Here is a 461373-nt window from a genome sequence, read left to right as displayed (position 1 = left end):
GTGTGGGGAATCACGCCCGTGCGCATGACGCCGGTTGCGCCCGGCGGCGATCGCATGGCCACCGCGGTCCAGGATGCGTTCGAGGCCGGGACGGTGGCGGCGGGTGAGCGCGTCGTGATCCTCGCCGGGCACCCGATCGCGGGCGGCCCGCGGTTCCCCACCGTCCGCGTCGTCCGCGTCGGCGAAGGCGGCACGTCCAGCGAGCCGTAAGCGCGAAGAACCTACCCCCCGGCCCCCTCCCTAAAGGGAAGGGGAGCAGGCACATGAAACCGCAGAGGTTAGGGTTGTGCGATGATCGTTCTTTCTCCCCTTCCCTTTAGGGCGGGGGCCGGGGGGTAGGTTGTCTTTCTTCTCCCCCTTCCCTTTGGGGAGGGGCAGGGAGGTCGGTTCCGCCCCTCTCATCATCAAAGGGGTTGGAGACTAAATTCGCCCGCGCATCTGCCCCTGCCCGCATCACTTCCCATGTGAAACCGTTCGCGTCGTGCGTGTCGCGCCCGTCCTCGGTGCGGTAACGGCGCAAATCCACTCGGTTTCGCGCATCGCGCGCGCAATTCTTCTCCGCCGCCTCAACCGGCTGCCGAGTTTAGCGGAGACAACACGACCACGGTCACGAACGGCCCGGATCGCGCGCTAGTAGGCGCCCTCAGGCCGACCCGTTCGCGGGCTGACACACAACGTTGAGGAGCAACGCCGCGCCATGTCACAACCGCGCACGTACCTTTCGTTTGAAACACTCGAAGCCCGCGAAAATCCCGCGCCCCTCTTCACCGAAACGTTCAACGCTCTGACTCCCCCGGCCCTTCCGACCGGGTGGACGTCGTGGGCGAGCGACGGGACCACCGCGTTCACGAGTTCGACCGGGCAGGGCGCGGACGGTTCCATCGGCCTCGTGTCCAGCACCGGAAGCCGCACGTCCGCGATGACGTGGTACCCGGACACGCTCCCCGCCGACACCGGGGCCGAGGTCTCGCTCAAGATCGATTCGCTCGTCCCGGTGTACGTCTTCGCCCGCGGTACCAACCTCGATTCGAGTGACCGCAGCTACCTCGCGGCGGTCGTCACGCGCGGGTTGAAGGTGCAACTACTGGAAGTCAACGGTGCGAACACGCGGGTACTGGGCACGGTCGCCTCGCCGAGTTCCGCGTACCTCTCGGGCCAATGGGTCCGCGTCTCGCTGGTACCGGAAGGCAGCAGCGTGAAGGTCCAGGTCACGCGCCAGGACACCGGCCAGTACCTCTCGTCTACCGGAACGTGGCAGACCGCGCAAACGAGTGTGATCTCTACCACGACTACCCTGACCGGGAGCGGCAAGGTCGGGGTCGGGCGGAACGGCCTCTACTACGGCGCGGTTCAGCTCGATGACTTCTCGGGGTTCAGCACCTCCCCTCCGCCCGCACAGAGCGGGAGCGTCGTGGAGTCGTTCGACACCACCGCGGTCGGCGCCGCTCCGACCGGGTGGAGCAGTTGGGGCTCCGATTCCACGGGCGGCTTCAAAGCGGCGCCCACCCGCGCCCTCAGCCCGGATAACGGCTTCGCCTCGACCGGGCTCTCAAGCACGACGGCCCGGGCGTGGTCGGGCACCGACCTACCGGCCGACGTGGACGTGTCCGCCGCGATCTACCTGGACAGCCTCATTCCCGCGCAGGTGTTCGCACGCGGGACGAACGTCCAGGGCTCCACACCGACTTACTACGCGCTGACACTCACGCGCGGGCTGGAAGCCAAGCTCGTGAAGGTGGTCAACGGCACCGAAACGGTGCTCGCGTCGGTCAAGTCGTCCGCGTACCTCAGCGGGCAGTGGGTGCGGGCGCGCCTCACCGTCGAGGGCAACCAACTGCGGGTGCAACTGTACCGCACGGACACGCGGCAGTGGCTCACGCCGAACGGCACGTGGGCCGACAGCCCGGACTTCGCTCTGGCGCTCAGTGATTCGAGTATCTCCGGCGGCGGGAAGGCCGGGATCGGGCGCAAGGCCGCGTTCTCCGGTGTCCTGACGGTCGACGACTTCGAGGCGAAGCCGATCGGCGCGGCGAGCGGTCCGCAGGTCGACGTGACGCGCGTGAGCGGGACCGGGAACGTGACGGGCGAGGTCACCTTCCGCGCGACCGTCACCGGAGACTTCAACCGCATCGAGTTCCGTCTGAACAACGTGGTGCGGGCGATCTCCGCGACCGCGCCGGCCGAGTGGACGTTCGACAGCACCACCGTGGTGAACGGCACGTACACGCTCGTCGTGCGCGTGTTCGACCAGGCGGGGAACGTCGTCGAGAAGGACTTCACGTTCACGGTGTCCAACCCGAACATGGACCCGCTACCGACCCCGTCGATCCCCAAGCACTACGACTACATCCGCATCGCGCAACTCGCGTACAGCGGCACGCCCGTCGGTAATGCGTTCGAGCAGTACCTGCTCCAGAACAGCGTCGACCTCGTGATCCCGAACCCGAGCTACCTGAACACGATCAACGGCGCCTCGCCGGACACCCCGCAGCTCATTTACAGCAACGTGAGCAACCTCTACCAGGGGCTGCTCACCGACTGGCTCCAGTACGCGGACCGCACCGGGGCGTCGCGCGAGCTCGCGTTCTACCACGTGACGAAGGCGACCGCGTTCCAGGGCGCGAGCCCGTCGTCGCAGCCGGTGACCTGGTTCTGGGGCGTGTACCAATTGACCGGCACCGGCGCCCCGACGGACGTGACCTCCGCGGCGCGCGGCGGGCGCTCGTCCAACGTGCAGTTCGGCGCCGCCGGCACGTCCACCGCGGTCGGGTTCGTGGAGAAGTTCCGCGAGATGAACATCACCCTCGCCCGCGGTGCCGCGGCCGGGTGGGACGGGACGTGGGAGTACGCGACCGCGGTGGACGCGAACGGCAACCCGACCGCGTGGAAGACGCTCACCCTGAAGCAGGACGGCACCGGCGGGCTGAAGACCTCGGGGCAGATCACCTTCGACCCGCCGAGCGACTGGGTGGCCGCCGCGATGACCCCGGGCGGCGCCCGGCTCTTCTCAGTCCGGTTCCGCGTCACGAGTGGGACCGCCGCGGGCGGCGCGGAACTGTCTACCATCTTCGGCCGGGACTACGTGAACGCGAACGGCGGGCAGTCCGGCACCGTCCCCGCGTTCGACTACTCCGCCGATGCGAACCACGACGGGTACCTGAGCGACACCGAGTACGCCAACCGGCAGGCCGGGATGGACGCGCGGTTCGTGTACGAGTCGCGTCTGTTCTACCCGTACTACGGACAGATGCGGTACGTCACGAACCCGTCGTCCGCGGCGGTGCGCCACTGGGCCGCCGACTACCACCAGCGGCTGCTGACCACGTACCCGACCGCCGACGGCATCTTCATGGACAACGCGACCGGCAAACTCCCGTTCCCCGGTGTCAGCGTCCTGGAACCGACCGGAACGTTCAGCGAGGACTCCGGCGCCCTGATGAACGCCGTGTCCCGCGCGATCGGCCCGAAGTGGGTGCTGGCGAACACGGCCGGTGGTGCGACGACCGCGGACCCGATCGTCGCGAACTCGGCCGGGTCGTTCGAGGAGTTCCTGATCCGCCCGATGAGTGCCAACTGGTCCGAAGTGGGCGACGCGGTCGCGCTCATCAACCGGCGCCTGACCGCGTCCGGCGACCCGTACCTCGTGATCGACAGCAGCCCCGAGGGGGGGAGCCGGATCGACGGGCGCACGCAGCTCTCGACGCTCGCCTACTACTACATGGTCGGCGACCCGGACCGGACGTTCCTGATGTTCTTCGGCGGCGACAGCCCCTCGACCTCGTGGACGGAGCACTGGTCCCCGGCCGTGAACGTGGACGTCGGCGCCCCGGTGGGGGCGATGAAGACGTTCGCGACGGGCAAAGACCCGGCGAACGCCAACCTCACGTACCAGGTGTTCTCGCGCGAGTACGAGAACGCTCTGGTGCTGTACAAGCCCCTCTCCTATGCGCAGGGCAAGGGCGAGGGCACGACCGCGGACAACACCGCGACGACGCACCAACTGAACGGCACCTATCGGGTCGTGAACTCGAACGGCACGCTGGGCCAGTTCGTCACGTCGATAACGCTCCGCAACGGCGAGGGCGCGATTCTCGTGAAGGCGTGATACCGCCCGATTGAAAAGGCATCACAGGACTAAAAATGTTCGGGCGGTAGTCTTCGCGACACAAACCTGTGCCACGAAGACTACCGCCCGAGCTGCTACCGCACCCGCGCAGATGAATCTCGGCACGGTGATCCTTCCGCCACAAGGCTCAGGCACGACCTGCACCGACGTCAGGTCTTGCCTAACACCAGATCGACGACCCAGCACCCGCGCACGTGTTCACCCGGTTTGCGGCAGTGGCTGAGGATGTCGAGGTTGTCGCAGCCCGCGTCTTGGAGCGCGTCGGCCAAGATCGGCATCGCGCCGAAGTCGCGCGACTCGTATATTCCACGAGCGAGCGCGAGTGCCGTTTCGGTGCGACACTCGGTAGAAAACGCGAGCGGGCGAAACGGGTTGCCAAAAACGTCTCGAAGCAGCGGACAATGGCGGCGGCGCTCCTCTCGTCCCCCATACGACTGCCGGTGGACGGCAATCGCGGTATTTTCCGATGTGGCGAATGAGTGCGATCTAGCCATCAGAACGGCTCGCGCGGCGGCAATACGAGCACCTCGGAGCGGATCCCCTCGACGCTGCCACAAGTGGCGGATCGCTTCTCGTACCCCGGCCTCTTCGTCATCAAACGACCGAAACGGATCGCGACGCACCTCCCCCGTGTAGATTTCCAACCCACGGAGGAAGTGCAGGCACCGTTCGTCATCAATAAGGTCGCGAACACGATCGACGCACGTAAGGTTGAAGCGAATCCAGCGGAGGGGCGAGTCGCGCCCCAAACCTTTAAGCATTCGGCGCATGTGAATCCGAGAACCACACGTCAGCCACTCCTTTTCCGTCATCGCTACTTTCCTGCCAGCTTCGCTGCGATCATGTCCGGGTCGTACACGCAGCCGCCCCACACACCGCCGCTCGCGTGCTGGAGCGCGGCCCACAAGCGGGTGTCCGCGGGCAGCGCCGGATCCGGGGCGAGGTCGGGGCGCGGGGGGCGCGCCTGGAGTTCCCCGATTCCCCACAACGGACCGTGATTGCCCGTCGCGTCGCCCACGAGGTCGATCGTGCCTTCCAGTTTGTTGCGGTCAATTACGATCTGGATGAGATCGCCGTCGCGCAGTTTGCCGAGGGGCCCGCCCGCGAGCGCTTCGGGCGAGACGTGTCCGATGCACGCGCCCGTCGAAACGCCACTGAACCGCGCATCGGTAATCACTGCGACCTGCTTCCCCCACTTCAAGTGTTTCAACGCAGACGTCACCTGATAGGTCTCTTCCATCCCGCTGCCCATTGGTCCGCGGCAACACAGCACCAACACGTCGCCGGGAACGACCTTGCGCTCGCCTTCGCCCTTAATCGCCTTGATCGCGTCCTTTTCGCGGATGAACACCTTCGCGGGGCCGAGCTTCCGGTAGACGCCGTCCTTGTCCACCACCGAAGGGTCGATCGCGGTCGATTTGATGACACAGCCGTCCGGCGCGAGGTTCCCTGTTGGGAACGTGACCGTGCTCGTCAGCCCGCGCTTGCGGGCCGCGTCCGGCGACATGATGACGGTATCCGGGTCGACTTTGTCGCGTGTGCGGAGCAGCTCGCGCAGCCGCGTTCGGCGCTCGGACTTGGCCCACCAATCGAGGTTGCTGCCGAGCGTTTCACCACTCGCGGTGAGGGCGTCGAGTTCGAGCAGTCCGAGTTCGCGCAGGTGGAGCATGACTTCTGGCACGCCGCCCGCCAGGAACACGCGCATCGTGGGGTGGTTCATCGGGCCGTTCGGGAGCGCGTCAACGAGGCGCGGAACTTTCCGGTTGTAGAACGTCCAGTCTTCGATCGTGGGGCGCTTGATCCCCGCATGGAACGCGATCGCCGGCGTGTGCAGTAGAAGATTGGTGCTCCCTCCGAACGCCGCGAACACCGCGAGGGCGTTTTTGAACGCCGCTTCTGTGAGAATGTGCGGCGTGCGAATACCGCGATTCGTCATGTTGAACAGCGCGCGGGCGGACCGCGTGGCCAGATCGAGCCAGATCGGTTGCCCCGACGGGGCGAGCGCCGAGTGCGGCAAGCTCAGTCCCAGTGCTTCGCCGATGACCTGCGACGTGGCCGCGGTGCCGAGGAACTGGCACCCGCCGCCGGGCGACGCACAGGCGTGGCACCCGGCGTCCGCGGCTTCGCCGATGGTCATTTCGCCGTGGGCGTACCGCGCACCAATCGTCTGCACTTTCCCCGTATCCTCGTGGTCGGCTTCCCCCGCGAGCATCACCCCGCCGGGTACCAGAATCGTGGGGTGATCGTGCTGCGACGCCAGCGCCATCATCATGGCGGGCAGCCCTTTATCACACGTCGCGACGCCCATCACGCCCGCCCGTGTCGGGTGCGAGCGCATGAGCCGGCGCATCACCTGACTCGAATCGTTGCGGTACGGCAGGCTGTCGTACATCCCCGCGGTGCCCTGCGTGCGCCCGTCGCACGGATCGGTGATCGCGCCCGCGAACGGGATGCAGCGCAGCCGGGCGAACTCTTCGGCCGCGGCCTTCACGAGCAACCCGACCTCCCAGTGCCCGGAGTGGAACCCCAGCGCGATCGGCGTGCCGTCTTCGGCCCGGAGCCCGCCGTGCGTGCTGAGAATGGTGAACTCCTTGCCGCCGAGGAGCGCCGGGTTCCAGCCCATCCCGACGTTCTGCGTCCACCCGAACAGGTTCCCGCTCGGGGAGTGGCGGAGGAGCTCATCCGTGAGCGGCAGCGCGCCCTTCGGCCCGCTCCCGGTGGTGACGATTTGGTACGCGGATTCGGGCGTGTCGAGAACATCGGACGGCATCGAAAGCTCCAAAGCCAGCAGTGGCCACGAAAAAGCGCACCGGGCTACAAATGGGGAGACGCGAGCGTTCAGTGTTTCATTATGGGCTTTTTGCGCTTCTTTGGGGCCATTCTCTAGCTTGGCCTTTGAGGTTGGATACCATGTCCCCACCCCATTTCGCTTCCGGAGGACTCATGCGAACTCTCCTCGCTCTCTGTATCACGCTCGTACTGACCGCGGGCGCGTCCGCCCAACCCAAGGCCGGCACCGGGCCGGCGTTCGAGGAAACCAAGTACGGCACCATCCCCGCCCCGAAGGACAACGACAAGAAGGGGCCGACGAACGTCTTTCAGTACACGCTCACGAACAAGAACAACGTGGTGCTGAAGTGCATCGACTACGGCGCGATCATCACCGAGCTGCACGTTCCGGACAAGAACGGCAAGTTCGCCGACGTGGTGCTCGGGTTCGATAACCTTGACGGCTACTTGAAGGGGCACCCGTACTTCGGCACGAACGCCGGGCGCTGCGCGAACCGCATCGCGAACGCGAAGTTCACGCTCGAGGGTAAGGAATACAAGCTGTTCGCGAACGGTGACCCGCACACCCTGCACGGGGGCAAAGAGGGCTTCGACAAGAAGGTGTGGCAGGGCAAAGCGAGCCTGACCGCGACCGGGCCGAGCGTGACGTTCAAGCGCACCAGCCCGGACGGTGAAGAGGGCTACCCCGGCGCGCTGGCGGTTGAGGTGACGTACACGCTCACCGACAACAACGAACTCGTGATCGACTACCGCGCGACCACGAACAAGACGACCGTCTGCAACCTCGCGCACCACAGCTACTTCAACCTCGCCGGGCACAACAGTGGCGACGTCAAGGGCCATGAGGCCACGATCGCCGCGAAGAACTACACCCCGGCCGATGGAACACTCATCCCGACGGGCAAGATCGCCCCGGTCGCGGGCACCGCGTTCGACTTCACGAAGGCCAAGACGATCGGTGCCGATCTGGAAAAGGCCGGCGGGAAGCCGATCGGATTCGACCTGAACTACGTGCTCGACAAGGGCACGTCCGCGCGCCCCGAACTGGCGGCCCGCGTGGTCGAACCGAAGAGCGGGCGCGTGCTGGAAGTGCTTTCCACCGAACCGGGCCTGCAGTTCTACACGGGCAACTTCCTGGACGGCACGAACAAGGGTAAGGGCGGTGCGGAATACAAGCAGTACAACGGGTTCTGCATGGAAGCGCAGAAGTTCCCGGACTCGATCAACCGGCCGGAGTGGAAGGACAAGTCGAACGTGGTCCTGAAGCCGGGCGAGACCTACAAGCAGACGACGATCTACCAGTTTAAATAGTGAGTGGCGACCGTTGACAGCAACACCCCGCGAACTTGCGGGGTGCTGCTGTCGGTCCTCACCCGGTAATAACGTGTGCCAGCTCGCACACCACGAACACGACTGGGCCGCTCTCGCGGGTGCAAACGTTCGAAATGGACTTACGGTTGCTGCCAGCGAGAAGGGAAACCAGCTAGAAAAAGGTGATTTGCTCGGTGAAGGGTTGAGCGTTGAACCAGCGACCTCTTGGTCCCGAAACACGGATCGCGAACGTCGCAATCGTCAGAAAACCGCGGTTTCCCTTAGGGTATTCGAAGTTTACAGACCGCACACTTTGACCGCAAGAGCAGGGTTTTCCGCCTCGTTGCTGCAAGTTGCTGCAAGGGTTCTGAGTCACGCCGTTGGTTGCAACCCGACTTGGCCATTCAGTTACTGAGGACGAAGGGCTGTCGTGGCCTTGTAACGACGGTGTACTGCTTTGTCGTGGGGCTGAAAAGTGCTCCAAGGTCGATCAAACCCGTCCGCGTGCTGTGGACGGAAGGCATCCGTGCGCTTCAGAGTTCCCGGTCGGGTTGCCTTCCGTCTCCCGCCGAGTGCGCATGTCGCGGGGAAATCGTGGAACGAAACTCCGGTCGGGTCGTAAACACGCATTTGCGGAGATGAGGCGAACTGCAATTGAGCTTCTCGGGGCTCGCGGCGAGGCGCAATTGCGCTCCCGCGGTGTGGCGCCGTGGCACTCGGAGCATACCCTGAGGCATGCCGGCGAGCTGTATCGAACCGTGGCGGCATGCTCTTCGGTTACATCCCGCCTGCGACTGGAACGCGTTGATCGTGACGGCGATGGCGACCGGACGCCAATGCACAGGTACGGCGTCGGGGTCGTGAACAGCAGGCTCGTCGAGAGTACGGGCACCGGTGCTCGAATGGCGGCCCATCGCTACAAATCTAATTGACCACTCCGTTCGAGCGCCCCACGAAATTGGAGTCACCGTGAAAGACTCTCGCCGTTACAGCATAGTCGGAATTGCATCGTATACAGTTTTGCATATCTGGTGTGTGGCGATCTTTTTCTTACCCGACCCCGAAACCGGGGTGGTGGTGTGCGCCGCCACATACTTCGTGCGGATGTTCCTGCTGAGCGCGGCGTACCACCGGTACTTCGCGCACCGGAGCTACAACACGTCGCGGCCGGTGCAGTTCTTGCTCGGCCTGTTCGGTCTGCTGACCATGCAGAACGGGCCGCTGTGGTGGGCCGCGACGCACCGCAATCACCACCGCCACGCGGACACGCCGGACGACCTCCACTCGCCGCGGTACCACGGGTTCCTTTACGCCCACTCGCTGTGGTTCCTCGACCGAAAGAACCGAGCCACCGACCTGTCCGCGGTCCCCGACCTAGCGAAGTACCCGGAACTGCGGTGGCTGAATTCGCGCGTGTCTACGAACCTGGCCGTCGCAGCATACGCGGCTGGCCTGTATGCCCTCTTCGGGTGGACCGGGTTCGTATGGGGGTTCTGCGTCAGCACCGTCCTACTTTTACACACGACCCACTGGATCCAGTCGATCAGCCACAGCGCGGGCGGGTACCGGCGGTTCGCCACCCCGGACGAGAGTCGGAACCACTGGGTTCTGGGAGTCGTGTCGCTCGGCGAGTGGCACAATAACCATCACCACTCGCCGGGGTCGGCGCGGCAGGGGTGGGCGTGGTGGGAGCCGGACGTGACGTGGGCGGTACTCCGTGTCCTGTCGTGGTTCCGCTTGGTATGGGATGTCCGCGAGTTCCCGGCCGACCAACTCCACCGGGCGACCGCCGGGGACGCACCCGCCGCGAGGTCCGGTGGGTGACCCGGCCTCACACGCAGGACCTTACAGACGCTGACAAAACCCTGGCATGAGGTTTGCGCCATAGGTGTGTAGCCCGCAGTTGGAGGCTACAGTCATGGCAACCGCTCAGATGCCCGACGAGTTCTTTGAGTTGATTGTCCACCACCTGCCACCCGAGCAACCGGTTGGCCCCTCCGGCGGGCGCCCGAGGGTCGGGAACAAGGTGGCGGTTCGCGTCATCTGGTTCGTGCTGGCGACCGGCAATCGCTGGGAGGATGTCCCCCAGGAACTCGGGTGCTCGGGGCGCACCGCCCACCGTCGGCTCCGGGCCTGGGAGGAGTGCGGGATCTGGGATCGGCTCCATGCCGATCTGCTCCGATTGCTCCGCCGGGCCGACAAGATGGATACCGACGTGGTGATCGTCGACGGGGTGTACGTGCGAGCCTTCGGCGGTGGTGAGGACACCGGCCCCAGCCCCGTGGACCGCCGGAAACTCGGGACCAAGCACACCCTCTTGGTCAGCCGCCAAGGCGTCCCGTTGGCGATCCGCACGGCCGGGGCCAACGCCAGCGACCAACGCCAGATCCTGCCCCTGGTGGTACTCGCCTTCCCGCGGGTCGGGGGCAAGCCGGGGCGACCGAAGGATCTGCCCGACGTGCTGTACGCGGACCGGGGGTACGACAGCGAATCCACCCGGTTGTTGTTGCGGTGGCTCGGGATCGAACCGCGGATCGCCAAGCGGAACACGCCCCACGGGAGCGGGCTGGGCAAGGTTCGCTGGGTGGTCGAGCGCACCATCAGTTGGGTCAAGGGGCTGAGGCGGATGCGCGTCCGATACGACCGGCTCGGGGTTATTCGGGACGCCTTCACAACACTGGCCGCCAGTGTCGTTTGCTTCCGCATCCTCCACGACGGCGTCATCTAAAAAACAAGGGTTTTGTCAGCGTCTGTTACACCTTCCGCGCCTCGTCGAAGATACGGGCCAGTTCGTCATCCGATCGAGCCTTCTTCCGGATCGCCATCAGCGCGGCGACCGGGGATGCGGTGGCCAGGGCTTCCCGAACGACGCGGGGCGTGTCCGCGTCCTGGGAGCCATTGGCGCGGACCACCGCGGCGAGGGCAAACAAGTAGTGGACGGCCATGACTGCCCGGTCCCCGTCGATCACCCGGTCGTCCTCCATACGAATGCTCAGCACCACCCGGCACCACCCCTGTTCGAGCGTCTGGTATTGTTCCGGGGTGAGCCGCTTGTCGCCCTGCTTCGGGTCGAGAAATGCCGCGCACTTCTTGACCACCGCGCTGGTGCCGTCTAGAAACCCACTCCCCGGTGGGGGCTTCGGTAGTGCTGTCCCGCACCGGTCAGCGAACTCCCTCAAGTAGGAGGCGGCGACACTACGGGTCAGCGGGTCGAACGCTTCGGAGGCGGCGTAACCGGCCAGCCCGCCAGGGGCGTCCGCGGTCAGGCCGTTCAGCAAAATCTTGGCACCGAGGTCTTTGTTGGCCGTTTTGGGGTCGGCGCACCTTAGCGCCCGCCTCGCCCAGTTCGCGAGCATGATGATCCGCACGGTTGGGTCGATCTCGGACACCGGGTGCCCGCCTGCGTGTGCCGGCGGCAGCAGCACTTCCAGCAACTCGGGGACGGCTGTGGGCTGGAGCGCCAGGAACGAGTTCCCGATCACCGCCCCGACGTTCCCGAACACGAACCAGTGGTTCCGGTCTCGCGACTCCTTCACGATCTGCCGGACGAGCGTCTGGTCGATGACGACCCCGCGTGTCTGGAGCAACTCCCCCGCGACGGTGAAGATCTGGGTGTTCAGAGCGCGGCTGGCGAGGTCGCCGAACTGCCCCACTCCGATGCACGCGGCCAGGTACCACGCCCGCAAGAAGTCCTCAAACTCCTTGTGATATACCACGTACTCGTCCATCCCCTTCGCGGTGGTGACGGGCCGCAGGATCGTCCGGCTCAGGAGCAGGTCGCGGAGTTGCCGGTCCTTGAGGATGCCGACCCCGCTGGCCAGGAGGGCAGGGACGTGCATGGAGTCGAGTTCGCCCCAGAAGTCGCCGCCCGTTTCGGTCTCGGGCGGGACAGGGAGTGACGGCCGGAGCTTGACGAGCATCCACCAGGCGACCACGGCCAGAGCCGACGTCCAGGCGGACCCGGTGGGCGGGTGCTGTTCGAATTTCTCCGAGTCGCGCAGCCCGCTGTGCCGGTACAACTCGTCCAGCGCACCCCGGAACGTCTCGGTCGGGCTGGTCAGCATCTCCGCGAGCTTGTCGGGAGTCGGGGTCTCGTTAAAGATGCGGGCGAACAACGGAGTCAAGAGCATCCGGCGGACGTTCTCCTCGACCCGATCGAGGAGCGCGCCGACCTTCGGGAAACTGATCTGGCAATCTTCCTCGGACATCTCCCAGAGCGGCGCTGTCGGTTGCCCTTTCCCGAGCAAATCCAGTCCCTCGACCCGCTCACGGGTCGAGGCGGATGGGTCGCCGGGGCCGATGCTGATCCGCGTCGCCGCGACCACCGCTACGTTGGGCGAGTCGGCGAATACGCGGTTCAGTTCCCCGAATGCACTGGCGATGTCCTCGAGCGTCAGGTCGCGGTGCCTGGGCTGGGCCAGGAATTCGTCGATCGAATCCACCACGATCACGCTCCGGAGAGCCGGGTCGCGCAACCGCCGGACGAACCACCCGACCGTGAACGAGTCGCCGTCCGCGTGCAGCGCGTTGGCCTGCTTGCACCACGCCCGCGCGATCCGAAGGAGTAACAGCCGACCAGGGTTCGCTGACCGCACCGACCGGGGCGGACGGACGGAGGCGAATACCGGGTCGCGGAGTTGGAGGAAGAGCGGCAGCCGCCGGTTCCGGTCGTACCAGTTCGCCAGGTACTCCACCCCGTACCTCCGGGCGAGGAGCCGCAGGACTGTGGACTTCCCGACTCCCGGCGGGCCGACGACTTGAACCCGCGTCTGGCTGCGCTCGATGCGGCTCACGGTGTCCGCGAGCAGTCCGGCCTGCGTCGTGACGTCCACCGGTTGACCGATCGGCCGATCGGCGCGGATCAGGCGGTCGCAGATGAGCCGCCGTAGTAGCAACTCGGCTGCGGTCACGCTCCGCCAGTCTCGTAGCCCGCCGAGCCACCCACTCTCGGGAATCGCTCGCTCGCTCGCCTCACTCGACCCGGCCAGTAAGTTGAGCAGCGACGACTGGTCGAACCCTGACGGAACCTTGACCGACGAGTGGTTGCCGGGAAGGCTCTGATAGATCCGTCCGTCCTGGTCCTTCCACACGACCCTCCCGGCGGCGTCAACCTTTCGCACGTCTTGCTTGGGGAGGAGGATCACGCCCGGTTCGTTCGCGATCACATCCCGCACGGCTGGGGCCGGGTACTGCTTATCCGCCAACCCGGTAAGCTGGGCGAGGTGGTCGCGGTGGAGCTTTTTGAGTTCCACGTCGGTGGGCTTTAGCTCCCGGAAAATCTTGTTCCAGCCCCAGACCGGGGCGTTAATCCCGAGCCGCTCATTGAGCTTCAATGCCTCGCGGACCTTCTGGAACTTCCGCAGCACCGGGCCGAGAAGGCTGGTCCCGGCGGCCCCGATGTCGGTCAACCACTTCGCCCCGCCGAAGTGGGGCACGTCGAAGTTGATGATCCCGCGGGTCCGGCCCCAGGGCGTGTGCATGGCGAGTTTCGGGTCGAAGTCTCCGGCGGGGGTGATGACGCGGTCGAGTTGCTCGACGCTGAGGGCAAACCCGTCGGCGAGGAACCGCTTCAGCACGATCCCGCCGTTGCTGTGGGTGATGAAGACGATGTTCCGGTGGGACTGGAAGTGGCTGCTCAGACAGGTGGCGAGTTTCTCCGCCGCGTCGCTTTCGTTCGCCTCCTGGCACCACCGGCTCGGATAGCGGAAGTTCAGGATGTCTAGGTCTACCCCTAGTTGGAGGAGCAGCTGCTGCGGGAAGTCCACGGCGGGACGCCCGCGGAGCCAACTCTGCGGGCGCATCCAGGTGCTCTCATGGGTCGAGAGTACCCCGTGGACGAACACGAGCAGGAACGACTCGACGTAGTTCGGGTGGGTCCGGTCGGCCTCGTGTTTCGTGCCTTGCAAGTGGTCGAGCACCTTCCAGAACCCCGGCGACGGCGACCAGGGTGGGGATTCGTTACTCATGGGCGTACTCCTGCGGCGAGACGGGGAGCCTGGAATCCGGCCAAGTTCTCCCAGAACGGTTTGGATCCGGTGCGTCGGCCGAAGAGGCCTCAGACCTTCTTAACCTCGGGCCGGGCAGTGGGGCACACGTCGCGAACCGACCGGTATCCACCCGCAACCCCGTCCTTCGCCAGCACGATCTGCCACAACTGCGCCCGCTGGCGAGTCCGGAAGTACCCGGCATACGTCAACAGGTAGTACCGCCACGTCCGGTAGAAGTGCGGGTCACACGGCGGGGACTGGACCTTCGCCCATTGCTCGAACCCGGCGTGCCATGCCATCAGGGTGCGGTCGTAGTCGGCACCGAAGTTGTGCCAGTCCTCGACAACGAACCGCCCCGCCGCGGCCTCCACAATGTCCGCCATCGACGGCACGTAACTATTCGGGAAGATGTACCGATCGGTCCACGAGTCGAAGTCGCCGGGGGTCGTCCGGCCCATGGTGTGGAGGAGTGCCAGCCCTCCGGGCGGTAGCACGTGTCGGCACAAGTTGAGGAACTCGCCGTGGTGCCGGCGGCCGACGTGCTCGAACATCCCGACCGAAACGACCCGGTCGAACGGCCCGGCCGCTCGGACTTGAGGGTCGCGGAAGTCACACCCCAGGATTCGCACGTCCAGCCCGGCACAGTGCCGTTGCGCGAACGCCGCCTGCGCCGGGGTGTTCGTCACCCCGACCACCCTGCACCCGACCTCCCCCAGGTACCGGGCCAGTCCGCCCCACCCGCACCCGATGTCCAGCACCCGGTCCCCCGGCCCGAGTTGGAGTTTGGCGGCTATCAAGCTCATCTTGTGCCGCTGGGCGTCGTCCAGGTTCGTCGCCGACCGCCAGTACCCGCACGAGTAGTTCAGAGTCGGGCCGAGCCACGCCCGGAAGAACGCCGGGTCGCGGGCATAGTGAATGTCGGCGACCGTGCCCCGCCCGTTGCCGAACGCCCGCCGCCAGGCCGCGCGGGCGCGGCCGAGGTACCCCGCGAACCGATCGACGGCCCCCGTCGCGACGACCCGCTCGACGAGTTGGTCGAGTCGGGGGCAGTCCCACCACTCGGCCGAATACGCCTCGCCTGCCCCGAGCGCGCCCGATCGCGCGACGCTCCCGAAGAACCGCCCGTCGTGAACCTCAATGTCCCAGGGCCGGTTCCCGCCGACGCAGACATCAGCACGTTCGAGAAGCCTCCGAACCCGTCGCTCAGACCCGAATCGCATGTACGGCTCCTGTCACGGCGCGGCTGCCCGGCACGAACCGTGGGTGAAGCAACTCGCGAGTTCCGATGATTGGTTCCGCGATGGGAGAGTGTGATCTCATCGGGCGAACTTTGCGTGGGCTGCAGGTGACCAAATCCCAGGTCAATACCTTATACCGAGGAGAATTGTGACACTCTAGCAGGAAGTGGAATCGACAACGTGTTTTTCACAGCCGGGCAACGTTCCCGCGCTCGGTAGGTCGGCAGGAGGTCGGAAACACGAGTCGCCGGCCCGGCGTGGAGTTGCTGTCGGCGTTGCAGAATCGCATTGAGTTCCCTCACCAGCACCTGGCAGAACTCGGCAGGTTGGGCGGCGGGGATGGGCTCGTTCACGGGCATCTCGTATAGACGGTGACGTTACTGGTGTCCGCACGAAGGCCGGTGTTCAGGACCGCTCGTGTTGTTTCGGTGGTGGCGGCTGTCGCGCGCCGTCACTTCCCAAGGCCCTTGCGCATCACCTTCATCAACTCTGCCCCCTTCGGCGTGCTCTCGTCGAACGCCTTGCTCGCGGTATCTCGAAGTCCCGTCCGCTCCCACTTCGGGAGGGTCCAGTTCAGCGACGCCACACTGTTCCCGCGGAAGGTTATGGCCTGCACGGGGGGAAGGGTGATCGACTTCTGCTTGGGGTTCGGCGCGGGTGGCGGGTCGCCGACTGTGGGAATCTGAAGCAGCGTGTCGAGCAGGTTGTTGTTCCGTGCGATCATCCCCGTCTTCCGGGCCGCATTCCCGCCCTCCGGTGGGCCGGTCAGGGGGGCGGCGGGGTCGATCAGCGTGGGCCGGAGTTGCGTCCGATCTTTGCGGAAGTCCAGTTCCTCGGCGCTCAGCGGCGACTCCGTCACGTCGTCCCGCATGTACGGCCGGATGTTCACCAGCAGGACGCGGGACGCGTACTCGGTCAGAGGCCGGGGAGTGGGCTTCGTCGGGTCTGCGTCCCACCCGCGGCCGATCCACGCCAGGGCGGTGTCCATCCCGTAGTTGTCGTAGTACCCGGCGTCCACGAGCCGCCGCGGGGGCAGCGTCGGGAGGCTCACGCCCGGTGACAGCCACGGGAACGAAGCGTTCAGTCGCACCGCCGTAGAGAGCTTCAGGCTCCACCCGTGTTCGGGGAACAGCTTGAAGAATTCGAGCGCCCGGTACGGGCGGAGCGGGTCCGTCTTCAGGCTCGTCCGTGTCACTTCGGTCAGGTCCAGGGTGCTGATGACGAGCGGGCGGCCGTCCTCGATCATCATCGGGGTGAACACCATGCTCGGGAGCAGGTGTTCCTGCTCCTGTTGCCGGAGTTCGGCGAACGTCCGCTCGAGCGAGCCGTCCAAGGCGGCCTTATCGTCCGACTTGCTCAAGCTCCGACGCCAGGCCGACTCGAGCCTCGCGCCGCGATCGTCCGCGTAACCGAACGGGCACCCGAGGAGCCGCGGCACATCCTTGAACGCCATAGTCTGGACGATGGGGCTGAGGAAATCGTCGTCCAGTTGCTTCTCGCGGGCGTCGAGTTCGTCGAGCAACTTCTTGCGGAACTCGGCCTTCTTGTCCTTGAGGAGGCCCGAGTGCTGTGCGTACACCTCACCGATCACGGCGCGGTAGTGGGCGGCCCCGAACATCCCGCCGGATGCCCCGGTGATGAGACGCACGTGGCGGTGGAAGTCGGGGCACTTGTGTTCGAGTTCCCGGAGGACGGCGTAGGTGTAGATCGCAGACGTACTCGCCCCGCCCGCCGTGGTCACGATCACCAGCGGCGGTTTCGAGTTCGCGTCGGTCTTCAGCTTGTCCCGCCACTTCCCGAGGATGTCGTCGTTGTCGAGTTGAAGCCGGCCGTTCTTCTCGTCCCTCGCCGTCTTCTGGTAAGCCTCGACGTACCCCGCGTACTTGGCGAGGTCCGGTTTGCCCGTACCGACTCCGTCCGTGAACATCCGGTCGCACGGCTCCCGGCCCGCCGAATCGTTGAGCCGATAGTACGGGGCCAGGGCTTCTAGCCGGTGCTGATACGGGCGGGTGCCACCGACGAAGGCGACTAGCAACGTGGCGGCGATGAGCAGCGGATAGAACTTCCGGTCGGCGTAGAACTTGAGCGCCCCGTACGCGATCCCGAACAGCACGAACAGCAAGCTCAGGCTCATCGCGGCCGGCATCTTGTGCAGCTTCGAGAACGTCGCGAGAACCACGACCGCGGCCAGCAACCCGGCGGAAACCACGCTGCACAGGCGGAGCAGCCACGTTGGGTGCCCAGGGAGCAGCGCGAACGTGTCCTGCGACCGGATCCAGGTGCGGCAGATGTAAAGCGCGATCACGGCGATCGCTACCCCGAACCAGAACCACTTCCCGATACTCCCGTATTGCGGGGGGCTCGCGAAGATCGCCCCGACCAGCACCCCGAGCAGAACCACCAGGACCGTCGTCGCACCGTGCCGTACGATGGTGGCCGAGTTCCGCCCCACCCCCAGCCACCAGGCCAGGCCGATCCACACGAGGAAGGCCGTCACGAGGAGGATGAGGGTGAGCGGAGTGGGGGCGTTCGGGAGAAGGTTGGCCGTGGCCCCGCCCCACGCGAACGAGCCGACGAGTGCGAACCCAAGTACCCCGAACTCGCGAACCGCCCGGGGTCGTTCGCGGAGCCACCCCGGCCGGTTGCTTGGAAGCACGCCCCCGGACAAGGCCCTGAACACCGACCACACCCGCCGCGGCGTGGCGAACACGAGCGTCACCAATGCCAGCGCGATCCCGACCCCCGTGACGAGATAGATCGGCAGGGGCGAGTAGTTCTGCCAGTCCGGGTGCAGCGGGTCGGCCATACTGTACCCGACCGGCACGCAGAAGAAGAACAGCACGAGCGCGAACAACCCGTTCGCCTGCAACCACACCGGCGGGTCGGCGTCGTGTTCCTCGGGCAGACCCGGCTCGTAGGTGGTGGGGGGCGGCGAATCGCCACCCGGCGCGAAGGCGAACACTCTCCTGCCCCTCGCCTCTATCGAGAGTTCGAATTCATACTGGGTTGGCGACAACCTCGTCGGGTTCCGCGGGTGCGGGAGTGCGCGCCCGCTCCCGTCCGTCACCCCGACAAGCTGGTCCAGCGCGGGCGGATCCTCCGCTGGCGGGGCTGCGAACGTCAGCACGAATTTCTCCGTCCCCTGTGGGAGCACCGGGGACACGGATGCCGGCCCTTCCACACCGGGCAGATTGCTCGTGAACGCGACGTAATACCGCTTCTCATCCTTGATCGCCTCCTTGAGTTCGACCTCGTAGGCGTGAGGCACGTTCGGGAGCCGCGACACTCGCTCGACTGCTACCATCCCGCCACCGTCCTCCGGCCAAATGCCGGCGATGTTCTCCTTGTGGAAGGCAGCCGGCGGTGTCGTGAAGAACACGGTGAACGTCATCTGGTGCCTGCGCAACGTCCGCGTGACCGCGGCGGGGAGCACCACCGGCGGCAGGCATGCTTTCACCGTGAACTGGTACAATCCCTCCGCACCGACTTCTTGTTTGAAGATGATCTTGAACTGTGTGCCGGAAATCCTCTCGACGTCGTCGATCTCGGTGAACGGCTCCCCTTTCCAGTTCGACAACGACACGAGTTTGTCGGGGCCGAACTCGGCTTCCTTGGACGGGGCTTCCTCGGCGAACGTCACCACGATGGCTTTCGTCCCCCGGAACAGGTAAACGTCGAATTGCTGGTCCGGTGAGTTGACGGACACTGCCACGACCAAGCCCCAGAAACCTACGAGGCCCGCGACCAACCCCAGGCCGAACAAATACCGCACGCCGATGCCCTCGGCGGGAAGGGTGTCCGGCAGCGTCACGAACAACCCGAGGGAACTGGCCGGCAGCAGGGGCAGCATCGACAGGAGGATGAACGGGAGGACGAGGAGTAAGCACAACCCCGCCCGATCCCGCACGACCTCCGGGTCGCGCCGCGCCCGGATCAGGTAGCCGAGGTACGCCAGGGTCGCGAACAGCAGTGCCACCCCGACCCCGTTCAGGAAGACCTCGAGCTCCGGCCAGCGGACCGACGGCCACCACACGACGTGAAACAATCCCAATTCGAGATCGACGACCCCGAGGGTAATGAGCAGCATGACCAAGGACAGGAGCGTAAGAAACGGGGCCTCGATGAAGAAAATCGAGGCCGCAGTGGGCAATAGGGCTTTCGTCTTTGTCCACATCCCACGGATCCTCCGATTTACTTGAACAACCCAGGGTATTATTGGCCATAGTTAATGCAAGTCAAAAAATTAGCCTAGCGTTGTTGACCATGGCGGAATCCGTTAAGATAAATGAGTATGGTAGACTCTGATCAGCGAGACATCAACGAAATAATAGAGTCGCTGCGAAATCGCCAGTAGTGGCCCAGCCGCAGGGATGATCGCAGGGTGAGCGAATGGCGGATGCTACCCAAATCTGCCGCATCGACAATTGGCATATTGTATATTATTATTATATAATTATCAATTAATTATTAACAATTATTTATAATATGTAAATAATTGTGATTATTATCTCTGCCTTTCAGGAAGTGGTTAACAGTACAGCGCCGGTTTCCGTTGAGAGAGATCGTCATACGTCCTCAGTCCAGGCGTCGATCATGGCCTGCAAGTCCTCGATGAGCCACGCCACGTAGCTTGGAGCCATCTCGTTGAATGGTGTCTCGCGGAACGGCATGTGGTAGACCACTGGGTGCTCACCGTCCGGCGTGGTGCGGCTGAAGTCCAGGCACTTGAAGCCGTCCTCGTCCGGCTGCACGACCAAGTAATGGGTCGGGAGTTGGCACCAATTTCGGGCGTACAGGGTATCGGTCCATGCCCACCCCCGGCAGGCGTCGGTCCTGCCCCGGATGATCCCCGAGTACGACGAGTCGATAATGCTGAACCCACCGAACTGCGCCAAGAACGCCCGATAGCTCGGTGGCATCGGGCATCCGAACGCGGCCTCCAGTTGACCGATCGGCTCCTCGCTGGCTGGCCCGTAGACGTGTACCTCCGGTTCCAACTCCTGCATCCGAGCGAGCAGGCTCGCGACGTCCTCCATATGTCCCTCACCTCCGCCGAGTCACCGGCTCAGACGACCCGCCTATGCCGCTGCTTCTTGTGGGACTTGGCGGCTCGGGCGTTGCGCGTCTGGTGGTAGCAGATGACGTTGCTGGTGTGTCGTACGTCGGGCACGCCCCGCCGCCGACGGAACATGACCGCGCACCGCTGGTTCAGCGCCCGGCACACCTGTTCCGCCGTAACCTCGGGGTTTTTCCCCCCGCAGCCGCTCCGTGCAGGTGGCGACGAACCCCAGGACGAGCAGGGCCAGGGTCAGGTGCCGAACCAACCCGGTGTAGTCCCGGCCCTCGTAGTCCAGGAGCCCGGCTTCTTGCTTGCCCAGGCGGAACCCGTGCTCCACGGTCCACCGGCGGAACGCCACAGCCAGGACGCGCGCCACAGATGCCGTCGTCGCGTTGGTCAGGAAGTACTTGGTCTCTCCGGTCGCTTCGTTTATTGTCGCGACCAATGTGTGCTCTCGGTCGGCGACCCACACGGACGCGGTCACCGCCCGCCAGAACGACGCGCGCACGGTTCGGTGGGCGATGCGATGCCGCTTGCCGTTCCGGGCGAGCGCCTCGGTCAACCGGGCGTCCGCTCGGCGGGCCGGATCGCCGGCCTTGTCTCGAACAGCGAAGCTCACCGGCACCTCGGCCACGAACTGTTGATTCACCAGGCTCAGGAACCGGAGGAACGGGACCGCGGCGCCGTACCCCTCGTCGAACGTCAGCCAGTCGAACGCTACCCCGTTACCGGTCGCGCGGAGCCACTGGTCCACCGCCAGCCGCCACTTGGTCTGGTGCCCGACATCATCGGGGATGCCCGCCTGTTCACACCGATCCCGATCCGCGTCCCACGACTCGGGGACGAACAGGTCGGCGTCCAGCAGGGCCTGGAACGTTCCTTTCGTGACTCCGATGTGGACCGTCACGATGCCATTATCGACCTTGCCCACGCACCCCAGGTACTGGCGCTGGACACCCGGCGTGTGGTCGCCCCACTTGCGGCAACTGGTCTCGTCGATCACCCCGACCGTGCCCATAGGTTCGGTCGGCAGGTCCGCAATGACCGCCCCGATGTGCTTCTGGAGGTTGTCGCGGGCGGCGCCATGGTCCCACCGGGCGGTGGCCAGGAACGCCTGAAGGGTCCGCACCGCGGTCCCCGCGGCCAAGGCGATCGGTTCAACACTCTTGCGGGGCAGGTCGGACAGGAGCCCGCGGCAATAGGCGTTGAAGTGCTCGGCCGTTCGCTCTTGGCCGAAATGCCCTCGGAACCGTCGAAGGTACGCAGCGAACGCCGGGCCGAGCGCGACGATCTCCTGCTCGGTCATCGGTAGTCCTCCCCGATGATTAACTTACGGAACGCCGCAAAACCTGCGCTGTACTGTTAATGGTTGAGGATGTTGGCCACTGCCCGTATCGCGAACCCGGAATCGATTGCTGATGGCGGAGTAAAAGCGCAGCGCTCGGCGGAGTAAACGTGCAGCGCTGGATTGGGATGACAGTTTATTCGAGGATCCGTCTGGGAGTAGGGCGACGGAAGTCGATCCACGATGTGAAGGGCCGGTGGGGTTCGTCCGGCCTCGTCTGCTCTCAACGGTTTGGCCCCGCCTCGTCCTTCACACGGGCTGAGGACGAGGCGGGGCCAAACCGTTGGGTCACTTGCCCGACCGTGACCGCCGCCACCTCACCCGGACGGCACCCGGTCTCCTGCATCGCGAACACGAACTGGCGGAACGATTCGTCGGGGATCGCGTCGAGAATCTGCTGACGCTCCTCGGGGGCCAGAATCCGCTGTCGCTTCCCGCCCCGGGGCTTCTTCACCCCGCGGATCGGGTTGGCGGTGATGTACCCCTGCTCCTCGGCCCAATTGAACGCCCGCTTCAGAACCCCGATGGCGTGGCGCCGGGAGTTCTTCCAGTCGGGGTGCGCGTCGAGCCATTTGGTGACGTGGTACGACTTCACATCGGCCGTCATCAGGCGCCCGAAGCGGTCGCAAAAGCTCTGGAGGTAATACCGGTGCCACTCGAACGTATCCGGTTTGTGCGCCCGCCGGCTGGCATCGAGGAAGAAATCACAGACAGTTGCGACGGACTGATTTGCTGTGGCTGGGTTGACTTGGCCCTCGTCGGCGACGAGGGGACAGAAGGTGCGGTACGCCTCCCGTTCGTTTTCTTTCCCTTTGACGAGTTTGACCTGCTTGCGCTTGCTGCCGACGGAAATTTGGGCGTACCACCACCCGTCGAACGCGCGAATGAAAGGCTTACGAGGCATGAAATGCCCTCCGGCTACCCAGGAACGCGGGTTTCCGAAAGTTCATGCCTCGGGTTGCTGCAACTTTTGCTGCAAGTCACAGGCACTTGCAGCAGAAAAACCAGTCGGGTTGATAGGATTTGAACCTACGACCTCTTGGTCCCGAAGCAACCCGACCCGTCGCGCCGATCTACCTGAATCGCCTTAGAATTGAAGCAGTTTACCACACAGTGGGCACCGAAGCAAGGCGCGCAAATCAGCGCAATTCGGAGCATGTTTTCGCAGTACCGCACGACGAAAGCCAGTACAGATCCAGTACAACCCAATACACGACCACGAGGCGAAGTCTCCCAGAGATGACGACCGCACTCGCCATGCACGCATGCTTGACAGGGCGTGTCCGTAGGTGGCCAGTAAACACGAGGTCGGCATGAATTCGCCCACGACGAAGCCACTACCGTTTCTTCTCGGTCAACGACTGTCAGAGCTCGACACCGAAACGCATCCCGAGGATCGCCAGCGAGCCGTCTGCGGTGCCCCAACAGAAAGTTGGTGGGGTGCTATTACGCGTCGTGCAGTTCTCGACCGATCGGCAGGTGCCGATCCACCCCTGCGGGTCGCACTCGTCTGCGATGCGGGGCTGGGGAAGACGACCAACCTCCAGTGGGTCGAAGCTCACCTTGGCGTGAGCAGAGGATCGAGCCAACTCCCCGTCCTTATCCGTCTCGATACTCCCGGCGGCCTAGATCTGCTTGAACGAGAGTACGACGCTCCGGGGGCGATCCTGGACTACATCTCGTCCGCGATAAGCCGGTCTGTCGGCGGCCACCCCCCCGCCGCGTACCGGCGGGAAGTCGAACGGCTTCAGGCAGCGAGCCGGGTCACGTTATTAATTGATGGGCTCGATCACGCCTTCTCCCGTCCTGGAATTCCATCCGTGCTGGATGCGCTGCTCAAGTCCGCTGGGTGGCGTGGCTGCCCAGTGTGGGTGGCTGGTCGGCCGCACGCATTCGACACCTCCTGGGAACTGTTTGGGTCACCAGAGTGGAGATTCCTGCGCGTCGAGCCGCTGGACCCAGCGGACATTCGGACTTACCTAACTCTGCAGGCCGGCGGCGACTGGTACCACGCTATTCCCTCTGGGGGGCGCGGGCTGCTCACCGTTCCGCGTCAGCTTCGGCTGGTGGCTGGGCTGCTCCAGAGGGCGGTAGACACAGCCCGGTCGAAGGAGCGGGAGCCGCTGGAGGCCATCCTCGAGCTTGGGCTGCAGACGGCAGCCGATGTGTACACGTTAGCTTACTTTGAACCGGGCGAGTACGTGGATCCCAAGGCACTCGTGCCAGGTGCCGACGACCGGACGAACCGCCGGGGATTGATCGCATCAGGGCTGGTCGGAGCGGCCGAGCGAATCGGGCTACGTGACGGGGAAAAGCCGGGCCGCGGGAATTACCAGGCCCGGGTCCGCCGGGTGGCCGCGCTGCTGGGGGCGATCGCGTTTGAGATGTTCTGTGCCAAATCGCACGACGGACCGCCGGCACCGAACACGGTGGGAGTCACGGAGGTGGAACTGCCACATTTCCAGGAGGCGGTTGGCAGGCGGCTCGTCACAGCGGGACTGGGGTCGCGGGCAGATTACCAGAATGACTTCGACCTCCTGATGCAGATGAACACCCATGCACTCGACTTCCTGCTGTTCCGCGAAGTCGGAAATAAGGGGATCATTTGGCACGACCGCACGGTGCAGGCTTTCTTCGCCGCATACTGGGCTGTGAATTTCGCGACCGTGGGAGACCGCAAACAGATGGAGCGATGGGTCGTCGGGGACGAGGGGGAGCGACTGAGCGACTTCGACGAGTTCTGGACCTTCGTGGCGGAGTTGCCGGACGCGGTCGTGGATAGGGACACCTGGCACGCCACCCTTGCACCGTGTTACACGCCCCCACAGAAGGTCACGGGTAAGCACGAGTGGGTACAGTGGCACCGCCGGATGATCTACCTCAGCTTCCGGCATATGCGTAACCGGTTTCCCGCCGTAATCGATCGGTGGCGGGAATCGTTCGAGGCCCTATCGCGGGCCTCGAAAAGCGAGCAGCGGATTCACCGCGAGATCGAACATGGGTTCCGGGACATACCCGCTGGCGTGTGCCCTTCCGCCGCGGGCCCGCGAGTGAAAGCCGTCGGGGAGAGACGCGTTAGGGCATTTCAGATACATCAGTACGCGGTGACGAACGAGATGTACGAGACCTTCGACCCAGAACACCGGGCGATGCGGTGGGGGGAGCTGGACGAGTGGGGCTGCTTCACCCGTCTGAAGCATGCCCTGGCGTTGAGGGGAAAGAACCTCGATGACCGCTGCCCGGTGGTCAATGTCACTTGGTACGATTCCTGGTGTTTTGCCGCATGGTGCGGGTACCGCCTCCCGATGGAACTGGAGTGGGAGTACGCCTGCCGGGCTGGGTCGACCGACCTGTGGTGCTGCGGAAACGACCCCCGCACGCTGCGAGACTACGCGTGGTTTGGCGAGTCCCACAGCGGCTCGACACACCCGGTGGGTGGGCTCAAAGCCAATATGTATGGCCTGTACGACATGCATGGTAATGTTTACGAATGGTGCGACACGGCTTCGCCTCAGTCACGAGTTCGCGTGTGCCGCGGGGGGTGCTGGAACGACCTTCCGAGGGACACCCGGTCGGCTGGCCGGAACAAGGACGAAGCTTCCGGAGCGTACATGACAATTGGGTTCCGGCTGGCCGCGGATCAGATCGCCAATCAACAGGGAGAATGATCTGCTCCGCCCTAGTAAGGGCTCGATGCTGACTGTCTGCGAATCCGACCGATGTCGTACCCTGGCGGGATGAACAAGCCACGGATGTTCGTCCGCCCCCCTGACTGCCGGGAGCAACAGGCTCGAGAGAAGGGCCGGAAGTCGGCCAAGCCTACTCGTACCGCCGGCTACCGCACTTACTCAGGCGGCGAGGGAGACGCCCGGCAGGCCGATCTGGCGGACGAACCGAACCCCAAGAGCAGGTCGGGCCGGAACTTGACCTCGACCAGTTCGTCCAGCACCCGGTCCCACAACTCATCCTTGTCGCTCGCTGCCTGGTCGGCCACCCACAGCGGTTGACCGACCAGGAGACCGGCACGGCGGTCGGATTTCAGACTACGAGTCATCTCGGAAGTCGGGGTGAGTTTCGACTTCGATCCACTTTCCACGGGGGCGGCCGTGTTCATCACACAGAGGGTTTCCAGACTCGTCACGCCCCCCGCGCCATGCCACGTCGATCGTCCGCTTGTACGCTGCCATAGCCTCTTCCAGCGTCTGCCGCGGGTCGCGGGGTGAGTAATCGTTTTCCGTGCCGCCCCAATCACGGTGGTAGATGCGGGTCGGAGTCTGTTTCGTTTTTCCCGCCCGCACCAACGTGTCGAAGCGGGTGGCGAGTGTCAAATAGAGTTCGTCCATCTCGGGTGGAAAGATGGCCGGTGCGGCCTCCAGTGCGTCGAACAGCTCGCGGCTGAACCCCCCGTGGCGATGCTCCTCGTAGGGGATTGCGAACTGCCCATCGCTCGCGGCGCACAGCGTGTACTGTAACTGCCCTGCGACGACCTCCCCTTTCGCCCACTGCTCGGTAGGCACTAACGCGGGCTCGCCGGCGCGGGCAACGATGTTGGCGCATGCGTCCACAAGTACGACTTGTCTGGTGAAAGGCAGGTACTCCTCACAACGTAGTTTCAGGAGGAGGTCCATAAGATCCAAGTTCCGGAGGTTTCGAGGCTTTGCGTTCGAGTAGAAGAGCCGTCGTCGCCCGTCCGGTGCAAGAAACCCGTGGCCCGACCAATAAACGAATAACAACTCCCCCGCTCGCAACGGTAGTTCTGTGGAAAACGTGTCTTCGATCGCATGCTCGGCCGCATCGGCGTCACGTCGGATTCGGGAACCATGTTATCGTCAATCGGAGCGAGATAGAGGCGAATGTTTTCGGCCGGAACCCCGCGGTCGCGGAGGAGTTTCGTGAAGCGGCGTGCGGCGGTCGAAGGGCCGGGGACATTCCAAGACGGTTCCTCGTCGTACTTCTCGATCCCGACAACGACCGCGTAGACCTTCTTTGGATCAACTTGGGCGGACATTACGGAACTCCTGTGGCGGCTCGCCAGTGCTCGGCCACGACCTTCCACGTCCGGGGGTTTGACCAGTATGCACTGTGGGCTTCCGGGAACGGCTGCCGGTTGTAGACCTCCTCGTCCTTGACCCGACCATGGAAGACGCCCTCTCCAACGTAGGCAAGGAGGTCTTTCGGATCATAGACGTTCACCCACTTTGGGAAGAACTCCGGTAACGACTGACCGTGCCGCAGGCCCGCCAGTGCGTCGATCTCGTACAGAAACGGCGCCTGCGAACCCACTGTGGCGAGGAGTTTCACGTTTGGAAAGGGTTCCGTCGCGAGTAACTCGAATGACGCTATACCCCCTAGGCTGTGAGCAAGGATGATAGTATCATCCTGGATTTCGTTGAGCCGTGCGCGGATGTACGCGTGGAACTCGCCGCCGCGGGCCTGATACCTCAGTACGTCGCCCGCTGCCGGGAACGTCGCATTGGTCAGAGCCCCGCGCTTCCTTTGGATCGGGTACGAGGCAACTTTCGCGGCCAGCCCGAGCAGTTGCGTTCCGACCCACGCGCCAAGCCCGAGGTGGCCGGGGGCGAGGAGGTCGGCCAGTGCTTTGACGGCTAAGTCTCGCGCCTCCGCGTTCAAGCAGCCCGCATCCTCTTCGCGGTCGCGACTGTCGGCGACCATCCGGGCGATGATCGCACGCGCTAGCGCGGTTCTCTGTGGTTCCAGCGTTGCCTGGACCTTTGCTAGGCACTCACGGCACGCCCCCGCATCCAGGATGGCCGTGCGCGCCGTGGAGAACTCGAGTTCTCCAAAGCCGAGATCGACCAGCGCCGCGGCTAGATCCGGGTGTTCCTCAGGGTCGACCTTTCGGCATGCGTCGGCGAGATCTGCTCCGGGCGACTGCCTGTTAGGCATGAACCCGGAGGATGCGGCACTCCCCGTCGCGATCGCCCGCAGTTCGAATAACGGGTCCTGGTAAAGGAGGACCCAGAGTGCAAGTTCGCGGTCATCGTTGGAAACCGCATCCACGGCCAGCGTCCGCCGATAGTTCGGGACGGACGCACCGTCTGATCGCAGCTTCGCCCCGCACTCCTCGCCCCAAAGGCAGGTGGCGACCCGGACCCCCGGTAGCCACGCCGCGACTTGCTTCTCGACGAACGCGAGTGATCGGGCGTACGTGTTCTTCCGGACTCCGGTACCGTGGACGAAGAGAAGTGTTGCCACAATAGCTCCCTATTCAGCTCAGTCCCGGCCTACGATCACAACGTGTCTGATGTTATCTGCGAACTTCCGACTAAGTGACTGTCCCATATGTGCGAAAAAGCCTGAGAAATCGTGGGTGACAACTCGAAAATACGGCGATTTCGAGGCATATGGGACAGTCACTAAGCCAGCCTCCAGCCTTGTCCAGCACGTGGGTCTGAGTCCACATGACCCTCGACACAATTTAAAGTGTTAAGTGACTGTCCCATATGTGCGAAAAAGCCTGAGAAATCGTGGGTGACAACTCGAAAATACGGCGATTTCGAGGCATATGGGACAGTCACTAAGCCGAGTCGCGTGACGATCTCGGTGACCCGTGTCGAATCGAATCCGGTTTTCGGGTCGTCATCGGTCACCACAAGCGTGCCGTTCGGTCCACCGCCTTCCTCAATGGGCAGGACGCCGTTCGCCCGATACCACTTCTGTTTCGCCTCCCAACGCTCCCGGTAGCCGTCGTCGGCCAGCATCCCGCAGTGTTCCCAGTACACCGTCACTCCGCTCACCGGGTCGTCGATGGTGAAGTCCGGGAACCGCTCCGCGCTCCCGAACCGCAGCGGTTTCTCGTAGGCGTACTCGACCTTCAGCCGGAGAAGTTCGTTGGCGATGATCACCTCCGACTTGGACATGACCAGTTCGCCGCGGGCGGTGCGGTGGATGTGCCGGTCGTCGAACCGCACCTGGCGGACCACCACCGGGGCGGGCGGGGCGAAGAGGTTGGTCAGCCGCCGAGCGGTTGCCGAGTGTTCGGCGGCGGCGTACCGGCGGAGGAAGGCCGGGTCGCCCTGGACCAGCAGCACCACGCGGTCCTTCTGGCGGGTGAGGGCGGTGTACAGCAGCTCGCGGGAGAGGACCCGGCACGGGTCGGGTAGTACCACGATCACCGTGCCGAACTCGCTCCCCTGCGCCTTGTGCACGGTGAGCGCGTAGGCCAGCTCGATCGGGGCTTCTCCCTCTTCGCCGAAGTCGCGGTCGGTGTACCCGTAGGTGAACCCCGGCTGCGAGGTGAACTCCACCTCCAGTTTCCACGGGAACCCCTTGTACTTCGCCTGGGGGCCCTTGAACTGCCCGACGGCCAGCCCGATCTCTCCGTTCGCTACGTACTTCAAGCACCCCTCGTCCGGGTACACTTCCCAGTACCGCCGCTGGTTCCGCACCTGAATCACCTTGTCCCCGTAGACGATGTTCTCCGGGCCGAGCGGCTCGGGTGTTTTGCGGAACCGTTGGCGGGCGAACTCCACGTTCCGCCGGCGGAGGGCGTCGTGGATGAGTCGGTTCAGCCCGGCCACCCCGTGCGGCTGCCCCCGCACCGGGCTGAGCACCTGCCACCGCTCAGCCGCGTCCCACACCCCGCCCTTCTTTTCGTCCCTCTCCCACGAGCGGTTGAAGTAACACAGCCCGCCCGACTCGGCCCCGCCGAGCGACTTGTCGAAGGCGAGTTGGTCGTCCGGTCCGGTCAGCTTCAGTTCGGCCTGGAGCACCGTCATCAGGAGTTGGTGACATTCGTCCGGCGTCCGCCAGGAGAACACTTGGAGCCGGTCCGTCGGGCCGAACGTGTTCAACTGGGCGAACAGGTCGTCCTCGCCGGGGCCTGGGTCGCCGCCGGCAAACCAGCCGGCCAGACGCACGTCCGCCGCCGCCCTGCCGGTCTTGTCCTGTTGCCGCATCCGCACCGTCAGTTCCGCGTACCCCGGCCCGACCCGCGGAAAGGCGAACTCTACCCCTGCCGGGGCCAACCGTACCACGATGTCGGCGAACGGCCGCCCGGCCCCGATGGGCGGGAGTTGGCGGTGGTCGCCCACCAGGATCACCCGCTTCGCCCCGCCCACCGCCTCCAGCACCGCCGCCAGCATCTCCTCGGTGAGCATGGAGGCTTCGTCCACGATCACCGTGTCCGCCACCGCCGAGCCGGTTTTGCCGAGTAGCCGATAACGCCCGGTGTCCGGGTAGTATCGCCCTGAGTCGAGTAGGAACCCGGCCACCGTTTGCCCGGACAGATTCAGGTTCTTCTGCTTGGCCGCCTGCTGCATCCGCACCCGTGCCTTGCCGGTGGGGGCGAGCAGCAGCACCCCGCCGTCAGCCACGTCCGGTTGCCCGCACAGGGCGGCGAGTAGGGTGGTCTTGCCGGTGCCGGCCGGACCGATGAGGACGGCGAACCGGGCGGTCGCCAGCACACCGAGCGCCGCCGCTTTCTCCTGCCGAGCCCGAACGTCACGTGCGTCGCCCGGGTTCACCGGGCCGAGGGCGGTTGCAAGAACGGCCGGCCAGTCGGCCGCGACGGCGTGCGGTTTCCCCTTCGTCCGCTTCTCGACCGCCGTGCGGATGACCGCTCCGCACTCCTTCATGCGGCGAAGCTGAAACGCCGCCTGTCCGTCGTGCAGCGGCGCCACGTCCACCTCCGGGGCGAACGACTTCTCGGCCAGGGTCATGCGGTCGGTGGTGACCTGGCAGCCCGGCCGCAACTCGCGGCCGCGGACGGCAGCGATGATCTCGTCTCGCGGCAACAGCGTGTCGCCGTTGCCGGCCGCCTCTTCGAGCGTCTGCACCACCCACGCCCGCACCCGCCGGACGTCGGTGCCGGTGTCCAGGCGGGTCCGCTCGGGCAGCGGGTGCTTGTCGGCCACCACCGGATCGGGGAACACCCCGCGGTCCACGGTGGACAGACTGATCGGGCGGGCGGTCAGTCGGGTGGCCTCGAACAGCCGGTACGGGTTGTCAAGGATGTCGGCGTCGGTGCAGTCGATCCCCGCCGGATGCCGCTCGGACGGTTCGTACAGCACTGCCGCCTGCTCCGGCGACAACTCGAACCGGCTGAGCAGTTTGAGCAGGCCGCGTCGGTCGGCCGGTAACCCCTTCCACTCCGCCCGCGTGTCCTTGTCGATCTGCTTGGCGAGCGGGGCAGGGAGCAGTTTGGTCGGGGAGTCGAACATCTTCTCCACCACCGGCCACGGATCGACGTTGTCGCCGACCTGCGGGGCCAGGGCGTGGGCGACCAGCGTGCCCAGTTCGATGCCGAACGCGGTCAACGCCGCCCCCAGACCGGGGCACGGGCCGCGGAGGGTCCACAGCCGGGCCAGCTCGAAGTCGATCCACTTCTGGTAGCGGTCCCACGGCCCCGGCAAGTGTTTCGCCGCCTCCCGCAGTGCGGCGGCACAGGCGAGCAGCCCGCCGATGGCGGCGTCGTGCGACACCTGCTCGCTCACGTAGCTGAACTCGTCCCGCCGGTCGTCGGGGGCGAACGCCAGCACCGCCGCCGGGTCGAATTCCGGGTGCGCCGCCGCGTGTGCGAGGGCCTGGTGGTAGGGCAGGAGGAACCCGCCGTCGAACCCGTCTGCCCCGTCCTTCCCCCGCGGGCGGATGGTGTGCTGCACCATCCGCTCCCACAGCATGGACCGCAGCGGGGCCTTGGCCGCCGGCACGCCGTAGGCGTACTCGTGGGCATCGCCGACGTGCTTCACCCGCCCGACGCCGACGATCACTCGCCGCGGGTCGTCCGAGAGCGGCGTCCGCTTGGCGTAGAAGAAGCAGAGCGACTGATCCGGGCGGACCGGGGCAAAGAAGGCGTCGAGCGAGGCCAGGTGATTGTCCCGCTGCTGCATCCAGATGTCCGATTTCATCTTCAATTCCGGCTCACGGACCGGGTCGAGGTCGAGTCGCAGGTAATCGCGGAAGTCCGGCTCGTTCGGCTTCTTCGGGTCCGTCCACCGCTCGGGCTTGAACATCCAGCGGAACGGCACCACGTCGGCCGAGTACGGCGGGTGGCGGAACGGGGTCGGGCGGAAGTGTGCGTGCTGGTCCGACCATTCGGCGTAAGGGTGGGTCTTCGTCCGAGTCAGTTCGAACGGTGCCATGAAGAACCCCCGCTCGCTGGCGCAGCACGGCAAATCCTGTTCCGACAGCACGGTCAGGGGCTTGCCGCGGGCGGTCTGCTCGGCCGCGTCGTCCCGCTCCGCCCCGATCCGCTTGAGCACCAGGCAGGCGGTGTTGGCGGTCGGGTCGTCGCACACGGTGCCGGCCCAGCCGGCGTCGTGCCAGGGCACGCGGATCGACAGGTGGCGGATCGGGGCGGCGACGGCGGGGGCGCTCGGGGGCATGGGGCACTCGTTGGTGAGGTTTACTCGTCAGTGGTCGGAGCGTCCGAGGCGGTGCGGACGCCGGGTAGCAGGAGGCACGTCAGCGTAACCTCCGGCACCTGGAACGGCGGGTCGAGGTCGGTCAGGTGAGCGTTCAGCCACACCCGCGCCGCCTCGGCCCGAACGGCCGTCTCCGCGGGGTCTGTCATCGCTTGTAATCGGAATCGCCGCGGGTCACGGTCGGTGATGATCGCGTTCAGCCGGACCACCAGTTCCCAATCGCGAACGAGAACGAACCCGTCGGCCGTCACGTCCACCGCCGCCGTCACCGCCCGCACCACCCCGCCCCCGCCGGTGACCCGGTCGGTGATGCGGAACACCGCCAGCGGGTGGGGGAGCAACTCGGCGAGCACCGGCCCGACGCTCGCGGTCTGCCCGCGGGCCTGGGCGACGGCCTGGTCCACCAGCTTGTGCCCCACGCCGAGGGTCGATTCCCTCGTGCCCGCCGAGCGGTCGAACAGCATACCGGCGTACTCGCGTGCGACCCCCGGTTCGGTCTGCCACTTGTCCGGGGTGAGGAACGACAGGCCGGTCTCATCGTCCTTCACTTTGCGCTGGTTCAATTGGAGCATCAGCTTGAAGAACGGCTTCAGGGCCGGCAGGTCGATCCGGGGCACGAGTGCGGACGCCCGCCGGAAGTCGAACCGCGCCACGTGCATGCCCAGCCCGCGGGCGGCGGTGAGCGCGTCCTGGCCGCCGAACGTCGCCGTGCGGGTGTCGAACCAGTCGCCGAGCGATTCCGGCTTCACCTCGGCGGCCGAGGCGAACAGGTCGCGGAACAGGGCGGGGGAGGCCATGCCGAGGACCAGTTGGAGCACGTCCTCCGGGTCGGCCATCACCTGCCGCAGGGCGGTGCTGATCCGCTCGATTTTGGCGTTCAGGTGGTCCCAGATGCGGGCCTCGACGGTGTCCGGGTTGCGGACCGTGAACACCTCCACCCGGCGGGTCTGCCCGTAGCGGTTCAGCCGCCCGACCCGTTGGTGGAGCCGCATCGGGTTCCACGGGAGGTCGACGTGGATCAAGCTGGAGCAGTTGGCCTGGAGGTCGATCCCCTCGCCCCCGGCCTCGGTGGAGACAAGGAACCGTACCTGCCCGCCTGTGAACCGCTCGGCCGCCCGCTCGCGGGGTTCGACCAGGGTGCGGGGGCCGGTGCCGTCGTCCACCTCGTCCGCCCGCTCGTCGCCGTTGATGAAGGTGGCCGAGTCGGGACCGAACCGCCGCAGCAGCCGCGACAGCAGCAGGGATTGGGTCGCCTTGTACTCGGTGAAGAACAGGACTGATCGGCCGCCGAACGGGCCATCGACCAGTTCAAGGATCTTGTTGATTTTGGTCTCGTCGGTAACGGCGTCGGCCGCTGCGAGCAACTCCCTCAGTCGCGGCAGTTCGTCGTCCATCAGGCGCAGTTGGGTGGACACGGCCACCGCCTGCTCCTCCAGGGCGTTTACCTCGTCGTCGTCCGCGTCCATCTCGCCGCGGAGTTTGGCCAACTGGTCCTGGATCTCCCGGAGCGCCTCCCGCCCGCCGGTCGTCCTCTCCAGCCGCCCGCGGACCGCCCGCCGGATGGCCGCCACCGAGCTGGACGCCAGCTTCTGCATGGCGATCAGCACCAGCATCACCGCCCGCCCCTCGCCCTGGCCGAGCGTGCCGGCGTACGCCTTCCCGGTAAGGATGAACTCGCTCAACATGTGGTAGAAGGCGGTCTCGGTGGGCGAGTACGCGTACGTCTCGGAGCGGACCAGCGGCTCCTGGAACAGGCGGTCGCCGGCCAGGTCGGTCACCTGCTGCTTGTTGTTGCGGATCATCACCCGCGGCAGGTGGCCGAGCTGCTCGCTCAGAGGGCGGCGGGTGTCGAACAGGTCGGGGCGGAGCAGCTTGAGCAGGGCGAGGAAGCCGAAGTCCTTGCCGCGGTGTGGGGTGCCGGAGAAGAACACCATCGACTTGATGCGGCCGGCGGCGGACAGCTTCTCGACCAACGTGTACCCGAGTGTGGGGCCGGCGTCCGCGTCGGCGTTCAGGTGGTGGGCCTCGTCTACCACCACCATGTCCCACGGCTCGGCCTCCTGCAACCGCTTGTGCCGCCCGTGCTTTCCGTCCTTGTCGGCGCGGAGGGTCTGCACCGACGCCACAACCTGGTTCTGGGTGTTCCAGAAGTCGGCCTTCGGGGTGTCGGCGTCCGGCGAGTAGGCCGTCAGCCGGATGTCGAACATGGTCCGCAGCCGGTACTGCCACTGCCCAACGAGGCTCGCCGGGCAGAGCACGAGCAGCCGTCGCACCTCGCCGGACGACAGCAGAGGCATCAGGATCAGTCCGGCCTCAATGGTCTTGCCCAGGCCCACGTCGTCGGCCACCAGCCAGCGGGCCGGGCGGTCGCGGTTCACCTGCCGGCAGACCCACAGCTGGTGCGGCAGCAGCGCGATCCGCGAGCGTGAGAACACCCCCCAGGCGTCGTTCACCGACCGCACGGCGTCACCGAGCGCGCGGACGATCACCTCCGCCGGCGGGTCGAGGTCCGGGCGGGCGAGGGCGGCGGCGAACGAGTCGAGCCGCTGGAGTTGTGCGGCGGGGCACTCTTCCAGCCCGTGCTCGAACCGGACCCCTACCGTTTCGCGGTCGTCGAACCGCACCTCTCCGATGCCGAACTTGGGGTGGTGGACACGGTCGCCGCGGGTGAATGAATCGCTCACTTGCTACCTCCGGGGAATAGCGAGGGCGTCGTACTCACGCCGGTCGTGGACGACGGATAGAACAATTCTTCGGGACAAGTCAGCAGCGGGATGTCGAAGGCCCCACCGAAAGCCGTGTCCGTCGGGTGATGTTCTTCGAGGAACTCGTGGATGGACCGCGAGCGGTCAGCCGGAGGTGCCTTGGCGTCGTCCAGCCAACCCAGCGCCTCTAGACGCCATCGCAAAGCCCGCGTGGGCGGGAAGCAGTACGGGTAAACGTCGGCCCTTGTCACCACGTTCGACCGCACCAGCTCGCGGAGGACGAAGCTGGCGCCGATGCCGAGGATCGGCGCGAGCGTCGGGGCGTCCGGGCCGCCGAACTGGAACTCGGTGCTGCCGCGGCTGGTCAACACCTTATGCGGCGTGAACTTCGTCTTGAATCGGCCGACGCTCAGGAACGAGGTCGCGTAGGCGTCCAGGTGCCGGGCGATGGTGTCGACGCCGACGAAGTGCCGCAACCAGTGGAAGTACCGGATGCTGTTCGTGTGATTCTTGGGGTTGTCCACGTATCGCTCTACTGTCATCAGCCACTCCTTCGGCCCGCCACGCGGATCGCCCAGCACCCGCAGCCACTCCTCCCGCTCGCACAGGCGGAGGAAGGCGCGGTTCTGCTCCGGCTTCACGCGGCCGATGGTCTGGACGGCCCCGGTGATGAACAGCTTCAGCCACTCCTTGCGGACGGCCGCGTCGTTCAGCAAGCCATCGGCGGTGATCGCCGGGCGACTACCACCGGGGTAGATGCGGCCGTAGTAGTCCTTTAGTTCAGTGGTTTGATTCTTCTCCCACCACGAGGCAATCCGTTCCAACACTCGGCTGGCCGCGGGCGGCTGGGGTCGCGTGGGCACGACAGAGGTGGTCGACGAGTTGGTCGCGGCCGTCAGTTGCGCCTGTTCGAGTTCGTTCAGCCCGGCGGCCTGCATCTGCTCGCGGGAGAGTGCTTTCAGCCACGTCCAATTAGAGCGGGAGTTTCGCAATCGCAACAGGAGCTGCTGGCGCAGTTCGCCCTGGGCCAGGTAACGCAGGGCAGCACTCCGTCTCTCCTCCGTGTCGGCCTTGTGTACCCATCCTTCCAGCACCTCCACGCCGGCCTGCATGTCGCCGCGGCACGCTTGGAAGAACTCCACGGCTGGGCCGGTGTAGTCCGCGGAGAGCACGCGGTCGGGCGGGGCGAATCCGGCCCGCAGCCCCTCCTCGCTCTTCGCCCCGACTGCGACGAGTTCGGTGGAGAACACCCACGCGCCGGCCGCATTGCGGAACTGGGCGACTTTCAGTGATTCCTTAACCCGTTCGATCTCGCCGCCGCGGTCGGACAACTTGTTCAGCCGATCCCGGCTGAGGACTCGCCCCAACGTCGCCGCGAGGGACGGTTCAACGAACGGCGTTGCCATCTCCAGCCCTGTGGCCGTAGCAAGGTCGATGCGGGGCAACTCCGGCAGGAGGTCGCCCATCTGCGAGGCTGCGACCAGAGACCCCGGCGGGTGAGTGGCCCGAAAAGTCTCCCACCCGGCCACCATGCGAAACACGTCCGTCTGCTGATCCATGACGCCAGCCACGACCCCGCGGACGGCGGTCAGGCTTGTCAGGTCGCTGTAGACTGTCGCGTCCAGCCCGGTCGGCAGCGTCTTCCTGTCAGAGAACAGACGGCGGGCGGCCCCGTGCGGAGCCCACATCAGCCCGTCCCGCAGATCCCCACGCACACCCTTCGCTCTTGCCACCCCCCAGAACGACCGCCACACTACCTCCGCGTCGGCGGACACCTCCAGACTCGCCACCCCGGCGTCGAAAAGCGCGACGAGGGCTTCTCCCACCACTTCCGCCAGCTCATGTAGCGCCTGCCCGGTGTCGGGGTGCGCCCAGGCGACCTGGCTCCGCCCGATGTCGATGGGCAGGGCGCGCGCGTTCGCCAGATAGCCGAGGCGGTGTTCCTCGGCGGTCGGGGCCGTTACCCACACGCTCGGAACGTCGTCTGGCATCGCCACGAACCCGTCGTCGCTCAGCCCGAACAGCACGTCGCCCCGCTCGCCGCAGCGGACGACCACCGCCCGCCGCGGACCCGTGTCGGTGTCCAGCCGGCCGACCACCACCCGCCCCGCCGGGGTGGCAACGACCTCACGCTCGACCCAGGTGATAACCTGCCCGTCCGCACGAACCTCCCTGATGCGGCGGGCGAACACGAGCAGCAGGTGGGCCAGGCGGCGGAAGGGGCCTAGCACCTCGCCTTCGACTCCGTCGACCAAATTTAGTTCGAACACGGTGGCGTTCGCGGCCGGCAGGCCGTGTTCCCCCGTCCGGTCCCGCAGGGGAACAGTGTCGATTTGTGGCAGCGACTTGGGGAAGACACCGCCAAGAACCTCGAACGCCAGCCGCCCGCTCACGACCCGTGGCTGGTCGGACGCCAGGAACACGCTCTTAAACCCCAGCCCGAACCGTCCTGTTACGGCCGCCTCTGCACCCTTGTCCGAATGGTGGAGGGCCAACATCTTGCTCAGGTCACGGTCCTGCCCGCGGCCGGGGGTGACGGTGTGGTTGATCCGCCGGCCGGCGTGCGCGACCGCGAGGACGCCGGCGGCACAGCTCACCCCGAACCGGGCGGATGTGGCGCCCCCGAGTTCGGAGTACGCGTCGTCGGCGTTCTGGAAGAGTTCGAACAGCACCGACCCCGGCCGGTAACCCTTCTCACGCAAACGCACCCGAAGACCGGCAAGGATTTTTCCGCGAGCCAGACCGTCGGTCGTGAGCACATCGCGGAGGGCCTTGTGCGCGTCTCTCGCGAGTTCGTCCGCCGACGCGCCCTCCAGCTTCCGGTTCCCCTGTCCGGCCTCACTCTCTTCAGCCCGCCGCCGAGCTGCCTCCTGGTACTTGTCGAGCACCGGCTTCAACTCGGGGATGAGCCCGAGCGTGCGGAGGTAATGGCCGGCGGCGTCGAGCAACTCAGCCTGGGCGATCCTCACGTCCGCCAGATCGCCCTGGGTGAGCGTGTCCAGGACTGGCTTGAGCGAGGCATTCCGCTCGCTGTACACCTCACTCAGGATGCGCTCGGCCGTGCCTTCGAGCAGCCGCCGCAGCCTCCCCAACTCGTCCGGGTTCGTTGCCCGCATTGGGTCGACCACACGCAGGTGAAGGTGATGAACATCCCAGTCTGCGAGCTTTGTCGCGAATGGTTCGATCTCATACCCGAACAGGAAGTGCGACACGTCCGTCGCCGCGCGGGCCGAGAACGGCTCACCGAGCAGATTCACGACCGGCACGTTGCCCTTCACTGCAGTCAACTCGATCAGGAACCGCTGGCGGCTCATCCGCCGGGCGTCGGCGGTCATCCCGGTCTCGTGCCAGATCTTCTCGACCGACTTCTTCTGATCGCCCAGGCACTTCTCGCCGTATTCCTTGTACAGGTCGCAACTGCCCAGGAGGGCGACGAACGCCCCGACCCACTGGGCGAGTTGCTCGTCGGCCTTCCGCCACGGGTCGAAGAATTTCCGCAACGCTTCGGCCGAATTCACGAACTCGACTTCGAGCCGGGACTTCACCTCCTTGGGGGAGTCCTCTTGGGTGGCTTTGAGCTTGGACTTCGGTGCTTGCCGCCTGGCCACCCCGACGAGGATGGCGGCCTGGATCGCATCCAGGGCATCCGCCTGGTCGATGCCGGCGGCGATGCACAACTTGGTTGCCTCCACCCACGCACCATTCTGGTTCAGCAACTTCAGCCGCTGCAGTACCGCCCGCGCCTCATCGGGCTGGGCCGCGAGCAGCCGGAGGTAGCCGTTGTGGACACGCTCGACTACCCGGCGCTCGCCGCCATCGGTCTGCCCGAACCGTTTGCGGAGGTGGGCCAGGATTTCTTCGAGACGGGCGATTGGCGGCGTCCGGTCCAGACTCGGTAGGAGGCGGGACCGGCACTCGTCCAGTGCGTGCCGCTTGGCCTGGGCCAAAAGCGGGGCCGCAGCCATGACCTGCGGCGACGCGGTGCGGAACGCCTCGCACCATTCCGAGAGGTCGTCGATGCGGCCGACCTGGAATTGGGGGTCGCGGCCGAGCAACCCGCCGAGCTTCGACAGTATCTGTGCGCGGTTGGGGAAAAGCTGCCGGGCGCACTCGGCAAAGCCGCGGTGTTGGCGGACCTCCGGGTCGAGGCGCCCCACCGGGACTGGACCGTCGGCCGCCAGCGCCACCCGCTTGACCGCTGCGGCGATCTCGCTGTCGAGGTGCTCGTCGTGGAGCACATGGTCCGGCTGGACGAACCGACCTTCAGCGAGGGCGAGGGGCAGCCACGGGCGAGCGGCCAACTGCTTCACTTGCTCTCCGCCGAGCGTTCCGACGGAGGCCATCGCCGTCAGCAGCGTGTCCCAGTGCTTGGCCGCGTCGTTCGTGGTCGCCAGGTCCACCACGTCGCGGTGTGTCAGCTTTTTCCCGCCCGCTTCGAGCTGGATGGTAGCGAGAGCGGGTTTTGTTTGGTGTGGGTTCAACAGCGTAACAACATCTCTCAGCGTGCCGAGTTCGACGCGCTTATCGACGTTCCAGAAGCAGTTGTCGGCCAAGCTCACACGCCCGCCGCCCACGCGGTCGTGGAGCGGCAGCAGCCGGATTGCATGTTTGTGATTACGCAGCCCGTCCAGCAGCGCGTCCCGCTCCGCATCGTCGAACGCCAGGTCTGGCGTGATTTGTTCGTCTTTCAACAGTCGCGCGAGGCCTTCCCAGTCGAGCGTCACCAAGCCGTACTCGCCGCGCTGTAGCTCGGTGAGCGATTTGGCAAGCTCTGCTGATCGGAGTACATGATCCGCGCGATTCCGCCGTGCCAACACGGCCTCCGCCAAGCGCCCGATCACCGCTGCCTCACCAGCCGGTAGGGCGGCCGGTAGGTACAGGTCGTCCTTTGCGGGCAACTCGCGGTTGGCGTGGAGCAGGTAACGGACCGCCCACCGCCGGTGGGTGCTGAAGGACTCGTCTCCGGTCGCGCGCATCATTCGGCTGAGGAGGGGCACCCGGGCTTCTGGAACCCGGAGGTCGGGGGCGGTCTCCAGATGAACGAGTATCCCACCTGCGTCGCCGCGGGGTGGGAGCGTTTGGGTGAAGAGCGTGCAGGCCGTGTCCCCGGCGAGGACGGCCAGCCGGGTTCGCACCGCCGCGGCCAGTTCCCGGAGTTCGTCGTTCAGCGGGCCGACGAACAGGCTCTGGGAGTTCAGGGCGCTTCGCAGGTCTGCCAGTGACCGCAGTTCGTCCGTATCTCGCTTCTCGTCCGGCTCGGGGCACTGCACCTTCCACAGGGTCAAATCGGCCGTGGCGTCGCGCATGGCCGCGGGTTCGGCCAAGGCGTCGATCACCTCGGCGGCCGGGTTGGTGTTCCGGCCCACCGACATGTCCACCGCCAGTAGTTTCAGCACCCCCACGGCGTCGGGGGTGGCGAACAGGCCGACGCCCGGCGCGTGTGCGGGGTCGAATCCGTCGGGCACGATCAGAACGGCGGAGACGCCGCAGACGGCTTGCCGGGTTTTCGCCGGCCAGTTGCCGCCGAGGGAGAGGCGGCGGCGGCGGTCGGGCGGGATTTCGCCGACGAGCCGGACGAGGCGGTCCTTATGTTCCGCCAGTTCGCCGTTGCTCGCCACGGCGAACACCCGACGGAGGGCGTCGGCGAGCGACTGCCGGGCGGACTCGCCGAACTGGCGACGGTTGACGGCCACGAATTCAACAAGGTAACCGAGCGCGTCCCCGTCGAGAAGTTGGCGGGCCTCCGGGACCGCCAGCACCTGCCCGAGCACGTCGTCCGGCCACGGCTCCGGGTCGCGAGCGAGCAAACGCGGCTCGGTCGCCGGGATCAGGGCGTAGTCGTCGGCCAGCTCAGCGAGCCCCGGCAGCACCCGCGCTGGCAGGGCCTCGTCGGCGAACGCAGGGATTTCGAGTACCCGAACGTTGTTCGGAATCAACCCCCAGCAAGAGCCGTCAGGCCGCCAGCGGTAACCCCAGCCGGCGTCACGGCACACGTCAGTGCGGTCGTTGTCCTTCATCCAGTTCTGAACGGCTGCGGTCAGCCGCTGCTTCGCTGCGGGGTCGCACACCCCCGCGAGTTCGGCGACCGCCGGAACGACGAGAGGGAGGACGCCGTCCCGCATCAGCTCCTTGTTCCACATGCCCCGCACCCCGTCGCCGGCGTACACACCGCCGCGCCCGGAGTCGACGAAGAAGCAGCCGTGGCGGAGGAGCAGGAACTCCACGTCCGCCGGCGGCCTGTTGCACGACGCCCCGTCCGTGAGCGGCAGGAACACGGCCGGCGCGTCGTGCAACAGGCCGCCCTCCCGCCCGTGCCGGCGGGTGAGGACGACTGCCGCGTGGGGCTGGGCCTTGTCCGGTTGAGGGCGGCCTTCCAGGTCGAACCGTGACGGCCACCCGGAATGCCGTTGTGCATCGTTCGCCCACTTCTCATTTCGCCACGCTTCCACCAGCGCATAACTCGCCCGCCCGTCCCCGTCATCGCACTCGCCGGCCTGAGTCGCCAGCGTCGTCGCGGGCGGCGCGTTCGGCGGTGCCCACGCCCGGTAGTGGGTGCGGCCACCCGGCGTGAGCAACTCCCACCGTTGCGCCGGCCGGTCGTCGTCAGCGGGCATCCCGTCCCACAGTTCCACGCGACTCAGTTGCTTGAGCAACGCCCCGGCGGGGGCGAGGTGAATTACGTCCGGTGGGGCCAATAGCTCGCTCGGCGGACGGTCGTGCGGCTCGTTTAAGATGCGGGCGGTGTGGGTGTAATCACGGCGGCGGAGGGGCAGCCAGAGGGCGAACCATCGCTCTCCCAACCGGCGGCAGGCCGGCGCGAGGTGCGCCTTCAATCGATCCAGGTCGGCCGGGTCCACGTCCCCCCAGTGGGCGTGGTGGGCGGTGCCGGACCACGGGCTAACCAAATTGTTGAATTCGCCACCCGGGTCGCCTGCGGTAGGCGTCGGCGAGAGGAAGAAGAACGCTTCGCACAGATGGAACACGCTCTTCAGCCCCAAACCGAACTTGCCAATGGCCGCCCCGTCGCCGGACTTGTTATTCAGCCCGAACTGGCGGATGGCGGCCGAGTCCGTGGCGTCGAACTTGCCGTCATTCAGCACGACCACCGCCGACGAACCCGCCTTCAACAGTTCGTGGGCACAGCCGGACGGGGTCACGACGGACGCGACGAGGACGGCCGTCGCCCCTGCGTCGTCAGCGTTCTGCAGCCACTCCTTCAGGATGGCGGTCCGGGAGTAGCGGTCCGACAGGAGCGAACGGAGTTCGTTAATCCGCCCGAACGGGTTAGACTCAAGGGCAAGGGCTTTGGGCATGGCGCGCTCCGATCTTATGTTCCCGAAATCTGTTCCGACGGACCGCCCGAGTGTAACGGAAGCTCAAGTCCGGGGTCGCGAACGCACTGCCAGTCGGCAGATTCTTCAAGATGAACTATTGTCAGGATAGATTCTGTTGCCAGTTGCCCGTGCATTGTGGTCTGCATTTTGAAACCACGTACAACGTCATATCGATCGGCGTGCGTGTGGCATGTGGCCCCCTCGTACCAGGTTGCTGTCACCCCGCGGGTTACGCACACCGGACCGGAGAGCCGCTCGAAACTCACCTCCATCGCCTTCGGATTTCTGATCAATGGCGTCCGCTCCCCTTTTATCGCAGGGTCGAGATGAAGGCTGGGTGCCGAAACGTGTCTGCTGGCGAGGCTGGTCAGGCGTGCTCGGGGAGGAACAGGCACCGAGCCGCCGGGTGCCGTACCGGTCAAGGTGTTCCTCCTGTCGGAAACCCGACCAACCAAACCACAGCTGGCCGCCCGTCAGGCGCCTGGGCAGTTGTCGCGGCAGCGGTTCGGTGCGTTTTGGCATCATCTCGAACTCGAACCGGCCAAATGAGCTTCAGCGAAGATCCGCATCCGGCGGGACCATGATTCGCCTCGGTTTCGCCATCGGAAACCAGGGTCGGGAGGAATGACAGGCCGACCGGCCGAACTCACCGCTGCTGGCGGACGGCCTCGGCGGTGGTGCCGGCGTCACCCTTGCTCAGGCGGATAACCACCGGGAACTGGTCGGTGAACTCCTCCTGGTGGGACACCACGATGATCCGCCGCAAGTGGTCCTTCAGCCGGTTGAGTTCGTCGGCCGCCGCCCGTAGGCCGTCACGGTCCAGGCTGCCGAACCCCTCGTCGATAATCACACACTCCAGCGGGCGGGCCTGCCCGGTGGCGAACCGGCCGACGGCCAGAGCGACCGACACTGCCACCCGGAACTTCTGCGACCCGGACAGCATCTTCACCGGGATAGGGTTCGGGTCGTCGCCACGGAACACGAGCAGGTCGAACGCCTTATCGTCCCCGTCGGCATCCGCCAGCCGGACGGACAGGTCGCCCCCGGACAGGTTGGCGAGCGTCTGCTGAGTCAGCCGGACGATCGCCGCTTCCGCCTCGCGGATCAGTTCGCGTTGCAGTTTCTCCTTCCCGAGCAGCTTGTCGAGCTTGGCGTGAACGCGGGCGTCCGTCTCGGCGGCGGCGGCGGCGGTGGTCAACGTCGCCAGTTGCTCCTGGCGACGGGTGAGCTCATCCATCCTGCTGACGGCGTCGCGGTGGGCCGTGTCGCACAAGGCGAACACCTGCTCGGCCGACCGCTGGGCCTGCCGGGCGTCGGCCACCGCGATGCGGGCATCGGCCGGCACGGCGCCCATTTCCTGAACCACCTTCCTCTGCCGCTCCTCCCACTCGCGGCGGAGGGTGGCGTCGGCTTCCAACTGCCGGAACCGCGGCTCGATGCCGTCGGCCGCCAGTCGCCGTAGGTCGGCCGCCGGAGCGGTGGCGTCATTGGAGTCCCTCCACCCGTCGGGCAGGCGGGCGAGCAGACCGTCGCAGGCGGCTGTGTCGCGGGCCAGAGCGGTGGCGAGTTGGGTTGCCTCCGTCTCGACGCGCTGTAGGTCGCCCTCCTGCCGTTTGACTACCGGGTCCAATTCCTTCAACTCCCGCTCGGCCTCGTGCTGACGACCGCGCGCGGCGGAATGCTCGGCTTGCAGGTCGGTCAGCCGCTCGGCCAGCCGGGCGATTTCTTCCCGCACGGCGGCCGGGTCGGTCGCCGAGCCCAGCGCGGTCAAGCTGCGTTCCAGGTCGGACCGCCGCTGCCGCAGGTGGTTCCGCTCGGCGATGTCGTCGGTCAGCGTCTTCAGTCGAGCGTCGGCCGCTTCACGGTCCGAGGTGGCGTCGGCCGATTTCGCCTTCGCCTCAGTCGCCGCGGCGGTGTGCGCAGCCACGCGGTCGGCCAGTCGGTTACGCTCGTCCTCCGCATGCTTCGCCGTCACCTCCTGACCGCACTGCGAACACGTGATACCGACTGTCACGTCGGCGAACGCCTTCTGTTGCTTCTTGGCCTCCTTCAATAATCCGGCGATTTCCGCCTCGGCGTCACGGGCGGTCCGTTCGGCCTCCGCCACGCTCACCTTCGCAACCCTCGCGGCCGCCAACTCGGCGTCGAGCGTATCGGGAAAGGCATCGGCCCCGCGGTCGGCCGTCGCCAACTCGTCGGCGATGGTGAGCAGCCCGCTCAGCCGCTCGCTGTCTTTCGTCGCCACGTCTGCCTCGTTCGACAGGTCGGCAGCTGCTCGCCGCTGGTCGCTGACGACAAGTCGCAGCCCCTCCGCCCGTTGGCGGTCGGCATCGTGCTTCGCCCGCAACTCGTCGCGGCGGCGGGTGGCGGCGGTGTACCGCGTTTCTGCGTCGGCCACCGTCGCCCGCAGTCGACCGAGTTCTTCCAGGACAGGGACGACGGCGGACAGCTCGACGTACCGGGCGTGGTCGTGGCGGATGGCAGCTTCGTCCCGGCTCCGTCCGTCCGCTTCGGCCAGTTTGCGGGTCAGGTCGGCGCCCTCGGCGGTCAGCCGAGCCCACTGCTCGGCCTGAGGCACGGCGGCCACGGCGCGGGTGCGGGTGGCGTCGGCCAGTTCGCGGGCGGCGGCAGTGCGATTCACCGCCTCTTGCTCGCTTTCGAGGTCGGCCTGGGTCACGTCCTCGATGCCCGCCCGCTGACGCCGCAACCGCTCCAACTCCCGCGCCCGCTCTTTGCCGGCCTCGTTCACCCGCCCACTCAGCTCCTCGTACCGCTCCACCCCAATGATCTTCTTGAGCGTCTCCAGCCGCCTGGCCGGGGCGGCGTCGAGGATGTCGTCGGCCCGCCCCTGCCGGAGCAGTACGGACGCGCAGAATGCCTCGAACGGCAGCCCGAGGGTGGACCGCACCCACTCGGTGACGGCCTCGGCCCCGTCCACGTCGGGCACCCGCGCCCAGCACCCGCCGTCCAGCCGCTCCACTGCCTGCGTCGTCCGCCCCCGCCGCTGGCGGGTGCGGGTGATGCGGTAGTCGATGCCGACGAACTGGAACTCGAATGCCGCCTTGAACCCGTCCGCGCCGTGGCGGATGAGTTGCTCGTGCCCCCGCCCGCCGCCGCGGTGCTCGGCGTAAAGGCAGTATGTCATGGCGTCGAACACCGCGCTCTTGCCCACCCCGTTCGGCCCGCCGACCACCCACAGGGGCTCGTCGGCGGCGAAGGCGATCTCCGTTTTCGGCCCGTAGCTGAGGAAATTTTCGAGCGTGACGCGCTTGGGGATCACGACGGACCTCCGGGCTTGAGGAAGGTGTCAGCGAGGGCGAGGACGAGATCCTTGTCCGGGTCGTTCTCGCGGTCGAGTTGTTCGGTCAGGTAGGCGCGGACGGTGTCGGCGAACCCGGCCCGCGGGGAGAACTTTACCTCGTTGCCCGTGACCGCGCTCGTCGGCCCCACCCAGTCGAGCGAGTGCCAGCGGGGGAACATCTTCTTCAAGTGTCGGCTCACCTCCTCGCGGTCGGTGGCGGTTGGCGGGTGAACCCGCAGCCTCACGACGGCGGTGGCGTGGTCCGGGTACTTCTCGTGAACGGTCGGCAGCTCTGCGTCTGGGTCGGTGAGGGTGATGGTGTGAAACTGCGTCGCCGGGATCGGTAGCGAGACCGGCTTCACCGGCTCCGCACCGACCACGTCGAACAGCACGACCCCGTGGGTGTCGTGCGTCTCGCCGAAGTCCAGGCGGTCGAGGCTGCCGGGGTAGCGGACCGTTTCCGACCCACCCAGGCACTGCGGCTGGTGGATGTGGCCGAGGGCGACGTACCGCCAGTCCGGGTGCAGCTCGCCCACGTCGAACAGCACGTCGTCGCGGTCGCTCATCTTGTACGCGGTGGTCAATTCGCTCCCCCGCACGTGCAGGTGGGCAACCAGGACCGTCGGCACCGTTTGCTCGAAAGCGGCATCGGCTGTCTTGCGCTGCAACCAGTCGGCCACACTCGCGCGGACCAGGCGGTTCTCCTCCTCCTTGCTCGCGTAGCTGTCGGCGGCCACAGCGTACCGGCTGGGGAACGGGTACGGCAGGAGCACAAACTGTACGACGTGCCCGGCGGGGTCGGCCAGCCGCACGACCGCCGGGTTGTTCGCCAAGTACATGCGTCCCGGTGAAAGCCGCCCGCCCCTCCCCGCGTCGGGCACGGCCAGGCCCATGCCCGCCCGCACTATGTCTATGCGGCCGTTGCGATCGTGGTTGCCCGTCACCGCCAGGACGGTTCCCTTTCGCTCGAAAAACGGCAGGAACGACTGCCGCAGGTGCATGAGCGACGCCGTCACGTCGTCAACCGACGCCTGCTCGCTGAACAGATCGCCGGCGATCAGTAGCACGTCGGCGGCGTTCTCCTCGCACAGCCTCGCCACCGCCTCCACCCGCCGTTTCAGGTCGTCTGTTCGATCGAGCCGGCCGAGCCGGTCGCACAGGTGCCAGTCAGCCGTGTGGACGATCCGCATGACGGTCTCCGTTGGGGGGCACACTTCTGTTGGCGAGTCGCGGGCGGGTGTGACCGGAAAATGTCAAAACATGTCCTGCTCTCTCGGTCCGGACGAGCGGCCGGGCGGGGCGTCGGGCAGCTCGGCATCGCTTTCGCTCAGGGCGAACGGGGGGAACGGGATCTTCGCCAGCATCGGCTCGCGGAAGCTGGGCAGGTACAGTAGCTTCTCGTCCGGCTGGAGCTGGGCGGCGGCGCTGCGGGCGCTCGGCCCGAGGAACCTCCACACCTCCGCCCCCAGTTCGAGCGTGCCGCTCCGGCCTACCGCCCGCACGGCCGCGTTCTCGATCACGCGAGGCTTCACCAGGCTGGCCTGCTGCTGCGCGCCGAGCAGGATGATGCCCTGACTGCGGCCCTCGCTGGCGACGGTCTCCAGCTTCTGCGTGATCGGGTCATGGCTGTCTTTTGGGGCGAAGCGGTTCAGCTCGTCGAGGGTGATGAGGTACTTGAGCGCCCCGTGCCCCGGCTTCGACTGGATGGCCTGGATCTGGTGGAACACCGCCGCTACCACGAACCGCTGCAAGCTCGGCGTCCGTTGCAAGCCGTACAGGTCGATCACCCACGGGGCCGTCTGCCCCTTCTCGGGAATCAGTAGCGGGTTGCCCTGGGTGTCGTACCGCCGCAACACCCCGTCCCCTTCCATCACGATGTACTTCAGTCGGCGGAAGAAGCTGCTCTTGGTGCTCCCCTGGTAGTCCCCGAAGAATTTCTTGTCCTCTTTGTTCGACTTGAACCAGTCGAGCGCCTCCTGAAAGGTCTGCGGTGCGTTGTCGGCCGTCCGAAGTTTGGGGGCGTCGGGCGGGCCGCTCGTCAGCCACTCCTCCACGTCGTTCACCAGCCCGCCCAGGTTGGCGGTGCTGATGTCGTCCTCGCTGAACAGGTACTTGAACAGCCCCATCTCGATGATGTCTGACAGGGACCAGCTGTACGGTTTCACCTCCGCCGGGGTACGGTTGCCCGTGCGGATGGCCACCCGTTCGCCCTTCAACTGCGGCGCCCGGAAGGTGGGCAAGTCGAACGGGGCCGGGGCCGGGTAACCCATCTCGGCCCACTCGCTTCGATGCTGGTCCTCTTTCGCCCGGTACTTGCGGTTCCAGCGGTCGATGAAGAACAGGTCAAAGTTCTTCACGTTGAACACGACCGGCACCACCTGGAGGTTACCGGGCCGGCTGACGGCCTCGCGGGCCTGCCGCTTCGCCTCCTCAATGAGCAGCCAGTTCACCAGCAGTAGGAACGTCGACTTGGTGCCGACCCCGGCGATGCCGTTCACGTTTAGGTGCCCGCCGTTCGCCCCGAGCAGGAAGTCCAGGTCGATGAAGGCCGCCCCGACGGTCTGCTCCCCGCCGTTCTTCAGCAACCCGACGGGCAGCTTGTGCTCCATTCTGTCCACCCCATACCCTTCCCGCGCCTCCTGCGGGGTGGCGAGGTACACCTCGCTCTCCTCCGTCGGCGGGGTGTGGGCGACCGGCGTCGTGCGGAGGATGGCCACCTCGGCGTAGGTGATGCCCTCGGAGTCGAAAGGCGGCGGCTTCTCGCCGGAGCGGCCGTCGAACCGCGCTGCCTCCTCTCCGATGTCCTTCTGCCGGCTGCGGCGGTACACCTCCTGCACGATGCCGACGAACTTCACCTCGCGGTCGCCCACCTTCGACGTGGTGGTGACGATCTGCGTCCGCTCGACCCCGCAGTCTTTATCCACCCAGAAGTAAAACACCCCGCTGGTGGACTCGTGCTCGGGCGGGGCGGCCACGCGGCCGAGGATAGGGCGAGAGTCGGTCATCCTTCGTTCCCCCGGAACAGGCCGGCCGTGCGGTACAGGCGGTTCACCAGCACAGCGGTGGGCGTGAACAGCGGCTTGAGAGCGTCCTCGGCCCGTACGATCGGGTCGAGGGAGACGGGCATGCGGGCGTAGCTGGCGGCGCGGCAGCGGGCGTCGATCAGCCAGCGGGAGAGGCGGTCCACGAACCCGAAGTCTTTCTTGTCGTCCATCTTCACCCGTCGGGCGAACTGGCCCCACGGGATCTCCACCCGCACGTACCCCCAGTTCGGAGCCAGCCGCGGCCCGCCGGCCAGTTTGACGTACCACGAGGCGACAGGGGTGCGATCCAGACAGGCTTTGCCCGTACCACTGATGCGAAACACGGGCGTCCGTTGTGCCTTCTTCTCCAGACCGTCCGCTTCCAGACTCAGCAGGGTCCGCCAGCCGCGGTCGTGCAGGTAGTTTTTCGAGTGCGATTTCGTTACCCCGATGAGCAGCGGGTCGGACGGCTTCGGGTTGCCGGACACGCGGCCGATCTGACCGTCAACCAGAGTCGCAACCGACGGGTTGAGGGTGAGGGCGTACCGCTCCAGAGTGGTCATTTCCTGCTGCGCCCGGTTCGTCGCCTGATGCCGCATCACCTCGTAATCGAACGGCGAGTGCTTCTTCAGGTCCGGCATGTTCGCGGGCAGCAGGCGGAGCTTCAGTTCGGGCTTGTTCAGGATGGCCGACGCGAACGCCTCCACTTCCTCCCACGGGAAGGGGTCGGCGACGAAGCTCAGCACCCGCTCAACGATCACGAACTCCCGTTCGAACCGCCGGCCCACGCTCCTCATCGCCACCGCCCCCACCTCGCTCAACACCATCGGAATCGGCCAGCCGTTTGGGGAACGCAGGCACAGTACCGGCCGCCCGGCCTGCGACCCGTCGATGAACCGCTCTGGGAACTCACCCGATCGCGCGGGCTGTTCGGACACCGTTTTCGTCTCCCACTCGTGCTCCGCGCACTCGACCGTACGGTCCACCGTTTCGGACGGCTCGTCCTCGCCCCCTTCCTCCGGCAGCACTGCCGGTTGAACGGGTGTCGCGCCGACGGTCGCCGCCCCGTGCTTGCGGAGGAACCAAGCCGGGATGTCGCGGTCAGTCGTCATCGCCCACCCCCAGGGTTTTGAGCCGGTATCGCATCGCCTCGCGGCTGACGAGCAGTTCGGACGCCAACCGGTAGGCCAGCACCAGCCGCGGGCACGCCTGGTGTTCCCTCTGCAACTCGGTCGCCCGCGCCCGGATCACCTCTTCCGGCATGAGCAACTCAGCGGCGAAGCGGTTGGCTTCCGGCTCCAGGTCGCCGGCCCCTTCGTCCGTTTCACTGATGGTCACGTCGGCGATGAACCCGGTCATCCGGTCGCGGTGCAGCAGGAAGTGCCCCAACTCGTGGGCCGCGGTGAACCGCCGGCGGGCGAGGATGTCGTCGGCGCTCACGAACGCCAGCCCGTCGCCCCCCAGCCGGAATATCAGCCCGGCCAGCGGCTGCCGGTCGTCCAACAAGTCGGCCACCAGGCGCGGTTCGGTCACATATCGCTCAGCGAGCAGGTGTTCTGCCACCGCCGACAGCGATAGGGCCGGCAAGGCCACGTGCGAGACGCCGGCCGCGTCGAACAGGTCGGCCAGCGGCACTGGCCCGCGGCGGACGGGGTCGACAACCCGACGGGCCTTTCGGTAGATGCTGGCAACGGCAGCGGAGACGTGGCTCACGACGGCCCTCCCGCCGGTTTGGCTCGCCGGGCGGCCAACTGATACTCCGCCTCCGGGCTGGCCCGCATGCGCACCTTGGTCGCCGCGTGCCGGAACGCCTTCAGGTATTCCGTCGGCACCGGGCCGAACTTCGCCACCATCCAGTCGGTGAGTTCCGGCAACCCCAGGTCGGCCGGTAGCTCGTCGGTCGCCCGCCGGAGCGTCTCGTTCAGAGCGTGGGCGGCGGGCGGCAGGCGGCCGGGCGTGTGGCGGAACAGCTCGTCGGCCACCATGCCGACCGTCACCGGCCCGCCGGTCGGGTGGATCAATCCGGCGGACGGCAGGAACTGCCCCACCGCCGCGGCGACGGCGGCGGCCATCCCTGTAACGGCTTCCTCAGCCAGCCCGGCGTGAACGGCGTGCAGCGCCTCCTCCAGTTCGTGGTCGTGGGCGGCCAGGGCCCACAACGCGTCCTGGCGGTCGAAGTCGTCGGCCTCGACGGCGGCCAGGTAGTGGGCGGCCTGTGTGTCCAGCCACAGGAGGCGGTCAGCAGGGTTCATGACGCCTCCTTGGTGGCGAGGGCGCGGAGCAAGAGCAACCCGCGGCACACCCGCTGCCGTGCAGTCGCTTCGGTGGTGCCAACGGCGGCAGCGATCGCGGGGTAGTCGAGTTGTTCGAGGTGTCGTAGTTCAACCGCCATGCGGAGCAGTTCGGGCAAGGCGGCGAGGTGCCGACGCAGGGCGGCGCGGAGGTCGTCCGCGCCCGTCTCGTCCGATTGCCGGGCTGGCAAGCGATCCAGTTCGCCATCGGTTTTGGGGGCCGCGGACTGCCGCTTGAGCTGTTCGCGGGCGACGTTCCGCACGAACCCGGTCAGCCACGCCGTCACGGACCCGGCTTCGGGGTCGAACTTGTGGCTGTTGGCGAGCGCCCGTTCGACGGCACTCTGCACCAGGCCTTCGTGGTCCACCTCGGGACGGCGGAGGACGGACCGGGCGAGGGCGAGCAGACGCGCACCGACCTCTGGGTCGGCGAGAGCGGCCCACACCGGATCGACCGGCGGAGCGGTGGTCGCAGGCGTAGCGACATCCGGCATACGGCCTCCTCAATGACTACCCGTCCATTGGCCGCAACGCCTACAGGTGTGACAAAAAATGCCGGCCAGGGTAAAGAGACGCTGCGCAATCAAGCAACGAGTGACCGGAATGTGCCATGCGCACGGACCGCCCGGACCACAGGTTACACCCCGTAAAGCGACAGAACACAGCGGCCCGGCCGGTATGTCGTCCTTCACCCTGCAGCGTGTAAAACAGTTCCCTTACCCGATATGCCATGAGAATGTCCGGGTGGTGACGATCGACGGGAATGGGTGTTTAAAAGCCGAAACTTCTATCGGCACATTGCCGTTTGGAGGCGATAATCCTTGCCTTCCGACGGAAGGATCAACGTGAGGACGCGACCGACAGAACACGATGGGGTATCTGTAACGACTGGAAAAGATAGCCTGCTGACGAGCGCGAGTGACAGTGCTGCAAACTGCCACTCGGATTCGCACCCGAGGCGCTCGAAAACTGTGGTGGGGACGCGGCAGTGAACGCGGCTCGTGCGATGGTATCTAAAGCGCGACCTGTGAGGGGTCGCCGCGACTCACGTCACGAGAATTCCTGTCGCCTTTTGGGATCTCCCGCGCTAGACCGGAGCGATCTCTACCTCACCCTCCACAGAGGTGGTAGAGGTGGTAGAGGTGGTAGAGGTGGTAGAGGTGGTGAATGTGGTGAATAGGTCGAGCGCTGCGTCGCAACGGCATTTGTATCGACCGGGCCGCTGATCCCATTGGCCCTTGAGGGCAAATCTATTCACCACATTCACCACCCCCGAATCGAGATGCCTGAACCCGGTCGATTCTTCACCGGACGGAACCTGCACGCGGTCTCCGTTCAAAGGCCTCCGGCTGACACCTAAAGAAAGGTCCGAGGCGCGTCACAATACTTGATCGCGACCAGATAGCTATCGCGAACCCTTGGGGTTTCACGACCCCGACTCACAAGGAGGCATAGCTCACGAAGCTGAGGGGATTGCTACCGGCGATGGCCCACAACCATTGACGGTCCTCCTGTCACCGGAGTGTCTGGCACCTGGCCGGCGGCAACGTCGGGAGCCCAGGGACAACGCTCTCGGTCGTGGAACAGCACCACGACCGGGAGCCGCCGGAAGAGGGAGCGGGTCAGCGAAAGCAAACGGCATGGGATCGTCAGTTGTAACCCCGCAGTGCTGTTGACGCGGGGACGTCCTCGGACGTGCGGGTGCGTGGGGCCTCCTCAAAGGGCCGTCCACGGTGACCATCAAGCCCGTCGGTCTTGCGAGCCGGCCCCGTCTCTCGCGCGGAACCTCCTCGGAACTGGGACAGGCTTCTCATCCCTCGGCCACCAGCAGGTTAAGGGGACGAACGGTCCGCTCGATCCGTGACTGACGGATTACTGGGAAGAACGGCGGGAACGATCCCTGCTCTGTCGTCCGGCGGTACCTGCTGCGACGTCAGCAGAACCGGTGCGTGATCACCGGCCTGCCGATCGCGGACGTATCGTGGACCAGATCCGGGACCTTCTCGACCGTGTGGGCGGCCGACTCCTGCGGTTCCCGGTTCCGGCGGGCACCGCGGACGGGGACCGCTCGGTGACCCCGGCCGTGGCCGACGGGCTGGCGTCGGTGGTGGCCGAGCACCGGGCCGCGGTCGCCCAGTTCGGTACCGACACCCGGGGCGACACGCTGGACCGGGCCGCGGAGAAGATCCGCACCACGTAGTTCAAGTTGACCGCCTACGCCGAGCATCTGAGCGGTGAGCGCGAGCGAGTGGACCGCGCCGTCGCCGATGCCGAACGCGAACTCCGCGAGAAGGTCGAGCAGATCGCGTCCGTCCCCGCCTGATTCTCATCCAAAGCGTCTTCGTCTCGGCCGATTCGCCGTGGGTCGGCCCGTTTCATTTCATCGTTCCTTCCGGGAGGTACCCATGGCGCGTTCGGCGAGCCCCGCGCGGGACCGCACGGTGCTGTTCCTGTCGAACCCGGCCCTGTGGCCCGCGTGGCCGTTCCTGCCGGTCGTGCGGCGCCGTCGCGGGGCGGAAGTACTGGGCGTGGTGTTCGACGCCCGGTCCGCGCGACGGACCGGATACTCTGCAACAGTTTTCATCACAAACCTGTTCGCCCTACCACCGAACTTCGAGGCGTTCCTGGCACTGCCGCACGAGACCTTCGACTCCGCGGAGGAGTTGGTCGCGGCCGGGTGGTGCATTGACTGACCCGACTCCGTGACGACCCTCCTGATCCGGTTCACCCGCATAGTTCACGGTCAGTTTAGCCCCGCACGTCCGATTCCCCCGACGACCTCCACGACCTGATCTGTCGGCCCCCTACTGACAACCGATTCCCACCCGCTCCCACTCGGCCGTGCCCGTCCGTCGTTCGGCACATACGGCCCGCGTTCACCCTTTTATGAGGAGAGTTCATGCTCACGCCCGGTAACCGCAAACTCGGCGGCCGGAGGATCTGGGGCTTCGCCCTGCCCTCGGGCACGCCCGACGTGTGCCCCGGAATGTCCGCCACGTGTCGGGCGCACTGCTACGCCGCGGCCGTCGAGCGCTACCGGCCGACCGCGGCCGCCGCGTACCGGCGCAACCGGACCCGCGCACGCCGGCGCGATTTCGTCGTCCGGGTGCGGGCGTTCCTGATCGCCCACGCGGTCGCCGTCGTCCGCGTTCACACCGGGGGCGATTTCTACAGCCCCGGGTACGCCCGCAAGTGGCTCCGCGTCATGCGCCGCGCGCCGCGGGTCACGTTCTACTTCTACACGCGCTCCTGGCGGGTTCCGGCCATCCGGGCCGTGATCGAGCAGATGGCGGCCCTCCCGAACTGTGTCGCCTGGTACTCGTGCGACCGCGACACGGGCGTGCCCCCGGGCGTGCCGGCCCGCGTGCGCCTCGCCTGGCTCGCGACCTCGGACGACGACGTGCCCCCGGCCGGACTCGATCTGGTGTTCCGAATACGCCGGCTCCGGCACCGGCCCGTTGCTCCCGGCGGTCCGCCGGTGTGCCCGAGCGAGGACGGGGTCACGCGGAACCGGCCCGTCACGTGCGACCGGTGCGGGGTGTGTTGGCACCCGGCGCGTCTCCGACGGTTCCCGTTACCGGTGATCGAATCCACGCGCTGACCCGCCGTGTACCCGAAGACGGGTCGGTTGAGGAGCCGGAAGAGGCGAACGCCTCACGCCGGTGCCGAAGATCACCGTCGCTCGTGCGGCGGTGTGTTTCCCCGAATCCGATCCTGGTCACCAACCGGAGGGGCTCATGATTCTGTTCACCCGTGCGCTGGCGCGGGATTTCCGGACCTTGTTCGCCCGGTGCGTCGCGGGCCGCCCGCGGGGACCGGCGCCGCCCGTTGTCGTTCGGATCACGGGCGCGGTCCGCACTCTGGCCGCGACCACGGCCGAGGGCGTCACACTGACCCACGCTTCGACGGCCCCGAAGGAGCCCGACGACCTACTGGTGCTGCCGGCGTCGGTCCTCGCGGAGGTCGAGGGCGGGGCCGACGGGGCCGTGACCCTGGACCGCGAATCGAAGCTCCGGGGAGTGCTCCGGTGGCCCGGGGGCACCGGACCGCGGACGCGGCCCGTGGAGCTGATCCTGCCCGGCAAACAGCACGAACGGACCGCCCCGCCCGCACTATCGGCCGTCCCCGCAAAAGTCCTTGCCGCCCTACACGAGTGCGGCCGGACCGCAGCGAAGGAGAGCGGCCGGTACGCGCTGTCGAAGGTCCAGGTCCAGGGGAAGAACGGGCGCGTGGTCGGCACGGACGGTAGGGCCGCGCTCCTGTGGGCGGGCTTCACGTTCCCGTTCCCCGACGACGTGCTCGTGCCCGCGGTCCCCGTTTTCGGCTCCAAACCGCTCTCCCGAGTTACGGAGGTGAAACTCGGGCGCACCGCGACGCACCTGGTCGTGACCGCGGGGCCGTGGTCGGTGTGGCTCCCGACCGACGCGCGGGCCAAGTACCCGGACGTTGCGGGCGTGATCCCCCGGAGCGCCCCGACCACGGTCGCGATCGACCCGTCCGACGCGGCGGCCCTGCTCCCGGTCCTGCCCGGCCTACCGGGGAAGGACGACGAGAACCGCCCGGTGACACTCGACGCGGACCGGGGCGTGCGTGTTCGCGGCCGAACCGAAAGCGGCCCCCGGATCGGGGACACGAAGGAAATGCCGCTTCCCCGCTCGACCGCCACCGGCCCCGCGGTCCGCGTCGCCCTGGACCGCCGGGTGCTGACCCGGGCCCTGGTACTCGGGTGCCGCACCGTGAGGCTGGCGCCCGACAAGCCCGTCGTTTTCACCGGGGACGACGTCACGTTCGTCGCGGCCCAGCTCGACCCCGACCTGTGCGCCCCGCCCGGGGCGGACGAAACCCCAACGAATTCGACCCCCACCCCTCCCGAAAGGTGCCCGATCGTGAAACCCGAACCCAACGACCCGGCCCCGCCCCGGGGCGACCCGACCGACCCGCTGGAACTGGCCGAGGACCTGCGCGCCGCCCTGGCCGAGGCCGCGGGCCGAGCGGCCCGGCTCGTCGCGGCTCTGCGCCAGGGCACGAAGCAGAAGAAGGTGCTGTCGGCGCTGATGACGAACCTCAAGCAGCTCAACCTGGGAGGGACGTCGTGAGCGCCATCCTGACGACCCGGTGCCACCGCCTGGCCGACGCGCTCGCGGAACTGAAGGGCAACGTGCGTGCGGCCCTGGCGACCGAACTGGCCGGGGCGCTCGGCACCGCCGTCCGCGACGTGCTGGTGGCGGCCCTCGTCGACCGCCTGGTCGCCCCGACCCGGTCGGTTCCGGTCCGCACGCCACCCGGCACCGCGGGCTGGCGCGACGACGAAGATGAGGACCGCTGGGGCGGATCGAAAGATCCGTGGGCCGACCCCGACGACGAGCCCCGCGACCGCTTCCGGTCGCGGTACGAACCCGAGGAGCCGGACGACGTGGGCACCCCTCCCGCGGTACCCGCGGCCGCGGCGGTCGCGGTGGGCGTGAACGTCGGCCGGTGGTGGCTGGCCAAGAAGGGCAGCGTTCCCGCCGCCATCGGCTTCGGCGTGCTGGCCACGGGTCTGGGCCTGGCCGGCGGTCCGGTCGCGCGTGCCGCTCTCGCCGTACTCGCCGCCGCCGCCGACATCCTCGTCGCCGAGTCCGCCCTCGCCCGGACCGATCCGGCCTGACGTCACGCCGTCGCTCCCGTTTCCACTGTGCAACCCGTCACCACGCCCGGCGTGCCACGCCCGCGCCGGTGGGAACATCGTGTACCCGGAGCGCGGAGTGCCTTGTCTCCGAACCGATTTTACCCGACCCGAACCACCCCCTACGGAGGAACGCCCCGTGACCGCAACCCTGAACGGTAAGCCGCGCAAGCACCTCGCGGACCAGCTCGACCGGTTGGATTCGATCATCGACGCCCTGGCCGAGGGCCTCAACGGGGCCGTGGCCGACGCGTGCCGCGAGGGCACCCGGCTCGCGGTGAAGGACGCGATCGTCGAGATCCTGACCAACCCCGAGCTGCGGGCCCTGCTCGTCCCACAAGCCGCGCCCGTACCGGCCCCGCCCCCGATTCCTGCGGTCCCGCCCGAGCCGAAGAAACCGGGCCTTTGGACCCGCATCAAGGCCCGGGTCGCCGCGACTCGGGCCGCCTTGGTCGGGTTCGCGGCGAAGACCAAGGCGGCCGTCACAACCAAAATCGCGGCCGTCACCGGTGCGGTCTCCGCCGCGGGTGCCGCGGCCGGCGAGGCGCTCCCGGTGCGCCGGGCGCTGACGGTGGCCATCGGCGTCGGGCTCGTGGTGGCGCTCGTGTGCTCCCAGGTGCCGGAATCGGCGTCCGCGGCCGTCGCCGGGATCGGTGCCGCGTGCACCACGGTCGCCGTGCAGGTCGGCGCCTGGCTCAAACGTGCGGCCCGCCGGTTGGGGCTGGTGACCTGATCTCGTGCGGCGAATGAGATGCGCTCGTGGGGGTGGGAAAAGGGAGCCGGCCGGTCATGGTACCCGCCCCGGGCGGGTGCTTCAGCCCGTGCGGTCTCTCGTTTGGCCCCTTGCACGCGCTCGTACCCGATCCGCCGTCGTCACCTCGCTTTTTAACTCCCGACCCGAACCGGAGTGACCCGTGATCCTTCTTGCCCTGTTGATCTTCGTCGGGCTGTCCGCTGCGACGTGGTCCGTCTCGGTGGCGTGCTACCGGTCCACCTACACCGACGGCCCCGACGTGACCGCCGACCCGAACTACGGGGCCGTGGCCGCGTGCGCCGTCGCGGCCGTCACGCTGACGTGCTCCATCCCGGCGCTGGTGGGCTACTTCGCGGGCCTGATCGCCTGGGCCGGGGCCGTGTACGGGTTCCTGAACGTGCCCCGCGGCCGGGCCACGGTGCTGTTCGGCTATCTGGCCGGCTGGTCGGTGGTAACGCGGGTGGTGGTCCTGGGCGTGTTGAGCGCCACCGCGAAATGAAGCTCCTCACGCGCCTTCCCGCCAACCCCTTTGGAGTTCGACATGTTGTACCTGATCGCCGCTATCCTGATCTCACTTCTGGTGTGGTGAGTCACCCATGAACCAGAACCATCGGACGGAGGAGACGCGGTGGCGAAAACGGTGACCATCGACGAGTTGCACCTGACTGTTTCCATCCCGCACGACCTGCCCGACGCCCGGAGAGAGGAGATCCGGCAGACGCTCGCCAGCGACGACTTCATGGACCGGCTCCGGGCGACCGTCCGGGCGGCGACTCAGGCGTTCCCCGAACTGGCCGCCGCCCGCGTCTCGCTGAGCCGCTGATCGCCGAAGATCCGCACCGCGTTACCCGTTAACGGGATCGCGGTGCGGCCGTGCGTGCAGTATGTCATTCGCCTTTTCATCGACGATAATCATTCTCTTATATATCAGCCAATTTCCGCCCAAGTAATGGCGGCTACTCGACGCACGGTCATTTGCGGATCTTGCACTCCGGCAGTGCCTGCTCCAATTCCTTCACCCCCGCATCCGTCACCTTGGTGACGAATAGGTCGAGTGCGGTCAGGCTCTTGTAGGCGGCGAGTTCCTTCAGCCCCTTGTCCGTCACCTTGCAGCCGCTCAGCACGAGCGAAGTAAGATTCTTAAACGGTACCAGTTCTTTCAAATCCTCGTCCGTCACCTCGGTGTGTGCCAGGCTGAGGTGCGTGAGTTTTTTTAGCGGGGCGAGTAGCTTCAAACTCATCCCGATCACGGCGGTTTGCTCCAGGTCGAGGTGCGTCAGGCTTGTGAGCGGTGCCAGTTCCTTGATACCCCCGTACGTCACAAACTCGATTTTCTTCAGGCCGAGGTGAGTCAGTTTGTCGAGCGGTACGAGTTCCTTTAAACCCACCGGCGTGACCGCGGTCACGCCCAGATCCAGGTGGGTGAGACATTTGAGGACGACGAGTTCTTTCACCCCCGCATTCGTGATCTTGGTGCCGAGGAGGGTCAGGTGGGCGAGTTTTTTGAGTCCGGCAAGTTCTTTCAGGCCTTCATCCGTCACCTTCGTGGCACCCAAGTTGAGGTGGGTGAGGGTTTTGAACGCGGCCAACTCCTTGACGCCCGCGTCCGTCACCTTTGTGGCACTCAGGTTAAGTGTCGAGAGGCTTTTGAATGCGGTCAGTTCCTTGACGCCCGCGTCCGTCATCGCGGTGAGGAACAGGTCCACTTCGATGACAGGCTTACCGGGTAACTTCTCGTCGCGTGTGACCTTCCCGCCGAGTTTCTCGACGAAAGCGACGGCCTTCTCTTCGGCTTCGTCCGCTCGACCGAGAGCGGGCGAAACCAGGATTAGCCACGACAAGACACCGCACAGCGTCAAACACGACATGATTCCCTCGCATTGTGTAAGTCTTTACCTCGTTGTCTCTCGCAAGCCCTTCCACGACCCGTCACTCTGGGGAGGCGGTGAGCGAGCTACTTCTTGGGCAGCGGCGTGATCTTCAAGATGACCATGCCGTTGACGACCGTGGACTCCTTCGCGGTGATCTCGAACCGGCCGACCTTCTTCTCGCCGCCCTTTGCCTTCACCAGTTCGAGAATCGCCTTCCCCTCTTCATCCTTGAACAGCTTGCTCGTGAAGAACTTCGTGGCGAGGTCCGTTCCGGCCCGGTTGGTCATCGCCAGCACCTCCAGATGGCCCAGTAACGACACTCGCAGGTTGAGTTTGTCCCGGTAGTCCACGAAGTCGTCGTCGCTGTCCGTCGGTGTGCCGAGTTCCTTCTTGATCTGCGTAATCGAGATCGGGAAGTCGTCCCCTGCGCATGCCGAGGACACGGGCTTGGGGACTACTTTGACCGGATCAGCACCCCACACCCTCGGCGTCCCGCCTGAGGAGAGGAACGCCACGCACGCCAACAAGCTCAGTGTCTTGACCACCGATCGTCCTCCGACGGCGAAAGACCACCGTCACGCCATGAGAGATAAAAGCCGTGTTGTTATAAACCGTGGATAGATAGGACGCAAGACGCCACTGTCACGGAATGACAGCCGCCGACGTGAAAGTGCTCTTCGGGCGCCGGGTGCGCCAACTCCGCAAGGCCAAGGGCGTGTCCCAGGAGGCGTTCGCCCACCAGATCCAGATCGACCGCAGCTACTTCGGCAGCATCGAACGCGGCGAGCGCAACGTGAGCCTCGAAAACATCTGCCTGATCGCCGAGGGGCTCGGGGTCGCACCCGCGGAACTGCTCACGTTCGACACACTTCGCGACCCGGCGCTCGGAGAGTAGCTCCCCGGTGCACTCGCGTGCGCCCGAATCGCACTATCGAGCAGCACGTCCGCATTGTTCACGGCCACTCGGGGTGGGTAACGTCGCGTCCGAGAAACGAAGTGGATTTCGCATGTGTCGGGCAGAAAGCCGGTCGCGAAAGTCCCCGACGCGACGCGGGAGATTTTTTAACAGGAGCGGATAAGGGAGGGGTTCACGTTGGTGTGATCGACCGGTTATCCCCGATTCGCACGCCGGTCCACTAAGTCGACGATGTCGCACAGTGGTGGTTTACCCGTACGTCGTGTTCGACTTCACGACCGGTTACACGGCCGACGGGCCGCGCGCGTTCTTCGACGGTTACACCGGTTACCTCCAGGCCGACGCGCCGGCCCAGTAGGAGCAACTGTACGGTCCGGAGAAGGTCGAGCATGTGTGCTGTTCGCCCTCGGTGGCGAACCCGGCTCGCGACTGGCTGCGGAACTCGCCGTGCCGATCAGCGGCGACACGATCCTGCGGCGCGTGAAGGCCGTGCCCGCCGAACACGAGACGAGCTACCGATTCGTTGGGATCGACGACTTCGCGCTCCGCAAGGGGCACACCTACGGCACGATCCTGGTCGATCTCCAGCGCGGGCGCGGGATCGACCTGTTCGACGGGCGGGACGGCGCGCCGGTCGCGGCGTGGTTGAAGACCCATCCGGGCATCGAGGTCATCACCCGGGACCTCTGGGCCGCGTACGCCAACGCCTGCACGGTTGGAGCGCCACAGGCTACACAGGTCGCGGACCGGTTCCACCTCGTCGGTAACATCCGCGAACTCGTGGAGCGTCTCTTCGAGCAACATGGGTCCGCACTCGATACGGCGCTGGAATCGCCACCGACCGCAGATGCCGAATCGCGCCTCGAAACCGCATCAACCCCTGTAATTTCGAGCGAACAAGTACCCACCACGCCACCGTCGGTGACCACAGCCGGTAACCCCAATACCCTCCCGGAGCTCGCGACAGTTGCACCGCCGGTGCGATCGCATGGTCAGCAACGGCGACAGGACCGCTTCGATGACGTGCGCCGACTGCGTCGCGAGGGACAGAGCATCCGCCAGATCGCCCGAGCCTTGCGGATCTCCTCGAAAACGGTGCTCCGGTACGCGCGAAGTACACAGTGCCCCGACTGGAATCTCGGCGCACCTCGCGCGACGCGCCTGGACCGATTCTAGTCCGCGGTCGAGGCGTTTATACGCGAGGGCGGGCGAACCGCGACCGTGCTGCACCGCCGGCTCCAGGGTCAGGGGTGCGCATCGTCGTACTGCGCGGTCCTCCGGTTCCTGGGGCGCCGGCTGCGCGCGGCCGGGATCGCGCCGGCGGGCTCGAGTCGCGGGCCACCGCGTCCACGTCGCCCCCAGCTCGCGCGTTGTCGTTCGAGTTCGTGCGCCGCGCGGGGACGCGCTCCGCTGAGGAGACCGAGCGGATGGCGACCGTGACCGCGATCCCGGAGTTGGGTGATTCTTTGAAACTGGCGAGCGAATTGTTGGAGATGACGCGCGGGTCGTCGAAGGCGCCGTTGTCCGATTGGCTGGTTCGCGCCGAGGCGCGTGGGAGCCGGTTGGTGCAGTCGTTCGCGGAGGCACTGAGAACCGATGCAGCGGCGGTGCAGGCCGAGCTCTCCACGTCGTGGAGTAACGGGCCGGTCGAAGGTCAGGTGAACCGGTTGAAAACCATCAAGCGGTCGATGTACGGGCGCGCGGGTCTGGCGTTGCTCCGTGCGAGGGTGCGCGCCAAATTGTGCTTTCCCTCGCTCCGGTCGCATTTTTGGGCGATTGTTGCCGAATTGGCATCCGAAGCGCGGACGGAGGATTACACCGCGATTTCGGGAACCTCCGGGTTCCGATTCTGACGGTTCTTCTCGATGGGAGATCCCCGTTTCTTCCCTCTCCTGATCTCGATCGGACCTCGCTCTACCCCGCGCTTCTTGCTCCCGGTACGTAAGCGTTCGGCGAAGCTTTCGATTACCCACAACTTTGGTCCATGAGTTCAGCCCCGAGGCTGATGTCGGCGAGCCGGGAGAGGCCGCGCCAGATGACCTCGTTGCCCGGTGGCGGATCTTTCGCGCGTGCCAAGTACCCGCCCAATTTCGCCACCGCCAGGACGTAGTGGGCCACCGTCCGCCGGGTCGGGGAGCGCCCGGTGAGCCGGTCCAGAACCCCGACCTCGGCCGGGGTGAACGCCGTCTCGGCCGGTTCGTCGGGGGCCGCCCGGTTGAGCATGGTGAGCCAGAACACGCGCCACCCGACGACGCATAGGACGGCCAACAGGTTGGTCAGCCGCTCGGCCGTCCGGAGCCGGGATTCCTCGGCCCGGCCGCCCGACTTCAGAACCTTGTGAAAGGTCTCGATCTTCCACCGCATCGCATACCAGTCCAGTTTCTCGACGGCGGACGCCAGGTCGTCTACCGGGAGGTCGGTGAGCAACTGCCAGTGGATCGCGTCCCGCCCCGCGGGCGCCCCCGGCTCATCGGCGTGGAGGACCGTGAGGGACAGCGACGGGTACCGCTTCCGCTTGGCCACCGGCGGGTGGACAGTCATTCGGCAGAACCGGACCCGGAGGGTGGCCGTCGAGACCCGCCCGTGGTCGTCCCGGACTTCCACTGCGTGCTCACCCCGAACCGGCTCGCGGGCCATCCGCGCGGACACCGTCGTGTCCCCTCGTCCGGCGAACCGATCCACGCACGTGCGGATCAGGAAGTGGGTCCGGGCGTCGTGGGCCGCACAGAACAGTTCGTAGATGTCCGCCTCCCGGTCCCCGACGTGCACGCACCGGGATGAATCGCCCAGTTCCTCGGTCGCGTGGCTCACGTTCTCCACCCAGCGGACGCTCTCCTTCTGCTCGATCGGGAGGCGGGTCGCGTTCACTTTCCCGCGGAGGGCGTTGGTCCCTTTGAACTTCTTGCGAGTCCAGAACTTGACCGCGGCCAGCCCGAGCGGGAGCCCGTCGGTCGTGACGACGAGGCTGGAGTGCATGAGGATCCCGCACACGGTGTGGGTGGCGTGCCGGCCCTTGATGAGTTTGAGCCGCCCGAACCCGGCCGGATCCCGCCGCTGGAAGCTGAACTCGGTGGTGTCGTGGAGCACCAGGACGGTGCCGGGACGGGCGTCGAACCGGGCGCGGGTGGCCGCGAGGTGCCCGGACAGGATGCACTCCTCGTCCACCCGCGGGTTGCTGAGGAAACGATATGCGGCCTTGGCCCCGGCCCAATCCTGGGTGGCCAGCGGGATCGTGTCCCCGAACCGCCGCCCGAGATCCCCGAGCAACTGACCGAGACGGCTCTGGAGTCGTCGGTCCGGGTACACGCCCGCGTTCAGCTCCTGTTGTACCCAGGCGTCCATGTCGATGCTCCCCCGGAATGCCAGCCTCACAGGATCGCCCCTCTGAGGATGAGGCTACGCCGAACACCGACCTTGGGCACCCAGAGTTGTGGGTAATCGAAAGTTTCGCCGAACGCTTACATTCGGTCCTGTACTTTCCGCGAAGTTATAGGCGGTTGGCGTAAGTTGTGGGGTCGGGAGTAGACGAGTGCCGGCCCGTCCGGGAGGATGGCGTTACCACACGACCTCCCGACCCGAACGGACGCGGCCATGCCATCTTCGCATACTCCGGCCCCTCGGTGCCACTGGTTTTCAACCCTGGCCAAGGCTCTGGACCCGCGGTCCGGGCGGCGGCTCGCGGTCCTGTTCCTCGGGATCATCCTGACCCGCGGGCGCCGCACCCTCGCGGGTTGGATCCGGGCCGCCGGGCTGTCGCCCCAGTACCGCCGGTGCTACGCCACGGCCGCGGCCGTGGGGCGCCGCACCGAGCGTATCGCCATGCGGTTGTTGGTCGAGGTTCTCAAGCCCATGGTGGCCGGTGCGCCTCGGGTGGTGCTGGCCCTCGACGACACCCCGACGGAGCGGTACGGGCCCAAGGTTCGAGGGGCCGGGGCGCACCACAACCCGACACCCGGGCCGGCCGGGGGCCCGTTCGTGTACGGGCACGTGTGGGTGGTCCTCGGGTTGTTGGTGGGACACCCCCTCGGGGGGATTGTGGCCCTCCCCCTGTTGGCCCGCCTGTACATCCGCCGCAAAGATCTCGGGGCCATCCCCGGGCCGGACCGGCCCGAGTTCGCAACCAAGTTGGTGATGGCCGTGGACCTGGTCCGGTGGGCCCACGGGTGGCTGAAGACGTGGGGCCGGGCCGTGTGGGTGGTGGCCGACGGGGCGTACGCCAAGGCCCCGGTGCTCAAGGCCCTACTCGCGCTCCGGGTGACCATGGTGAGCCGGCTCCGCAAGGACGCGGCCCTGTGGACGGTGCCCCCGGCCCGCGATCCGAGCGCCCGCGGGCGGCCCCGCGTGTACGGGGAGCAGCGGGTGTCGCTCGCCAAGCGGGCCGGGCACAAGGGCGGGTGGACCACGGGCACGTTCACCCTGTATGGGAAGCCCGTGGAGAAGCGGTACAAGACGTTCGAGGCCACGTGGCGGCCGGCCGGGGGCACGATCCGGGTCGTCCTGGTGGACGAACCCAAGGGGTGGGTCGCGTTCTTCTGCACGGACCCCACGGCCTCCGTGGCCGACATCCTGGGCCTGATCGCGGACCGGTTCTCGTTGGAAACCTGTTTTCGAGATCTCAAACAGGTCGCGGGCGCCGGTCACCAGCAGGTACGCGGGGTCGCGTCGAACGTGGGATGCTTCCACCTGTGTGCGTGGTCCCTCACGCTCACCGAGGTGTGGGCCTGGAACCAGAAGGCGGATGAACTGGTGGCCCATCGGGCGGCCTCCCCGTGGGACGATCCGAACCGGCGCCCGAGCCACGCGGACAAGCGCCGGGCCTGGCAACGGGAGCTGCTGGCCGAGGAAATTCAGGCCGTTGTGGGCGAGCACCACGACCCCGCGAGAATCCGCGCCCTCGCGCACCGGTGCCTGGATCTGGCTGCTTAAACGCTATAAGTTCGCGGAAAGTACAGATTCGGTCACAAATGCGACCACAATTTGGTTCGGGACAGCTACCCACGTCACACGTGCTCGGCTCCGAGGGAGCGGGGTCGAGCGCGTTCGTTCCCGAACCCCCTCCAGAATTCCCAACAATTCGGGAATCGGGGCCGAAACCAGTCCCCATCCGTACGGTCGGAATTCGGGAAAAACTGCGATCACAATTCGGTCCGGCACAACTACCGCCCGACCGACACCACCGCCTCAAAGACAAACTGGTCCAACGGCTCAAGAAACTCGGTTTCGCAGTAACCGTCGTGGCGGTCGAGACCGCCGCGTGGACCCAAAGAACGCGCACCCATCGAGCTATTTCGTGGGAGCAAAAGGTTCTCCGAGCTCTCCTTGCCCGTCACTTCAAGATTTCACATTTCGGCAGAGCCGATTTGAGTTCCTTGAGCCCCACGTCGGTCACTTTCGTGTCGACCAAGGAAAGCTCGGTGAGGCCCTTGAGCGAGGCCAACTCCTTGAGACCCGCGTCCGTTACCTGCGTACCGAACAGATTAAGCGTGGCGAGGTTCTTGAGCGGGGCCAACTCCTTGAGACCCGCGTCCGTTACCTGCGTGTCACCCAAGGAAAGCTCGGTGAGGCTCTTGAGCGAGGCCAACTCCTTGAGACCCGCGTCCGTTACCTGCGTACCGAACAGATTAAGCGTGGCGAGGTTCTTGAGCGGGGCCAACTCCTTGAGACCCGCGTCCGTTACCTGCGTACCGAACAGATTAAGCGTGGCGAGGTTCTTGAGCGGGGCCAACTCCTTGAGACCCGCGTCCGTTACCTGTGTTCGGCTCAAGTTGAGTATGGTGAGGCCCTTGAGCGGGGCCAACTCCTTGAGACCCGCGTCCGTTACCTGCGTACCGAACAGATTAAGCGTGGCGAGGTTCTTGAGCGGGGCCAAGTCCTTGAGAATCGCATCCGTTACCTGCGTTTCACTCAAATCAAGTGCGACGATCGGTTTATCGAGTGAATTCTCGTCGTGCGTAATTTTCCCACCGAGATTTTTGACTGTCACCAAAGCTTTATCCTTAGTATCGTCGGCACGTAGTGTGAACATTGCACACGCGAAGAATACAATTTGAATAAAATATAATATTCTAAACATTGCTACTCCTAATTACGAACGGATGGTCGTTGCTAGGCGAGGATGCAGCGGGCAAGCGACTTGGTTGAGACTTTCGAGTCACTCTTGTGCTTGTAACTTGGATTCGGATAGCCCCGCAGCTATATCAGTTCAAAAGCCTATTGTTCCATAAACTCTACGCCGGCCCCGAAACGAAATAATCCCCGGCAATACTACGTGACAAGCGAAATGATCCCCAACAGGTACGGTTGCAGGGCTAATCGCAGTTCCAGAGTAGAAATGAAATCCAGTGGCACTCCACAGTTCGATTTCATTGTGGCCAATATTGAACTGATGGATCGGCCGCCGGTCTGCCACAACTGGACCGACACGAAAATGGACTCCGCGAACAGTATGACACCCCTGACCAGTGTTCACATCGGTGGGCTACTGGCCAGATGGCCGATCAAACCACTGTCAGGTCATTTTGGAGAGTTGCGTCGCCAAAAGGCCGGTTGTGAGCGCAACTACCACATCCAGAGGAATCGGTCGCGGCGCGAGGGACAGATGAGACGCTCACGGCCGTCTCCCAGTGCATTAGTAGATAGGCCATGGTAAACAGGCCAGAAGCAGAGGAGCAGGAGGCCAAAGCGCCAACACGGCTCCATCTCATCAAAGGCGTACCAAGGCCACTGCTTTTATCCCCTACCATCGGGGAACACGCCCAGGACGAACTCCAGGGCCAACGCTTATTAATTGCCCTGGAAATCAAGAGTGTCTGCGATATGATCCCAAGTTTTTGACCCACTTTTCAGCGATCAATCGTCCAAAACTCTGATATTTCAGTCTTCCCGAGTACGCGTTGGCCGTGGGGCGAACTCCTTCAACGGAAAGGTGACAAGGGCCATTACTCACTCCTGAAAGTGGGATAATTGTATCCGCTCGACCCAAAGCGCAGAACCAACCATCTAACATAACAAACTCCGACAAAACTTCCGAAACCACTTGAAAACGGGCCGAATCAGGGCACTCCTCAAAGATAGTAAGGGCGTCGCGCGTAGCTGAATGACAGATGGAGAATCTCAAGTCGAACAGAATGCCGGAGTCTAGTTACGTCCTCACCAGCTTGCACGCGATAAACAAGACGTAGAGGAAGTGAATGACGGAAGAAGTTAGGGACGGCGACTACGAAAAGCAGGACGCGTCACCTATCCGGTAGAATGAAGTACCGCTCCAAATTCTCATTTCGACACGGCGCGGCTACTCGATGTAAATACCACCGAGATAGACACCACAATCAGGGTGGCGCCGCTTCAATTCTTTGGCAGACAGCAGCGTTACGTTCGCCATGGGCAGCGACAGAAAGTGTAGGCAGGGAAGTTTGGCCAGATCCTTCACGCCAACGTCGCTGATAACAGTCTCTTCAAGGTTGAGTGAGGTCAGGGTTTTGATGCGACTCAGGTGTACAGCACCTATGTCGGTAACTGGAGTATAACTGAGACCCAAAGTACGGAGTTCCGGGAGGGCTACCAGTTCCGCCAGGCCAGTGTCGCCAACTGCCGTCCTATAAAGACTAAGTTGGGTTAGCGAACGCAGTTTGGCTACATTCTTCATGCCCGCGTCCGTGACAGCAGTTGTTCCTAGGTCAAGCTCCCAAAGTTCATTAAAGGCGCCAAGTTCCTTCAGCCCAGCGTCTGTCACGCGGGTCTTTACCAAGTGAAGTCGCTTCAGTCGGCGCAACTCGGTAAGTTGCTTCAAGCCCACGTCAGTGACACCGGTGTCACTGAGGGATAGTTCCCGGACCTCCGTAAGGAGATGAAACTTGCTCAGTACCGCATCCGTGACATGGTTGCGGACTCGAGGAGCGTCTCGATCAGTCACGACAGCTCCACAGCACAAATCTACTTTGACGACGGGATTACCTAACACTTCGTGCACGTACTCGGGTTCCGCGTCACCTCTTAGGTCCGAGACGCGGTAACACATACCACCCGCTTGCTCCACGTCCCGGATTGCTAAGTCTTCCGGCTCGCCGCTGACCGTCGACCCGCAACCCGGAAAGGCTGGTCCAAGCACCGCTAAGAAAACGGCACTGGGAAACCAGAGAGGTAGCGGCCGATTTATGCACATAATACAACACCCTTCTTAGTCAAAATAGAAGCATTTAATCGATTCGCAATAGATCATTATGTGAACACCGGGCATGGCAAGCCTATCCCATTCGCCGTTTCACTTACAGCTTGCACGACGCCCTGCTGAGTATCCAAGCTACAGAATAACCACTTAAAAATAAAATATAGTATTGGCAAATAATACGCTTGTATATAACAATCAATTCAGAAAATAACTAATAAAATAATACGAAATATCAGCTAACAAGTTCTGGCGAAGCCCCTAATCAGGGCCGTTATCAAGGCGATTTCGGGGTTTCGCCAGGGCTTATAAAAAACATCTGATCTTTAATTCGCAAGCTTTTTAATCTCCAGGCCATGGCAGCCAAAGCCCACCCCATGCCTAACGCCCCCCGGGCGCGACAGTTCCAGGAGGAACGCAACCTATAGTAACTGCATATTCACTTATAAAGGTAATTTTATGCCAGTATACTGACTTAGGGTTTATCTCTTGGAGCACAGCAGCGGCGCGATAGATGTCACCTAACCACCCTGGCCAATTTTGACGAAGCCTACGAGAAAACCACGAATCTTTATCTGAGAAGTCAGCCGCATCAAGAACAGTCACCTGCGCTTTCAGTCTGAGGGTGACAGTCCCATCCGGATCCGTTGACTTACCGGTCACCTGACTACCTAGTGCATCGATCGTTATCCACGCCCCTCCATGGGATCGAAACAAATTCTCGTCGGTATCGGTAAATTTCTCTTTGAACTTGACAAGCCTTTCGTTATTCAAATCCCACGCACTCGAATACCATCGCACCTTTTGCTCAGGGACACTGAATCCCGATCCAACCTTACTAGAGATGCCGCCTTTGTCATAAGCATCTTTAAGTATTTTATAAATTACAGGGCGAGAGTGCAGTTCCATTTCCCTTTTATATTTATCTGGTAATATGTACGGATTTGACCGCAATTCTCCTCCAGTACGATAGGTCTGAAGAAAATGCTCCATAATATGAACCCAGAGCGGATACTTATCTCCGTCGATTTTAATTCCGTTCTTGATCGTATTGAAAGCCGCTGCCACCGCATCAGATCCCGCAGGGTATTTTTGGTCAAAGGCGCCGGGAAAGGAGGGGGGGACAAGCAAGGTACCTTTTCCGGATGGAGGAGGCGATACTCGGTCAATACCAGGAAAAGTTGTGCCATTGCCAATTCCGCCACCGGAACCTCCGTAGCCACCGCCAAAAGGAGGGTTCTGACCAATTGGCATTTTCCCTTGCGGAGCCTTTGCCTTGGAAATACGCCGGAGCGCTTCTGGATAGTCAATAATCTCGAATTCTCCGATAACTGCGTAAATCCCGCCTCCAAAACCAGGATACCTGAGCTTAAATTTTCCGTCGTCAGTGATGTCGACTCCAACAACGCGCGGCTGCGTAATGAGCAATTTCTCTGCAGCATCTTTCAAAAGCGGACTATTTTGTGGATAATACCTTGTTGGCTGGAGACCGCTTGGGTCAGTAGCATTCGTTGAGCTATTCTTAACATAGCGAAAGAGATTGGCATCCCCTGCTGCGAAACCAAGTGGATCCTCTTGGAAGAAACGGCCGGAGAGATGATCATAAATGCGAGCATTATATAAATACAGATTTAGCGTCGAATCGATCTCTTGCCCGGTATACTCGTAACGGTCACTCGTACCGCTTGAAACCGTCGTTTGGCCGAATGCCGAGTACGTAAGGGTGCCAGCAATGCCACCGACGTTATTAATCAACTGACGCACCGATTGTTGGTTGTCCGCCAGGTACCACATTACCGTGCCATCTGAAGCCTGACGGGCGATTAATTCATCGAACCCGGTGCCAAATGCCCGGCGCATGGTAAGCGCGTTCGCGTTGTCCAGGTCCGCCCAGGTATCAAAATTTTCGGTTCCCAGCGGGTTAAGCTTGGCCGGATCCCAGCCGTCCATCGCGTAACGCTCGACGCTTGTCGTCCCGTTCCATGCGTCGCGCTCGATCCGGTTCCCCAACGCGTCGTACACGTAAGTTACGCGCTGAGTCACGATCCCACCGTCGGTCGCACTGTACGCCGCACTCGTCATCTGGTTCCGGTTATCGAACCCGTACGCCCAAGTGTCACTAACTACTCCCTTGCTGCGTTTGATCACGTTCCCGTTGGCGTCGTACGTATATGTCCAAATCCCATCACTCGTCATCCGGTTCCCGGAACCAGCAACATACCCCGCATTCGTCCGGTTCCCGGTCTCGTCGTACCCGTAAGTCGCTGCCCCATCGGCCGTCAACTGGGCAGTGGCATCGTAACTGTAGATCGTAGTGGTTCCGTTCTCCTGCTTTGTGGTTACCTGACCGGCCGCATCGTAAGTGTAGGTGTAATTTGCGAGCACTGTACCCGCCCCGTTAGTGCTCTTGAGGTGCGTTTCGCGCCCGGCCGCGTCGTAGTCATGGGTTGTGGTTCCGACCACGGTTGTACCGGGCAGGTTCGAGTACCGGGTGAAGCTCGCCACTTCGCCGCGGGCCGTGTAAGCGTAATCGAACCGTATCGCTGAGATGCCCGTTCCCGCGGTCTGTTCACTGGTTTGCCGGTTTAGCGCGTCGAATGTGACCGTAGTATACCCGTTCTTGGAATCTTGAACCGAGGTCCGGTTGCCCACTGCGTCGTACCCCATTGTCAGGGTCAGACTGAACGGCTCCCGGACGGTGGTTACCCGATTCAGTGCGTCGTATGTCAGTGTGTAGGCGCCGTCCGGGTCGAGGGCGGTCAGCATGTTTCCGGCCCCGTCGTAGGTCCACGTCTGTGTCTGGGTGAGCGCCCCACCAACCGCGTACCACTTCTCCGTCAGGACCCGGTTCGTGTCGTCGAACGCGTAATCGCGGCGCTGGCCCAGTCGATCCATTTGGGAAGTTTGCCGCCCGGCCGCGTCATACGCGTAAGTTTTGCTCGCACCGAAAGGGTTGATCTCCGAGGTGACCCGGTCGTCCGCGTCGTACGCCCAGGTGGTGCGATTCCCGACTGCATCAATGAGGCCCACTTGGTTCCCGACCGCGTCGTAGGCAATTGTGGTCGTGAAGCCCCGCGGGTCCGTTTCGGTGATCGCACGGTTCAGTTCATCGTACCCGTAACTGGTGGCCCGGTTCAACCCGTCGGTTCGGGTCGCTATGTTTCCGACCGCGTCGTACCCGGTTGTCGCGCGGTTCCCGAGCGCATTGACAGTGGCGATCACTTGGTTCAATTGGTCGTACACGTTCGTCGCTCGGTACCCGAGTGGGTCAATCATCGCGACCGCGTTGCCCGCGGCGTCGTACACTCTCGTCGTCCTGTTGCCGAGAGCATCGGTCGTCGCAATCACCCGGTTTAGCGCGTCGTAGGTCGAAGTCGTCACGTACCCGCGCGCGTTGATGACCGCGGTCCGGTTCCCGGCGGCATCGTAGACCGATGTGGTCACTTTTCCGAACGGATCAGTGACTGTCTGGACCAAACCACGCGGATCGTAGACGTAGCTCGTACGATTCCCGAGTTCGTCCACCCAGGCACTCGGCTGCCCGGCCGCGTCGTACACGCTTGTGGTCCGGTTATTGAGTGGGTCAATGGTTTCGACCCTCCGATTGACTTGGTCGTAAACCCAGGTCGTTGTGTGGCTCAGCGGATCCGTTGACGAGATCAGATTCCCTACATCGTCGTACGCTGTGGTCACGACCTTCCCGAGCGCGTTTGTGGTTATCACCACCCGGTTCACCGTGTCGTACCCGTAACTGGTGGTATGACCGAGCGGGTCGGTCCGGGTCGCGACGTTCCCGGCCGCGTCGTACGTCGTCGAGGAAACGCCGTTCCGGGCGTCTTTCACTGTCATGACGCGGTTCAATGCGTCAAACGCGGTCGTCGTGCGCCGGTTCAGGGCGTCCACCGTGACCGTCACATTGCCTACCGCGTCGTACAGGCTCGTCGACCTGAAACCCAGCGCGTCTTGCGTTCCCACCGGACGGTCGAGCGCGTCGAACGAGACCGTGGTCCGGTTCCCCAAGGGGTCGACCGAAGCGATCGCGTTGCCCGCCCCGTCGAGCACCGTGGTGCGCCGCCCTCCGGCCGCATCGTAGCTCTCAACCGCGCGCCCGGCCGCATCAAAGAAGATACGCGTATCGTGACCCAAAGGGTCGATCTGGCGCCATCCCCGGCCCAGTCCGTCGTACTGCGTGGTCCAAACGTTTCCGGCCGGATCGGTTCGCATCACTGGAAGGTTCCGTGCGTCGTACCCGAACGTCGTAACCCGGTTTAGGGGGTCCGTCACTGAAATCACGTTGCCCACCGCGTCGTACGACGTCGTGGTGCTCTTGCCGCGCGCGTCCGTCACCACTGAGGCCCGATTAAGGCGATCGTACAACCAAGTCGTCGTATGGTTTAGGGGGTCCGTCACTGAAATCACGTTGCCCGCCGCGTCGTACGACGTCGTGGTGCTCTTGCCGCGCGCGTCCGTCACCACTGAGATCCGGTTGAGCGCGTCAAAGGTGCTCGTCGTCGTATGATTCAGCGCATCAGTTACTGAGATCACATTGCCAGCGGCGTCATAGACGACCGTCGACACCTGATTCAGAGCGTTCTGAACCGTCACGACCCGGTTGAGCACGTCGAACGTGCTCGTCGCGCGCCGGCCGAGAGCGTCGACGGTCGCGATCACGTTACCCGCCGCGTCGTACACTGTGGTCGTCCGGTTCCCCAGCGCGTCAATTACCTCGGTTACGCGGTCCGCGTCGTCGTACGTCGCGGTCGTCACCCGCCCCAACGGGTCCGTCGCCGCGACCTGGTGTCCGGCGGCGTCGTAACTCACCGTCGAAACCGCGCCCAGTGGGTCCGTGGTCGTGATCAACCGGTCGAGTCCGTCGTACGTCATCGTCGGGGCGCGGCCGCTCGCGTCGAACGTGCGCACCACGTTCCCGACCGCGTCGAAGCGGGTCGAGTTCTGGTTCCCGAGCGGATCCTGGGTCGTCGTCACCCGGTTCAGGTCGTCGTACATGTACGTCGTGCGGTTCCCGAGCGCGTCGACCGTGGCCAGGACGCGATCGGCCGCGTCGTACACGGTCGTCGCGTACTTCCCGAGCGCGTCCTGGGTCGCGACCACCCGGTTCAGGGCGTCGTAAACCGTAGTGGTCCGGTTCCCGAGCGGGTCGACGGTCGCGATCACGTGCCCGGCAGCGTCGTACACGGTCGTGGTGACTTTCCCCAAAGCGTCCTTGGTCTCGAAAACCCGGCCCGCGGCATCGTACGCGTAACTCGTGCGGTTCCCGAGCGGGTCCACGGTCGCGGTGACACGGTCGGCCGGGTCGTACACCGAGGTGGTGCGCTTACCCAGGGCGTCGATCGTGGCCTCGGCCCGGCCCCGCGCGTCGTACTGCGTCGTGGTGACGTTCCCGCGCGGGTCCGTCGCCGTGACCCGGCGCCCCGCGCCGTCGTACCCGTAGCTCGTCGCCTTCCCGAGCGGGTCCACGCTCGCGATCATTTGCCCTGCGCCGTCATATGTGCTCGTGCTCCGGTGCCCGAGCGGGTCCACGGTCGCGATCACGTGCGAATCCGCGTCGTACACCGTGGTCGACACGTTCCCCATCGCGTCCGTGATCGTGACCTGCTGGCCCAGCGCGTCGTACCCGGGGCGGGTCACCCGGCCCAGCGCGTCGACCGTCGCTACGACCTGCCCCGACAGGTCGTACACCGTGGTCGACACGTTCCCCATCGCGTCGATGATCGCGACCGCCCGGTTTAGGGCGTCGAGCACGGTCGTGGTCCGGTGCCCGAGTGGGTCGATGCTCGCGATTCGGTTCCCGGCCGCGTCGTACACGGACGTGGTCCGGCGCGCGAGCCCGGTCCCGTACCCCTCGATTACCGCGATGACGTTCCCCGGCACGTCGTACACGTAACTGGTCACGTTCCCGAGCGGGTCCGTCGTCGAGAGCAACTGCCCGGACGCCGCGTACGTGCTCGTCGTGGTCTTCCCCAGCGCGTCGGTCACGCCCGTCACCCGGCCCGCGCCGTCGTACCCCGTGGTCGTGGCCTTGCCCAGCGCGTCGGTCCAGGTGACCGCGTTCCCGGCCGCGTCGTACCCGATCGTCCCGGTCACCGCCCCGCCCACCAGGGCGCCGACCGGCCGGCGCGCCGCGTCGTACAGGTACGTGGTCACGTTCCCGAGCGGGTCCACCGCGGTCTGCAACAGGCCCGCGGCGTACGTGTACGTCGTGACCCGGCCCAGCGGGTCCTTGGCCGCGGTCTGGCGCCCGTACACGTCGCTCGTGTAGGTCCACAGCCCGCCCCGCGGGTCCGTGTACGCCGACAGGGCCCCGTTCGCCCCGCCGTACGCGACCGTCGCCACCGTCAGGTCCGGGCGCACGGTTTGGGTGACCTGCCCCCTGGCGTTGACCGTGTACGCCGTGACCCGGTTCAGTTGGTCCGTGTACCCGGTCACGTACCCGTTCGCGTCCCGGGCGTACGCCTCCGTGCCCCCGTCCGGCGCGACACGCTGGAGCGGTTGCCCGAACGTGTTGAACGCGGTCACGGTCGCGTTCCCGCGCGCGTCCGTGTAGTCCCCGCGGACGCCCCCGCCGGTCACGGTTCCCGCCTTCCCCACCCCGGTCGCAAGGGCCGCGGTGATCGTCCCCCAGCCCACCGTGGCGCTCACCGTCCGCGCGAGCCCGTTGGAGTAACTGTAGGCCGTGGCCGCGCCGTTCTCCGTCTCGGTGGCGAGGCGGTGCGCCGTGTACACGAACGTGTGGGTCTTCGCGCCCGGGTCCGTGACCGTCACCAGGTCCGAGCCCGAGAGCGTGAATGTCGTCGTCCGCGCCCCCGGTGCGAGCACCGACGACGCGAGCCCCCCGGTGTACGAGAACGTCGCGACCCCGCCGTCCGGCCCGGCCATCGTCGCCACCCGCATCGCGGTCCCCGCCCCGGCCCCGTCGTACGTGTACGTCATGGTCTCGGTCCCGTCGGCCGAGGTCCACGTGGTCATCCGGCCCGACGAATCGAACGCGAGCACCTTCCCGTCCCAGCCCGTGTACCGCCACCCGCCGGCGACCGCGGCCAGGGTGCCCGCGTCGCCCGGGGGCGACGTGTACGCGCTCCCCCCGGCCGACGCGTAGAACGCCCACCCGCCCTTGCCGTACAGGCGCAACAGCCCCGCCGGGTACGCGCCCGAGGCCGCGACCGGAACCAGCGCATCCGTGTTCGAGAAGCTCCACCCGGCCCCGTACGCGCTCCCGGACCGGTCCACCAGGAACGTCTGCCCGGTCACGCTCCGGGACACGTCGTTGATTGTGCCCGGGAAGTCCACGAACAGGTCCAGGGCGTACGTGTGGCGCCCGGTCCCCAGGTTCGTGGCCGGGGCCATCCCGAACACCCACTCGCCCCCGGGCGACACGGCGCTCAGGTCGTACGCCACGGTCCCGATCGCGACCCCGTCCCAGGTCAGGGTGCCCAGGACCTGGGTCGGGACCCCGAGCGCGTTGTCGCTCTGGACCCGGACCTGGACCGTCGGGGCCGGGGCCGCCTCCTGCGAGTTGTACACCAGGTACGGGTCCTGGCACCCGCACGCGGTCGTACTCACGTCCAGGTCCAGGGCCACCGACGCGGTCACGTTCCCCGCGTACACGAGCGCGTCCGTGACCGTGGTCCACCCGTACGCCCCGGCGTACCCGCTCCGCAGCGCGGGCGTCGCACTGACCGCGGCCCAGGTCGCGGGCGACGCGCTCACGAGCACCGACTGCGGCGCCGACGTGCCCTCGTTCCCGGCCAGGTCCAGTGCCCGGGCCCGCACGTGCGCGGTCACCCCCACGGTCAGGTACGTCGCGTACGAATCGAACGTGACGGCCCCGTTCGTCAGGACCCCGCTCGCAAAGTTCGCCTCGCCCGCGTCCAGATAGTCGTTGTCCCCGTTCAGGTCCACGTCCAGCACCACGGTCCCCGCGGCCGACAGCCCGTACAGGTCCGACGCGGTCACCGCGACCGGCGGGCGCCGGTCGTACGTCTGGGTCGCGACCGCCACCGCGACCGCCGGGGGGGTGGTGTCCAGGGTGAACGTGAGCGGGTTCGAGGGCACGGACGTCAGGCCCCCGGAGGTGGCCGTGGCCGTGAGCACGTACGCCCCGTTGACCGACCCGTTCGAGTACGTGTAGGTCCACAGCCCCCCGACCGTGGCCGTGGTCGTGCCCAGCAGGGCCGGGAGCGCGTCGACGGTCCGGCGCCGGTACACCGAGATCGTGGCCCCCGAGGGCCCGATCCCGTTGATCGTGGGGGTCGTGTCGTACGTGAGCCGGTCCGTGTTCGACGAGCCCGTGTCGTCGGCGAACCCGGTGATCACCGGGGCCGGGATGTCCCCGAACCGGACCACCACCGCGTTCGCGAACGGGCCCGCCCCGGCGGCGTACATCTCGTTCCCCCCTGTGGCCACCGCGTACCCGGTCGTGAGCCCGCTCCCGGTGCCGGTGAACTCGATCGCGGTTCCGGCCCGATTGTACCGCACCACGGCCCCGCCGGTCCCGGTCACGACCGCGCGCCAGTCCGTGTCGGCCTCGATCCCGTACCCCGCGTCGGTCCCGCCCCCCCCCTGGTACGTGGCGAAGTCGGGCGCGTACGTCAGGCTCGTGAACTTGGCCACGAACGCGTCCTGGCCCCCGCCCGAGGCGGCCTGCACCGGGTTCCGCGTGGGCAGGTCGGTCGAGGTCGTCGAGCCCGTCACGTACACCCGGTCCTGGTTGTCCAACCCGAGCGCGTACCCGGTCTCGCCCCCGGACCCGCCGAACAGGGTCCCGGTGCTGATCGCGCCCGACGCGGTGTACCGCATCACGAACGCGTCGGACCCGCCCGAGAACGTCCGGTCGTACCCGGAGATCGGGACCGGGAAGTCCGAGGAGTCGGTGACCCCGACCACGTTGATGGCCCCGTTCGTCTCGATCCCGACCCCGTACGCGGTTTCCAGCGAACTCGCGGACCCGCCCAGGAACGTCGAGAACACGAGCCCGGACCCGGCCGCGTTGAACCGGGTCACGAACGCGTCCCGCACCCCGCCCCGGGCCCCCTGCGCCGCGTTCAGCGTCGGGAAGTCGGCCCCGAACGGGCCCTTGCCCGTGTACCCAACGACGACCGCCTCGCCCGTCCAGTCCACCGCGACCCCGTTCGCGACCGCGGGCCCGGTCCCCCCCAGGTGCGTCGAGTACACGAGCCCCGACCCGTCGGACATCAGCGCGGTCAGGAACGCGTCGTAGCTGAACGACGCGAACGCGGGGGCCGTCTGGTACGCGCCCGGGGTGACGGGGAAGTTGGTCGACCCGGTCTGCCCGGTCACGTACACGTACCCGCCCCCGAACGCGACCCCGTGGGCCTCGTCGGACCCGCCCGGCCCGGCCCCCCCGCCCCCGAGGTACGTGGACCACACGAGCGTGCCCGTGGGTCCGAGCCGGGTCACGAACGCGTCCCGGGTGCTCCCGAGTGTGGCGTCGAACGCGGCCGTGGTCGGGAAGTCCGCGGACTCGGTGTACCCGACCGCGGCCGCGGTGCTGCCGTATATGTCGGACGCGACTCCGTACGCCACGTCGGTCCCCGAGCCCCCGAAGTTGGTCGTGTACACGAGCACCGGGTCGATCACCAGCTCGCGCCTCGGGTCGTACGCGCCGACCGCGAACCCGACCGACCCGTCCGCGCGGAGCCGGTACGCACCGGTCACGGGTTCGCGCGCCCCGTCACCGGCGGTCTGGTACACGACCGGGGCGGACTGGACCAGTTCCGTGCCCGCGGCCGTGGTGAGCACCAGTTGCCCCTTCTCGTCCACGCGCGCGTCGGCCCCGCGCACGGTGAAGCCGGGCTCGTCCGGGGCGGCGCCCGGCTTCACCACCAGGTCGTACTCGATCTGCTTGGTCCCGGCCCCGCGGTACACCAGGTCGACCCCGGCCCACAGGTCCGCGTACCGGACCGCGGCGTACTCCGCGACCCCGGTGTGCCAGCCCTTCGAGTCGGACCCGATCAGGTAGTTCGAGACCGAGTCCAGTTGCCCCTCGCCCCGCGCCTGTGTGTCGGGGCTCGCGCCGGCCCACTCGAGGCGCAGGGCGTCGAACACGGTCCCGCCCCCGAACCGCTCGCGCTCGGCGTCGGTCGCGGTCCGGGCCAGCGCGACCGTGGCCGAATCGCGCGCGACCGCGACCTGGTACCCGGCCCCGCGGGCCACGAAATCGAGCCCGTCGGCCCACTGGCCCGCGTTCCGCACGAACCGCACGGGCTGGGTCGAGGTGTCGAACTTCAGGGCCGCGCCGGCCCGCCCCGCGGGTACTCCGGACGGCGGGCCCCCGTCCACGGCTGACTGGCCCGCCCCGCCGGCCCCGGTCCCGTCGGCGGCCCCCGCGGCTCCGGGCGCCGCGGGGTCCGCCGCAGTCGTGTTGCTCGTCCCGGTACCCGCGCCCCCGGTCCCACCGGAGACGCCGACCGACCGGGGATAAAAGTTCGGGGTGCCGGCCCCTCCGAGCCCCGATCCGCCGTCGAACCCGCCGACCGGAGCGGACCCGTCGGTCCCGCCCGGCGCGCTCGAGCCGGTTCCGCCCGCGGTGGCGCCCCCGCCCCCGATCCCGGCGAACGTGCCCCCGTCGGTTTCGGGCGTGCCGCTCGCACCGGGTTCACCGGGCGCGTCCTTCGGGTCGGGTTCCTCCGGGTCCGCGCGCAGCGTGCTGCCCGCGCCGTCGGGCGCCGGGCCGGGCCCAGTGCTCGACGGGCCCGGCGCGCCGGGGTCCGGTTCGAGCGCGACCGGGAGCACGAGTGCCGGGCTCGTGTCGTACCCCAGCGGGTCCGTCCCGGGACCCGCCGCGCCGGCCCCGGCGTGCGCCGCCCGGGCCTCGAACGTGGTCGCGAAGTACACCGCGGCGGCGGCCGCTGCCGCGGTCGCCGCGAGCGGCAGCACGGTCCCCCCGATGGTCTCCGAGGGCGGGTTGCGCCAGTCCATCGGGTGCAGTTCGAGCTTGAACGGTTGGACCCGGTGATCCGGTCCGGGGGCGGTCGCCAGGCGCCGCCACGCGGCCCGGCACCGGGCGGTGACGAACGCGCGCAGGTCCTGGAGCGCGGCGAACGGGTCGATCCACAGGCGCAGGCGGCGCGGCATGGGCAATCCGGGAGAAGAAAGGACCGGGAGCCGCTCCGCTCGGGCCGAGCGGGCGCACGAATCGAGCTCATGACGAGACGCACGAGCTTGTGTTTAATACTGACTCGAGAGATTTCACCCGTTTCACGAATGCCCGTCAAGCGTAAACACGGCGGGACCAGAATTTTTATCGCGGGGCCGTACAAAATTGCACACGAGGGCTTTCCGATCCGGTCGCTCCCCGCTTAGACTGGGCCGACACGTTCGACCTGTTCGGGCCGCCCCGGACCCGGGGCGGCCCGCCGAAGCGTCCGGTGATCCGGCGGGCCACCGGATGGTGCCCGCATTCGCTTCTTTTTGGCCGCGGTCGTGTATTTTGTGTCGAGGGGAATCGGTGGGCCGGCACCGCGGCTGGAGCGGAGCGAGTAGCCGGAGAACGCAGGGACGGCTCCCCCGGAACCGTCTTTTCGTGCCCGGCTCGTGTGCCGCCCCTCCCGGTGCGGGCACTAGGCGGCCCTTTCATGGGGAGTGATGTGCCCACGGTTTTCGTGCTGTGTCCGGACCACGCGCCGCCCGCGGGCGGGATCCGCAAGTTGTACCGGCACGTGGACGTGCTCAACGCCCACGGGATCCCCGCGGCCGTCGTCCACGAGGCCCCGGGGTTCCGGTGCGCCTGGTTCGCCGGCGCCACCCCCGTGCGGTGCCGGGCCGACGTCCGCCCGGACCCGGCCGACGTGGTGGTCATCCCCGAGGTGTACGGCCCGGACCTCGCGGCCCTGTACCCGGGCGTCCCCAAGGTCGTGTTCAACCAGAACGCGTACCTCACGTTCCGCGGTTACGCGCTCGACCCGGTGGACCTCAACACCCCGTACACGCATCCCGAGGTGCGCGCCACGCTCGTGATCTCCGAGGACAACCGCGAGTACCTGGCGTACGCGTTCCCGGCCGCGCGCCTGGTCCGGCTCCACTACGGGATCGACACCGCCCTGTTCGCGTACCGGGCCGAGAAGGAGCCCCGGGTCGCGTACATGCCGCGCAAGAACGCTCACGACGTGACCCAGGTGCTGAACCTGCTCACGCACCGCGGCGCGCTGCGCGGGTACGAGCTGGTCGCGATCGACGGGCGCCCCGAGTCCGAGGTGGCCGAGCTGCTCGGTTCGTGCGCGGTGTTCCTCAGTTTCGGGCACCCCGAGGGGTGCCCGCTGCCCCCGCTCGAGGCCCTGGCGTGCGGGTGCGCGCTGGTCGGGTACCACGGGCGCGGGGGCCGCGAGTACTTCCGCCCCGAGTTCTGCCACCCGGTCGAGTTCGGGGACGTGGTCGGGTTCGCGCGGGCCGTCGAGGACGTGGTCCGGCTCCGCGCGACCGCGCCCGGGGCGCTCCGGGCCCGGTGCGCGGCCGGGGCCGCGTACGTGCGCGAGCACTACTCGGTGGCCCGCGAGGAAGCCGACATCGTGCGGTGCTGGCGCGGGCTCCTGGGCGAACCGTAGCGTCGGTGGTTCTCGTTCCGATCCCCTTATCCCCCGCCCGGTGCGACATGGCGCGCGTGCTCCTGGGTCCGTGTGACGACCCCGTGTGGATCGACCAGTTCGTGGGCGCCCCGCTCGCGGCCGGGCGCTGGGCCCCGTTCGGAACCCGGTGCCGCTCGTGGGAGGCCGCCGCGGGGCAACTGGGCGGTGAGCCGCCCGACGCGCTGCTCGTGTGGCCCAGCTACGCCTCGGTGCCCGCGTGGGCGTGGGCCGCGCCGGTCCCGGTCGTAGCCCTGGCCGCGGACCCTAACCTGCTCTGGTCCGGGTACCGGCACCGGCTCCCGCACGCCGACCTGGTGCTCACCGACGCCCCCGCGGCCGAGAAACTGCGGCGCGCGGGCCTCGAACACGTGCGGGCCGCGAACCTGTACGGGCTGGACCGGCACTTCGCGGCCGGGCTCGACGCGCCCGAAGCGGAACGCGACCTGGACGTGGTGTTCGCGGGGAACGTGAGCCCGACCGTGCAGGGGGACCGGCTCCCGTGGCTCGGGCGCCTGGCCGCACTCGGCGCGCGGTTCCGGGTCCACATCGCCGCGGGCGTGTTCGGGGCCGAGTACCGGGCCCTGCTGCGGCGCGCGAAGCTCGCGTTCAACCGGTCCGTGCGCGGGGAGTGCAACCTGCGCGCACTCGAGGCCGCGGCGTCCGGCGCGGTCCTGCTCCAGGAGGCCGACAACGCCGAGGTGCCGAGCTACTTGGAGCCGGGCACCGAGTTCGTGCCCTACACGGACACCAACTTTGAAACGGTCGTGGCCGATCTGCTCGCCGATGCTGACAAACGCCGCGCGATCGCCGCGGCGGCGCGGGCGCGGGCGCGCGGGTTCACGTTCGAGGCCCTGATCGAAGCCGCGCTCGCGGTCGGCGGGCCGGGCTGGGACGAGGTCCGGGAGCGGGCCCGGCAGCGCGCGGCGCGCCCAACTCCCCTGTCGCGTTCGGGGCGCGTGTGGCAGCGCGCGGCCCGGGGTGGGCCGGACGCGGACCCGGAACTGGTTGCCGAGTTGAGCGCCGCGGGGGAGTCCCACGCGCTCGGGGTGCTCGCGCGCGACCCGGCCGGGGCGGAACTGCACCTCGCGGCCGCGGCCGCCGCGGGGAACCGGGTTTCGGCCCTGGGCCGGGCGCTCGCACTGGCCGAACTGGGGCGCACGGCAGAAGCACTCGCGGCGGGCCGGTCGCTCGTGGCCGAGCTGGACGCGAACCCGGAATTCACGGCGGCGGAAGCCGACAGCGTGCCGTACCCGGCCCGGTTCGATTGGGTGCGCGTGGGCTGGGACCGGGCCGGGTTCGAGCACCCCGACGATCCGGGCGCCGCCCGTCGGGAGCAGGCCCGACTGGTGCGCGGGCGGACCCTGGAACTCATCGCGGCATGCACCGGAACCGCGGAGGACCACGCGACCGCGGTCGCGTGCTGTCCCGAACAGGCGCACCTGCGCGCGGCCCTGGGAGCGGCGCTCGTGCGCGCCGACAAACCGGAAGAAGCGGTGGAGCACTTGCGGTTCGCGGTCGTCCACGACCCGTTCGACCGCGCCAGCGCCGCGGCCCTGATCGGGGCGCTCGATACCGCGGGCCGGGCCGAGGACGCCGAGCGGGTGCGCGCGGATCGCCGGGTCCTCGCCGCCGCGGCCCCGGACCTGATGGCCGGGCCGGTCGCGCGACCGGCTCCCGTGAACAGGCCAAGTGCCCCGACCTCGTTTCCGGCTCCCGGGCACCCGCCGTCGCGCCGCGCGCGGTTCGTGGACCTGGACCGGGAACAATTCGTGGCCCGGTTCGGGAGCCCCGACACCGCGGGCGCGCGCCCCGGTTCCGCCGCGCCCCTCGACACGCACGCGGTCCTCGCGCTGGCGCTCCACGTCCGGGCACGCCGGGTTCTGGAGATCGGTCCCGCGCCCGGATCAATGGTGGACAACCTGACCGCGTTCACCGCGCCCGACGCGGTCGTCTACACCCTCGCCACGGCCCCGCACCCGGCCGACGCGGTGCGGCGCGACCCGGCCCCCGAATCGGCCGACCCGTCCGGCACCGCGCACAAGGCTCAATTCCTCACCGCGGACCCGCGCCACTTCGACTTCGCCCGGCTCGGCACCCTCGACCTGGTCCTTCTGGACGGTGCCCGCGACCGGGCGGCCGGGGGCGCGGGCGCGCGCGGGGCGTACCCGGCCCTGCGCCCCGGCGGGTGCCTGGTGTTGCACGAGCCCCCGGGACCGGCCCCGCAGAGCGACGTGGAACAGGGGCTCGCGGCGCTCGGGCTCCCGGAGCCGGTGTACCGGGTCGCGGGCACCCGGGTCGCGTTCCTCATGAAGGGGGAGGGCCTCGGGGCCGCGGCCGGGGCGGACAGCGCCCGGATCGCCGTCACCTGGGACGGCGCGTTCAAGGGGGACGACGACCTCCCGGGCACCAGCCGCGCCGTCTGCACCGAACTCGCGGCCCGGGGCCACCAGCTCGGGCTCGTGCCCCGCACCGGGCGCGACGGACCCGCGGCGCGCGGGGTGCTCCCCACCGAACTCGCCGCGCTCGTGGGCCGGGAGCACCCCGGCGCGGTCCACGTGCGCCACCGGCCGGACCCCGATTTCACCCCGCCCCCGGGCTCCGGCCCCTTCGTCCTGATGCACGAATGGGCGTTCGGGCGCGTGCCCCGGGCCTGGATCGATCCGCTGCTCGCCAGTGTGGACGAGCTCTGGGTCCCGTCGCGCGCGGTGCTCCGCGCGTTCGTGGCCTCGGGGGTGCCCGAGCACCGGATCGCGCTCGTGCCCCCCGGAATCGATCCGGACCGGTTCCGCCCGGGGCTCGAACCGCTCCCGCTGGCGACCGCGAAGCGCGCCAAGTTCCTGTTCGCGGGCACGGCGGGCCCGCGCGGTGGCCTGGACGCGTTGCTCGGGGCGTACCGCCGGGCGTTCGCCCGCGCCGACGACGTGTGCCTGGTGATCCGCGGGTCGGGCACCGGGGCCGCGCGTGAGGGGGCCGGAGACGCGTTGGTCCGCACGTTTCGGACCGATCCGGACGCCCCCGAGGTCCTGGACCTGACCGCGGAACTGGCGGAGAGCGACGTGCCCCGGCTGTTCGCGGCGTGCGACGCGCTCGTGGCCCCGTACCGGGCCGAGGCGTTCGGGCTCCCGGTACTCGGGGCCCTCGCGTGCGGACTGCCCGTGGTCGTCACCGCGGGCGGCCCCACCGACGAGTTCGTGCCCCCGGCCGCCGGGTGGCGCGTGCCCGCGCGGCTGCGCTACTTCGAGCACGAGGCCGTGGGGTCCGTGCCCACGGCGGGCCGCCCCTGGTGGCTCGAGCCCGATCCCGACGCGCTCGTCGCGATCCTCCGGGACGTGGTTTCGAGCGCGGACGCACGGGCCGCCCGGGGCGCGGCCGGGCGGCGCGCGGCCCTGGGGTGGAGTTGGGCCCGTACGGCCGCGGCGATCGAGGACCGGGTCCGGGTCCTGCGCGCGCGAACGCCCGTGCGGGCCGCTCAACTGCACGCGCCGGCTCCCGCCGTTCGGCCCGGGGCCGCGGCCGAGACCGAGTTGGTGTCGCTCGTCGTGCTGTGCTGTAACGAGCTCGAGGTGACCCGGCTGTGCGTGGCCAGCGTCCTCGCCCACACCCGCGCGCCCTACGAACTGATCCTCGTCGACAACGGCTCGACCGACGGCACCCCGGCGTACCTGGACGCGCTCGTCGGGGTGCCCGGCCCCGCGCGCGTGGTCGTGGTCCACAACCCCGAGAACCGCGGGTACCCGGCCGGGGTCAACCAGGGGCTCGGGGCCGCGCGCGGCGCGTTCCTGGTCCTCCTCAACAACGACGTCGTCGTGACCCCCGGGTGGCTCGACCGGCTGGTCCGGTGCGCGACCGCCGGGGCGCGCCCGGGCCTGGCCGGCGCGGTCACCAACTACGCCCCGCCCCCGCAGCTCGTCGAGCCCGGGTACGCCGACCTGACCGGGCTCGACGCGTTCGCCGCGGCCCGGGCGACCGCGTTCGCGGGCCGGACCCTCGACGTCCCGCGCCTGACCGGGTTCTGCCTGCTCGTGCCGCGCCTTGTGTTCGAGCACATCGGCCGCCTCGACGAGGGGTTCGGGCTCGGGTTCTTCGACGACGATGATTTGTGCCTGCGCGCGCGCCGGGCCGGGTTCGGTTTGGCCGTGGCCCTGGACTGCTACGTGCACCACTTCGGGAGCACCACGTTCCGCGGGCTCGGGGTCGACACGGGCAAACAACTGACCGAGAACCTGGCCCTCTACCGGGCCAAGTGGGGCGCGGACGAGGCCGCCCGGTACGCCGCGCCCGCTCCGGTCCCGAACGGGAACCCCGCGCGCCCCGTGGTCCCGGCGGTGGCGGGTCGCAACCCCCGGGTCTCGCTCACGATGATCGTCCGGAACGAGGAACACAACCTCGGGGCCTGTTTGGAGAGCGTCCGGGATCTCGTGGACGAGGCCGTGGTGATCGACACGGGCTCGGCCGACCGGACCGTCGAGATCGCCCGGTCCTTCGGGTGCGTGGTCGGAGAGTTCCCGTGGGTCGACCACTTCGCCGCGGCCCGCAACGCGGCCCTCGAACGCGCCACCGGGGACTACGCGTTCTGGATGGACGCCGACGACCGGCTCGATCCCGAGAACCGGGACAAGTTGAGGGCCCTGCTCGCGGGCCTGTCGGGGGCGAACGAGGCGTTCGTCATGAAGTGCCTGTGCGTCCCGGACCGGCCCGGAGCCGGGGCCACCGCCGTGGACCACGTGCGCCTGTTCCGGCTGCACCCGGCGCACCGGTGGACGTACCGGGTCCACGAGCAGATCCTCCCGGCCCTGCGGTCCACCGGGGCCGAGGTCAAATGGTCCGAGGTGTGCGTGCGCCACGTCGGGTACGTGGACCCCGCGGTCCGCCGGCGCAAACTCGACCGGGACCTGCGCCTGCTGAAACTCGACGCGGCCGAGAAGCCCGGGGACCCGTTCACCCTGTTCAACCTGGGGAGCATCTACCACGAGACCGGGGACTTTGCCGCGGCCGCCGCGGCGCTCGAGCAGAGCCTGGCCGGGTCGCACGTGAAGGACTCGATCGTGCGCAAGACGTACGCGCTGTTGGCCCGGTGCCAGCACCAGGGCGGAAGCGCGAAGCGGGCCGAGGCCACGTGCCGGCTCGGGCGCACGCACTACCCGGACGACGCCGAACTGGTGTTCCTGGCCGCGGGGCTGGCGCGCGAGACCGGGGACCCGCGGGCCGCCGAGGGGCTGTACCGCAAACTCATCGACGGGGCCGAGGCCCCGCACTTCGCGAGCGTGGACACGGGGCTCCGCGCGGTCAAGGGGCGCCACAATCTCGCGGTCCTGCTATTGGAACAGGACCGGCTGCCCGAGGCCGAGGGGCTGTGGCGCGCGGCCCTGGTCCACGACCCGCACTTCCTGCCCGCGCAAGTGGGGCTCGGCGAGGTGTGCGTCAAGGCCGGCAACGAGGCGGGCCTGGCGCGCCAGCTCGCGGCCCTCGGGGAGGCCGGGGAGGTCGGGGCGGCCGAGGCCGCGGTCCTGTCCGCCCGGTGGAAGGGCGCACGCGGGGACCACCCGGGCGCGATCGCGGTGCTCGAGGAGGCCGTCACCCGGCTCCCGGGTTCACTAAGCCTGCGGATGGCGCTGTCCCACGCCCGGATCGCGGCCGACGCCGCGCCCGAGGCCCTCGAGGCCGCGTTCCGCGGGGTCCTGGAACTGGACCCGACCAACGAGCAGGCCAAGCGCAACCTCGAGGTTCTGTACCGCAAGACCGGGCGCTGGGTCGAGGGGGTTCTCGACGGCGCACCGGGCGCGTGACGGCGGCCATACGCGATCGGGGCCGATTCGGGCAACGGAGCGCAACGCCATCCCGAACCTGGCACTCAGTTGCACTCGTTCTGCCTCCCCTAACAGCCCGTTGAAGTATTCCCACGGCCGCGCTACTCTTGTGAACATTGGATTCGGACCCGTGGAGTCACGCGATGGCGATGGGCAAGCGGAAGCCGCAGCAAGAATCGCTGTTCATCACCACCGACCAACTCGCCCCCTCGGCCGCCCACCCGTTCTACCAACGGCTCAACGCCCTCCTCGCCGAGAACGGGTTCGACGACTGGATCCAGCGCCGCTGCGCCGAGTTCTACGAGCGCGAGGAGGCTCGCGGCCGGCCCAGCGTGCCCCCGGGCGTCTACTTCCGGATGCTGTTCGTCGGGTACTTCGAAGGCCTCGACTCCCAGCGCGGCATCGCCTGGCGTTGCTCGGACAGCCTGTCCCTCCGCGTGTTCCTCGGCATCCCGCTGGACCAGGCCACGCCCGATCACTCCACCCTCACCAACACGCGCAAGCGGCTGCCCGAAGAGGTGTTCGACGAGGTATTTCGGTTCGTGCTGGGCATCGCGGAGGCGAAGAAGCTGATCGCCGGCACCACGGTCGGCGTCGATAGCACGCTGCTCGGAGCCAACGCGGCGATGAAGTCGATCGTCCGCCGCGACACGGGCGAGGACTGGAAGCAGTACGTCACGACGCTGATGCGTGCGGCCGGGGAGATTGGGCCGGACGAGGAACCCTCGAACGAGGCGGCCCGTCGCTTCGACAAGAAGCGGAAGGGTAAGAAGGTGAGCAACGAGGAGTGGAAATCCTCGACCGACGCGGACGCCCGCATCGCGCGCATGAAGGATGGCACGACGCACCTGGCGTACAAGGCCGAGCACGTGGTGGACCTGGAGAGCGACCTCGTGTTGGCCGCGGAGATTCGCCTGGCGACGGATGGGGACGCGGCGACGATGGCGGAGAGCCTCCTCGCGGCGCAGGAGAACCTGGAGCAGTGCGGCAGCGCGGCGGTGATCGGGGAGGTGGCGGCGGACAAGGGGTACCACGCGGCCCCGACGTTGGAGACGTGTGCCGACTTCGGGTGGCGGACGTACATCCCGGAACCCCGGCGGCAGCACCCGATCAAGCTATCCAGCCGTTCGGAGGCGCAGCGGCGCGCGGTACTCAACAACCGGAGTCGGACGAGTCGCTCGAAGAGCACGCGGTTGCAGAGGCGGCGGAGCGAGGTGGTGGAGCGAACGTTCGCGCACGTGTGCGAGACGGGCGGGGGGCGTCGGAGCCATCTGCGTGGGCTGGTGAACGCGACGAAGCGGTACCTGCTGGCGGTGGCGGCTCACAACCTGGGCCGGATCTTGCGGACGTTGACCGGGATTGGCAAGCCGCGGTCGTTGCAGGGGGTAGGTGGAGCGTTGTTGCGCCGCGGATGGCGACGGTGGTGCCGAGGAGCGGGTTGGGGGCGAGATTGGGCCCGCGGATCCGGTCACGGGCGGATCCGTCACGCCGCCTGAGGTCGCCGCGGGAAAAGTGGGATAAATCAACGGACTGCTAAACCTCATTACGCCGAGTATTACGAACGTTTTTCACATCTCGTGGTAGATACGTTCCGAGACGATGACGCCACGGAATGTATCTACCACGAGACCACATGCCAAACGCACATGCGATCCACAGCTCCACGTTGCGCGGGAACCTCGTCGGCGCACGCAACCGGACCCATTCACCACCGCAGAACGGAACCCGGCTACTTGTATTTCAGCTGTTGATCAGGTCCAATCAAACCATGAACACCCTTCTCGCCTGCGCACTCTTCGGCGCGAAACCCGTCCAACCTCCAAACCTGAAATTCGACACGCTCACGCTCGCCCATGCAAAGCGATTCGTGGGTGACAATGTGACCATTACATTTACCACAGGGCGTCCGTCCTACACGTGGGGAGTGAACGGTCAACTGCGCACGATCTGTGGTCCCGTGATGCGCGACGGCGATGATCAGGAGCGCACCGTGTCACTGATCGGGGACCGGACCAAGAGGGCGCGCGAGGGGAAGACGCTCACGGTGCGCGGGACGCTGCGGGTCGTTCACCACGACGCCGTGACCATCAACGGCATCCGGGTCGAAGCGTGGGCCGACATCCGGTTCGAGGAGCGCGAACGCATCGCGCTTGCACCGGGCCTGTACTTTCCGCGACTTCCTCAACATATTGATGAATCTGAATGCGCAAGCACTGTGACCGTCAGCCCGCCAGCGGAGGAGTCGAGGCCCCGTTTGTCCCGGTCGAATGCCAGCCGGGCTAGGGCCGGGTGAGTACGCGACCGGCCTGGCGATTGTGACCGCCGTGAAATCCTACTTCAACCCTTGTGCACGTAGCCAGTGGTACATCTCGGCCTCCGCGTAGACGCGGTCCCAGCAGTTGTGGTCGTCGGGACGTGCCCGCGCAAGGGCCCTGGCATCACTCCTGCGTTCTACATGCGGTTCACGGCCGGGCATCACGGTGCGCCGGATCGGATCGGCAGCTTGCCCACCCACATGCCTCCGAACATTCCCGTGTCTTCGGCTACGGGGAAAGAGATGGCGTTCCTGGGACAGTTCTATTCCACCCCCGACCGGCTTAACCTTGGGGATGCCCTCAGGGCTACCGCACTACGAAGTCATTGCCCTGCTTAAAGTTGCGTCGAGCGGCACTCCATTTTCACGCCATGTGTCGCTGTAACCCGTTATTCCAGGCGGATTTCGTAGTGCGTAGCCCTGGGGATGCCCTCTGCATTCACCTGTATCAGGAACTGGAAGACTCGCCCCTGCCGATTGCGATTCAAGTCCCAAGAGGAGCCATCGAAAACACGGCCGGTCTGGGGTGCCTATGCCGGGCGTCCTTCCGTTCGATGTTGAATGGGAGTATCGAGAAGATCCGGATACCGTGGGCGATGATCAGACCGAATTAGCTATGTCCAAGGCTGGAGGCATCTGCTACTTCTGGGATGTCGTGGGGACGGGCGAAAGACTTGTTCTGCAACTGAGGCAGCGGCCGGCCGGATTCAACTTCGGCGGCTACTCAGCCGTAGTAGTACAAGAGGCCACTGGTCAGTTGGTTGTCCGACTCGGCTAAGACAGCACATCAATGGGGCTCGATCACGTTTTCGACTCGTGAACGCCTACCCTCGCCGAACGCCGGATCTAGAGTGACTTTGAAGGAATGGAGCAAGGGAGTAAGCGGTCATGAACGACTTGATGTACACGGCTGACCAAGCCATTGATGCGATCTTCGGCCCATCAAATATGCCCCTTCTCTTGGCAATCGACATGACTCAGAACGTGTGCGGCATCCGCCGCGACGCGATTCTCGCCTTGGCCGTCGCTGCCGAACGAAGCGGGTACCGGTTGGGAGCGTTTTTCGATCGCCTTGCGGACACCATCTCATCGGATACCGAGGGGCTCGGTGATCCCATTCCGCCGACGATAACGGAAGCGGATTCACGCCAACATGTCCCAACCCTGCTCCGCCTCCTTCCTCCCACTCATCCCCATACCAAGAACATGCGAGGAGTCGCACTCCGGGTTACAGTTCTTGTCGCACTTGGCGATCTGGAGCAAGCCTACCGACGGGGCCGCGTTTTAAGACGCGAGCAACCCGATAATCCTCGATCCAAACGCGGCGCGGCGATTCTTGCCTGCATACAATTCGCCGCGGTACTAGCTCACATTACTCGGAGACCTGCTGTTTGACCCATTCGTGTGTCGCGGTCGATCTGCGTGCCAAAACTCATTGCGAATGACCGGATATTGGGGCGACCGGCGCCCGACCTGACGATGGCCCAACGTGATGTCGCGGCCTTCGGGTACGCGGTCGGTGCCAAGCCGCGGTTCCTGACGGCAAGAGCGGGGCGTCAGCAGGGTAAGTCGAACGAGGCCCGAACCGGAAGAGTTGGTTCGGCCGCTCTACTCATGGACGTCTCGCGCTGTCCGTCGACGTTTCAATCTCAGGAACCGGAGAAGTCATGAGTCTGCACGACGACCTCAAGGCCCGCGTGAACGCTGCTGTCAGGGGCGGGGACACTTTGACCCGGGACGCGCTCAGAACGGTGCTCGGGGAGGCACAGGCCGAGGCCGTTCGGCGCAAGACCGAAGCCACCGACGAGGTGGTCCTCGCCGTCGTGAAGAAAACGGTCGCCGGACTGAAGGAAACGATTCCGCTGGCCAAGCAGGCGGGGCGGGACACCACTCAGCAGGAAGCGGAGTTGGTTCTGCTCGAATCACTTCTCCCAAGGGCGTGGGACCAGGAAGCTATCGCTGCCGCGCTTGAACCGCATCGTGACGAGTTGCGTGCCGCCAAAAACGACGGGCAGGCGATGGGGGTGGCGATGAAGGTTCTCAAGTCGAAGGGAGCGGTGACGAACCCGGACGACGTCAAGGCGGTGGTCGCCGCGGCGAGGGGCTAAGCATGCCCGGTGCAAGGGACGGACTGCTCGACTCCGTGGTGTGGCGGGGTGGTTGAGTCAGGTCCCGTGGTGAGTTTCCTGCTAACCTTGATTGACGTTCTGTGCTCAGCCCTTTGACGGGATGCGTGCGTCGAGGACCCCGCGCACCTTCCGAGCGAGCGAACTCGGAGTGAACGGCTTCTGGATGTAGTTGACGCGCGGCCTCGACCCCGTGGCGCAGCACCGCGTCGTCCGTGTACCCGCTCATGTAAAGGACCTTCAACTGCGGTTGGGTCGCGAGGAGCCACCCGACCGTATGGGGGTTAGAGGACGTGGAAGACGAAACGGTTCACCCCTCGTGATTTGCTAAACCGGCACAACCCGAATAACCGCGATGTCAATCCTAACTCGTGTGTCGGATTGAATTTGCTTCCAACGGTCGCGCGACCTTGAATATCTCCAAGTACCGCCCAGTTGCTACGGACGGCAGATTTACCCCAAACTGTTCGCTCCCGAGGGCGTCCAATGCCAGTACCGGTCATGAGTTCCGTTGTTCGCGCGATTCTGTCGGAGAACCTCGACCTGTCGGCCGACGAGGTGATTCGCAAGGCCAAGGTGCGTGGGGTCACGTCCCCGGAACGGGTCATCCGGACCACGGCCCACAACATCAAGAGCGAGCTCAAGAGGCGGGCCGCGAAGGCTTCCGCGCCCAAGCCGGTCCCGGCTGCGGCCCGCACGACCAAGACCCCGGAACGAGCTCCCGTGCCGGTGGCTGTCGCGGTGGTGATTCCCGAGGTGGTCGCTCCTGTTCTGGTCCCAATCTCGTCGTCAGCGGGCCCCGATTTGACCTCGGTGCTGGCGAACATCGCGTTGGTGAACACGGTCGTCGGGGAGTGCGGGGGAGCCGAACCGGCCCGGCGAGTGGCCGAAGCGGTTCGGGCGTGCGGAAGTGTTGAGGCGTTCCTGTTGCACCTCAACCTCATCGCTCAAGTACGTGGCGCCACGGTATGAGTCGGTTCAACGGAGTGGCTCTCGGACCCGCTTCACACTGTGTCATCGGGTTCGATGCCCATCCGCTCCTTCCACTCCCGAACGACCCACTGGTGGGTCTCTCTCGTACCGTAGAAGTCGATGTCCATGCCCCGCGGATGTTGCTCCAGGTACGGGGTCGTGAGGGCGTTGTGCCGGAACACGAGATTGGTGCCCGCGACACGGGCCAATCCCAGCTCGACCTGCTCATGCTCGGCTAGGTCGCCGACCTCACGCCACATCACCGCCAAACTGGACTCGCCCAACAAGTTGAAGACCGCGTCGAGTACGGGGATGCGATACCGTTGAACGTCCGGGTGGAACACCGCGTTGTGAACGAAGATGACGGACGAAATCGGGGCCGGGACCTCCAAGTCGTCGCGGATGTTGTTCGTGCCGTCGGTGAGAATGACGTGCAACTCGTGGAGCCCCTGCGAGTCGTTGTCGCAGATGCGGAACAGTGACTCCCCGTCCGCGATGGCGTCGCCCCTAGAGGATGTGGTCCACCGCGACCCGGGCCACCAGGTACTCGCGCTCGATGCTCTCGTCGAAGCACCGCACGTCCACGCGGAGCGAGCGCACGTAATCCTCGGGTTCGTGGCGCGAGACCGACGCGGCGGTCGTCCAGTACAGCTGCATTTGCGCGCTTCCATTTCGTAATCGGCTGACGGTCATTCAAGATACGAATGGCGGAGCCGCCCCTTCACGCCCTCGCCGACACACGAGCCCCTCCGTCTGTTCACGGTCACATACAACTGGTACATCTGGAACTTACCGGTTCCCTAGCTCTCTATGCGTGGTACGGCTCATGCGCCGAAGCAGCGACTTAACGGGCGGATTACTGATTCTGTGCGGCATCGTCGGTCTCGTCGCCGGTTTTGCCTTCGTTGACGAAGGGCCGACCGGTTTAGGACGGTCGCCACTCACACTCATCCTCGGGGGCGGTCTACTCGTCGTTTGTGGCATAAGACTCACCGCGCGGACACGTGTCGACGACGGAACTCGAGCGCTGGTCCGGGCGGTGCAGATGCTACAGCCGCTCGTCGGCCGGCACGAAGCGGACGTTCGTAAATGGCTCGGGGCACCGCATTCATCAATCAGCGCCGGCGACGGGCAGAACCTCACCTGGGGTGCGCCGAGATACTCAGCCACCCTCCGGTTCCGCGACGGCGTTTGTCAGGGCATCGTTCAGGAGGGCGTACCCTCTTTCGAGTCGGCACGATAAGGTGATGGGTTAAATCACTTCGTCGACGAGCAGGGGCATCCACTCGCTTCGTGTCATCACCTGGTAGTAGCGCGTGGCGGGCTGGCAGATGAGGAACACGACCGGCGCGCCCTTGCGGTCGTGGACCAGCAGCCCTCGCATTCCCTGCTTCAGTTTGAACCAGACCCCGTTCGCGAGCCCGTAAGTCGCCGGTACGACGACCGGCTCGGGGGCCAACTCGGACCACTTGCCCGCGACGATGGAATCCTCCCAGGTCCAACCGGTCGGCGGCAGTTTGCGCTCGGCCCGGTCCTTGTTCCCCCACCGAACGACCTGGAGGCGCCCGTTCCACCACACCGGGAGTAGTGTCGGGGTCGCGGCCCAGTAAAACCGCACTTCTTTTTCACCGCCCCGGTCATGAATGCGTTCGTCGAGCCCGTGCTTGTCCATGAGCAGGAGAGGCAGCTCGCTGTACGCCAAGGCCACGCCGACACACATGATGTTGACCATCTCCGTAATCACGCCGAGCGCCGGAACCGGGTCTTGGGTCGCCCGAACTGGTCAAACGCGGCCGGGTAGCGGGCGACCACCGCGGACCGGAAGCTGGCGCGGACTTCGGCGGCCAACGCAATCACCTCAGTTTGGCTCGGGGACATCGGCACGGGGGCCGGAAAGACGATGTTTAGCGCCCCTTCACCGATGGCCCGGAGTCGGGTCACGACGGGGACGTACTGCCCCTTGTGGAAGAGCACGTGGCACCACGCGAGCTCCCGGTACATCCCGCACACGGTCGTGTAAAACGGGTTCTTCTCGGCCGGGTACACGGCCCGAACCGCGTCACGGATGGCGACCCACTCGACGGCCGCCCGAAGAAAGTCGTCAGCGCGCATGACCTCTCCCTTCAGAAGCACACCTTCCCGCGCACGTCGCAGATGTCGAAATCATTGGCCGGGTCCTTGTACACCTTGGGCAAGTGCAGCGTGGTCCCGCTCCGCACCTTGAACCGCCCGTACCGCGCGTTGATGGCCGCTTTCGCCGCCGCGACCGCCTCGCGCTTCGGGTCCGGGATGTCGAACAGGCTCAACTGGAACCCCTTCGCCCGGCGCAACTCCGGGGCGATGACGTGCAAGTGTGTTGCAGTTCCGTGGGGCACATACGCGCGCCGCAGGGCGACGCGGGCCGCATCGAGAAGTTCGTCGAACCGGTCCGACGGGCACGACAGCTTGCACACCCCACCCGTGGACTCGCCGTCCTTCCACGCGACCTGGACGCCCAGCGCATCCGTCCGCACGACGTGGAACCGCAACTCTTCGATGAGGCGCTCGATGTGCCGCACGGTCCAGGCCCACAACAGAGTCGGGTCGGCCACGTTGCCCATCAGCGACCCGCCCCGCGCCAGCACCTTGTGCGGGGTGCGCTCCGTGCGGATGGGCGTCACCGGGTGACCGTTGAGTTCGAGCCACAACTCGTACCCGGTCTTGGTCAACAGCTTCTGAACTAGGCGCCCGTCCGCGTCGGCCAGGTCCAAACACGTGCGGATGCCATACGGGGCCAATCGCGCTGCTCTCCGTCCGGCGATGCCGCTGATTTCGGTCACGGGCATGTGGGCGAGGAGTTCGCGCTCGTGGTCCCGACCGAGTACGGCGACGGCCCCGAGCGGCTTGGCCGTGTCGCTGAACAACTTCGCGAGCGTGCGCGTGCGGGCCACGCCGATGGTCACCGGGAGGCCCGCGGTCTCGTAGATGTGGTCCCGGATGGCGGTCGCCGTTCGTGCCGAGGGCTCGGCCCGGAAGAAGAACTCGTCGATGCTAAAGTATTCCACTTGGCGACTGAATGTTCCGACTATGTCCAACATCTTCCTGCTCAGGATTTCGTACCAGTAGAAATCGCGTTTGATGTAAACGCCGTCCGGGCACAGCTCCTTAGCGTCCCAGATGGGCGTCCCGGTTTTCACGCCCCGGGCCTTCATCTCGTAGCTCTTGGCGATGACGCACGCCCCGTTGTTCCCAAGTACTCCGACCGGTTTGCCCACGAGTTCTGGATGCCGAACGCGCTCGGCGCTGACGTAATAACAGTCCGCGTCCAAATGAGCGAAGTGCGCGACCATGACGATTTTCCCGGTTGTGTTGCCTGCCATTGCGTTCAGCACTGTCCTTACGCTTGAAACTGTACACCCGGATATTAAGCTGGTCCAGTGGGGAGAATGTTCCGGTACGTTCCGGTGCCGACGCGATGACCAACGCAAAATCCGTTGTCGAGAACGCCGCCCGCGAGCTACTGCGGGCTCTGGCGACGTTGCCGTCCCCGCCGATGTTGCGCGTGGCCAACGCGGACGGGCAGGTCGCGTGCTTGATTCAGGTGTGGGGCGCCGGTCAAGTGATGCCGACCGCCAACGGCGAGCGCCGGAACCGGTCCACCGGCGGTCGTGACGAGTGCCGGGCCGACATCATTGAGGCGCTGAGGGCCGCGGGAGAGGCGCTCACTCGCAAGGAAATCGTGCGCGAGCTGAAGTTAGCAGGGAAGGCTCACGGTCCAGGAACGGTGGCCAAGGCGCTGGCCGATTTGACGACGTCCGGGGTGCTCGTGAACCCAAGGGACAAGAAGGGCTATCGGTTGGCCGCGTGGAGGCAGAACAAGACCCCGAGCTTGTTCGAGTGAATCTGGTCGCATTACGAGTGAATTTCGAGATGATTATTGGCTCACGTCGTGGTATCGTCGGCGCAAGTAAGTTGAATCTCCTCTGACGCCAACGCGGAGAACGTTGTGCCCTACGACCAGCAGTCCCCCATCAATCTCGCCAACCCGGTGGTAACGGTCTCTGCTCCCGGCGCGCTTTCGATTCATTGGGGGACCGGACCGCTCGACGGTATCGTCACGAAAGACTCGCACGGGGCGAAGGTCGTGTTTCCGCTCGACCCGAGCCGGTATTTGTCGCTGGACGGGCACCGATTCGCACTGCGGTCGTTTCACTTCCATCACCCCAGTGAGCACCTGCTGAACGGGCGCCAGATGCCGTTGGAACTGCACATCGTGCATCAGGACTTGAGCACGTGCGCGCTCGCGGTTCTGGGCGTGTTCTTCGATTTGGCGGACACAGGCCACAAGAAATCCAAGGCGTTCGTTGAGGAACTCGGAAAGAAGCTCGCGGGCATCGAACCCGAAGCGAAGGGCAAAGACACCATTCCGCCAATCATCCGGGTGCGGCCGAGTGATTTGCTGCCTTCGGAGGGGCACGCCGAGTATTTCCGGTACGAAGGGTCGCTCACGACAGAACCGTTTACCGAGACGGTTAGCTGGGTTGTCCTTCGTCACCCCGTGCGACGAACGCAAGAGGAACTCTCGGGGCTGGTCGGAGCTTTTCACTCCGAGGCACGGGGAATTCAGCCGCTGAACCGTCGGTTCTTGCTCGCCAACTTCGACCCGGAGTCCGCGGAATAGGTGTTCGCCCAATGAGCCGCTTCAAGCATCACTCCCTGCTCGGTGAGTACACAACTCCGCGATTCGACTACGGTGATACTGTCTTCTGCGAGTTCCGCGGGGAGGTCACCATCACGGGCCTCACCAGCGCCCGTATCCCGTGGCCCATCGCCAAACGTCCCGGAAGTCCGGGGCGCACGTTGGCTATATACGGCGACCTTGCCGAGGCCGTCCAGCGCGAGTCCGTGTTGGCCGTGTGCTACTGATGGGGCATCACGTCGCAGACCGTCACCAAGTGGCGCACGGCGATGGGCGTCAAGGCGATGACCGAAGGAACCGTCCTGTTGAAGGTCGCGAGCGCGACCAACTCCGTAGCTCTTGAGGCGGCTCGCGAGCGGGGGAAGGCCAAGGCCCGCGACCCAGAACGTTGTGAGAAGATTGCGGCGTCCAAACGAGGGAAACCCCGACCGCAACACGTCATCGATGCGATGCGCGAAGGGCGCACGGGCAAGCCGCACACCGAAGAAGTTCGCAAACTGTTGAGCGAGTTGTCACGCCGGCGCGGGGCACGACCACCTAAAGCCGGGCGCCCCTGGACCGCCGAGGAGGATGCGCTCGTGTGGTCACTTCCGGCTGCTCAGGTCGCCGAGCAGACGAAGCGGACACTTTCAGCCGTCTACACTCGACGCTACGAATTGAACGTACCTGATGGTCGGAGACGGGGTCGTAGCTGACCGCCATCGACCGGCTCGACCGAGGCACGGTGAACGACATTGGGGCGTATCACAAGGTCATTGGCCCCATCACCTTCCTGCTCAAGTCCGAAGCGCGTATCCCTTGGATACCCGATGGCGCCCCGCAAAAAAATCTGGCCCACGGAAAAGTCGTGGACGCGCGAGCCGGTGCCGCGCCACTACATGCTGTTCGAGAGGGCCGAGACGGAATGAGTGACCTCGCACGCCTGCGGTATCTAGTCGCCACGACCGATTCCGCATCCGACGCAGACCTGCTCGACCGGTTCGCCGTCGACCGGGACAAACCCACGTCCGCGTCCTTAGAACCTATCCGGTTAACCCGGTAGCTCGGTACGTGATAACCGCGAGTGCGAAGTGCAAGGTAGCGAGGAAGTTGTCGGACTTCTTGCACCAGCGGATCAGCACGGCGCGGAACCGGTTGAGCCAACTATGGGCCCGCTCCACCACCCAGCGCCGGGCCTTCTCACCCGCCCGGCGCTTCAACTCTCGGGCTTCTTCGCCCCGCGCGCGGATGTGGGCGCTGAACCCGAACTCCTCCAGCAGTTCCCGCACCTCGTCGTAGTCGTACCCCTTGTCCAGGCACATCCCCTGGGTCTTCTTCTTGGTCGGCTTGGGACGCTTAATGGCGATGCGCTCGATGGTTGCGCGGGCCATCTTGAAGTCGTTCCGGTTGGCCCCGTCCACCGCCACCCCAATCGGCACCCCGGCGCCCTCGACCAGCAGACTCCGCTTGACCCCCGATTTGCCACGATCCGTGGGGTTCCGGCCCGTCTTTTTTCCCCCCGAGGGGTGCCTTGGTCATGCACCCGTCCATCGACAACCAGGACCAATCGATCCCCTTCAACTGGTCGTACTCCAGCAACCCGGCCGTCCACAGCTTCAGGAACACCCCGGCCGCCACCCACTCCTGGAACCGGGCGTGTGCGGTCGAGCCGGGGCACATGCCCGTGGCGTCCAGCGCCTTCCACTGGCACCCGGTCCGCAACCGGAAGAAGATGGCGTCGGCACACACCCGATCCGGCTTACGAGGCCGACCACCACCGAACCGGTGTGTGTTGGGATGGTCCGGCAGTAATGGCTGGAGCTTCTCCCACAGCTCATCGGATATGCGCCACTGGTCCACCGATTTCGCCCGCTTCATCGCTACACCCTCAAAAGCCTGGGCTCAGAGGGTTAGATGCACGGTTAACCGGATAGGTTCTTAGTCTGTCGCCATGGGCCGATGGTTCGGGCCGTGTGTCGGCGCGTACTCTGACACCGCCAGGACGCGGAGGATGCGTTCCAGGCCACGTTCCTCGTGCTGGCACACCGAGCCGAGGCGATGAGGCCCCGGTCGGTGCTCGGGAACTGGCGGCACGGGGTCGCGTACCGGACCGCACTTGGAGTCCGGCGAGCCGCGCCCGTCCGGCGCGAGCGGGAGGCCCGGGCCGCGGCGCTGCGGGTCGGGAAATCGGTCATCGACGACGGGCTCGCGCCCGAGTTGTTCAAGTTGTCCATCACCAGCACGAATCGCTCGGCCTCATACACGTCCTCGGCCAGTCACCGGAACACCTCGGCGAAAGCCGTCGCGGTCCGTCGCCCGGTCGATCGGTGGCTGGGACAGCCTGATGGACTGCTCGCGACCACGCCGCGCGTCGCGCGATCAGGCCTTACTCCAGCAGGAAGGCTGCAAGAACGGGACGCCCGTCCGGGTGGCTACGCCTTGTGTCTCGGACGACGTCCACTCCGTTTCGGACGCCTCCGACTTACCTCGAAGGCGCTCCCCAACAACCCACCCAGCGTACCGCACGCGGCGACGAAGCAGGCCAGACCCGGTCCCCACCGGATCACACGACCGGGCACGTAACCATCCAGAACGCCCGAGAAGCGAATCGCCAAGGCGCCGGCCATGCCCAGCACGATCCCGATCCAGATGGCCGGTCCCCACGGGCCGTCCTCCAGTTTGATCCGACGGACGGCCCACATGAGCCCAGCGACGGCCCCGAACGAACCCACACACAGACCGGAGCACAGGAAACCGGCTGCTCCACCCCAATCGAGGCTCGGGTCCTGGCCCGCGCGCGTCCGGAACACGGTAGCGGCCAAGGCACTCGCCAAGCCGAGGCCGCACGACATTACCCCCAGCGCCGGGGCACCGATGACCAGAAGGATGTTCTGGAAGAGCCGCACGATTCCGCGTCCTTCTGGTCGAGCAACCGCTAAATTCCTCCCGACGGCGAGCCGCCACCGAGATTGCAAACCCCGCTACGAGGGGGGAGGATCGCGTTAAATTACTTCATTTTCAACGGCGGTGAGCATGGATTACGTCGTGCGCGTCGAACAACTCAGCAGCCACCCGCTTGCCGTCGTGCGCCGTCGGGCGGCTGGCCACGAACTCTCCAAAGTCGTTCCGGACGCTTGTGGAGTCGTGTGGAGCGCCCTCCGCGCGCAACAGGTCGCGGGCGCTGGCCGGCATGTCGCGATCTACCTCGACGATCAGATCAACCTGGAAGTCGGTGTCGAACTGGACGCTCCGTTTGCCGGGTACGGGGAAGTCGTCGGCTCAGTTACACCAGGCGGCCTCGTTGCGACGACGACCCATTACGGGTCGTACGGACGCCTCAACGAGGCGCACGATGCGATTCATCTCTGGTGCGGGAGCAACGGTCATCGGTTGACTGGTCCGAGATGGGAGGTGTACGGTCACTGGCAAGACGAATGGAACAACGACCCCACCAAGATCCACACTGACATCTTCCATCTGCTTGTAGCGGACGAGCGCGCGGGCTAACCGGGCACATTCCCGGTTGCACGATGCATCGAGGTGCGCTACTGCCGAGATGCTGCGGCCGTACGGAAGGACGGGCCCTTTCAGTGAGGTAGTAGCCCGGTGCCATGGCTGAGTGGTTAAAGTTCGAGTTAGGTCCGCCACGGGCCGCCAGCCGGTACTCAAGCCCGGCCCGCAGCACTTCACTCCGACCGCTTGTCGGTCATCACGGGATCGCCTTCGGATCGATCTTGTACCCCTCGGCTTCCGCTTCCGTCATGTAAAGTCCCTTCTTGAACGATAAGCCGTCACAGCGCTTTCGAGATGTGTTCCCAGAGGCGTTCATCCGGGGAGGATCGAGCAACACGGTTTGTCAGCGGCCCGAGCAGCCGGTACATCTAACTGAGTCCGCCCCTTCCGGTTCTCCACATCCAGGAGAGATCCATGCGTTCGCGATTGCTTTTGGCCGCGGCCTTCTTCACGGCCACGGGTTCCACCGGGCGGGCCGACGACTGGCCGCAATGGATGGGTCCGAATCGCGACGCCGTGTGGAAGGAAACCGGCATCCTCGACACGTTCCCGGCCGGTGGGCCAAAGGAACTCTGGCGGATCGCGATCGGCGGCGGCTATGCCGGCCCGGCCGTGGCCGCGGGCAAAGTGTACGTTGCCGACAAGAAATTGAAGGACGGGGCGAAAGACCCGGCCAACGCATTCGACACCAGCAAGACCGAAAGTTCCGAACGCCTCCTCTGCCTCGACGCCAGGACCGGCAAGGAGATCTGGAAGTACGAGTACGACTGCCCGTACACGATCAGCTACCGTGAAGGCCCCCGCTGCACGCCGACCGTCAGCGACGGGAAGGTGTACTTCCTCGGGGCGATGGGCGACTTCGCCTGCCTGGACGCCGAGAAGGGGACCGTGACCTGGAAGAAGAACTTCCCGAAAGACTACGAGGCCCGGGTGCAGATCTGGGGGTTCGCCGGGCACCCGCTCGTCTACAAGAACCTGGTCATCGCGCTCGTCGGCGGGAAGGACGTGGTCGCCGTGGCGTTCGATAAGGACACCGGTAAGGAGGTCTGGAAGGCCCTCTCCGCGAAGGACGCCGGGTACTGCCCTCCGACGCTGATCGACGCGGGCGGCGTCAAGCAACTGGTGATCTGGCACGCCGAGGCGATCAACGGCCTCAACCCGGAAACCGGTGCGGTGTACTGGAAGTTCCCGATCAAGCCGAACTCGCAGATGTCCATCATGGCCCCGCGGCTCGCCGGGGATTACCTCTACGCCGGCGGCAACGGCGGAGCGCAGGTGGTGCTCAAGATGGCGAAGGACAAGCCTGACGCCACGATCGCGTGGCAGCAGGACGCGGTCGGGATGGGCAAGCGAGCCGGCCCCCTCGGTATGGCCCCGATCAACATGACCCCGTTCGTCGAGGACGGCGTTATCTACGGCGTCGACCAGCCGGGCATGTTCCGCGCCTTCAAGGCCGAAACGGGCGAACGGCTCTGGTGGACCTTCAAGCCGGTCCTTGGCAAGGACGAAGAGGAGGACTTCAAGGGCGCGGGGACGGGAACCGCGTTCCTCGTGAAAAATGGCGACCGGTTCTTCGTGTTCGCCGACAACGGCGCCCTGATCATCGCCAAGTTGACCCCGAAGGGGTACGAGGAAGTGAGCCGGGCCGAGTTGAAGCTCGAACTCACGCAGAGGGCGTTCGGCCGGAAGGTGGTCTGGTGCCACCCGGCGTTCGCGGAGAAGTGCCTCTTCGTGCGGAACGACAAGGAGATCGTCTGCTACTCCCTCGCGAAGTAACGTCGCAAACGAGCGGCAGCGAACGCCAGCAACGCCGTAAGATCCTCACTACGATGAAGCGCGAAGACGCCCGCACCGGGAAGCAGGCACACAATGCCGTTCGCCTGTTTCTCGTCGCGCTGGCGATGGCGGGCGGTTCCCTCGTCTGGGTGATGGTTTCCGCTGGGCCAAATGGTGGCGTGGCAGGACAGACGCCGTCGCTGTTCCTCGTCACCTCGGGCGTGCTCGTCCTCGTTTCCCTCCTGTATGCCGTTGTTGTTTTCGGCAAGCTGTGGTGGTGGTACCGGTGCCCGCAGTGCGGTGGACGGGCGCCACGGGTTCGGGACAAGAGTTTGCGGCTCCGTTACCACTGCGGGACGTGCCGGGTCGAGTGGGATACGGGGTGGGATGATGTGCCGGAAGGGGACTAGAGTTCTTTGGGGATCAGGTCGCTTCGCTGATCGCTTTCCGTCTGTTGAGCCATGCCGCGGCAACGAACAGCGCAACCGCGACCGCCAGCGTGAGGGACGACCACGACAACCACCCGACGTGCGTGTGGCTCGACCGGCCCGGCGTGACCCGCCCGCCCTCGCCGGTCAGCGTGTACTCGTCGTGGTAACTCGCCAGCGGGGAGTGCGACCAGCCGAACGCGTAGTCCCCGGTCCGCGGCAGGGCTTCCGGGTGCTCTTTCAGGTGAGCCGCCTGAGCGGGGGTCGGCGTGATGCTCGCGGCGGCGCGGCAGAACGGCCGGACGGCGAGGTAGAAGGCGATGAGGCTGAACGCGGTCAGCCAGTTCCGGAGGCGGTTGCTGGTGAGCATGGGCACTTCCACGGTTGCTCCCCAAGAATTTAGGGAGCGGTAACGGGGCGCGGCGTTATGTGGGGTCCGGTGCTGCTCGGCGTTCGGCATCACCTGTTCGGAACGGCCCGGAAGCACGCGACGGGAACGCGGCACTGTCGTTCAACGCTTCTTGAGCTTGACGTTGCGCAGGTACAGCTTGGATCCGGCATCCACCTCGAACTCGACCGGCACGTCGCCCGGTTCTTCACCGAGAGTGATCTCCAGTTTCTGTTTGCCATCCGGTTCCTTATTCTCGCTCCGGATGGTCTTGCCCTCGGCCGTCAGGGTGAGTTCATTCCAGGCGCCCCTCTTGTCGTTCTCCGTCGGCAACAAAAACACCCGGACCATGGTGCTGGGGACGTCGCCCTTCTTCCCCTCCGTGCGGTACTCGAACCGGAGTTCGAGTTTGCCGAACGTGTCGGTCGTCTTGAGTTTTGCCGGCTTGTCCCCGCCGACGACTAACACACCGTCTACGACTTTCGCCTCCCCCTCGACCTTCCAGCCCTCGGTTTCCTTGCCGTCGAAGAGCAATATCCAACCGTCGGCCTTCTCTGTATCGGTGAGCGTGTTGTGCTTGGGCTTGTCGTCCGCCCCGAGAAGGCACATCGCGGCCAGCGCCACAACGACCACCGCAGTGATAGACTTCACGGCGCAGCCTCCGTCATGTGCCGAACTCTGTTTATGCCGGTCGGCATAACACGAATCATTCTCGCGCTGATACTAACGGCATTGGCTGGGGAAAGCAAAGTTTGGGCGGAGAATCGCCCGCGTCGGAGCCGGTGGGCCGATTCGTTACGCCGCAGAGGGCGAACCAGATGGAATGGTCCGAAAGCCGTCCCCAGGGCGATTACTACACGCTGTTCGAGCTTCGGTGCGACGGGGGAAGCCCGCCTGATCCACACGAACGCGGCACTCGCGAACGGTCAGGGATGCGGGGAGCACCGCATACGCCTTCCGGTCGATCGACCGGGGCTTCGGCGGCTTGGGCCACTCGACCACGTGGTCGCCCTCACCCAGGCGCGTGCCCCTTCGGAAGTCGGCCTTCCGGTGCGAGGTGAACCGGCACACGGACTCGACCCCGCGCTGCTGGAGCATGACCATCTCGGTCCACGCGCACATGAGCCGGTCGGCCAGCATGACGTCAACCAGTTTTGCAGCCGCTCAGTCTGGACGCGGTTGCTCTCGGCGAAGGCGGCGGGCACCGGCATATCGCACCGTCGGGGCTACGGGTTGGAAGCGGCCGGATCACACCGGCTGCGTGAAACAAAAGCAGTACCCGTTCTCCGCCTCGCGGCGGAAGAACATCCGGTACTTCTTCCCGTCACACTCGTCGGTGCGGATGCCTCCGAGGTCGAGGCCGCGCCCGTCCAACTGCGCCCGCATGTTGTTGAGGTCGGCTACACCGATCGCGAATGATCCGGCTTCCCCCGGCTTGTGGTCCGGCTTCCCGACCAGCCCGATCCGGGCATCGTCCCGCTGCAGGGTGGCCGTCGTCTCGTCGCTCGCCACGACGGTAAAAAGAAACGACTTACCCGCCGAAACGACGGGCGGTCAAACCCCGGAGAGCGGGGTGAACCGTTCGTCGTAATTGCCGAGATTCCTTCGTAGCTCCTTTTTTAGTGGTGAAATTGCCGTGACGGGTAGGCTCAAGTCGGGTCGGAAGTGCCACTGGTCTCTCGGGGGTGTTATACGCTGGGCGAAACGACGTAACGAGAGGAGCGACAGTCCTACCCCCCACGCCGGGCTCACAATGTCGATCTTGCCAAAGGCGAGGGTGCTCTCAATTCGCTCCTCGCCGCGCTGAACTGGTGTCCGGACACGGTCTACACCACCTGAACATTACCCTCTTAACTCCGACGCCGGTTTCCACATTCCCTGATCCTCACACCACCCGACAGAACACCGAGGGCGCGACCCGCGATTGACCCGGCCAAGTTCCTTCGACGCCTCGGCATCCAAAGGAGGTCTCCCGCCGAAGTTTTCACCGAGTCCTTCTGGGAGGAGGTACGGCGGGCCGGCGGGAACCGCGCGGACGTTATCGGCCACGGTGGGTACAGCCCCCAGGCCGGTAGTACCTACTTCGTCACCGATCGGATCGCCAAGCGGTGCCTGTCGACCGAGTACGACTTCTTTCTGCGAACACTCCATCACTTGCGGCGCCTCTGGGACCGCCTCTCTCGATCCCACCGGATCGCGGATATCGGTGGCGGCACCGGCGTGATCGGCATGTACCTTGCCACCGCGAATCCCGGCTGTGAGGTGACCATCTACGATCATTTTCCTGCCCAACTTGTGCTCGGGCGCCGGTGGGCGGAAGCGCAGAGTCTGCGCCACGTCCGTTGCACGGAGGCGACCTACGAACAGCTCGCGGACCAGAAGGGACCGGCGAATCACGACTTGGTTCTCTTCCTGCGCGGCATGGACATGAGGCTCCCATCGCCGAACGCGGGTACCGTCTCGCTCGAAATACCCAACGGAATCGGGCCGGGGGCACCGGTCACCGAGCCCTGCCGATTCGCTACTGGGCTCAGAATGGCGCCTTACGTGAACCGTTACGCGTCGTCACGCCCTCTATAATTGGAACAGTTCGTGTGCCTTGTTTGGGGGCTGGATGATCACTCCGACGGTAACGATTGCGGAACACGAGGCGGCCGGGTGGCGGTTCGATAACACCTACGCACGGCTCCTGGAGACCCTGTTCAGCCCGGCCGAGCCGGCCGAGGTGCGGGGACCGCAGGTCGCCATTCTGAACCACGCCCTGGCTCACGAACTCGGTCTTGATTTCCGCGCGCTCTCGGCGGAGGGCGCCGCGGCCGTGTTCGCGGGTCAGGACCTGCCGCCCGGCTCCCAACCCATCGCGCAGGCCTACGCGGGCCACCAGTACGGCGGGTTCACCGTGCTCGGCGACGGCCGCGCCATCCTGCTCGGGGAGCACCGCACGCCGTCGGGGCAACGGGTCGACATCCAGTTCAAGGGGTCGGGGCGGACGCGGTTCTCGCGCGGCGGTGACGGCCGGGCGGCGCTGGGGCCGATGCTCCGCGAGTACGTCATCAGTGAGGCGATGGCCGGGCTGGGTGTTCCCACCACGCGCAGCCTTGCGGTCGTCACCACGGGCGAGGCGGTGCACCGGACGGGGACCCGGAAGGGGGCGGTCCTGACCCGCGTGGCCGCCAGCCACATCCGGGTCGGTACCTTCGAGTACGCGGCGCGGCGCGACCCGGAGGCCCTGCGGGCGCTGACCGACTACACGATCGCCCGGCACTACCCCGAACTCGCTGATGCGCCACAGAAGTACCTGTCTTTCCTCCGCGTGGTCTCCGACCGCCAGGCCGCCCTCGTGGCGCGGTGGCAACTCATGGGCTTCGTCCACGGGGTGATGAACACGGACAACGTGGCCATCTCCGGGGAGACGATCGACTACGGGCCGTGCGCGTTCATGAACGCCTACGATCCCGCCACCGTGTTCAGTTCGATCGACAGCGGCGGGAGGTACGCCTACGGCAACCAGCCGAACATCGTGCACTGGAACCTGGCCCGGTTCGCCGAGACGCTGCTGGCGCTCATCGACTCCGACCCGGAGAGGTCGGTCGCGGCAGCCACGGAGGTGCTGAACGAGTTTCCGGGGCGGTTCGGGGCGTACTGGCTCGCCGGAATGCGGAAGAAACTGGGACTGACGACCGAACGGGACGGCGACTTGGAACTGATCCAATCGCTGCTGGAGTGGATGCTGAAGGCCCGGGCCGACTTCACCAACACGTTCCGGGACCTGTCGGCGGGCGGCCCGCCGGCCGGCGAAACGTACCGGGACGCGGACTTCCGGGCGTGGTACGCCCGCTGGCAAGAGCGGCTCGGGCCGACGAAGGCCCCGGCGTATGAGCTAATGCGGAGCGCCAACCCGGTCACCATCCCGCGGAACCATCGCGTCGAGGAGGCGCTGTCCGCCGCCGAGGAGCGGGGCGACCTGGCGCCACTGCACCGGTTGCTGGAGGCGGTGGTATCGCCGTATCTGGAGCGGGCGGATCTGGTGGAATACCGTGAGCCGCCTGCCGACGAGCGCGGCTATCGGACATACTGCGGGACGTAACGGAGCGATTAATGCAGCACCGCCCCGCTCAACTTTGCCTTGAACGCCCATTGCTGGGCCGGGCGCTTACTTTTCCACAGGCATTTTCGGGCTCGCCGGAACCGGCTCCGGTTTGCGGAACTCGTACTCCACCTTCTCGCCGTCGTGAACCTGCCGGACCCCATTGATGACTATCCAGTCGCTCGCATCCAGCCCCTTGTTGACGACGAAGGTGCCGTCCATCTCGTGTTGAATCACGATCTCGCGCTGGTGCGCCGCGCCGTCCTTGCCCACGACGTAAACGTACCGCATGCCGTCTTTCTCGAGCACCGCCCGCTGGGGGATGACGATGGCGTTCTTCAACGACTCGCGGATCACCACGGTGCCGGTCTGGCCGTGGCGCAACAGGCCCTTCGGGTTCGGGAAATCCGCCCGGAAGGGGATGTTCCCCGTGTCCTTCTCGAACTGCCCCTCGATCGCACCGAGCTTGCCGGCCTGGGGGAACGTGCGGCCGTTCGCGAGCACGAGTTCGATCGACGGCCCCTCCTTTCTCTCGTCCCGGTTGCCCATGTATTCGAGGTACCGGGCCTCGGGCACGTTGAAGTACACCCACACCGCGCTGTTGTCGGACAGGGTCGTGAGAGCGGCTCCCTCCTTGACCGCGCTGCCCTCCTGCTCCGGCAGGCGCCCGACGAGGCCGTCGAACGGTGCCTTGACGATGGTCAAGTTCAGGTCGGTTTCCGCGAGCTTCGCCCGGGCCTCGGCCTTCGCCAGTTTGGCCTCGTTCAGAGCCAGTTCGTGCTGGGAGATCACCTTCTGCTCGAACAGCTTCTTGGCGTTGTCCATTTCCAGTTTTGCGATCCGGACCTCGGCCATCTCGGTGTCCAACTTTGTCTTGTACAGGGTCGACACCACCTTGAACAGTACGTCGCCCTTCTTCACCGCCAGACCCTCTTTGACCGTGACCTCCGCGACGACCCCGTTCGCCATAGCGCAGACGTTGATGTGGCGGTGCGCGAGAATCTTGCCGACGTACTGTTGAGCGACGACGACGTCCCTCGCCATGGGGCTGGTGACCACGACTTTCTGGCGCTCCGGGGCGGGCCGCTTCTGCGCCCGTTCAAGGGCCTCGACCCGCTTGCGCAGGGCCTCGATTTCCTTCTTCGATTCGTCGATCTGCTCCTGCGGTGACGCTTTTCCCTCGTCCTGCGGGCCGGGGCGATTCTCCGGGGGTGCTTTGGGGGCGTTCGCGACCCCGTTCGGCGCGGCCGGGTCGTCGGGTTGAGCCCGAAGCGCCACCCCGCTCGCGAGCGCGATACCGACACAGGCCGTCAGCGCGCCGACGACCAACCTGAACTTCTGGATCAACATTGCTCGGATCACTCTGTGGGTAAGGATAACGGCGGCTGCGGAGGGAGGGTCGGCGCGGACGGGAACCGGGCCGGCCACCGCGGCGGCGAGCAGCAGCCCGCCGAGTTCGATGCCCCGCCGCACGAGGCGCGTCCGGAGCACCTCGCGGGCGCGCTCCAGCCGGCCCTTGACCTGGCCCTCCGACCACCCCAGTTGCACCGCGGCTTCGTCGCGGGAGCGGCCCTCCAGGCAGCACACGATCAGAACCGCCCGGTACTGATCGGGGAGCCGGGACAGTTCCTCGTCGAGAAGGGCCAGCCCTTCACGAAGACTCGGGTCAGGGCCGTTGACCAAATCGAGCCGGGCAGTCGTCGCTTCGATCGCGTTGCGCCGCCGGGACGTGCGGCGGAGGTCGGACGCGACCCGCCTCGAGACCGCGTGCAGCCACGCCGGGAGCGAGCCGGTCACGGTCCCGGCCTTGCGGGACAGCACGAGGAACACCGCCTGGAACGCGTCCTCTGCGTCGCGGCCGGCGAGCCGCACGCACGCCCCCCAAACGCCGGTGCCGTACCGCCGGACCAGCGCCTCGAACGCCTCCTCGTCCCGGTTGCGGACGTACCGGTCGAGCAGGTCCCGGTCGGACCCGGCTGCGGCACGCAACAGTCGCAGGATCGGGATCATCGTGGACCTACATGGCCGCCCGGAGAGATTCGGCACGGCGAATTCTGCAAGACGAGCGTTTCCAAAGGGGTTCCGTGCCCTGCCGTGCCTCAATGTCTCGATCATACGCTTCCGCTTGCGCGAGTGCCCGTCTTCCGGCATTCTGCGCCGTGACCGCGTGCACCGAGAACACGCTCATCCAGACGATGGTGGACGAGGACAAGCGGGGCCGGGTGATGAGCTTCTTCGGGATGGCGTTCCAGGGCGCGGCCCCGTTTGGGAGTTTGCTGGCCGGATGGCTCGCGGGAATCGTCGGCGTCCGTGCGGTCGTTACGGGGTCAGGGGCGCTGGTCCTGGTCGGGGGCTGGTGTTCGCCACGCAACTCCCGCGACTGCGGCGACACGCACGACCCGTGTACGCCCGGCTCGGTATCCTGCCGGAGACCGCGGCCGGGGTGAACGCGGCCACCGAACTGGCCCCGGAACCCCGCAGGGCTGACACGGTCGGGTAAGATCACGTTCGATTTCGAGCGGGTAGAGCCTGCGGCACCGGCCCACCTTCACCGGCCAAATCGCCCCTTTCATGTACGGAGACGGCATGAGCAAGCGGCACCTTCTGCGGTTCGAGTCGAAGCACGATGCCCTGTTGCCCCGGCCCGCGTTCGCCCGCCGGGTGGCCCGGAACTTCGCGGTCGCGTCGGCCCTGATCGGCGCCTCGCTGCTGGGCGGGATGACGGGCTATCACCTGACCGAAGACATGGGGCGGATCGACGCGTTCGCCAACGCGTCCATGATCCTCTCCGGGATGGGGCCGCTGGAGCCGCTCAAGACGCCGGGCGGGAAACTGTTCGCCGGGGCGTACGCGCTCTACAGCGGGCTCGTACTGGTGATGGCGTCGGGGGTCGTGCTGGCCCCCATCGTCCACCGCATGTTCCACCGCTTCCACCTGGAAGAAGACGCCGGGCAGTAGGCGCTCCCGTGCGTTGCGCCGAGCGCCCGTCCGGTTGCCACGCGACGGCCGGATCACTTCTTTGCGTCGCCGAGGAGTTTGAGCACTTCGGCCGCAACGTGCTCGCCCATCGCGGCCGAGCCCTTCGCGTCGAGGTGGACGCCGTCGTTGGAGAACCAGTCGGGTTTGTCGATCACAAGGGCGAACAGATCGTTGGTCGGGATCTTTTCCTTCGCCACCACCTCGGCCGCGGCCTCGTTCCGGGCCTTCACCCGATCGGTCTTCGGGTCGAGTTGATCGACCTTCCCGGCCACTCGAACGGGCGACGTGCTGGCCCACACGAGTTTTGCCCCCGGCGCGCCTCTGCGGATCGTCGCCACGAGTTCGGGGACGGCCCGGGCGTACTCGTCCTCGGTGTCACCCCAGCCGTGCATCCCGTTGTTGAAGTGGACCACGTCGAACTTCGCCTGCCCCAGCACCAACTTCACCTCGTCGAGCAGGCCGGGATCGCCGAGGCTCTTGCTCATCGCCAGCCGGCAGACGATTGCCTTACCCTGGAGACTGTCCTCGACAGCTTTGTAGTACCCGCGGGTGATCGAGTCGCCGATGAGGAGCACCCGGGGTTGGTCCTTCACGCCGTTGCCGGGCACCCACACGTCGAGCCACTCGATGTTCTCCCGCACCACCCGCGGCGGATCGGCGGCGGTCGCGGCGTGGGCCGCGAGTAGAAGGGCGGCGGTCGCGATGGCGGTGCGGGTCACGGTTGGAACCCCGTGATGATCCGCACATCATCGCCGATCTTCGCCCCGACGCCAAGCCCGTGCCGTCACGCCCAACCGGCGCCCGGAATCGAAGCGGGCCCGGTCGCGAATGGACGAACCGAACCACCACGCCCGGTGCGGTGTCCGGTCAGGGCCCAACCGGCTCAACCAGAGGTCGTCATGCTCCCGTACGCGACGATCACCGAATCCGCCGACCGCCGGTGGACGTTCCGCCTGCTCGACCGCCTGACCGCTCCCGACCTCCCGGACGATGAGCGAACGGATCTCGTTGACGCGCTCACCGCCGTGTCCGACCGGCGGGCCGTTCCGATCCTGGAGCGCCTGCTCACGGACCGCTCGCGGAAGGCCGCGATCCGCGGGGCCGCGGGGGCCGTCCTGCGGGACATGCCGGACCTCGACGCGGACGTACCGAAGGGCGTCCTGCGGGGCTGGTGGGCGGGGGCCGACCCGATCCTGCGCCGGCACGCCCTGCTGTCCATGGGCTCGCGCCACCGCCCGGACGTCGTGCGGACGGTCGCCGCCGATCCGACGCACCCGCTCCGCGTAACCGCCCTCGGCCGGATGACCTTCTACTTCGATTCCCCGGCCGACCTGCGGCTGAAGATCGCGGCCCTAGCCGACCCGGACCCGGCGGTGCGAGAGACCGCGGCGGCGATCCTGTTCTGGGACGAGCCGGTCGCGGCCGAAGCGGCGCTGGTGGCCGCAACCGCCGACGCGGTCGAGGGCGTGGCCGTCGAGGCGGTCCGGACGTTGCAGTATTACCCCTCCGTGCGGGTCATCCGCTGTCTGCACGGTTTTCTCGACCACCCCTCCGAACGAATCCGCGACTACGCCCGCGACAGTTTCGCGGACATCCGCTACGAATGCCTTCACCACCTCGGCGGTAGTGACCCGCGGGTGTCCGCTCGCGTCCGCCGGTGGCTCGACCCGGTCTGGGATCTGCTGTCCTACTCGGCCGAGGAGTTGTCCCCGCCGGACGAACCGCCGTACACACGGCCCGCGGCACAGGAGACGCGCCCGCCGGCCGCGTCCGACGTACTCCGTCTACTGACCGACCCGGACACGTCCCCGAAGGTGTTGGAAGACGTGCTGTGGCGATCGACGTGGGAGCCGTACCCGGCTGCGGACCGCCGCCGGCTCCGACCGGTGCTGCTCAACCACCCCGACCCGTTGGTCCGCGAGCGGGCGACGGTGCCGCTACTGGCGTGGGCCGACGCCGAAGGACTCCTGGCGCTGGTCGAAGACCCCGACTTCGGGGTGCGGAGGTCGGCGATGTACCGGCTCGGCCTGCTCCCGCCGAACCCTCTCATCGCGGCCGTCGCATGGAATCACTTGCACCGGCCGGGCGTGTTCGGGATGCACGCGACCGAAACGCTAGGCACCTTCGTCGCCCACGCGGGCCGGGACGAAGGGGTGCCGAAGCTGTTCTCGATCGCCGTCGACCCGGCCCGACCGGAGAACCTGCGGCGGGCGGCAGTGGACGACCTCGTCGGGCACGGAGCCGCCGCCGAGGTGGGGCGGCTGACCGGGCTGTTGGCCGAGCCACCGGCCGTCACCTGGGCGCTCCACATCGCGGTCCTGGAGGCGGTTGACGACCTCGGCCTCTCCGCGGTCGATGCCACGGCCCTGGAAGGGGTGGACAACCTGTTCGTGCAGGCCGCAGTGGCGAAGGTTGCCAAGCACGCGGAAGGTCTTGCGGAAGGTTTTTGAACGGCGGTAACCGCCCCGTTCGAGGTCGCCAAGTAACGAAAAGAGCCGTTGTCCTGCGCCGTTTTTATCCCCTTTTCGGGCAAATATCGAAACGGATGAGACGTTCGATTACGAGATCGCAGCGAAACTGCTGTGGTCCGTCAGCCGCCTCGGCGCGCGCCGCCACGCCTCCTACGTGCGACTTGCACGACACGCGGGGCCAGAAATGTCTTCGAGCGGCGTGCTCGTGGTATCCAGGAGTGCGAACTGCAAGGTGACGGAACCGATGCCGCTATCGAGAAATCGCGCCACTTTTACAAATGTCCCGCAGTTCAACCGGGTGTAGTGCCACCACGTGGTGACCGTGAGCCCCTTTTACCGCCCGCTCGTTACCATTGCCCTGTTCATTGTCTGTGCGACGTGCAATACCCTTAGCGGCTCGGGAGGGGGCTAAGGAAGAGAAAATTGAGCGCGTAGTTGCAGTACCCGCTGTGCCGAAGTGGGAGCACAAGATCGAGTATTTGCCCACGGATGATGGAACTGCCCAACAGGAACTGAACAAGCTCGGAGAACAGGGCTCGAAAATTGTTAGGGTGGTGCCCCGTGAATCGTCCGTCAAACGGCAGAAGAAGTAAGCGGTGAAGTGGACCGCCCGCTCGGTCAGTGGCTGCTCATGGCTTTCGGTGTCGCGTTCGTAGTCGGTACCATTCTCGTTGCCCTGTTGACGGTCATCGATCTAAACAGTTGGAAGTATGGCCCGTGTTCACGGTTCGGGAGTTAAAAGGCTTTTGCGCCTCTCGGGGTGGGCAATGAACTGGTCCTTGCGAGATTGGGCAACCCTCCTGCTCCTGTTCGGGCAGGTGCTCCTCCCTGCGATCACCGTGGCAATGAATTGTGCAGTGGACACTCCAAACAAAAGGGGACGCGATCGATTGCGAGGGGAAAACTTCTCCCGCGCTGTGCTCAATGGCTTGCTGATCGCACACCTCTGCCTCGCCGTGGCTCTGGTGGTGGCAACGCGACGTAGGTTTCTGGCCGCGATAGTAGGAAGCTTCTTGGTGGGTCTGTCCGCCGTCGTGAACTTCCTGACGTGGCTCGCCGTTATCGGAGTTGATTTCTGATCGTTGAGTAGAACGCGGAGGGAACACTACCGCTTCTTTTTGCCCTTGGGTGTGGTGGGAAGCGGAACCGGGGGCGCTGGAGATGCGGTGACGCTTCGCTTCGGCTGGTACTCACACTCCCCGTACTCGGCCGCGAACTCCCCCTTATTCCGTGAGAGCGTACGTGGCCTCGAATGGGATTTCCGCAGTGCCGGTCACACGAACCAGTAGTCCCTCCTCCACTAACGCGGCCAGGAAACCGCCATCTTTTGAATGACGACTCGGCGAAATTCGCAGGGGCACGACCGGTCAAATGCTTTTTACTACGCTTTGCGGCTCGGAGCACCTGCCAAACGAAGTGGGACACGGATCGAATGGGCACGGGGTGCACTTTTATAATGCGAAGACCGACGAGACGGTGGGGATAGGCGAGTGAGGAATTTTACCCAGTGCCGTGTGGACAACTGTCAAAAATTGAATTTCTGCTCGTCCCGACGGATACTTCGTTCCCCGCCGCTTCCGCCCCCCGTTACCGTCCGCGATAGCCGCGATCCGCTCGATACCGGGTATCAAGTAGCTCTGGCCCTGGTCCGATCAGATACTTGTTTAGCGTAGCGAACTGAGCCGGGTCTGGATTACTGGGACCGTTATTCCAATCGGTCAGGGCAGTGCCGATCGCCCGTATCTTCGCGCAGGCACGCCACCATGATCTTGACCGCCCCTGGGTGTGCCATCCACCCCGTGCTCGGGTAATCGGCCTCTCGGTAGAGCCGGTCCGATTCCCCGCAGAACCCACTTCTTCTCGGTGATTCGATTTAAAAAAGCGCTTTTTGCTTGCTGCCACTAAGTTCGGCTGGGATCAATGCGGTGAAGGTTGCCGTCCAAGTATTAAATTGTTAAAATTTGCTAAATTATAGTTACGAAAGACAGTGCGAATCCGGAATTCGGCTTCGACGCTCAACTCGGCGATATTGTGTCAGCCAGATGCCCTCACCGACACGCTCTTTTGCTTCTCGCTCCGTTGCGCAGAACGTGGAGATACCGTCCGATCTTTCTTCGGGTGCCACAAGCGGAGCCGTCCCTGTTCGTCGAAGACGGCCTCGGCCTTCTTCCGCCAGCGGTCGGTGGCTGCGTATTTGACGTCGATCCTCACGTCCGGGAGAACTTCCTTCATGCCCTTGATCATCAACTTCTTGATTCGCTCGGCGTGCTCCTTCAGGTCGTCCGTGGCGGGAACTTCGACCAGGATCTGGTCGTGGATGAAATTGGCGATCTTGTAGTCCTTCCGCCAAACTTTCCACAAAGCGATCTTGGCACCGTCGCTGGTCAGTCCCTGGAAAATGGTGTTGTGCCGCGCGGTGTAACCAGCCGCGGCTCGCATACGGCCGGTGAGAACGAATACTCCGGCGCGCCCGACATGCGACGAAACGAACCGCTGGAGTGCCTTCGACGGCGTCCGCTCGCGGATCGCCTTTGCGAATTTCTCCGGCAGTCCCTCGGTGAGGTGCCCGAGTTTGGTCCAGAAGTAATCCACGCACGCGGGCGTGTACGGTTTACCCTTCACCGTCCGAGGGTCGTCACTGCCGAGTGCCCTGAGACACATCATCCCCAGGATCGGGTTGGGGCGGTGCCCCTGCCCGGCGTTCTGCGGGTGGCGCAGCATCCGGTCGTCGTCGGTGTGTTCATGGTGGCCCACCAGGGTCAGGTCCAGCGCACGGGCGAGTTCGAGCGGGGTATCGACCGTGTCCTTGAGAAACTCGCGCATTTCCGGGAAGAGGTCGAGCCACTGCTCGGACAGTTCCGCGACTTCATGCTCGGTGTACTCGATCCCGTACGTCATCTTCGCGTAGGTCTGGAGCGATCGCGGTCCCATGCCGCCGGGCTTTCCGAAGTTAATCGGCTTAACGCGGGCGCGCTCAGACGCTGTCACTTCCTCTTGCGGCTTGCGGGTTACAAAGCCGGCGAACACCTGGTGGAGGTCGTCGCCGGCGTTGATGCGTGTTGCCATTTCCGATTTCCAGCCGAACTGAGAGACACACGCTTGGGCCAATGCGGCCAGTTCAATAGTCGAGTAGTCGTGGTCCAGGAACACGTGCCCCTTCGACGGTACGAAACAGTTGCGGATGCGGTCATCCTTCGGCAGGTTCTGGGCGTTCAATTCGCCGAAGGACGACGTCCGGCCCGACCGGGCGAGTACCCCGAAAGACGAATGAACGACCCCGCGATCGAGTTTGTTGAGGAACGTCTCCAGTAGCTTGTCCAAGGCCCGGTACTTGAGCAGGTCGTTCACGAACGGTACGTACTCGACGAGGTCGTGCAGCGCCTCCGCGCTGGTCGCGAACAATCCTTTCTCGGTCCTGGGGAAGTTAACCGCCGGGTGCAGCGCTGCCAGTTTCTGGAGCTTGGTTTGCAACGCCTTTTGTGATCCTTTTCCCTTGGTGAGAACGCCCTGGTCGCGAAGGTGAGACTCGACCTCGTCCCGCTGGGCCTTCAGCATGGGGACGGCCTCGTCCCGCCTCGCAAGGTCGATGTGCAGCCCATTGCGCGTGATCTCCTTCAGTACGATCGCAGCGCGCAACTGGATGTGGTGGGTGAGTGGCCCCCAGCGCTCTCGGCACTCGTGGGACCACTCGTCGGACACGTACCCCCAGACACCGCGACAATCACCCAACAACTCGTCGATTTTCTTGGTGAGTCTCTTAAACACCTGTCGCGTGGCGATCGCATCTTTGGCCAGGTACTCCAGGTACACCGCCGACATTTTGGCGAGTGGCTTGTTCAGCCACTGACCGTAGGACGTGCGGACCAGTTGCCCAGAATCATCAATCACGTCCTTCGGAAGGTTGATGTCCAGATATCGCTCGGCGCAGGCTTCCAGTGTCGCCTGCCCCTCGTTGCCCGCGGTGTGACCCTCAATCGCGAGTGCGTAGAGCCTGTGGAGGAGCCACGTGTCCCAGACCAAATCGGCATCCACCTTCGCGTACACGTCCAATTCGGGAGCGACCAATCGGATCACGTCGAGGTCGAAGGCGGCGTTGTGGAAGACCGCGCCGGCTTCGTCGTGGGCGTTCCAGAACGCCGCCACATGTTCGCGAGAGACGAAGTAGCCCTGTTTTCCATCGAACGCAGCGCCGATGATGTACGCCGGGGTGATCCAGTGTCGCTCCCAGTCAATCATCGTGGTCTCGCAGTCGAAGCTGAACGTCCGCGTTAAGACCTGCCCTAGTTCTGGCTTCCAAGGGCGAAACGGGTAAGTTCGCTCTCCGAATTCGACGTCCATACCACCTCGCGTGAATATTTCGTGGGAACAATGGTCGTGTAAAATCAGTCGATGGGTCAGGGTGTTGCGCCGAGAAGTGGTGAATGAGGTGAATAGGAGCCGCGTTGGTCCGCGCCGAAGCCCCACCGTGTGGCGGGACTCCCCGCTCGCTTTTGGGGAGGCTCGTACCTATTCACCACATTCACCAACCGCAATCATGTTCGTCCCTGAGTATCGCGCTACCACGCCTCGTCGTTGCCGGCCTTATGCTTATGTTTGGCCGACGGCCTGGCCTTCGCCTTGTGTTTCTCATTCTGCTTCGGTTTCTTCTTGGTCTTGGACGGTTCCCCTTTGGGCGGCGGAGGCAGCGCGGCCGGTGCAGCGCTGTCCCATGTGACCTCGAAGTAGTACCGCTTCTCGTTCGCCCGCGCGCCTATCACGCGGAGCACGGCCGTACCGTTCCTGCCGCCGACGTGCACGGGCGTCTCACGACCGACCTTAGCACTGAGCCACTGGCCGATCTTGATCGCCCTGGCGTGCGGCGTCTTCGCGTCGGCGAAGGCCTGTGGGGTAAGCCCGGCGGCGTCGAGGATCGGCACCCACTTCGCCGCGGGCAGCGCCCGTGCCGGGTTCGGTTTCTGTGTCACTGGTCATCCTCCGGTGGTTCGACGACCACGAACGGCCCCTCGGGCTGAGCCAGTACCGCCTCAATGAGCAGAGTCAGGTCTTCCAACTCCGCGTTGAATGTGCCCGACGCCTCCTCGTAGTTGGCCAGGAAATCGGGGAACTCGTTCACTTCGAGGATGCCACCAATGATCTTGGCCCACCGGTGGCACCGGTGGGAGCGGCTGCCTTCGGGCCGGCCCGCTTGGTTCCAGCGGACTACGAAGCCCGCCAGTTCGGCGAGAATCCCGAGGCGGTGTTCGCGGGCGAACTCGATCGGGTCCGGGCCAGTGAAGACACGCTTTTCGGGCGGGCCGTCGTGGGCCAGTCGGATGGGCAATCCGCGGCTCATCAGGTCAGGGCTCACCCGCGTTTGGTTCATCGTGATTGCCCAAATCACGTCGTTGGGGCGCACGTAGTTTTCGGAGACTCCAAGGATGCGTAGCGAGATCTCCGGAGCCATCGAGTTCGCCTCGATAGTCGGGCTGCTGATCGGTGTACCACTGGGCTGCTTCGCGTTGTCGTAGATGAGTGCCGTCTGCCGACCCGGGCGGAGCGTGGCACAGGTCCGTTTCTGAAGTTCCTCCTCGTCCGGGGTGTAGTGGATCAGGTTCGGGTCAACCCCGTCCATGACGACCCCCAGCACCCGCATCAGGAGCGTTTTGCCCACGCCTGGTTGGTTGCCGTCGACCAAAGCCACCCCCTTGAGGCAGATCACGAAGTGGTTGATCAGGAGCCCGGTCAGCATCAGGCCCAGGTAGTTGGTCAGATCGGCCGGTTCCCGGAAGCAGAAGTCGCTAAGCAGTTCGCGCAGCAGCGGCAGCAGTCGGTCGAGCGCCGCGGCGGCGTTTGCCAAGGGTTCGAGGTCGGGTTCGATCTCCGGTCCGTGGATCAAAATCCGGTACTTCGGGTGGTATCCGGGACCGAGGAGTGTGAAGTCGCTTGAGAAGAGGGGGCGCCGGGCGTACAGATCGATCCGGGTGAGCGCCCGGCTGAGCGGCTCGGCGTTCAGCAGCACCGCCAGCGCCTTGGGCGGGAAGCTGAACTGAATGGTCACGCCCCCACTCTCGTGCTCGCAGATGATCAGGTTCGCCAGGTACGCCGGAGCGACCGATTCGACCTTCGTGCCGCTGCGGAGGGGAACCAGTGCCGAATCCTGACCATCGACCGTCGTGTCGAGAACGACGGTCTGGCCGTAGGCGTAGACCCTCGAAGAGCCGCTTGGCGGCACCAGGACCGGAATCATCTGCTGGATCACGTTCTCGGCCGGAACGATGAAGTTCCCGCCCGGCGTGATGCCGCGGACGACAACCAGGACCCGCGCGCCAAACAGGGGGAGTGTATCGAGGGTACGCAGCGCGGCGGTCAGTTGGTCAGCCAGTTGGGCTGCGGTGTTCGGGACTTTCGCCGCCTTTGACGCTTTCTTTTTGTTTGCCATGTTCACTCCTCCCCTTCGGTTGAGGGCGGGGACATGAGCGGGCCGAAGAGTTGCACCAGTTCGACCGTCCCGCAGTCATAACAGCGGCCGACCCGGTCGCGGGCAGCCAGCGTGCTCCCGTCCGCTTTGCAGACCGGGCACGGGGTGATGCGGTCTGCCCCGTGCAGGATGCCAGCGACCGTCGCGAACGGGCGGCGGCGCAGTTCGTCAACGAACCGGAGAACTTCCTCCGGCGTGATCGGCTCGCCGGCGCGAAGTTGCTTTACCTTGCGATCGTTCTTCGAGTTGGTGGATCCGATAGGCCGGGTGAGCGCCGTCAGGCCCGGTGCGTTCGGGTCGCTCGGGAGGGCGTTCTGCACCGCCCGGACGACCACGGCCCAGCGGTCGCGGTCGGCGGTGTTGCCGAACACGACGATCGGTTCGAGGTGGAAGAGGGCGTGGAGCCCCGACCCCGTGTGCCGTACCTCGGCCTTCTTCCCGAGCGGGTGCCGGTCCAGCCAGAGGCTAACAGTCTTGTGGTACAGCCGAGAGGCGTGCGAGCCCTTCCCGGACGCGAAGAGCATCGGGTTCAGGTATTTGGGGTCGATGTCAACCATCACCATGCGCAGTTGCGTGATGAGTTCGAGGGGCGTGGACACCTTTTCGACCGGCCCCGTGAGGCCACCGTTGAACGTCTGCTCCCGCCAGTCGATCTGGCCGTCGTCGATTTCTGGCTTTGCCGCCGGGTCTTCCCCTGGCTCCTTTCGCTTGTGGGAAGGCTGACTCTTGTGTACACTACGCATGTCTCCCTCTCAGTGTTGGGTTGCGGCGGTCGGGCCTGATACACCCGGCCGCCATTGTTTTTTGGGTTCATTGTCCTGTCTGCCGAGCACTTGCACGCGAAGTCACACTCGGCTTCAACTTTTGATCGCCGACGTGCACGACACCTCGGTCATCATCGACCTGGTCGACACGCCTTCCTGGTCTTCAGGTTGTCCAAGTACGTTTGGATTGCCGACCAGCGCCAGCGGACGATGTTCTGAGACACCTCGACCGGAGCGGGCAGAACACCGCGCGCACGCATCCACATGCACCCCTAACGGGCTTTGGCGCAGGCGAAGTAGGCGGTCGGGAAAGTCCCGACCGCCTACTTATTGACTTCTCCACCGCCTGTGATCGGGGGCTCGCGTTCGCAGCGTGACGACTCGGGCCGGCTCAATAATTGGTCCACACCACTTCCCTCATGCGCTTCTTCGATTTCCCTCCGGCCGCGTGGTTGGCCACGTCAAACTCGTGCCGGCCCCAGTCCTTCAGCGCCTTGTCGTAGAGTTCGCACGGGTAGCCGCTGATGAGCACCTTGGCGTGCTTGATCGACTTGGCGACCGCCAGGAACGCCCGGTGGTCGTCGGTCATCTCGTACTCGCCGTACACGTCGGGGGACGAGCGGGTGCCGGCCGGGTAGGGCGGGTCGCAGTACATCAGGCATCCCTTGACGTCGTGACCGCGCATGACTTCGACCGCCGGCCGGTTCTCGATCACGACACGGATGAGCCGCCGGTGAACCTCCCCCAGTCCCTCGACGGCCCCCAGCCACGCGCTCGCCTCACCGTTCATGCCCCAGCGGGTTCGGGTCTTGGTGATCCCCGTGCCCGCTCGGCGGCCTTACGCTTCCGCTCAGCGTCGCCCTCCATCAGGCGGCGCGCCCATTCGCCCCACTCGCCCGCATCGGGATCGTCGCGGATGCGCCGGAGCAGGTCGCGGAGTTCGTCGTTGGTGTTTGCGGTGGCGCTAATCTTGCCGGTGTTGGTGGCGGTATTCTTCATGTCCGTACCACCTTGCCCCCGGTCGGCTTTGTTGGCGGCATAGACATCGTCGGCATGCAGCGCTTCGCACGGAGCGCTGCGCGTAACAACACGAGCAGTGCACGGCGCTCGTGCTCGATCGCTTCGAGCCGATCGCGAATGGTGTCCGCGTCGAGGTCACGGATCAACGTGACAGGGTCGGTCATGGAATACCTCCGTCCGGGTGAGGACGGAGGCATCATTGCGGACGTGAATTGAGTTGTGGATTCCGGGTAGGTACGTGTTTGGTACGCGTTTGGTACACGCCTACTCCCGCTCGCCAATCGGAAGTACGCGAACGAAGTAGCCGCCTTTGCCCTTACCGCCCGGCCGGCGGATAGCCGCTGCGAACGCCTCTGAGTAGGACTTCGCGAGTTTCGTGAGGACACGAGGCGCGTTCGAGATGACGGCAGCTTCTTCGAGTTCGGACCGTTTCATCGCGGTTTGTTTCTCCGCGAACACCTGGAGTACCTTGTGTTCCTCATCGGTGACTGATACCGGCCGGCCATTGACCGAATACCCCTGATCGCCGTGATACCAAATTGTTGCGTTGTCTGGCGTCTCCGATGCTTCCATCTCGCGGAATAGCCGCGTGAGAGTTGTACGTCGCGTCGCGCACTCACGCATCACTTTCAGGTCGTCATCGGTCGCGTATCCGTGCCGACGTGCGGCGGCGCTCGCAGCAGCTTCCATTGCGTCAACGGCCGCGAGTTCTCGCAGGATTTGTTCGCGCATGGATGCGCCCCTCAGAGTGTGGCCGGTAACCGCGTCGGGCCGATGCGCTCTGAGGTTCGCACCGGCCCGACGCGGCCCGCGGGTAGCTACTCCACGCGGCCAGTCGGCTGACAGTTTACTTCTTTGCGGTGTGCTTCACTAAGAGCAATTCAAATTTCTTCGCCTGGCTTTGATTGCTCAGGTCGGCTCTGCCGGCTAGACCGGCATCGGCAAACGACTCCGCGGCCCACTGACCGGGTCGCTTGACACTCTTGTTCGACCGGCCGGGCGTATAGGAAATCAGGTACTCGCGGTGGCAATCGCCGTGGAACTGAATCCGCACAGCAGCAAGTCGCACCCGCTTCCCCACGAACAGGCAGTGAACGCTCTCGACCGCCCGTCGAAGCGCAGCCCGTGCGCGGATACGGAGGTCGTCCGACTTGTCCTCGGCGAGCAGCTCGGCGAGTGAGCGGAACTCGCCCCACGACTCGGACAGGGGCGAGGCTGCTTCGCGCTGGGCGTGCTCCAAGTCCGTCGCGAGCGTCACCCGCTTCCGGTCCCACTCGACCGCCTTGTCCGCGAACAGGTTGAACTCTTCCTCCGTCTTTGCCCCATCGCACCGTACCTTGTACCGTCTCGCGTTCTGCTCGGCCTCGGTGTGTTCTCCGGCGATAGCTTCCACCTTCCGCCGGGCCTCGCCGCGATCGCCTTCGACATCGGCGGCTTGGACCTCCTTCAGTTTGGAGAGGATCGCGTCTTCAAAGGCGACCGCCGGGAAACTCGCCCACGTCTGTGTGCCATTCTGCTTCACGCTCACCGGGACCAGTTCACACGAGTCGCGACGGTGGCAGTAGGTGATAGCTCCACCGTCGCGAGCGTCCCGCAAGAGACCGGCAAAAAGGTTGATGTGTTTGCCGCGCCGCCCGCGACCGACCTTCGCCCGGACTGCCAACGCCGCCCGGACCGCGTGGAATGTGTCTTCGTCTACCACTGCGGGGTAGTAGCCGGGAACGGCCTCGCCGACCGGCTTGTCCGGCCGCTTAGTCGTCTGGTAGGGGACGTACTCACCGATCGCCGCGCGCGAGGTAAGGATGCCGTAGAGCGTCGGCTGCGACCACATTACCGGCTTCTGCTTGCGTTCGCCTTTGGGCTTGTGCTTTTCCCCACGCTCGGGCATCGTCTTCCGCCCCAGCACAGGAACCTTCTCAGAGTTGAACAGCTTGGCGATCCCGATCACGCTGTAGCCGTCACGCGCCAGGTCGAACGCACGCCGGACGATCTTCGCCGCGGCCTGGTCCAGAACGAGGCGACCGTCATCACCTTGCCTGATCCAGCCCGGAAGCCTCTTGGTGACGACGCACGTTCGGGCTTCCTTGTTCTTCTGCTCCCATGCTTCCCGGCATCTCGCCGACTTCACCGCTGACTCCGAGTGACCGCGGCTCAACTCCACGACGGCGATGATGATGTCCGTCAGGTCCAACGAGTCGTGCCGGAACAATTTCTCTGGGGTGAGCGTTACGATATTGATCTTCTGGTCGAGTAATTCGATGAACAGCTTAACCCCGGTGCGGATGTGTTCCCGGCTCAAGCGGTCCAAGTTCTCGACCAGCAGGTAAGAGCCGGCCGCGACGCGGCTGCTCTCGACGTGTCGGAGGAACGCAGCGAGCGCGTACGTGTCCCAGTCCCGCCGTTTGAACGCGGACCGCCCCCGATCCTCCAGCAGGAGGGACGTGTCGAGCTGGATTTCCGGATGAGAGGCGAGCCACTTCTCTCTGCTCTCGGTTTGCCGGCGGAGGCTGTCACCCTCAGCTTGCTGTGGCGAACTGAATCGCAGGTAGGAGTACGCAAGGGCCATTTCCGCTTCTCTTGGGACGGCTGGTGATACTCCGTGCGAGTTTACCCGGGCACGCCCAAGCCTGCAAGAATTGAATGATAGATGACCGTGTACCAGTTCAGCGTCGCGAAGTGAGTTGCCCGCGTCTTGTGGTTTTGTAGGGTGGGTCAAGGCTTTGCGCAGGCCCACCAGCCCGTCTTTGACTCGTAGGGTGGTCGGCGGGCCACGTGCGTCGCATCCCTTCGCGTTCGCCATACGCTGGGAGGTGGTAGGCCTGCGCAAAGCCTTGACCCACCCTACAAAACCACAAGACCACAAGAAGCGATCAGCGCTCACGCCACCAACCCACCTCCGAATCGCGCGGCGAGCGCGGCCAGTCCGTCCCCGCCGATGCGATTCCCGGACAGATCGATGTGCGCTACGTTCCGCAAGTGCGGCGAGCGCACCAGGGCCAGCGCGCCCGCGTTGCCGATGCGATTATGCGCGAGCGACAGGCGCTCGACCCGCGCGAGCCGCGGGCTTTGAGCCAGATCACACGCTTCGGGGTCGCCGAACCAGTTGTACGACAAATTCAGGTTCCGCACGCGACCAAAAAACGGCGACTTCGACAACCAAGACACGAGCGGAGTTCCCGTGCGGCCGGGGTACAACCCTGCAAGTGTCACGTCCAACGCGGACGCCATAACGGGCGACGAGATCAGCGCGGCGAAGAACGCATCTTGCTGCCCGCGGCTGTTGCTCGGCAGGCGCACAACTTTTACAGCCACCGGGTGAGCGAACGGGAGCAGCGTGCGCGCGTCCACGGCGCGCTCCGGCCCGGCACTGGCGACATCGAACACCACGTCCGCGACCGGCTCGCGCACGATCAATTGTCGGAACGGGACCACCCCGGCCAAACTGCCAGAATTGAGGCAGAGCCGCGTGATGAACCCGCGCTCGAAGTTCGAGATCGCGGTCGCCGCGCACCACTTCCATTTATCGGGCGGCGCGGTTAACCCGGCCCACTGCCACGCATGCGCTGTGAACAGTGCGAGAGCCTCCGCGTGCGCACCGGCGCACTGGGCGCGGATGAACTCGGCGCGAGTTGCGTCGAGGTAACAGTCGGATTCGTTAAAGACAATCGGCGAGCGCGAGGCGCGGGAGGTCGTCCGCGGGATTGGCGAGAATTGCGCGGAGCAGCAGGTCGCGGTCGGTCAGCATCGGTACGTCTCCGCGTTCAAGTTGTTCCTCAGAGACGCACTGCTCACACAGAAGGTTCACTTCACCGTAAATGGAGTCCACCAAGGGTTGTGCTAGCGCTTCACCCCCGGCTACGATCGGTCGCCCCATCCGGGGCTACAAAACAATGTCCTCTGTCCTCTGTCCTCTGTCCTTTTTTGTGCCCTTTTGTGGCCATCCCGTCTTTCGTCCCGGCTCTGCGCTACCCCTTGGGCGATTTCTGTTCGGGGTATACGTCGGGGAGGGCGTTTCGGCGGAGTTGGTGCGTTGCGGCGTCCTTCTTGCTCCCCTTCGCAGGCGCTTCTTCGTTCTCCAGTTTTTCGAGTTCGACCCCGAACTTGACCACGTACTTCATGTTCGCGATGGCGATCGTGTCGTTGGGCAGCAGCGCCGCCCGGCGGACGCGCTGGCCGTTGACCCGCGTGCCGTTCGTGCTCCCGAGGTCGCGGAGTAACAATAGGCCGTCGGTTTTTACGATAACGCAGTGGAGTTTTGAGACGCTTTTGTGGTCGAGGCGCACGTCGCAATCTTCGTCCCGGCCGAAGAGCGTCATGTCTTTGAGCAGGTCGATGAACGGGCCGCCTTCGGCGGACACCAACCGGGCGCGCATGAAATCACCCTGACTCGGGCGGGGACTATCGCTGCATTCTCGCTCGTCGCGAGCGCCGGGACAAGAGACTCCGGCGCACCAAATTGACGGCCCGCTCCGCGCACCCGGCACAGACGGACGCGCGCACTCGGCACAGCGATTGCGACAGAACGTCGTTTGCCATCGCCCGTTCCGCCGCGCTAAGGGAGTACCCAAATGAGTTCGCCACATATTCCGCCCGCACCGGGACCGGACGTTCCGACCCAACCGCACCCGGTGCCGACACCTACCATTCCACCGGATGTGGAACAACCACAACCCGGAACCGCACCGGAGAACCCGGCTCTTCCGTACCCGGTGAACCCGCCGGCCCCGACGCCCGCACCGAGCCTCCCGCCGACGTGGGGTTGATCCCGCGCACGCGCGTTCCTATTTTCCGCACCGGCCGGGAGCACTTCGGGAGCACCCGAGCTTCGGTAACTTTGCGATACCACTAGCGCCGGTTCGGGGTTAGAATTCAGAGGCACTTCCTCTCTGGATTCTGCCGCCCCCGAATCCGTGCTATTCGTTCAGTACCGAACCGCCCGGCGGTCGAACACACGCGCAGAGGCCCTGGTAAGGGAAGTTCGCTCATGGTCATGCGGAACGGGAACGACGGCACCGACGCGCGCCGCTGGTGGGACGACGTGCCCCCACGGGTCCGTGCGCGCATTTCGGGCCGGCCCACGTTCCCCGAAGTCGCCGAAACCGAGAGCGACACGCTGGAGCCGCGGCCGCTCTTTTCGCTCGGCGAACTGTTCTACGACCTGTCCCGGCTCGCGCTGCTCTTTTTCGCCATCGCGGTCGCCAACATGGTCTTCCTGATCGTCGCGCTTTCTTTTCTTCGCGGTGGGTGATCGGGCACGTTGGCGTGATGATCCCGCTCCCAAAACACCAACTCGACCCGCCCGCGTATTGTCTCATCCCGGTCGCTCGCGGTAAAATACTCCGGCCTACCCGCTACTACCTCTCCGATCCGTCACACCCTCGGAGCCAATTCGATGCTACGGACCCACGTCGCGGCCCTCGTGCTATTGGGCGCATCCGCCGTACACGCGGACCCGCCGAAACCCACCGCCCCGCCGGTCGAACAGAAATTCTGCCCGGTGATGACGAAGGACGAGATCGACCCGAAAGAGTCCAAGTTCGAGACGTACAAGGGCGTGAAGATCTACCTCTGTTGCGACACGTGCGTGGCGAAGTACCGCCGCGACCCGGCCGCGTACCTCGATCCGAAGTTCGTTCCGGCACTCGCGGGCGTCGAGTTGCCGAAGCGCGGGATCGAGCAGCAGTTCTGCCCGGTGTACCGTGACAAGAAGATTTCCGAGAAAGATCCGTCCGCGACGTACAAGGGCGTGAAAGTGTACTTTTACAACGCGACCGCGAAGGAGCGCTTCGAGAAGGACCCGGAGCGCTACGCCACCGCCGACGTGCTGCCGCAGTTGCCGAAGAAGTGAGAGGGTACGAGAGTAGTGAGGGTACGAGAGGCGGAGGGCCATTCCTCCGCCTCTCGTACCCTCTGCTCCCTCTCACTGGAGGCCCCATGCGCCTGCTCCCACTGGTCGCCCTCACGCCGCTGGTCGCGCTACTCGCGCCGGCGCCCGCCCCCGCAGCCGAAAAGGAAGCCCGCTTGTACGAGATGCGAACCTACTACGCGGCGCCGGGCAAGCTCGACGCGCTGAACGCCCGGTTCCGGGACCACACCCTGAAGCTGTTCGAGAAGCACGGGATCACCAACCACGCCTACTTCGTGCCGATCGACAACAAGGACAACAAACTCGTCTATTTCGTCTCGTACCCCAACAAGGACGCGCGCAAGAAGTCGTTCGAGACGTTCGGGGCCGACCCGGAGTGGAAGAAAGCCCACGCCGACAGCGAGAAGGACGGTAAGCTGGTCGACAAGATCGATTCGCTGTTCCTCACGGAAACCGACTACTCGCCGGTGTTCAAGATCGAGAAGAGCAAAGAAGACCGCGTGTTCGAGCTGCGCACCTACATCGCGACGAAGGACAACCTGGGCAACCTCAACGACCGGTTCAAGAACCACACGCTCAAGCTGTTCGAGAAGTACGGCATGACGAACGTGGTGTACTGGAACGTGGCGAAGGGCGAGAAGAGCGCGGACACGCTGCTCGTGTACCTCCTGGCGCACAAGAGCAAGGACGCCGCGGCGAAATCGTTCGACGAGTTCCGCAAGGACGCGGACTGGCTCGCGGCGCGCAAGGCGAGCGAGGAGAAGGGCGGCGGCAGCCTGACGGAAGCGAAGGGCGGCGTGGTCTCCGAGTTCCTCAAGCCGACGGACTATTCCCCGCTGAAGTAACCGCACAAAACTCGCGCCGGGCGAACCGAATTCGTGCCCGGCGCGGTGGCTCGCGCCTATCGCTCGCTGAGCACTTCGCGGAGCTTGGCGCCGAGCGACGCCGCCGTGAACGGCTTCTGGAGAAATGCCACGTCCGCCTGGAACACGCCGTGCCGGACGACCGCGTCGTCGGTGTAGCCGCTCACGTACAGCACCTTCACCTCCGGCCGGATCTGCCCCAACTGTTCGGCCACCTGCCGCCCGCTCAGCCCCGGCATGACCACGTCGGTCACCAGCACGTCGATCGGTCCCGGGTGGGCCTTACACGCGCGCAGCGCTTCCTTCCCGTCCGGTGCTTCGATCACCGCGTACCCGAGTGACTCCAGCGTCAGCCGGGTCAGGCCCCGGACCTGATCGTCGTCCTCGACAACGAGCACCGTTCCGCTGCCCGTCGGTAGGGGCTGGGGTGCTGTGGACCTACTATCGGCCGGGGCCGCGCACCCGACCGACGGCAGGTAAATTTGGAACGTGGTGCCCCGCCCGACTTCGCTGTGTACGGTGACGCACCCGTCGCTCCGCCGGACGATGCCGAACACCGTCGCCAGCCCGAGCCCGGTTCCCTTGCCGACCCCCTTCGTGGTGAAGAACGGCTCGAAGACCCGCGCCTTGACTTCCTCGGTCATCCCCGTTCCGGTGTCCGACACCACTAGCAACACGTACCGCCCCGGCGCTACCTCGGCCTGGACCCGCGCGCTCGCCGCGTCGACATCGACGTTGGCCGTCGAGACGGTCAACTGGCCCCCGGTCGGCATCGCGTCGCGGGCGTTCACCGCCAGGTTGACCAACACTTGTTCCAGGTGGCCGGCGTCCGCCCGCACGCGGTCCAGCCCCGGGGTCAGGGCGGTTTCCAGTCGGACGTCCTCCCCGATCAGGCGCTTCAGCATCTTGCACGCCCCGTCCACCACCGCGTTCAGGTCGAGGACCGTGGGCTCGACCACTTCCTTGCGACTGAACGTCAGGAGCTGGCGCGTGAGGAGCGCGGCCCGTTCGCCGGCCTGGTAAATTTCTCGGATCGGACCCCGGTTCGGGTCGAGCACCGGTAGGGACGACAGGACCAGCAAACTGTACCCGCTGATGACGGTGAGGAGGTTGTTGAAGTCGTGGGCCACGCCCGCCGCGAGTTGCCCCACGGCCTCCATCTTCTGGGCCTGTCGGAACTGCTCCTCCAGGACGGCCCGGTGCGTCACGTCTTGGCCCAGGCACAGCAGCCCGGTGAACCGCCCCCCGGCATCGGTGAGCGGGGTGTTGAACCACTCGAAGGTGACCGTCCGCCCGTCCCGGGTTCGGTTCTCGTGGACCGCGTGGGCGGCCATGTCCCCGGCGCGGATCCGGGCGAGGAGCGCGTCCGTTCGCTCCCGGGCGCCCGGCGGGATGAGGTCGAACGGGGTCTTCCCGAGTGCCTCCGCCCGGGCGTACCCCAGGGCGCGCTCGGCGGCCGGGTTCCAGTCGGTAACGTGGAAGTCGGCGTCGAACAGGACGTAGCTGAGCGGCATCCGCGCGATGTGCAACTGGAGGCGGGCCAGGAGCGCGTCGCGCTCGGCGGCCACGCGCAGCACCTCGGTCACGTCGCGGGAGATCCCGATCAGGCCGATAACGTTCCCGTCCTTGTCGCGGTACGGCACTTTGGTCGCCAGGTAGGTGCGCGTCACGCCCGCCGCGGTGAGCGTCTCCTCCTCCGTTTCCGGGGTTCCGGTTCCCATCACCCGGCGGTCCCGGGCCATCACCTGTTCCGCCCCGTCCGGGGTGAACAGCGCCGTGTCGTCCCGACCGAGCACCTCGTCGGCCGACCGGCCGAGGAACCGCGCCGTGGCCGGGTTGCACAACAGGTACCGGCCGGCCCGGTCCTTGACGAACACCGCGTCGGTGATCCCCTCGGTGACCGACCGGAGCAACTCGTTGCTGGCCTGGAGGTCGCGCTCCGCCCGGCGCCGAACGAGATCGGTCCAGTCCAACACGCGCACGGTGGCCCAGACCACGGTGCCCAGGACGACCACTTCGAGGGCCGCGAACAGCACGATCCCGAACGCGGGCTGGTAGTACCCGGCCCAGGTTCCGGCGAGGACCAGCCACGCGAGGCCGATCGTCGCCCCGACGACCCCCGGGACGAGTCGCCGGGCCAGGTACCCGCCGAGGCCGTCGCCGAGTAGAACCGAGACGGGACCGCTGTCGGGGCGGTACGAAAGGAACCCGGTGGCGAGGACCACGAAGGCGAACGCCGTGGGCAGGGCCATCGACGTGTAGGGGTTGTAGGCGGAAACTGATTTCTCGCCGGCCAGGTAGCTGAGCAGCGAGAGGACCGAGACCAGACCGGTGACGAACGCGACGAGTTGAGCGGTGGCCACCCCGCGGTTGCGGTGGAGCGCGATCAGGGCCGGGCCGAGGGCGAGGAAGTTGATCGCGGTCGTGAACGCCATTCGCCCGGGCGGTGGCCCGAGGGCGGGCACGGCGAATCTGTCGCGGGTAATCAGCTCATCGATTCCCAGGTTCCACCCGGTCACGAACTGCGAGCCGACGGCGAGGCCGCTCAGGGCAGTGAACAGGGCGCAAACCGCCGCCGCCCGGCCCGCGCCCGCCACCGACAGCCGCAGGGCCGCCCCGAGGGCGAAGAAGCCGATGGCGGTGTTGAACTTCATCTCGACCAGGCCCGGCAGAACGCTCTTGAAGACGGGGACATCAAGCGCCCAGCCACAGAGGTTGGCGGCACCGACCGACATGACTACGCCCGCCGCGAGGCGGGGAATTGTTGTTCGCATGGACCGAGGGACTCGGGGAGAGGGCGGGTGACCCCACTGGTCGGCAAGACGTATTATCCGGGGGCAGGTTACGCGGCGAGTTCGTCAGCGATTGATGTGTAACCCTGTCGACCGGGTAAGACGTTCAATCATGATCGATCAAAACCGACGTCGCAGCCAAGATTTTCGCGATTCTCACGGACCTTTCAAGATCGTCTGAGAGTCAAACTGCGGCACGTTCGACGGCACACGAAGTGTGCGCGGTCTATCAATGAGACTGTGAAAGGGGGCCGGACCCGTAGGGGTGACTGGATTGAAAGCACAGCGTAAGTGCTACGAGCGTGAGAACTTGTGCTGCGGCTTGCCGCGGGCGAACGGGCGGAAGCGATTGATTGATTCCGCTTCACGTGCGCGGGAGCGCGGGCGGGAGGCGCGGGCCGGACTCGGGTACGACGGGGCGCACGTCCGCGCGCCAGCGCTTGATGGCCCCGTCGCGGCTCACGCTCACGAGCGACGTGCCGGCCGCGTTAAACGCCACATCGAGCACGCGGTCCGCGTGGCCGGTGAGCGCGAGGCGCTCGCGCCCCGCCACCGGGTCCCACAGGATCACGGTGCGGTCGTCGCCGCCGGACGCGAGCGTGCGCCCGTTCGGGCTGAACTCGAGCGCGTGAACCGCGCCGCTGTGCCCGGTGAGGTCGCGCGCGAACGTCAGGGCGCCGCCGGCGTCCACGCCCCACAGCTTAATCAGCCCGCTCGCGTCGCCGGTCGCGAGTTGCCCGCTGGTCCGGTCGAAGGCCGCGGATTCAACGGGTGCCCGCGGGCCGTGTGCGTTGGGGATGTCGGCCAGCACCTTCCCCTGGAGTGTCACGATTCGCACGCCGGAATCCACTGCGACCGCGAGCCACTTGTGGTTCGGGTGGAACGCGACCGCCCGGGCGCCGGGCACGGCGAGAAGCACTTTCCCGCCCTTCAGATCGATCGGGCGGTCCGAAGTCGCGGGGATCGAGCGGAGATCGTAAATCCGCACGGCGTCGGCGTCGGCGGTGACGATCCACTGGTTCGTCGGGTCGATGGCAACGGTGTGGACCGTGAGGGGCGTTCGCACCATCACGGCCCGAGTGAATCCGCCGCGGGGCGGGGTACTGGGCGACGGCAAAAACGGGCGCCCGGAAAACGGGAACGGCTGCCACATGAGCAGGCCGTTCCCGCTGGCAACGACGAACGTGCGACCGTCCGGGGACGTTGCCGCGGCGCGGGTCGTGTCTTTCGAGTGCGGGATGCCGAACGGGAGCGGGGTCAGCGCGAGCGGCCCCGGCGGTCCCGGGGCCGGGGGGCGGTTCGGGGGGACGTAGTCGGCGGCCAGAATCCGCACCCGTCCGGTGTCATCGGCCACGACGAACGCCGTGCCCGCCCCGCCCACGCCCACTGCGGTCAGGCCCTGGGCGGCGCTGGCGTTCCGGCCGCTCGGGTCGCGCGCCAGGCGCAAGAAGTCTTCCGGCTCGTGCGTCCGAGTGCTCGTCTGCCACACCACCGCGGCGCCGTCCATTCCCGCCGAAACCACCGTGCGCCGGTCCGGGCTGAACGCCACCGCGTTGACCTGTTGCGTGTGGCCGACCAACTGCCCGCGCTCGCGCCCGTCCTCCGCGTCCCACAAGCGCACCGTCTTGTCGAAACCCGCGCTGGCGAGTAACTGCCCGTCGTCGCTGAACGTCAGCGCGTAGATGGTGGCGGTGTGGCCGAACAGTCGCCGGTCGCGCCACGTCTGCGTGTCGAACAGGCGCACGTGGGGCGCCGCGCCGTTGTTCACGGTCGCGACCGTTTGGCCGTCCGGGGAAACGGCCACGGCGCGGACCGCGTCGGCGTGCAGCGGGAGCGCGCGGATCAGCTTCCGGCCGTCGGCGGAGATCACGCGCGCGATGCGGTCGGCGCCGCCGGACGCGAGGATCTTCCCGTTCTGGGAGAACGCGACGCACAGCACCCCGCCGGTGTGGACCTGCAACGCGCGCGATTCCCACACCGGGTGCGCGTTCGGCGACCGGGTCGCGCGCTCGACGCCCACGGCGGCGGCCCCCGGCCCGCCGAGGGCCGCGAGGTCGGGCGGCGCCGGGCGCCACGCGGTGAGCCCCCACCAGCGGAGGAACCCGTCCCCGCCGCCGCTCACGAGCGCCCGCCCGTCCGGGGAGAACGCGACGCAACTCGCGCCCCGCTCGTGCGCGTCGAGGGTGATCGTGGGCTTGATGTCGGGCACGCTGATGATCGGATCGACGATCGGCGGGAGCCAGGAGAACCGGTTCGCGACCTGGCGCGCCGTTGCGAGCACATCGAGCGGGAGCACCCATAACCGCACGGTCCCGTCGGCCCCCGCGGAGGCGATCGTGGTCCCGTCCGGGCTGAAGGCCAGTCCGAGCACGGTACCCTCGTGGCCCGTGAGCGTGACCCACGTGCGCCCGGTCCGCGGGTCCCACACCCGGACCCGCCCGGTGTCGCCCGCGGTCGCCACAAACTCACTGGTCGGCGAGTACGCGACCGCGTGGAGCGGGTCGTCCGGGCGGTGGTCGAGGTACGCGCGGTCGTCGCGCTGGCACAACCGGCGCAGGTACGCCCACGCGAAGTCGCGCAAATCGAGCGGGCACCGGGTCTCGTCCTCGAGCAACGTCGCGGCGCGGAGCGGGTCGCGCTCACAAAGGATCGCGACCTGCGCCAGTTGCAGCGCGTAAGCGGCACGCCGCGTGCGCTGTGCCTCGCGCTTCAGTTCGTCCGCCCGCTCGACCGCTTCGTTGCGCTGCCGCGCGTTTTCCGCCGCGAGTGCTTCGGCCCGGCGCTTTTCCGCTTCCGCGCGGTCGCGCTCCTGCTGGGCGATCCACTTCTCGTGTGCTTCCGCGGACACCGCTTCGCGCACGCGGAAGTACGCCGTCGACAAAACCGCGACCAGCGCGACGGTTGCCACGACGGTCATGCTCAGGAGCACCGCCAGCGACGGGTGGCGCTTCGCCCACTTTAAGCCCCGGCCCCACGCCGACAGCGGGCGCGCCAGGATCGGCTCGCCGTTGAGGAACCGCCGCAGGTCGTCGGCCAGTTCGGACGCGCTCGCGTACCGGTGAATCGGCTGCTTCGACAGGCACTTCAGGCAGATCGTTTCCAGGTCGCGCGGGACGAGCGGGTGCAGGCGCTTCGGCGGCACCGGGTCGTCGTGGAGCACCTGGAGGACGGTTTCGAGCGGGGTTTCGCCGCGGAACGGCGGGCGGCCGGTGAGCAACTCGTAGAGGATCGCGCCCAGCGCGTACACGTCGGCCCCGGGGCCGATGTCGCGCGTCTTCCCGCCGGCCTGTTCCGGGGCGATGTAGCTCGGGGTGCCCATCACCGCGCCGGTGCGCGTGCCGACGTCGCCGCCGAACGTTTCGTCGAGCCGCTTCGCGAGGCCGAAATCCGTGACTTTGGGAACGAACCCGGAACTGGCACGGAGCCCGGAGTTGGAAGCCGGCTCGGGGTTGGCGCCCTCGGTCCCGCGCTCTGTGTTCAGGAGCACGTTGCCCGGCTTCAGGTCGCGGTGAACGATGCCGGCGGCGTGCGCGAACTGCATCGCGCGTGCGAGGATCTCAATCAACTCGGCCGCGCGCTTGTCGTTCCACGGCGCGCCGCTGAGGTGCTGTGCGAGGCTCCCGCCCTCGACGAACTCCAGCGCCAGGTACGGGTGCCCGCTGGCCTCGCCGATGTCGAAAATCTGGACGATGTGCGAGTGCTGGAGCGCGGCGACCGACTCGGCCTCGCGCTTGAACCGCTCGCGCTCGGTCGGCCCGGCGTGGATGCCGGACAGGATCATCTTCAGCGCGACGGTGCGGTTCAGGTTCAGTTGCCGGGCCTTGTAGACGACCCCCATCCCGCCGCGCCCGACCTCGTGCAGAACCTCGTAGCCCGGTACTTGCGGTGGAACGAAGTCGATCGTCTCGCTCGACCCGAACGGCACCACGCTGCTCGGTTCCCGCCCCGGTCCCGAACCGGACGAATTCGCCAGTAGGGGCATGAACCCGGCGAGTGATGCGAACGACGAATCGGGTGTGTCTGCCCCGCCGGGGTGCGTGAACGCGACGGTCGGCGGTTCGTCGTGTGTGGGGGCCGGAGGGAAGTTGAGGGTCGCGTCCTGGCCGCCAGGGGCGTCACCGGTCACGGCCAGCACGAACCGTTCTTCGCGTTCGGTGACTGCGAGGACTACGGTGTCGCCGCACACGGGGCAAGCGGCGGCCTCTGACCCGTTCGGCGGGTGCCAGGTGTGGCCGAGCGAGCAGCGGAAACCACCGGCCATACTGGAACCTCGGAGATCGGGGCACCACCCTGCAATTATCCCCGCGCCCGCGCCCGATTCAAGCACCTGAGCGTAACCGTCGAATTTCCGCGCGGGCGTGTACCGAATGATTGCCCGATAACAGACGAATGATTCAAAAAAAATCGCCCTCTGTGCGAAGTAATTCGCCCCGGACGGGCACTTATTGGTGTCCAATCTCTCGTTGCGGTGCTCGGCGCCGGGACGCGCTGTTCCGCGCGCCCGGCGGCATATTTGTTACATCTCCATAATCGGTAAGGTTTGGTTGGCTAACAGTTTGCGAAAATTTACATGCCACACGGCGCCGGGAACGCGAGCCGCGATTGTGGAGCGGCAGAAAAGGCATTACTGTGCCGGGGGTTCTGGACGATAAGGTAAGAGCCGCGCGCAAGTTGGGCTGGTGCGCGGGCGAAGAATGGCGTATTGGACCGGACCGGGAAAGCTGGGTTCTGCCGGAAAGGATGCCGCTATGATGCGCCCCGCGCTGCCTCACGCACACCCCACAGCGATCGTTTCTCCCGAAGCGAAAGCGAATCTGCCCTCTGATGTGAAGATCGGGCCGTTCGCGGTTCTCGAAGGGCCGATTACCCTCGGCCCCGGCTGCGTGATCGGTCCGCATGCACATCTTGTTGGCCCGCTCACGCTGGGAGCGAACAACGAGATCGGCAGCGGCGCGGTGATCGGCGGCGCGCCTCAACACCTGGGTTACAAGGGCGAAATCACGTCCGTCGAGATCGGCGACGGGAACGTTTTTCGCGAGCACGTCACGGTCCACCGCGGGATGCCGGTCGGTGCCGGGCCGGGAACCGGAATCACGCGGATCGGGCACCGCAACTACTTCATGGCGGCCAGCCACGTCGCGCACGACTGCGTCGTCGGTAACGACGTGATTTTCGCGAACGCGGCCCTCATCGGCGGGCACGTGACCGTGGGCGATCGCGCCTTTATTAGCGGGAACTCGGCCGTTCACCAGTTCTGCCGGGTCGGGCGACTCGCGTTCCTGAGCGGGGCGTCCGCATCGAGCAAGGACATTCCGCCGTTCTGGGTGATGCAGGACGTGAATTACGTCCGCGGGCTGAACCTCGTGGGCATGAAGCGGGCCGGGATGCCGCCCGCGGAGCGGATGGCCGTTCGCAAGGCGTACCGCACCATTTACATGACCCGGCCGGCCCTCCCGCTCTCCGTGGCGCTCGCGCGCATCGAGGCCGAACTCGGTACGTTCCCCGCCATTCAAGAACTGGTCGAATTCATCCGCACATCGAAACGCGGCATTTGCGGCGCCCACCGACTTGTGGGGACCGGCGACGACGATGAATCTGCAGCGGCCTAAATTTTTCCTGCACGCGCGGTTGATGGTGGCGACATGATAGGGGCATGCGAACCGTCGCCGCTGTTTACCGCGAACTGATCCCGGACCGCCGAACCGACGGCGAACTGCTCGCCGCGTTCATTTCCGAACGGTCCGAACCCGCGTTTATCGAACTCGTCCGCCGGCACGGGCCGCTCGTGTGGGGCGCCTGTCGGCGCCTCCTGCCCGACTTGGCCGACGCGGAAGATGCGTTCCAGGCCGCGTTCCTGGTTCTCGTTCGCCGCGCGCACCAGGCCGCGCGGGGCGGGGCCGTCGGGCCGTGGTTGCACCGCGTTGCGGTGTGGACCGCGCGCAACGCCCGGCGCAAGAACGCCCGGCGCCTCGCCCGACAGCACGCGCTCACCGAAGACGCCCCGCGGTTCGTGCCCGATACCGACCTCCGGGCGGACATCGACGGCGCCCTGCTCGCCCTTCCCGCGCGTTATCGCGACCCGATCATTTTGTGCCACTTGCAGGGCTATTCGCGGCGCGAGGCGGCCGAGCGCCTGGGGTGCGCGGAGGGCACGCTCTCGGCGTGGCTCAACCGCGGGCTGGCGAAGCTCCGCACGCGCCTCCGTGACTTTGACCCAACGAAGGTACTTCCCGTCTTGGCGGCGGGGGCGGTGCCGGCGGCACTGGCGGCGAGCACCGCTCGCGCGGCCGCCGTGTCCACCGTTGCCGCGGTGACCGTCACCCCCGCCGTTTCCTCGATCGTCGAAGGAGTGCTCCACATGCTCTGGATCAAGAAGGCGACGGCCGCATCGTTCGCGATGTGCGCCGTGTTCGCGATGGGGATCGGTGTCGGCCTCGGTACGCGGCCGACGTACACCGGCGCGGTAGCCCAGGACGGCGATCCGGTGACGGGGACCGCGTCCAAGCCCCAGAACGACCCCAAATCGAGGCCGAATCCACAATCGCCGGCTGAAACCCTCGCGACGGTAGAGAAGCAGGCTCAGGCGGCTAAGGCGGAGTTGCTCCGCCTCGTTGAACTTCGGAAGCAAATGGATGCCGAGATTTCTTTGAGCGCGGACGAGCTGACGGTCCTGCAAAGATACATTACGCGCGCGAAGGGGAGCAAGGCGGACGAGATCGCCGTGCTGGAAAGGGCCATTCGGGAAAAGGAAGCCCTGCACCGAAACGCTCTCGTGGGCGTCGATGCCGCCAAGAAAAAAGCCGATCTCACCAAGGCGCAACCCGGGGCTGATCCGAAGGACGTTGCCGAGGACATCCAGACTTTGGAGCGATTTCAGAAGAACGCAGACGACGCCAAAGCCGCGGAGCTGAAACTGAGGGCTCTCAAAGAGGAAATCTCCAAACTCGATAAGGTCGAAAAATTGCAGGACCTGAAGGCTCTCAAAGAGGAGATTGCCAAACAATCCAAGATCGAGAAGCCGGACCTCACGAAAGAGTTGAAAGCGCTCAAGGATGAAGAACTTGTTCTGCGAAACAAACTCAAGCTGGCGACCGACCTGAAGCTCAAGGAAGAGAAACTTGGCGCACAAAAGGGCACAGAGAAGCCGGCCGCAGCGAAAGAGATTGCCGCACTGGAAGAAGGGATTCGGGCCAAGGACGCACAGCACCAGGCGTTCCTCGTGGCGATCGAGGCCACTAGTGCTCAGGTAGCAGAGGCGCAAAAGCGCCTTGAAGGGCTCAAGGCAACCGGAGGGGCGAACGCCGAGTCCAAAGCTCGCGAGCACGCAAAAGACCTGGAACGCGCGATACAAATCGTGCAGCGCCTCCAAGAGGTCGCGGACAAATCTGCAGCCGAACTGAAGTCGCTCAAAGACCAACTCGCCAAACTGAAGAGTGCCAAGCCCGCTCAGGAACAGCGCACCGAGAAAGAGATCAAAGAAGTCAAAGAGAAGCTCCAAGAGCGTAACAAGGACAAAGAGCCCAAGGTCAAAGAGGCCAATCAGGACAAGGCGCTCGCCGAGATCCAGGCGCAACTCGATCGACTGGTGGCCGAAAAGCAGCGGCTCCTCGTCCAATCGAAACTCTACGAAAAGCAAATCGCGGATGCGGAAGCGGCCCTCCGGGACCACCAGCGAAAGGCCCAGGCGATGCTCGCTGAGAAGAAGGCTGAGGCGGCCAAGAAAGCGATCGCGGGCGGCGGTGGGTACCTCGAACTCACCGTCGTCAGCAAAGCCGGGGCGTTCGAGTTCACCGTTACCGAAGTGCCCGCCGGTGACGGTAAGGCTCGTGGGCTCCAAGCGAAGTTCGGCCCGGTTACGACACGCGACCCTGCGGCACTCGCGCTACTGTTGGCCCGCGCGAAGAAAGACTCCGCGGGGCCGCAAGAGGTCCGCGTCATCGTGCAACCGCAAACCGTGCTCGGGGCCGGACCCGTGGCCGCGCTGGAAGCGTGCGACAAGGCCGGGTACAAGACCGTGAAGTACACCGGATACGTCTTCGGCGGCGGCTTCGCAACGGAACTGAAGCCCGACCAGAAGGGGGACGTCCGCGGCTACAAGCGGTACGAGGGGACCGAGGTCCGGCCGAAGGAACTGGCGGAAGAAATCACCGAGGGGCTGCGCCGGTTGTAGGGCCGGTTTTTCCGGCCCGCCCTTGTCGGTCGGTCGTCCGCTCGCCATAATCTCTCCTACCAACCGCGAGGCGGTTCCCTACCGGAACCGCTTCCTGTCGTTTGTAAGTGCGGGATCGACGAGGGTAGCGAGCGCGAAGCTCGCGAGAGTAGTTGTCACGCGAGGAAATAGCATGTCCGACAGCGTTACCCTCAAAACCACTGCGCGCACCGAGAGCGGTTCCCGCGCCGCGATCAAGCTCCGCAAGCAGGGCCTCGTCCCCGCGATCGTGTACGGGCACAAACTCGAAAACGCACAAGTCGCCGTGAACGCGGAAGAACTCGACCGCGCGATCCGCATCCAGCACGTCCGCGTGCTCGATCTGGACATCAACGGGAAGGTCGAGACGGTCCTCATCCGCGAACTGCAGTGGGACTACCTCGGCAAGCAGATGATCCACGTGGACTTCGAGCGCAAGGACCGCTCGGAACTCGTCCGCGTGACGGTGCCGGTCGAACTGCGGAACGCTCCCAAGCAGACCGGGGGCGGCGTGCTCGATCAGCCGCTGCACACCCTCCACGTCGAGTGCCCGCTCGGTAGCATCCCCGAAGCGATCCGCATCGACATCACCAATCTCACGCTCGGCCACCCGATCCACGTTCGGGAACTGACGCTGCCCGAGGGCGTCAAGGCCCTGGAAGTGCCGGAAGCCGTCGTCGTGCAGCTCAAGCTCCCGGGTATCGAGCCGGTCGCGACCGCCACGGTCGAGCCGGGCGCCGGCCCCGAAGTCATCAAGCCCGAGAAGAAGAAGGGCGACGAGGACGACGACAAGTAACCGGAGCGGGGCCGGGATTCAGGACGCAGGGTTCCGTTGGACCGAACGACCCCGAACCGCCTCGCGGTGTGCCGGTGTCGCCAAAGTAACGGCGTTCGTCCTGAATCCCGAGTTCTGACCCCCGAACCCTCCCATGAAACTGATCGTCGGCCTCGGAAACCCCGGCCCGAAGTACGCGGGGACGCGGCACAACGTCGGGTTCGACGTGATCGACTACCTCGCCGCGGGGCCGGGCGTCGGGGCGTTCCGCGAGAAGTTCGAGGCGCTCGTCGCGGAAATGAAAGAGGGCGACGAGACGGTTCTGCTCGTCAAGCCGCTCACCTTCATGAACCTGAGCGGGCGCGCGGTCCGGGCGATCCTCGATTTCTATAAAGTACCCGTCGAGAACGTGCTCGTGGTCTGCGACGATTTCAATTTGCCGCTCGGCAAGTTGCGCGTGCGGACAAAGGGCAGCCACGGCGGGCAGAACGGGTTGCGGAACATCCAGGAACAACTCGGCACGGACGGCTACACGCGGCTCCGCATGGGTGTGGGTCAGCCGGCGGTCGGCGACGCGGTCGATCACGTGCTATCGAAGTTCAAGCCCGGTGAACGCGCCGCGGTCGAGGACGCGATCGCGGGTGCCGCCCAAGCGGGCCTCGTGTGGGTGAGGCAGGGCGCCGAAGCCTGCATGAATAAGTTCAACGGCGGGGATGACAAAGAGAAGCCCAAGAAAGAAAAGAAGCCGAAGCCGGACGGCGCCAAGGCGGAAGACAAAAAGCCCGGCGCGAACGGTTAACGGCAACAGACTACGGATCGCAAACGATTGACGAAGCCAGGGTCGCTCCCTGTCCGGTGTGCGGGCGGGGTCGCGGGGCGAGGTGTGAATGAGAAAGGAAAAAGTTAAAAGGCAAAATGGAAAAGCGAGTGCAAGGGCCGGTCGTCGGCTTTGTATTCGGACCGGCTTTTTCCTTTTATCTTTTCCCTTTTTCCTTCGCACCCAACGGCCGCGTTGAACCACGGTGACCACCGCTCCGGCAGCGCCGGGGTGGACAACCCAAAGGGACGAAATGCCGACGCAGACTTACGAAACGCTGTTCCTCCTCGACCCCACGAAGGTGTCGGCCGACGCCGACAGCGTGAAGCAGCAACTGCACACCCTCATCGAGCGCCACGGCGGGCAGATCGTGATCAGCCGCCCGTGGGACTACAACCACAAGCTCACGTACCCGATCGGGAAGTCCAAGAAGGGCAGCTTCCACATCGTTTACTACACGTTCGAGAGCACCAAACAGGCCGAACTCGAGCGCGACTTCTCGCTGCAGGAGGGGCTGATCCTCCGACAGTTGACCTCGAAGATCGACCCGAAGTGGAAAGAGGAGATGCTGCAGGTCGCCCGCGAGGACGCGGGCAACGGCTTCGCCCTCCGCGGGATGCAGGACGAGCAGACCGTGCAAACGGACCCGTCCGCGATCGGCGGCGACGTGCTGATGGGCGAAGACGGCGGCCCGCCCCCGCGGGGCGATCGCGGCGACGGTGGCCCGCGCCGCGGGCGCCGCGACATGGCCGACAAGCCGGACTAGTTTTTCACCCGGCCGCCCGCGGGCGGCCGGCGACCGACCTTGCGACGGAGGCCGAGATTCGCTTACATTCTTCCTTACGACACCCCCGACACACTTAAAACTCCACGTGTGTCTTTTACTCCCCTAAGTCGGGCGGGTCGCGGAGGAGAGTTCGTAATGGCGAACCTCAACAAGGTTATCCTGATCGGGCGGTTGACGGGTGATCCCAAGAGCACGACGTTCAACAACGGCGGGGCGGTGGCCAAGTTCGGCTTCGCGGTGACCAACCGCAAGAAGAACGCCCAAACCGGGCAGTGGGCCGACGACCCGATGTTCATCGACGTCGAGGTCTTCAACCGGGGCGACACCGGCAAACTGGCCGACCTGGTGATGGACAAACTGAAAAAGGGCTCCCAGGTGATGCTCGAGGCCAAGTTGCACCTCGACCAGTGGGACGACAAGAACGGCGGCGGGAAGCGGTCGAAGCACAAGCTCGTGGTGGACAACCTCCAACTACTCGACCCGCGGACGGACGGCGGGGGTGGTGGAGGCGGCGGGGGTGGTGGCGGCGGATACGGTGGGGGGCGCCCGGCGGGCGGCTCCTCCGGTGGACGCAGCAGTGGCGGATCACCGCCCCCCGATGACGGTGACGACTACGGCGGGGATGGGGGCAACTCGGGCGGCGGGGGCAACGACCCCATCCCGTTCTGAGCGGTTCGCGCTCTCCCGTCGCGAGTGAATGAGTAACTCTCCGCGCGGACCCATTTATAGGGGCCGTGCGGTTTAACACAAGCACGGGACGGGATCTAATCATGGCCAAAACCGCAAAGAAGGGCGAAGCCGCGAGCGCCAAGCCCGCCGAAAAGAAGCTGCCCCAGAAGAAGGTCCGCGTGCGGAACCAAGTCAAGAAGGGGGCGCACGGCGGCACGCTCGTCGTGCTGGTGGACGACACCGCGCACGTCGGCCGGCAGGGTGAGATCGTCGAGGTGAAGGCCGGCTACGCCCGCAACTACCTCATCCCCTACGGCAAAGCGGTGGTCCCTTCTGCCGAGAACCTGCGCACGCTCGAACAGTACAAGATCAAGGTCGAGAAGGCGCGCGAGGCCCGGATCGCGGACCTCAAAGTGCTCGCCGAACAGCTCACGCGCCTCCCGGCCGTCACCATCGAAGCGAACGCGACCGAGGACAACCACCTGTACGGGTCCATCGGGCCGGTCGAGATCAGCAAGACCCTGAAGGGCAAGAACCTCAAGGTCGAGCCGGAAATGGTGAAGCTCGAGAACCCGATCAAGGAAGCGAACACGCTCACCGAAGTTCCGCTGTCGCTCGGCTACGGCATCGAAGCGAAGATCCAGGTGCTCGTCGTTGCGCTGCAAGGCAAGAAGTAAGACGTGTTCGGCGAACGGCCGGTGTGAGCCGGCCGGTGAGGTGACGAGCCAGTGGCCGCGTCTCACTCTCACCGGCCGGCTCACACCGGCCGTTCGCCTTCGCAGCCTCAAAACGAAGCGAGCCTCCGGGTTAGATACCCCGGAGGCTCTTTTTTGGGCGCCGGCTTACGGTCCACCCGTAGCGGCCGTTAAGACAGCCGGCCCATACACGTACATTGGTCACTAGGCACAGGACCACCTCCTTTCAACATTGTCACGCTTCCGAACCCCGCGACCAAGCGGAGCCCTTCGGCCTTCAGTCCGTCGCGCCACGGACGCGCGACCCATCAAGCCAACGGAATAATACACCTCCGACGTGTCGCGCGAAGCCCATTTCGGCATTTTTTTCGTTTCGCCCTTGCCGCCCCGGTCGCGCATTTTGATACACGTGGTACCGGCCCGCGGACCGGTGCGAGGAGCCGCACTGGTCGGAACCGTCAACACCGGAGAGAATACGGTGTTAGAACTCACGGCCCTCCGTTCCGCTCCACAATTCAGGGGATAGCCAACCATGATGGCCACGATCGCGCTCGCCGTCCTCGCGGGGCTCCCGGCCCAGCCCGCCGGGAACCTGAAGTTCACCAACGTGCGGACGACAATTGGCGAACTCGGACCCGCCCGCGAGAACAACAAGCTCCTGCCGGGCGACATCCTGTTCATCGCCTACGACGTCGAGGGCATCACCATCGACGACAAGGGGAACGCGGAATACACGATGACGATGGAGGTGGTGAACGCGGCCGGCGCGCGCGTGCTCCCGCCCCCCAGCGAACCGAAGCCGGAGCCGCGCAAGACCGCCGAGTTCTTCCCGCTGCGCGGCAACAAGATGCCCGGGCGCGTGTTCGTCACCGTCGGGCTGGACCTGGCGCCGGGCAACTACACGTGCAAGGTCAGCATCACCGACACGAAGTCGAAGGCGAGCACGAACATTGACGTGAAGTTCGAGGTCGCGAAAAAGGAGTTCGCGGTCGTCGCGCTGTACACCACATACGACGCCCGGGGCGAGATCTCGGCCCCGACCGCCGGTCAGGTCGGTCAGATGGTCTTCGTACAGTTCAGCGTCGCGACGTTCGAGCGCGACATGAAGACGAAGCAGCCGGACGTGGAGCTCTCGTTCCAGTTGTTCGACGACAAGGGGGCGCCGACGATGAAGGAGCCGCTCAAGGTCATTCAGGACGCCACCTCGTCCGCCGCGGTCGCGCCGATCAAGGAATCGGACGGGATGTTCCGCGTGATCCCGTTCCCCCTGTACATGAACCGGCCGGGCAAGTTCGTGCTGGAGATCAGCGCGACCGATCGGGTCTCGAAGAAGACCGCGAGTTACAAGCTCCCCGTCACCGTGAACCCCTCGAACTGAGTAGTTGGGGGCGTGTTCAAAGGTGTTTGCGAACGGCGCGGCGTAAGCCCGCCGGTGTTTTCAATGCACTACCGGCGGGCTTACGCCGCGCCGTTCGCGAGATCTCAACACAGCAAGCGGCTGAGGAACCGTTCCCCAAGGGGTTAGGTTCTTTCCTTCTGTGCGTACAATACCCTCACCTCTGATTTCGCACACTTAACTGATCCGCGACTCATGAACAACCTTGCCGACCAGATCGCTCGCTTCCGCAACATGGCGCAGGAAGACCCCGAGAACGACCTCGCGCACTACCGGCTCGGTCAGTTCCTGCTCGAAGACGGGCAGTTCGAGGACGCGGTGAAGTGCTTCCGGCGCACGCTCGAAATCACCCCGGAGTTTTCCACCGCGTTCAAGTTCCTCGGCGAGAGCCTGCTGAAGCTCGACCGCAAGGACGAGGCGATCGAGGTCTTCACGAAGGGCTGGGCGATCGCGGACGACCGCGGCGACCGCGTGCCGCGTGACGCGATGGCGAAGCACCTGGAGCAACTCGGCGCGCCGATCCCCAAGAAGGAAGTGGCGGCCCCGGTGGACGACGGCACCCCCGGGACCGGGTTCCGGTGCGAGCGGCCCGGGTGCATGGAGGGCAAGCGCGCCCGGCAACTCGACAAGCCGCCGGTTCCCGACGCGATCGGGCTGCGCATTCACCAGGAAATCTGTTCCGCGTGCTGGACGCTGTGGTTGAAGGACTTGAGCGTGAAAGTGGTGAACGAGCTGCGCCTCGACCTCAGCTCCGAGGGCGGCCAGCACGAGTACGACAAGAACATGCGTGAGTTCTTCGGGTTCGAGCAGGAAGCCGCGCAGTGACACTCTCAGCCCTCGTACAGTTCGGCCGGTCCGGGTTCGTCGGCCGGTTCACCTCGACCGCCGCGCACCCGCGCAGCGCGCGCGTGATCGTGCGCGGGCCGCGCGGCATCGAGCCGGGCGTGGTGCTGTGCGAGCCGGGCGAGAAGTTCACTTCTGCGCTTTCCACCGAGGGCGAACTGCTCCGTATCGCAACGGACGAAGACGATTCGCGCACCGCTGCGTTTCCCGGGCGCGAATCCGAACTGCTCGCGGCGGCGAACGCGGCCGCGTCCGAGTGCGGGCTGCCGCTCACGTTCGTGGACGCGGAACTCACGCTCGACGACCACCTCATTCTGCACGGCCTCGCGTGGGACGCCTGCGACGCGACCTCACTGTTCGGCGACCTCTCGGCGCGATTCGGTCTGTCCGTTCGGTTGCTCGATCTCTCGCAAACGGCGATTACGAAAGACCCGCCCCCACCGGCCACGACTTGCGGTAAGCCCGGCTGTGGTACCGAGGGCGGGGGCTGTTCCTCGTGCGGCACGGACAGCGGTGACGGCGAGAAGAAGGGCTGTTCGACCAAGTCGTGCTCGAAGGGAAAGGTGAAGTCCGCCGACGAACTGACCGCGTACTTCTCCGACCTGCGCCAAAAGATGGAACAGTCCGCGGCCACGCGAACGCCGTTGGTGTGATCGCATTTCTCGTCGCGGTTCTCCGCGCACAGCCTTGACCCGCCCGCCCGAATCCCTCACAGTAATCACGTTCTGCGTTCTTATTGAGGAGGATTTATGCAGCGATGGACCTGCATCACGGCCGCGGTCGTGGTACTCGGTGCCGCGCTCGCGCTCACTCCCGCGCGCGCTGCGGACGACGACACGACTCGCTCGCTGACCGCGCTCAAGGCGGTGACGAAAGAGGGGCGCGGGAACGAGGACGCCGGCCCCGCGTGGAAGACGCTCGTCGGCAAAGGCGCGTCCGCGCTCCTGCCAACGCTCGAAGCGTTCGACGACACCAATCCCACTGCGGCCAACTGGCTCCGCACCGCGGTGGAGGCGATCACCGAAAGCGAGAAGGCCGCGAACCGCCCACTACCGGCTGGCAAGCTCGAAGCGTTCGTGAAGGACACGAAGAACGCGGCGAGTGCGCGGCTCGTGGCCTACGAACTGCTCGTCGCGCAGGATGCTGTGGCCAAGAGCCGGCTCCTGCCGGGGTTCCTTGATGACAAGTCGCCCGACCTGCGCCGCGACGCGATCGATCACCAACTGGGCGCCCTGGAGAAGACCGCGCCCGCGAGCATTCGGGCCGATCTGGAGAAGCTCTTCGCGTTCACGCGCGACCAGGACCAGGTGGAACTGCTCGCGAAGAAGATCGAGGAGAAGGGCGGGAAGGTCAGCGTCAGCGAGCACTTCGGGTTCGTCACCCACGCGGCCCTGATCGGCCCGTTCGACAGTACCGCGGGGAAGGGGTTCGCCACCGTCTACCCTCCTGAGAGTGCAAAGGACATGGAGGGCAAATTTAAGGGCAAGGGGGATAAGGAGCTGAAGTGGGGGGCGGTCACCACCACCGATAAGTCCGGCACGTTCGACCTGAATAAGATGCTCGACAAGCACAAGGACGCCGTGACCTACGCGCGGGCGATCGTTGTTGCAGGGGCCGAGACGCCGGCCGAGATCCGCGTGACCAGCCCGACCGCGGTTCAGATCTTCCTCAACGGCAAGAAACTGTTCGCCCGTGAGGAATATCACCACGGCGCGCCGTTCGATGCGAACATCGGCAAGGGCACGCTTCAGAAGGGCGAGAACGTGATTCTGCTGAAGGTGTGTCAGAACAACCAGCGGGAAGAGTGGGCACAAGTTTGGCAGTTCCAGGTGCGCGTGTGCGACGCGACCGGTGGCCCGCTCCCGCTGGAGCAGAAGGTCATCGTTGATGGCAAGGCACAGACGCACAAGCTCGGCTGGCTCCCGGAATCGAAGGAGGAGAAGAAGTGATTCGCAATCTTCTGGTTTCCGCGGTCGCGCTCGCACTCCCCTCCGCACTCTTCGCGACGGACTGGCCGCAGTTCCGCGGCCCGAACGCGGCCGGCGTGTCCGCGGACAAGAACCTGCCGTCGGAGTGGTCAAAGGATAAGGGCTTCAAGTGGAAGGCCGCGCTCCCGGCGCGCGGGGTGTCGTCGCCCGTCGTGGTCGGCGACCGCGTGTACGTGACGTGTGCGTCCGGTACGCGGGGCGACCGGCTGCACGTTTTGTGCTTCGACGCGGAGAGCGGCAAACAGCTCTGGCACCGCCAGTTGCAGGCCACGGGGAGCACCGCGTGCCACCCGAAATCGGGTATGGCCGCGAACACCCCGGTCGCGGACGAGACCGGCGTTTACGCGCTGTTCGGTACCGGCGATTTGGCCGCGTTTGACAAAGACGGCACCCTGCGCTGGTACCGGTCCCTCGTCAGCGATTACCCGACCATCACGAACGCCGTCGGGATGGCCGCGTCACCGATTTTGGTGACGGGCAAACTCATCGTGCCGATGGACAACGCGGGGGAATCGTTCCTCGCGGCCGTGGACACGAAGTACGGCAAGAACGTGTGGAAGACCGAGCGCCCGCGGGAGATCAACTGGACCACGCCGCTCGTGCGCCAGGTCGGATCGACCACCGAATTGCTCTTCGCCGGGCCAAAGGGCTTGACCGCTTACGACGCTACGAGCGGGGCGGACCGGTGGACGTTTAAGGGCGGTGGTGGGGCCATCCCCGTTGGCGTGGTTGACGGCGACGCGCTGTACCTCCCGGTGGCGGGCGTGAGCAAGTTCAAGATCGACGAGAAGGGCGTGGCCGAGAAGCCCGAGTGGAACGCGAAGGACATGCAGACCGGGTACCCGTCGCCGGTCGTGTACGACGGCCGGGTGTTCACGATCGGCAGCCAGGGACTCGCGGTGTGTACGAGCGCGAAGACCGGCAAAGTGATTTACAAGGAGCGATTGAAGGGCGCGTACTCGGCGTCGCCGGTCGCGGGCGACGGAAAGGTGTACTTCCTGAACGAAACGGGCCTCTGCACCGTGGTGAGTGCGAAGGCCGACGAGTACGAGCCGCTCGCCACCAACGACCTCGGCGACGGCTCGCTCGGCACCCCCGCGATCGCCAACGGCCGCATCTACATTCGCACCGACAAGGCGCTCTACGCGATCGGGAAGTAACTGGGTGCTGCAAGCGCTCTGGCGGGCTGTTGAGCCGCAGTGCTACACCAACCGCTCGTTAACACTCGCGGTTCGCCAAGAGAAGAGGCTTGGGCGAACCGCGAGTGTTAACGAGCGGGTATTCAACACATCTTCGTGACCTCATCTCGTGGCCGTTTGACGGTTCGCGCGGTGAGGTCATCTTTTTAGTGGTCCGGTCCGACGTTATACCCGAACTCGAGTTCGCAAAGAATCGTCCATTAATTGCAATGGGCGGTGATTGGGGCGATTGTCGAGTTGGGAGAACATATGCGATTCAGCGGTTCCGCGTTGAGTATCGTGCTGGTCGCCGGCTCGGTGGGCTGGGCGCAACCTCCCGCAGTAACCGGCACACCGGTCACCGGGCAACCCGTGGCCGCGCAACCCGATCCGCCGGTGCCGAAGTCCGATCCCAAACTCGATCCGCACCTCGCCGAGTGGGAAAAGCGGATGGCGAACGTGGTCAACTTGCACACCAAGATCGAACTGGCACGCACCGACGCGGTGTTCAAGAAGACGACCAAATTCAGTGGTACCGCGCTCTGTATGAAACCGGCTTTCGCGCGGCTCCGGCTCGATAACATCGGTGACGCGACGAAGACGGACTACGAGGCGTACATCTGCGACGGGAAAGCCGTTTACGTGTACAACGGGGTCGCCAAGACCATTACCGCGTTCAAGATCCCGCAAGCCGGTGCCGGTGCGGACAACCTGATGATCGACTTCCTCTTCGGAATGAAGGCCCGGGACGTGAAGACGCGGTTCAACGTCGCGCTGAACAAGACCGACGAGAACTACGTTTACCTGGACATCACGCCGCGCCTGGGCAAGGACCAGCGCGAGTTCACGTCTCTCCAGTTGGCCCTCTACGGCCCGGGGGCGAAGACAGCGAAAATCTCGTACCTGCCGGCCCAGGTGCGCATGTTCAAGCCGAACGGCGATACCGAAGTGTGGAACTTCAAAGACCCGGAATTGGATGTTCAGGGCGTCGACGCGAAGCACTTCCAGTACGAGGAGATTAAGGGCTGGAAGGTGCAGGAAGCCCCGCCGGCGCCCGCGGGCAACGGTGGCGCCCTCCCGGGCGGGGGTAAGCCGTAGCCGCTGTTTCATCCGTGGTCGGCTCGAGAACTGTGATTCCGGGCCGATCGGTCGCCTCATCCGTTCGAGATGGACTCGCGACCGGATACGCGGGTCCGACACCCGTGATGAGCGATCGTCCCGTCGCGGTTGGGCTGTGCGGGTGTCGGCCACCGATGTGCGAAATGCGGGAATCGCGCGCGGGACGGACCGCCCGTCGCGTATGATCGTTGTAGGCGGGGATCATTTTCTCCCGACCGCAGTCGGCACCACTTCCGCCGCGAACCCGATTTGACTGCTCTTGGCCCTCTCCTGAGCTGACACCTCACGACCCCAAGATCGCCAAACCGTCACTGCCGCAAAGAGCGCGTGCGCAGTCGGTGCGCATCTGCCCCAGTTGGCGCGGGCGCCTGATCCCGTGCCCCGCTTTCGGACCTTCGGGTCCAGTAAGGTGTGAGACCGTGAACAACAAGTTGCACGTCGGGAACCTCGGCTCTGACGTGACGGACGTCCAACTGCGGGGGATGTTCCGCCCCTACGGGAGCGTCCGGTTGGCGGTAGTGGCGATGGACCAGGGAACCGCCCGGTCGAGGGGTTTTGGGTTCGTCGAGATGGGAACCGAACAAGAGGCCCGGGACGCCATCGCCGGGATGAACGGGCAGATCGCAAACGGGCTAACGCTCACAGTGAGCGAGGCCAATCCAAAAGCGCACCTGCCCGTCGAGGCGAGCCGGAAATTCCGCCGCGCACCCGGGGACGCCCACTACTAAGCGGGTCGAACGAGCCGCGCCCACTACTAAGCGGCTCGCTACAGGGGGCCCGGAACCGGACTAAGGGCTCCGCCCGCGCCCCGAACCGTCGGCGCCGCCGCTCGAAGGACAATGCGAATCCGGATCGCACACTGCGATTCCGACCCGAGCGCGCTTCCGGGAACCGAGTTCCGGTAACGGATTACAGTCGCCCTCAACACCGAAAGGCAGGGCCGCGGTATGACGGGTCAAGAGGGAACTATGGTCGGGTGGCCGGTTTCGGGCGTGCCCGACAACATCGAGCTCCAGTTGTTGCTGCCCGCGCGTCAACTCGTGGCCCTGGAGGGCATGGCCGCTCGGGCGCACCAGACCGTGCCCGTGGTGCTCCAGCGGATGATCGACGATTTCCTTCAATCGGCCCCGAACCACGGGTTCGAGCCCGAGGTGGCCGGGCGCCCGAGTGCCCCGCGCCTCGGTTCCGAGGGAACTCGATGACCCGAGCGCCGACCGCCCCGGCGCTTCCGTGTTGTTTCCTAAGCGGGGCGTTCATCGAACGCGGGGGCTGTCGCCGTGCTTCCTCGCGTTCCGACTCGACACACGGGTGCGGCAGTGTGTGACAACTCGCCGCGCTTCCGATTCGTTTTTGCGGTACCTTGCACGGCCCCTCCGAGGTTAGACCGTGTCCCAGACCTATCGCGTTCGCTACAGCCTGAAGCCATCCACCCAGCACCACGGGGGCGCTGACGTGGCGACCGTTGACGTCGAGGGCGACCTGGAGGCCATCCCGCGCCTTCTCCCGCCGGGGGCGTACATCATGTACGTCGAAGACCTGACGGGGGGCCGGGACGTCCACTGGACCCGGTGGCCGAAATCGTACCGGCCGGGGTTCGGTACGTAACCCTATACCCGTCCTCGATATCAGCTCATATTTCGAGCGCCGCGTGCGTGCGACCCCGGCAGACATTGCACGGGTTTGCCGGGTATTTGCGCCTTAACTTAAGGCAGCGGTCGCACGAGGTTCCGTCGCTCAACTTCTTTGTCACCAGAAGGCCCTTGAGGGCGAGGAATAATAGGCGAACTCAGGTGACGGAACGGAGTGACAATTAGTCGTGGAAATGTCCGGGTGCCATTGTACCGGCGCGGATGGACGGTTAGGTTTAACCGTCGTGCGTTAAGGGGACGTGCGGCGCCAGCGCCGGTGCGTGGACCCCACCGGCGCTGTTCTTTACTACCACCTCGACGCTTACCCAACACCAGATCGAAGATCCCGCCCCGCACGCTCGAATTCAGACTGTGGCAGTGATCCCGAATGTCGGCACTGCCACAGGAATACAGAGCCGTCCTACTTCCCGATGGCTTTTCATCAACTCTCCGACCACGGGCTTTCCGTCACCTCATCTTCCGGCAACTTCAACGATTCAGTCGCAGCGCACGGGAATCACTCCCTGTCCACTCTGTTCTTCCGCTCTCGGAGTGGTCCGCCCGATTCCATTTGAATCCGGCGTGGTCATGCCTAATCCCGGTTCTGCCTTCGACGGGGCCGGTCATCGTCGTCGTCATCATCGTAACGGCTGCGCCTCCGGCGCGGCCGATCGTCGTCATCGTCGTCGTACTGCCCACGCCGGCTATTGTTTACGTTCACAATTACGGTGTTCGTGTTGCGGTTGCCATACCCGTACCCGTTCTGCGCGTTCGCGTTCGCGATCATTGACGGAATGAGGAGAAGGTCGATGAGTTGCCCCACCCCCAACAGACCGAGCGTGAACAGCCAGAGGAGACCCGTGAGGGGCTTGCCCGCGTAGAAGCGGTGAATCCCGCACAGACCAAAAAGGCACCCGAACCAAAGAAGATAAGCGACACCGGCAGAAAGCATGTGCCCCCCTGGTGGGCGGTTCGGGGTAGGTTCAAATCGCTTTAGCGACTTGCATGTGTGGATCGGAGTCGAATGCTAACCGCATAGTCGCGTCAATTCAAGACTCTACTTGGAAGAGCGTCGGCGCGCAACCCGGCGGTCGTTGGTGATGTCATCGTGAACGAACTGCGTGCTGGTCAGCGAGCAAAGACGTGAAGCCGGCTGGGTTGTCCCCCTTGTGCCCGGCCGTCGTGCCGAGGGCGGAAGCGTTAGGTGCGGAAGTTACACGGCCAGCGCGACACACCTCACCAGTACGAAGAAGATGGACATGTGCCCCGACAAACACACGCCGCCCGACACGAGGCCCGGCATCGGGGGCGGTCCGAACCGACCCCACACCCAGAATGATCCGATCGCCGTTGCCACCCCGACCCACGGGTTGACGACCTTCGCCACGACGAGTGGGGTCACGGTACACCCCACCACGAGCAAAAGCACAACGGCTAGCCGGCCGAGGACATACGCCAACTCGCGCGCGGCCGATGGCTCGGTCTCGAGTACGTCAACCATTAGCAGGTCTCTTCAACGTCTAATCGCTATTTACTGTGCGACGATTGCCGCACAGTAAACACGGGTGTCGACACAGCGTATCGCTCCGCTATTCCTTCACCAATAACCAATACCGTGCCGCACGTACCATCTCGAGCCACACAGCCATCCGGGGGCGACATTCTTTCCTACTTTTCGGTGACCTTCTTCAAGTTCTCGAGCGCCGGCTTAGCGCCGGTTTTGTTTGAGATTTAACCCGAACGCAACCGGGATACCGGTGCGGGATTCTGATCCCGCCAAAGTTGGGGTGTGATTCCTTCAGGAGAGGAAACTTCGTTCTTCGGGGCGAATACTAGGCCCTTGTGCCCGCATTTCAGGGCCGGTACGGTAAGTTTCTCTCCCTCCTCTCTGCGGCCTGCCACCCCTGGAGTACGTCACATGGTTTTCGCCGAAGGTACCGGCACCATCACGTTCACTTCGCCCGCTCCGTCCCCGACCTGGGCAACCGACGATCAGGTTTGCGAATTCGGTCCCTCGCTCCCGTCCCCGGAGGGCGTGAGAGTCGCGGCCACGAAGCACCCCAACGGCGAACTCGAGGTGCGCGTGTCCGACGAGTCCGACGAGGTCTCCTTCCGCACCCCTCTGCCCCCGCTCCCATCGGGCCTGCTCATCACGAGTACGTGGCGCGCGGGAACGGTCACGGTGTTCGTGAACGGTACGCGGGTCGGTGCGGTGAGCGCTGCGCCGGTGGCCTGAAGTGCGGGTTCTCGGGCAGAGGGTGAAGACGAGCAGAGTAGATCAAACGCGGTGACGGGCCGATGCGCGCCCCGCGGCTCGGACGATGTGTTCGGCCACATTTACGAAGCCGCCGGGCGATCGGAGATCGACGGCACCCTCTTTCTCAACGCCAGCACGCAGATAGGGAGGGGACAGGGTACGGTGATCGAACTGCCGCACGGGGTGTGAGGGGTCGGACCCCGCGCTCCGCGTCCGCACTGCGTCACAGCTTCTGCCGGCGCTCCTTGTTGCGCTTCCGGCTCGTGACCGGCTGCTTGCGCACCCACTTGATGAACGCGATCAACTCGGGCGCTTTTCGCAGTGCTTCAATCGTCGGGTACACGGCCGCGAGCGTCGCGTTGGTGTAGGTCGCGTGGACCATGCCGTGGCACTGCGAGCAGATCATCGCGAGGTCTTCACTCGTGCCGCCCTTGGACTTCGGCAGGCAGTGGTGCTGCGTGAGAGCGGCCCGCGAGAACCCGCGCCCGCACAGGCCGCAGGGGGTCGGTTTCGGCTCGTTCATACCACGTGCTCGCGAGCGGCGGGGCGCCAAGAACGCCGGTGTACTTCCCACTTCCAGGAATGATACACTGAACCGCGATTGGTTCGCGCTTACCCAAAAGGACACGCCGCATGAACGTGCTACTGCTCTCCCTCGCGCTCGCTCCGGGGGCCGAGCCGGACGACTGGAAGGCCGCCGAAACCGCGCACCTGAAGAACATCAAACAGCTCACGACCGACTTCGTGCGGGCCGGCGAGGGCTACTTCGCGCCGGACGGTGCGAAGATCATCTTCCAGGCCGAAGAGAAGGACACGGGCAACCCGTTCTACCAGATCTTCATCATGGACCTGAAGACGGGCAAAGCCACGCGCATCAGTCCCGGAATCGGGCGCACCACTTGCGGCTACTTCCACCCCGACGGTAAGAAGGTTCTTTTCGCGTCCAGCCACGGCGACCCGGACGCGAAGAAGCACCAGGAGGCCGAGTACAAGCAGCGCGAGGACGACAAGAAGAAGGGCGTGCGCCGCCGGTACTCGTGGGACTTCGACCCGCACATGAAGATCTACGAAGCGAACCTCGACGGGACGGGCCTGAAGTGCCTCACCCCGGACGCGAAAGTGTACACCGCCGAGGGGAGTTATTCCGCGGACGGTAAGCGGATCGTGTACAGCGCGGGCAACGCCGGCAACGTGCAACTGTTCACGATGAGCGCCGACGGCACGAACGCGAAGCGCATCACGGATGCGCCCAACTGCTACAACGGCGGCCCGTTCTTCAGCCCGGACGGGAAGAAGGTCGTGTTCCGCGCCGACCGCAAAGAAAAGGACCGCCTCCAGCTCTACGTCATCAACAGCGACGGCACCGGCGAGAAGGCGCTCACGGCCGATGACAAGTGGGTGTTCTGGGCGCCGTACTGGTACAAGGACAACAAGCACATCATCTACACCGGCGCGGACCACTCGAACCCGCTGGCCCCGCCCAACTACGACCTGCACTGGATGGACACCGAATCGGGCAAGAAGGCGCGGATCACCTTCGCGCCCGGCCAGGACGTGCTCCCGGTTTTCAGCCCGGACTGCACGAAGGTGATGTGGACCTCGTCCCGCGAGGGCGGCAAGGCGGCCCAAATCTACATCGCCGACTTCACCCCGCCAAAGGAGTGATAGCGGCGCTTCGATCCGCCGCGGGGCCGTGGTACAATTCTAAAACAGTTTCCCACGCCCCGCGGCCTCACGGAGCTCGCAATGTCGGTGGACCCGAACGCGGCGCTCAATCCGCCCCCGATGACGCCAGACCAACTCCTCGCCGAGTTGTTGCGCGAGAACGAGCGCCTGCGCCGGCAATTGGACGACGCCCACGCCGAGCGAGATCAGTTCAAGACGCTGTACCTCGGCGAACTCGCTCGGAACGCCACGCCGTTGACCGCGGAAGACCTCGCGAGCGCGACTCCGGCCCGGCCGTTCATCGAGCAACTGGTCCGCCGGTTGGAGAAGCGATGAGCCCGGAATCGCCCCGGTTCTCTGTTGGGCTGGTCGGAAAGGCCGTGGAGCAACTCGAACAACTCACCGCGCGGGCCGAGCAACTGGATCTGCGGGCGCTGCTCGCAGCAGTTTACTGGCAGATCATTCAATCGCTCGAAACGCGCCCGCGCGAGTGGGGCGACCCGTTTCACAACTACCGGGCTCTGGACGCGACCAGCTACAGCCGCGCCATTCTTCCCGCCGGCATCAGTGTCGAGTACGCGGTTCACAACACGAAGCCGCTCGTGTGGATCTCCAAATTGATCGTGCTCGAAGGATCGCCCTTCGCGGGTGAGTGAATCCCGCTGCTTGCAGCGCGGCGCGTTTGCGGTTAGAACTGCACCCAACGTGTCGGGTATTGCGTTTAGCTCGTGGGTTTCCCACAGGACGATGTTGCGTCGTCCGAGCGCCTGCTCTTCCAAACACCTCGGGGACCGCTGTTCCAGCACCGCTTTCGACCGCGGTGACCTCATCAGTGAGGCGGTCGGGAGCAACCCCGCCGGTCGTGGTTCCGCCTCACTGATGAGGTCACCGCGGTCGGCGGTGCCGTGAGCGTTCCGCGCGCCAGGAAAAGAAGTAAACGCGGTGATTCGACACGCACGAATCGGGGAAGCTTCAGCGCTTCCCCGGTGTCGTTTTGCTTTGTCGGTGCGGCCGCAAGGTAACGCCCGGGCTGCACGCATTTGTTGCGAACCGGTGCTAGAATGGGTCGCGTTAGATCAGGTTGGCTCGCCCGGTGGAACGGAGAACAGGGGCGAAGATGGCAGACGCAAAAGACCGGCGCGCGGCCGAGCGCATGGCCGTGAACGCCGGGACGGGGTGCGGGTTCGTCGGGCCGGTCGCGGAGAACTTCGGACCGGGCAAGGTCCGGGACGTGTCGCTCGACGGCATCGGACTCGTTTTGACGCGCCGGGTGGAGATCGGGACGCTCCTGGCGATCACGCTCACGAACGCGACCCAGAAGTTGTCCAAAACGGTGCTGGTCCGGGTCGCGCACGTCACCGCGTCGCACGGCGGGTTCCTCGTCGGGGGAACGTTCGCCGAACCGCTCACTTACCAGGAATTGACGTCCTTCGTGATGTAAATCGCCATTTGGAAGAGCGTTTCACCACAGAGGGCACGAGAGGGCGCGGAGAAAAGACCGGATTGTGAACAAGGCATTCTGGTCTTTGCTTTTCTCCGCGCCCTCTCGTGCCCTCTGCGGTGAAACTCTTCTGCATCGTTCGCGGGTGAGCCTGTCCGTCCGGCCCTGTGCCCTCTGCGGTGAAACTCTTTTGCACCTCAGCTAATCAGTCCACCGGTCGGCGGTGACGGGCTTAGTTCTTCCCACTCCTCGCGCACCTTCCGCAAGCCGAGCGCGCACACCTCGAACTGGTCACTCAGTCGGCGGAACAGGTCGGCTTCCGCGTCGTGGTGCTGCTCTTCTTCCATCCGGCTCGTGAGCATGTACCCGCGCTTGCCCTGCGTCGTGTAATTGACGAAGGCGTCTTTGGACGCGCGCGACCGGATGCGCTCTACGGCCTCGGGGTAAACGCCGGTCCAGAACAGGGCGAAGTCGCCGATGTGCCGGTAGTACTCGCGGCGCGTCTTTCCGCCGGCCGGTAAGCGCTCCGCTTCGATGACCATTTCGGTCAGCTCCGTGAGCGGTTGACCGGCGGCGCCGCGCAAGCGGTACACGTCGTCGTTATGAATAAAGCGCGTGAGCAGTGTGGAGAGGTAGTCCGTGAGGGGCGGGTCGGCCACGCCGAGATGGGAGAAGAAGGCGTGTTCGGCGAGCCCCGCGAACATCCGCCGCAGCGGGTGCTCAGGGGGTGGGTTCCACATGGTCGCTCGGTCCTCCGTTCGTTCGCCGGGCTGGGGGCGGGGCGCTGATCTCTACATCAACCATGACGCACGTCTCATAGAAAATCAACCGCAATTCGGCAAGATAAAAAATCGAATTATTATTCAATTGCCCGATTCGGGTACCACGACCGGCGGGGGCAGTGGAGTCGAAGGTAGCGGCGGTTCCTCAACGACGGTCGGCGGTCGGCTCACTCCGGGCATGGGAATCGATGTCCATTCTTGTACCGGCAACGGTTGCCGCGGGTTGGGCACCGGCGCCGATGGGGACACGGGTGCCGGGGGTGCGATCGGTAGCGGAAGTGCTCCTCCGGGCACTTGAGGAACGTTGGCAAGTGGGGCCGGTTGCGCTGGTGGATTCATTTCCGGCGTGGGGACGATCGGCATCACCGCGAGCGGGAGTTGCGGAACCGGATTGGCGAGGCATTGAGTCGGGTGCCCGAGTGCGCAATAGAGCCGGAACTGCGCCCGGTTGTAATCGGCGACAGCGGCGAAGAACTCGGTGTTAGCTTGTGCAAGTGCCTGAATCGCGCTAGTCGTTTCTTGCGGACTTGCATTCTTCGGCGCGCGTTCCAGGGCCTCTCTTAATGCCGGTTCCGCAGCGTTCAATCGTTGTGCCGCAGTGCGCACGTGCGTGAACGCCGTAGCCACTTCCGTGGCGATGCGGTCCTGCGTGCGGAACAGGTCGATCGTGGCGCCCTCGAGTTGGTCGCGGCGCTCGTTCGTTTGTGCTTTGTCGCCGAAGCCGAGTGCTACGAACTCTCGGAGCCGTCCCGCGTCGATGGCGAAATGCTCAGCACCGTCCGATGCGCTCGCGTTTGCGGGCACATTTCGCACTGCTTGGCTCGGTACGAGCGGTCCGAGGTTGTCTTGCTTCAAGCGCACGAGCACGGCTCGCACAAGGGCTTGGTTCTCGGCCAACTCGGGGCGCGTGGTCAGCGCGATGGGAACAAGTTCGTCGAGAGTCACCGACGGGTCGATGACCGTGATCGGCAGGAATGAGGGTTCGGCCGGTTCGACGATTGTGGAGGGCACGAGGCCCAGAACACGTGCGAGTTCGGCACTGGCTAAGCGCTCGCGCTCGCGTGCGGTCGAAACCGCCTGCTTCCAGCGCCCGAGTTCCGTCCGTGCTTTGGGTTCTTCGGTGGGCTCGGTCGTCTCGCGTAAGAGTTCTTCTGCGCGGGCTTCGGTCGCACGCGCGCCGGCCAAATCGCCGCGCGCTTGCTGCAGGGTGAAGTAGGCTTCCGCGGTCGCGAGTGCGGGATCATTTAATGTTTGTCGCGGGCGAGGTTCCCGGCGCGCGGCGAGTGGCGTGTAAATCGCGTCCGAGAGCGCGAACATGGCATTCGACCCGGACCCGACCACGAAGGCGTTCCGGTTCGATTTCCCAGCGGCACCGGGAGCCGCCACCTGTTGCAGCCCGGTTTTCGCTGAGTAATCCGTACCCAGAGAGACGTTCGAGAGCCACAGGACGCGCGCCCGATCATAGATCGTGGCGGCCGCAGTCACTTGTTGTGTGGCGATTTGCACATCGAGCGGGCGTGCGGTCGAGAGCTTGAACGCGGTCGCGAGGTTAATGGGTAACGGCGCGGGTGCAGTTTCGGGTGCCGGTGCCGCGCTCGTGGGCGGGTTCTTTCCCGCCGCCAGGGACACGGGCGGGGCCGGCGGGTAACTGCGCGGAGCGGGGCGACCGGGCTGTTGTGCGCGGGCCGTTTCCTTCGGTCCGTCGGAGCCCGTATCTGTTGCGCACCCGGTCGCGGTCCCCAGGCCCGCGATGGTCCACGCGAACAGCGCGCGGCGGAATCGCTCCATTCTGAACGTCCCCCGGTTCGACTCGGCCGAATTTCGAGCCGGAATACCCCCGCGGGCGTTGAGGTGCAACCGCAACCTTTTGGGCACTTTCGGCACACGGTGGAATAGATAAACTCACGGTGCCCGGCCGTTGCCCCGTTCGCGCACCCGATCCGCACCCGTGAGACACCATGCTCCACACTCGGGTCCTCTCCGCCGGCGCTGTGCTCCTCGGCGCCGTGTGCCTGTTACTTCCCGGCTCCGGTCGATCGGACGAAAAGGCTCCGCCACCCAAGTCCGCTTCCACCGATCGTTCGCAGGCGCGCGAGGAAATGGAGGCGAAGCTCGCGGGCCGCGCGCCGGCCGAAGTGGTCGCGTTCGTGGAACAGTTGGCGCAGGAGTGGATCGCGCGGAAGGGCGCCTACGAATTGGCGCACCACCGATTCACCGCTCAGATGGCCGAAGCGGGTAAAGCCCGGCAGCGGCTCGATGATCTCAAGCCCCCCGCGCCCGTTCCGCTCGTGCTGCGTGCGGCCGATGTTGAAGCCGCTCTCAAGGCGGAGCAAGCCGTGGTCGACTACCACGCGACCCGCGTCAAACACCTCGAAGCGTGGAAGGACGCTTTGGCCGCACTCGCGACCGCGTGCGCGGAATTCGGCCGTGCCGCGCGCGCTGCGGACGATCACCTCTGGACCCTGCGCACGGCGGCGCCGTTAGCGGCGAAGGCGGGCGCCGGCAAACGGCCTGATGCGGCGGGGGCAAAGTCGATCGATGACGCCGCGGCGCGACTCAAGACCCTCGGCGCTGACGTGCAAACGGCTCTCGATAAAGCGAAAAGCGATTCAGCGGAGGTCGAAAAGCAACGCGCGTCCGCGCGCGCTGCGTCCGACGCGGCTGCGGTAAAGCTCGACGCGCTGAAGGGCGCGCAGGCGGACACACTCGCGTCATTCAAGTTCGATGAGCAGGCGTGCGTGATGACGCCGGCGCAACTCGCGGACGAGTTCGCCAAGTCGCGCAAATCACTTACTGAGAAGACGGGCGCGATTGCCGGGGATGCGGGCGATTACCAGAAAGCGTCCGGGGTTGCGGCCGAGGCCCGGGCCGCGCTCGGCGCGCTCAAAGAACCGCCCCCGCCGGTCGACACGGAGCCGTTCGAGGCGCTCGCGCCGCTGGAGCGAACGGCCCGGCGGCTCGCGGGCGTTCAACAGCACCTCGCGGCTCGGGTGCGAAACCTGGACGAACGCGAGGAGAAGGTGAACGCGCTGGTCTCGGCGCTCGACGAACTGGAGAAGCGAGCGGTCGCGTACTTGGCGACGCTCGATGACGTTCGGCGGCTCGTGGCTCAGGTGACGGCGCTCGCGACGGAGACTGAACGCCGAGTCGGGCGCGGGGACCTCGATGCGGCCAAAGTTTCTGGCGGATTCGACGGGGGCGACCGTGCCCCGTTCGATATTGAGGCGCGGGCCGTTGCGCTCGCGATCAGCCAACTCCGACAGGAGCGCGAGCAGCTCCGCAAGCCCGACCCAGAAACCGAGAACATCAAGTCGCTGACGACGCACCTGCTCGCGCGGGTGAACGAGCGGCTGAACTTGCTCGTCGATTTGAAGAAGCTCGCGGGCGACTACGCCACCGCGCGCAAGGACCGGCCGGAGGCCGAACAGAAGCGCCTCGACCAGCGCACCACCGAGCGCGTGAACAAAGATACCGGCGAGTGGGACTGGCTCCTGGCCTTCGATCGATCGAAGGCCGGTGCAGACGCCGCCGAACTCCTTACTGCGGACTACCGGGAACTCATCGATCACGACGAACGGGCCGATATCCTGAAGCGGCAAAAGGAAGCACTGGAGAGCTTGATCGATCTCGGCCGGCACGAGGCCGCCGACATCGCGAAATTGCGGACGGTTCTGGAGAAGCGCGTCACGACCTCCGAAGGCGCGCGGAAGTGGGACGACTGGCTCCGGTCGCGGATCGCTCCAAACGGGCTGAAAGTCGAGGAGGATGTCTACCGCGATGAAGTGGCCAAATTGAACGCGGCCGCACTCGCGAACGCCCGGCGCGTCGAAGCACTCACGGGCAACAGCGCGACCGAGGCGAGCAAGGTCACGGAGCAGACCAAACTCCCGGCTGCGGGCGGTGAGATCGGCAAAGCGCGAGCGGAATTGCGCGCGGCCCGAATCCGCGGGATGCGCGAGACCGGCATCAAGATCGGCATCATCCTGCTCGGTGCGTTACTCCTCCCGCACGTGCTGCTGTTCGTTTTGGGCCGGAAGATCCGAGGCGGTAGCAGCGAGGCCGGCAGCCCGTCGCCGGTGCTCGCCGCGCTGCGCGGGGTGCTGAAGGCGGGAACGTGGATCGCCGCCGTCGCGCTCGTTCTCAGCACTCTCGGCTTCGATGTAACCGCGCTCGTGATCGCACTGGCGATCGGCGCTCTTGCAATCGCGCTTGCGGCGCGACCGATGATTGCCGACGTGCTCGGTTCGGTGGTGATATTCGCCGAGCGCCGGTTCAAGGTGGGGGACGTCGTGCGCCTGGGAACCGGCGACCCGGCCCGCGTCGTCGGGCTCACGTGGCGCTCGACCGCGCTCAAGAACACGAACGGGCTGGTGGTCAGCGTGCCCAACCGAAAGGTGACCGAGCTGACCGTGGAGAACCTGTCTCGGGGCGGTGAAACCTATGACGCGATCGCGGTGACCGTGAGCACGGACAAGGACGCGGGGAAGGTCGTCACCGTGCTCCGCGGCGCGATGAGCCAGTGCAAGAACGTCTCGGCCGACAACGGCGTGACCGTGGTGCGGTACAGCCAGAAGGGGCACGTCAAGGTCGTAGAGTACCGGTTCTGGTGGTTCCTGAAGGACTACGAGATGCGGAACAAGACCCGCGACGAGGTGTTCGCCCGCATCGCGCTGGGCCTCGGGCAGGAGGACATGGCCGGCATCGAGGTCACTCTGGGGTGAACCGAAGAGTGACGGCCGGGTTACAGTGCGTCCACGTCCAGCCAGGTGGTTACGTCGAGGCGGGTGTGGGGCGAACACTGGTTCGTTTCGGGCATCGCCCCGTAAGCCGCGGCCGCGGCCGGGCCGAGGTGCGGGAGCGCGGCCAGCGGGACCGCGTTCCACTCGCGGTAGATCGTGAGGTCGTCGCAACTGTCCGCGATCGGGAGCCCGGCGATCGGGATCGCGCGCCGCGCCAGTTCGCGCAGCGCTTCGCCGGATGACCCGCCGGGGCACGTGAGCACCGCCACTTCCGACGCGGCCCACGGGCCGTACCCGGTCCACGCCGGTTCCGCTTCCTGGTACGCCTGTTCGATGGCCCGCTCCGCCTGCTGCGGCGTGCGGAACCGCTCCGCGAACATGGACGCCAACCCGACCTCGCCGAGCCGCTGGTCCAGGTGCGCGCGGGTCTCTTCAAACACCACCGCGATCACGCCCTCGACCCCGGCCGACGAGTTCAGACAGACCTGGAACAGCCCGCCCGTTTCCGGCTCGAGGACCGACTGCACGCGCCGGTCGATCTCGACCAGGTCCGCGTCGGTGAGCACCTTCAGGAACCGGTCGACCGCGTCCCCGATGGTCGGGCACCCGGGCGGCATGAGCCGGCGGAGCGACGCGGGCGGTTCGGGCGGCTCGTCGGGCACGCTCGCGCTGGCGGCCGCCATGCGCTGCCGGGCCACCGCGACGTCGGCGACCTGGCCCGCGAGCACGTCGCGCACGGTCTGGTAAGTGGTGACCAGTTGTCGGAAGGTGAGCGCCTGGAACCGGGCGCGCGGGTACTGGCGCAGCGCGTCCGTCAGTTCCGCGGCCGTGGGCTTCCACATGCCCTTCTGGAAGTGCGCGTACCGCGAGAGGCACTCGAACCCGGTAACGGCCTTGGAATCGAGTTCGACCGCGAGTTGCGTGTACCGGTCGATGAGGCGGTCCGTGGTGGCGAGGAACTGGCGGAACAGCTCTTCGGTCCCGGCGAGCCGGAACTCCGCGTCGTCCACGAGCACCGGTGCGAGCGTGCGCAGGTCCAGGGCGAACGCGGCGCCCGCGTCCCCGGCGGCCCGCGCCACCCCCTCTTCGAGTGCGGTCGGCGGGCGCTTCAGGGAAGACGCCGGCGGACCGAGCACGCGGTTCAGCCCGTCGAGGGCGAGGTTGACTTGGGTCGGTTCCGGGAGCCGGTTGAGCCACCCGCGCGGGACGAGCGGCTCGGTGACCGATTCCACCAGTGCGTCCACCCGGCCGCCGGCCGATTGGTCCGCGGCGCGCTGGAGCCGGCCGAGAATGGTGTCGGGGTCGAGCCCCAGTTGGGTCCACCGGCTCGCGGCGATGCCGGGCATCACTTCGCGGACGCGCTTCAGGTCGGGGGCCGCCCAGCGCCGCAGGATCGCGCGCCCGACGGACGCGGCGGTTCGGCTTATCACTTCGGCGCGGGGCCAATCGAACGTCGCCACGCCGAACGCCGAAACCGTAACCGGTCCGGGGTGCTCGGTGAATTCTTCGGCAGCGCGGGCCTCGTCCGCGCCGCGCCCGATCGGAGAGAAGAGATCCAGCCGGATGCGCTCGGCCGCGTCGCCGAACGGCTTGAGCGCGGCGGACGCGGCGCTCGGGTCCGGGGTGCGCTGGGGGCCGGGCGTGATGATGCGCGAACCGGGCTTCTGGACGCCCCCGGACCCGAGCCGCGGGCGCGAGCCGGGGTTCGGGATGCTCAGCGGGGTGCGGCGCGGCGGCGGGCTGATACTGGACCCGGATTGCGGCACGTTCCCGGACGCCGATCCCGGCAGCAGGTAGCACCGGGTGAACGGCGCGTCCTGTTCTTTGACGTACCCGCTCCGCTCGTCAAAGTGCGCGGTGAACACGGTGTCGGGGCGGCTGTAGTGGTTCAGTTCGGTGAGCGCGGCGAACGTGTTCCCCAGCGCTTGGGGGTGCGTGAGCGTCGCGTCCGCGGGCGGCAGGACGAAGAGCCCGATGATTTCGGGGCGGTCGTACCCCATGCGCTTGAGCCGGCTGCGCACCGCGTATGCGAGGTCGAGGAACATCCCGCCGCCGGTTCCGCCGGCCAAACTGCTGACCAGGTACACGCGGGGGCGGTTCGTGCGCCGCTTCAGCCCGGTGCGGGCCTCGGTGAGGAGTATCGCATCGGGCGCCACGGCCGCGTCGAGGTCGGCCTGCACCTTCGTCATCAGCGTGCGGTAGTGGTCGAGGAACGCGAGCCGACCGAACGACCGCACGCCCAGGGTTTGGGGCGTGCGCGGGAGCTTGTAGAGCAGTTGCGGGTCGAACCAGCCCTCGGTGAGGCTGCGCCCGTTGAACCGCGGCTTCATGTAGTGCCCGGCGCGGTTCAGTTTGGCCGCGTACACCTCGTCCGGCCCGAGTTGCGCGAGCCGGTCCGCGGCGCGCGCCCGGGTCGCATCATCGAGGGCGTCGGCGTCGGTGTCGATGAACAGCGTGCGGAGCGCCGGCGTCAAACCGGCGTGCCCGTAGCGCTCGGTGAGGTCGAACCGCAACCGCTGAATGACGCGCAGCCCGGCGTTCCCGAGCCCGAGCACCAGTGCCGGTTGGAGCGGGCCGTCGCCGGACAGTTCCGGCGGCGCCGGCGTGAATATTGGGCCGTAGGTTTCGCGCGGGGGCGTGTCGTCGGCCACCGACATGAACACGGAACCGGGCGCGGCCGGCATGCTAATCAGATTGGGCGTGTCCACTTCGGACGCGCTGAACCGTATCGGTTGCGAGATCCCGCTCAGGGGCGGTCCGCCCATCAAGTTGCGCACGAACGCGGAGACGCTCGGCCACCGGTCGTCCGGCTTCTTGGAGAGCGCGCGAGCCAGTGCGGGGCGGTCCGCGGGCGGGCTCGGGTCCAGGTGCGGTGGCAGGTTCAAGTGCTGCATGAGCAGTTGACTCATGCTGCTGCCGTCGAACGGGCGCGCCCCGGTCAGCAACTCCTGGTACACGCACGCGAGGCTGTACTGGTCGCAGTAACGAGTAATGACGCCGTCGAACGTTTCGGGGGCCGCGTACACCGGCGTGATGCCGCCGGTGACCTGGGCCATCAGCCCCTGCAGGTCTTTGACCTGTCCGAAGTCGGCCACCTTGACGTGGTTGTAGAGCAGGAACAGGTTCTGCGGTTTGATGTCCAGGTGCTGGAGCTGGAACTGGTCGTTGAACAGGTCCAGCACCTCGGCGATCTCGGACATGTACTGGAGCAGCTCGTCGCGCGGGATGCCGATTAACCCCGCCTCGCGGCACGCGCGGAACCGGTCCCAGAGGTTGCAGTCGGCCAGCTCCATGACGATCATGAGCCGGCCTTCGATGATGTCGAAGCGGTCGAGCGCGAGGAGGTACGGGTGCCGGACCTGCTTCACGCGCTTGAGGGACTTGAGTTCCTGTTCGGCGTAGCGGACGAGGTCGCTGTCTTTGGACCGCAGGTCGCCGTGGATGATTTTTACAGCTTTGAAGATCCCGCCGGGCGCTTCGCAGCGCCAAACCTCTCCGAACCCGCCCGCGCCGAGGCGATCGAGGAGTTTGTAACCGGGTATCGGCTCGACCTGGGCTTCGGGACGGACGGACATTCGGGCGGCCCCGGCACAGAGGGGTGTCTTGCGTGCGGACGTACTAATCGAACCGTAGCACAGGATTTCCGGCCGGGGCTGAAGAACCGGTCGGATGGGACGAAGTGAGGGTTTTTGGTTGGGCCGGGGAGCTTAAAAAGGGGCGATTATCAGTTCCCGGGGTGCGCACGCGCACCCCGGGAATCCTTGATCCGTCACCGCACTTCCACATCCTTCTGCCAGACCGCGGCGAGTTGGCGCAACCGGCGGACGATACGCTCCGCCAGCCCAACACCCGCGACGCCCGCACCGATCAGGCCCGCGACTAGCACCCGGAAGCCGAACGTGAACGCGGTGTCCGCGAGCGTCAACAGCAGCACCGCGCCTACCAGGGGGACGCCGCTCGCTAGCATCACCATCGCCCCGAACGGGGTCGTGAGCGGGCGTATCTCGTCCCAGGCCTTCGCGGGCGTATACGTGTCCGGGTTCCCCAGTTGTGGGAGCAGCGCGCGGAGCACCACGTAGGCGATGCTCAGGTAACTGAACACCACGCCGATGAGCCCCCCGAGGGTGAACGAGATCACGTAGTGCGCGTAGGTTTGCCACGAAATCGGGCCGGCAAAGAGATCGATGACGAGCGGGAAGATCAGCCCGCCGGGGAGCCACCCGATCGCGCCCAGCGCCGCCGCGCGCCAGCACAGTTGGCACACCCGGCCGCGGAACGTGTCGAGCTCCGGGCCGGGCATCGCGGGCACCTTCGGGAGCCGGTGCTTGACTTGCCGGAACAGGTACAGCGCGGTGCCGCCCAAAACGGGGTAGGCAAAGAGGTTGTAGGCAATGACGAGGCACAGGAAGACAAATTCTTGGTGCCCGACCAGTTGGATTTTGACCGTGTTGTAGCCGATCTGCACGACGGACGCGACGACGTGCGGGAAGATGCCGGCCACCGCGAGCGCGCGAATCGGGTTCGCGGTCGCCCAGCGGCCGAGGGGCGACGGCGCGGGGAGCGCGCGGCGGGCCGTCAATAACTGCCCCGCGCTCGCCAGTGCGTTCGCGAGTTCCGTGCCGGTCTGGTACCGGTTGACCGGCTCGGGGTCGATCGCGCGGCAAATCACCGCGGCCAGTTCACGCGGCACGCGGTCCAGTGCATCGGGTGACGGGCGCACGTTGGGCAGGGGCGCACGCGCGGGCACGGTGCCCGGGACCACCGTTTCCCGCGTCTCGGACGAATCGCTCGTCCGGGTCGGGCGCGTGCCCGTCGCGAGTTCGTACAGCACCACGCCGAGCGAATAGATGTCGCACTGCTCGTCGGCCTTCCCACCGGGCAGGTTGAGCATCACGGCGCGGTACTCGGGGGCCATGTACGCGAGCGTACCCCCGTATCGCGTGTCCTCGGAGCGGTGCCGCTTGCGATCGAACGCCACGTTGAAGTCGGCGAGCATCGGTCGGCCGTAGGGCGTGAGCAGAATGTTCCCGGGCTTGATGTCGCAGTGCAGGATGCCGTGCGCGTGGGCGAACGCGAGCGCTTCGGCCATCCGGCCCCCGAGCCGACACACCGCTTGCGGGAAATCGTCGGCCGCGAGCGCTTCGCGGTCCCGGAGCGCGGCCGGGTCGAAGCCCGGATCTCCGCGGCGCAACTGGTCGAGCGCCTTGAGCAGCGCCCGCCCCGATTCCGGGACGCGCCCGCCCTCGTAGATGTGGCGAATGAGCACCCCGAGGTCCGCGCCGGGCACGTACTGGAGGCACAGCCCGCTCAGCCCGCTCGGGGGGTCCAGGAACGCGGAGTACACCTTCACGATGTGATCGTGTTCCAGGCCCGCGAGCAACTGGCCCTCGTTGTGCCCGGCCGGTTCGCCATCAATTACTTTCAGCGCAACGTTGCGTTCGAGCGACACTTGGCGCGCGAGGAAGACTTGCCCGAAGGAGCCCTGGCCGAGTTTGGAGACGATCTCGAAATCGCCGAAGCGCGCCGGGACCGCGTCCGCGTTGGTCCACGCGGGCGGTCCGTTGGCCGGCTTCGTCCCCTCCTGGTAGGGGTGTTCGGGTAGCGTACTCATCGATTCCCTGCGACGTGCGGCGATACGCTCCTGTTCTACCACAGTTCGGCGGTGTTGTTGAATTCGTGCTGCGGGCGGGCACGCGACACGCGCGGATTATGTCTTTATTTTCTCGCGCGGCGAGTGTAGAATAGTGTAAATATGTAAACTGCCCGATTGCCAGCATCCAAACGGGTTTGTGCGGGCATTGAAGGCAGAATCACGGAGCGCAGCCGGGGCTAACAAACCCCTTCAATGTGGTCAGTGTTGGCTGCTAGTAAGGCTTTTACTGTAAATGATTTGCGGCGATTGACTAACAATTGGGCGGACCGAAAATGTTAGCCAATGTTAGCCGAGGCTCGTAGCTGTGTGCGGCGATGGAGCTGATGAGACGGTGCCGCTCTTCCTGCAGTCGCCGACCTCGAACCACGTGTCGTTACACCGGTTCGAGATCGGCGACTGCAGGAAGAGCGATCGCGTGTTGTTACGCGGGAGGCGCAGGCGGAGCGGGTGGGGTTTCTTCCTTCGGCGTGGGCAGCATGAAGGACAGCACCAGAGCGATCGCGTACACGGCCGAACCGATGATCGCGGCGGCCTTCGCCACCTTCGCCGGGTTCCCCTCACCGCTGAGCATCGGTGCCAGCAGTTCCGTGTTCAGGGTCGCGGCCATCGTACCGAGCATGCGGCCCCCCACGTTCGTTGCGAACCCGCTACCGGTGCCGCGCAGGTGAACCGGGAACACTTTGGGCAGGTACTCACTCACGTAACTGAACTGCGCGATCGTGACGAGCCCGCAGAGGAAAATCGCCGCTGCGAAAACTGTGTAATCGCCCTGGTACAGCACGAGGTACGCGACCGGGAACAGCACCACTCCGGGCAGCAGGAAGATGCGGATCAGCACGCGGCTTGCAACGTACAGGAGCAGAATGGCGAACAGGATGCGGCCGGTCAAACCGCCGAGTTCCTGCCACCGCTGAATGTTCCCCCGCGTCGCGTTGATCTCGTCGGTGATCGGCTTCTGAGCGGCGCGGAGGTCTTTTTCGGCCGCGGTCTTTTGTTCGGTCGCGGCTTTCTTGTCGCTCTCGGTTTCGGCCTTGGCGAGCTTTTCGTCGGCCGCTTTGACTTTCCCGGTCGCCGCCTTCACCGCGGGGCCGTGTTCCTTCTTGATCGGATCGAGGACGGGCAGGCCGGGCGTCATCTGGAGCGGTGTGAGTTGCAGCGCGCCGAACGCGGCCGCGTACCCACAGGCCGAGAGCAGGGTCGTCACGATGGTGGTCTTGCGAAGCGCCGGCGAGAACAGTTCACCGAAGCTCGGCCGCTTCAGCGTGCCGGACAGTTTCCGCTCTTTCCACACGCGGCTCTCGGGGACGAACGGCATCAGGAGCAGAATCAGCGCGCCGGGGATCAGCCCCGTCAGGAGCGTGTACCGCCACGCGGCCGGCGGTACCGGCAACCACGACACCCCCTCGGGGTGCGAGCGCATGAACGAACCGATTTCGTTGAACACTTCGGTCACGAAGATGCCGCCGAGCGAAGCGCACGCGAGCGTCCACCCGATCACCATTTCCCGCTGCCGCTTGTCGGTGAACAGTTCCGCCAGCCAAGTGACCGCCGCGACCAGTTCCACGCACACGCCGATGAACGTGGTGCAGCGGAACAGAATCAGTTGCCACAGCTCGGTACTGTACGCGGCCGCGACCGGCGAGAGCGAGTACGCGAGGATGCTCCCGACCATCACCGTCTTGCGCCCGAGGCGGTCGATGAGGATGCCGCCGAGCAACCCGAACACGCCGCCGGCGAGCGCCGCGATCCACAGCATCCGGCCCGACCACAGGCGCACCGCGTCACTGTCCGGCGCCACCTTCAGCAGTTCGGAAAGTGCCTGTGCCCCGATCACCGGGAACATGAGCAGTTCGTAGGTATCGAAGAGGAACCCGATGGCGGCGACGGTGACCACGAGCCAGCGGGTAACGGGCGACAGACCGGCGGCAGCGCCGGGAGGGGGGGACGACACGAGCAGCCTCCGAGGAATCGGGTATGTCGGGTGTGTCGGGAATCGGGCACCGGCAAGAGGGCGGAGGGTGGCAGGGGTTCTGCGGGAGTCGGCCGATACCCGACATACCCGACATACCCGCCGCACCCGATCGCGGCCAGCCCCTTGCGTTCCGGCGCGCGCGACGTAACCATGTCACCGTCCCGCCTCCAGTTACCCACCGGGACTTCTGGTCCTTACACTCTCACGGAGTTCAGTCATGCGTAGTGCCCGCCTCTTCCGCGCCGCGCCGCTCGCGGTCGTCGCGCTCGTCCTCGCGCCGCAATTCGTTCGCGCCGATGATACCGAAGATTTCCTCAAGCCGGAGAACTGGGAGGGGCACGCCAACCTCTGGAAGCTCGACCCGAAGGCCAAGACGGTTGTCGGCGAGACGTCCGAGAACCTGCAATACAACACGTTCTTCTGCTCGAAGAAGAAGTACAGCGACTTCGAGCTCTCGTGCAAGGTCCAGCTCCGCGACGGCGTTGGCAACAGCGGCGTGCAGATCCGCAGCGAAGTGTTCGATGGCAAACTGTTCAAAGTGAAGGGGCCGCAAGTGGACGTGGGTAAGGGGTACTGGGGCAGCCTTTACGGGGAAGGCGTCGGCGGGATGATGAAGGCGTCCAGCCCGGACACGATCAAGAAGGCCGTGAAGGAAAGCGAGTTTAACGACTACCTCATCATCGCGAAGGGTACCAAGATCACGATCAAGATCAACGGTGAAGCGATGGTTGACCAAGACTTCGCCAAGCTCCCGGGCAAGGAAGCGAAGGACGCGCCGAAGGACGGCATCATCGCGTTCCAAATGCACACCGGCTACCCGAAGATGCGCGTCGAGTTCAAGGACATCAAGTTCACGGACCTGTCGACGAAGTGACGAACTCGGTGATACGTGAGGGGCAAGGCGCCAACAATTGTGGCTTCAGTTCCTCACTCATCACCGAACTGTCGCGGGGACATGCCCAGATCAACGATACTGCACCCCGCGATCACGTTCAGCCCCAATCGGCGCGCTTCGGCCAGCACTTCGGGGCCGTCCGCGCCGGGGTTGAACCACACCTCGCCCGGCGCACGCGCCGCGATCGCCGGCAGCACCTTCAACCCGATCGCGGGCGGGAGGTACACCGTCACGCGGTCGATGTGTCCGCTGGGAACTTCGGTGACGGACGGGTACGCGGGGAGCCCTTCGACTTCCGTCACGTTCGGCGTAACGGGGTAGACCGTGAACCCGGCCGTGAGGTGCGCGCGAACGGACTTGTTGCCAAACTTTCGGCGCTCGGGGCTGGCCCCGAGTACCGCAACGGTGCGGCTCATGTTGGTGCGGTCGGAAATGGGGGAGGGAGCCGTCCCGGGAGTCGCGGGGCGGATTGAGTGGCAGGCGGTGCGTGCGTTTCTTCAGGCGGGCGGGTCGGTGGCGTCCGTTTTCGTCGCGACTACCGGGGCCTTTGCGCCGTGGATCGCCTCGTACACTTCCTGGCGGTGAACGGGCACGTCTTTCGGGGCTTCGATGCCGAGGCGCACCTTATCCCCGCGGATCTCGACCACCGTAATGACGATGTCGTTGTTGATTACAATCGACTCGTTTTTTTTCCTGGACAGCACGAGCATTGGTGTCTATCTTTCCGTGAGTAATTCCTGGGCCGGTGCCGTTAAACACCGAACCCAATGCTCTTTATCCTCCGAGAGCGAACCCACACCTCCGCGACCGAACAACACGGCTGTGGCGAACCGGCTTCGGTGCCCCGTCCCGATCTCCACTTCACGGGAAGGGTGCGGAACCTGTTTGGGCTTACACCTTTTGTAAGTGTAAACCTTCAGGCGCGCGCTCATCTTTCATCCACTGTAAAAGCGGGTAAGTTGCGACGTCAAGGAGCAATGTGTCCAAGAAGGACAGATTTTCTAATTTTTTGGTTGACGGCGCGGTTCGGATGTGGATTAAAAGAAGTTTGCTAGAATGTTCGTCGGGGGTGCGAATTGCCCGTATTTGTTGGGCAATCGCAGCCGAATCGGATCGGCGGGGGCACTTCCCGGGATCGCAGGTGCTTCACCCGCGTCACTGACAAACGAGCGGGCGGGAATCTCTCAAATCTCCCGAAAGTCAGTTCTGCTTTGATCCACCAGCGGGAACCGCCCCGGCCGGTGCGGGCGCGGGGAGTTGGCGGTAGTAATTGGCGATGAAGCGCACGGTCGGGTGAACATCCCCATCGGTGACGCGGGCGATCCACGCGGGGCAGGGGATCTTGCGCGCGGCCGCGATCTCGACCATCACGCGCGCGGCGCCGGCGCGCACGGCGGGTTCGGGGTCGCGACTGAGGCGCTCCAGCCACGGTTCCGGGTCGGTGACATCGTCGTCGTACCGCAGGTCGAGGAGCAACTTCAGCCGCTCGTTCGGGTCAGTATGCGTGAGGCGCCGACCGAGTGTGATGTCCACGTCGGAGCGGTTCCGACCCACGAGCGCATCGTGGCACACCTGGCGCACGCCCGCGTCCGGGTCGTGCAGCCAGCGGAACAGTTCCTCGTCGCCGATCACCTGCTCGCCGTCGGAATTGGCCGCCACCGCGAACAGGCTCGCGCCGCGGAGTTCCGGTTCTTTCGCCGCGAGGAGGGGGACGATCTCGGTCCGCAATTTGATGTCGGGGTGGATCGCGAGCCGGACCGCTGCGAGCCGGGCGTTGAGGTCCGGTAGTTTCAATCCCTCGGTCACGATGGCGCGGCAGCGGTCCGCGTGCGTGCCGTTGGTGCGGTTCAAGATGGTGGGCACGAGCACCAAGACGGCGTGCTTCCCGGCTTCGTTCGCATTGGGGAAAGCGTCGAGAACCGAGCCACCGATGGCGACCGCGCGGGCGTCGCCGTCCGGCATCGCGTTCAGGTGCCGGTCGAGCGCGCCGACGGCCGCCGTGCGCGTGGCGTCGTCGCCCGTCTTCACGAAGCCGATGAGTTGGTCGATGCCCGGCGTGCCGTAACTCACGAGCTGGTCGGCCCGTTGTGTGCGGTCTTCATCAGTGGTCGCGGCGGCGAGCTTCTGCGCGGCGAACTTCGCACGGAGAACGGATGCGTTGAAGCCGGCCCAAGTACCGCCGATTACCACGACCAGCGCCACCACCCCGGCCGCGCGCGTCGTCCATTTCTTGCGTGTCATTTGCCGGTCCTCCTGACCTTCGCCGAACTTCTGGTGCCTTTTTCGCTCGGTGGCCCGATTGCCCGGAACCGAGGCGACGCCGCGAAAAACGGCCGCGCTGGTAAGTTGCACTCGCGGCGGGAGGTTACCCCGTTTGATCGCGACGCGGCAAGGGCAACCGGACTGGGCAACCAGAATTGCTCATGATCGCGGTCGCGCCGGTTCGATTCATTATGACGTATTGCGCGGTCCCCCTCGGTGGTTCGGTCCCCCAACCGGCCCCGGACCGCGCGGCAATCACGGACGAGGTGCCCCATGACCGGACCCGCGAAGGTGCTGGGCGTGCTGTTTGGTAGTACGGTGGCCGGAGTCGCGTGTGCGGCACCGCCGCTGCCCGCATCCGCCGAGCCGGGCGCGACCCCCGCAATGCCGGCCGCGATGCCGGCGACTCTCCCGAACACGGCCGGCGCGGTCCGCGTGAACCTCGCCGACGCCGTCCACGCGGACTACCGCGACGCGGTGATGAAGGTGGTGCAGAAGCCGACCGTCTCCACCCGCGCGGCCGCCCCGGACGTCATCTGCACCGTTTCGATGTACGAGTGGCTGTTCGACCACCCGGACCGCGTCGCGGCGGCTTGGAACCGGCTGAAGGTCCAGGCCGTGCCCATTTCCGACGCGGGAAACGGGCTGTTCGCGTGGACCGATGAGAACGGCAGCGAAGTCGTGTGGCGCACGGTCGGCACGTTCCAGGACGGGCGCGTGTGGTACGCCACGGGCAAGGTGAAGCCCGGCGTCGCCGCGCCCGCGGTTCCGGTGAAGGCGGTCGCGATCCTCACGCACCCGCGGAAGGCGACAAAGGACGGCGTCGCGTCGTTCAGCACCAGCGTGCAAATCTTCCTCGTGAGTGACAGCAAGGCCGCAACTCTGGCACTGCGCCTGATGGGGCCGGCTGCCCCCAAAGTGGCGGAGCAGGGTGCGGAGCAGTTCCTGGAGTTCTTCAACGGCATCGCCGACTACGTGCAGAAGCACCCCACAAAGGCCGACGCACTACTCGCACCACCGAAGAAGTAACCGCATTTCCAAATAGGACCACAGGGCTTCCGCCCTGTGCTACGTCCGCCGGCCCCTCCGGGGCGAGAACCAACAATCAACAACCGCGTCGCATTCATCCCGTTCTCGATGTGGCGGTGAAGGCCAATGTCTTTCCGCCCCGGAGGGGCCGGCGTTCGTAGCACAGGGCGGAAGCCCTGTGTCTTCGTTGAGTGCGGGAATAAAATAGGCGAAACTGGTTTTACTTTGAACTACTCTGTCCGTATCCTCGTATTGAAGGTTATTGATTGCTCGCGGAGGTCATACGATGTCCAAGTATCATCTGAAGTCGCCGCGCGGGTTCACCCTGATTGAACTGCTGGTCGTCATTGCCATCATTGCGATCCTCATCGGATTGCTGCTCCCGGCGGTGCAGAAGGTTCGCGAAGCCGCCGCCCGGATGAAGTGTCAGAACAACTTGAAGCAAATCGGCCTGGGAATGCACAGCTACCACTCGCGGATGGAGCGGTTCCCGGCGGGGTTCACCTCCGGTGCCGCTTCGACCAATAGTGACGGTACCGGGCCGGGTTGGGGGTGGGCTGCAGTGCTGCTTCCCGATCTGGAGCAAGACAACCTCGCTCGCACCATCAACTACACTCTGGACATCCGCGATCCCGCAAACGCATCAGCGCGCGTGCGGCCGCTCGCGGTGTTCCTGTGCCCGTCGGATAACCCGGCTTCGCCAACGTTCAATGCGGTGGACGAAGGCGGAACTGTGCTAACAACGGTCGCGTTCGCCAATTACGTCGGTGTGGGCGGCACGTTCGAGGTAACGGCCTACCCGGACACGGCTAACGGCGTGCTGTACCGCAACAGCAAGGTTCGTGCGGGCGACATCACCGATGGCCTGAGCAACACGCTCATGGTTGGTGAGCGCGGGAGCCGGCGATCGCCGCAAACGACGTGGGTGGGTGCTGTTACCGGTTGCGCGAACCCTCCGGTCAACCCGACCTACGATTTCGAGGGACCGCCGACGCTGTGCCTGACGAATACGGGTGAAGCGGTCGACGGGCGTGTTCCGAACAACCCGCTCGATCACGTCGAAGATTCCAACAGTAATCACACGCAGGGCGTCAACTTCCTGCTGTGTGACGGGTCCGTGCGTGTCATCCAGAACACCATCAACCCGGTAACCTGGGAGCGGCTCGGCACCCGCGCGGGCGGGGAAGTGGTCGGGGACTATTGAGCCATCTATGACCACGGACACTACGACTTCTTCGCGCCGCGGATGGGTTCGCGGCGCGACTTTTTTCCTCCCTGTTATTCTCGTCGGCGTTGGCGTGTGGCTGCTGTGGCCACGCGGTCAGGAGCGCGTCAGTTTGAGCGCCGGCGGAAGCGTTCGCGTGGTCGCGGTGTCGCCTGATGGGGCACTGATTGCCGCAGCGGGTGAAGACAAAGTGATCCGCGTGTGGGACGCTGGTGCGACCATCACGAAATTCACGCTCGAAGGCCACACGGGGAAGGTGTTCGGCCTTGCCTTTTCTCCCGACTCCAAAACCCTCAGTTCTTGTGGTGACGACCGGACCGTGCGCCTTTGGGACGCGGCCACGGGAGCGCCCGGCGCGGTCGTCACCGCATCGGACGCGACCGTTGAATGTGTCGCGTTCGCCCCTGATGGCAAAACGCTCGCTTCGGCAGGTAGCGATCACATCGTTCGCCTGTGGACCGTGCCGGATGGGAAACCGATTCGCACCTTAAAGGGCCACACGCGACGGATTCACGCGCTCGCGTTCGCGGACGGCAAGACACTGGCTTCTGCGGGCGAAGATGGCGGCGTGCGCTTGTGGAACTGGCCGACGGGCTCACCGCTCGGTCTGTTGCCAGTTGAGAAGCACCGCGTTCACACTCTGGCCGTATCCGCAGATGGCAAAGTGCTCGCTGCGGCTGCGACCGGCGGTCCGCGCTGGTGGGCACTGGCCGACAAATCCGAGCGCCCGAAACTGGGCAGCGCCGGCGGAACGCGCGCGGTTGCGTTCGATCGTGATGGCAAGTTTCTGGCGACCGGCCACGAAGACGGCAGCGTGAAGTTGTGGTCTGCGTTAGACGGCGCGGAAGTGAAAACGCTGACCGGGCATCGCGGCGCGGTGTTCGGCGTGGGATTCACCCCGGACGGCAAGACGCTCGTCTCCGCCGGCAGTGACGGCACCGTGAAACTGTGGGACGTGCCGGTGAAGTGACGTCACCAATCGAAATCGTGTGCGTGCTGATTCCAATCAATGGCTCGGATTTGCTCGCGCACGCCCGGATCGATGGGAAGTGCCGGAAAGTATTGGAACCAGATGATATCCAATTCGGAGTAGACGAGATCTTCGTCACGCGCTGGCTTGAATGATGTGAAAGTGGCGACGCAGACTATACCGGGTAAGAGCGCGCGGCCTTGAATGAGACGATCCGGGCTGCCTGATTCTACTGGTCGCTGCCGCGGGTGAATAAGGTAAGGCGCCCGTCCGATGCGTTCTTGCTCAGCAGTTACAAGGTTGTCTACTCTTCGGTCATTGTCCGTAATGCGCGGTGCTCCAAGTGTGAAATGCCCATAAACGGGTCGTTGGTTCAATCCAGTCAGTTCAATCTCACGACCGGAATTTAAAGTTAGGCTCATTTGCTCCGGTGCAGGATTGCCGATGCCTGCGAGCCACTTCGTATCGAGCTTCCCGCCGAGAGCGATGAGTCGGGCGCTCATTTCCTCGATCTGAAGTTGCGCCTTCAGGAACTCGGCTTCTTGGGAGCGTCCGTTTTCCTCCAGCCAATCGGCGTAGGCGAGTCGCGTGACGCGCTCGCCCGGTTGGTCCGCGATCGCTTGCAGAAAGCCGGCTTCGTCGTTCACTGCGTCATCCCAACAGGTGTTCGATATCGGCGGTGAGTTGGTGCGGCGCGGTCGTCGGTCCGCGGCGCGCGACCACGTTCCCGGTGCGGTCCACGAGGAACTTGGTGAAGTTCCACTTGATGCCCCGCGTGCCCAGGGTACCGCGCGCGGCGCCCTTGAGGTGCGTGTACAGCGGGTGTTCGTTCTTCCCGTTCACGTCCACCTTCGCGAACATCGGGAACGTCACGTCGTACTTCAGCGAGCAGAACGATTGAATCTCTTCCGCGTTGCCCGGTTCCTGGGCCATGAACTGGTTGCACGGGAACCCCAGGATCACCAGCCCGCGATCCTTGTACTTGCGGTACAGTTCTTCCAACCCCTTGTACTGCCCGGTGAACCCGCACTTGCTGGCGACGTTCACGACGAGCAGCACCTTACCGCGGTACGGCTCCAGTGTGATGGGCGTGTTGTCGATCGTAGAAACGGGAATGTCGTAGAGGCTCGTTGCGGTCGTGCTCACGTTGGTTCTCCGTATCCGGGTTTTTCATTCCTCCTCGTCACGGCGAGGGGAAGAAGGCGCACCGGGGCGTACCTCAGATACCGTCACACCTTGCGTGCCTTTAACAGCGGGCGCCCGAGGACGGGGTCGCGGTCGGTGAACGGGCCGTCGGACGTGTCGCGCGTGAGGCACCGGACGTGCATTTCCAACTTCCCGTCGAGTTCGTCCGCGTGGTGGAGGATCAGGGCTTCGGGGATGCACGGGAACCGCGACGCCCCGCGCTCCGGGAGCCTCAGCGGTGTGATGACACAGTGCAACAGCAGGTTGAGCAGTTCGGGGTCGAGGTCGGGTACCGCGCTTGCGGCCGTGCGGATCATGTCGTAACCGAGGAACAGGTGCCCGAACAACTCGCCGGGGACGTTGACGTGCCCGGGTTGACCGGGCGGCAAATCTACCCCGCGGACCCGGCCGATGTCGTGCAGCACGGCGGCCGCGATTACCAGACCGCGATTCAGGGGCGGGTTCAGTTCGGGGAATTGGGCCGCGTATCGGTCCGCCAACCACGCACACGAGCGCGCGACCGAGAGCGTGTGTTCGAGCCAGCCGCCCGCGAACGGGTAGAAGTGCCGCGTGGAGGCCGGCAGCGTTTTCAGCGTGTCGGCGTGTGTCGTGAGCAGATTCAGAGTGAGTGCGCGGAGCGGGCCGTCTGCGACTTCCCCACTTACGAGAGCTTCGAGTTCCGCGAACATCTCGGCGGGGTCGTGACGGGAGCGCTCGACGAAATCGAGTTCACTGAACCCGTCCGCGCGGTCGCGGTCCTCGACCTGCCGAATCTGCTCGACATCGAGCTGCGGGCCGTACTTCTCGTGCTCGGTGTAGGTCGCGCGCACCTTGAAGAACTGCCCGACCTGCCACTCTTGGGCCTGATCGAACAGCGGCACGTCGCCCCAAATGGGCACGGCCCCGACGGTGCGCTTGGCGTCGCGGTACTTGCAGGTGATGAACGGTTTGCCGTCCGTCAGCGTCTTACGCTGCTTCTCCGCGAGTTGCACGAAGCAATCGACGTAGTTTCCTGCTTGGAGATCGGACAGCTTCGCCAGCACCGGCTTCTTGGCTTTGGACATGGTGCGACTCTCAGTGGTGAGAGTGCATCGTACCGCGGGACTCTGCAAATGGCGATGGAGTAGAGAAAACGTGCCCGGTCACGGCTTGCGGATCTCGAAGCGGAAGGAGCCGATGAACCGCTGGGATTTGCGATCGAGTTCGATATCGGGCGGGTTCACCGCGATGGCACGGTAGACGCGCGAGCCGTTGATGAACACCTTGATCCGCGTCACGAACTGGTGCCCGACCGCGATGCGATATTCCCGACCGGGGAAGCCGTTCTCAACGAGCACGCGATCATCGAGTAGCACCGGCGTTGTGCCGCCCGGCGACGCACTCATGAAGATGTCGCGGATGTCGTCGAACTGCTCATCAATTGGGTGCGCGGCATCTTTGGCCGAGAGGTCCGAGAATGTGAGCGAGTAATTTGTGTTGTGGCTCGTGTCCGCCACGTTCAGGCTCTCGCCGTTATTGCCGGGGGCCGATTGCACTTCGTGTTGCGGGGCGTGTGGGAATTCGACACTGCACGCCCCGTCTGTAGTGGTGTGGCGGCTCCAGCCATCGGCCGGCCGCGACCAATACTTGCCGGTCGTTGCGACGAGTGACACGAGGCCACCGAGCACGATCACCGGGCCGAGGAGCTTGAGCCACTTCCCGGTCTTCGCGTGCCACCGATCGGCTTCTTCGCTCACGCCCGGTTTCTTCCCGAAGACGCGAAAACCGACCAGCGTCACACAGATGCCGATGAGAATGGAGATGCCGTTCGGGATCACTTCGCCGAACATCTGAGCGGACATGAACGGTCTCCGGGGCTTGTGGATCTGCACAGTGTAACCGCGGCGGTGGCTGGTGTCGCGCAACTGAACCGTAACGGCGTGTGCGCGTGCGGTTCACCGAGTTACCGCGCATGACAGAGTGCGGTTAGAATATCTCTCTCGCCCGCTCCGCGCATACAAACTGTAAGCTCGAATGAACGTTCGGATCGGTACGGCGGGATATGCGTACCCCGCGTGGGTCGGCGGGTTCTACCCGCGCGGCACCACACAACACGACATGCTGCCGTACTACGCGACGCGGTTCGCGGCCGTCGAAATCAACTCGTCGTTCTACCGCCCGCCGACGCGCGAGCAGATCACGAAGATGGCCCGCCGGTCGTCGCCCGGGTTCGGCTACACGCTCAAGGTGCCGAAGTCCGTGAGCCACGAGAGATCGATCGACGACATCCCGGCGTTCAAGCAGGCCGCCGACCACCTCGCCGCGACGGGCAAGTCGCTCGGGCTGATCTTCCAGGTGCCGGAAGCGTTCCACAACACCGCCGACAACCGCGCGTGGATCACGCACGTCGGCGCGCAACTGAAGCCGCACCGGGTGGCGGTGGAGTTCCGGCACCGGTCCTGGAACGCGCCGAACTTGCGCGAGTGGATGGAGCACGTCGATCTGGATTTGGTGAGTGTGGGCGTCCCGGATGTGCCTACTCTGTTCCCACGCGGACTACGAATCGCGAACCGTCGCATCTACGCCCGTCTCCACTCTCAGAACGCCGATAACTGGTATCAGGACGGCAAGCTGCGCTACGCCTACGACTACACCGAGGCCGAGCTGCGCGAGTGGGCCGCCGGGCTAAAGGCCGCGGCCGAAAAGGGCCGCGCGGACGAGGCGCTGATCTTCTTCAACAACTGCGTGGGTACACGGGCGATAAGTTTGGAGATCACCGCCGACGAGTACCAGCGCGCCGGGATGCCGGACGCCATTGCGAACGCCAAACGGCTAGAAAAGGTGCTGCGCGACACGCCCGGCCTCACCGTGATCGACCCACCGCAACCCCCGAATTTGTTCGACGAGTAGCGATCCTACCCGTGTGCTTGACATCAGCCGCTGGTCGAGATAACATGACCTTAGTAAGGTCGCGTTACTTAGGGGGTGCCATGCCACTGCCAGACATTACTCACTTGCAGTTTCTGCTGCTCGCCGCGCTCTTGGATGGCGAGCAATCGGGAAGATCGCTTCGCGCCCTCTTGGAGCAAGAGGGGCATCGCAAATCGGCCCCTGCGTTCTATCAGTTGATGGCTCGGCTCGAAGAGTCCAAATTCGTAGAAGGTCGGTACGAGCAGAAGATTGTTGCGGGGCAAACTATTAAGGAGCGAGTCTACAAAGTAGCAGCCGCGGGCGTTTCGGCGCTTGGTACCGTCCGTGATTTTTACGCTGGGTTAGATGCTGCCAGAGGGCTCAATTTGGGAGGCCTCAGCAATGGCTGATCGGGACGATAAATTCTTGAAAAATCAGTTGCTGAAACGCCTCTGCTCGTTCAGATCGTCATCGGTCGTGATAACAGAGTACAAAAGGGGCATTGCTGTATCGTTTAACATGGAATCGGATAAATTCGATCATGATGTGATAAGTAGGTTGGTTGAGCATGTGAATTCGACGTCGTACAAACCGAAAACCATAACGCTTGACGAGGCGAATAACAGGGTGGAGTTGTCTGATTTTGAAAGAGTAGTCGCATCCGAAGAGTTGAAAGGGGCTCTCATTCGCTGGTGGAATTTATTCCCCTTCCTCCTCCCACGCTCAGTCAGAGAAAAAGTGTACGAGCCGGCTCATGAAGAATTGAAGGAAGACTATCTGCTCGCCCATGCCCTCCGGGAGGGTTGGTTCAGTAAGCGATGGCTATCATTTTGCTTCACCGTCAGGACAATGATCCTTGTGAACCAGAGCCTCTGGGCAGCACTCGGCTCAAAATTTCGGAAGACCGCACTCGTACTTCTTGTTGGCATTGCTGGCACTCAAAGTTCCGAGGCGATCCGAACGTGGCTCGCACGATGGTTCAGACTGATGTGAACATTCGTTTTAGCAATCTCGCGACCCGGGGCATCCTTGCCCCGGGTTTTTCATTTTCACCTGCATTTCAAGCATTTATGCACTTCAAGCTGTCAAGGGTATTTTTGTAAGCGTAAAATGTTTTACTAATAAAATTTCAAATAAGACAACGATCGCGCGATAAATATTGATTGTTGACACCCGGCCGGGTAACATTCAGGGTAACTGCTACCCGGAGTGCCCCTATGGACGTGTCGACACCGACAGCAGCGCGAATCCTGCGCATCTCGCGATTACACGCGCACCGCATGTTGCTCGGTCTGGGCTGCGTTCCGCGAACCCTCAGCGACGGGCGACGTCGGTGGGGTGTGCGACACCTGCTCGCAGTCCTCACCACATCCGCGCTCATCGGCCGTGGCGTGCGTGGGACCGAGGCTGAAGCCGTAGGACGCGCCATAGCCTCAATCGCCTCCGACGAGATGTGCGAGGCCGCGATTGCTGACGGGCGCTCCTGGGTGATGCTGGTCGGTCATCAGGCGATGCCGGAGTTGCTGTTTCGCGCGAATGTCGAGAAGTCCGCCAAAGCCCACGCGGAACAACTCAGTGCGGCCGGACTGCAAATAACTGCGATCGACATTGCCCCGCTTTATGTGGACCTGCGAGCGGCAGTTACCGCGGCCACAGAGGGGGTGCGTGATGCCAGCGAGTGAACCGGAGATGGTCCCGTCGTCGGACGCAATTAGCGCCCTGGCGCGGCTCCTACGCAGTGTGCGGGACGACATTGTGCCGGTGGTTATGGCGGGCACAGGACTCACAAACCGAATTGTGATCGTCACGGGAAAAAGAGAGCCGGGCAAAGATTTGCCCCAGAAATGAAAAGGCCGAGTGTCGCGGCAAACGACACTCGGCCTGTGATTGTGACGCGGTATAGCAGGGCCGTGCCACACAATCATCGTACAGATGACAGCCTCCGAATGGAAGCCCTGAAGGGCGCTGCTAGGTGTTATCCACACCTATCCGGAAACGGGCACCGCTGCATGATGCAGGGCGCGCAGAGGCGAAAGCACAGCAACAAGTGGGTACTGCTGACCCGGCAGAAGGCCAGACGCCAATAGGCGAGTAACCAGGGACACGGTGGACCCGGAGGGGGCCACCTTACTGACCTGCCCCGGTGTGCGTCCGACACCCTGCCGGGCTTAGCTGCGGGTCAGCGCGCAGGGTGAAAGCCCGGGATGCGCGAACCAAACACCCGGGCCGGGATGTGACCAACCGACGACGGGGGTGCCTTCCGACCGACTCCACAGGGGTCGGTCTGCTCCCTCCCTCCTCCGGGAATGACTGAGTGAACGAGACAAATGGGGTGGGGGGTGTCGTGAAATTCAGGCGGCACGGCATCTTCCACCCCGCCAATCAGGACCGAGGCGAGGTGGATAAGTGATCTCCCTGGTGTGCGTCGGGTTCGTCGCGGTGGTGGGGTTCGTGCTGGGGGCGGTGATGGCTCTATTCCTCACTCAGCCTCGGTCTGGTGGGAGCGTTCGATGAAGTGCGAGCGGTGCCCGAACCCGGCTGAGCCTGAGTACGTGCTCCGCGACCGTGGGCGGGTGGTCCGAGTCTGTGAAACGTGCTGGTGCTTCGCACTTCGACGAACCGGGTATCGACGCGGTCGCCATGTGGACCGGCGGGCCGACTACGCGGACACTAGGGGGAAACGGTGAAGAACATAACGAAGCAGGTCGAACGAGCGATTGCCGACGCCGTAAAGGGTGGAGCGCTCCCGAAAAATACCGCACACGCTACTGTGGCGCTGTTGCGGTGGGGAGGGCACCTGAGCGCACCGGACGCGAAGGCGACCACGAAACAAGTCCGGGGTGTGAGATCGAAAATGGCAAAGTTGAAGAACACCCCGGCCTCGGTCGGGGCGGGGACTAAGGCGGGGAAGATTTTCGCCGGCGCGAAGGTCAAGGACGCGGGCGATCGGCTCTCCGAGAAGAAGTACGCGATCAAGGGCCGCGACGGGAACCCCCTGCGGTGGGGCTCGAAGAACGTCGAGACCGCCTCGGAAAAAGATCATGCGATCGTAGGCGTGTGGTTCAAGAGGACCATGCAAAAGGCTGGTGTACCGGGCATCACGCTCACCGATTGGGAAAAGTCGCTCCTGGCGGACCACGTGGAAAAGGGGCGGTGGGTCGGAGACGTCGCCGGTGCCTACTACGGTGGCGGGGCCGACCCGTCGGACTACGTGCCCAACACGCACGTTAAGGCGCTGATGGACGACACTGTGAGTGGCGGCTTGTTCCTGACGCCCTACGAGTTCGACAGCAACATCGTCACGCTTCCGCTGCTTCACTCAGAGGTCTTTAGTCTCTGCGATGTCGTGCCCGTGAGCGCGCGGCGCATCGACACCGCGCGCCTAAACAACCTGTCTCTGACTTGGGGACAAAATCCCGGGACCGCGCTCACGCCCTTCAACACGGCCTCGCTCGTCAGTGAAATCCCGACGCCTACATACCCGGTCGCGGGCGCGATCGAACTCGACAACAACATGCTCGTCGACTCGCCCGTGAACATCGGGGCGAAAGTGACGGAACTGTACAGCGAGCGCCTGAAGGCCGAACTGGATCGCGTGATCGTCAACGGGAACGGCTACAACGAGCCTTTGGGGGTCACCAACACGTCGGGGCTGGTGACCGTGAACGCGGACAACGGCACGGGTGGACCGCCGACGGTGAGCGATTACGAGTCGTTGATCTTCAGCGTCCAGAAGCAGTACCGTCAGAAAGACTGGAACCCCGCGTTCGTGGCCAACGACACGTCTTACCGTCGCGCCCGTGCGATCCCGGTTGGTCCCGGTGATGAGCGCCGGGTGATGGGGATGGACAACCAGTCCTACACCTTGTTGGACTATCAGTACAAGGTTCAGAACGACATCCCGAATACTCGCATCCTGTTCGGATGCTGGAAGCGCTACCGTGCGTACCAGCGCCTCGGCTCTGAAGTTGTGGTGACTCGCGAAGGTCGGCAACTCACGCTCACCAACACGACGCTCGTCGTGATCCGCGCTCGCTTCGGCGGTCAACCAATCGACCCCAACGCCTTCGCGCTGATGACCGACGCGCAGTCGTAAAACGTAACCGCTCGGGGCAAATCTTTGCCCCGAGCATCTCACACTGTTCTCACGTACTTCACACGTCATTCTGTGGCCTTTTACGGCCCGGGGGAATCATGGTTGAAATCGAGATCAACAACGAGCGGAACGGCGATCTTCTCTTTCACCCGACCGGCGAGCGCGTCCGCGGCCGGTTCGACGTGCGGGCGATCAACTCGCCGGAAATCGGGACGCTGGTGCGCGACCTGCCGAATGGCGTGCCGGGACAGGTAATCCGCTTCGACCCGACGACGGGAACCGGTGCGATCGTGGAACCCCTCCACGACTTTCAGTACACGGCCACACGCGCGGCTATTGAGAAGCGCATCGGGGGTGCCGTGGACTTCGACAAGCCGGTGAAGGAGTTCCCGAACGCCCACGCGGGCACGTGGCTCGGGTGGATGCGGCGGGCAGTGGTCGCGGGTGTGGCTCGGGTGGTGAAGGGGAAACTCCCAGATTCGGACCCGCCGGACATGCGCCGCGGCATGTACTACACGGAAAAGGCGGACCCACGGGACACCACGATTAACCAACTGGTGGCACTGCTAACCAGCAAGCTCTCGCCCGCGGAGCGGAAGGAATTGGCCGGAGGGTTGGCTGTCGCGAAGTGAGGTCGGTTTTTTCGTCGCCCATTCGATAGGTATTTCCGATGTTCGATTGGCTGAATAACGGCGTGCCCTCTGTGAAGGCTCCCCGCGGTGCCACTCTCACCGCGGCCATCGGACCCGGCTCAACGGGCGGGAGTAGCCCGACCTGGAACGACAACGACACCCGGCGACACCTCGCTGAGTGGGTGTACGCGGCCGTGCGTGCCACCTCGCAACGCATCGCGGCACAACCCATTAAGGTTGGCCGCAAGCAGAAGAACGCAAAGAACCGTCCCTCTGGGGCGAAGTCCACGGGCTCGCGGAACCCCGCGGCCAGTGGTTCGGACGTGAAGGAGGCCCCGGAACATCCCCTTCACGACATCCTCGACCAACCGAACCCGTACCTGACGGAATCGACGCTCATCTCGCTCATCGTGGCCTCGCTGGAGGTTACGGGGACGGCATTCCTCTGGTTCGATGAGCAAGAGAGCGGAAACCCGCGTCTATGGTACCTCCCCACGGGATGGGTGCGTGAAGACCCGGACTACGTGGGGCTACCGCTCACGCGATTCATCGTTCGTGCCGAAAACTCGACTGACGAGTACCGCCTCGGTTCGGCTGAGTTGATTCGGATGAGCTACCCGGACCCCGCCAACCCGTTTCAGTCACTCTCCCCGCTGAAAGCAGCGTTCCGGTCCGTGTTGGCCGACGAACAGATTCTCGACTCACAAGTTACGAGCTTCCGCAACGGCGGGCGCCCTGGTCTTCTGGTTAAGGTAGGACAGGACGCATCGGGGTCGGGAATTGGTGACCAGGACGACTCGCCCGCGCTCACAGCGACGCAGAGGCGCGTCCTGACGCAGCGAATCAAGGAAGCCACTTCCGGCGCGGCGAATGCGGGCGAGCCGATCATCCTCGACGCGATCATTAAAGAGGTGACACGGATCAGCAACACGCCCGCGGAGATGGACTTCACGGCCTCGTCGCTACTCACGCGCGACCGGGTGTTGGCCGCGTTCGGTACACCGAAAGTGTCGTTGGGCATGACCGACGATGCGAACCGCGCGTCCGCGGTCGTGTCGGACGAAACGTTCTGCTTCTCGAAGTGCGCTCCCATCTGCCGGCTGATTAGCGATCACCTCACGAACTTCTTTCGTGTGGTGTACGAGGACGCCAGTCTCGTCGTCTGGCTGGAACCGCCTCGTCCCCGCGACCCGGACGGGCGGCGGGCGGACCTTCAACAACTGATCGGTGCCGGCGCGATCAAGGTGAACGAACTGCGGGCCGAACACGGCTTACCGGCCGACCCGGACGGCGACGTCTGGGTGAAATCAGGGCCGGCGCCCGTGGAACAGAAACCTGATCCCGCGGAACCGAAACCCAATCCCGACCCACCGAAGGGCGTGCGGACGTGGGATCTGCTGTCGGAAGCCGAGCGGCGGAATGTGTTCGCTCGGAACGCAGCACATCGGAGCGGGCGCCCAATTTCGCTGGAGTGAGTTGGCACGCAATGGCACGTGGTGGCAACAAAACCGACGCCCTTCTGATCGCGGCCCTCGCGACCGGGGCGACTCACGAGCAAGCGGCAGCGGCCGCGAACGTGAGTCTTCGTACCGTGGCCCGGCGGATGGCCGATCCCGCGTTCCGCCGGTCGGTCGATGCCGAGCAGGTTGCCATTATCGAGCGGTTCACCGGCGGGGCGGCGAGCAAGTTGGGTGCGACGCTGAACCGGTTAGAGCAGTTGGTGGACAGCAAGAGTGATGTGGTCGCGCTGGGTGCGTGCCGGGCGATGATTGATGCCGTCATCCGTGTCCGAGAGCACGCGACGCTGACCCGCGAAGTAGCCGAACTGAGGGCGAGTATCCATGAATCTGCGGTCGGAGGTGGCGCGCCTCCGCAAGATCGCGGCGAGTCGCCGAGTGAACCCGTTAGCCACGGCAACGCTCACGGCACTCAAGGCGGACCCGGCCGCAATCATGAAGGGTGCGGACCCGTGGCAAGCAGCGTTACTGCGGAGCCATTGGGCTCAGTGCCTACTCCTGGCTTCCCGACAGGTTGGGAAGTCTGAGACCTCGGCAGCGGCAGCGCTTCACACGGTACTCGCACGAGCGGGCGCGTTGGTCCTCATCACGGCCCCTTCGCAGCGCCAAGCCATCGAATGTTTCCGTAAGGCCGCGGAGCGCTACGAGCGGTTGGGACGGCCGGTCCCGGGTAAGGTGAACGCCACCTTCATGGAACTCGCGAACGGCTCACGGTTGCTCGCGGTTCCCGGTTCTGAGAAGACCATCCGCGGGTTCAGTGCGGTCTCGCTCCTGGTGGTGGACGAAGCGGCCCGCGTGCCCGACGCTCTGATGGCCGGTGTGCGGCCGATGCTCGCGGTGAGCGGCGGGAGGTTGCTGGCGTGTACCACGGCGTTCGGGAAGCGCGGCTGGTTCTACGACGCCTACAGCGGATCGGAACCGTGGTACCGGCTCAGGATCACGGCCGACAAGTGCCCACGCATCACCTCCGCGTTCCTGGAGAGCGAGCGCAAGGCACTGGGCGAGCGGCACTGGAAGCAGGAATACTTCTGCTCGTTCGAGGACGCGGAAGGGGCCGTGTTCGACACGGACGACATCTTGGCCGCGGGGAGCGACGAGGCACCGTTCTTCGAGCCCGCGCGACCCCGGGGCAAAGATTTGCCCCACGCGGACTTTCCCTTGACCTATTGAGATTCGCAAGAGCGAAAGAATGAAACCGCGGGACTACAACCCGGATGAACTGAAGGGGGTGCGGTCGGCACCGGTTCCGGGGGTTCCCGGGTTCCGCGCCGACGAGCGCGGGCGGTTGTGGCGGTTGAGGGGTGGAGTCTGGGAGCGCTACGAGAGGCTCAGTTCGACGATCAGAATGAACGGGCGGCAGGTTCTCATCCGGGCGCACCGCATGGTCTGTTCCGCGTGGCACGGCGAACCCGGTGGCCGTGGCTGGTCGGTTCGGTTCCTGGACGGGAACCGGGAGAACCTGAGACCGAAGAACCTGGAATGGTCACAGAAGCGCGTGGGTCGGCCGCGCACGCTCACCAAGTGGAAACAGGCGGACGCCCTGGAGCGCGCCGAGGCGGGCGAGCAACTGACCGACTTGGCCCGCGAGTTCGGCGTTTCCGTGGCCACCATGACCAACCTGTGCAAGAACTACGTCCGCCGCGGTCGGTCCGTGGCCGCGGTCGCTCACCACGCGACACTGTGCCCCCCGGAGCAACGCGCCGAGGCCGTGCGTCAACGGCTGGCGGGGCGTAAGGCGACTGCGGTGTCACGGCGGTTCGGTATTAGCACAACGCTTCTGGGTGAACTCGTGAAGCGCGCGAAGGAGAGCCAATGCACACCATCGGCGTAGACCTCGGAAAGCAACACGACTTCACCGCGGCCTCGGTCGTGCGGTCGAAGTTCCTCGACGCGGCGGACCAGAAGCGGATGCACTTCTGCGGGCACCTGGACCGGTGGCGGGAACCGTACCCGAAGACCGTGGAACGGGTCGTGAAACTTGCGAACCACCGCGATCTACGGGCCGCGACGCTGTGCGTGGACCAGACCGGAGTCGGTTCCCCCGTCGTCGACATGCTCCGGGACGCGCTCCCCGGGCGCCGGGTGATCGGTGTCACCATCACCGCGGGGAGCACAACCACACGCGGCGAGCACGCGCACGACGTCCGCGTACCCAAGAAACTCATCGTCCACACCTTTCAGGCGCTCATGTCCGAGCGCCGGTTGAAGATGTCCAATGAACTGGCCCTGTTCCCGGTCCTCCAGACCGAGTTGCAGGTGTTCCGGGTGAAGATCACGCCCGCGGGGAACGAGCAGTTCGGCACGTGGCGCGAGCGCGACCACGACGACTTAGTTCTGTCGCTCGGTCTGGCCGCGTGGCTCGCGGAGAACGTCCCCGGCCCGCTCACGGACGAGCAGGTGCGGAACCTTGTCCTCAACGAACCTGCCTCGGTGCCGACTCGCGATTACAAGAGCGCCGCGGCGGGCGAGTACGTCCGCACGCGCGCCGAGGAACTGGCGGACGATCTACCGGCCCTTTTCGGAGACGAGTGAAATGGACCAGACCGTAAACATCGTCCTGAAGGTCGGGGACGCCGCACAGGTGCTCTCCAATCTCGCAAAAGCGGCCGAGGGCGAACCATCGGGTAAGCTCATCGAGAACGCACACGGGAGCCGGTCGAACCTCCGGGGAGAGCAGGCGCGCTCCGAGCGCCAGTACAAGGAGCGCATGGAAGCCGCCGACAAGTGGGCGGGGCGCGCCCGAGGCGCAACGGGCGGTATCACGTCCCTCATCGGCAGCGCGGGACCGGCCGGGCGAGTGATCGGGGCCGTGGTCCAGTCCCTCGACGTGGCACTGAACAAGACCGCGAAGGGGCTGGAGATCATGAACGACTCGTTCACCAGCAGCGCGCAGAAGACGCGCGCCCTGGTGAGCGAGTTCATCCCACTGGGCGAGTCCCTCATCAAGTTCACCGACGCGCTGGACGGCACCTCGGACAAGATGGCGCGTCAGGAACTGAACCACCGCGTTGAGAAAGCCACGGAGGGGGTTGCGTACTCGGAATACGCGAAAGTGCGGGGCGCGCGGTACGAGGCATCGAACGCATCATTCATGGCTCAGGCCGCGGAGAGGTTCAAGTACGGGGCGCGGGACACGTTCGACCGAACCACAGAAGGCGGGCGCATCGGGCACGCGAACGAGGCGATGTACGGGTCGGCACGGGACCAACTCACCCGCGCGCTACGCGACGAGCACGCGGCCCGTCAGGGCGTGGCCCGGTCCGAGGGGCTGATGAGTGGGACCGACAAGTTAATCGGCGAGCGCGAGGGCACCGTGAACAAGAGGCGCGAGGAGTTGCGCCAAGTCGAGATCCTGGAATCCCGTGGCATCCGCCAGAAAAGTGAGATCGATAAGGCGCAGCGGGCAGTAGACATCGCACAGGGCGAGTTGATGACCGCGCAGAAGATGAAGGAAGAGGAGATCAACCGCCTCAAGGAGCGCCAGTTGGCCCTGGCGCAAGCGCAGTCCCAAGTGCGCAAGGCCGATATCGAGATGTCCAAGACGGAACTGGAGATCGCGAACAGGAAAGTTGAACGCGCGTCGGGTGCGGCCGAACGCATCGGGGGCATGAACCGAGGCGAGCGGATGATGGGGGTTAACGCGCTCCGGTTGATCGATCGCGTGGGAGCCGAGAACCTTCCCCCTGAGATCCTCGCCTCGGCAGGATCGATCGCGCCCGGGTACGTCGCGGACGCCAAGCGGAAATCCGGTGAGAAGGCCGTGAGGGGCATGTTCTTGCCGGATGAACTGAAACGGTACTTCCCGGACGGCATGGGCGGGAGTGACTTCGATAAGTCGATTAAGGACCAGTACAAATACCTCGACAAGCTCCAGGCCGATGTACAGGTGAAGATCCAGCTTGACGAGGAAGCGCTGGCCTCGAAGCTCGCGGAGAGTTTGGGACCGGTGATCGGACGACTACTCAAAGTTACCGAAGCGAAGATCACCGACGCGGCCCGGAGCACGCGGACCGGGGCCGCGATCCAGGCGAACACAAAGAACTAACGCGCGTACCCCGTCGCGCCACGTGTCTATCTGATAGGTGTCGTGCTGTAGTCGCGATCCTCGTACTTGAGGTGACGCGGGGTACGCCCGTACTTGTTGTTGAACTGGATCTGGAGATCAATCCACCGGCGGAATACCCGGTTGTATTGTTCGCTGTGCTCCGGTACCCCGGCCTTCTTCATCCGATCCAGTTCGTCGCACACTTCCGAGTATTCAGCCTCAACGCGCGCAATCTCTGGGTTTGGGCGCGCAAAGTACCACGCAGCACCGACGACAAGAGACACAGCCACGGCCACGGCCGCACAGATGAACAGGAGCTTGACGCCACTCCCGGTGTCGTTCCGGTGGTATTTGGATCGAGTGGAGTAGCGTTTGGTGACGGGACCGGTAGAGAACTCTAACTCTGGTGGATCGGGTGCTTTGGTGACCGGTGCGGGAACGGTCAGCGGTTGGCGACAGTGGGGACAGCCGACAGCTTGACCGGCGGTCATTTCGTGAACGGTGAGCGCTTGGTGGCACGTCGGGCAGGTGACGATAAAGGGCACGGGCGGACCCCCAAAAGTGCGGAGCGGCGGACGCAGAGCCGCTCCAGCAGGCCCGGCCAAGAGCCTTCAATGAACGGACCCTGGCCGCCGCCCCTTTCGGGGCGTGGCTAAGTCCGCTTCATTGAAAACACCGTGACCCTTGCGGGTCACGTTTGGCCGGTTCGCTGGAAGCGAGACCATGCTCAACGCATGGTTCAAGTTGTTATGGGGCGCACGCGCCCCGCTTTTGCTCTGCTTACTGCTCTCCGAGTGAGTGCCCCGACCACACGGTCGGGTGTGAGGATGAGTGTACAGGATCGACCGGCCCGCGTGCCACGTCCGACGGGGCAAAGATTTGCCCCGCGTTCATTTCCCCTGACAAAGTGATTCGCTACCGACCTTTTGCCTTACCGTGCTCGGGGGTAACATTCGTGTGGAGGATTGTGTTGGTATTTGTTGAAGAGGGGTCGAACGCCCATGAGCCGTTTTTCTGATTTGGTCGATCAAATTGCGGACCAGAAGAACTACAGTCTTGTGGACGTATTGCTGAAGACGAAGGTTTTGGCGTTCCAACTAAAAGGACGGAAATTCCGTCAGTGGGTGAATGCCGAACTTGATGGCTACGACGACACACTCCCACTTCCAGAGTATCGCGTGGTCCCTTGCACAGTCTGGGGAGATTTTGCAGGGTATTTCCAATCCTATCTCCGCAACGTTTCCATTTCTGTGTGTATATTGCCCGAGGACACGAGAGAGTATTTCTCGACTACAAAATTTTATCAAGGAATCGCCTCAATCGAGAGCCTTGCGTCTGGTGGCAATTGCGAACGAGTTTTGGACATCCAAGAGGTTTCTTACCTTCGCAAATACGGCGATCATGTTGAGGACATGATTCTCAATTATGCGGTGAAGCGTACTTCCAAGAACGCTCTGCACGCTGTACTTACAAGCGTGCGATCCCGGATGCTTGAGTTCCTTCTCGAACTGCGCGACCAGCACCCGGAACTTGACAAAGACGATGCTGCCGTCTCACGAGTTAGCGAAGCTGAGATTGAGTCTGTAATGAGCCACAAACTTTACCAAAATTGCACTGTATTTGAGGGGCCAGCAGAGATGCGAGACAGTTACCAAGCCGGTCAAGCAGGCGCAATGGGTCCGGGCGCGAAAGCCGAGAACATCAACTTCATTCAGATCCTGCGGGACAGCATCGGAGAGAGCAGCCTTGCGGATTTGGCGAAAGAGTTAGAACGGCTGCGCGGGTCGATGCTTGCTGAGTCGAAAAACGCAGAACAGGATGCGTCCGTAGCTGCCATCGCAGAAGCAGAGAGCGCGGCGAAGAAGGGGGATGCAAAGGGGGTATTGTCTTACCTCAAGAGCGCCGGGAAGTGGGCTTTGGATGTCGCTACGAAGATCGGTACGGGTGTTGCCAGCAAAGCAATCGAGAAGGCAATGGAAGGTTCTTGAGTTCCGACTGTTTCTGCCGGTCGAGTTCGCCCGCTGAGTGCGAGTCTAACGAATGTAGCCCCGGACTGGCCGGAGCTACTGGGTTTTCACTTACAGCTTCCCGTTCGTAATCAGAAGTTCGACCGCGTCAGCGTGCTTGCAGCGGCCGGTTGAAATGAACCCCTTGCACTCACACAGCTTCGACCCGTCGCGCCCACAGAACACGCCGTACCGTTCGGCGCTCGTGTCCGAACCGGCACCCATCTTGAACAGCATGAACCCGCGCCCGTGGTCCGCCGTGAACTCCTGGATCGTGTACTGGCAGTGGCACCGCTTGCTGGTCAGGGTGAGAACGCCCGCGACCGGCGAGAACTCGTTGTCCGTCGACGGTTCCCACACCAGCGCCCCGTGCTTCTCGCTCTTGGTCACCGGCAACAACTCGGTAAACTGATTCATGCTCGTCCCTCTCGTCAGGGTTCGGGAAGTGGCCGGTTGGTGTTACAGCACCAGCCGGCCGCGTCGTTGGGTGACACCCACCCAACACTGGTATGATACATTTCTGTAGCTACAGTGTCAATACAAATTGCCGGATTGCTTCGCTTGATACGTAGCGATGTCGTAGCTACAATTCTGGCGGGAGGTTCGACACATGAAAGACGACGAGAAGAAGGGGCCGACGGTCCCGCGGCAGTTCCGGTTGGGGGACGACACTTTGGCCGACCTGGACTACATCGCGGAACACCACACGGCCGAAACGGGGATCAACCATTCCCGCACGGACGCGGTGAGGCTCGCGGCCAAACGTGAGGCGGACCGCATCCGCCGATTGAAAGGGGCCAAGTGATGATCCGCGCAGTGTTCTACGGCCGAAAGAGCAACGACGACGTTGGTGAGGTAGGCGAGAGTATCGCCCAACAGCGCCAGTGGGCGACCGAGGCCGCGGCCCGCGAAGACGTTGTGATCGTCCGCGAGTTTGAAGACCAGAGCGTGTCCGGGCTGAAAACGAAGACACGCTCCGGCTTCCAGCAGATGCTTGCGTTCTGCAAGGAACAAGCCCGCCTCGGTGAGCCGATCGAAGCTATTGTGTGCTGGGAGCAGGCGCGCTTTGGGCGGGTCGATTCCGTCAAGACCAGTCGTTACGTGGACGAACTGCGGGACGTTGGCGTTTCCTTGATGTTCAACCAAGCTGACGGCTGGGTTGACTTCAACGAACCGAACGACCGCATGATGTTCGCGATGAAGCAAGAATACGGAGCGCACAAGTACAGCCGCGACCTTTCACAAGCGTCACTCCGTGGGAAGAAGGATTTCGCCCGAAAAGGGCACTGGTTGGGTGGGAAGCCGCCTTTCGGGTACACGGTCAACCGACCGGACCCTGTCGCGCAGGGCCGTAAAGAGCGGACGAGCGGGAAACTCGTGCCGCACCCGCCCGAGGCGGAACATTTGAAGTGGATGTTCGCGACTTACGCCACCACAGATATCAGCATGTGGGGGCTTGTCGAGAAGCTCCACGAGCGCGGCGTTAACTCACCGAAGGGCAAAGAGCGATGGTTGCCCGCGACCATCTCGAAGGTACTGCGGAATCCTCTCTATCTTGGAGACGCCATCTTCGGACGGGCACATTACGCTGAGTTCGCCGGATCGGTGGTGGTAAAATCCAAGAGGCGAAAGCTCATCTCCGGACAGCCAAAGGCCGAGGCGGATTGGATCACCGTTCCCAACGCTTACCCAGCGCTCGTGGACCGTGAGACGTTCGACAGGGTTCAAGTGCGGCTCGCCGCGAACCAGAAGCGCAAGTCACCGCGGAAGACCGCGCCGTTCGTGCTTTCTGGCTTGTTGATATGTGCCGCGTGCGGTCGCCGGATGGTCTCCGAAACGCAACGGGTGAAGTCGCACAAATACAGGATTTACACGTGCGCCAACTACCACACGCACGGCACCGCCTCGGGATGCGGTCGCAACACGGTTAATGATGCGCAGATGCTTCGGGCTATAGTGCGGAAGTTAGCCGACAAGTTCACCGCGCCAGAGTCCGTGGCGCTGCTGCGGGCCGAGATCCAGCGCCAAGAGGGAGAAGCCACATCGCCCGATCGAACGGACGAACTGGAAGCCCGGGTGAGCGACTTGGACCGACGAATCGGTAAGCTCGTGGAACGCATGGAAGACGACTTGCCGGAAGCGGCAATGGTCGATGTGCGAAACCGGCTGAAGACCCTCACCGACGATCGCGACAAGGCCCGCTCCGAACTGGCCACGGTGAAGGCCGCTGCCGTTGCGACCGCGCCCACGGGCGAGCGCGTTGAGCGCCTGATATCGCTCATCACGAGGCTGGATGAAGCCGTGACACGGGCCGAACCCGCGGTAGTGTCGGAACTGCTCCGCGCGCTCCTGGATCGCGTGGAAGTTTTCTTTACGTACAAGCAAGAAGGCAAGAACAAACAATCTCTGTTTGCCCGCGGATTGCTGTATCTGAACGAAGCCGGCTGGATGACTTCCAATCTTGTCAACCGAGAGGGGATTCAGGCCATCACCAACGCCGAACGACTCTGCATCATCCTGAAAGAAATCGCGCCCGCCGTTCGCGTGATCGACCCGCCGCAACCACCGAGCTTGTTCGACGAGTAGACTCGTGGCCGCGGATCAGTCATGCTGGGAGCGGTTCCAGGGAGCGACCGATGACCGAAGCGGAATGGCTGGCGTGCGAAGGGCCGTCTGCAATGCTAACATTCATACGCGGCGCCAGTCGAAACCGACTGCCCGAGCGCCGCAGTCGCCTATTCGGCGTCGCGTGCTGCCGTCGGCACTTGGATCTGCTCGTTGACATCTCCAGTCGACACGCGCTGCGAACGACTGAGGATTACGCAGACGGTGTGGTAAAAGCTGACGAACTCGCCGTTGCATACCGCGAAGCCTTCGGAGTCACTGTGTATTGCGATGCACGATTCAGCCGCAATCGGAGTGTGAAACTGGAGGCAGAACTGCACGCTGCTAACGCTGCTGCCAAAGCGTGTCGTCCAAATGAGTATGCCAAAAGTGTCGTCACCGAAGTGCTCGCCGCGGTTGGAGCGGGTGGCCGGAAAGGCGAAGCGGCGGCGCTCGCTCATCTGGTTCGCGATATCTTCGGGAACCCGTTCCGCTCGGTCGCCTTCACCCCGGAGTGGCGCACTTCTACCGCGGTCGCAATCGCTTCGCATATGTACGAGTGGCGCGACTTCAACGCGATGCCGATCCTGGCCGACGCGCTCCAGGACGCCGGGTGCGACAGCGCCGATGTGCTCGACCACTGCCGCGGACCGGGGCCGCACGTGCGCGGGTGCTGGGTCGTGGATCTCGTGCTCGGCAAGGAGTAGTCCTCTTCCTCATCCATTAGCGAGCCGGTACACTTTCGCAGACGCTTTCGTTCGTTCTCCGCGGTGATTCGGACCGATGACCAAACTGTTGCTGCACGTTTGGCAAACGTGGTTCGGCGAACCGCTCCGTCGGGTCGAAGCGGAATCGCTCGCGTACCGACTTTCCGACGAGGGTCGGAAGCTCGACTGGAAGACCCCCGCCGTTCTGCTCACTGCCGCGATTTGTCTCACACTCCAGCAATATACCGCGAACCCGACTCAGGTACTCGGGGCCGCCCGGTTTGTGGCGTCTACATTCGGCGGGCCGAATTCCGCCGCCGAGGTCGAAATACTGCTCTGCAAATGGGGCCGCGACCAGTTCGCGGGCCGCTTGTGGTGGGCGGGCGTCTCGGTGCTCACCTACGCAATCATTCCGCTGTTGGTCCTGAGACTCGTGTTCCGCGCACGACCGGCCGATTACGGGCTGAAAGTGCGCGGCGTTCTGAATGCGTGGCCGCTGTACGTGTTGTTCGTGCTGGTCATGGCTCCGCTCGTGTGGGTGTGCTCCGCCGAGGAGCGGTTCCAACAAACGTACCCGTTTCTGCGGTTCTGGTCGCCCGAGCACGTTCGGGAGGATCTGTGGAAATGGGAACTCGCCTACGCCGCACAGTTCGTGAGTCTGGAGTTCTTCTTCCGCGGGTTCATCATCCACGGTACCAAGCACCGGTTCGGCATGTACGCGGTGTTCGTCTCGGTCGTGCCCTACGTCCTCATTCACTTTGGTAAGCCCATGCCGGAAGCGACCGCGTCGATCATCGCGGGCGTCGTGCTCGGGTTCATGAGCCTCGTGACGCGGTCGGTCTGGCTCGGCGCCGCGCTTCACATCGGCGTCGCGTGGGGGATGGATTGCGCGTGTCTAATGCGCCGCGGATTGCTGTGAACCAAATTGTGTGCTGCGGTGTCTGTGTCGGTCGCCGGCCCGGATGGGTTCGGCGCCAGTGTTACATTTCTCGCGCCCGGAACAGTGACCATTCCGTTTCCGTTTTCCTAAAACTGAACGTATGACCCCTGCCATTCGCGTCCGCGGTCTCGTGAAGACGTACCCCGCTCGACCCCCGGTCGAGGCCGTGCGCGGTCTCGATTTAGAGGTGAACGTCGGCGAGTGCTTCGGGCTCCTCGGTCCCAACGGGGCCGGGAAGACCACCACCCTCGAAATCATCGAGGGGCTACTCGACCCGACCGCGGGCGAGGTGGAAGTGCTCGGGCTGAAGTGGGGCACGAACGACACCGAGATCCGCAACAAGATCGGGATCTCGCTCCAGGAAACGCGCCTCTCCGACAAGCTCACGGTGCGCGAAACGGTCACGCTGTTCCGGTCGTTCTACGCGATCGGCATCACGCCGGATGAGGCCATCGGGCGCGTCAGCCTCGAAGAAAAGGTCAACGCCTACGTCGACAAACTCTCCGGCGGCCAGCGCCAGCGCCTCGCGGTCGCGACCGCGCTCGTCGGCGACCCGGAATTGCTCTTCCTCGACGAGCCGACGACCGGCCTCGATCCGCAATCCCGGCGCCAGCTCTGGGACGTGATTCGCACCCTGAAGGACCGCGGGCGCACGGTCGTTATCACCACGCACTACATGGACGAAGCCGAGCGGTTGTGCGACCGCGTCGCGGTGATCGATCACGGGAAGGTGATCGCGCTCGGCACGCCCGCGGAACTGATCGCGCGTGTCGGCGGCGAGCACGTTATCGATCTCGACATCGATCCGACCAGCACGTCGCGCCCCCAGTCCGCCGAACTCAGCGCCCTTCCTACCGTGAACTCGGTGCGCGAAGAAGGCGATCGCATCACGCTCACAGCCGGTGAGCCGCACCGCGCGCTGCCGGCGCTACTCGACCTCGTGCGCGCCGCGGGAGTCAAGATCGCGGGGCTAACCACGCGCACCGCGACCCTCGAAGACGTGTTCGTGACACTCACCGGGCGCCACCTGCGCGACGCCGAATAGCTCGTCGCGCGCCTGCAATAAGCCGTAATATCCGAAAGTCGAACGCCGCGAAGTCGAAGACTGAATCCATCAAGTCTTCGACTTTACGACTTTACGACATGTGACTTGGGACCGAATTATGTCTCCACTCTCGCAACTGACGCTGGCCCGGTTCCGCGAGTTCTACCGCGAGCCGGCCGCGCTCTTCTGGGTATACGGGTTCCCGCTGATCCTCGCGTGCATACTGGGGATGGCGTTCAGCGAGAAGCCCGTACCCGCCTCGAATGTGGACATCCTGTTCGACCCGGAGAACCCCGGCGCGGCCGAGGCGCTGCGCGAGAAGCTCGGGGCCGATCCGGGCCTCAAAGTCGCGTTCAACGACGACGCGACCAGCCGCAAGCGGCTCCGCACGTCGAAAACCGACGTGGTCGTCGTTCCGCGCCCGGGAACCGCGGCCGGGCACGAGTACCTGTTTAATGAGACTCGTTCCGAAAGTGTGCTCGCGCGCAACGCCGCGGACCGTGCCCTGTTGCGGTCCGCGCACCCGAATCAGGCGCTCCCGACCGAAACCGTTGTGGCCGAGCCGGGCGGGCGCTACATCGACTTCCTGATTCCGGGCTTGCTCGGCATGAACTTGCTTGGGGGTGGGCTGTTCGGTGTGGGCTTCGCGGTCGGCGACTTGCGCGTGCGGAAGCTCCTGAAGCGCTTCCAGGCGACGCCGATGCGCCGGTCCGATTTTCTGCTGAGTATGATGTTGAGTCGGCTCATCTTCACGTTCATCGATATCGGGCTTTTGCTCGGGATCACACATCTCGTGTTTGACATCCGCGTGCGCGGGAACCCGCTCGTTTTTCTCGCGCTCGTCGCGATCGGGGGAGCCGGGTTCGCCGGGCTGGGGTTACTCATCGGTTCGCGCGCACGCACGATGGAAACGGTCGCGGGGCTGGTGAACGCGGTCATGCTCCCGATGTACATACTGTCGGGTGTGTTTTTCTCCGCGGCGCGGTTTCCAGAAGGGATGCAACCGTTCGTTCAGGCCCTCCCACTCACCGCGTTGAACGACGGCCTGCGCGCGGTGATGAACGACGGCGCGGGTTGGGAGGCGCTCCCGTACCCGCTCTTGGTTCTCACTTTGTGGGGCGGCATCAGTTTCGCGCTCGCGCTCCGCATCTTCCGCTGGCGATAAGCGACCGTTTCGGCGCGGCTTGTACTTGGGCTCGGCGCCCGAGCGTGTCAGGTCGGGAGCGGAAGCCGTAGCGGAACCGGATCAATAAAACGGCACGCGGACAAGAACGGTCCGCGTGCCGTGTCATTTTCCGAGGTTCCCATGCTTCCCATCGATCTCTCCGGCAAAGTCGCACTCGTTTCCGGTGTCGGCGACAACATCAGCTTCGCGTGGTACATCGCGAAGACGCTCCAGGCGGCCGGGGCCACGGTCGTGCTCGCGTGCCACCCGCGCGTGATGGGGATCGTTGAGGGCGTTCTCACCCGCGACATGGACCGGGAATCGCGCCTGCTCCCGGACGGGAGCGAGTTCAAGCCGGCGAAGCTGTTCCCGTGCGACGCGAGCTACGACACGATGGCCGACGTGCCGGAAGAGGTCCGCACCAACCGCCGCTACGCCCAGTTCCCGGAATACTCGATCAAGGGCACCGTGGACGCGGTCGCGGCCGAGTTCGGCGGGATCGACATTCTCATTCACTCAATCGCGTTCAGTTCGGAAATCAAGAAGTCGCTGATCGAGACGAGCCGGAAGGCGTACCACGAGGCGATGGGCGTGTCGTCGTACTCGCTCGTCAGCATGGTTCGGGCGGCGGCCCCGCACATGGCGAACCGTCCGGGCGGTGGGAGTGTGGTGGGCCTGACCTACGTTGCCGGGGAGCGGGTGGTCCCGCACTACGGCGGCGGCATGGGGACGTGCAAGGCCGCGCTCCAGATGGACGCGAAGCAGCTCTCGTGGTTCGTGGGCGACAAGAACGTGCGCGTGAACCTGATCTCCGCCGGCCCCTACGCGAGTCGCGCGGCGCGGGCGATCAACCCGGACTTCGACAAACTCATCACGCACGCGGCCGAACACTCCCCGCTGCGCCGGCCGATCGAGCCGGAAGAGGTCGCGAACGCGACCCTCTACCTGTGCAGCCCGTTCGCCAGCGCCGTGACCGGTCAGATCCTCTATGTGGACTGCGGTTACAACATCATGGGTACGTGATTCACGAATAGAATAAGTGTTCGTCCGACCCAGCATCGAGTTCACGAGGTCATCCATGCCGATTCCCGTTACGTGCCCCGGTTGCTCGGCCCGGATGAACGCGCCCGATGCGGCGGCCGGCAAGAAGGTCAAGTGCCCCAAGTGTCAGAAGGTGCTCGCGGTTCCGGAGCTGGTCGTAGACGCTCCGGCCTTCGAGGTGGTGGAGGACGAGCCGACGCAGCCCGTGAAGAAGCCCGCGCCGCGACCTGTCGCCAAGCCGCAGGTCAAAGCCGATGTGGTCGTTGACGAGGATGATGAAGACGAGGTACGGCCCGCTAAGAAGCGCGCTCGGGCCGTGGTCGAGGACGACGAAGACGATCGGCCGCGAAAGAAAAAGAAGAAGTCGGCCGCGGGTGGCTCGTCGATGGCGCGCAACATCGTCGGCGGCGTGGTGCTGATCGTCCTGTTGGGTGTGGTCGCCTTCGTCTTCTGGGACAAGTTCGGCAAGAAGGAAGAGGTTGCGTCGAACACTCCGCCCGCAGGTGACCCACCCGCCGGGCCGCAGAGGCCGGGTCCGCAAGGTCCGGGGCCAGTGATGCCTAAAGGCCCGGGACCGCAGTTGCCGGAGCCGAACAACCCCGGGCCGAATCCTCCGTCCGGAGGTGAGAAACTCAAACTGCAGGCCGCGCGAGTTGATAGCCCTCAATGGACGACCGACGGGGAATTGATTCTGGCGCCGTACATCACGAGAGAAAGGCGCCAGGCGTTTGGGGTTTGGGATGTCCGGACGAGTGATCCGCTCGTTTTGATTGAAGACAAGAAGAGCCTGTTTTTCCCCGATGCCGTTGGGATTTCGCCCAATCGAAAACAAGTTGCGATCGTGTCCAAAGAGGCGAAGTCCCTGACTCTTTGGAATGTTGCCTCTGGGGTTCTGGAGAAGACCATCAAACTGTCGCCAGAAACAAAATCTGGCGGTGTGCCCGCGTTTGCCACCTACACACCAAACGGTAAGGCGATCGTGGCCGCATACGAAGGAACGTTGCTCCGTGTGGATCTCGAAACCGGGATGGAGAAGGTTCTTCTCAAGGACATCGAGATCCACGACATCAGCTACTGCCCCGAAAAGAACTTGGCCGTTTACAACGCTCTTTTGCCGAACGCTGTAGGCGAATTGCGTGTAGCGGATTTGAGTCGACCGGAGGCGTCTCTCGTCTTGCCTCTCAAAGAAGATGAACGGCTCAGACGTCGCCCCGATATCTCGGCCGATGGAAAGACTGTCGTAGCGTACATTGAGGACCGAACCACACCTCTTAAACCCAAGTGGCTCGTACACGTCTACGACGTGGTATCGAAACAATTAAAGGCACAGGTGCCACTTCCCATCGAGAGTGAAGATCCGTCTTTCCTGCCGTTGAGTGTTAGTGCGGACGGTAACCGCGTGGTTTGTGGCTATTCGGTTTTGATGTCTGGGATGTCTGTGGGGAAGTGTTGGAGCTACGACGTGTCCAGTAAAACGCTGCGACAGGTCGGACCGGATTACAAACAGCATTTCACCCTGATGCCCATCCTCGGAAATGGTAGCACCGTCGGGGTCTGGCGTAACGGAGCGCTCGAACTGTACAACGCCGAAACTGGTAAGATCGCGACCCCGTGACGGAAATCGTTACCGAGGAACAGAACGAATTTCGCCCGAATGCTGTTGCCGCACCGCGGAATTCACGGTCACGGGCGCGAGTCTGGACCGGAACAGAACGAATTTCGCCCGAATGCTGTTGCCGCCCTCGCGAGAGTACCGTATCTTTCTTCCAACGCGCTGTGCGTGCGCAGCCGTTATTGAAAACTTAAGTTGGTGAGTATCTTATCCAGAGTGGCTGAGGGGCCAGGCCCGACGACGCCACAGCAACCGGTCTACTGTTGCACGTTCCCAACGTGCGGCACGCGATGCAGGTGCTAACTCCTGCCCGGCAAACGCCGCGGCTCCCGAACAACGGGGGAAGCGGTATGGCCGGGGAAGATAAGATCTCGCGCGGGGCTCACGGCCCCGCCGTACTCTTATCTCACCACAACCGCCAAATACGGCGGCACTTCTGGCTAAGCAAACCCACCCACTCAAAACGAAATTTCGCCGCGTGATGCGGTCCGTGCGTTTCTCTTCTCTGAGGTTGTGCTGTGCCGAGTAACGACTTCGTTCTGGGGCTGAAGTGTCGCGTGTGCGGCAAGCTCTATCCGAAGGCCGCGAGCTTCTTCTGCCCGGACGATTCCGGGCCGCTCGAAGTCGCCTACGATTACGACCGCATCAAACCGAACGTCAGCCGGGCGAAATTCACTTCCCGCCCCCGCAACATGTGGCGCTACCGCGAGTTGCTCCCGCTCGACGGCGAGCCCACGGTCGGCCCGCAAGTCGGCGGAACACCGCTCATCCGCGCCGACCGGCTCGCGGACGCACTCGGCGTCGAGCGCCTCTGGATCAAGAACGACGCGGTCAACTTCCCGACGCTCTCGTTCAAGGACCGCGTGGTGTCGGTGGCGCTCTCGAAGGCCCGCGAACTCGGGATGCGGATGGTCGGCTGCGCCAGCACCGGCAACCTCGCGAACAGCGTCGCGGCGCTGGCCGCGTCCGCCGGGTTGGAGACGGTTATTCTCGTGCCGGCCGATCTGGAGCGCGTGAAGATTTACGGCACCGCGCTCTACGGTGCGAAGGTGGTGAAGGTGTCCGGCACCTACGATCAGGTGAACCGACTCTGCACTCAAATCGTGATGAAGTACGGTTGGGGCTTTGTGAACGTGAACCTGCGGCCGTTCTACGCCGAGGGCTCGAAGACGGTCGGATTCGAGATCGCCGAAGACCTCGGCTGGCGGTTCCCGCAACACGTCGTGTGCCCGATGGCCGGCGGCGCGCTCATCGGCAAGATCCACAAGGGTTTCACCGAACTGAGCCGGTTGGGGCTCGTGGACGCCCCGGTGACGACGAAGATGTACGGCGCGCAGGCGAGCGGGTGCAACCCGATCAGCGATTGCGTGAAGAGCAACCGCGAGCGCCACAAGCCGATCAAGACGCCGAACACGATCTGCAAGAGCCTCGCGATCGGCGACCCGGCCGACGGGTACTTCGCCGCGAAACTGATCCGCGACAGCGGCGGTTGGGCGGAAGACGTGACCGACGCCGAAATCGTGGAATCGATGCTGCTCCTCGCGAAGACGGAAGGCGTGTTCGCGGAGACGGCCGGCGGAACCACACTTGCCGTCACGAAAAAGCTGATCGAATCGGGCCGCATCCCGCGGAACGAAGAGATCGTGATCTGCATCACCGGCAACGGGCTGAAGACTCAGGACGCGGTGTTCGACGCGCTCGACGAACCGGCGACCATCAAACCGGCGCTGGCCGATTTCGAGGCGCTCACGGGCGTTGCTGAAGCGGTGGCCGAGCCGGTGTTGGCGTGACCCGATGGGCCGGTCTGCTCGGCGCGTGTGCAGTGCTCATCGGGGTGGCGGCCCTACTCGCCGCCGTTCCCCGAACTGCGTTCACGATGTACGATGAAGGCGTTTATTACTACCAGGCGGTGCTACTCACGCGCGGACAAGTACCCTACACGGATTACTTTGTTCCGCAACCGCCCGGGATCTTGCTGATTGGCGCCGCGTGCGAGTGGATCGGTTCTGGTATCGCTGGCGTGCGGGCGTTCAACTGGGCCTGCGGGCTCGTGCTGTTGGCCCAAACGTTCCGGCTAACGCGGCGCGTTTGCGAGGGTACCGGAATTCGGCACGCAGAACCGTTCGGGGTCGCGCTGGTGGCTGCGACAGTCGTGTTCGCGTACCAGTCGATTCACGGAGCTACGAACACCCCGGCCGCGTGTTTGGAAGTGGCCGCGAGCTTGCTGATTCTCGGCACGAATAAGCGACGATTCGCGCTCGCCGGGTTTGTGATCGCTTTCGCGACCGCTGTCCGACTCCCGTCGCTGATTGCCGCACCGGGGCTGTTATTGCTCACTGGGTTCGCGGACGGGCGCAGCGGGTTCCTGGCGCGAGCCGCGTGGTTCCTCGGTGCGCTGGGCGTGGGGTGCGCTGTCATTCACTTGACGTGTGTGCTGGCGCTGCCCGGTTACTTTGATAACGTGGTCGGCTTTCAGTCGAACCGTGTGCGGACGGACTGGAGCGACCGCGCCGGGCAGATCCGCGAGTTTCTGTCGGAGCCCGCGGTCATCCTGGGAGTGCCGGCCGCGTTGTGGTTCTTGTGCAGCGGGCCGCCCAAACTCCGCGGAATTGCGGCACACGGGCTACTTTCGGCGGTGTGCATCAGTGTGGCGGGGAAGACGCTCTCGGTGATGTACTACCTGCCGGTGCTGCCGCTGTTCGCGGCGTGCGCGGCGGTGGCGGTGGTTCGGTTGGCGGAAGGGGTATCGCGCTTGTTTGCGCTCGTGCCGCTGGTGGCCATCACGGTGCGGGTTCCGGTAATCGTGGGCGTGATTCTCGTTCAGCTCCACCCGAACGACGAACACGCGGCCTGCGTTGCGGCCGTGCGGAACGCTCCCGGGGACGTGGTGCTGGTAGCGGACGGGCGCATCGCAGTACTGGCCGGAAAGCGCCTGCCCGCCGATTATTACGCGACCGACCCCAACGCACTGCACCTGCTCGGGCGCGAGAAGTTTCACGAGTGGTTCGCCACCATACTACCAACGGTTGATATGGTGGTAGTAACACCGCCACTGTTGTGGTGGATGTCACGGGGGAACGTCGAACAACTGTTGGCGTCCGGCAAGCCGGTGTTCTTCGACACCGATGCGACCCGCGCCGAGTTCGACGCCTACCGACCGTAACGCACGAATTGGATTAACGACCGAGGAGATATGGCGATCAAGATCCAGATCCCGACGCCGATGCGCGAGCAGTCGGGCGGCAAGGCGGAAGTCGAAGTCACCGGCGCGACGGTCAAGGCCGCGCTCGAAGACCTGCTCCGCCAGTACCCCGCGATGGGGCCGAAGCTGTTCGATAACGGCAAAATTCGCCCCTACATCAACGTGTTCCTCAATGATGAGGACATCCGCTACCTCGACGAGATGGACACCGCGGTCACGGACGGCGTCGTTCTCGCGCTGATCCCGGCCGTCGCGGGCGGGTGATTCGAGACGGACAGAACGGGCGACGGAACCGGGCGTTCCTTCGCCCTTACGAGCCTCACACGGGCGGCGCGAATGGCAGACGAACCGGCGCAACAAGAGACCCCCGAAGGGGCCGCGGTGTTCCCGGAGATTCCGGCGGAACTCGGCGTACACCCTTTGTTACTCGCCGCGATCCACGCCTACGTGTTCCTCGAAGGCTCCGAAGCCGCTGTGCTGAACGCGGCGGTCGCGGAAGAGGCGATGAACTACGTCGTGTCGTACCTCCAGCGGCTCGACGGCAACGACCTGCGCCGCGCCCGCGAGGACATGGCCACCCTTGTCGGGTTCGCGAAGTCCGAGAAGTGGCCCAAGCAACACGTGCGCTTCCTGCAAGACTTCCTCAAAGAAAACGGAATAGGTCAATAGGCCCTGCGCCGACTCCACACCGAAGGGGGAGCGCGAACCGCTCCCCCTTACTACTTAACGTACCCATGATCGACACCAACCCGCTCGAACGATACTCCCGGCAGATGCGCTTCCCCGGTCTCGGCAAAGTCGGGCAGGAGAAACTGCTCGCGTCGCGCGTCACGCTGTGCGGGTGCGGGGCGCTCGGCACCGTGCTCGCGAACGTGCTGGTCCGCGCGGGCGTCGGGTTCGTGCGCGTCATCGACCGCGACTTCGTCGAGCCGTCGAACCTCCAGCGCCAGGTGCTGTTCGACGAATCCGACGTGGCAAACAACCTGCCCAAAGCGGAGGCCGCGGCAACCAAGCTCCGGCAGATCAACTCATCGATCACGGTGGAGCCGATCGTCGCGGACATCAATCGCACCAACATTGAGGAGTTCTGCGAAGGCGCCGATCTCATTCTCGACGGGAGCGATAACTTCGAGATCCGGTACCTCATCAACGACGTCGCCATCAAACATAACAAGCCGTGGGTGTACGGCGGCGCGGTCGGCAGCCAGGGGATGAGCATGACCATCATCCCCGGTGAAACGCCGTGCCTGCGCTGTGTGTTCGAGGCAGCTCCCGCTCCGGGCGAAACCGGCACCTGCGAAACCGCGGGCGTACTGGCTCCCGCGGTGAACATCGTCGCGAGTTACCAGTCCACGGAAGCGATCAAGTTGCTCTCCGGCAACAAGGCCGCGGTGAACCGCGAACTGCTCATTCTCGACGTGTGGGAGAACACGAACAAGCGCGTGAAGGTGGCGCCGTTGGCCGGGCGGAAGGGGCAGTGCCCGTGCTGCGCGAAACGCAATTTCGAGTGGCTCGACGGCGCGCACGGCACGCAAACGACCTCTCTGTGCGGGCGCAACGCGGTCCAGGTGAGCCACCGCGTGAAGGGCAAGCTCGACTTCGCGTACCTCGCGAGCGTGCTGAAACAGTCCGGCGAAGTGAGCTACAACAAGTTCCTGCTGAAGTTCCAGCTCACCGAGAACGGCGACCCCTACGAGTTCACCGTGTTCGAGGACGGGCGCGCGATCATCAAGGGCACGAGCGAACCGGACAAGGCTCGTACCCTTTACGCGAAGTACGTCGGGCACTGATTGCCATTACGCCCCCTCCACGTTTCGTGACCCGCTCACATGATCTACCTCGATAACGCCGCGACCAGTTTCCCCAAGGCCGAGGGCGTGTACGTCGCGATGGACCGCTTCGCGCGGACCTCGCTGGCCAACCCCGGGCGCTCCGGGCACAAGATGGCCCTGGAGTCCGAACACGCGCTGTCCGACGCCCGGCACCGGCTCAACCGGTTCTTCAACGGGCGCGACGCGGACCACTGGGCGTTCACGCTCAACTGTACTGATGCGCTCAACATGGCGTTCAAGGGCGTGCTGAACGACGGCGACCACGTCATCACCACCGACCTCGAACACAACAGCGTGTCGCGCCCGCTCGTCGCGCTCGCGCAGGCCAACCGCATCACGCTCACGCGCGTGCCGGCCGACGCGGGCGGGACCATCGACCCGGAAGCGATCCGCGCCGCGATCGGCCCGAAGACCAAGCTCATCGCGATGACGCACGCGAGCAACGTGCTCGGGACCGTGCAGCCGATCGCGGACGTGGGGCGCATCGCGCGCGAACACGACCTGCTGTTCCTCGTCGACGCGGCCCAGACCGTGGGCGTGCTCCCGGTCGATATACAAAGCGCGAACATTGACCTGCTCGCGTTCCCCGGTCACAAGTCGCTGCTCGGGCCGACCGGTACCGGCGCGCTGTTCGTCGGTCCGCGCGTCACGCTGCGCCCGTGGCGCGAGGGGGGGACCGGCGGGGACTCGCTCACGCCCACGCAGCCGACCGACTTCCCGCACCACCTCGAGGGCGGCACGCCGAACGTGCTCGGTGTCGTCGGGCTCGTTGCGGGGTTGGACTACGTGGAGGAAAAGGGCGTTGAAGCGATTCGCCGGCACGAACTGGGGCTCTGCGAGCGACTGCGTGCGGCACTCTTGGAACTGCCCGGCTTCGAGCTGTTCGGCCACGCGGACCCGGCCCGAAGAGTGAGTGCGCTCAGCTTCCGGTGCGAGGCGCTCGCCGCGCCGGAACTCGCGGGGCTTCTCGATCAGTCGTTCAACATCGCGGTGCGCCCCGGGCTGCACTGTGCGCCGTACATCCACAAAGCGCTCGGTACCGCGCCGGACGGACTCGTCCGCGTCAGCCCCGGTTCCTTCAACACCGAAGCCGATATCGATCACCTCGTTGACGCGCTGAAGCAGATCACTAGCGCGGTGTGAGCCGACTCTGTTAAGTGTTCTGGGCCGCAAAACAACTTCACACTGGAACCACGCGAAGCAAACGCTACCCTAATCATCATTCCGCCGGTGAACATTTCCCCCTCTCAACGCCGGTGGTACTCGCGAGGTTCTTACTCATGCTGCGTCGCGTACTGTTCGCGCTCGCCGGAGTCGCGGTTGCCGCGCTCCTGGCGACGGATCGCACCCCGAAGGCACTGGCTGCCGAGGGCAGCGTTGCCGGTAACTGGCAACTCTCAACCGTTACCGCCGGTGGCGAATCGACGGTGTGCATCCTGAAGATCGAGACGAACGCCGGGAAGCCGTCGGTCGTTGTTCTGGCCGGGCCGCCGAACACGGAAACGACCGTGAGCGACGTCCGCGTGACGGACAAGACCGTGGCGCTGAACGTCAAACTGGTGCGCACGGTTGGGACGCGACAAGTTCCGACCGACTATGCGTTCGTTGGGGTTCGCGGGGCGGACGGAAAGGTGATCCTGGGGAGCACCGGCACCGATACGCTCCGCACCCGAGCCAAGCTGACCGCGACCGATAAGGACAAGCTCGAAGGCGAACTCTTCGTTCGCACGCCGCTGCCCGAACCGATGACGAAGCTCCAGCAGCTCAACAGTCGTGCAGCGACGGCGCAAAACAAGATGGTCCAAGAAAAGGATCAGGAGAAGCGGAAGGAACTGCAGAAGGAGTTCCTCGAAGTGCGCAAGGAAGTCGAGGAAAAGATCCCCGGTTTGTACAAGGAAGTGGTCGAGAAGCACGCCGACACGCTGTCCGCGGCCGACGCCGCGGTGAACCTGCTGGCGATGTCCGCGCGCACGAAATTGACGGCCGACGAAGCCACGAAGCTCGTTCAGATCGTGCAAAAGCAAGGCGCGCCCTACGGCCCGCTGTTTACGGGCGTCACGCTCGCGCGGGTCGCTGAAACGCTCGCCGCACAAACCGGGTTGGAACCGGTCGCGCTGGCCGCGATCGAGCCGTCCGCGAAGGCGCTGACGCAGGACGATTCGGCCGCGGTGCGGTCCACGATTTTGTCCGCGTACCAGCTCGCGCTGACAAAGAGCGGCAAGTCGGACGCGGCAAAGGTTGTGGCCGCCGAACTCGTCAAGTTGGAACTCGTGCTCGATGCGGAATACGTGAAGACGGTCCCGCCGTTCAAGCCGACCGCGTTCACCGGGCGCAAGGACAAGAGCGCGAATCAGGTCGCCGTGATGGAACTGTTCACCGGCGCGCAGTGCCCGCCGTGCGTGGCTGCGGATGTCGCGTTCGACGCGCTCCAGAAGTCGTACAAGCCGACCGATCTCCTGTTGATCCAGTACCACCTGCACATCCCGGGACCGGACCCGCTCACCAACGCGGACACCGTGGCCCGCGCGAAGTTTTACAACGTGAACAGCACCCCCAACACGTTCTTCAACGGCAAGGCGGCCGCGAGTGGGGGTGGCTTCATGCCCAACGCCGAGAGCAAGTTCGCGCAGTATCGTGGTGTTATTGATCCGCTGCTGGAAAAGACCGTTGAGACGAAGGTCGGTGGTCGGGCCACGCGCTCGGGCGACAAGATCGACATCGCGGTCGAGGTGACCGAGGGGGCCGGCGACGATCTGAAGCTCCGGCTGCTGCTCGTCGAAGAGAACATCAAGTACGTCGGCGGGAACCGGCTCCGCTTCCACCACCAAGTGGTGCGCGCGATGCCGGGCGGTGTGGACGGTGTCGCGATCAAGGACAAGGCGTTCAAGCAGACCGTGACGGCCGACCTGGGCGACGTGCGCAAGGATCTGACCAAGTACCTTGATGAGTACGCCAAAACCCGCGCGTTCCCGAAGCCGGACCGCCCGATGGACCTGAAGGCGTTGAAGGTAATTGCCCTGGTCCAGAACGACAAAACCAAAGAGATTATTCAGGCCGCGCAGATCGAAATCGAAGGCAAGGTTGTGGGCGGGCAGTAACACTTTCCGTTCCGGCACGGACCGGCGCCCCGGGTGGCGCCGGTCTTTTCGTTTCCGCGTTCGGGCACGGCGCGAAGCGCGGGTTTCTTCGCCCCGCCGTCTTTCCTTCACGAGTACGACCGGATATCTTCACCAAATAGCCAACTCATCACGCCGTCATGGAGGGACTCGCAATGACGTTCGAGATGGTCGTGCAGTTGCCCGTTACCGGCGCGTTCGGAACGGACGAAGAGTTCGACTTGCGCACGCAGTTGGAACGCGACTTCAACGCGGCGCTCGCCGCCGCAAACATGGGCGAGTCCGGGCGCGGTGAAACCGACGACGGGCGCATGAGTGTGTATCTGGAAGCCGTGACCGACCCCGATGCGGCCCTCCGCATTGTGAAGGACGTGCTCGCTCGTCACAAACTGCTCCACCGCGCAATGGTTCTTCTGGACGCGCGCTGCGAGGCCGATTCCGACGACATCGAGCGCCGGGTTCTTTGGCCGCTCCAGTCCGTGGCCGTGCGCGTGGCTTGAGTTTTCGTGTTCTACAAACGGGCCGATACTCCCCGCGCGCCGTTTTGGTGGTGCGCGGGGAGTATCGGCCCGCCGCCGTTTTCTCATCTCTGATTGCGCTGTCGCGGGGTATCGGGCATACTGGAGTGATTCGCCCGTGTTCCGTTCGGGTTGCTCCGATGCGCCAGTTCTCGGCCGTCTTGATTCTGGTGGCGCTGTTCCTGGTTCTCGTTGGCAGCCGGTTTCAGGCGTCCGACGGGGACAAGCTCGCGGCCGTATCGCGGCTCACCGCGCGGAAGGTACAAGCCGCGCTCCCGCCGGCCGTGAACATTGCGGCACCGGTGGACGCACTGCGGAAAGAACTGCCGACGCACGCCGACGATGTCGTGCGCGCGCGACTCGCCGCGGACAAGCGGTTCGTGGGCGTCGAGTTCAAGGTGACGGCGGAAGGGAACGTCGTGACGCTCCGCGGCGTGGTGCCGGACGCTCGCATCAAGCGATTGGCAGTCGGCGTGGCCGAGAACACGGTCGGCGTTGATAGGGTGGTGGACGAGTTGGCAATCCCGGCCGAATGAGGCGTGCGACCAGGGGCATCATCAGAGATCGAGAAACCGTGGGTAGTGTTGCGCGATCGAGCGTACAAATCCCAATCATCAATCCTTTCCGTTGAAACAAGTCCGTCCTGAATCGGAAACAATCGGGGTTGTAAATGCAGTAACGGTGCAGAGCACCGGAACACGACGAAACACGAAGGGCTTCAGTGGAACGAAGGGGAGCCTTGAGGTGGAATAGGTATCCCGCACCCGACTGAAGCGGTTCGTGCGACTCGTTCCCGAACGAGTTGAGGACGTGGCGTGACGATCGAAGAAAACGCGCTGCTCGCCGCGATCGCGGCAGAACCTGTCGAGGACGTTCACCGCCTGGCCTACGCCGATTGGCTCGATGAGAATGGCCGCCACGAGCGCGCCGAGTTCATCCGGGTGCAGTGCGAACGTGCAGTATTAGAACGTCCGGCCCGGTTGTTCAGTTGGCACGACCCCGAGTGCCGGCGGAACGCGGGTCGGCACCGGCGCCTGTTCGAGTGGCGCGGCGACTGTCAGCGGTGCGCCGAACTACGCGCGTATCACAGTGGTCTGGAACAACTCAAGACTCGAATCAAAGTGCTCCGCGAGCGCGAGCGTGGGTAGTGGCTTTACTGATGGCACAGGTTATAGAGCCGGATAAAGTACCAAAGTGCCCCGAGATGATTCCTCTCGCACTTGGAGAACGAGAGGGTCTTTCGCACGAACCGGGCGCATCGCTGGCGGAGGGTGAGCCAGAAGCGCTCGACATGGGCGGTGAGGCCCGTGTCCTTGCCCACGGCCCGGTGCCGGGCGCGTGGGATCGCTTGGCGGTACGAGGCGAGGAAGTCGGTGTACACGGTGACCCCGGTCCGGTACCCACGGGGCAATGCGCCCCAGAGGCGCTGGGCGGTTGCGGCGGACCGATCCCCGACGACCATCGCCAGAACCCGACGGGTGCCCTCGTCCAGGGCCACCCAAACCCACCGCACCTGATCCTTGGACCCTACGAAGCTCCACAACTCATCGGCCTCGATCACGACCGGACCGGACTTTTTGGGGGCGGTCCCGGGTCGCGCGGGGTGTCGTCCCGGTACAGGGCGTTGACGAACCCTTGGATCCAAGACCGGGACCGGCCGGTGATCCGGGCGATGGCTCGGATCCCGACCCGCTCGCCCAGCAACCGGAGCACCAGGGCTTGGTCGGACGCGCCGACCGGACCCTTCTTGGGAGCGGCCACGAACCGCCGGCGGCACGCCTGGCAGCGGAACACCGGAGTGCCAGAAGCGTTGGCCCCGTTCCGGACCACGTGAGTTCCCGAGCACCGGGGGCACGGCGGGATCGGGGCCAGGGCGGTAGCCGATTTGCTCATCCGGTCAGAGTAGGACCATGACACCGTTCAAGCCACTACCCGAGCGTGCTCTGTACCAAACCGCGGCTGTATGGTTACTGCCGACCATTCCGGCCACAATCACTCAAGTGGTGCTCGATTGGGGCGAGATCCGCGCCCCTCGTGCTGGCCTCATCGGGTGCTTACGCCGCGGTTTTGTCGACGGTATTACCTGCACGTTCGACGATTGGCTGGCGCACCGATGCGCGGTAGTCGCGGCTCAACCGGTGACCCGTGTGAAGCTTATAACACGTCCGGAAATTATCCCCGTGCGCCAGGATGGGGATATCGTTGGGTGGAGTATCGAACGCGGTCAGCATTTGTACCCCGCGGGGTGGTCCCCTGTCGCAATGGTCGAAAAGGAATGGCCCGGCGTTTCGTATGAGTTGCCACCGTCGTTCTAGGGTCGCAAACCGCAAGGGCTCCGGCTCCTCGGTGGTCGCGGCTCGTCAAACCGAGCTCGTCCTTGCAGGACTATAAATCGCTCTCATTGTCTGATCCGCGTTATCTGTGTTATCCGCGGTTCTTCCTTCTGCTTCTTGCGCACAGGGCCTTGCTGCCCCGCTCCCTCGCGGTCGCGGCTCATCAAGTTCTGAAAACGCGACCGGCCCCGGGTACTCAACTGTGAGTACCCGGGGCCGGTCGCGTTGTTACCAAGCCTTACGCCTTACAGTCTCGCGACCGCGGGACCGGATCGGTTAGTACATGTCGTCGTAGGCGCCGGGGGCCGAGTCCTTCTTGCTGTCCTTCTTCTGCTCTTCGGCGATCATCGCGTCGGAGGTGAGGAGCAGCGTGGCGACGCTGGCGGCGTTCTGGAGCGCACTGCGGACCACCTTCGTCGGGTCGATGATCCCGGCCTGAACCATGTCCACGTAGCGGCCCGCGCGGGCGTCGTACCCGTAGTTCTTGTCGTCCTTGGTGAGCACTTCCTTCGCGATCACGTTGCCGTCCTCGCCGGCGTTCTCCGCGATCTGCTTCACCGGCGCGCGGCACGCGCGGACGATGATCTTGTAGCCGACCTTCTCGTCGTCGGTCAGGCCCTCGGGGGCGGCCAGTCCGGTGCTGGAGCGGAGCAGGGCGGTGCCGCCGCCGGGCAGGATGCCTTCCTGGTGCGCGGCCTTGGTCGCGTGCATCGCGTCCTCGACCCGCATCTTCTTTTCCTTCACTTCGCTCTCGGTCGCCCCGCCGACGTTGATCTTCGCGACCCCGCCGGACAGCTTCGCGACGCGCTCCTGGAGCTTTTCCTTGTCGTAGTCGCTGCTGCTCTTCTCCAGTTCCTTCTGGATGGTGGCGATGCGCTCCTTGATCGCCGCCTTCTTGCCGCCGCCCTCGATGACGGTGGTGTTGTCCTTGTCCACCTTGATCTTCTTGGCGGACCCCAGGTCTTCGAGCGTGACGGTTTCGAGCTTCATGCCCAGGTCTTCAAAAATCGCCGTGCCGCCGGTGAGCACCGCGATGTCCTGGAGGATGGCCTTGCGGCGGTCGCCGTAGCCCGGCGCCTTCACCGCGCAGACTTTGAACTGGTAGTTCGACTTGATGACGTTCACCACGAGCGTGGCGAGCGCTTCGCCGTCCACTTCCTCGGCGATGATGAGGAGCGGCTTGCCCTGCTGGACGACCTTCTCCAGGATCGGGAGCATGTCGCGGGCGGCGCTGATCTTCTTCTCGTACACGAGGACGTAGGCGTCCTCGAGTTCGCACTCCATCGTTTCGGGGTTGTTGATGAAGTACGGCGACAGGTAGCCGCGGTCGAACTGCATCCCCTCCACGAACTCGTAGTTCGTGTCGATGGTCTTGGCCTCTTCGACGGTGATGACGCCGTCCTTGCCGACCTTGTCCATCGCCTCGGCCAGCTTCTTGCCGATGTCCGCGTCGCCGTTGGCGGCGACGGTGGCGACGTTCTCCAGGCCCTTCTTGCCGCCGACCGGGATGCTCATTTCCTTGAGCTTGGCGACGATGTCCTCGACGGCCTTTTCCATCCCGCGCTTCATGAGCATCGGGTTGGTGCCCGCGACGACGGCCTTCAGGCCCTCGTTGAAGATCGCTTCCGCGAGCACGGTCGCGGTGGTGGTGCCGTCGCCGGCCACGTCGGAGGTCTTCGACGCGACCTCCTTGACCATCGCGGCGCCCATGTTCTCGTAGTGGTCGGGGAGCTGGATCTCCTTCGCCACGGTCACGCCGTCCTTGGTGACGGTCGGGCTGCCGAACGACTTCTGGATGATGACGTTGCGGCCCTTCGGCCCGAGCGTGACTTTGACCGCGCGGGCCAACTTGCCGATGCCGCGCTTCATGGCGTCGCGGGCTTCCTGGTCGAACGCGATCTGCTTGGCTGACATGCTTAAACCTCTGTCGGGAGTGTTTAGTGTTTCGTGTTGGGTTATTGTTCGGTCGCGGCTCGGGGCGTTACCCGAGAACGCACAGCACGTCGCCTTCGTGCATCAGGAGAATTTCGCCGTCGGCGGCGCGGTCCTTGAACTCGTCGCCGGCCCACGAGGTGAAGAGCACCTTGTCCCCGGCCTTGAGCTGCATCGCGGCGCGGCTGCCGTCCGGCTTGAGTTTGCCCGGTCCGACGGCCACAACGGTCCCGCGCTGGGGCTTGTTCTTGGCGCTGTCGGGCAGCAGGATTCCGCCGGCCGTCTTCTCTTCGGCGGCTTCGCGGCGAACAACGATGCGGTCGCCGATTGGTTTCAGGCCCATCACGGCTCCTGTGACTTAAAAAGCGCGAACTCTGATTGTGAGCACCGTTACATGCAAGAAGCGTGCCCGGCTTATGCTTGTGTGCAGAAGTGGCTATGATGTCGAGAGTTGCGTCAGGATTGAGTTGCGGTGAAGTGGGTGTTCCTGCCAGGATTGCGGCGGGGCGGAGGAAGGGGGCTGACGCTTTGTCAGGGGTTGGTGTTCGTATCTGGATCGATTGAGGGTATGCGAGGTGCAGGACTATGACAGCCTCTCAAGAGCCGCACGGATTTGCTCGTTGGTTTCGTCGCCCGGCCACTTACCCTCGACCATATCGGAAAGCGTCTTTCCTTCTGGGATGGGTGTCGGTGGTGGTATAATCGCGGAAAGCCGGCGCCGGGCTTCCTCCTTGTCCGCTTCACTGCGGTTGGCGAGCCACGCGAGTTCTTGTTCCAGTTGTTTTAGTGTCATGATTCGTCCGCGGGAGGGAGATCGAGGCGGAACGTGTCGCCAGGAACCATTGGTAGCCATCCGGCGCGAAGTGCGCCTCGAATACCGGCTGCTACGCGCCGAGGAGTTATGATTACATCCGGAGGTGCTTCTCTTCGTGATGGGTGCAGCCCACCATAGAGCCGCAACGTTCGGCCGGTTCCTTCTGCGAGCCAAACATTTACGATGAGATGGCCGTCGTGCGCGGTTTGGTCGTACTCGACTTCGGGCGGAACGCGCCACCGGTATGCCACGCCATCAACCACGATCCGCCGCGAGTACTTCTTCGAGATCGCCACACTATTTCCCTCCACCCACATTTCGCAGTGCCCGCTGGCTGATGCGCGCGGTCGCGTCGGTGGGTGACTCTCCCTGCCATCGCGCGCAGAGCGCTTTGACCCACGCCGGTTGGCTCTTGGCCGCGTCGTTGAGCCAGTTGCCGACGGAATCCTGAACGTACTTCGCTGGGTCAGCCTTGAGTGGTTCCAGCAGCGGAAGGGCCAACTCCGGGTTCTGCTTCAACGCCTCGATGTGCGCGCACCAGACTCCACGCGGACGGGTGGCCTCGCTCGCGAACCGGCGGACGTTCGGCGACGGATCGCGAGCCCACGGCTCCAGTGCCTTCACCGCGTGCCCGACGTTCTTCGCGAGGTGCGGCCGGATCGCCATCCACGCCCACTCGCGCACGCCGAAGTGTCGATCGTCGGCCAGCGGGCGGATGAGTGTAAGCTTCGTATTGAGTTTTAGCTTTGGGGCACGCCCGATGACGTAGCACGCCCACCCGCGGACCGTGTCTGATGGGTGTTCCGCGATCGCCGGCAAACCGTCGAGCGTGAGGTGGCGCAACAGCACTTCGCCAACGGCGTCCATGCGCCGGGTGACACCCTCGCTGGCCATCTCGCGAACGACCGCGACCAGATCCGCGGGCACGTCCGGTACCGCCGCGACGAGCAGCGCCGCGAAGTCGATGGCCAACCCTTCGGCCAGCGTCGCGGACGCCGTGGTCCCTGCGTTCAGTTGCGCGAGCAATTCGGGCGAAATGTCTGCCCGACGCGACACGCCTTTCCGTACTTCGTCCATCCGTGAACCTCTAGTATTTGCATGAACCGCTACACTCGCTCCACGATCACCGCGACGGCGTTTCCCCCGCCGAGGCACAGCGACGCGCAGCCGTAGCGCTTGTTGTGTCGCTTGAGCGCGTGAATCAGCGTGACCAGCACCCGCGCGCCGCTCGCACCGATCGGGTGGCCCAACGCGACCGCGCCGCCGTGAACGTTCACCTTCGACTCGTCGAGGTCTAACCCCTTACCGCACGCGAGCATCTGGGACGCGAACGCTTCGTTAAGTTCCCACAAGTCGATGTCAGAAACCGCGAGCTTCGCCTTCGCGCACGCGGCTTTCACCGCGGTAACCGGGGCGATGAAGATGTCCTTCGGGGCAACGCCGCTCATGGTGTAGCTCACGATCCGCGCGAGCGGTTTCGCACCATTTTCCTCCACGAATCGTGCTGATGCGACCACGACCGCTGTGCCGCCGTCGGAGAGTTGCGATGAGTTGCCCGCGGTCACGGTGCCATCGGGCCGAAACGCGGGTTTCAGCTTCGCCAGCCCCTCAGCCGTTGTGTCGGCGCGAATCCCTTCATCCTTCTCCACGGGCGGAACCGGCTTCTTCGGGTTTGCGGCCTGGAACTGGACGGGTACCACTTCGTCCGCGAACGCGCCGCTCGCCCACGCTGCGGCCGCGCGCTGGTGGCTCTGCGCCGCGAAGCGATCCTGGTCAGCGCGGGAGACGTCGCATTTAGTCGCGATGTGTTCCGCGGCATCGCCCATCGGCCAGTTCTCGAACGCGCACCACAGCCCGTCGTTCACGAGCGCGTCAGTGGTCGTCTGATTACCGTACTTGTAACCCTGCCGGACGCCTTGGAGCAGGAACGGCGCGCGGCTCATGCTCTCCATCCCGCCGGCGACAACGACGTTCACGTCCCCGGCACGAATGCTCTGAGTCGCGAGCATCACCGCTTTCAGCCCGGAACCGCAAACCATGTTCGTGGTGTGGGCAGGGATCGTGTCCGGCAGACCGGCAAAGATCGCGGCTTGGCGCGCGGGGGCCTGACCCACCCCGGCCTGCACCACGTTGCCCATAATCACGTCTTCGACCGCTTCCGACTTCACGTTCGCACGCTTGAGGGCTTCCGCGATGGCAATGGCCCCGAGTTTCGGCGCGGGAAGCTCGGACAGCCCGCCGAGGAACTTGCCGATCGGCGTGCGGACCGCGGAAAGGATGAACGCATCCATGTGGAGCCTCGAAGTGCGGAGAGTTGCTATTGGAATGATACGCGGGCCATCAACTGGCGCGCGTAGTCACTTCCGGAACCGCGCGTAGCCCCAGTCGGGTGAATCCGGCCCGCAAAGGTAGCGGGTCGTGCAACTTACAGCCAGCCGTGGCCTTCGTCGCGGAGGATGCGGGCCATGCCCTCGATCCACTTCGGGTGGTCGTTGAGGCAGGTGCCGTTCTTGAGGTGTTCGCCGCCCGCGTGCTCGAAGATTTCGCGGCTCTCGTTGCCGATCTCGTCGAGCGTTTCCAGGCAGTCCGCGGTGAAGCCCGGCAGCGCTACATACACACGCTTTGTGCCCTTCTTCGCGAGGTCCGTCAGCACGTCGTCCGTGTACGGCTTCAGCCACGCGCTGCGCCCGAAGCGCGACTGGTACGTCTGCGTCCAGCGGTTTCGCGCCCAGCCCATCCGCTTGACGAGGGCTTGCGTGGTGCGCACGACGTGCGTCGCGTAGGGGTCGCCCCTTTGTGCGTACTTTTGCGGGATGCCGTGAAAGCTGATGACGAAGTGTTCCGGCTCCCAGGGGAGCTTGGCCAGATCGTCGCGAACGACCGCTTCGAGGGCGTCGAGGTACCCGGGGCGGTCGTAGTACGGCGGCACCACTCGCACCGCGGGTACCCGGCGTACCTTCGTGAGCGCTGTAAAGAGGGAATCGGTCGCACTGGCGAAGGACGTGGCGGAGTATTGCGGGAACATCGGCAGCGCGATGATCTTGTCTACCCCGCTATCGACCATCTGTTTGATGGTGTCCCGCAGCGGCGGGTTCCCGACAATCATCCCGAACCGGACCGGGTTGTTGGGGAAATGTGCTTGCAATAACTCCGTCTGGCGCACGGTGTAATGCAGAAGGGGTGAGCCGGTCTTTTCGTCCCAAATGCGACGGTACTTCTCGGCCGACGCCCCCGAGCGGAACGGCAGGATGCGGAGGTAGAGCAGGGGTAACCAGATCGCGCGTGGAACTTCGATCACGCGCCGGTCGGACAGGAATTGCCGCAGGTACGGGAGCAGCCCGCCGTAGGTGGGGCGGTCCGGTGTGCCGAGTTGGATGAGGACGAGGCCAGTCATTTTCAGAGTCCCAAGTCGTCAGGTCGCAAGTCGTAAAGTCGAAGACTTCGGTCGATCAGGTTTACGACTTTACGACTTGCGACCTGACGACTTGGGACTGAGCAGCGGCTATTTCTTCTTGCAATCCGGCCCTTCCTTGGCGGGGCTCTTCTCGGTGATGTGGGCATCACCGCCGGCCGCCTTCAGTGCGGCGCTGCGCTCGACGTTCAGTTGGATGTAGCTCGTCCACTGGGACGGGGTGTTCGGCTCGGAGTAGATCGCCTCGACCGGACACTCCGGGACGCACGCCTCGCAGTCGATGCAGTCTTCCGGGTCGATGTAGAGCATCGTCTCGTCCTGGTAGAAGCACTCCACCGGGCAGACGACGCAGCAGTCGGTATACTTGCAATCGTTACAGTTCGCGGTAACTACGTGGGGCATGATAGTTCAACTCCATCTCGGAATGGGCCGTAGATGGTTGAGTATTACCACTCGGCACCGTAACGTCAAGGTAGTCGCCGACATCGGCGCGGCCCGTGTTTTTTGCTACCTGAGACGGGGTCTCACTGCTCCGACCCCGCGAGTCCCCTACTTCCCGTTCTTCACCTTCCACAGCGCCGCTTCGAGTGCCAGTCGGTGCCGGATCGCGTGATTGAGATTCATGGGTCGGATGGCACCGGCTTCCACGCGAAGGTGAGTGGATCGTTCTAGTTTCTTGGCGAGTATGAGCAGCTCCTCGAGCCACGGAACGAGTTCTTTCGGCTCCTTCGCCCACAACTCTGCTACTGTCGCTTGCATGTCGGACAAGCAATTGTATGTGAGGGGGACGTCGGCTTCTCTTGGCCCCACAACCTCAAGTGCTTCCTGAAAACGTTGAAATTCTAACGTGCCTTGGTGTAGGCGCGCTTTCAACAGTTTGCGGAGCGTGTCATCAGTCGCTTCAATTTTCAGAACGATTCCCCCGGTCAGTCGCGGACACAACTTCTCGAAAGCGGCTTTGCGCTTCTCGGGGTCATTCGGGTCCGGTTCGGGTAAGGCGAGTTCGGGAAATGCTGTCGGTGGGATGGCCGGCGTGCCGGTTGTCTGGCCTTGAATCCACTTCTCGTCGGCGGGTTTGTCCTTCGCCGGTGCGGGATTATCGGCCATGACCGGAACGGGCGCGAGCGCGATACCCGGGAGCGGGGCCAGCCCTTTGCCGTCACCAGAGGCCAGTGCGAATACGCTGCCTATCCCGAGCAAGCCGGCAACGCCGATGCCGCCGGCCCACGTCCAACTCGTCGTTTTCAGCATTACAAGGACTCCTTCGGTGAGAGAGACGACCGCGGGCGGCGCAGTGCCCGCGGTCAGGGATCGAGCGTTCGCGATCAGGTGCGGAGGGGCGGTCAGTGCGGGGATCAGTGCGGCGACCGGCGCCAGCCCGCGAAGGGCGAGTCGCTCGCGGAGTTTCGCCCGTGCGCGGCTGAGGCGCCCGGACACGGTGCCGATCGGCCAGCCGAGTGCTTTTGCCGCGTCCGCGTGCGACAGGCCTTCGAGGTCGCACAGCACAACGGGGAGGCGGTCGCGCTCGGGGAGCCGCGCGAGTTCCTCGTGAACGGCCACCGCGCGTTCCGTATCGGGCCGGTCCGCGAAGGGCGCCGGGATCGCGTCGAGTTGGTTCGGTTCGAGAGGGGAATTGCGGGCCGCACGCTCACGGAGCTTGAGCGACGCATTCACTGCCACGCGGTGCAGCCACCCGCCGACACACGGCGCGCTGATCGTCTTGGCCTTGCGAATGAGCGCGAGAAACGTGGCCTGGAACGCATCTTCGGCGTCGGCCTCGGACCGGAGCGTGCGCCGACACGTGGCCCATACCGCGTCCGCGTGCCGGCGCGCGACCAACTCGAACGCGGCCGAGTCGTTCGACGCGACGAATCGGCGCAGCAACTCCGCGTCCGCGACGTGATCGGTCGCGGGCGGCGCGGACGCGAGTAATCGAAGTAGCAATCGGCGCGACATAACGCGGATTCGTGGGGTAATGGGTGCTCGTCCCCATACTGATCCGCGAGCCGGCCAGATTCATACACGGAAACGCCGGAAATTTTTGTGCGGCCTGTCTCGGCTTGCGTGCGCGGTGTTGCATGTGCGGGGCACACATGCTGGGTGGTTGATCTGGTACTCGGGAGAGAGTAATCTCGGAACCGGGCCGATCAACACTATCCATTCGAGGTTCCCATGAAGGCGATCCAGTACCTTACGATCTTTTTCGCTCTGATCGGCACCGTAGCTGGGGTACGTGCTGCCGAACTGGTGACACAGACTGAAACGGTCGAGCGCGTCAAGGATGGGCGGATCTTCACGGACTCCGCGAAGGTGTTCCAGCCGGGCGATGACACCAAGATCGTCAAGAAGACGGCGACCGGCGAGGCCGAAGCGAAGCTCGCGGACATTAAAGAGGGGGACACGATCGAGATTCAGACCGAGAAGGGGAGCACGGACATCAAGAAGATCATCATCAAGAAAACGAAGAAGTAATGCTGCCTTCTCGCTCACTGCCGCGCTAGACAACGGTTGCGCGGCAGTGGAGTCGATCGCGTGTTGGCGCGGGAATCGGGCGTCATCGTCCTCGATCAGCCGCGACTTTTCTGCGCAGGGTGAAATAAAATCGCCGGCGCCTTCGTAATACTTTGCACACTCGCCGCCGTTGTTCGCCTGTCAACAGCACTCGAAATCGTGGGCACTGTCGATGATTAAGAAGCTTCACTTCATCTGGGTCGGGAGCTTCGTCCCGATGAGCAAGGACCGGCCCTACTTTCAGCGGATTCAGAAATGGGCCACGGTGAATCGGGGGTGGCAAGTACACCTGTGGTACAGCAGCCAGACCCTGGACAACCTGGGGCTCCACATGATGGGGCGCCTGAAGCGCGAGTTCTCCGGGATCACGTACATGGACTGCGGGCAGTCGTCGAAAAAGGTGCTCGTGGGGCTCGACGACATGTTCTCGGACGAGCTGTACCTCAAGTACCCGAACTACGGGGCCGCCAGCGACATCCTGCGGGTGGCGATTCTGATTAAGCACGGCGGGCTGTACCTGGACACGGACGTCGATACGGGTAGCCCGCTCGGGAATCTGGCCGCGCCGCACAAGTTCCTCGTCAACCAGCCCCTGGAGGGCGCTTACTCGAACGACGTCCTGTACGCGGGCAAAAAGGGGCACCCGTTCTTCATCAAGTATCGCAAGCAGATGATCGAAAGCTACAAGACCTACTCGGCCAAAACGTGGGCCGCGGACCGCCGGACGAACAAGGACACGAAGAACGCCTGGACCCAGATGGCGACCGGACCCGGCTGTTTGACGGACGTCATCAACGAGGGGTACAACAACTTGGGGCCGTCGATTCTGTTCCCGAAGGATCGAGTCACACAGACCTCGTCGGACTGCTCGTGGCTGTAGCCCGTTGTCGCCCTTCCGAGTGTGGGCTGCCGAATTTGTTTGGCAGCCCACTCGGTTCTGATCCGCCCTGCCAATCGTACCGATGTCGACCGTGTGGCTCATTCGGTGTGTCCTTCCCCAGTCCCCCGTTCCGAACGCGCATCTCCAGCCCGCCGTCCTTGATTCGGTAGTCTTCCTTGTCCAGGCCGATTGGTTCCCACTTCTTGGACAACCCGTTCTTGAAGTTGTCCTCGAAGATCACCTCTTCGGCCGAGCCGCGGCTCGAACCGATCAGGAACACCAGCGCCGCGACACCGAACGTTGTTGACGTGGGCATATGTCATTCCGAGATGAGGTCGATTGTGCGATTGGCTTTCGATCACTTCGCGTTCTTGGCCTTCCACAACTCGCCTTCGACTTTGAGGCGGTGCCGCGTTGCTTGATTGAGTTCGTGTTGCCAAACGGCCCCAATATCCGCGCGCAGTTGCATGCGCCGCTCGAATTCCTTGGCCTCGACCAAGAGTTCTTCGAGCCAGGGGATTAGTTGCTTAGGCCCCTTCCCCCATAACTCGACCAGAACGGCGAGCATATCGTTAAGGCAATCGGAACGGGTATTTACCATCTGGAATCCCTGTTCCCAAGCCCCGTCCCAGAGTTGGTGGATTTCGAGGGCGCCTTGGTGCAGGCGCGCCTTAAGGAGCTTTTGAAGTGTGCTGTCGCCGTCCTCGATCTTCAGCCCCGTGTTCCCGGTGAGCCGGGGACAAAGTTTTGCGAACTGCGCCCGCCGTATTTTCCGGTCCCTGTCGTTCTTGTCGGGAGGTGGAAGCACGATGTCGGGGAACAGGCTCGGGGGGCGCTTCTTATCCGCGAGCCACTCGCCATCAGTCGGCTTCGCGCGCGCGGCGTCTTTCGGTGCTGTGGCTTCGTCGCGTTGCGCGTTGACGTTTGTGACCTTCCACAACTCCGTTTCGGCCTTGAGCCGGTGGCGGACCGAGTAGTGGAAGAATTGAGGGGGTAAGGCGCCGGCCTCGACGCGAAATCGCATGTGTCGCTCTCGGTCCTTGGCAATGGTGACGAGCTCTTTGAGCCACGGGACGAGTTCTTGTGGCCGCCCGGGCCACAATTCTAGGGCTGTGTCTTGAATACCTTTGAGGCACTCGAAGAACGGTAGAGGGGACAGTTTCGGACCAGAGCGAAACGGCATGTTTTCAATCGCGATAAAATCGCAATGTTCCAAAACTCCCTGGTTTAGTCGGCCCTTGAGCAGTCTTTGGAGTTCGTCGTCGGTGGTGTTGATTTTCAAGACGATGCTCCCGCGGAGGCGCGGCAACAGTCGGTCGTAAGCCGCTTCCAGATCCTTCAGGAACACCTCGTGGTGCTCGTACTTGCCGTCCCATTTGGGAGGGACAAAAACGAGATCGGGAAACGCGCTCGGAACAGTGCCGTCAATGATCGGGTCTTTGCCCTTTTGGTACTCGATCTTCTTCGGGAGCCATGCCTCGTTCGGGGGCACCTCTTTCGGTGCGGGAGCCGTTGCCGGGCGTGGCTCATCACGCCCTTGGGATAGAGACGTAATGGCCAATACGCTCCCCGCGCCAATGGCGACGGCCCATGCCCAATTCGTTGACTTCGGCATCCCAGGTACCCCCGAAACGCGATCGGTTCAGTCCTTGTTGGACTGAACCGATGGTAGCGCGCCGCGGGGCGGATCACAACATGCTGTACGGGTCGATGTCCACCTGGAACTCGACGCCGCTGGGCGGTTTCGCGAGCGTCAGCACGTTGCGCAGGACTTCGTGCAGCACCGCGCTACTGTCGGACTGGATCTGGAAATGGAACCGGTAGAAGTTGTTCAGCCGGAACACCGGGCACTCCGCGGGACCGAGTAGTCGCACCGGCGTTTGTCCCTGTGCGGTGGCGGCGCGCCTCATCGCTTCCTTGAATGCACCGGCCAACGTGTCCGCGAACGTTGCCGCGGCCTCCTCTTTCTCGCTGCGAACGATGAGGCGCGCGAGGCGCTCGTAGGGCGGGTACTTGTGCAACTTCCGGTGGACGAGTTCGAGCTTCGCGAACTCGCCGTAGTTGTGGTGCGAGGCGAGCGTGATGCACGGGTGGTCCGGTGTGAACGTTTGCACGAGCACCTGTCCGCCCTTCTCGCCGCGCCCGGCCCGCCCCGCGACCTGCGCGAGCAACTGGAACGTGCGCTCCGCGCTGCGGAAGTCCGGTAAGTGCAGGCCCACGTCCGCGTTCACCACGCCCACGAGCGTGACGTTGGGGAAGTCCAACCCCTTCGCGATCATCTGCGTGCCGACGAGGATCTGAATCAGCCCGTCGCGGAACGCATCGAGCACGCGCTGGTGGCTCCCGGGCTTCGACATCGTGTCCGAGTCCATCCGCTGGCACACGTTACCGGGGAACTTCTCCTCGATCTCGACTTGCAGTTTCTCGGTTCCCAAACCCTGGTAGCGCATGGCGGGCTGCGCGCACGCGGGGCATTTTTGGAACGGCGCCGTCTCGAACCCGCAGTAGTGACACATCAGCGAGTTCTTCGTGCGGTGGAACGTCATCGCGAGGTCGCAGTGGGCACACTGCGCAACGTGCCCGCACGCCTCACAATGCACGTGCGTGCTGAACCCGCGGCGGTTCAACAGCAGGATGATTTGCCCTTTATCCTTGAGCGTTTGCCGCATCGCGGATTCGAGCGTCGGGCCGATCGCGTAGTGCTTCCCGTGCGGCTTCGGCTCGTGCCGCAGGTCCACCAGTTTCACCGCGGGGAGCGGGCGGCTCGCGACGCGGTTCGGCATACTCAGGACGGTGTAGTTCCCGCGCTCCGCGTTCGCCCAGCTTTCGAGACTCGGCGTCGCGGACCCCATCAGGATGGGAATGCCCTCGAGCCGGGCGCGCATGACCGCCACGTCGCGCGCGTGATAGCGCGGCGTCGATTCCTGCTTGAAGCTGTTCTCGTGCTCCTCATCAATCACGATGAGGCCGAGCTTCCGCGTCGGTGCGAACACCGCGCTGCGCGCGCCGACGACGACCTGAATGTGCCCGGTGGCGACTCGGCGCCAGTACCCACCGCGCTCGGCGTCGGTGAGGTGGCTGTGGAGCACCGCGAGGTTCCCGCACCGGCCCTTGAACCGCGAAATCGTTTGCGGCGTGAGCGAGATTTCGGGCACCAGAACGATGACTTCCTTGCCCTGTTTCACCACTTCTTCGATCGCGCGAAGGTACACTTCCGTCTTACCGCTCCCCGTAACGCCGTGAAGCAGGAACGGGTGGTAACCGCCGGTTTCGAGCGCGCCTTTGAGCTGCTCCCACACGCGGAGTTGGTCCGCGTTGAGCGCGATCTCGACGTGCGGCGCATCGGTCTCGGACGTGTCTTCGGTGTCGGCGCCGGGGGCCGCGGCGGGCGTTTCGATGCGCTCGCTGAACTTCCGCACGAGCCCCTTCTTGATGAGCCCCGCGACGACGCCCGTCGTACACTTCGCGAGCCGGGCGAGTTGGAGCACTTCGAGCGGCCGGTTCTCTTTCTTGAGCTTGTCGAGCGCGGCTTTTTGTTGCGGCGTGACGGTCGGGAGCGGGTTCGGCAATTTTTCTTTGGGAATCGGCTCGACGAACGACGCGACGCGGGTGCCCGCGTTGTCGCGCACGCCCGCGGGGACGACCGCGTGCAGCACCTGGCCCCACCCGCAGAGGTAGTAGTCCGCCATCCACCGCGTCAATTTCATGACGTGGTCGTCGACGATGGCGTCGTCGTCGAGCACGCGGGCCACGGTCTTGATCTCGTAGCCGGAAGTGGGGCGCACGTCGGTCACGCGGACGCAGAACCCCGCGGTGCCTTTGCCGCCCTTACCGAACGGTACTTCGACGCGCTTCCCGACGCCGATTTTCGCAACGAATTGTTCGGGGACCGCGTAGGTGTAGGCGTGGTCGAGCGGCCGATCGAACACGATGTCCGCGAACAGCGTCGCGGGCGCGGGGACGGGTTTGGGGAGTTCGCGCTCGTTTTCGACTTCAAACAGCGTGTTGGGGGCCGTCATGGCCGGTCGCTCCGCGGTGTCGGGCGTCAAAGTGTGCATGCGCCCAGTTTAGCAGCGCGCGCCGACGCCACCAAGGACGGTTGCCCAACCGGTGTTATCGGCAAAATGGGTAGGTGAAGATTACTCGGCACAAACTGGAGCGGCGCAAACGCTATCGGGGTTGGGAGTTGCCGTGTTACCGGTCGCGGGTTCGTTGTCGTGCTGCGTGTCGTGTGCCGCGGTGCGATTGCTGCGATCGAGTGACAGTTGGGCGATGCCCTCGGGACTGAGCCCGTGGGTCACGTGTAGCCCGAACCACTGGTCGAGCAGCGCTTCCACCGAAATCCACTGGCCGCCCACCTCGAACCGCTTGGTGAGGAAACACATCCGCACGAGTTCGCCCGCTTCCGGGCGCCGCACCTCGTCCCGCAACCGCGTGTTCTCGCTTTGCAGTAGGGTCGCCATTCCCCGGGCCTTGTTCGTCTCGGTTTGGGACCGCAAGTATTCCAGGGCTAGCGCGGTCGAATCGGCTAGAGATTGGAGCCACCGCACTTCGGTCGGGGTCGGGCACGCGGTTCGGGCCCAGTACACCCCAATGGCCCCGACTGGGCCGAGGGACCGGATCGGCACCACGGCCAAACTTTTGACGAACGTCACGCGGTAGGCGTCGTGCGGGATGCGATCGTCGAGGTAAATATCGGGGATGAGTGCGGGCTGACAGTTCCGCATGACCCACCCGCTGATGCACGCCTCCATCGGGAACCGCTTGCCCTTCCACAACGGGGCGATCGCGTCCTCGTCTGCGTAGTAGCACATCTCCCGGTCCCGCAGGACGAAGCACGCCCCGTCCGCCCCGGTCACGCGCCGGGCCGCGACCTTAACGATGTTCGTCACTTCCGCGACGGTGCGGGCCGACGAGAGGCGCTGAACGGCGTCGATGAGTTGCTCCGCGGCCTCCGCGGTGGGCGGGTCGTTCTGTTGGCTCATCGCAGTTCTCGGTTCGATCGGAACTTGTGGGCGTAGGTATGAGTTGAGTATAGTCCGCGAACCGTCCTGGGACCGTAGGCGCGCACGTTATGGGAGGCGGACTCGTTACGATAATTGGTGCCTGGGGCGGAAAAATGAATTGTCAGAAGAAGGAAGACATCCTTTTCGCAGGGTTTTATCGCACGTGCTGCCACTTGATGACGTGTGGACGATTTTAAAGTTTGCAAATATGAATCTCGACCTGCCTACCGCGTTTTGGCTAAACGAACCGGCGAGCGCTACTCCGGCAGTGGATCGGCCGGAACTGGGGCGGGCGTTGACGGGAGGCGCGCTGCGAGTTCTCGGCAAAGCTTATCGAACGACGGGGCGCTATCGCGGCACTCCTGGAGCGCCATCGCACGAACGAAGACGTCCGCGTCGACCGTCTTCTTGTACTTTCGCGTTTTGTTCTTGCTGCGGAGCTGTCTGTCGAGCCAGCCCGCACCGTTGCAGTCTTCTGGGGCGGGGCGCGGTGGCAGCAAATCGGGGCGTTCGTTTACACCCGCGAGTGTGGACGCTCCCGCGACGATCCAGTTCTCGAACATCTGCTTCGCGAATACACAGGTGATGTCGAGGTCACTACGAAGGGCTTTCGCCGCTGTCAGCAACCTCGGGGCGAGTCTTGCCGGGCAATCTGTCTCTGCGTCGAGGAGTATGAGAACGACCCCCTTCGATTCTCGTTCGCGACGAAGGCCTGTACTTTCCGCGAAGTTATAGGCGGTTGGCGTAAGTTGTGGGGCCGGGGTAGACGAGTGCCGGCCCGTCCGGGAGGATGGCGTTACCACACGACCTCCCGACCCGAACGGACGCGGCCATGCCATCTTCGCATACTCGGCCCCTCGGTGCCACTGGTTTTCAACCCTGGCCAAGGCTCTGGACCCGCGGTCCGGGCGGCGGCTCGCGGTCCTGTTCCTCGGGATCATCCTGACCCGCGGGCGCCGCACCCTCGCGGGTTGGATCCGGGCCGCCGGGCTGTCGCCCCAGTACCGCCGGTGCTACGCCACGGCCGCGGCCGTGGGGCGCACACCGAGCGTATCGCCATGCGGTTGTTGGTCGAGGTTCTCAAGCCCATGGTGGCCGTTGCGCTCGGGTGGTGCTGGCCCTCGACGACACCCCGACGGAGCGGTACGGGCCCAAGGTTCGAGGGGCCGGGGCGCACCACAACCCGACACCCGGGCCGGCCGGGGCCCGTTCGTGTACGGGCACGTGTGGGTGGTCCTCGGGTTGTTGGTGGGACACCCCCTCGGGGGATTGTGGCCCTCCCCTGTTGGCCCGCCTGTACATCCGCCGCAAAGATCTCAGGGCCATCCCCGGGCCGGACCGGCCCGAGTTCGCAACCAAGTTGGTGATGGCCGTGGACCTGGTCCGGTGGGCCCACGGGTGGCTGAAGACGTGGGGCCGGGCCGTGTGGGTGGTGGCCGACGGGGCGTGCCAAGGCCCCGGTGCTCAAGGCCCTACTCGCGCTCCGGGTGACCATGGTGAGCCGGCTCCGCAAGGACGCGGCCCTGTGGACGGTGCCCCCGGCCCGCGATCCGAGCGCCCCCGCGGGCGGCCCCGCGTGTACGGGGAGCAGCGGGTGTCGCTCGCCAAGCGGGCCGGGCACAAGGGCGGGTGGACCACGGGCACGTTCACCCTGTATGGGAAGCCCGTGGAGAAGCGGTACAAGACGTTCGAGGCCACGTGGCGGCCGGCCGGGGGGCACGATCCGGGTCGTCCTGGTGGACGAACCCAAGGGGTGGGTCGCGTTCTTCTGCACGGACCCCACGGCCTCCGTGGCCGACATCCTGGGCCTGATCGCGGACCGGTTCTCGTTGGAAACCTGTTTTCGAGATCTCAAACAGGTCGCGGGCGCCGGTCACCAGCAGGTACGCGGGGTCGCGTCGAACGTGGGATGCTTCACCTGTGTGCGTGGTCCCTCACGCTCACCGAGGTGTGGGCCTGGAACCAGAAGGCGGATGAACTGGTGGCCCATCGGGCGGCCTCCCCGTGGGACGATCCGAACCGGCGCCCGAGCCACGCGGACAAGCCGGGCCTGGCAACGGGAGCTGCTGGCCGAGGAAATTCAGGCCGTTGTGGGCGAGCACCACGACCCCGCGAGAATCCGCGCCCTCGCACCGGTGCCTGGATCTGGCTGCTTAAACGCTATAAGTTCGCGGAAAGTACAGGAAGGCGCTGAGCTAATTTTAGTGAAGCCTCTGCGATCTTCGAGGCAAACTCGGTATGAGCGGGATTGATGAATGAATCTCGCTTACATCGTGATGGCGTGAGAATGTGTAAGCGGATTGGTTCACCAAGTAATTCCTTCCAAATTCGCTGGAGTAGTCGCTCGGTTGCTCCGCCAGCCTCGGAATGGCCTTCGACGACCAGAGAAATGTAGAAGGTCATGTGGGCAACTCCGGCACCTGCCCAAGCCTCTTTTGCCGCTCCAAGTCATCAATGTCGGGTTCCAAAAGATTGTCGCGTTCTAGTCCGCCGAGCGTATTCAATTTCCGGTGAACGATTTCGACGCTCGCCTCATCCACCGGAGCAATCACGGTCTGGCCATCGATCATCTGGACGACCCGAATGTTCTCCGGCTTAATCGTTGGGTTGTCGAGCATCTCCGCGCTGTGTGTCGTGAGCAGAATCTGCGTGCGGAGGGTGGCCTCATCGAGTGCATCTACCAGCGCACGCATTGCTGCTGGGTGAAGTGAGGTTTCGGGTTCTTCGATGGCGACGAGACTTGGCGCGCTGCCACTGGGGGTGATTTGGTATACAGCCACTAGAGCCGCAAGTACTCGCAAAGTACCATCGGACATGCTTCCCGCAGGGAAGTCCAATGGGGGATGCCCGATCGACGTTTTCACCGAGAATCGAAGCGTCTCATATTCGTTGATGGCTTCTGGGTGAACATCTACGATTTGTTCAGTGATCTTCGATAAATACGCGCGAACTCGTCTCCCCGAATTTGGTACTAAATTATCAATTCGACGCAAGATATCGGGTAGATTGCGTCCCGATTTTTCGAGGAGCTTATTCTGAAAGTGAGTGTGCGGAGCCCGCATCACACCTGGGTGAAAATTATATACTCCAATGCTCTTTAAAAGCTGTTGAAATCCCGTATCCGACCAACCAGCTCGCTTACTCCCTGCCAGCGCAAAGTCGGTTGGGTACATCGAGTCAAGGTAATCTTGTGTGTGTTGTACGTCACCTTTAAATGCTTTAAGGAGAACTCGATGTAACTCGGCTCGGCTTGGGGCAATGGGCTTCAACTCGGTTCCGCCGGTCGTTATCAGTTCTTCATTCGTGATTTCAATGTTTTCTTTATCGGTGAGGCCCAGTGTCAGCCTGTATTCAACGACGCTCGTAGGAGGGAGATTCGGAGCTCGATTTGGGATTTCGGCCTCAAGAACAAATTCAATCTCAGTCGCCTGGGCAGACCGACAAGCAATCGAGGAGAGTCCGCCGTGCCGCTTAATGGCCTCGGCAATGTTGAGATTCATCAGTGAATCTAGGAACGCGAGCGCGTCCAAGAAGTTACTCTTTCCCGAGGCGTTGCGGCCGACCAAGATCGTGAGCGGTTCGAGCGTGACGTCGCAGAACGCGATGCTCTTGTACCCGCGAATGCGCACGCGGCGGAGGAACGGGGGCTTGCTCCGCGCGTCGATGGTGTCGTTGGGTTCGGTGCCGGGCGCGGTGGCCATTTGCTTCCTGACGCGAAAGGATCGGGCGTGTTCAGGGTAGCGAATCGGCTCCGGTGACCGCAAGTTACTTCAGCCACAAATGCGCGCTGCCTCACATCCACTTCCAGTTGTGGCGCGTGAACGGCTTCAGGTCGGCGTCATCAATGAACGCGAACGTGCTCTCGTCCCCGTTCCACTCCAGCACCCCGACGCTGCCGGGTTCCGGGTGGCCGTCGCGGGTGCGCAACTCGAACCCTGCGAGGTGGTACACCTCCGTGCGGCCGTAGTCGCGCTCGATCCTGCTACCAGCGCCGCTGTAGTGCCCGAAGAACGCGAACCGCGGTTGCGCCAGTTCGATCAGCGCGAGGAGCAGGTCGCTGCCGTAACCGATGCGCTTCGCGTCCTTCGGTGCGTCGTGCATCAAGAGCACGTCGAACGCTTCGAGCGCGAGCCGGTCCACGGCTTTCTCGTGGATGTAGCCGCGCGGCGGTAAGTTCTGCCGCGCGTTCGGGCCGCCACGGTCGACGCCCCACACCGCGGCAGCCTTCAGGCCGCAAGCAAACGGGTGAACCTCGCCGTCCTTGATGCCACGAACCCGACAGTAGGCATCTACCGCGAAATCCGCTTGCTTGCCGGACGCCCGTGCGAAGCGCTCGAGTTCGTCGAAGTCTTCGTGGTTGCCCGCGGTGAACCAGAGGTCGAACGTGCAGTTCGGGTCGTCGAACACGCGGTCCGCGATCTCGGTGCGGACCACCACGTCGAGCGAACCGAGTTCGAGCGGGTCGCCTTTGGCGTGCCTGAGCGTGGCTTTGTCGCAGTGCGAGATGTCCGTGTAGTACCCCATGTCGCCGACCTGGAGCAACCCGGCCAGATCGCATCCGGTTCGTGCCGACCAGTACGACGCGAACCGGAACGCCGGCAGGATGCGCCCGTGCAAGTCTCCGAACACGAGGAAGACCGGCGGGGGATTGGGTTGCGGTGATGGGACGTCCATGCCGACAACGACACGTCGGGCACAAACGAGGTTCGGCGCCGCGGCTCGCGGCCCGTCACTAAACGGAAGAAACCCGGCGGGAGCCGGGTTTCCGAGACGTTGTTTTTATGCGATCCTTATTTCCGTTTGGTGGTGGACTCGCCCGAGATCGGGCCGGACATCTTGATGTCGACCTTGATGTCGTCCATCTTCTGCGTGCCTTCGAGTTTGATCTTGCCCGTGAAACTGTCCTTCACGTTCACGCCGGTCTTGAGCGACTTGTAGGTGGTGATTTTCAGCTCCATCTCCACGTCCACGGTCGGCTCGCCGTCGTCCTTCATCTTCGCGGTGATCTTGCCGGACGACTGGATCACGGCGCACTCCTCGTCGCCCACTTTTTCCACCTTCACGAACTTCTGGTCGAGCTTGCCCTTCACGTCGCTGAACGAGTTCCCGAGCATCTTGGTGAGCGCGGCCGCGTCCACCTGCCACGTGTGGCCGACCTTCACCTTCTCCGTCGGGTACAGGTCGTCGTCGTTCTCGATCCCGTTGCGGCTGTCGAGTTCCTTCTTCTGCTTCTCGGTCGGCTTGGTGTCCACCAGCGAGTGCTTCCAGCTCTTGCCGTCGCGCTCGCTGATGACGGTTTCTTTTTCCAGCGCCGTCGGTTCGGTGTGGGCCATGTCCTGGCCGCCGAGGTTGGCGGTCACGTCGGCCCGCTCCTTGATGATCTTGGTCTGGCACTTGGTGACGTTCCGCCCGTCCACCGCGAGCACTTTGGCTTCTTCTTCGCTGGTGGCGACCAGGGTGATTTTCAGGTCCACCGACTGCCCGGCGATCTTCATCGTGGTGTCGGCGTCGCTGATCTTGAGCGTGCCCTTGCTGACGAACACTTGGCCCTTTTCGGGGGCCGGCCCGCGCAGGTCGAACGTGTCGTCGGCCGCGCGGCACGGATTGACGACCCCGGTGAACAGTACGGCCGCGGCGCCGATCACCCACTTGAACTTGAGCATTGGTCGTTCCCCTTCCAGAAATGTGTCTGTCAGCCCCTTCATCTTCCGGGTTCGCTCGCCAAAGGGCAATATTTCCGCGCGGAAAGTGACGGCCGAGCCGCCCGGTGAATTAGTGCGGGTGGGGGTGCGGGTGATCGTGGCCGGGTTCGGCCGTCCCCGCGAGTGCCAGCGTGCCCGTGTGAACGCCTTTCAGTCCGCGAATCGCGGCCGCCAGGTTCTGCAGCGCCCCGCCGGGGCCGCGCAGCACGATCACTTCCATGCAGCGGTCGTGGTCCAGGTGGACGTGCATTGATGCCACCACTTGGTTCGCGTGGTCGTGCTGAACGGCGAGCAGTTTCTCGACCAGGTGCGGGCGGTGGTGGTCGTAGACCAGCGTGAGCGTGGCCGTGACCGGGCGGTCGTCCGCATCGAATGCGTCGCGCGTGAGCGTTTGCCGGAGCAACTGCCGAATGGCCTCGCTCCGCGTGGCGAACGAGCCGTCGCGGACGAACTGGTCGAACGATTCGAGCAGGTCCGATTCGAGCGACACCGAAAAGCGCGTGAGATCAGACACAACGGCCTCCACTCCCCATGCCGCCGATTCTACACACGCTTTTCACTTGTCTATGGCTCCCGTCGTGATATTACGATTGTGAATTTCTTCACACGGGGCCAGACCGATGCGAACCACTCGCTCACGCCGCGCCGGTTTCACGCTGATCGAGTTGTTGGTGGTGATCGCGATTATCGCGGTCCTCATTGGCTTACTCCTCCCCGCGGTGCAGAAAGTGCGCGAAGCGGCCGCGCGCATGAAGTGTCAGAACAATCTCAAACAGATCGGGTTGGCGCTGCACAACCACGAGAGCGCGACCGGCACGTTCCCGAACGCCTACTGGCGGAAGACGTGGGCGGTCGATCCCACCAACCCGAAGGGACACTTCCGCTGGTCGGCGCTCGCGCAACTCACCCCGTACCTGGAACAGACCGCGGTGTACAACGCGCTCGACCTGAGCGTACCGCTGTACGGTGGCGGGTCCGTTCAGCCGCAGGTGATCCCGTTCCCGCAGAACCGGGCGCCGCTCGCGGCCGTCGTGTCGACGTTCCTCTGCCCGTCGGACGAGTTCCGCGTGGTGAAGCCGGACCAGGGACCGAGCAACTACGTCGCGTGCGTGGGGAGCAACGCGAGCGGTGATGCCCTCACGGGCGATGGCATCTTCTACGGGGTCGATCGGGACGTGGTGCTGAACCCGGGCGTGCGGATCGCGGGCGTCACGGACGGCCTGAGCAACACGGTCGCGTTCTCGGAATCGTTGCTCGGTGCCGGCGGAACCGCGCCGGCGGGTGCCACCGATGTTCGGCTCTTCTACAAGGACGTGAACGCGCTAAGCCAGGCGAATTGCGACGCCAGCACCACTCTGGTAACCGATCGTGGTGCGCTGTGGGCGGACGGCGCGTACAACTGCGGGCTTTACAACAACGTGCGCACGCCGAACAGCCCGCTGATGGACTGCGTGCAGCACAGTAACCCCGCATGGAAGGCTGCGCGCAGCCGGCACACGGGCGGGGTCAATGCGTGCCTCGCGGACGGGAGCGTGCGGTTCGTGACTAACAGCGTGACCGCGCAATCATGGGCCGCGGCCGGTACACGGGCGGGCGGTGACCTGCCCGGCAACGACTGGTAAGAACGCGCCTCAGCGCAGAACGGGCTTCCCGGTTCGGAACGCTTCTTCCACGATGTCCGCAGCGCGGGAGACGCCGGGTACTGCCTTCATCTGATCGCGACTGCGCTCGGACGCGGCGCGGTACTTGGGGTCGGTGAGCAGTCGCTTCAGTGCCGCGTGCAGGCGCGGCGCGGTCACGCTGCCGGGTTTCAGAATCTCGCCCGCGCCCAACCACTCCACGCGCCGGGCCACCCCGGGTTGGTCGTTCGTCACCGGAATACAGAGCATCGGCAACCCGCGTGACAACCCTTCCAGGGCGGTGTTCAGGCCCGCGTGCGTGATGAGCAGACTCGCTTTGTCGAGCAGCGAGAGTTGTGGGGCGAACGGCACCACGATCGCGTTCGCGGGCACGGAGCCGTCCCACACCGCGTCCTTCCGACCGAGGGAAAGCGCGACCTGCACATCGAGCGTGGAGCACGCTTCGAGGATCGCCGCGAACACGTGATGAAGTCGGTTCTGAAGCGTGCCGAGGGAGGCGTACACGAGCGGTCGGCCGGTCAGCTTCTCCCACGGGAACGGCGCGCTCTCGGAATCGCGCTGCGGGCCGTGCCAGGGGCCGGTGTAGTGGAAGTGCGACGGGAGCCGTTTGCGCGGGAAGTCGAACAGCGCCGGTTGCTGGGCAATTTGTGCCAGACCCACCGATGCGTTATTGCCAATGGAGTAGCGCGAAAGCCCGTGCTTCGCGCGGTACTCGTTCACCACACGCGCGAGCGGTGCCGCAGCAACCTTGAGGAGCGTGTTACCGAACCGGTTGCGGATCCGGCCGACGAACCCGGACCGGTGCTTCCAGCCGAGAACGGTTGGCGGAACGGCCGGTTCCTGGTGTACGGCCAGCGCGTTGCAGATCATCACGAACGGTAACTTCTGCGATTCCGCAACCGATGCACCTTCGGGCGTGACTTGGTCCGCCAATACACCGTCGACGCCCGATTTTGCGAGCGCCTCCGGCATGTCGCGCAGGCACGTGATCGCGGCATCTCGGAGCAGTCGGCCGGTGAGCTTCAGCGCAGCAATGCCCTTCAGTTCCGCGAGCCGGACCCGGCTCGCTGTGTACTCCCCCGACTCGTGTTCCGGTACGCCAATGGGCAGGTGCTCGAAGCCGCACGCATCGGCTTTTGGTTTCGACTCGGGCGAACCGATGAGCGAGACCCGGTGCCCGCGGCGTGCGAGCTCGCGCCCGAGTGTGGCCATCGGGTTCAGGTGGCCGTGCATCGACGGGCAAACGAGCGCGAGGTGCATGGAGGCGTTCCCAGAAACAAAGGGCAACACGCCTCAAGGTACGTGAGGGAAGGAATAATGGATGCAGGATTTTCCCTGGGACCGCGGGCGGGACGCCCGCGGTCCCAGGGAAAAGACCGGTTCGTTACGCCGCGATCGACCCGCGCCCGACGGGCAACGGTCCGCGGTCCAGGTTCCGGCGCTCGCGGACTACGTATGGTCGCTTGCCCTGGCTCTCGTAGTACACGCGCGTGAGAACTTCGCCCATCAGCCCGAGTGACACGAACTGCACGCCGATCAGCCCCGCGACCGCGCCGAGCAGGAACAGCGGGTTCGCGGTCATGCCGGGGCCGGTGGTGTACTTCATCACCGCGCTCGCCGCCACACTCACGAACCCGGCCAGTATGCACAACAGCCCCATGCTGCCGAACAGGTGCATCGGGCGCGTCTGGAAGCTGCCCTGGAACTTCACCGTCATCAGGTCGAGCATCACCCGGACCGTGCGCGTGATCGTGTACTTCGACTTCCCCGCGGTGCGCGGGTGGTGCCGCACGGGCATCTGAGCGACGGACGCGCCCTGCTGCATGATGAGCGCGGTGATGAACCGGTGCATCTCGCCGTACAGCACCAAGCTGTCGAACACCTCGCGGCGCACCGCGCGGAGCGTACACCCGAAGTCCTTGAACGGCACCCCGAGCACCTTGCGGATCAGCCAGTTCGCCATCAGGCTCGGTACTTTTCGCAGCAGCAATTTGTCCTGGCGCTTCGCGCGCTGGCCGAGGACCGCGTCGTAGCCGCCCTCGTTCATTTTCGCGATCATCAGCGGGATGTCGGCCGGGTCGTTCTGAAGGTCGCCGTCCATCGTGACGATGACGTCCCCGGCCGCGGCGTCCACGCCCGCTTGCGTCGCCGCGCTCTGGCCGAAGTTGCGCCGCAGGCGCACCACTTTCACGCGCGCGTCTTCGCGCGCAACAGTTTCCAGTTCCGTGAACGTGCCGTCGGTGCTGCCGTCGTCCACGAACACGAGCTCCCACGACCCGGTCCGCGAGCCGTCGAGCGCCTCGCGCACGCGGGTGAACATCGGGCGCACGTTCTCCCGCTCGTCTTTGACCGGCACAACTACGGATAAGAGCATGAAAGAACCCCTCCCCAAACCCCTCCCCTAAGCGGAGAGGGGCTTAAAACCATCGCGAATGATTTCGCGTCTGTCGTATTTGTTTCTGTTCCCCCTTCCTTCCTAGGGAAGGGGGGCAGGGGGTTAGGTTCTTCCCCTAGCTAACAACCACGTCCGTCATGAGCGGTTCGGAGCCGTACTGCACGAAGTCGGTGTTGAGAAGCTCGATCGGTTGGCCGTTGAGCAGGTCCGCGTGGAGCATGTAGCTCCCGGCCGGTTGCGGCGGGATGCCGCACACGAGGTCGATGTGCTCACCGGGCTTGACCACGCGAGCGAGGTGCCCGACGTGCGCTTTGTGTTTCGTCTCGCCGGCGGGGTCGGTGAGCGTGTGCCGCAACCGGGTACCGCCCGTGCCGCCGGGGGTGAACGTCCACGGTTCGATGGACGTGTTCCGCGCGCGCACCGTGACGCTGAACCCGCGCCCGGCGGGAAACGTCTTCGGGCCGATCACGGAGAGGTCCGCGCGATAGGGTCCGGGGCAGTAATCGGTGTGGACCCAGCGCCGGAACCGGTCCGGGGCGTGTTCCTCGTTGCGCGCCGCGAGCCACGCCGCGTAGTAGTCGAAGAACTCGTCGAGCACCGCCGTGCGGCCGTAAGGGAAGTGTCCGTACCGGAGCCACATCTGGCGCCGGGCGGTCGCCAGATCCTCATTGGTCATGAGCAACTTCGCCACGGTCGAAGCCAGCCCGGTTCGGTCCGCCCCGCGATGACAGTGCATCACGATCGGGTACGCGGTGTGGTCGAACACATCGATGAGGCGCTTCACTTCGACCGGCGCCGGGTAGCGCTTCGCGGAAAGGGTGATGTCTTCCTGGTTGATGTTCGCGGTGTGCGTAGTGCGGCACTCGCCGAGGTACCACGGCATGTTGCTGCACACGCCGCGCAGGTTCACAACCGTGCGAATGCCCTTTTCGGCAATGAACTGTTGGAGCTGTTCCGGCTTGAGTTGCGCGGTGCGGTACACCCGGCCGGGAATAACGGTGTGAACGTTGGTGAACGCGACCACCCGCAGGAATTCCGCACCGAATCCGAGCGCGACGGCACCGCCCGCGAGCTTGAACAGCCGGCGGCGGGAGAACCTGCGCACGGGGGCGGGAGCGGGCGGCAATGCGCCTGATCCCGGTGGTACGGGTGTCGAGGGAGTTTCGGGTGCGTCCATGCGCCGCGGAGAATGCCACAAGCCGGGCAAGGGCGAAAGGCCAACTTTCACAAAGCCGCGAGCCGGCGCTACGGGCTTGGCACGAGAACGGTGGCGTGTTTCAATAGCCGCTCTCGAACCGACCCGTTTTCGTTCGGGAACCTACATACCCGGGATCAATATGCCCATTGTCCCTTGCCCGCACTGCTCCAAACCGGTGTCGCTCCCCACTCCGTGGACCGGGACCGCGTACACGTGCCCGCACTGTCGGCGCGTGGTCCCCACGAGCGAAGTCTCCCCGCCCGCGCCCCCGCCTCCGCCGGCGCGAGTTTCGGCACCGCGGGCCTCGGTACCTCCCCCGCCGCCGCTCCCTCTGCCTCCTCCGCCCCCGCCAGCACCGGAGCCGGAAGAGGATTTCGACATTGACCCGGTCCCGCGGCGCCGCCGGCGCCGATCAACTAGCCCCCTTATCGACTTCATCACGTTCCGGTTGATGATTACGCCCGTTCTCATCCAGATCATGTTCTGGTTCGGGGTGCTGGTGTGTATCGGACAGGGGCTCAGTTTGATCGCTGCGAGTTTCGCCGTAGCTAGCACGGACATCATCCCGTTCGACGAGCGCGTAACTCGCGTCCCGGGTGGGGGAGATCGACCGAATATCAAGGAGACGGCCAAGAGGACGTTCTCTTTTGGAATGTTCGCGTTCGGCGTGGGCATCATAGTCATGGGGCCGCTCTTCGTTCGCCTCTACTGCGAACTGCTCATCATCATCTTCAAGATTCACGACGAGTTGAAAACCTCGAACGACCGGCAGCGGTACCGCACCTGACGACCAACAGGGTTCACACGTTCGACCCGCGGCCCCGATCAATCGCTCCGGCCCCACCAGGACGACCCGGTCGCCGCGGGCGACTCGTTAAACGCGGCTTGCTTTTCTGACACGCCTCGATTCAACTATCCGGACTGAACTTCACTTGCGAGCAATGTCCGGAGCCGCCCATGCCCATCACATTTACCTGCCCGTGCGGGCAGACGCTCTCAGCCGATGATGAACGCGCCGGCTTACCGGTTCGGTGCCCGTCGTGTTCGCAAACACCGATCGTACCGCACCAGCTCTGGGACGCGCCGGAGCGGTCGGCGCCCGCGCCCGATGCGGCGCCCGCCGTGGGTGCGAAACCGTGGTTGAAGGGAGCGGACCCCGCGCCGGCTCAACCCGGCGACCCCAACAGCCCGTTCGGGTTCACCGGCCCCGCGGACACCGCCCGGGCGCGCGACCGGCAGGTGCAACTCGAGGAGAAGGGCCGCGGGAAGAGCGTCGAGGGTGGTATCCTGAACAGCGGTGCGATCGGTGGTTTGCTCGCCATGATCGGTGCGGTCGTCTGGTTCGTCGCCGGGCTCGCGTTCGACACGATCTTCTTCTACCCGCCGATCCTCTTTGTCATCGGCCTCGTCGCGTTCTTCAAGGGCCTGATGGCGGGGCCGGAACAGCACGACTAATTGTTCCAACGCCGCTTGCTTTTTCGGCGAACCTCGGCTCAACTGCGCGGGTCTGGTTTTACGCCGATATCCCGCTCGCGCGAGCCGCCCAATGCCAATTACATTCAACTGCCCGTGCGGAAAGACACTGCGCGTTCCCGACAGTTCCGCGGGAAAACGCGCACGGTGCCCCGTGTGTAACGCGATCGCCAGCGTGCCCGAGCCCGAACCCGTGTTCGAGATTGCAGAGGAGCTGCCCGAACCGGTTGAAATTCCGCCCCTGGCCCCGCCAAAAGCCTACGGCAAGCCGCGGTACGATGACGACGATGACGACAAGACGCCTTACGGCCTGATCCAACCCCCGCCGTCCAGTTCCACTCTCGACCACGACGGTCAACCGCGGAAGAAGGACGGGTTGCCGAACTTCAACAAGGGACGCAAGAACTACGGCTGACGCCACCCACACGCCCACGGTACCCAATGCCCATTACGTTCGATTGCACATGCGGAAGGCATTTCAGTGTCGGCGATGCGTTCGCCGGTAAACGGACCAAGTGCCCGTCGTGCGGCACCCCGCTAACCGTTCCCGTCCCCGAAGCCGCGCCGCCGGAACCCGGTTTCGCGGAAGACGAAGCCTACCGTGCGCTGTTGGAAAGCCCCGATCCGGAGCCATCAAAAGCGCCGGCCTGGACCGCGGCTCCCGTGCGCGAATCGGCCGAACCGGAGCGCTCCCAGAAAACGGTCCCGAAGATCAAGGCCCGTGAGCCCGTGCGGGCGCCGGATTACAACTCCTACCCCGAATACGCCCCCGAACCGCGGCGCCCGGCGATTCACATCTCGCCCGCGGTACTCGGCGGGGTCGGGTCGATGATCCTCGCGGTTGTGTGGTTCGGTTTGGGCTGGGCCGCCGGGCGAATCTACTTTTATCCCCCGATTCTGTTCCTGTTCGGGCTGGTGGCCGTCGTTCGCGGGGTTCTGGGCTACTCCGAAGACTGACCCACGCGGCCGGCCTCCGCGTATACAATTCCATCAAGGCGAGCGGGGGGCGAATGCCCCCTGTTTCTGTTGGTGCTCGCACTCACGGAGAATCCCATGTCCGACGTTCGCGAAACGCAGCTCCTCGTCATCGGTGGCGGCCCCGGCGGGTACCCGGCCGCGCTCCACGCCGCCGACCACGGGATCAAGGTCACGCTGGTGGACGAGGGGGCCAAGCTCGGCGGCGTGTGCCTCAACCGGGGGTGCATCCCGAGCAAGGCGCTGCTGCACACCGCGAAGATCATTCGCGAAGCGCACGAGATGGCGAATTTCGGCGTCACGTTCGGCGAGCCGACGCTCGATCTCGCGAAACTGCGCGACTTCGTGCAGGCAAAAGTGGTCGGTAAGCTGACGGGGGGTATCGGCCAGCTCACGAAGGGCCGTGGGGTCGATGTGGTGAAGGGCCGCGCGGTGTTCACGTCGCCCAACACGGTCGAAGTGACCGGCGACGCGCCGCAAACGATCAAGTTCCAGAACTGCATCATCGCGACCGGGTCGCTCCCGGTGGTGCCGAAGCCGTGGCAGATCAACGACGACCGCGTGATGGACAGCACCGGCGCCCTCCTGTTGCCGGACGTGCCGAAGAAGTTCCTCGTGATCGGCGGCGGGTACATCGGGCTGGAAATCGGCAGCGTGTACGCGGCGCTCGGCAGCAAGGTGACGGTGGTGGAGGCGCTCGACCGCATCCTCTTCATGGCCGACAAGGATCTCGTCGACCCGCTCGAACGGAAGCTGAAGGCCGAGTTCGAGGCGATCTACACGAGTACGAAAGTGATGGGGCTGGAAGCCACGAAGGACGGCATCGTCGTGAAGCTCGAAGGCGCGGGGGCGCCGGCGTCGCTGACGTTCGATCGCGTGCTCATCTCCGTCGGGCGCCGGCCGAACTCCGCGGGCCTCGGTCTCCACAAGGCCGGCGTGAACGTGACCGAGAAGGGCTTCATCCCCATCGATAAGCAGCGCCGCACGAACGTCCCGCACATCTTCGCGATCGGCGACGTGGGCGAGGAACCCGGTCTCGCGCACAAGGCCACGGCGGAAGCGCGCGTTGTGGTGGAAGTGATTCACGGAGAACCGGCGGAGTGGAACCCGCGCGCGATCCCGGCCGTGATCTTCACCGACCCCGAAATCGCATGGGCCGGCATTACGCAGAAGGAAGCCGACGAGAAGAAGATCCCCTACGAGGCGCTGAACTTCCCGTGGGCCGCGAGCGGTCGGGCCGTGAGCATCGCGCGCACGGAAGGGCGCACGAAGATGCTCGTCGACCCCGAAACCAAGCGCATTCTGGGAGTGGGGATCGTGGGCGCGGGGGCCGGCGAGATGATCGCGGAGAGCGTTCTGGCGATCGAAATGGGCGCGGTGGCGCGCGACGTGTTGGAGAGCATCCACCCGCACCCGACGTTGAGCGAAACCGTGATGGAGAGCGCCGAACTCGCTTACGGCGCCGCCACGCACGTCGGCCGGCCGCGCAAGGCAACGAAGTAGCGCACGCGGACGGTCGGTAACTCGAAACCCGGGGTCAATCGCCCCGGGTTTTCGGGGTAGAATGCTCCCCAATCTCCCCGAACGAGAACAGGAGCGCTCCGTCGTGCCGACACCGACCCCGCTGACCGGTTACACATCGTACAAGGGTTTACCGCCACTCGCCGGGCTTTGCACGCTCGAAGAGGCCGCGCGCCCGGGTCTATCTGTCGAAGAATGCGTCCGGCGACTGAAGCGCTTCCACTACTGCTTCAAGCGGCTGCACCAGATCCTCACGGCCCGTATCACCGCGGAACCGATCTACGAACTGAAAACCGCCTTCGCGCACCACGCCTATTTGTGCGCGGAACACGTCACCGCGCTGCGCACGCGCATCGGTGAGATGCGCGAGCCGCCGTTGGGACTGGAGGACATCCCGCACCCGGCGCTGGAAGCGTTCTTCGATGAGATTCAGTGCGCGCCGACAACGGAGGAGTTACTGTTTGGGTTGTACGCTTGGGCGTTTCAATCCCTCGAAGCCGCCCTCGTGATGTACCAGTCCGAGACGAACCCGTTGACCGATGCTCCCAGTCGTCGGGTTATCCGATTTGCGCACCGGGAAGTCTGCGAGATGCACGACTTCGGAAGAACGGCAATGAAGGCTCTCGGAATCGATGTGGAGAAGCTCAAGGAGGATCAAGTTCCTGCGGTGTGGGATAACAACCTGTCCAACTTGCTCATCGAGGCTGGTGGCTTCTACGCCGAAGAACCTCCAGGCAAACCGATCACCCGCATCTACTCCGCCAAACCCTACCAATACGACCCGCTCCCCAGGCGCGATGGGCGGTTCTCGGACCCGTGGAACCAGGGCGTGAACGCCGAATCGTTCCTGTACGACCCGGCGAAACCGGCGCGCGCGAAGGCGCTCATGATGCTCTACAAGCGCCTGCGCGAGATCGACGTGCCCGAAATGATGGCGTCGATCATCACGCAAACGCCTGGCAAGCCGTGGGGTTACTACCGCGACATGACCCGCCAATTATGGGACGAGGCCCGGCACGCGATGATGGGCGAGGTCGGGTTCGTTGCGCTCGGCGTGGACTGGACGAAGGCGAAGATCACGTTCAACTGGTCGCACCGGCTCAACACCGAGTGTACCCCGATGGAGCGGCACGGCGTGCTGTACTTCATCGAACAGGGGCTCATGCCGCGCACCGGGAAGCGCTACGAGTTCGAGGTCGCGCGGGATTCCGGGCTGCCGCTGATGGCCACGCTGCAAGACTTCGACTGGGCCGACGAAGTGCTCCATTCGCAGATCGGTCGCGCGTGGTACGTGCCGCAATTCGGCAGCTTAAAGGAATCGCTCGACTACGGCGACGCGGCGTGGTCGAAGGTGCTGAGCAACTGGGCGACCGTGAAAGAGCAGGGGCTCACGCAGCACGAGAACTGGTGGCCCGCGGTGTACGCGATGGCCTGCGCCGCAGAAGGCGTGCAGCCGGACGCGGTCGTGCTCGCGTTCGATGAAACCTACGAGGGCAAGCGCGCCGACCTCCAGCGCATCGCGGCCGAGTAATGAAGCGACCTACCCCCAACCCCCTCCTTCAAGGGAAGGGGCTTCAGACCAAAGGCCGTGTCTGCTCCCCTTCCCTTGAGGGAGGGGGTTGGGGGGTAGGTCGGGGCGAGCGTCGTACCACCAAAATGCCTGCGAGCAGCACCGCCACGCTTCCGATTCCCGCGGCCATCCCGAACAGCACCGGGCCGACACCGACTTCCGTAATCATGTGCCCCGCGATCAGGTGACCGAGTGGGGCACTCGCGCTCAACGTCATGGCCCAGAGTGCCATCACGCGCCCGCGCACCTCGTCCGGCACCGCGAGTTGGAGCGCGGACTGTGCCGTCGCCAGGAATAGAATCATCCCGAAGCCGATCGCGGCGCAGCACCCGTCCGCGGTCCACGCCCGGTCCGCAAACCCCAACCCGGCCATCCCCCCGGCGCACACCGCAACGCCCATCAACATGAACGCCCCGCGGCGCGACACGCTCCCGAAGGTGGCGGTCATGAGTGCGGCCCCGAGAGCGCCCGCGCCGAGTGAACTCAGCAGGAAACTGTACGCTTCTTCCTTCAGCCCGAGCCGGAGTTTCGTGTACGCGGGGAGCACCGTGATAATGGGCCAGCCGAACACGCACAGCGCGAACGTGAGCAGCACGACCGCGCCCATTGCGGGGTGGGCGCGCAGATAACCCACGCCGGCCCACGCGGACGCGACGGGTTTTTCGTGTGCCCGGGGTTCGGGGATGCCGCGCAGCGCCCGGAGCACCGCGATAAAACTCAGCGCGTTCAGCGCGAAGCACGTCGTCGCGCCGAGGGTGACCGCGTTCGCGCCGTCGGGCAGGTACGGCAGCACCGCGCCCGCGACGACGAACAGCACGCCCGCGAGCGCCGGGCCAACGGCGCGGGCGGAGTTGAAGACGAGTGAGTTCAGCCCGACCGCGTTGATGAGGTCTTCTTTGGGCACGAGGTCCGGCACGAACGCAAGCCGCGTGGGGAAGTCCACGGCCTGGATCACGCCGTTGAGTGCGATGAGGGCCAGTACGAGGGCCGGCGTCGCGAACCCGCATCCGACCACCGCGGTGAGTGCGAGTGCGTTCAGGAGAAAGGCGGTCTGCGTGGTGGATACGAGTTGGCGCTTGGGGTACCGGTCCGCGAGTGCCCCGCCCCACGCGCCGAGTAGGAGCGTCGGCCCGATCTGGGCGACGAGCAACCACGACGGCCAGCGCGGGTCGTTGGTGCGCTCGTACATGAGCCACATGAGTGCGGCCGACTGCATCCACGTGCCGACGAACGAAACGATCTGCCCCGCGAAGTACCGCCGGTAGTTCGGGTGCCGCAGCGAGCGGAACGTCGTTTCCTTCAGCGCGACCCACAATCTGCCGTCCATAGTCACGAGCCCATGACCCTCCGCCTTCTCCGGTTCGGCCTGGGCGCCGACACGGAGAACAACGGGCTACGGGTTCATGACTATGAACACTTCAGTCGCCCTTCATTGTGGCGCTCGGTGGAGATGATCTGGGGGCGCCTTCACGGAAACTACCGAACGCGAGGTTCGGTTCACTTTTGGAGGGCCGTGCCCCGCCCGAAATGAATTGGCGTGGGTCGCGTGACATTCAACGGGTTCAACGCGCACGGCCAGCTTTCGTGGCGTCGAGGTCCCGTTCCTCCGGCTGAAGACTCGAATCCGGTGGCGCGCTCGGTGGCCGAGTGCCCGGACGGCCTGCACCGGCGGCTGCCGGGTGCGCGGAACCGGCAGCCGGCAACCGCCGGCGTTCGCTCCAGGCGATGAACCACCGGCCCAACTGTTGGCCGGGTATCTCGATCAGGCGGTAGGTGATGAGCGAAGCAGCGACTGTCAAGCCAAGTGTCGTCGCCAGAAGCATGCCGAGGGCCGCCAGCGGCGAGAGTCCGGCTGTCCCCGCCAGGGCCAGACCGCCTTCTGCGAGGTCCAGGGCGGCGAAGTGGGTGATGTACGCGCTAAAGCTGATCGTCCCAATGCCGCGGGTGACGCGGTTTACCAGCACCGGCGACGGGCACAGCGACAACCCCCACCCAGCCAGCACGAACGCCACCCCGAAAAGGGCGTGCCCGAGGTACAAATGCAAGTCGCTGATGGTGGCTGCCGCAAGGAGGTACGCCGCGGTCGTCAGAAGCACCCGCCCCCTAATCCGGCCCGGGTCTCGGCCCGCGGAAGGTGACCGGAGGCGCTTGCGGACGAGAAAGTATAAGGTGATTCCCAGGAAAAACACTGGCATCTGGGCGGGCAGCCAGTACCAGCTGAAGAGCCCGGCCGCCCGAGGGTCGGTCCCCAGCACCCGCGGTAACCCCGCTGCAACGACGGTGCTCAAGAGCCCACCGGCTAACAAGGACACCAAGGCCGCCGTGACGGCGGTCTCGGCCCGCCGGATCCGGGCGTACAACAATGGGACGAGCAGGTAGAACTCCATCTCAACGCCGATTGACCACCCGCCCGGTACGACCCGATTGGCCCAATCCGGGTGCCACACGTGAACGAACCCGAGGGTAGCGAGGATGGCGGCCGCCGAGGGTCGGGCGGCGTCCGGCCATCGGGCGTCGTACCACAGGTAGAACACGGCGGCGAGGTAGAACAGAGGGGCGATGCGGAAGAACCGCCGGAGGAAGAACGCCGTGAGTGGCCGCGCCTGGGTCCCGCGGCGGCTGTCGAACGACAGGAACAGCGTCAGGGCGCTCACGACGAAGAAGAGTTGGACGCCCTCTCCCCCGGCTGCCGCGATCTGTTTCACCACCCGGGGCAGTCCGTCCACGCGGGGAACGACGTGGTGTACGAGGACCCCGAGAAGGGCAAATCCGCGGAGGGCATCGATGAACCCGTACCGGGCGACCGTGCTCTCGGGTTTGGGTGCGGATCCATGAGTTGAACAGTCCCCTCCCGGTCCCGTTGCACCGGGCTCAGCGGCTGTCGCTTTCATATCCTGGTGGCCTCTGGACTTTGGTTTTGATGTCGACACTCCGCTCCGTCATGCGGGCGTCACCGGCCAGAGGAGGCCGCCATGCGGTACACGCGAACCTCGGCCGACACGAAGCCGCCGATCAGCAGTGTTTCGGTCGGCCGCCACCGATCGGACTGGGCGATGGCCTCGGCCAGCGGTCCGGGTCCGAACGGCTGAACGCCGCGTCTGACGTGGTCCCTTACGTCCGACGCCGAGGCGTTGGCGGCGCGGATGACCAGGATGTAACCCGTCCCCAGCGACTTCGGGTCGGTCCCACCGCCGACCGCGGGGCGGTCGAACTCCCGAACCCGTTCTGACCCGGCCGCTAGGTGGCTGTACTGCTTCAGCCCTGGTCCGAACTCATGCAGGAGGGGCCAATAGACCGCCCCCGACACGTCCGCAGCGCCTGGCAGCGGGTCGTCGTAGATAACGGTTACCGCTTCCGAACCGAGAGTGCGGATCAAATTGGCGATAGGCCGGTGCGGGCCGTGGGCGAACTGTTCACCGTGGCAGGCAAGTTGGGCCGACCCATACAGGTTGGCGGCCAAGACAGCGGCAACTCCGATCAGGGCCGCCGCCCGCAGCAACCGGTTGCGGGCGCCGACGCCCGCCCCCGACAACACGGCCAGGCCGGGAAGCGCCCAAGTGTTGTAATGAGCGGCGGCCGCGTTGAACCAGGACTGGACCACTGACGCGGCCACCACCACGGCCAGGCCCGACGCCACCGTGACCGCCAGCCCGACGGTCACGTCCCGTGTTCGTGGGTCGGCCGCGGTCCCGGCCGCACACGCCAGGGCAACGATCGCACCGGCCAGACTGAAGCCGACCGCGACCCAGGAAACCGCGATCGCCGAATGGCTGAACAGCCGGTACCCGAGGCGGACCAATCCGACCAGTTTGGTGGCGGCCGGGTCGCCCGCCGCCCCGGAAGAGATGCCCGTCGATGCGACCACGAACGGACCGAGGCCCGCGGCCGCTATCGCGAAGATGGCGGCCGCGATTAGAACCGGCCCGATGCGGTCGCCGCGGCGCCGGAACACGAAGAGGGCCGATACGAAGGCCCCCCCGCTCACCACCAGCCCGAAGAAGTGGGTGTACGCGGCCGCCAGTCCGAATCCCGTCAGCGCCCCTAGCCACCGCCGCCGAAAGGCGGGCGGGGAGGTGAGCAGGCGGACAAGCGCGTAATAGACCGTGGCCGAGAAGAGGATGAGCAACGGGTACGCGCGGATCTCGACCGCCTGTACGACCACGTTTGGCGACGAGGCGAACACCAGGCCCGCGGCAACTGCCGGCCCGGTCCCATAAGCGCGGCGGGCAGTGCTGAAGACGACAGATGTGGCCGCCGCTACACACGCCACGCCGAACCACCGCATCGCCGGCTCGGTCAGGCCGAACATTCGGGACCACGCCCAGCCCGCCCAATAGCTACCGGGCGGCATGCGGTCACGCATTACGTTTAAATCCGGCCGGGCTTGGCCGGTAAGCCAGCCGACAACGTCGACCGGGCCGAGCGAAAGCCCGCCCAACTGGGCGGCTTCATCGGTCCAAAGGCACTGGTGTGGTAAGAAAGCGGCCGCCGCCAGCACCGCGCAAGCCACACACGCGAGGCGCCCGGCCGGCCCATAAACACGGGTGGCGCGTGCCGTCGGCAAGTTAGTTTCGCCATCCATAAATGTTCCCTGTCAACGGTGGAGACGGATCGTACATCGCTGATCGGCGGGAACCGTTATGGCCGGCTCGCGGCGAACTTCGAGATTCGTGCGCGTTCGAGAATGGTATAGCGCGAGATTGGCCGTTCGGGTAGTACAGATGGGAGCCTTTTGGGTTCTAATGTGCACGTACTCGATGGACCTGCGGGAGCGACGACGCCCTGGCGGGCCACAAACCGTGTTGGCATACCTGCGCGATATCGTAGGCAATCCGTTCCGCCCCGTGCTCTTCTCCCCCTCGTGGCTCACCTCCACCGCGGTCGCAATCGTGGCGCAGATGTACGAGTCGCGTGATTTCAGTGCGATGCCCATCCTGGCTGACGCGCTCCAAGACGCGGGCTGTGACATCGCCGATGTGCTGAGTCACTGCCGCGATGCGAGTCTGAACCACGTGCGCGGGTGTTGGGTTGTGGACCTCGTGTTGGGGAAGAGTTGATTCACGCTGGCGAATTGCGCGGTTCACCGCATACCGTAAGAAGCCACTCAAAGCGGTTGGCGTTTTTTACCCCACGAGACGAAAATACGCCGATCGCCAGCGCGAAATCGGCGCGCCAATCCGAACCGCTCATTTTCTAACTGCAATCCTAATTCATTTCGCCATAGTTACTTGTGTCTCATTGTGCGGTCCTTGCGATTCGGGCACGGTGGTTGCCTTGAGCTGGTTAACGTCACCCGACTGCCACTCGTGTCGTTGATTGCTCCCGCCGAAGGACACCGCAATGCCCACGAGCCCTCCCAATCGCCCGCCCCGCGCTCGCTTTCTCGGATTGCTCGTTCTCGGCATGCTCGCCGGCGTGCTCGTGGGGTGCCAGCGGAAGCCGCCCCAAGCCCCGCCCGCGGTGACGCCGACCATCCCGGTTAGCCACCCAATCGAGCGCGAGGTCACGGACTTCGCCGAGTACACCGGGCGGACGGACGCGGTCGAGTCCGTGAGCGTTCGGGCGCGGGTGACGGGCGAACTTCAGGCGGTGCCGTTCGGGGAAGGGACCGAGGTGCGCGGCCCCAAGCGCCTCGGGTGGCTCACGCTGTTCCCGGGCGACCTGCTGTTCCAGATCGACCCCGAGCCGTACCGGGCGATGGTCGATCAGGCGGAGGGGCAGCTCCAGCTTTACAAGGCCCAGCGCGTCCTTGCGGGTTTGAACTACGACCAGGATAAGCAGGCCTACGACGCGGGCGCCGGGAGCATCTCCCAGATCAACCTGGACAAAGCGAACGTGGACTCGGCCGACGCCCGCATTCGGACCGCCGAGGCCGCACTCAAGAGCGCCAAACTGAACCTCGCTTACACCGAGATCCGCGCCCCGATCAGTGGGCGCGTGAGCCGGTACTACTACACCCCTGGCAACCTGGTGAGCGAGAACCAGACGCTGCTCACCACGATCGTCTCGATGGAGAAGATGTACGGCTACTTCGATGTCGAGGAGCGGACCTTTCAGCGGCTCGTGGGGGGATCAACGAGCTTACTTCCGACCGTCGCCGTCCGCATGGCGATCGAGGGCGAGACCGGCTTCCCCCACCGCGGCAAACTCGACTTCATCAACAACCAGGTGAACCCGTCCACGGGAACGATCGCGATCCGGGCGGTCTTCGACAACGAGCGGGCCAAAGGGGGAATGTGGAAACTGCTCCCCGGGATGTTCGTCCGCGTGCGAATTGATCTCGGCGGGGCGTACCGGTCCGCACTGGTCATCGATCGAGCGCTCGGGTCCGACCAGGGGCTGAAGTTCGTGTACGTGGTCGACGGCGAAAACAAGGTGCAGTACCGCCGGGTGAAAACTGGGGCGCTCCAGGAGGACGGGCTGCGGGTGGTCGAGCCGTACAAGCCCGGGACCGACAAGGAGCCGGAATCCGGAGTGAAATCGACCGAGTGGGTCGTTGTCGGCGGGCTGCCGCAGTTGCGCCCGCGGGCGGAGATCAAACCCGAACAGATCGCGATGCCCACGACGCTCTCCGGTGGCGATTCGACCCCGCGCCGTCCCAAAAAGCAGTGAGGGCACGGCCGTGATCTCACGCTACTTCATCGATCGGCCGATCTTCGCCACCGTGCTGTCGATCGCCATCACCCTCACGGGGGCGATCTCGCTGCTGTACCTGCCGGTGGCTCAGTACCCGCGCGTCACCCCGCCCGGCGTGTCCATCTCGATCAGTTACCCCGGTGCCAGCGCGCAAGAGGTCGCGGACTCCGTGGGCGCGCCGATCGAGCAGCAGGTGAACGGCGTCGAGGGCATGCTCTACATGTCTTCGCAGTCCGGCAACGACGGCTCCTACAGTCTCACCGTGACGTTCGACGTCGGGACCGACATCAACTCCGCGCTGGTGATGGTTCAGAACCGCGTCGCGCTGGCGATGCCGCAGTTGCCCAGCGCGGTGCAGAACCAGGGGATCACGATCCGGAAACGCACGCCGGACATGCTGATGATCGTGAACTTCGTCTCCCCCGATGGGCGCTACGACGACAAGTACCTGAGCAACTTCGCCACCATCCACGTCAAGGACGAACTGCTCCGAGTGGACGGGATCTCGGACATCAACGTCCAGGGCCAGCGCGACTACAGCATGCGCGTGTGGCTCGACCCGCAGCGATTGGCCGCTCGGAACATGACGCCGATCGACGTGGCCAACGCGATCCGCACTCAGAACGTGGACGCCCCGGCCGGGCGCATCGGTCAACCGCCGGCGCCCACGGGCCAGGCGTTCCAGTTGCCGCTCGACACGCTCGGGCGGCTCGCCGGTCCGGAGCAGTTCGGCAGCATCATCGTCAAAGCGAGCGGATCGCCGCAAATTCTTTCTGCCGATGGCAGACTCATCGAACCGGCCCGAACAGCAACGAAGCCGAAGACTAAAGCCACGCGGCTACCCAACGACTCTTCGGCCAGCGACCCGACCGCACCGCCAACCGTCGACGACATTATCACCTCTGCGCCGTCCACGGGCGCCGCCCCGAGTGACACGTCTGCAGATACAAGCACGGACCCGGCCAGCGGAGGTAACCCGACCACGATGTCAGCTCCCGCCCCGACCGGGTCGGGGGCATCGGCGGCGCTCTCATCGACCACGGGGCCAACGGCCGGCGGAACCGTGGGGAGCGGCGCCCTCGGTGGGGGCGCGCTGGAGTCGGGCGGACCATCACCCGCAACCGGGCTCGTGCGACTTCAAGATGTCGCGCGAATCGAACTCGGCGCCCAGAACTACAACACGATCTGCTCATTCGACGGCCGACCATCCGTTGGTCTGGGACTCTACCAACTTCCGGGGACCAACGCGCTCGATGTGGGCGACCGCGTGCGCGAGAAGATGAAGGAACTGAAGGCCGGGTTCCCGGACGGCGTCGACTACGAAATCGCTTACGACACCACACCGTACATCCGCGACTCGGTCCGCGACGTCATCCACACGCTGCTGGAAGCGATCGGTCTGGTGGCGCTCGTGGTGCTGGTGTTCCTCCAGAGCTGGCGGGCCGCGCTGATTCCGCTGCTCGCGGTCCCGGTCGCGGTGCTGGGCACGTTCGCGGTCATGGCCGCGATGGGCTTCAGCCTGAACAACATCTCCCTGTTCGGGCTGGTGCTCGCGATCGGGATCGTGGTCGATGACGCGATCGTGGTGGTCGAGAACGTCGAGCGCTGGATGGACCGCGGGCTGTCGTCGCGCGACGCCACGTACAAGGCGATGGAGGAGGTGACGGGGCCGATCATCGCCGTCGCCCTCGTGCTGTGTGCCGTGTTCGTGCCGTGTGCGTTCATCCGCGGGATCACGGGACAGTTCTTCCGGCAATTCGCCATCACGATCGCGGTCTCCACGATCATCTCGACCATTAACTCGCTCACGTTCAGCCCCGCGATGGCCGCGATCCTGTTGCGTCCGCGGCACGAGCGCCCGGACCCGCTCGGCCGGTTGCTCCACTTCTCGTTCGGGTGGTTTTTTTGGTTGTTCAACCGGACCTCCGGCGTCGGTACTTCGGTCTACGCCTGGATGACCGGCCGACTCATGCGGCTCTCGCTGCTGGTCCTGCTCGTTTACGGCGGGCTGCTCGTTCTCACCGGCTGGACGTTCGAGCAAGCGCCCAAGGGCTTCATCCCACAACAGGACCAGGGCCGGCTAATCGTCAACATTCAGTTGCCCGATGCCGCGTCACTGGAACGCACCCACGAAGCCGCACTCGAAATCGAGCGCATCGCCCGCGACGTACCCGGAGTCGCGCACACGGTCACCAACTCGGGGATGTCGTTTTTGCTCCAGGCGAACAGCCCCAACTTCGCCTCCATGTTCATCGTCCTCGAACAGTTCGCGGACCGGCAGACACCGGACAAGAGCGCGAACGCGATCATGGCGAGGCTCCGCAAGCGGTGGGCCGAGAAAGTGCCGGACGCACAGGTGACCGTGTTTGGCGCAGCGCCTGTGCCCGGGCTCGGGTCGGCCGGTGGGTTCAAGTTCATGGTCGAAGATCGCGGCGGGTTGGGAGTGCGGTCGCTCGAGTTACGCATGGATGACCTCGTCGAGCGCTTCAAGAAGATGCCGCACCTGACCGATGCGCGAACGCAGTTCCGGTCGCGCATCCCGCAACTGCAACTGGAAGTGGACCGGCCCAAAGCCGCAGCGCTCGGCGTTTCGCTCCAGGACTTGAACCAGACCATCAGCATGTATCTCGGGTCGCTCTATGTGAACAGTTACAACGACTTCGGCCGGCACTGGCAGGTAACCGCGCAAGCGGACGGTGACTTCCGTGCCCGGCCCGAGCAGATCCACTTGTTCCAGGTCCGCAGCAAATCCGGGCAGATGATCCCGCTGAGCACGCTGGTTCGGGTTCGGGATCTCGCCGGGCCGATCTCGGTCACGCGCTACAACCTGTACACCGCTGCTCCGATTAACGGGAACGTCGCGCCCGGCGTGAGCGACGGGGATGCGATCCAGGCGATCAATCAGGAAGCCGATGTCACACTCCCGCTTTCGATGCGGGTGGAGTGGACCGAATTGATGTTCATGCAGATTCGGGCTGGGAACACCGCGATCTACGTCTTCCTGCTTTCGGTCGTGAGTGTGTTTCTCGCGCTCGCGGCCCTCTACGAGAGCTGGACACTGCCGCTCGCCGTGATTCTCGTCGTTCCCCTGTGCCTGCTGTGTTCCGTGGCCGGGGTGCTGTTCACCAACCGCGACGTGAACATCTTCGTGCAGATCGGGTTGGTGGTGCTGGTCGGGCTGGCGTGCAAGAACGCCATTCTCATCGTCGAGTTCGCCAAGCACCTCCACCAACAGGGCATGACGTGCTTTGACGCGACCAAAGAGGCGAGCCGGTTGCGCCTGCGGCCCATCATCATGACCAGCTTCGCGTTCATCTTCGGCGTGCTGCCGTTGATGGTCGCGTCCGGGGCCGGCGCCGAAATGCGCCGCTCGCTGGGGGTCGCGGTGTTCAGCGGGATGCTCGGCGTCACGATTTTTGGAATCTTCCTGACCCCCGTGTTCTTTTACGTCGTTCAGGGCATGAGCGAGGCCCGGCTGTTCCAGTCCCCGCGGTTGCGCTGGGTGCTCTCACACGGCGCGGGCGCGTCACTCGGCGCGGTCCTCGGTTTCCTGCTGGCGCGGTTGGGAGTGGGAGTCATGCCGTGGGCGCCGATCGTCGGCGCGTGTGCGGGCGTGCTCCTGATCCGCGGCGCACGCGGGGTCCACGCCCGGCGCCGAGTGCTATCGGGAATCATCCCGTTCCGCGGACCCGGCCCGAGCCCCACGAACGGAGGACCGACCTCGTGATCGCACGCTTCTTCGTGGACCGCCCGATCTTCGCGACCGTCATTTCACTGGTCATCATGCTGGCGGGGGGCGTGGCGGTCTTTACGCTCCCGGTCGCGCTGTACCCGGACGTGACCCCGGCCACCGTACAGGTATCGGCCATCTACCCCGGCGCGAACGCGGGAACGGTCCGCGACACCGTGGCCGCACCGATTGAGGAGCAGGTGAGCGGCGTCGAGGGCATGATGTACATGTCCTCGCGCTGCACCAACGACGGCGCGTATACCCTCACCGTCACGTTCAAGCCGGGCACCGATTCAGACATGGCCCAGGTGCTCGTGCAGAACCGCGTGAGTCTGGCACTGCCCGTCATCCCGGCTCTCGTGCAGAACGAGGGCATCAGCGTGAAGAAACAGTCGCCGAGCACGCTGATGATCGTGAACCTCGTCTCCACGGATGGCAGGTACGACGACCTGTTCCTGAGTAACTACGCGACGATCGACGTGAAGGACGAACTGGGTCGACTGCCCGGCGTCGCCGGGGTCACGTACCTCGGCCAGCGCGACTACAGCCTCCGCGTGTGGGTCGACCCGGACAAGCTCGCGGCGCTCAACCTGAGCGGAATGGACGTGGTCACGGCCGTCGCGCAGCAAAACGTGCAGGTCGCGGCCGGGCAGATCGGCCAGCGCCCGGTTCCGAAGGGGCAGCAGTTCCAACTCACCGTGAACACCCTCGGTCGGTTGATCGACCCGGACCAGTTCGCCAACATCATCGTGAAGGGCGGCCAGGACAGTGCGGCCGCAACAATGAGCAGCACCGGGACAACGACCACTGCCCCCGTGCCCGCCGCGACAACGGGCACGACCGGGCAAGGCGCCATGTCCGCGGGGCCAGCGACTGCCATCGTTCGGCTCCGGGACGTGGCTCGCGTGGAGCGCGGCGCCCAGCAGTACGACCAGTCCTGCACCCTCAACGGCCGGCCCTCGGTCGCCCTGTGCGTTTACCAACTGCCGGGGTCGAACGCACTGGGAACGGCCGACTCGGTGTACGACAAGATGCGGGAGCTGAAGGCCCGGTTCCCGGACGGGCTCGACTACCAGATCGTGTACGACACCACACCGTTCGTGCGGGAATCCGTGAGCGAGGTGTTCCACACGCTGCGCGACGCGATCATCCTGGTCGCGATCGTGGTACTGCTGTTCCTGCAGGACTGGCGGGCGATGATCCTGCCCATGATCGATGTGCCGGTCTCGCTGATCGGTACGTTCGCGATCATGTCGCAAATGGGGTTCACGCTGAACAGCCTGACGCTGTTCGGCTTGGTGTTAGCCATCGGGATCGTGGTTGATGACGCGATTGTGGTTCTGGAGAACATCGAACGGCAGATGGCAACGGGGCTCGACGCTCGCACGGCAACGATCAAGGCAATGGAGGAAATAACGGGACCGGTGCTGGCGATCACGCTGGTGCTCAGTGCGGTGTTCATCCCGTGCTGTTTCCTGGGCGGGATCACCGGTTCGTTCTTTCGGCAATTCGCGGTCACAATTGCAGTGTCCACGCTCATCTCGGCGGTGAACGCGCTGACCATGACTCCGTCGCGTGCCGTTCTGATTTTCAAAGCGGATGCGAAGAAATTCGGTCACGGGCACCACCGCGAGGCACTGCCGTGGTGGATCTTCGCGGTCCTCGGTGGGGTTCTGACATACGAACTGGGGCCGGACCTGTTCGGCCAGTTCATCGGGCTCCCTCCCGCTCAGGGACCGGAACCGGGTGGCGAGTCGTGGACGGCACTGGGGCTGAAAGTCGCGTGGTTCGCTCCCCCCGGAATACTCGTCGGCGCCATACTAGGGTGGGTGCTCATCCGCCCGGTGAATGCCGTCCTCGGCGCGTTCTTTCGCTGGTTCAACCGAGTGTTCGACCGCGTGACCGATGTTTACGGCGCGGTGGTGAGCCGAGTGTTGCGCGTCAGCGTCATCATCCTGCTCGCTTACGGCGGCCTGTTGGTACTCACGTACACCGAGTTCGTTAGCACACCCACCGGGTTCATCCCGCAGCAGGACAAGGGCTACCTGATCCTCAACGTACAGCTCCCGGATTCCGCGTCCGTCGAGCGGACCGAAGCGGTGATGGCGGAGATCGAGGAAATCGCGCGCGAAACGCCCGGGGTGAAGCACACGCTCGGGATCTCGGGCCGATCGGTGATCCTGAACGCGAACGCCCCGAACCTCGGGTCGATGTACGTGATGCTCGACGGGTTCGATCAGCGCAAGGGCACGGACCGGACCGCGGACGCGATCGCCGCCGCGATTCAGCAGAAGTGCAAGCGCGAGGTCGGCGACGCGATCGTCGCGGCGTTCGGCGCGCCGCCGGTCGACGGATTGGGGACGACGGGCGGGTTCACGCTGATGGTCCAGGTGCGCGGGAGCACGGACCTGACTCAACTCGACCGAGTGGCCGGGACCGTGGTCCAGCGGGGCAACGAGACCCCGGGATTGCAGGGCATGTTCACGAGCGCGGGCGCGGACACGCCCTGGCTGTACCTGGAAATTGATCGCGACAAGTGCCGCTCGCTCGGCGTTCAGGTGAGCGACATTTTCAACACGCTTCAGGTGTATCTGGGTTCGTACTACGTCAACAACTTCAACGAGTTCGGGCGGACCTGGCAGGTGAACGTGCAGGCCGATCCGAACTTCCGCGGCGACGCCTCGGACATCCTGCAGTACCAGGTGCGCAACGCCCAGAACCAGATGGTCCGGCTCGGGACCGTCATGACCGTCCGCGACGCGAGCGGGCCGGTCGTGGTGGTGCGGTACAACATGTACTCGGCCGCGGCGGTGACCGGTAACCCGGCGGACGGGACCGGGTCCAGCCAAGCGATGGAGACGATACACGGGATCGCGACGGAGGAACTGGGCCGGGGAATGAAGACCGAATGGACCGAACTGGCGTACCTCCAGAGCCAGGCCGGGAACTCGGCGATGTGGTTCTTCGCGCTGGCCGTCGTCTTCGTGTTTCTGGTGCTGGCGGCACAGTACGAGAGTTGGAAGTTGCCGCTCGCGGTGATTCTGGTCGTCCCGATGTGTCTGCTGTGCTCGATCATCGGGGTTCAAGTGGCCGGGATCGAAGTGACCGTGTTCACGCAGATCGGGTTCGTGGTGCTGGTCGGGCTTGCGTGCAAGAACGCGATTCTGATTGTCGAGTTCGCCCGGCAGCGCCAGGACGCGGGGGAGGCCCGCCGCGCCGCCACACTGGAAGCGTGCAAGCAGCGCCTGCGACCGATCGTGATGACCAGCTTCGCGTTCATTTTCGGCGTGCTGCCATTAGTTTATGCGCAGGGCGCCGGGGCCGAGATGCGGCGCTCGCTGGGGATCGCGGTGTTCGCGGGGATGCTCGGGGTGACGCTCTTCGGGATCTTCCTCACCCCGGTCTTTTACTCGGTGCTCCAGTGGTTCGGGTCCACGCACCGGGCCGCACCGGGCGATCCGGTTGCCTTGGAGAGCGTCCCCGTGGACGCTATGGTGAAGTCGGAACCGAAGCCGGGGCACTAAATAGCTCTCGCCAATATGGAGAAGTGGTACTCTGGCGACCAGCTACTCTTTGGGCCGAAGCAGAGCACCCAAGAGGGATGGTCGATGGAACAGTGGATGCAGGAGGAGATCGACAGTCTCGTTGCCGAACACGGCATAGTGCCGCCACCTTGGGCCGTGTACAACGAGCACCCCTTCAGCATGAGATGGCGGATGGGTGATGGCGAGTCGCACAAGGAATTGTGGTGGACGTGGTGGCCACTCCAGCGGTTCACCGAAGAGCAGAAGGTTGAGTACTTCCGACGATGGCCCCTGCCGCATTGCTGGCTGGCCTTCTTAATCGAAGCCGTATGGGAAATCGACACGTTCGAGAACGAGGACAAACTCCCACAATACTTCAAACGTACCAGTGATCTGGGTTTTGGTAGCCAGCAGGATTATGAAAACGACCTGGACGATCCCAAATGGTTGGGGCGCAATCACTGATCCGCGTCCGCAGCAAAGCATGGAGGCGGCGCGAACTCCCTCTCCTGCCCAATATTACTTGCGCATTTAGCAGGAAGTATTTAGTTTCGTTTCGGGATCGCCGTAGCGGATTGAACGAGCCGCGCCCGCAAGGAAGCGGGAGGCGCCTCCCGCTTCCTTGCGGGCGCGGCTCGTTACAAGGGAACCGAAGTTGGGACACCAATACGCACTACGGCATTCGGCCGGAGGTCTGCGACCGTGACACTGAACCGACAGGTTCTCTTCCAGGTGACCGCACCCGCGCTGCTCGTCGCGCTGGCGATGCTCGGCACGAGTTTGCTGGGCATCCGCTCGATTAACTACCTCAAGGCCGATCAAGACAAGATCGTCTCCGAACACGTTCGGAGCCTGGAAGCGGCACAAGACCTGGAGACCGAGCTGCGTCACATCCGGTTCCACAGCTTCTTGTACGTCATGGACATGTCGCCGGCGCGCTGGGCCAAGGTCGCCCGGGACCAGGCCGCGTTCGAGCGCATCCTCGGAGAGATTCGGGACCGCGCGGGTTCGGACGAGGAGCGCGAGGTGCTGGGCGAGATCGAAACCGGTTACACGCGGTACCGGCAAGAGCTCGAAGCCACGACCCGTTCGCCGGTCGGTCCGACCAAGGAGGATTCCTTGGTTTGGTCCGATGCGCACCCGATTCGCTACATCGTGGTGCCCTGCGAACAGTTGCTCAATCTGAATCGCAAGGCGATGCAGGAAACGGTCGATCAGAGCGCCCAGCAGGGCCGGCGCGCCCGCACCTGGATGATTTTGCTCGGCGTGCTCGGGGCCGTAGGGGGATTGGTCGGTGGGTTCGGTATGGCGTGGGGGCTGAGCCGGTCCATTACCCGGTTGAGCGTCCGGCTCCGCGACGTTCACGCGCACCTAGAACAAGAAGTCGGGTCGCTCCGGTTAACGGCCGAGGGCGGCGATCTCCAGCGCATGGAACGGCAGGTGGGCACGATTCTGGAGCGCGTGCGCGAGGTGGTCGGCCAACTCCAGCGCCAGGAGTGTGAGGCACTGCGGGCCGAGCAACTGGCCGCGGTGGGGCAGCTCGCCGCCAGCGTCGCCCACGAGGTCCGCAACCCGCTCACCAGCATCAAACTGCTGGTTGGGGCTGCGCTAAGTGGTAAGTGCCCGCGTGGACTTTCCGAGACGGACCTTCAGGTGATCCACGACGAGGTCGGTCGGCTCGAACGGAAGGTTCAATCACTCCTCGACTTCGCCCGCCCACTGGAAATCGAGCCGGAGCCGCAGGATATTGCCGGAGTCGTTCACCAAGTCATCGACCTCGTCCGCGAGCGCCTCACCCGACAGACGGTGTGCCTGACGCTCGATCTCCCGGTCGGTCCGGTCGCGGCCGAACTCGATGCCGACCAGTTCAAGGGCGTACTGGTGAATTTGATCTTCAACGCCCTCGATACGATGCCCGGCGGAGGTGGACTCGATGTGCAGCTCGCACGGGAAACGGGCGGCGCGGTGCGCCTGACGGTCGCGGACACGGGGCCGGGGATCGATGCCCGCGTCGCCGACCGGCTGTTCACGCCGTTCTTCAGCACCAAGCCGACCGGCACCGGATTGGGGCTGAGTGTCTCGCGCCGGATCGTTCAGGCCCACGGTGGAACCCTGACCGCGGCCAACCGCGCTGCGGGCGGCGCCTGTTTCACGATCACGCTTCCGGGCGGAAGGGTTAAAAGCCAAGTGTGAATTGCGGGTTCGATTTATGCTTCGATTGTTGCTTGCTTCTTCGTTATTTGCGCGTTCTGAAACGATCGGTTCGCGCTCTTGTGGGCATCGAACTGATAAGAGTGGCGAGCCGAAAATGTTAGCCGTTGTTAGCCCGAATTCTGATGCAAATAAGGGGCGCGAAACACTGCTCTCGAACTGGAAATCCCAGCAGTTGGTCGTGCATCAGTGCCCCGCACATAGGCCCCCGGGCCGAAAATGTCAGCAAATGCTAGCTGAATGACACAAATGCACGGTGATGTTGGACTTGTGTCGCTAACATCCACCCACTCACCCTGAACTGTCACGATGCCAACGCTTCTCGTAGTGGACGATGAACCGAGTGTGTGTTACTCGATCGCGCGACTCTTCGGCGACGAGACCACGCGAGTAGTCACCGCGGGTACAGTGGCCGAGGGTGTCCGCGCGTTTCAGTCCGAGCGCCCGGAGGTGGTGGTTCTCGACCTGCTCCTGCCCGACGGCACGGGCTTGCAGGCGTTTGAGGCTATCCGCGCGATCTCTCCAAAGCAGCCGGTCGTCTTCATTACGGCTCACGGAACGACGACCACGGCGATCGAAGCGATGAAACAGGGGGCGTTCGATTACCTGATTAAACCCCTCGATTTCACCCGCGTGGCGAACATACTGCGGCGCGCGTTTGAAGCCGCGCACCTCATGCACGTGTCCCCCGTGGTTCCCGCGCTGGAGCCGCGCGAGCAACTCGTCGGCCGGGCGCCTGTGATTCAGGAGGTGTGCAAGCAGATCGGGCGCGTCGCACCTCAAGACGTGAACGTGCTGATTCTGGGCGAGAGCGGAACTGGCAAGGAACTGGTCGCGCGTGCCGTTTACCACCACAGCAAACGAGCGGACAAACCGTTCTTGGCGATCAACTGCGCTGCGCTTCCTGAGGCACTGATCGAGAGCGAGCTTTTCGGCCACGAGCGCGGCGCCTTTACGGGCGCGGACCGCGCGCGAATCGGGAAGTTCGAGCAGTGTCAAGACGGGACTATCTTCCTCGACGAAATCGGGGACATGCCGCTCGCGGCCCAGGCGAAAGTGCTACGGCTGTTGCAGGATCAGACGTTCGAGCGGGTCGGCGGGCGCGAGAGCATCCGAACGCATGTCCGGGTGATCGCGGCCACGAATCAGGACTTGGAGAAACGAATCGCCGCGGGCCTGTTCCGCGCGGACCTGTTCTACCGGCTCCAGGGGGTCACGATCGCGCTCCCCGCACTGCGGGACCGGCCCGAAGACATTGCCGAACTCGCGCACCACTTCCTGTTCCTGTTCAATCAGGAGCTGGGATTAAACGTCCAGGGCTTCGACCCGGAGGCGCTGGCTTGTCTGCGTGCCCACCGGTGGCCGGGGAACATCCGCGAACTTCAGGCCGCTCTGAAGGAGACGATGCTGCGAGCAACCGGCCCGCTCCTCTTACCGGAGTTCCTGCCGAACGCCATTCGGGGTCGGGTGCTCGAGCGCCACGCGGACTCAACGCCGCCCGGCGAAATCGATGTGTCGCGGTTGATCGACGATCTCGTGGCGCGCGGCGAAAACGACCTCCACACGCGCGTTGTGGCGGCCGTGGAGCGCATCTTGTTCGATCGAGTTCTGCGTGCGACCGGCGGGCACCTCGGCCGAGCCGCCGAGCGCCTCGGGCTGAACCGATCGACGCTGCGTTACAAGTTGCGCGATACGGGACTTTCGGCCGAAAGCCCGCACACAGACTGAGCGCACACGAGCGGCATCGTAAACGCGGGTAGCTCCGACCAATCGCCGGAGAATTATTGGGAGGGTGGCTCCCGGCCCGAAGTTATGACTGATGAGCTAACGTGCTGGAAGAGTTGCGGAGCGTATTCGATCGGTGATGAAAGGCTCACTTCGAGCGCCGCGAATCATGGTGCTACCGGCAACCACGGTGACGTATTCCGGACGGCGGCCGATCCTCTTGCTCGGGAACGCGGCGGCGTGTTTGCCGCGCGAGTTCAATCGGTTTCGTTTGAGTGCCGGTTCGCTCAGGGCGCTCGGAACCTCACTCGGATACATTCGTGTCCCACTCGACCGAGCAGTGGTACTGCCAGTGCATCGTGGTCGGCTCCGCGACGGCTACGGGGATTTGCGTTTCTTGGGTGCCTCCGAGCGGCCCTCGCGACTGGCACATCTCGTGCGAACGCATCCCTTGTGTATCGTCGGCCCGTGTGTCGTTGTTCATGATGTTGCTCCGCCGTAGGGTGTCCGAGCACTTTTGCCGAGACAGCGCCGGCAATGAATGATCGTGCAAAGCAACAAATTCTTTGCCGAAAAATCCTGGCGCGCGCCTTCGACACGGAACCCCGCTCGTCCCGAAAGTCGATCGAGCCGCGTGCCAGCCGTGACCCGCGGCCCCGTCAGCCGTTCGACCGCCACATTTTCACGAGGTAAACCGTTTGCGCCGGGAGATCGACCGTTACTTCGCACCCGTCGTTCTGGCCTCCACCTACGTGGGCGAAATCCTGTTTGGGGGTCAGCGCCCACACCTCGTACTGCGTCGCCCCCTTCCACGGCGCGGGGGCAACGACAAGTTTGACTGCCCCGCCCGCACCGGTCGGCCGCGCGACGAGGACGCGGACCTGTTCGCCGACCCCCGCGAGCGCGGAGACTCCGGGCGGGGGCTTGCCCGGGAGCCGCTTGAGACCGGGCAATTCTTTGAACGCGAGGAACGCGCCGAACGCGCGGGACGGCACCCCGTGCGGGGAGAACAGCCCCATTCCCGGGGCCTCGGCGGTGAAGTAGTTCGCGGCGTCCACCGGGGCGTCCTGCAAGGCGATCAGGGCCGCGGCCGTGAACGCGGCCCCTTCCGCGCTGTTCACGCGGGCGTACCACTTCTCGCGCACCGTGGCGTCCTTCGCGGTCAGCCCGGACCAGTCGCCGTCCGGAAGGAAGTTCCACTCGTTCAGGTGGCTCTCGGTCGCCCGGAACCCGGCCCCGTCGAGCAGCGCCCGTACCCCCTTCGCCCGGCGAACTAGTTCGGACGGGTCCGCGGTGTAGCAGTGCCACGAGAGGAAATCGAGCGGCGCCTCGTCCTTCTTGCACCGGGCCAGGAGCGCCTTCAGGAACGCGGTCGCGTCGAAGCGCTCGCCCTTCAGGTTGCCGGAGTTCCCCAACCCGGGCCCGCCGATCTTGATCGCCGGGAACTCTTTCCGCAGGGCGACGGCGGTCGTCACATACAGCCGCAGGTAATCGGCATCGCTTCCGGTCCAGCAGTTCGGGCGGTTGTCCGGCTCGTTCCAGATCTCCCAGTACTTGATGGGCAGTTTGAACCCCTTGGCCCAGCCCCGCGTGTAGTGCCGGACGATCCCGGCGCACACCGCCGCCCACTTCTCGAAATCCTTCGGCGGGCGCGCGTGGCGCTTGGCCTTCTGGTGCTCGATGCTCTCGCCCAAGCGGTACACGATCCCGGCCCCGCAATCGTGGACCGCTTTCACGTACTCGTCGGTGCGCTCGAAGTCGTAACTCTCGGGCTTCGATGGGTCGGCGCCCGGATCGGGGAACACGGCGTGGACGTCCACCACGTCCGGGTTGGGCCAGTGACTATCGTGCAGCCGGGCCAGTGGAAACGCGGCGTCCTTCCACCGGTCCGACAGATCGAGTAGTCCGCCGGCCGCGAGCGGGCCGCCGTTCACCCCGTGGAGCGCGCGGATCGGGTCGCCCGGCGAACGACTATCGAAGACGATTTCCGGGCCGGGTGCCGGGTGCGCGCACCGGGCCGCGAGCGATGTACCCGGAACGGAGGCGAGGAACGTGCGTCGGTCCACGGGCGTCTCACGATTGAGGGAGAAGGAACGTCAATCTACGAACCGAAGCGATGGGACATACGAGTTGCCACAGCACAGTAAATGTTTTGTTTCGTCACTTCGGGCGCCGTGCGCGGTTCCCGCTCGACTCTGCGGACGTGCGAACCGGCCCTTGCGAAGAGGAAAAGCATTGAGCGCGATCGGCCGAATGGTGACACTGGGCGCGTTGTCGGTCCCGTACTCGCGGTGGCGTTGATCCTGCAACGATCGGTTGAAGAGCAATTCATGCGCACGCTATTCTCCCTCCTCGTACTCGCGCTCGGTCCCGCCACCCTTCGCGCCGAAGGGCTGGAGCCACTGAAGTACAACCACCCGGGGCTTGTGGTCGACCTGGGCGTGGGACTGTGGGCGTGGCCGATACCGTGTGATGCGGACGGGGACGGGGATTTCGATCTCATCGTGTCGTGCCCCGACAAGCCATCGAACGGGGTATGGTTCTTCGAGAACGTCACGGGAGACACGGCCAAGAACAAGTACCCCGTCTTCAAGCCCGCGCGTAAACTCAGCGGCGCGGCACATTACGTCATGCCGTCGTATGTGGGGGACAAACTCCGGGTTCTCACGCCCGGTACGGAGCACCCGAACTTCGTCACGAAGGGCCTCACCGAGAAGCGCACGCTGTCGGTCCCGAAAGACTTCTACAAGCCGGAGGGGAAGCAGCCCAAAGGCCCGAAGGTGAGGCACAACCAGTGGCGCTACGCGGACTACGACGGTGACGGCCGGCCCGACCTGGTGGTGGGAATCGAGGACTGGAGCTTCTACGGGTGGGACGACGCTTACAACGCGCGGGGCGAGTGGCGGAACGGACCGTTGCACGGCTTCGTGTTCGTCTTCCTCGCGAAAGACGGAGGGACGTTCGCCGAGCCGTTCCGCGTGGAAGCCGGCGGTAAGCCGGTCGACACGTTCGGGTGCCCCACCCCGAACTTCGCGGACTTCGACGGGGACGGTGACCTCGATCTGCTGTGCGGCGAGTTCCTCGACGGGTTCACCTACTTCGAGAACACCGGCACGCGCACGAAGCCGAAGTACGCTGCCGGGCGGCGGTTGAAAGACGCGACGGGCACCGCGCTCGCGATGGACCTCCAGATGATCGTGCCGATCGCGTTCGACTGGGACAAGGACGGCGATCTCGACCTCATTGTCGGCGACGAGGACGGCCGCGTGGCGCTCGTGGAGAACACCGGGCGACTCGACGCGGACCGCGTGCCGATCTTCGCGCGCCCGGCGTACTTCCAGCAGCAAGCCGACGCCCTCAAGTGCGGCGCGCTCGCGACGCCCGTGACCGTGGACTGGGACGGGGACGGCGATCTCGACATTCTGAGCGGCAACACCGCGGGCTACATCGAGTTCTTTGAGAACCTGAGCGGCCCGGGCGATGCGAACCCGAAATGGGCCGCGCCGAAGCGCCTCACAGTGGACGGCAAGCCGTTCCGCGTGACGGCCGGACCCAACGGCAGCATCCAGGGACCGGCCGAAGCGAAGTGGGGGTACACCACGTTCAGTGTCGCCGACTGGGACGCCGACGGGCTCCCGGACATCGTCCTGAACAGCATCCTCGGCGAGATCGTGTGGCTCAAGAACGTCGGCACGCGCAAGGAGCCGAAGCTGAGCGCCCCGCGCCCGGTTGAGGTGGAGTGGGCGAAGGAGAAACCGCCGCCCGAGCTCGCGTGGGGCTGGCGGAAGCCACAGGGAAACGCGCTCCTCACGCAGTGGCGCACCACGCCGGTCGTGTTCGACTTCAACCGCGACGGGCTCCCCGATCTCGCAGTGCTCGACACCGAGGGCTACCTCGCGTTCTTCGAGCGCGCGAAGCGCGACGGCAAACTGGTGCTGCTCCCGCCCCGGCGCGCGTTCGTGTCCGAAAGTGGCGAGCCGCTCCGACTGAACCCGAGCGCTGCGGGCAAGAGCGGACGCCGCAAACTGTGTGTGGCCGATTGGGACGGGGACGGGAAGTTCGATTTCCTGCTGAACTCCGCGAACGCCGATCTCTTGCAACAGGTCGGTGAGAAGAACGGTACCTGGGTGTTCAAAAACGCCGGCGCGCTGGCGAAGCAGAACATTGAGGGTCACGACGTCAGCCCGGGCGTGACGGACTTCGACGGGGACGGCGTGCCCGATTTCCTCGGCGGTGCCGAAGACGGTCGGTTGTATTTCCTGCGCAACCCGCGTGCGAAGAAGTGAATTAAGCAGCACCGTTCGCCGCGTGCCGCCTCGGGCTCAGTGGGCGGCCCCGGTAAGCGTGTGCGTCGGGTCGCGCTTGATGTCAAAAGCCTTGACGACGAGCGATCCACCGCCCGGCAGAGTGAGGACGAATGGGGCGGTCAGCGCGGGCCGGTTCCAGACCTCGGAGCCCGCCAGGTAGTCGGTCCACTCGGTCGCTACATCGCCTCGGCTCGCCGCGACAACGATCAGCAGGGACGCGGACCGCTTCCATCCGAGGCGCTTCAGCTTGTCCGCATCGGCTTCGATCTTTCGCAGCCACTTCCCGCCGGTACGGTTTCCGTCGTGCAGCAGGGTGAATTCGGCAAACACCCAACAGTGATCCGCCCCATCGTTGGGGCCACCGACCAGCAGATCGCCCAGGCCCCGATCCCGATCACCACCGTCGTCCGCTACGCCCTCGCTACTGTAGGTGGGCTTGGCCGTGACCTCACAGAACGGGTAGGTGGCCGCCCGGAGTTTGGAGGCCAGGAACGCTTCCCAGTTGATCCATTCCTCGAACGACGAGGTGGTCTCAACCATCAGTTGCAGGTCGGCCGCTCGCGCGGCGAGCCGGTCGCAGACGGTTCGGAACACGTCAACCGCGAAGGAGTACGAGTTGCCCATTTACTGCCCTCATCGGGATGGTATCGGTACGTGTCTGTATCGGTCGGAGGTCACGGCTTCGGGCCGGTGGGCAGGTTGTCGTTCAGGTAGCGCGTCAGCAGGGCGTACAGGTGCCGACTCGTGTTCTTCCCCTCGTTGATGGAGTGGCTGCGGTTTGGGTACGCCATCAGCGCGAACGGCTTGTTCAACTCGACCAGCCGGTCCGCGAGCTTCTCGACCCCCTGGTAGTGGCAGTTGTCGTCGCCGGTGCCGTGAACGAGGAGCAAGTTCCCCTTCAGCCCGGCCGCGTGCGTGATCGGTGAGCCTTGTTTGTAGTCCTCGGCGTTGTCCTGTGGGAGCCCCATGTACCGCTCTTGATAGATGGTGTCGTACAGCCGCATGTCCGGCACCGGGGCCACCGACATCCCCGTGCGGTACAGGTCTGGGTGCCGGAACAACAGGTTCAGCGTCATCGATCCGCCGCCGCTCCAACCCCACACCCCGACCCGCGCCGCATCCAGGTACGGTCGCTGCTTCAGCAGGTCGCGCGCGGCCGCGGCCTGGTCCGCCGAGGCGAGCGTCCCGACCTTCCGGTACGCGGCCCTGCGCCAATCGCGACCGCGCGGGCACGGAGTTCCGCGGTTGTCCACGCACGCCACCGCGTACCCCTGTTGAGCGAGCATCAGGTGCCACAGGTACTGCTTTCCGCCCCAGCGATCGACGACCGACTGGCCTGCCGGCTCGCCGTAAACATGGAACACCAGCGGGTACTTCTTCGCGGGGTCGAAGTTCGGCGGCTTCATCATCCAGCCGTCGAGCGCGACTCCGTTGCCGGCGTCGGCACGAAAGAACTCGACCGGAGTCTGTGCCAGTTTCGCCACTGCCGCGCGGAGCTTGTCGTTGGTCGCGAGCGTCCGAACGACCTTGTGGTCGGGGAGCGTGACCAGTTCCACCCGCGGCGGTTGGCCGAACGACGAGTACGAGTGAACCGCGTGCGCCCCATCGGGCGAGACGTCGTACTCGTGCCAGCCCGACTGGTCAGCCGGTGTCAGGCGCTCGGGCGCGCCGGTCCCGTCCAGTGCGACGCGGTAGAGGTAGTGCTGCGTCGGGTTCTCCGGCGACGCCAAGTAGTACACGTGCCCCGATTTCTTGTTGATGTATACGACCCGAATCACGTCGAACGCGCCGGTCGTGACGCGGCGCACGCTCTTCCCGTCGCGCGAGGCGAGGTACAGGTGCCGCCAACCGTCGCGCTCACTGACCCATGTGAAGGCGCTCCCGTTCTCGACCCACTCGCCAGCGTCGTCGTGGACATCGACCCACGCTCCGTCGCGCTCGGTGAGGACGGTTCGCGCCTTGCCGGTCGCGGCGTCGACGAGCACCACGTCCACCGCGTTCTGGAGCCGGTTGACCCGCTGGATCACCAGCTCGTTCGAGTTCCCCGCCCACTCCATCCGCGGGATGTAGAAGTCCGTTCGGGTGTCGCCGGGAACCTCGGCCCACGTCGTCGGCCCGCCGGCCGCGGGTATCACACCGACCCGGCACGCCGAGTTCCGCTCCCCGGTCTTGGGGTACGCGAACGTCTTGAGGACCGGGTACGAGGCGCTCGTGTTGTCGATCAGGGTGAACGTCTTCACGCCGCGGGTGTCGAGCTGCCAGTACGCGATCGACTTACCGTCCGGGCTCCAGCGCCACCCGTCGCGGCAGAAGAACTCCTCTTCGTACACCCAGTCGAAGGTGCCGTTGATAACTTGCTCCGAGCCGTCTGCCGTGAGCTTCACCGCCGCGCCGCCCGCGGTCGGTTCGACGAACAGGTTGTTGTCGTGGACGTACCCGACGCGGGTGCCATCGGGCGAGAGTTTGGCGAACATCAGGGTGGACGGCTTGGCGTCGCCGCCGAGCTTCGTGAGCGCGCCGGTCGAGCGGCGGAAGGTCCAGTAGTCACCGCGGGTGTTCTGCCGCCAGACTTTGACGGAGTCGGTGTAGATCAGCACGAGGTCGAGATCCTTCGACAGCTCGTACCCGTGGATCGCGATCGGCTCCTTCGCGTTCGGTGGAACCAACTTCTCGGCCGCGACGAGTACCTCGCTCTTCCCCGCGGGGTCGAACCGGACGAGGTCGCTCGCGTTCTTGTGCGCCTTCGACGGCCGGAGAGTGGTGTACGCCCCACCGTCGAGCCACTTCACCGCCGGGACGGGATCGCCCGCGAAGTCGTCGGAGGCGAAGATCCGGTCGAGCGTGAGTTTGGTGGGCTCGGCCGGTTGCGGTTGAGCCGCGGCCGGGACCGCGGTCAGCGCGAGGAACAGCAACGAATGGCGGTACATCAGGCAGGCTCCGCAAAGGTGACGCCGTTCAGCCTGCGATCGGGGGACGGTACCGACAAGCGTGATTGGGAAGGACGGGGCGGTTTTATCGAATTGACCGGCCGTATAACCCGTCGCATGCCGGCGGGTACGACGGGATTGCATCAGGGCCGAGGGCGCCGGGATTGGCGATGCGCCGGCACACGTTCCACGAGCTCGAAGACCGCCAGTGGGAGCAACCAACTGCTCCAGGCCGCGATGATGTACGCTCCCTCGGGGCTCGGCACCCCGACCAGCCCCGCCGCACCGGAGATCAGACGAAGGACCACCGCCGAACAGATCAAGACATAGGAGCGGAGCATCCAGCGCCGGTGCCGGTCGAAGCGGCGGCGCCGTGCGTGAACGACACCCGCGATCGCACAGGTCGCGGTCGCCGCCGATAGTAAGAGAAAGCTCAACCCTGCCGGCCAACCACCGAAGGCGTGTCGGGACATCACCACGCTGCTCGGGAGCACGAACAACAGTAGCACAACGACTTGAACCCGACCCAAGAACCGGTGCGCGCCGCCGTGGCGCCGTCGAACGTATCCGCTCAGCAGGATCAATCCGTTGAACAACACGACCGGGCCGGAAAAGATGTGCAGGTAGAACGCCGGCCGGTAGGCGCCGACGAACGTCGCCTCTCGTCCCAGCAGGAAGAGCGCATCGAAATTGGGCGGGAAGTAATCGGGATAATTCGCCAGAATCGCGGCCAGCACTCGCAGAATCAAGACGACCGCGAGTGCGCGGAGAACTGCCGTTAGAATCCGGTATCTCACCGCGGCCCTCAATCCAGGTCGACCGGTTCTCCGCCGGCGATGGTGATCGCGGCAGCCAGCTTCTTCGGCTCGATTCGGGCACTAATGAATCGAACGAAGCCGTCAGCCATCGCTACGTTCATGCCACCGATGTGGCCACCGAATGGCCGGTGATCGCCGTGCAGTGGCACATCGGCGGGATCGAAGCCGCGCACGTTCGCCGCGCCGCCGCGTGCCCACGGCCCAAGCCCGGAGCGCGTTTCCATCAGAGCGATTGTGTTGGCGGTACCGTCTTTGATCGTCGCGAATTCGGTCCGACGGTCGTAGCCCATGAAGCCGTTCCCGGTGGTGCCCGCAGGCTGCCCGGCGGCGTCGTACCCGATACCGGCCAGCGCGACGTAATGGGTCACCGCGTCGCCCGTCGTCGCCTCCTTTGGCTCGGGGCAGAGGAACACCTTGAGTTGCGTCTGGGCCGCCGGGAGATTTCCCGCGTATCCCTTCTCGACATCGAATTGCTTGAACAGGCGCTCCTGTTCCAGGTACGGCAACAGCGCGACCGTCCAACTGAGGCGCTCCTCGGGCGTCGCCCCCGGCCCGAAACACCCCGGGGGGAACGTATGCCCGGCGGGCGCATTCGGGTGGCCTGTTGACGGACGCGCGACCGGGCTGCCCGCGTCCGCATAGTTGTGCATCGCCAGCATCAGTTGCTTGAGGTTGTTCATGCACTTCATGCGCGCGGCCGGTTCGCGAACGCGACGGATCGCGGGGAGCGTGAGGCCGATCACGACCGCAATGATGGCAACGACAACCAGAAATTCGATCAGACTAAACCCGTTGCGTGCTGATCGGGGCACGGCAGATCCTCGAAGCGGGAGATGATTCTGTGTGCGTGTTGATCTTACCCGAACCATTGGTGCGTGCCAGCGAACTTTCGTGGCACGTGTTCGGTCCTCGGTCGGTCGACCGACTCACGGTTTGTTCCCAGTGCTCAGCCACTGATGCGCGGGGCTCAACCCTTCCACTACACGCAAAGTGCGGAGTGCGACCTGCGCTCATGCTCTACCAGCGGCCAGACCCGCGACACAGTTACATGAACGTGCTCAGGTTCGCCCAGCCCCGTTGCCGCAGAGGATGTAGAACTCCTCGCTTTCGTCTTGCCAGCGAATGATCGCGCCGACAGGTCGTCCCAGATGCGCTCGATAGATCGCGGTTCAAGGGCGCGGCGGTCCCGCCTCCAAAGAGCGATTTGAAGAAGCTCCGCATCCCGTAGCACCTCCGGTGACGGAGGCTGGTGCCGCTGCGTTTTGGAAGATCGTCCCCGGAAGTGTGATGTGATTCGGGAATCCGCTCGCCTGCACCCGTCCTGTGCGAAAATAATGCGATCGTCCAATCGAGATTCACCAAGATCGACTCGCCAAGTGAGAGGTCGTCAGCCGATTCAACAAAATTCACACGCCCGCGTTCTCTTCGAGCTTGCCCAAGCGCCAAGCACGGCGCTCGCTCCAGCGCCAGAAGAGCTGAGCCGCGACCACCAGCGCCGCGGTCGTCGCGAACAGCGTGAGGGCGAGTTCCGCGTTCGACCAGCTCGAGAGCGGGCCGCGGAGTTTCTCGGGCACTTGGCCCATCAGTGCGCGGCGCATACCCTCGAGCCAGTACGTCGTCGGCAAACTCAGACTGATCCACTGAACCCAGGCCATGCTCCCCTGAAACACCGACAGCGGAAACACCACGCCGCTCAGCAAGTACACCAGTCCCGCAATACCTTCGCTCAGGAACATCCCGTTCCGCGACATGTTCAGGCACGCGGCGGCGAGCAGCATCCCGCAGGCCCAGAGCATCATGGCACCGATGAGCAGGTAAACGATTAACCACGGTACATCGACGGCGACCGAGTTCCGCACTTGCGCAAATAGGATCAACCCCACGGTGAGGCTCAGCACGCCGCCCACAGTGCCCTCCAGGGCGCGCGACGCCCCGCGCCCGAGAAAGTACGTCTGGAACTGCGCCGGGCTGATGTAGATGTACTTCAACATGCGGTAGTGCTCGCGGTCGCGCACCACCGCGTAACTCAGCCCGAACATCACCGTACCGACCAGGCCGTAGCACGCATTGGACACGTACATGTACGGCAGGAACTGCGGTGAAATTCGGGCACGGCCGACACCGACGGCGGCCTGGTCCGCGGCGAAGAACATGCCCACGAGCATGAGCGACCCGCACACGGGCTTCACGAACATGTACACCGCGAACAACCACGGGTTCGCCCAGTTGGTTTCGAGCTGCCAGCCGAGCCACGCGGCGAGTCGGAGTGTGCGGAGGTGTGCGAGCATAGGGGCATAATACGGGCGCGGGCAACACCGAGCAGTTCGAGAGAGGTGAGGCTTGGAAGCGAAGGCAGAATGGCCATAAAAAAGCACAAAGGGCACAAAAAGAAGAGAGCAGAAGGACAGAAGGCAGAGAACAGAGAACGAAAAGCACTCCTGCCTTCGGTTCTCTGATCTCTGTCTTCTGCTCTCTGCCTTCTGTCTGATCCGCGTTATCTGCGTGATCCGCGGCTCTTTCTCTGCCCCTCCGCCCGCTACTTGATCTCGCCGGAGTGCCCCTTAATATCGCCGACGGCTTCGGCGCGGCCCCCGAGGTGCTTGGCGAGGAACTGCTCCGTGACCGCGAAGAAGTGCAGCCGGTTCTCCGGGCGCTGGAAGCCGTGGCCCTCGTCCGGGTACAGCACGTACTCCACCGGCTTGCCGTTCTTCCGCATCGCCTCGACGATTTGGTCGCTCTCGGCCACTTTCACTCGCGGGTCGTTCTTACCCTGGCCGATCAGCAGGGGTTTGGTGATGTAGTTCACCTTCGAGAGCGGCGAGCGCTCCTTCAGGAACTCCTCTTCCTTCTCCAGGTCACCGACGCGCTTGGCGAACAGAGCCTTCGCGGGTGCCCAGTACGGCGGAACCGTCTTCAACAGCGTGACGATGTTGCTGGGGCCGACGATGCCCACGCCACACGCGAACTCGTCGGGCGTGAACGTGAGGCCGACGAGCGTCGCGTAACCGCCGTAGCTACCGCCCATGATCGCGACCTTCTTCGAGTCCGCGACGCCCTGCTTGACGATCCACTCCTTCGCGTCGATCAAGTCCTGGTGCATCTTCCCGGCCCATTCCCTGTTGCCGGCGTTCAGGAACTTCTTGCCGTAACCGGTGCTGCCGCGGAAGTTCACCTGAAGGACCGCGTAGCCGCGGTTCGCGAGGAACTGCGTTAGCGGGCTGAAGCCCCACGAGTCGCGCGCCCACGGGCCGCCGTGAACGAGGAGCACTGTCGGCAGATCCTTCGCTTCGACGCCGACCGGCTTCGTCAGGTAGCCGTGAACGACTAGCCCGTCCTTCGCCTTGTACTGGATCGGTTCCATCTGGGCGAGCTTCGTGTTCTCCAGCTTCGAGTTATTGAAGAACAGGAAGTCCGCTTTCTTCGTGTCGCGGTGGTAGAGATAGTACGACGTCGGGCCGTCGTCGGTGACGTAGGCTACCACCCAAATCGTGTCGTCCGTGGTCTTGCTCGTGATGCTGAAGTCGCCGCGCTGGAACTTCGCGAGCGCGGCGAAGTCGTCCTTCACGCTGTCGTCGAGCACCTTCCACTCGGTCCGGGCTTTCGTGAACGACACGGCGAGCGGGATGCGCTTTTTGTCGTCAATCATCGCCCCGCTCACGTCGTATTCTTTGTCCTCCGCGATCACCTCTTCCTTACTGGTCGCGAGATCGAACTTGGTGAGCCGGAGCGTGTCCGTGCGGTCGTTACCGATGACGTAGAGCGTGTTCGCGTCCGCGCCGAACCCGGCGGCCTGCCCCTGCTCCTCGTTCGTCCACCGCTTGATCGTCTTCCACTCCGTGCCGGGCTTCTCGCGCACCATCAGGTCGTACCCGCCGGTCTCCGCGTTCACGGCGGTCGCGGCGCGAATGACGAAATCCTTGTCCGTGGTCCAGCTCATCACGAGGCCGGGGTTTTCAGTGTCGATCTTCTCTTCGCCAGTCGAAATGGTGACGCGGTGCATGTCGAACGCGGCCTTGTTCCGCTTGTTCATGCCCACGAGGAGCGTGTCCGGGTGCTTCTCGTCGAGTTCGACGCCCTGCACGCGGACGCCCGTAAACGGCGTGAGGTCGCGTGTCTTCCCGGTCCCGAGTTCCGCCGCGAACAGGTGGAAGTTCTCGTCGCCGCCCGCGTCTTGCAGGTACAGCAGGTGCTTGCCGTCGTGCGCCCAGAAATACTGGCGGATGCCGCGCTTTTCGTCACTGGTCACCTTCTTGTCGTTCGCTTTGCCGGCCGGCGGAACGGTAGTGCGCACCCACACCTGGAGGACGTTCTTCTCGTCCGGGGCGAGGTACGCGATGTACTTTCCGTCCGGGGAGATTTGCGGACCGGCCCTGTCCGGGTTGCCGAACAACACGTCGCGCGGGATGAGCGGCGGCGCCTCGGCCGAGGCGACTAGGGGCGTCATGGCGAACACTCCCGCGAAGAATGCGAAGCGGAACATGCGTTTCTCCAGAGTTGAGGAACGACGACGGGGCGATTGTAGACAAAAGCCGGTCTCCCGCCTCCGGCCCGTGACTCGTGTGGGGCCGCAGACGGGAGTCGAGTGAGGTGCCATTCGGCGAAGCAGTCCACTTATTCAACGGGGATGTGCATTTGTTGCGCTGAAATCCGGGAATCTGGCGAACGGCTCGGCGTAAGCCGGCCGGTGCTTTGTAGACGCAACCGGCCGGCTTACGCCGAGCCGTTCGCCAGATTCCACACCCTACGAAACCGACACGTCACTCCCCGCGACGCGGTCGGCGACGAGCATCTCGCCCTCGCTGTCCAGGTACCACTCGTCTGGAACGCGGGCGCGCAGCCGCAAAAACATGTCGTCGCCCACCTGCATCGTGTGTCCCGGAGCGAACGACTTACCGGACGCGCGCAAGTACGCCAGCGCGTTGTTGAACAGGTCGAACGTGAACCGCGCCATCTCGTGACTGTCCGCGTGCAGCGCGAGGTCCGGTAGCCCGAACCGGTGGCCCCCGTAGGTGCGCATCCAGACGCCGGGTTGCCCCTCAACTTCGAGCTTCACGAACCCGCAGTAGATGAGCAACAGCGGCAACCCGCGCAGGGCCGCGAGCATGTCCCCGCCGTCCTCTTCGTGCGGCGTCAGCACCGGTGCGGGGATCGCGGTCCGGGCGGTTTCGTTCAGCGTGAACACCGAGCCGAACACCGTCAGAGAGCCCGCGACGGCCGCGAGCGCGACGTACTGCTCGAGCGGGTTCTGGTCGTACCCGTTGTAGTACAGCATCACGTGCGTCTGGTGCCGGTACGCGATCTCCTTGTACTGCGGGTCGAAGTGAGCGGGTTGTACGCACCCCTTCACCGTGTTGGCCGGCATCGGGTGCGCGAAACCGACCACTTTGATGACGTGTGCTCCCCACGCGACCAAGCCCATGAGTGCGGGTTCGAGGTCGTGCGGCTTCCCGGACGGGGGAACCTGGTAGATCTCGACTGTGGCGTCTTCCAGGTCCGGGTGGTACTCGCGGACGGTAACCGCCAGCTTGTCCGCGGGCAGGTCGAGCGGGATGTCGAAGAGGCACTGCAACCCAACGGGGTCGGTCAGGCGGGGGTTCGCGACCGGCGGGCCGCCGATCCGCGGTACCCCTTTTCCGAAGAACCGATCCAGCAAATCGTCAGCCATCGCGCGCGTCACTCCGGTTTCTGATTGCGTGGCCGCGGCCCCGCCGTAGTATCATACACGTCTCCCGCTTCCCACCCACGCACCCGCTCGTTTCGCGAAAGGAACGCCGTCATGTTGGACCGCGGAAATCTCTCCCGCCGGGGGTTCATGAACCGCTCGGTCGCTGCTCTCACACTCGCCGGGCTCCCGGCGTGGCACGCCCGCGACTGGTTCGGGGCCAGCGCCCGCGCTGCTGAAGACGTCAAGCCGACCGGCGCGAACGGCAAGCTGAACATCGGCGTCATCGGCGTCGGCCCCGAACCGCGGCGCTCGAACGCCCTGTACGGCGAGGCCAAGCGATTCAAGGACAAGGTGAACTTCACCGCCGTGTGCGACGTGGACGGCCGGCACCGCGACCACGCCGTCGCGCAGTACAAGAAGGACGGCTACGAAGTCAAAGCGCACAAGGACTTCCGCGAGCTGATCGCGAGCAAGGACGTGGACGCGGTCATCGTCGCCACTCCGGACCACTGGCACGCGATCATCGCCATCGCCGCGATGAAGGCCGGCAAGGACGTGTACTGCGAGAAGCCGCTCACGCTCACGATCGAAGAAGCCCTCGCCATGAAGAAGGCGACGGCCGAAACGAAGCGCGTGCTCCAGACCGGCAGCCAGCAGCGCAGCGAGATGGGCGGCAAGTTCCGGCTCGCGACCGAACTGGTCCGCGCCGGGCGCATCGGAAAGATCGAGACCATCGAGTGCCGCATCGGGGACAACCCGCAGAGCGGGGCGATCAAGGAAGTGGAGCCGCCGAAGGAACTCGACTGGGACATGTGGCTCGGGCCGACCGCGAAGGTTCCGTTCCGGATCGACGGCGGGAAGACGAACTGCCACTACGAGTTCCGCTGGTGGTACGAGTACAGCGGCGGGAAAATGACCGACTGGGGCGCGCACCACATCGACATCGCGCAGTGGATGCTCGGCACGGACGGCAGCGGACCGGTTTCGGTGGAAGTGGTCGAGGCCGCCAAGCCCTACGCCGGTGGCGACGGGTACAACTGCCACAAAACGTTCAAGGTTCTGCACACCTACGCGAACGGTGTGAAGGTGGAAGTGAGCCACGGCGCCGGTTCGACCGCCAACGGGTTGGTGGACGCCAAGGGCGGGAAGTGGAAGGACCGGGGCGGTAAGGAATACGACGGCGTGAACGGCGGCGAGAACGGCGTACTGGTGAAGGGTGACAAGGGTACGCTGTTCGTGAGCCGCGGCCTGTTGCTTGCCAGCGACAAAGCAGTTTTCGCTCCGCTCAACGAGGCCGACAAGCCGAAGCTCTACGGCTCGGTCCCGACGAACCACATGGGCAACTTCCTCGATTGCGTGAAGACCCGCGAGACCCCGATCTGCGGCGTGGAAGTCGGCGCCGGCTCGGTGATCGTCTGCCACTTGGGAACGGTCGCGCTGCGGCTCAACAAGAGCAAGCCGCTGATGTGGGACGCGAAGAAATACACCTTCAACGACGAAGACGCCAACAAGATGCTCGCCCGCGAGCGCCGCGGTGGGTGGAAGATCAGCTAACCACAGCCTTGCTGTTTGCTTGGTTTTTGTAGTGTTTTGTAGGGTGGGTCGAGCCGGCAGTGCGGCGAAGGCCCACCACAAACGGTGGCGCCCCGGCCACCAGTCACGGTTACCCGCGTTGTCGCTGCCCGTGGTGGGCCTTCGCCGCGCTGCCGGGCCGACCCACCCTACAAAACACCCTGCCGCGAGGCCCCATCCGTGCCGGACTACCGCCGCTGGTACGCGCCCGGCGGGACCTATTTCTTCACTTTGGTAACGCACCGGCGGCAACCACTTTTGACCACCGAATTCGCACGAGATTGCTTGCGCAAGGCGATGATCGACGAGTTCGCCATGCGGCCCGTTACGATCGTCGCAGTCGTACTACTCCCCGATCACTTACATACGATCTGGACGCTCCCCGTTGGAGATGCGGACTATTCGCTCCGCTGGCAGCGAATCAAAAAACGGTTCACGCGCTCGTACCTCGCGGGAGGCGGCACCGAAGCCCCGACCAGTTCTTCGCGGTCCGCTCGCCGCGGGCGCGGCGTCTGGCAGCGCCGGTTCTGGGAACACATGGTTCGCGACGAAGACGATCTCAAACGCTGCGCGGACTATATCCACTGGAACCCGGTCAAGCACGGGATCACGAAATCACCGGGAACGTACCCGTATTCGTCTTTTGCGCGCTGGGTCGAGACCGGCGATTACCCACCGGAATGGGACAGGAACGGTAGCGCGCTGGACGTACCCGGCGCCGAGTGGGAGGAGTAACCCGGACGCGGCTTCTGCGGTTTTTGTAGGGTGGGTCGAGCCGGCTCTGCGGCGAAGGCCCACCACGAGCAGCGACAACGCGGGTAACCGTGACGCGCGCTGCGATACAAGGACCAAAGCCCACTACGAGCGGCGGCAACCAGACGCGCTCTACGCCGACGGATTACGGTGACGCGCATTGTGGGTTCTGGTGGGCCTTCGCCGCAGAGCCGGCTCGACCCACCCTACAAAAAACTACAAAAACCGCTCTACAACGTGTCCGACGGCGGGAACATCGAGCGTAGCAATCGGGCGGAGAGGTCGAACTCGGGCGTGAAGCCGAGTTCGACCATTGCCACCGTGCTCACGCGAACGTTCATCGACTTCACCGCGCCGATCGGTTGGCCGTCAATGAACCCGCGGATCGGGCGCTTGCCGTTGTGATCCAGGCTCGTGAACCCCACCCACGACGTTTCGGGCAGCGCGACCGGTTTCCAGAACCGCGGGCGGAACACGTTCGACCCGGCCAACGTGAAGACCGGTGCAGTCAGTGGGACCGAGGTCGCGCCCATCGCCCGCGCGTAGGCACTCGATCCGGCGGGCGTCGCAACGAGCAACCCGTCGCCGACCACGCGCGGCACCTGCGTTTTGCCGTCCACATCGATCTTCAGCCACGCGGCCTGCCCGCTGTCGCGCTCCACCCAGGCGTCCGCGAACGCGAGCGACTGCACCCGCTTGCCGTCCGGCAGTTCGGCGTCCACCCGTATCATCGGCATCCGGTACAACACGATCTCCGTGCCCTCCAGATCCGGCGCCAGCGACTCGTTCATCAGGAAGCCGAGCGTGCCCGCGTTCAGGCCCAAAAACGGGAGCCGCAACCGCCAGTAGTCACGGATCGCCTGTAGCATCGTGCCGTCGCCGCCGAGCACGAGGACGTGTGTCGGGTCGCTCGATTCGAGCTTGCGGAACGGCTCCGCGGCCCGCAGCGCCTTCTCGCTCTTGTCGGCCGTGACGATTTTCAACCGCGGGGCACTGAGCCACACGCGGGTCTCGCGCGGGGCCGACATACCGGTAAACAAGCGGTAGCGCCGGATGTACTCCTCCACGTCGTCGGTCACGTCGGGCTTCGGCTTGCCCCCCTTAAACACGCGGAGCCGGATGTCCTCCGTGGGAACGTGCCCGTCGACCGCGACCAGCCGGCACACCGGCGGCAAATCGGCCGGATCGGGCGGCGCATCAGACGGGTGCAGCACCACGAACTTCCGACTGGTCCACGCATCCAGCCCCAGTTCCCATTTCGTGTGAATGGCGGATTCGCCGGCGCGCCCGCCGACAACGAACTCCGCCGGGATGACGTGCCACACCTCCCCGCGGTCCGCGAGCAGGTCGTCGAACGAGTAGTGCGGAGTGAACGTCGCGTCGTCGAGGTCGGATAGATCCACCGTCACGCCGGGGAGGTCGCGGAACGCGAGATCGACCAGCACCGCGCGGTGGACCGGCTTCGCGTGCTCGATCTCCGGCGTGTCGCACCGCGGACCGGCGGGGCGCACGACGACCTCGTCGAACCCGCGCCCGCGCAGGAGCATCGCGACCCGCCGGTGGTACGTCGTCGGCGGGTCGAAACTTCCCGTAAACACGGCCACTTTGCGCGCGGGTTTCGCGCGCGCGGCCTCACGCTCCGTCGCATCGCGCGGCGCCGTTCGCGCGCCCACGGCGGCTGCAGCGTCGAGCAGCGGGAGCGCGAGCAGCGCGCTAAAGCCCTCGGAGGAAGAACCTCCCCCGTTCCCCTTCCCCTCAATCACCTTCGCCGCGGTACCGGGATAGAGCCGCTCCGCAACGAACAGCCCCGCACGCGCGACATCGCCTTCGATCAACACCGTGAGGCCGAGTTCAACGGCCTTCGTAACGAAGCCCGCGGCCGCCCCGATGTCCGCCCCACCGACTGCGCCAAACACACACATGAGGTCGCTGGCGCGATCAATGTCCGCTGCCAACACGCGGGCCGCGATGGTCGCGCTTTCGGCACCGAGGGCATCGACCGCGACCAAGTTCATCCCGGCCGCGTGCGCGTGCTCCGCCTCCTTCTGACCGACCACGAACGCGGCGCGGAACTCGTCGGCCGTCAGTGCCGGTTGATTCGTGAAGTCGCGCGAGCCGGGCCGCACCTTGCGGCTGCGATAGTGCGCCGATTCCGGCAGCGCGTCCGATCGCGAACCGACGTCGACCAGCACCAAGTCCGTGTGCGCGGACTTCGCGAGGACCGCGACCGCGGCCCCACCAGCGAAGATGTGGTGGATCGCGGCCCCCACGCGGCTCTCGGCGTCCGGGCCGTGATCGGCCGCGAACAGCACGAGCCGGCGCGGTGTCGTGCTCGGCTTGAGGGTCTGCTGAACGACACACAACCGCTCGGCCCAGTGCTGAAGTTCGCCCAATCCACTGGGTGGCGTGGCGAGGGTGGCGAGGTGCGTGAGTATTTCGGCGTGCGTGAGGTGCGCCATGAAGCGGTACCGGGAGCCGGCGAACGGAACGTGTTGATTGTACGGGAGGCGGGGCGGGGTTGTTGCTCGCGCCGTTCGCAAGATTTCAACGAAACTGTTGGCCCGTCAAAGACTTGATGAACTTAAGATCAGAACTCCGGTCACGGGAACCGGGCTTTTCCACATCGACTGCGCCCATTCCTGCGATGTCGGGTAACGAAAATTTCGGCCCTTTTTACTACCAGTCGGTTGCGTTTTGCGAAATGTAGCGCACTTATATTCACTAAGTCCACAAATAGTGAACGGATGAATCAAAGAGGTCGCGCTGTGCCACTCCGACACCTGTTCATTGACATGAACTCGTTCTTCGCGTCCGTCGAACAGCAGGACGATCCGAACCTGCGATACCGCCCGGTCGCGGTCATTCCCACGAGGGCCGAAACCACCTCGTGCATTGCCGCGAGCTACGAGGCGAAAGCCTACGGTATCAGAACCGGTACGCCGGTGTGGGAGGCCCGCAAACTGTGCCCTCAAATCGCGTTCGTGACCGGAGACCACCGCCGCTATGTCACCATGCACAACCGCATCCTCGCGGCCGTGCGGAGCGTCATTCCGATCGAGAACGTTGTGTCGATTGACGAAATGTCGTGCCGGCTGACCGGAGCCGAGCGCGAGCCCCAAAAAGTCACGGCCATCGCGCAACAAATCAAGAGCGCCATCCGCGCCCTCGCGGGCGATTACATGGGGTGCTCGATCGGCGCCGGCCCGAGCGTGTTGCTGGCGAAGGTCGCGGCCGACATGCAGAAGCCGGACGGTCTGACCACCCTCACCGATGCGGATCTACCGCACAAGCTCCACAAGTTAAGGCTGAACGATTTCCCCGGCGTCGGCCCGCGCATGGAACGGCGGTTGAAGCTGTACGGCATTTTCACCACTTCACAGTTCTGCGCTGCGCCCGCTCGGACGCTCGCGGAAGTGTGGGGCAGTAAAGTTCACGGCGAACGGTGGTACCGGCTCCTGCACGGCGAAGAGGTCACCGACGCACCGACCCGGCGCCAGACCGTGAGTCACTCGCACGTTCTGCCACCGGAGCTGCGCACCGACGCGGGCGCTTACGGCGTGCTCATGCGCCTCGTTCACAAGGCCGCGGCGCGGTTACGGAAGATCGACTACTGGGCCGGTTCGCTATCGGTGGGCGTGCGCTTTCTGGGCGCCGGGCGGGACGATTCGGTCCGGTGGGACGAGAGCGTGCGCCTGCCGCGGTGCCGGGACACGCCCGCTTTCGTCGCGGCCGCGGCGAAGTTGTGGGAGCACCGCACCCGCGGGCACACGCCGTTCAAAGTGGGGACGGTGCTGAGCGAATTGGTACCGGCCCGGAGCGCGACGCCGTCCCTGTTCGATGAGGACCGCCAGGCGGAAGACCTGTCACACGCAATGGACAACGCGAACGCCGAGTTCGGTTCGAGCGTCGTCTACTTGGGCGCAATGTTCGGGATGCGGGACGCGGCGCCGTCGCGGGTCGCGTTCACGCAGATCCCGGACTTCGACCGCCGCGTGAACTGAACCGAGCACGAATGCAAAACAGCGGAAGTCGATTTTCGCGAAGGCGTCACGTAAGGTCGGGTTCTTCCGTCGCCGGCAGAATGGGGAACAGCGAGGTGCCGCCGGTGCTCGCCCCGACGCGCGGGAAGAACACGCGGAATGTGGTCCCCTTACCCGGCGCGCTCTCGACGCGAATCAACCCGCCCACGCGGTCCACCACTTGGCGCACGATCGCCAACCCTAGGCCTGTACCCTTCGACTTGGTGGTGAAGAACGGCTCGAACATCCGGCGCCGCGTCTCCTCGTCGATACCGGCCCCGGTATCGGACACCTCGAGCAGCACGAAGCGCCCCAGGTAACTGGGGTTTCCGGTCAGCTTCACGGGCACGAGGCGGATCTTGATCGGCCCGCCCTCGGGCATGGCTTCGCCCGCGTTGAGAACGAGGTTCAGCAGCAGGCGCGTGAACTGCTCCTTCTCGATGAACACCTGACCGACTTCGGTGGGCTGGGAGTACCGCAGTTCGTGCCGGGAACCGGCCGCCGCCTTGAGGATCGGTTGGAACTCGGCGATCACGGTCCCGAGATCGAGCACGGACGGCGGCGCGACCTTCGGGCGTGCGAACTCCATCAGCCCCTGAGCGAGCGCGGCTCCTTGCTCCGCCGCCGTTACGATGTCCCGCGCCTGCTTCCGCGCGTCCGCCGGAATGTCGGTGCGCCGACTCAGGAGCCCGCCGTACCCGAGGAACACGGACAACAGGTTGCGGAAGTCGTGGGCCACGCCCGCCGCGAGTTGCTCCAGAGCGGCAGCCTTGTCCTGGGCCGCCGCGCGCTCGTCTTGCGTCAGGAACGCCGCGCGCAGCTCGCGCACCTCGGCCGACTGAATGCGGAGTGCGAGCAGGTCACTGATCGAGCCGACGAAGTCGCGTGCCTCGGTCGTCCACTCGCGGGGCCGACCGACGTGTTCGTGGCACACGACCCCGCTCAGCTCGCCGCCCAGGAAGATCCCGGCGTCGAGGATCGAGCCGATCCCGAGCGGCTGAAGGTATTTAGCGGCGAGTTCGGCCGTCCACGATTCGTTCCCAATGACCTCGACGGGAACGGCCTTCCGAATCGAGAGGGAAGCGAAGTAGTTGGGGAAGTCCTCGACGCGCAGAATCGCCCCGGCCGAGTGCTCGCCCTTCGCCCGCTCGAACAGGTTCGCGCAGCGGAGCGCGGTGCGGTCGTCGATGAACAGCCACACCCCGACGCGCTCGACCGCGAGCGCCCCCGCGGACAGCTCACACGCACGCCGGAACACAGCATCGAGCGGTTCGCTCTGCGCGAGCCGGGCGAGTTCGAGACGCGCGATTTCCGTCGCACGACTCGGCTCGGGGATGAGCGGTGTCGTCATTGGAGACACAGTGCGTAATTGACGTACCAACTTGACTATTACTGTACTTCGACCGCCGCCGATCCGACAGCAATTTCCCGCCCACATTCGGGCACGAACGAACGCGCGCCCCTGTAATGGAATTTACCCCCACATCCCCACGGGAGCGGGCGTCGAGGAGAAGTCGAACGGCTGGTCCGTCAATTCTTCGTGGGCGCCGCGGTCGCGGAAGATGTGTAGCACACGGACCCGCGACAGGTCATCGAACTTCGGCTCCGGGTACAGATCCGAGCGGAACGGGTTGCCCGGTTCGTACTCGTGGATCATCGCCTTCACCTTCGGGATGCCGCGGAAGTGCATCTCCTCCGCGCGCCGCTTCCCGCCGTGAACGTCGTACAGTTCGGTCAGCACCCGGAGCGCGCGCTCGAGGTTGCGGAACGTTACACCGTCTTCCACGAAGATCATGTCCACCTGTGTGGCGCGCAGGACTGCGTGCGCGTGCTGGCGCGCGCGGGCGGTCAGGACGCGGTGGTACGCCGGGCCGACGAGCGGCGGGGCGTCCTCGCTGGCCGAGTCCGCGTCCTCGCGCCCGACGCCCTCCACGAACCACCAGTGCGGGGCGAGCCAGAACCCGCCGCCGGCCGGCCCCTTGAACGCGCTCGCCCTCTTGAACAGCTTCTGCAACCCGCGGAACAACTGGCGCCGAACCTTGATCTCGTCGCGCCGGTCCAGGCGCTCTTTCACGGCCCGCAGTTCGAGGTCCGCGAGACTCACCTTCAGCGGCCAGTGCGGGTTGAACTCCGCCGCTTCGGACGCATCCGCCTCGACGACCTCGATGCCGACTTGCCCGGGTTCGCGCGGCGCAGGGGCCGCACGAACGAACCAGCCCCACGCCCGCGCGATCTGAACGGCGCGCCGGACGGTGGTCGAATCCGCACCGGAGACGTGGAGCGTGGGCGGCGTGCGCCGGGCCGGGTCGCCGCTCCGCGCGCCGGAGAGCTTGGCCCCGAGCACGCACAGCACCCCCGGGAGGAGCCACGCGGTCACGGTGCCGAGCAGCGCCGTAAGGGGCATGGTGTCGTCACTGCGCGGCACGTCAAAGAGGCGCCCGCCGCACGCGGTCAACAGGATGTCGAACGCGAGCAGCGCAGTCAGCCCCACGATGACGGCGAGTGCGCGGCGCAGGGGAACCGCGAACACCGGTCTGTCGGTCGCGGCGCGCCACAAGAGAGCGGCCCCGTCGTTGCCGGGCGGCAAGTACGCGACCCACGCGACGACCGCCACGACCAGGCACGTTACCAGAACCGCGACCGGGGGCACGACCCACGCGACGGTCGCGACGAGCACCGCGTAGCCCACGATGGCGGCGAGCTCGGCCCCGCGCCGGTCGGTGTCGCCGACCACGTTCTTCAACCGCTTGTCGAGGACCGCGATCGGTACGAACACGCCCACGAACGTGACCGCGGCCAGCGCGCCCCAGAGCGCGAGCATGAACCCGAGGTAGAGCGTGTACGAGGAGTAGAAGCCGACGACGCGCCAGCCCGTGGGGAACGCGAGCCACGCGCCGGCCGCGACGAGCCCCCATACGAAGAGCAGCGCGATGATCGCGAACACAACGGGCGGGGTGCGCCGCGGGAGCGGGGGGACGCCGCGCAAGTCGATGCCGTGGTCGTAGCGGAGCCAAGCCGCGGACCCGGTCAGCTTACGCCCCACGCCCGCGAGCCTGATGACCCAGGGGAGCGGTTCGCGCCGGTGGCGCACCGCAACGAGCACCCCGGCGCCGACGAGCGCGAACGCGCCCAGCCCGTCGTGGAGGTCGGACGTGGCGTAGCGCCCGGCGACTTCGAGCCCGGCAACGAACACGACGACCGCGAGTGTGAACCAGCCCCCGGCCGGCAGCACCCGTCCGCTTCGTGGGAAAACTGAGGTGAGCAGCTTCATGAAGTTATTTCACCACGCCACGGGGCGAACGCCAACCGTTTCGCCCGATCCGCGCAACCGGCCGGAGAGGCGCTGACCATTCTAGCACTCCGACCGGAACAGATTATGGGTGCAAAACGGAAATGTCGGCGACGGGATTCAAGTCGCGATGCCGGAGTACTGGCGATGGAAACTGACGTGCGCCAGCCCCGTCTGAATCAGCGGGTGTCGGCGAAGAACGAATCGGCCAGTCCGAAGCCCGGCCCGTCGAACGCTTTCACGTGCGAGCGCCCCTGCATTTCAGCGATCGCAATCAGCTCCGCGTAGGGGTCGCCGTCGTACTGTGCCGCTTGCACGGTCACGCGGGCCGGGGAAGCCGCATCGAAGGCCATAAAATCGGCGCGCGCGGCCCTCGTTCGCGAATCGATGACCCGCACCCGTGGTCCTTGTGCGACCAGGAACTCGGCAACTCCGTCCCCGTCCAAGTCGCCGGCCGACACACTGAAGCCGGTGCCGTTACCGGGGCCGGTTGCGAGGAACGAGTCGCTTAGAGCCAAAGTGTCCGGCGCCAGCGCCTTGACGTGAACACCGGGGCCGCCATCGGCCGCGGTAATCAGTTCCGCGCGCCCGTCGCCGTTTGTGTCTGCTGCGGCGAGCGCGATGGGGCCGGAATACCCGGCGTAGGCCAGGAAACTGATCGCCAAGTTACCGGTGATCCCGTCGAACACCTTCACGTGGCCGTTGATGTTGGCCGCGACGAGCAGATCGGCCACCCCGTCGCCAGTAATATCGCCTGTGGCCAAATTGATGGCGCCAACGTACCCGGGAAAGGCGTAGAAGCTGCGCAGTTCGGCCAGCGAAACGCCATCGAAGACCTTCACGTGACCGCCGAATGTTGCTGCGGTCACGATGTCGGCGACGCCGTCACCATTCACGTCACCGGCCGCCGCAATGATTCCGCCCACAAAGCCCGGGTGCGGCGTCAGTACCGTGCGCGTGGATCCGCCGGGGTTCAGCACGCGGATCACTTGCGTGCCGACCGGGGCGTTCACCACGACCGGCGAAAGAACCGGAGCGCGCCCGGACGGAATTGGGCTGACCGGTGGTGCGTTCGGCGGCGGGGGCAGCGGGACGTTACCGAAAGCGAAATCATCGGCCGCGGTGTTGGCCGAGGTGCCGTAGCCGAAGAACACCGTCTGCCCGTTGTTGTCAACTTCGCTCTCACCGGACTGGATTCGCACATCGACGTACCCGGCGGCGTGAGCCGGCGCGACGGCAACGATTTGCGTGTCCGACACGACGGTGTACGAAGCAGCTTCCGCGGTCCCGAACAGAACGTGCAACCGGCCCGCGGCCCCCGAAAAATTCTTCCCCGTGATCGTGACGGACGTACCGCCGCCAATCGCCCCCGCACGGGTACTCAAGCCCGTCACGATCGGCGTCAGGTCCACCACCTCGAAATCCGAAGCTCGGATCGACTGCACTTGCAGCACCGAACTCATGTTCCACTGCGCGGACGGAGTGCCCTGAAAAAACATGTCCGAACCGTTGTCCGCGACGATGACGCCATACGTCTTCATCGCTTGAGCGATCGCCTTCGCCTCGGCCGACCACGAATTCGGAATGACGAAGCTCGCCTTCAGCCGGAACCGCTCGCCCATGCGCGGCAAATCGGTCGCGTGGTACCCGGTGGTGAGGTGCGAGGCCGGGAAGACGAACGAGTCCGTAACCTGCTGGACCGTCATGCGGATCGCGTGGTCGATCGCGCCGGCCCCGCCGGGCGCCGGGTTCACTTCATCAGGGCGAACGAGCCCGGGCAGGATCGGCAACCCGGCCGCGTCCGCGGACGTATCCCCGACCGTGCGGAAGTAGTTCGTGTTCAGATCCCAGTACGAAACCTGGTACGCGCCCCACTGCCCGGTCGGGTGCGCGCCGCCATACGGGTAGACGGTTTCCGCCGGGCGGACGGCCGAGACCAGTTCGTACAGCACGTTCGCGTCGCGGTCGTAAACGAGCAGGTGGGAGTCCCCGCGGCTCCCCGGCGCGGCCGGTCCCGTGGGGCCGTCGCCCTCAATGACCGCACCGGTCGGGATCGGCACTTGAACCGAATCGCTCTCGCTGGGGTAGCCGAAATTCGGGACCACGACCGTGACCTTCGGGGTCGAACTGGTCGCGACGTTGATCGGGATACCGTACAGCGCGCCGTCCGTCGTCGGGTTGCCGAAATCGGCGTGGATCGTCGGCGCGGTTCCACCGTGACGGTTGATGATGCGGCTGATGATCGCGTTCGAGTTGCTCGCCACGGGCGCGTTGGAAACCACCTGGTTCCACGGGTTATCGACCGGGAATAACTGGTTGGTGAGGAACGTCGGGACGTCGCGCGATTCGAGTTCCAGCAGAGACAACGAGGCGGACCCGCGCTTCGCCGCGCGCGAACGTTGATTGAACAAAGGGAAGACCCTTTTTGGGGAGCTGGCCGAACGAGTAACGGCTGATCGAACCGGGCTTCGTGCCCCGACGGGAGGGAACTGGGCAACTGTAGCGCACGCGCCGCGAACACGCAACGCGCGGCGCGGGATTCCGCCTCACCGCGCGATGGGATTTCGGACACCAACACCAAAGGGTCAACGGGTGATGTTGACCGCGATTCACTCCAAAAACGCTCGGCGCGATTTGGTTGTGCGCCGAGCGCGAGCGGTTTTTAGTAGTCGCGTCCGTGAAGTTCCGGATCACCCGATCCAAACACCACCGGCAACAGTTGTGTCCGGGTCGAAGGCAAACAGACCCGGCGGGAGCCCGGTCACGGGGAGGCTGCTCCCGTTGTAAGCCGTCACTTGTTCACCCGACGACGTGACGATGTCGAGCTTCCCGTCGCCGTTGATGTCGCGCACGGCCACCCGGATCCCCGCCGAACCAACGGCACCCGAGGGCGAGAAATTGGCGAGTACCACTTTGCTGTTCGCTTGCACAAGTGATTTGCCCGAGTACACGGCCACGCGCCCATTGCCCCACGCCCCGGCACCGAGAATGAGATCCCCGTACCCATCGGCGTTCACGTCCCCGATAGTGAGGGACACCCCCTTCCCGGATACCTCCGCACCCGGCGAGAAGGTGCTGAACAGCGCGGCCGGGGTGCTCCCCGCGCGGAGCGATGTACCGGTGAACCCTGAAACGGTTATTCCCGTCGAGTATAGCGAAGAGACCACGAGATCGGCCTTGCCGTCGCCGTTGAGATCGCCGAGGGCGACCTGGGTTTGGCCCCAGTAACCCGTTGAAGGACCGGCCGAAAATTCTGTTAACTTCGCGTAGTCGCCACCGCGGTACACCCGCACGGCCCGGTCTCCGGTGGTTCCCACGGCGATGTCGGCGATCCCGTCCCCGGTCACGTCCCCGACTGCTACCGACAGAGCGCCGTAATAATGGTTTGTCGCGAGGAATTGCTCGGGGCGGACCTTCCCCGTCGCCCCGTCGACGATCACCATCTGCGCGTTCATCAGCCCATTTGACCCGACGACGATGTCGGCGATCCCGTCCCCGGTCACGTCCCCGACTGCGACTCGGGCCTCACCGGTGTACGTACTACCGAACGGGGTCGCAGTAAACCGCACGGTGCGATCCGCGTTGTACATCGTGACCTCGGCCACCGTTCCTCCGTTCGTCCCGACCGCGAACGGTTGCCCTGTTACGGGTGGGGGAGGCGGAGGTGAGGCCGGGGGCGGCGGAGGAGGGGGGGGACTGGTTGCGAGTTCGTCGTACCCGATGTCCACGCCACCGCCACTCGGTCGCGGCGTTCCTTCGGCGTCGGTCGGAGGCGCGCCGGTGGTCGTGCCCTTATCGACCGCGGCGCTCGTCGCGTTGAGGTGGTAATCGCCCGCCGAGGGGTTTACGAACAGCGAATTCGGGTCTGCTGTGGTGAACGAGTGTGCGTCCCGCCCGGTCGCGGCGCGCCACTGGGTCAGAGAGAGGGCGGTGTTGCCACCGTCGACCGAGAAGACGTTCTCGGTGAGGTTGTAATCGCTCACGAACCCGGACAGGCTGTCCGCGGAAATCGAGATCGCCCCGCGGAACGATTGCGCGCTGTAAAGGATGTTGTTCCGAACGGTGTTGTTCGTGCTCCCGTTGGCAATGTTCAGCGCCCACCGCCCGGTCGACGCGACGAGAACGGTGTTGTTCTCCACCAAGTTCCCGCTGGACGCCCCACCCCCGTCCTGCCGGAACAGGGTGATACCGGCGGCGAGGGCGTTGTAGATCAGGTTGTTGCGGAACACGGAGTTCTGCACCCCGTCGGCGTTAATCGCCGATCCGCCCCCGGTCCCGTTGCTGTACAAGACGTTGTTCTCGACCAGGGCGTTCGAGATGATCCCGTCCCCGCCCTGGCTGACGTCCCCGTTCATGTGGATGCCGGCGCCCTTGTTCCCCCACGCGACGTTCCCGCGGATGACCGGGTTGTCGCCACTGTTGGACACGTAGATGCCGTGCTCCTGGGCCGAGCGCGACGTGACGTTGTTCTCGATCGTGAGGTTGTCACTGAATCCGGTGAAGATCCCCCATCGAGCGTTACTGTCGCAGTTATTGTTGCGAATGACGACATCGTGGTTCGTGACCGAGCGAATCCCCGCCCGCCCCGCGCCACTGATGCTGAACCCCTGGATGGTGATGTAGTCGGCACCTTCGAGGTTGATCCCGTCCGCAGTCGTGGGGTTCCGGCTGGTAATCTTCGCGCCGGCCTCACCGGTGAAGGTGATCCGGGACGCGGCCGTGCCATCGGTGTTCAGATTGAACCCCGCGTAACTTCCCGCTTTGACCGTGACCGTGTCCCCGGCCCGAACGACATCGGCCGCGTGCTGAAGGGTCTTCCACGGACTGGCGGCGGTTCCGGCGGCCGAGTCCGATCCGTTGATTGCGACAAAAAATGCGGCCGGAACCGCGCGTTCCTCGAGCCACTCCACCCCGAGACGGGTGGAAGGATGTGTTTTCGTGCGCAAAAAGCTTACCTCTCGGCGAAGGAGAATTAGGCGAAATTGGCGAACGAACGCGGGCAAAGTTTGGGGCGAGAAAGAGAATGGGTGAACAGCAAGTTGCGAGACTCAAAACTTTACAACGCGCTCGGGGGAAAATCAACGCACGGGGGACACGGGGGCAGAAGTTGCGCGCCGATAACTCCGACACGATAAGACGACTAAATGTCCGTCAGTGCGGGGCGCAATTCGCCGGCCAAAAAAACGGACCCCGTGACGCACACCAAATCGCTCTCGGTCGTTGCGGACCGGGCCGCGTTCCACGCATCGGAAGCGGTCGCGTGGGCGCTGAACGGTTTGCCCGGCGCGACCGCGGCGAGTGTCGCGGCCAACTTCTCCGGCGACACGCCCCGGGGATTGTTACCGTACTTCGTTAAGTGGAAGTGATCGAAGTAGTCCGCCAGAACGCGAAGGATGTCTGCGAACTGTTTGTCGGATGACACTGCGAACACGACCCTCTTCGTGCCGCTTTGCGGGAACGCGGCGCGGAGCGTGTTTACCAGCGCTTCCGCGCTCGGCACGTTGTGCGCCGTATCGAGGATAATGGCGGGGCGCTCGCGGATCACTTCAATGCGCGCCGGCCATTTCACTTCTGCCAACCCGCGCGCGATCGCTACTTCCGGGATACGCATTCCGGCGTCGCGAAGTCGGTCAATGACAGCGACCGCAATGGTCGCGTTCTGAACTTGGTGCGCTCCAAGAAGCCCGAGAGAAGAGCCTCCCCCCCCGTCCCCCCTCGCCTTGCTCTCCGGCCCTGTCCGCGGAGCTTCTCGCGGGGCCGGGGGGGGAGGTTCTCCCACTTCCCACAACGGGGCGGCCATCTCCGCAGCCACCTCGCGAATCACCGCACGCGGCTCCGGTTGCGTCACGCCACTCACAACGGGCACGCGGCGCTTGATGATGCCGGCCTTCTGGTATGCGATCGCTTCGAGCGTGTTACCGAGTTGGGCCGTGTGATCGAACCCGATGTTCGTGACGACCGACACGAGCGGCTGACACACGTTCGTGCTGTCGAACCGCCCGCCGAGCCCGACTTCGAGAATCGCGATATCGACCCGTCGGCGCACGAAGTGCAAGAACCCGAGGGCGGTGCCGATCTCGAAGAACGTGGGCGAGGGAAGCGTTGTTTCCTCTTCCATCGCGCGCACCGCGGGTGCGACTTCTTCCATGCGGGCGGCCAGTTCCGCGTGCGAAATGGGTACGCCGTCAACTTGCATCCGCTCTTCGACGTACTCGAGGTGCGGAGATGTAAACAACCCGACCCGGTAGCCCGCCGCGCGCAGCACGGACGCGAGCATCGCGCACGTCGAGCCCTTCCCCTTCGTCCCGGTGACGTGAACCAGGCGCAGTCGGTCCTGCGGGTCGCCCAGGCGCCGAAGGAGCGCGTGCATGCGCTCCAACTTGAGGTCGAGCGGCCCCGCCGACCGCACCTCGTAGTTGATGCGCCCGTACCAGAATGAAATGGCCTCGTCGTAGGTCATCGATCACCATAGAGGGAACCGTTCGCGGAAGGTGTTATAGTTTCCGCGGCGACGCACTCAACTCGGTTCCGTGATCGATCAGAGGTGCTTTGAACAACGGACACAACGAATGTGACAAGCGCGAGGAACGCGACGGGCATCTCTCGGCGCGAGTCCAATGAACCAATGAGGGCCTGTTCGCGCTCCTCAAGCGGGGCGTAGTTACCTCACAGTGCGAGTGGCAAGTGCGCTTTCATGTAGGCGCTTTGAGCGCAGTTGCACGCCCCTGGCGCGCACGTTCGTGTTCGTCGAAGGGGGCAAGTGGAAGGGGAACGAAATTGCCATTTCGCGACCGCGTAACGCAACCGGGGCGAACAAGTCGCAGCCCCGGCCGTTCACCGGATCTCGGGCCTAACGCTTGATCTTTCCGTTTTGCGTAACGCCCGCAACGGCACTATCGCTGGTCAGTGGAATTGGACCTGTTGCGAACAGCGTGCGAAACTTGCCCGTTGCTTTCTTGTACTTCCCGGTCCCGCCGGTGACTGTAAATTCACCATCCCCACTGAAGATCACGTCCGTTGCACTAACGAACTGGATCGTGAACGTCGCCTTCCACGTACACACGATCTGGCCGTCCGCAGTGGAGATGATGTGAATTTTCGGCCCGAAGGGGAGCAGCGGGTGTGCGCCGACCTCGCCCGTGAACTGTAACGTCGCCGGTCCGACCGGCGCGGGGGCAGATGTCGGCCGGATGCTACCGGTTTGCAGGTTTGGGCCGGTCCGATCGCTCGTTCCGATGCCGTAGTACGGAACGTCTTGACCGCGCCCCAGACCGTTCTGGATGTTCGTGAAGACGGCGGCCCCGACGAAATCGTAGTCGGCCGCGCGAATCGATCCGGGCGCACCGAGCAAAAACAAGTAGGTGCCACATAGTGCGAGCAACCGGGGTGAGATGAACGTGCGCATGACAAATTTCCTTGGGACAAGTGGGATCTACTGCGACAGTGATGACACGTGTGGCCACAGAGGATCGATCACGGAATCAGGACGCGAGCGTTGGGGCCGGTGCCATCTTCCGTAGCCGCTTTCTGAGCAGCGCCGGCAAGAAACCGGCGCCGGTCGCCAGAAGCACGAGGCTGCTCGGCTCGGGGGTCGGGTTCACTTGTGGGGACAAGCTCAACCCAGAGTCGAATGTCAGTAACCGCGGATCAACGGCTTGGCCGCCACCGAGTGCGACACCTTTTAGAGCCACGGTGTGCGAGAAATCGGAATCCGCGCGCCCCTCGCGGTTCCAAGCGAAGACCGAAGTGGTCGTGTAGACGTTCAAGTTGAATGCGTAACCGCCAATCTCCGGGTTGTAATTGAGATCGTGGCTAAAAGTCATATCGACTGCTTTTTCCGTCGGGGCTGCGCTCCCGGGCCAGCCAATGTTCGTTCGCGTTTGCGGCGGATTGCTCGATCCGGGTAAAAACCCAGACAGATTATCAAACGCGGAAAACTGGTAACCGAATTCGACCCCGGATGTGCCGTTCGAGGTGTTCACATTGTAGGGCGAGAAGCTCATGAGCCCGTCTGCTCGGAAGGTCAGCGTCAAAACGGGCGGTGGGTTCGAGCCGCCGTACCGGATGATGTCACGGAACCCGAGCGAGATGGCGGTGTACGCCCCGGCGTCGAAGTAGAAATCATTATCGTACCCGTAAGAGTACGCGCCAAGCGAGAACAGCCGGTCCGCCAGGGGAGCGACGGCGCCGAAAATTTTACCTTCGGCGCGGGTGCCGCGAGGAGCGTCGCCGTTGTTCGAGTAGCCACTCCATTCAGACGCCTGGAGCAACCCTGAAATGAGGGTGAGCTGCCCCTCCGCCGTGAGTGAATTGCTGTAATTCCCACTTCCCGCAGCAGTCCCCGGGCTCGCGTTAACGAATCCGCTCGCGTAGGAGTGGATGTACGCCGCACGAGCACGGCCTGCGGTCGCACCACTGAGCGCGCAAACAAGTGCCAAGACGACGAGCCGGGAACGCGGGAAGTAACGCAAAGTGCGCACCTTCATCTCTCAGTCTCCGATCCTGAATCAGGGCGTGTCTTTCGATCGGTCGCTTCGACCGCCGAACTGGGCCGACAGAACTTAGGAGACAGTAATTGCGTTTCCGTATTTGCGTGAGTCACTTAAATTAGGGATTGCCCCATCACCCGCGCCCAGGTGAATCATGCCGTCTTCCGCACTTCGGCTCCGCGACATACGCTCCATCTACGAACTGGTTCACGAGTGCCGCGCCCTGGGTGACGACCCGGGCGCGTGGCGCCGGCACTGGTTCGCGCGGCTCGGAGCACTTACGGGCGCCGATCTCATTGTGGGTGGCGAGTTCGCAGAGTGCCTGGGGGCGCGCCCGCGCGCCCTCGGTACGACCGAGTGGGGGTGGACCAACGGGCTCGACCGAGGGGCGTGGATACGGGCGCTCATCGAGTTCGGCGAAGATCCGAGCTTTTCGGAGATGCTGGTTGCTTACTTTGCTCGCCTCCGGCGCGACGACGGCCTCTGTGCGAGTCGCACGGAACTGCTACCAGATGCGAGCTGGTACCGGTCACGATACTATGAAGTGATCCACCTCGGAATCGGTGTCGACCACACTCTGCAGTGCTACCGGGCACTTCCTGGGGCGCCGACCGAGTTTAATTCTGTCACACTCGGGCGCGCGGCCGGAGAAAAAGACTTCACCACAAGGCACAAGGCGCTCGTCCGGGAAGCTCATGCGGTACTGGCGCCGCTCGTTGGTAACGCACTGGCCCGGTTCACGGAGCCATCGCCCGCGGCCCTCGCGCCGCGGGTCCGGGAGGTGCTCCGGTGTCTACTAGAGGGGGACTCGGACAAGCAAGTTGCAGCGCGACTGGGAATCAGCAAGTACACCGTTAACCAGTACGTCAAAGTGATCTTCACTCACTTTGGGGTGACAACTCGCCCCGAGTTGCTCGCCCGGTGGATTCGCCGGGGATGGGGCAACGGGTTCGCGTGGGTCAATGGCGACGGCCACGCACCAAAATAGTGCGTGGCCGTCGTTTCATCACCGGACCTCAGCCCTGGACCGGCATGCACACCTGTTCGAGCAGCTTCTCGCCCTTCTCCTGGATGATGTCCGCGAGGTTGGGCAGCGGCGCGCCTTCGGGGAGCGACTCGCGCACGGCCGCGAGCCAGCGCGGGAAGGCGTACATCTGCGCGAAGCCGTCGAGCGACACCGGCTCCAGGCGCGTGTGCTTTCCGCGGCGCTCCGCGTCCTGGAGCAGCGTCTTGCTCTTACCGGTCGTCGCGATGTCGTCCTCGGGGCGGAGCAGCACGAGCAGATCGACCACCGCCGGCTCGGTGTCCAGCACCGCGATCTTCACTTCCAGGTCTTTCGGCTTCCCGGCCCCGCGAGCGAGGAACAGCCCCAGTCCCATGCGCCACGGCTGGGCGTCCTTACAGGCCCAGTGCGCGATCGTGACGACACCGTAAGTCGGGTGCTCGCCGTAGGACCACTCGTTGACGACGTGCTGGAGGCGCCACGGGCCGACCTTCACGCCGTGCTCGTGGCACACGCTCAGGAACGCCCCCAACCCCGCCTGGAGTTCGCGCGTCGCGCCCGTGAGTGCGCCTTCCGGTTCGAGCTTCCGTCGGGCCGCGCGCTGCTCCTGCTCCCACAGTTCGACCAGTGCCGCGTGGCTGTCCCGTGCCACGGCCGGTCCCGTGGCCGCGACCGAAACGGCCGGCTTCACCACAACGGCGGGCGGTACGTTTGCGGATACCGCTGACGGAAACGGCACCACGGCCGGCACCTCCGGGGCGGCTGCCACAACCGTGGGGGCTTCAGCGTGAACGACGGGCCGCGCGGGCGGTTCCGGCTCTTCAACAATCGGCTCGCTGCTCGTGACGCTTTCTTCCGGGTCCACTGCGACGGCCATCGGTACGTCGTCGGTGACCGCCGGCGGGAGCATGAGGAGCGGCGCGGGCGGCCCGGCTTCCGCCACCGGCGGCTCTTCCGCGGGGGCTTCGGCCGGCGTTTCGATCACCTCCACGTGCTTGATCGTCAGCGTCGGGAGCGGAGTGGGCGCATCGTCTTCGTCGCGCCCGAGCAGCGCCGCGATCCGGCTCACGGGGTCATACGAAACGGGCAGTTCCGGCAATTGGGGTTCGATGATCGGAGCGGGAGGCAACTCCGGCAGCGTGGCGATTTCCGCCGCCACGTCGAAGCGGCTCGCGGGGAGTTCGGGCTCGGGGGCCGGCTTACCGGGCTCCACCTTGACCGATTCGGGAACCCGGGCCACCGGTGCGTGGGCGTCATCCGGGCCGTACACCACGTGGTCGAACAGGTGGCGGAACTGCTGGAGCATGTCGCGGAGTGTCGGCTCGGTGCGCGCGATGCGCGTGATCTGCTCGTCCACGAACGGGAAGATTTCCGACACGGATTCGCCGGCCGGGAGTTCACTCAAGCACGTGCGCAGGCGCGCTTCAACGACCCGGCGCACGAGATCCGCGGGCGGCGCCTCGAGCCGAATGGCCTTCACGGTGCCGTGCTTCGGAACGTGAACCGGGTTGTTCAGCCGGTCCTGAATGTAGCCGTCCAGCGAGGGCACGAAGCGGTTCCACAACCCGCGCTCGGCGAAGATCAGGAAGCACAAACCGTCGATCTGGTGCATCACTTGAACGATGCCCGCGAAGAACGCTTCCGCGGTGCGGTGCGCATCGTCCGTTCGGCGCGCGAGGAGCAGGTCCTCGAGCTGATCGAACGCGACCACCACCGGCGTCTTCAGGCTGCGGAACACTTCCGTCAGCACCTTGAAGAGCGCGAGCACGAGGTCTTGCCGCGTGGGGCGGACGTGGAACTCGAGTTCCGCGAACCCGTAAGTGAGGAAGTTCGCGAGGTCGCTCTCGTCGCGCAGGAGGGCCGCCTTCGCGAACCCCTGGAAGATGTGCCGGCGCATGAGCCCGGCCGCGTTGTGCGATTCGTTCTTCTGGACGTGCGTGCAAACGAGATCGAACGCCTTCTGCGGCGTCAGCCCCGCATCGGTGAGCGCCTGAGAAACCGGCGTGGGCATCCGGGCGAAGTTCGAGTACCCGCTCAGGTTCTCCGCGAGCCACTCGGCGCGCTCGCGGGCCTGCTGCGTGCCCAGACCGAGTCGGCGCGCCCACCGACCCAACCCCGGGGGCGGGAACAGTTCGACCTTCTCCTCGTCGGACAGTTCACGAAGGGCGACACCGAGCTGGCGCCGAACGAGCTGGTCGCCCACGAACTCGAGGGGGCGCACGCCCTTCTGCTTCCCGCCGCCGAGGAGCGTGTCGATGATCTGGAACAGCAGGTATTCGAGGAAGTCCGAATCGCGCTGGTACACGCCCGGCGTGACGAGCAGTTGCCACTGGCCGCCCATGCCGTGCTTGATGCTGTGGAGCAGGTGCGTCTTCCCCGCGCCCTTGTTCCCCAGAATGGGCACGACCTCGCTGTGCGTCTGCGGGTCGTAGCGGTACAGGTCGATGATCGCGTGCAGCAGGTCGCGCTCGGCCGCGAACAGTTCCGGCACGTGGAACCGCGCGCACACCTCATCATCCGGGTTACGGGCGAAGTAATTGCGGAACGGGTTCCCGGCGCGCTTCAGGACGTCGCGGGTGCGGCCGGTGAGTGTCGGTTCGGGCGCGAGAGCAGTAGCGTTCATCCTTGAACCTCCGGTTGTAGGAAGAGAAGCGGGCACGGCCGCAACTCACCCGATCCTGTTCCTGTCCGAATCCTACGAGCGAAGCGAAGCGTAGTAAGCGATCCCGTGGCCGATGAGGAGCGCGTATTGCGGTTCCGGGAGCGCGTAGAGGGGGCCGGTCCACGCGGGAAGCGAAATAGCCTCGTCCGCACACAACTGACGCAGGCAGTCGTGGAACGCGCCGATCGTGAGCGCGTCCGTCAGCGCCAGCGCGCGGAACAACTCCGGCAGCGGGCAGTCGGTGGGACCGGAGCGGTCCGCGAGGTACGCGAGGACCGCCGGCGCGAGGGCGGTGGCGGATGTTTCGAGAACGGCGACGGCCTCGGGCAGCAGTCCCTCCCCAACCCCTCCCCTAAACGGAGAGGGGCTTAAAACCGAAGACCGCGCGGGTTCTTCGGTATTTGGTTCTGCTCCCCCTTCCTTCCTAGGGAAGGGGGCCGGGGGGTTAGGTTCTTGGATCTTCGCTACTGTCACACTCGGCAGAACGCGAGCAACGGCATCTTTCAGCCCCTGCAAATTGTCCGCCATCCGGCGCGCGGTGGAAAGCAGTTCGCCGATCTCGCCCTGCCGGGCTTCGAGCACGCGAACGAAGTCTTCGAGCACCTGTTTCGGGTTCACGGCCGCGAGCAGGAACTCCCAGCCCTTTTCGGTCAGGCCGTAGAGGTCGCGCGGGGTTTTACTCTTCGCGTCGGTGCCGACGACGCGCACGAGCTCATCGGCGAGGCATTTTTGTGCGACGGGTTTGGCGCTGGAGGCGTTCGGGAACAGCCCCGACTCGGTCTTCCCCGCGAACAGCGGCAAGCCGATCGGCTCGGCCGCGCCGCGGCTGAGCGCGTCCAGAATTTGTTGTGTGAGCTTGTCGGCCACGGTTCCGCTTCCGTGCGGGGGCAAAAAACTGATTCGCGCAGATGCTACGCGGAACCGGAGTCGCGTTGCAACCCCGACTCGAGTGCGTCATGATTGGCGCGTAGGCTTTCAAATAAGTTGACGCAGGAGGAAGCACATGACCACCAGGAACCTGGCGGTACTCGCGCTCGTCGCAGCGCTGGGCTGGAGCGCACCCGCTCGGGCCGCGGACGAGCCGAAGCTGCCGGACGTAAAGGCGTTCGACAAGCTCGTGATCGATACGCTCCGCGCTGTGCATAACAAAGGCGCGGACCTTTACAACGAGGGCAAGGACTTCGCCGGCGCGTACCGGGTCTATCAGGGAGCGCTCCTGACCGTGCGCCCCCTGCTCGCACACCGACCGGACGCACAAAAGATCATCGACACCGGGTTGGACGACGCGGAGAAAGAAGCCGACGTGTCGCGCAAGGCGTTCCTGCTCCACGGTACGATCGAGGGCGTGCGCAAGAACCTGAAGATCGCGATCAACGACACCAAACCTGCTCCGCCGGTGAAGAAGCCGGAAGAAAAGGCGCCCGACGAGCCGAAGAAAACGGACCCGCCGATGAAGAAGGCAGAAGAGCCGGCGAAGAAAGCCGAGGAACCGAAGCCCGCGCCGCGCCCCGTCGCACCCCCACCAAAAGAAGTGAAGCCGAAGTAGGCGCGGGCCGAGTTTTGTGTTTTGTAGGGTGGGTCCAGGCTTTGCGCAGGCCCACCACACCCGCTTGCGAGCGCGAATATAAACGAAGCGTTCGCAAGCTCCCGGACCCATCGTTCAGCCGAAGACCAGATGGTGGGCCTGCGCAGAGCCTGGACCCACCCTACGAGATCATCATGTCCAGCAACGAACCCGTTCCCGGCCGGTACCGTCACTACAAGGGCGGCGAGTACGAAGTGATTGGCGTCGCCCGGCACAGCGAGACGGACGAAGTGCTCGTCGTGTACAAGCCGCTCTACAACGCCACCGGGTTGTGGGTGCGCCCGCGGGCGATGTTCCTCGAAACGGTCAACCACAACGGCGAAACGGTCCCGCGTTTCGCCTACATCGGCCCGAACCCATCATGACACTTGTCGGAGCACTCGCCCACGTCCGGCGCGCCGTCGAGCAAGTGGCCCCCACCGACGCGACCGTGCTCGTCCTCGGCGAAACCGGAACCGGCAAGGAACTCGTTGCGCGGGCGCTGCACGAGCAGAGCCGCCGGGCACGGGCCGCGTTCGTACCGGTGAACGGCGCAGCGCTGGTACCCGCGCTGGTCGCGAGCGAGTTGTTCGGCCACGAACCGGGCGCGTTCACGGGCGCGGTGAAGCGCCGCGTCGGGCGCTTCGAGCAAGCGCACAACGGCACGCTCTTTCTCGACGAAGTGGGCGACCTCGCGGCCGACGTACAAGTGACGTTGCTCCGCGTGCTCCAAGAGGGCGTCGTGGAGCGCCTGGGCGGTGGCGACCCGATCGCCGTCAACGTCCGGCTTGTCGCGGCGACGAACCGCGATCTCGCGTCCGAGGTGCGCGCCGGCTCGTTTCGCGCGGACCTCTTCTACCGCCTGAATGTGTTTCCTATCACGCTTCCACCGTTGCGCGAGCGCAAAACCGACATTCCGGCCCTCACCGCCCACTTCCTCGCGTACTTCGCTCAGCGCCATCGCCGCCCCGCCACAATCATCCCCGCGCGGGTGCTTCGCACACTCGATGCACACGACTGGCCCGGGAACGTGCGCGAACTTCAGAACGTGATCGAGCGCGCGGTGATCGTGAGCGACGGTAACGAACTCGTGATCGATCCCGCGTGGCTCGCGGTGGCTTCGCCGATCGAAACCGCCCGCACGTGGGCCGAACAAGAGAAAACTCGCATCTCGGTGGCCCTGAAAGCAGCCGACGGGCGCATCTACGGCCCCGGCGGTGCGGCTCAGCGACTCGGACTGAAGCCCACCACCCTCTACGGCAAAATGCGCAAGCACGGCCTCACGCGCGACGGCGAGTGACCACGCTTCGTTGCGCAACCAAATTTCGTCGTCAATCGCGATTCAAAACGCTGCATTTCAAGCACATTTCACTCGGCACATAACGTGCAATTCGGCTCCGCGGTTTCAAACTTCCCGATGAAGAGGAGGTGCGCAATGGCGCACGTCGTGACCGCGCCCTGCGTGGGGTGCAAATACACGGATTGCGTGGTGGTGTGTCCAATGGAGTGCTTCTACGGCGACGAGCAACAACTCTACATCGACCCGAATGACTGCATCGATTGTGGAGCGTGCTCCTCGGAGTGCCCGGTCGGAGCGATCTTCCTCGACGCGGACGTGCCCGCGAAGTGGTCCGGCTTCGTGCGACTCAATGCCGACCGCGTGGACGCTCTCAAGCCGCTCGGTGCGCGCGTAACGGAGAAAATCGGCAGGTAATTGCGCGACTGTCGGCGCTTCACACGGGGTGGTGGGCCGGGTACTCTCAACGCGCTCCCACCTTCCCCGGAGTTCTCGTCATGCAGTCCCGCCGCGCATTCAACGCACAACTCGTCGGCTCCGCGATCACGTTCTCGCTCATTGAAACGCTCTGGGCGCGCGACCTGTTCGCCGACTCCACCAAGCCAACTATTCAAAAGTGGATGGGTGAATTGGTCGAGATTACCAAGGATCTCAAGGGCCAAAAGCTCACCGACGTGCAGTTCCAGACCAAGATGGAAGACCTGTACAAGCGGGTCGATCTCGCCGACCTCTGCACACTCATCAAACTCGACGAGGTGGAGAAGAAGACCAAGTTGCCCGACAACGGCGCCGCGAACGTCGGGTTCGATCTCTCGAAGGTGGAAGGGCTGCCCGGAGAGGTGGGATTCGGCAAGCAGATTTTCGGGTGCAAGAAGGGCCGATCCATCGTGCCCCACGGCCACGCGAACATGTGTACCGGGTTCATCGTCCTCAAGGGCAAGTGGCACGGGCGCCACTACGACCGCGTCGAAACCAACAAGGACCACTACGTCATCCGGCCCACGATCGACCGCACCTTCGGACCGGGCGAGCTCTCAACTATTTCCGATCACAAGGACAACATCCATTGGTTTGAATCAACGTCCGATACCGCGTTCATTTTCAACGTCCACGTGATCGGGTACGACAAGACCATCAAGGAAACGAGCGGCCGACTGTACCTCGACCCGGCCGGCGAGAAACTCGCAGGCGGACTCGTGAAGGCGCTCAAAATGACCTCCGCCGAGTGCCACAAGAAGTACGGCTGAGTCACTCCGCCTCTGGGCGGAGTCCGGTTGGAGCAAGGGCGCGGGCCAGCGTGAAGATTTCACGCCTTCGTTGGCTTGTATGCTTCGCCGTTCACCTCGAACTCGGATAGTGGTTTGAAAGGTGGTGTGGTCCCAATTTAGCTGGATGAGCGCACTAACCTCGAACTTGATTGCTCCAATCCCACCGTGCCCTCAAACCTCGGTCGCGTCGGGTACAGCCGGGGCCGGTTCCGAATCGTGTGTACCCGCGGTGGCTTTGAGTGCTCACGCCGCTTCCGGTGTGCCTGCAGCGGGCGCACCGAGAACCACGGTGCGGATCTCCTGCCACAGCGCGAGTTCGAGTTCGGTGAACGGTTTGTCCGGGCGGTGGCGCAGCGCCACTTCGTAGGCGGCCCGGGTGAGCCGGGCGACGAGCGACTCGGTGTCCGCACCGAGAACCGCGTCCTGTCCCGCATCAGAAAGTACGACGCGCGCGACCATCCCAAACTCCCTCGTTCGCTCGTTATTTCCGCCCGAATCATGTACTTCGCGGCAAGGCACTGCCGCACGACTTTTGCCCGAATCCCGTCTCACGTCGTGAACAGAAAACTGCTCGCACCGCCCGCAGCGCTCCTCAAACGCCACTGAGCGATGACGAAACTTGTCGCCGCCGCGCGCCGAATGCTCTCTCCTTCATTCAGCGCGCCAACGGTGCGAGCAGACGGCGGGAAGGGGTCACTTCTTCCCGCTGTACTTGTGCATGAACACGACGACCGACTCGCCGGTCGGGTCGCCCGTCGCGATCTTGGTGAACAGCGTGCCGTGTTCGCGGTCCTTCGCCTCGATCACCTGCGCCTGGGTCTTCGCGCTGACGAGCGTCGCGGACGGGCGCGTCTTTACCGGCCCCGACGCACCACGTGAGCGGGGGCGCGACTTACGCGCGGCCTCGTCGCCGAACACGTCCTTACGGGCCTCGGGCACCACATACGCGCCGCTCAGGGCGATCACACTGCGGAGGTCACTGATCCGGCTGCAGAATGATTACTACGTTCATCGCATTTGTAATTTACACGGCAATTCGACGAGGTCAACGTGCCCGAATGCGGATTCGGGCACCACAGGGATTACTCCGTCAAGTTAATGCCGGCATGAATACGTCGATGAATGACTACGAAGAGGGGCGGCGCGAACCGAGAGGAATCAACTGCTGGGCAATAGTGAGCTGAAATCAATGAGCGTCAAAGCGGGCGATAGATTTTAACAATTTATATCGCTATCATTATGCCGATGTGCGTTCTCTGATTGTTTCTAAAGCGCGTTTACCGAGGACGATGCCATCGGCATCAAATTGATTGCGAGTCTGATTAGTATAGTCGCGTTTCTGACGATAATGCCAAGAGCGGTACGGCGCATCGGGCGGATTTGCGAACCGACTCCGTCAACTCGCGTGGGCATCGCTTCAGTCTGGTCACCCGCTCAGTCCCTCGAACAGCGGAGTGGACAGGTACCGCTCGCCCAAGCTGTTCATGATCGTGACGATCCGCTTGCCGCGGAAGTCCGGGCGGGCTGCGACCTTCGCCGCCGCGCACATGTTCGCCCCGCTGCTGATGCCGACCATCAGCCCCTCTTCCTTGGCCAGCCGGCGCGCCCACTCGAACGCCTCGTCGTTGGTCACGGTCACCACGTCGTTCACGAGTGACCGGTCGAGGTTTTTGGGCACGAACCCGGCGCCGATGCCCTGAATCTTGTGGGGGCCGGGCGCGCCGCCGCTGAGGACCGGGGAGTGAACCGGTTCCACCGCGATCGCCTGAAAGTTCGGGTTGAACCGGCGGACGAAGCGCGTCACGCCGGTGATGGTGCCACCGGTGCCGACGCCCGCAACGACGGCATCAATGTCGTGCCCGCTGTCCGCCCAGATTTCCGGGCCGGTGGTCGCCTCGTGAACGGCCGGGTTCGCCGGGTTCTCGAACTGCTGCGGCATCCACGCGGCGGGCGTCTTGGCGACCAGTTCGTTCGCCCGCGCGATCGCCCCGCGCATGCCCCCGGCCGCCGGGGTGAGCACCAAGTGCGCTCCCAGCGCCCGCAGGAGCGCGCGGCGCTCCACGGACATCGACTCCGGCATCGTGAGTGTCAGCCGGTAACCCTTCGCCGCGCACACGAACGCCAGCGCGATCCCGGTGTTCCCGCTGGTCGGCTCGATGATGTGCGTATCGGCGGTCACCGCGCCGGCGCGCTCGCCGGCCTCGATCATCGCCACTCCGATCCGGTCCTTCACGCTATTGAGCGGCTGGAAAAACTCGCACTTCGCGAACACGGTCGCGTGGTCCGGCGGAACCAAGCGGTTGATGCGCACCATCGGCGTGTCACCAATGGTGGCGGTCACCGTGTCGAACGTCTTTCCGCGTGGCATCGCACCCTCCGCCGCTGTCAGATCCCGTCCCCGCCGACCAGTTCCAGGCTGAACACTTCGCGGTCGGCAACGGGTTCGTTCCGGGCCACCTGTGCGAGCGTCGCGTTGTCCATGTGCGCCGCGGTCACGTTGCGGATGTCCAGGAGGACGCGCCGGAACCGGCAAGTGGGCGCCTGGCTGCACGCCTCGTTGTGCGAAATCGACACGCACCCGACCGGGGCGAGAATTCCGTCGAAGTGGCGCACGACTTGGCCGAGCGTGATCCGTTCCGGCGAAAGCGCGAGGACGTACCCGCCCATCCGCCCCGGCGAGCTTTCCACCCACTTTTGCGATTTCAGGTCGAGCATGATGTGTTCGAGAAACTTCTTCGGCACGTCGTTCTGCTTGGCCAGCTCGTTCATCGAGATCGGCCCCTGCCCCCAGCGGTCCGCGAGCGCGAGAAGAACCCGAAGGGCGTAATCCGTCTTGCGCGAGAGCCTCATCGGAAGTCCTGCCGCGTGTTGAGGTGGACTGCTGGGGCGAATGTCGACCGCGGTGGTCGATATTAGCGGTTCACACTTCGTACCGTCAACAAGTGAGAGCCGACTCTGTTAAGTCGGGCCGGTGGAGATGGAAGGAGTGCGAGCGAAAATGAACGAGCCCGCCGAACTGAAGTTCGGCGGGCTCGTGAATGTGTTGCTGGGAGAGATCAGCAACCGAAAGTTGTGTCGCTCAGCACATGCAGCAGCACACCGGGGTGCCGCCCATCATCATCGTGCAGGCGCAGCCGGACTTCATGCACGTCATCATGCAGTCGCAGCACGCCTGGATCATGTCGCAGCACATCTTGTCGCCGCTGGTGCAGGTGACGCAGCACCCGTTCGTGGTCATCTCGACCTTGCACGCGGCCATCGTCATGTTGCAGCAGCACACGGTCATGCCGTTCATGGTGCAACACATGCTGCACATCCCGCCGGCCATCATGGTGCACAGGTTCTGCATCATCACGCACGCGGCCGGATCGTCGCACATGCACGTGATTTTCATTCCGCCGGGGCACTTCTCGACCTTCATCGTGCAGCGCGGGACCATTACCATGTTCGGGGACATGCCCGCCGGCATCCCCATTCCCATCCCGGTCGCGGGGGATGAGGACGGCATTGCGGTCATCGGGTTCATCATCGCAGTCACCATGATCGTCTCCGGCTTTTGTGCTTGGTACGGTTGGCTTCTGCGGCGATTCTAAACTTCCCCGGGGCAGACGCAATTGCGACAACTTTGGTCGTGATTGTGATCCGATCGCCATTTGGGACCAAAAAACGGAACCACGCGGCACTGACTGAGCCCTCAGCGGATCGCCGTAAACACCGTCCGGGAAACGACATCCCTGACATGCTGGAAATTGATATAGCAGGCGTCAGAGTTGCGACAATCGGGCGCATTTTTTTACACATTTTTTAGCTCCAGCAGTTCCACACCCACCAGACCTGACGGAGTGGACTCGAACATCGTGCGATAATGCACAATCGGCCCCAATCAATGTTGACCAAAGGAATGTGGCTAGTCATATTAACGACGTGGTTCAGCCCCCGGCCGATCCGACATCGCTCTGAGGGGAGAGGCGGAGTTTGAGTTGTGAGCGGTTCGGGCGGCTGAATCACTTCGTGCAACATTTCGCTCGGCACCTGCGCGAGCCGGGCTTCGCGCCTCATCGCCCCAACATAAGGAGCTACCCATGCGTAAGTTCGTTCTGGCCGGCTTAGCATTCGTTTTAACGATCGGATTGGCCATTGCCAGTGAGGTGGCGTTCGTGAAGTACGACACCGACAAGAAAGAACTGACGATCAAGGAAGACGACAAAACCGCGACGTACAAGATCACGGACGACACCAAAGTGAAGCGCGGGGAGAAGGACGCCAAACTGGAGAACGTGCTGAAATACTTTGGTGAGAAGGCCAAGGAAGGGGACAAATTCGAGATCACCGTGGACAAGGACAAGAAGACGGTCACCGAAATCAAACTCAAGGGTAAGAAGTAACTCGTTACCTACCCCTGAGAGTTCGCTTACCGCTGATGACTCGCGTCCTCCGGCCAATCTGGTCGCGAGGACGCTTCCATTACCAGGGAGCATTTTCCCCCACCGTGCCCAATTGGGATGAGCCCCACACCACAGAATTGTTCAGACGGACAACTGATATCCGCCGGCCAGTGAGAATCCTCGAGCTGCTTCCCAATCTTCAACTTCTTCATTTCGCGGTACGAGTTCTGTTCGCAGCGATGAACCTTCCTGAACCACGTCCACCCACCAGTCGACTGGCACCGATCGTCCGTGAAATCTCCTCATCCGTGGCGGAAATAGGACCAATCATTACCGCGGAGCTCGCAATTGATTATCACTCGAGCAGTCGAGATTTTCTTCACGAAATCACCTGCGAAATGTGCAGAAACCGGAGGAAATTTGCTTTCGATACCCAGATCGAGTTGCTTTCTCCACTGGCGCGGTTACAATTGCAATAGATAAGGCACTATGGATACCTGATTAGTAATGATTCGCTATTGGTCGCTGCGAGGGGCTTGACATGGTAGAGCATCGATTCCGGGACCAACTTGCTCAACTCGATCCGACACCTATCGCAGTGCCCGTGTTCTGCGGAATGAGCGCGGGAATGAGCGCGTTCGTCCCGTGTCCTATGTTCATGGCGTTTGCGCCGAACCAGCAAGCACAGATTCAGGAAATCTACCGTGTCGCCGCAGAACGCACGCGCGAACAACTCCGCCCGAAGCGGAGCCGCATTCCGCAATTCTCGCGTAACTGACGCGGACGGAATCTCCTTCGATGTTCGTGCGAGCGGACCACACGCACGAGTGATTCTCCCAGGAGACGTGTCACGCTCTCGTGTGGTCGCGGCTCATTCTCGGGCGCGTATCTAAAACCGAACGAACGACCCGTGCCCCGCAATGCTCAAAGCACTGCGGGGCTGTTTTTGTTAACTCGTGGCGGTCCGTTCGCACTGCAGAAGATTGCGGCGATGTTCAGTCGACTGAGGGAAGAGGAGTGGGCGCTCGGAAGGGCGGCAATTCCATGCCCTCCTCGCCACAGAGGAAGCCGTAAGCGGCAAACACCAGGCTCACATGGTGGTGCCAGCCGTGCCAGGCGCGGCCCTCGAAGTGATCCAGCCCCAATTCATTTTTCAACCACTCGAACCGTCGTCGGGCTTCCGCGAGCGGAGCGGCGAGATCCTCCCGAGCGACGAGGCCGCGCGCGGTCAGTCCGTCTCGGAAGCCCGTTCCGCCAATGTACTCTGCCTCCCCGGTAACCGCGCCCGGCGCATCGCCCTCGCTGCGCAGGTCGTCGATCAACCGCAGCGCGATCTCGGCTTTCGTCGCCGGTTCGCGGTACTCGGCGGGTAGCGCCCGCTCGTCCGAGTCCGCGTGCTCGCGCAACCACGACGCCGGGAGGTACAGTCTCGCGGCGAGCGGGAAATAGCCCGCCGGCCCGACGCGCGCGACGAACACCCCGACCTGGCAGTTGATCTTCTTTCCCACCGAGCGCGCGTACTGGCGCTGGACCCCGACGGAGTGGCGCCCCTTCTTGGCAAATACGCCATCGTGTACGACCCAGATCGCGGCCGGGTCGGGCCGAGGCGCAACGGAGAAGTTCCGCACGGCCGCGAGCAGTCGTCGGGCGTCCCACGGGCTGTGGCTAACGAAGTGCTGGAGCGCCTGCCCGAGATTCGATTCGACCATCATCACCCGCCGGGCCGCGGTCGCGATCGACTCGACGTTCTTGCGCTCGGTTCGTTCGAGAAGGCCACGGACGTAGGCGCGAAACCGAAGGAGCTGATCGGAACGGTGAAATACGGGACGGAACGCCGACACGTACCCTTCAAACCGCGCCAGGCGGCTGCCCGTGATCGGGGGCACGAGTTCGGGTGTCGCTTCTCGTGCGTCCTGCGAAGCGCCGGCGCCTTCCACTGCACACCTCTCGGCGATGTCCGTCGGCAAGGAAGCGATAAGGGCGTCACATCATCGCCATAAACATCTCTATGGGTATGACAATAGTAATAAATCTCTTTGTGTCACGCACCAGCGTCCTGATGTGTCTCTCACTTCGTCAGGTCCGCAGCTCGGAGGGGCTTCCGGTGGTTGACTGGTCGATTCGACTTAAATAATTTGAAGAATTGAATTTGCGAATTATCTTCCGCACCAGTTCAGAGGGAACATGACGGAGTGGCCCACTCGCGGAGCCGTAACACCGCCTTTGCAATTGAAATTGACTACTACGAACATCAATTTAGTTCTGTACCGGTGGAGTTCGCGTTACCGTATCTCGCGAGTGAACCCAATCCAAAGGAGATTTCCCTTGAACCGCAAGACCCGGCCAAGTGCCTTCACGCTAATCGAGTTGCTGGTCGTAATTGCCATTATTGCGATCCTCATCGGATTGCTCCTCCCGGCCGTTCAGAAGGTGCGCGAGGCCGCGGCGCGGCTCCAGTGCCAGAACAACTTGAAGCAGATCGGCCTGGCCGCGCACAACTTCCACGACTCGTACCAGTTCCTGCCCCCCGCGTTCATCGGCGACAACTCCGAGAAGCTGGACGGGTGGGCGACCTGGGGCGCGCTCCTGCTGCCGTACATCGAACAGACCGCCCAGTACAATCTGTGGGACATCCGCTACGTTGCGTCCGAGCAACCGCTCCCGGCCGTTCAGACCCAGATCAAGATCTACCTGTGCCCGTCGCGCCCGACCGCGGTGCCCAGCGTGAGCGACTTCCGCCCGGAAGGGGCCGCGCTGACGGACTACGCCGCGAGCTTCGGCACGCACGCCGCGTACACGGCATCCACCGGGGCCATCATCCCGAACGTGCCCTACGTCGCGACCGATTCGGCCGGGCGCGTGTACGTCACCAAGTGGTCGAGCCAGACCAACTTCGGGAGCGTCACCGACGGGACCAGCAACACCACGATGTTCGGGGAGAAGTCGATCCGCCCGAACTCGCTGCGTGGGAAGAACGAGGACCGCAGCGTGTTCGGCGGGAACCGCAACAATACGCGCCGGATGATGGGCATCAGTAACGTGAACGGCGACACGCGCCCGCTGCTGCCGCCCGATAACCAGACCCTGCCGTTCGCCAACAGCAGCTTCGGCGGGCCGCACCCGGGCGTGACCGCCTTCGTGTTCGTGGATGGGAGCGTGAAGGCGGTCCGCGTCTCGACCGACGTGAACGTGCTCACCGCACTCGTGACCCGCGCGGGCAGCGAGGTCGTTTCTGGCGACTACTGAACTCGAAACGGTATGGCGATTGGGCGATTGTTCAAAAATGCCAAGGCGCTTGCCCGGAGGAATTCGAGCACTTCGGGCATGAGCGCGCGCACTTGCGCGCCGCTTACTCCACGACTCCTCACACGGTCAGCACCCGGACGCGCGAGGCCACGTCCCACCGACCCACGATCTTACCGCCATCCGCAATGAGAACGTGGTTGTGCAGTGCGACCGTCGGGCAGATGTGCCCGGGAAGCGCGTAGACCAAGTCGCCCGGCTTGTACGCCGCGGCTCCGGCCGTTTCGACAATGAGGTGCTCTTCGTTGTGGCCGACGGTCTTGTACTCCGGGAAGTCGAGCAGCGTCACGCGCTTCTCCAGCACCGGATCGGCCGCGACCGCCTTGTTCCCCAAATCGAGCGTCACGCGGTCCGCAGTTGGTCGGCTGATTACGCGAGTCACCAGCACCGCGGCCGGGGTGATGCCGGCCAGGTCCGCGTACTTCGGTCCGTAACCCGCATCGTGCAGCACGAACGTGCCCGGCGAGCACTCAATCCCCGGCACATCGGTCATTGCCGCGTATACAGGGAAGCTCGGAGTACCGCCGCACACGAGTCGCGGAACCGGAACGCCCTTCGCCTCTGCTTTCGCGCGCAGTTCCAACACCGGCTGGATGAAGTCGCGCACGGCCTTCTCGCGCTCGGCCCGGTCCGGCTGATTATTATGCCCGTCATAAAGCTGGAAGCCTTCTGGACGCAGCGCGGGTAGCGACCCGGCCAGTTCATAAAGAGAAAAGGCCCCGTCCCCGATCGCGATTCCGGTGCGGTGCTGACCCACATCCAGGTCGAGCACGACACCGATCTCTACCCCGGCCGCGTGCATCGCGGTGGAGAGTTCGTGGGTCATGTTTGAGTCGTCGATGAGCGTGGAGAACCGCGTTCCCGGGAACTTGCGGATCAGAGCGCCGGCGCGCCCGATGTTCGGCCCCACCAGCGGGTACGCGATCAGCACGTCGGGCGCACCCGCGTTCGCGAGCATTTCGGCCTCAGCAATCGTGGCACACTTGTGTTTCGTCACGCCCGCATCAAGGAGCATTTTCGCGATCTCGACCGTCTTGTGCGTCTTCACGTGTGGCCTGAGCCGCGCCGGACCGCCGGCCATTTCGATCACGCGCGCGATGTTCTTGCGAATCAGTTCCGGGAAGAACACCAGCGCGGGGCTGAACACGGTCGCGGTGTCGGAAAGGGCGTAGGCGGGGTGCATGGTTGATTGGCCTCGTTAAAGAAGGTGGGCGGGAGTATGAGAACCTACCCTGGCCTTCTCTAAAAATGAAAGGCGAGGGAAAATCCGCTGGCGGTAGTTTGTCCCTCTCTTTTTAGGAAACAGGCGGGCGGTGAGGGACGCGACCGGTGCCGCACCGCATTTTCCCCTCTTGTCACCTAGTCGGGTGCCGGTACATTGCATAAATCCAGAAAGAGTGTGTAACTAAACGTCGTTTCGTAACTGATGGCAGGAGTGCGACGCGGCGGAGGAAGCGGAGACCGGGACGATGTCGATCACGAAGGAAGAGAAGTCCGGACTCATTACCCAGTTCCGGCGGGACGATACGGACACCGGGTCGCCCGAAGTGCAAATCGCGTTGCTCACAAAGCGGATCAATTCCCTTACCGAGCACATGCGGGCGCACAAAAAGGACTTCTCCAGCCGTCGCGGGCTGCTGAAGCTAGTCAGCCAACGCGCCGACTTGCTCAAGTACCTGCGCCAAACCGATCGCGACCGCTACTTGGCGGTCATCGGGAAGCTCGGGCTCCGCAAATAGCTCCGCCTTCAGCGGTGCGTCGAAAGTCATAACGTCGAAAGTCGTAAAGTCGCAATCACGGTCGCGTCGTCAGCCGCACGGATTCGACTTTACGGCTCCCCGACTCTACGCCTTTCGGCTCAAGAGACGCTCCTGCCGGCAAAACGGAAAGGGTCACATCCGTGCCGGTTAATCCAGCTCGTGTTGAATGTCAATTTGGCGGCCGTACTCTCACCCTCGAAACCGGGAAACTCGCAAAGCAGGCTCACGGGGCCGTCCTCGTCACCTACGGAGAAACGTCCGTTCTGGTGGCCGCCGTAGAAGGATCGCCGATCCCGGGCCGCGACTTCTTCCCGCTCCAGGTCGAGTACCGCGAACGCACCTACGCCGCGGGCAAGTTCCCCGGCGGGTTCATTAAGCGCGAGACGCGCCCCAGCACCAAGGAAACGCTCACCTCTCGCCTCATCGACCGCCCCTCGCGCCCGCTGTTCCCGACGAACTACTTCAACGAAGTGCAGATCCACTGTACGGTCATCTCTTCCGATCGGGAGAACGATGCGGACATGCTCGCACTCATCGGGACGAGTGCCGCACTGCACGTTTCGCACATCCCGTTCCTCAAGCCCTACGGCGGCCTCCGGCTCGGGCGCGTGAACGGCGAACTCATCGTTCTGCCCACCGCCACGCAGATGGAAGAGAGCGACCTCGACCTGATCGTGGCCGCAACCCGCGACGCGGTGTGCATGATCGAGGGCTTCGCCCGCGAAATGCCGGAACAGGAAATGGGCGACGCGATCATGGAAGCGCACAAGCAGTGCGCGGTCCTGATCGATGCGATCGAACAACTGCGTACCGAAGCCGGCCAGGGGCCGAAGGTGCTGCCCCCCGCGACGCCGGACAATCCGCTGGCGGAAGAGCTCTACGCGAAGTACGGCACGACCTATCGCGAAAAGTATCTGACGAAGGGCAAGAAGGAGCGGAACGCGGCGCTCGACGAACTCAAGGATGAAGTGAAGAAGGTCTACGTGCCCGAAGGCGAGACGAACCCGAAGTGGACCGCGGCGCAGGTGTCGAGCGCGATGAGCGTGCTGCGCGAGCGCGTGTTCCGCGAGATCACGCTCGGCGGCACCCGCATCGACGGCCGCGCGCCGAAGGATCTCCGTAACCTCTCGGGCGAGGTCGCTGTGCTGCCCCGGACGCACGGTACGGCCGTCTTCCAGCGCGGCGAAACGCAAGCGCTGGTCGTCGTCACCCTGGGCACCGTCGCCGACGAACAGAAGGTGGACGGCCTCCAGGACGAGTACTCGAAGAAGTTCTACCTCGATTACAACTTCCCGCCGTACTCGGTCGGTGAGTGCAAGCCCATCCGCGGCCCGGGCCGGCGCGAGATCGGCCACGGGATGCTCGCCGAGCGCTCGCTGAAGGCCGTCATCCCCCCTCCCACGCGGTTCCCGTACACGATCCGCCTCGTGTCGGAAATCCTCGAATCGAACGGCTCGTCCAGCATGGCGAGCGTGTGCGGCGGGACCCTCGCGCTGATGGACGCGGGCGTGCCGATCAAGCGCCCGGTAGCCGGAATCTCGGTCGGCCTCGTGATGGAGAAGGACAACTTCACGCTGCTGACCGACATCCAGGGCGACGAGGACCACTACGGCGACATGGACTTCAAGGTGGCCGGTACGCAAAAGGGCGTCACCGGCATCCAGCTCGACATCAAGGTGGACGGCGTCAACGAGGCGATCGTTCGCGGCGCCCTCGAGCAAGCAAAAGAAGGTCGGCTGCAAATCCTTAAGGTGATGCTCGCGACCCTCTCGGCCCCGCGCAAGGACATCAGCCGGTGGGCACCGCGGTTGATCCAACTGAAGATCAACCCGGAAATGATCGGCAAGCTGATCGGCCCCGGCGGGAAGATGATCCGTGCCATCCAGGAAGAGACCGGCGCAAAGATCGACATCGAGGACGACGGCACCGTGTCGATCGCGTCGGCCGACGCCGAGAGCGTGGAAGCCGCGCGCCGCATGGTGGAGGGTTTGACGGCCGAAGTGAAGGTCGGCGCGGTCTACGACGGGAAAGTGATCTCGATCAAGGAATTCGGCGCGTTCATCGAGATCGCACCGGGCCGCGACGGGCTGTGCCACGTCTCCGAACTCGACTCCGGGTTCGTCCAACGTCCAGAAGACGTAGTCCAGATCGGCGACAAGGTTCAGGTGAAGGTGATCGCGATCGACGATCAGGGCCGCGTGAAACTCTCGCGCAAGGCACTGCTCGCCCCGCGTGAGGACGACGGCAGCGGAGGCGGAGGCGGTGGTGGCGGCTACGGTGATCGTGGCGGCGGTGGCGGTGATCGAGGGGACCGCGGTGGAGATCGCGGGGACCGGGGCGGTCGTGGGGGCGACCGAGGCGGGCCGCGCGGAGGCGGGCCGCGCGGAGGCGGGCGCCGCGATTAAGTGAGCAAACGCACTGGGGGCTTCGGCCCCCAGTTTCGTCCAGCGGGAGGCTTACAATGGCCGTGATTCCGACCGCAAAGGCAGTGTATCTGTGCGAAGAAGTTGATGTCGAAGGCGGGATGACCAATCTCTATTCGCTGTTCAATGTAATTTCGCCGAGCGAGTACCCGTACACTCTCAACTCATTCACCTGCTTCGCCCAACTGGTCGGCGGACTTGGCGAGGTGCCGTTTCACATCGACGTGCGGCGCGCCTCCGACGGGCAACTCGTTCATAATACCTACGTTCGGACAATTCACTTCCCGGATCGCGTTACGCAAATGCAACTCGTAATGCACATTGAGGGGTGCGTTTTTGAGGTTCCCGGGATTTACCTCGTCGAGTTGTACTGCGACAATACGTGGGTAGCGGATGTGGCCGTTCGTCTCCGGGAGGGCACCAAATGACCGACGAGACACCAAGGAAGAAGCGCGCCCGAAATCCGTACCTCGAATGCGCCAACAGTATTTTGGTGCAATTTACTCTTCCCCCCGCCCCACTCGACGAGACCCGCGAACGGAGGGGACGCCCGGAGCGCAGCCCATCACTCCCACCACTCGACGAACCCAAAACAACCGACAACGAACCGGCGAAATGAGCGCGATTTTGTCCGCACGGAGCCCGCGACGGGTCACGAGCCCGTCGCGGGCTCCGTCGTTTCACCGTAACCTCTCGGCGCTGCGCCCTTGCCGCGTTTCGCGTCGCGCCTTAACCGTGTAGCAGACGGCCGCACGCGAGCAGACTAAGGACACGAGATGATCGTCGTCGAACACCTCACGAAGTATTACGGCGAGTACCACGCCGTGCGGGACGTGTCATTCGAGGTCGAGAAGGGTCAGGTGGTCGGGTTCCTCGGTCCCAACGGGGCCGGGAAGTCCACCACCATGCGCATCCTCGCCGGGTTCCTCACCGCCAGTTCGGGCAAGGCCACCATCGGCGGCAAGGACGTGTTCTGGGACCCGATCGAGGCCCGCCGGCGCATCGGGTACATGCCGGAAAGCTGCCCGCTCTACACCGACATGCGCGTCGACGAGTACCTCCGCTTTCGCGGCGGGCTGAAGGGCCTGAGCCGCAGCGAGTGCAAGAAGCGCCTGGGGTTCGTGCTCGACCGCTGCTGGCTGAAGGACGTGAGCCGGCAGATCATCGGCACGCTCTCGAAAGGCTACCGGCAGCGCGTGGGCCTGGCCGACGCGCTCCTCGCCGACCCGCCCGTTCTCATCCTCGACGAGCCGACCGCGGGCCTCGACCCGACGCAGATCCGCGAGACCCGTAAACTCATGCGCGAGCTCGGCGAGGTCCACACGATGCTGCTGTCCACCCACATCCTGAGCGAAGTCGAAGCGACGTGCGATTCGGTCATCGTGATCTACCAGGGCCAGGTGGTCGAAGACGGGTCGCTCGCGGCCGTGCGCAAGCGGCACCGCAACAAGCCGCTCGAAGACATCTTCGTGCAGCTCACGGGGCAAGAGGGGATTTAGGCGGTGATCGGCACCGCGGAACGCGATTGCGTGGGTCCGACCGAACACCGAGAGCCGAGTGCAGAACACGCGCGAGGAACGAGCGAATGCGAGCAACGTGCAGTCTGATCCGCCGCGAGTTCGCCGCGTACTTCACGGGGCCGATCGGGTACGTCGCGCTGTTCGGCTTCCTCGTGCTGAACGGGTTGCTGTTCTGGCTCGTGATCGGGTTGCTGACCGAGAAGGGGCCGCAGGGCGTCGAGTACCCGATGCAGGTGATGCTCGGCGGGGCCGAGAACCCGCCCGGCGCGCTGGTCGCGGGGGTGCTGTTCTGGGGGCTGTTCCCGGCCGTCACCGGCATCATCACGTCGCGCCTGATCGCGGAAGAGCGCGGGAGCGGCACGCTCGAATCGCTCCTCACGGCCCCGATCCGCGACTGGCAGGTCGTGCTGGCCAAGTTCGTCGCGTGCTTCGCATTCTACCTGCTGTTGTGGGCCACGACGCTGGTCTACGTGCCCGTGCTCGCCGATCTTCGCGCGGAGTGGCAGTGGAACTTCACGCTCTATTCAGTGATGCTGCTCGTGGGCGTTTTCCTGCTCGTCTCGGCCAAACTCGGGTTCTGGTTCGAGTCGAACGGGTGGCTCGTGCTGTTGTTCGGGCTGCTCGGGTTGGGGTTGGCTGGTGCTGGCGGGTACTTGCACGCCACGAAGGACGCCCGGCACCTCGTCCACGTCACTGCAAACATCGACCCGATGCCGGTACTCACGTCGTACCTCGGCGTGGTCCTGGCTGGTGCGATGTTCCTCGCCCTAGGGTTGCTCGTTTCGAGCTGGGTGAAGAGCCAGTTGGTCGCGTGGATGCTCTCGCTGTTGCTCGGATTGGGCTTCGTCCTGCCGGCCGCACTGCGCTGGCAGGTCGATTCGGGGAGTCAGTGGGACGCGCTGCTGTACTACGTCAGCGTACCGGAGCACTTCCGCCGCGACTTCACCCGCGGCGTGATCGACACCCGCCCGCTGGTGATGTACGTCACTGCTACGCTGTGCTGTCTCTACCTGACCGTGCGCTCGCTCGAAGCCCGGAGGCTCCGGTAGCCGATCCGCTGGCGGTGCCGGGTGAAACACGAAACACAAAACGCGAATTACGTCATGGCCACTGATTCACGCCAACGCACGACCTGGGGCAGCCGGTTCCGGTTCCTGATCCGCGCCCTCGGGGCCACCGGCTTCATGGCGGTCGTGGTCGGGCTCCCGCTCGCCTCGGTTTCGCTCCCGCGCGTCGATCTCGTGTCATGGAGCGGTTGGCGGTCCGTGCCCGATGTGCTCAAGGCCGGAACCGATGGGGCACACGGCGACCTCGCGAAATTCGCTGCGTGGGCGATCATCGGCGGTCTGGGCGCGGTGGCACTCGCGCTGGTGGCCGAGGCGCTCGGGTTGCTCTTCGGTGCGACCCGACGAGCCGCCGCGAGCACGACCGCCACGATCGGCGCGATCGCAGCGGTCGTGCTGCTCGTGTTCGTGAACATCTACTCCTTCTCGCACTCCTCCCGGTACGACTGCACCCGCGACCAGCGGTTCACGCTGCCGGCGGAACTGGCCGGGGAACTGCAAAGGCTCCGGACCGGCACCCCCACGACCATCGTCGTTCTCCAGATGCACAACTTCGGTACGCTCTCGCCGAAGCGCGACTCGTATACGAAGGCGGCCGAGGAAAAGGTGACGGAAAAGGTGCGCGACCTCGTGGACCAGTTCCGGCAGTTCGGTCCGCAGTTCAACGTGGCGGTTCTGGACTCCGAAGCGTTCGGGTACGAGGCGGAACTGAAGAAGCTGACACAAGACGCGCCCGAGCTGAAATCCGCGATCGATGCGGCCCCGGAAAACAGCATCTTCTTCTACGCGAACAAGCGCGTCCAGCGGCTCTCGTTCAACGAGTTCATGCAACTCGATAAGACCGCGAGCAAGCAGAACCCGGGGGGCGAAAATCTCGTTCTGCTGCCGCAAGGGATCGACACGTTCGCCCGCCGTGTCCTTACCGTACAAGAGCGCCGGCCCAAGGTGGCTGTGTGCGTCGTACACGAGTTGCTCACGACAAACGCCGACGCGCCGAAAAACCGGTTCGCCCTCGCGGGTCTGAGGAAGTCGCTCACCGCTCAGGGTTACGACGTGGTCGACATCGTGCTGAAAAAAGGTTGGGCGAATGCGCGTGCCCTCACGGACCTCAAGCCGGCCGCGGACACGCGCGAAGAAAGCGCCCTTGAGCGCCTCGAATGGGAACTCGAGAGCGCGGACGCGGCTTCGGTATCCGCGCGGGCGGAAGTGGCTCAGTTCGAGGCCATTCACGGGCTGATTGAGAAGATCAAGGGGCGCCCCTGGGAGGAGCGCAAAGCGTTCTACCAGCGGTTCGTGCGCGGGACCGTTACCGAAGACAACGAATCCTCTCTGCTCGCGTACCTCGCCAAGCGCCTGAAGCGCGCCCAAGACGAACTCGAAGAAGCGGGCAAGAAGAAACAGGAAGCCGAAAAGCGACTCGCGGAGGCGATGAAGGACGAGCGCCCGCTCCAAGACCGGCGCGTGACCGACGTGGCCGCGAAGTTCACCAAGCAACTGGCCGACGTGGACCTGCTCATCGTCCCGCGGTACACGACCGAGGACGCAATGGAGGGGCCGGGGATCGAGGCCGGCTTACACGCCCTGAGCAAAGAGCAGGCGAAAGTAGTCAAAGAGTTCATGAAACAGGGCAAGCCGGTGCTCGCGTGTCTGGGGCCGATCACCCCGCAAGTGCCACCAGCCCCCGGGGAATCGACCGAGGAATTCGATAAGCGGCTGGCGCTCGAACTCACCGGTGCGTCCGACGACTTCGAGAAAATGCTCGCCGAGCGCGGCATTGAACTCGGCCGCACGGTCGTCCTCTTCGACGGCGAACCCCGGGCGATCACCCGGGGCGGCCAACTCGGTAGCAGCGCGTCGAAGGTTCCGCCGGTGCGCCTCACGGACCCGTCGACCAATCCGGCCCTTCGAGCCAACCCGGTCGCTTCGGCCGCCCTCTTGACCGGGCGCACGGCTGAGGAAGCACTCGACATCGAGCTCCGGGCCGTGCGCCCGGTCGCCCTCGCGAGCGAGTGGCAGGCTCGGCAGCCGTTCGCCGCAGAGTTCGCGTTCACCGCCGCGGACAGTTGGAACACCTTCCAGCCGTTCCCCCGTATCGATCGGAGCGGGCGCCCGAGTTGGATGCCCAAGTACACCCCGACCGGGATCGACGATCCGAAAAAGGGCACACGCGACGAGGAGCGGCGCGGACCGTTCCCCATCGCCGTCGCTGTCGAGAGTAAAATCCCGGCCGCGTGGGTAGACGAAGACTACGGGCGCCAGGAGGCCGCCGCCGCGCTGCTCAGCCCACTCGACGGGATCTTCGCCACCGGGCTCTCGCTCGCCGCCGATAAGCTCGAGCGCCCGACCCAGAGGACGGTCGTTTTCGGGAGCGGAACGTTGTTCAACGCTCTGAAACTGGCCCCGCCAGAGGAAAAATTGCTGCTCCACACGGTCAACTGGCTGACCGCGCGCGAGGACCGGTTGCCCAAGTCGGATTTGCCCGCGTGGCAATACCCCCGCGTCGAACTCGACGATCGCACGAAAAACTTGTGGCAGCTCGGCACCGGCATCGGGCTCCCTCTCGCTGCGGCCTATATGGGCCTGCTCGCGATGATGCGCCGGCGGATGCGGTAAATACGCGAGTAACGAGTGCTGTCTTCTTGGCCCCGTGGGGCTGTAACACCGGCACCTGTTGGTAACTGAGAATGAACTGGAAATCGACCATCGCCCTCGTGATCCTCGCGGCCGGCGCCGGCGTGTGGCTGTGGAAGGGCGACACGTGGGCGCCGAACGTCGGCCGGAAGCCCGCGCCCACGGACCCGTCCGCACTCACCGCGCTCGAAGCCGACTTCACCCCCGCGACCGTGACCCGCGTCGAGGTCCAACCGGCGACCGGCGAGGCGTTCGTTCTCGAAAGGGGCGCAAAGGGCTGGACCCAACCCGGCAACTGGCCGCTCCGCTCCGTCGAGGCGGACGAACTCGTTAGCGTACTCGCGAACCTGCGCACCCGGTTCCAGCCAATTGCACTCGCTGAAGGCGCCGACCTCACGGTTTACGGACTCGCGGACGCACAGAAACCGCTCACAGTGAAGGTGACCGCCAACGGCAAAGAGTACGTCCTCAAGTGCGGCGAGCCCAAACTAGGCGCGGGCGAGACCGCGTTTACGAGGGCCGCGTTCGTCCGCGTGAACGGCACCAACGAGGTACTCAAGCTCGGCCCGGACGTCATGCCGGTACTGCTCCGGCCGGCCGAGGCGTACCGGCGGCGCCAGCTCTTCTCGGACGTGGAGCGCGTGAAGGTCGCGGGCGCCCCGTCGTTCGCACTGCCCGGGGCGCCGCCGGAGCCGAGCCTCCCCACAACCGTCACGCTCCCCGGCACCGCGGTCGAGGAGATCCGAGTCACCAGCAAGAACGCGACGATCTTCGGTCTGACGCCGTGGCCCTCGACCGGCAACTTCACCCTGAAGCGCACCGGCCCGACTCCGTCACCGACTGTCACCGTGCGGGGCGCGGAGGCGGTCGTGCAGACCGATCGGCTCGCAGACGCATGGACCCTCGACGCCCCCGTGCGCGACCGGATCGACCCCGCGAAGCTCCAACAGATCCTCACCGCGCTCCCGGAACTGTGGGTCGAAGATTTCGTGCCCACCGCACACGGCGGCCAAACGGCCGACCAACCGTTCGCCCTCGCGCGCCAGTTCGCGGTCCCGGCGGAACCGTTCTTTGCCGCAGTGGTGCGACTGCACCCCGAAGTCGTTCCCGACCCGCGCGAGGAACTGAAGAAATCCAAGCAGTCCGTCAGCGTGCGGCTGAAAGACGGGAGCACGGTCACGGTGAAGTTCGGCGGGACCGCGAAGGTCACCGAGCGCGAGGAGATGGTTACGATTCCCGGCCCGATGGGGATGCCGCCGCGCACCATCCCGCGCAAAGTGCAGAGCACTTATCGGTACGCACAAATCGAAGGCAATCCGCAGGTCTTCACCGTTGCCGCGGACAAGTTGGACGGCCTGTTCGCGAAGGCGAGTGACTTGGTGGACTCGTCCGTTGCGCGGTTCGCAACAGACGAGGTGCAAGCGGTCACGATTGCCGTGCCCGGCAAGCCACCAATCGCTCTCACCAAGAAGAAGGGGAACCCGAAGGCGACCAAGGACGACGAGAAGCAGGACCGCTGGCTCATCGACCAGAAGCCGAACCCGCTGCTCGCGGACGCGGCCCGTGTCGATGATCTCATCAACCGGCTCGCGGGGTTCCGCGGCGATCCTTCGACCGACCTCTACCGGGCCGATTCCAAGGTCCACGGCCTCAGCCCCGCGACCGCGACGACCATCACCGTGGTCGCCCGCGAGAAGCGTCCCGAAGGCGAACCGGAAGCGCCCGCGCGGGAGTACAGGCTGTTCGTTGGGACGCCCGATTTCGCGAAAAGCAAGCTCCCGATTCAACTCGCGGGCTGGTCGCGTATCACGCTCGCTGATGACCGCGTTGCGGGCGCGCCCGACGCCGCGGGGTGGCTCGCGCCGAAGCTGTTCCCGGATCGCGTGTCCGCAATTTTCACGCGCCCGGCCATCGCCTACCGCGGGCGCAAGTTGCTCGATACGGCTGATGCGAAGCTCGTTGCGCTGAGCGTGGACGGTCCGCTCGGCTTCTCACTGAAGCAAGAAAAGGGACCGGACGCACGTGAGGGTTGGAAACTCGTCGCGCCGATCACGTCCGACACCGACCCGACGAACGTGGCCGGGCTACTGACACAACTCAACGGCCTCCAGGCCACGGAGTTCATTGCCGAGCGCGCCGCGAATCCCGCCGAGTACGGGCTCGATAAGCCGAAACTCACGGTCCAACTCACGTTCGGCACCGACCGCACGTACAAGCTCGAAGTGGGTCACGCGCGCCCCGGCAAGCCGACCGAGGTGTTCGCCCGGCTCGACGGCGGAAACGTGTTCGGCCTCCTCGCGACCACCACGGAGGGCCTCGCGGCCGGTCCGCTCGGGCTCCTGCCGCTGCAAGTCTGGAACGTGCCGGTCGAGAAGATTACGGGGGCGGAAATCACTCGCCTTGATGCGACGACCGATTCGTTCGCGCTCGCGAAGGACGGCACGAACTGGAAGCTCTCCGGCCCCTTCACGGCCCCGGTACCGTTCGTTACCGCGCAACCCATGCTCACGGGGTTGGGTACCCTGACCGCGACCAAGTACGAGTCACTTTCCGCAGCGGACCCGGCAAAGTTCGGGTTCGACAAGCCGCTCGCCAAGGTGAAACTGAGTTACACCGAAAAGACCGGTGACGCGGACCGCAGTGTGACCAAGACCGTTGTCGTCGGTGGTGTCACGCCCGGCGGGTTCGACCGCTACGCGAAGCTCGACGAACCGGCCGCTCCCGTGTTCGTGCTGCCGGCGGGGTACCTGTTCGGGGTTCAAACGTCGCCACTCGCACTGATCGATCGGAACCTGCTGTTCCTCGACACGGCGAAGATCGCGAAAGTGCAGATCAGCGGTGAGAAACCGGAGAACGCGGTCGCGCTAGCGAAGGACGATAAAGGTGTGTGGAAAGCCGACGGTGCCACGTTCACCGTCGATACGGTCGCGGCCGGACAGTTGGTGTCGCTCCTCGCGCCTTTACCGGTCGAACGCTTGGCCGCTTACGGCGACGCGGTCAAGTGGGCCGACTTCGGGCTCGATAAGCCCGCGTTCACGCTCACCATCGCGCTCGGCGGCGACAAGCCCACCACCCACAAGATCCAGATCGGAAAAGCCGACCCGCTCGGCGGGCGGTTCGTGCGCGTAGACGACGGCAAGGCAGTCGGTGTGATACCCGCGGGCGCGGTGCCACTGCTCGCCCGCACCAAACTGGAGTTTGCTGACCGCACCCTCCTCGCGTTCGACCCGGCCGCGCTGAACGGATTGCTGCGAGCGAAGGGCAAAGAGGAACTCGAACTCGCTCCCGCCACGACCGTCGGTTGGGACGTGGTGAAGCCCGCAAAACAAAAAGCGGATCAGCCGCTGATGGACGAACTTGCCGAAGCGCTCGGCCGGTTGCGGGCCGAAAAGGTCGCAGCGTTCGGCAAGAAGGAGGACGTCTTCAAGCAATACGGCCTCGAACCGCCCGAAGCGACCGTCACGCTGACCGTCGGCGAGAAGGCCGAGCAGAAGGTGTTGCGATTGGGTCGCCCCGTAGATGCTGCGAAGCCGGACGGCGATCGCTACGTTGCCGTCGAGGGCACCGGCCCCGACGCGACCGTGGGCGTTCTGAATGGAGCGCTCGCGCAAAAACTGCTTGCCGCACCTGTGTCCTTCCGCGACCGCACGCTCGTCAAGTTCGTGGACGCGGACAAGCTCCAACTGGAACGCGGCGACCGGAAGGTCACCTTCTCCAAAGTGAACGGCACCTGGAAAGTCACAGCGCCCGTTTCGGCCGACGCGGAACAGGCCGCACTCGATGACTTGGTGAACGAACTCGGCAAGTTGCGCGCGAGCGACTGGGTTGCGGAGAAGCCCACGGACCTGAAGCCGTTCGGCCTCGACAAGCCGGAAGCGACGTGGACCGTCTCCAACGGCGACAAGACCGTGCTGACGCTCCTGGTCGGCAAGACCGCTCCCGACGGCCGCGTTTACGCGAAGGCCGGAACGGGCGGCGTGGTCGCGCTGCTGGGCGTTCCGCAAGCCGGGAAGGTGCTCGCGGAGTACCGCGCGCGGAAGCCGTGGACGCTCGATGCGTTCCAGGCGGAAACGGTCGAGATGACTCGCGGCGACAAGACTTTTACGCTCCAGAAGAACGGTACCGCGTGGACCGATCCCGCGGCCCCGGGCGACACGATTAGCGTCCCCGCCATCACGGAACTGCTCGGCAGCCTGACCGCGCTTCAGGTGGAGCGCTTCGCGGTGGACGAAAACGGCGACCCGAAACTCTTCGGGCTGGATAAGCCGGAAGTGACGCTCACGGTCACGTTCAAGGACGGCAGCAAGCGCGTACTCGGGGTCGGTGGCGTGGTCGGCGGCACGAACGACAAACAGCGCTACGCGCGCGTGATCGACAAGAACCGCTCGGAGGTGTTCGTTCTCTCCGCGGCGGACACCGCGCGCCTCACACGCGACCGCACGACCTACATCCAGAAGAAATAGGCAAAATAAGCGGTGCGCCCGGTGAACGAGCCGTGACCGCGAGGGAGCGGGACTTCCCGGGTGTTGGGCAGAACATTGGTTTGAGAGAGCAACCGCTCGCAGAGCGAGCGGACCACACTTTCCCCACCTCTTTGTCCGTCGCGTTTTGGTAGCACGTCCACGGTCCAAGTTTCCAGCTCCGGGACGCGCCTCCCGCTCTCTCGCGGTCGGGGCTCGTTCAACGCGGCGCTTCTCACTTGCACTTCTGTCAGTCCACGCTATACCGCAGGTCGCAATACTCGTATTTCTGCGCTGAGGGCTGGCATGGACGCCGCGAACCCGCTGTGCCGCTGTTTACTGTTGGCCGCCGGACTCGTCGCCGTGATCGGGTGCCAGTCGGATAAGGGCAGCCGAATCGCGCGCGGTCAGTTCCCACAAGCTGCCGACCCGATCGCGCCGGGCGCCCCAATTGCCCCGCCCGCCCCGGCGGTGCCGGTTCCGGGCTCCCCCGTTTCATCCCTGCCCGCCGACCCCCTCGGCCCGATCGCACCGGCCCGGCCGACCGATCTCGCGCCCGTGGTTCCCGCCGTCGTGGGCGCGGTCGCGGGCAGCCCGGTGCCGCCGGGACCGAACGGGCCGATCGAAAAAGCGAGCGCGGTCGGGGGCATCAGGAACATCGCGACCGCGACCGACCTGCTCCGAACGAGCGTCCCGCGCATCAAGGTCGTGGCCATCGTCGGGGCGAACAACGTCATCACCGACCAGGAGGTGATCGAGGCCGTGTACCAGCAGTACCGCGAGCTGGCCGCGCTCGAAGGCGCCGCCCGCACCGCGAAGCAGAAGCAAATGTACGCCCAGGTACTGCGCAAGACGATCGAACGCGAACTGGTCCTCGACGACATGTACGCGAAGCTGAAGAAGGCCAACAAGATGAACGTCATCGACGAGATCAAGGAGTTCGCGACGCAATCGACCGACCGCCAGATGCGCATGATCCGCACCGAATCCGGGGCCAAGTCGGACGAAGAGTTCGCCGCGGTCCTGCGCGCCCAGGGGCTCACCGTTCAGGTGCTCCGGCGCCAGTTCGAGCGCCAGATGATGGCCGAACAATACATCAGCAGCGCGCTCCGGGAGAAGACCCGCCGCGCCGGGCTGGGCGAGATCCGCGACTACTACGACCGGCACCCCGATCAGTTCCAAGCGGCGGACCGCGTGAAGTGGCAGCACCTGTTCGTTGCGGTGAAGAACTACAAAACGCCCCAGGACGCACAACAGCACGCCACGGGGCTGTGGCAGAAGGCGTCCGCCGGGGCCGACTTCGGCGAACTCGCGGTGAAGTTCGACGAGGGCCTCGCGAAGCAGCAGAAGGGGTTCGGCACCGGGGAGAAGCACAACGAGATCCAGCCCGTCGACGTGGAATCGACCGTGTGGTCCCTGAAACCGGGCCAGGTCAGCGGCGTGATCCAGACCCCGACCGGGTACCACATCGTGAAGGTGGCCGAGCGCGACTACGCCGGCGTGCAGCCGTTCGATACGGCCGTCCAGAGCAAGATCCGCGAGAAGCTGACCAAGAACATCATGGACACTGAGTACAAGAAACTGGTCGAAGAGTTGTGGCGGAAAAATAGCGTCTACGTGTTCCCGGAGTGATCCGGCAGGCAGTCACTCCGCACCCGTGTCGCGCCAGCGCGCGGCGACCACTCCGGGTTTGCCGAGTACCCACCCGGTTTCGACCCGCACGTGATGGCCCTCGTACACCGAATCTTGGAGCCAGCCCTTGCAGGCTTCAACATCGACCACGGTGAAATCGGGGAGCTGGCACTTCACTCCGTGACGGTCACCGATGAGGTCGTACAAGTCGTTCCACGCATCGACCCACCGCATCTCGATTCCGGTGTTCGTTGCCATGCTCGCTCCATTTCGCACCCGTTACCCGCTCTTCCGCGGGTTCGGGTAGTGCTCCTGCATGACGTTCTTCATCTCGCGGACCGCGCGTTCCATGCCCACGAGCACCGCGCGCGACACAATGCTGTGCCCGATGTTCAGTTCTTCCACGCCCGGAATGCGCACGACGGGTTGCACGTTCCAGTAATTCAGTCCGTGGCCCATGTGAACGTGGAGCCCCAGCCCCACTGCCCGCGCGGTCGCGGCGCGGAGCTTCTCCAGTTCGTGCTGAACGGCGGTGCCCTTCGCTTCGGAGTAACTGGCGGTCTGGAACTCGATGGCGTCCGCGCCGAGGCGCACGCTCTCATCGATCTGCGCCGGGTCCGGGTCGATGAACAGCGAAACGTGAATGTGCGCGGACTTCAGTTTCTCGATCGCGCCCCGAACACCCGCGGCGTTGGCGAGCACGTCCAACCCGCCCTCGGTGGTCAGTTCCTGGCGCTTTTCGGGCACGAGCGTGGCTTCGTCCGGCTTCACCTTGAGCGCGATCGCGATGATCTCGTCGTAAGCCGCCAGTTCCAGGTTCAGGCGCGTGGTGACGGTCTCGCGCAGGAGGTACACGTCGCGATCTTGGATGTGCCGCCGGTCTTCGCGCAGGTGGATCGTGATTCCGTCCGCGCCGCCGAGCGTCGCGAGAACGGCCGCGGCGACCGGGTCCGGTTCGTTCGCCCGGCGCGCCTGGCGCACCGTCGCGACGTGGTCGATGTTCACACCGAGGCGAATCATGTTCGGAGTTCCAAGTTCCAGGTTCCAAGTTGAAAACGGTTCCCGTTCGGTTGCTTTCTCGCTCGAAACGTGGAACCCGGAACTCGGAACTATCTGGCCGTAAAGCGGGAGAGGTAATCGAGTACAGCGCGGTACCGGTCGAGCTCGCGGGTCAGTACTCGGTACCCGAGTAAGACGACCAGCGCGTCCAGCACGCGCTCCGCGATCGGGCTGACGATCGCGACCGAGAACCACACCGAGAACAGGAAGTAGTTCAGTGCGAGCAGCGCGACGGCCAGCGGGAACGCGACCTGGGCCGTGCGGCTGATGCGGTACCGCGGGTCAAAATACATCTGCATCGCGAGCCGCACTTCGGCCCACATTTGCGCCAGGAACCATCCGCGGCGCGCGGGCTCGTGCGGCTCCGGCGGCGCGAGGATCGTTCCGACCGGCGGGGGCGGGAGCAGCCGCATGAGCGGCAGGATCGCGGGCGGAATCAATGGCATCGCCGGCTCTTGGGCCGCGGGAGCCGGGGGCGGGGACGGCTGTACGCTGGTCTGCTCGGTCATGCCCACTTCCTCGGGCGGAGCGGTTCGCAACGCTGATAGCGTAATGCGTTGCGAACCGCGTGAACAGGGGACTTGGCACCTGAGTGCGCCCAGGTCCGGGCGCACTATAACGGGTTGCTCACTTTTCCGAAATCGGGCTCGCCTTATCCGCGGTCGGAAACTCTTTCGGCAGCGCGAGCGTCACTTTGCCGGTCGCGGCCCACTCGGTACCGCGGGTGACCGTTCCGGCGAAGCCCCAGCAGCGCATCGCGTTCGCGTCGTGGCCCATCGGGGTGTGGAACACGCGGCCCTTGCCGTAGCTCACGGTCCAGATCATCGGCTCGTGTACCTTCGTGCCGCTGGAGTACGCGGTCGCCAGGATTTTGACGTTCTCGATCGGGCCGCGCATGTTGTCGTACAGTTCGTCGCGCGTGTGCGCCCACTCCTTCGGCATCCCCTTTGTGACCGGGTGCTCGGCGTCGCGCACCTTGACCGTGAACGGCCCGGTGTAGGCGTGGTTCGATCCCTTATCTTGGCCCGCGTCGACGATGACCTCTTTGCCCTCGTCGTCGTACTTCAGGCGCTTGCCGAACTTCGCGTCGCGCCAGCCCATGCCGATCATCTGGTTGTACTCCTTCCACCCGGTGAAGGAGTTGTTCGCGGCGTGAACCACAACGAAGCCGATGTCGCCGCTCTTCAGGAGCGCGTCGAAGTCGTCGTTCAGCCCCTTGCCCCACGACTCGCCGTTGTAGTTACTCACGACGACTTGGTAATCGCTCAGTTTGGGGCGGAACTCATCGAACGCGGCCTTGTGCTTCTTGCGTAGGTCGGCCGCTTGAGCCTCGTGTGCCTTCTTCTGTTCGGCCGTCGCGTCCTTCGCGAGTGCCGGCAGTTTTAGAGCCGGTGGACTGGTCGCCACGTCCACCGTGAAGCGGCCCGCGTCCTCGAGTATCTTCTTCAGGATCGGAGTCGTTTGTTGCCAATTGTGATTGTTCTGACCGTCAATGATAAGAGCCTTGATCTTCGGGTCGGCGGCACTGGCGTGCAATGCGACGAACGCCGTGAACAGGAACGCAGCAAGGAATCGCATATCAGAGGCTCCAATTGTTCCGTCGAGGCCGTGAAGTCGTGCTCGCAGGTGTGGTAATAGCGGCTCGAAAATACCCGTCCGCGTCGGACGACTAACATTTGCTAACATTTCGGCCCGGCATGGGGTCGCGATCGGCCGCGTGCAGCTCAAAACACTGATATTTTCAGTGTATTCAGTTCGCTCTCTGTTATCAGAGGGCACCGAATACGACTAACAATTGCTGACACCCGCTAACATTTTTCCCGTCTCAGCGATTAGAACGGATCAGCGTCGCACTTCGTATTCAGTGGATACCCCAATTATGGCCATTTAGTGTACCGAAATCCAGTAAAATATATTCCGAGTGAAGCGATTACGAGACGTGGGACGCGGCATTTCGTCGGAATTCAGGCGTATCGGTACGGGGATTGCGGCCACACCCCAACAGAACAAAATGATTCTTCGCCCGGGGACTACGCGATGACAACTGAAACGCACGAACAACACGACGTGGTGAAGGTCTACTCCGGCTCGCTGGTAACGGCCGAGTTGTACCAGCAGGCTCTCAAAGAAGACGGAATCGAGAGCACGGTCGTCGGACTGAACCTGAGTGCGAGTTTCGGAAGTGCGATACCGAACTCGGTGGAACTGATGGTCCGAAGCGAAGATGCGGAGAAAGCATCGGCCAGCATCAAACAGTTCGAGAACGAGAACCAACCGCTTGCCGATGAGAATCCGATTGCGACTTGAACCGTGGCCCATCGGGATTCGTACCGGAGTTTGGGAATAAACCACCCCGCGCGGCGTCAGGTTTCCAGCAAGCAAGTCAGCGGTCATCCCAATCACCGGGTACGGAGCACGTCATGTCCCAGACAAACCCGAACGGGTTGCGGAAGCGGTACGTACACGTGGTTGCGTTCGCACTTACTGCGAGCGCGGGCCTCGGTTTCACCGGTTGCGGCGGCGGCCAAGGGCCGCACGAAGCGAAGATGAGCGCGGACGGAATGGTGGCCCAGTCCGCGCCGGACTCGTTCAACAAGCAAAACGCCGAAAGCTACAGCGCGATCGTGGAGAACGAGTACCGGTCGCCGCTCGTCGAACCGCGCTCGACGTTTTCTGCAGACGTGAACACGGCTTCTTACTCGAACGTGCGCCGGTTCATCAACGAAGGCAAGCTCCCACCAAAAGACGCGGTTCTGTTGGCGGAGTTCGTGAATTACTTCCCGTACCAGTACCCGGCGCCCGCGGGCAACGATCCGGTGTCACTCACGCTGGACATTGCCCCGTGCCCCTGGAAGACCGAACACAAACTCGCTCGCATCGGCGTTCACGCGAAAGACCTGTCGCCGGACGACATGCCCGCGCGGAACTTTGTGTTCCTCATTGACACATCGGGATCGATGGCCGCCTCGAACCGGCTGCCCCTTGTGAAAGAATCCCTCATCCTGCTCGTTAATCGACTAACCGACAAGGATCGCGTCACCATCGTGACCTACGCGGGCGAAGCCGGCTTAAAGCTCCCAACAACTCCGGGAAGCCGTAAGCAAGTGATCCGCGACGTCGTGAGCAGCCTGAATACGGGCGGCGGTACTAACGGCGAAGGCGGGATCAAACTCGCTTACGAGATGGCCCGGCGCAGCTTCATTGAGGGCGGGGCGAACCGCGTCATCCTCTGTACTGATGGCGATTTCAACGTCGGCGTGTCGAACCAGAGTGATCTGCGCCAACTTATCGAGAAGGAGCGGGCGAGCGGGGTATTCCTGTCGGTTCTCGGCTTCGGGATGGGCAATTACAAGGACGACCGACTCAAGGAACTCGCGAACTACGGCAACGGTCAGCACGCCTACATCGACACCATCGCGGAGGGTCGCAAGGTGTTCGTCGAGCAGGGCGGGGGGTTAGTGTGTGTTGCAAAAGACGTGAAGTTCCAGGTGGACTTCAACCCGGCGAAGGTGAATGCCTACCGCTTAATCGGCTACGAAAACCGCATCTTGAAGCAGGAAGATTTCAAGAACGACGCGAAGGACGCGGGCGACATGGGTAGCGGCCACACGGTGACGGCGCTCTACGAGATCGTGCCCGCGGGCGTGAAGATTGATCTGCCCGACGTGGACCCGGTGAAGTACCAAAAGCCCGCGCAAACGAAGGGGAACGCGAGCGAGTGGCTGACCGTGAAAATGCGTTACAAGCAACCCGATAGCGAACAGAGCAAAGAGCAGTCGGCGGCACTCAAGGGTGCGGGCGCGGCCTCGGGCGGCGAAGACTTCCGGTTCGCGAGCGCGGTAATCGAGTTCGGGCTGATCCTCCGCGACTCGAAGTTTAAGGGCGATGCGAACTTCGACCACGTCCTCGAACGTGCCCGCGGCGCGATGACCTTCGACCCGAACGGTCACCGCAAGGAGTTCATCGAGTTGGTTCAGAAGGCCAGGAATCTGAGCACGAGTAACGTGCGGGAGTGAACTGAACCACCCGTTCGTTGGCACTCGCGGTTCGCCAAGCACCTGGGCGAACCGCGAGTGCCAACGAACGGGTGGAGTAACGCCGCGCGGATTCACCTGACTGGCACCAAGTTGTTCACGAACTGTGAAGTGCAATTCTCCCAGGTGTACCGCGCGCCCTCTTCCGCACACGCCGCGGGATTTCCGCTCACGAGCGCGCGCGAAACCGCACACCCCAAGTCATCATCGAGCGCCCCCAATTCGTCCCGCGTCACGATGTCCACAGGGCCAGTAACCGGGTACGCCGCGACCGGTAGCCCGCTCGCCAGTGCTTCGATGAGCACAATGCCGAACGTGTCCGTGCGACTCGGAAAAACGAACACGTCCGCCGTGGCGTACACTTCGCCGAGCGCTTCGCCTTTGCGGTAACCGAGGAACACGGCTTCGGGGTACTTGCGTTCCAACTCGGCGCGGGCGGGACCGTCGCCGACAACGAGTTTCGTGCCAGCCGATTTGAGCTTCAAGAAGTCATCAATCCCCTTCTCGTGCGAAACGCGACCGACGTAAAGTAGGATGGGGCGCGGATAGGTCGTGTCCACTTTCGGGCGCGGGCGGAAGGTGCCCAGATCGACCCCGCGCGACCACCTGCGTATGGGCGCCCGGAACCCGCGGCTCACGAGTTCCTTCTCCAAACTCGGCGTCGCGACCATCATGCACGACGAGCGCCCGTGGAACCACTTAAGGAATTTGTAAGTGACGCTTTCGGGCACGCGGGCGAGGTGCTTGAGGTATTCCGGGAACCGCGTGTGGTACGACGAACTGAACCGCCACCCCATGCGCCGACAGAATCGGCGAACCCAGAAGCCGAGCGGCCCCTCTGTAGAAATGTGGACGTGATCCGGCCGGAATTTGCAGACGCGCTCGTAGACGCGCCCGGTGCGCATGACGCAGAGCGGGATCTCCGGGTAGAACGGCACCGGGAACTGCGGAAAGCCGGTCGGTTCGATGACCTCGACCGCGTGCCCCTGTTGGCGGAGCAGTTGGGCGGTGGTGTCGAGCGTTCGCACGACGCCGCTCACCTGCGGGTGCCACGCATCGGTCGCGATGAGGATTCGTGCCATTCGGGAAGTTTCGAGCTTCGGGTTCCGAGTTTCAAGTTCCCCCGCGTGTGGGTCGCGTGAAGTGTTGGGTGCGCGTATTTGGCGTTTGGGTCGGGTGGATTGTTTCGCCCGTTTGCGAACCGGAGGTTGGTACCGTGCCTGATCCCGATAAACGGATGCTCCGCGACATCAAGCGGGCACTCAAGAAGCGCGGAAACAAGCACCGCCGGGCGGAACTCAAGAAGAACCTCGCGACCAACCCGGACGAGGCCGCGCACGCGGAAGAAGACCTCGGCGGCTACCGCTCGGACACGCTGAACAAGCTCGATAACGACAGCACGCGGAAGAAGAAGGGCGCGGACAACGAAGAGAAAAGAGGCGACCGAGACGAGTAGCGCCCGCGTGCGTCGAGTGCAGGCGCCATTGGACTCGGTCGGTGCCGTTACTTCACGGTGCGCTTCAGAATGAAGTGGACCGTCGTAACGGACGCCTTGGCATCGGGGGCGGTCGGGTTCGTCGTGGACACGAGTTCGTAGCCCTCTTTCGCGAGCCGGTTCAGTTCCTTCTCGGCCTCCTCTTCCTTGCCGACGGTCAAAGCAACAATGCGGAACTCGGTGCGCGGCGGAGGTGGGGCCTTCTGGAAGTAGTACACCGTCACGCCCTCGGCTTCATCCACCGTCTTGGGCCGATCCGCCCCTTCCTTGGCCAGCGCGATCACGAGCCGGTTATTGGTGATCTCGACAACTCCCAGCCCCCGCGTCTTCTTCCCGCGCACGGGAACGATCTCGACATCGATCGCGATGGGCGATTTCGTCGGGTCGAGCGTGTACTCCATCGTGGTGGCGCTCGCGGTCGGCGTGCGCGCTTCGATCACGATCTCGCTCTTGGAGATGATCGTCTCCCCGCGCACGAGCGTCGTGCGCGAGGGCGCGAAGCCACCCCCATCGGCGGCGACACCGCCGGGGCCACCGAATCCACCCTTCTCTCGTACCGCGGCGACCGCGGCACCGTTGTACGTCGCCACGAGCGTGTACTTGCCGTCAATCGACGGCGGTGGCGGTGCTTTGGGTATGGGCGCGCGGATCTTTTCATCGGCCCGCGTACTCGTCAACACAATCAGAACGGCCGCAAGGGGGAGGAGCTTCCGCATGAGCGCGATCCTCGGAGTTGTGGGCAGCGCGTAACCACGATCCAAGATACCCGTCGCGCCGAGTCGCGTGCAAATGATAATGAAGTGAGGCAAACCAGGGCGGTCTCGTTTCACTTTTTCGTGGGCAGCTCTTCGATCGTGATGTTCTTGTAGAACACCTTCGCCTTCGCGCCGCCGTGGATCTGGAGCCCGATCACGCCGCTGCGCTCGACCTTGTCGTCCGCTTCCGTGTAGTCCACGGTGAGCGTGCCGTTGAGCCACAGTTTGATGCGCGGACCCTCGCACCGGATCACGTACTCGTTCCAGTCGTCGTGCTTCACCAACTTCTCGATCGCGTCTTTGGCGGGCTTCGCGAGGATCTTGTTTCTGCGGCTCTCGTCGTACAGTGCGCCCCAATAGTCCTGACCCGCATCGGCCTGGTAGCCGCTCACCTCGTGGTCGTTCGGGATGCGTTTGGTGCGGAACTGGACGCCCGCGTTGGCTTTTGCTTTCTCCCCGGTGAGCTTGAACGTGACCTTCAGCTCGAAGTCCGCGTAGGTCTTCTTGGTGCAGAGGAACTCGTTTCGCGGTACGACGGCGTCGAGCGTGCCGCCCACGATGCACCCATCTTCAATCTTCCAGGTTTTCTCCGTGTCGCCTTCCCAGCCAGAGAAGTCTTTGCCGTTGAAGAGAGTAACTGGCTTGTCGGCGGCTGTGACGGCAGTCGGGAGCATCAGCAGCAGTGCGGAGAGGACGGGCTTCATGTGTTCTCCTACGGGCGGTGACGACATTCTGAACAACCAAGACCAGCAATCTACGCTTTGCCCAAGATCGCATCAACCACCCAGCAACCCCGGATGTGCGGGCCATCACTCCGGCAGTGATCGAGGATGTCGGTGTTGTCGCACCCAGCATCTTGAAGTGCGTCGGCCAGGATCGGCATCGCGGAAAAGTCGCGGCTGTCGTACATCTGCTGCGCAAGTGATATCGTGGTGCCAGTGCGCCAGTCGGGTGATAAGGCAATCGGGCAGAAAGGGTTCCCCAAGATGTCGCGCAACCACGGCACACCTGTTTGCGTGTTCTCCAATCCCATATCGGCATCGTAATCGGAGAGGTAGGATATCACCCTTGCTACTTGGTCAGCCCGTGGAGCGACCGCATGTCGAATGAAAGTGGCGGGGGCCATATTCTCGCCCGCGAAGCCTTGGGCCTCGTAGTCACCGACATAGATGAGCGAGCCAAATAGCTCGCGCGTGCTTTCGGTGACGGCAAGGCTCGCAGTTCCGTCTGCCATCTGCTCAGCCGCGTTCACACCACGGCGGAGGTCAGGGTGTGCATTGGCCGGGAAAAAGCCCCGCACGCAAGCACACACAAAGAGCCGCAACTTCCGCTCACTTGACAGTCGGCGAGCGGTGTGCAGAAGCGGGTTAAGGTTGGTCGCGTTCAGCCATTCTGCCTCAGTCATTGGTTGCCCTCAGAGTCGTTTGTCCTCCGATCTTTTCGTCAAAAAACTCCGAATAGCTCCCCGATGTGCTCACAGGAACTCGTTCCGCGGCACGGTGGCGTCGAGCGTGCCGCCGGTGATACAATCGTCTTCGATCTCCCGAATTTTCTCAGTGTCGCTTTCCCCCGCCATTGAGAGCGAAAAGGGCTTCTGCTCTCAGCGATTCAACTGATCCGCCACTTCGCTGCGACCTCTTCGTTCATGGTGAGGCCCAATCCGGGTTCCGCAGTGGGCGTCATTTTGCCGCCCTCGAACTTCGCTCCTCCCGTGAACACGTCCTTGAACCACGAGACCGAATCGACGTGCGGCACGGATGCGAGCCCGCACGCGAGGTGAACGCCGACTTCCGGTAACCGCACCGGCGACACCGCGATGTGGTACGCTTCCGCCACGGCTGCGACCTTCAGGAGCGGCGTGATGCCCCCGAGCCGGCACACGTCCGGGCGGATGGTGCGAATGGTGCCGTTGCGGATGACCTGGAGGAAGGCGTCGCACGAGTCGAAGCTCGCGCCGATCGCGAGCGGCACTTCGGCGAGGCGCGCGAGCTTGTCGTAACCGATCGTGTCCGCGGCCGGGATCGGGTCTTCAAACACGTCGACGCCCACGTCCTCGAAGAAGTGCGTGAGCGCGAGAGCGGTACTCAGATCGAACCGGCTATCGGCCGTGACCGCGATCCAGCCGTCTTCCCCCACGCCCTCCTGGATCTCGCGCACGCGGTCGGCATCGGCCTGCACGTCACCGGCGCCGATTTCGATGCGGACCCCGACCGCGCCCTGCTTCAGGTGCGGTTTCGCGATCTTGAGCACCTCGGCCGCGTCGCGCCCGAGCGTGGCCGCGTCCGATACCACGAACGCGGCCGAAGACTTCGCGCCGCCGAGCATTTTCGCGAGCGGAGCGCCGGCCGCCTTCGCTCGCGCGTCCCAGAGAGCAATATCGACGGCGGAATAGGCCCGGGCCGCGAGCCCCGCGAAGCCGACTCCCCGGAAGCGCCCCTCCGCACGCGCGAACAGGCGGTCCGTGTCGCGCGGGTCTTCGCCCAAAACGATCGGTGACAGTTCGGTGTCGATCAGCGCCCGCAGTGCCGAACCGCCCGCGCCGAGTACATACGTGAAGCCCAGACCGGTAATTCCACTGTCGGTTTCGAGGTGAACGAGAATCAACTCGACCGCATCGGGTGTGGTCGGGGCCGGGGACGTGAGTGATACGCGCGTGGTTTTGGGGAAGGGGACGCGGAGGCGATCGGTGGCAAGGCGGGTGACTTTCATGGGTGCGTGATCCGTGGCCATAGTCCGTGTGCTGATGACTATGGACTATGGACCACGACCCGCGGACCAATACCTACTCGCCCAAATACGCCTCGCGGATGCGCGGGTCGTGCAGCAGCACGTCGGCGCGGTCGGTACAGGTGATGCGGCCGGTTTCCAGCACGTAGCCGCGGTGGGCGACTTTTAGTGCCATGCGCGCGTTCTGTTCGACCAACAGTACCGACATGCCCTGCTTGTTCAGCTCGCGAATCACGTCGAAGATCTGAACCACGATTTGTGGTGCCAGCCCGAGCGAGGGTTCATCAAGGAGCAGTAACTTGGGCCGCGCCATGAGGGCACGAGCGATCGCGAGCATCTGCTGTTCACCGCCGGAGAGCAGCCCGCCGGCTTGCGCCTGCCGTTTCTCCAGGATGGGGAACATCTTGTACGCTTTTTGAATGTCCTCGCGCACGCCTTCGGAATCGGTGCGCGTGAACGCACCCATCTCCAGGTTCTCGCGCACCGTGAGTCGTGCGAAGATCTTACGGCCCTCCGGCGACTGCGCCAGACCGAGGCGCACGATGTTGTGCGCGGGCACGCCGGCGAGGGGCTTGCCGTCGAACGTGATGCTCCCGGCGCGCGTCTTCACGACCCCGGAGATGCACATCAGCGTCGTCGTTTTGCCGGCCCCGTTCGCCCCGATAATGGTGACGATCTCGCCCGGGTTCACCGTGAGCGAGAGCCGGTGCAGCACGTTGATCGGGCCGTAGCCCGCTTCGAGGTTATCGACGATCAGCAGTGGGGAAGCGGTACTCACGACACTTCCTCCTGACCCAAATACGCCTCGATCACTTTCGGGTCGCGGCTGATTTCGGCCGGAGTGCCCTCCGCGAGCTTCGTCCCGAAGTTCAGTACCGCCACGCGGTCGGAAATTCCCATCACGAGATTCATGTGGTGTTCGATCAGCAGCACGGTGATGCCGCGGTCGCGGATGCGGCGGATCAGTTCCATCAGGTCCACGGTTTCGCTGGGGTTCATCCCGGCGGCGGGCTCGTCGAGCAGCAGGAGCTTGGGTTTCGTGGCGAGCGCGCGGGCGATTTCGAGCCGGCGCTGGTCGCCGTAGGGGAGGTTCTTCGCGAGCTCGTTGTGCTTGCCCGCCAGCCCGACGAACGCGAGCAGCTCGGCCGCCTGCTTCTCGGCCTCGGCCTCCTGGCGCCGGTGGCCCGGGGCGCCCAGGGCCATCAGTAACGGGTGCGAGGTCAGGGACCGGTCCAGCCCGATCAGCACGTTTTCCAGAACGGTCATCGCCTGGAAGAGACGGATGTTCTGGAACGTCCGGGCGATCCCCTGTTTGGAGATGCCGTCCGGGGACCGGCGCGAGCGCCGCCAGACGACGAACGCGCCCAGCGTCCCGATCGCAAGTCCGCCCAGACACACGAACAGCGACACCTTCTGGTTGAACGCGATCGCGGTCCGGATGCTCGCGAGTTTGGCCACGTCGGTTTCGTACTCGGCTTTTGTCTCGTAGTTGATGAGCACGCGCCGCGAGTCCGTGGCGAGCACGGTTACCGCGCCGGTCGGGTCGGGCTCGGCGGCGGCCGTCCCGTTGGCTAACCCGAGGTAGCCGTCGCGCCGAAGTTCGGCTTCGGACTGGGACCGCACCCGGGCGAGAATCCGGGACTCGTCGCCGGTCGGTTTCCCGTCGGCCGTCAGCACCACCCACATCGACCCGCGCGGCATCTTCTCAACGACCAGGTCGCCGCGGATGTACCCGAGTCCAGAAGTCCATGCCTTGTTCGGGGACCACTTACCGGCGACGGCCGGGCGCTTCACCGAGGCGTACCAGAGCGACTCGACCCCGACGGCCGCCAGGAACGCGATCGCGGCCGTCACGATCCCGGCCAGCAAACACCCCGCGACGACTTTCCACGTAAACGGGCGCTCGGCGGAGTGCTCCTCGAACTGAACTCGCCCCTCGGTCGGGTGGTACAGACCGGTGATCGTGTTGAACACCGTAGTCTTACCGGCCCCGTTCGGACCGATCAGGGAAAAGATCTGTCCGGGCTGAACCTCCAGATCCAGCGCGTTCACGGCGGTGATTCCACCGAACCGCATCGTCAAATTCGATAACCGGAGGATGGCCACGGTGACAAGTCTCGTGTCGTGGGTGGTCGGTTTAGTGGGTGGGTGCGGTCGGCGCGGGTGCGGCCGGCGCGGGCGGGTCGCAGGCGTGCAATTCCGCTTTCACGCGCGAGGACGGCAGCAACCCTTCCGGGCGGAACCGCATAATCAGGATCAGGGCGAAGCCGAACACCATCAGCCGGTAGCTGGAAAACGTCAGGAACGGGCTACCGGAGGGGTTCAACTTGAACTGTTGGATGTAGCGATCGGCGGCGGGGGCGAAGATACCATCAAACCCGTATACGAGAACCACGCCCAGGAGAACCCCGGCGCGGTTCCCCAACCCGCCGAGGATCAGGCAGCACAGTACCGTAATCGAGCGCTGGAACGAGTACGTGTCGGGGTCGGCCGTGTTCCCCAACCGGAGGGCGTAGAGCGCGCCGGCGAGTCCCGCGATCCCGGCCCCGAGCGCGAATGCTGCGAGCTTCAAACGGGCCGTGTTCAGTCCCATGCACACCGCGGCGAGTTCGTCCTCGCGCAGCGCCACCCACGCCCGGCCCAGGCGCGAGCGCTCGACGTTCCGCAGCAGTAGCAGAACCAGCCCCAGTGCCAGCAGGCAGAGATAGTAGTAGTACCGGTAGTCGGCGGACCAGTCGCCCTTGAGTCCCGGCACATCTGGCTGCGGGATCGGGTTCAGCCCCTTCGTGCCGTTGGTGATTTCTTCCAGGTTCCGCAGCGCGAACCGCGCGACCTCGCCGAACCCGAGGGTCACGAGTGCGAGGTAGTCACCGCGGAGCCGGAGGATCGGGGCGCTGGTCACAACGCTCACCAGCGCGGCCACGGCGAACGCGACCACGACCGCGACCAGTACGCCCGTTCCGGCCGGGAGTTGCGAGCCGAGCTTGAACGGGTACGCCGGGACCAGGAGGATGCCGACGACGTAGGCGCCGAGTCCGAAGAACGCGGCGACCCCGAGGTGCAGTTGGCCGGCGTAACCGACCACGACGTGCAGCCCCAGTGCGAGGACCGCAATGATGAACAGCGTGGTGAATTCCGCCCCGACGGTGGCTTTGAACAGCGCGTCGGCCTGTGCGCCCAGCCCCGGAATCAGCGGGTACAGGGCGAACAGGGCGATCGCTACGAGGTCGAGGGGGATCTGCCGGAGCCGGGTCATACCTTCTCCCGCGTGCGCGACCCGAGCAACCCGGTGGGCCGGAACACCAAAATGACGATCAGGATCACGAACACCAGCGCGCTGGTCCACTTCTCCCCGATCAGGGCGCTGCCGAAGGACCGCGTCAACCCGATGAGGATGCCACCCAGGACCGCGCCCGGGATGTTGCCGATCCCGCCCAGAACGGCCGCGGTGAACGCATATAGGCCGTTCTGGAACCCGATCTGGAAGCTGATGGTGCGCACCGAGAGCGCGTATATCACGCTCGCGACCCCGCCGAGCGCACCGCCGATCATGAACGTGGCGCCGATGACCCGGTCCACGTCGATCCCCATGAGCCGGGCGGCCGTCGGGTTCTGGGCCGTGGCCCGCATCGCCTTGCCCAGCGGCGCGTACTTCACGAACAGCGTCAGGGCGATCATGATGGGCACGGTGACGCCGATAATCATCGCGTCCTTGACTGTGAACCGGAGCGTCGAGTCCGCGCCCAACAGGTTACGGCTGGGATCGAGTTGCGCCTCGAACCCGGGGAAGTTGCGGTCGGCCGGGGCCGGAACCGACTGCCCGTTTTCCGGCACCAGTGCGTTCCAGAACATGCCCAGGTTCATGAAAACGAAGCTGACCCCGATCGCGGACACGAGCGGGGCCAGTTTGGGGGCGTTCCGGAGCGGTTTGTAGACGACCCGGTCGACCGACCAGTTCAGCGCCGCACAAAAGAGCGGGACGACGATCAGCATCGTCCCGCACCCGAGCAGCACCATCCCCAGTCCGGCGCCGGAGGCGGCGTTCCCGGTCAGCCCGAGCGCGGCGAGCACGGTCAGCCCGCAGAACGTGCCGAGCATGAACAGGTCGCCGTGGGCGAAGTTAATGAGCTCGATGATGCCGTACACCATCGTGTAGCCGAGGGCGACGAGTGCGAACAGCGCGCCCATCGCCAGCCCGTCGAGGACGGCTTGCAGGTACGGCTGAAGGGCAGCGTCGGCAAACAGAACCGGAAACCCCATTCGTCCCCCGGGCGGGTGCGGTGGCAGGAGCAAAAGTAAGGGCCGCGGGCGATTCGCGCCACCCGCGGCCGTTGGAATCAACCCAGTTGCTTGACGAACTTGAAGTCGCCGCCCTCGATGGTGCTCCCGCTCATGGTCCGCGAGGTGGTGTCCCCGTTCTCGTCGAAGGACCACTTGCCGAGGGCGCCGTCGAAGTCCTTGATTTTAAGGCACTCGGCCAGCACCGCGGCCCGGTCCTTTTTCCCGGCCCGCTTGATCGCTTCCACGGCGACCTTCCCGGCCTCGTAGCCGTAGATCGCGTACCCCTCGGGGTCTTTGTTGTACTTCGCCTTGTACTTGTCCACGAACTCTTTGCCCCGGCCCGTCAACTTGTCGGGCGGGCTGCCCCCGAACGTGACGAAGCACTTGAGCGTCTTGAACAGTTCCGCCCCGGCCGACTGAATGAAGGCCAGTTCGTAGCACCCGTCCGGGACCATCAGTTTTACGCCCCCGAACCCGACCGCGACCATGTCCTTCGCGATCTGCCCGGCCTTCGTTTGCGACGTGCCCCCGAAGTACAACAGGTCCGGCGTGCCGAGGGTCTTGAGCTTTCGCAACACCCCGCTGAACTCGTTCTGCTTAACGTCGATGCTTTCCTGCTGACCGAGCACCTTGATCCCGGCCTCGATACACCGCTCCTTGAACAGCGTCGCGATGCCCTTGCCGTAGACCTCGTTGTCGTCGAGAACGGCAACCGTTTTCACACCCATCGACTTCGCCCAGTCCGCCCCGAGCGGCCCCTGGAGGTCGTCCGCCGGGACGACGCGGGTGAAGTTCACTTTCCCGGTCGGCTTGTAGATGTCCGGTTCGCCGGGGTCGCCCTTACCGGGCTTGGTCAGCCCGGGCCAGGTCACGGCGGGGCTAATCATCAGCACGCCGGCCTTGTTCAGAATGGGCATGGACACTTTTGCGGCGCCCGAGTTGTACGGCCCGATGAAGGCCATCACGTCCGTGTCCTTCACGGCCTGGTCCGCGTTGGCAGTCTCGCGCTCCGGGGTCCACTTGCCCTCGGCCGGGGTCGCGTCGTCCAGGTCGAGGTACTCGATGGCGAACTCGCCGGCCTTGTTGTCGACCTCGTCGAACGCCATCTTGATGCCGTTCACGATGGTGTCCGTTTGCCCCTTCGCGCTGCCGGTGCGCGGGAGGCTGGAGATGATCTTGACGGCGTTGCTGTTGCCGGACGTGCTCGACCCGCACCCGCTGGTTCCGAGCAGGATGCCCGTCGTCGTGATCCCACCGAGCGCGAGGAACTTGCGGCGATCGACCGGGCGCGCCTGAGCCTCGTTTTGTTCGGCTTCGCGATTCTTCATGACGAACCCCTCGTTGGTGTCAGAGTGTCGATCAAGCCAGAATGTAGGCCCGGACCCCGAACTCGTCTAGCTAACCACTTGCGCCGGTTGGTTCTTCGAGACGCGAGCCCCTGAAGATTCCGATCCCCCAACCGGCGGTGTATTCCCTTACTTCGTGCCCATCACCTTGACCGCGCGGAACTTCCCCTTCTCGATGCGCGCGACGGTCAGCGGTTGCAGCGTCGTGTCGCCGTCGGCGTCGAAGCTCCATTTGCCGAGCACGCCCTTCTCGAAATCCTTCGTCGATACGACCGCCTTGCGCACGGCTTCGCGGTCCTTCTTGCCGACGGTGCGGAGCGTTTCCAGTACCACGGCGGCCGCTTCGTAGCCGTACACCGCGAAGCCGTCGGGAGCAGTCTTGTACTTTTCCTTGTAGCGCTTCGCGAAGTCGGCCCCCGCGCCCTTGAGCCGCGCCGGGTCGATTCCGCCGATGGTCACGAAGCACTTCATCGCGTCCAGGGTGGCGACCCCGACCGAGGCGATGAACGCCTGCTCGTAGCACCCGTCCGGCACCATAAACGGGCAGTTCACCTGCTCCGCGTGGAGGTCTTTCGCAACCTGCCCGGCCTTGCTTTGAGTCGTGCCCCCGAAGTACACGAGGTCCGGGTTCGCTTTCTTGATCTTCTTGGCCAACCCGCTGAAATCGCTCTGTGCGACGTCGATGCTCTCGTGCCCCACCACTTTCACTTTCAACTCTTCGCACCGCGACTTGAAAGCCGCCGCGGTACCCAGACCGTAAAGTTGCTTATCGTCGATCACGTACACGGTCTTGACCTTCAAATCTTCGACGGCGAAATCGGCGGATAGCGGACCCTGGCTACCGTCCTGCGGGCACACGCGGCAGAACGTGATCTTCTTGCCGGGACGGTACTTGTCCGGCTCGTCCGCGTCGGATGAGGGGCCGCTCTTGGTCAATCCCGGCATCGTCGCCGCCGGTGTCACTTGCACCAGTCCGGCCCGGTTCAATATGGGTGCCGAGATCCGCGCTGCGCCCGAGTTGAATGGCCCGATGACGGCCATCACGTCCCCGTCGTCGACCGCCTCTTCCGCGATTGCCTGCTCCTTTTCGGCGGCCCACGTACCGGTTCGCGCGGCCGAATCGTCGCGGTCCAGGTACGTCACCTCGAACGGCAACACCTTCTCGAAGTCTGCGAGCGCCAGCTTGATCGCGTTCACGATGCCGTCGGTTTGTCCCTTTGCGCTGCCGGTTCGGGGCAGGCTCGAAACGATTTTCACCTTCTCTTTGGGCGCGGCTACGAGCGTGCCCGAACTACCGATCGCGAGCGCCGCGGAGAGAAACGTGCGCCGATTCACGACTGAGCCTCCAGTTGCGCGGGCGAATCCAGCACAAACGTCACCGGGCCGTCGTTGACCAGTTCGACCTGCATATCGGCCCCGAAGCGCCCCGTCGCGACGGGCACGCCAAGCAGTTTCAGCGCCGTAACGAACGCCTCGTACAGCGGTTCCGCCACCGCCGGCTGCGCAGCGCCGATGAAGCTCGGGCGCCGGCCCTTCGCGCAGTCGCCGTAGAGCGTGAACTGGCTCACGACCAGCACCGAGCCGTTGACGTCTTGCACCGACAGGTTCATTTTGCCGTTGGCGTCGTCGAACGCACGCAAGTTCGCAACTTTTTCCGCGAGCCAGTCCACGGCCTTTTGCGTGTCGTTGGGTTTGACGCCGAGGAGCACGAGCCAGCCGTGAGCGATTTCGCCGACGGTCGATTCGGTCACCACGACTTGAGCCCGACGGACTCGTTGAAGTACGGCGCGCATCGGTGGGGGGCGAAGTTTGTGTGCGGAGAGGTGGATGTGATTGAGGGTATCAGTCCGGGGCGGGGGCCGCCAGCACCCGCGCCGATTTCCGTCGTATTTTGTGTGCCCTGAACGCGCTAACCGTTCGCGCTTGCCGTGCCCGATTGCTGGCGCTTGCGCCCCTCACGTTCTTGCGAGACCGCATCAACCTGGCAACGTTCTTCCTCTTCTCGCAGCATTTCGGCACTTACTCGCCCGAGCCAGTCTCGCCGCGGCTCGAGGTCGCTTTCGCGCCGGATTATTCCCAAATCGATGGCGATACAGTGATCTTGGTCTGCGTGTTCGCGTGCGGTGGTAATCGTGTCGCAGTAATGGACCGCTTGGTGGCACTGTTCGCACTGCCGAACAGTCGGGTCTTCGGTCGGAGTCATTTCGTCCCAATTTTTATCACACACGAATGTGAATAATCGCTGCACAGCACGGGATCGATGTTTTCTTTCCTTCGACGAGCACACTTCGACCTTCAGCCGGCTCACGACCGCGAGCCAGTCGGTCGGCAACTGCGCGGCCAACGGTTGGAGTTCTTTCCGTCGCGCTTCGATTTCGTCTGTGGTGTTGCCGGTGGTTTTGAATCGAACTGTTGCGCGCAGGAATTGCGCCTTGAGTTTGCTTTCCGCATCGTCTCGCTCATCGAGCCAGTCGGCGAACACGAGCCGGGTCGTATCGTCGGCCGGGTTTTCGAGCACTTTGGCCAGGAAACTCTCTTCGTCAGACATGGGCGCCTCCTGATTCTGTTGAAACGACTCGGACATGGAAAAGTGCGTCTCTCGCCGCGGGGCGTTTCACCGCTTTGGCTGGCCGCGCTGTGTGCGTTCGCGGTAGGTTGGTGGTGCCGACACCTTCACGCTTGAGGAGCGTTTTCATGTCCACCGATCACGCGCAGGGGTTCAGCACGCGGGCCATTCACGCGGGGCAGGACGCGGACCCCGCGACCGGGGCGACCGTCGTGCCGATCTACGCGACGAGCACTTACACGCAGGCCGCGCCGGGCCAGCACAAGGGCTACGAGTACAGCCGCAGCGGGAACCCCACGCGCACGGCGCTCGAAACGGCCCTCGCCGCGCTCGAAGAGGGCGAGCGCGGGCTCGCGTTCGCGTCGGGGCTCGCTGCGACGACCGCGGTGTTCGGTGCGCTCCTGCGGCCCGGGGACGAGGTCGTCGCGTCCGCGGACCTCTACGGCGGCACGTTCCGGCTGCTCGACAAGGTGTTCAAGCCCTGGGGTCTGGTCGCGAAGTACACCGACGATTCTTCGGCCGCGGGCTTCGAGAAACTCATCACACCGAAGACGAAGCTCGTCTGGATCGAGACGCCGACCAATCCCCTCCTGCAGATACTCGACATCGCCGCGCTCGCCGAAGTGAGCCACAAGCACGGGGCCAAGCTCGCGGTCGATAACACGTTCGCGTCGCCGTACTTGCAACGCCCGCTCCAACTCGGGGCGGACCTCGTGATCCACAGCACGACCAAGTACCTCGGCGGGCACTCGGACGTGGTGGGCGGGTGCGTGGTGGGCGAGAAAGACCTGCTCGACCCGATCAAATTCTACCAGAACGCGGCCGGCGGGGTGCCGGGACCGTTCGACTCGTACCTCGTGCTCCGCGGGCTGAAGACGCTCGCGGTACGCATGGACCGCCACTGCGCGAACGCGCTGGAACTTGCCCCCTGGCTGAAGGCGCACCCGGCTGTCGCCAAAGTGTATTTCCCGGGGCTTGCCGATCACCCCGGGCACGCGGTCGCGGCGAAGCAGATGAAGTCGTTCGGCGGGATGATCTCGCTGAAGATGCACGGCGGCATCCCTGCCGCACAGTTGTTCCTCACGCGCACGAAGCTCTTTAGCCTCGCGGAGAGCCTGGGCGGTGTGGAGTCACTCGTGTGCCACCCCACGACGATGACGCACGCGAGCATCCCGAAGGACGTGCGCGAGGCCCGCGGCGTTGACGACGGGCTGATTCGGCTGAGTGTGGGGATCGAGGACGTGGCCGACCTGCGTGCCGACCTCGAACGCGCTCTCCCCACGGCATAATTTTTGGCCGGCACCGGGCGGTTCGCGGATTAGCTCTCAGAACCCGCGAACCCAATCTCCCCTGGAGAACCGGATGCCGACCGCGCTCGACGCCGACAAGATGAACGCCTTCGCCGGGAAGATGATCGGCGTACTGAATCACTCCGTGCTCGCACTGATGACCTCGCTCGGGCACCGCACCGGGCTGTTCGACGCGATGGGGCGCCTGACCGCGCACGCGACATCGGCCCAGATCGCGCTCGAAGCCAAACTCAACGAGCGCTACGTGCGCGAGTGGCTCGGTTCGATGGTGACGGGGGGCGTGGTCGAGTACGACGTCGACACACACACGTACCGGCTCCCGCCCGAACACGCGGCGCTCCTCACGCGGGCCGGAACGCCGAGCAACATGGCCACGTCCGCTCAGTGGATGGCAGTACTCGGTTCGGCCGAGGATGCGCTGGTCGAGGCGTTCGCGCACGGGCGCGGTGTGGAGTACGGCGCGTATCACCGGTTCCACGAGGTGATGGCCGAAGAGAGTGCGCAGACGGTCGTTGCCGCTCTCCACGAACACATTTTGCCGCTCGTTCCCGGACTCACCACGCGCCTCGCGGCCGGTATCCACGTGCTCGACATCGGGTGCGGGTCCGGACGGGCCGCCATCGCGCTGGCGCGGGCGTTCCCGAACAGTTGGTTCACCGGGTACGATCTCTCGCCCGAGGCGATTCGCACGGCCCGCGAAGAGGCCGCGCGCCAGGGGCTGAAGAACGTGCGGTTCGAGGACCGCGATCTGTCCGCGCTCGGCGAGGTCGCGGCTTACGATCTGGTGACCTCGTTCGACGCGATCCACGATCAGTCGCAGCCCGCGCGCGTGCTGGAGAACGTCCGCGCCGCGCTCCGCCGGGGCGGGGTGTTCCTGATGCAGGAGATCGCCGGATCGAGCCACCTCGCCGGCGATATGAAGCACCCGCTCGCGCCGTTCCTCTACGGCATCTCGTGCATGCACTGCATGTCCGTGTCGCTGGCTTACGGCGGCCCCGGACTGGGCGCGATGTGGGGGAAGGAACGCGCGCAAGCGATGCTCCGCGAGGCCGGGTTCGACCAAATTACGGTGAAAGAACTGCCGCACGACCTGATTAACTACTACTACGTCGCCCCGGTTGCTTGAGTGGCGAAGGCGTGGCTCGGTTCGCGGAGCAACTCCCAGTTCGGCAGACCGCCCGGGAGTTCGGTGCGGCCGACCAACTCGAACCCAAGCTTCTTGTAGATCGCGACGTTCGCTTCTGGCATGGTCTCCAGGTAGACCGGTGTCCCGGTGCGGTCGGCGGCGTCGAAGATGGGCCGCATCACGGCGCGGCTCAGCCCGCGTCCCTGGGCTTCCGGCCGCACGCCGAGCAGGTGGACGTACCAGTGTGGGCGGTCGCCCACGTGCTTTTCGCGCGTGGAATCGAACCACGGGCCGAGGCGCAGGAACCACAGCCCCGAGCGCCACCGGAGCCGCACCGCGAGCGACAGCACGCCGCACCGCACGTACTCCCATTCGCTCGGCCACTCGCTCCCGGGCGGCAGCGCGCAGGCGATCGCGGCGCGGTCGCGCGTGGCGAACACGACGCCCGTTCGTACCGCGATGCGGAACAGGAACCGCGCGAACGCTTCGGTCGCCCACCGCCGGCGCTCGGCGTTCGGGCACAGCGCTACGAGCAGGTCGTAGTTCGCGAACGCGGCGCTCAACGACGCCACCGCGACCCGTTCGTCGCGTCGGGTAAGTTGGTCGATGGGTTGCGTCACAATGCGGTCACTTCCACGAGGTTGTCGAAGAACGTCGCGCCGCCGCCGAAGTCGGTCGTCGCGGTGCTCGTGGTGGAGTTGCAGTTCGCCCCGTCGTCGGTGAACTTGCGCCACCACAACCCCAGCGACACCACCACGCCGGGTTTCACGCTCTCGCCAACAATGGCCCGCGCGCGGAAGCGCCCGCGGCCGTTGAACACCCGCACCATCTGGCCGTCGGTGATGTTGCGCCGGGCCGCGTCGGTGGGGTGGATCTCCAGCGTGCGCTCGCCCGCCGACTTGCGGAGCGTGTTCACGTTCACGAACGTCGAGTTGAGGAACGACGTTGCCGGAGGGGTGAGTAGTTGCAACGGGTACTTCGCCGCCAACTCGGGCTTCGTCTGCGGGTCTTCGTGCGGCGGAACGTAGTACGGCAGCGGGTCGCGCCCGGCGCGGGCCTCGCGCTCCGAATAGAGTTCGCACTTCCCTGAGACAGTCGGAAACTCACCGCTCGCGAACGGCGCCCAGTTGGTGGGGAGGTTCAACCGCACGGGGCCGGCCTTCGTGTCGTCGAGCGTAATGCCCGTCAGTGCCGTGGGTTCGGCGGAAGTGTCGTCCTCTCGGAGAGAACGGCGGGCGATTTCTTCGTCACTTTCCTCGAACAGCTCCGGCTCGAAGCCCATTTCCTTCGCGAGTAAGCGGAACACTTCCGTGTTCGGTTTCGATTCACCGAGCGGCGCAATGGCGGGGTTGTTCGCCTGAACGTACAGGTGGCCGTAGCTGTTGTGGATGTCGAAGTGTTCGAGCTGCGTGGTCGCGGGGAGCACGATATCGGCGAAGTCCGCGGTGTCGGTCTGAAACTGGTCGTGGACCACCGTGAAGAGGTCTTCGCGAGCCAGCCCCGAGAGCACGCGCGACTGGTCCGGGTTCACCGCGGCCGGGTTCGAGTTGTACACGAACAGTGCTTGAACCGCTGGGCCGGGAAGTTCACCATGAAGAGCTTCGGCGAGGTTCACCATGTTGATGGTGCGCGTGCCCTTCGGGATCAGATCGGGGCGCGTCAAATAGTTGTCATCGAACGGGTACGCCTTGCTCGTACTGAGGAACGCGCCCGCGCCCGGGTGGCGCCAGTCGCCCGTGAGTGCGGGAAGGCACACGATGGTGCGCACGGCCATCCCGCCGCCGCCGTGCCGCTGGAGGCCGTAGTTCAAGCGGATTAGCGCCGGACCGCCGAATAGTTCTTGCGACCGTGCGTATTCGCGCGCGAACCGCTCGATCTCTTCGACCGAAAGCCCGGTGATGTACGCGACCTTCTCCGGCGGGTACTGGTTCAGCGCCCGGGCGCGCAGTTGCTCCGCCCCGACACAGTGATCGTTCAGGTACGCATCGTCCTGCCACCCCTCGCGGAAGATGATGTGCATCACCCCCAGCGCGAGGGCCGCATCGGTGCCCGGCCGGATCGGAATCCACCAGTCGGATTTTGCGGCGGTGGGCGACTTGTACGGGTCGATCGTGACGATCCGGGCGCCGCGCTTCCGCGCCTCGTGCTCGACTTTCCAGAAGTGAATGTTCGTGACGGAGGTGTTCGAGCCCCAGTTCACGATGTACCGGCTGTTCACGGCGGCTTGCGGGTCGATCATCGCGCGCGTGCCGAGCGTCACGTCGCACCCCACCGCGCCCGCGGTCGCGCAGATGGTGCGGTCTAGCAAGCTCGCGCCGAGCCGGTGGAAGAACCGCCGGTCCAGGCTCGAATACATCAACTTGCCCATCGTGCCGGCGTAGCTGTACGGCAGGATCGCTTGCGGTCCGTCTTCGGACGCGGCGATCGCGCGAAACTTTTCCCCGATAGTGCGAATCGCTTCGCCCCACGAGATCCGCGTGAATTTCCCCTCACCCTTCGGGCCGACGCGCTTCATCGGATAGAGGAGGCGGTCCGGGTGGTACACCCGTTCGAGATAGTTGGACACTTTTTGGCACAAGAACCCCTGCGTAAACGGGTGTTCCTTGTCGCCGCGCAAATCGACCGCGCGTCCGGTCGCTTGGTCCACGGACACCACCATGCCGCACGTGTCGGGGCAGTCGTGCGGGCAGACCGCTTTCACGGTGCGGACCAGACCGAGTTCGCGCTTTGTGCTCATGGGGTTCCGTGGGGCCGGTGGTACCGTGTTTTGTATTCGGGACACCGGCCCGAATGGTCGAGTTCACGAATTCCGCGGGCCGCGCTGGGCTTTACGCCCCTCGTGTGGCTTTCGGTCGTCGATCCGTCCGCGCCTGCGAAACCTTCGTTTCTCCTAGCGATTATTGGGTTTTCGTAGACGTAGACGGTGTAGACAAGGCGAACGTGCGGCGGCCAGTGGGCGTATCGTAGACGTAGGCGGGATAGACACGTAGATGCCAGCGCCGGTAAAGAGTGGGGGCGATCAGCGCAAGTTTTGGCACGTGCCGCGAGGTATTCAGTTCTTGCAAACACGGATGGATAGAATTTACTCCCGAGCAATACTAGGGTCGATTGTATGGCTTCGGCATCAAGATTATATGGTTCAATATTGACTATGGCGATTGTGTCGATAATCGCCTGGTTGTCTGTGGTTGTTGCGGCTTGCTTTTTGTTTCGCGAGCCAACAACGAGAACCGAGGAGGACGGACAAGTAGTATATTTGAAACCTACGCGGTCTGCTCCTTGGCAAGATACGCGACTATTGATCGGTTCCGCGTCTGTCGCATTTTTTGCGGCAGTTGCCGCAGGCGTGTGGCGATACACTTCTCCACAAAACCGATCTGAAAATTGATTGAGCGCCAACGAGCAGACGGCGCTCGTACTTGCCACAATCGCACACGGAGTCACCTCGCTACTCCGTGTGCGATTGTACTTCGTTCTTGCGATTCCGGACCGTTCGGCACCGCCTGTTCCGTTTGTTGGCGGGCCGTATGAGAGGCACGGACGCGATTTGTATTCTAGACTTGTTACCGTTGCGTTTTGCGCTTCTGGAGGAATTCTCCCATGACCATCGGCGCTCAGTATTCGCCCGTGTTGGCACTGCTCCAGTCGGTAGCGGGCTCCGCGTCGCCGGTACTTGCTCAGGCGGCTGCCGCGCCGCCCGTGAGCCCGGAGATGGCCATCCTCCTCGGTGCTGCCGCGGCCGGCATCGACACGCACCTCGGGCAGACTGTCGACGCACTGGCGTAACCGCTCGGTAGATGCGCGGGCAGAGCACTTGAATGGCCGTGATCCGCTCGGCTAACGCCAACTCACCGAATTGGCCTCTCTTCTTTGAGGCCGTCACCTCTTCTCGGTTAACGACTCAGCACAAGGGAAGCGATCGACTTCGGGCGCGGGCTTGCCCACTACTGAGGACTTGTAGCCCCGGTCAGACTTGTGGACCATCGGAAGTTCCACCCGCTCGTTAACACTCGCGGTTCGCCAAGAGACTCAGGCGAACCGCGAGTGTTAACGAGCGGGTGGGTCGGACAATACGGCGGCTTTCGCCTATCGTCTGCTCGTGCGTCACCGAACCGACTGAGCGCCTGCCATCACCGGTTCGGCCGCAGGTGGCGGATCGGCCTGGGCGCTTTCCTCGCGGTCCGGAAAGTCGCTCGGCCCCCACGCGGGGATGAAACTCAGCCCGGCTGCGATCAGGACGCCAACGGCCGGGACGAAGAACGCGAGGTACCCTGTCGCTCCAGCGAGCGGTAAAGCGAGGCCGGCTCCGGCGACGAACGCGAACACTTTCCCACCGCGGAGTAGCGCCCCTCTTAAGGCCGCCCGGCGGTCCTCCCCTTTGGTGAAATAGGCGACGCCGAGGTGAATGCCGAGGTCCGTTGCCGGCCCCGTCAGGTGCGTGGTGCGCACGGCCAGTCCGGTGCTCGTCGCTACGGCCGCGTTCTGAAGCCCGGACGCGAACGCCAGGAGCGAGAGCAGAACGAACGGCGGCTCGGTTGTGATCGCCCCGCCGAACGGACCGAATACCCCCGTGAGACCGGCCAGAGCGACCCCGGTCAGTGTCAGGGCGACGATCACGAGCGGCGTCGCCCAGCGGGGGGGCTTGCCCTGAGTGACCCGGGCCTGGAGCGCGAGGACCGAAGCCATTGCGCCGAAGATGAAGCTCAGTACGACCACGGCGTATTCCAGCGCGATCCCGGCGTGGGGCCACTCCAGTCCGAGCCGGGTGGCGGTGCCGGTCACGTGCGTCACGTACTGTTCGCACGCCAGGAACGCGAGCCCGTTCACCATGCCGGAGGCGCCCGCGAGGAGCAGCCAGCTCGGGGTGTGGCGCGCGGAGAAAATCGTGTCGGGCGTATGGAGGACGTAGGGCATCAGTGTCTCACGAGTAGGCGTTATGGGTTTACCGCCGGGAGGCGGGTGCTAGTGTCAAACGCCTGTGGCGAACGGCGCAGTGCGTTTCCCGTAGGCCGGCGGGAGAGTGTTGCGTTTTTGTTCACTATTCGCATGTAATGGCTCGTCGCCACTCGGGATCACGGTTTCGTGCTCCGCGCCAATCGGTGTGGAGTGAACCGAGTGGGTAAAGAGTGTGAGCGAGTGTTAGCCCAATGCGGCCACCGCGAACCGGCAATCGGAACGCGGATTTGCTTGAAATACCAACAATTGATGAACATTGCATACCTCCCGGATTCGCCCCCGGGTCCGAAAATATTAGCAAATGTTAGCGGCGCCCGTGTCGTGCCCCTACACCAGCGCTGGTGGCGTTACGCGGACGACTTTGACCGGCGTCGCGCGGGCGAGTCGATCGGCCGAACTGCGCCCGAATCCGCGAAACAGGCCCGGGCGCGCGCCGCCCATCACGATCAGGTCCACCGCCGATTCGTTCGCGTACCGGGCGATCTCCGCGACCACGTCCCCGGTGCGGACTTCGAGCCGGAGCTCGATCGGCCCGATCCACTCCGGGTGTATCTCGGCCCGGAGGCGCTCCAGTTGCAGGGCACGCGCGGCGGCCGGGTTCGCGGGGGGCAACGGCTTCCCGCTGCTCACGTGCTCGGCGGCCCGGTGCAGCAAGCGGATCGCGTCCAACCCCTGGTACTCGTCCTCGCTCTCCGCGGCGACGACGTGGAGCAGGGAAACGGTAGCCCCGGACCCGAGTGCAGCGGCGAAAGCGACGCGGTACGCGGCCCGGCACTCGGCGCGGAAGTCTGTTGGCACCAACACGTGCGAATACAGGTGCTCGGTCATATGTGGCCCCGATAAATGGTTGAGTGAAACGAGAGCACTTCCCGCGCCGACCGGGAGCGGTCGGTGCAGCGACGATCCGCGCCGGGGCGCGTCAGTAGGGAGCGTGGTGAGTAGGCGCGAGCGCAGAGTGGCGCACCGGATCGGTTACGCTTGGTGCGTAAAACCGGTCCGTGAAACTGCTAATCGCGCGGGCACGAAGGAATTAACAGCGCAGAGGGGCGCAATGGCCGTTAGGGAGCGAGTGATTGGAGTGGTGGGGGAGAGAGCCGAAGGTGTTCGGTCGGGGGAGGGGAGTTACTGCGAGCGGCGCCCCGGTCCACGTTGCTCGCCTCGTGTCCGGGTGGTTCGGCGTGACCGGGGCCGAGCAAACCACCGCCTCTTTGATTACCTCTGTGGCCTCGCTCGAAACGTCTTCGGGTGCCCCACCGTTGGCAGGGGCGAGTGCCAACACCAGAATCAGAGCGATCTTGTAAGCAACGAACCGGACGGCGGTGACGAGGCGCTGGAGGCGGGGGGCGGGCCGCGGGCCGCGTGGCGGTCGGAAGTAAGTTCGGACGTGGAAAGCCATGCGCGTCTCGTTCGGTCCCGAGTCCAGAAGCGACACCGGTCGCAGCTTGTATATTCTTAGCGCCGCACCGCCGTATGTCAACCCGGCGCGCATAGCGATATGCGCGGGATCGATCGCAATACCTCTGTATCGTCCGGGCGCGGGCGCGAGTTCATGCCAAGTGTCCGACCGCGCCCCGGCGCCGCACGTGCTCGCGCCGGATCTCGTCACGAGCGCTCGTGACGCTCGCGCCCCACGTTCACGCGGCCTTCACGATCGGCGATCGCGGACGTGTGGCACGGGAATTCCTTCCTGCACTGCTGATTCGGGTATGATAACAAGTGTGTGGCCCTGGCAGTGCTGCAAGGGAGCGGCCTCTTGAGTTCTAATCGCGCCGCCGAGAACTTTTGCTGGACGTGAATTTGCGGTAAAAATTACCAACTGCTCCCTTGCTCTCCCCAACCGCGCCGATCAGATTATCACGCATGACCCCGCCTCGCGCTGCCGCGCCGGTGGGTGCCGTACCGGGCCGAAGGACATCATCAATGCCGGCACCCGCCACCGTGCCCGACTTCCTGGAACTGGTCCGCAAGGGCGGGCTCGTGCCGGACAAGAAGCTCGACGACCTCCTGGGTCGGCACCGGGCCACCGGTACTCCACAGACCATCGATCAGGCGGCGGCGGCCCTTGTGCGAGACGCGCAACTCACGTTCTTCCAGGCCAAGCAGCTCAAACTCGGGCGCTACAAGCGGTTCACCATCGGGAGCAAGTACCGGCTCCTCGAACTCATCGGCGCCGGCGGCATGGGGGCCGTGTACCTGTGCGAGCACACGCTCATGAAGCGCCTCGTGGCGCTCAAGGTGCTGCCCGTCGAGAAGCTCGACGACCCCTCGAACCTGGACCGGTTCTACCGCGAGGCCCGGGCCGTTGCCGCGCTCGATCACCCGAACATCGTCCGCGCCTACGACATCGACCAGTACGAGAAATTGCACTTCCTGGTCATGGAGTACGTGGACGGCGCGAGTTTGCAGGAGATCATCGCGCGCCACTCGGCGGAGAAGAAGCTGTTCGACCCGGTTCGCGCCGCGCACTACGTCGCGCAGGCCGCCGTGGGGATGCAGCACGCGCACGAACTGGGCATGGTTCACCGCGACATCAAGCCCGGGAACCTGCTCCTCGACCGCACCGGCGTCATCAAAGTTCTCGACATGGGGCTGGCGCGGTTCTTCAACAAGCAACAGGACAGCGTGACCGAGAAGTACGACGACAAGTGCGTGCTCGGTACCGCGGACTACCTCGCACCGGAACAGGCCGTGAGCAACATCGTGGACGTGCGCGCGGACATTTACTCGCTCGGCGGCACGCTCTACTTCATGCTGACCGGCCAGACCCCGTTCCCGGACGGGACCATCGCGGCGAAGCTGGTCGCGCACCAGACGCGCGAACCGCGCCCGGTGGAGGAGTTCCGGTCCGACGTGCCCGCCGGGGTGCTGGACGTGTTGCGGAAGATGATGGCGAAAGACCCGGCCGACCGGTACCAGGAACCGATGGAAGTGGCCGAGGCGCTGGCGGAGTGGGCCGAAGCGCCGCTCGGTCCGCCGCCGGAGCCCGAAATGCCGGTGCTCTGTCCCCTCGTGCGGGAACTGGCCGGCCCGCCGGCGCCGGACCGCTCCGGCGCATCGCCCCCACTGGCGCGCGTCCTGTTCGGCCCCGGACGGGGGGTGTTCGCGCGGTCCGGTGAGAGTTCGGGAAAAATGCGGTCGCGCCCGTCCAACTCCGGCGCCACCACGAGCGCGGCCGCGCTTTCCGCTCCGAGCCCGACGGCCGCATCGAGTCCGCGGTTCAAATCGGGCGCCGACACGCCGATTAACGGCCCGATATCCACCGGGCGCGCGAGCACCTCGCCGACGGCCCCGATCCCGATGCGCCAAAAACCGGGTTCGAGCATTGCGAAGAAGCGCCCCGCGCCGGTCCACGCGGAACCAACCCCCACTCCGGCGCATCGGCGCATCTGGCCGCTCGTCGCCGTTGCGCTCGTAATTGCAGTTCTTTTCGTGGCCGGTATGGTCGTTGCTTACCAGATCGGCAAGGGCGCCAAAGAGCCCGCCCCGCCCGCGGACCCGGCCCGGCCAATGTGACCGGTCCCGTCAAATCTGTTCTACCCCGGCGCGATCCGGGAATCCGCAACCCTGGCGTGTTGCCGTACACTATACTTATGGCGGTCCTGCGCCCGCACACGGGTTTTCGGTGCCGGACGCCCCGTTCGCCCCCGCCGGTTTCGCGCCGGAGATGTTTCATGCCCGCACCAACAACCGCGGACGAAATCCTGGACCTCGTCCAGAAAAGCGGCCTCGTCGACGAGGTCCGGCTCCGCAATTACGTCCAGAAGTTGCGCGAAACCACTTCGCTCCCTGCCGACCCGACCAAGGTCGCGCAGATCCTCGTCCGCGACGCGGTACTGACCTATTTCCAGGCCGAACAACTTCTACAAGGCAAGTACAAGCGGTTCAGCCTCGGTAAATACAAGGTGTTGGAGAAGTTGGGGTCGGGGGGCATGGGAACGGTGTTCCTGTGCGAGCACAAATTGATGCGCCGGCGCGTCGCGGTCAAGGTACTGCCGATCTCCAAGGGCGGGGACAAACCGAGCCTGGACCGGTTCTACCGTGAGGCCCGCGCGATCGCGGCCGTGGACCACCCGAACATCGTTCGCGCTTACGACATCGATCAGGACGAGAACCTCCACTTCCTCGTCATGGAGTGGGTAGACGGCATCAACCTCCAGGATCTGGTCAAGAAATTCGGTCCGCTCGACCCGACCCGCGCGTGCCACTACGTGTACGGGGCCGCGATCGGGCTCCAGCACGCCCACGAGATGGGGCTGATTCACCGCGACATCAAGCCCGGTAACATCCTGGTGGACCGGTTCGGCGTGGTGAAGGTTCTGGACCTCGGCCTCGCGCGGCTGACGCACGATACGGACGACAACCTGACGCGCCAGAACGACGAGAACGTGCTCGGAACGGCCGACTACCTGGCGCCCGAACAGGCGATGGACAGCCACACGGTGGACATCCGGGCGGACGTCTATTCGCTCGGCTCGACCATGTACTTCCTGCTCAGCGGGAGCCCGCCGTTCCCCGAAGGGTCGGTCGCCCAAAAGCTGATCTGGCACCAGAACCGCACCCCGCGCCCGCTCCGGTTGCTCCGCCCGGAGGTGCCGGACGAACTGGTCGCGATCGTCGAGCGGATGATGGCGAAAGACCCGGCGCGCCGGTACCAGATCCCGGCCGAGGTCATGGCGGCGCTGGCCGGGTGGGTGACCACGCCGATCCCGCCCCCGGCCGAGCGCGAGATGCCCACGCTGTCGCCGGCCGTGGTCGGCGCCGCGGGGGGGCGCGGGACGGGCGCGTCACCGGCGCTGACGGGTTCCACGTTAGGGGGGGGCTTCACCCGTCCGCACCCGGCCCCGAGTCCGCCCACGTTCACCACTGCCGCCACAATTATCACGGGAACGACCCCGCGCCCGGCCCCCGCGCCGGACCGCCACGAACCGGTGGTCTGGTCCACGCTCGAACATGACACCCAGGACACGGCCCGCAGCGACACCGAAAAGCCCGAACCGGCCGAACTCCCGATCCCCGACGAGGAGGAGCGCCCGTCGCGCGTCGGGCGCAAGCACCACGCCGCGAGCAGCGGTGCCGGGAAGGTCGTGCTCCTGGCTTGCGCGGGTGCTCTCGTCTTTGCGGCCACGGTCGCGGGGGCGTACTTCGCGTTCTTCAATAATCGCGCGACTCAACCTACTGTGCCCGCGTCGGTACCGAGCGGTCCCAAAAAGGTCACCGTCTCAAAATCGGGTGGCGAAAACGCCGTCGCTTCGCTCCGCGAAGCGCTCCAGAAGGTCGGTCCCGGTGACACCATTGTGATCGCCGAGGCGAAACTCGTCGAATCCGCGATCAAGCTCGACAAGAACAAACACAAGGATCTCACGATCGAGTCCGCCGACGGCAAGTCCGCCGTGATCGAGTTCGCGTCGAAGGGCGGGCCCATGTTCGACGCGAGCAACGTCGAGGGGTTCCGTTTGCGGAACGTGGAGTTCGATGGGAAAAACCAAGCCGAGATCGGCCTCCAGGTGACCGGGAATTCGGCCGGTGCAACGATCGAGGGTGTCTCGGTGCGCAACGTCCTCAAAACGAGTATTCACCTGTGGCACGTCGCGGGTGCGAGCGGGCGCCCGGTCGTGCTCGACCGGGTGCGCCTGATCCTCGCGCCCGACAGCGAAGCCGGCGTGTTGCTGTATGCTACTACCGTGGATAACAAGTTCGTCACGATCAAGAACAGCCGATTTGAAGGGCCGGGGCGCGTTGGGATTCGCATTGACGGGCCGGCGCTCGACCTCGAGGTCACCAACAACCGCTTCTACAACTTGGCTGGGGCTGGGGTGGTGTTCATGCGCCCGGGGGCGCGCCCGTCACGCGGGTCGCTCGCGAACAACACGTTCTACCTGATGCCCGTCGGGTTCCAGTTCGAGTTCCCCCCGAACGAGTCCGGGGTGTACGCTTTGAAGGTGTCACTTAGTTACTTCGCGCGCGTCACCCATTTGCTCAAAGCACCGGAGCCGATTGTGGGGCTCGAGTCTTCAAACAACTTCTACGAACCGAACTCCGGCCCCGGAGCCCCGCCGCTCGCTTCGACCAAGCTCGACCAACTGCGGTTGGTCGACCCGAACCCGAACGACGACGCGGCGTTCCTCCGGTTCCCCGCGAACCCCCCGATGGCCGGCGCGATCCGTGTCGGGGCGCACTAGCCCATCGGGGCGAAGCCGCCGCCGTGGCGCGAGTTGAGCGCCGGCTGGAGCGCCTTCAGCCGCTTCTTCGACTCGGCCGCCGCGCGGTTCGCGGACGAGAACGCCTGTGCCAACTCCTTCGATTCCTTCAGTCGCGCCGGGTCGTTATCGATCAGGTCCGCTCGCTGTAGCACCACGTCTTCGCACTTAATCACGCTCGCGACGGCGGACACGAGGTCCGCGTCCACGCCGTCCGTGGGGAGGTCGCGGAGCCCATCGGTTTGTGTGCGCACGAGGGACACGTAGGCCGGTATGTTCTCCCCGGCGGGCTTCTGCGCGAGAACCGCGCTCACCTGCCTCCAGTAAGCGTGCGTCGGCGAGGGCGGAGCACCGTCGGTGCGCTGCACGTCCTGCTTCCCGAAGCACCCGCACGCGAACGCCACGAAATACACCGGCACCGCCCGGAGTGTGAACCCGCGCATGACTCGCCTCATCTGTCTGTTTGGGAGCCGGCGGTATACCGCGCCGCGCGAGCAACGCAACCCCAACGCTTCCCGGAACGCGTGGGGCCGATACAATCGCGAAGTCGCCACATATACAAGTCACAATTCGGAGGCGACGCTATGACCGACGAACGCCCGACCCCCAACTCGCCGTCCACCGCCGCCGTGCCCCCGCGCGTGGGAATCATCATGGGGTCGCGCTCGGACTGGGCCACGATGCAGCACGCGGCCGACGTGCTCAAAGAACTCAAGATCCCGCACGAGGTGGAAATCGTGTCGGCCCACCGCACGCCGGACAAGCTGTTCGACTACGCCGAGAGTGCCGAGGTGCGCGGGATCGAAGTTATCATCGCGGGGGCCGGGGGCGCCGCGCACCTGCCCGGAATGTGCGCCGCGAAAACCGTGCTCCCGGTGCTCGGAGTGCCGGTGGAATCGGCCGTGCTGCGCGGCGTCGATTCGCTACTCTCGATCGTACAGATGCCCGCCGGCGTCCCGGTCGGCACGCTGGCCATCGGTAAGGCCGGCGCGATCAACGCGGCGCTCTTCGCCGCAGCGATTCTCGCGCTGAAGACGCCGAGTATCCGCGAGGCGCTCAAGCACTTCCGCGCCACGCGCACGCAAGAAGTGCTCGACAACCCCAACCCCCGCGTGCAACCGAGTGGCGGGTAGAACACGCGAACTGTGCCGCGTGTTCTACCCGCGTTCATAAAAAGAAGGAGAAGCTGATTACGTTGGGGCGCGGCCAGATCGCTGACGGGTAAATTACCAACTATGAGACTCGGCATTATCGGCGGCGGGCAACTCGGTCGCATGCTCGCGCTGGCGGGGTACCCGCTCGGAATTCGGCCCACTGTTCTGGAACCGGGGACCGGTTCGTCGGCCGCGCAGGTGTGCGATCACATCGCCGGCGAGTTCGACGACCTTCAGGCGCTCTACAAGCTGGCCCAGGCGTCCGACGTCGTAACGTTCGAGTTCGAGAACGTGCCGGTCGAATCCGCCCGGTGGCTCGCCGAGCGCGTGCCGATGTTCCCGCCGGCACGCGCGCTCGAAGTGTCGCAAGAGCGCCTCGCGGAGAAGCAGTTCTTCCAGTCGCTCGGCATTCCCACGCCGCCCTTTGCACCGATCGAAAGCGAAGCCGATTTTCACCGCGCGGTCGCGGAGATCGGCCTGCCCGCGGTCCTGAAAACGCGGCGCTTCGGATACGACGGGAAGGGGCAGGCCGTTATTCGCACACCGGACGAAGCGAACGCGGCGTGGCAGAAGTTGGGCGGGCGCCCCCTCATCCTCGAAGGGTTCGTGAAGTTCGATCGTGAACTGTCGCTGGTCGCCGTGCGCGGGCGCGACGGGCAGATCGTCACGTACCCGCTGATCGAAAACGTTCACATCGACGGCATCTTGCACCGCTCGATCGCACCCGCGCCGGACTTGGGCGAGGAACTAACCGAGCGCGCGACCGAGTTCGCGGCCCGCGTGCTCACCGAATTGAATTACGTCGGCGTGCTGACGATCGAGTGGTTCCAGGACGGTCCGCGACTGCTCGCGAACGAAATGGCACCGCGGGTCCACAATTCCGGGCACTGGACTATTGAGGGGGCGCTCACGAGTCAGTTCGAGAACCACGTCCGTGCGGTGTGCGGGTTACCGCTCGGACGCGCGGACGCGGTCGGGTTCTCGGCGATGTACAACTTCATCGGCGAAGCGCTGCCGACTCCCGCGGTCCTCGCGAACCCGGACGCCCACCTGCACCTCTACGGCAAGTCCGCGCGCCCGGGGCGCAAGATCGGGCACGTTACGCTCCGTGCGAGTAGCGCGGCCGAACTGCGGGAAAAGCTGCCTGAGTGGGACGCACAGTTCGCGCGGGGGTGAAGAACCTACCCCCGGCCTCCTCCCTAAAGGGAAGGGGAGAACATGGGCGAACCGCGAATGTAAATGAGCGGGTCTACAGACACCCGCTCATTTACATTCGCGGTTCGCCTGACAACAACAGTTTTTGCGTTTCTCCCCTTCCCTTTAGGGAGGGGGATGGGTGGTAGGTTCTCCCGCTCAGTGCCCGCCGCCTTTCTTTTCACCGCCCTCGGGTGCGTGGCCTTCGGCTCCGTGCCCGCCCGCCCCGTGCTCTTCCTTGCCGTGGTGCATTTCCTCGGCGGCTTCGCGCTTCGCCAGAATGCCGTTACGCAGCGGACGTATCGCGAACACGTCCACGATCCGCGGGCCGTCGGTGCGGTACGAGAGGTACGCCGGGTGCCCGCGCGACGAGTCAGACGAGGCGAGGAACACGCGGCCCAAGTGCGCGCGGAACCCGCCGAAGTCCGTCCCGTAGGTGCCGTCTTGAGTGGGGCCGACCGCGGAACCGGGGCCGCGCGCGATGAGACTGTTGTTGCGGAGCGATCCACCGCCGACGTACCCTCCCTGGTCGAACCGGGTCACGCTGGGGACCGCGTGCCGCTTCACGTTCAGCGGGTACCCGGCGCGCTCCGCGGAGTGTTCGATGTTCACGCGCGGGACCGGAGCGCGCTCCGCGATCCGCTGGAGCAGCGGCCGGTCGTCGGCCCGTGAAGATGCGCAAAGTGCGAAAGACGTAACGCCCGCGAGGGCCAGTAAACGCCACATGGGGCACCGGTAGTTTGGGGGATAAATGTGGGCGCAGGGGCGACTGCGCCCCCGCGCTTCCGGCATTCCCCCAAATTATCGGCTCCCTTACCCCTCCGGGTTGCGGTTGAATTTCTGGTACGGCAGCCGGACCCCGTTCACGAGGAACTGATCGGCCCGGATCGGGTTCGGTGCCTCGAACCCGGTCTGCCCGCCCACGGTCGTCACGTCGTCCTGGTCGACACCGTCGCCGCTGACCCCGAAGCCGCCTTGCAGGATGCCCCCTCGGTACAGGGGCGAACTCCCGGGGAAGAACACGATCCCGTTCTGGTTGAGCACGTTGAACGGGCTGTGGAAGTTGGTACCTGGGTTGAAGGAGTCGTGCCCGACGACACTCTGGTACGCCGACGCGGGCAGGGCCGCCCCGGTCAGCAGGCCCGTGAACCGGTTCGTGCCGGTCGGGTCGTCGTTGAGTTGCGAAAACGGCCCCGGCGGTGCCGCGTCGATCCCTTCCGGGAACCGGGGTTCGCCGAGGTACCGGAACGTGCGGTTCGTGAGCGCCGCCCCCGACGGCAACCCCTGAACTTGGTCGATCAACTGGAGTTGCGTCGGGTTCGCGTAGTAAGCCACGTTGCGGGACTTCGCCACGGCCACGTCGATGGAGAACACGGTCGCGTCCGGCTGGCGGAACAGGCCGACGACGTTACCCTGGCGGTCGGACACCGCGAACACGAACTTGGCCCGCGTACCGAGCGGCACCCGGATCGCAGCGCGGGTCTTGTCCGCTTGCTGGATCGAGTTGGCGATGATCGCCGTCACCTCTTCGGCCGTGATCCCGTCGCCGTCGTGCGGGGTCACCAGCCACCCCTCTGGTACGGCTTTCCCACCCCGTAGCGTGATGTCGTCGGCGGTATTGGCGATGCCGTCGGCGCCCGCGTTCACGATCTGATTGGTGCCGTCGTTCGCGCTGCCACGGCCCACCAAGTTGGCAACGTTTTGCAGTTGCTTCCCGCCCTCGATCGCGCCGCCCTTACCGAATACGTCGAGCTGAATGCCGACGAGGTCGAGGCGCCCGGTCGGGAGCCCGAAGCCGGTCGGCAGCGCGACGCCGCCGAGATCGTCAACCGGCATGGTGGGCGTGCCGTCCACGCTCGCGCGGGTACCGCCGACCGCCGCGAACGCGATCCACTCGGCTTCCAGCGACCGGTCCGCTTTCGTCGGATCGAAGGTGGCGCTGAGCGACGAGTTCTCCTCGGTCGCGTACCCGGTTTTACCGGGGAAGAAGACCCCGATGCCGCCGACCACCTGCCCGTTCTTGTAGATCGGAATGCCGCCGGGCAGGGTCGCGATCCCGCGGGACTGTGCGCCGGTGAGCCGCCCGCTCTGGAAGCCATACGAGTCCGGCGAAGTAAGGTCTTGGCCGGCAGGGACATAAGTCGGGTCGATGTTGAACCGCTGCTCCAGCCGCACGTCGTCCGCGGTGCCCTTGATCCCGTCGGCCCCGACGTGGAACGTGCCGTCGCGGTTCGTGTGCTCGATCTGGAACAAGTCGACCTGCGGCGTGTTCGCCACGCCCGGCGGGAAGTGGCCCTTGCTGCCGACCGGCGCAACGAACCCCGGCCCGCGCACCGTCGAGTTCGGGTCGGTGATGTTCGGGTTCGATTCCACCTCGCGCTCGGTGATGGTGGACTGGCTGATGAACTGGACGGTCCGCGACGTGAGCGGCCCCTGGTTGTTGGCGAAGTACGCCCCCGTGAGCGCTTTCGCATACGCCCCGTCGATCGCGAACACCAAATTGTTGACGTTACTGGTGATCTCCGCCGCGACCCCGCTCTCGACCCGGACCCCGAGAATCTGCCCGTTCCGGTCCGTGATAACGATGATGGCGTCCGAACTGGCGGACGCGGCGGCGGCCCGCTTCAGCAGAGCGTCCACTTCCGACGCGGTGATCGTTTCTTGCGGCGTGGAGACGGTCGTGCCGGGCGGGAGCGACCCGAGCAGCCGGTCGCCCGTGTTCGGCAGCACGACGTCGGTCGGCTTCACCTTGAAGATGTCGTTCTGCCCGCCGGCGCCGTTGAAGGTGTTCACCCCGGACCCGCCGAAGAGCGCGTCCCGCCCGCTCCCGGTTGTGAGCGTCGCTGCGCCCCCGCCGGCGACGAGCTTGTTCGTGCCGTCCCCGCCGTTGATGTTGGCCGGTTGCGTCACCTTCGGGGAGATCACGACCGAGTCGTTCCCCGCACCGGTGCTCACCGCGATGGTCGTCACCGCGGCCGAGGCGAAATCGCCAATGTTCGTCGTGCCATCGAAGACGCGGAGCACGCCCCCGTCGTTGACCACGCGGATGCGGTCGTTGCCGTCGGTCCCGGTGATCGTCAGCGCGCCCGCTGCGAGCGCGGCGGTCGCAAGCAGCGACCGCTCCTCGAGCGCTTCGCATTGAAGGGCGGTGCGCCGCGTGGCGGCTCGGTCGGTCGCAGTGTGCATGGCCCGGCCCGCGTGATCGGAAGAGTTACCCCATATCCGGTATCGGCTCCCGCAAAACCGGCCTTTACGGATTTCCCGGCCAGTTGCGCATTCGTCGCATAATCGGAAGAATCCTCATGACCGTCACGCCCAGAACCGATGGAGGAGATGAGGCACCGGACTCGCGGTGCGTCGGTCAGCGCGACAGGGAGTACAGACATGGGGCGAGCCTGGAAATTGAGCCGCTGTGTCGCGGGCGGGCTGTTGTGCGTCGCGGGTTTTGCTCGCGGCGACGAGCCGGTACGAGCGCCGCTCCCGCACACGGCTGCCACAAAAGCTCCGGTCGCGCTCCCACCCCTACCGTTGGCCCCGGCCCCGCTGCTTGGTGCGTCCGCACCTCTACCGAGCCCGATCGCGCCCTCGGCCTCGCTACCGGCCATTCCCGCGATTCCACCAATTGGGGGAGCCGCGCCCGTAGCGGCCGCGCAACCGAAAGCCGCAGAACTACCGAAAGACACCACGCGGCAACCCATCGACCGGTTGCTCGACCCGGCGAACCCGGCCAAACCCGGCGGGCAGCAGGACGCCGCGACGCAGGCGTCTTACGCCTACTTCCCGACGCTCGGGTTCGCCGGGCAGAGTGGTGTGTTGCCGCGCTCCGGGAGCAACAACGAGTACGAAACCGTCGAGGACCGGTGGCGCACCGGGTTCCCCGCGTGGGACCGCTACGGGCTCAACCACCCGCGCGTGTTCGACTACCCGTACCGGCTCGGGCGCTGGTACGACCCGTACAACCAGAACGTGCTCAAGGGCGACTACCCGATCATCGGGCAGCACACGTTCCTGACGCTCACCGGCACGAGCAGCACGCTGTTCGAGGGCCGGATGATCCCGACCGCGACGACGCCGTTCGAGAGCACCGCCCGACCACTGGAAACCGAATTCTTCCAGCGCCCGGGGCAGTTCGTGTTCTCCGAACTCGCGACGTTCTCGTTCGACCTGTTCCACGGTGACGCGGCGTTCAAGCCGGCGGACTGGCGGGTGAAGGTGACCCCGGCGATCAACGCCAACGCGCTGAGCGTGTCGGAACTGGGCGTCATCAACCCGGACGTGCGCAAGGGCACCGTGCGGGACCGGTCGTGGACGACGCTGCAGGAGTGGTTCGCGGAATACAAGATCGCGGACCTGAGCCCGGAGTACGACTTCGTCTCGGTCCGGGCCGGTTCGCAGCCGTTCACGAGCGACTTCCGCGGGTTCATTTTCAGCGACGTGAACCGCGGCGTGCGCCTGTTCGGGAACCTGGACGGGAACCGCACGCAGTTCAACCTGGCGTACTTCCGGCAGTTGGAAAAGGACACCAACAGCCAGCTCAACACGTTCACCGACCGCGACCAGGACATCATCATCGCGAACCTGTACCGGCAGGACTTCATCTTCCCCGGGTACACGTCGTCGGTGAGCTACCACTACAACAACGACGCGCCCTCGACGAAGTTCGACAAGAACGGGTTCCTGGTGCGCCCGGACCCGGCCGGCACGTTCCAGCCGCACCGCGTCGAAGCGCACTACCTGGGCTGGGCCGGGGACGGCCACATCGACCGGTACAACATCTCGCACGCCTTCTACTGGGTGCTGGGGCGCGACAGCCGCAACCCGATCGCGGGGCAGCCGACGTCGATCAGCGCCCAGCTCGCGGCGCTCGAACTGTCCTACGACCGCGACTGGGCGCGGTTCCGCGTGAGCGGCCTGTACCAGTCCGGTGACGGCAACGCCCGCAACGGCCACGCGACCGGGTTCGACTCGATCCTCGATCAGCAGAACTTCGGCGGCGAGTTCAGCTTCTGGCGCCGCAACCGCATCCCGCTGTTCGGCGTGGGGCTGACGAACGACCAGAGCAACCTGGCGAACCTGCGGTCGAGCCGCATCCAGGGTCAGAGCAACTTCGTGAACCCCGGGTTGTGGCTGATTAACTACGGCGTGGACATCGACATCACGCCCCGGCTGCGGTCGATCAACAACGCGAACGCGCTGTTCTTCGACAAGACGAGTTCGCTGGAAGTGTTCACGTTCCAGAGCAACATCGATCGGTTCATCGGGGTCGATTTGAGCACGGGGTTCGAGTACCGCCCGCGGTTGAACAACAACGCGATCTTGCTGGGCGGGCTGTCCGTGCTGCTCCCCGGGGGCGGGTTCCGCCAGTTGTACAACGACAAGGGCGGCGGCAAGGTGACGAGCCTGTTCTCCGGGTTCACCGAAATCATCTTCACGTTCTGAGCGCGGATTGAGGGGAACCTACCCCCCGGCCCCCTCCCTCGTGCTCTCCGGCCCTGTCAGCAAAGCTTCCTGCGGGCCGGAGGAAAGGGCAGGGGAGCAGACCCTTCGAGTCAGCTAGCACGGGTAAATTATCCGAGGGTTCGCGCGCCTGCTCCCCTTCCCTTTAGGGAGGGGATGGGGGGTAGGTTCTCCCCTCAATCCGCAACAAATGGGTTTGTGCGCTTCTCGTGACCGATGGTCGTGACCGGCCCGTGACCGGGGTACACCACTGTGTTGTCCGGCAGTGCCCACAGCACGCGGCGGATTCCAGACTTCAGTTGCTCGTGACTCCCGCCCGGGAAGTCGGTTCGACCCACGCTCCCGCGAAACAGCACGTCGCCACCCAGCACTGTAGTTGGGTGCGTCTCGCGGATCACGTACACGACGTGACCGGGCGAGTGCCCCGGGATCTCGAACACTTCCAACGCGATCCCCGCCACCGTAAGCGTTTCACCTTCGGTTACCACGCGGTCGGCCGGCGGACTGGTGATGTCGAAGCCGAACGCCGCGCTCAGGTTCCGGGCCGAACTGGTGAGCATCGCGGCGTCGCCCGCGCCGATGATGATCGGCACGTCCGGGTGAGCCTGTTTGAGTGCGGTGTTCCCCGCAATGTGGTCGCAGTGCCCGTGCGTGCAGACGATCGCGACCAGTTTGAGGTCGCGTTCCGCGAGCGCGTCGAGGATCAGGTCCGGCTCGAAGCCGGGGTCGATCACGAACGCATCCGGGCTGCCGTCCTTCCACACGACGTAAGAGTTCTCGGCGAACGGCTGCGACTCGACGGTGTGAATTTGAACCGGCATAAGTTCCCCACATACGGACGCGAAACGCGCCTCGACGATTTTATGCACCCGGCGCGGGCCGGGCGGCGCGCCGAAAAATTCCGAACATCTCGTCTTCCCTCCGCGCGGGGAGGTCGGTATACGCCGCGGGTAAAGGCTCATTACTTGGTCGTGGGGGGAGCGAACCATGCGTGGGAAGACGTGGGCGTCGGTAGCGTGCGCCGGGCTGTTCGTGGGCGGGGCGGTCGTCGCCCAGCCGCCGAAGACCGAGCCGGCGAAAACCGAAGCGCCGAAGGCGCCCGACGGCGCGAAGGCCGGCGACGCGCTCGTGTCGATGATCGCGGACGCGCGCACGGCACTGGGCAAGGCCCGCGACTACACCTGCACGTTCACGCGCCAGGAGATGCGGAACGGGACGCTCTCGGCCGAGCAGGTCGCGGAGATGAAGGTGCGGCTGAACCCGGGCGGCGTGTACGTCCGGTTCGCCCGGCCCGAAGCGACCGCGGGCATGGAAGTGGCCTACACCGCGGCGCGGAAGAGCACGAAGATGCAGTACCGCCCGGCCGGGGTGGGCGGCGCGAAGGGGTTCCGAACGGTGGACCTCGACGACACCAAGTTCCTGGCCGAGAACCGGCACCCGGTTACCGAGTGGACCATGACCGCGGTCCTCGACCGCGTGACCGCGGCCACGGCCCGCGAGAAGACGCTGAACAACCCGGTCGAAGTGTACACGGGCGACTTCCAGTTCGCCGGGCGCAACGTGACCCGGTACGAGATCCTGACGCGCCGGCCGCACGCCTTCCGCTACGCCTACCGCATGATGGTGTACGTCGACAAGGAAACGAAGCTGCCGCTCCGGTACGAGGCCTACGACCAGCCGAAGGGCAACGCGGCCACGGGCGACCTGTTCGAGGCGTACAGCTTCAGCGACGTGAAGATCAACGTCGGCCTCGGTGAGAGCAACTTCGACTATTGAGCCAATACCCCGACGGTTGCGTCACGGCTTCCGCCGGGGTACTCTGTCTCCGTTCCCGGGTTGTTTAGCTCGTCGCTCTGCGACAGGACGATGTTGCGTCGTCCGAGCTTTTGCCTTGCTGTGCGCCGCGGGGAAGGCTGTTCCAGCACCGCTTCCGAACTAGTTCGAGTCGTCGAACTTTCGGGCTGGGGCAACCTCGCTGATCGCGGTTCCGAAAGTTCGACGACTCGAACTAGTTCGGCGGTGCCGTGAGCCTTCCGCGCCACCGGTTCAGAAGTAGACCTCTCGGGAACTTTGACCGGCCCTTCCAGCGGAGCGCACGCACCGCCAGGGCCGGTCGGGAAACACGCGGGCCGGGGAGCAATCCCCGGCCCGCGTCGTTACTCCACGATGCTTGACTACCCGATCAGCGATCGTCATCCTCTTCTTCGTCTTCCTCTTCACCCGTCAGAACGCGCGCCGGAGCGGGATCGCCTTCAATGGTGAAGCTCTGGCTCTGCGTTTGGCCGTCAACGGTCAGCACGATGCGGTACGCGCCGGCTGGAACCTGGCGCCCGCCGAAGCGTCCGCCCCCACCTCCGCCGCCGGGGAAACCACCTCCCCCTCCGCCGCCAGCGGAGGTGCTCCAGGTCAGCTTGTGCAGCCCGGGGTCGATTCCGCCCGTGAGTTCGCCGACCTTCTTGCCGTCAATGTCCTGGAACTCAAGCGCCACCTTCGTCGCCTTCTTCGGCAGTGAGTAGAAGATGTGTGCCCCGGGCGCGGGGTTCTCGCCGACGAACCGCCGACCCGAGCGCCCGCGGCTCGGCAAGCTCTGCCACCGAACTACCGCGTTCGGCTTGTACAGCGTCACCTCGTCGTTGATCTTCTCCGAGGCCATCTGCCGTAGCGCGGTGACGTCCAGAATCCACAAGCTGCGCCCGTGCGTGGCGGCCACGATCTCGCCCGCGGTCGGGTGGATCGCCACCTCGTGAACGGCGACGGTCGGGAGGTTGTTGTTGATCTTCGTCCACGATTTCCCGCGATCGAGTGACGCGAACAGTGCGAACTCCGTCCCGCAGAAGAGCAAGTTGGGATTCGTGACGTCTTCCCGCAGGCACCGCGTGGAGCCAACGGGCAGGTTCCCCGTGATCGGTTTCCACGTCTCACCCAGGTCGTCCGTCGTGTAGACGTGTGGGCTGTCGTCGTCCATGCGGTGCGCATCGAGGCACACGTACACGCGCCCGTCCGCGAACCGCGACGGCTCGATGGTGGCGATCCACGTCGGCTTCTTCAGCCCGATTTTGTCGGTGATGTTCGTCCAGTCCTTCCCGCCGTTCTTGGTGCGCCAGAGGTACCCGTCGTCGGTCCCGACGAACAGCACGTCCGGGTTCCGCGGCGATTCCGCCAGCGCGGTGGCGCTGCCGTGCTTCGTGCGCGAAATTTCCGGCGAGATGATCTGCGGGTTGTCGCCCTTCTTCACGGACTTGAAGACGTAGTTCCCGGCGCTGTAAAGGATGTGGGAGTTCGCGGCCGAGAGAATGTACGGCGTGTTCCAGTTGAACCGGTAGCGCGGGCCGCCCTGTGTGGGAGTCGGCTTGATCGAGGCGCGCTCGCCGGTGCGCAAGTTGTACCGCACCATGCCGCCGTTCTGACTCTCCGCGTACACCTGGTCCGGGTCGTTGGGATCGACGCGGCACACGTACCCGTCCCCGCTGTTGAGCGAGATCACGTCTTCATTGACCGGCCCGCCCCCGCGGAGACTCATGCTCGGCTGCCCCCAGCAACCGTTGTCCTGTAACCCGCCGTAAACCCAGTACGGCTTTTTGTTGCACACCGCGACGTGGTAGAACTGGCCGAGGGCCATGTTGTTGTGGTGGTCCCAGTTCGCCCCGCGGTCGTAGGTCGAGTAGAACCCGCCGTCGGTGCCGACAATCATGTGCCGGCCGTCCTTCGGGTCGATCCAGAGCGCGTGCTGGTCGTCGTGGATCGCGCGGCTCCCGGGCTGGAACGTGCGCCCGCCGTCGCGCGACGCGGTCACGGTCACGCCCAGGATGTACACGAACTTCTCGTCGCTCGGATCGACGCGGATCTGGCTGAAGTACATCGGGCGCGGGTTGATGCTGTTGATCCGCTTCCACGATTCGCCGCCGTCGGTGGACTTGTACACGCCGCCGTACTGGAAGCCGTCCGGCCCCTGTTGTTCCTGGACGTTCGCAGCCTGTCCGCCGTAGTTGGCCGCGAACGGGCGCGTGGCCGATGCGCCCCCCGGTCCGCCGAAGCCGCCCCCGCCCTTCGGGACCGGGCGGTCGCCATACGTCAGCTCGACCGTTACGTCCTTGTCGCCGCGCTTGAGTTGCACCGTCACCTTATCGGTCGGCTTGGCGCTGGCTGCGACCGCGAGGGCCTCGTCGTAGGTCTTGATGACCTGGTTGCCCATCTTGTTCACAACGTCATCGACCTTCACACCCGCGGTGTCCGCCGGGCCGTTGGTGACCACGCGCGTGACCTTCGCCCCGGTCTCGCCCTCGGCGTCCTCGCCGGTGAGACCCAAGTACGCGCTGCCGACCGCACCCTTCTTGGGTGGCACGCCCATGCCGATCTTCTCGCAGTCGATCACCGCGAACATCACCTTCGGGTCTTTGCGGTAGATGTCCAGTCCGATGCGCCCCATGTTGCTCGTTGGGAGGCCGGTGGTCAGTTTCTTGAACGTCTTCCCCCCGTCCGTGCTCTTGTAGATGCCGGCCCCCGCACCCCACTTCTGCACCGGGTCGTAGGAGTCGTAGCCGTCGGGAATACCGCCGCCGGGCCACGAGTCGTACTCGTCCCGCCGGCGCTCCCACATGGCGACGAAGATCGTGTCCGGGTCGGTGGGGTGCAGGCACACGTCGATCGCGCCCGTCTTGTCGTCGACGTAGAGGGCCTTCTCCCAGGTCTTCCCGCCGTCGGTCGTCTTGAACAGCCCGCGCTCCTCGTTCGGCCCGTAGAGCCGACCGAGCGCGCCGACGAAAACCACCTCCGGGTTCGTCGGGTGAACGCGGATGCGCCCCGTCTGGAACGATTTCTTCAGCCCCATGTGCTTCCAGGTCTTCCCGCCGTCGGTGCTCTTGTACACGCCGTCGCCGAACGAAACGGAGTTGCGCGGGTTGTTCTCCCCGGTGCCGACCCACACGATGTCGCGGTTTGAGGGGGACACACACACGTCGCCGATGGAAACCGTTGCTTCCTTGTCGAACTGGTGCGCGAACGTGACGCCGTTGTTAGTGGTTTTCAGCAACCCGCCGCTCGCGGTCGCGACCCAGTAGGTCGAGGGGTCCGCCTCGAACACGGAGATGGCCGTGATGCGCCCGCCCATGTTCGCGGGGCCGATGTTGCGCCACGAAAAGGACTTCGCCCAACTGTCTGGCAGGGTGAAGTTGGGTGCCGGGGCGTCCTTCTCCTTGTCGCCCTTTTGCCGGCCTTTGGGTTGGGCCGACGCACTCGGGCCGAACGGGGGTATGAGAAGACACATACCGATCGCGAGCGCGAACAGGCCGAGCGCGATACGAGGGTGGCGCGAAGTCATTGTGCGAGTTCCAGACGAGTAGCAATGTGGGTGAAACGAAGATAGTCGGTGGCACCGACCAAGGGGTAACGAAATCCGGCGATTGGTGCGCCGGGTGGCGGCGAGCGGGAACGAATCGCGCGAGTTCGTCGGCACCAAGGCACGAATCATTTTTGATGGGCCGGGCACCCGCGTCGGTCGCTCGGAGCGGGCGGAGCCGTCGGGCCTTAAGGCTCCACAGCACCGGCTCGTATTGAAGATCACGGGTTCGCGGACTCGGCTTCCTCGGTACTGATGCGCCCGTCACCATTGGTGTCCAGCTTCGTAAATAGGTCCGGCGCGCCAATGAACTCGCGCGCGGAAACGTAGCCGTCACCGTTCTTGTCCATCGCCCGGAACCACGCCGGCCCACGTGCGGCGCGGGGGAGCAGCGGTTTCGGTTTCGGGGCCGCACCGAACGGGACCGGACCGAACGAGTCGCCGAGCGGTCCGCGACTAACCGTCAGTTGGTACGAAGCGGGTACCGCGCTACGTTCCAGGGACTTGTCGCGGGCGAGTGCGCCCGGCACGTTCCGGCCGGCCCGGATCAGTTCGTCGAGGTCGAGCCGACCGTCGCCGTTCGTATCGAACAGGTCGAACAGGTTCCGCCCGCGATCGGTCGCGGTCACCAGTACGCGGCACGCGATCCCGAGTTCGATGAGATCGAAGAGCGCTTCCAGTTCTGCGCGCGTGAGTTTGCCGTCGCCGTCGCGGTCGGCCGAATCGAACAGGCCCGCGAGAACCTGCGCAGTGGGGTCGTCATCGAAGACCTGCTTCCGCGCGGGTTTGTCGCCCGTGGTGGCTTTGAACTGTGCGAGGTAGAAGCTCTTCGCTGCGCGGAACGCGGTCGTCGGGTCGGCCTTCGTGATGCGCACGACGCAGACCCCGCCCGGTACCCGCAATCGCGTGCCGTCGGCGGAAAGTTCGAACGCTTCGCTCACGCCGGCAAGTGCGGGCTTTCCGCTCAGCGCGAGTCGCAGCGTCGCATTGGGTGCAGTTTTCTCGGGCGCGGCGAGCTTCAAGCCGGCTGGGTCCGATTGGAACGCGGCGCGGTTCTCGCCAAGCAGTTCCGCGGCGGTCAGCACCTCGTCCTCGTTTTCGTCGAGGCGCTTGAGGAGCCCCGCGGCCCGACGCAGTTCCGCAGCCGAGAGCTGACCGTCGTTGTCGCGATCGAGGTGCCGGAACAGGGCTTCGCTCAGGGCCAGTGTTTCGGCCGGAGCGAATTGATTGACGATCGTTACCGGGGTGAACCCGCGGTCGCGGTAGAACGCGCGGAACTCCACGGGCGTGACCCGGCCGGATTGCGCCTTATCGAGGGCGGCGAAGTTCATCGCGACCGCGTGCCCGCCCGGGAGGGGAAGCGGGAACACGCGATTCGCTTCCGGGGCCGACAGCTTGCCGTCGTTATCGCGATCGAAGTGCGCGAACAGCTTGTCGAGGAACGCGGCCCACGCGGCCTCGGGTGCGGTGGCGTCGGCCGCGATCTCGAGCCGGAGGTGCGCGGACTTCTCGCTTCCGGGAAACACGAGATCCGGGTCCGCTGTGAAAGCCGAACCACCCAGAACCAAAGTTGCAAGCAGTGCCAGGAGCCGCGTCACGCGAGGATCTCCTTTACAGGCTTCCCAGCCTGATCGACGATGCGGATGGGCCGGCTCACGTTCGACATGTTCTGCTTGTTGGGATCGATGCCGATCGCGTGGCACACGGTCGCGAGGAGGTCCGGCACGCTCACCGGGCGCTCTTCGACCTTCATGCCGTCCGCGCCCGTCTTACCGACTACTTGGCCCCCAACGATGCCGCCCCCGCCGAGCACCACGCTCCACGCGCCCGGGTAGTGGTCGCGCCCGTTGCGCGGGTTGATGCCCGGGGTGCGGCCGAACTCGCCCATCCACACCACCGTCGTCGTATCGAGCAGCCCCTTGTCCTTCAGGTCGGCCATGAGCGCGGCCCAGGCCGGATCGAGCGCGCCGCACAGGTTCTTCACCTGCGCGAAGTTGTTGTCGTGCGTGTCCCACCCGCCGAGCGTGACCTCGACGAACGGCACCCCGCGCTCCACCAACCGGCGCGCGAGCAGGCACCCCTGGCCGAAGCGGGTGCGGCCGTACCGGTCCCGGAGCGCCGCCTTCTCTTCCGAAAGATCGAATGCTTTCGCCGCGGATTCTTTCATCAGGCGCACGGCGCGCTGGTAGGCGCTCTTGTGGCTGTCGGTCGCGATCCCCGGCCGGCTCGCGAGGAAGTCCGCTTCGGCTTCTTCCAACAAAGCGCGGCGCTCGTCGGCCCTCGGTTCGCTGACGCCAGCGGGTAACCCGAGGTTCTCGACGCGCAGCCCGCCGCTCTCCTCCCCGCCGTACCCGCCCCCCGTATCTCCGACCACGAGCGGCGAGTGGCGCGAACCGAGGAACCCCGCCGACAGCGCCCCGGGGCCGAACCCGCGCGGGCTGATGCTGACGTAGCCGGGCAGGTCGTCGTCCGGGCGCGTGCGTTCCTTCGATACGAGCGAACCGAAGGTGGGGAAGTCGATCCCGCCTTGCGGCAAATTGCCGGTGCGGAGGTGGAGCGTGGCCCGGCCGTGGTCGCCCTCTTTTGTGGACATCGAGCGCACGGCCGCGAGGTGCTTCATCTGCTGCGCGACGAGCGGCAGGTGCTCGGCGATCCGCACCCCGTTCGCGGCGGTGTCGATCGATTTGAACGGCCCGCCGTTGGCGTGCCCGGGCTTGGGGTCGAAGGTGTCCGTTTGCGTCGGTCCGCCGGCCATCCACAGCACGATGCACGCGCGCTGGCGCGCGGGATCGTTTGCCGCCCGCGCTGCGAACGCGGGGAGCCAACTCGCGCCGGTTACGGCGGTCGAGGTACGGAGGAAGTTCCGCCGGTCGAGAGGCTTCATGGGTCCGACTCCTCGGAGGCTGAGAATTCCGCCACGGATGAACGCAGATAACGCGGATCAAGACAGAAGGCAAATTGGCCACAAAAAGGCACGTCAGAGGACAGAGATCAGAGATCAGAGATCAGAGGACAGAGGACAGACATCGGGACTGCTGTTCGGTTATTATTCTCTGCCTTCTGGCCTCTGTCTTCTGATCCGTGTTTTCTGTGTTTATCCGTGGCTCGTCTTCAGTGGTTCAATCGGAACTCGGCCGAGTTCAGCAGCACCCAGAACACGTCACTCAGGCGCTCGGCTTGCCGGTCGGTTCCGCCGGCCGCGACAAACTTCGTCATCCGGTCGAGTTCCTTCGCGGTCGGCTTGCGACCGAGAGACGCGAGGTACAGGGCGTTGATACGATCGGGTGTTGTCATGCCGGGCGTCTCGCGTACCGCGACCAGCGTCGGGCCGCCCTCCGCGCTCGTCACGAGGTTGAGGAACCGGCCGTTCATCAGCGCTAGTGCCTGAGTAATAGACGTTTCCGGTTCGGTCGCGGCCCCGCGCAGCGCGAACTGCGTAAGGAAGCGGTCGCGGGCCGTGTCCCGACCGCCCTCGCGGTGGCCGGTCGCGAGCGCGAGGCTGTCGAAGAGTTGCTCGCCGGTCATGCCCTTTACGGCCATCCGCGCGAAAAGGCGCGGGTCGTCCTGAGAGGCGTGCGTCTTCGCGCTGGTCCGCTGGTACGCTTTCGTGCGGCACGCGGCCCGGATCAGGAACTTCAGGTCGAAGTCGGCGGCGCCCAGTGCGCTCGCGAGATCGTCGAGCAGTTCGGGGTGCGACGGCTTGTTGGCCTCGCTGAAGTCGTCTACCGGGTCCACGATCCCGCGCCCGAACAGGTGCCCCCAAATCCGGTTGGCGGTCGCCTTCGCGAAGAACGGGTTACCCTTCGCCGTCACCCAATCGGCGAGCACCACGCGCGGGTTCGTGTCGCCGGCCCACTTCGGTGCGTTCCCGTCCAGAAAGGTGGCGTACAGCGTCCGCTTGGTGTTCGGGATGGTGATCTCGCGTCGGCGGGCGTCGGAGACGGGGGCGAACACGTCGTCGCCCTGGCGCTCGACGCCGGCGAAGAACGCGGCCGTTTGCCAGAACTGGTCGCGCTCCCAGCGACCGAACGGGTGATCGTGGCACTGGGCGCACTCGATCTGCACACCCAAGAACACGCGCGCCGTGGCGGCCGCCAGGTTCTCCGGCCGCGCGTCCTTCACGGCGAAGAACGCCAGCGCGTTCGGCTTGGTCGGGTCGCGGAGGACGGCCTCCGGCGCGCTCGGGTCGGCCGAGATGGGCGCGGTGAGCAGCTCGCGGACGAACTTGTCGTAGGGCGTATTGGCGCGGAACTTGAGCCGCAGCCAGCCCTCGAATCCGGGTTGGAACACCCGGGCTTGTGCGTCGGCCGCCACTTCCGGGAGCAGCGCCGCGCGCCACACCGCCGCGAAGTGCGTGGCGTACCGCGGGCTATCGAGCAGGTCGTCGATCAGCTTCGCGCGCTTGTCCGGGTCTTGGTCCGCGAGGAACTCGTGAACGTCGTGCGGGGCCGGGGTGCGCCCGGTGAGATCGAGGTAGGCGCGGCGCAGGAACTCCGTGTCGTCGGTGCGCGGGGCCGGTGTTGCATTCTCGGCTTTGAGGCGCGCATCAACGTGCGCGTCGATGCGCGCCGCGAGCTTCGCCGGTTCGGGTGGTGCGCCGGCCGCACTGCCCACAACGAGGAGAGTGAACCCGAGTGCGAAAAACGAACGCATGCCTCGGCCCCGTTCAAGAAAGGAACGCGAACTGTTCGGCGGCGGGGCCGGACCGGAGCCAGCCCGCGACCATCGCGGACACGGTCACCTTCTCGCCGCGCCGGAACACGGTGCCGCACTCACACGATACCTGCTCGAACGGTCCCTTATACATGATCGCGCACGGGCCGACGGCCGCGGTGCCGGGCTTCCACCCGTGCAGCCGCAGTTCGCGGAGCTCGACGCCGTTGACGCTGAAACAGTGGATGTCCCCGAGTTTCTCGTAGAACAGGCCGCCGAACCCGGCCCGGAGCAGCAGACCGAGCGGCTCGGTGTCCACCGGCACCCGCTGGACCAGCGCCGCCAGCCCCGGTAATTTCGGCGTGCCCGGAAACGGCCGGTCGCCCACCAATCCGTGAATCGAGAGCTTGCCGCCCGGCTTGAGCGCGCGGTGCGCCTCGGCCAGGAGGTTCGCTAACCGCGCCGGAGGCACGAGCGCGTTGAGTGTGCCTTCGAGCGTCACCCCGTCGAGGCTGCCATCGGTGTGCGGGATCTTGTCCGGCAGCGGGTCCGTGATGCGGTGCTGCCACACGGCTTCGGCGGGGGGCGGCAGCGGCGCGGGCGGACCGTCGAACCCGGAGTGGGTGATGTCCTCGTGCAGGGTGTAGATTTCCCACAGCGTCCGGTCCGGGTCGGTCACCCAGAACTTCGTCTGCCGCGAGTAGCAGCACTCGACGCCCTCCTGCCGCTGGGTCGGGATGCCGGCCTCCTCGAGCCGCCGCTGCACGTCGACGAGCGCGGCCGAGTCCGGGAACCGCAGCCCGACGTGGTTGAGCGCCCCGCCGGGTTGCTGCGGGCTGGGGTACAGCGCCAGCACGAGCGGCGGCGCTGCCAGGTCGAATTTCGCGTAGTCGTCGAAGTGCTTCGTAGCACCGGTGCCGAGAAGCGTACTGTAGAACCGCACCGACCGCGCGAGGTCCGCGACGTGCAGCCCGACGTGGAAGCGGGTCGCGGTGGTCGTACCGAGTTCGGCCGTCGCCGGCATGTGAGCCTCCCTCGCGCTCATCGCGCGCACGGCGCCGGGTGGCCCGGCTCGAAGAACAGGAACTGCTCGGCCGTCGGGCCGAGTCGCAGTTGGTCCCACACGGCGGCCGGCACCGTCACCCGCTTGCCGCGCTCGAAGGTGCGCCCGCCGTCGGCGGTCGCGCGGGCGAACGGACCCTTGTACAAGACCTGGCGCGTTTCCCCACCGGCGGCGACCGTCGCTCCGGGCTTCCAGGCAACGAGTTTCACCTCGCGGAGTTCGACGCCCTCGAGTACGAACCACGCCTTCTCGGTGTACTTCACCACCTGCACGCCCACGAACCCGGCCCGGCGGAGTGCCTCGATCGGTTCCGTCTGCACCGGAACGCGGGCGACCATCGCGGCCAGGCCGGGGAGCTCGGGCCGCGCACCGGGGAACGTGCGGTCGCCCATCAGCCCGTGCGCCACGACCTTCCCGCCCGGTTTCAGGACGCGGGCCGCTTCGTTCAGCAGGGCGGCCCGTTGCGAGTCGGAGAGGTCGGCGTTGAAGGTGCCCGTGAGTCGCACCTCGTCGAGCGCCGCGTCCGGGTGCGGGATCCGGTCCGGCGCCGCGCTGGTGACGAAGTGCTCCCAGACGGCCCCGGTCTGCGGGTGCGCGAGGCTTTCGATGTCGGTACGAGCGGCCGCGCCCTCGAGGCTCTTGCGGACCGCTTCCGGGCGCACGTCCTCCTCGACGCGGTAGACCTCCCAGAAGTTTCCGAACGGGTCCGACACCCACAGCTTGTTCTGCTTGGCGTAACCGCACGTCGTCCCGTCCTGGGCCTGCGTGCAGACGCCGGCCGCTTCGAGCCGGTCGCGGTAGCGCCGAATCGTATCGTCGGACGCGACCCGGAGGCCGATGTGACTCAGCGACGCGCCGGGGCCGGGCGGGTGCGGGCTGAGCGAAAACACAACGGGCGGGTCGTCCAGCTCGAACTTGGCGTAGTCGTCGTGCCGCTTCGCCGGCGGGTGACCAAACAGGAGGGCATAGAACTCCACCGCCCGCGCCAGGTCCGGCACGTTCAGCGACAGGTGGAACTTCACCGGCTCTTCGATCACGTTCAGCGACGACATCACCACACCTCTTTGACCCCTTCCGCCTCTTCCGCTGGCACTTGCGGGTCCGGCACCGCTCGAACGGGCGGGCGCACGACCCACGCGGCGACCGCCAGCACCAGTGCGATCACGGCGAACGTGTAGAAGAACGGTGCGGTGCCACCACCGCGCTCCCGCACGACCGCCAACAGCACCGGGCCGCTCGCCGACGCGAACACCGACAGAACCTGCACCGTTGCCTGGATGCTGCCCAAATGCGTGCGACCGAAGGTGTGGCCGTACACGGCGAAGTAGATCACCGTGATGATACCGCCGGATGCGCCGAGTAGTACCGCGTAAACTGCCGCCAGACCGAGGTTCGAGACGAGGGGGAACAGCAGCAGCGACCCGGCCAGGATCAGCACGCCCGCCCCGAGCAGCTTCCCCAGTGGCCGGTGGCGGGCGAGCGAACCCGCGATCACGTTCGCAGGTAACCCGCTCAGCATCAGCACGCCGAGGACCAGCCCGTTCGCTTTCTTCCCGTCCAACCCATGTTCCATCAACAGCAGTTCATTGTCGAGCGTGAGAGCGGAGAAGATCAGGTTGAAGACCGTTGCGGCGGCCGTGTACACCCAAAACGAGGGCGTCGCGAGCGCCGCCCCGAGCGTCATCGCCGCGCTCCGGTCTGCGTCGATGGCAGGTTCGTCGGGCGCTATGCCGCACGCTTCGGGCGCGCTCCGTGCGAACAGAAGGCCGAGCGGCACGAGACCGAAGAGCAGCGCCAACCCGACGCCCTCCCACGCGGCCCGCCAGCCGACCGAACCGACGGCCGCTTCGACCACGAAAATGGGCGCGATGAACCCGACCGCCAGGAGCAGCGTGAACGCCCCCATCGCGACGCCCGCACGCCGGCGGAACCACTTCCCCACGAGCGCGATGGCAACAACCGAAAGCGCGCCCTGACCCAACCCGCGCACCAGAGTGAGCGCCACCGCGAGTTCCCATTCGGTCGCCGCGCGGCTCATCAGCAGCACGCACCCGCCGAGCGCGGTCCCGACGCCCGCGAGGACGAGCCGCGTGCCCAACTTGTCGATCAGACGGCCGATCGGGATCACGCACGCCGCGCCGATCACGACGGCCCAGAAATTCAGCACGTTGAACCGCAGGTCGCTGATATCCAGTTCGGCGCGGAGCGGCTCTTTGACGAGGCCCAGCCCGTAGGTGCGACCGGGCAGCGTGGCCGACATCGCGACCGCCGCGACCGCCACGTTCACCCACCCGTAATAGAACGGCAGGCGGGCCGGCCACGCCGCGCGCGGCTCCGACCCGTCTACCAATCGGGCGCTACTCACTGATGACTTCCCCGTTCGCCCGCGTTACCAGCGCCGCGACCGTGAACAGGGACGCGCTGGCGTTGATCGTGCGCACCGACCCGTCCCCCATACCGACGTTCACCGCGCCGGTGTGGAACGCGTACAGCCCGAGGTCGTTCGAGCAGTTCACCACGCAGGTGCGGGCCGAGGAGGTGCCGGCCGCGTCCGATCCGTTCAGGGTGGCGTTGCTGCACGTCGCGTCGTTCCACAGCCCGGACCCGTTGGAGTAGGTGAAGGCGGTCGGGTACGGCTGCTTCTTCCCGGCCTGCCACAGGTACGGGCGGCCGGCAATCTCGGGAATCATGATGGTGTTCGAGAGACCATCGGTCACGTCGGCGATCTTGGTCTTCGCGTCCACCTGGAACATGCCGTTGAGGTTGCCCGAAGGGAACCCACTGATCGTGCTCGCGAGACTGGGGTTCACGCCCTTGATCGGGCCGTAGTCGCCGGGCATGCCGGTCCACGAGGCGTATCCCGGGAGCGTGTACAGCACCGCCGGGCCGCTCGAGTCCGGGTTCGATGGGCACGTGAAGACCTTCACCCGGGTGGCGGAGACGGCCTGATTGTTCGCCGGCCCGCCGATCCCGGTGTACGGCGGTGCCCCGACCGTGTACTGCTTGTACAAATTGTCCTGCTCGATCGCCGTCAGGACGTTCAGCCCCCAGCCGAACGGGGCCGTCGGGACGTTGCTGCCGCTCAGCGGGAAGTACCCGAACGCGCTCTCCTGATTGAAGTAGGCCAACGTGATCTGCTTCAAGTTGTTCTGGCAACTCATCCGGGCGGCGGCCTCCCGGACCTTTTGCACAGCCGGCAGGAGCAGGCCGATGAGGATCGCGATGATCGCGATCACCACCAGCAACTCGATCAGTGTAAAACCCTTGCTCCGAAGGCGAACCATGATGAACCTCTGGGTGGGACGAGCGGAGAGGAGTTACGGAACGAGTTGCACGCAGATCACTTCGGAAGCGTCGCGAGCGTAGAGGAGGCCGTTGGAGAGCGCCGGGGTGACGAGCGTGCCCTCGCACACCTTCGTAGCGCAAAGTTCCTTGAACTCTTTCCCTTCCGCGTCGATCAGCTTCAGGTTCCCGGCGTCGTCGAGGACGAGGAGTTTCCCGTTGGCGGTGCGGATCAGACCGAAGTGGAAGTACCCCATTCCCTCTTTCTTCCACATTTCCTTCCCGGTCTTCAGTTCGACGCACACGAGATCCGCACGCGGAACCGGCTTCAGTGTGTTCGTGACCAGGAACACGCGATCCTTGCTCGCAACCCCGGACGAGAAGTAACCGCTGAGGGCTTTTGCCTGCCACTCCTTCTCGGCGGTCACCTTCTCCCCGGCGGTCACGCGGATCGCGGTCGTGCCGTTGCTCATGGTGCTGGTCACGATGCGGTCGCCGATGACGAGGGGCGTGGGGGACGTCCCGCCCGGTTGGAACGGCAGCGCGAACTCCCAATTCGCCGCGCCGTCGAGCGGGTTCAAACCGACAACGCGGAGCGTGGTCATGAACGCGACTTCGGGTAACCGGCCGGGCTTCCCGCCCGCAACGACCAGCACCGGCGACGACGTGCTCGCGGGCTCATCCAGCCCTTGCCACGCGATCTCACCCGTCTCGGACTCGAACGCGACCACCGAACTCCCCTTACCGCCGACCGCGACCAGCACCTTGTTCCCGACGACCAGCGGTGAGCAACACACGCCGAAGCGCGGGAGCTCGGTTTTGAGTTTCTTGAAGGCGTCTACCTGCCAGACTTGTTTGCCCGTATCCGCTTCAAAGCAGGTGAGGAACCCGGTGATGCCGTAAGCGTAAACCCGATTGCCTGCGACGGTCGGCGTGGCTTGCGGCCCCGTGTTCAGCACGCTGCTGTACGGTCCGCGGTCGTAGGCCGCGCGCCACAGCACCTTGCCCGTCTTCGCGTCGAGCGCGATCAGTTCCTCGCGGTCCTTGCCGTTGATCCGGGCGTGGACGAACACGCGCCCGTCTACGATTACCGGGGTGCTGAACCCGACGCCGACTTTCGCCTTCCACAACACCTTCGGCGCGTCTTTTTCTGTCCACGGCGCGACGGCTTCGGCCGAACCGCCGTCACGCTTTGGCCCGAGCCACTGGTTCCAATCGGCCGCAAAGAGCGGGGCCGGAACGAACGCGAGAGCGAAGACGGCGAATAACCGTGGCATGAGATGCACCCTCGGTGCGAGAACTCGGGAGCGTAACCGGTGGTACCGGAATTTGGCGGCGGGCTTACCGAAATCGGCGCGATTGATTCCTCAGTGGTGCAAAATCTGGTGCGGGTATCTGACGTGTCGCGCGGTGACGTCGTGAATAACGGGCAGATGTCATAGTTACTCTCCGGCCCGGCAATGTCAAGTACGTGCGGGGCTCGTGGAGCTACGCGGGCGCTGCCCGGCGTCTTGAATGCGCGTCCGCGGTGAAGAGGATTTCACCGCGGAGGGCACGAGAGGGCGCAGAGAAGCAAAGGCGAGAGTGAATAGTTCCGATCCGGTCTTTCTCCGCGCCCTCTCGTGCCCTCCGCGGTGAAATCCTCTTCACCGCGATTACTCCTTGCCGAGCACCAAGTCCACGACCCAGCACCCGCGCACGTGCGGCCCCGGTCCGCGGCAGTGGTCGAGCACATCGGCGCTGTCGCAGCCCGCGTCCTGGAGTGCGTCGGCCAGGATCGGCATCGCGCCGAAGTCCCGAGACTCGTACATCCGCGCCGCGAGCGCGAGAGTAGTGGAGGTGAGCCACGAGGGGGAGAAGGGCACGGGGCGGAACGGGTTCCCGGCAATGTCGAGATAGTATGGGTAGAAGTGCCGACCACTTTCTTCCTGGCTTCCACCATAACACAGCCAATAGTTTGAAATTGCCTTGTGGACCGCCCATTGTTGCCCAGACGGGGGTGACGAGTAGTCTCCGGGTCGGGCAACCAAGTACCGAATGCCGTGCAGGACGTCCGAGACCGCGTGCCGCTGAATCGGCTCCAGATCAGAGCGTTGGAAGGGTTTGCTTTCGGCCTCCCTCATCACCGATGTGTAATAGGCTAGAACCCGGAAGTCCGGAGCACCGTCGGCCTCGCGCTCGGCCGCCCGCAGTGCTCCCTCGGCAAGGTCTTTACATGGACCCAAGACGTCGAGCATGATCCGGCAGCACGCACACGCGAGGAGTTTAACACGCCGGTGCCCCAGCGACTCTTGAACACGTGGCACGATGTAAAGGCTATCTTCAAGCCATTCCGCTTCGGTCATCGCTTCACCTCTGGAACCGATTCCAGCATGACCGTTCCGGCGCCCGGTGCAAGGCGTAACCGAATTCGCCCTCAACGCTTCACAATCACGCACGGGGCTTACAACGAATGGGCTTCATCGCTACCATCGTCCGTGGCACCGCACGTGAAGGAGACCGTTCGATGAACGCCAAATGGTCGCTCCCGATTTGTCTCCTGTTCGCGCTAGCAGCGCCCGCGGCCGCGGCCGACCTCGATCTGACTCGGGCCGTCGTCGTCACGCCCCCGGGATTGTCCGGACCCGCCACAAAAGCGGTCCAGATGCTCGTCGAGGAGGTGGAGACGCGGTCGATGGCCCGGTGGGACCGGACCGAGACGTGGCCGGCGGCCGGAACGCCGGTGGTCGTGGTGGGACCGGCCGACGAGGTTTACAAACTGCTCGACAAACGGGGCGTTCGGTTACCGAAGCCGTCCGCGCAACCCAAACCCGAGGGTTACCGAATCGGGATCGCGACAGACGGAACGACGCCGGTCGTGTGGGTCGCGGGGAACGACCCGCGTGGGGTGCTGTTCGGCGCGGGGCGTTTGCTCCGTGAGCTGAGTCTCGGGCGTTTAAAAGTGACCTTCGCGGACAGCTTTAAAGCGGAATCGGCTCCAACAACCGCGCTCCGCGGGCACCAGATCGGCTACCGACCCAAAACCAACTCCTACGACGGCTGGACCGTTTCCATGTGGGAGCAGTACATCCGCGATCTCGCCGTGTTCGGGTGCAACGCGGTCGAACTGATCCCGCCCCGCTCAGACGACGCCCCCGATAGCCCGCTCTTCCCGCTCCCGCCGCTGCTCATGATGACCGAGGTCTCGCGCATCGCCGGCGAGTACGGGCTCGACGTGTGGATCTGGTACCCGGCGATGGACCGGGACTACGCCGACCCGAAGACGGTCGAATCGGCACTCAAGGAATGGGGCGCGGTCCTTCAGGCGCTCCCCCGAGTGGACGTCGTGTTTGTTCCCGGGGGCGATCCCGGCCACACGCGCCCGAAAGTGCTGTTCGATCTGCTGGAGCGGCAAACCGCCAACTTGAAGAAGTACCACCCGAAAGCGACGATGTGGATGTCGCCGCAGAGCTTCATCGGCCCGTGGATGGACGAGTTCTACGAACTCATTCGCCGCGAGCCGTCCTGGTTGACGGGCGTGGTACACGGTCCGCAAACCCGGGTTTCGCTGCCGAAGCTCCGGGCCGCGGTACCGAAGACGTTCCCCATTCGCGACTACCCGGACATCACCCACAGCCGCCAGTGCCAGTACCCGGTCCCGGACTGGGACGTCGCGTTCGCACTGACGCAGGGGCGCGAGGGGTGCAACCCGCGCCCGGTTCAGACGGCCCGCACGTTCCGGTACGGCCGGGCCAGCACGGTCGGGTTCATCACCTACTCCGAGGGGTGCCACGACGACGTGAACAAGATGGTCTGGAGCGCGCTGGGGTGGGACGAGAAAGCGGACGTGAAGGACGTGCTCCGTCAGTACGGGCGGTACTTCGTCGGCCCGGCACTCGGGGACCGCTTCGCCGGCGGGCTCCTGGCCCTGGAGAAGAACTGGGACGGGCCGGTTCTTTCTAACGCTGGAATCGACGAAACGCTGAAACTGTTCCAGGAACTGGAGCGGGACGCCGGGCCGCGGGAGAAGCTGAACTGGCGGTTCCAACAGGCCCTCTATCGGGCCTACTACGACGCCTTCGTTCGCGCCCGGCTGAAGCACGAGACGGAAGCACTCGATGCGGCCGTCGCCAAGCTCCGGGGCGCCAAGACCACCGGGGCGGCGAAGACGATCGCCGATGCCGAGGCGCTCCTCGACCGGGCGGTGAAGGAGCGGGCCGCCCCCGAACTGCGTGCGCGGCTCAACGAACTGGCCGAAGCGCTGTTCCAGAGCATCCGGGCACAGCTCAGTATTCTGAAGCACCACGGGATGCCCGGTCGGGGCAACAACCTGGACACGGCCGACGTGCCGCTGACCGATGCCGCGTGGCTGCGGGCCGAAATGACGGCCGCGAAGGAACTCCCGGACGAGGCCGCGCGTCTCGTTCGATTGAATGCCGCAGTAAACCGGACCGACCCCGGTCCCGGCGGGTTCTACGACGATTTCGGTGACCCGAAGCGGCAACCGCACCTCGTCCGCGGACCGGGCTGGGAGAAAGACCCGGGGTTCGATGAGTCGCCGCAGTGCGCCTTCAGTATGCGGATCGGCGTACCTCGGGCGTGGTGGCACTACGCCGAAACGCACTACGAAACGCACCTCCGCGCGAAGTACGACGGCCTCGACCCGTCCGCTACCTACCGGGTGCGAGTAGTGTACGGGGGCCAGGAGGGGCGCAAGGTGCGGTTGACGGCCGGCGACGGGCACGAGGTCCACGCACTTTTGGGGAAGCCGTTCGAGCCGGTCGAGTTCGATGTTCCCGCGGCGGCCACGGCCGGTGGAACGTTGACTCTGACCTGGACACCGGAGCCCGGGGCCGGCGGACCGGGTCGCGGGTGCCAGGTGTGTGAGGTGTGGGTGCTCAAGCGCCCGTGAGTGCCCGACCGGTTGTTTCGGGGCGTGCGGAGGTGCCGCGGGGCGCCGGGCGCCATTGGCGAGGGGGCGCGTTGCGCTTTCCGAGACGGGCTCGCCGCGAAATCGTTGCAAAAGTTACGCACGATACAGGTACGCGCGCGAACTCGAATTAGTACAGAATTTAGATTATGAACCCGGCGCTGAAGACGTCGAATGTAAGACGTGCCACCTCAGCACCGTCCAAAATCCACGAACCCACCGAACCCCAATGGCCCGAAACGCACCCGACCCGAAGACACAAGCCGCGTGGCTGATCGCGATCGGCGAGCCGACGCGCCTGGCCCTGATCCGCGCCCTCGTGGCCGGTGAGAAAACCGTGACCAATCTGGCCCGCGAACTGGGCGTGGAGATCGTGAACATCTCGCACCACCTGAGCGTGATGAAGGACGCCGGGCTGGTGACCGTCGAGCGCGACGGGCGGTTCATGATCTACGCGCTGGTCGGCGCCGCCGTGGCCACGGGGCGGCTGGAACTGACGCACCCGTCCGGGCTGCAACTGCGCGTGCCGCTGGAGTAAGGCCGCAGAAGTTCCTGGTCACGACACGAAGTGATTTTTCGCCACTGTGCGGTCGATCGCTGGTCCGGGCGAGTCACTGACGTTGCGAACCGGACGAATAGATAAGGCCGGCCAAAATATTGAAACGGCAACGGCCCGGGGATCGCCCGGGCCGTTGCCACATGTGCCGACCAAATGAACTGGATCGACCGGAAGCGTAGTTTTTATCCGGTCGATCCGGTCAAATGCAATTCGTTCGCTTACTTGGTAACTTTCACCGTAAAGGTGTGGAACGCCTCCTGCCCGGCGCCGTCGCGGACGGTCAGGATCACTTCTTGGTCGCCGGTCGCGCCGGCCGGCACCGTCCACGTTACGACCCCGGCCGCGGACACTTCCATGCCCTTCGGCCCGCTATCGAGCTGGTAGGTCACTTTCGCGTTCTTCGACTTCACCTTGATGGGGTACGTGAGCGTCTCCCCGGCTTTTGCCTCGCGCGGCGGTTGCGACGAAACGATCAGGTAGTCCAGGCCCGATTTTTCCAGCGCCGCGTCCGGGTCGAACTTGTGAAGCACCACTTGGTCGTTGCTCCCGGGAAGAACCGCGATCAGCTTCGCGTCCGGGACGAAGAAGACGCGCTTCCACGGTCCGAACTCTTCGCGGTCCCACCCGTCAAAGCCGAGCCCGTGCTCGGCCGTGTCCAGCTTCGCGACCGGCCGTTTAACCCCGCGCAGGAACACGGTAAAGTTTCCGCCTTTACCGCCCTCGGCCGAAGTCAGGGAGAGGAAGTAGTCCCCGCGTACCGCGGGCAGGCAGTACCCGTAGTTCGCGTCGTCCGGCCCGCCGCGCTTGAGCAATTGGGACGCGATCCCCTTCCCGGTGAACACCGTTTTGCCGTCCGGACCGGGAATCACGTGCATGAGGTCGCCCTCTTCGTACCGCCGGATCACGTCCCCCTCGCGCACGAACGTGGTGGACGTGCTCGGGGAATAATGCGTGTTCCACACGCCGAACACGCTCCCGTCACCGGACGCGAAAACTCGGGCTTCGGCGACCCAGACGCGCGCGTTCTTTTTTCCGTCGACAATCGACAATTGCTGGAACGTATTCGGATCGAGACAGTACCCGTTCGTCACGAGCGGGCCGTTGGACCCGTGCCCCATGACGATTGTCTTGAGATCCTCTGTGAACGGCGGCAGGGCCGACTTCTCCAACTCGAAGGTGGTCAGGCTCCATCGCTCCAGTTTGCCGGCCTTCTTCAACCCGATGACCACGCAATCCAGACCCGCGGTGTAGATGATGTCGGGTTCGGTCAGAGGAATGTACTTGGTTACCCGGCCCTCGTTCATGTCGAACACGGCGAGCTTCTTCAACTTCGGCATGTGGAAGATCAGGTACCGCCCGCCCCCACCGACTACCACATCGGTGAACACGTCCGGCAGCTTCTTGACGATCTGGTCCCCGGGCAGCGGGGGCGCGGTGATGACCACCGACGACGGATCGGCCGGCCCCACACGTGCCTGCACCGGATCGCGCACCGAAACGGGCGCCTCGACCCGAGCCAGTTCCTTGCCGCCGATCCGCGCGACCACGACCGCGGTCACCGTACCCACTTCCGCGGTTTGGATTGTCAGTTGCGAGGCTTTGGAAAGATCGAGCCGCACTTTCTGGCCGCCCACATCAATCTCGGTCGGGCCGAGGCCCACCACGTCGCCTTCGAGGGTGGTGCGGTCGTCCGCCAACAGAACCTTCGACTTCATCGCGTTGAACTCGATCCGGCGCGTGCCACTGAGCCGAACGGGTTTGCCCGCGACCTTGAGTACGGCGTCGTTGATAGTGCCGGTGACGGCCCCCGGTCCCGTGCCGAACCGGGCGGACACTTCGATGCGCGTGCCCGGCGCCTTGCTCAGCGGGGCGGCGGTCGCGGTCCACACGCCGTTTTGGGCCTTCATGGGGTACTCGCGGGCTTCACTGCTCCCGGCGGTGCGCAGGATCAGCACCACGTCCGGCTCCGGCGCGTTCGGTACGAGTGACGCGACCTGGGCCTTAAACTCCACCGGTTTATCGAGTTCGGCTGATTTTACTGCGGGCGGCGCGAACGCGATGTCCGGTGCGTTCAGGAACCGGTTGAGGTGGTTCACCGGGATGGCTTCGTTAATGTTCCTGCCCTCGAACCCGGACACGACCACGCCGATGACCTTTCCGTTGTCGTCCAGAACCGGCCCGCCAGAGTTACCGCGGTTAAGGGCGACATCGACCTGAATGAGCTGCAACTCGCCGCCCTTGTGCCGCAACGCGGTCACGCTCCCCGCGTTCACGCTAACTGCCGGGTACTCTTTCTTGTCGGTCGCGAGAATCTTGCCCAGAGGGAACCCGCACGCGACCACGTCCGCGAGTTCCGCGATGCCGTCCGCGGACCCGAGTTGGAGGCTCGGCAGATCTTTCGCGCCCTCGACGCGGAGCAGTGCGAGGTCGGCATTTTTATCAGCGCGGACCACCTTCGCTTTGAGCACTTGCTGCGTCGCGAGGGTCGGGTTCAGTACGAGCGTGATTTCGCCCCGCGCGCCGCGCACGACGTGCTCGTTCGTGACGAACAGCCCCGACGGGTGGATGCAGAACGCCGTTCCGCTCCCGACTTGGGGAACCTCGGCGAACGCGGTCGCGGCCTTCCCGCGCTTGCCGATTTCGACCTTCGTGGGCTTGTCCGCGCCCCGAGCGGCGAACACGGGAGAGAGCACCAAGCCTGTCAACAGGCCGACGCCGACGACGAGTCGAAACATGGGCTAAAACCCCGCGATCAGTAACGGGAACGGTGGCCGTTGAATCCTAATGGTGCGCGGACCGCTGAACAATGGGTCGTGCCCGGATAATGAATCCGGTATCGTGAGCGGACCCGACCGTTCGATCCGCGTTCCCGAAGGCTGCAATGCAATCCGTTCCGACCAATCTGATTACCGGGTTTCTGGGCGTCGGGAAAACGACGGCCGTGATCGACCTGCTCCAGCGCAAAGAGACCGGTTCGCGATGGGCCGTACTGGTGAACGAGTACGGCGCGGTGTCGATTGATGACGCGCTGATCGAGGGGAGCGCCCCCGAGGGCGTGACGGTGAAGGAGGTGGGCGGCGGGTGCGTATGTTGCGCGAGCGCGCCGTTCCTGCCGGTCGCGATCCACTTCCTGTTACTCGAAGCGCGGCCCGAGCGACTCATCATCGAGACGACGGGCCTGGGCCACCCGGCCCGGCTGCTCGACTCGCTCCGAATGAGTTACCACGGGCGCCTCGACGTGCGCGCCACACTGGGGATCGTCGATCCGCACGATTTCGCGAAGCCGGAGATGCGGGATAACCCGATCTTCATCGACCAGATCCAGATGGCCGACGTGCTCGTGATGAACAAGCTCGACACCGCCACCCCGGAACTCGTGGCCGATTTCCAGTCGTGGGCGAACGGGCTGTTCCCGCCGAAGCTGCTGATCGCCGGGACGACCCAGGGGCGCATTGACCCCGCGTGGCTCGACCTCAGTGCGAACGACGAACGCTTTCCGCTGTACCCGCAGGAGCCTGGCTTCCCCAAAGGGAAAGGGGAGCAAAGCCGACCTAACCCCCTAACCCCCTTCCCTAAGAAGGAAGGGGGAACAGAATCAGAGGCGGTTTTAAGCCCCTCTCCGTTTAGGGGAGGGGTTGGGGAGGGGTTGCTTTCTTCCCCCCCCAAGCGCTACCTCACTCCCCCCGCCTGTGGGTGGGTGTTCGATCCCGCCGATGTGTTCGACGAAGCCAAACTCCTCGGGCTGTTAGCGAACACCAAAGAGGTGACGCGGTTGAAGGGCGTGTTCCACCTCGCCGACGAGTGGGCGGCCGTGAACCGGGCCGGCACCGCGATGAGCGTCGCGCCGACCGCGTACCGCCGCGACAGCCGCGTCGAAGTGTTCGCCGAAGGGCTCGACTGGGACCGGTTCGAGCGTGAATTGATGGCGTGTCTGTTCCCCGTGCCTACTGCGTAGTCCCCGGACGACTGCGCACTCGCTGTTTCCCCTTCGCGGTATGTCTGGTACAACACTGTCACACACCCGCCCGTCCCCGCGCACCTAAATCCCGGAGACTCTCCCATGCCCGTCGGGCGCTCCCTACTCTCCGTCGGCCTGCTACTGGGGTCGGCCGCCGCGCTGCTGGCGCTACTCACGCCGCCCGCGCCCCCCACCGGAACGATTGCCGCCCAACCGGGCGAACCGCCCCCGGGCGAATTCAAGCTGGAAAAGGGCGACCACGTCTGCATCATCGGCAACACGCTCGCCGACCGGATGCAGCACGACGGCTGGGTCGAAACGTTCCTGTACGCACGGTTCCCGAACCACGACCTCACGATTCGGAACCTCGGGTTCTCCGGCGACGAAGTGAACCTGCGGATCCGGTCCGAGGCGTTCGGCACGCCGGACCAGTGGCTCAGTGCCAGTGCCCCGATCCCGAGGCCGGAGCTGGTCGCGGACAAGAGCGTCGTGAACCCGAACCGCTTCGAGAAGGCGAACACGAAGCCGGACGCGCTCTTCGCCTTCTTCGGCTACAACGAGTCGTTCGCGGGCGCCGCCGGGTTGCCCAAGTTTAAGGCCGAACTCACCGCGTTCATCAAGCACACGCTCTCCCAAAAGTACAACGGCAAGTCGGCGCCGCGGCTCACGCTGTTCTCGCCGATCCCGTTCGAGGACCACAAGTCGCCGAACCTGCCGACGGGTGCGGCCGTCGAGGGTATCAACAAGAACATCGAACTGTACACGCAGGCGATGCGCGAAGTGGCGCAGGCGAACGGCGCGTCGTTCATCGACCTCTACAACCCGATGAAGGTCCGCTACGAGGGCGTCAAGAACGGCGGTAAGCCGCTCACGATCAACGGCGTCCACCTGACGGAAGAGGGGCACCGCAAGCTGGCCGAGGTGATCGATAACTACATCCACCCGGTGGGTGGGCAGTACGCACCGCCGGACGAGAACCTGATGGCGAAGCTCCGCCCCGTGGTGCAGGACAAGGCGTTCCACTGGTACCAGCGGTACCGCGTGACGGACGGGTACTCCACCTACGGCGGCCGCGCGTGGCTCCAGTTCGTCGGCAAGCAGACCAACTACGAGGTCGTGCAGAAGGAACTGGAAACGCTCGACATCATGACGACGAACCGCGACAAGGTCATTTGGGATGTCGCGAAGGGCCGGGACGCAAAGCCGGACGACAGCAACCTGCCGAAGTCGGTACCGGTCACGACCAACAAGCCGGGCGCGGGGCCGAACGGCACGCACCTGTTCCTCACCGGCGAGGACGCGATCACGAAGATGAAGATCGGCACGGGGCTGAAGGTCAGCTTGTTCGCGAGCGAGGAGAAGTGGCCGGAACTCGCGAAACCCGTGCAAATGGCGTGGGACGCACGGGGCCGGTTGTGGGTCGCGGTGTGGCCGAGCTACCCGCACTGGAAGCCGGGTGAACCGTACAACGACAAGCTTTTGATTTTTGAAGACACCGATGGCGACGGCAAGGCCGACAAGGTGACCACGTTCGCCGACGGGTTACAGAACCCGACGGGGTTCGAGTTCTACAACGGCGGTGTTCTGGTGGCTCAGGCCCCGGACCTCGTCTTCCTGAAGGACTCGAAGGGCGGGGACAAGGCCGACATCCGTGAGCGCGTCCTCCACGGGCTCGACACCGCCGACACGCACCACACCGCGAACAGCTTCGTGCTCGACCCGGGCGGCGCGCTGTACTGGCAGGAGGGCACGTTCCACCGCTCGCAGATCGAAGACCCTTACGGCCGGTGCAAGCGCCTGGGCGACGGCGGGGTGTTCCGCTACGAGCCGCGCACGCAGAAGCTCGACGTGTACGTCACGCACAGCTTCGCCAACCCGCACGGGCACGTCTTCGATCACTGGGGGCAAGACATCGTGGTAGACGGCACCGGCGCCCAGCCGTACCACGCCCCGCTGTTTAGTGGCTACCTGCCCGGTCCGAACTTGAACGGGTACCCGACCGGCAAGCACGCCACCCCGCCGCAAGTGTACCAACAGCGCACGCGGCCGTGCGGTGGCATCGAGGTTCTTTCCAGTCAGCACTTCCCGTCGGAATGGGACGGGAACCTGATCGTCACGAACTGCATCGGGGTCCAGGGCATTCTGCGCTACCGTCTCTCGGATTTCGGGGGCAGCCTCTCGGGTCAGGAACAGGAGCCGATCCTCACGAGCAGCGACCCCAACTTCCGCCCCGTCGATTGCAAGACCGGACCGGACGGCGCGCTGTACTTCATCGACTGGCAGAACCCGATCATCGGGCACATGCAGCACAACCTCCGTGACCCCAGCCGCGACCGCACGAAGGGGCGCATCTACAAGGTGACCTACGACGGGCGCCAGCTCTCGCAGTCGCCGAAGATCGCGGGCGAGAGCACCGAGGCTCTGGTGAAATTGCTCGAGCACCCGGAAGACCGCGTGCGCTCCCGCGTGAAGATCGAACTCGGCGCCCGCAAGACCGAAGAGGTGGTCGCCGCGGCGAAGAAGTGGGCCGGCCAGCCCTGGGGCGGCGCGGACCCGACGCACCACGTCCTCGAGGCATTGTGGGTCCACCAGTACCACAACGTCGTCGATGTCGATCTGCTCAAGACCGTGCTCGCGGCGAAGGACTTCCGCGCCCGCGCCGCCGCCGTCCGCGTACTGTGCGAGTGGCGCGACCGTGTGCCCAATTCGCTCGAAATGCTGAAGCAACTGGCCGGCGACGAACACCCGCGCGTGCGCATGGAAGCGGTTCGGGCCGCGAGCTTCTTCACCGTGCCCGAAGCGGCCGAGGTCGTCTTCGTCGCGCAGGACAAGCCCACGGACCTGTTCGTTGCGCACGTCGCGCGGGAGACGATGCGGGCGCTCGACCCGATCGTGCGCCAGGCGATCACGGAGAAGCGCCCGATCAAGTTCACCACGGCCGCGGGCGCGCGGTACTTCCTGAAGTCGGTCACCACCGACGACCTGCTGAAGATGGAACGCACTTCGGCCGTTTACCTGGAACTGCTGTTCCGGCCAGGGGTGCGGGACGAATTCCGCCGCGAGGCCCTGACCGCGCTGGCGAAACAGGACCAGAAGTCGGAACTCGCGGTCCTCGTGAGCGCGATCCGGCAGCACGACGAGGCCGCCATCACGGAAGAGAGCGTCGCGTTCGACCTGGCCCGGTTGCTCTCCGGGCGCCCGCAGCCGGAACTCGTGGCCGCCCGAGGCGACCTCGAGGCCCTGGCCACGAAGGGGCGCGCGCTCGAAACGCGGCAAATGGGTTACACCGCGCTCATCGCCGCGGACGGCGACATCGAGAAGTCGTGGGCGCTCGCGACTAAATCGGTTTCGGCGCTGAAGGACTACATCTCCGCGGTGCCGATGGTGCGCGACCCGGGCGCCCGCGCCGCACTGTACCCGAAGGTCAAGGCGCTGCTCACCGGGCTTCCGCCGGACCTCGCGAAGACCGTGGAGGGGGGCAAGAGCGTCAGCGGGCGGTTCGTGCGTATTGAACTGCCCGGCCCGCAGCGCACGCTCACGCTCGCCGAGGTGCAAGTGTTCAGTGACAACGTGAACGTGGCGCCGCGCGGGAAGGCGGCCCAGAGCAGCACCGCCTACGACGGCCCCGCGAGCCGCGCCATCGATGGCAAGACCAACGGCGCGTACAGCGACGGCACCTCGACCCACACCCGGGAGGGGACCGTGAACCCGTGGTGGGAGGTCGATCTCGGGCGGGTGGTGTCGATCGAGAAGATCGTGGTGTGGAACCGCACCGACGGCGCGTTCGGGGACCGGCTGGCCAACTTCACCGTGCGTGTGCTCGGCGCGGACAAGAAGCCCGTGTTCGAGGCGCTGAAGAACCCGGCACCAAAGGAGAAGTCCGAGTTCAAAGTCGGTACGGGCGCGCCGGAGCGCGTGATCCGGCGCTCCGCGATGTTCGCGCTCGCGACCGTGCGCGGGCAAGAGGCGGACGCCTTCAAGGGGATCGCGAAGTACCTCACCGAAGAGAACGACCGTGAACCCGCGGTGCAGGCGCTCCTGCGCATCCCGGCTCGCGACTGGCCGAAGGATGATGCGAAGGCCACGCTCGACACCGTGATGAAGTTCATCCGCTCGGTGCCGGTCGCGGAGCGGACCTCGACCGTCGCGCTGGACTTCATGCAGCTCGGTGAGGGCCTCGCGGGGCTGCTCGCCCCGGCCGAAGCGAAGGCCGCGCGCAAGGAACTGGCCGATATCGGCGTCCGCGTGATCCGCGTCGGCACGCTGTTCGATCAGATGAGCTTCGACAAGGAGCGCATCATCGTGCAGGCCGGGAAGCCGGTGGAGTTCGCGTTCGAGAACACCGACATCATGCCGCACAACTTCGTGATCGTGGCGCCGGGGAACCTCGAAAAGGTCGGCAACGCGGCCGAGGCGTTCGCCCTCGAACCGGGGGCGGCGGACGCGCAGTACGTGCCCAACATGCCCGCCGGCACCGTGCTACTTAAGAGCAAGCTGCTTCAAACGCGACAGGCCGAGCAACTGAAATTTGCCGCGCCCAAGGAGCCGGGGATCTACCCCTACGTCTGCACCTACCCGGGCCACTGGCGCCGGATGCACGGGGCGCTGTACGTGGTGGCCGATCTCGAAGCGTACCAGGAGAACCCGGAAGCCTACCTCGCGAAGAACCCGCTGACCGTGAAGGACGATCTGCTGAAGTTCAACCGCCCGCGCACGGAGTGGAAGCTCGAAGAACTGGCCGACGCGGTGAAGGAGATGGAGATGAAGGGCGCGCGGAACTTCGCGAACGGCAAGCAGATGTTTACGGTCGGCACGTGCGTCGCGTGCCACAAGTTCGGCGGGCAGGGCGCCGAGTTCGGGCCGGATCTCACGAAGCTCGACCCGAAGGTGTTCAAGAACGGTGTGGACGTGCTCGAACACGTCCTCGACCCCGCAAAGAAGATCGACGACAAGTACGCCGCGTACCGCTTCGTGCTGACCGACGACAAGGTCGTTCTCGGCATGATCGTGGAGGAGAAGGACGGCGTGGTGAAGATCATCGAGAACCCGCTGGCGAACGCGAAGCCGCGCGAGATCAAGCGTGCGGACATCGCCGAGCAGAAGAAGGCCCCGACGTCAATGATGTCGAAGGGGCTGCTCGACAAGCTCTCGCGCGACGAGATCCTCGACCTGCTCGCCTACGTGTGGGGCCGGGCCGATCCGAAGAGCAAGCTGTTCGGCACCGGTCACGACCACTAATTGTCAGCGATTTCTGAAGAGGGCGGGGCTAACACCCCGCCCTCTGTCGTTTTTTGGGGCGCTGTAGGCGGAAGTGCAGTGCGTGATTATCCAACTCAGTAATCCGAGACGATGGCTGTTCGTAGCCGGCCTCTGCGAGGCCGGGGTGCCACTGGCGGTGGACATCCCGGCCTCGCAGAGGCCGGCTACAGAAGATCGACAGTTCGCGGTTTAGTATCGCGACTCGGGATGCTTTCCGCGCGGGCCGCAACGTTCGAGTCTCGGGAACTATCACCTCGCGGTACGCTTGTTCGGGAGTTAAACTGAACGCCCCTCCGCGCTAACACCGTCGAGCGCGGGCCACTTCGGGAGACGCGAACATGAGTCAGGCCGTTGTCAGTGCCGAACTTCTCGAAAAACTGCGCTACGCTTATGCGGCGTGGCACGATTCCCGCGGCACGAGCGACGATACGTGGGTCGCGCTCATGGCCGACGACATCGAGATGCGGTCCATCGCGGACGGGGCGCCGGGCATGGAGTTCTCCCTGCCGCGCAAGGGTAAAGACACCATTCGGGGCTACTTCTCCGGGCTGCGGGCCGACTGGGAAATGATTCACTATGCGTCCGAAGAGTTCATCGTCGAAGGGGACCGCGTGGTCGTGTTCGGGCGCTGCGCGTATCGCAACCGCAAGACGAGAAAAACGGCCGAGTCCGTTATTGTGAACCGCTGGCGGTTCCACAACGATTTGGCGGTCGAGTTTTTTGAGCTGTACGACACCGCGAAGGCGTTCGCCGCCGCGGTCCCGGACCCGGCGTGAGCCGCGGTCACACCCACACGACCGTGCGCCCGGACCGGAAATCGTGGCCCGCGACCATGCGGCAGATCGCGTCGGCGATCTTGGCCCCGCCCACGACCGACGGCTCGATGGGCGAGAGCGGCGAGTAGTCGTCAACGTGGGCACACGTCACACGCAGGTCGATCAGTGGGAGCCCCGCGCCGATTGCCGCGCGCGAGATCACGTCGTTGAACGCGGCGAGTGCGGTGCGCTCGGCGCCCCCCAGAACGGGGATCGCGTCGTAAATGGTGCAAAACGCCGTTGGCTTTCCCAGCGCACACACGCTCTTCACCATCGCGGTGTACGCGGCGCGAAATTCAACCAGTGATTCCGCGATGGTCGCGAGCGCGTCGCCCACCGTTGCGGCCGGTTCGCGCAGGAGCCCGCTCGCCAGGAGCGCGTCGTTCCCGCCGACGCTCACGACCAGGTGCGTCGCGTTGGTGGGGACGCGCGGCAACTGCATCGCGATGCCCGTGACCGTGTGGCCGTCCACTGCAACAAGAGTTGCCTTCCAGTCCGGCGGCAGTCCTCGGCGCACTTGCTCGATGACCGGCGGACGATCGGGCACGTATCGCGCGTTATCGAAGATGGAATCGCCGAGCAGAACGACGTGACTCATGACCGGCCCTTTCCCGGGAAGTGTGGGTCGGGCGCCCGCGCTGCGGGTCAAGAACGCGAACCCGCCCGTGTCAGGATGCTACCCGACGCGGACGGGTTCGCGGGGCGTCAATCTTTCCCGAACTCGACGTCGGTGGTCCCGATGTCCCAAACGACCTCCTTCTTGCGGAGCACGGTCGCGAGCGGGTCTTCCCACGACGGCGCGCCGTTGATCGTCGGCTGGCGCGTCTCCACGTGCCCGTCGGCGAAGCACACGTTCGCGATCCCGTCGTGCCGGAAGTGAACGTTCGGGAACCCCTGGGACGGAGCGGACAGGTACCAGTTCTCGGTGAGTTTGTCGAACGGCGTGCTGTACGGCACGTTCGCCGAGTCCGCGAACGCGATCGTCGCGGACGTGCCGCGCCGGTTGCTCACGGCCACGATCGCTTGGCCCGCGATCCCGTTCGATGCGCTGAACTGGTCGTTGTAGGCGTAGCTCGCCGTCGGGATGTCGAACCGCAGTGCGAACCGCTCCGGCCCGAAGACCGGGCACTGGACGATCGAGCGGTTGCCCTCCAAGTACGGCGACAGGATGCCGGTGCTCGGGTTCATGACCCGCGGGGTCGAGGTGTTGTTCGTGATCTGCCCGAACCAGTACCAGTCGGTGTACGTCATGGTCGGGGCCGATTTCATCGACGAGACGGTGAACTTTCCGCCGTTCGTTTCGGCGTGGTTGTGCAGCGCGAGTCCGAGCTGCTTCAGGCTGTTCTGGCACTTCAACCGCGCGGCCGCGGCCCGTACCTTCTGCACCGCGGGTAACAGCAGGCCGATCAGGATCGCGATGATCGCGATCACCACCAGCAGTTCGATCAGTGTGAACGCACGACGGGTCGGGGGCCGGTGCCCCCGGGGGCGCAAGTGACGCACGGGTTCGCTCCTTCTCGCCGGGACGGGCGAGCGGTGAGTTCGGGGCGGACCGAGTGCGTGAAATCGGGCGGGTTGCTGCGCGTGCTGCGAGCGAAAAAGACCGGCCCGTTCAACGGCCCGGTCCGGGGCCACGAACGATGGAAACGCCCAACGGGCAGGTCTTCTGGCTTACGGCTCTTAGCGAGTCTCGCGCGGCCTTCCCGCGGGTACATCCGCAGTGGCGTGGGAGCGCGAACCTCTGGCCGAACACAGCAGCGGCCCTGCGCCGGAATCGCACCGGCTTCCCTTTTCGTCCGCGGCGGAAAACCCTCCGCGGAACCCGTCTGGCGAACTTACAACATAGCGACCCCGGGCCGCGCGGCAACGCGCCGGAAGGGGAGCGGGAAAATCGTACCAGGGTTGGTGCAACTCGCGGCTCCGGCGGGTACAGTGTGGCCACTCTCCTCCTTTCTCACGGAACTCTCCATCATGCGTGTCATCTCGTGCGCAGTAGTTTTAGCCGGATTGTTAGTCGGTGGGGCATACGCCCTCGCCCCGCGCGCCTCGGAGCGCCCGACCGAACCCGAACCGGTCCGCAAAGTCACCGGCATCGAGAAACGGGAACTCTGGACCGCTTCAAAAGTGATCGGCTCCCCGGAACCGCCCGACCCGTTCACGCTGGTGAAGGCGTACCCCAAACTGAGTTTCAACGACGCGCTCGAGCTGACCGCGGTGCCCGGCAAGAAGCAGTGGGCGATCGCGGAGCGCCCCGGCAAGGTTTATGTGTGTGACATGGACCCTGCGAAGGCCGAGAAACACCTCGTTCTCGATGTGAAGAGGGGTATCTACGGTTTGGTGCTGCACCCGAAATTCCAGGAGAACGGCTACTTCTATGTGTCGTCCATTACCGCCGGTGACAAGCCCGACGGCACGCGCATTTCGCGCTACACCGTGACCGATCGCGAGAAGATGATTGCCGACCCGAAGAGCGAAAAAGTGATCTTCACGTGGCCCTCCGGCGGGCACAACGGTGGCTGCATGCGGTTCGGGCCGGACGGCTTCCTCTACCTCTCCACCGGTGACGGGAGCGGTATCGCGGACGGCTTGGAATCCGGGCAGAGCTTGGGCACCGTGCTCGGCAAGATCCTGCGCATTGATGTGGACAAGGAAGCGGACGGCAAAGCCTACGCGATCCCGGCAGACAACCCGTTCGCGGGCCAGCGGGGTAAGTGCGGCGAGGTGTGGGCTTACGGCATTCGCCAGTGCTGGAAGATCAGTTTCGACTCCGCGACCGGCGACCTCTGGGCGGGCGAAGTCGGTCAGGACTTGTGGGAGATGGTCTACAAGATCCAGAAGGGCGGCAACTACGGCTGGAGCGTGACCGAAGGTGCCCACCCGTTCCGCCCGGAGCGCGCGAAAGGCCCGACCCCGATCCTGAAGCCGGTCGTCGAACACAACCACACCGAAGCGCGCTCGATTACGGGCGGCTTCATCTACCACGGCAAGAAGCACGCGGACCTGAGGGGTGCTTACGTGTACGGTGACTTCGACACCGGCCGCACCTGGATGCTGAAGTACGACGCGAAGGCCGACCGCGTCACGACCCACACCGAACTCGCGAAGACCAACCTGCGCATCGTCGCGTGGGGCCAGGACCACGACGGCGAAGTTTACGCGCTCAACTTCATTGATGGCGGGATCTACCAGTTCGAGCGGACCCCGCCCGCGGCAAAGAACCAATCGGCGTTCCCGCGCAAGTTGAGCGAGACTGGGTTGTTCGCGTCCACAAAGAACCACGCGCCAGAGAAGGGGCTGATCCCGTACTCGGTGAACTCGGAACTCTGGTCCGACGGCGCGAGCAAGGAGCGGTTCATCGCGGTCCCGGGCGAATCGAAGATCGAGTACGAGACGATGACGTACCCGCAACCGGCCCCGGGTTCGGTTCCGGGTTGGCGGTTCCCCAACGGCACCGTTCTCGTGAAGACGTTCGCGCTCGAAACCGAACCGGGCAAGACGCGCCGACTCGAGACGCGGCTACTCGTGGCCTCGGTGCTGGGTGGCACGGAAGAGTACGGCGATCAGGTGTGGAACGGCTACACGTACATCTGGAATGATGACCAGACGGATGCGGAACTCGCGGACAAGAAGGGCGTGGACCGCGAGTACACCATCAAGACCGCGGCCGGCGAGAAGAAACAGAAGTGGCACTTCCCGAGCCGGGCGGAGTGCAACATGTGTCACACGGTGACGGCGAAATACGCCCTCGGTGTGAACACGGCTCAACTGAACCGCGACCACAACTACCACGGCGTGATCGCGAACCAGCTCGCGACGCTCGACCACATCGGGATCTTCACGAAGAAGCTCCCGGCCCCCGCGGAGAAGCTCCCGAAGCTCGTGGACTACCGCGACGAGAGGGCGAGCGTCGAGGACCGCGCGCGAGCGTATCTGCACGCGAACTGTAGTCACTGCCATCGAAAGTGGGGCGGCGGGAACGCGGAGTTCCAACTGCTCGCCACGCTCCCGGTTAACGAACTGGGCGTGCTGGACACGAAGCCGGGGCAGGGGAGCTTCGACATCAAAGATCCGCGCATCCTGGTGCCCGGCGACCCGGCGCGCTCGATGATCTACCACCGGATGACGCTCACCGGCCTGGGGCGGATGCCGCACATCGCATCGAACGTGGTCGATGAGCCCGCACTGAAGCTCGTTCACGACTGGATCAAGCAGATGAAGTGAGGGCGGTGATAGGGCGCCACCCGCTCGTTGACACTCGCGGCTTGCCTGAAACTTTCTTGGCGAGCCGCAAGTGCCAACGAACGGGCGGAGTTGCACAACCTACTTCTTGAGCTGGAAGATTGCTTCGACTTCAACGCTTGTGCCGAGCGGGAGTTGCGCCAGGCCGAGCGCGGTGCGGGCGTGGCGCCCGGCCTCTTGGCCGAACACGTCCTTCAGCAGGTTCGTTGCCCCGTTGATGACGAGGTGGCAATCGGTGAAGTCCGGGTCCGTGTTCACGTAGCCGGTCACGCGAACGACGCGCTCGATTCGGTCCAGCGAGCCGAGTTTCAGAACGATCGCCCGCAGGATGTTCGCGGTACACAGCGCCGCCGCTTTGGTCGCGTCCTCGACCGACACTTGTGACGGCACCTTGCCTTTGCTCGTCAAGACGCCCGCGTCGTAGGGCACCTGCCCGGAGGCGTAGAGCGTGTCACCGAGGACCGAGAGCAAGTCGATGACCGGACCCTCTTTCGGCCCGCGGTCGAGCGGGTACCCGGCGGCTTCGAGTTTCTGTTCGCGATCGCCCATCATTGGCTCCGGTTCGTGTTGGCTTCGGAACTGTTGTATGAGGCGCGTTTCCGGTTTCCCCGGCCGCGCGTTCCGGGTAAGATCGGTTGAGATTTTCTGTGCACCGAGGAACTGGAAATGCGGCTGCTGCCCCGCTCTTCCGCCATCGTCGGGCTTCTCATCGCTGGTTACTGCGCCCCCGCCGCCGAGCCGCCCGGTGCGGAGTGGGCATACGGCTCGTTCAAGCGCCCCGCGGTCCCCGCACTCCCGGACCCGAAATTACAGGCCACGAACGAGATCGACCGGTTCCTGCTCGCGGCGCTCGCCGAGCACAAACTGGCGTTCGCGCCAGAAGCGGATCGGCGCACGCTGATTCGCCGCGTGTACTTCGATCTCGTCGGGCTTCCGCCTACGCCCGAACAGGTCGAAATGTTCGTCGCGGATAAGTCGCCGGACGCTTACGAAAAGCTAGTTGATAAGCTCCTCGCGGCCCCGCAATATGGCGAGCGACAGGCGATTTTCTGGCTTGATCTCGTGCGGTTCGCCGAAACGGACGGGTTCAAGGCCGACGACCCGCGCCCGCTCGCGTGGCGGTACCGCGATTACGTCATCAAGTCGTTCAACGCGGATAAGCCGTTCGATCGCTTCGTGAAGGAGCAACTTGCGGGGGACGAACTCTACCCCGACGACCCGGACGCCGTGGTCGCCACCGGCTTCCTGCGTCACTACCCGGACGAATACAACGCGGTGAACCTGGAGCAGCGCCGGTACGAGATCATCACCGACATCACGGACACGACTTCCGCCGCATTCCTGGCACTCACATCAGGTTGCGCGCGGTGCCACGACCACAAGTACGACCCGATCACGCAGAAAGACTACTTCCGGCTGCAAGCGTTCTTCGCGGGCTACTGGCCCACGGAATCGCCGTTGATTTCGTCCAAGGAACGTGCCGAGTACGAGAAGAAATTCGCCGCGTGGGAGGCGAAAACGACCGAGGTGCGCGCGGCGATCGCGGCAATCGAAGACCCGTACCGTAAGAAGGAAAGCAACCGGCAACGCGGTCGGTTCCCGGACGAGTACGTGGGCCTACTCGACATCCCCTTCGAGACGCGGACGCCGATCCAACGGCAACTCGCGGCGATGGTGGAGAAGCAGGTTTACGTTCGAGGTGATGTCACCAAGAGCCTGAAACCGGCAGAGAAAGAGCAGATCGAATCGCTGAAGGCCAAACTCGCGGAACTATCCAAAGAGAAGCCAACTGAACCGGTGCGGGCAATGGCGATGACCGACCTCGCCGCACCGCCTGCCACGAAGCTCTTCAAACGCGGGAACTGGCAAAAACCTGGCGACGAACTCGTGCCCGGGTTCCTCTCGGCCATTGACGACCGCGACGCCGGTGCAAAGCCGCTCGGGGCCTCGTCCGGGCGCCGGGCCGCGCTCGCGAACTGGGTCGCGTCGAAGGACAACCCGCTGACGGCGCGCGTGATCGTGAACCGCATCTGGCAGCAGCGGTTCGGCGCGGGGCTGGTTCGCACGTCGAGCGACTTCGGTGTGACCGGCGATCGCCCCACGCACCCGGAACTGCTGAACTGGCTCGCGAGCGAGTTGACCGCGAAGGACTGGTCTCTCAAACACATTCACCGCCTAATCGTGCTTTCCTCCGCGTACCGGCAGGGAACGCGCGGCACGGTCGAAGGCGAAAAGGTCGATCCCGAGAACAAGTTGCTCTGGCAGTTCCCGCGGCGCCGACTCGATGGCGAAACACTCCGCGACGCGATGCTCGCGGTGTCGGGGCAACTCAACCCGAAGGCGGGCGGGCCGAGCGTGTTCCCCGAGTTGCCCCCCGAACTCCAGAAATCGGCGGGCGCCCAGTGGAAGGTTTCGGCCGACGCCGCGGAGCGGAACCGCCGTAGCGTGTACGTGTTCGTGAAGCGCAACCTGCGGTATCCCCTGTTTGCTCTCTTTGACGCACCCGACCGCAACGAAACGTGTTCCCGTCGCTTCGTGACTACCACCGCGCCGCAAGCGCTCACGATGCTGAACGATTCGATTGTGATCGGCTTCGGTAAATCATTGGCGGATCGCGTGACAAAAGAGGTGGGCACGGATCGCGAGAAGTTCATCGACCGCGCGTTCCGGCTGACGAGCGGGCGCCCCGCGACCAGCGAAGAGAGTGCGGCCATGCTCGGCTATTTGACGCGACACAGGGGCACCGCCAGTGAAGCCGCGATCGATCTCTGCCACGCGCTGCTGAACCTGAACGAATTCCTCTACGTCGATTGAATGGGTCAGTTCCAAGAGTTCCAGAGTTCCACGTTCCAGAAGTTGAAGACACGAACCAAAACGCCATTGCCTGGAATGTGGAACTCCTGGAACTTGGAACTAACGAACTACTTCTTCGGTAATCAGGTCGTACAGCGCATCGAGCGATTGCGAGATGACGTGCGTGTCGCCCGTTACCGCCATGAAGTTCTGATCGCCGGCCCACCGGGGAACAATGTGCCAGTGTAGGTGCCCCGGCACGCCGGCGCCTGCCGCGCGACCGAGGTTCAGCCCGACGTTGAAGCCATCGGCGTTCATGCGCTTTTCCAGAATGGCGATCATCTTGCGCATGACGAGTTGCAGGTCGAGCAGTTCGTCGGTCGTGAGGTCGTTTAATCCGGCCTTGTGTGCGAGTGGAGAGACCAAAAGGTGCCCGTTGTTGTACGGGAACCGGTTCAGCACCACGATCGACAGCGCGGTGCGGTACACCACGAGGTTCGCGCGGTCCTCCGTGCCCGCCCCCGTGCGGCACAGGAAGCACTCGGGGCCGGACGCGGGCGGTTTCTCCTTCGGCGCGGTGATGTACGATAGCCGCCACGGTGCCCAGAGCGTATCCATATGAATCTCTCCCGTCCCTCCCATTTTACTCAGGGGAGGGGCTTAAAATTGAAGCCGTAACCGTGCCTTCTGTGACAGTTTTTTCTCCCGTTCTTTTTAGGGTAGGGAACGGACGCGGTTCTCCCGCGAGAACGCTTCCGCACACTGTCCGATTCTCGGTGGCGGCGTAACTTGTGATTTCACGGATCGGGGAGTGAGCGGGCGCGTTCCTTGACTGTCGCGGGGGGCGGTCCTAACATGACCGTCTTAACTCGGAATTCGACACGACCGCGAGAACCGTTATGGCAGTACCTAAAAGGCGCACCTCACGTTCCCGAAAAGGCACGCGGCGCAGTCACCACCACGTTGTCGCTGTGCAGATCCAGTTCTGCGCGCGGTGCAACGAGCCGGTGATGCCGCACCGCGTTTGCTCCAACTGCGGGTTCTACCAAGGCCGCGACGCGATCGTGGTGGAAGACGACAAGCAAGGGAAGTGACCTATGCGGATCGCCCTCGACGCGATGGGCGGCGATCACGGACCGGCCCCGAACGTGGGCGGCGCCGCTCTGGCGCTCGCCGCGAACCCCGACCTGACGCTGGTTTTTGTCGGCGACCAGGGGCAACTCGATCCGTTGCTCGCTGCCGCCTCGTTACCCGCCGGGCGGGTCGAGGTGGTCCACGCGCCGCAATTCGTGGAGATGAAGGAAAAGCCGGGCGAGGCGCTCCGCCGGAAGCCGGGAGCGTCCATTTTCCGCGCCTGGCAACTGCTGGCCGAAGGAAAAGTGGACGGGCTCGTCTCGGCCGGGAACACCGGGGCCGTCGTCGCCGGCGGGCTGATGTCGCGCCGGTTCCTCAAGGGCGTTCACCGGCCCGGCATCGCGACGGTCATGCCCACCGCCAAGGGGCGCTGCGTCATTATGGACGTGGGCGCCAACGTTTTCCCCAAACCGCGCCACCTGCTCCAGTACGGCGTGATGGGGAGCGTGTTCGCCAAACACATCCTCCACATCGAGCGCCCGAGCCTGGGCCTGATGAACGTCGGCGAGGAAGAGGGCAAGGGCCACGAACTCGTCCAAAAAACCTTCGAGTTATTCCGCTCCAGCACCTTCACCGACCGCTTCGTCGGGAACATTGAGGGCCGCGACATCCATCGCGGGGCCGTCGACGTAGTCGTCACCGACGGTTTCACCGGCAATGTGGTGCTGAAGCTCAGCGAGGGCGTGCTGGAATTCGTCGTGGGGCTGGTGAACCACGAGGTGATTGGCGCGCTACAGGTCGAGCGCGAGCAGGCGCAACTCGCACTGAAGGGGCTACTCGCGAAGTACCACTACAGCGCGGTCGGCGGCGCCCCGCTCCTGGGCGTCGAGGGCGTGTGCATCATTTGCCACGGCTCCTCGAAGGACAAGGCCATTGCGAGTGCCCTGGGAATGGCCGCAGTCGACGTGCGCGTGAAACTGAACGAAAAGATCGTCGCCGAACTCGAATCGCTGCCCAGCAGCGACGAGTAGGGAAAGAGGAAGAACCGCGGATCACGCCGATAACGCGGATCAGACAAAAACAATTTTTGACAGGATTAACGGGATCGACAGGATTCTAAATTTTATCCTGTTGATCCTATTGATAACCTTCTGCCTCTTGTCTTTGTCTGATCCGCGTTATCGGCGTGATCCGCGGTTCTTTTCTCACCCACGTCGACCTTAGTGCGGCATGAGCACGGTGTAGCTGTATTTCAGCTTCTTCTCTTCGCCGCCCTTTAGCGGTAGCGTCCAAACCAGTTCCTGGCGCTTGTTCACCGAGTATACGCCCTCTTCGCGGAGTTGCTGCTTCGGAGCCGCGTCCGCCTGAACCAGTTCGCCGGAGAAGCGCCGGCGGATCAGTACCGGGATCGTTTCCTTGCGGTGGTTGCTGACCGCGAGTTCGCCCTCCACTGTCGTCTTGCGGTATTGTCGGCCACCTATCCAGATGAGGTCGCGCCCGCTGCCGTCCTTGTTCAGTTGCTCGTTCTCTATTGCTCGCGTGCGGACGCTCAGAGCCTTCTCGACGCGGAGCAGCGTTTCTTCACCCGAGTTCACCCAGTACGTCGTGCGCTGGCCGTTGAACTGCCCGTTCGCGGTCACGGTTGCGGGGCCGGTCGTCATCGGGAACGGGAGCGGGTTTTTGAACTTCAGCGCGTCCCACGTATCGCCCTCGCCCGCGCTCTCGGGCTGGCCGTAGGCGTTCCGCGTGTCGGGCACCATCCACTCGACGATGCGCTCGTACTCGGACTTCCCTTTCGCCACGGTCAGCGCGAGCGCGTCGCCCTCGGCGAGCGTGCGCGGCCCGATCGACTGGTAGTGTAAGTCGACCCCTTCGCCGCTCGGGGTGGCGCCAAGAGCGAGTTCAGCGCGGCCGCCCCACCTCTGGTTATCGGTGATCCGCTGTTGTGAAACGATGGAGTTGCCCAGCGCATCGATCTCCCGCGCCCGGTACCCCGCGAGTTCGCCGAAGAAGTGTGCCCAACTTGTGCGCGGCGCCAGTGGCGAACGGACGTGTGCGTACTCGACGCTGGGGTAACCGGAAATGAGCCGCACTTCGGCCCCTGCGAGGTCGGCGAGTTCGTTGCGCACGACAGCGTGCTGTTCGAGTTGGAGCGTCTTCGGGTCGGAGATGTCGATCCGGTAGCTGGGCGCCCACGACAGCCCGTGCGCGATATACCGGATCGTCACCTTCGTTTCGGGCTTGTCGTTGTCGTCGAGTGTGAGCACGAGTTGCGGCCGGCGGCGAATCACTTTGTCGCTCGCGTCTTCCGACTCGACGCTGGCGATCTCACTCGGATCGATGTACACGCGGCCCTTCGGTGTTTGGAGCACGAGGAACCGGCCCGCAGCGGCCTCTTCGCCCTTCGCGGGCTTGATCTTCAGCATCACACCGGCTGCCGGTGCGCGCTTGTCGCCCTTGAAGTACACCGTCACTTTCTTGCCCGCGAGGTCGTCTTGCAGGTTGCCGGGCGCGACCTCGGATACGGGTACTTCCACGTCGCGCATCTTCACGACGGCTTCGACCGTGCTGGTACTATCGATCCAGAACGTGCCGTGAACCGGTTGCGGAACGTCGTCGATCGAGTACGAACCGGCTTTGCCGAGCGTGACCTCGCGCTTGACAATGGCGAGACCGTTCTTGAACAGATCGACACCGATGATCTTGCTCTTCACCGGTACGTCGGCGGCGAGCGCGGGGGCGGGCAGTGTGGTAACCAGTGCGAGTGCGAGTGCGCGGAGCGTGCGCATGAGTTCCCTTTCGCAAGAGAGAGGCGGCCCCGGCAATATAGCGTCCCCTGCTCGCGTGCGAAGGCGGCTCCGCGCGGCCCTTACAACCGCGTTACGTACCGGGCGGGGCCGGGGGCGCGCTCTGCTTGAGTAGGTCGCGGATCTCGGTGAGCAGTTTTTCGGTGGGGGGCACCTCGGCCGGCTTCGCCTCATCGTCTTTGAGGAGGTACTTGTGCAGCGCGTTCATCCCCTTCACCACGAGGAACATACAGAACCCGACGATAACGAACGTGATGAGCGTCTGAGCGAATGCACCCCACGCGAGCTTCGCGTCCTTGTAGAGCGTGACCGACTGCGCGGACACGTCGAACCCACCGGTCGCGAGCCCCACGATCGGCATGAAGATGTCGCGCACCAGCGATTCCACGATCTTCCCGAACGCGGTGCCGATCACGATCCCGACCGCGAGATCGACAACGTTGCCCCGCAGGATGAACTTTTTGAACTCATCGAAGAACGAGCGCATGCCGACTCCGGATTGAGAAAGGGAAGGGGACGTGCGCGAGAGAAATGCGAATCGCGTTCCGAAAAAGCGCCGAGGGAGGACCTGGGTATCACGCGAGCGAGTTTTTGTTGAACACGAACGCTCGTCACTCTGTCGGATCGCTTCGGTTTGCTCCCGCAGCGATTTTCTAGGCGCGACGAGCGGACCGGGCGCCCGCGCTTTGCAAGATTAGTTGGTGACGTGTGAGCTGTTGTCACCGATCCGGCTGCACACCCACGCGATGAAGATCACCACGCCGACGATACCGGCGATGATGAGGACGCCGTCGAGTGGAGCATCATCGCGTTCGGCAGCCGGTGCGCCCTTCGTTCGGGCGGTCGTGCGGGCCGTGGCTTGAGTCTGCTCGGTCGGGCTCGTGGCGCTCGCCGTTGAACCGGCGAAAATCAGCACGACCGCGAGCACCAGTACGCGAACAGGGGTGACGAAGTAAGCAACCATCGGATGCCTCCCCGGTGTGAGTGAGTGCCGGGAACCGTGTCCTAATTGACACCCGAATTCACTCTATTGTTCGCTCGCTGGGGGCCAAAATTAAAGGGGCACGCGCACGAATTGATGTACTGTGTGACGCGGGAAGGATTTGGGGCGAATCGCACAGGAGATCGGCCACAAACACGGCATGGAAGAAAGGTGCAGAAGAGCCACGGATAAACGCAGATAACGCGGATCAGACAACGGAAAAGCAAAGAGAGATTGGCCACAAAAAGGCACAAAGGGCACAAAAGAAAACAGAGGACAGAGAACAGAAGGTAAAGGATACTGGTTCAGCCCCGGATGGGGCGACAGCGTGTAGCCAGGGGTGAAGCAACGCGCAACCCCTGGCGAACTCTCACCAACACAACAAGCACCCGCCAAGAGTTGGGTTCGCGTGGCTCGCTACACCCCTGGCTGCACGCTGTCGCCCCATCCAGGGCTGAAACCCAATATCATTCCGTTTCTCTGTTCTCTGTCTTCTTTTGTGCCCTTTGTGCCTTTTTGTGGCCAATCTCTTTAAGGTCTTGGCTCACGTCGCCTTGCGTGCGGCGGCGACGAGTTCCGAGCAGTGGCCTTCGAGGTCGCGATTACCAGTGCGCTGGGCGGTTTCGAGTCCGGCCTCGGCGAACTGCAGCGCCTTCGCGCCGTTCTTCATCCGGAGCATTTCCTCCGCGGCCGTGGTGTAGAACTTGCCCTCGTCCGGGTGCATCGCGACGAGCGCCTCGAACTCGGCCGCGGCCTTCTCCGCGTCCTTCGCCTTCACGTAAAGCTGGGCCTTGCGGAGCTTGTACTCGGTCGCCCGCTGGCCGCCGTTGTGGTCCGCGTCGTACTTCGCTCCCTGGTCGATGAGTTCCGCGGCGCGGGCCGTGTCCCCGGTCGCCGCGGCGCCGGTGATCGCCGTCGCGTAGATACGGTAGCGGTCCGGCGTGGTCGCGTCGAACGGCTTCAGCAGTCCGGCTTGCGCGAACGCGACCGCCAGTTCGCGGGCGTCGAGTTTCACGGCGGACAGCATCGCGTGTTCCAGTTCGCCCACGGACAGTGCGGCCACGTCCAGGCCCGCGAGTTCGGCCGTGTTCATCGTGCCGATGTCGCGCTTCTTCGGCACGGTCGGCACTTCCGGCGGGCGGGCGGCTTCGGGGGCCGGCTTCTTCTCTTCGGGTGCGTCGGCGGGCACGTTCACTTGCGGGGGCGCCGCGCTCACGTACTCCATGCCGAGCTTGTGTCGGAGTTGCGCGAAATCGTAAACCTCGATCGGAACCGCCTCTTCGCCGACCCGCTTGTGCGGCAGGGCCGTTTTGAGGCAGTCTTCCAGGAACTTCACCACGCCGAACACGTGCTTGCGGAGTACCTTACTGCCCATCGCGTCGAGCGCGTTGTTCCCGGAGAGCGCCTTCAGGGGGCGGTGGAGCCAGAGGTTCTCGAAGTAGTTGGCCGCGTACCCGCGGAGCTTGGCTTCCAGCGCGGCCTCGTCGCCGGACCCGGCCGGCTGCGCCAGGGCTTCCAGCACCACGTCGCGGAAGTTCAGCGGGTTGGTGCTCTCAACCGGTTGCTCGACGGCCAGTTGCAGCGCGGTGCGCAACTCGTCGGCCACGCGCGCCACCGACTCTCGGTTCGGGTGGCTGAGCCGGACGACCCCCTGACCGATCATCACCACGATGCGGGCGGTGATGCGGGCCAGGTTCACCGTGCCGACCGTGAGGAGCGACGGGATCTCCTCCACGATCATCCCGAACAGCATCCCCCGTTCCTGATCGGCGTGGGCGCCGCGGAGCCGACCGGCCTGTTCGTAGGCCCCGAGCAGGCGCATGACCGCGTTCTGATCGCGGATCGGCATCACGAACGAGTGGCCCAGGTGGTCGGAGTCGTTTTCCATCCCGAACCCGCACCGGAGCACTTCCGCTAGCGCGCCCGCTTCTTCCGCGCGGTAGTCGTCCGTCTCCAGTTCGACCGACTTGACGAGGGCGGCGACCGATTTCGGTTGCTCGCCGAGCCACGCGAACACGAGGCCCAGGTTGAACCAGGCCGCCGGATCGTCCGGGGTGATTTGGGTCAGGCCCTCGAACGCTTTTCGGGCGTCGGAGAGTTTGCCGGTCGCGGCGGACTCGGGGACCGGCTTCGCGGTCGGGCGGAACACGTACTTCTTGCGCGCCGCGGCCGGGAACGGACCTTCTAGGCCGAACTCACTGTCGAGTTGCGCGCGGAGTTCTGTGTCGGCGGGCTGAACGTGGGCGGCCCGTTCCAGCGCCGCGCGCGCGGCGACCGGGCGGTTCAGCATCGACTCGCCTTGGTAAATCTTGACGTACACGGCCGCGATCTGGTCGTGCGCTTCCGGGTCGTAGGCTTCTGCCGCTTTGCGATATAGCAGGAGCGACCCGATGAGTTCGCCCTCGTTCTCGCGGAACTGACCGCGCAGGAAGTACGCCATCCCGAAGCTCGGGTTCAGCTCCAGCGCCTTGGACAGCGCCTCTTCCGCCTGCTCGAACTTCTGGGTGTACCCGGGCGGCGGTTCGTTCGCGCCGGTGGGGCGCCGGGCTGCGGGGCTTCGGGCCGCGGCGTCCAGTTCCGCCGCGCCCGCTTTGTACAGGAACTGTGCGTAGTACAGCCACGCTGAGGGGTTGGAGGCGTGGGTCGTGAGCAGCCCCTTAATGGTCTGGAGGGCCGCGTCGTGTTGCCCCTGATCTTCCTGGTCGAACGCCTTCTCAACGGTCTCGAAGTAGGGGGCGCAGCACCATTTGAACTTTTTCCCGCTGCCGCACGGGCACGAGACGTAGGGATCGAGAGGCATTTTCGGTCACCTTGGGGCGGAAGTTGAGAGCCGACGATAGCGGTTGCCGGAGGTATAATGACAGCGTGGGGCGAATCATGTGGCCCGGCGCGGGGCGCGCGGGTTCCGGCGTTACCGTTCGTTCTGCTCAGAATAGTGGGTCTGGTTCCGCATGAAAACGGGACGGCGGGAGTTTGACAGGGGCAAAATTCGTCCTAATTTTGCGTGCCTCGCCCCCGCTGTGGCGGAACGCGAATCCGTCGTGCGGGGGCGAAACCGCACTCCGACCCGATCTACTCGCCGGTCCGCGCCGGCTTCCCGAAGGACGAATTCCCAATGGTGACGAGCGACCTCGGAGCGTGCGAATGGTTCGTCTGGGATCTGCGGCGCAGCGGACTCATCGACCGCGGACCACTCGACCAGATCGTCGGCGAGTTCCTCAAACGTAACCCGCGCGCCGAGGCCCCGGCCCTCGCCGAGTTCCTGGTCGACCAGGGCACGCTGACCGCGTTCCAGGCCGAGCGCATCCTGAACGGTAAGAGCCAGGGGCTCGTCCTCGGGCCTTACGTGCTGCTCGACGCGATCGGCGCCGGGAGCATGGGGCAGGTCTACAAGGCCAGCTCGAAGAACGACAACAATCACTACGCGGTAAAGGTGCTCCCGCGGCGCAGCATGTGGAACGTCCGACTGGCCCGGCGCCAGGTGCGGTCGTTCGGGAGCTTCACGCACCCGGCCGTCGTCCCGTTCGTCGACGTGGGCACCGCCGGCGGGTTGCACTACCTCGCGTGGCCCCTCGTTGAAGGTACCACGCTCGAATCGATCATCCAGCACCACGGCAAATTGTCCCCGAACCAGGTCGCGCTCTACGGCGTGCAGGTCGCGCAGGGGCTGACGATCGCCCACCAGAACAACCTGTTCCACGGCCTCGTGAAGCCGTCGAACGTCATGATCGGCTCGGACAACCAGGCCCGGATGCTCGACTTCGGCATCGGCTCGCTGCTGGTCGAGAACGAGGGCGAGAGCCTCGTGGACACCATGTCCACCGCGAACACGCTGACGAGCGGGCTGGACTGTGCCAGCCCCGAGAGCATCATGGAACCGGCCAACCGGACCCCGGCCGGCGACCAGTACAGCCTGGGCTGCGTCCTGTACTACGCCCTCACGGGCCACGTGCCGTTCCCGGAAGGGTCGGCGGTCGAGAAGATGATGGCCCACCAGACGAAGGAGCCGACGCCGATCCGCGAACTGGCCCCGAACGTACCGGCCGGCCTGGAAGAAATCGTTCAGCGGTTGATGGCGAAGGCGCCCGAGGGTCGGTACAGCGGGTGCGACGAAGTCGTCGAGGCGCTGGAGCCGTTCCTGGGCGATCTCAATCAGATCCCGGGCGGCGTCCCGGGCGGGAGCCGGGCCGGGGCGTCGGGCCTCGGGAATCGCTCGAGCAGCCACATGCCCGGCCTGCCGTCGCGGTCGAACCCGGGATCGCGGATCACCCTGCCGAACAAGCCCTCGCCGAGTTCGGGCGCCCGCCCGATCCCCAAGCCACAGTCCGGCCCGGTCGCGCCGGACATGCGGACCCCGAACCCGCAACCGCCCCGGTCCAGCGCGAACGTCCCCAGCCGGGCCTCGTTCCAACTGTCGTCTCAGAGCGACGAGAATGATACGGGCGCAGCGGCGCCGGTACACACGCCGCCCGCGGGTGCCCGTAGTGCCCTGCCGAAGCTCCCGACTCGTGGCGCGGCGAACGCGCGACCCGAACCGAAGCCCGTGAAAGCGGCCCCGCCGCCCGCGCCGATCCCGGACGAAGAGGTGGAGGACGTGGGCGAGTGGGCCGAGGAAGTGCCGGAGCGCAAGAACAGCAGCGCCGGGACGATCGGGCTCGTCGCCGTGGCGATTGTACTGATGATCGCCGTCTACATCGGCGCGACCATGCTCATGAAGTAACCGCGTGAAGTGAACCAACCCGTCCGCCGACTCGCACGCCCCCGGGAGCGCCAGCTCCCGGGGGTGCTTCTGTTTTTCCGCGCGATTGTGGGAGCCCGGCCCGCACGAACGCTGATCCGTTGTTTATTCCGGGGTAGCTTTGTGAAGCGCCGCCACCAAGAGTGAGTGAGACACTCGTGGTCCCAGGAATGAGACCTTACCGCGACTTCCCTTTTACTTCCGCCCCGGTCTCGGGGTTGATGCGCAGGTTCAATTTCTCGTTCGCGTTGGTGTAGAAAAAGAACCCGAACATCATCTCGTGGTGCGTCTGCGGGCCGTTGCGCACGACCGCAAGCGGGTCCGGGTTGTACGGATTGAACGCGGAATTATCGTACCGGGCCACGCACTCCAACCGCGTGCCCTTCGGCAGCACTTTCTTGCCCGGCTCCCAGCGGTACGGCACCTGCCACGAAAAGTTGTAGTTCGCAACGACGAGCAGCGGGTCGCGGGTTCCGTCGGGCCGGTGCGCGGTGAACGTCATGTCTTTCCCGCGCAGGTGCATGTGCGAGAACAGGCCGACCCCAACCACATCATCCTCGAGCACGCGGCGCGCGGTCACCTTGTGCGCCGGCGCGCCGGGCGGGATCGCGAACTTGCTGTCCGTGAGCTGGATGTTTTGGAGGCGCTGGTGTACCACCTCGCGCGGGTACCGCAGGCCGACCGATAAGCGGCAATTCTCGGCTTTTCCGGTCGAAACGAAGTGAATCTGGAGCGCGAGAAACGAGCCCTTCGGGATGCGGAACGCGACCCCGCTGTCGAGGGCCATCGGTTCGCCACCGGGCACGTACCCTGTAATGAAGTTCTCTTCCTTGAAGCCGGACGCGAGGCTGCCGAACGCGAGATTGGCGTGGTGCAGCACGCGCGGGTTGTCGGATGTGATTTGCACGCCCCGGACCCACGTGTCCTCGGTGAAGTTGTGCAGCAGAACCGCGTACTTGTAGGGGATATCGCCCTTCGCGGGCAGCTCGAATTCAGTGGACTCCAGCACCAGATCCGGCTTCCCGATGAGCCATTTTTCCTTTGTTTCTTTCGGTGGGGCCGGGGCCTTCGTGAGATCCCCCGGCGCGGCGTCGGTGCGTGCCCAATCGGTGACGACGGCGCGCTCCTCATCCGACAACCCGCGGCGGTTCACGAACGGCCCGAAGTCGTGACTCGCGAACCACGGCGGCATCCGCTGGTCCTTGATGACTTCCGCGATCGCAGCCGCCCGTGTGGACGCTTGTTTGTAGGTCGTCAGCGCGAACGGGGCCGATCCACCGGCCTTGTGACACTCCCCACAGTGTTTCTGGAGAATGGGGGCCACGTGCTCGGCGAAGTTCACGTCCTTCGCCTTTGCCAGTTTGGGAAACGTGATGAGGCAGCCGTCCACTTCGGTTTCCTGCGTCGCGACCTTCTGGCCCGCGAGCACGGCGTCGAGCGCGTCCTTGAGATCGTGGGTCGTGGGCTTCGCGCGGTTCCCGCGGTTCCCGCGCACGCGGTACTGGTCGTCAATGCGCCCGCGGTAGCGGATCGTCTTATCGGCATCGAGGACCACCACTTCGGGCGTGCGCTTCACTCCGAGCGCGCGAGCGACCGAGCCGTCGAAGTCTTTCACGAAGGGGAACTCGGTGTCGTACTTCACTGACTGCGTGGCCATCGCAATGAGCGTGTCCTCATCGGCCGCGTTCACCGCGACGAACTGCACTCCCTTGGGGCGGTACTCCGTTTCGAGTGCTTGTAACGTGGGCAGGTACCGCTGGACGACCGGGCAACTCGTGTTGGTGAACACGAACACCAGTGCCTTCTTCGCGCCGAAATCGTCCGAGGTGCGCGGGAGCGAGCGGATGTCGGTGAACTTGAGTTTGCCGACGCGGGCACCGATTTTTACGTCGTCTTCCGAGCGTGCTGTGGGAGCCGAGAGGAGTGCGAACACGAGCACGAAGAGGGGGCGCATGGGAACCCTCGCGGAGAGAAATGGGACGCATGAAGAAACCTACCCCCAGTCCCTCCCTGAAGGGAAGGGGAGAAAGAACAGCCGTGTGTCTTTCTCCCCTTCCCTTCAGGGAGAGACTGGGGGCAGGTTTTTCCGCGCCGGGACGCAATTACTCGTCGGACGGCTTCGCGGTGGAGCCGGGCGCGGGCGGGGTGGACCCGGGCATACCGGGGTACGCGCCGGGGAGGTTCGCCATCACGGTTTGGTTCTTCGACTGCACTTCGCCGGACGCATCGAGGTGGATCTTGTCTTGCAGGATCTCTTGGATCACGATCGCCATGCGGTCGGTCAGGCCGCGCGTGTCCACCTGCGGCTTGGCGCCCGTGTTCAGCGCCACCATGCGCTTCTGGATGAGCGTGGACAGTTTGAACCGCCCGCCCACCTTGTTCACGATCCCTTCTTCTTTCAGTTCGTCGAGCATGATGGTTCCCCTCGGGTGTTGAAGCGCTCGCGGATGACTCGTTCGAGTTCGCGGACGGCTTCGGAAAGTTCGCTGTTTACGATTCGGTGCTGAAACTCGTTGGCCCGCGCTAGCTCATCTCGGGCCGTGGTCAGGCGCCGTTTGATCCGCTCTTCGCTCGTGTCGTTCCGACCGCGGAGCCGGGCTTCCAGTTCCGGGAAGTTCGGCGGTTCAATGAACACCGACAGGTGATCGTTGGGGAGTTTCTCGCGGACCCGCGCTGCGCCCTGTACGTCGATCACCAGGACCACGCCAATACCCCGCGCCCGGTGCTGGTCCACTTCGCTCTTGGGCGTGCCGTAGAAGTCGCGTCCGAACACCACTGCGTGTTCCAGCAACTCGTCGGCGTCGATGGCTCGGCGGAATTCGTCCTCGCTCCAAAAGTGGTAGTCGGTGCCGTCCACTTCGCCCGGGCGCTCGCTGCGGGTCGTCGCGGTCACGGCGCGCCGGAGGGGCAAGGTCGCTTTCGTTTCCGCGAGCAGCCGGTCCACAACGGTCGTCTTCCCGACCCCGCTGGGGCCGGAAACGACAATGAGCGGCGCCGGGTGCGAATGGGTCTGGTTCATTTCAGATTTCAGATTCTCGATTGACGAATGTGGACGGCCGGGCTGTTCTTCAATCTCAAATCGCACTTCTGAAATCACAAATCCCTACTCCACGTTTTGTACCTGCTCCCGCAATTTCTCCAGCGTCGATTTCATCTCGACGACGTGTCGGCTGATAGACACATCGCCGGCCTTCGAGCCGATGGTGTTGGTCTCGCGACCCATTTCCTGGATGACGAATTCGAGCTTGCGCCCGGCCTCGTCGCCCTTGCGGATCAGCTCCGCGAACTGGTCGAGGTGGCTCGTCAGCCGCATCACCTCTTCGGACACGTCCGTGCGATCGGCGAACAGCGCGACCTCGCGGATGACGGTTTCCGCGTTCAGCACGAGCCCGGCGTCCGCGACCGCTTGCCGCACGCGGTCCAGAATGCGCTGGCGGTACTCGGTCACGACTCCGGGCAACAGCGTGCGAATGGCCGCGAGTTGTTCTGCGATGGTGCCGTGGTGGGCGAGCAGTTCGGTCGCGACCGCTTTGCCCTCTTCGCCCCGCATCTGATTGAGTTTCGCGAGAGCCGCGTCGAGGGCCTTCTCGACCACCGGCCACTCGTCGTCGGGCGGCGTGCCGCCGTTGCGGGTTTCGGGTGCCACTCCCGGCAAGTTCAGCGCCCCCGCGGAGAGCGGGGCGACCAACTCCGGTGTACCGGCTTCGAGGCACGAGGCCCGAATTTGCTTGAGGTAGTCGGCCAGGACTTTTGTGTTCAGCGCGGGCGCGGCCGCGTGCCCCTGTCGCTCGACGCGAATGTGAACGTGGAGCGTGCCGCGCCGGACGTGTCGGCGGACGACCTTCTCCAGTTCGCTCTCGTAGAGCGGGTACGGGTCCGAGCCGCGGACGGTCAGTTTCAGGTGCCGGTTGTTGACCGCCCGTACCTCGACGGACACGCCGAGGGTACCCGTTTCAATGCGGGCCGCGCCGAACCCGGTCATGCTGAGCAACACGCCGGTGGCCTCTTGGCTTTGAAAAAGGGACACGCCTACGGGCGGGACGGTTCGCTGGGTTGAACCGCAACCGGTTCGGGAGAGGGAACGCACGAACCGCTCCATAATAAATAGAGCGGTTCGCCAAAGATCGATTGTACGCCTAACTCAGCTCGTGATCGTCGTTTGCGAGCTGTTCTTGTCGGCTTCCACGTTGTACTTGACCACTTTAACGTGGATCATAATGACCAGCACCCAAACGCCCGCGAGCCAGAGGGTGATCTTCACGAACTGGTCCGCGGCGCGCGACCCGAACGGGCTGGACCCGCCGGCGCCACCGAACGCTCCGGCCAACCCGCCGCCCTTACCGCGCTGGATCAGCACGAGCAGCATGAGCAGGAAGCCGATCGTGAGAACAACGGCGTTGAGTGCGTGTGAATACCACGCGGCGGCGAACAGATCCACGACCAACCTCCACTCTGCGGGCAGCTCTACGGCCACCGTGCCTGACCGGTTGAACTGTTACTCTAGTAACGATCGCACCCGTCGGGAAGGCTACCCACCGGCGGCCTTCACGATCGCGACAAAGGAGTCGGACTTAAGGCTCGCCCCGCCGACGAGGGCACCGTCCACGTCCGGCTGGCTCATCAGCCCGGCGGTGGTTTCGGGGGTGACGGAGCCGCCGTAGAGGATGGGAGTCGTATCGGCGATTTTATCGCCGTAAAGTTGCCGAAGTTTCGTGCGCACGAAGGCGTGCGCCTCTTGCGCCTGTTCCGGCGTTGCAACCTTACCGGTCCCGATGGCCCACACCGGTTCGTAAGCGATCACCAACCGCTGGAACTGTTCGTTGGTCAGGCCGGCGCAGGCCGCGTACACCTGCCGTTGAAACACCCGCTCCTGCAGGTTGCGATCGCGCTCCGCGAGCGTCTCGCCCATGCACAGGATCACACTCAGGCCCTCTTCGAGAGCCGTGTGAACCTTGTGGTTGATGAGCGTTTCGCTCTCGCCGAGGATGTGTCGGCGCTCACTGTGGCCGACGATGACGTACTTGCACCCGGTTTCGATCAGCATCGCGGGGCTGACTTCGCCGGTGAACGCGCCCTTCTTCTCGGAGTGAACGTCCTGGGCGCCGAGGGCGACCGACGACCCCTTGATCGCCTCACCGACCGGGAGCAGCCACGGGAACGGCGGGCACACCGCGACCGTCACACTCGTGTCGGTGCCGACGCCCTTCGCCACGGCCGCGCCGAGCGCCTTCGCTTCGGCGAGCGTGGTGTTCATCTTCCAGTTCCCGGCAACGAACTTCTTGCGCATTGGTGTGGAATCTCCAGGCGAACCCCGGCCGCCAGGCCGGGGGTGAAGTGGCCGACCGATAACCCCCGACCTCACGGTCAGGCCCACCCAATCACTTCTCCGGCGGCGCCCAGAACTCGCGGTCCAGGGCGCTGGCGAGCTTGCGGAGGTCGCCCATCAGGTCAAGGAACTGGTGCGGCAATAGCGCCTGCGGGCCGTCGGAGAGGGCCTTTTCGGGGCAGTTGTGGACCTCGACGTGGATGCCGTCCGAGCCCGCGGCGACGCTCGCCCGGCACATGCTCGGGATGAGGTCGGGGCGCCCGGTCGCGTGCGACGGGTCCACGATGATGGGCAGGTGGCTCTGGCCCTTCACGTTCGGCACCGCACTCATGTCGAGCATGTTCCGCGTGCTGTCCTCGAAACTGCGCACGCCGCGCTCGCACAGCACCACGTCCTTGTTGCCCTCGGACAGCACGTACTCGGCCGACATGAGCAGGTCTTTCACGGTCGCGCTCATGCCGCGCTTCAGCAGCACCGGCTTCATCGCCTTGCCGCACTCTTTCAGCAGGTCGAAGTTCTGCATGTTCCGGGCACCGATCTGGAGCATGTCGGTGTACCGGCACACGAGATCGACTTGCCGCGGGTCCATGACTTCCGTCACGACGGGCATGTCGTACTTGTCGCCCACGTCGCGGAGGATCTTCAGCCCGTCCTCGCCCATGCCCTGGAAGGCGTAGGGGCTGGTGCGCGGCTTGAACGCGCCGCCGCGGAGGATGTTCGCGCCGCCCGCTTTCACGTACTTCGCGATCGTGTCGAGAACCTCGTACCCCTCAATGGCGCACGGCCCCGCGATCATCGCGAGGCTGCCGCCGCCGATCTTCACCTTGCCCACGTAGACCGAACTGTCGGACTTGTGGAACTCGCGGCTCGCGAGTTTGAACGGTTTCAGAATGCGCAACACTTGCTCGACGCCCGGGATCGCGGAAAAGTTCTCTGTGCCGGGCTTCGCTTCGTCGCCGATCACACCGATGATGGTACGACTCTCCCCCCGGCTCACGTGCGGGGTAAAACCCATCTCGCGGACCCGCTCGATTACGTGGTCGATCTGCTCAAGCGTCGCGTCGGGCCGGATGACGAGGATCATGAAAAAGCTAAGGGTTAAGGGAGAGGCTGCGTGGGGCAGGTTGTAATAATCTTACAACCCGGCGTGGAATAAAGCAGGGGCGGAACGCGCGCAATTGTCACGTCCGCGCCCTCGAACTCTCCGGCACTATTCGCCGTCCGCCCGGGCCAGCGGGAACGAGCCGAGAACGGTAACGGACTCGCACATGTCTTCGAGAACGGCGAGCACCTTCTTCACCCGCGTGTCGTCGCGGTGGCCGTCGAAGTCCACGAAGAACACGTACTCGCCCTTCGCCTCGCGGAACGGGAAGGACTCGATCCAGGTGAGGTTGATCTTGTTCTGCTTGAACGCGGTCAGCACGTCCGCCAGCGAGCCCGGTGTGTGGCTGATCTGGAACATCAGGGCCGTCTTGTCCGCGCCCGTCTTGGTCGAGTCGGTCGCGCCGATCACCGCGAACCGCGTCTCGTTGAACGGCGAGTCCGCGATGTTTTCTGCCAGGATGCCGAGGTTGTATCGCACGGCCGCCTCGCGGCTGGCCACGGCCGCGACGTTCGGCTCGGTCTGCACCAGTCGGGCCGCGTCCGCGGTGCTGGAGACGGGGTGGAACGTCGCGTTCGGCAGGTTCTTCGAGAGCCAGTTGCGGCACTGGCTCAGGGCCTGTTCCTTCGAGTACACGCGGCGCACTTCCGCCTGGGCACAGTTCGCCAGTAGGTGGTGCCGCACGCGGAGCCGGATCTCGGAGCAGATCTTCACTTGGTCCGGGAACCGCATGAACATTTCCAGCGTGTCCACCACGCGCCCGTCGGTCGAGTTCTCCAGCGGCACCACGCCGAAGTCCGCGTGCTTGCGGATCAGTTCCTCGAACACGGCCGCGATGTTCGCCGTGCGGTTGTAGATCGCGGCCTCGCCGAACCGTTGGATCGCCGCGAGGTGGCTGTAGCTGTACTCCGGCCCCAGGTACGCGATCTTTTGCTGCTTCTGGATCGCGCGCGACCCGCTGATGAGTTCGCGGAAGATCGCCTTCACGGTGACCGTGGAGAGCGGCCCCTCGTGGGCCTTGAGGACGTTCGTGAGAACTTCTTCCTCGCGGGCGGCGGAAAACACGTCGCCGCCCTGGTCCGCTTTGACTTTTCCGATCTGCGCCGCGACCGAGGCCCGCTTATTGACGAGTTCGAGAATGTGCAAATCGAGTTTATCGATCTGCCCCCGCAGCGTGGTCAGGTGCGCGGCCCCTTTGTCGGGCGCGGAGTTGGAACTGGGGTCGCTTTTACTGCGTGCCATATCCGATCCCGCGTGCCGAGGGTCACTATGAATGCGGTGAATCTACCGGTGTAGCACGGGTGCGTCAACGAACGCCGCGCAGTCTGGGCGTTAAATTGGGCCAAAGTGTGCAGGAGTCGCGCACCCCTGTGCGAGATCCGTTAGCGCCGCAATCCCATCACTGACGGGAAGTTGTGGCGAGGCTGCTGAATTGGCAGGTGGCTGAACGTGTGGGCACAGGTTTCGTGCCGCCGTAACGCCGCAAGTCGCGAAATTATAGAATGTTGCGTAATTGGCATCGCTACGGTCGCGCGGTCGGCATGGTGATTGCAAGGAGATCGAAAAAACTCTGAATCGCCGAGTAATACAGGTCATCCAACTCCGGTGAAACGACACAGCCCCGACTCGACCGACCCGGAATAAACTGACAGCGAGTTTTCGGTGACGAGAGCGGGAGCAACGGTAAAATCAACTTTACAAACTGGGAGATAACTCATGGCGGAAGAGAAAATCATCGGTATCGACTTGGGCACCACGAACTCGGTTGTCGCCGTGATGGACGGCACCTCGGTGAAGGTGATCCCGAACCAGGACGGCAACGCCACCACCCCGAGCGTCGTCGCGTTCACGGACAAGGGCGACCGGCTCGTCGGCGACCAGGCGAAGCGCCAGGCCGTCACGAACCCGAAGCGCACGATTTATTCGATCAAGCGGTTCATGGGTCGGCGCCACAACGAGGTGGAGAGCGAGGAGAAGCTCGTCCCCTACAAGCTCGTCGGCGGTCCGAACGACCTCGTGAAAGTGGACATCGACAACAAGCAGTTTTCGCCGCCGGAAATCTCCGCAATGATCCTTCGCAAATTGAAGGAAGCGGCGGAAGCGTACCTCGGCCACACGGTCCGCAAGGCGGTCATCACCGTCCCCGCGTACTTCAACGACGCCCAGCGCCAGGCCACCATTGATGCGGCGGCCATCGCCGGGTTCGACACGGATTACGAGATCCGCGGGAAGGACGGTAAGGTCGTCAAGCAGCGGATGCGGATCATCAACGAGCCCACCGCGGGCGCCCTTGCTTACGCGCTCGACAAGAAGAAGGACGAGAAGATCGCGGTGTTCGACCTCGGCGGCGGCACCTTCGACGTCTCGATCCTCGACGTCGGCGAGGACGGCGTGTTCCAGGTGAAGAGCACCAACGGCGACACGCACCTGGGCGGCGACGACTTCGACCAGGTGCTGATGGACCACATCGCCGACGAGTTCAAGAAGCAGAACGGGATCGACCTGCGCAAGGACGCGATGGCGATGCAGCGGCTCAAGGTGGCCGCGGAGCAGGCGAAGAAGGACTTGAGCCAGCAGGTGAACGTGGACATCAACCTCCCGTTCATCACGGCGGACGCGGACCGCAACCCGCTCCACCTGGTGATGTCCATCAACCGCAACCAGTTCGAGCGGATGGCGGAGCACCTCATCGAGCGGTGCAAGAAGCCGGTGCTCGCGGCCCTCAAGGACGCGAAGCTCACGCCGCAGCAGATCGACGAAGTGGTGATGGTCGGCGGTATGACCCGGATGCCGCGCGTGCAGCAAATGGTGAAGGAGATCTTCGGCAAGGAGGGGCACAAGGGCGTGAACCCGGACGAGGTCGTCGCGATCGGCGCGGCGATTCAAGGGGCGCAACTGCTCCTCGGGGCCGCGGCCGACATCCAGTTGCTCGACGTGACCCCGCTCTCGCTCGGGCTTGAAACGCTCGGCGGCGTGCTCACGGTCATGATCCCGCGGAACACGACGATCCCGAAGAAGGCGAGCGAGAAGTTCACCACCGCGGCCGACAACCAGCCGTCGGTCGAGATCCAGGTGTTCCAGGGCGAGCGCCCGATGGCCCAGGACAACAAGCTGATCGGCAAGTTCCACCTGGACGGCATCCCGCCCGCGCCGCGGCAGGTTCCGCAGATCGAGGTGACGTTCGAGATCGATGCGAACGGCGTGCTCTCGGTCGGCGCCAAAGATCTGGGGACCGGTAAGGAGCAGCAGATCCGCATCGAGGGCTCGTCCGGGATGAACAAGGACGAGGTCGAGAAGATGAAGCGGGACGCGGAACTGCACGCGGACGAGGACAAACAGAAGCGCGAGTTCGCGGACGCCCGGAACGGCGGCGAGACCCTGATCCATCAGGTCGAGAAGATGTTCGCGGACGCCGGCGACAAGCTGACCGAAGCAGACAAGGCCCCGATCAACTCGGCCATCGGCAAACTCCGGGAGGCGATCGGCCGCAACGACCTCGCCGCGGTGAAGGCCGCGACCGCGGAACTGCAACAGGCGTCGCAGGCCATGTCGCAACACATGCACGCGAAGACCGGCGGCGCTTCGGCGGGACCGGCGGCGGGCGCGGAGGGCAAGAAGGACGGCCCGGACGACGTGATCGACGCCGAATACGAAGTGAAGAAGTAATCGCCCCGCGGCGAGAGCGACGGCCCGGGTGTGGCGCACGTGGCGCCACACCCGGGCCGTTATTTTTGGCGGATCGGTTCGGAAGTTCACAAACGCCTGGCACGCGGGTATGTTAGGGTTGGTGGACACGTCCCCGTGAGGTTCCGTCATGCCGGCACCACAACCCGCAACTCATTCCAAAAACGCTCTCGCGCCCGGCAAAGAGCCGTTCGTGGTCGAGGCGCCGCCCGACGAAGAATTCTGGGAGCGCTACAACCGGCGCCTGGAGTTCCCGCTCGCGACGGTGGCGACGGTGTTCCTGCACGTCCTCGTCGGCGCCGCGCTCGTGTACATCCTCGTGGGACTGATGGGCGACGAGGACAACTCCGGCCCAACGATGCAGATCGCCGCGGTCGGGGGAATGGACGATACCGGCGAAGGCTCCGAAGGGTCTGGTGGGAAGCCGGACCCGGATCTTATTCGCAACGTCGATCCCCTCACGGCCGCGCAGAAGGTGCTACCGACCCCGCAAGCGCTTGCGGACGCGAGGGAAAACATCCAGAAGATCGTGCTTGAAGACCCGAACGGGAAGATTCCCATCGCGCCGTCCAACGCCGCAGCGTGGAGCGAGATCGACGAGAACCTGCGGAAGAAGTTACTCGGCGTGGGTGGCCAGAAGGGGGAAGGGAACCAAGCCGGTAAGGGGGCTGATGGCACGGCGGGCACTGGACCGGGGGGTACCGGCGCGGACTCGACTCGCTCACGGGGGCTGCGGTGGGTGCTGCGATTCAAGGTCGCCAACGGGCGCGATTACCTCGCTCAGTTGCAAGCGATGAAGGCTGAGATCCTCGTCCCGATTCCGAACAGCGCAGACAGTATTCTGATTAAAGACATCAGTAACCCGAGCGTGCAGCGAAAGGCCTCGGACGCGGACCTGCGCGACCTGGCGAAGAAGATTCAGTTCAGCGACACGCGCCGCGACGCGGTGCAGGGCGTGTCCGGCGCGCTGGGATTGGACTTCATGCCGAAGACGTTCTTCGCGTTCTTCCCGAAGGACTTGGAAGATCAGCTCGCGCGCCTGGAAACGAGCTACCGCAACCGCCGCGCGGAGGACATTGAGGAAACGATCTTCCGCGTCACCATTCGCGGTGGCACTTACGAGTTCGTGGTGGACGAGCAGCAAATCAAGCGGTGACGTCTTCCCCCTGGGACCGCGGGCGTCCCGCCCGCTTCTGCCTCATTAGGGTGCCGTATCCCACATGAGGTAGTTTCAGTAGCGAAGCGGGCGGGACGCCCGCGGTCCCAGGGGAAAATCACGCCAGTATCTTTTCGATGACGTGCCCGTGGACGTCGGTCAGTCGGCGATCGGTGCCGTCGTGCCGCACGGACAGCAATGTGTGGTCGATGCCCATCAGGTGCAGAATCGTCGCGTGGATGTCATAGCAGTAGGCCCGGTCCTTTTCCGTGCGCCAGCTCCACGGGTCACTTTCGCCGTGACTCACCCCTTCCTTCACCCCGGCCCCGGCCAACCACGCGACCGACGTTCCCTGGTTGTGGTCGCGCCCGGTCGCGCCCTGGGTGAACGGCTGCCGCCCGAACTCCGTGCTGAACACGACCAGCGTGTCCGCGAGCATTCCGCGGTCGTGTAAGTCCTGGAGCAGCGCCGCGCAGGGCTGGTCGACGGACCTCGCCATCGGCGGCAGTTCGCGGATGATGTCGGTGTGGTTGTCCCAGTTGTTCGTCGGCCCGCCGGCCCCGCTCCACACCTGAACGAACCGCACCCCGCGTTCGAGGAGCCGGCGGGCGAGCAGGCACCTGCGGCCGAACTCCGCGGTCGCGGGCTGGTCGAGGCCGTACTTCGCGCGCGTCTTTGCCGCCTCGCGGTTGAGGTCGAGCGCTTCGGGCGCGTGCTGCTGCATCTTCGCCGCCAGTTCGTAGCTCTCGATGCGCGCGTCCAGGCGCGAATCGCCCGGGCGCGTTTCCGCATGGCTCCGGTTCACTTTGCCCAGCAGTTCCAGTGCGTCCTTATCAGCGCTCGATGAGACGAACTTCTCTTTGGGGGACGGCGCGAGGTCCGGGATGGGCGGGTTACCGCCCGCGTTGAGAATGGTGCCCGCGTGCGCGACCGGCAGAAACCCCGAGCCGAAATTGCCCTTCTGATTGTACGGCAGCCCGCGCGCGTCCGGCAGCACGACAAATGTGGGCAGGTTATCGGTTAAGCGCCCCAAACCATACGAGAGCCACGCGCCCATGCACGGGAACCCGGGGATGATGAACCCGGTGTTCATCATGTAACTGGCCGGGCCGTGGACGTTCGACTTGGACGCGACCGCCATGAGGAACGCCATGCGGTCCACTTGCGTCGCGAGGTGCGGGAACATCGAACTGACCCAGCGCCCGCACTGCCCGTGTTGCTTGAACGGGAACGGCGACTTCATCAGGTTGCCGGGCGTGCTGGTGACGCCCTCGACCTTCTCGCTGGTACCGGGATCGAACGGCTTGCCGTGGCCTTTCTCCAGCACCGGCTTGTAGTCGAACGTGTCGGGCTGGCTGACGCCGCCGTTCATGAACAGTTGCACGACGCGCTTGACCTTCGCGCCGTGGTGTAACCCGCCGTTGAACTCGGCCCTCGGCTTCACCGCGCCGGGCAACTCGCCCGCTTCGGCCAGCAGTTGCGCGAGCGCGACCCCGCCGAGCCCGCCACCAAAGGACCAGAGGAAATCGCGGCGCGAGTGTGCGGCCATTGGGAGAGGCTCCGTAGCGCGGAGTTCTGGGCGGGCTAATGTGTCGGTCTTTACGACCGGGCGGGACAATCGATGGTAACCCGAGAGCGCGCACAATGCGAGCCCCTGGTTACCATTGCCGCATCGAATCGGGCTTGTATCAAAATGCCACTTTCGGGTGGCGGTGTGGCCGAGACGGTGGCACTCTTGAATTGAGTAAATGTTGAATGGGCGTGATCGAGTTCGACCGGTTCGTGAGTGTGCTGAATCGCGCGCCAGACACTGTTTAGTGTGGAGGTCAACTTGTGGCAGAATCGGACCGTGTCGGCCACGCGAGCGACCCTTACAACTTGAGTCGCTTCGTGGAGGCGCAGGAGGACGACTACGAACAGGCGCTTGCCGAGATCAAAAGCGGTCGGAAGCGCTCGCACTGGATGTGGTACATCTTCCCGCAATTCGACGGACTGGGGTTCAGTTCCATTTCCAAGCAGTACGCGATCAAGAGCCGCGCGGAGGCCGAAGCGTACTTGACTCACCCCGTACTCGGTCCGCGCCTCGTCGAGTGTGTCGAGGCCGCGCTTCGCGTTGACGGGCGTTCCGCGCTGGAGATCTTCGGATCTCCTGATGACTTGAAGTTGCGGTCGTGCGCTACGCTGTTTGCCCGCGTGTCGCCGACGGGTTCGGTCTTCGACCAACTGCTCGACAAATACTATTCCGGCGAGCGCGACGCCAAGACGCTTCAGTTACTGGGCGCTGCATCTGAAGAGGCGTAACTTCCAGTGCTCACTCCGCGCGATTTCTCCGTCGCGCGAACCTGAACGGCTCGCGGTGGTCTATACCCTCACACCGCGGAGCCGATGACTTGAGCCAAACGAACTCCCGCCTCGTGCTGATTGTCGGCGCCGGGCCTGCCGGTCTCGCTTTGGCCTGCGACCTGGCGCGTCGCGGAATTTCGTATCGCATCGTTGATAAAGCCGATCGGCTGTTCATCGGTTCGCGCGGGAAGGGGCTCCAACCGCGAACCCTCGAAGTGTTCCACGATCTGGACGTGATTGACGATGTTGTAGACGCGGGGACGCCGTTCCCGGGCTTTCGGTGTTACGCCGGCGATCAGGTCGTGTGGGACCGATCACTGGCTCAGATGCTTGGCATTCGAGAACCCGTAGCGACCCCGGACGTGCCGTACCCTTCTGCCTGGATCATCCCGCAGTGGCGAACCGATGAGATCCTCCACGCCCGCCTCGTTCGGCTCGGTGGTGGCGTCGAACTATCGACCGAACTGGTCGCGTTCGAGCAGGACGCCGACGGAGTGACGGCCACACTCATTCGTGACGGCGTTCAACAGCGCGTTCGGGCGGGCTATCTTGTGGGCACAGATGGCGGGCGCAGTTTCGTGCGGAAGGAACTCGGCGTCGGCTTTGAAGGCGAGACGTTTGAAACCGAGCGGACGATTATCGGCGACGTGCGGGTGGACGGGCCGCTGGATCACGACCACTGCCACCTACTGACTCGCGCGGGCGGTGTATCGAGTTCCGAGAGGTTCTCGCTGTGGGGGCTACCAGGGACCGAGTATTTTCAGCTCGTAGCCAACGTGAGTTCCGACGAAGTGCCCGCGCTGACGCTCGACGCGATGCAGGCCATGTTGAAGGCACGCTCTGGGCGCAGCGACATCCGGCTCCACGATTTGAGGTGGATCTCCCTGTACCGGGTCAACGTTCGCATGGCCGAACGGTTCCGGGTGGGGCGCGTGTTTCTGGCTGGTGATGCCGCGCACGTTCACTCTTCGGCGGGCGGTCAGGGATTGAACGCGAGCGTGCAGGACGCCTACAACCTCGGCTGGAAACTCGGGGCGGTGCTGAGCGGCGCGCCGGCGGAACTGCTCGATACTTACGAAGCCGAGCGAATGCCCGTCGCGGCCGATCTGCTCGGCATCACAACGCGGTGGCACCGACAGGACTTCGGCGGCCCGCCGACCGGTTCCGAGGTCGGTTCCGGTCACAAGATGTTCCAGCTCTCACTGAACTATCGGGCCGGACCTCTCGCCTGGGAGGATCGAACCGCGCCGGGGGGCGTGCGTGCCGGCGATCGCGCCCCCGATGCCCCGTGTTGCGATGCGGTCGGTGCCCCTACTCGCCTGTTCGATGTCTTCCGCGGTCCCCATTTCACGCTTCTGACTTTCGGTACAGATACACGCGAATTCGTCGCCGAAATTAACACCCGGTACCACGAGCTCGTTCGGGCGTATCAGGTCGTTCGACCAGGGAGTGCTGTTGAGGGCGCAAGCCTCGCCGACTCCGAGGGCTTCATTCACCGCGTTTTTGAAATCGACCCGGCTGTGGGAATCAGCCTCGTTCTCGTTCGGCCCGATGGCTACATCGGGCTGGTAACGTGCGCGGAGAACCCCGCGACAGCGCGCCTGATGCGCTATCTGGAGATGGTGACGCCTATCAGAGTGTCAGGCACGCCGGGCTGAGATTCACACCAGCGCGCTGAAAAACGCGAAGGGGTTCCGCTCACGGCCGTGAGCGGAACCCCTTCGCCTTAAACTCGCACTTTCTTTACACGCCCTTGGCAGCGTCGCGGACCTCGCCCTTCGGCAAGTTCGGCGTCGCCTTCAGCGCGCGCATCATGTTCGCCTTGTACGCCTCCACGCCGGGCTGACCGTAGGGGTTCGTGCCGTTGAGCCGGCCCTCGACCACGGTCGCCAGCATGAGCATCTGGAGCAGTTGCCCGATGGTGTGTTCGGAGATCATCGGCAGCGTGATGTCCGCGGTGGGGCGGGCGGCCTGGGTGTAGGCCTCGTTCGTGCCCTTGATGGCCGCGTCGAGGATGTCGGGCAGTCCCTTACGGCTGAACTGGTTCAGGTCGTCCTCGTTCCGCTCGGACATGCCCAGGGTCACCGGCGGGTGCTTGATTTGCCGCACGATCAGGTTGTTGATGAGCTTGTCGCGTGTGCCGTCTTGGTGCTGCTGCCCGCGGCTGTGCAGGTCGCGCGTGCCCACCATCGTGATCGGGGTCGCGCCGCGGCCGTTCTTGCCCAGCGATTCCGCGAGCAACTGGTCGTACCACCAGCCCACCGCTTCGAGCTTGCGCGACCACGCGGACAGCACGCGAGTGGTCTTCCCGCGCTCGGTCATCAGGTGGTTCACCGCGGCGAACTGCAGTACCGGGTTGCGGTCGAACGGTTCTTCGATGAACCGGCGCGTCATGGTCGCGGCGCCGAGCAGCATTGCCCGCACATCGAGCCCCATCACCGCCGCGGGGAGTAGGCCCACCGCGGTGAACACGCTGAACCGCCCGCCGACGTCGTCGGGGATGGTGAGGATGTCGTCCTCGGGGAAGCCGTCGGCCTTGCACAAGTCGCGGAGCTTGCTGCTTTTCGCCCCGGTGATGGGAACGATCACCTTGCGGAGCATCTCGGACTTCGGGCCGTAGAACTTCGCGGCCTCGCCCTTCACGGCGCGGTACGCCGCGGCCATTTCGAGCGTGCTCCCGGACTTGCTGATGACGACGACGCCCCACCGCTCCTCGATGATGTCGGGATCGACGCAGGTGTTTTCGAGTAACTCGAAGAGGTCTTGCAGCGAATCGTTATCGAGGTCTTTTCCCTCGAAGTAGATGCGCGGCTTGCCCATGCGCAACTTCGCGGGCAGTTCGTTGTGGTGCGCGTGACAGAGCGCGTCGAAGATGGCCTTCGACGCGAGGTAGCTCCCGCCGATGCCGAGGATCACCACGCGGTCCACGGTGTCGCGCAACTGCTGTGCGAGGCGCAGCACCCGACCGAGTTCGCTCGCGTCCTGTTTGCGCTTGTAGCCGTCGAGCAGTTTTTGTGGCAGATCGATGAAGCCCGGTTGCAGCGGGCGCATCTTCGGCGGCGGGTTCTGCAACTCGCGCTCGGCGACCACCTGCCCGCGGACGGACGTGACCCACTGCTTCACCTCGTCCACCTTTTCGGGCGGGAGGAAGTGCTGCTGTTGGAGCTCGGCGAGTGGGGTCCACGTCTCGTGCGGCTGGGCGAGGAGCCGCGCGAACTGGTACTCGATGTTCTCGTCGGGCAATTGCATGAGTTGGTCCCTGGTCGAGCGTCACTGGTTTTGGTCACCGGCCGCGGGGCGCGTTGTCGGCCGTAAGGCCCGGCCCGCACGGGGCAAACAACGAGACGCTCGGACCGGGGACCAAAAGCCTCGGACTAACCGTACTGTACGTCATTATTCGCCGGGCGTAAACTCTTCCGCATGAACATACACGAACTCATCCGCGACCTCCGCGAACCGGCCAAAACCAAGATCGTTCTGCTCGTGGCCGACGGATTGGGCGGGCTTTCCCGTCAACCGGGCGGGCTAACGGAGCTGGAAACCGCAAAAACTCCGAACTTGGACGCCTGCGCCCGCGACGGCGTGACGGGTCTGAGTATTCCGGTTTTGCCGGGAATAACGCCAGGTAGCGGCCCCGGGCACCTCGGGCTGTTCGGCTACGACCCGCTCGAGTACCGCATCGGGCGCGGCATTTTGGAAGCGCTGGGTATCAACTTCGCGGTCGGCTCGCGCGACGTCGCCATCCGGGGCAACTTCTGCACGCTCGGCGCGGACGGCAAGATCACCGACCGCCGGGCCGGGCGCCCGACGAACGAAAAGAACAAGGCCGCGGTCGAAAAACTCCGCACGATCAAAATTCCCGGAGTGGAACTGTTCGTCGAGCCGGTGAAGGAGCACCGCTTCGTATTGGTCATCCGCGGTGACGGTCTGGGCGATCGCGTGAACGACACCGATCCGCAAGCCGTTGGTGTGCCCCCGCTGAAGGCTGCGGGCGCGGACGCCGCGTCTCAGAAGACCGCGGACGTGGTGAATGCGTTCATCGCGGAAGCGACGAAGGTGCTCGCGAGCGAGGGCACGATCAACGGCGCGACGCTCCGCGGGTTCGCGACTTATCCGAAGATCGCGACGTTCGCGGACGTGTACGGGATGAAAGCGGCCGCGATCGCCGTTTACCCGATGTACAAGGGACTGGCCCGACTCGTGGGGATGGACATCCTCGACCCCGGCCAGACGCTCCAGGGGCAGGTCGAGACGCTCACCAAAGTGTGGAACGACTACGACTTCTTCTTCCTGCACTACAAGTACACGGACAGCACCGGCGAGGACGGCAACTTCCCCGCGAAGGTGGACATGATCGAGAAACTCGACGAGGTCGTCCCCGACATTCTGAAGCTGAAGCCCGACGTGTTCATTGTGACCGGCGACCACAGCACGCCGAGCAAGATGAAGTCGCACTCGTGGCACCCGGTGCCGACGCTGCTGCTCGCGGACATGTGCCGCACCGACGAGGTGACGGAGTTCAGTGAGCGGGCGTGCTTGCGCGGCGGGTTGGGGCAGTTCCAGGCGATGCACCTGATGCTGCTCGCGATGGCCCACGCGGGGCGCCTGGGCAAGTACGGGGCGTAACGCGATACTTGATGGCGAACGCAACAACCCGCGTGGTAGCTGCTTCCATGTGAAAGCTGCCGCCACGCGGGTCGTTCCTTGTCTAAAAGCGTCTTCGCACTAATCCTTCACAAACGTCGGCGCTTCCTTTTTGGGAAACACGATTGCTTCGGGTAGGCCCGGGAGCAGCTTTTTCAGCGCCTCACGGCCGGGTGTCGCGTCTGCGAACGCCCATGTTTTGCCGCCGTCACTGGAAACGCCGACGAGAGCTCCCTTTGTGTGCAACCGTCCGCTTGGAGCCGCCATTTGCAGGGCGAATGGGACGATGATGTACAGTTCTTTTCCGGTCTTGACCGAATCGGACGAGTCGCCGACCGAAACCGACTTGAACGTGAAGCCCTTCGACTTCATGTCTTTAACGCTCGCAGTTATGCCTTCGATCATCTTTTTGCGCCCGCCCATTTCCTCCACGATCTTTGGGTGAGTGAGGTCTACGAGCTTGTCGTAGTCACCCTTGAGCAGTGCGTTTTGGGTCTCTTCGGCTTTCGCTTTCGCTGTTTTCTTGATTTCCGCATCGTCGGCCGGAGCAAACGACGCGGAGACGGCGACAACGACACACGCGATGATGCGGGTGGTCATATGGGGTGCTCAGTGGGGACGGGATTATGCTTTCAGCAGGCCGTAGTTCACGAGCGTTTGGCGCACCTTCGCTTCGCCGGCCGCGTCGATCGGGCACATCGGCAGGCGCATCTCGCCGTTCCCGCGCCCGAGGAGCTTTACCGCAGTCTTCAGCGGGATCGGGTTCGTTGCCACGCCGAGCATGTCCCGGCACAGCGGGAACAGCTTGCGGTGCCACTGGAGCGCTTCTTCAAACTTGCCCGCGGCGAACGCCTTCACCAGCGCCATCATGTCGCGCGGCACGATGTTACCGACCACGCTCACCACGCCCTTACCGCCGATGCTCATGAGCGGAAGCGTGAGACTGTCGTCGCCGCTCAGGATCGTGAGATCGGTGAGCGCCGCGACCTGGCTCGCTTGGTCCAGGGAGCCGGTCGCTTCCTTCACGGCGACAATGGTGGGGCACGCCTCAGCCATGCGCGCGAGCGTTTCCGGCAGGATGTTGCTCGCGGTGCGCCCCGGGATGTTGTAAACGACGATCGGGAGGTCCGTGGCTTCCGCGAGCGCGGCGAAGTGGCGGAAGTAGCCCTCTTGCGTCGGCTTGTTGTAGTACGGGCCGACCTGCAGCGTGCCGTTGGCGCCCGCCTTCTTCGCGGCCTTCGTCATCCGGATCGCTTCGGAGGTCGAGTTCGACCCGGTCCCGGCCATGATCTTCGTGCGCCCGCGGGCGCGCTCGCACACGAACGAGACCACGCGCTCGTTCTCGTCGTGCGTCAGCGTCGGCGATTCGCCCGTGGTGCCGCACGGGGCGAGGGCGTCGGTGCCCTGCTCGCAGTGCCAGTCCACGAGTTTGCCGAGTTCGTCCCAATCGACTTCGCCGTTCTTGAACGGGGTGATGATGGCGACGGTGACACCGGCGAACAACTCGCCGCGAGTGGCAGCCATGACGGACCTCGGCACGTTGGAAGGGGCTATTTCGTTAAAGAGTCAAATTACGGAACGTCGCGGGGCGATCAAGTTTGACCGACGGAACCCGGGGTTGAAACCCCGGGCTATTCCCGGTGGCCCTGTTGGGGCGCGCAAACGCACCCCGGTTTGTGTCTTTTGGACCCCGAATGGGGTCACCGGAAATAGCCCGGGGTTTCAACCCCGGGTTCCGTTACGTGTTCTTCCGGGCCAACGTCAATCCGTCGGCGAACGGCAGGAAGCTGAGCGACACGCGAGCGTCGCCGTGGACCTTCTCGTTGAGCGCGCGGATCGCGAGCGTGTCCATGTCGGTCACGCTCGAGTCGGCCGGTTTGCCGTCCCAGAGCGTGTTGTCGATCGCGATCAGCCCGCCGGGGCGGACCAGTTCCAAACACCGCTCGTAGTAGATGTTGTAGCTCGATTTGTCGGCATCGATGAAGGCGTAGTCGAAGGTGCCCGCGTGCCCGTTGGCGAGCAGGTCCGTGAGCGATTGAACCGCGGGCGCGATGCGGAACTCGACCTTGTTCGCCAAGCCCGCGGCGGTCAGGTGCTTCTGCGCGATGCCGGCGTACACCGCGCTGAGTTCGCAGCACACGAGTTTGCCGTCGGCCGGGAGCACGCTCGCGACCCACGCGGCCGAATACCCCGTGAACGTGCCGACTTCGAGGCACTTCTTTGCGCCCATCAGTTGGACGATCAGCGCCAAAAACGGCCCCTGCTCGGGTGCAATCTGCCATTCGCATTCGGGGAGCGTTGCGGTTTCTTCGCGCAGCGCGCGAAACGTGTCGGGCTCGCGCAGGCCCACGGACAGCACGTATTCGTAGAGCCGGTCGGTCATGGGCGTGGGGCGCACGAAACTCGGCAGCATCGGTGAACCTCGGAGGAGTTCGGCACGGGCATGGGGTTAGTATAAACGCGGGCGGGGAACGGATCGGTTGCCCGACCCGTTCCCCGCCCTTTTTGTTCAGCTCGCCCCGAATCAGCGCCCGTCGGCGATGCTGTTACTCGGCTTGTGGTCGATGTGCATCTTGGCGATTTCCGAGGCGAGGTTCTCGATGAACTGGCCCTTGAAGGTGCTCTCGGAAACCGCGTCGGCCGGGCGCACGCCGGTCTTCGGGTACGAGAACGAGAGCGGGTACTTGTCCTTGGGCATCCCGTCCCCGGTCCCGACCTCGTACACGGTGACCTGGATCTCGGCCCGGCCCTCGTAGATGTTGTTCAGGCTCCCGGGCTGGTACAGGCGCATCTTGTCCATCCAGATCTCGAGCACGAAGTCGGCGCCGAGCTTCTGGCCGATCTCGTCCGCGCTCATCTTCTTCCAGGTCGAGTTCTCCATCTTGAACTTGTTGACCTGCGTCTGCGTCAGGATCTTGAGTTTCCGCTTCTCTTTGTTCTCTTTCGCCAGTTCGGGCATCTGGCGCGCCAGCTTGTCGCCGAGTTCGTTGGCGATGGTCGCGAACTGCGGGGCGCTCCCGGGCGCCACTTGCGGCAGCAGCACGACGACGACCTCGTCCTTATCCTTCTTCGGCCCGTCCTTGGCAAAGGTGAGGGGCGACGGCGCCGGCACCTTGTCGTCGCGTGCGAAGATGAACGCCGCGACGTTCAGCGGGCTGCACCCGATACCCGCGACCACGAAGAACGATCCCCACACCGCCCGGCGGGCCCACTTTCCGGCTCTACTACGGTTCATCCGTGAACCCCCCTCTTAAAACAACAAAACAACAGAATTCAGAAGACAAAATTCCGAGACCAGGGGCGGAGCACCGGTCAGCCGAGACGTTCTGTTCTCCGGCTGCTGATTTCTGCCCGCTGATCTTTACCCCCAAACTAACAGCACGCCCCAGCGCGCGAGCATGAGAACGACGACGGCACCGGTGACGCACGTGAAAATCAGTTCGCCGGCCCCGCGGCGGTTCGGAACGAAGAGCGCCCGCCCCCGCAGGCCGCTCGCCAGTGCCCACACCAGTGTGACCGCCCAGATCACGCAAATCGTGGTGCCGACCCAGTTCGCCCGCAGCGACGCGGACACGTCCCCGTGAACCAGGAGGGCGAAACTCGTTGTCATCCCGCACGAGGGGCACGGCTTGCCGGTCAGCGTCGCGAAGTTACACGGCGGCATCCCGAGCTGTGTGTGCGTCGACATCGTCCGCGGCGCGCCGGCCTCGTCGTAAGGGTGGATGTACGCGGCCGCCGCGAACACCGCCGCGAGTACCCCCGCGAGCGCGAGCAGCGACGCCCGCACGACCCGCTTCAGGTGGGCGGTCGCTTCCGCGGGGCGAATCACCTTCGCTCGGGGCGGCTTCTCGTTGTGGGTGTTCGTATCGGGTTGTTCGGGTTGCACGCATAGCCTCCGGCGGGTCGCGACGCAAGCGGACTTTCTCTCATCCCGATCGCGTGTCAGGATGATATCAGGGATTCTACTCGGTGCGAGAACGTAGCGTGACGCGCGTGTTGCGGGCGGTCCGGCGGTTTACGGCGAGTCGGCCGGGGCCGGGCGTTGTGGCAGTTTCTGGCGGCGCGGACAGCGTGGCGCTCTTGTGCGCGCTGCACGCCTGCGGCGCTTCGGTGATCGTTGCGCACGTGAACCACCGGCTCCGTGGGGAAGAGTCCGACGGCGACGAAGCTTTCGCGCGCGAACTGTGCGCGACCCTCGACACGGAGTGCCGCATTAAGAGCGCGGATGTAGCCGTGCTCGCGGCCGGTGGCAACCTCGAATCGACCGCGCGCCGGGTGCGGTACGAGTTCTTCGCGGACGTGGCACACGCCTCCGGCGCGCCGTGGGTCGCGACCGCGCACACCGCCGACGATCAAGCGGAGACGGTGCTCCACCGGCTCATTCGCGGCACGGGGCTGCAGGGATTGCGGGGGATCGCGGCCGAAAGGCGAGCTGAACGCGAAGAACCTAACCCCCCAACCCCCTTCCCTAAAAAGGAAGGGGGAGCAGAGCCAAAGCCAAAGACAATCGCACCGCAATCGCCGGATTTCAGCCCCTCTCCGTTTAGGGGAGGGGTTGGGGAGGGGGTGCTTTCCGGGCTTTCCATCCTTCGCCCCCTCCTCACAGTCACGCGCGTCGATGTGCTGGCGTACCTCGCGGAGATCGGCCAGCCCTACCGCACCGATAGCACGAACGCGGACACGCGGTTCACGCGCAACCGCATTCGGCACGAGCTGCTGCCGCTACTCAAAACGTTCAACCCCGATGTCGTATCCGCGCTCACGCACCTCGCGGAGCACGCCGGCGACGCGCACGAAGTCATCTCAGTGGCTGCGGGTGAATTGCTCGCACGGGCCGAGCGCCCGCGGGTCGCGCACGTGCTGGTCCTTGATGCGAGCGCGCTCGCCGGGGCACCACGCGCCGTGACACGTGCGGCGCTGCGATTGCTGTGGGAGCGCGAGAACTGGCCGATGAGCGACATGACGTTCGATGCGTGGGAACGCGCGGTCGAGGTTGCGTGTCGTAACGCCGGCGCCTGTGATTTCCCCGGCGGCATCAGCATGCGGGCCGCGGGTCGAGTGGTTCAGCTCACCCGGCGTGAATAAATAAACTGGCGAACGGCCGGCGTGAGCCGGCTGGTGCGTTGACGACGGGCTTTCGCATCAGTTTTCACCAGCCGGCTCACGCCGGCCGTTCGCCAGGAGGTTTGCCGATGCTCCGTCCGATTCGCCGCGCGTTGCTGAGTGTGTCCGACAAAACCGGACTTGTGGACTTCGCGCGCGAACTTGCGTCCAAGTACGGCGTCGAACTGATCGCCACCGGCGGAACGCGGAAGTCGCTCGCGGACGCCGGCTTACCCGTAAAGGACATCAGCGAACTGACGAAGTTCCCCGAGATCCTCGACGGGCGCGTGAAGACGCTCCACCCGGCGATCTACGCCGGTTTGCTCGCGAAGCGCGACAAGCCCGAGCACATGCAGACACTCGTTGAACACGCGCTACCGGAAATCGACCTAGTCGTCTGCAACCTGTACCCGTTCGAGCAGACCGTGGCGAAGCTCGGGGTGACCGAGGCCGAAGCGATCGAGAACATCGACATCGGCGGGCCGTGTATGGTCCGCGCTGCGGCGAAGAACTTCGCGAGCGTGGCGATCATTGTGGACCCGGTCTCATACGCGCCCGTCCTGAAGGAACTCGGCCAGAACGCGGGTCAACTGGGCCGCGAAACGCGCCGCGAACTGGCGAGCGGGGCGTTCGCCCGGATCGCCGCTTACGACCACGCCATCGCGAACTACTTCCTGACGGGCGGGGCGCCGGGCGCGGTCAACTTCGACGAACCCGAGGTTCTGCCGCTGCTGTTCATTCCCAACCAGAAGCTCCGGTACGGCGAGAACCCGCACCAGCGCGCCGCGTTCTATTCGGATGGGACCGCCGATCGCACTTGTGTCGCGACCGCGGAGCAACTGCACGGTAAGGAACTCAGTTACAACAACATCCTGGACCTCGATTCCGCGCTGAATCTGGCGCGGGAGTTCGCGGGTCCGGCGTGCGTGGTGGTGAAGCACAACAACCCGTGCGGTGCGGCAACTGCGGGTAAGCTCGCAGACGCATTTGGTCTGGCCTGGGACGGCGACCCGCTCTCCGCGTTCGGCGGGATCATCGCGTTCAACCGGCCCGTCGATACTGATACCGCCAGCGCCCTCATGGACCCGAAGGCCAAGCGGTTCATCGAGTGCGTCATCGCTCCGGGCTACGAACCGCATGCGCTCGATGCGCTCAAGAAGTGGAAGGAGAACGTCCGCCTCCTGAAGACCGGCGACCTTACCGGCTTCCCGCAGGGGCTCGACTACCGCCGTGTGGACGGCGGGTTACTCGTGCAGGCTCGGGACTACGGTGCGGACAAGCCCGATGCGTGGAAGGTCGTCACCAAACGCAAGCCTACAGAAGCCGAGTTCCACGCGCTGCACTTCGCGTGGTTCGTGTGCAAGCACGTGAAGTCGAACGCGATCGTTCTCGCCCGCGACACGCAGGTCGTCGGGGTCGGGGCGGGGCAGATGTCGCGCGTGGTGTCGGTCGAGATCGCGGTGAAGAAAGCCGGCGAGAAGTCGAGGGGCTCGGTGCTGGCCTCCGATGCGTTCTTCCCGTTCCCGGACAACGTTCATGCCGCGGCCGCGGCCGGTGTGACCGCGATCATTCAGCCCGGCGGGTCCGTGAAAGACCCGGACAGTATTGCCGCGTGCGATGAGCACGGTATCGCAATGCTGTTCACCGGCGTCCGGCACTTCCGGCACTAAAATCACTTTGCGGGGACGTTCGCAAGGTTTTGTGACTCGGTACGATGCTCGCCTGCATTTTTGCGGGCGAGCAATTTTGCTTTCGGGGGGGGCGGAGGGCGACGACGGGGCGAACGGCCGGTGTCAGCCGGCCGGTGCGATAAACACCCTCGCTCTCAATCACCCATAACCGTTTTGCTCTCACCGGCCGGCTGACACCGGCCGTTCGCCAGGAGTTGAGATGGAGCACACGTCGCACGAGTTCTTGAAGAGCCTGCTCGAAACGCCCAGCCCGTCCGGGTTCGAGCAGCAGATCCAGCAGGTCGTCCGCGAACGCATGAGGCCGTTCGCGGACGAGATCCGCACCGACTCGCACGGGAACGTGCTCGCGGCGCGGTTCCCGGAGGGGCGCCCGGGCGACGCGCCGCGGATCATGCTCGCGGGGCACTGCGACCAGATCGGCCTCATGGTGCAGTACATCGATTCCGACGGGTTCCTCTACATCCAGCCCATCGGCGGCTGGGATATGCAAATCCTGCTCGGTCAACACCTTACCGTGTGGACGAAGAGCGGCGGTATTCACGGGGTCGTGGCGCGGCGCGCGATCCACCTCCTGAAACCGGAAGAGCGCGGAAAGGTACCGGACTTCACCGACGTGTGGGTGGACATCGGCGCGAAGAACCGCGAAGAGGCCGAATCGCTCGTGCGGTGCGGCGACCCGCTCACGTTCGCGCTCGGCTACCGGCCGCTCCGCAACGGCCTCGCCGCCAGCCCCGCGATGGACGACAAAGTCGGGCTGTGGGTGTGTATGGAGGCCGTGCGGTTGCTCCAGGGGCGCCCGCTCCGGGCTGCGGTCTTCGGCGCCTCGACGGTGGCCGAAGAGATCGGGCTGCGTGGGGCGACAACGGCCGCCTACGCGATCAACCCCACCGTGGGCATCGCGGTGGACGTGACGCACGCGACCGACACGCCGGGAAACGACAAGAAAACTCAGGGCGACATCAAGTGCGGCGCCGGGCCGGTGCTGTACCGCGGGCCGAACATCAGCCCGCGGGTGTTCGACCTGCTCGAAGAGACCGCGAAGCTACACGAGATCCCGGTTCAGGTGCGCGGAACGCCGCGGGCTACGGGAACCGATGCGAACGCGATCCAGATCGCGCGCGCGGGCGTCGCCACGGGGCTCATTGGTATCCCCAATCGCTACATGCACAGCCCGGTTGAGGTGGTCCACCTCGACGATCTGACGAGTGCGGCGAAGTTGCTCGCGGAGTTCTGCGCGGTCGTCGGCCCGGAGACGAACTGGATTCCGTAACTCGGTCACGCGAATCAGGGATCGCGGATTTTTAGCTGCTACAGATTGCCCAGTATCCGCATCTCATCGTTTGCTTGCGCGATACAGATGCAGCCCGAACAATTTGAAGAACGTTTCCTCGGACCGCGGCATCGTGCCCGCTCTTCGCTGCGAAAGGCAGTGAGGGCGGGCACGATGCCGCGGTCCCGGGCATTTTGTTTATCACCCGGTTCATCGCTCCAAATTGTGCTGGAGCATGAATTAACGCCGCGCTTTGCTTCCTCTAACGCCGACCGTCGGGAATCCGGGCGCATCCGATACTCCCGACACGCCTTCGCGCCCGAATTCCCATCGTTCGGTGGATCGCGTTCTACCTTTTCTCCGGTGACAGGCCGTCTAGTTCGTCCGGAGCTTTCGTCCGTGGCAACACACACGCAACTTCCACGACTCAGCTCGCCGTTTTTGAGTGCCGTTCGCAAAAGTGGACTGCTCACGCCGGACGACTTGATGGCGGTGTTCGCGAACGCATCGATCGACCCCACAACTGCTGAACCGATCCAGGTCGCGGCGCTGCTCGTGCGCAAGAAATTGCTCACGAAGTTCCAGGCGATGCAGTTGCTCAACAACCGGACGCAGGGGTTCGTTCTCGACAAATACAAGATCCTCGACGGCATCCGGCAGGACCGCGTCGGGATGGTGTTCAAAGCGGAACACATGACGACCAAGCGCACCGTAGCCCTGAAGGTGCTGCCGTGCGACCGGGCCAGCGACCCGACCATTCTGAAGGCGTTCCTGGACGAAGTGCGAGCGGCCGCGAAGGTGGACCACCCGGCCGTGGCGCGCATCGTCGACGTGGGGTACTGGCAGGGCACGCACTTCGTCGTCTCGGAATTCGTACCGGGGCAGACGCTCGACAAGGTCGTGGCCGAGAAGGGGCCGCTGGCGCCGGACGCCGCGGCGCAGGTCGTGGCGCAGGTCGCCGTGGGCCTGATGCACGCGCACTCGTGCGGCCTGATTCACCGCGACATGAAGCCGGGGAACCTCTCGCTGACGCCGGACCGGGGCGTGAAGCTCATCGATTTGGGCCTCACGCACATGCTCGAGAGCCCGTGGGCGCGGGTCACGAAGCGGATCAGCACGAAGGAGTACGCGGAGGAGATCGCGCACATCGCGCCGGAGCAGGCGTGGGGCTGCGAGATGGACTGCCGCAGCGACGTGTACAGCCTGGGCTCGACGTTCTATTTCCTGCTGACGGGGGAAGTTCCGTTCCCCGGTCTGGCCCCGGAAATGATGGCGGAACGGCAGATCCGCGGGGTACCGTCGCCGGCCAAGCTCCAGCCCAAAATCTCTCCCGAACTCGCCAGGATCGTCATGAAGATGGGGGCGAAAGACCCGCACACGCGCTACCAGAACGCGCGCGAAGTGGTTCAGGCGCTTCAAGCCTGGCTGCCGCTCGCACAGTGCCGGGCGCTCGGCATCTCCGCGGAGCACCCGAGCCTCGACGCGCAAGGCGACTCCCGCACGCACGCGCTCGTGAAGTCGCCCGCGAAAAAGGGCGGCGTCCTCGCGTTCGTCCGCGGGCTCTTCGGGCGCTAGTGTCTTGGGTAATTGCAACGGCATTTCATGAGGCGGCGTTCTCCCGCGCTAATGGGTATTCCCCAAATGAGGCGCCGTGTCCGCTCTCAACTTGTTCGTACCCTACGTTCCCTACGTTTTCGTTCAGATCGAGCGCCGCGGGCGGTAATTCTGACTTTCCCCTTCGGGCGGTTTGTGTTTACATTTCCGGTATGGACTTCTCGCAGGAAGAACTGGTCGAAACCATTGATCGCTTGGTCGCGGGGCTGATCGATCGCGCCGGCGTGACCGCGGGGCCGGTCGACGCGCTCGCGGTCGCCGAACACCACCTGGGCATCCCGGTTCAGTTCGTCGAACCCGCCGAAGAGGACGAGTCCGGTCGGCGCCGGCCGCGGTCCCGCCCGCCCGGGACCGGGATCACGCTCACCACCGATATGAGCACCGAGCAGCAACAGCGCGCCGCGGCCGGCGGGATCGCGCAGCTCCTGATGCCCGAAATCTTCCGCAAGCTCAGCGTGACCATCGGGACCGAGAGCAAACAGTTCCTGGCGCACGTGCGCGGGCTCGTCGTGCCCCGCGTGCTGATCCCCTCGCGCCTGTTGCGCTCGGCGCTCCGCGACTGCAAGTACGACGTCCCGGCTCTCAAACGGGTTTTCTCCACCACGAGCATGGAAATGATCGCGGCGCGGCTCCTGGACCTGGACGCGCCGTGCGTCATCGCGGTGGTGGACGACGGCGTTGTGGCGAGCCGGCGCGGGAACCGGGCGCCGGCCACGCGCAAGCTCGAAGCGGCCGAGCAGGAGTGCGTGGACCGCGTTATGGAACTCGACCTCCCGCACCGGGCGCGGGTCGGGGAGTGGACGGCATGGGGGTGGCCCGTCCCGGACCGCCCTTTTCGCCGGATTCTTCTGCGCGCCGTGCCCGACGACGTATAATATCATCACGTTGCGTTCACACGGCGGTCGCCATAGCACCAGGGCTGGCGACCGCCGGACCGTTTCCGGCCGCCCGGAAGTTTCGAGTGCCGAGTGCTGAGTGTCGCGAACCGATAAGCGACACAATTGCCGAGCTTTTCTTTCAGCACCGGACACTTCGCACTTCCGAATCGAGACCGCCCTTTACAACCGCCGGCCGGGGCGGGATGATTTTTTGTGTGCCCGTCCGCACCCCTCACCGTGCCGGACCGACAGACTAGGAGCGCTCGGCCATGACCGACGACCGCATCCCCATGACGCGGGAAGGCTACGACAAACTCAAGGCCGAGTTGGATCGGTTCCGCGGGTCGGAGATGATCGAGATCACCAAGCGCGTCGCCACGGCGCGCGAGATGGGCGATTTGAGCGAAAACGCCGAGTACCACGCGGCGCGCGAAGACCAGGGCATGCTCCAGGCCCGGATCAATGATTTGTCCGACCGTCTCTCCCGCGCGGTCATCGTAGATACGACCTTGCTGCCGAAGGACACGATTGCCTTCGGGAGTCGAGTGAAGGTTAAGGATCTCGACGTCGACGAAGAAGAGATCTTTGAACTCGTTGGTCCGGGGCAAGAAAACCCCGATAAGGGGCGTATTCTCACAACCAGCCCCATCGGGCAGGGCTTGATCGGCCGGAAAAAGGGCGAAACGGTCAAGATCCAAGTGCCGAGTGGCACCATCAAGTTCAAGATCCTGGAGATTTCGTCCGCGAACATATAAGTCGTTGCGGGCGCGAATTTTCGTTGGAAGAGTTGTCGGGCTTTACCCGTTTTTCTGCGTACACAAGAAAAACGGGTAGGCGCGGTCGATCTGCGTACTAGAAAGGTTTACAATTCCCGTCAATGCAGTGTTGACGGCCCCGAATCTGTGACGATTGTTACTGATAGGAACGGCACTCACGCCGTTTCTGGTCGGGCCGCCAGGAGGCGGGCATGTCAGACCCCCGGCTTCACAGTTTGCACTTGGAAGGCTTGCCCAGGCGGGACACGTTCCGCTCTGCGCGCGAAAAGCTCCAGGCCGCTTGCGGAAGCCAAACGCTGGCCGGTAGCGCCCGCGTTCTCGACGACGAGAACCTCGGCACTTCGACCCTCGCCGCACCCGTTGGGGGCGCGAGTGGACTCGTCGGGCGCTTCACGTTTTATCTCAAAGACGGCACCAACGTTTACCCGCTCCGCCTGGGAATGAACAGCGTTGGGCGGTTACCCGACAACGACGTTGTGGTGCGAGACGAGTGCGTTTCCCGGCGCCATTGTGCGGTGCTGATCCACTCGGACTTACGGTGCGAACTGCACGACGTCGCATCGAAGAACGGCACCCTTCTGAACGGCAAAAAAATCCCCCAACCCCAAAAGCTCCAGTCCGGCGATCAGATCACACTCTGTAACCGCCGCCTCACATTCCACATCGCCGAAGTGCCGAGCGAACCCGCCGCCGTGGGTTGAGCAGCGCGAACCACCTCGAACGCGATCTCTTTTTTTCTTCTATCGTTGCGGTGCGCAGTTGTTGTGATGGGATGCTTAGGCGGTTTATATCGATTGCCCTGTGCTCCATCTCAATCGTTTCATTCGCTATCTTCCTTAATCTTCGCGTTCAATGAGTGCCCCGCCCGATAACCCCATTCGCCACACCTGCGAGGGTTATCGTTATGGCCACGTTCTACCTCCTCCCGCCGCGCGAGTGTCTCGAGCGAGCCGTCAGCGACCTGTTCGCGAAGCTGCTCCCCGGTTTGCCGCTCCCGGTGGACGTGTGGGGCACACTCGCGGAGCAGCTCGCGAGCGTCACGGGGTGGGCCGATGACACGTTCCTGATTCCGCGCGACGAGCTCCCGGACGGCGAACCGGCGCCGGCGCTGGTCGAAGGGTTCGGAGCGGACCCGGGCGACCGCGTGGTGGACGTGAGCCTCGCGCGGCCCGCGCGAACGTGGGTCGTGACTCAAGCCGACGTTTCCGGCATCGCGCTCGCGCGATAGGATAAATAAACCACGGTTCGCCTCTTTCGACCCGTGAGCCGCGCACTACGCAAAACCGCGGCCACCGGCACCAGAAGTCTCATCACATGACAGACCCCCTCGATAATAACGACGACTGGGCCGACCTCGCACGCGAGTTCGCTCTGGACAAGCCGTCCGCGCCGGCCCCCGCCGACAGCGACGACCGCGCCGAAGCGACCGAGTCGAACCCGGAAGACGCCGCGCCCGAATCGGACGAAGCCGAGGGCGCGGACGAGTTCGATGACTCCGAGGAATCGCCGGCCGGCGAAGCCGGTGCCGAAGGCGACGGGGCGCCCGGCACCGGGCGGAAGCGCCGTCGCCGTCGTCGTCGCCGCCGCAAGGGGGGCGCACCGGGTGATGCCGCCCCGGTCGCGGGAGCTGCAGCCGCGGCGAGCGAAGAAGACGGCGATGAGGGCGAAGAGGGCGACGAGGCGGTGGCCGAACCGGTCGCCGCGAGTGACGATTTCGATGCTCCCGCGGGTGAAGAAATGGAAGATTTCGATGCCGAGCCGGCGCCGTCGTTGGCGGCCGAAGAAGACACCGCGAACGAGGTTCTTCGCGAGCTGATCTCGACCTGGAACGTACCGTCTTGGGACAGCATCGTGAGCGGTTTGTACCGCCCTGGCTAAGCGCGTTCCGGGTTCCGAACTTCCGAGTTCCAAGTCGAAGACGCGCGGCCGTGTCTTCGCTTCAACCTGGAGCCCGGAACCGGGAACCCCGAACCTGGAGCTAACATGGCGGACGCGATCATCGATATCGTGGGTGCGGACGAACTCCCGCTCATCATCGATATGTACAACCAGATTTTCCGCCCCGCGAAGACGATCGAGTCGTTCCGCCGGCGGTACACCGGGCGCCACAACGTTTTACAGCTCGTGGCCCGCGTAAAGGAGAAGCCGGCCGGCTTCTTCCTCGGCTTCGAGCTGAAGCCCGACACGTTCTTCGCGTGGTTCTACGGGGTTATGCCCGACGCGCGGCGCATGGGCATCGGCTCCCAACTCATGGAAGCCGCGCAGAGTTGGGCCGCGCAGCACGAATACGAAACGATCCGGCTAGAGTGCCACAACACCCACCGCCCGATGCTCCACCTCGCCATCGAGCTCGGGTACGACATCGTCGGCCTCCACTGGGACGCCGACCGCGGTGACAACCTCATCATGTTCGAGAAGAGCCTGACCGGGCGATAGTCCGCGAACCCGGCGGGCGCTCTCGTTGTCTCTCCGGTCGCAACCTTCTTCGGCCCGGGTTCGACCATGCGGAATCTCTCACTTCTTGGGACTGGAATGCGGCTCGTTCCGCCGTAGTCCGCGAACCAACTGGTTCCGGACCGCGTACCATTCCACCCACGAAGGAGGGCGCCTCATGGCGTCGGTTCCGTATTCCACTTTGCGCCGGGGCGCGCACATCGTTCGCGACGGTCAGTTGTACCAAGTCGTCGATCACGAACTGCGCACGCCGGGCAACCTCCCATCAAAGCTCCGCATCTGGTTGAAAAATCGGCGCACCGGCGCGGTGACGGACTACCGGGTCCACCCCGAAGACCGCGTCGAGGATGCATCAAGCCCCGGGAATCCCGGGGGGGGGCATTTCTCAATGACGCCAGTCGCCCCGCTTCGCACCCTCGCGCGGGTGTCAACGAGTGTCAGACGCGCGAATTTTTCAGGTGCAGAGCTCAAGCCGAGTCGCTGTTTGGCTCGTTTTCAGCAGATTGTTCAGGCTGAGGATTTGGCTCTTGTTGACGCGGGGCTCTGCTTCGGCGTCGGGTCTGTGGAGGAGGTTCTGCTGTCGGGAGAGGGCCGCCGAAACGACGCGCCGCATACCACGCAACGGCTCGTTCTGTTAGTCGTCGGTAATCTTCTTCGGAGATAAGACAGGTATCCCGCAGGCGTCGGAAGTTAGCGAGCTCTGACTCCAACCGCGAAAGGCTCCCCAGCCAGAAAGCTAAAGCTGTTATGGTGCCAAAGAAACCAATAAAAAATGCTACTTGGCCATTAACTTCAAAACCAGAGTCGATGAGTTTGCCAAACGGCGCAAAGAATCTAAATGTTGCCCCAATACAAATCGCTGCCGTTGCATCCCGGCCATAGGCGGTTGCGCGGACCACCGCCCAGTCAATCGCTTGGTACAACCCAGTGCCCATGTCATGAAGTGATACGGCGCAGTGACGACTCGACCACGACTGCGACCACTGCAAACACTACAACCCCGGCAATGATCGCTGCAAAGAGCGGCCCGCCAGCCGCGAGGATACCAGCAGTTGTTAGTCCGCCTCCTGTCAGTGACATAGGGCTGGCGGACCGTGCTGCTTCGCGGGCTTCGTACCGTTGCGCCTTGACAGATGTGTGGACGCGACATCTACGTAGCTTGCGCACAGGTTCTTCAAGTAGCAAAGGGCGGTGCGGCTTCGCATATGCTTTCGCCCACTTCTCCTCGTCGTACCGAGCTTCGATTTTCGCCGGAATTCCCCCTGGTCCATCCAAGAGGGAGCAATGATTGCCCATCATGATTCGTCTCCCTCTTGGGTGTCATCTGAGAAAGTGTATTCTTCCTTTAACAGTGTTAGCTTCTTCGTAAGGCGTTGGAACTGTTCTTGAAACTCTGCCAAATCCCCTTCTGCTAGCTGAATGACTACTTCCTCGTAAGCGTCAGATTCTGCTCTGTGTGTAGTTAGGCTTAGTGTAATTATGGGTAGGTATTGCACTATCTTGTTTGCTGCCGCGTCATAGACAGGGCGCAGGTCGCAGAAGGTTCTGAATTTGCGCAGGTGAGGCAGGGGGCCGGATTCCAGACCACGCACCTTTACCGAGTGATCTCTATTTGGCAAATCAGAAAATAGCTTGACAATATGATCCTTCAGGGATTTAATTCTATCCAAAAGCCGCTTGGCTTTCTCTGCCTCTTTGCCCTTCACGGCCCGTTGAAGGAAGCTTTCCAATTCACCGGGCACCAGCGATCCGCTGTGGCGGAACTTCGCCCGCTGTGCCTGCACGTGATTGATGAATGTGCAAAGCCTAGCGGCAGACTCGTCGGAAATGCCGAGCAAGTCTGCAACCGCTGTGTAAAAGGCGTATCGCGGACGGAACTCGTTTGAGTCTAAATAGTTCCGAAGTAGGTCAAACTGCTTCGGAGTGAGTTCGACTAAGACCGCGATGTCACCGATTGCGTCGTCAGGTAAGAACAACCAGTGAGCCATAACCAACAGCCGTGGTGACGGCACGGCCCCTTCAAACGAATGCCGCTTGGCAAAATGCCCCGCATTTTCAAGTTACGGAGGAAGGATCGGAATTACAAGAACTGGGCGACAGCGCGCAAGAACCGTCAAGGTCGGTAGGATGTGAATATCGATAAAATCGGCACCGCGCCTATTCCTGGTAATTTTGCGATTAATCATTCAACTCTTTAGCAACTCTCGCTCGGTCCAAAGCTCATAGTCTTCCCCTGCCTCACTTCCGCCCGCCGGCTCATCGCGGCACGCTCCGGGTCGGAACCGACGGACAGGGCGAGATGCTGCAACCCGCGGTTGATGCGCTCGTTGACGGCCGAGGTGTGACACTCGAGTGCGGCCATCGGCACACCACGGGTCAACCCGAAGTACAGGTCGATGGCCAATTACTGTTTCGGCGTCAGTTCCCGCAGCCGCGCACCAGGTCGAGCAGCTCCTCTTGCTCCGCGATCTCCGCGGGATCTTCGCTCGGATCGGCCAGGTTGTCGAGTTCGGGGCGGTCCGGGGGCATGATCACCTGACGCGCCCACCGGCGCCAGTACTTGCGGCCGATGGCAGTCCGGGCCTGCCACTCGGCGAACCGGTGAACGGGTCCGCGAGCCGGATCGTAAGCCCGAGGACCGCGTCGAGGAAGCGTTCCTCGAATCTCGTGCGGTCAAGTTCCTCTACCGCGATGGGGCGCACTTCGTGTTCATGGACGAGGAATCGTTCGATCAGCACGAGTTGCCGCCCGGGTTCGTCGGCGACCGCACCGGCTTCCTGACCGAGGGCGGAGCCGCTACACTCGTTTTCTTCGACGACCGGCCGCTCGCACTGGAGCTTCCCCCGACGGTGGAACTGATCGTGCGAGAAACGGAACCGGGCGTTCGCGCGGCCACGGCCTCGGCGGTGACCAAACCCGCGACCCTCGAAACGGGCCTCCGGGTGACCGTTCCGCAGTTCGTAAACGTCGGGGATCGGGTGGTGATCGACACGCGAACCGGCGAATACTCCGGCCGCGTGCGGTAAAGGGCGTCGGCACGGGAACGAAGAAACGGGTCGGGACGTTCCGAATTCCGCGCCCCGCACGCGCCCGACCCCTTTCCCCCACTTGACTCCTGCGCCACAATGAGCACGGGTCGTTGTTGCGAGGGTGGTCATGCGCGGCGTTGTAACTGTGATCTTGGCCGGGGGTAGGGGAACGCGGCTCGAACCACTCACCCGCGATCGCGCGAAACCGGCCGTGCCGTTCGGCGGGCTGTACCGCATCATCGACTTCACCCTGTCGAACTGCATCAACAGTGGGTTGCGTCGCGTGCTCGTGCTCACGCAGTTCAAGTCGCGCAGCCTGGACCGCCACATCCGCCACGGGTGGAGCTTCCTCAGTTCCGAGTTGGGCGAGTCGGTCGAGGTGCTCCCGCCGCAGCAGCGCATCGACGAGACGTGGTACAAGGGCACGGCCGACGCGATCTACCAGAACATCTACTCGCTCGAGCGCGAGAACGCGGAGCACGTTCTGATCCTCGCGGGCGACCACATCTACAAGATGGACTACGGGCACATGATCCGTGCCCACATCGACCGCAAGGCGGACGTGACCATCGGGTGCATCCCGGTGCCGCTCGACGAGGTCCGGCACTTCGGCATCATGCAGACCACGGCCGACGACCGCGTGGTGAACTTCCTGGAGAAGCCCAAAACGGCGGACTCGATGCCCGGTGACGCGCACCACGCGCTGGGATCGATGGGCATTTACGTGTTCAAAACGCGCCTGCTCTTTGAACTATTGTGTCAGGACGCGGCGAAGACCGGCACCGATCACGACTTCGGTAAGAACATCATCCCGCAGATGATCGAGAGCGGCAACAAGGTGATCGCGCACCGGTTTCTGGACCAGAACCGTAAGGCGGTCCCGTACTGGCGCGACGTGGGCACGCTCGACGCTTACTACCAAGCGAACATGGACCTGGTCGCGGTCGAGCCGGTGCTGAACATGTACGACGGAACGTGGCCGATCCGCACGGTCCAGCCGCAGTTGCCGCCGCCGAAGTTCGTGTTCACCGGTGAGGGGTCGGCCGGTCACGCGCGCCGCGGGGAGGCCCTGGACAGCATCGTGTGCGCCGGGAGCATCGTTTCCGGTGGGCACGTCCGGCGCAGCATTCTCTCGCCCCGCGTGCGGGTGAACAGCTACGCGGTGGTGGAAGACTCGATCCTGCTCGACGGCGTGGACGTGGGCCGCTACTGCCGCATCAAGAAGGCGATCATCGACAAGGACGTGAAGCTGCCGCCGTACACAGTTCTGGGTTACGATTCGGAGTTCGACCGGCGCCGTGGGTTCACCGTGACCGACCTGGGGGTCGTCGTCGTGTCGAAGGCCGAGCCGCCCGAAACGTTTCAGGCGCCCAACCCGCTCCCCAATTGATCCGCCGGGAGGTTCTTAATGGCCCGCTTCGCACTAATCGCCGTTGGGCTTATCGCCTTCTCGGTTCCGGTCCGCGCCGCGGACGAAGCCAAGGGCGAGAAGGTCACGTACACCGTGTTCGATGCCTATTTCGAGAAGAATAACTCCGGGCTGAAGGGTAATGAAACCTACACCGCGCTCACCAGTAAAGACGGGTTCGAGAAGGTGTTCGCGGCCCGGCCGCCGCTTATGGGCGGGAAGAAGCCGGTGCTGCTCGCGGCCGATGCGTTCGACAAGCAGTTCGTCGCGGTCGTTGTGAAGCGCGGGCCGGCGATTACGACGTACCAGGTCGAGGCGGTGAAACTCGACAAGGACGGCACTTTGTACGTGCAGTACAAGGCCGAGAGCGGCCCCGCGGGAACCGCAACTTTCGCCAGCCCTCTTATCGTGAGCATACCGAAAGAGGGTGCGAAGAAGGTCGCGTTCATCGAGAACGGTAAGGCCGTCAGTACGGTGGATGTGAAGTGAGTCTGGGCGAACGGCCGGCGTGAGCCGGCTGGTGGGAAATTCGCATCTCGCTTGGCATTACCAGCCGGCTCACGCCGGCCGTTCGCCCAGCCGCCGCTCCCACAGCAAGAGCGAGGTGATGGTCTTCGCGTCGCGGATGGTGCCGTCCAAGCACATGCGAATCGCTTCATCGAGGCGCACGGTGACCGGTTCGAGTTGCTCGTCCGGTTCGGGGCGTGCCGCACCCGCGGTCAGTTCCTCGGCTACGAAGAGGTGCAGTTTCTCGTCCATCACCCCGGGCGAGGCGTACATGAAGCCGAGGCTCCGCCACTTCGCCGCCTGATATCCCGTCTCTTCGATCAGCTCCCGCCGCGCGCACGCTTCGAGTTCCTCGTTCGGCTCCACGGTGCCCGCGGGCACTTCCCAGAGCGTCTCGCCGATCACGAAGCGGAAGTTGCGCAGCAGCACCACGTGCTCCGCATCCAGAATCGGCAGGATTACGACCGCGCCGGGGTGCCGGATCGCATCACGGCGGATCGTTTTGCCGTCGGCCGTGGTGAGCGTATTCACCTCGACGCGAATGCGCCGGCCGATGTGAACGGTTTCAACGGACATGAAAGTCCTCATTCGAGAAAGTCGCAGGTTCTGGAATTCCGTGCCGAAGGTGCCGTGGAGAATCCGCCCTTTTGGTGAGCACGGACCCAGAACTTGGAGCGCGGAACTCTGGAACTGGTAACGTGTAAGATGGTAGATTAACAGTTGTCCGCCGACAACCCGTTCGCGGCGCGTGAGTGAGTGAGTCCGATGCGCGATCCGATGAGTTGGTCGATCCCGCTGTTCCGACTGTTCGGCATCCAGGTCCGCGTCCACATCTTTTTCTTCATCGTCACGCTCGGTCTGTTCTACCGGCAGATGGTCCTGACGCAGTACGACAACGTCTCGTGGGTGGACAAGTTCCTGCTCGCCGTTGTGGTCCTGTTCGGGATCATTTTGTTACACGAATTCGGTCACTGCTTCGGGGCGCGGTACGTCGGGGGCGACGCGCGGGAGATCCTGATCTGGCCACTGGGCGGGTTGGCGTTCACGGAAATCCCGCACCGGTGGAAACCGCTGTTCATTACGGTCGCGGCCGGTCCCGGGGTGAACGTACTTATTTGTCTCGTATGTGCGGGCGGGATACTCGCCGCTGGGTTCGTCCCGACCCTCGATCCGACGATCGACCCGCACCGCATCGAAGCGAGCAAGCTCCACGACAGCCGCACCTACACGAGTTCGTACAGGGTGAAGCTCTACAAGGCCGGCACCGCCGAGGAGCCGACCCTCGACGAATTCCGGGATAAGGTGAAGGAGTACGAGGCGCGACACGGCAAAGACTCGCTCCCGAAGCCCGCGAACGCGGATGCGTACACCGCCGCGGTTGCGAGCATGGGCTACGAACGGGCCGTGCTCCCGGGGTGGGTGGTGTGGGCGTACCGCATTTTCTGGCTCAGTTGGCTGTTATTCCTGTTTAACATGCTCCCGGCTTACCCGCTCGATGGCGGGCAGTTGCTCCAATCAATCGTTTGGGCGCGAACCGACCACCGGCGCGGCGTTGTCGTTGCTGCGTACACCGGGTTCGCGGTCGCTATTGTGTTCCTGATCGCGTCCATCGGGTGGAACGAGTCGTTGCTCATGGGGCTCGCGCTCTTCATGCTGTATTCCGCTTCGATGAAGCTGATGCAGTTGGAGATGGACGAGGGGCCGTTCGGGTACGATTTCTCGGCGGGCTACACGAGCCTGGAGAAAGACGACGAGCCGGCCCCGCAACCGAAGCGCCCGGGGCCGCTCGCGCGGTGGTGGCAGGCGCGCAAGGCTCGCAAGGTCGCGCGCGAAGTGGAAGCGAAACAGCGCGACGAGGAGCGCATGGACCTGCTCCTCGAAAAGATCGCCCGCAGCGGCCAGGGGTCGCTCACCGACGAGGAGCGCCAGTTCCTCAAGCGCGTCAGCGCCCGCAAGCGGAACACGTCATAAAACGAGAGTTTGGATTTACCCCACCGGGGTAAGATTCCTCAGCCCAGGGCAACGCCCTGGGTAGGAGCGACACGCCCCTTGATGGGGGGCAGCGACGGGCAAGACGGTTCGTCGTCGGTGCCCGTGATTTGCACCGGTACCTACCCAGGGCGTTGCCCTGGGCTGAGGAATCTTACCCCGCCGGGGTACAGAGGAAGATAAGGGACAATGTCTAATCTGATTACCCCGCGAACTCTGTCCGGGTTCCGCGACTACTTGCCGTCGGTCATGCTCGCGCGCGAAGAGGTGCTGCGCCGCGCCCGCGAGGTGTACCGCTCCTACGGCTTCACCCCCATCGACACGCCCGCGTGCGAATCGCTCGACGTGCTGCTGGGCAAGGGCGGTGACGAGTCCGACAAGCTCGTGTACCGCGTCCTGAGCGCACGCGGCGACAAAGCGGAGATGGGCTTACGGTTCGACCTCACGGTGCCGTTCGCCCGGTTCAGTGCGCAGTACATCAACGAACTCGGCACGCCCTTCAAGCGCTACGCGATGGGGCCGGTGTGGCGCGGCGAGCGCCCGGGGCAGGGACGGTACCGTGAGTTCTGGCAGTGCGACTTCGACACCATCGGCACCACCTCCAACGCTGCCGACATCGAAACGGCGCTCGTCATCAATGACCTGTTCACTGCGATCGGCTTCGACAAGTTCGAGATCCGCGTCAACAATCGGCTACTTCTCAATGGGCTGCTCGAACTGAACGGCCTCGCGGGTAAAGCGGAGCCGCTGCTCCGTTCGCTTGACAAACTGCCGAAAATCGGTCGCGAAAAAGTGGCCGAAGAGATGGTGAAAGAAGCCGAGGTGACGGCTCTGCAGGCCAACGCAGTTCTTGATTTGGCAGAAACGACTGGTGCGAACGCGGACGTACTGAACAAGGCGGAAGCGTTCTTCAGTGCGTCGCCGAACGAGAAAGCCGCCGAGGGTATTCGTCGGTTGCGCGAGCTACTTACGGTCGCGAAGGCGGCCGGTGTTCCCGAAGAGCGCATCAAGATCGATCTGAGTATCGCGCGCGGGCTGGATTACTACACCGGCACCATTTACGAAACGTTCCTCACCGACTTACCGGGCATCGGGAGCGTGTGCAGCGGCGGTCGCTACGACAACCTCGCGAGCAAGTACACGAAGCAGGTGCTTCCCGGGGTGGGGGCGTCGCTCGGCGTGGACCGACTCATCGCCGCGATGGAAGAACTAAAACATCCGCTCCTCACGGGGCAAACCACTCCGGCGCAAGTGCTGATCGTGAACTTCGACGCGGCCCGCCTGGGTGACTACCAGCGCATCGCCCGGGCGCTCCGGGCCGCGTGCGTGAACGTCGAGGTGTACCCCGACACAACGAAGAAGATCGGGACGCAGTTCGCCTACGCCGAGAAGCGCGGCTTCAAACTCGCGGTGGTCGCCGGCCCCGCCGAGTTCGAGCAGGGCGTGTGGAAGGTTAAGGATCTGGCGAAGCGCGAAGAGACCGCGGTCCCGGAAGCGGAACTGGTCGAACGCATCAAGCAGCAGGTCTAGTTGCGACTTGCCGCGGAACGCAGCACCATGAAGTCCGACAACCACTACGAGGTGGCGTTCGATGCGTACCTGCGCCAGCGCGGGGCCGCAGTCGTTCCCGTGGTGGAATCGCGCCGCAGCTACCTCGATGCCGACGAAGTGAAGTCGCCGGACTTCATTGTGATTAGCCCGTGCGCCGCGAAGCTCGTGGTGGACGTGAAGGGCCGCAAGTTTCCCGGCGTGGGGAAGGGCGGGAAGTCGCGCAACAGTTGGCAGAACTGGTGCGAGCGCGAAGACGTGGAGAGCCTGCTCCGCTGGGCGGACAAGTTCGGCGACGGGTTCCGGGGCGTGCTCGCGTTCGTGTACGATCTGGCCCTGCACATCGAATTGCCCCACCGCACCCCAGATGTGTTTGTGTTTCGTGGCCGCGTGTACCTGTTGCGTGGCGTGTCCGCGATCGACTACCGCGCCCACATGCGCACCCGCAGTCCGCGTTGGGGCACCGTACACCTAGCGACGGATGATTTTCGCACACTCGTGAAGCCGATCTCACACTTCCTCGCCCCACCGCCCGACGTGATAGAATTGACTACGGAAGCCGTTCTGGGCTGACCGCACGGACGATTTCGTTCGCACGTTCAGAGCGCTTCCTCGTGCGGTCCTTCCGCGCGAAGCTCCACACCGGCCGTTCGTCAAAGATTGCGACCCATGAAGCCTCTCAAAATCGGGATCGTTGTCGAGTCCACGCAGTTACCGCTGCGCCAGGCGATCGAGTCCGCGGCGCGAATGGGCGCGGGGGGAATTCAGGTAGACGCCACCGGTGACCTCTCGCCCGATGCGCTGGGCGCAACCGGTCGGCGCGAGTTCCGCAACCTGCTCCGGTCGTTCGAGCTCGAACTCGCCGCGCTGAACGTGCCGGTGCGCCGCGGGTTGGACGTCGCCGCCGATCTTCAGCCGCGCCTGGAGCGGGTCCGCAAAACGATGCAGTTCGCGTTCGACCTCGGGGCGCGCCGGGTCGTTGTCGCGTGCCCCAAGCTGCCCGACGATGCGACCACGCCGCGTGCGCAACTCATGCGCGAATCGCTCCTCGCGCTCGGCGGGTACGGTGACCGCGTCGGGTGTCTCGTTGCGCTGGAGGTCGGCTATGACCCGGCCGAGAAGGTGAAAGAGTACCTCGCGGGGTTCGATGTGGGCAGCCTGAAGGTGACATACGATCCGGCGAACTTCCTGTTGCACGGTCACGACCCCCTCGCGAACCTGATGCCCCTCGAAGGTATGGTGGCGCACGTTCACGCCCGCGACGCGCGCTCGGCGGGCGTGAGCCGCGGGTTACAGGAAGTCCCGCTCGGCGCCGGCGATCTCGACTGGATGGCCCTTACTGCGACGCTCCAAGTGCTGGAGTTCGATGGGTTCCTCACGGTCGAGCGCGAGCAGGGCGAGAACAAACTCGCCGACGTAATCAACGGCGTGAAGTTCCTCAAGCGCTTCGCGCTGCCGGTGTGAGGGAGCCCGGGTGAACCCCGCCCGCAAGGGCGGCGGGTGGACGCGAGTGAACCTCGACCCGCCGCCCTTGCGGGCGGGGTCACGGGATGCCTTATTTCTTCGCCACGTCCACAAGCGCCCGGAGCGACGGCGGCCGGAACCGCTGTTTGTGCCAAATCGCGCACAACGTTCTCGTGGGGATCGGCTTGCCCAGCGGTCGGTACACGCACTGCTTACCCGTGTCCGCGGTCGCGGCCATTTCGGGGACGATCGACACGCCCTGACCGGCCGCGACCATCGCCAGCAGCGTGACGATTTGCTCCCCCCGACACACGACGCGCGGTTCCAGGCCGCCCCGGTGACACAGGCTCAGCACCTGATCGCCGAAACAGTGCATGTCGTCGAGCAGGATGAACGGTTCTTCGAGCACGTCCGCCAACCGGACTTCGGCCTTCGTCGCGAGCCGGTGCTTCGCGGGTAGCGCCATCACGAGCGGTTCCGAAAACAGCTTCTCGACGTGCAACCGGTCGTCGCGGATCGGCATCGCCATGAGCGCGACGTCGAGTTCGCCCGCGAGCAGGTCCGCGAGCAGTCGTTCCGTGAGGTCTTCCTTCAGTTGAAGTTGCACCGCGGGGTGGTCCTTGCGAAATTGCGTGACCATCGAGGGGAGCAGGAACGGCGCGACGGTGGGGATCGCCCCGACGCGGAGCGTACCGCCCTCGGCCGAATCGCGTACCGCACGCTCGGCCTCCTTCACCGCCCGGAGGATGCCCTGGGCGTGGTCGAGCAGCTCCCGCCCCGCGTCGGTGAGAACGACCTTGCGCCCCAGCCGGTCGAAGAGCCGGCGGTTCAGGCCGTGCTTCTTGCTCTCGAGCCGCATGATTTGCTCGCTGAGCGTCGGTTGCGTCACGCTCTCGCGCTCCGCGGCGCGCGTGAAGCTGCCCGTCTCGGCGACCGCGACGAAGTACCGGAGTTGGTGAATTTCCATAGCCACTTCCGATGAGTGATTTAATTTGCATTGCTAGTACCAGTTCTATCACACGGGGCGCCCGCGGGGAAGTCGGTACACCTGGGTGTTGCGAACGGGGTGCGGAGCGGCGAGAATTGTGTCGGGAGCGCAAAATATGCGATCCCGGGCAGCGAAGCGCAGGATGAACTCACTTCCGGGGTGCCCCATGTCGATCGAAGACGCCATCGCCAAGGATCTGGTCGCGGTGCTGTTCGTGACGTTCCTTTTCGGCGGCGGGGCGCTGTGGCTCATCGTGGCAACAGTGGCCGAGCAGTGGCGCAAACTTCGTGTCGCCGAGCGCAACGCGGCCCTGAAACAATCGATGGTCGAGCGCGGGTACCGCTCGGACGAGATCGTCCGCGTGCTGAACGCGGCCAGTAGCGACGGGCAGTGACCCGCGCCCCGTGTACACTGTTCGCATGAGTGATAATCCGTTCCGCGACCTGCCCTCCGTAACGAAAGTGCTCAGCGCGCCCGCACTCGTAGGGGCACGCGAGCGCCATTCACCCGACGCAATCACCGCTCAAGTTCGTGCCGCACTCGATGCGATCCGCGTCAGACTCGTGGCCGGCGAATCACTCGCGCTAAATGTCGATGCAATCGCGATCGAAGTGCTCGCCGCGCTTGATACGCAGGGGGCACCCGTGATCCGCCCCGTCATCAACGCGACCGGCGTCGTACTCCACACCAACCTCGGCCGCGCCCCACTTCACGAGGATGCCGCCCGCGCCGCCTACGAAGCCGCGCGCGGGTACCTCAATCTCGAACTCGACCTCGTCACCGGGAAGCGCGCGTCTCGACAGGGGAATGTTCGCGCGGGCTTGAAGGCCATTACGGGCGCAGAAAGCGCGACCGCGGTGAACAACTGTGCGGCCGCCACGGTGATCGCACTTCGCGCGGTCGCGCAGGGGAAAGAGGTGATCGTTTCGCGCGGGCAACTGGTCGAAATCGGCGGCAGCTTCCGCATCCCGGACGTGATGGCCGTGAGCGGCGCCACTCTGCGCGAAGTGGGTACCACGAACATTACGCGGTTGAGCGACTACGAGCGTGCGATCACTCCGAACACCGCCGCTTTGATGCGGGTGCATTGCAGCAATTACCGCGTCCGCGGGTACACCAAGTCCGTGGAGCTTGTGGAACTGGTCGAACTCGGCCGCAAGCACAACCTTCTGGTGATCGACGACGCGGGGAGCGGCCAAGCAATCGACCTCGCGCCCTTCGGGTTGCCGGGCGAGCCGCTCGTTTCGGCCAGCATCTCGAGCGGCGCGGACCTCGTACTTTTTAGTGGCGACAAGCTCCTCGGCGGCCCGCAGTGCGGCATCATCGTGGGGAAGACCGCACTCATCCAGCAAATCGAACGCGACCCGCTCATGCGCGCGTTCCGACTCGACAAGATGACGCTCGCCGCGCTCGAAGCGACCTTGCTGCTTTACCGCGATCCGACGAAGGCGATTCGTGACGTGCCTGTTCTGCGCATGCTGACCACGCCGCCGACGGACCTGAAGCGCCGGAGCGATGCGTTCGCGGCGTGGGTGCGGGCGATTCCCGGGGTGACGGTCGGGGTGTGGGAGGACGAATCGTTCGTCGGTGGTGGTTCGCTCCCGGATGTGAGCGTGCCGACGACAGTACTCGGGCTGAGCGCGGAGGGGTTGAGTGAAACCGAATTCGCGTCGCGGTTGCGCACGGGAACGCCCGCGGTGGTGACCCGCGTGCAGGACGGCCGCGTGCTGCTCGATCTGCGCTGCGTGTTTGAACGCCAGGAAGCCGAACTGCTGGACGCAATCACGCTAGCGGTTCAGAAGTAACTGCTGGACGGTGCCATCGTTCCCACGGGACGAACAGCGCATAGAACGAGAGCGAGTACAGCGCGAAGTGCCCCACTTCCAGCGTGAAGAACGTCAGCACGTGGAACACGACACCCATCCATAGTGTGAGTGCGTGCGTTCGGCGAAAGGCGATCAACAGCGGGAACGCAAGCTCCCACGCGACCGCGACCCACGAACTGAGTCGGTGGGCGAACACGGGCAGATACGGACTCAGGTTCGGTGTCAGGCACCATTCCAGATCGTGGTTCACGAAGTACATCACGTACCCGGTTTGCCAGCCCGGTGACAGTAGCTTGTAAACACCGCTGAAAACGTACATGCACGCGAACTGCACCAACAAGACCTTCGCGGGCCACCCGGGAACCAGCACCCGCCCCACGCGCCCGTTTCTGCGTACCGATTCCACGCCCCACACGGCCCCCGATCGACCGATGGCAACGGCCAAGAACAGCGAGTTGCGGATCTGATCGCCGCCGTTACACAGCCCGGGATTGATGTTCCAGAACGATATCGCGCATGCCCAGCACACCAACCCGCTTGCGAGCGGTCGGTAGCCAACTAACAGCGCGAGCGCGGCCAGCGCCCACACGCTCAGGAGGGCTGCCGGTCCCCACGCGGCCGGCAGTACGCGCAACAGCGACCAGTAATAGTGCCCGTCGCGAAATCGCCACGAATACGCACCCGGACCGCCGAGGCCATTCTCCGAGAAATGCGCTGCGAATTGCGGCAAACACGCGATTCCGATATCGAGCAGCGCGACCACGGCGACCGCGATCCGCAGCGCGGCCATGCGCTCCGCCGGTACCGGGCGTAGGAGCCAGTGCCAGCGGTTTAACATTCCCAGCAACCGAGGTTGGGTGCCGACGAAGCGCGGTTCGGTTTCGGTGGGCTTGGTCACGGCGGCGTCACCGCTTTCAAGCGAACGAATCGTTCCCCCACCGGGTCATACCCTTCGAGGGGCAAATCGCCCGGTTCTTTCGCCCCGTCCGGGAACCACCGCGCGAACGGGCGCTCGAAGATCGGCCGTCGGGGTGCGCCGGGCGGGGCGTGAGGTAGTGGAGTTGGGATGTAGCGGAAGATCATCACCACTTCGGTCGGTGTTGGCGTGCCGGGATTCGCAGTTTGGTACGAACGCATCTTCCACGCGAGCCAGTGGCAGATCAGACTCTGGTTGTCGCGCACGCGGTCGGGGAGGCGCTTCCAGACTTCGGGGCGCGCGGCCACTGTTTCAGGGTCCGCGTGCCAGCCCAGCATCGTGATGTTGGCTTCGTAATTGAACTCGCGGTCGTGGATCAGTGGCCAGCGCGGGCGAGGATGATCTGGGTCCGGTGGGCTGAACCGCGATTCGACACGCACATTCGGTCGGTCCGCGAACCGCAATTCCGCGATCGGAACCACCGTGTGCGGCGGGAAGTCCGGGGTGAACATGTTCCACCCCTGCTCCTGTCCGCTCACTTCGCCCCACAGCGCGAACACGTCGCCCGCGCGCTCACTCGCGCTCTGTACGGCGTCGTTATTTGTGAACCGGCCCCATCGCTGCGTGGCGCTGAGTTCCGGGTACTCGTCGGCCAGCGTGGACCGGCGCGGGATGAACTCAAAGAGGTTGGCGAGCGGCGGGAACGCGATCTGCCATAGCGCGAATAACCCGATGAGCCAGGGCACGATTCCCGGCTTGGCGGCTGGAACGGGTGGGCTGTTGTCGTTGAGCTTCAAGACGTGCCTGCGGGTTCGTGGCACGGGCCGATCCTGTGTACTAGCGGGCGAGGACTCGAACTCGCGCCGCGAGATAAAGCTCAAGTGTAGCTATCGAAGCGTTGAGAGGAACCGTTCAGGTCCGGGGAGCCGAGTTATCACGTAGCGAAGCCGCGCGACAGATTTAGGTGCGATTCTGTCACTTGGTGGTCGCGAGAAACGGGCATTTCGGAAAAGTCGCACGCCTTCGCTCGTGTGGTGGGGCAACTCCTTCCTCCGTGTGCGTAAAATACTCGCGTCGGGCTCCTCGCGTTCACGGAACACAGACTCACGGACCGTTCGATGACACTCGCAACTTCGGTTCCTGCAGCAGAGTATCAGGCCGCGATCGCTGGCGCCGCGCTCTTCGACACCTCCGCGTCCGCGAAGCTCGTGCTGACCGGTCCCGACGCGCCGATGTTCCTCGGCAACCTCAGCACCAACGACATCAAGGCTCTCCCGCTAGGCGGCGGGTGCGAAGCGTACTTCTGCGACGCCCGCGCGAAGGTGAAGTTTCAGGCCTGGATCTACCACATCCGGCTGAGTGATGATCGCCACGCGATGTGGATCGAAACCACTCCCGGCCGCAACACCGAACTAGTGCAGTACCTCGACCGTTACCTCATCTCGGAGCAGGTGGAAATCGCCGACCGCACCGCGGACTTCGCCCAATTTCACCTCGCCGGGCCGAAGGCCGCATCTGTTCTTGGGGCCGCTCTCGGCGAGTCGGTGCCGGAGTTGCCCGCGTTCGCGCACATGGAACGCACGTTCGGGCAGGGGGCCACGTGCTCGCTGCGGCGGCGCGATCAACTCGGCGTGCCGGGCTTCGACATCGTGTGCCGAACGGATGTCGCGGACGGCGTGAAGCGCATGCTTATCGCGGCCGGTGCGACGCCCGCGAGCGCGGACACGTTCGAGACGCTCCGCATCGAGGCCGGCACACCCGTATTCGGGAAAGACATTGACGAGAACCGGTTCGTGATGGAAGTGGGGCACGCGCCGCGCGCGGTCAGTTACGCGAAGGGCTGCTACTTGGGACAGGAACCGATCGTGATGGCACGCGACCGCGCCGGGCACGTGAACCGCGCGTTTCTGGGCCTGAAGGTGTTGGAAGGTGGACCACTGCCCGCCGGGTCAAAGGTGTTCCGTGACGGCCAAGAGGTCGGACTGGTCACATCGAGTTGCCCGTCCCCGCGGCTCGGCGCGCCGGTCGCGCTCGCGTACCTCAAGTGGAAGCACCAGGAGCCGGGTACGCGCATGGAAGCCGAAACCCCGACGGGCCGGCAACCGGTGGAAGTGTTGGGGCTTCCGCCGGTGAAGTGACGACAGCGAATGTCAGCACGCCCCGGGCCGCACGGTGAGTACGGGGCACGAGGCGTGGCGCACGACCATTTCTGCCACGCTGCCGAGCAGCACGCGGGCGATTCCCCCGCGCCCGTGTGTCGCGATGCACACGAGATCGACGTGCAAGTCTTTCACCGCAGCGACGATCTCGTGCTCCGGCGAACCGAGCCGCACTTCCGCGCGCGGCTTGTACTTTTCCAGCTTCATTGCGGTAATGAGGTTCGCGAGGCCGATTTTGCCGGCATCGGCGAGCGCCTGAAAGTCGGTCATCGGTGCAGGCGTGGGCATCACCGCGTCCGGGAGAGCGAGGACGGTATCGGGGACGACGTGGAGCAGAACGAGTTCGGCCCCGAACTTGTCGGCGAGCTCGGCCGCGTACCGCACGGCCAGGGCCGCGCAGTCGCTGAAATCGGTCGGAACCAGGATGCGTCGAATGGTAATCATCGGTGCGGCTCCTTTCGGGCTACACCGTTATTCTATCGCGATTTGCCGCGCGTAAGTTGTTGATACCCTTCGCGAATCGCGCGCGTGACCGGCCCTTCGCCTCCCGTGCGGACGGGTGTACCGTTCACGCGAATGATGCCGATGACACCACACGCAGTGCCCGCAATGAATGCCTCTTCCGCCGCGAGCAGGTCTTCGAGCGTGATCGTGTACTCCGCAACGACCAACCCCGCGTCGCCGGCCATTGCCGCGACCGCGAAGCCCGTCGCGTCCTCGGGTTGCCCGCCCGCGACGACGAGCGCGCCGTCTTTCACCGCGAACAGGAACCCTTCCGTCGCACCAACAAGGTGCCCGGCGCGGTCCAGAAACAGTGCTTCCAGGCAGCCGTTTTGTAGCGCGTGTTGCTTCGCACGGACGACGTGAAGTTGATTGAGTGTGCGGAACCGGTGCGCCGGGTTCTCGGTGTCGAGTACCAGCGGCGAAACGACCGCGTGGAGCCCGTGACCAGCGAGTTCGTGCGGGAACGGCTGGTACTCTTCGGCGATCACGATGACTTGCGGTTCGATCTTTCGAGGGTCCGGGCCGATCGTCCCCGGTCCGCGCGTGACGATGACGCGAACGTAGCCCTCGGTTCGGGCATTCGCCTTCGCTGTGGCTTCGATCGCCGCGAGTAATTCGGCTTCTGAAAGCGGAACGTCGATGCCCACGGTCTGTGCTGCGGCGAAAAGAATGCGGATGTGGTGCGGCGCGCGAAAAAGTTGGCCGTTGAAGATCCGCAGATGCTCCCAAACGCCATCGCCGTACAGCAACCCGTGGTCGAACGGGCTGACGCGGGCGTCGAGCTTGTCGGTGAGCGTGCCGTTGATCCAGAGGAGCGACATGGGTTGTATTGTAGGGTGGGTCGAGCCGGCTCTGCGGCGAAGGCCCACCGCAGCCCGTGGTAATGGGCGTGGGATTGGCCCGCTGATGTGCCTTCCGTACCAGTGGTTGTGGTGGGCTACCAACCCGGTACCACCACAGAGGCTGATGTGCCTTCCGTACCAGTGGTTGTGGTGGGCCTTCGCCGCAGAGCCGGCTCGACCCACCCTACGTCACGGCCATCACACCGCCGCTAACCGCGGTTGAAACGGCTGGTGCGGGGCCGGCGTGTCGTCTGTCACGACCCCGCCCACCATCCGCACCACGCGATCCGTTGCAGAAACGATGTCCGTGTTGTGCGTGACCATCACAATGGTCACGCCCTCGTCGCGGTTGATGTCGCGCAGGAGGCGCACGATCTCGCCGCCGGCTTGGGCGTCGAGGTTCCCGGTCGGTTCGTCGGCGAGCAGCACGCGCGGGTTCATCAGGAGCGCGCGGGCGATCGCGGTGCGCTGCATCTCGCCGCCGGACAGCTCGCGCGGCCGGTGCTTGAGCCGGTGCCCCAAACCCATCTTGTTGAGCAAGTCTTCGGCCCGCCGGCGCCACTGGCGGCGCGTCTGCCACCAATTGAGGACCGAGTTCCCGATGTACGCCGGCATCAGCACGTTGTCGACCGCGTTGAGTTCGGGGAGCAGGTGGTAGAACTGGAAGATGTAGCCGAACGTGCGGTTCCGCAGGCGGTCGCGCTCGCGGGCCGGGAGGTTGTCGATGCGCTTCCCTTTGAGCATGACGCGCCCCGCGTCCGGCGCGTCGAGCGTACCGAGCAGGTGCAACAGCGTGCTCTTGCCGGAGCCGGACGCGCCCACGATGCTCAGGAACTCGCCCGTCTGCACTTCGAGGTTCAGCCCGTTCAGCACCCGCACCTGGACGGCGTGCCGGCGGTACGTCTTTTCGAGCTTTTCGGCGGTCAACATAGTTCCAGGTTCCAAGTTCCGGGTTCCAAGTTAATACGCGCGATACAGGCTCCAGCAACTTGGAACTTGGAACCTGGAACTTGGAACTGACTATTCAAATCTCAAGGCCCGGACCGGGTGCAGCGTTGCCGCGCGCCAGGCCGGGAGCAGGCTGAACGTGGACGCGATGAGCACGGCCCCGACGTTCACGAACACCAGGTTCAGCAACTCGACGTTGGTCGGGATTTCCTTGAAGTAGTACACGTCCTTCGGGAACAGCGCCGCGCCCGTTTGCCGTGTCAGGAACGCTTCGATTTCGTTGATGTACCGGGTGATGGTCAGCCCGAGCGCGGTGCCCAGGCCGCACCCGACGGTACCGAGCAGGAGCCCGTAACCGAGGAAGATGCTCATCACGCCCCAACTGCTCGCGCCCAGCGATTTCATGATGCCGATGTCGCGGTACTTCTCGCTCACGATCATGGTGAAGATCGCGAGGATGCTGAACCCGGCGACGCCGATAATCATGAACAGGAGTATGTTCAGGATGCTGCGCTCCACTTCGATCGCGGAGAGCAGCGGCCCCTGGAGTTCCTCCCAGGTGGCGACCTTGGCTTCGCGGTGCGGGAAGTATTTCCGCAACTCCTCGCACACGGCGGCCTTGTCCCGGTCGTAGTTCTTCAGCTTGATCTGGAACGCGGTGGCCCGGTCCGCCATGCCGCGGATGCTCTGCAACTGGTCGAGCGGGACGTAGACGTAGCTCTGGTCGTACTCGCTCATCTCCGTCTTCAGGTAGTCGGCGACGTAGAAGCTGCCCCACACCGGCTTGAGGTCTTCACCGCCCGCGGTGGTGAGGATCACGTTGTCGCCGGGCGCCAGCGCGACCTCCTCGACCATCTGGCCTTCTTTGTTGTGGTAGCGGAAGTGCGCGAGGCTGTGGCCCACGATGACGCCGTGCATCTTCGGCTGCGGGATGCCGACGGCAACGTCCATTTTCGGTTCGGGGATCGCACCCGGCAGCGGCGGTACGAACGTCTTTTCGGTCTTCGGCTGAACGACCTGACCGCTCTCCCGGTCGTGCCGCTTCCGGTTCCATTCGATGCGCTGGAGCGCATCCGGCGTGAGATCGAAGTTCGGATGCGGCGCGTTCTTCTGGCGATCGAGGTACTCGGAGAACCCGCCGACCGCGGTGCGGCTTTCGGCATCGATACCGATCAGGCGCACTGGCTTGGCGACCACCCGGCCGTAGTCGTCGCGGAACTGGAGAACAGCGAACGTTTCGATGGTGGGCGTGACGGCCGCGATCTTATCGCCCGCGGGACCGGTCTGGATCTCGTGCGCGATCCCGGCCGGGGTCAGATACCGTCGGGTGGTCAGAGTTTTGCCGTTCGTCGTTTCGACAACTAGTGCGTGCGGGGTCCGCTCCCGGTTCACTTCGATCGACCCGCCATGAACGAAGCGCGGGTCCGTTCCGAACTTCTTGGCCTCATCTGGTGTGAGGTCGCGCGTCGTTTCGCGGACGATGTCGAACCCGTCGGGGCGGTCCGTATCGACGACCAAATCGGACAGCACGCCGTGGAGCCGGTCTTTGAGCTTGGTGCTGAACCCGCTCATCACCGCGTTCACCACGATCAGCGTCGCCACGCCGAGCATCACGCTCACGATGCAGATGAACGCCAAGTAGCGGGTTTGCAGGTAACGGACGCAGAGGAGCAGCTTGTACACGGCAGTCCTTCCGACCAGTGTGCGCGCGAGTGTGGTGTGAACACGGTCTGGGGTGCTTGTAACAAGACCGGTGGTCGAGGAAAAGGCCAAGAGCGAGGGAGTTGAAGGCGGGAGGGACAGAGCAGAT

Annotated in this window: 370 protein-coding genes, 7 pseudogenes and 2 riboswitches (1 of these 379 only partly in view); of the genes and pseudogenes, 182 read left to right on the top strand and 195 right to left on the bottom strand. The window is 64.8% G+C overall.

Annotation, left to right across the window (positions count from 1 at the left end; translation table 11 throughout):
* A protein-coding gene (pyk, locus tag J8F10_RS21680) for a pyruvate kinase (protein ID WP_210657345.1) crosses the window boundary here: on the top strand, positions 1-210 show its final stretch. Its footprint begins 1230 nt before the window's first position; 210 of the gene's 1440 nt are visible here — the last part of the coding sequence; the start codon falls outside the window, past its left edge; the stop codon is at positions 208-210.
* A gap of 487 nt (positions 211-697) precedes the next feature.
* Entirely contained in the window at positions 698-4105 is a 3408-nt protein-coding gene (locus J8F10_RS21675) for an Ig-like domain-containing protein (protein ID WP_210657343.1), read from the top strand.
* A gap of 170 nt (positions 4106-4275) precedes the next feature.
* Here J8F10_RS21675 and J8F10_RS21670 read toward each other — a convergent pair whose 3' ends face one another.
* Both J8F10_RS21670 and J8F10_RS21665 read right to left on the bottom strand, forming a co-directional pair.
* The gene (locus tag J8F10_RS21670; protein WP_246523483.1) at positions 4276-4620 is read right to left on the bottom strand and encodes a hypothetical protein; all 345 of its coding nucleotides are present in this window, start codon (positions 4618-4620) and stop codon (positions 4276-4278) included.
* 320 nt (positions 4621-4940) lie between these two features.
* Complete coding sequence (locus tag J8F10_RS21665) at positions 4941-6896, bottom strand: YjhG/YagF family D-xylonate dehydratase (protein WP_210657341.1); 1956 nt, start codon at positions 6894-6896, stop codon at positions 4941-4943.
* Positions 6897-7069: 173 nt separating this feature from the next.
* Between J8F10_RS21665 and J8F10_RS21660 the strand changes: the two genes are divergently transcribed.
* From J8F10_RS21660 to J8F10_RS21650, 3 genes are all read left to right on the top strand, one after another.
* Entirely contained in the window at positions 7070-8227 is a 1158-nt protein-coding gene (locus tag J8F10_RS21660; protein WP_210657339.1) for an aldose epimerase family protein, read from the top strand.
* A 1035-nt stretch (positions 8228-9262) separates the two neighbouring features.
* The gene (locus J8F10_RS21655) at positions 9263-10051 is read left to right on the top strand and encodes an acyl-CoA desaturase (protein ID WP_210657337.1); all 789 of its coding nucleotides are present in this window, start codon (positions 9263-9265) and stop codon (positions 10049-10051) included.
* A 94-nt stretch (positions 10052-10145) separates the two neighbouring features.
* Positions 10146-10955: an IS5 family transposase gene (locus tag J8F10_RS21650; protein ID WP_210657335.1), complete on the top strand. Its 810-nt coding sequence runs from the start codon at positions 10146-10148 to the stop codon at positions 10953-10955.
* A 25-nt stretch (positions 10956-10980) separates the two neighbouring features.
* Here J8F10_RS21650 and J8F10_RS21645 read toward each other — a convergent pair whose 3' ends face one another.
* The 6 genes from J8F10_RS21645 to J8F10_RS21620 all read right to left on the bottom strand — a co-directional run bounded on the left by J8F10_RS21645 (position 10981) and on the right by J8F10_RS21620 (position 22760).
* On the bottom strand, positions 10981-14193 hold the full coding sequence (locus tag J8F10_RS21645) for an ATP-binding protein (RefSeq protein ID WP_210657333.1): 3213 nt from the start codon (positions 14191-14193) through the stop codon (positions 10981-10983).
* Between the two features lie 89 nt (positions 14194-14282).
* Positions 14283-15434 (bottom strand): cyclopropane fatty acyl phospholipid synthase, encoded by a 1152-nt coding sequence (gene cfa, locus J8F10_RS21640; RefSeq protein WP_210657331.1) that lies wholly within the window; start codon positions 15432-15434, stop codon positions 14283-14285.
* 469 nt (positions 15435-15903) lie between these two features.
* Entirely contained in the window at positions 15904-19626 is a 3723-nt protein-coding gene (locus J8F10_RS21635) for a hypothetical protein (protein WP_210657329.1), read from the bottom strand.
* 391 nt (positions 19627-20017) lie between these two features.
* On the bottom strand, positions 20018-20488 hold the full coding sequence (locus tag J8F10_RS21630; RefSeq protein ID WP_210657328.1) for an SMI1/KNR4 family protein: 471 nt from the start codon (positions 20486-20488) through the stop codon (positions 20018-20020).
* A gap of 42 nt (positions 20489-20530) precedes the next feature.
* On the bottom strand, positions 20531-21817 hold the full coding sequence (locus J8F10_RS21625) for an IS701 family transposase (RefSeq protein WP_210657325.1): 1287 nt from the start codon (positions 21815-21817) through the stop codon (positions 20531-20533).
* A gap of 262 nt (positions 21818-22079) precedes the next feature.
* On the bottom strand, positions 22080-22760 hold the full coding sequence (locus J8F10_RS21620; protein ID WP_210657323.1) for a tyrosine-type recombinase/integrase: 681 nt from the start codon (positions 22758-22760) through the stop codon (positions 22080-22082).
* 409 nt (positions 22761-23169) lie between these two features.
* Here J8F10_RS21620 and J8F10_RS21615 point away from each other — a divergent pair, with 409 nt between their 5' ends.
* Positions 23170-25524: an SUMF1/EgtB/PvdO family nonheme iron enzyme gene (locus J8F10_RS21615; RefSeq protein WP_210657321.1), complete on the top strand. Its 2355-nt coding sequence runs from the start codon at positions 23170-23172 to the stop codon at positions 25522-25524.
* A gap of 176 nt (positions 25525-25700) precedes the next feature.
* Here J8F10_RS21615 and J8F10_RS21610 read toward each other — a convergent pair whose 3' ends face one another.
* The 15 genes and pseudogenes from J8F10_RS21610 to J8F10_RS40890 form a co-directional block, all read right to left on the bottom strand.
* Positions 25701-25910, bottom strand: coding sequence for a hypothetical protein (locus J8F10_RS21610; RefSeq protein ID WP_210657319.1), 210 nt, complete (start codon positions 25908-25910; stop codon positions 25701-25703).
* Positions 25900-26484: a hypothetical protein gene (locus tag J8F10_RS21605; protein ID WP_210657317.1), complete on the bottom strand. Its 585-nt coding sequence runs from the start codon at positions 26482-26484 to the stop codon at positions 25900-25902. Before J8F10_RS21605 ends, J8F10_RS21610 begins: the two co-directional genes overlap by 11 nt.
* Entirely contained in the window at positions 26469-26864 is a 396-nt protein-coding gene (locus J8F10_RS21600) for a hypothetical protein (RefSeq protein ID WP_210657315.1), read from the bottom strand. The genes J8F10_RS21605 and J8F10_RS21600 overlap by 16 nt, the downstream gene beginning before the upstream one ends.
* Positions 26864-28072, bottom strand: coding sequence for a hypothetical protein (locus tag J8F10_RS21595; RefSeq protein WP_210657313.1), 1209 nt, complete (start codon positions 28070-28072; stop codon positions 26864-26866). Before J8F10_RS21595 ends, J8F10_RS21600 begins: the two co-directional genes overlap by 1 nt.
* Before the next feature lie 161 nt (positions 28073-28233).
* The gene (locus J8F10_RS21590) at positions 28234-32202 is read right to left on the bottom strand and encodes an AAA family ATPase (RefSeq protein ID WP_210657311.1); all 3969 of its coding nucleotides are present in this window, start codon (positions 32200-32202) and stop codon (positions 28234-28236) included.
* Between the two features lie 20 nt (positions 32203-32222).
* Positions 32223-34925: a DEAD/DEAH box helicase gene (locus tag J8F10_RS21585; RefSeq protein WP_210657308.1), complete on the bottom strand. Its 2703-nt coding sequence runs from the start codon at positions 34923-34925 to the stop codon at positions 32223-32225.
* Positions 34922-42259: a sacsin N-terminal ATP-binding-like domain-containing protein gene (locus J8F10_RS21580; protein WP_210657306.1), complete on the bottom strand. Its 7338-nt coding sequence runs from the start codon at positions 42257-42259 to the stop codon at positions 34922-34924. Before J8F10_RS21580 ends, J8F10_RS21585 begins: the two co-directional genes overlap by 4 nt.
* A 667-nt stretch (positions 42260-42926) precedes the next feature.
* Positions 42927-45560 (bottom strand): AAA family ATPase, encoded by a 2634-nt coding sequence (locus tag J8F10_RS21575; protein WP_210657305.1) that lies wholly within the window; start codon positions 45558-45560, stop codon positions 42927-42929.
* A complete protein-coding gene (locus tag J8F10_RS21570) occupies positions 45557-46771 on the bottom strand; it encodes a metallophosphoesterase family protein (RefSeq protein ID WP_210657302.1) in 1215 nt (404 codons plus the stop codon). The genes J8F10_RS21575 and J8F10_RS21570 overlap by 4 nt, the downstream gene beginning before the upstream one ends.
* 63 nt (positions 46772-46834) lie before the next feature.
* Positions 46835-48586, bottom strand: a complete 1752-nt coding sequence (locus J8F10_RS21565; RefSeq protein ID WP_210657300.1) for an ATP-binding protein — start codon at positions 48584-48586, stop codon at positions 46835-46837.
* Positions 48583-49716 carry a hypothetical protein gene (locus J8F10_RS21560; RefSeq protein ID WP_210657298.1) on the bottom strand — a complete coding sequence of 378 codons (1134 nt, stop codon included), beginning with the start codon at positions 49714-49716 and terminating at the stop codon, positions 48583-48585. Before J8F10_RS21560 ends, J8F10_RS21565 begins: the two co-directional genes overlap by 4 nt.
* Positions 49706-50317: an ImmA/IrrE family metallo-endopeptidase gene (locus J8F10_RS39140; protein ID WP_210657296.1), complete on the bottom strand. Its 612-nt coding sequence runs from the start codon at positions 50315-50317 to the stop codon at positions 49706-49708. Before J8F10_RS39140 ends, J8F10_RS21560 begins: the two co-directional genes overlap by 11 nt.
* Positions 50314-50856 carry a hypothetical protein gene (locus J8F10_RS21550; protein ID WP_210657294.1) on the bottom strand — a complete coding sequence of 181 codons (543 nt, stop codon included), beginning with the start codon at positions 50854-50856 and terminating at the stop codon, positions 50314-50316. Before J8F10_RS21550 ends, J8F10_RS39140 begins: the two co-directional genes overlap by 4 nt.
* Complete coding sequence (locus tag J8F10_RS21545; protein ID WP_210657292.1) at positions 50853-51389, bottom strand: RNA polymerase sigma factor; 537 nt, start codon at positions 51387-51389, stop codon at positions 50853-50855. Before J8F10_RS21545 ends, J8F10_RS21550 begins: the two co-directional genes overlap by 4 nt.
* A gap of 127 nt (positions 51390-51516) precedes the next feature.
* Positions 51517-51627 (bottom strand): annotated as a pseudogene (locus J8F10_RS40890) (7-carboxy-7-deazaguanine synthase); the annotation flags it as partial.
* A gap of 1249 nt (positions 51628-52876) precedes the next feature.
* Between J8F10_RS40890 and J8F10_RS21540 the strand changes: the two are divergent.
* The 8 genes from J8F10_RS21540 (at position 52877) to J8F10_RS21505 (ending at position 58137) form a co-directional block, all read left to right on the top strand.
* Positions 52877-53095, top strand: coding sequence for a hypothetical protein (locus J8F10_RS21540; protein WP_210657289.1), 219 nt, complete (start codon positions 52877-52879; stop codon positions 53093-53095).
* Positions 53096-53300: 205 nt separating this feature from the next.
* The gene (locus J8F10_RS21535) at positions 53301-53588 is read left to right on the top strand and encodes a hypothetical protein (protein WP_210657287.1); all 288 of its coding nucleotides are present in this window, start codon (positions 53301-53303) and stop codon (positions 53586-53588) included.
* A gap of 206 nt (positions 53589-53794) precedes the next feature.
* On the top strand, positions 53795-54496 hold the full coding sequence (locus J8F10_RS21530; RefSeq protein WP_210657285.1) for a GP88 family protein: 702 nt from the start codon (positions 53795-53797) through the stop codon (positions 54494-54496).
* A 136-nt stretch (positions 54497-54632) separates the two neighbouring features.
* Positions 54633-55991, top strand: a complete 1359-nt coding sequence (locus J8F10_RS21525) for a hypothetical protein (RefSeq protein ID WP_210657283.1) — start codon at positions 54633-54635, stop codon at positions 55989-55991.
* A complete protein-coding gene (locus J8F10_RS21520; RefSeq protein WP_210657281.1) occupies positions 55988-56542 on the top strand; it encodes a hypothetical protein in 555 nt (184 codons plus the stop codon). The genes J8F10_RS21525 and J8F10_RS21520 overlap by 4 nt, the downstream gene beginning before the upstream one ends.
* Positions 56543-56699: 157 nt before the next feature.
* Positions 56700-57293, top strand: a complete 594-nt coding sequence (locus J8F10_RS21515) for a hypothetical protein (RefSeq protein ID WP_210657279.1) — start codon at positions 56700-56702, stop codon at positions 57291-57293.
* A gap of 181 nt (positions 57294-57474) precedes the next feature.
* Complete coding sequence (locus J8F10_RS21510; RefSeq protein ID WP_210657277.1) at positions 57475-57813, top strand: hypothetical protein; 339 nt, start codon at positions 57475-57477, stop codon at positions 57811-57813.
* Between the two features lie 129 nt (positions 57814-57942).
* Entirely contained in the window at positions 57943-58137 is a 195-nt protein-coding gene (locus J8F10_RS21505) for a hypothetical protein (protein ID WP_210657275.1), read from the top strand.
* Between the two features lie 148 nt (positions 58138-58285).
* Here the strand turns inward: J8F10_RS21505 and J8F10_RS21500 are convergent, their stop codons facing one another.
* Positions 58286-59182, bottom strand: a complete 897-nt coding sequence (locus J8F10_RS21500; protein ID WP_210657273.1) for a leucine-rich repeat domain-containing protein — start codon at positions 59180-59182, stop codon at positions 58286-58288.
* A gap of 86 nt (positions 59183-59268) precedes the next feature.
* The gene (locus tag J8F10_RS21495; protein ID WP_210657270.1) at positions 59269-59730 is read right to left on the bottom strand and encodes a hypothetical protein; all 462 of its coding nucleotides are present in this window, start codon (positions 59728-59730) and stop codon (positions 59269-59271) included.
* 104 nt (positions 59731-59834) lie between these two features.
* Between J8F10_RS21495 and J8F10_RS21490 the strand changes: the two genes are divergently transcribed.
* From J8F10_RS21490 to J8F10_RS39130, 3 genes and pseudogenes are all read left to right on the top strand, one after another.
* Positions 59835-60080, top strand: coding sequence for a helix-turn-helix domain-containing protein (locus J8F10_RS21490; RefSeq protein WP_210657268.1), 246 nt, complete (start codon positions 59835-59837; stop codon positions 60078-60080).
* A gap of 414 nt (positions 60081-60494) precedes the next feature.
* The gene (locus J8F10_RS21485) at positions 60495-61277 is read left to right on the top strand and encodes a transposase (protein WP_210657267.1); all 783 of its coding nucleotides are present in this window, start codon (positions 60495-60497) and stop codon (positions 61275-61277) included.
* Between the two features lie 251 nt (positions 61278-61528).
* Positions 61529-61837: pseudogene (locus tag J8F10_RS39130) on the top strand (transposase); the annotation flags it as partial.
* Positions 61838-62066: 229 nt separating this feature from the next.
* On the opposite strand, the gene J8F10_RS21475 reads toward J8F10_RS39130, so the two are convergent.
* A complete protein-coding gene (locus J8F10_RS21475) occupies positions 62067-63443 on the bottom strand; it encodes an IS4 family transposase (RefSeq protein WP_210657263.1) in 1377 nt (458 codons plus the stop codon).
* A 249-nt stretch (positions 63444-63692) separates the two neighbouring features.
* Here J8F10_RS21475 and J8F10_RS21470 point away from each other — a divergent pair, with 249 nt between their 5' ends.
* Entirely contained in the window at positions 63693-65027 is a 1335-nt protein-coding gene (locus tag J8F10_RS21470; protein WP_210651692.1) for an IS701 family transposase, read from the top strand.
* Between the two features lie 400 nt (positions 65028-65427).
* Here J8F10_RS21470 and J8F10_RS21465 read toward each other — a convergent pair whose 3' ends face one another.
* From J8F10_RS21465 to J8F10_RS21455, 3 genes are all read right to left on the bottom strand, one after another.
* Entirely contained in the window at positions 65428-66084 is a 657-nt protein-coding gene (locus J8F10_RS21465) for a hypothetical protein (protein WP_315854141.1), read from the bottom strand.
* A 1308-nt stretch (positions 66085-67392) separates the two neighbouring features.
* Entirely contained in the window at positions 67393-68070 is a 678-nt protein-coding gene (locus J8F10_RS21460; RefSeq protein ID WP_210657259.1) for a hypothetical protein, read from the bottom strand.
* Between the two features lie 576 nt (positions 68071-68646).
* Positions 68647-79380, bottom strand: a complete 10734-nt coding sequence (locus tag J8F10_RS21455; protein WP_210657256.1) for a DUF7948 domain-containing protein — start codon at positions 79378-79380, stop codon at positions 68647-68649.
* A gap of 512 nt (positions 79381-79892) precedes the next feature.
* On the opposite strand from J8F10_RS21455, the gene J8F10_RS21450 reads away from it, so the two are divergent.
* From J8F10_RS21450 to J8F10_RS21420, 7 genes are all read left to right on the top strand, one after another.
* Positions 79893-80846, top strand: a complete 954-nt coding sequence (locus J8F10_RS21450) for a glycosyltransferase family 4 protein (protein WP_210657254.1) — start codon at positions 79893-79895, stop codon at positions 80844-80846.
* A gap of 47 nt (positions 80847-80893) precedes the next feature.
* Positions 80894-86653 carry a glycosyltransferase gene (locus J8F10_RS39940; protein ID WP_210657252.1) on the top strand — a complete coding sequence of 1920 codons (5760 nt, stop codon included), beginning with the start codon at positions 80894-80896 and terminating at the stop codon, positions 86651-86653.
* 164 nt (positions 86654-86817) lie between these two features.
* On the top strand, positions 86818-88170 hold the full coding sequence (locus tag J8F10_RS21440; protein ID WP_210657249.1) for a transposase: 1353 nt from the start codon (positions 86818-86820) through the stop codon (positions 88168-88170).
* Positions 88171-88307: 137 nt separating this feature from the next.
* A complete protein-coding gene (locus J8F10_RS21435) occupies positions 88308-88967 on the top strand; it encodes a hypothetical protein (RefSeq protein ID WP_210657247.1) in 660 nt (219 codons plus the stop codon).
* A gap of 909 nt (positions 88968-89876) precedes the next feature.
* Positions 89877-90383 (top strand): hypothetical protein, encoded by a 507-nt coding sequence (locus J8F10_RS21430; protein ID WP_210657245.1) that lies wholly within the window; start codon positions 89877-89879, stop codon positions 90381-90383.
* 272 nt (positions 90384-90655) lie between these two features.
* On the top strand, positions 90656-91096 hold the full coding sequence (locus tag J8F10_RS21425) for a GatB/YqeY domain-containing protein (RefSeq protein WP_210657242.1): 441 nt from the start codon (positions 90656-90658) through the stop codon (positions 91094-91096).
* A gap of 504 nt (positions 91097-91600) precedes the next feature.
* On the top strand, positions 91601-92086 hold the full coding sequence (locus J8F10_RS21420) for a hypothetical protein (protein WP_210657240.1): 486 nt from the start codon (positions 91601-91603) through the stop codon (positions 92084-92086).
* A 32-nt stretch (positions 92087-92118) separates the two neighbouring features.
* On the opposite strand, the gene J8F10_RS21415 is transcribed toward J8F10_RS21420, so the two are convergent.
* The 5 genes from J8F10_RS21415 to J8F10_RS21395 form a co-directional block, all read right to left on the bottom strand.
* Positions 92119-92523, bottom strand: coding sequence for a hypothetical protein (locus tag J8F10_RS21415; protein ID WP_210657238.1), 405 nt, complete (start codon positions 92521-92523; stop codon positions 92119-92121).
* A 70-nt stretch (positions 92524-92593) separates the two neighbouring features.
* The gene (locus J8F10_RS21410; protein ID WP_210657236.1) at positions 92594-92743 is read right to left on the bottom strand and encodes a hypothetical protein; all 150 of its coding nucleotides are present in this window, start codon (positions 92741-92743) and stop codon (positions 92594-92596) included.
* A 595-nt stretch (positions 92744-93338) separates the two neighbouring features.
* On the bottom strand, positions 93339-93830 hold the full coding sequence (locus J8F10_RS21405) for a hypothetical protein (protein ID WP_315854140.1): 492 nt from the start codon (positions 93828-93830) through the stop codon (positions 93339-93341).
* Positions 93827-94198, bottom strand: coding sequence for a hypothetical protein (locus tag J8F10_RS21400; protein WP_210657234.1), 372 nt, complete (start codon positions 94196-94198; stop codon positions 93827-93829). The genes J8F10_RS21405 and J8F10_RS21400 overlap by 4 nt, the downstream gene beginning before the upstream one ends.
* Before the next feature lie 11 nt (positions 94199-94209).
* A complete protein-coding gene (locus J8F10_RS21395) occupies positions 94210-95415 on the bottom strand; it encodes a DNA polymerase Y family protein (RefSeq protein ID WP_210657232.1) in 1206 nt (401 codons plus the stop codon).
* A gap of 125 nt (positions 95416-95540) precedes the next feature.
* On the opposite strand from J8F10_RS21395, the gene J8F10_RS21390 reads away from it, so the two are divergent.
* Together J8F10_RS21390 and J8F10_RS21385 are read left to right on the top strand one after the other, a co-directional pair.
* Entirely contained in the window at positions 95541-95966 is a 426-nt protein-coding gene (locus J8F10_RS21390; RefSeq protein WP_210657230.1) for a hypothetical protein, read from the top strand.
* A 105-nt stretch (positions 95967-96071) separates the two neighbouring features.
* A complete protein-coding gene (locus J8F10_RS21385) occupies positions 96072-96746 on the top strand; it encodes a carbonic anhydrase family protein (protein WP_210657228.1) in 675 nt (224 codons plus the stop codon).
* A gap of 1040 nt (positions 96747-97786) precedes the next feature.
* On the opposite strand, the gene J8F10_RS21380 is transcribed toward J8F10_RS21385, so the two are convergent.
* Positions 97787-98621, bottom strand: a protein-coding gene (locus J8F10_RS21380; protein WP_246523479.1) for an IS5 family transposase whose coding sequence is annotated in 2 segments (ribosomal slippage) — positions 97787-98263 and positions 98265-98621 — 834 coding nt in all. Because the reading frame shifts where the segments join, the coding sequence is not laid out codon by codon here.
* Positions 98622-99776: 1155 nt separating this feature from the next.
* Here J8F10_RS21380 and J8F10_RS21375 point away from each other — a divergent pair.
* The 3 genes from J8F10_RS21375 (at position 99777) to J8F10_RS21365 (ending at position 102442) form a co-directional block, all read left to right on the top strand.
* Positions 99777-100250 (top strand): GyrI-like domain-containing protein, encoded by a 474-nt coding sequence (locus J8F10_RS21375; RefSeq protein ID WP_210657225.1) that lies wholly within the window; start codon positions 99777-99779, stop codon positions 100248-100250.
* Positions 100251-100670: 420 nt separating this feature from the next.
* Positions 100671-102032: a PQQ-binding-like beta-propeller repeat protein gene (locus tag J8F10_RS21370; protein ID WP_246523477.1), complete on the top strand. Its 1362-nt coding sequence runs from the start codon at positions 100671-100673 to the stop codon at positions 102030-102032.
* 53 nt (positions 102033-102085) lie between these two features.
* A complete protein-coding gene (locus J8F10_RS21365) occupies positions 102086-102442 on the top strand; it encodes a hypothetical protein (protein WP_210657223.1) in 357 nt (118 codons plus the stop codon).
* A gap of 13 nt (positions 102443-102455) precedes the next feature.
* Here the strand turns inward: J8F10_RS21365 and J8F10_RS21360 are convergent, their stop codons facing one another.
* The 4 genes from J8F10_RS21360 to J8F10_RS21345 all read right to left on the bottom strand — a co-directional run bounded on the left by J8F10_RS21360 (position 102456) and on the right by J8F10_RS21345 (position 104360).
* Positions 102456-102830 carry a hypothetical protein gene (locus J8F10_RS21360; RefSeq protein ID WP_210657221.1) on the bottom strand — a complete coding sequence of 125 codons (375 nt, stop codon included), beginning with the start codon at positions 102828-102830 and terminating at the stop codon, positions 102456-102458.
* A gap of 141 nt (positions 102831-102971) precedes the next feature.
* A complete protein-coding gene (locus tag J8F10_RS21355; RefSeq protein WP_210657219.1) occupies positions 102972-103499 on the bottom strand; it encodes a family 16 glycoside hydrolase in 528 nt (175 codons plus the stop codon).
* 144 nt (positions 103500-103643) lie between these two features.
* Positions 103644-103988: a hypothetical protein gene (locus J8F10_RS21350; protein WP_210657217.1), complete on the bottom strand. Its 345-nt coding sequence runs from the start codon at positions 103986-103988 to the stop codon at positions 103644-103646.
* 108 nt (positions 103989-104096) lie between these two features.
* Positions 104097-104360, bottom strand: coding sequence for a hypothetical protein (locus tag J8F10_RS21345; RefSeq protein WP_210657215.1), 264 nt, complete (start codon positions 104358-104360; stop codon positions 104097-104099).
* A gap of 642 nt (positions 104361-105002) precedes the next feature.
* Between J8F10_RS21345 and J8F10_RS40885 the strand changes: the two genes are divergently transcribed.
* A complete protein-coding gene (locus J8F10_RS40885) occupies positions 105003-105428 on the top strand; it encodes a class I SAM-dependent methyltransferase (RefSeq protein ID WP_210657213.1) in 426 nt (141 codons plus the stop codon).
* 34 nt (positions 105429-105462) lie between these two features.
* Positions 105463-106935: a protein adenylyltransferase SelO gene (locus J8F10_RS21335; RefSeq protein WP_210657211.1), complete on the top strand. Its 1473-nt coding sequence runs from the start codon at positions 105463-105465 to the stop codon at positions 106933-106935.
* 66 nt (positions 106936-107001) lie between these two features.
* On the opposite strand, the gene J8F10_RS21330 is transcribed toward J8F10_RS21335, so the two are convergent.
* Positions 107002-108945, bottom strand: coding sequence for an efflux RND transporter periplasmic adaptor subunit (locus tag J8F10_RS21330; protein ID WP_210657209.1), 1944 nt, complete (start codon positions 108943-108945; stop codon positions 107002-107004).
* Positions 108946-109094: 149 nt separating this feature from the next.
* On the opposite strand from J8F10_RS21330, the gene J8F10_RS21325 reads away from it, so the two are divergent.
* Together J8F10_RS21325 and J8F10_RS21320 are read left to right on the top strand one after the other, a co-directional pair.
* Positions 109095-109382: an MFS transporter gene (locus tag J8F10_RS21325; RefSeq protein WP_210657207.1), complete on the top strand. Its 288-nt coding sequence runs from the start codon at positions 109095-109097 to the stop codon at positions 109380-109382.
* 139 nt (positions 109383-109521) lie between these two features.
* The gene (locus tag J8F10_RS21320; protein WP_210657205.1) at positions 109522-109893 is read left to right on the top strand and encodes a hypothetical protein; all 372 of its coding nucleotides are present in this window, start codon (positions 109522-109524) and stop codon (positions 109891-109893) included.
* A gap of 53 nt (positions 109894-109946) precedes the next feature.
* Here J8F10_RS21320 and J8F10_RS21315 read toward each other — a convergent pair whose 3' ends face one another.
* Positions 109947-110633, bottom strand: a complete 687-nt coding sequence (locus J8F10_RS21315) for an SGNH/GDSL hydrolase family protein (protein WP_210657203.1) — start codon at positions 110631-110633, stop codon at positions 109947-109949.
* A 180-nt stretch (positions 110634-110813) separates the two neighbouring features.
* On the opposite strand from J8F10_RS21315, the gene J8F10_RS21310 reads away from it, so the two are divergent.
* Together J8F10_RS21310 and J8F10_RS21305 are read left to right on the top strand one after the other, a co-directional pair.
* On the top strand, positions 110814-112364 hold the full coding sequence (locus tag J8F10_RS21310) for a HEAT repeat domain-containing protein (protein WP_210657201.1): 1551 nt from the start codon (positions 110814-110816) through the stop codon (positions 112362-112364).
* A 788-nt stretch (positions 112365-113152) separates the two neighbouring features.
* Positions 113153-113464: a hypothetical protein gene (locus J8F10_RS21305; protein ID WP_210657199.1), complete on the top strand. Its 312-nt coding sequence runs from the start codon at positions 113153-113155 to the stop codon at positions 113462-113464.
* 955 nt (positions 113465-114419) lie between these two features.
* Here the strand turns inward: J8F10_RS21305 and J8F10_RS21300 are convergent.
* From J8F10_RS21300 to J8F10_RS21245, 12 genes are all read right to left on the bottom strand, one after another.
* On the bottom strand, positions 114420-116621 hold the full coding sequence (locus J8F10_RS21300; protein WP_210657197.1) for a DNA polymerase: 2202 nt from the start codon (positions 116619-116621) through the stop codon (positions 114420-114422).
* Between the two features lie 320 nt (positions 116622-116941).
* Entirely contained in the window at positions 116942-117349 is a 408-nt protein-coding gene (locus tag J8F10_RS21295) for a hypothetical protein (protein ID WP_210657195.1), read from the bottom strand.
* Positions 117346-118803 carry a hypothetical protein gene (locus tag J8F10_RS21290; RefSeq protein ID WP_210657193.1) on the bottom strand — a complete coding sequence of 486 codons (1458 nt, stop codon included), beginning with the start codon at positions 118801-118803 and terminating at the stop codon, positions 117346-117348. Before J8F10_RS21290 ends, J8F10_RS21295 begins: the two co-directional genes overlap by 4 nt.
* A 2-nt stretch (positions 118804-118805) precedes the next feature.
* Positions 118806-119585 (bottom strand): hypothetical protein, encoded by a 780-nt coding sequence (locus J8F10_RS21285; RefSeq protein WP_210657191.1) that lies wholly within the window; start codon positions 119583-119585, stop codon positions 118806-118808.
* A gap of 412 nt (positions 119586-119997) precedes the next feature.
* Positions 119998-120396: a DNA adenine methylase gene (locus J8F10_RS21280; protein ID WP_210657188.1), complete on the bottom strand. Its 399-nt coding sequence runs from the start codon at positions 120394-120396 to the stop codon at positions 119998-120000.
* On the bottom strand, positions 120393-120605 hold the full coding sequence (locus J8F10_RS21275; protein WP_210657187.1) for a hypothetical protein: 213 nt from the start codon (positions 120603-120605) through the stop codon (positions 120393-120395). Before J8F10_RS21275 ends, J8F10_RS21280 begins: the two co-directional genes overlap by 4 nt.
* Positions 120602-120790 carry a hypothetical protein gene (locus J8F10_RS21270; RefSeq protein WP_210657185.1) on the bottom strand — a complete coding sequence of 63 codons (189 nt, stop codon included), beginning with the start codon at positions 120788-120790 and terminating at the stop codon, positions 120602-120604. Before J8F10_RS21270 ends, J8F10_RS21275 begins: the two co-directional genes overlap by 4 nt.
* Positions 120791-120890: 100 nt before the next feature.
* On the bottom strand, positions 120891-121358 hold the full coding sequence (locus J8F10_RS21265; protein WP_210657183.1) for a hypothetical protein: 468 nt from the start codon (positions 121356-121358) through the stop codon (positions 120891-120893).
* A gap of 115 nt (positions 121359-121473) precedes the next feature.
* Positions 121474-123192: a recombinase family protein gene (locus J8F10_RS21260; RefSeq protein WP_210657181.1), complete on the bottom strand. Its 1719-nt coding sequence runs from the start codon at positions 123190-123192 to the stop codon at positions 121474-121476.
* Between the two features lie 311 nt (positions 123193-123503).
* Positions 123504-124034 carry a hypothetical protein gene (locus J8F10_RS21255; RefSeq protein ID WP_210657178.1) on the bottom strand — a complete coding sequence of 177 codons (531 nt, stop codon included), beginning with the start codon at positions 124032-124034 and terminating at the stop codon, positions 123504-123506.
* A 247-nt stretch (positions 124035-124281) separates the two neighbouring features.
* Entirely contained in the window at positions 124282-124371 is a 90-nt protein-coding gene (locus J8F10_RS21250) for a TIGR02996 domain-containing protein (protein ID WP_210657176.1), read from the bottom strand.
* A 220-nt stretch (positions 124372-124591) separates the two neighbouring features.
* Entirely contained in the window at positions 124592-124999 is a 408-nt protein-coding gene (locus J8F10_RS21245) for an FHA domain-containing protein (RefSeq protein ID WP_210657174.1), read from the bottom strand.
* Between the two features lie 195 nt (positions 125000-125194).
* On the opposite strand from J8F10_RS21245, the gene J8F10_RS21240 reads away from it, so the two are divergent.
* The 4 genes from J8F10_RS21240 (at position 125195) to J8F10_RS21225 (ending at position 127337) form a co-directional block, all read left to right on the top strand.
* Positions 125195-125389, top strand: coding sequence for a hypothetical protein (locus tag J8F10_RS21240; protein WP_210657173.1), 195 nt, complete (start codon positions 125195-125197; stop codon positions 125387-125389).
* Between the two features lie 221 nt (positions 125390-125610).
* Positions 125611-125874: a hypothetical protein gene (locus J8F10_RS21235; protein ID WP_210657170.1), complete on the top strand. Its 264-nt coding sequence runs from the start codon at positions 125611-125613 to the stop codon at positions 125872-125874.
* A 144-nt stretch (positions 125875-126018) separates the two neighbouring features.
* On the top strand, positions 126019-126474 hold the full coding sequence (locus tag J8F10_RS21230; protein WP_210657168.1) for a hypothetical protein: 456 nt from the start codon (positions 126019-126021) through the stop codon (positions 126472-126474).
* Positions 126475-126560: 86 nt separating this feature from the next.
* Positions 126561-127337, top strand: coding sequence for an NIPSNAP family protein (locus J8F10_RS21225; RefSeq protein ID WP_210657166.1), 777 nt, complete (start codon positions 126561-126563; stop codon positions 127335-127337).
* Positions 127338-127393: 56 nt separating this feature from the next.
* Here the strand turns inward: J8F10_RS21225 and J8F10_RS21220 are convergent, their stop codons facing one another.
* Both J8F10_RS21220 and J8F10_RS21215 read right to left on the bottom strand, forming a co-directional pair.
* On the bottom strand, positions 127394-130129 hold the full coding sequence (locus J8F10_RS21220) for a hybrid sensor histidine kinase/response regulator (protein WP_246523475.1): 2736 nt from the start codon (positions 130127-130129) through the stop codon (positions 127394-127396).
* Positions 130130-130511: 382 nt separating this feature from the next.
* Positions 130512-134408 carry a WD40 repeat domain-containing serine/threonine protein kinase gene (locus tag J8F10_RS21215; protein ID WP_210657164.1) on the bottom strand — a complete coding sequence of 1299 codons (3897 nt, stop codon included), beginning with the start codon at positions 134406-134408 and terminating at the stop codon, positions 130512-130514.
* Between the two features lie 487 nt (positions 134409-134895).
* On the opposite strand from J8F10_RS21215, the gene lpxA reads away from it, so the two are divergent.
* The 16 genes from lpxA (at position 134896) to J8F10_RS21135 (ending at position 150207) form a co-directional block, all read left to right on the top strand.
* Positions 134896-135756 carry an acyl-ACP--UDP-N-acetylglucosamine O-acyltransferase gene (gene lpxA / locus J8F10_RS21210; RefSeq protein WP_210657162.1) on the top strand — a complete coding sequence of 287 codons (861 nt, stop codon included), beginning with the start codon at positions 134896-134898 and terminating at the stop codon, positions 135754-135756.
* A 44-nt stretch (positions 135757-135800) separates the two neighbouring features.
* Positions 135801-138317 carry an RNA polymerase sigma factor gene (locus J8F10_RS21205; protein WP_210657159.1) on the top strand — a complete coding sequence of 839 codons (2517 nt, stop codon included), beginning with the start codon at positions 135801-135803 and terminating at the stop codon, positions 138315-138317.
* 172 nt (positions 138318-138489) lie between these two features.
* On the top strand, positions 138490-139131 hold the full coding sequence (locus J8F10_RS21200; RefSeq protein ID WP_210657157.1) for a 50S ribosomal protein L25: 642 nt from the start codon (positions 138490-138492) through the stop codon (positions 139129-139131).
* A 133-nt stretch (positions 139132-139264) separates the two neighbouring features.
* On the top strand, positions 139265-139909 hold the full coding sequence (gene pth, locus J8F10_RS21195; RefSeq protein WP_210657156.1) for an aminoacyl-tRNA hydrolase: 645 nt from the start codon (positions 139265-139267) through the stop codon (positions 139907-139909).
* Positions 139910-140180: 271 nt separating this feature from the next.
* Positions 140181-140693: a 30S ribosomal protein S6 gene (locus tag J8F10_RS21190; protein WP_210657153.1), complete on the top strand. Its 513-nt coding sequence runs from the start codon at positions 140181-140183 to the stop codon at positions 140691-140693.
* Positions 140694-140849: 156 nt separating this feature from the next.
* Entirely contained in the window at positions 140850-141383 is a 534-nt protein-coding gene (locus J8F10_RS21185; protein WP_210657151.1) for a single-stranded DNA-binding protein, read from the top strand.
* Positions 141384-141484: 101 nt separating this feature from the next.
* Positions 141485-142060: a 50S ribosomal protein L9 gene (gene rplI / locus J8F10_RS21180; protein ID WP_210657149.1), complete on the top strand. Its 576-nt coding sequence runs from the start codon at positions 141485-141487 to the stop codon at positions 142058-142060.
* 550 nt (positions 142061-142610) lie between these two features.
* Positions 142611-143456, top strand: coding sequence for a hypothetical protein (locus tag J8F10_RS21175; protein ID WP_210657147.1), 846 nt, complete (start codon positions 142611-142613; stop codon positions 143454-143456).
* 213 nt (positions 143457-143669) lie between these two features.
* On the top strand, positions 143670-144299 hold the full coding sequence (locus tag J8F10_RS21170; RefSeq protein WP_210657145.1) for a tetratricopeptide repeat protein: 630 nt from the start codon (positions 143670-143672) through the stop codon (positions 144297-144299).
* The gene (locus J8F10_RS21165; RefSeq protein ID WP_210657142.1) at positions 144296-144970 is read left to right on the top strand and encodes a hypothetical protein; all 675 of its coding nucleotides are present in this window, start codon (positions 144296-144298) and stop codon (positions 144968-144970) included. Before J8F10_RS21170 ends, J8F10_RS21165 begins: the two co-directional genes overlap by 4 nt.
* 96 nt (positions 144971-145066) lie before the next feature.
* Positions 145067-146266, top strand: coding sequence for a hypothetical protein (locus tag J8F10_RS21160; RefSeq protein WP_210657140.1), 1200 nt, complete (start codon positions 145067-145069; stop codon positions 146264-146266).
* Positions 146263-147465 carry an outer membrane protein assembly factor BamB family protein gene (locus J8F10_RS21155; protein WP_210657138.1) on the top strand — a complete coding sequence of 401 codons (1203 nt, stop codon included), beginning with the start codon at positions 146263-146265 and terminating at the stop codon, positions 147463-147465. Before J8F10_RS21160 ends, J8F10_RS21155 begins: the two co-directional genes overlap by 4 nt.
* A gap of 288 nt (positions 147466-147753) precedes the next feature.
* Positions 147754-148581: a TIGR03009 domain-containing protein gene (locus J8F10_RS21150; RefSeq protein WP_210657136.1), complete on the top strand. Its 828-nt coding sequence runs from the start codon at positions 147754-147756 to the stop codon at positions 148579-148581.
* Positions 148582-149021: 440 nt separating this feature from the next.
* On the top strand, positions 149022-149330 hold the full coding sequence (locus J8F10_RS21145) for an RNA recognition motif domain-containing protein (protein ID WP_210657134.1): 309 nt from the start codon (positions 149022-149024) through the stop codon (positions 149328-149330).
* A 240-nt stretch (positions 149331-149570) separates the two neighbouring features.
* Positions 149571-149804: a hypothetical protein gene (locus tag J8F10_RS21140; protein ID WP_210657132.1), complete on the top strand. Its 234-nt coding sequence runs from the start codon at positions 149571-149573 to the stop codon at positions 149802-149804.
* Between the two features lie 184 nt (positions 149805-149988).
* A complete protein-coding gene (locus J8F10_RS21135; RefSeq protein ID WP_210657130.1) occupies positions 149989-150207 on the top strand; it encodes a hypothetical protein in 219 nt (72 codons plus the stop codon).
* A 615-nt stretch (positions 150208-150822) separates the two neighbouring features.
* On the opposite strand, the gene J8F10_RS21130 is transcribed toward J8F10_RS21135, so the two are convergent.
* Together J8F10_RS21130 and J8F10_RS21125 are read right to left on the bottom strand one after the other, a co-directional pair.
* Complete coding sequence (locus tag J8F10_RS21130) at positions 150823-151182, bottom strand: NINE protein (RefSeq protein ID WP_210657128.1); 360 nt, start codon at positions 151180-151182, stop codon at positions 150823-150825.
* A 261-nt stretch (positions 151183-151443) separates the two neighbouring features.
* A complete protein-coding gene (locus tag J8F10_RS21125; RefSeq protein ID WP_210657126.1) occupies positions 151444-151731 on the bottom strand; it encodes a hypothetical protein in 288 nt (95 codons plus the stop codon).
* 417 nt (positions 151732-152148) lie between these two features.
* Here J8F10_RS21125 and J8F10_RS21120 point away from each other — a divergent pair, with 417 nt between their 5' ends.
* The gene (locus tag J8F10_RS21120) at positions 152149-152466 is read left to right on the top strand and encodes a hypothetical protein (RefSeq protein WP_210657124.1); all 318 of its coding nucleotides are present in this window, start codon (positions 152149-152151) and stop codon (positions 152464-152466) included.
* Between the two features lie 244 nt (positions 152467-152710).
* On the opposite strand, the gene J8F10_RS21115 is transcribed toward J8F10_RS21120, so the two are convergent.
* Positions 152711-153010 carry an HNH endonuclease gene (locus tag J8F10_RS21115; RefSeq protein WP_210657122.1) on the bottom strand — a complete coding sequence of 100 codons (300 nt, stop codon included), beginning with the start codon at positions 153008-153010 and terminating at the stop codon, positions 152711-152713.
* 110 nt (positions 153011-153120) lie between these two features.
* On the opposite strand from J8F10_RS21115, the gene J8F10_RS21110 reads away from it, so the two are divergent.
* From J8F10_RS21110 to J8F10_RS21095, 4 genes are all read left to right on the top strand, one after another.
* Positions 153121-154152 carry a TolB family protein gene (locus J8F10_RS21110; protein WP_210657120.1) on the top strand — a complete coding sequence of 344 codons (1032 nt, stop codon included), beginning with the start codon at positions 153121-153123 and terminating at the stop codon, positions 154150-154152.
* An 81-nt stretch (positions 154153-154233) separates the two neighbouring features.
* The gene (locus J8F10_RS21105) at positions 154234-154488 is read left to right on the top strand and encodes a hypothetical protein (RefSeq protein WP_210657118.1); all 255 of its coding nucleotides are present in this window, start codon (positions 154234-154236) and stop codon (positions 154486-154488) included.
* Positions 154485-154808, top strand: coding sequence for a hypothetical protein (locus J8F10_RS21100; RefSeq protein ID WP_210657115.1), 324 nt, complete (start codon positions 154485-154487; stop codon positions 154806-154808). Before J8F10_RS21105 ends, J8F10_RS21100 begins: the two co-directional genes overlap by 4 nt.
* 461 nt (positions 154809-155269) lie before the next feature.
* Positions 155270-155593, top strand: a complete 324-nt coding sequence (locus J8F10_RS21095) for a PilZ domain-containing protein (RefSeq protein WP_210657113.1) — start codon at positions 155270-155272, stop codon at positions 155591-155593.
* 197 nt (positions 155594-155790) lie between these two features.
* Here J8F10_RS21095 and J8F10_RS21090 read toward each other — a convergent pair whose 3' ends face one another.
* On the bottom strand, positions 155791-156333 hold the full coding sequence (locus J8F10_RS21090; protein WP_210657111.1) for a hypothetical protein: 543 nt from the start codon (positions 156331-156333) through the stop codon (positions 155791-155793).
* 123 nt (positions 156334-156456) lie between these two features.
* Positions 156457-158163, bottom strand: coding sequence for a TolC family protein (locus tag J8F10_RS21085; RefSeq protein ID WP_210657109.1), 1707 nt, complete (start codon positions 158161-158163; stop codon positions 156457-156459).
* A gap of 170 nt (positions 158164-158333) precedes the next feature.
* On the opposite strand from J8F10_RS21085, the gene J8F10_RS21080 reads away from it, so the two are divergent.
* Entirely contained in the window at positions 158334-161096 is a 2763-nt protein-coding gene (locus tag J8F10_RS21080) for a mechanosensitive ion channel family protein (protein WP_210657107.1), read from the top strand.
* Between the two features lie 20 nt (positions 161097-161116).
* Here the strand turns inward: J8F10_RS21080 and J8F10_RS21075 are convergent, their stop codons facing one another.
* The 3 genes from J8F10_RS21075 to J8F10_RS21065 form a co-directional block, all read right to left on the bottom strand.
* Positions 161117-164689, bottom strand: coding sequence for a tubulin-like doman-containing protein (locus tag J8F10_RS21075; protein WP_210657105.1), 3573 nt, complete (start codon positions 164687-164689; stop codon positions 161117-161119).
* Positions 164690-164883: 194 nt separating this feature from the next.
* Positions 164884-166725 (bottom strand): serine/threonine-protein kinase, encoded by a 1842-nt coding sequence (locus J8F10_RS21070; protein ID WP_210657103.1) that lies wholly within the window; start codon positions 166723-166725, stop codon positions 164884-164886.
* Between the two features lie 463 nt (positions 166726-167188).
* Positions 167189-168718 (bottom strand): MFS transporter, encoded by a 1530-nt coding sequence (locus J8F10_RS21065; protein WP_315854139.1) that lies wholly within the window; start codon positions 168716-168718, stop codon positions 167189-167191.
* A gap of 238 nt (positions 168719-168956) precedes the next feature.
* Between J8F10_RS21065 and J8F10_RS21060 the strand changes: the two genes are divergently transcribed.
* Positions 168957-169613, top strand: coding sequence for a 3-keto-disaccharide hydrolase (locus tag J8F10_RS21060; RefSeq protein WP_210657101.1), 657 nt, complete (start codon positions 168957-168959; stop codon positions 169611-169613).
* A gap of 53 nt (positions 169614-169666) precedes the next feature.
* On the opposite strand, the gene J8F10_RS21055 is transcribed toward J8F10_RS21060, so the two are convergent.
* The 3 genes from J8F10_RS21055 to J8F10_RS21045 all read right to left on the bottom strand — a co-directional run bounded on the left by J8F10_RS21055 (position 169667) and on the right by J8F10_RS21045 (position 171875).
* The gene (locus J8F10_RS21055) at positions 169667-170050 is read right to left on the bottom strand and encodes a CoA-binding protein (protein ID WP_210657099.1); all 384 of its coding nucleotides are present in this window, start codon (positions 170048-170050) and stop codon (positions 169667-169669) included.
* Positions 170051-170131: 81 nt separating this feature from the next.
* The gene (gene csrA / locus J8F10_RS21050) at positions 170132-170344 is read right to left on the bottom strand and encodes a carbon storage regulator CsrA (RefSeq protein ID WP_210657097.1); all 213 of its coding nucleotides are present in this window, start codon (positions 170342-170344) and stop codon (positions 170132-170134) included.
* Between the two features lie 490 nt (positions 170345-170834).
* Positions 170835-171875: a hypothetical protein gene (locus J8F10_RS21045; RefSeq protein WP_210657095.1), complete on the bottom strand. Its 1041-nt coding sequence runs from the start codon at positions 171873-171875 to the stop codon at positions 170835-170837.
* A 294-nt stretch (positions 171876-172169) separates the two neighbouring features.
* Here J8F10_RS21045 and J8F10_RS21040 point away from each other — a divergent pair, with 294 nt between their 5' ends.
* From J8F10_RS21040 to J8F10_RS21030, 3 genes are all read left to right on the top strand, one after another.
* Positions 172170-172925, top strand: coding sequence for a hypothetical protein (locus tag J8F10_RS21040; RefSeq protein ID WP_210657093.1), 756 nt, complete (start codon positions 172170-172172; stop codon positions 172923-172925).
* A gap of 286 nt (positions 172926-173211) precedes the next feature.
* Positions 173212-174129 carry a DUF1559 domain-containing protein gene (locus J8F10_RS21035; protein WP_315854137.1) on the top strand — a complete coding sequence of 306 codons (918 nt, stop codon included), beginning with the start codon at positions 173212-173214 and terminating at the stop codon, positions 174127-174129.
* A 7-nt stretch (positions 174130-174136) separates the two neighbouring features.
* Positions 174137-175120 (top strand): WD40 repeat domain-containing protein, encoded by a 984-nt coding sequence (locus J8F10_RS21030; protein ID WP_210657091.1) that lies wholly within the window; start codon positions 174137-174139, stop codon positions 175118-175120.
* Positions 175121-175122: 2 nt separating this feature from the next.
* Here J8F10_RS21030 and J8F10_RS21025 read toward each other — a convergent pair whose 3' ends face one another.
* The 4 genes from J8F10_RS21025 to J8F10_RS21010 form a co-directional block, all read right to left on the bottom strand.
* Positions 175123-175767: a TIGR02996 domain-containing protein gene (locus J8F10_RS21025; protein ID WP_210657089.1), complete on the bottom strand. Its 645-nt coding sequence runs from the start codon at positions 175765-175767 to the stop codon at positions 175123-175125.
* Between the two features lie 4 nt (positions 175768-175771).
* Positions 175772-176266: a glutathione peroxidase gene (locus J8F10_RS21020; protein WP_210657087.1), complete on the bottom strand. Its 495-nt coding sequence runs from the start codon at positions 176264-176266 to the stop codon at positions 175772-175774.
* Between the two features lie 83 nt (positions 176267-176349).
* Positions 176350-177369, bottom strand: coding sequence for a 3'-5' exoribonuclease YhaM family protein (locus J8F10_RS21015; RefSeq protein WP_210657085.1), 1020 nt, complete (start codon positions 177367-177369; stop codon positions 176350-176352).
* 78 nt (positions 177370-177447) lie between these two features.
* A complete protein-coding gene (locus J8F10_RS21010; RefSeq protein WP_210657083.1) occupies positions 177448-178146 on the bottom strand; it encodes a hypothetical protein in 699 nt (232 codons plus the stop codon).
* Between the two features lie 172 nt (positions 178147-178318).
* Here J8F10_RS21010 and J8F10_RS21005 point away from each other — a divergent pair, with 172 nt between their 5' ends.
* The 12 genes from J8F10_RS21005 to J8F10_RS20955 all read left to right on the top strand — a co-directional run bounded on the left by J8F10_RS21005 (position 178319) and on the right by J8F10_RS20955 (position 189484).
* Complete coding sequence (locus J8F10_RS21005) at positions 178319-179194, top strand: DUF72 domain-containing protein (protein WP_210657081.1); 876 nt, start codon at positions 178319-178321, stop codon at positions 179192-179194.
* 80 nt (positions 179195-179274) lie between these two features.
* Positions 179275-179604 carry a helix-turn-helix transcriptional regulator gene (locus J8F10_RS21000; protein WP_210657079.1) on the top strand — a complete coding sequence of 110 codons (330 nt, stop codon included), beginning with the start codon at positions 179275-179277 and terminating at the stop codon, positions 179602-179604.
* Positions 179597-180187 carry a hypothetical protein gene (locus tag J8F10_RS20995; RefSeq protein WP_210657077.1) on the top strand — a complete coding sequence of 197 codons (591 nt, stop codon included), beginning with the start codon at positions 179597-179599 and terminating at the stop codon, positions 180185-180187. The genes J8F10_RS21000 and J8F10_RS20995 overlap by 8 nt, the downstream gene beginning before the upstream one ends.
* A gap of 224 nt (positions 180188-180411) precedes the next feature.
* Entirely contained in the window at positions 180412-180876 is a 465-nt protein-coding gene (locus J8F10_RS20990; RefSeq protein ID WP_210657075.1) for a hypothetical protein, read from the top strand.
* Positions 180877-182048: 1172 nt separating this feature from the next.
* Positions 182049-183290 (top strand): phage major capsid protein, encoded by a 1242-nt coding sequence (locus tag J8F10_RS20985; protein ID WP_210657073.1) that lies wholly within the window; start codon positions 182049-182051, stop codon positions 183288-183290.
* A 98-nt stretch (positions 183291-183388) separates the two neighbouring features.
* Positions 183389-183922, top strand: coding sequence for a hypothetical protein (locus J8F10_RS20980; protein ID WP_210657071.1), 534 nt, complete (start codon positions 183389-183391; stop codon positions 183920-183922).
* 38 nt (positions 183923-183960) lie between these two features.
* Complete coding sequence (locus J8F10_RS20975; protein ID WP_210657069.1) at positions 183961-185397, top strand: phage portal protein; 1437 nt, start codon at positions 183961-183963, stop codon at positions 185395-185397.
* An 11-nt stretch (positions 185398-185408) separates the two neighbouring features.
* Positions 185409-185966, top strand: coding sequence for a hypothetical protein (locus tag J8F10_RS39110; protein ID WP_246524617.1), 558 nt, complete (start codon positions 185409-185411; stop codon positions 185964-185966).
* A complete protein-coding gene (locus J8F10_RS20970) occupies positions 185875-186609 on the top strand; it encodes a terminase large subunit domain-containing protein (protein WP_246524389.1) in 735 nt (244 codons plus the stop codon). The genes J8F10_RS39110 and J8F10_RS20970 overlap by 92 nt, the downstream gene beginning before the upstream one ends.
* 19 nt (positions 186610-186628) lie before the next feature.
* Entirely contained in the window at positions 186629-187270 is a 642-nt protein-coding gene (locus J8F10_RS20965) for a helix-turn-helix domain-containing protein (protein WP_210657065.1), read from the top strand.
* Entirely contained in the window at positions 187252-187971 is a 720-nt protein-coding gene (locus J8F10_RS20960) for a phage terminase large subunit family protein (protein ID WP_210657063.1), read from the top strand. Before J8F10_RS20965 ends, J8F10_RS20960 begins: the two co-directional genes overlap by 19 nt.
* A gap of 1 nt (position 187972) precedes the next feature.
* Positions 187973-189484, top strand: a complete 1512-nt coding sequence (locus J8F10_RS20955; protein ID WP_210657061.1) for a hypothetical protein — start codon at positions 187973-187975, stop codon at positions 189482-189484.
* 26 nt (positions 189485-189510) lie between these two features.
* Here the strand turns inward: J8F10_RS20955 and J8F10_RS20950 are convergent, their stop codons facing one another.
* Positions 189511-190029 carry a hypothetical protein gene (locus J8F10_RS20950; RefSeq protein WP_210657059.1) on the bottom strand — a complete coding sequence of 173 codons (519 nt, stop codon included), beginning with the start codon at positions 190027-190029 and terminating at the stop codon, positions 189511-189513.
* 456 nt (positions 190030-190485) lie between these two features.
* Here J8F10_RS20950 and J8F10_RS20945 point away from each other — a divergent pair, with 456 nt between their 5' ends.
* On the top strand, positions 190486-191472 hold the full coding sequence (locus tag J8F10_RS20945) for an AbiTii domain-containing protein (protein ID WP_210657058.1): 987 nt from the start codon (positions 190486-190488) through the stop codon (positions 191470-191472).
* A gap of 90 nt (positions 191473-191562) precedes the next feature.
* Here the strand turns inward: J8F10_RS20945 and J8F10_RS20940 are convergent, their stop codons facing one another.
* Positions 191563-191907, bottom strand: coding sequence for a hypothetical protein (locus J8F10_RS20940; RefSeq protein ID WP_210657056.1), 345 nt, complete (start codon positions 191905-191907; stop codon positions 191563-191565).
* 193 nt (positions 191908-192100) lie between these two features.
* Between J8F10_RS20940 and J8F10_RS20935 the strand changes: the two genes are divergently transcribed.
* Complete coding sequence (locus tag J8F10_RS20935; protein WP_210657054.1) at positions 192101-192295, top strand: hypothetical protein; 195 nt, start codon at positions 192101-192103, stop codon at positions 192293-192295.
* Positions 192295-194076 (top strand): recombinase family protein, encoded by a 1782-nt coding sequence (locus J8F10_RS20930; RefSeq protein WP_210657053.1) that lies wholly within the window; start codon positions 192295-192297, stop codon positions 194074-194076. Before J8F10_RS20935 ends, J8F10_RS20930 begins: the two co-directional genes overlap by 1 nt.
* 149 nt (positions 194077-194225) lie before the next feature.
* On the opposite strand, the gene J8F10_RS20925 is transcribed toward J8F10_RS20930, so the two are convergent.
* Entirely contained in the window at positions 194226-194555 is a 330-nt protein-coding gene (locus J8F10_RS20925) for a hypothetical protein (protein WP_210662349.1), read from the bottom strand.
* Between the two features lie 90 nt (positions 194556-194645).
* Here J8F10_RS20925 and J8F10_RS39105 point away from each other — a divergent pair, with 90 nt between their 5' ends.
* The 16 genes from J8F10_RS39105 (at position 194646) to J8F10_RS20845 (ending at position 210420) form a co-directional block, all read left to right on the top strand.
* Complete coding sequence (locus J8F10_RS39105) at positions 194646-194801, top strand: hypothetical protein (RefSeq protein ID WP_246523472.1); 156 nt, start codon at positions 194646-194648, stop codon at positions 194799-194801.
* A gap of 76 nt (positions 194802-194877) precedes the next feature.
* Entirely contained in the window at positions 194878-195720 is an 843-nt protein-coding gene (locus J8F10_RS20915) for a CPBP family intramembrane glutamic endopeptidase (RefSeq protein WP_210657050.1), read from the top strand.
* Between the two features lie 121 nt (positions 195721-195841).
* Positions 195842-196786 carry an ABC transporter ATP-binding protein gene (locus J8F10_RS20910; protein WP_210657047.1) on the top strand — a complete coding sequence of 315 codons (945 nt, stop codon included), beginning with the start codon at positions 195842-195844 and terminating at the stop codon, positions 196784-196786.
* Positions 196787-196904: 118 nt separating this feature from the next.
* Entirely contained in the window at positions 196905-197951 is a 1047-nt protein-coding gene (locus J8F10_RS20905) for an ABC transporter permease (protein ID WP_210657045.1), read from the top strand.
* A gap of 141 nt (positions 197952-198092) precedes the next feature.
* Positions 198093-198974: an SDR family oxidoreductase gene (locus tag J8F10_RS20900; protein ID WP_210657043.1), complete on the top strand. Its 882-nt coding sequence runs from the start codon at positions 198093-198095 to the stop codon at positions 198972-198974.
* Positions 198975-199029: 55 nt separating this feature from the next.
* Positions 199030-200607, top strand: a complete 1578-nt coding sequence (locus tag J8F10_RS20895; protein WP_210657041.1) for a hypothetical protein — start codon at positions 199030-199032, stop codon at positions 200605-200607.
* A gap of 201 nt (positions 200608-200808) precedes the next feature.
* A riboswitch (SAM riboswitch) is annotated at positions 200809-200974 on the top strand.
* 148 nt (positions 200975-201122) lie between these two features.
* The gene (gene thrC / locus J8F10_RS20890; protein ID WP_210657039.1) at positions 201123-202394 is read left to right on the top strand and encodes a threonine synthase; all 1272 of its coding nucleotides are present in this window, start codon (positions 201123-201125) and stop codon (positions 202392-202394) included.
* Complete coding sequence (locus J8F10_RS20885; RefSeq protein WP_210657037.1) at positions 202391-203767, top strand: hypothetical protein; 1377 nt, start codon at positions 202391-202393, stop codon at positions 203765-203767. Before thrC ends, J8F10_RS20885 begins: the two co-directional genes overlap by 4 nt.
* Positions 203768-203797: 30 nt before the next feature.
* On the top strand, positions 203798-204070 hold the full coding sequence (locus tag J8F10_RS20880) for a ubiquitin-like small modifier protein 1 (RefSeq protein ID WP_210657035.1): 273 nt from the start codon (positions 203798-203800) through the stop codon (positions 204068-204070).
* Positions 204071-204142: 72 nt separating this feature from the next.
* Positions 204143-204475 carry a hypothetical protein gene (locus J8F10_RS20875; protein WP_210657033.1) on the top strand — a complete coding sequence of 111 codons (333 nt, stop codon included), beginning with the start codon at positions 204143-204145 and terminating at the stop codon, positions 204473-204475.
* 65 nt (positions 204476-204540) lie between these two features.
* On the top strand, positions 204541-205596 hold the full coding sequence (locus tag J8F10_RS20870; protein WP_210657031.1) for a ThiF family adenylyltransferase: 1056 nt from the start codon (positions 204541-204543) through the stop codon (positions 205594-205596).
* Between the two features lie 39 nt (positions 205597-205635).
* Positions 205636-206781: a cysteine desulfurase gene (locus tag J8F10_RS20865; protein ID WP_210657029.1), complete on the top strand. Its 1146-nt coding sequence runs from the start codon at positions 205636-205638 to the stop codon at positions 206779-206781.
* A gap of 137 nt (positions 206782-206918) precedes the next feature.
* Positions 206919-208736, top strand: coding sequence for a hypothetical protein (locus J8F10_RS20860; protein ID WP_210657026.1), 1818 nt, complete (start codon positions 206919-206921; stop codon positions 208734-208736).
* Between the two features lie 173 nt (positions 208737-208909).
* Positions 208910-209254, top strand: coding sequence for a hypothetical protein (locus tag J8F10_RS20855; RefSeq protein WP_210657024.1), 345 nt, complete (start codon positions 208910-208912; stop codon positions 209252-209254).
* A 158-nt stretch (positions 209255-209412) separates the two neighbouring features.
* Positions 209413-209808, top strand: coding sequence for a BON domain-containing protein (locus J8F10_RS20850; protein WP_210657022.1), 396 nt, complete (start codon positions 209413-209415; stop codon positions 209806-209808).
* A gap of 279 nt (positions 209809-210087) precedes the next feature.
* Positions 210088-210420 (top strand): TIGR02996 domain-containing protein, encoded by a 333-nt coding sequence (locus J8F10_RS20845; RefSeq protein ID WP_210657020.1) that lies wholly within the window; start codon positions 210088-210090, stop codon positions 210418-210420.
* A 5-nt stretch (positions 210421-210425) separates the two neighbouring features.
* Here J8F10_RS20845 and J8F10_RS20840 read toward each other — a convergent pair whose 3' ends face one another.
* From J8F10_RS20840 to J8F10_RS20795, 10 genes are all read right to left on the bottom strand, one after another.
* Positions 210426-210815, bottom strand: coding sequence for an IS1 family transposase (locus J8F10_RS20840; RefSeq protein ID WP_210651479.1), 390 nt, complete (start codon positions 210813-210815; stop codon positions 210426-210428).
* 14 nt (positions 210816-210829) lie between these two features.
* Entirely contained in the window at positions 210830-211165 is a 336-nt protein-coding gene (locus tag J8F10_RS20835; protein WP_246522721.1) for an IS1/IS1595 family N-terminal zinc-binding domain-containing protein, read from the bottom strand.
* A 716-nt stretch (positions 211166-211881) separates the two neighbouring features.
* Positions 211882-213519: a chaperonin GroEL gene (gene groL / locus J8F10_RS20830; protein ID WP_210657018.1), complete on the bottom strand. Its 1638-nt coding sequence runs from the start codon at positions 213517-213519 to the stop codon at positions 211882-211884.
* A gap of 67 nt (positions 213520-213586) precedes the next feature.
* Positions 213587-213880: a co-chaperone GroES gene (locus tag J8F10_RS20825; RefSeq protein WP_210657016.1), complete on the bottom strand. Its 294-nt coding sequence runs from the start codon at positions 213878-213880 to the stop codon at positions 213587-213589.
* A 240-nt stretch (positions 213881-214120) separates the two neighbouring features.
* Positions 214121-214330 (bottom strand): hypothetical protein, encoded by a 210-nt coding sequence (locus J8F10_RS20820; protein WP_210657014.1) that lies wholly within the window; start codon positions 214328-214330, stop codon positions 214121-214123.
* A gap of 318 nt (positions 214331-214648) precedes the next feature.
* Positions 214649-215428 carry a DNA alkylation repair protein gene (locus tag J8F10_RS20815; RefSeq protein WP_210657012.1) on the bottom strand — a complete coding sequence of 260 codons (780 nt, stop codon included), beginning with the start codon at positions 215426-215428 and terminating at the stop codon, positions 214649-214651.
* A 29-nt stretch (positions 215429-215457) separates the two neighbouring features.
* A complete protein-coding gene (locus J8F10_RS20810; protein ID WP_210657010.1) occupies positions 215458-216642 on the bottom strand; it encodes a thiolase family protein in 1185 nt (394 codons plus the stop codon).
* A 134-nt stretch (positions 216643-216776) separates the two neighbouring features.
* Complete coding sequence (gene hemH / locus J8F10_RS20805; RefSeq protein WP_210657008.1) at positions 216777-217745, bottom strand: ferrochelatase; 969 nt, start codon at positions 217743-217745, stop codon at positions 216777-216779.
* A gap of 108 nt (positions 217746-217853) precedes the next feature.
* Positions 217854-218165 carry a 4Fe-4S dicluster domain-containing protein gene (locus J8F10_RS20800; RefSeq protein WP_210657006.1) on the bottom strand — a complete coding sequence of 104 codons (312 nt, stop codon included), beginning with the start codon at positions 218163-218165 and terminating at the stop codon, positions 217854-217856.
* A gap of 147 nt (positions 218166-218312) precedes the next feature.
* On the bottom strand, positions 218313-219719 hold the full coding sequence (locus tag J8F10_RS20795; protein WP_210657003.1) for an RNA polymerase sigma factor: 1407 nt from the start codon (positions 219717-219719) through the stop codon (positions 218313-218315).
* Between the two features lie 216 nt (positions 219720-219935).
* Between J8F10_RS20795 and J8F10_RS20790 the strand changes: the two genes are divergently transcribed.
* Together J8F10_RS20790 and J8F10_RS20785 are read left to right on the top strand one after the other, a co-directional pair.
* Entirely contained in the window at positions 219936-220235 is a 300-nt protein-coding gene (locus J8F10_RS20790) for a hypothetical protein (RefSeq protein ID WP_210657001.1), read from the top strand.
* 211 nt (positions 220236-220446) lie between these two features.
* Complete coding sequence (locus J8F10_RS20785) at positions 220447-221154, top strand: TcdA/TcdB catalytic glycosyltransferase domain-containing protein (protein WP_210656999.1); 708 nt, start codon at positions 220447-220449, stop codon at positions 221152-221154.
* Here the strand turns inward: J8F10_RS20785 and J8F10_RS20780 are convergent.
* The 9 genes from J8F10_RS20780 to nikR form a co-directional block, all read right to left on the bottom strand.
* Positions 221120-221470 (bottom strand): hypothetical protein, encoded by a 351-nt coding sequence (locus J8F10_RS20780; RefSeq protein WP_210656997.1) that lies wholly within the window; start codon positions 221468-221470, stop codon positions 221120-221122. The genes J8F10_RS20785 and J8F10_RS20780 overlap by 35 nt on opposite strands.
* A gap of 42 nt (positions 221471-221512) precedes the next feature.
* Positions 221513-222769: a hypothetical protein gene (locus tag J8F10_RS20775; protein WP_210656995.1), complete on the bottom strand. Its 1257-nt coding sequence runs from the start codon at positions 222767-222769 to the stop codon at positions 221513-221515.
* 73 nt (positions 222770-222842) lie between these two features.
* Positions 222843-225173: a replication restart helicase PriA gene (gene priA / locus J8F10_RS20770; protein WP_246523470.1), complete on the bottom strand. Its 2331-nt coding sequence runs from the start codon at positions 225171-225173 to the stop codon at positions 222843-222845.
* Between the two features lie 120 nt (positions 225174-225293).
* A complete protein-coding gene (locus J8F10_RS20765; RefSeq protein ID WP_210656991.1) occupies positions 225294-226139 on the bottom strand; it encodes a GAF domain-containing protein in 846 nt (281 codons plus the stop codon).
* A gap of 278 nt (positions 226140-226417) precedes the next feature.
* Positions 226418-226999 carry a DUF4276 family protein gene (locus J8F10_RS20760; RefSeq protein WP_246523468.1) on the bottom strand — a complete coding sequence of 194 codons (582 nt, stop codon included), beginning with the start codon at positions 226997-226999 and terminating at the stop codon, positions 226418-226420.
* Between the two features lie 1560 nt (positions 227000-228559).
* Positions 228560-229861, bottom strand: coding sequence for an AAA family ATPase (locus J8F10_RS20755; RefSeq protein ID WP_210656987.1), 1302 nt, complete (start codon positions 229859-229861; stop codon positions 228560-228562).
* Positions 229862-229952: 91 nt separating this feature from the next.
* Positions 229953-230834 (bottom strand): metallophosphoesterase family protein, encoded by an 882-nt coding sequence (locus J8F10_RS20750; protein WP_210656985.1) that lies wholly within the window; start codon positions 230832-230834, stop codon positions 229953-229955.
* A gap of 116 nt (positions 230835-230950) precedes the next feature.
* On the bottom strand, positions 230951-231823 hold the full coding sequence (locus J8F10_RS20745; RefSeq protein ID WP_210656982.1) for a hypothetical protein: 873 nt from the start codon (positions 231821-231823) through the stop codon (positions 230951-230953).
* A 109-nt stretch (positions 231824-231932) separates the two neighbouring features.
* Positions 231933-232376 (bottom strand): nickel-responsive transcriptional regulator NikR, encoded by a 444-nt coding sequence (gene nikR / locus J8F10_RS20740; RefSeq protein ID WP_210656980.1) that lies wholly within the window; start codon positions 232374-232376, stop codon positions 231933-231935.
* A 106-nt stretch (positions 232377-232482) separates the two neighbouring features.
* Between nikR and J8F10_RS20735 the strand changes: the two genes are divergently transcribed.
* Positions 232483-233484, top strand: coding sequence for a DUF1559 domain-containing protein (locus J8F10_RS20735; RefSeq protein WP_210656978.1), 1002 nt, complete (start codon positions 232483-232485; stop codon positions 233482-233484).
* 9 nt (positions 233485-233493) lie between these two features.
* Here the strand turns inward: J8F10_RS20735 and J8F10_RS20730 are convergent, their stop codons facing one another.
* The 3 genes from J8F10_RS20730 to J8F10_RS20720 all read right to left on the bottom strand — a co-directional run bounded on the left by J8F10_RS20730 (position 233494) and on the right by J8F10_RS20720 (position 237023).
* On the bottom strand, positions 233494-234762 hold the full coding sequence (locus J8F10_RS20730; protein WP_210656976.1) for a glycosyltransferase: 1269 nt from the start codon (positions 234760-234762) through the stop codon (positions 233494-233496).
* 124 nt (positions 234763-234886) lie between these two features.
* Positions 234887-235876: a glycosyltransferase family 2 protein gene (locus tag J8F10_RS20725; protein ID WP_210656974.1), complete on the bottom strand. Its 990-nt coding sequence runs from the start codon at positions 235874-235876 to the stop codon at positions 234887-234889.
* A gap of 136 nt (positions 235877-236012) precedes the next feature.
* Positions 236013-237023 carry a tyrosine-protein phosphatase gene (locus tag J8F10_RS20720; protein WP_210656972.1) on the bottom strand — a complete coding sequence of 337 codons (1011 nt, stop codon included), beginning with the start codon at positions 237021-237023 and terminating at the stop codon, positions 236013-236015.
* 211 nt (positions 237024-237234) lie between these two features.
* Here J8F10_RS20720 and J8F10_RS20715 point away from each other — a divergent pair, with 211 nt between their 5' ends.
* From J8F10_RS20715 to J8F10_RS20690, 6 genes are all read left to right on the top strand, one after another.
* Entirely contained in the window at positions 237235-237882 is a 648-nt protein-coding gene (locus J8F10_RS20715) for a DUF4282 domain-containing protein (protein ID WP_210656970.1), read from the top strand.
* 170 nt (positions 237883-238052) lie between these two features.
* Complete coding sequence (locus J8F10_RS20710; protein WP_210656968.1) at positions 238053-238550, top strand: hypothetical protein; 498 nt, start codon at positions 238053-238055, stop codon at positions 238548-238550.
* 91 nt (positions 238551-238641) lie between these two features.
* Positions 238642-238983, top strand: a complete 342-nt coding sequence (locus J8F10_RS20705) for a hypothetical protein (RefSeq protein WP_210656966.1) — start codon at positions 238642-238644, stop codon at positions 238981-238983.
* A 26-nt stretch (positions 238984-239009) separates the two neighbouring features.
* Complete coding sequence (locus J8F10_RS20700; protein ID WP_210656964.1) at positions 239010-239525, top strand: hypothetical protein; 516 nt, start codon at positions 239010-239012, stop codon at positions 239523-239525.
* Positions 239526-239621: 96 nt separating this feature from the next.
* On the top strand, positions 239622-241046 hold the full coding sequence (gene lpdA, locus J8F10_RS20695) for a dihydrolipoyl dehydrogenase (protein ID WP_210656962.1): 1425 nt from the start codon (positions 239622-239624) through the stop codon (positions 241044-241046).
* Between the two features lie 103 nt (positions 241047-241149).
* On the top strand, positions 241150-242595 hold the full coding sequence (locus tag J8F10_RS20690) for a hypothetical protein (RefSeq protein ID WP_315854136.1): 1446 nt from the start codon (positions 241150-241152) through the stop codon (positions 242593-242595).
* A 43-nt stretch (positions 242596-242638) separates the two neighbouring features.
* Here J8F10_RS20690 and J8F10_RS20685 read toward each other — a convergent pair whose 3' ends face one another.
* The 3 genes from J8F10_RS20685 to J8F10_RS20675 form a co-directional block, all read right to left on the bottom strand.
* The gene (locus J8F10_RS20685) at positions 242639-243961 is read right to left on the bottom strand and encodes an MFS transporter (RefSeq protein WP_210656957.1); all 1323 of its coding nucleotides are present in this window, start codon (positions 243959-243961) and stop codon (positions 242639-242641) included.
* 235 nt (positions 243962-244196) lie between these two features.
* Complete coding sequence (locus J8F10_RS20680) at positions 244197-245525, bottom strand: acyltransferase family protein (RefSeq protein ID WP_210656955.1); 1329 nt, start codon at positions 245523-245525, stop codon at positions 244197-244199.
* 59 nt (positions 245526-245584) lie between these two features.
* Positions 245585-246997: a glycosyltransferase family 39 protein gene (locus tag J8F10_RS20675; RefSeq protein ID WP_210656954.1), complete on the bottom strand. Its 1413-nt coding sequence runs from the start codon at positions 246995-246997 to the stop codon at positions 245585-245587.
* Positions 246998-247433: 436 nt separating this feature from the next.
* On the opposite strand from J8F10_RS20675, the gene J8F10_RS20670 reads away from it, so the two are divergent.
* From J8F10_RS20670 to J8F10_RS20640, 7 genes are all read left to right on the top strand, one after another.
* On the top strand, positions 247434-247691 hold the full coding sequence (locus J8F10_RS20670) for a hypothetical protein (RefSeq protein ID WP_315854135.1): 258 nt from the start codon (positions 247434-247436) through the stop codon (positions 247689-247691).
* Between the two features lie 283 nt (positions 247692-247974).
* Complete coding sequence (locus tag J8F10_RS20665; RefSeq protein WP_246523466.1) at positions 247975-249246, top strand: efflux RND transporter periplasmic adaptor subunit; 1272 nt, start codon at positions 247975-247977, stop codon at positions 249244-249246.
* Between the two features lie 10 nt (positions 249247-249256).
* Positions 249257-252997 (top strand): efflux RND transporter permease subunit, encoded by a 3741-nt coding sequence (locus J8F10_RS20660; protein WP_210656952.1) that lies wholly within the window; start codon positions 249257-249259, stop codon positions 252995-252997.
* Complete coding sequence (locus tag J8F10_RS20655; RefSeq protein WP_210656950.1) at positions 252994-256524, top strand: efflux RND transporter permease subunit; 3531 nt, start codon at positions 252994-252996, stop codon at positions 256522-256524. Before J8F10_RS20660 ends, J8F10_RS20655 begins: the two co-directional genes overlap by 4 nt.
* Positions 256525-256608: 84 nt before the next feature.
* Positions 256609-256989 carry a hypothetical protein gene (locus J8F10_RS20650; RefSeq protein WP_210656947.1) on the top strand — a complete coding sequence of 127 codons (381 nt, stop codon included), beginning with the start codon at positions 256609-256611 and terminating at the stop codon, positions 256987-256989.
* Between the two features lie 237 nt (positions 256990-257226).
* The gene (locus J8F10_RS20645) at positions 257227-258717 is read left to right on the top strand and encodes a sensor histidine kinase (RefSeq protein ID WP_210656945.1); all 1491 of its coding nucleotides are present in this window, start codon (positions 257227-257229) and stop codon (positions 258715-258717) included.
* Between the two features lie 327 nt (positions 258718-259044).
* Positions 259045-260463, top strand: coding sequence for a sigma-54-dependent transcriptional regulator (locus J8F10_RS20640; protein ID WP_210656944.1), 1419 nt, complete (start codon positions 259045-259047; stop codon positions 260461-260463).
* 301 nt (positions 260464-260764) lie between these two features.
* Here the strand turns inward: J8F10_RS20640 and J8F10_RS20635 are convergent, their stop codons facing one another.
* The gene (locus J8F10_RS20635) at positions 260765-260944 is read right to left on the bottom strand and encodes a hypothetical protein (RefSeq protein WP_210656942.1); all 180 of its coding nucleotides are present in this window, start codon (positions 260942-260944) and stop codon (positions 260765-260767) included.
* A gap of 175 nt (positions 260945-261119) precedes the next feature.
* The gene (locus J8F10_RS20630) at positions 261120-262526 is read right to left on the bottom strand and encodes a GH39 family glycosyl hydrolase (RefSeq protein ID WP_210656940.1); all 1407 of its coding nucleotides are present in this window, start codon (positions 262524-262526) and stop codon (positions 261120-261122) included.
* 264 nt (positions 262527-262790) lie between these two features.
* On the opposite strand from J8F10_RS20630, the gene J8F10_RS20625 reads away from it, so the two are divergent.
* Complete coding sequence (locus J8F10_RS20625; RefSeq protein WP_210656938.1) at positions 262791-264746, top strand: FG-GAP repeat domain-containing protein; 1956 nt, start codon at positions 262791-262793, stop codon at positions 264744-264746.
* 36 nt (positions 264747-264782) lie between these two features.
* Here J8F10_RS20625 and J8F10_RS20620 read toward each other — a convergent pair whose 3' ends face one another.
* From J8F10_RS20620 to J8F10_RS20590, 7 genes are all read right to left on the bottom strand, one after another.
* Positions 264783-265391: a hypothetical protein gene (locus J8F10_RS20620; protein ID WP_210656937.1), complete on the bottom strand. Its 609-nt coding sequence runs from the start codon at positions 265389-265391 to the stop codon at positions 264783-264785.
* Positions 265392-265441: 50 nt separating this feature from the next.
* A complete protein-coding gene (locus tag J8F10_RS20615) occupies positions 265442-267694 on the bottom strand; it encodes a S9 family peptidase (RefSeq protein ID WP_210656935.1) in 2253 nt (750 codons plus the stop codon).
* Positions 267695-267837: 143 nt separating this feature from the next.
* Entirely contained in the window at positions 267838-268491 is a 654-nt protein-coding gene (locus tag J8F10_RS20610) for a DUF2306 domain-containing protein (protein WP_315854133.1), read from the bottom strand.
* A gap of 8 nt (positions 268492-268499) precedes the next feature.
* Positions 268500-269324 (bottom strand): DUF1559 family PulG-like putative transporter, encoded by an 825-nt coding sequence (locus tag J8F10_RS20605; protein WP_210656930.1) that lies wholly within the window; start codon positions 269322-269324, stop codon positions 268500-268502.
* Positions 269325-269918: 594 nt separating this feature from the next.
* Entirely contained in the window at positions 269919-270800 is an 882-nt protein-coding gene (locus J8F10_RS20600; protein WP_210656928.1) for an ABC transporter permease, read from the bottom strand.
* A gap of 248 nt (positions 270801-271048) precedes the next feature.
* Positions 271049-272992 carry a S9 family peptidase gene (locus J8F10_RS20595; protein WP_210656926.1) on the bottom strand — a complete coding sequence of 648 codons (1944 nt, stop codon included), beginning with the start codon at positions 272990-272992 and terminating at the stop codon, positions 271049-271051.
* A gap of 261 nt (positions 272993-273253) precedes the next feature.
* The gene (locus J8F10_RS20590) at positions 273254-274177 is read right to left on the bottom strand and encodes a DUF4261 domain-containing protein (protein WP_210656924.1); all 924 of its coding nucleotides are present in this window, start codon (positions 274175-274177) and stop codon (positions 273254-273256) included.
* Between the two features lie 147 nt (positions 274178-274324).
* Between J8F10_RS20590 and J8F10_RS20585 the strand changes: the two genes are divergently transcribed.
* Complete coding sequence (locus tag J8F10_RS20585) at positions 274325-275731, top strand: Gfo/Idh/MocA family protein (RefSeq protein ID WP_246523458.1); 1407 nt, start codon at positions 274325-274327, stop codon at positions 275729-275731.
* Positions 275732-275929: 198 nt separating this feature from the next.
* Positions 275930-276484, top strand: a complete 555-nt coding sequence (locus J8F10_RS20580) for an REP-associated tyrosine transposase (RefSeq protein ID WP_210656920.1) — start codon at positions 275930-275932, stop codon at positions 276482-276484.
* Between the two features lie 248 nt (positions 276485-276732).
* Here J8F10_RS20580 and J8F10_RS20575 read toward each other — a convergent pair whose 3' ends face one another.
* On the bottom strand, positions 276733-278961 hold the full coding sequence (locus J8F10_RS20575) for a nicotinate-nucleotide--dimethylbenzimidazole phosphoribosyltransferase (RefSeq protein ID WP_210656918.1): 2229 nt from the start codon (positions 278959-278961) through the stop codon (positions 276733-276735).
* A 306-nt stretch (positions 278962-279267) separates the two neighbouring features.
* Here J8F10_RS20575 and J8F10_RS20570 point away from each other — a divergent pair, with 306 nt between their 5' ends.
* A complete protein-coding gene (locus J8F10_RS20570) occupies positions 279268-280503 on the top strand; it encodes a DNA polymerase Y family protein (RefSeq protein WP_210656916.1) in 1236 nt (411 codons plus the stop codon).
* 46 nt (positions 280504-280549) lie between these two features.
* Here J8F10_RS20570 and J8F10_RS20565 read toward each other — a convergent pair whose 3' ends face one another.
* The 7 genes from J8F10_RS20565 to J8F10_RS20535 all read right to left on the bottom strand — a co-directional run bounded on the left by J8F10_RS20565 (position 280550) and on the right by J8F10_RS20535 (position 292296).
* The gene (locus tag J8F10_RS20565) at positions 280550-281872 is read right to left on the bottom strand and encodes a GAF domain-containing hybrid sensor histidine kinase/response regulator (protein ID WP_210656914.1); all 1323 of its coding nucleotides are present in this window, start codon (positions 281870-281872) and stop codon (positions 280550-280552) included.
* A 123-nt stretch (positions 281873-281995) separates the two neighbouring features.
* Positions 281996-283792 carry a hypothetical protein gene (locus J8F10_RS20560; RefSeq protein ID WP_210656912.1) on the bottom strand — a complete coding sequence of 599 codons (1797 nt, stop codon included), beginning with the start codon at positions 283790-283792 and terminating at the stop codon, positions 281996-281998.
* A 197-nt stretch (positions 283793-283989) separates the two neighbouring features.
* Positions 283990-286176 carry an FG-GAP-like repeat-containing protein gene (locus tag J8F10_RS39100; protein WP_246523457.1) on the bottom strand — a complete coding sequence of 729 codons (2187 nt, stop codon included), beginning with the start codon at positions 286174-286176 and terminating at the stop codon, positions 283990-283992.
* 324 nt (positions 286177-286500) lie between these two features.
* Positions 286501-288756: an FG-GAP-like repeat-containing protein gene (locus J8F10_RS20550; RefSeq protein ID WP_210656909.1), complete on the bottom strand. Its 2256-nt coding sequence runs from the start codon at positions 288754-288756 to the stop codon at positions 286501-286503.
* A 194-nt stretch (positions 288757-288950) separates the two neighbouring features.
* Entirely contained in the window at positions 288951-290270 is a 1320-nt protein-coding gene (locus tag J8F10_RS20545; protein ID WP_210656907.1) for a bifunctional folylpolyglutamate synthase/dihydrofolate synthase, read from the bottom strand.
* A 390-nt stretch (positions 290271-290660) separates the two neighbouring features.
* Positions 290661-291215, bottom strand: coding sequence for a hypothetical protein (locus tag J8F10_RS20540; protein ID WP_210656905.1), 555 nt, complete (start codon positions 291213-291215; stop codon positions 290661-290663).
* 76 nt (positions 291216-291291) lie between these two features.
* A complete protein-coding gene (locus tag J8F10_RS20535; protein WP_210656903.1) occupies positions 291292-292296 on the bottom strand; it encodes a PEP-CTERM sorting domain-containing protein in 1005 nt (334 codons plus the stop codon).
* Positions 292297-292453: 157 nt separating this feature from the next.
* Here J8F10_RS20535 and J8F10_RS20530 point away from each other — a divergent pair, with 157 nt between their 5' ends.
* A complete protein-coding gene (locus J8F10_RS20530) occupies positions 292454-293287 on the top strand; it encodes a helix-turn-helix transcriptional regulator (RefSeq protein WP_210656901.1) in 834 nt (277 codons plus the stop codon).
* Positions 293288-293315: 28 nt separating this feature from the next.
* On the opposite strand, the gene J8F10_RS20525 is transcribed toward J8F10_RS20530, so the two are convergent.
* Together J8F10_RS20525 and J8F10_RS20520 are read right to left on the bottom strand one after the other, a co-directional pair.
* The gene (locus tag J8F10_RS20525; protein ID WP_210656899.1) at positions 293316-295925 is read right to left on the bottom strand and encodes a hypothetical protein; all 2610 of its coding nucleotides are present in this window, start codon (positions 295923-295925) and stop codon (positions 293316-293318) included.
* A gap of 72 nt (positions 295926-295997) precedes the next feature.
* On the bottom strand, positions 295998-296831 hold the full coding sequence (locus J8F10_RS20520; RefSeq protein WP_210656897.1) for a hypothetical protein: 834 nt from the start codon (positions 296829-296831) through the stop codon (positions 295998-296000).
* Positions 296832-296967: 136 nt separating this feature from the next.
* Here J8F10_RS20520 and J8F10_RS20515 point away from each other — a divergent pair, with 136 nt between their 5' ends.
* From J8F10_RS20515 to J8F10_RS20495, 5 genes are all read left to right on the top strand, one after another.
* Positions 296968-297510: a hypothetical protein gene (locus J8F10_RS20515; protein ID WP_210656895.1), complete on the top strand. Its 543-nt coding sequence runs from the start codon at positions 296968-296970 to the stop codon at positions 297508-297510.
* A gap of 173 nt (positions 297511-297683) precedes the next feature.
* Positions 297684-297914 (top strand): DUF1653 domain-containing protein, encoded by a 231-nt coding sequence (locus J8F10_RS20510; protein WP_210656893.1) that lies wholly within the window; start codon positions 297684-297686, stop codon positions 297912-297914.
* Positions 297911-298828 carry a sigma-54 interaction domain-containing protein gene (locus J8F10_RS20505; RefSeq protein WP_246523456.1) on the top strand — a complete coding sequence of 306 codons (918 nt, stop codon included), beginning with the start codon at positions 297911-297913 and terminating at the stop codon, positions 298826-298828. Before J8F10_RS20510 ends, J8F10_RS20505 begins: the two co-directional genes overlap by 4 nt.
* A 135-nt stretch (positions 298829-298963) precedes the next feature.
* Entirely contained in the window at positions 298964-299242 is a 279-nt protein-coding gene (locus J8F10_RS20500; RefSeq protein WP_210656891.1) for an indolepyruvate ferredoxin oxidoreductase subunit alpha, read from the top strand.
* Positions 299243-299322: 80 nt separating this feature from the next.
* Positions 299323-300072: a hypothetical protein gene (locus J8F10_RS20495; protein ID WP_210656889.1), complete on the top strand. Its 750-nt coding sequence runs from the start codon at positions 299323-299325 to the stop codon at positions 300070-300072.
* Positions 300073-300336: 264 nt separating this feature from the next.
* On the opposite strand, the gene J8F10_RS20490 is transcribed toward J8F10_RS20495, so the two are convergent.
* The 5 genes from J8F10_RS20490 to J8F10_RS20470 all read right to left on the bottom strand — a co-directional run bounded on the left by J8F10_RS20490 (position 300337) and on the right by J8F10_RS20470 (position 303634).
* Positions 300337-300552, bottom strand: coding sequence for a hypothetical protein (locus J8F10_RS20490; RefSeq protein WP_210656887.1), 216 nt, complete (start codon positions 300550-300552; stop codon positions 300337-300339).
* A 234-nt stretch (positions 300553-300786) separates the two neighbouring features.
* Positions 300787-301059: a hypothetical protein gene (locus tag J8F10_RS20485; RefSeq protein WP_210656886.1), complete on the bottom strand. Its 273-nt coding sequence runs from the start codon at positions 301057-301059 to the stop codon at positions 300787-300789.
* 460 nt (positions 301060-301519) lie between these two features.
* Positions 301520-302461: a cysteine synthase A gene (gene cysK, locus J8F10_RS20480; protein WP_210656884.1), complete on the bottom strand. Its 942-nt coding sequence runs from the start codon at positions 302459-302461 to the stop codon at positions 301520-301522.
* A gap of 17 nt (positions 302462-302478) precedes the next feature.
* A complete protein-coding gene (locus tag J8F10_RS20475; protein ID WP_210656882.1) occupies positions 302479-302943 on the bottom strand; it encodes an RrF2 family transcriptional regulator in 465 nt (154 codons plus the stop codon).
* Between the two features lie 229 nt (positions 302944-303172).
* The gene (locus tag J8F10_RS20470; protein WP_210656880.1) at positions 303173-303634 is read right to left on the bottom strand and encodes a hypothetical protein; all 462 of its coding nucleotides are present in this window, start codon (positions 303632-303634) and stop codon (positions 303173-303175) included.
* 541 nt (positions 303635-304175) lie between these two features.
* Between J8F10_RS20470 and J8F10_RS20465 the strand changes: the two genes are divergently transcribed.
* Positions 304176-304478: a hypothetical protein gene (locus tag J8F10_RS20465; RefSeq protein WP_210656878.1), complete on the top strand. Its 303-nt coding sequence runs from the start codon at positions 304176-304178 to the stop codon at positions 304476-304478.
* 1061 nt (positions 304479-305539) lie between these two features.
* Here J8F10_RS20465 and J8F10_RS41125 read toward each other — a convergent pair.
* Together J8F10_RS41125 and J8F10_RS20460 are read right to left on the bottom strand one after the other, a co-directional pair.
* Positions 305540-305665 (bottom strand): annotated as a pseudogene (locus J8F10_RS41125) (IS701 family transposase); the annotation flags it as partial.
* Positions 305666-305701: 36 nt separating this feature from the next.
* Positions 305702-306319 (bottom strand): annotated as a pseudogene (locus J8F10_RS20460) (IS701 family transposase); the annotation flags it as partial.
* A 484-nt stretch (positions 306320-306803) separates the two neighbouring features.
* Between J8F10_RS20460 and J8F10_RS20455 the strand changes: the two are divergent.
* A complete protein-coding gene (locus J8F10_RS20455) occupies positions 306804-307724 on the top strand; it encodes a DUF1559 domain-containing protein (protein ID WP_210656875.1) in 921 nt (306 codons plus the stop codon).
* Positions 307725-307842: 118 nt separating this feature from the next.
* Here J8F10_RS20455 and J8F10_RS20450 read toward each other — a convergent pair whose 3' ends face one another.
* A complete protein-coding gene (locus J8F10_RS20450; RefSeq protein ID WP_210656873.1) occupies positions 307843-308964 on the bottom strand; it encodes a D-TA family PLP-dependent enzyme in 1122 nt (373 codons plus the stop codon).
* 286 nt (positions 308965-309250) lie between these two features.
* Here J8F10_RS20450 and rpsO point away from each other — a divergent pair, with 286 nt between their 5' ends.
* The 8 genes from rpsO to J8F10_RS39930 all read left to right on the top strand — a co-directional run bounded on the left by rpsO (position 309251) and on the right by J8F10_RS39930 (position 323271).
* Positions 309251-309520, top strand: coding sequence for a 30S ribosomal protein S15 (rpsO, locus tag J8F10_RS20445; RefSeq protein WP_210656871.1), 270 nt, complete (start codon positions 309251-309253; stop codon positions 309518-309520).
* 161 nt (positions 309521-309681) lie between these two features.
* Positions 309682-311946, top strand: a complete 2265-nt coding sequence (gene pnp / locus J8F10_RS20440) for a polyribonucleotide nucleotidyltransferase (RefSeq protein WP_210656869.1) — start codon at positions 309682-309684, stop codon at positions 311944-311946.
* 56 nt (positions 311947-312002) lie between these two features.
* Entirely contained in the window at positions 312003-312392 is a 390-nt protein-coding gene (locus J8F10_RS20435; protein ID WP_210656866.1) for a DUF6941 family protein, read from the top strand.
* Between the two features lie 348 nt (positions 312393-312740).
* Positions 312741-313463 (top strand): ABC transporter ATP-binding protein, encoded by a 723-nt coding sequence (locus J8F10_RS20430; RefSeq protein ID WP_210656864.1) that lies wholly within the window; start codon positions 312741-312743, stop codon positions 313461-313463.
* 86 nt (positions 313464-313549) lie between these two features.
* Positions 313550-314533: an ABC transporter permease gene (locus tag J8F10_RS20425; RefSeq protein ID WP_210656862.1), complete on the top strand. Its 984-nt coding sequence runs from the start codon at positions 313550-313552 to the stop codon at positions 314531-314533.
* A gap of 54 nt (positions 314534-314587) precedes the next feature.
* Entirely contained in the window at positions 314588-317161 is a 2574-nt protein-coding gene (locus J8F10_RS20420) for a hypothetical protein (RefSeq protein ID WP_210656860.1), read from the top strand.
* 71 nt (positions 317162-317232) lie between these two features.
* Complete coding sequence (locus J8F10_RS20415) at positions 317233-321642, top strand: DUF4340 domain-containing protein (RefSeq protein ID WP_210656849.1); 4410 nt, start codon at positions 317233-317235, stop codon at positions 321640-321642.
* A 303-nt stretch (positions 321643-321945) separates the two neighbouring features.
* Positions 321946-323271 carry a peptidylprolyl isomerase gene (locus tag J8F10_RS39930; RefSeq protein WP_210656847.1) on the top strand — a complete coding sequence of 442 codons (1326 nt, stop codon included), beginning with the start codon at positions 321946-321948 and terminating at the stop codon, positions 323269-323271.
* A gap of 12 nt (positions 323272-323283) precedes the next feature.
* Here the strand turns inward: J8F10_RS39930 and J8F10_RS20405 are convergent, their stop codons facing one another.
* The 4 genes from J8F10_RS20405 to J8F10_RS20390 form a co-directional block, all read right to left on the bottom strand.
* On the bottom strand, positions 323284-323529 hold the full coding sequence (locus J8F10_RS20405) for a hypothetical protein (protein ID WP_210656845.1): 246 nt from the start codon (positions 323527-323529) through the stop codon (positions 323284-323286).
* A gap of 21 nt (positions 323530-323550) precedes the next feature.
* Positions 323551-324291, bottom strand: a complete 741-nt coding sequence (locus tag J8F10_RS20400) for a pyridoxine 5'-phosphate synthase (RefSeq protein WP_210656843.1) — start codon at positions 324289-324291, stop codon at positions 323551-323553.
* Positions 324292-324380: 89 nt separating this feature from the next.
* Positions 324381-324839, bottom strand: a complete 459-nt coding sequence (locus J8F10_RS20395; protein ID WP_210656841.1) for a hypothetical protein — start codon at positions 324837-324839, stop codon at positions 324381-324383.
* A gap of 118 nt (positions 324840-324957) precedes the next feature.
* Positions 324958-325908 carry a ThuA domain-containing protein gene (locus tag J8F10_RS20390; protein ID WP_210656839.1) on the bottom strand — a complete coding sequence of 317 codons (951 nt, stop codon included), beginning with the start codon at positions 325906-325908 and terminating at the stop codon, positions 324958-324960.
* A 459-nt stretch (positions 325909-326367) separates the two neighbouring features.
* Here J8F10_RS20390 and J8F10_RS20385 point away from each other — a divergent pair, with 459 nt between their 5' ends.
* A complete protein-coding gene (locus J8F10_RS20385) occupies positions 326368-326637 on the top strand; it encodes a putative signal transducing protein (protein WP_210656837.1) in 270 nt (89 codons plus the stop codon).
* 113 nt (positions 326638-326750) lie between these two features.
* A complete protein-coding gene (locus tag J8F10_RS20380; RefSeq protein WP_210656835.1) occupies positions 326751-328346 on the top strand; it encodes a vWA domain-containing protein in 1596 nt (531 codons plus the stop codon).
* 92 nt (positions 328347-328438) lie between these two features.
* On the opposite strand, the gene J8F10_RS20375 is transcribed toward J8F10_RS20380, so the two are convergent.
* A complete protein-coding gene (locus J8F10_RS20375) occupies positions 328439-329446 on the bottom strand; it encodes a glycosyltransferase family 4 protein (protein WP_210656833.1) in 1008 nt (335 codons plus the stop codon).
* Positions 329447-329580: 134 nt separating this feature from the next.
* On the opposite strand from J8F10_RS20375, the gene J8F10_RS20370 reads away from it, so the two are divergent.
* Entirely contained in the window at positions 329581-329820 is a 240-nt protein-coding gene (locus J8F10_RS20370; protein WP_315854132.1) for a hypothetical protein, read from the top strand.
* 47 nt (positions 329821-329867) lie between these two features.
* Here the strand turns inward: J8F10_RS20370 and J8F10_RS20365 are convergent, their stop codons facing one another.
* The 13 genes and pseudogenes from J8F10_RS20365 to J8F10_RS20310 all read right to left on the bottom strand — a co-directional run bounded on the left by J8F10_RS20365 (position 329868) and on the right by J8F10_RS20310 (position 341552).
* Positions 329868-330575, bottom strand: coding sequence for a hypothetical protein (locus J8F10_RS20365; protein WP_210656831.1), 708 nt, complete (start codon positions 330573-330575; stop codon positions 329868-329870).
* 110 nt (positions 330576-330685) lie between these two features.
* Complete coding sequence (locus J8F10_RS20360) at positions 330686-331318, bottom strand: 3-keto-disaccharide hydrolase (protein WP_210656829.1); 633 nt, start codon at positions 331316-331318, stop codon at positions 330686-330688.
* Between the two features lie 50 nt (positions 331319-331368).
* Positions 331369-332019 (bottom strand): hypothetical protein, encoded by a 651-nt coding sequence (locus J8F10_RS39090; RefSeq protein WP_246523455.1) that lies wholly within the window; start codon positions 332017-332019, stop codon positions 331369-331371.
* Between the two features lie 203 nt (positions 332020-332222).
* A complete protein-coding gene (locus J8F10_RS20350) occupies positions 332223-333323 on the bottom strand; it encodes a mandelate racemase/muconate lactonizing enzyme family protein (RefSeq protein WP_210656826.1) in 1101 nt (366 codons plus the stop codon).
* A gap of 73 nt (positions 333324-333396) precedes the next feature.
* A complete protein-coding gene (locus J8F10_RS20345) occupies positions 333397-334119 on the bottom strand; it encodes an ABC transporter ATP-binding protein (RefSeq protein WP_210656824.1) in 723 nt (240 codons plus the stop codon).
* Positions 334116-334661 (bottom strand): annotated as a pseudogene (locus J8F10_RS40880) (ABC transporter ATP-binding protein); the annotation flags it as partial. The pseudogene J8F10_RS40880 and the gene J8F10_RS20345, both read right to left, overlap by 4 nt.
* A gap of 591 nt (positions 334662-335252) precedes the next feature.
* A pseudogene (locus tag J8F10_RS40875) lies at positions 335253-335417 on the bottom strand (ATP-binding cassette domain-containing protein); the annotation flags it as partial.
* Between the two features lie 61 nt (positions 335418-335478).
* Positions 335479-336597: a branched-chain amino acid ABC transporter permease gene (locus J8F10_RS20335; RefSeq protein ID WP_210656820.1), complete on the bottom strand. Its 1119-nt coding sequence runs from the start codon at positions 336595-336597 to the stop codon at positions 335479-335481.
* Complete coding sequence (locus tag J8F10_RS20330) at positions 336594-337601, bottom strand: branched-chain amino acid ABC transporter permease (protein ID WP_052556740.1); 1008 nt, start codon at positions 337599-337601, stop codon at positions 336594-336596. The genes J8F10_RS20335 and J8F10_RS20330 overlap by 4 nt, the downstream gene beginning before the upstream one ends.
* A gap of 77 nt (positions 337602-337678) precedes the next feature.
* Positions 337679-338950 carry a branched-chain amino acid ABC transporter substrate-binding protein gene (locus J8F10_RS20325; RefSeq protein WP_210656818.1) on the bottom strand — a complete coding sequence of 424 codons (1272 nt, stop codon included), beginning with the start codon at positions 338948-338950 and terminating at the stop codon, positions 337679-337681.
* Positions 338951-339097: 147 nt separating this feature from the next.
* A complete protein-coding gene (locus J8F10_RS20320; protein WP_210656816.1) occupies positions 339098-340303 on the bottom strand; it encodes a branched-chain amino acid ABC transporter substrate-binding protein in 1206 nt (401 codons plus the stop codon).
* Positions 340300-340761, bottom strand: coding sequence for a D-aminoacyl-tRNA deacylase (gene dtd, locus J8F10_RS20315; protein ID WP_210656812.1), 462 nt, complete (start codon positions 340759-340761; stop codon positions 340300-340302). The genes J8F10_RS20320 and dtd overlap by 4 nt, the downstream gene beginning before the upstream one ends.
* A 116-nt stretch (positions 340762-340877) precedes the next feature.
* On the bottom strand, positions 340878-341552 hold the full coding sequence (locus tag J8F10_RS20310; protein ID WP_210656810.1) for a TIGR02996 domain-containing protein: 675 nt from the start codon (positions 341550-341552) through the stop codon (positions 340878-340880).
* 110 nt (positions 341553-341662) lie between these two features.
* Here J8F10_RS20310 and J8F10_RS20305 point away from each other — a divergent pair, with 110 nt between their 5' ends.
* Together J8F10_RS20305 and J8F10_RS20300 are read left to right on the top strand one after the other, a co-directional pair.
* Complete coding sequence (locus tag J8F10_RS20305) at positions 341663-342823, top strand: cystathionine gamma-synthase (protein WP_210656808.1); 1161 nt, start codon at positions 341663-341665, stop codon at positions 342821-342823.
* A gap of 73 nt (positions 342824-342896) precedes the next feature.
* Positions 342897-343970 carry a class I SAM-dependent methyltransferase gene (locus J8F10_RS20300; RefSeq protein WP_210656806.1) on the top strand — a complete coding sequence of 358 codons (1074 nt, stop codon included), beginning with the start codon at positions 342897-342899 and terminating at the stop codon, positions 343968-343970.
* Here the strand turns inward: J8F10_RS20300 and J8F10_RS20295 are convergent.
* Together J8F10_RS20295 and J8F10_RS20290 are read right to left on the bottom strand one after the other, a co-directional pair.
* On the bottom strand, positions 343949-344590 hold the full coding sequence (locus J8F10_RS20295) for a GNAT family N-acetyltransferase (RefSeq protein ID WP_210656804.1): 642 nt from the start codon (positions 344588-344590) through the stop codon (positions 343949-343951). The genes J8F10_RS20300 and J8F10_RS20295 overlap by 22 nt on opposite strands.
* Positions 344587-346707 (bottom strand): molybdopterin-containing oxidoreductase family protein, encoded by a 2121-nt coding sequence (locus J8F10_RS20290; RefSeq protein WP_210656803.1) that lies wholly within the window; start codon positions 346705-346707, stop codon positions 344587-344589. Before J8F10_RS20290 ends, J8F10_RS20295 begins: the two co-directional genes overlap by 4 nt.
* 863 nt (positions 346708-347570) lie before the next feature.
* Between J8F10_RS20290 and J8F10_RS20285 the strand changes: the two genes are divergently transcribed.
* Positions 347571-347756: a hypothetical protein gene (locus tag J8F10_RS20285; protein ID WP_210656801.1), complete on the top strand. Its 186-nt coding sequence runs from the start codon at positions 347571-347573 to the stop codon at positions 347754-347756.
* Between the two features lie 318 nt (positions 347757-348074).
* Here the strand turns inward: J8F10_RS20285 and J8F10_RS20280 are convergent, their stop codons facing one another.
* Complete coding sequence (locus J8F10_RS20280) at positions 348075-348884, bottom strand: YoaK family protein (protein WP_210656799.1); 810 nt, start codon at positions 348882-348884, stop codon at positions 348075-348077.
* A gap of 369 nt (positions 348885-349253) precedes the next feature.
* Positions 349254-349754: a universal stress protein gene (locus J8F10_RS20275; RefSeq protein ID WP_210656797.1), complete on the bottom strand. Its 501-nt coding sequence runs from the start codon at positions 349752-349754 to the stop codon at positions 349254-349256.
* Positions 349755-350846: 1092 nt separating this feature from the next.
* Here J8F10_RS20275 and J8F10_RS20270 point away from each other — a divergent pair.
* Positions 350847-352439 (top strand): serine/threonine-protein kinase, encoded by a 1593-nt coding sequence (locus tag J8F10_RS20270; protein ID WP_210656795.1) that lies wholly within the window; start codon positions 350847-350849, stop codon positions 352437-352439.
* A gap of 158 nt (positions 352440-352597) precedes the next feature.
* Positions 352598-355105: a serine/threonine-protein kinase gene (locus J8F10_RS20265; RefSeq protein ID WP_210656793.1), complete on the top strand. Its 2508-nt coding sequence runs from the start codon at positions 352598-352600 to the stop codon at positions 355103-355105.
* On the opposite strand, the gene J8F10_RS20260 is transcribed toward J8F10_RS20265, so the two are convergent.
* A complete protein-coding gene (locus J8F10_RS20260) occupies positions 355102-355566 on the bottom strand; it encodes a hypothetical protein (protein ID WP_210656792.1) in 465 nt (154 codons plus the stop codon). The two genes, J8F10_RS20265 and J8F10_RS20260, sit on opposite strands and share 4 nt — an antisense overlap.
* A gap of 141 nt (positions 355567-355707) precedes the next feature.
* On the opposite strand from J8F10_RS20260, the gene purE reads away from it, so the two are divergent.
* Together purE and J8F10_RS20250 are read left to right on the top strand one after the other, a co-directional pair.
* Positions 355708-356256: a 5-(carboxyamino)imidazole ribonucleotide mutase gene (purE, locus tag J8F10_RS20255; protein WP_210656790.1), complete on the top strand. Its 549-nt coding sequence runs from the start codon at positions 355708-355710 to the stop codon at positions 356254-356256.
* 102 nt (positions 356257-356358) lie between these two features.
* Positions 356359-357453 carry a 5-(carboxyamino)imidazole ribonucleotide synthase gene (locus J8F10_RS20250; RefSeq protein WP_210656788.1) on the top strand — a complete coding sequence of 365 codons (1095 nt, stop codon included), beginning with the start codon at positions 356359-356361 and terminating at the stop codon, positions 357451-357453.
* A 177-nt stretch (positions 357454-357630) separates the two neighbouring features.
* Here J8F10_RS20250 and J8F10_RS20245 read toward each other — a convergent pair whose 3' ends face one another.
* Both J8F10_RS20245 and J8F10_RS20240 read right to left on the bottom strand, forming a co-directional pair.
* Positions 357631-358197 (bottom strand): hypothetical protein, encoded by a 567-nt coding sequence (locus J8F10_RS20245; RefSeq protein WP_210656785.1) that lies wholly within the window; start codon positions 358195-358197, stop codon positions 357631-357633.
* An 87-nt stretch (positions 358198-358284) separates the two neighbouring features.
* A complete protein-coding gene (locus J8F10_RS20240) occupies positions 358285-360657 on the bottom strand; it encodes a heme-binding protein (RefSeq protein WP_210656783.1) in 2373 nt (790 codons plus the stop codon).
* Between the two features lie 198 nt (positions 360658-360855).
* Here J8F10_RS20240 and J8F10_RS20235 point away from each other — a divergent pair, with 198 nt between their 5' ends.
* Positions 360856-362910: a hypothetical protein gene (locus J8F10_RS20235; protein ID WP_210656781.1), complete on the top strand. Its 2055-nt coding sequence runs from the start codon at positions 360856-360858 to the stop codon at positions 362908-362910.
* Between the two features lie 194 nt (positions 362911-363104).
* Here J8F10_RS20235 and J8F10_RS20230 read toward each other — a convergent pair whose 3' ends face one another.
* Positions 363105-363749, bottom strand: coding sequence for an MBL fold metallo-hydrolase (locus J8F10_RS20230; protein ID WP_210656779.1), 645 nt, complete (start codon positions 363747-363749; stop codon positions 363105-363107).
* Between the two features lie 166 nt (positions 363750-363915).
* Here J8F10_RS20230 and J8F10_RS20225 point away from each other — a divergent pair, with 166 nt between their 5' ends.
* Positions 363916-364704, top strand: a complete 789-nt coding sequence (locus J8F10_RS20225; protein WP_210656777.1) for a DUF1571 domain-containing protein — start codon at positions 363916-363918, stop codon at positions 364702-364704.
* 406 nt (positions 364705-365110) lie between these two features.
* On the opposite strand, the gene J8F10_RS20220 is transcribed toward J8F10_RS20225, so the two are convergent.
* The 10 genes from J8F10_RS20220 to J8F10_RS39085 all read right to left on the bottom strand — a co-directional run bounded on the left by J8F10_RS20220 (position 365111) and on the right by J8F10_RS39085 (position 379606).
* Positions 365111-368245 carry a PDZ domain-containing protein gene (locus J8F10_RS20220; RefSeq protein ID WP_210656775.1) on the bottom strand — a complete coding sequence of 1045 codons (3135 nt, stop codon included), beginning with the start codon at positions 368243-368245 and terminating at the stop codon, positions 365111-365113.
* Positions 368246-368484: 239 nt separating this feature from the next.
* Positions 368485-369861 (bottom strand): EF-hand domain-containing protein, encoded by a 1377-nt coding sequence (locus J8F10_RS20215; protein WP_210656773.1) that lies wholly within the window; start codon positions 369859-369861, stop codon positions 368485-368487.
* Positions 369858-371147, bottom strand: coding sequence for a DUF1501 domain-containing protein (locus J8F10_RS20210; protein WP_210656771.1), 1290 nt, complete (start codon positions 371145-371147; stop codon positions 369858-369860). Before J8F10_RS20210 ends, J8F10_RS20215 begins: the two co-directional genes overlap by 4 nt.
* Positions 371148-371374: 227 nt before the next feature.
* Positions 371375-372916, bottom strand: a complete 1542-nt coding sequence (locus J8F10_RS20205) for a DUF1549 and DUF1553 domain-containing protein (RefSeq protein WP_210656769.1) — start codon at positions 372914-372916, stop codon at positions 371375-371377.
* A 13-nt stretch (positions 372917-372929) separates the two neighbouring features.
* Positions 372930-373940 carry an ArsI/CadI family heavy metal resistance metalloenzyme gene (locus tag J8F10_RS20200; protein ID WP_210656766.1) on the bottom strand — a complete coding sequence of 337 codons (1011 nt, stop codon included), beginning with the start codon at positions 373938-373940 and terminating at the stop codon, positions 372930-372932.
* Positions 373941-373957: 17 nt separating this feature from the next.
* Positions 373958-375031 (bottom strand): ArsI/CadI family heavy metal resistance metalloenzyme, encoded by a 1074-nt coding sequence (locus tag J8F10_RS20195; protein WP_210656764.1) that lies wholly within the window; start codon positions 375029-375031, stop codon positions 373958-373960.
* The gene (locus tag J8F10_RS20190; protein WP_210656762.1) at positions 375031-376344 is read right to left on the bottom strand and encodes an MFS transporter; all 1314 of its coding nucleotides are present in this window, start codon (positions 376342-376344) and stop codon (positions 375031-375033) included. The genes J8F10_RS20195 and J8F10_RS20190 overlap by 1 nt, the downstream gene beginning before the upstream one ends.
* Positions 376337-377263, bottom strand: a complete 927-nt coding sequence (locus J8F10_RS20185) for a DUF1559 domain-containing protein (protein WP_210656761.1) — start codon at positions 377261-377263, stop codon at positions 376337-376339. The genes J8F10_RS20190 and J8F10_RS20185 overlap by 8 nt, the downstream gene beginning before the upstream one ends.
* A 33-nt stretch (positions 377264-377296) precedes the next feature.
* Positions 377297-378538 carry a PQQ-binding-like beta-propeller repeat protein gene (locus J8F10_RS20180; protein ID WP_210656759.1) on the bottom strand — a complete coding sequence of 414 codons (1242 nt, stop codon included), beginning with the start codon at positions 378536-378538 and terminating at the stop codon, positions 377297-377299.
* A 378-nt stretch (positions 378539-378916) separates the two neighbouring features.
* Complete coding sequence (locus J8F10_RS39085) at positions 378917-379606, bottom strand: hypothetical protein (protein ID WP_246523454.1); 690 nt, start codon at positions 379604-379606, stop codon at positions 378917-378919.
* A gap of 161 nt (positions 379607-379767) precedes the next feature.
* Between J8F10_RS39085 and J8F10_RS20170 the strand changes: the two genes are divergently transcribed.
* The gene (locus tag J8F10_RS20170; protein WP_210656757.1) at positions 379768-382152 is read left to right on the top strand and encodes a hypothetical protein; all 2385 of its coding nucleotides are present in this window, start codon (positions 379768-379770) and stop codon (positions 382150-382152) included.
* Between the two features lie 247 nt (positions 382153-382399).
* Positions 382400-382708 (top strand): ArsR/SmtB family transcription factor, encoded by a 309-nt coding sequence (locus J8F10_RS20165; RefSeq protein ID WP_210656755.1) that lies wholly within the window; start codon positions 382400-382402, stop codon positions 382706-382708.
* Positions 382709-382947: 239 nt separating this feature from the next.
* Here the strand turns inward: J8F10_RS20165 and J8F10_RS20160 are convergent, their stop codons facing one another.
* Complete coding sequence (locus J8F10_RS20160; protein ID WP_210656753.1) at positions 382948-385464, bottom strand: S1C family serine protease; 2517 nt, start codon at positions 385462-385464, stop codon at positions 382948-382950.
* A gap of 146 nt (positions 385465-385610) precedes the next feature.
* Here J8F10_RS20160 and J8F10_RS20155 point away from each other — a divergent pair, with 146 nt between their 5' ends.
* From J8F10_RS20155 to J8F10_RS20145, 3 genes are all read left to right on the top strand, one after another.
* A complete protein-coding gene (locus J8F10_RS20155) occupies positions 385611-386684 on the top strand; it encodes a CobW family GTP-binding protein (protein WP_210656751.1) in 1074 nt (357 codons plus the stop codon).
* Positions 386685-386789: 105 nt separating this feature from the next.
* On the top strand, positions 386790-391925 hold the full coding sequence (locus J8F10_RS20150) for a PVC-type heme-binding CxxCH protein (RefSeq protein WP_210656749.1): 5136 nt from the start codon (positions 386790-386792) through the stop codon (positions 391923-391925).
* Positions 391926-392284: 359 nt separating this feature from the next.
* Positions 392285-392722: a nuclear transport factor 2 family protein gene (locus tag J8F10_RS20145; RefSeq protein ID WP_210656747.1), complete on the top strand. Its 438-nt coding sequence runs from the start codon at positions 392285-392287 to the stop codon at positions 392720-392722.
* 7 nt (positions 392723-392729) lie between these two features.
* On the opposite strand, the gene J8F10_RS20140 is transcribed toward J8F10_RS20145, so the two are convergent.
* Entirely contained in the window at positions 392730-393359 is a 630-nt protein-coding gene (locus J8F10_RS20140; RefSeq protein ID WP_210656745.1) for an SGNH/GDSL hydrolase family protein, read from the bottom strand.
* Between the two features lie 107 nt (positions 393360-393466).
* Entirely contained in the window at positions 393467-394264 is a 798-nt protein-coding gene (locus tag J8F10_RS20135) for a DUF1559 family PulG-like putative transporter (protein ID WP_210656743.1), read from the bottom strand.
* Positions 394265-394400: 136 nt separating this feature from the next.
* Positions 394401-394602, bottom strand: a riboswitch (cobalamin riboswitch).
* 130 nt (positions 394603-394732) lie between these two features.
* Between J8F10_RS20135 and J8F10_RS20130 the strand changes: the two genes are divergently transcribed.
* Positions 394733-396982: a PQQ-dependent sugar dehydrogenase gene (locus tag J8F10_RS20130; RefSeq protein ID WP_210656741.1), complete on the top strand. Its 2250-nt coding sequence runs from the start codon at positions 394733-394735 to the stop codon at positions 396980-396982.
* A 99-nt stretch (positions 396983-397081) separates the two neighbouring features.
* Here J8F10_RS20130 and J8F10_RS20125 read toward each other — a convergent pair whose 3' ends face one another.
* Positions 397082-397552 carry a RidA family protein gene (locus tag J8F10_RS20125; protein WP_246523453.1) on the bottom strand — a complete coding sequence of 157 codons (471 nt, stop codon included), beginning with the start codon at positions 397550-397552 and terminating at the stop codon, positions 397082-397084.
* Positions 397553-397666: 114 nt separating this feature from the next.
* Between J8F10_RS20125 and J8F10_RS20120 the strand changes: the two genes are divergently transcribed.
* Positions 397667-399814 (top strand): DUF1549 and DUF1553 domain-containing protein, encoded by a 2148-nt coding sequence (locus J8F10_RS20120; RefSeq protein WP_210656739.1) that lies wholly within the window; start codon positions 397667-397669, stop codon positions 399812-399814.
* A gap of 99 nt (positions 399815-399913) precedes the next feature.
* Here J8F10_RS20120 and J8F10_RS20115 read toward each other — a convergent pair whose 3' ends face one another.
* Positions 399914-400411 carry an HIT family protein gene (locus tag J8F10_RS20115; protein WP_210656737.1) on the bottom strand — a complete coding sequence of 166 codons (498 nt, stop codon included), beginning with the start codon at positions 400409-400411 and terminating at the stop codon, positions 399914-399916.
* A gap of 281 nt (positions 400412-400692) precedes the next feature.
* On the opposite strand from J8F10_RS20115, the gene rpmF reads away from it, so the two are divergent.
* Both rpmF and plsX read left to right on the top strand, forming a co-directional pair.
* Positions 400693-400887, top strand: coding sequence for a 50S ribosomal protein L32 (gene rpmF / locus J8F10_RS20110; protein ID WP_210656735.1), 195 nt, complete (start codon positions 400693-400695; stop codon positions 400885-400887).
* A gap of 3 nt (positions 400888-400890) precedes the next feature.
* On the top strand, positions 400891-401898 hold the full coding sequence (gene plsX / locus J8F10_RS20105; protein WP_210656734.1) for a phosphate acyltransferase PlsX: 1008 nt from the start codon (positions 400891-400893) through the stop codon (positions 401896-401898).
* Positions 401899-402087: 189 nt separating this feature from the next.
* On the opposite strand, the gene J8F10_RS20100 is transcribed toward plsX, so the two are convergent.
* The 4 genes from J8F10_RS20100 to J8F10_RS20085 form a co-directional block, all read right to left on the bottom strand.
* The gene (locus J8F10_RS20100) at positions 402088-403656 is read right to left on the bottom strand and encodes a DUF4139 domain-containing protein (protein ID WP_210656732.1); all 1569 of its coding nucleotides are present in this window, start codon (positions 403654-403656) and stop codon (positions 402088-402090) included.
* Between the two features lie 91 nt (positions 403657-403747).
* On the bottom strand, positions 403748-404161 hold the full coding sequence (gene mscL / locus J8F10_RS20095) for a large conductance mechanosensitive channel protein MscL (RefSeq protein ID WP_210656730.1): 414 nt from the start codon (positions 404159-404161) through the stop codon (positions 403748-403750).
* Positions 404162-404368: 207 nt separating this feature from the next.
* Entirely contained in the window at positions 404369-404638 is a 270-nt protein-coding gene (locus J8F10_RS20090; RefSeq protein WP_210656728.1) for a hypothetical protein, read from the bottom strand.
* Between the two features lie 562 nt (positions 404639-405200).
* The gene (locus J8F10_RS20085) at positions 405201-407456 is read right to left on the bottom strand and encodes an SEC-C domain-containing protein (protein WP_210656726.1); all 2256 of its coding nucleotides are present in this window, start codon (positions 407454-407456) and stop codon (positions 405201-405203) included.
* 315 nt (positions 407457-407771) lie between these two features.
* Between J8F10_RS20085 and J8F10_RS20080 the strand changes: the two genes are divergently transcribed.
* Positions 407772-409376, top strand: a complete 1605-nt coding sequence (locus tag J8F10_RS20080) for a serine/threonine protein kinase (RefSeq protein WP_210656724.1) — start codon at positions 407772-407774, stop codon at positions 409374-409376.
* A gap of 196 nt (positions 409377-409572) precedes the next feature.
* On the opposite strand, the gene J8F10_RS20075 is transcribed toward J8F10_RS20080, so the two are convergent.
* The 8 genes from J8F10_RS20075 to pheA all read right to left on the bottom strand — a co-directional run bounded on the left by J8F10_RS20075 (position 409573) and on the right by pheA (position 417064).
* Positions 409573-411348: a redoxin family protein gene (locus tag J8F10_RS20075; RefSeq protein ID WP_210656723.1), complete on the bottom strand. Its 1776-nt coding sequence runs from the start codon at positions 411346-411348 to the stop codon at positions 409573-409575.
* 148 nt (positions 411349-411496) lie between these two features.
* Entirely contained in the window at positions 411497-411808 is a 312-nt protein-coding gene (locus J8F10_RS20070) for a DNA-directed RNA polymerase subunit omega (RefSeq protein ID WP_210656721.1), read from the bottom strand.
* A complete protein-coding gene (gmk, locus tag J8F10_RS20065; RefSeq protein ID WP_210656719.1) occupies positions 411793-412413 on the bottom strand; it encodes a guanylate kinase in 621 nt (206 codons plus the stop codon). The genes J8F10_RS20070 and gmk overlap by 16 nt, the downstream gene beginning before the upstream one ends.
* Positions 412414-412497: 84 nt before the next feature.
* Complete coding sequence (locus J8F10_RS20060) at positions 412498-413388, bottom strand: YicC/YloC family endoribonuclease (RefSeq protein WP_210656717.1); 891 nt, start codon at positions 413386-413388, stop codon at positions 412498-412500.
* Between the two features lie 147 nt (positions 413389-413535).
* Positions 413536-413832, bottom strand: a complete 297-nt coding sequence (gene secG / locus J8F10_RS20055; protein WP_210656715.1) for a preprotein translocase subunit SecG — start codon at positions 413830-413832, stop codon at positions 413536-413538.
* 90 nt (positions 413833-413922) lie between these two features.
* On the bottom strand, positions 413923-414681 hold the full coding sequence (gene tpiA / locus J8F10_RS20050) for a triose-phosphate isomerase (RefSeq protein ID WP_210656713.1): 759 nt from the start codon (positions 414679-414681) through the stop codon (positions 413923-413925).
* 91 nt (positions 414682-414772) lie between these two features.
* Positions 414773-415804: a 3-deoxy-7-phosphoheptulonate synthase gene (gene aroF / locus J8F10_RS20045; RefSeq protein ID WP_210656711.1), complete on the bottom strand. Its 1032-nt coding sequence runs from the start codon at positions 415802-415804 to the stop codon at positions 414773-414775.
* Positions 415805-415930: 126 nt separating this feature from the next.
* A complete protein-coding gene (gene pheA / locus J8F10_RS20040) occupies positions 415931-417064 on the bottom strand; it encodes a prephenate dehydratase (RefSeq protein WP_210656709.1) in 1134 nt (377 codons plus the stop codon).
* Positions 417065-417538: 474 nt separating this feature from the next.
* Here pheA and dnaK point away from each other — a divergent pair, with 474 nt between their 5' ends.
* Positions 417539-419488, top strand: coding sequence for a molecular chaperone DnaK (dnaK, locus tag J8F10_RS20035; RefSeq protein WP_210656707.1), 1950 nt, complete (start codon positions 417539-417541; stop codon positions 419486-419488).
* A gap of 148 nt (positions 419489-419636) precedes the next feature.
* Entirely contained in the window at positions 419637-420662 is a 1026-nt protein-coding gene (locus J8F10_RS20030; RefSeq protein WP_210656705.1) for a hypothetical protein, read from the top strand.
* A gap of 118 nt (positions 420663-420780) precedes the next feature.
* Here J8F10_RS20030 and J8F10_RS20025 read toward each other — a convergent pair whose 3' ends face one another.
* The gene (locus J8F10_RS20025; protein WP_210656703.1) at positions 420781-422211 is read right to left on the bottom strand and encodes a DUF1501 domain-containing protein; all 1431 of its coding nucleotides are present in this window, start codon (positions 422209-422211) and stop codon (positions 420781-420783) included.
* Positions 422212-422495: 284 nt separating this feature from the next.
* On the opposite strand from J8F10_RS20025, the gene J8F10_RS20020 reads away from it, so the two are divergent.
* A complete protein-coding gene (locus tag J8F10_RS20020) occupies positions 422496-422963 on the top strand; it encodes a DUF1810 domain-containing protein (RefSeq protein ID WP_210656701.1) in 468 nt (155 codons plus the stop codon).
* Positions 422964-423052: 89 nt separating this feature from the next.
* Positions 423053-424663, top strand: coding sequence for an FAD-dependent monooxygenase (locus J8F10_RS20015; protein ID WP_210656700.1), 1611 nt, complete (start codon positions 423053-423055; stop codon positions 424661-424663).
* Positions 424664-424748: 85 nt separating this feature from the next.
* Here the strand turns inward: J8F10_RS20015 and J8F10_RS20010 are convergent, their stop codons facing one another.
* Positions 424749-426254: a glucose-6-phosphate isomerase gene (locus J8F10_RS20010; RefSeq protein ID WP_210656698.1), complete on the bottom strand. Its 1506-nt coding sequence runs from the start codon at positions 426252-426254 to the stop codon at positions 424749-424751.
* A gap of 171 nt (positions 426255-426425) precedes the next feature.
* On the opposite strand from J8F10_RS20010, the gene J8F10_RS20005 reads away from it, so the two are divergent.
* Positions 426426-427631 (top strand): 2,3-bisphosphoglycerate-independent phosphoglycerate mutase, encoded by a 1206-nt coding sequence (locus J8F10_RS20005; RefSeq protein WP_210656696.1) that lies wholly within the window; start codon positions 426426-426428, stop codon positions 427629-427631.
* A 99-nt stretch (positions 427632-427730) separates the two neighbouring features.
* On the opposite strand, the gene J8F10_RS20000 is transcribed toward J8F10_RS20005, so the two are convergent.
* From J8F10_RS20000 to J8F10_RS40370, 5 genes are all read right to left on the bottom strand, one after another.
* Positions 427731-428249, bottom strand: coding sequence for an NTF2-like N-terminal transpeptidase domain-containing protein (locus J8F10_RS20000; protein ID WP_210656694.1), 519 nt, complete (start codon positions 428247-428249; stop codon positions 427731-427733).
* Positions 428250-428273: 24 nt separating this feature from the next.
* Positions 428274-429173 carry a 4-hydroxy-tetrahydrodipicolinate synthase gene (gene dapA, locus J8F10_RS19995; protein WP_210656692.1) on the bottom strand — a complete coding sequence of 300 codons (900 nt, stop codon included), beginning with the start codon at positions 429171-429173 and terminating at the stop codon, positions 428274-428276.
* Positions 429174-429387: 214 nt separating this feature from the next.
* On the bottom strand, positions 429388-430062 hold the full coding sequence (locus J8F10_RS19990; protein ID WP_210656690.1) for a class I SAM-dependent methyltransferase: 675 nt from the start codon (positions 430060-430062) through the stop codon (positions 429388-429390).
* A 111-nt stretch (positions 430063-430173) separates the two neighbouring features.
* Positions 430174-430884: a hypothetical protein gene (locus J8F10_RS19985; protein ID WP_210656688.1), complete on the bottom strand. Its 711-nt coding sequence runs from the start codon at positions 430882-430884 to the stop codon at positions 430174-430176.
* 126 nt (positions 430885-431010) lie between these two features.
* The gene (locus J8F10_RS40370) at positions 431011-431535 is read right to left on the bottom strand and encodes a DUF2752 domain-containing protein (protein ID WP_210656686.1); all 525 of its coding nucleotides are present in this window, start codon (positions 431533-431535) and stop codon (positions 431011-431013) included.
* A gap of 98 nt (positions 431536-431633) precedes the next feature.
* Between J8F10_RS40370 and tilS the strand changes: the two genes are divergently transcribed.
* From tilS to J8F10_RS19925, 11 genes are all read left to right on the top strand, one after another.
* Positions 431634-432734 carry a tRNA lysidine(34) synthetase TilS gene (gene tilS, locus J8F10_RS19975; RefSeq protein ID WP_210656684.1) on the top strand — a complete coding sequence of 367 codons (1101 nt, stop codon included), beginning with the start codon at positions 431634-431636 and terminating at the stop codon, positions 432732-432734.
* 107 nt (positions 432735-432841) lie between these two features.
* A complete protein-coding gene (gene purH, locus J8F10_RS19970) occupies positions 432842-434422 on the top strand; it encodes a bifunctional phosphoribosylaminoimidazolecarboxamide formyltransferase/IMP cyclohydrolase (RefSeq protein WP_210656682.1) in 1581 nt (526 codons plus the stop codon).
* A gap of 220 nt (positions 434423-434642) precedes the next feature.
* Entirely contained in the window at positions 434643-435713 is a 1071-nt protein-coding gene (locus J8F10_RS19965; RefSeq protein WP_210656680.1) for a M42 family metallopeptidase, read from the top strand.
* Between the two features lie 399 nt (positions 435714-436112).
* Complete coding sequence (locus J8F10_RS19960; protein WP_210656679.1) at positions 436113-437288, top strand: serine/threonine-protein kinase; 1176 nt, start codon at positions 436113-436115, stop codon at positions 437286-437288.
* 191 nt (positions 437289-437479) lie between these two features.
* Positions 437480-438202: a hypothetical protein gene (locus tag J8F10_RS19955; protein WP_210656677.1), complete on the top strand. Its 723-nt coding sequence runs from the start codon at positions 437480-437482 to the stop codon at positions 438200-438202.
* A 272-nt stretch (positions 438203-438474) separates the two neighbouring features.
* Positions 438475-438960, top strand: coding sequence for a transcription elongation factor GreA (gene greA, locus J8F10_RS19950; protein ID WP_210656675.1), 486 nt, complete (start codon positions 438475-438477; stop codon positions 438958-438960).
* 212 nt (positions 438961-439172) lie between these two features.
* Positions 439173-439682, top strand: coding sequence for an FHA domain-containing protein (locus J8F10_RS19945; RefSeq protein WP_210656655.1), 510 nt, complete (start codon positions 439173-439175; stop codon positions 439680-439682).
* 203 nt (positions 439683-439885) lie between these two features.
* The gene (locus J8F10_RS19940; protein WP_210656653.1) at positions 439886-440209 is read left to right on the top strand and encodes a hypothetical protein; all 324 of its coding nucleotides are present in this window, start codon (positions 439886-439888) and stop codon (positions 440207-440209) included.
* Positions 440210-440295: 86 nt separating this feature from the next.
* A complete protein-coding gene (locus tag J8F10_RS19935; RefSeq protein ID WP_210656651.1) occupies positions 440296-440859 on the top strand; it encodes a hypothetical protein in 564 nt (187 codons plus the stop codon).
* Between the two features lie 105 nt (positions 440860-440964).
* Positions 440965-441417 carry a GNAT family N-acetyltransferase gene (locus J8F10_RS19930; protein WP_210656648.1) on the top strand — a complete coding sequence of 151 codons (453 nt, stop codon included), beginning with the start codon at positions 440965-440967 and terminating at the stop codon, positions 441415-441417.
* A 175-nt stretch (positions 441418-441592) separates the two neighbouring features.
* Entirely contained in the window at positions 441593-442099 is a 507-nt protein-coding gene (locus J8F10_RS19925) for a hypothetical protein (protein WP_210656646.1), read from the top strand.
* A gap of 631 nt (positions 442100-442730) precedes the next feature.
* Here J8F10_RS19925 and J8F10_RS19920 read toward each other — a convergent pair.
* Together J8F10_RS19920 and J8F10_RS19915 are read right to left on the bottom strand one after the other, a co-directional pair.
* On the bottom strand, positions 442731-443447 hold the full coding sequence (locus J8F10_RS19920; RefSeq protein WP_210656645.1) for a hypothetical protein: 717 nt from the start codon (positions 443445-443447) through the stop codon (positions 442731-442733).
* Between the two features lie 182 nt (positions 443448-443629).
* Positions 443630-443839, bottom strand: coding sequence for a hypothetical protein (locus J8F10_RS19915; RefSeq protein WP_210656643.1), 210 nt, complete (start codon positions 443837-443839; stop codon positions 443630-443632).
* A 274-nt stretch (positions 443840-444113) separates the two neighbouring features.
* Here J8F10_RS19915 and J8F10_RS39925 point away from each other — a divergent pair.
* The 4 genes and pseudogenes from J8F10_RS39925 to J8F10_RS19900 form a co-directional block, all read left to right on the top strand.
* Positions 444114-444251: pseudogene (locus J8F10_RS39925) on the top strand (elongation factor P); the annotation flags it as partial.
* A gap of 33 nt (positions 444252-444284) precedes the next feature.
* Positions 444285-444461, top strand: a complete 177-nt coding sequence (locus J8F10_RS39920) for a hypothetical protein (RefSeq protein WP_315854236.1) — start codon at positions 444285-444287, stop codon at positions 444459-444461.
* A gap of 124 nt (positions 444462-444585) precedes the next feature.
* Entirely contained in the window at positions 444586-445854 is a 1269-nt protein-coding gene (glgC, locus tag J8F10_RS19905; RefSeq protein WP_315854130.1) for a glucose-1-phosphate adenylyltransferase, read from the top strand.
* 18 nt (positions 445855-445872) lie between these two features.
* Positions 445873-446361 (top strand): hypothetical protein, encoded by a 489-nt coding sequence (locus J8F10_RS19900; protein WP_210656636.1) that lies wholly within the window; start codon positions 445873-445875, stop codon positions 446359-446361.
* A gap of 69 nt (positions 446362-446430) precedes the next feature.
* Here J8F10_RS19900 and J8F10_RS19895 read toward each other — a convergent pair whose 3' ends face one another.
* Entirely contained in the window at positions 446431-446955 is a 525-nt protein-coding gene (locus J8F10_RS19895; protein ID WP_210656634.1) for an NUDIX hydrolase, read from the bottom strand.
* Between the two features lie 189 nt (positions 446956-447144).
* Here J8F10_RS19895 and J8F10_RS19890 point away from each other — a divergent pair, with 189 nt between their 5' ends.
* The 4 genes from J8F10_RS19890 to J8F10_RS19875 all read left to right on the top strand — a co-directional run bounded on the left by J8F10_RS19890 (position 447145) and on the right by J8F10_RS19875 (position 451380).
* On the top strand, positions 447145-448350 hold the full coding sequence (locus tag J8F10_RS19890; protein WP_210656632.1) for a site-2 protease family protein: 1206 nt from the start codon (positions 447145-447147) through the stop codon (positions 448348-448350).
* A gap of 216 nt (positions 448351-448566) precedes the next feature.
* Positions 448567-449898, top strand: coding sequence for a histidine--tRNA ligase (hisS, locus tag J8F10_RS19885; protein ID WP_390891146.1), 1332 nt, complete (start codon positions 448567-448569; stop codon positions 449896-449898).
* A gap of 27 nt (positions 449899-449925) precedes the next feature.
* Entirely contained in the window at positions 449926-450489 is a 564-nt protein-coding gene (locus J8F10_RS19880) for an HYExAFE family protein (RefSeq protein WP_210656629.1), read from the top strand.
* 96 nt (positions 450490-450585) lie between these two features.
* A complete protein-coding gene (locus J8F10_RS19875; protein ID WP_210656627.1) occupies positions 450586-451380 on the top strand; it encodes a sugar phosphate isomerase/epimerase family protein in 795 nt (264 codons plus the stop codon).
* Between the two features lie 91 nt (positions 451381-451471).
* On the opposite strand, the gene J8F10_RS19870 is transcribed toward J8F10_RS19875, so the two are convergent.
* The gene (locus tag J8F10_RS19870) at positions 451472-452347 is read right to left on the bottom strand and encodes a LysR family transcriptional regulator (protein ID WP_210656624.1); all 876 of its coding nucleotides are present in this window, start codon (positions 452345-452347) and stop codon (positions 451472-451474) included.
* Between the two features lie 187 nt (positions 452348-452534).
* Here J8F10_RS19870 and J8F10_RS19865 point away from each other — a divergent pair, with 187 nt between their 5' ends.
* Both J8F10_RS19865 and selA read left to right on the top strand, forming a co-directional pair.
* Positions 452535-452762 (top strand): hypothetical protein, encoded by a 228-nt coding sequence (locus J8F10_RS19865; protein ID WP_210656623.1) that lies wholly within the window; start codon positions 452535-452537, stop codon positions 452760-452762.
* A gap of 25 nt (positions 452763-452787) precedes the next feature.
* Positions 452788-454173 (top strand): L-seryl-tRNA(Sec) selenium transferase, encoded by a 1386-nt coding sequence (gene selA, locus J8F10_RS19860; protein ID WP_210656621.1) that lies wholly within the window; start codon positions 452788-452790, stop codon positions 454171-454173.
* Here the strand turns inward: selA and J8F10_RS19855 are convergent.
* A complete protein-coding gene (locus J8F10_RS19855) occupies positions 454151-455092 on the bottom strand; it encodes an HTTM domain-containing protein (RefSeq protein ID WP_315854129.1) in 942 nt (313 codons plus the stop codon). The genes selA and J8F10_RS19855 overlap by 23 nt on opposite strands.
* On the bottom strand, positions 455089-455931 hold the full coding sequence (locus J8F10_RS19850) for a hypothetical protein (protein ID WP_210656619.1): 843 nt from the start codon (positions 455929-455931) through the stop codon (positions 455089-455091). Before J8F10_RS19850 ends, J8F10_RS19855 begins: the two co-directional genes overlap by 4 nt.
* Before the next feature lie 297 nt (positions 455932-456228).
* On the opposite strand from J8F10_RS19850, the gene J8F10_RS19845 reads away from it, so the two are divergent.
* The gene (locus J8F10_RS19845) at positions 456229-457248 is read left to right on the top strand and encodes an aminomethyltransferase family protein (RefSeq protein ID WP_210656617.1); all 1020 of its coding nucleotides are present in this window, start codon (positions 456229-456231) and stop codon (positions 457246-457248) included.
* A 12-nt stretch (positions 457249-457260) separates the two neighbouring features.
* Here the strand turns inward: J8F10_RS19845 and J8F10_RS19840 are convergent, their stop codons facing one another.
* The 4 genes from J8F10_RS19840 to J8F10_RS19825 form a co-directional block, all read right to left on the bottom strand.
* Positions 457261-457713 (bottom strand): universal stress protein, encoded by a 453-nt coding sequence (locus J8F10_RS19840; protein ID WP_210656615.1) that lies wholly within the window; start codon positions 457711-457713, stop codon positions 457261-457263.
* 32 nt (positions 457714-457745) lie between these two features.
* Positions 457746-458594, bottom strand: a complete 849-nt coding sequence (locus J8F10_RS19835; protein ID WP_210656613.1) for an aminotransferase class IV — start codon at positions 458592-458594, stop codon at positions 457746-457748.
* 219 nt (positions 458595-458813) lie between these two features.
* On the bottom strand, positions 458814-459545 hold the full coding sequence (locus tag J8F10_RS19830) for an ABC transporter ATP-binding protein (RefSeq protein WP_210656611.1): 732 nt from the start codon (positions 459543-459545) through the stop codon (positions 458814-458816).
* A gap of 90 nt (positions 459546-459635) precedes the next feature.
* Positions 459636-461246: an ABC transporter permease gene (locus J8F10_RS19825; RefSeq protein ID WP_210656609.1), complete on the bottom strand. Its 1611-nt coding sequence runs from the start codon at positions 461244-461246 to the stop codon at positions 459636-459638.
* Between the last annotated feature and the right edge of the window lie 127 nt (positions 461247-461373).

It is taken from the genome of Gemmata palustris (assembly GCF_017939745.1).
Classification (GTDB): Bacteria; Planctomycetota; Planctomycetia; order Gemmatales; family Gemmataceae; genus Gemmata; species Gemmata palustris.
The sequence above is the reverse complement of the archived record's forward strand: the minus strand, read 5'-3'. Positions and strand labels throughout refer to the sequence as shown.

Coding starts and splice junctions, on each gene's coding strand:
- J8F10_RS21675 (WP_210657343.1), top strand. CDS start 698: ATGTCACAACCGCGCACGTACCTTTCGTTTGAAACACTCGAAGCCCGC.
- J8F10_RS21670 (WP_246523483.1), bottom strand. CDS start 4,620: ATGGCTAGATCGCACTCATTCGCCACATCGGAAAATACCGCGATTGCC.
- J8F10_RS21665 (WP_210657341.1), bottom strand. CDS start 6,896: ATGCCGTCCGATGTTCTCGACACGCCCGAATCCGCGTACCAAATCGTC.
- J8F10_RS21660 (WP_210657339.1), top strand. CDS start 7,070: ATGCGAACTCTCCTCGCTCTCTGTATCACGCTCGTACTGACCGCGGGC.
- J8F10_RS21650 (WP_210657335.1), top strand. CDS start 10,146: ATGGCAACCGCTCAGATGCCCGACGAGTTCTTTGAGTTGATTGTCCAC.
- J8F10_RS21645 (WP_210657333.1), bottom strand. CDS start 14,193: ATGAGTAACGAATCCCCACCCTGGTCGCCGTCGCCGGGGTTCTGGAAG.
- cfa (WP_210657331.1), bottom strand. CDS start 15,434: ATGCGATTCGGGTCTGAGCGACGGGTTCGGAGGCTTCTCGAACGTGCT.
- J8F10_RS21635 (WP_210657329.1), bottom strand. CDS start 19,626: ATGTGGACAAAGACGAAAGCCCTATTGCCCACTGCGGCCTCGATTTTC.
- J8F10_RS21630 (WP_210657328.1), bottom strand. CDS start 20,488: ATGGAGGACGTCGCGAGCCTGCTCGCTCGGATGCAGGAGTTGGAACCG.
- J8F10_RS21625 (WP_210657325.1), bottom strand. CDS start 21,817: ATGACCGAGCAGGAGATCGTCGCGCTCGGCCCGGCGTTCGCTGCGTAC.
- J8F10_RS21620 (WP_210657323.1), bottom strand. CDS start 22,760: ATGCCTCGTAAGCCTTTCATTCGCGCGTTCGACGGGTGGTGGTACGCC.
- J8F10_RS21615 (WP_210657321.1), top strand. CDS start 23,170: ATGAATTCGCCCACGACGAAGCCACTACCGTTTCTTCTCGGTCAACGA.
- J8F10_RS21610 (WP_210657319.1), bottom strand. CDS start 25,910: ATGACTCGTAGTCTGAAATCCGACCGCCGTGCCGGTCTCCTGGTCGGT.
- J8F10_RS21605 (WP_210657317.1), bottom strand. CDS start 26,484: ATGGACCTCCTCCTGAAACTACGTTGTGAGGAGTACCTGCCTTTCACC.
- J8F10_RS21600 (WP_210657315.1), bottom strand. CDS start 26,864: ATGTCCGCCCAAGTTGATCCAAAGAAGGTCTACGCGGTCGTTGTCGGG.
- J8F10_RS21590 (WP_210657311.1), bottom strand. CDS start 32,202: ATGCCCCCGAGCGCCCCCGCCGTCGCCGCCCCGATCCGCCACCTGTCG.
- J8F10_RS21580 (WP_210657306.1), bottom strand. CDS start 42,259: ATGCCCAAAGCCCTTGCCCTTGAGTCTAACCCGTTCGGGCGGATTAAC.
- J8F10_RS21570 (WP_210657302.1), bottom strand. CDS start 46,771: ATGCGGATCGTCCACACGGCTGACTGGCACCTGTGCGACCGGCTCGGC.
- J8F10_RS21565 (WP_210657300.1), bottom strand. CDS start 48,586: ATGACCGACTCTCGCCCTATCCTCGGCCGCGTGGCCGCCCCGCCCGAG.
- J8F10_RS21560 (WP_210657298.1), bottom strand. CDS start 49,716: ATGACGACTGACCGCGACATCCCGGCTTGGTTCCTCCGCAAGCACGGG.
- J8F10_RS21550 (WP_210657294.1), bottom strand. CDS start 50,856: ATGAACCCTGCTGACCGCCTCCTGTGGCTGGACACACAGGCCGCCCAC.
- J8F10_RS21545 (WP_210657292.1), bottom strand. CDS start 51,389: ATGCCGGATGTCGCTACGCCTGCGACCACCGCTCCGCCGGTCGATCCG.
- J8F10_RS21535 (WP_210657287.1), top strand. CDS start 53,301: ATGGCGCGTTCGGCGAGCCCCGCGCGGGACCGCACGGTGCTGTTCCTG.
- J8F10_RS21530 (WP_210657285.1), top strand. CDS start 53,795: ATGCTCACGCCCGGTAACCGCAAACTCGGCGGCCGGAGGATCTGGGGC.
- J8F10_RS21525 (WP_210657283.1), top strand. CDS start 54,633: ATGATTCTGTTCACCCGTGCGCTGGCGCGGGATTTCCGGACCTTGTTC.
- J8F10_RS21500 (WP_210657273.1), bottom strand. CDS start 59,182: ATGTCGTGTTTGACGCTGTGCGGTGTCTTGTCGTGGCTAATCCTGGTT.
- J8F10_RS21490 (WP_210657268.1), top strand. CDS start 59,835: ATGACAGCCGCCGACGTGAAAGTGCTCTTCGGGCGCCGGGTGCGCCAA.
- J8F10_RS21475 (WP_210657263.1), bottom strand. CDS start 63,443: ATGGACGCCTGGGTACAACAGGAGCTGAACGCGGGCGTGTACCCGGAC.
- J8F10_RS21470 (WP_210651692.1), top strand. CDS start 63,693: ATGCCATCTTCGCATACTCCGGCCCCTCGGTGCCACTGGTTTTCAACC.
- J8F10_RS21455 (WP_210657256.1), bottom strand. CDS start 79,380: ATGCCGCGCCGCCTGCGCCTGTGGATCGACCCGTTCGCCGCGCTCCAG.
- J8F10_RS39940 (WP_210657252.1), top strand. CDS start 80,894: ATGGCGCGCGTGCTCCTGGGTCCGTGTGACGACCCCGTGTGGATCGAC.
- J8F10_RS21440 (WP_210657249.1), top strand. CDS start 86,818: ATGGCGATGGGCAAGCGGAAGCCGCAGCAAGAATCGCTGTTCATCACC.
- J8F10_RS21435 (WP_210657247.1), top strand. CDS start 88,308: ATGCCAAACGCACATGCGATCCACAGCTCCACGTTGCGCGGGAACCTC.
- J8F10_RS21430 (WP_210657245.1), top strand. CDS start 89,877: ATGAACGACTTGATGTACACGGCTGACCAAGCCATTGATGCGATCTTC.
- J8F10_RS21425 (WP_210657242.1), top strand. CDS start 90,656: ATGAGTCTGCACGACGACCTCAAGGCCCGCGTGAACGCTGCTGTCAGG.
- J8F10_RS21420 (WP_210657240.1), top strand. CDS start 91,601: ATGCCAGTACCGGTCATGAGTTCCGTTGTTCGCGCGATTCTGTCGGAG.
- J8F10_RS21410 (WP_210657236.1), bottom strand. CDS start 92,743: ATGCAGCTGTACTGGACGACCGCCGCGTCGGTCTCGCGCCACGAACCC.
- J8F10_RS21400 (WP_210657234.1), bottom strand. CDS start 94,198: ATGCGCGCTGACGACTTTCTTCGGGCGGCCGTCGAGTGGGTCGCCATC.
- J8F10_RS21395 (WP_210657232.1), bottom strand. CDS start 95,415: ATGGTCGCGCACTTCGCTCATTTGGACGCGGACTGTTATTACGTCAGC.
- J8F10_RS21390 (WP_210657230.1), top strand. CDS start 95,541: ATGACCAACGCAAAATCCGTTGTCGAGAACGCCGCCCGCGAGCTACTG.
- J8F10_RS21375 (WP_210657225.1), top strand. CDS start 99,777: ATGGATTACGTCGTGCGCGTCGAACAACTCAGCAGCCACCCGCTTGCC.
- J8F10_RS21370 (WP_246523477.1), top strand. CDS start 100,671: ATGCGTTCGCGATTGCTTTTGGCCGCGGCCTTCTTCACGGCCACGGGT.
- J8F10_RS21365 (WP_210657223.1), top strand. CDS start 102,086: ATGAAGCGCGAAGACGCCCGCACCGGGAAGCAGGCACACAATGCCGTT.
- J8F10_RS21360 (WP_210657221.1), bottom strand. CDS start 102,830: ATGCTCACCAGCAACCGCCTCCGGAACTGGCTGACCGCGTTCAGCCTC.
- J8F10_RS21350 (WP_210657217.1), bottom strand. CDS start 103,988: ATGCTGGCCGACCGGCTCATGTGCGCGTGGACCGAGATGGTCATGCTC.
- J8F10_RS21335 (WP_210657211.1), top strand. CDS start 105,463: ATGATCACTCCGACGGTAACGATTGCGGAACACGAGGCGGCCGGGTGG.
- J8F10_RS21330 (WP_210657209.1), bottom strand. CDS start 108,945: ATGATCCCGATCCTGCGACTGTTGCGTGCCGCAGCCGGGTCCGACCGG.
- J8F10_RS21320 (WP_210657205.1), top strand. CDS start 109,522: ATGAGCAAGCGGCACCTTCTGCGGTTCGAGTCGAAGCACGATGCCCTG.
- J8F10_RS21310 (WP_210657201.1), top strand. CDS start 110,814: ATGCTCCCGTACGCGACGATCACCGAATCCGCCGACCGCCGGTGGACG.
- J8F10_RS21305 (WP_210657199.1), top strand. CDS start 113,153: ATGAACTGGTCCTTGCGAGATTGGGCAACCCTCCTGCTCCTGTTCGGG.
- J8F10_RS21300 (WP_210657197.1), bottom strand. CDS start 116,621: ATGATTGACTGGGAGCGACACTGGATCACCCCGGCGTACATCATCGGC.
- J8F10_RS21290 (WP_210657193.1), bottom strand. CDS start 118,803: ATGGCAAACAAAAAGAAAGCGTCAAAGGCGGCGAAAGTCCCGAACACC.
- J8F10_RS21285 (WP_210657191.1), bottom strand. CDS start 119,585: ATGCGTAGTGTACACAAGAGTCAGCCTTCCCACAAGCGAAAGGAGCCA.
- J8F10_RS21280 (WP_210657188.1), bottom strand. CDS start 120,396: ATGAACGGTGAGGCGAGCGCGTGGCTGGGGGCCGTCGAGGGACTGGGG.
- J8F10_RS21275 (WP_210657187.1), bottom strand. CDS start 120,605: ATGAAGAATACCGCCACCAACACCGGCAAGATTAGCGCCACCGCAAAC.
- J8F10_RS21270 (WP_210657185.1), bottom strand. CDS start 120,790: ATGACCGACCCTGTCACGTTGATCCGTGACCTCGACGCGGACACCATT.
- J8F10_RS21265 (WP_210657183.1), bottom strand. CDS start 121,358: ATGCGCGAACAAATCCTGCGAGAACTCGCGGCCGTTGACGCAATGGAA.
- J8F10_RS21260 (WP_210657181.1), bottom strand. CDS start 123,192: ATGGCCCTTGCGTACTCCTACCTGCGATTCAGTTCGCCACAGCAAGCT.
- J8F10_RS21250 (WP_210657176.1), bottom strand. CDS start 124,371: ATGCTGACCGACCGCGACCTGCTGCTCCGCGCAATTCTCGCCAATCCC.
- J8F10_RS21245 (WP_210657174.1), bottom strand. CDS start 124,999: ATGCGCGCCCGGTTGGTGTCCGCCGAAGGCGGCCCGTTCATCGACCTG.
- J8F10_RS21240 (WP_210657173.1), top strand. CDS start 125,195: ATGAGTTCGCCACATATTCCGCCCGCACCGGGACCGGACGTTCCGACC.
- J8F10_RS21235 (WP_210657170.1), top strand. CDS start 125,611: ATGGTCATGCGGAACGGGAACGACGGCACCGACGCGCGCCGCTGGTGG.
- J8F10_RS21230 (WP_210657168.1), top strand. CDS start 126,019: ATGCTACGGACCCACGTCGCGGCCCTCGTGCTATTGGGCGCATCCGCC.
- J8F10_RS21225 (WP_210657166.1), top strand. CDS start 126,561: ATGCGCCTGCTCCCACTGGTCGCCCTCACGCCGCTGGTCGCGCTACTC.
- J8F10_RS21220 (WP_246523475.1), bottom strand. CDS start 130,129: ATGCGAACAACAATTCCCCGCCTCGCGGCGGGCGTAGTCATGTCGGTC.
- J8F10_RS21215 (WP_210657164.1), bottom strand. CDS start 134,408: ATGGCCGGTGGTTTCCGCTGCTCGCTCGGCCACACCTGGCACCCGCCG.
- lpxA (WP_210657162.1), top strand. CDS start 134,896: ATGATGCGCCCCGCGCTGCCTCACGCACACCCCACAGCGATCGTTTCT.
- J8F10_RS21205 (WP_210657159.1), top strand. CDS start 135,801: ATGCGAACCGTCGCCGCTGTTTACCGCGAACTGATCCCGGACCGCCGA.
- J8F10_RS21200 (WP_210657157.1), top strand. CDS start 138,490: ATGTCCGACAGCGTTACCCTCAAAACCACTGCGCGCACCGAGAGCGGT.
- pth (WP_210657156.1), top strand. CDS start 139,265: ATGAAACTGATCGTCGGCCTCGGAAACCCCGGCCCGAAGTACGCGGGG.
- J8F10_RS21190 (WP_210657153.1), top strand. CDS start 140,181: ATGCCGACGCAGACTTACGAAACGCTGTTCCTCCTCGACCCCACGAAG.
- J8F10_RS21185 (WP_210657151.1), top strand. CDS start 140,850: ATGGCGAACCTCAACAAGGTTATCCTGATCGGGCGGTTGACGGGTGAT.
- rplI (WP_210657149.1), top strand. CDS start 141,485: ATGGCCAAAACCGCAAAGAAGGGCGAAGCCGCGAGCGCCAAGCCCGCC.
- J8F10_RS21175 (WP_210657147.1), top strand. CDS start 142,611: ATGATGGCCACGATCGCGCTCGCCGTCCTCGCGGGGCTCCCGGCCCAG.
- J8F10_RS21170 (WP_210657145.1), top strand. CDS start 143,670: ATGAACAACCTTGCCGACCAGATCGCTCGCTTCCGCAACATGGCGCAG.
- J8F10_RS21160 (WP_210657140.1), top strand. CDS start 145,067: ATGCAGCGATGGACCTGCATCACGGCCGCGGTCGTGGTACTCGGTGCC.
- J8F10_RS21150 (WP_210657136.1), top strand. CDS start 147,754: ATGCGATTCAGCGGTTCCGCGTTGAGTATCGTGCTGGTCGCCGGCTCG.
- J8F10_RS21140 (WP_210657132.1), top strand. CDS start 149,571: ATGGTCGGGTGGCCGGTTTCGGGCGTGCCCGACAACATCGAGCTCCAG.
- J8F10_RS21130 (WP_210657128.1), bottom strand. CDS start 151,182: ATGCTTTCTGCCGGTGTCGCTTATCTTCTTTGGTTCGGGTGCCTTTTT.
- J8F10_RS21125 (WP_210657126.1), bottom strand. CDS start 151,731: ATGGTTGACGTACTCGAGACCGAGCCATCGGCCGCGCGCGAGTTGGCG.
- J8F10_RS21120 (WP_210657124.1), top strand. CDS start 152,149: ATGGTTTTCGCCGAAGGTACCGGCACCATCACGTTCACTTCGCCCGCT.
- J8F10_RS21115 (WP_210657122.1), bottom strand. CDS start 153,010: ATGAACGAGCCGAAACCGACCCCCTGCGGCCTGTGCGGGCGCGGGTTC.
- J8F10_RS21110 (WP_210657120.1), top strand. CDS start 153,121: ATGAACGTGCTACTGCTCTCCCTCGCGCTCGCTCCGGGGGCCGAGCCG.
- J8F10_RS21105 (WP_210657118.1), top strand. CDS start 154,234: ATGTCGGTGGACCCGAACGCGGCGCTCAATCCGCCCCCGATGACGCCA.
- J8F10_RS21100 (WP_210657115.1), top strand. CDS start 154,485: ATGAGCCCGGAATCGCCCCGGTTCTCTGTTGGGCTGGTCGGAAAGGCC.
- J8F10_RS21095 (WP_210657113.1), top strand. CDS start 155,270: ATGGCAGACGCAAAAGACCGGCGCGCGGCCGAGCGCATGGCCGTGAAC.
- J8F10_RS21090 (WP_210657111.1), bottom strand. CDS start 156,333: ATGTGGAACCCACCCCCTGAGCACCCGCTGCGGCGGATGTTCGCGGGG.
- J8F10_RS21085 (WP_210657109.1), bottom strand. CDS start 158,163: ATGGAGCGATTCCGCCGCGCGCTGTTCGCGTGGACCATCGCGGGCCTG.
- J8F10_RS21080 (WP_210657107.1), top strand. CDS start 158,334: ATGCTCCACACTCGGGTCCTCTCCGCCGGCGCTGTGCTCCTCGGCGCC.
- J8F10_RS21075 (WP_210657105.1), bottom strand. CDS start 164,689: ATGTCCGTCCGTCCCGAAGCCCAGGTCGAGCCGATACCCGGTTACAAA.
- J8F10_RS21070 (WP_210657103.1), bottom strand. CDS start 166,725: ATGAGTACGCTACCCGAACACCCCTACCAGGAGGGGACGAAGCCGGCC.
- J8F10_RS21060 (WP_210657101.1), top strand. CDS start 168,957: ATGCGTAGTGCCCGCCTCTTCCGCGCCGCGCCGCTCGCGGTCGTCGCG.
- J8F10_RS21055 (WP_210657099.1), bottom strand. CDS start 170,050: ATGAGCCGCACCGTTGCGGTACTCGGGGCCAGCCCCGAGCGCCGAAAG.
- csrA (WP_210657097.1), bottom strand. CDS start 170,344: ATGCTCGTGCTGTCCAGGAAAAAAAACGAGTCGATTGTAATCAACAAC.
- J8F10_RS21045 (WP_210657095.1), bottom strand. CDS start 171,875: ATGACACGCAAGAAATGGACGACGCGCGCGGCCGGGGTGGTGGCGCTG.
- J8F10_RS21040 (WP_210657093.1), top strand. CDS start 172,170: ATGACCGGACCCGCGAAGGTGCTGGGCGTGCTGTTTGGTAGTACGGTG.
- J8F10_RS21035 (WP_315854137.1), top strand. CDS start 173,212: ATGTCCAAGTATCATCTGAAGTCGCCGCGCGGGTTCACCCTGATTGAA.
- J8F10_RS21030 (WP_210657091.1), top strand. CDS start 174,137: ATGACCACGGACACTACGACTTCTTCGCGCCGCGGATGGGTTCGCGGC.
- J8F10_RS21015 (WP_210657085.1), bottom strand. CDS start 177,369: ATGTCCAAAGCCAAGAAGCCGGTGCTGGCGAAGCTGTCCGATCTCCAA.
- J8F10_RS21010 (WP_210657083.1), bottom strand. CDS start 178,146: ATGTCCGCTCAGATGTTCGGCGAAGTGATCCCGAACGGCATCTCCATT.
- J8F10_RS21005 (WP_210657081.1), top strand. CDS start 178,319: ATGAACGTTCGGATCGGTACGGCGGGATATGCGTACCCCGCGTGGGTC.
- J8F10_RS21000 (WP_210657079.1), top strand. CDS start 179,275: ATGCCACTGCCAGACATTACTCACTTGCAGTTTCTGCTGCTCGCCGCG.
- J8F10_RS20995 (WP_210657077.1), top strand. CDS start 179,597: ATGGCTGATCGGGACGATAAATTCTTGAAAAATCAGTTGCTGAAACGC.
- J8F10_RS20990 (WP_210657075.1), top strand. CDS start 180,412: ATGGACGTGTCGACACCGACAGCAGCGCGAATCCTGCGCATCTCGCGA.
- J8F10_RS20985 (WP_210657073.1), top strand. CDS start 182,049: ATGGCAAAGTTGAAGAACACCCCGGCCTCGGTCGGGGCGGGGACTAAG.
- J8F10_RS20980 (WP_210657071.1), top strand. CDS start 183,389: ATGGTTGAAATCGAGATCAACAACGAGCGGAACGGCGATCTTCTCTTT.
- J8F10_RS20975 (WP_210657069.1), top strand. CDS start 183,961: ATGTTCGATTGGCTGAATAACGGCGTGCCCTCTGTGAAGGCTCCCCGC.
- J8F10_RS39110 (WP_246524617.1), top strand. CDS start 185,409: ATGGCACGTGGTGGCAACAAAACCGACGCCCTTCTGATCGCGGCCCTC.
- J8F10_RS20970 (WP_246524389.1), top strand. CDS start 185,875: ATGAAGGGTGCGGACCCGTGGCAAGCAGCGTTACTGCGGAGCCATTGG.
- J8F10_RS20965 (WP_210657065.1), top strand. CDS start 186,629: ATGAAACCGCGGGACTACAACCCGGATGAACTGAAGGGGGTGCGGTCG.
- J8F10_RS20960 (WP_210657063.1), top strand. CDS start 187,252: ATGCACACCATCGGCGTAGACCTCGGAAAGCAACACGACTTCACCGCG.
- J8F10_RS20955 (WP_210657061.1), top strand. CDS start 187,973: ATGGACCAGACCGTAAACATCGTCCTGAAGGTCGGGGACGCCGCACAG.
- J8F10_RS20945 (WP_210657058.1), top strand. CDS start 190,486: ATGAGCCGTTTTTCTGATTTGGTCGATCAAATTGCGGACCAGAAGAAC.
- J8F10_RS20940 (WP_210657056.1), bottom strand. CDS start 191,907: ATGAATCAGTTTACCGAGTTGTTGCCGGTGACCAAGAGCGAGAAGCAC.
- J8F10_RS20935 (WP_210657054.1), top strand. CDS start 192,101: ATGAAAGACGACGAGAAGAAGGGGCCGACGGTCCCGCGGCAGTTCCGG.
- J8F10_RS20930 (WP_210657053.1), top strand. CDS start 192,295: ATGATCCGCGCAGTGTTCTACGGCCGAAAGAGCAACGACGACGTTGGT.
- J8F10_RS20925 (WP_210662349.1), bottom strand. CDS start 194,555: ATGAGCGAGCGCCGCCGCTTCGCCTTTCCGGCCACCCGCTCCAACCGC.
- J8F10_RS39105 (WP_246523472.1), top strand. CDS start 194,646: ATGTACGAGTGGCGCGACTTCAACGCGATGCCGATCCTGGCCGACGCG.
- J8F10_RS20915 (WP_210657050.1), top strand. CDS start 194,878: ATGACCAAACTGTTGCTGCACGTTTGGCAAACGTGGTTCGGCGAACCG.
- J8F10_RS20910 (WP_210657047.1), top strand. CDS start 195,842: ATGACCCCTGCCATTCGCGTCCGCGGTCTCGTGAAGACGTACCCCGCT.
- J8F10_RS20905 (WP_210657045.1), top strand. CDS start 196,905: ATGTCTCCACTCTCGCAACTGACGCTGGCCCGGTTCCGCGAGTTCTAC.
- J8F10_RS20900 (WP_210657043.1), top strand. CDS start 198,093: ATGCTTCCCATCGATCTCTCCGGCAAAGTCGCACTCGTTTCCGGTGTC.
- J8F10_RS20895 (WP_210657041.1), top strand. CDS start 199,030: ATGCCGATTCCCGTTACGTGCCCCGGTTGCTCGGCCCGGATGAACGCG.
- J8F10_RS20880 (WP_210657035.1), top strand. CDS start 203,798: ATGGCGATCAAGATCCAGATCCCGACGCCGATGCGCGAGCAGTCGGGC.
- J8F10_RS20875 (WP_210657033.1), top strand. CDS start 204,143: ATGGCAGACGAACCGGCGCAACAAGAGACCCCCGAAGGGGCCGCGGTG.
- J8F10_RS20870 (WP_210657031.1), top strand. CDS start 204,541: ATGATCGACACCAACCCGCTCGAACGATACTCCCGGCAGATGCGCTTC.
- J8F10_RS20865 (WP_210657029.1), top strand. CDS start 205,636: ATGATCTACCTCGATAACGCCGCGACCAGTTTCCCCAAGGCCGAGGGC.
- J8F10_RS20860 (WP_210657026.1), top strand. CDS start 206,919: ATGCTGCGTCGCGTACTGTTCGCGCTCGCCGGAGTCGCGGTTGCCGCG.
- J8F10_RS20855 (WP_210657024.1), top strand. CDS start 208,910: ATGACGTTCGAGATGGTCGTGCAGTTGCCCGTTACCGGCGCGTTCGGA.
- J8F10_RS20850 (WP_210657022.1), top strand. CDS start 209,413: ATGCGCCAGTTCTCGGCCGTCTTGATTCTGGTGGCGCTGTTCCTGGTT.
- J8F10_RS20835 (WP_246522721.1), bottom strand. CDS start 211,165: ATGAGCAAATCGGCTACCGCCCTGGCCCCGATCCCGCCGTGCCCCCGG.
- groL (WP_210657018.1), bottom strand. CDS start 213,519: ATGTCAGCCAAGCAGATCGCGTTCGACCAGGAAGCCCGCGACGCCATG.
- J8F10_RS20825 (WP_210657016.1), bottom strand. CDS start 213,880: ATGGGCCTGAAACCAATCGGCGACCGCATCGTTGTTCGCCGCGAAGCC.
- J8F10_RS20820 (WP_210657014.1), bottom strand. CDS start 214,330: ATGACACTAAAACAACTGGAACAAGAACTCGCGTGGCTCGCCAACCGC.
- J8F10_RS20815 (WP_210657012.1), bottom strand. CDS start 215,428: ATGGACGAAGTACGGAAAGGCGTGTCGCGTCGGGCAGACATTTCGCCC.
- J8F10_RS20810 (WP_210657010.1), bottom strand. CDS start 216,642: ATGGATGCGTTCATCCTTTCCGCGGTCCGCACGCCGATCGGCAAGTTC.
- hemH (WP_210657008.1), bottom strand. CDS start 217,745: ATGACTGGCCTCGTCCTCATCCAACTCGGCACACCGGACCGCCCCACC.
- J8F10_RS20800 (WP_210657006.1), bottom strand. CDS start 218,165: ATGCCCCACGTAGTTACCGCGAACTGTAACGATTGCAAGTATACCGAC.
- J8F10_RS20795 (WP_210657003.1), bottom strand. CDS start 219,719: ATGTCGCGCCGATTGCTACTTCGATTACTCGCGTCCGCGCCGCCCGCG.
- J8F10_RS20790 (WP_210657001.1), top strand. CDS start 219,936: ATGAAGGCGATCCAGTACCTTACGATCTTTTTCGCTCTGATCGGCACC.
- J8F10_RS20785 (WP_210656999.1), top strand. CDS start 220,447: ATGATTAAGAAGCTTCACTTCATCTGGGTCGGGAGCTTCGTCCCGATG.
- J8F10_RS20780 (WP_210656997.1), bottom strand. CDS start 221,470: ATGCCCACGTCAACAACGTTCGGTGTCGCGGCGCTGGTGTTCCTGATC.
- J8F10_RS20775 (WP_210656995.1), bottom strand. CDS start 222,769: ATGCCGAAGTCAACGAATTGGGCATGGGCCGTCGCCATTGGCGCGGGG.
- priA (WP_246523470.1), bottom strand. CDS start 225,173: ATGACGGCCCCCAACACGCTGTTTGAAGTCGAAAACGAGCGCGAACTC.
- J8F10_RS20765 (WP_210656991.1), bottom strand. CDS start 226,139: ATGAGCCAACAGAACGACCCGCCCACCGCGGAGGCCGCGGAGCAACTC.
- J8F10_RS20760 (WP_246523468.1), bottom strand. CDS start 226,999: ATGGCATGGCCGCGTCCGTTCGGGTCGGGAGGTCGTGTGGTAACGCCA.
- J8F10_RS20755 (WP_210656987.1), bottom strand. CDS start 229,861: ATGGCCACCGCGCCCGGCACCGAACCCAACGACACCATCGACGCGCGG.
- J8F10_RS20750 (WP_210656985.1), bottom strand. CDS start 230,834: ATGGACGTCCCATCACCGCAACCCAATCCCCCGCCGGTCTTCCTCGTG.
- J8F10_RS20745 (WP_210656982.1), bottom strand. CDS start 231,823: ATGCTCAAGTTCAAGTGGGTGATCGGCGCCGCGGCCGTACTGTTCACC.
- J8F10_RS20735 (WP_210656978.1), top strand. CDS start 232,483: ATGCGAACCACTCGCTCACGCCGCGCCGGTTTCACGCTGATCGAGTTG.
- J8F10_RS20730 (WP_210656976.1), bottom strand. CDS start 234,762: ATGCACCTCGCGCTCGTTTGCCCGTCGATGCACGGCCACCTGAACCCG.
- J8F10_RS20725 (WP_210656974.1), bottom strand. CDS start 235,876: ATGCTCTTATCCGTAGTTGTGCCGGTCAAAGACGAGCGGGAGAACGTG.
- J8F10_RS20715 (WP_210656970.1), top strand. CDS start 237,235: ATGCCCATTGTCCCTTGCCCGCACTGCTCCAAACCGGTGTCGCTCCCC.
- J8F10_RS20710 (WP_210656968.1), top strand. CDS start 238,053: ATGCCCATCACATTTACCTGCCCGTGCGGGCAGACGCTCTCAGCCGAT.
- J8F10_RS20705 (WP_210656966.1), top strand. CDS start 238,642: ATGCCAATTACATTCAACTGCCCGTGCGGAAAGACACTGCGCGTTCCC.
- J8F10_RS20700 (WP_210656964.1), top strand. CDS start 239,010: ATGCCCATTACGTTCGATTGCACATGCGGAAGGCATTTCAGTGTCGGC.
- lpdA (WP_210656962.1), top strand. CDS start 239,622: ATGTCCGACGTTCGCGAAACGCAGCTCCTCGTCATCGGTGGCGGCCCC.
- J8F10_RS20685 (WP_210656957.1), bottom strand. CDS start 243,961: ATGGACGGCAGATTGTGGGTCGCGCTGAAGGAAACGACGTTCCGCTCG.
- J8F10_RS20680 (WP_210656955.1), bottom strand. CDS start 245,525: ATGAAAGCGACAGCCGCTGAGCCCGGTGCAACGGGACCGGGAGGGGAC.
- J8F10_RS20675 (WP_210656954.1), bottom strand. CDS start 246,997: ATGCGTGACCGCATGCCGCCCGGTAGCTATTGGGCGGGCTGGGCGTGG.
- J8F10_RS20665 (WP_246523466.1), top strand. CDS start 247,975: ATGCCCACGAGCCCTCCCAATCGCCCGCCCCGCGCTCGCTTTCTCGGA.
- J8F10_RS20650 (WP_210656947.1), top strand. CDS start 256,609: ATGGAACAGTGGATGCAGGAGGAGATCGACAGTCTCGTTGCCGAACAC.
- J8F10_RS20640 (WP_210656944.1), top strand. CDS start 259,045: ATGCCAACGCTTCTCGTAGTGGACGATGAACCGAGTGTGTGTTACTCG.
- J8F10_RS20635 (WP_210656942.1), bottom strand. CDS start 260,944: ATGAACAACGACACACGGGCCGACGATACACAAGGGATGCGTTCGCAC.
- J8F10_RS20625 (WP_210656938.1), top strand. CDS start 262,791: ATGCGCACGCTATTCTCCCTCCTCGTACTCGCGCTCGGTCCCGCCACC.
- J8F10_RS20620 (WP_210656937.1), bottom strand. CDS start 265,391: ATGGGCAACTCGTACTCCTTCGCGGTTGACGTGTTCCGAACCGTCTGC.
- J8F10_RS20615 (WP_210656935.1), bottom strand. CDS start 267,694: ATGTACCGCCATTCGTTGCTGTTCCTCGCGCTGACCGCGGTCCCGGCC.
- J8F10_RS20600 (WP_210656928.1), bottom strand. CDS start 270,800: ATGCTCGCACACCTCCGCACACTCCGACTCGCCGCGTGGCTCGGCTGG.
- J8F10_RS20595 (WP_210656926.1), bottom strand. CDS start 272,992: ATGTTCCGCTTCGCATTCTTCGCGGGAGTGTTCGCCATGACGCCCCTA.
- J8F10_RS20590 (WP_210656924.1), bottom strand. CDS start 274,177: ATGGCTGACGATTTGCTGGATCGGTTCTTCGGAAAAGGGGTACCGCGG.
- J8F10_RS20585 (WP_246523458.1), top strand. CDS start 274,325: ATGAACCGCTCGGTCGCTGCTCTCACACTCGCCGGGCTCCCGGCGTGG.
- J8F10_RS20575 (WP_210656918.1), bottom strand. CDS start 278,961: ATGGCGCACCTCACGCACGCCGAAATACTCACGCACCTCGCCACCCTC.
- J8F10_RS20565 (WP_210656914.1), bottom strand. CDS start 281,872: ATGACGACACCGCTCATCCCCGAGCCGAGTCGTGCGACGGAAATCGCG.
- J8F10_RS20560 (WP_210656912.1), bottom strand. CDS start 283,792: ATGAAGCTGCTCACCTCAGTTTTCCCACGAAGCGGACGGGTGCTGCCG.
- J8F10_RS20545 (WP_210656907.1), bottom strand. CDS start 290,270: ATGACCTACGACGAGGCCATTTCATTCTGGTACGGGCGCATCAACTAC.
- J8F10_RS20540 (WP_210656905.1), bottom strand. CDS start 291,215: ATGCGCACGTTCATCTCACCCCGGTTGCTCGCACTATGTGGCACCTAC.
- J8F10_RS20535 (WP_210656903.1), bottom strand. CDS start 292,296: ATGAAGGTGCGCACTTTGCGTTACTTCCCGCGTTCCCGGCTCGTCGTC.
- J8F10_RS20530 (WP_210656901.1), top strand. CDS start 292,454: ATGCCGTCTTCCGCACTTCGGCTCCGCGACATACGCTCCATCTACGAA.
- J8F10_RS20525 (WP_210656899.1), bottom strand. CDS start 295,925: ATGAACGCTACTGCTCTCGCGCCCGAACCGACACTCACCGGCCGCACC.
- J8F10_RS20515 (WP_210656895.1), top strand. CDS start 296,968: ATGACCACCAGGAACCTGGCGGTACTCGCGCTCGTCGCAGCGCTGGGC.
- J8F10_RS20510 (WP_210656893.1), top strand. CDS start 297,684: ATGTCCAGCAACGAACCCGTTCCCGGCCGGTACCGTCACTACAAGGGC.
- J8F10_RS20505 (WP_246523456.1), top strand. CDS start 297,911: ATGACACTTGTCGGAGCACTCGCCCACGTCCGGCGCGCCGTCGAGCAA.
- J8F10_RS20500 (WP_210656891.1), top strand. CDS start 298,964: ATGGCGCACGTCGTGACCGCGCCCTGCGTGGGGTGCAAATACACGGAT.
- J8F10_RS20495 (WP_210656889.1), top strand. CDS start 299,323: ATGCAGTCCCGCCGCGCATTCAACGCACAACTCGTCGGCTCCGCGATC.
- J8F10_RS20490 (WP_210656887.1), bottom strand. CDS start 300,552: ATGGTCGCGCGCGTCGTACTTTCTGATGCGGGACAGGACGCGGTTCTC.
- cysK (WP_210656884.1), bottom strand. CDS start 302,461: ATGCCACGCGGAAAGACGTTCGACACGGTGACCGCCACCATTGGTGAC.
- J8F10_RS20475 (WP_210656882.1), bottom strand. CDS start 302,943: ATGAGGCTCTCGCGCAAGACGGATTACGCCCTTCGGGTTCTTCTCGCG.
- J8F10_RS20470 (WP_210656880.1), bottom strand. CDS start 303,634: ATGGTGACTGCGATGATGAACCCGATGACCGCAATGCCGTCCTCATCC.
- J8F10_RS20465 (WP_210656878.1), top strand. CDS start 304,176: ATGCGTAAGTTCGTTCTGGCCGGCTTAGCATTCGTTTTAACGATCGGA.
- J8F10_RS20450 (WP_210656873.1), bottom strand. CDS start 308,964: ATGCACCCCGCCTACGCCCTTTCCGACACCGCGACCGTGTTCAGCCCC.
- rpsO (WP_210656871.1), top strand. CDS start 309,251: ATGTCGATCACGAAGGAAGAGAAGTCCGGACTCATTACCCAGTTCCGG.
- J8F10_RS20435 (WP_210656866.1), top strand. CDS start 312,003: ATGGCCGTGATTCCGACCGCAAAGGCAGTGTATCTGTGCGAAGAAGTT.
- J8F10_RS20430 (WP_210656864.1), top strand. CDS start 312,741: ATGATCGTCGTCGAACACCTCACGAAGTATTACGGCGAGTACCACGCC.
- J8F10_RS20425 (WP_210656862.1), top strand. CDS start 313,550: ATGCGAGCAACGTGCAGTCTGATCCGCCGCGAGTTCGCCGCGTACTTC.
- J8F10_RS20420 (WP_210656860.1), top strand. CDS start 314,588: ATGGCCACTGATTCACGCCAACGCACGACCTGGGGCAGCCGGTTCCGG.
- J8F10_RS20415 (WP_210656849.1), top strand. CDS start 317,233: ATGAACTGGAAATCGACCATCGCCCTCGTGATCCTCGCGGCCGGCGCC.
- J8F10_RS39930 (WP_210656847.1), top strand. CDS start 321,946: ATGGACGCCGCGAACCCGCTGTGCCGCTGTTTACTGTTGGCCGCCGGA.
- J8F10_RS20405 (WP_210656845.1), bottom strand. CDS start 323,529: ATGGCAACGAACACCGGAATCGAGATGCGGTGGGTCGATGCGTGGAAC.
- J8F10_RS20400 (WP_210656843.1), bottom strand. CDS start 324,291: ATGATTCGCCTCGGTGTGAACATCGACCACGTCGCGACGGTGCGCCAG.
- J8F10_RS20395 (WP_210656841.1), bottom strand. CDS start 324,839: ATGACCGAGCAGACCAGCGTACAGCCGTCCCCGCCCCCGGCTCCCGCG.
- J8F10_RS20390 (WP_210656839.1), bottom strand. CDS start 325,908: ATGCGATTCCTTGCTGCGTTCCTGTTCACGGCGTTCGTCGCATTGCAC.
- J8F10_RS20385 (WP_210656837.1), top strand. CDS start 326,368: ATGACAACTGAAACGCACGAACAACACGACGTGGTGAAGGTCTACTCC.
- J8F10_RS20380 (WP_210656835.1), top strand. CDS start 326,751: ATGTCCCAGACAAACCCGAACGGGTTGCGGAAGCGGTACGTACACGTG.
- J8F10_RS20375 (WP_210656833.1), bottom strand. CDS start 329,446: ATGGCACGAATCCTCATCGCGACCGATGCGTGGCACCCGCAGGTGAGC.
- J8F10_RS20365 (WP_210656831.1), bottom strand. CDS start 330,575: ATGCGGAAGCTCCTCCCCCTTGCGGCCGTTCTGATTGTGTTGACGAGT.
- J8F10_RS20360 (WP_210656829.1), bottom strand. CDS start 331,318: ATGAAGCCCGTCCTCTCCGCACTGCTGCTGATGCTCCCGACTGCCGTC.
- J8F10_RS39090 (WP_246523455.1), bottom strand. CDS start 332,019: ATGACTGAGGCAGAATGGCTGAACGCGACCAACCTTAACCCGCTTCTG.
- J8F10_RS20350 (WP_210656826.1), bottom strand. CDS start 333,323: ATGAAAGTCACCCGCCTTGCCACCGATCGCCTCCGCGTCCCCTTCCCC.
- J8F10_RS20335 (WP_210656820.1), bottom strand. CDS start 336,597: ATGACCCGGCTCCGGCAGATCCCCCTCGACCTCGTAGCGATCGCCCTG.
- J8F10_RS20330 (WP_052556740.1), bottom strand. CDS start 337,601: ATGGGGTTTCCGGTTCTGTTTGCCGACGCTGCCCTTCAGCCGTACCTG.
- J8F10_RS20325 (WP_210656818.1), bottom strand. CDS start 338,950: ATGAAGAATCGCGAAGCCGAACAAAACGAGGCTCAGGCGCGCCCGGTC.
- dtd (WP_210656812.1), bottom strand. CDS start 340,761: ATGCGCGCCGTACTTCAACGAGTCCGTCGGGCTCAAGTCGTGGTGACC.
- J8F10_RS20310 (WP_210656810.1), bottom strand. CDS start 341,552: ATGTCCGAGTCGTTTCAACAGAATCAGGAGGCGCCCATGTCTGACGAA.
- J8F10_RS20305 (WP_210656808.1), top strand. CDS start 341,663: ATGTCCACCGATCACGCGCAGGGGTTCAGCACGCGGGCCATTCACGCG.
- J8F10_RS20300 (WP_210656806.1), top strand. CDS start 342,897: ATGCCGACCGCGCTCGACGCCGACAAGATGAACGCCTTCGCCGGGAAG.
- J8F10_RS20290 (WP_210656803.1), bottom strand. CDS start 346,707: ATGAGCACAAAGCGCGAACTCGGTCTGGTCCGCACCGTGAAAGCGGTC.
- J8F10_RS20285 (WP_210656801.1), top strand. CDS start 347,571: ATGACCATCGGCGCTCAGTATTCGCCCGTGTTGGCACTGCTCCAGTCG.
- J8F10_RS20280 (WP_210656799.1), bottom strand. CDS start 348,884: ATGCCCTACGTCCTCCATACGCCCGACACGATTTTCTCCGCGCGCCAC.
- J8F10_RS20275 (WP_210656797.1), bottom strand. CDS start 349,754: ATGACCGAGCACCTGTATTCGCACGTGTTGGTGCCAACAGACTTCCGC.
- J8F10_RS20270 (WP_210656795.1), top strand. CDS start 350,847: ATGCCGGCACCCGCCACCGTGCCCGACTTCCTGGAACTGGTCCGCAAG.
- J8F10_RS20265 (WP_210656793.1), top strand. CDS start 352,598: ATGCCCGCACCAACAACCGCGGACGAAATCCTGGACCTCGTCCAGAAA.
- J8F10_RS20260 (WP_210656792.1), bottom strand. CDS start 355,566: ATGCGCGGGTTCACACTCCGGGCGGTGCCGGTGTATTTCGTGGCGTTC.
- purE (WP_210656790.1), top strand. CDS start 355,708: ATGACCGACGAACGCCCGACCCCCAACTCGCCGTCCACCGCCGCCGTG.
- J8F10_RS20250 (WP_210656788.1), top strand. CDS start 356,359: ATGAGACTCGGCATTATCGGCGGCGGGCAACTCGGTCGCATGCTCGCG.
- J8F10_RS20245 (WP_210656785.1), bottom strand. CDS start 358,197: ATGTGGCGTTTACTGGCCCTCGCGGGCGTTACGTCTTTCGCACTTTGC.
- J8F10_RS20240 (WP_210656783.1), bottom strand. CDS start 360,657: ATGCACACTGCGACCGACCGAGCCGCCACGCGGCGCACCGCCCTTCAA.
- J8F10_RS20235 (WP_210656781.1), top strand. CDS start 360,856: ATGGGGCGAGCCTGGAAATTGAGCCGCTGTGTCGCGGGCGGGCTGTTG.
- J8F10_RS20230 (WP_210656779.1), bottom strand. CDS start 363,749: ATGCCGGTTCAAATTCACACCGTCGAGTCGCAGCCGTTCGCCGAGAAC.
- J8F10_RS20225 (WP_210656777.1), top strand. CDS start 363,916: ATGCGTGGGAAGACGTGGGCGTCGGTAGCGTGCGCCGGGCTGTTCGTG.
- J8F10_RS20220 (WP_210656775.1), bottom strand. CDS start 368,245: ATGACTTCGCGCCACCCTCGTATCGCGCTCGGCCTGTTCGCGCTCGCG.
- J8F10_RS20210 (WP_210656771.1), bottom strand. CDS start 371,147: ATGAAGCCTCTCGACCGGCGGAACTTCCTCCGTACCTCGACCGCCGTA.
- J8F10_RS20205 (WP_210656769.1), bottom strand. CDS start 372,916: ATGCGTTCGTTTTTCGCACTCGGGTTCACTCTCCTCGTTGTGGGCAGT.
- J8F10_RS20200 (WP_210656766.1), bottom strand. CDS start 373,940: ATGCCGGCGACGGCCGAACTCGGTACGACCACCGCGACCCGCTTCCAC.
- J8F10_RS20195 (WP_210656764.1), bottom strand. CDS start 375,031: ATGTCGTCGCTGAACGTGATCGAAGAGCCGGTGAAGTTCCACCTGTCG.
- J8F10_RS20185 (WP_210656761.1), bottom strand. CDS start 377,263: ATGGTTCGCCTTCGGAGCAAGGGTTTTACACTGATCGAGTTGCTGGTG.
- J8F10_RS20180 (WP_210656759.1), bottom strand. CDS start 378,538: ATGCCACGGTTATTCGCCGTCTTCGCTCTCGCGTTCGTTCCGGCCCCG.
- J8F10_RS39085 (WP_246523454.1), bottom strand. CDS start 379,606: ATGACCGAAGCGGAATGGCTTGAAGATAGCCTTTACATCGTGCCACGT.
- J8F10_RS20170 (WP_210656757.1), top strand. CDS start 379,768: ATGAACGCCAAATGGTCGCTCCCGATTTGTCTCCTGTTCGCGCTAGCA.
- J8F10_RS20165 (WP_210656755.1), top strand. CDS start 382,400: ATGGCCCGAAACGCACCCGACCCGAAGACACAAGCCGCGTGGCTGATC.
- J8F10_RS20160 (WP_210656753.1), bottom strand. CDS start 385,464: ATGTTTCGACTCGTCGTCGGCGTCGGCCTGTTGACAGGCTTGGTGCTC.
- J8F10_RS20155 (WP_210656751.1), top strand. CDS start 385,611: ATGCAATCCGTTCCGACCAATCTGATTACCGGGTTTCTGGGCGTCGGG.
- J8F10_RS20150 (WP_210656749.1), top strand. CDS start 386,790: ATGCCCGTCGGGCGCTCCCTACTCTCCGTCGGCCTGCTACTGGGGTCG.
- J8F10_RS20145 (WP_210656747.1), top strand. CDS start 392,285: ATGAGTCAGGCCGTTGTCAGTGCCGAACTTCTCGAAAAACTGCGCTAC.
- J8F10_RS20140 (WP_210656745.1), bottom strand. CDS start 393,359: ATGAGTCACGTCGTTCTGCTCGGCGATTCCATCTTCGATAACGCGCGA.
- J8F10_RS20130 (WP_210656741.1), top strand. CDS start 394,733: ATGCGTGTCATCTCGTGCGCAGTAGTTTTAGCCGGATTGTTAGTCGGT.
- J8F10_RS20125 (WP_246523453.1), bottom strand. CDS start 397,552: ATGATGGGCGATCGCGAACAGAAACTCGAAGCCGCCGGGTACCCGCTC.
- J8F10_RS20120 (WP_210656739.1), top strand. CDS start 397,667: ATGCGGCTGCTGCCCCGCTCTTCCGCCATCGTCGGGCTTCTCATCGCT.
- J8F10_RS20115 (WP_210656737.1), bottom strand. CDS start 400,411: ATGGATACGCTCTGGGCACCGTGGCGGCTATCGTACATCACCGCGCCG.
- rpmF (WP_210656735.1), top strand. CDS start 400,693: ATGGCAGTACCTAAAAGGCGCACCTCACGTTCCCGAAAAGGCACGCGG.
- plsX (WP_210656734.1), top strand. CDS start 400,891: ATGCGGATCGCCCTCGACGCGATGGGCGGCGATCACGGACCGGCCCCG.
- J8F10_RS20100 (WP_210656732.1), bottom strand. CDS start 403,656: ATGCGCACGCTCCGCGCACTCGCACTCGCACTGGTTACCACACTGCCC.
- mscL (WP_210656730.1), bottom strand. CDS start 404,161: ATGCGCTCGTTCTTCGATGAGTTCAAAAAGTTCATCCTGCGGGGCAAC.
- J8F10_RS20090 (WP_210656728.1), bottom strand. CDS start 404,638: ATGGTTGCTTACTTCGTCACCCCTGTTCGCGTACTGGTGCTCGCGGTC.
- J8F10_RS20085 (WP_210656726.1), bottom strand. CDS start 407,456: ATGCCTCTCGATCCCTACGTCTCGTGCCCGTGCGGCAGCGGGAAAAAG.
- J8F10_RS20080 (WP_210656724.1), top strand. CDS start 407,772: ATGGTGACGAGCGACCTCGGAGCGTGCGAATGGTTCGTCTGGGATCTG.
- J8F10_RS20075 (WP_210656723.1), bottom strand. CDS start 411,348: ATGCGCCCCCTCTTCGTGCTCGTGTTCGCACTCCTCTCGGCTCCCACA.
- J8F10_RS20070 (WP_210656721.1), bottom strand. CDS start 411,808: ATGCTCGACGAACTGAAAGAAGAAGGGATCGTGAACAAGGTGGGCGGG.
- gmk (WP_210656719.1), bottom strand. CDS start 412,413: ATGAACCAGACCCATTCGCACCCGGCGCCGCTCATTGTCGTTTCCGGC.
- tpiA (WP_210656713.1), bottom strand. CDS start 414,681: ATGCGCAAGAAGTTCGTTGCCGGGAACTGGAAGATGAACACCACGCTC.
- aroF (WP_210656711.1), bottom strand. CDS start 415,804: ATGATCCTCGTCATCCGGCCCGACGCGACGCTTGAGCAGATCGACCAC.
- pheA (WP_210656709.1), bottom strand. CDS start 417,064: ATGGCACGCAGTAAAAGCGACCCCAGTTCCAACTCCGCGCCCGACAAA.
- dnaK (WP_210656707.1), top strand. CDS start 417,539: ATGGCGGAAGAGAAAATCATCGGTATCGACTTGGGCACCACGAACTCG.
- J8F10_RS20030 (WP_210656705.1), top strand. CDS start 419,637: ATGCCGGCACCACAACCCGCAACTCATTCCAAAAACGCTCTCGCGCCC.
- J8F10_RS20025 (WP_210656703.1), bottom strand. CDS start 422,211: ATGGCCGCACACTCGCGCCGCGATTTCCTCTGGTCCTTTGGTGGCGGG.
- J8F10_RS20010 (WP_210656698.1), bottom strand. CDS start 426,254: ATGCAATTGCCCGACGAGAACATCGAGTACCAGTTCGCGCGGCTCCTC.
- J8F10_RS20005 (WP_210656696.1), top strand. CDS start 426,426: ATGAACATACACGAACTCATCCGCGACCTCCGCGAACCGGCCAAAACC.
- J8F10_RS20000 (WP_210656694.1), bottom strand. CDS start 428,249: ATGACCACCCGCATCATCGCGTGTGTCGTTGTCGCCGTCTCCGCGTCG.
- dapA (WP_210656692.1), bottom strand. CDS start 429,173: ATGGCTGCCACTCGCGGCGAGTTGTTCGCCGGTGTCACCGTCGCCATC.
- J8F10_RS19990 (WP_210656690.1), bottom strand. CDS start 430,062: ATGCTGCCGAGTTTCGTGCGCCCCACGCCCATGACCGACCGGCTCTAC.
- J8F10_RS19985 (WP_210656688.1), bottom strand. CDS start 430,884: ATGAACCGTAGTAGAGCCGGAAAGTGGGCCCGCCGGGCGGTGTGGGGA.
- purH (WP_210656682.1), top strand. CDS start 432,842: ATGCTCCGTCCGATTCGCCGCGCGTTGCTGAGTGTGTCCGACAAAACC.
- J8F10_RS19965 (WP_210656680.1), top strand. CDS start 434,643: ATGGAGCACACGTCGCACGAGTTCTTGAAGAGCCTGCTCGAAACGCCC.
- J8F10_RS19955 (WP_210656677.1), top strand. CDS start 437,480: ATGGACTTCTCGCAGGAAGAACTGGTCGAAACCATTGATCGCTTGGTC.
- greA (WP_210656675.1), top strand. CDS start 438,475: ATGACCGACGACCGCATCCCCATGACGCGGGAAGGCTACGACAAACTC.
- J8F10_RS19945 (WP_210656655.1), top strand. CDS start 439,173: ATGTCAGACCCCCGGCTTCACAGTTTGCACTTGGAAGGCTTGCCCAGG.
- J8F10_RS19940 (WP_210656653.1), top strand. CDS start 439,886: ATGGCCACGTTCTACCTCCTCCCGCCGCGCGAGTGTCTCGAGCGAGCC.
- J8F10_RS19935 (WP_210656651.1), top strand. CDS start 440,296: ATGACAGACCCCCTCGATAATAACGACGACTGGGCCGACCTCGCACGC.
- J8F10_RS19930 (WP_210656648.1), top strand. CDS start 440,965: ATGGCGGACGCGATCATCGATATCGTGGGTGCGGACGAACTCCCGCTC.
- J8F10_RS19925 (WP_210656646.1), top strand. CDS start 441,593: ATGGCGTCGGTTCCGTATTCCACTTTGCGCCGGGGCGCGCACATCGTT.
- J8F10_RS19900 (WP_210656636.1), top strand. CDS start 445,873: ATGGCCCGCTTCGCACTAATCGCCGTTGGGCTTATCGCCTTCTCGGTT.
- J8F10_RS19895 (WP_210656634.1), bottom strand. CDS start 446,955: ATGTCCGTTGAAACCGTTCACATCGGCCGGCGCATTCGCGTCGAGGTG.
- J8F10_RS19890 (WP_210656632.1), top strand. CDS start 447,145: ATGCGCGATCCGATGAGTTGGTCGATCCCGCTGTTCCGACTGTTCGGC.
- J8F10_RS19880 (WP_210656629.1), top strand. CDS start 449,926: ATGAAGTCCGACAACCACTACGAGGTGGCGTTCGATGCGTACCTGCGC.
- J8F10_RS19875 (WP_210656627.1), top strand. CDS start 450,586: ATGAAGCCTCTCAAAATCGGGATCGTTGTCGAGTCCACGCAGTTACCG.
- J8F10_RS19870 (WP_210656624.1), bottom strand. CDS start 452,347: ATGGAAATTCACCAACTCCGGTACTTCGTCGCGGTCGCCGAGACGGGC.
- J8F10_RS19865 (WP_210656623.1), top strand. CDS start 452,535: ATGTCGATCGAAGACGCCATCGCCAAGGATCTGGTCGCGGTGCTGTTC.
- selA (WP_210656621.1), top strand. CDS start 452,788: ATGAGTGATAATCCGTTCCGCGACCTGCCCTCCGTAACGAAAGTGCTC.
- J8F10_RS19845 (WP_210656617.1), top strand. CDS start 456,229: ATGACACTCGCAACTTCGGTTCCTGCAGCAGAGTATCAGGCCGCGATC.
- J8F10_RS19840 (WP_210656615.1), bottom strand. CDS start 457,713: ATGATTACCATTCGACGCATCCTGGTTCCGACCGATTTCAGCGACTGC.
- J8F10_RS19835 (WP_210656613.1), bottom strand. CDS start 458,594: ATGTCGCTCCTCTGGATCAACGGCACGCTCACCGACAAGCTCGACGCC.
- J8F10_RS19830 (WP_210656611.1), bottom strand. CDS start 459,545: ATGTTGACCGCCGAAAAGCTCGAAAAGACGTACCGCCGGCACGCCGTC.